This window comes from Xanthomonas sp. DAR 80977 (genome assembly GCF_041240605.1).
GTDB lineage: Bacteria > Pseudomonadota > Gammaproteobacteria > Xanthomonadales > Xanthomonadaceae > Xanthomonas_A > Xanthomonas_A bundabergensis.
Genome location: NZ_CP162487.1, coordinates 4,779,935 through 5,235,155, shown reverse-complemented (window position 1 = coordinate 5,235,155; position 455,221 = coordinate 4,779,935). Strand labels below are relative to the sequence as shown.

Below are 455,221 nucleotides of genomic sequence, written 5' to 3'. Positions count from 1 at the left end.
ATGCACAACAACAAGGTCGTCTGGAGCGAGGGGCTGTTTCTGCGCCCCCAGCATCTGCAGCAGCAGGAGCGCTACCTGGAGCGCTACGTGGAGCTGCGCGCCGGCGGCCTGCATGCCCATGCCTGGGGCTTCTCCGAACTGGAACTGGAAACCGACCTGCTGGCGATCGGCAAGCTCGGCATCCGCCGCGCGCGCGGCGTGTTTCCCGACGGCACGCCGTTCGCGATCCCCGGCGACGATCCGTTGCCGCCGGCGCTGGACGTGGAGCCGAACTGGCGCGACCAGACCGTGTACCTGACCCTGCCGCTGCGCGCGGCGGCGCAGGCCGACGTGGGCCGCGCCGAGGCGCCGCCGGACCAATTGTTCCGCTACCGGGTGCGCGAGACCGAGGTTGCCGATGCCTCCGGCAGCATGCAGGGCGCGGTGCTGATGGAAGTGGGCGGGATGAGCACGCGCCTGCTGCCGCAGTCGCAGCCGCTGGAAGGGCTGACCCGCATGCCGCTGGCGCGCATCGTCGAATCGCGCGCCGATCGCCAGGTGACGCTGGACGAGGCCTTCGTGCCGACCGCGCTGGCCTGCCAGGCCGCGCCGCGGCTGGCCACGTTCCTGGTCGAACTGCTCGGCCTGCTGCACCAGCGCGGCGAAGCGCTGGCCGCGCGGGTGTCGGTGGGCGACCGCGGCGGCGCCGCGGAGATCGCCGACTTCCTGCTGTTGCAGGTGGTCAACCGCTGGCAGCCGCTCATCGCGCACTGGTCGTCGGCGCCGCTGCTGCATCCGCAGGACCTGTACGCGGCGCTGCTCGCGCTGGCCGGCGAACTGAGCACCTTCACCACGCCGGGCAAGCGTCCACCGGCGTGGCCGGCGTACCGCCACGATGCGTTGCAGCCCAGCTTCGAACCGGTGATCGCCAGCCTGCGCGGCAGCCTCAGCGCGGTGCTCGAACAGACCGCGCTGCCGATCCCGGTGCAGGCGCGCAAGTTCGGCGTGTGGGTGGCGATGGTGCCGGATGCGGCGCTGTTCGACAGCGCCGCGTTCGTGCTCGCGGCCAAGGCCGACGTGCCCGCCGAAGAGCTGCGCCGGCAATTGCCGCTGCAGGCCAAGATCGGCCCGGTGGAGAAGATCCGCGACCTGGTCAATCTGCAGCTGCCCGGCATCGCGGCGATGCCGATGCCGGTGGCGCCGCGACAGATCCCGTACCACGCCGGCTACCTGTATTTCGAATTCGACAAGCAGTCGCCGCTGTGGCGTACGTTGAAGGGCTCCGGCGGCATCGCGTTCCACTTCGGCAGCGAGTTCGCCGGGCTGGACCTGCAGCTGTGGGCGATCCGGAGCTGAGCGCATGAATTCACGTCCGCCCGTCGATCCGTTGCGCGATGCCACCGTCATGCGCCCGCAGCGCGGCCAGCCGGCGCCGGCCGCGCACGCCATGGCGCCCGCGCCCGGCGATGCCGACATCAGCGAATTCCTCGGCCGCAGCGTCAATCCGCTGGTGCAGGCGGCCAGTCCGCTGCTGCTGCTGGCGGTGCAACTGCGCCACAGCGTGGCGCTGCCGGACGTGGCCCGGCTGCGCGAGCAGGTGACCGCGCAGGTGCGGCGCTTCGAGCAGCGCGCGCGCGACGGCGGCGCGGCGCCGGAAGCGGTGACCGCGGCGCGCTACGTGCTGTGCGCGATGCTCGACGAGGCGGTGCTCAATGCGCCGTGGGGCGAGCACAGCGGCTGGTCGCAGAAGACCTTGCTGGTGGTGTTCCATGGCGAGTCCTACGGCGGCGCCAAATTCTTCCAGATCCTCGAGCGGCTGTGCGCGGACGTGCCGCGCCACATCGACCTGATCGAGCTGATGTACCTGTGCCTGGCGCTGGGCTTCTGCGGCCGCTACCAGATCGAGGCCGGTGGTCGCGCCAAACTGGCCGAGATCCAGGACGACCTGTACCGGCGCATCCGCGCCCAGCGCGGCGCCGCGGCGGACACGCTGGCGCCGCACTGGCAGGGCGTGGACGACCGGCGCCGGCGCCTGGCGCGCTACCTGCCGCTGTGGGTGGCGGCGCTGGGCATGGCCTGCATCGTGCTGCTCGCGTTCGCGTGGTTCAACGCGCGGCTCAACGCATTGTCCGCGCCGATCAGCGCCGCCGCCGCGCAGATCGGCCTGCAGCGCGGCACGCCGCCGGACGCGCTGCGGCCGCCGCCGCCGCGCATCACGCTGAAGCAGTTGCTGGCGCCGCAGGAGCGCGCCGGCCTGCTCGTGGTCGAAGAACAGGCCAACGGCCAGGCGCGGGTGCGGCTCAACGCCAACGCGATGTTCGCCTCCGGCGGGGTCGAGGTCGATCCGGACCAGCTGCCGCTGCTGGGCAGGATCGCGGCGGCGCTGGAGCAGTTGCCGGGGCGGGTGATCGTGGTCGGGCATACCGACGACCAGCCGCTGCGTTCGCTGCGCTTCAAGGACAACTACGCGCTGTCCGCGGCGCGCGCCGAGGCGGTGGCGCAGCTGCTGGGGCAACGCCTGTCGGTGCCCGGGCGGATCGAATCGGCCGGCGCCGGCGATTCGCAGCCGGTGGCCGTGCCGCCGGACCTGGCGGCCAACCGGACGCGCAACCGCCGCGTCGAAATCCTGTTCCAACCGGGGGAGTGAGCGCCGTGGGCAAGCTGCTGGGAACGCTGCGATCCGGCTGGGTCGTGACCATGGTCGGGCTGCTGCTGGCGGCGCTGCTGATCTGGCTGATCGGCCCCTATGTCGCCATCGCCGGGCACCAGCCGCTGGCCGGCGCGGTGCCGCGGTTGCTGCTGATCCTGCTGCTGGTCGGCGTGTGGGCCGGCTGGCTGCAGTGGCAGCAGCTGCGCGCGCGCCGGCAGAGCCGGCAGCTGGCCGCGGAGATGGCCACGCCGTCGGCCCTGGACGCGCTCGGCGACGACCGCCAGGCGCGCAGCGCCGACGAGCGCGACCAATTGCAGGCGCGCTTCCACGAGGCGGTGCAGATCCTGCGCAAGCGCCGCGGCGGCGGCGACCTGTACACGCTGCCGTGGTACGTGGTGATCGGTCCGCCCGGCTCGGGCAAGAGCACCTTGCTGCAGCATTCCGGGCTGCATTTCCCGCTCGCCGCGCGCTTCGGCCAGCAGGCGCTGCGCGGCATCGGCGGCACCCGCAACTGCGACTGGTGGTTCACCGACGAAGCGGTGTTCCTGGACACCGCCGGCCGCTACACCACGCAGGATTCCGACCGCCAGGTCGATGCCGGCGCGTGGATCGATTTCCTGCGCCTGCTGCGCCGCTACCGCCGCCGCCGCCCGCTCAACGGCGTGCTGGTGACGATGAGCATGTCCGACCTGCTGCTGCTCGACGACGCCGAGCGCGACCTGCACGTGCAGGCGATCCGGCGCCGCCTGGACGAGCTCAGCGAGCAGCTGAAGATGAGCGTGCCGGTGTACCTGGTGTTCACCAAGTGCGACCTGATCGGCGGCTTCGGCGAGTTCTTCGACGACCTCAACCCGGAGCAGCGCGCGCAGGTGTGGGGCGTGTCGTTCCCGCTGCCGCGCAGCCTCGACGGCACGGCCGCGCGCGGCTTCGCCGACGAGTACGCGCTGCTGCAGGAGCGGCTCAACGCGCGCCTGTTCGAGCGCATGCACGTGGAGCGCGACCGCGCCCGGCGCGCGGCGATCCTGTCGTTCCCGCAGCAGTTCGCCGCGCTCGGCGAAGCGGCGCGGCAGTTCGTCGAGGGCGTGTTCGCCGGCACCGCCTACGGCACCCCGCCGCTGCTGCGCGGCGTGTACCTGACCTCGGGCACCCAGGAAGGCACGCCGATCGACCGCATGATGGGTGCGGTGGCGCGCACCTTCGGCCTGGCCGAAGCCAGCGTGCAGGCGCCGGGCGCGCAGCGCCGCACCTTCTTCGTCGAACGCCTGCTCGGCCAGGTGCTGCTGCGCGAATCCGGCCTGGCCGGGCGCGCGCCGGCGCTGGAGCGGCGCCGCGCCTGGCTGCAGGTGGCCGGCTACGCCGGCATCGCCCTGCTCGGCGCGCTGCTGCTGGCCGGGCTCGGCGGCAGCTACCTGGGCAATCGCGCCTACCTGCAACAGGTGCGCGCGGCGCTGGAGGCGCGCCCGCACAGCCCGGATCCGGACAGCGCCGCGACCACGCCGCAGTATTTCGCGCTGGCGCTGCAGCAGCTGGAAGGCACGCGCGCGCTGGCGCAGGTGGCGCAGCAGTACCGCGACGGCGCGCCGTGGTCGATGCGCATGGGCCTGTACCAGGGCGATGCGGTCGGCGAGGAACTGCACGACGCCTACCTGCGCCAGCTCAACGGCACCCTGGTGCCGGGCGTGGCGCTGCGCCTGCGCCAGGGCATGGCCGAGAACGCCGGCGCGCCGCAGGCGCTGTACTACTACCTCAAGGGCTATCTGATGCTGGGCCAGCCGCAGCATCTGGACGCGCCGCAACTGACCGCGCTGAGCGCGATCGAATGGCGCAAGCTGTTCCCCGGCGACACGGTGCTGCAGCAGGCCCTGGCCGGCCACTTCCAGGCGCTGCTGGAGCAACCCGGGCGGCTGCGCGCGCTGTCGCTGGATCCGGCGCTGCTGGAGCAGGCGCGCAACACGCTGCGCTCGGCCGACCTGGCCACGCTGGTGTACGGCAACCTCAAGCTGTCGCGGCCACAGGCCGGCGCCGAACCGCTGCAACTGGACAAGGCGCTGGGCCTGCTCGGCAACGTGTTCCAGCGCAGCAGCGGCGCGCCGCTGTCCGAGCCGCTGCCGGCGCTGTACACGCAGCCGGTGTTCGCCGCGCTGGCCGCGCAGGGCATCGGCGAGGCGGTCGAACAGTTCGTGCGCGACGACTGGGTGTTCGGCCCGCGCCGCATCGATGCGCTGGGCAAGGCGCGGCTGGCGCAACAGGTGCGCGTGCTCTACGAACAGGACTACATCCGCTACTGGGACGGCCTGCTCGCCGACCTGCAGCTGCAGCCGGCCGCCGATTTGCAGCAGGCCAGCGCGATCGCGGCCAAGCTGGCCGGGCCGAGTTCGCCGCTGCGGCTGCTGCTCGGCGTGGTCCGCGACAACACCCAGCAATTGCTGCGCGCGCCGCCGCCCAAGCCCGGGCAGGATGCGGCGAGCGCGGCGGCGGGCAAGGCCGGCGCCAAACTGGCGGCCAGGCTGCCCGGCGGCAACGCGGCCATGGCCGCCGCGCTGGCCGCCAGCGGCGACGCCGGCGATGCCGGCGCCACGCCGCCGGGCGAGGCCATCGCCAGCCACTTCGCCGCGCTCAACGCGCTGGCCGCCGGCGCGCCCGGCGCCACCCCGCTGGACCATCTGCTCGGCGTGCTCGACCAGCTCAGCAAGACCCTGCTGACCATGACCGATCCGGCCACCGCCCCGGCGCAGCCCAACGCGCAATTGCTGCTGGCGCGACAGGAAGCGGCGCAACTGCCTGCGCCGCTGTCGAGTTGGTTGCAGGCCTTGACCGGCAGCAGCGCCGCGCTGATGACGCGCGGCGCGCAGACCGCGCTGGACGCGCAGGTGCAGCAGGCGGTGGGCGTGGTCTGCGCCGAATTCGTCAAGGGCCGCTATCCGTTCGATCCGGCCAGCGCGCAGGAGATCCCGCTGCAGAACTTCGGCGAGCTGTTCGGCGTCGGTGGCCGCTTCGATGCGCTGTACCGCGACGCGCTGCAGAAGCTGCTCGACACCAGCGGCCGCGACTGGCGCTGGAAGAGCGGCCCGGATGCGCTGGCCGGCGCGCCGGGGCTGCCGGCACAGCTGCAGCTGGCCGAACGCATCAAGCAGAAATACTTCCGCGGCGCGGCGCAGCCGGAGGTCGGCTTCACCGTGCTGGCGCCGATCCTGGATGCCGGCGTGGCGCGGCTGACCGTGGACATCGAAGGCCAGCGCTTCGACTACACCGCCGGCGGTGTGGACAGCATGCCGATGAAATGGCCCGGGCCCACCCCTGGCCACGTCAGCATCGCCGCCTTCGGCGCCGACGGCGCCGCGCTGGGCCGGCTCGATTACCAGGGCGACTGGGCGCTGTTCCGCGCCTTGCAGGCCGGCGACCTGCAGAACCCCTCGGACCTGCGCTTCGTCGCCCACTTCGACGTCGGGGGGCATGCGGTGCAACTGCCGCTGCGCGCCGGCAACCTGCGCCATCCCTTCCTCGACGCCGATGTGCGTCGTTTCGCGTGTGGGGGTTGAGGATGGCGCAGGCCATGCAGCCCGGCTTCTTCGGCAAGTTGCCGAGCGCCGGCGATTTCGTGCAGCGGCGCTTGCCGCCGGCGTTCGTCGAGCCATGGGACCGGCACTTCTCGCAGCTGATCGCCGGCGCGCGCGAACAGCTCGGCACGCAGTGGGCGCCGGCCTACCGCGGCAGCGGCCTGCACGCGTTCGTGCTCGGCAGCGGCCTGTGCGGCGGGGTGGCCTGGGCCGGCGTGCTGGGCCCGGGCGAGGACCGCGTCGGCCGCTGCTTCCCGCTGGCGATCGCGCTGCCGCTGGCGCAGGGCGCCGCGCCGGAGCGCAGCTGGTATGCGCGCGCGGCCACGCTGCTCGGCCAGGCGCTGGCCGATCGCGCGCTGGGCGTGGACGGGTTCGACGCGCAGGTGCAGGCGCTGGCGCCGGATCCGGACGCCACCGCCATTCCCAACGCGCCGCGCGCGCTGCCCGGGCAGGCGCTGTGGTGGAGCGGCGACGGCGTGGTGCAGCACAGCGTCGGCCTGCTGTCCGCGCACGACTACCTGGGCTGGCTGGCGCCGGCCGCCACCGCGCAGGCGGAGGCCACGCGCTGATGGCCGCGCTGCACTACCGCTCCGCCGGCCATACCGAAGTCGGCAAGGTGCGCCGCCACAACGAGGACGCGCTGCTGCTGCGCGACGACGCCGGGCTGTGGGTGGTCGCCGACGGCCTCGGCGGCCACGCCGCCGGCGACTACGCCAGCGGCCTGATCGTCGAGCGCCTGGCGGCGCTGCCGCGCGCGGCCGACGTGTGCGATTTCATCGAGGCGATCGAGGACGCGCTGGCGCAGATCAACACCGAGCTGCTGCACTGCGCCGCGCAGCGCCAGGTCGACATGATCGCCTCCACCGTGGTGCTGCTGGTCCACGACCCGGACTTCATGCTGTACGGCTGGGTCGGCGACAGCCGCGGCTACGGCCGCACCGACGGCCCGCTGCGCCAGCTCACCCGCGACCACGTGCACGGGGTCAAGGACGACGCCACCCAGTTCGCGCAGGCCGGCGCCAACGCCGAGCCGGCCGCCAACGCTGGCGTGCTGACCCGCGCGGTCGGCGCGCAGGAACCGCTGTTCGTGGACTGGGTGCTGGCGCCGAGCGCATCGGGCGCGCAGTTCCTGCTGTGCAGCGACGGCATCAACAAGGAAATCCCCGACCCGGAGCTGGACGCCGAGTGCCGCCGCCATGGCGAGCCGCAGGCGCTGCTGGCGCGGTTGTTCGAATTGGCGATGGGCCGGGCGGCGCGCGACAACGTCACCGCCGTCGTCGTCCGCCTGCAGGAGTGAAGGACGTGCATGAAGATACCGCTACCGTCGTCGAGCTGGTCGCCGCGATGCGCACCGGCGAGCTGGACCTGAAGGCCGTGCTCGACGCATTGGCCAGACGCAGCGCCGTGCCCGAGGCCGACTACCGGGCCGGGGTGGAAACGCTGTGGCAGCTGCGCCAGCAGCAGCTGCTCGACGACGCCACCGTGACCACCCTGGTGACCCGGCTCGACGCCTTGCGCGCAGACCCCGGCGCCGCGCCGGCGGCGGCGATCGACGACGACGCCACCGTGGTGATGCCGCGCCGCGCGCCACCGCCGGCGGCGGCCGTCGAGGACGACGCCACCCGCGTGCAGCCGGCGATGCCGTTGCCGCAGCCCGGCGCCGACCGCACCGGCGGCACCGGCACCGGCGGCGCGACCGGCACCGCGGGCACCGCCAGCCTGTCCAGCTGGCAGCGCCTGGCCGATGCCGCCGGCGGCGACTACGCCACCGTCGGCACGCTGCTGAAGGGACGCTTCTACCTGGAGCGCGAACTCGGCCGCGGCGGCATGGGCGTGGTCTACCTGGCGCGCGACGAACGCAAGGTCGAGGCGCGCGACCGCGACCCGTGGCTGGCGGTGAAGGTGCTCAGCGACGAGTTCCGCCGCCATCCCGATTCGCTGGTGGCGCTGCAGCGCGAGGCGCGGCGCTCGCAGAAGCTGGCCCACGACCACATCGTGCGCGTCTACGACTTCGACAAGGACCGCACCCTGGTCTTCATGACCATGGAGTACATCGACGGCTGCGACCTGAAGACGCTGATCCGCGAGCAGGCCTACAACGGCATGCCGCTGGCGCGCGCGCGGCCGCTGATCGACGGCATGGCGCGCGCGCTGGCGCGGGCGCATGCGGCCGGCGTGGTGCATTCGGATTTCAAGCCCGGCAACGTGATGGTCACCCGCGACGGCGTGGCCAAGGTGTTCGACTTCGGCATCGCCCGCGCCGGCAAGCACGCCGCCGACGTGGCCGGCGAGCAGACCGTGTTCGACGCGGCCACGCTCGGCGCGCTGACCCCGGCCTACGCCAGCCTGGAGATGATCCGCGGCCAGGAACCCACGCCCGCCGATGATATCTACGCGCTGGGCTGCGTGTGCTTCGAGCTGCTCACCGGCAAGCATCCGTTCGACAAGCTCAGCGCCGAAGTGGCCTTGCGCGACAAGCGCGTGCCGCCGCCGGTGCCGGGCCTGACCAAACGCCAGTACCAGACCCTGTGCGCGGCGGTGGCGTTCCCCGCCGCGCAGCGCCTGAGCAAGGTCGAGGCGCTGCTGGAAGGCCTGCGCGAGGTGCCGCTGCGCGAGCGCGCGCTGCCGTTGCTGGGCTACGGCACCGCGGCGCTGGTGCTGGCCGGGGCCGGCGGCTGGGGCGCCTCGCGCTATCTGCACCAGCGCCATCTGGAGCAGGTCACCGCGCGCTTCGGCGCCGCCGATCCGCAGCGCTACGTCGACGAGACCCAGGCCATGCAGGCGCTGGCCAGCCTCGACGACGACGACCGCCGGCGCCTGCTGGTGGACCGCGGCGACCTGATCCAGGATTTCCTGCTGCGCCGGCTGGACGCGCTGTGGAATCCGGCCAGCGGCCGCTACGACTACCGCGGCGCGCTGCAGGTGTTCGCGCTGCGCGACCGGCTGCGGCTGTACTCGCCGGCGCTGGATGCGCGCCGCGAGAGCATGGAGCGCGAGAAGAACGAACGCCTCAACGCGCTCGACACCGCGCTCAACGCGCAGATCGCCGCCGGCGCCATCTTCCGCGACCGCGCCGACAACGCGCTGGCCACGCTGGACCAGGTGCGGCGCATCGATCCGAACAGCGCGCTGCTGCGCCACCCGGAGCTGGAACTGCGCCTGGACGCGGCGATCCAGCAGTCCGCCGACGCGCAGCAGTGGGCGCAGGCGCGCAGCCGCCTGGAGCAGGCGCGCGCGGCGTTGCCCGATTCGCTGCGCCTGCAGTTGCGCGGCGCGCAGCTGCAACTGGCGCAGCACCAGGCCCGCCAGCCGGCGCCCGCGGCGCCGCACGACGCGGCGCAGGCGCGCAAGGCCTTGGCGGCGCTGTTCGCCGCGCCGTCCGTCGATCCGGACTGGCAGGACCGCGTCGATGCGGCGTTGGCCGCGCTGCCGGCGGCCGAGCGCGATGCGCAGGACGCCGCGCTGGCCGCGGCGATCGCCGCCGCGGTCGCGCCGCAGAGCGATCCGCTGCAGTTGCCGGGCGCGCAGGCGCTGGTCCAGTTCGGCCTGAGCCAGGTGCCGCAGGCGCCGCAGCTGCTGGCCCAGCGCGAGCGCCTGCAGACCCTGCAGCAACAGCTGCAGACCATGCTGGCGCGCGAAAGCGCCGACGCCGAGGTCGCCTCGCGGATCGAATCGATGCGCCGCGCCGCGGCCGCCAACGACCTGGACAAGGCGCGCCAGGCGCTGGCGCGCATCGGCAGCCTGCAACCGCAGCATCCGTTCCTGCAGAAAGAAGCGCCGCAGCTGCTGGCCGGGGTCTATCTGGGCAACGCCGCCGGCGCGTTCCGCCAGGGCCGCTACCGCCAGGCCGCCGACGTGCTCGGCCAGGGCGTCGCCGCACTCGGCGACCGCGCCGAACTGCGTGCCGCGCGGGCCCGCTACGACGTCGTCGCGGCAGTGATGGACGGCAGCGCGCAGGCCTTGCCCGCCGCCGCGCGGCAGCAACTCGGCCAGCGCCTGGACGCGCTGTACCGCAGCGACGCACAGGCGATGGCGCAGCTGGAGGCGGACCTGAAGGCGCGTGGACAACTGCCCGAAGGCACGCTGAGCGCGCGCCTGCAGCGCCAGGCGGGCAGCGATGCGCCGAATTCCGACGCGCTGGCGCCGACGCCGGCCGCGGCGGCCGAGCCGGTCGACATGGATGGCGCGCGCAAGCCGGGCCGTGGCAAGCCCGCGGCCAAGCCGGCGGCGACGGTGGCGCCGGCCGCCGCCGCGCACGCCCCGGCCGCCGGCGCGGCCAGCGACGAGGAACCGCTGCCGCCGGTGCCGACCGGTCCGGATCCCTGCGCCGCGGCCGCCCCCGGGCGCGGCAAGGCCTGCTTCGACACGCTCGGCGCGCAGCGCGGGCCGATGCTGGTGGTGGTGCCCGGCATGGCCGGCGGCAAGCCCTACGCGCTGTCGCGCGCGGAAGTGGCGGTGGCCGATTTCAACCTGTTCTGCCAGGCCACCGGCAAGTGCACCGCGCAACCGGCCGGGGACGCCGAACTGGCGCGCGCGCCGGTGCGCAACATCAGCCTGACCCAGGCCCGCGCCTACCTGCGCTGGCTGACCATCGCCAGCGGCGGCTGGCGCTACCGCCTGCCCACCGACGCCGAATGGCAGCACGCCGCGCAGGCCGGCGGCGACTGGCGCCAGGCCGAGGACAGCAACTGCGTGCCGCCCACCGCCAGCGCCGGCGACGCCACCCGCGCACCGCTGCCGCCGCGCGGCCGCGAGCCCAATCCGTGGGGGCTGGTCAATGTCACCGGCAACGTCTGGGAATGGGTTTCCAGCGGTGCCGGGGTGCAGGCGCGCGGCGGCAGTTTCGCCAGCTACTGGGCCGACTGCACGGTGCAGGCGCGGCGCGCCGACAACGGCTCGGCGCAGCCGGACGTGGGCCTGCGCGTGCTGCGGGAACTGCCATGAACGAGGCCCAGCAACTGGCCAACGCGCACCTGCACGCGCTCGCCGAGGCCTACCAGCACGGCCGCATCGGCCGCGACGAATACCGCGCGCGCCGGCGCAACGTGCTGGCCTCCGCGCGCGATGCCGGGCAGGGCGTCACCCATCGCAATGCGCTGCGGCCGACGGTCGTTGCCGCCGCCGTGCCGGCCCCTGCACGCGCCGCGCACGAACCGCTGCGCGCGCTGTTCGCCGACGTGCAGGCGCGCCGCCGTCGGCGCTGGCTGGCGCTGTTTATTTTTGTGACGCTGCTCGCATTCCTGCTGCTATTCTTCGCCGGCGCACTGCCCGCATTCGCTGGGCGGACGCAAGCGACGGCCGATCCCGGCCCGCGCGCGCATCGCCTCGCCGATGCCGCCGTACCCGGGACGCAGTGGGGCGAGGCCGGCGCGCGACAGGGAATCGTTCCAGGGGAAATCGCATGCGTATGACGTGTCTGGCCGCGGCCGTGTCCGCGTGGTTCGCCGCCGTTCCGGCGTGGGCGCAACTGCCGCCTGCCGCCGCCGAGACCGGCACCGCGGCCAGCGGCGCCACCGCCACGCTGCCGCCGCTGAAGGACCGCGACGACGACGCGGTGACGTTGCAGGTTCGCGGCTTCCGCGTGCGCGATGTCGGCGAACACGCCAAGGCCGGCATCACCCCGGCCAGCGTGCAGGCGCTGGCCGATGCGCAGTTCCAGGCCCTGGCGCAGGGCCAGCCGGTGGTGGCGCTGCGCTTCGAGCAACTGCAGGCGGTGGCCGACGCCATCACCCGCGCCTACCGCCTGTCCGGCTTCATCGTCAGCACCGCCTACCTGCCGGCGCAGACCCCGGGACCGGAGCAGATCGTGGAGATCCGCGTGCTCGAGGGCCGCGTCGGCCAGGTCGAGGTCAAGGGCGCCGCGCGCTACCGTCCCGGCACCCTGGCCGCACCGCTGCAGGCGCTGCAGGGGCGGGCGCTGCGCAAGCAGGACGTGGACAGCGCGCTGCTGTACGTGCGCGACCTGCCGGGCGTGTCGGTGTCCTCGGTGCTGCAGCCGGGCCAGCGCGAAGGCGAGACCGACGTGCTGCTGGTCGCCAGCGAGGCGCCGCGTCCGTACTCCATCAGCCTGGGCGGCAACAACTACGGCACCGAGCTGACCGGCCGCTACCGCGCCCAGCTCGGCCTGGCCTGGAACAGCCCGCTCGGCCTGGGCGATGTGCTTGCCGCCAACTACGCCTATTCGCTGGACCCGCGGCAGAGCCGGATCGGCGCGCTGTCCTACGCGCTGCCGGTGCCGGCGCTGCCCGGATTCGGCGCCGTGATCGGCGCCAGCCGCAGCGAGCTGGAAGTGCGCAACGGCGTGTTCGCCACGCTCGGCCTGCAGGGCCCGACCTCGGTGGTCTACCTCGGCAGCGACTGGAAATTCGTCAACCGCGAGAACCTGCAGTGGCAGGCCTCGGCGCGCTACCTGCGCGAGCAGTCGCGGCTCAGCGCCGCCGGCGTGCAGCTGTCCGACCAGAAGTTCGACGTGGTCGAACTGAGCACGGCGCTGCGCCGCACCGACCTGCGCTGGCGCGGCATCGACCTGCTGCAGCTGAGCCTGCGCCAGTCGCTGAAGGACCGCTCGGCCACGCCGGACCTGGTCAGCCCCGAGCACGACAGCCACTTCAGCATCGCGCGGCTGAGCTATACGCGCATGCAGTACCTCAGCCGCACCCAGCGCCTGTACCTCAAGCTCAACGGCCATTACAGCGACGACGCGCTGACCCCGATGGAGCAGTTCGCGGTCGGCGGGCCGGACAGCGTGCGTGCCTACCCGGTGTCCGATGCGCTCGGCGACCGCGGCTACTACGCCGCGCTGGAGTACCACGTCGATGCGCCGGGTTTCGCCGACGCCGCCTCGCCGTTCAACGGCCGGCCATGGCGCGAGGTGCTGGAGCTGGACGTGTTCGCCGACCATGCGCGGGTCTATCCGGCCGGCGGCAACCGCGCCACCACCGCGGCGGTGAGCACGTTCGACGGCGTCGGTGCCGGCGTCACCGTGCGCGTGCCGCAATTCAAGAACTTCGAACTGCGGCTCAGCGCCGCCAGGCCGACCGGCGGGCGCGATGCGTCCGACGGACGCGACGTGCGTTTCTATTCGCGTTTCGGTTTCACCTTTTGAGGAATCCGTCCATGTCCGCCATCGCCCAGGCTTCGATCGCCACCCGTGCCGCGCGCCGCTGCGCGTTGCGCCATTCGCCGCTCGCACTGGCCCTGGCGGTCGCGCTCGGCGCCGCGGCGCCCGGCACCGCGGCGGCGCAGGTGGCGAGCACCCAGCTGCCGACCGGCGGCAGCATCGCCGGCGGCACCGGCACCATCAACGCGGCCAGCGGCGCGAGCCTGACCATCGACCAGACTTCCAGCCGCATGGCGCTGAACTGGTCCACGTTCGACATCGGCTCGGCGGCCACGGTGACGTTCAACCAGCCGTCCAGCAGCGCCGCGGTGCTCAACCTGGTGCAGGGCGGCAATCCCACGCAGATCTTCGGCAACCTCAACGCCAACGGCCAGGTGTTCCTGATCAACACCAACGGGATCATCTTCGGCAGCACCGCGCAGTTCAATGTCGGCGGGCTGGTGGCCAGCACCCTGGGCACCACCGCCTCCAACTTCATGAGCGGCAACGACGTGCTCGATGCCGGCGGCAACACGGTCGCGCTGATGTCCAACAGCGGCACCATCAACGCCGCCGCCGGCGCGGTCGACCTGATCGGCGGCAAGGTGGTCAACAGCGGCACCATCACCGCCAGCGCCGGCAACATCAACCTGGTCGGCGCCGACAAGGTCACCCTCACCTTCGAAAGCGGCGGCTTCGGCGTCGTCGTCGACAAGGCGCTGCAACTGCAGCTGGACACGCTGGCGGTGGACAACAGCGGCAGCCTGAGCGCGCCCGGCGGCATCATCACCCTGCAGGCGCGCGCCGCGCAGGGCCTGTTCGACCAGTTGATCAACAACAGCGGCACCATCACCGCCGCCGCCCTCAGCAGCGGCAGCGACGGCAGCGTGTCGCTGGTCGCCAACGGCGCCGGCCAGACCGGCATCGGCGGCAGCGGCAGCATCGACGTGGGCAGCGGCGCGATCAGCATCAGCACCGACCGCAGCGTGCAACAGAGCGGCACCTACACCGCCGGCACCCTGGGCGGCAGCATCGGCGGCAACGCCAGCTTCAGCGGCAGCAACCGCATCGCCGCACTCGGCACGCTGGACGTGAGCGGCAACCTGAGCCTGTCCAATGCCATCGACCTGGTGCAGTCCGGCGCGCTGACCGTCGGCGGCAGCAGCAGCTTCTCGCTGGGCAGCCATGCGCTCACGCTGGACAACGCCGGCAACGACTTCGGGCAGGCGGTCAGCTTGAGCAGCGGCAGCACCACGATCGTCGACAGCGGCGCGCTGACCCTCGGCACGCTGGCCACCGGCAATCTCGTCGCGACCAGCACCGGCGCACTCAATGTGGGCAGCGGCACGGTGACCGGCACCCTGGCCGCGACCAGCAACGGCGGCGCGATCAGCCAGTCGACCAGCAACCCGCTCACCGTCACCGGCACCAGCACCCTCAACGCCGGCAGCGGCGCGATCACGCTGCAGCAATCCGCCAACGATTTCGGCGGCGCCGTATCGCTGACCGGCAGCGGGATCGCCCTGGCCGACGCCAACAACCTGACCATCGCCGCGTTGACCCTGGGCAGCAACAGCGCACTGTCGCTGTCCGCGGCCGGCACCCTGACCTTGCCGGGCAGCGCGATCAACACCGGCAGCGCCAACCTGAGCCTGCACAGCGGCAACGTCCTGGCCACCGCCGCGGCGCTGTCCGGCACTAACGTGAGCCTGAGCGGCGACGCCGGCATCGCCCTGGCGCACGACGTCACCGCGACCGGCACGCTGGCGCTGAGCGCCGTCAACAGCGCGATCGTGCAGAGCGCCGGAGCAATGACGGTGACCGGCACCAGCAGCGTCAACGCCGGCAGCGGCACGATCGCCCTGAACGGCGCCGGCAACCACTTCGGCCAGGCGGTCAGCCTGACCGGCGGCAGCACCGCGATCACCGACAGCGGCGCGCTGACCCTCGGCACGCTGGCGACCGGCAACCTGACCGCGACCAGCACCGGCGCACTCAACCTGGGCCGCGGCACGGTGACCGGCACGTTGTCGGCGACCAGCAACGGCGGTGCGATCACCCAGTCCGCCAGCAACCCGCTCACCGTCACCGGCACCAGCACCCTCAATGCCGGCACCGGCGCCATCACCCTGACCACCAGCGGCAACGACTTCGGCCAGGCGGTCAGCCTGACCGGCGGCAGCACCGCGATCACCGACAGCGGCGCGCTGACCCTGGGCACGCTGGCGACCGGCAACCTCACCGCGACCAGCACCGGCGCACTCAACCTGGGCCGCGGCACCGTGACCGGCGCGTTGTCGGCGACCAGCAACGGCGGCGCGATCACCCAATCCACCAGCAACCCGCTCACCGTCACCGGTACCAGCGTGTTCAATGCCGGCACCGGCGCCATCACCCTGACCACCGCCGGCAACGACTTCGGCCAGGCAGTGAGCCTGACGGGCGGCACCACCGCGATCACCGACAGCGGCGCACTGACCCTGGGCACGCTGGCCACCGGCAACCTCACCGCGACCAGCAGCGGCGCCTTGAACCTGGGCCGCGGCAGCGTGACCGGCACGCTGGCCGCGACCAGCAATGGCGGTGCGATCACCCAATCCACCAGCAGCCCGCTCACCGTCACCGGCACCAGCACCCTCAATGCCGGCACCGGCGCCATCACCCTGACCACCAGCGGCAACGACTTCGGCCAGGCGGTCAGCCTGACCGGCGGCACCACCGCGATCACCGACAGCGGCGCACTGACCCTGGGCACGCTGGCCACCGGCAACCTCACCGCGACCAGCAGCGGCGCCTTGAACCTGGGCGGCGGCAGCGTGAACGGCGCGCTGGATGCGACCAGCAACGGCGGCGCGATCGGACAAAGCAATGCGCTGACGGTCACCGGCCTGACCGACATCGATGCCGGCACCGGCGCGATCGCACTGGGCAACGCCGGCAACGATTTCCAGGCGACGGTGACGCTGACCGGTGGCACCACGACGATCACCGACAGCGGCGCGCTGAGCCTCGGCACGCTGGCCACCGGCAATCTCACCGCGACCAGCAGCGGCGCCTTGAACCTCGGCCGCGGCACGGTGACCGGCGCGTTGTCGGCGACCAGCAACGGCGGCGCGATTACCCAGTCCAGCAGCAACCCGCTCACCGTCACCGGCAGCAGCACCCTCAACGCCGGTACCGGCGCGATCACGCTGGAAGACGCCGCCAACGATTTCGGCGGCGCCGTGTCGCTGACCGGCAGCGGGATCGCCCTGGCCGACACCAACAACCTGACCATCGCCGCGTTGACCCTTGGCAGCAACAGCGCACTGTCGCTGTCCGCGGCCGGCACGCTGACCTTGCCGGGCAGCGCGATCAACACCGGCAGCGCCAACCTGCGCCTGCACAGCGGCAACGCCCTGGCCACCGCAGCGGCGCTGTCCGGCACCAACGTCAACCTGAGCGGCGACGACGGCATCGCCCTGGCGCACGACGTCACCGCGACCGGCACCCTGGCGCTGACCACCGTCAACAGCGCGATCGCGCAGAGTGCCGGCGCACTCGCCGTCTCCGGTACCAGCAGCGTCGATGCCGGCAGCGGCGCGATCTCCTTGAGCGGCGCCGGCAACCACTTCGGCCAGGCAGTCAACCTGACCGGCGGCACCACCGCGATCACCGACAGCGGTGCGCTGACCCTGGGGACGTTGACCACCGGCAACCTCACCGCGACCAGCACCGGCGCACTCAACCTGGGCCGCGGCACCGTGACCGGCGCGTTGTCGGCAACCAGCAACGGCGGCGCGATCACCCAATCCACCAGCAGCCCGCTCACCGTCACCGGCACCAGCGTGTTCAATGCCGGCACCGGCGCCATCACCCTGACCACCAGCGGCAACGACTTCGGCCAGGCGGTCAGCCTGACCGGCGGCACCACCGCGATCACCGACAGCGGCGCACTGACCCTGGGCACGCTGGCCACCGGCAACCTCACCGCGACCAGCAGCGGCGCCTTGAACCTGGGCGGCGGCAGCGTGAACGGCGCGCTGGATGCGACCAGCAACGGCGGCGCGATCGGACAAAGCAATGCGCTGACGGTCACCGGCCTGACCGATATCGATGCCGGCACCGGCGCGATCGCACTGGGCAACGCCGGCAACGATTTCCAGGCGACGGTGACGCTGACCGGTGGCACCACGACGATCACCGACAGCGGCGCGCTGAGCCTCGGCACGCTGGCCACCGGCAATCTCACCGCGACCAGCAGCGGCGCCTTGAACCTCGGCCGCGGCACGGTGACCGGCGCGTTGTCGGCGACCAGCAACGGCGGCGCGATCACCCAGTCCAGCAGCAACCCGCTCACCGTCACCGGCAGCAGCGTGTTCAATGCCGGCACCGGTGCCATCACCCTGACCACCGCGGGCAACGACTTCGGCCAGGCGGTCAGCCTGAGCGGCGGCACCACCGCGATCGCCGACAGCGGCGCATTGACCCTGGGCACGCTGGCCACCGGCAACCTCACCGCGACCAGCACCGGCGCACTCGATCTCGGAAGCGGCACGGTGACCGGCACGCTGGCGGCGACCAGCAACGGCGGCGCGATCACCCAATCCACCAGCAGCCCGCTCACCGTCACCGGCACCAGCACCCTCGATGCCGGCACCGGGTCGATCGCCTTGACCACCGGCGGCAACGACTTCGGCCAGGCGGTCAGCGCCAGCGGCCACGGCATCGCCCTGGCCGATGCCAACGACCTGACCATCGCCGCGCTGGCCCTGGGCAGCAACAGCGCGCTGTCGCTGAGCGCGGCCGGCACCCTGACCCTGCCGAGCAGCGCGATCGCCACCGGCAGCGCCGACCTGAGCCTGCACAGCGGCAACGCCCTGACCACGGTAGCGGCGCTGTCCGGCCACAACCTCAGCCTGAGCGGCGACGATGGCATCACCCTGGCGCACGACGTCGCCGCGACCGGCACGCTGGCGCTGACCGCCGCCGACAGCACGATCGCCCAGACCGGTGGGACGCTCACCGTCGCCGGCACCAGCACGCTCGATGCCGGCACCGGCGCGATCGCCCTGACCGCCAGCGGCAACGACTTCGGCCAGGCGGTCAGCGCCAGCGGCCGCGGCATCGCCCTGGCCGACGCCAACGACCTGAGCATCGGCGCGCTGGCCCTGGGCAGCAACAGCGCGTTGTCGTTGAGCGCAGGCGGCACGCTGGTGCTGCCGGCCACGGCGATCGACACCGGCAGCGCCGACCTGACCCTGCGCAGCGGCGGCGTGCTGACCACCGCGGCGGCCTTGGCCGGGACCCGGCTGGACCTGAGCGGCGCCGGCGGCATCGTCCTCGCTGCCGACGTCACCGCCCGCGACACGCTGCGGCTGCAGACCACGAATGTCGGCATCTCGCAGTCCGCCGGCAGCGCCCTCACCGTCGCCGGCACCAGCAGCATCGACGCCGGCAGCGGATCGATCGCGCTCGCCAACGCCGGCAACGACTTCGTCGGCGCGGTCGATCTCAGCGGCAGCGGCATCCAGCTCGCCGACCGCAACGACCTGAGCATCGCCTCGCTGCACAACGGCAACAACGCCGCGCTGTCGCTGCTCGCCGACGGTTCGCTCGACCTGCCGAGCGGTGCGATCGCCACCGGCAGCAGCGACCTGAGCCTGGTCGCCCGCCACGGCAGCCTGCGCCTGGGCGGCGCGCTGAGCGGCCACAACCTGACCCTGAGCGGCGGCAGCGGCCTGAGCCTGGCCGACGACGTCGCCGCGACCGGCACGCTGCTGCTGAGCACGGACAACGCGGCCATCGTGCAGTCGGCCGGCGCGTTGACGGTCGGCGGCAGCACCAGCCTGGCGACCGGCAGCGGCGGCATCGTCCTGAGCGGCACCGGCAACCATTTCGCCGGCACGGTGGACATCGCCGGCGGCGCGGTGCAGTTGCACGACAGCGGTGCGCTGACCCTGGGCACGCTGTCGGTCGACAGCCTGGCGGTGAGCAGCGGCGGCGCGCTGAACCTCGGCAGCGGCAGCGTACGCGGCGCCCTGCAGGCCGACAGCGGCAATGCCGCGATCGGCCAGAGCGGCGCGCTCGACATCGGCGGTGCCACACGCCTGATCGCCGGCAGCGGCGCGATCACGCTGGACCAGGCCAACCGCTTCGCCGGCACCCTGGCGTTCGACGGCGGCGCCGTCCGCATCGACGCGCTCGGCGCGCTGACCCTGGGCGCCTCCAACGCCACCGCGCTGCAGCTCGCCACCACCGGCGCGCTGAGCCAGAACGGCGCATTGACCGTGACCGGCGATACCGCGATCGCCACCGGCAGCGGCGCGATCGCGCTCGACGCCGCCGGCAACGATTTCCAGGGCCTGCTCGCGCTCAGCGGCGCCGCCGCGCGCATCCGCGACGCCAATGCGCTGTCCCTGGGCACGCTGTCCCTGGGATCGCTCGACGTCGCCAGCCAGGGCGCGCTGACCCTGGGCCAGGGCAGCATCGCCGGCGACCTGGTCGCCGCCAGCGGCGGCGGCGCGGTGACCCAGCGCGCTGCATTGCAGGTGGCCGGCAGCACCACGATCGACAGCGGCGCCGGCGCGATCGCGCTGGACGCGGCCGGCAACGACTTCCAGGGCGAAGTGAACCTCGCCGGCGGCGCCGTCACCCTGCGCGACCGCAACGCCCTGGCGCTGGGCAGCGTGGCGGTCGCGGCACTGAACGTGACCAGCGGCGGCGCCCTGTCGCTGGGCCAGGGCAGCATCGGCGGCGACCTGGTCGCGCGCAGCGACGCCGCCGGCGCCAGCGCGTCCGCCATCGTCGCCGCCAGCGCCGCCACGCCGGCGGCGAGCGGTGGCGGCATCGGCCAGCGCGGCGCGCTGACCGTCGCCGGCGCCACCACCCTGGATGCCTGCAGCGGCGCGATCGCGCTGACCGATGCCGGCAACGATTTCCAGGGCACAGTGCAGGCAAGCGGCGGCGACATCGCCATCGCCGATCGCAACGATTTGACGGTGGCGGCGCAGGCCAGCGGCACGCTGGCGCTGAGCGCGGCCGGCGCGCTGCGCACGGCCGGCACGCTGAGCGGCAGCAGCATCGGCTTGAGCGCCGGCGGCGACCTGGCCCTGGGCCACGACGTGAGCAGCAGCGGCGCGCTGCAGTTGCGCAGCGGCGGCGCGATCGCGCAGACCGCCGGCACGTTGCGTGCCGCCTCGCTGAGCGGCAGCTCCGGCGGCGCCACCAGCCTGGCCGGCGACAATGCGATCGCCGCACTCGGCGCGTTCAGCGCGACCCAGCTGAGCCTGCGCACGCTGGGCGACCTGAGCGTGACCGGTCCGGTCGCGGTCGCCGGCGCGCTGCGCCTGGACGCGGGCGGCGATCTGGCGATCGGCGGCGCGCTCGGCGGGCAGGGCGTGTGGCTGGAGGCCGGCGGCGACCTGAGCGAAACCGGCGGCGGCCGCATCAGCGCGAACACGTTGAGCGGCAAGGTCGGCGGCAGCACCCGGCTGGGCGCCGCCGGTGCGGCGATCGACAACCGCATCGGCACCCTCGGCGATTTTTCCTCGCCCGGCGGCTTCAGCCTGACCAATGGCCAGAGCCTGACCCTGTCCGCGCTCGACGGCAGCGCCTACACCGTCGACGCCGGCACCTCGGCGCTGTACCTGGCGGTGCTCGGCGACCTGCTGCAGACCGACACCGCCTGGCTGTACGACGGCGCCGGCACGTTCTCGGCCAGCGGCCGCATCGGCACCGCCGCCAACCCGATCTACGTGCTGGGCGTGAGCAACCAGACCGTGGCGGCGATCGGCCAGCCGCCGGCGTACTTCTATGCGGTCGCCGCCGACGGCAGCCTGCTCGGCGTGGTCGGCGAGTCGGGCATCAACGTGCCGACCTCGGTGTTCGCCAGCCGCGCGCAGAGTTCCAGCAACCGCACCATCGCCTACGTCGACCTGAGCGCGGCCAACGCCAACTACCGCGCGTTCGGCCTGGTCAAGCCGGGCCTGCGCCTGCCGGCCGACCAGCAGCCGGCCTGCGATGCGGACGATCCGGATGCGCAGTGCACGCAGGAGTGAGCGCACCGCGCCACCGTCCCGTTTCCCTGCCGGCGTGCGCCATCGCCACGCCGGCCGATCCCGACCCGGAGTGAATGCGCATGACCACCGAACAGACCCTCGACGCACTGCTGGCGCCGATCGCCGACGATGCCGCCTCCGGTCCCGACCTGGAATACGACCCCGAGTTCCTGGCGCTGGACCGTGCCGCGGCGAACAAGGCCGAGCGCGCGGTCGGCGACAGCGTCATCGCCGCCGAGGAGCCGGATTGGGACAAGGTGCAGACCCTGGCGCTGGCGCTGTTCCGCCGCAGCCACGACCTGCGCGTGGCGATCCACCTGAGCGCGGCCTGGCTGCGCCTGCGCGGCCTGCCCGGCTGGGCCGACGGCCTGGCCCTGGTGCACGCGCTGCTGGCGCAGCGCTGGGACAGCGTGCATCCGCAGCTGGACGCCGAGGACGACGACGACCCGACCGCGCGGGTCAACGCCGTGGTCGCGCTGGGCGATCCGCTGGGCCTGCTCGGCGCGCTGCGCAGCACCGCCTTCGTGCAGTCGCCGCGGCTGGGCCGCTTCAGCCTGCGCGACCTGCGCGTGGCCAACGGCAGCGTGAAACCGGCCAACGCCGGCGACAGCGTGCCGTCGCTGACCGAGATCGAGGCCTGCTGCCTGGATTGCCCGCTGGAAGCGCTGGGCGAGACCGTGGCCGCGGTGCAGCGCGCGCAGCAGCTGGCGCGCGAGCTGGACGCGCTGTTCGCCGAGCGCATCGGCAGCGCCGCGCCGGACCTCAAGCCGCTGCTCGGCGACCTGCGCGACCTGGAACGCTTCCTGCTGCCGCAATGGACCGCGCGCAACGGCGGCGCAGCCGAGGGCGACGCGGCGGGCGAGGAGCAGGCCGACGGGCAGGGCGGCGCGGCCGCGCCCGCCGCTGCCGGCGGCAATGCGCGCATCGCCAGCCCCGACGACGTGATGCGCCGGCTCGACGAGATCTGCGCCTACTACGCCAGCCACGAACCCTCCAGCCCGGTGCCGCTGCTGCTGCGCCGGGCGCAGCGCCTGGTCGGGCGCAACTTCCTGGACCTGCTCAAGGAACTGGCCCCGGGCGGGGTCAGCGAACTGCAGCACGTGGCCGGCGTTCGCGACGAGGACGCGTAGCCGCGGCATCGCGGCGCCACGCCCGTGCACGGCGCGCGGGTGTTCGCGCCGTTGCACGGCGGCGTCTAGGGCAGATTAAGTAGAGGCTCGCGTCCCGCATCGCGTGCGCCGCTCGGCTGCAAGGCAAGGCGCGTAACCGGGTTGCATCACGCGCACGCACGCGGGTGCGCCGCTCTCCTCCGCGAACGAACGGATCCCATCGCAAGGGCGGCGCCTGCCGCCCGCTGCGTGCCGTCGCGTGCGCATTCGCCACGCGCATGCCGCCGCCGGCCCACGGCGCGCGCCGATCCCTCGGCCCCGCGGCAGCACGGAATCAGGTTTGCACCGATGGTCCGGCCTGCGGCTTGCGCCGACGCTGGCTGCCAAGGACGCCACGCGCCGCCGGTGCACTGCCAGCCGCGCACGCGTCCAGCCACCGCGCCGCCGTCGCATCGTGCGACCGGCGCCCGCCACCGGACCGAGGAGTCGCAGCATGGGCATCGTCAGCGAATGGGAACTCAAGGCGCGCCTGCAGCCGCGCAGCGCCGAACTGAAACGCGTGGACATCGCCGTGCTGGCCTGGGCGAAGCAGGGCAACGGGGCGAACGGGGCCAACGTGAACGCGGTGCGCATCCAGTTCGACGCGTGGAAGTCCGCGCAGGCCGCCGAATACGCCAGGTTGCGGCCGGCGGCCGACGAACTGAATGCCGAGGTGGTCCGCCAATCGGCGGTGCCGGCCGCGGCGCCGGCCGGAGGCGCGGCCCCGACCCAGGTGCTGCCGGTCGGCTGGCGGCTGGTCGCCTACGATCCGGCGCTGCATGGCGGCGCGTTGTTGCCGGTGGCGCAACGCGTGGCGGCGCTGACCACCGCGGAAATCGCGCGCGTCAACGAGGCGGTGCGGCGCGCCCGCGCGGCGGTGACGCTGGCCCGCGATGCGGTGCTCGAGGCGGCCAGGCTCAAGCGCTTCGCCGCCGCCCCGGTGCCGCCGCCGGAGCGCGCCTGTCTGGACTTCTTCGGCGCCTACGACGCCGCGCGCCTGCAGAAGCTGGTCGAGAATTTCCGCGCGCTGGTGCTGGCGTTCGATGGCACGCCGGACTTCATCGACGTGCGCAACCGCGTGCAATGGGCCGACACCTACGGCGGCTGCGTGCGCCGCAACCTGGTGGCCAAGAGCGCCAAGGGCGAACTGTCGCTGAGCGGGAAGGTGGAGATGCTGATGGGGCGCGCCTTCCTCGGCGGCGGCAACTACGAGAAGAGCACCGACGACACCATCGCCACCCTGGCGCACGAGTTCGCGCACGGCGCATTGAACGCGGTGGACGTGCCGGACCTCGACGCGGCAGGCGCCTTCCAGTGCGCGCGGGTCAGCGACGATCCGGCGCATGCCGATTTCGGCAACTCGAGGGAGCCGTTCGCCCACCAGAGCAGCACCGAGGCGATGGACAAGGTCCTGGCGCAGTTCCATCCCGCCTATGCGCTGGTCAATGCGGACAACTACGGGCAGTTCACCAAGCGCGTGCTGATCGCCGCGCGCGGCTGAGCCGTCCCCATTCCCCCCACACAACCTGCAAGGAGATCGCGCATGACCATCAACACCGAAGGCTATTACGTCGCCAACGGCAAATGGAAATCCGGTGCCACCGGCTCGGTCAGCGGCCAGGGCAAGCAGCAGCATTCGGAGATCGGCGTCTACAACGCGCTCGGGGCGAAGGCGGCGGCCGGGCCGTTCCTGATCGTGCAGGACGCGTTTCCCTGCGCGGTCTGCGATGCGGCGTTCACCAAGCAGCGGCTGCCGTTGCTGGTCAAGGTCACCGCGAACAATGGCGCCTATTCGGCCGACCATGGCCTGGGCCAGAACCCGGCGGCGACCATCTATCCGTACTACCTGTGGTACCGCAACGGGGTCAAGACGGCCGGTACCGCCGCGGCTCCGGCCGGCTTCCCGGCGATCCCGGCCTTCGCCGCGATCACGCTGTAGGCAACCGCGGCGCGCGGCAGCGGCGCCTGCTTTCCATCCTGCAGGCCAGGAAGCGCTGCGCTCGCGCCGCGCCGGGTCGCTGGTTCCCGGTCCCGACGGCGGCCGACGCGGCAGGGTTCCAGCGGCCGGGCTTACCAGCTGTACAGCTTCCAGTACACCGGCGACACGTTGTCCTTGCTGCCGTCCATGTGCCCGTCGCCGTTCTGGTCGTACAGATAGTAGGCCGGGGCGTTGGCCGGGGTCACCTTGACCGCGCGCAGCTGGCCGGAGACCCGGTATTCGTCCACGCTGTCGCCGTTGTCCATGGTGCGGTGGGTCACGTCCGCGCCGCGGACGTCCACCGGCGGGCCGTCGGGGCCGATCCCGGTCGAGGCGCAGCCCGCCAGCAGCAACAGCGGAACCAGCATCAGGGCTTTCATCGCAGCATTCTCCACAGCCGAAGTCGTCGCCGCCGATTATGCGCCGCGCGGCCGCATTCGGTGCGCGAAGGGCGCAGCCGCGTGCGCCCAATTCCGCGAGTCGCTTCGCGCCGGACCCTCACCCCAACCCCTCTCCCGATGGGAGAGGGGCTAGCGGCTGTTCCTTCTCCCATCGGGACCATGGCCCCCTTTTCGGGGGAAGGTGCCCCGCAGGGGCGGATGAGGGTCCGGGCGAAGCCTCATGCACCCAAACTCCACGAGACGCTTCGCGCCGCACCCTCCCCCAACCCCTCTCCGGGCGGAAGAGGCGCCAAGGCGGTCCCAAGCCCCGCCCGGCGTAGAATTGCCCGATGAGCCGATTAGTCCTGATCGACGGGTCCAGTTACCTGTATCGCGCGTTCCACGCGCTTCCTCCGCTGACCAACCCCGCCGGCGAGCCCACCGGCGCGCTGTTCGGCGTGGTCAACATGCTGCGCGCCACGCTGAAGGAGCGCCCGGAGTACGTCGCCTTCGTGGTCGATGCGCCCGGCAAGACCTTCCGCGACGACCTGTACGCGCAGTACAAGGCCAACCGCCCGCCGATGCCCGACGAGCTGCGCGCGCAGGTCGAGCCGATGTGCCAGATCGTGCACGCGCTGGGCATCACCATCCTGCGCGAGGGCGGGGTGGAGGCCGACGACGTGATCGGCACGCTGGCCCTGCAGGGCGCCGGCGACGGCCTGGAGGTGACCATCTCCACCGGCGACAAGGACTTCGCCCAGCTGGTGCGCCCCGGCGTGCAGCTGGTCAACACCATGAGCGGCAGCCGCATGGACTCCGACGCGGCGGTGATGGAGAAGTTCGGCGTGTGGCCGAGCCAGATCGTCGACCTGCTGGCGCTGATGGGCGACGCCATCGACAACGTGCCGGGCGTGGACAAGTGCGGCCCCAAGACCGCGGCCAAGTGGCTGGCCGAATACGGCTCGCTGGACGGGGTGATGGCCAACGCCGACGCGATCAAGGGCAAGATCGGCGAGAACCTGCGCGCGGCGCTGGCGCGGCTGCCGCTGAACCGCGAGCTGGTCACGATCAAGACCGACGTGGCCCTGCCCGGCGGCCCGCGCACCCTGGGCCTGCGCGAACAGGACCCGGAGCAGTTGCGCGGCCTGTACCAGCGCTACGGCTTCACCCAGGCGCTGCGCGACCTGGACGGCGGCGTGGCCGCTCCGGCCGGCGCCGCCGAGGTCACGCCCAGCCTGCGCGGCACCGCCGCCGGCTACGCCCGTGCCGCCGCGCCCATCGACGACACGCTGGACCCGGCGCTGGCCGCCAAGGGCGAGTACGCCGCGGTCATGACCCCGGAGCAGTTCGAGGACCTGCTCGCGCGCCTGCGCGCGGCTGCCGGCTTCGCCTTCGATACCGAGACCGACGCGCTGGACGCGATGCGCGCCAACCTGGTCGGGCTCAGCTTCGCGATCGAACCGGGCCGCGCCGACTACCTGCCGCTGGGCCACGACTACCCCGGCGCGCCGGTGCAGCTGGACCGCAGCCTGGCGCTGGCGGCGCTGAAACCGCTGCTGGAGGACCCGGCCAAGGCCAAGGTCGGCCAGCACGGCAAGTACGACCTGCACGTGCTGCGCCGCCACGGCGTGGACGTGCGCGGCTACGCCGACGACACCATGCTGGAGAGCTTCGTGCTCAATTCCACCGCCAGCCGCCACGACATGGACTCGCTGGCGCGGCGCTACCTGGGCTACGACACGGTCAAGTACGAGGACGTGGCCGGCAAGGGCGCCAAGCAGATCGCGTTCTCGCAGGTGGCCATCGACGACGCCACCGGCTACGCCGCCGAGGACGCCGACATCACCCTGCGCCTGCACCGCGCGCTGTCCGCGCAGCTGGAGGCCGAGCCGGCGCTGGCCCGGGTCTACCGCGAGATCGAGATGCCGCTGGTGCCGGTGCTGGCGCGGATCGAGGCCAACGGCGTCAGCGTGGACATGGCCGAACTGCGCAAGCAGAGCCAGGACCTGAGCCAGCGCATGCTGGCCGCGCAGCAGAAGGCCACCGCGCTGGCCGGGCGCACCTTCAACCTGGACTCGCCCAAGCAGCTGCAGGCGGTGCTGTTCGACGAACTGAAGCTGCCGGCGCTGCTGAAGACCCCCAAGGGCCAGCCCAGCACCAACGAGGAGGCGCTGGAGGCGATCGCCGAGCAGCACGAACTGCCGCGGGTGATCCTGGAGTACCGCGGCCTGGCCAAGCTGCGCAGCACCTATACCGACAAGCTGCCGGAGATGATCAATCCCGACACCGGCCGCGTGCACACCAGCTACCACCAGGCCGGCGCCGCCACCGGACGCCTGTCCTCGGCCGATCCGAACCTGCAGAACATCCCGATCCGCACCGACGACGGCCGCCGCATCCGCCGCGCCTTCGTCGCCCCGCCCGGGCGCAAGCTGATCGCCTGCGACTACTCGCAGATCGAACTGCGGATCATGGCCCACCTGTCCGAGGACGCGGGCCTGCTGCGCGCCTTCGGCGCCGGCGTGGACGTGCACCGCGCCACCGCCGCGGAGGTGTTCGGGCGCAAGCTCGAGGACGTCACCGGCAACGAGCGCCGCGCCGCCAAGGCGATCAACTTCGGCCTGATGTACGGCATGAGCGCGTTCGGCCTGGCCCGCAACCTGGGCATCGGCCGCGGCGAGGCGCAGGACTACGTGGCGCTGTACTTCAGCCGCTACCCCGGGGTGCGCGACTTCATGGAGCGCATGCGCGAGCAGGCGCGCACCCAGGGCTACGTGGAGACCCTGTTCGGCCGTCGCCTGTACCTGAACGACATCAACGCCAAGCAGCAGGGCCTGCGTGCCGGCGCCGAGCGCGCCGCGATCAACGCGCCGATGCAGGGCACCGCCGCGGACATCATCAAGCGCGCCATGGTCACCGTAGACGCCTGGCTGGAGCAGCACCGCGCGCGCGCGCTGATGATCCTGCAGGTGCACGACGAACTGGTGTTCGAGGCCGACGCCGACTTCGTCGACACGCTGCTGCCCGAAGTGACCCGGCTGATGGCCGGCGCCGCCGAGCTGAAGGTGCCGCTGGTGGTGGACAGCGGCGTCGGCGACAACTGGGACGAGGCGCACTAGGCTCGGGATTGGGGATTGGGGATTGGGGATTCGGGCGGCGCGGGCGGCGGCGCGTGCGTCCGGTCGGCACAGGGCGATCGCCTGGGCCAACTACGGCGGTCGGCCGTGCGCGCGAAGCCGCCAGACGCCCTGAACGCCTTCATTCGGAACCGGGGACGCCCCGGCGGCAGATCCCGGGCGGCGCGGCAGCGTTGTCTACGCCGGGAGCGGCATCGGCGTCATCGCGCCAATGCGGTCGCGGATCGCCGCGATGCTGGAGCATGGATGCACCACATTGCGGACAACGCGCGGTTTCGGGATCCAATCCGCATCACGAACGGCATGCCGCTGCGTTCTTGCGCACAGATCCATCCTATAAACAGCAGTTGTTTCTGGAACCTTGCGTTGCGTTGGATTTGGCGAATGAATCGGTCCTTAATCCGATGAATTTTTAACTAAAATCTTCACGAACTAGCAAGGTGCAAAATGTTTTTATATCCCTCGACAGGCGCAATACCTGTCGCGGATCTCCTCCCATCCCCTGGAGCAGATCTAGGAACGGCGACTCCTCCCCAAGTCTCCGTTCCCTGGCCCCGCCGACCTCCCCCTGGTCCGCGGGGCTTTTTATTGCGCGCGGGAAAATCCAGTGTAACGCCATCGCCGCCGGCGTAAGCTCGCGGCTCAACCAGCCTGCGAGCGTGCGATGCCCGATCTTTTCCATCTGTCGATGCCGTGGTGGGAATTCATTTTCCGCGCGGTGGTGGTGTACGTGGTGGTGCTGACCATGGTGCGGGTCTCGGGCAAGCGCGCGATGGGCCAATTGACACCGTTCGACATGCTGTTGATCGTGCTGCTCGGCAACGCGGTCCAGAACGCCCTGCTCGGCGAGGACACCTCGCTCGGCGGCGGCCTGTTGCTGGCGGCGACGCTGATCGCGCTGAACTTCGCGGTCGGCCTGATCACCTCGCGCAGCGCGCGCGCCGAGCGCCTGATCGAAGGCGAGCCGGTGGTGCTGGCGCGCGACGGCCACGTGTTCCGCCAGGTGCTGCGCCGCGAGCTGGTCAGCAACGCCGACTTCGAGGCGGCGATGCGCCAGCAGGGCTGCCTGCAGCTGGACGAGGTCAAGCTGGCGCTGCTGGAAACCAACGGCCACATCACCATCCTCACCAGCAAGGGTGGTTGAAGGGGCACGATCCCTGGAGACCTTGTAGGAGCGGCTTCAGCCGCGACCGGGGCGTTCCCGGTACGGCCCGGTCGCGGCTGAAGCCGCTCCTACAAAGAGCGGGGTCGCCGCGTCAGCGGCGCGGCTCGGTCGGTTGCTCGAGCTGGTAGAGCGCATCGTCCAGCGCGTCCAGCTGGGCGGCGAGCAGGGTGCGCGCGTCCTGCAGGCCGCGGTTGTAGAACTGCGCGCCGATGCGGTCGGCGACGAAATCGAGCAGGAACTCCGCCTCGAAACCGCCGACCTCCTGCTGCAGCTCCTCGCGCAGGTAGCGCTGCAGCTGCTCGGCGATGCGCGCCTTCTCCTCGCGTCCCAGCACGCTCGACGGCAGCGGCACGCGGCGCGGCGCGCTCATGCCAGCCAGTCGCGCGGCACCAGGTACTCGGCCAGGCGCGCCTCGGCGCTGTCCGGCTCGGGCTGGAAGCCGTATTCCCAGCGCACCCGCGGCGGCAGGCTCATCAGGATGCTCTCGCTGCGGCCGCCGCTCTGCAGGCCGAACAGGGTGCCGCGGTCGTAGACCAGGTTGAATTCGACGTAGCGCCCGCGCCGGTACAGCTGGAACTCGCGTTCGCGCTCGCCCCACGGCAGCGCGCGGCGGCGCTCGACGATCGGCAGGTAGGCGTCCAGGAAACCGTCGCCGACCGCGCGCTGGTAGGCGAAGTCGCGCTCGAAGTCGGCGTGCAGGTCGTCGAAGAACAGCCCGCCCACGCCGCGGGTCTCGTTGCGGTGCTTGAGGAAGAAGTACTCGTCGCACCAGCGCTTGTGCGCGGCATAGCGGTCCGCGCCGAACGGCGCGCACAGCGCCTGCGCGGTGCGGTGCCAGTGGTGCACGTCCTCGTCGAACGGGTAGTACGGGGTCAGGTCGAAGCCGCCGCCGAACCACCAGGCCACGGTCTGGCCGTCGCGCTCGGCGCGGAAGAAGCGCACGTTGGCATGGGTGGTGGGCAGGTACGGGCTGTGCGGGTGGAACACCAGCGACACGCCGGTGGCGCGCCACGAGGCACCGGCCAGCTCCGGCCGGTTGACGCTGGCCGAGGGCGGCAGGCGCGTGCCGGACACGTCGGAGAAGCCGATCCCGGCCTGCTCGAACAGCGCGCCGTCGCGCAGGATGCGGGTGCGCCCGCCGCCACCCTCGGCCCGCTGCCACAGGTCCTCGGCGAAGCGGGCGCGGCCGTCGGCGGCCTCGATGGCGGCGCAGATGCGGTCCTGCAGGCCGGTCAGGTAGTCGCGTACTCGGTCGAACTCGGTCATGGGGCGGTCTGGTTGCAAGCGGCGGGGGAGGCGCCGGGCGCCGCCGCGGGGCGGCAGGTCGGGCGCAGGCCGCATTATCGCGCGACAGGTCCGCCGCGGGTGCCGTGCGGCGCGCGCGGCCGCTCAGGCGCGGAATTCGGCGCGGATCGCCGGCCGGTACAGCAGGTAGACGATCCAGCCGTGCAGCGCGGCGAACACCAGCGCGGTCGCCGCGGCGGTGGCGATGCTGATCGTGCGCCCGGTCTGCAACTGACCGAGCAGCTGCGCGCCTTCGGCGGTCTGCCGCATCGCTTCCGGCAATACCTGGTGCATCGCGCCGAAGAACTGCCACAGCAGCGGCAGGCTGGCGAAGTTGGCCAGGGCGGTGACGACCAGGAAGATCACGAAGCCCAGCCGCGCCCATTCGCGCCGCAGCAGCAGTCCCCAGGCCGCGGCGCTGCACAGCAACGCCAGCAAGGCCGACAGCGCCGACAGGGCGAGCCTGTGGTCCAGGCACCATTGCAGCAGCGGCGGCAGCGTCACCCCGATGCGCAATACCACCTGTTCGATCGCGCCATCGGGCAGCAGCGCCAGCACCGCCAACTGGCCCAGCGCATACAGCAGCCAGACCACGCCGACCACCAGCGAGATCTTCGCCATCGAATCGATCATCGGGTTGCGCGCAACGGGCAGGGGCGGGGGCGGCATCGGCGGTCCTTCGGTGGGCGGTGCGGTGGCGCCGCGAAACATCCGGCAAGGATAGGGGGCGTTGCCGGCGGCGCAAGCCGGGGTGCGAAACGCAGGAATGGTGTCGACCCTGATGATCGCCGAGGCCTTCGATCTCCCACTGCTTCTGTCGCGGTCGAAACCGCTCCTGCAGTGAGCAAAATGACTTGCCGGGTGCGCTGCAGGAGGGTTTTCAACCCCGATGGCTGCCGAAGCCCTCCCTCTTTCCGCTCTCTGTCGCGGTTGAAACCGCTCCTGCAAGGAGCAGGACGGCTTGTGCGCTGCGCTGCAGGAGGGGTTTCAACCCCGACCGCCGCGGGCGCCCTCGATCTCTCCGTTGCGGCTGTCGCGGTTGAAACCGCTCCTGCAGGGAGCAGGGCGGTTTGCCGCGAGCAGGGCTACTTCAACTGCTGCTCGAACAGCTTCAGCACCCGCTTGTACTCGTCCAGCCACGAGTCGGCGCGGGTGAAGCCGTGCCGTTCCAGCGGGTACGGAGCGATCTCCCAGTTGTCCTTGTGCAGTTCGATCAGCTTCTGGCTCATGCTGACCGAATCGCGGAAGAACACGTTGTCGTCGATCATGCCGTGGGCGATCAGCAGGTGGTCGCGCAGGCCGGCGGCGTATTCGATCGGCGAGGAGGCGCGGTAGGCCTCCGGGTCCAGTTCCGGGGTGTTGAGGATGTTGGCGGTGTATTCGTGGTTGTACTGGGTCCAGTCGCCGACCGGGCGCAGCGCGGCGCCGGCCTTGAACGTGCCGGGGCTGCGGAACAGCGCCATGTAGGTCATGAAGCCGCCATAGGAGCCGCCGTAGATGCCGGCGCGGTCGCGGTCGCCCTGCTTGTCGGCGACCAGCCAGTCCAGGCCGTCCAGGTAGTCCTCCAGTTCCGGATGGCCCATGTTGCGGTAGATCGCGGTGCGCCAGTCGCGGCCGTAGCCGGCGCTGGCGCGGTAGTCCAGGTCGAGCACCACGTAGCCCTTCTGCACCAGCAGGTTGTGGAACATCTGCTCGCGGAAGTACGGGGTGTAGCGCGCCGACACGTTCTGCAGGTAGCCGGCGCCGTGCACGAACATCACGATCGGGTAGCGCTTGCCGGGCTCGGGATGCCGCGGGCCGTAGTACTTGCCCCAGACCACGCCGGCGCCGTGCCTGGACGGCACCTGCACGTACTGCGGCTGGATCCAGTCGCGCGCCTTGAACGCGGCGCTGCGCGTGTCGGTCAGGACGCGCGCGCTGCCGCCGGCCACCGGCAGCACCGCCAGCTGCGGCGGCAGGTAGCTGCCGGAATAGCGCACCAGCAGCTGCTGGCCGTCCGGCGACAGGGCGAAGTCCTCCACGCCGTCGAGCGCGGTCAGTTCGCTGACGCGGTCGTCGCGCAGGTCGAGCTTGCACACCTCGTAGTCGCCCGGCCACTTGCGGTTGCACAGGAACAGGAAGCCCTGGCCGTCGGCCGTGGCGACCGGTGCGGAGACTTCCCACTTGCCGGAGGTGCGCTGCCGCGGCTTATCGGTGCCGCGCTGGGTGTACAGGTGCGAGTAGCCGGACTGCTCGGACAGCAGCCACAGCGTCTGGTTGTCGGCCAGCCAGCCGAAGTCGTTGAAGTTCCAGCCGATCCAGGCCGCATCGGTGAGGCGGTGGCGGTTCTGCAAGGTGGCCTTGTCCAGGTCCACGCTGGCGATCCAGCGGTCCTTGTTGTCCACCGCGCGCAGCAGCACCGCGACATTGCGGCCGTCGGCGCTCCAGTGGATCGCCGCGCCGGTGCCGTCGCCGTCGGTCTCCACGCGGACCGCGCGCGGTCCCTTCAGCGGCTCCTGTTTGGCTGCCTTGCGCAGCGCCGCCAGCGGATCGGCATCGATGCCGGGCAGGGCGCCCGCGTCGAGCTTGCGCGCGCTGCCGGCAGCCACGTCGACCAGCCACAGCGTCTGCGCCAGCGGCGGATTGCGGCCGACGCGGGTGCGGGTTTCCTGGAATTCCTCGTAGCCGGATTCGGTGACGTACTTGGGCATCTTGCCGTCGCGGCCTTCGTCGCCGCCCTTGGCATGGGTCACCACCAGCAGGTGGCGGCCGTCCGGCGACAGCGCGCTGTCGTCGATCGCCACGTCCTCGCCCAGGTACACCGGCGCCGGCGCGCGGCTGCCGTCGGCGCGGCGCCAGGCCTGCTCCTGCTGCCGCGCCAGGTCGCGCTGCGCGCGGTCGCGGGCCAGGGTTTCCAGGGTGCGCAGTTGCTGCTCGCGCAGCGCATCGGGCTTGGGCGCGGCATCGGGGTCGCGCTCGGCCTTGAGCACCGCGGCCTGCAGCGTGCCGCCGCCGGCGCTCCAGCGGTACCAGTCGTTGCCGACCCGCCACAGCGCGCCGCCGTCGGTGGTGAACTGCGGGCGCGCCGCGGCCTCGTTGCTGCGGGTCAGCTGGGTCAGCGCGCCGCTGCGCAGGTCGCGCAGGAACACGTCGCCGTTGCGCACGAACAGCATGCGCTGGCGCGCCGCGTCGTAGACCGGATCGGCCGCATCCAGGGTGCTGCGCTGGGTGTCCTCGACGCGCTGCGCGGCGGCGCCATCGACGCCCTGCCGGTAGGTGTCGCGCACCGGGCTGCCGGCACGCTTGAGCTGGTACTGCACCTGGCGCCCGTCCCAGGCCCACCATGCCGCCTCGACCGGCGGCCCGATCCAGTCCGGATCGGCCATCGCCTGCTCGATGGTCAACGGGGCGGCGGCTTCCTGCGCGGCGGCCAGCGGCGCCAGGCAGGACAGGGACAGCAACACAAGGCACAGGGGAACGCGACGCATCTGGATTCCGGACGAACGGGCAAGCGGCGAGGGTAGCAGCCGCGGCGCGGCGGCGACTGCGCCGTTGGTCATGGAGGGGCCGGGATTGGGGATTCGGGATTGGGGATTGGCAAACGCGAAAAGCCGCTGCGAATCCCCAATCCCGAATCCCCAATCCCGGCCCCCCTGCGACAAGACGTCACACGCAATTTCTCCCGGCTGGGCCAACAATGGCGGCCAGTTACGGTTTCACGAGCGACGTCCATGGACGCAGTGCTGCTCTCGCGTATCCAGTTCGGATTCGTCATCAGTTTCCACGTGTTGTTCCCGGCCTTCACCATCGGCCTGTCGAGCTGGCTGGCGTTCCTGGAATGGCGCTGGCTGCGCACCCGCGACACGCTGTGGCGCGACCTGTATTTCTTCTGGCTGAAGATCTTCGCGGTGTCGTTCGGCATGGGCGTGGTCAGCGGCATCGTGATGAGCTTCCAGTTCGGCACCAACTGGTCGGTGCTCAGCGAGCGCGCCGGCAACATCCTCGGCCCGCTGCTCAGCTACGAGGTGCTGACCGCGTTCTTCCTGGAGGCCTCGTTCCTCGGCGTGATGCTGTTCGGCTGGCGCAAGGTGCCGGAGAAGCTGCATTTCCTGTCCACCTGCCTGGTCGCGGTCGGCACGCTGATCTCCACGTTCTGGATCCTGTCGGCCAACAGCTGGCTGCACACGCCGGCCGGCTACGCCATCGTCGATGGCGTGTTCCAGCCGGCCAGCTGGCGCGAGGTGATCTTCAACCCCTCGTTCCCGTACCGGCTGGCGCACATGGTGCTGGCCGCGTTCATCACCACCTGCTTCGTGATCGGCGGGGTCAGTGGCTGGTACCTGCGCCGCGGCGTGCACGTGCAGGTGGCGGGGCGGATGCTGAAGCTGGCGGTGGCGTTCGCCGCGATCGCGGTGCCCCTGCAGATCGCCGCCGGCGATGCGCATGGCCTGAACACGCTCGAGCACCAGCCGATCAAGGTGGCGGCGATGGAGGCGCACTGGCAGCGCGAGGCGCCCGGCGCCGGCGTGCCGCTGGTGCTGTTCGCGGTGCCCAACGAGCAGGCCGAACGCAACGACTACGAGGTCAAGATCCCGCGCGTGGGCAGCCTGATCCTGACCCACACCCTGGACGGCGAGATCGCGCCGCTGACTTCGGTGCGCGCCGACGAGCGGCCGCCGGTGAAGCCGGTGTTCTACGCGTTCCGGATCATGGTCGGATTGGGCATGGCGATGCTGTTGCTGGCGTTCGTGTCGCTGTGGTTCTGGTGGCGCGGCACGCTGTTGCGGCGGCGTTGGCTGCACCTGGCCTGGAACGCGATGCTGCCGGCCGGGTTCGTGGCCTTGCTGGCGGGCTGGTTCGTCACCGAGATCGGGCGCCAGCCGTACGTGATCTACGGGCTGCTGCGCACCAGCGATGCGGGCAGCGCGATCAGCCCGGCGATGGTGTGGGTGTCGCTGGGCGTGTACGTGGCCGCCTACGCCTTCGTGTTCGGCTTCGGCGGCTGGTACATCCTGAAGATGCTGCGCAGGGGACCGTTGCCGCACGAGCCCGAGCCGCAACTGCACGATGGCGACAAGACGCCGGCGCGGCCGATCTCGGCGGCCGGCGACGACCTCGAGGAGACGCGCTGATGGACATGGCCACCGTGCTGCCGGTGATCTGGTTCGGGGTGATCGGGTTCGGCGTGCTGATGTACGTGCTGCTGGACGGCTTCGTGCTCGGCCTGGGCATCCTCGCCCCGTTCGCCGAGGACGAAGACCAGCTCGACCTGATGATGAACACCGCCGCGCCGATCTGGGACGGCAACGAGACCTGGCTGGTGCTCGGCGGCGCCGGCCTGCTGGCCGCGTTCCCCAAGGCCTACGCGCTGATCCTGTCGGCGCTGTACCTGCCGGTGCTGCTGATGCTGATCGCGCTGGTGTTCCGCGGCGTGGCGTTCGAGTTCCGCTTCAAGGCGCACCGCTCCAGGTACCTGTGGGGCTGGGCGTTCGCGCTGGGCTCGTTGTGCGCGGCGTTCTGGCAGGGCGTGATCCTGGGCGCGCTGGTCGAGGGCATGCCGCTGCAGGGCGGCAAGTACCTGGGCGGCGTGCTCGGCTGGTTCAGCCCGTTCTCGATGCTGACCGGCGCGGCGGTGGTGTTCGGCTATGCGCTGCTCGGCGGCAGCTGGCTGATCCTGAAGACCGAGGGAGCGATGCAGCGCATCGCGCGTTCGCTGACCCGGCCGCTGGTGCTGGTGGTGGTGGTGTTCATGGGCCTGGTCAGCGCGTGGCTGCCGTTCCTGGACTCGCGGATCATGGCGCGCTGGTTCCACGACGGCAATTTCTGGTGGCTGTCGCCGGTGCCGCTGCTGGTGCTGGTCAACGCGTTCGCGCTGTGGCGCGCGGCGATGGCGCAGGGCCGCGATGCGCGCCCGTTCGTGCTGACCCTGTGCTTCTTCGTGCTCGGCTTCTTCGGCCTGGTGCTGGGCATCTGGCCGAACATCGTGCCGCCGGGGCTGAGCATCTGGGACGCAGCCTCGCCGCCGTCCTCGCAGGGCTTCGTGCTGGCCGGACTGGTGGTGCTGCTGCCGGTGATCCTGGGCTATACCGCATGGTCGTACCGGGTGTTCCGCGGCAAGATCACCGCCGACAGCGGCTACCACCACTGAGTCCGGCGGCACAGGCGCGCCGCGTGCCGCGATCGCGTGAGCGGCGCGGCCGGCTTGCCAGCGGCGGCCGCGGCGGCCAAGCTACCGATTCGCGCTGCCCGTTGCGGGCCAGTCGCTCGCCGAGCCTTCGCCACGCATGCCTGTCGCTTCCCCCGTCGTTTCCCCGTCGCTGCTGCATCCCCTCGCTGTCGGCGACCTGCACCGTCCGCTGGCCTACGCCGGCGGCCAGCACATCGATCTGGGCACCTTCCTCGGCCATGTGCGCGGCCTGGCCGCGGCGCTGCCGGCGGGCCGCTACGCGCTGAACCTGTGCGAGGACCGCTACCGCTTCATGGTCGCGTTCTGCGCGGTGGCGTTGCGCGGGCAGACCTCGTTGCTGCCGTCCTCGCGCGCGCCGGCGGTGGTCGCCGAGGTGCAGCGCGGCCATGCCGACAGCTATTGCCTGGGCGACCTGGCGCTGGCCGAGCCGCCGCCGCGCTACTGGCGGTTGCCCGAACCGTTGCCGAGCCTGGACGGCGCCATGCCGCAGCTGGCGGCCGATGCGCTGGTCGCGATCGGCTTCACCTCCGGCAGCACCGGCACGCCCACGCCCAATCCCAAGACCTGGGGCAGTTTCCTGACCAGCACCCGCCAGGACCTGCTGGCCCTGGCCGGGTTGTGGGCGGCCGATGAGCTGCCGCAGGTGGTGGCCACCGTGCCGCCACAGCACATGTACGGCATGGAGCTGTCGGTGCTGCTGCCGCTGGTGACGCCGCTGGCGGTGCATGCCGGGCGGCCGTTCTTTCCCGAGGACGTGGCGCGCGCGCTGGCGCAGGTGCCGGCGCCACGGCTGCTGGTGACCACGCCGGTGCACCTGCGCGCGCTGGTCGAATCCGGCGTCGCCCTGCCGCCGCTGGCCGGCATCGTCTCGGCCACCGCGCCGCTGGCGCAGGACCTGGCCGCGGCCGCCGAGGCGCGCTTCGGCGGGCAAGTGCGCGAGATGTTCGGCTCCACCGAGACCTGCGTGTTCGCCAGCCGCCGCACCGCGCGCGAAGCGCAGTGGACGCCGCTGCCCGGCGTGCGCGTCGCGCCGCAGCCGGACGGCACGCTGGTGCACGCGCCGCACCTGGCGCAGCCGGTGCTGCTGGCCGACCTGATGGAAGTGGAGGCCGATGGCCGCTTCCAGCTGCGCGGACGCCAGGCCGACCTGCTGGAGATCGCCGGCAAGCGCGCCTCGCTGGCCGACCTGACCCGTCGCCTGCTGGCGCTGCCGGGCGTGGTCGACGGGGCGATGCTGCAACTGGAGCCGGAGCCCGGCCATACGGTCGGCCGCATCGCCGCGGTGGTGGTCGCGCCGAGCCTGGACGAGGCCGCGATCCTGGCCGCGCTGCGCCGCGAACTGGACCCGGTGTTCCTGCCGCGCCGCCTGCGCAAGCTCGATGCCTTGCCGCGCAACGAGACCGGCAAGCTGCCGCGCGACCGCTTGCTGGCGCTGCTGGCGGGCGAGCGCGAGGGTTGAGGGCGGGTTAGCGCCGGACGCCGCAGCGCCTTCGGTGTCTGGCGCATCTGCGGAGTACGCGGCTGACCACCCGCCGCTCTTCACGACAAGGCGCTCGACACCTCCGCGACGAGCCGCTCCACGTCCACCGGCACGCGCGTATCCACCGCGACCACAGTCCCCAGTCCCACCGGTCCGGCGTACTCCGCAAGCATGTCCGGCGGCAGTTCTTTCAATGGATGCGCTGCGTGATGCGCGCTGGCCGCCGCGCGATTCCGGAAACGCCGGGCGGTTTCGTCTGGGCCGCAGTCGCAATGAACCTCGACGATGACTGCGTCCAGGCTGGCCAGCTTGTCGCGTTCGTACGCGCTGCGCGGCCGGAAGTTGGCTTCCAGCACCGCGTGCGGCGCGTGGCGTGCCAGCGACCAGAGGAGTTCCATTGCCGCGCCGCCAATCCGGCGCGATGCCGCGAGATCGCCGCCGCTGTCGCCGAGGGTGTCGGTCAGCGTTTCTTTGATGAAATCCTTGCAGAACAGCGGAAACCCGAGCCGTGTGGCGAGCGGTACCGCCAAGGTGGTTTTCCCTGCGCCAGGTGCGCCGGACACGATCACGATCTTGCGGCGACTGTCGGACATGGCATGCCAGTGCGAGGATCTGGAGCGGACGCCGCCGAGCAGCTGGCGACGTTACTTGGGATTGGGGCGCGCGCATCTGCAAGTGGCGAACCGCAGTGGCAGTGGCGACCGAACGTCCTGCATTGCTCGACGCCTGGTCGAGCGAACCGCACCAGCCGTCGCAGCGATGGCGAGCTGGCGCGCTCAGCCTCGCGCACGCTCACCCATGCACGCCGTCGATCTCCACCGCCAGTTCGTTGCGGCAGATCACCGCGTGCAGCAGCAGGCGCGGGACGCGGTCGCCGAAGCGGGCGTCCAGCGCGGCGGCGACCAGCGGCAGGTCGGCCGCTTCGCGCACGTAGACCTTGAGCCGGGTGCCGTCGCCGAACTGCGCCGGCAGGTCGGGGACGTGGGCGCGTGCGGCGCCCAGCAGCGCATCGAAGTTGGCGAAGGTCTCTTCCAGTTGCGCCAGCAGCTGGCCGGTATGCATCGAGGCGTGGCCGACCACGCTGGCGGTGCCCGACAGCAGCAGCGGCATGTCGCTGCCGGCCGGCGGCAGCATGGCGCGGGCGAAGCTCGGCGATTGCGGGCCGTACTGGCGCGGGTAGCGGTAGGCGCTGACCTGGCGCGGGTTCTCCAGCGGGGTGCCGGCCTGCGCGGCGGCCAGCCAGTAGATCTGGATCACCCGCGCGTCGTCGCAGCGGCCGACCGCGGTGGCGGCCGGCAGCTGGCTGGGGTCGAAATCGCCCAGCCCGCGCGCGCGGCCCACGCAGAACTGGCGGTAGCGTTCGCGGTCGCCGCTGCCCAGGGTGATCGCGTCGAGGTAGTTCCAGATGCGCAGCAGGCGCGGCGTGGCGCTGCGGCCGACGAACGCGGTGATCTGCGCATAGGCCAGCGCCGAGGCGGTTTCGATGTCCAGCGCCTGCTCGTCGATCTCGATCACGCCGAACTGCAGGCGCCCGTCGCTGGCCCAGGCGATGTCGCCGTCGCGGCCGCTGCGGACCGGCGCGTCGGTCCGCCAGACCTCGAGCATGCGCGGGCCGTGCGGCTGCAGCGGCACGCGCAGGTAGCGCGGGTCGGCGTGGTGCGGGGCGTCGTTGCCGAAGCCGAACACCGCCAGCACCTGTTCGTCGCGCAGCAGGTCGCCCGGATCGGTCTCGGCGACGTAGTCCACCTGCAGCTGCGGATGCCGCTGGTCGTGCTGCGGGAACTGCGGATGCGGCCGGCTCATGCTTTGTCTCCCTGCAAGGTGTCGCCGTGGAAGCCTTCGCGCGCCTGGCGGCGGCGTTGGCGCCAGGACCGCCAGGCGCGCGGCAGCATCGCCAGCGCCGACATGGCGTAGATCGCGCGGAACACGCGCAGCCGGCGCCGCACCGCGCGGTTGTCGAACACGTCGCCGGCGAGCATCGCCACCACCGCCTGCTCCACCTGCAGCACGTTGCGCGGCTGCGCGAACAGCTCGCGCATGGTGGGCGAGGTGAAGCGGTAGATGAACCACTTGAACTCGCTCAGGCCGCGGCGCAGGTGCCTTTCCAGGCCGCGCTGCAGCCGCGTCTCGCTGGCCGGGTCGCGCAGCGCCGCGTCGACCATGGCCGCGCCGCGCTCGGCGCCGTGCATGGCCAGGTACACGCCGGAGGAGAACATCGGGTCGACGAAGGCGTAGGCGTCGCCGAGCATCACCCAGCGCGGGCCGCTCATGCGCGTGCACTCGTAGGCGTAGTTGCCGGTGGCGTGCACCGGCGCCACGCGCTGCGCGCCGGCCATGCGCGCGGCCACGTCCGGGTCCAGCGCCAGGGTGCGCATCAGGAACGCTTCGCTGTCGCCCTGGCGGGTCTTCATGTATTCCGGGTAGCACACCGCGCCGACGCTCATCACCCCGTCGGGCAGCGGGATCAGCCACATCCAGCCGTGCGGGTGGCGGTAGATGCTGATGTTGCCGGCGTCCTCGCCGGGGCGCCGCGCCACGCCGCGGAAATGGCTGAACAGCGCCGCCGACTGGTGCTGCGCGTTGGCGCGCTTGAGCTTGAGCTTGTTGCCGAGGAAGGTGTCGCGGCCGCTGGCGTCGATCAGGTAGCGCGGGCGGAAGCTGCGCACGCCGTCGGCGCCGCGCGCCTGCACCAGCGGCTGTTCGCCGTCCAGCTGCACCGACTCGACCTTGACCCCTTCGTGCAGCTCGGCGCCGGCGGCGCGGGCGTGGGCGAACAGGACCCGGTCGAAGTCGGCGCGCGGTACCTGGAACGCATAGTCGGACTGCGCGTCCAGCGCATTGGCGAAGCGGAAGGTGTTGTAGCCGCCGGCGTCGTTGGGGAAATCGGCGCCGAGCTTGAGCACGCCGATCGCGCGGACCTGCTCGAGCACGCCCAGCCGCTGCAGGATCGGGATGTTCATCGGCAGCAGCGATTCGCCGATGTGGAAGCGCGGATGGTGGTCCTTCTCCAGCAGGGTCACCTTCCAGCCCTTCTGCGCCAGCAGGGTGGCCGCGGCGCAGCCGGCCGGGCCGCCGCCGATCACCAGCACGTCGGGCGTTTCCGCCGCGGGAGCCTGCGGCGTGGCGGGGGAGGGCGCGGGCGCGCGGGCGGAAGCGGTGGAATTCATCCTGAAAAACCTGCGGTGGACATGTCAGACGAACGTCATGATAGCTTGCCTGCCAAGGTCGGACAGTTGCGCCGCTGCGCGCGATGCACCATCTTGTCGCACCTGTCCTCATCGCCTGGAAGCCCCTGGATGTCTTCGCAAACCGCCGCCGAACGTGAACTGGCCGAGCTGCTGGTCGAGAGCCTGAACCTGGAAGACGTGCAGCCCGGCGACATCGATCCGGAGGCGCCGCTGTTCAATACCGGGCTGGGACTGGACTCGATCGACGCGCTGGAACTGGCGCTGGCGATCAGCAAGCGCTACGGCTTCCAGCTGCGTTCGGACAACGACGAGAACCGCCGCATCTTCGCCTCGCTGCGTGCGCTGTCGGCGCATGTCGAAGCCAACAAGACCAGCTGACCCGGCCGCCGCCGCGCCGTGGGCGCTGGCGCTGGGCGTGCTGCTGGCGCTGGCGTATTCGCCGCTGGCGCACTGGGCCAACGCCGCGCACCGTCCCGATCTGGCCGTACTGGCCGGCGCGGCGCTGGTGCTGATGCTGCTGGTGGAGCCGATGGCGCGGCTGCGGCCGTGGGCCTGGGCGCTGGCGTTGCTGGCGCTGGCCGCGCTGGTGCCGCTGTGGCGCTCGCCGCACGCGCTGCTGCTGCTGGCCGCGCCGCCGGTGCTGTTCACCGCCTGGGTGGCCTGGTTCTTCGGGCGCAGCCTGCAGCGCGGGCGCACGCCGCTGATCTCGCGCATTGTCGAGGCGCTGTACCGCCAGGCGCAGATGCCGATCACTCCCGCGCAGTTGCGCTACACGCGGCGGCTGACCCTGGCGTGGACGCTGCTGCTGGCCGCCATGACATTGCTGAACCTGTTGCTGGCGCTGTGCGCCGTGCCCAGCGGGGTGCTGGCGCAGCTGGGGCAGGCCTCGCCGCTGCCGATCGGCGACGCGCGCGCCTCGCTGATCGCCAACCTGCTGGGCTACGGGGTCATCGGCGGCTTCTTCGTCGGCGAATACCTGATGCGCGGGCGCTGGTTTCCGCAGCGTCCCTACCGTAATCTGCCTGACTTCCTGCACCGGTTGGCGCGGCTGGGGCCGGTTTTTTGGCGCGATCTGTTGCGCTGACGCGCGCATCTCGGGGGATGCAGAGGGTTGTGCAGATCATCAAGGACAAACTGAAGATGCCGCAGGCAGGGATGCCGTCGCGCATGGCCTGGGCCGTGTGGAATACCTTGCAACTGCTGTTCACCCTGGCGTTCACCGGGCTGGGCATCGTCGTGGCGCTGGTCCTGTTGCTGCTGGCCGGGCCGCGGCTGCCGCTGCGCATGGGCGCGCGGGTGTGGGCGCCGGTGCTGTTCTTCGGCGCCGGGGCGCGCCTGCAGGTGGAGGGCCGGGAGCGGGTGGACTGGTCGCGCAACCACCTGTTCGTCAGCAACCACCAGTCGATCATCGACATCTGCGCGCTGTTCGCGGCGCTGCCGGTGCCGCTGCGCTTCCTGCTCAAGGACGAAATGCTGCAGGTGCCGTTCGTGAACTGGTACGCGCGCGCCACCGGCATGCTGTTCCTGGACCGCGACAGCCGCCGCGCCGGCGCCATGGTGCGGCGCCAGGCCGCCGCGCTGCTGCGCCAGGGCCAGGACCTGTGCCTGTTCCCGGAAGGCACCCGCAGCCGCAACGGCGAGCTGGCCGACTTCAAGGCCGGGCTGTTGCAGGCTGCGATCGATGCCGGCGTGGACGTGGTGCCGGTGGCGTTGGACGGGGCGGGCAAGGTGCTGCCGTCGACCAGCCTGTTCCGGGTCCGGCCCGGGGTGATCCGGGTGCGGATCGGCACGCCGATCAACGTGAACGGCGCCGATGGCCCGCTGGACCGGCAACAGCTGACCCAGCGCGCACAGCAGGCCGTCCGTGCCATGCTCGACCCCAGGATCTGAGTCGCTGCCCCTATGGATTTCGTCGTACCGCATGATCATCCCAGCCTGCCAGGGCATTTCCCGGGCCACCCGGTGGTGCCCGGCGTGGTGGTGCTGGACCACGTGCTGCAGGCCGTCGAGGCCGCGCACGGCGCCTGCGGGCCGCTGCGCCTGCCGCAGGTGAAGTTCCTGCAGCCGCTGCTGCCCGGGCAGCCGGCACGGGTGGAACTGGACGGCGCCGCGCCGCGCTGGCGCTTCCGCGTGCGCCGCGGCGAGGACCTGCTGGTCAGCGGCGATCTGGTCGCGGAGCATGCCGCATGAGCGCCAGCTGGAAACACCGCCCCGAAGGCGGCAGCCGTTTCGCGCTGTGGCTGATCCGCAGCATCGCCCGCTACGGCGGCCGCGCGCTCGGGCGCCTGCTGCTGTATCCGATCACCCTGTATTTCCTGGTGGTGCGCGGCCCGGAGCGGCGCGACTCGCGCGACTACCTGGGGCGCGTGTTCGCCCGCCCGGCCACGCTGCTGGACGTGGCCCGGCACATCCACACCTTCGCCTCGACCATCCTGGACCGGGTGTTCATGCTGTGCGGGCAGATGCACCGCTTCCGGGTCGACATCCAGGGCCTGGAGCAGCTGCACGCGCAGATGGACCGCGGCCGCGGCGTGCTGATCTTCGGCTCGCACCTGGGCAGCTTCGACGCGCTGCGGGTGCTGGCCACCGAGCGCCCCGACGTGCAGGTCAAGGTGGTGCTGGACAAGGCCCACAACCCGGCGATGACCGAACTGCTGGGCGCGCTGAACCCGCAGCTGGCGGCCAACATCATCGATGCCGGCATGGACAGCACCTCGATCGTCATGGCGATCAAGCAGGCCACCGACGAAGGCGCGCTGGTCGCGCTGCTGGTGGACCGGCCGCGCCCGGAGGACCCGGCGCTGCCGGCCGCGTTCATCGGCCAGGGCGCGATGTTCCCGACCTCGCCGTGGCTGATCGCCGCGGCGCTGAAGGTGCCGGTGGTGCTGGCGTTCGGGCTGTACCGCGGCGGCAACCGCTACCAGCTGGTGTTCGAGACCTTCAGCGAAGGCCTGGACCTGCCGCGCCGGCAACGCGCGCCGGCGCTGGCCGCGCTCATCCGCGATTACGCCGCCAGGCTGGAACATTACACGCGCTCCGCGCCGTACAACTGGTTCAACTTCTACGATTTCTGGAACAACCGCCATGCCGATGCGCCGCACCTTGCCGTGGATGCTGATACTGCTGTGCAGCGCCGCACCGCTGTGCGCCGCGTCGCCTGAGCCGCTGGACCCCGGCTGGATCCTGCAGAAGCTGGCGCGGCCGGCCCCGGTCAGCACCGAGTTCGTCGAACTGCGCGGCTCGGCGCTGCTGAAGGCGCCGCTGCGGGTGCAGGGCCAGTACCGCCGTCCCGATGCCGACACGCTGGTGCGCGAGGTCACCGCGCCGTACCGCGAGACCACCACCCTGCGCGGCGGCGAAGCCACGCTGGAGCGCGCCGGCAAGCCGCCGCGGCGCTTCTCGCTGGCGCGGGTGCCGGAACTGGCCGGCCTGCAGAACGGTTTCGGCGCGTTGCTGTCCGGCGACCAGGCGCAGTTGCAGCAGCACTACGCGCTGAGCAGCAGCGGCACGCGCGAACGCTGGCAGCTGCAGCTGCAGCCCAAGGACCCGGCACTGGCCGCGCAGGTGCGCAGCCTGCGCCTGTACGGCCGCGGCGCGGAACTGCGCTGCATCGAGACCACCCCGGCCAAGGGCGACGTGCAACGCACCCTGCTGGCCGGCGCCGCGCGCGACGCGGCCAGCCTTGCCGAGACCGGGGCGCTGACCGCGCTGTGCCACGGCGACGCGCGCTGATGTCCGCCTGCGGTAGCAGAAGGCGGGCCGTGCTGTGCGCGGCCCCGGGCAAGAACGTGCTGGCATTTGCGTGGTCGCCGCGATGAAACGCGAACTGAGTTCGAAGGCGCGCATCTCGCTGGCGCTGCTGTGGCTGGCGGTGCTGACCGTAGGCGGGCTGTGGCTTGGCACCGTGCTGCAGGTGTCTGGCGACCTGCGCAAGTTCATGCCGGAAGCCCAGACCCCCGCGCAGAAACTGCTCCTCGACGAACTCGGCGAAGGCCCGGGGTCGCGGCTGCTGCTGATGTCGCTGTCCGGCGCCGATGCGCCGACCCTGGCGCGGCAGTCGCAGGCGCTGCACGCGCAGCTGGCCGCGCAGCGCGACACCTTCGAGCTGGTCGCCAATGGCGCCGATGCCGGCCTGGACGCGATTCCCGAGCGCCTGCTGGCCTACCGCTACCTGCTCAGCGACAGTTTCGACGCCCATCCGCTGGATGCGGCGACGCTGGCCGACGCGCTGCAGGCGCGGCTGCAGGACCTGGGCTCGCCGGCCGCGGCGATGGTCGAGCCGCTGTTGCCGCGCGATCCGACCCTGGAAGTGCTGCACCTGGCCGAGAGCCTGCAGCCGGCCGGCGGCCCGCAGCAGCGCGACGGGGTCTGGTTCGACCGCGCCGGCAAGGACGCGCTGCTGGTCGCGCAGACCCGCGCCGCCGGGTTCGATCCGACCGGGCAGCAGCAGGCGGTGGACGCGATCCACGCCGCCTTCGCCAAGGCCAGCGCCGGCAGCGGCAGCCGCCTGACCCTGACCGGCCCCGGCGCGTTCTCGGTGGAGATCGGCGGGCGCACCCAGAACGAGGCGCAGTGGATCGGCATGCTGGATACGCTGGGCCTGATCGTGCTGCTGCTGGTCGCCTACCGCAGCTGGAAGATCCCGGTGCTCGGGGTGCTGCCGCTGGCCAGCGCCGGCCTGGCCGGGCTGGGCGCGGTGGCGCTGCTGTTCGACGGCGTGCACGGCATCACCGTGGCGTTCGGCTTCACCCTGATCGGCGTGGTCCAGGACTATCCGATCCACCTGTTCAGCCATCAGCGGCCGGGCCTGGATCCGCGCGCCAACGCGCGCCACCTGTGGCCGACGCTGGCCACCGGCGTGGTCTCCACCTGCATCGCCTACGTCACCTTCCTGTTCTCCGGCGTGGACGGCCTGCGCCAGCTGGCGGTGTTCACCATCGCCGGGCTGCTGGTGGCGGCGCTGACCACGCGCCTGCTGTTGCCGGCGCTGATCGATCCCTCGCCGCGCGACCACGCCGATTCGCCGGCGCTGGCGCGGCTGTGGCGCGGCATCGCGCGGCTGCCGCGGCCGCGCTGGTCGCTGCTGCCGCTGGCGCTGGCCGCGGCGGCGGTGATCGCGTTCGCGCCGGGCCCGTTCTGGCAGAACGACCTGTCCAAGCTGACCCCGGTGCCGGCCGACGGCCTGGCCCGCGACGCGCACCTGCGCCAGGAACTGGGCGCGCCGGACGTGCGCTACGTGCTGGCGCTGCCGGCGGCCTCCGCCGATGCCGCGCTAGCCGCCTCCGAGCGGCTGCGCCCGCGCCTGGACGCGCTGGTCGCGCGCGGCGAACTGGCCGGCTACGACATGGCCGCACGCTACCTGCCCAGCGCGGCGACCCAGCAGCGGCGCCAGGCGGCGTTGCCGGACGCGACGCAGGCGCGCGCGCTGACCGCCGCGGCGGTGGCCGCCACGCCGTTCCGTGCCGACGCCTTCGCCCCGTTCCTGGCCGACCTGGCGCGCGCCCGCAGCGCGCCGCCGCTGACCGCGCGCGACCTGCACGGCACGCCGCTGGCGACCACCGTCGATGGCCTGTTGCTGGACCGCGGCGGCCACGCCACCGCGCTGGTGTCGCTGACCGGCCTGCGCGACCCGGCGCTGCTGGCCGGCGCGGTGCGGGGCAGCGGCGCGCAGCTGATGGACCTGAAGGAGGCCTCCGAATCGCTGGTCGCCGCCTATCGCGGGCGCGTGCTCGGCGCGCTCGGCATCGCCGCGCTGCTGCTGGCGCTGACCGTGGCGATCGCGCTGCGCACGCCGCGCCGGATCGCGCGCGTGCTGCTGCCGATGGCGCTGACCACGCTGCTGATCCTGGCGATCCTGCGCGGCTGCGGGGTCGAGCTGAACCTGTTCCACCTGATCGCGCTGATCCTGGCCGCCGGCCTGGGCCTGGACTACGCGCTGTTCTTCGACCACGCCGGCGACGACCGCGCCGACCAGCTGCGCACGCTGCATGCCTTGATCGTGTGCAGCCTGATGACGCTGCTGGTGTTCGCGCTGCTGGCCGCCTCCAGCATCCCGGTGCTGCGCGCGATCGGCAGTACCGTGGCGCTGGGCGTGCTGTTCAATTTCGTGCTGGCGCTGCTGATCTCGCGCGAGACCGCCAGCGACGCGCCGGCCGTGGCGCATTAGGAGACGCTGCATGACCGAGCTTCCGCGCGGCCGCGACGCGATCGCGGCGCTGGTGCCGCACCAGGGCCTGATGTGCCTGTGGGAAGAGGTGCTCGCCTGGGACGCGCAGCGCATCGTGCTGCGCAGCCAGGCGCACCGCGCCGCCGAACATCCGCTGCGCAGCGGCGGCCGCCTGCGCGCGCTGCACCTGTGCGAGTACGGCGCGCAGGCGATGGCGGTGCACGGCGGCCTGCTCGGCCGCGCCAGCGGCAAGCCGGTGCGACCGGGCATGCTGGTCGCGCTGCGCGGCGTGCAACTGCACGTGGCCGATCTGCATGAGCTGCCGGAGGCGATCGAGTGCGAGGCCGAAGTGCTGCTGCAGGCCGAGGACAGCCAGCAATACGGCTTCCGCATCGTGCATGGCGCGCAACTGCTGGCCGAAGGTCGCGCCACGGTGATGCTGGGCGCGGCGTAGCGGCGCCCGGTACCGATCATGCATGCGGAAGCCCCCCGATGAAGGCGCTGAGAGCACCGAAACCGGGCGATCTTTTCTATATCCCCGCCGTCGATGCCGCCGATGCGCCCGGCTTTGTGATCGCGCGCTACATCGAGCTCATACCGCCTGCGCTCGGTCATCTGGTCGAGGTGTTCGCCGATTTCCATACGCAGATCCCGGCATCCATCGCCCAGGTGGACAGGTCGCGCCGCCTGTTCCGGCCGATCTTCTGCAGCCTGCGGTTTTCGGCGATTCCGCGCTGGAAGATCCTCTTCAGCGATCCCGGCTATACAAAAGCCGACTCCCGTTACGATGCGATCCAGTTCGCCTTCGAGACGGATCTCTGGATCGGAGGGACCAGCCATCCGGCGACGGCGGAGCGGCTTGCCGGCATCGAACCGTCCATCTGCTGGCGGATGGACCATCTGATGGTCCGCGTCATTGCGCACTTGCGCGGGGCCATCGCCGAGAACGCATGCATGGAGCACTTCGCCCTGCCGGAAGACCTGCGTGTGGATAGCGAGGTTGCGCTCGAACGGGTAAGGAAGGCTGTGCACAACATGCAGACGCTGCTCGGCAGCAAATAATCGATCGCCCGATCTTGGCGCCGCAAGATGCATCCGCCGCACCGTGGAGGCGCGCCCGGCGGGTGCCGGCCACTGACCCTGTACATCGCCGTGTTCTACGATGAAGGGTCCCGCAGCCAACGCAACACGGAGAATGTGCGCATGACCGATCCTTCGACGAAACGCCGCGCCCTGGTCACCGGCGGCAGTGGCGACCTTGGCGGTGCGATCTGCCGGCGCCTGGCCGCGGACGGGCTGCATGTGATCGTGCACGCCAACGGCAACGTGGCGCGCGCCGCTGCCGTGGTGCAGGACATCGCCGCGGCCGGCGGCAGCGCCGAGGCGGTGGCGTTCGACGTGGCCGATGCCGATGCCAGCGCCGCCGCGCTGGCGACGCTGCTGGAGGCCGGGCCGATCCAGGTGGTGGTCAACAACGCCGGCATCCACGACGACGCGCCGATGGCCGGGATGAGTGCGGCGCAATGGCACCGGGTCATCGACGTGTCGCTGCACGGCTTCTTCAACGTGACCCAGCCGCTGCTGCTGCCGATGGCGCGCACGCGCTGGGGCCGCATCGTCAGCGTGTCGTCGGTGGCGGCGGTGCTCGGCAATCGCGGGCAGACCAACTACGCCGCGGCCAAGGCCGCGCTGCACGGCGCCAGCAAGTCGCTGGCGCGGGAAATGGCCAGCCGCGGGATCAGCGTCAACGTGGTCGCGCCCGGGGTGATCGAGGGCGCGATGGCCGGCGAGGCGTTCGCGCCGGAGGCGATCAAGCAACTGGTGCCGGCCGGCCGCCCCGGCAAGGCGGACGAGGTCGCCGCGCTGGTGGGCTTCCTGTGCTCGGACGCGGCCGGCTACATCAACGGCCAGGTGATCGGCATCAACGGCGGCATGGGCTAGCACCTGCGCCGCGGCACTGGGAATGCGGGCGGGCCTATGGTCGGGTCATGTCCGCCGTTCCCGCCACCACGAAGCGCCCCCGCCGGGCCCAGGGCGACACGAAAGACGCGGCCAAGGCCGCGTTGCGCACGCCGCCAGGCCGGCGGCGGCCTGGCTCAGGCCGCGCGCGCGTACCAGCTGTCGGCCAGCGAGCTCTCGCCTTCCAGCGTATCGGCGAGCAGCGCGTCCAGGCCGTGGCCGTCGATCTGCGGATGCTGCGCCCGCGCCTGGCCCAGCACCTCGCGCGCCAGCCAGCTCATCCGCGCGACGTTCTCGCGCACGCGCGCCACGAACGCCGCGTCGTCCAGCACATCGTTCAGCGCGGCGTTGAGCTGGTGGAACCAGCCGATCACGTACTGGTCGAGCAGCCGCCCGTCGGCTTCCGGCTGGCCTTGCGCCGCATTGTGGCGGCCCCAGTCGCGCAGCAGCGCCTGCATGCCCAGGTTGAGTTCGCGCGCGCGGGTGAAGTCCGGCCGCAGCCGGCCCAGCGTGGGCAGGTCGGCGATGCGGTCGGAGAAGAACAGCGGCGCCAGCAGCGCCCAGTAGTAGGTGTAGTCCCAGATCACCTTGACCGGCATCACCTGCGCGTCGCCGAACAGCGGGTACTGGTCCTGGTACAGGGTCAGGGTGTTCTCGTAGAACGAGAAGTACAGCTGCTGGTACAGCTCGGCGTACGGCGCGATGTTGCCCCCGGCGCGTTCGCGCCCGATCAGTTCGCAGATGTAGGTGTTGGAGATGGCGATGAAGTCGCTGCCCGGCGAATAGAACGGATCCAGGAACACCCCGGCCTCGCCGGTCAGCGCCCAGCGCTGTCCCGAGAACACCTGCTTGCAGCCATGCGAGAACTTGCGCAGGAACAGGAAGTCCTGCAGCGCGAACTGGCTCTGGTCGAGCGTGCGCGCCACCTGCGGCTGGTGTTTGCGCAGCCAGTCCATCGCCTTGTCGTGGGTGTTCATCGTCTCCAGCGGATGCATCTGCGCATCGCAGACGATGCCCAGCGAATGCGCGCCGGAGGACAGCGGGATCAGCCAGAACCAGTAGCCCGGCCCGCACATGTGGTTGGTCGAGCGCCAGCGGTCCGGCGGCGTGCAGCGCTGCAGCCAGGCGTTGTCCTGCGACCACACGTTGGGATCCACCACCCCGTCTACCCGCCACCACACCGCATTGGCCTGGTGCGCGTTGTCCTGGGCCAGGCCCAGCTTGCGCTTGAGCAGCCCGGCGCGGCCGCTGGCGTCCACCACCCAGCGCGCGTGCAGCGTCGCCGCGGTGCCGTCGCGCTCGTAGCGCACCTGGTGGTCGGCGTCGTCGTCGGCCAGGTCGATGCCGCGCACGGTGCAGCCGTCGATGAACTCCACGCCCAGCGCGCGCGCGCGTTCGCCGAGGAAGTTCTCGAAGCGGCCGCGGTCGATCTGCCACGACGGCGTCGGCAGCAACTGGCTCACGCCCAGCTCGGTGCAGCGGTCGATGTCCTCGCGCCCGTCGGAGAAGAAGAAGCGGAAGCCGAACTTGCGGATCTGCTCGGTCTCCAGGTGTTCGCGCAGGCCGAGCACGTTGGCGAAGTAGTGCGCGCCGATCTCCACCGAGGATTCGCCGACCTTGAACGCGGCCTCGCGCACCGGGTGCGCGCGCCGTTCCAGCACGCTGACGCGCAGCTGCGGATCGCGCTGGCGCAATTGCAGGGCCAGGGTCAGCCCGGCCAGGCCGCCGCCGGTGATCACCACGTCCGCATGCTGCTGGTTCATGTCGTCTCTTCCTTGCTCAAAGGGATGGGTGCCGCAGCGAATTCGCCGGCGGCGTCGTCGATCAGCACCGGATTGGCGCGGACGCGGCGGTATTCGCGCACCACATGGCCGTATTGCCACACCTGCACGACCACGTGCGAGGTGATCTTCCACAGGTCGCGCACCAGGCGGAAATGGCTCTTGCGGAACTCGCCGGCCTGGTGCGCGTAACGCGTCTCGATCGGCACCGCCACCACCCGCGCGCCGGCCTGGCGCGCGGCGGAGATCAGCAGCTGCGCCTCGAACACGAAGCCCTCGCCGGGCACGTCCGGCAGCGTGTACACCGCCTGCGGATACAGGCGCTGCCCGCTCTGGCTGTCGATCAGGCGGAAGCCGCAGCCCCAGGCGATGCCCCAGTCGCCGAAGTCGTTGCCGATGCGGCGGATGGTCGGCTGGCTGGCGCGCTTGCGCAGCCGCGCGCCGACGATCACGCAGCCGGGATGGCGATTGGCCGCGGCCAGCAAGCGCGGGAAATCGGCGGCGCTGTGCTGCCCGTCGCCGTCCATGGTCATCACCGCGCGCGCGCCCTGGCGCTGCGCTTCGGCGAACCCGCTGCGCAGCGCGGCGCCCTTGCCGCGCCGCTGCGGATGCCGGAGCAGCGTCACCGGCAGGTCGGCGATGCAGTCGCTGGTGCCGTCGTCGGAGCCGTCGTCGACCACGATCACCCGCGGGCAGTGCGCCAGCGCATCGGTCACCACCTCGCGGATGCGCAGCGCTTCGTTCAGCGCCGGAATCAGGATCGCGGCATCGGCAGCGCTCAGCGCGATCCGGCTCATGCCTGCAGGTCCACGTGCAGGCAGCGGCCGCCGCCGGCGTCCAGCACGCAGCGGCCGGCGCCGGCGGCCAGCGCATCGAACAGCGGCAGCATCGGCGCCATCGCGTTGCCGGCGGCATGCCGCGCCAGCGCACCGCTGCCGGCATCGGCCCGGCCGTCGGCCAGGCGCACGCGCAGACGCGGCTTGCCCGGCAGCGCCGCGGCGCCGAGCACCAGCGCGGCACCGAGCAGGCCCTCGCTGTGCGAGACGCGGCCGAGCGGACCGGTCGAGCGGCTGTCGTAGCCGGCCAGCAGCACCGCCGCCTCGCCGGCCGCCAGCTGCGACAGCGCTTCCAGCAGGCCCTGCGCGAAGCTGGCACTGTGCGCGCTGATCGCGGTCGCCGCGGCGGTGGCGCCGGCGCCGATGGTCCAGTAGCCGGCGGCGGCGTTGTGCACCGAGTTGTGGAACTTGGTCGGCGAGATCGCCAGCGGATCCTCGGCCAGGGTGGTGCACATGTAGTCGGTGATCGCCAGGTCGCCGTGGGTGGAGGCGAACACCGACGGCAGCGTGGCCGGATCGCGGCCGGCGTCCTGGCAGGCGGCCAGCGCCACTTCCAGCGACACCGCCACCGTGTCCGGCGCGCGGCGCCGCTCGTTGGCCGCCAGCAGTTGCGACGCCGGCCGCGCCGGTGTGTCCACGATGCCGCCAGCGCCGCCGGCGTAGGCGCGCGCCGCCGCCCAGCTGGGCAGGCCGGTGGTCCAGAAACCGATGCCTTCGATGGTCGCGGTCAACATCGGCGTGCTCATGCGCGGCCGAACAGCAGCGAGCAGTTGTTGCCGCCGAAGCCGAAGGAATTGTTCATCGCGTAACGGACCTGTGCGTGGGCATTGGCGAAGCGGATCTGCGGGCCGCACCCGGGATCGGGCTGTTCGCTGTTGAGGGTGCCGGGGAGCAGGCCGTCGCGCAGCGCGAGCAGCGCGAACACCGACTCGACGATGCCGGCCGCGCCCAGCGTGTGCCCGGTCCAGGCCTTGGTCGAACTGGCGTGCAGGGTGGCCGGGAACAGCGCGGCCACCGCGGCGGCCTCGATGCTGTCGTTGGCCGGGGTGGCGGTGCCGTGCAGGTTCAGGTAGCCGACCTGCGCGGCGTCCACGCCGGCGCGCTGCAACGCGCCGCCCATCGCCAGGCGCGCGCCCAGGCCCTGCGGGTGCGGCGCGGACATGTGGTGCGCGTCGCTGGATTCGCCGTAGCCGCACAGCAGCGCCAGTGCCGGCGGCGCGGCGGCCGCGTCGCTGCGCTCCAGCAACGCGTAGCCGCCGGCTTCGCCCAGCGACAGTCCGTCCCGGCGCAGATCGAACGGCCGGCACAGCTCCGGCGACACCAGCTGCAGCGAATTGAAGCCGAACAGCACGCTGCCGCACAGCGTGTCCACGCCGCCGACCAGGGCCGCATCCACCACGCCGGCGGCGATCAGCCGCGCCGCCTGCGCGAATACCTTGGCGCTGGACGAGCACGCGGTGGCGACGGTGATGCACGGTCCGCGCAGGCCGGTGGCCTGGCGCACGAAATCGCCCAGCGAGTGCGGCGTATGCACGATCGGCCGGTCCAGGTCGGCGGGAAAGCGCGCGCCCTCGGCGTCCTGTTCGAGCCGGGTATAGGCCTCCTCGCTGGCGCCGATGCTGGAGGTGGACGTGCCCATCACCACCGCCACGCGCTCGGCGCCGTGGCGCTGCGCGGCGGCGGCGACCGCCGCCTGCAGGCCGTCCTGCTGCAGCGCCAGCCACGCCAGGCGGTTGTTGCGGCATTCCCACTCGGCCAGCGCCGGCGGCAGCGGCAAGGTCTCCAGCGCGTCCACGCGGCCGATCCAGCAGGGCAGCGGCTGCGCGCCGAAATCGTTGCGGCGCAGGCCGCTGCGGCTGTCGCGCAAGGCGCTGGCCTGGGCCTGCAGTCCGCTGCCGAGCGCGGTGGTCGCGGTGTACGCACGAATTGCGACGGCTGCCATGCGGGGCGACGGGGACGCTTCGGTCACGCGATATTCCGTAAAGGATGGATCGCAGCAGTATATCGACGCGGTCCGCAAAGCCGTGAAGCGCGCGCCCACGCTGAACGTGAACGGGCACGGCGCATGCATTTATAAATGGCGTGCGGCGTGCGCGCTTTCGCCGCTGCCGCATTTCCTCCACAATCGCTTGCCTTTCCACGCCAGGCGCACGCCACGGGCATGCAAGCCTACGTCTACAAAAGCCAACGCAAGCCGGACACCTATCTCTACCTCGCCGCGCGCGACGACTTCGGCTGTCTGCCGCAGCCGCTGCTGGCGTCGTTGCAGCCACTGGCGTTCGTGCTCGAGGTGGCGTTGACCGCCGAGCGCACCCTGGCCCGGACCGACCCCGCGGCGGTACGTGCGAATCTGGCCGGCTGCGGCTTCCATCTGCAATTGCCGCCGCTCCCCGACGGCCGGACCGACCGACACGATGACTGACTCCCCCTTCCGCGCGCGCGCGCCCTGGATCGCCGCCGCGCTGGGCGCACTGCTGGCGCTGGTCGCCGGGTTCGGCCCGCTGGCCGCGGCGCTGGGCGCGTGGCTGGCGCAGCCGGCGTTTGCGCTGGCGCTGTCGTGGTCGCGCGGCAGCCGGCCGCGGCCGGACAGCGTGCCGGCGCTGGGCCGCGAGCTGTTGCCGCTGCTGGCGCTGTGGGCCGGCGGGCTGGGCCTGGTCGCGCTGCTGGTGGCCTGGCCGCTGGCCGCGCTGCGCGACAGCGGCAGCCTGGCCGCGGCGCTGGCGCTGAGCGTGGCCGCCAGCGCGGCCTTGCTCGGGCTGTGGCGCACCTGGCCGCTGTGGCATGGCAGCGAATGCGAGGGCGGCGCGCTGGGCGCACGCTGGCAGGCGCTGGCGCAGCAGGACGTGCAGGCCTGGCGCGGCCTGGCGGTGGCGGCGCTGGTGCTGTTGCTGGCCGGGGTCGGCGTGCTGCTGGCCTGGCCCGGCCTGCTGGCCGTCGCCGCGCGCTGGCCGCTGGCGCTGGCCTATGCGCTGCTGTCGCCGTTGCTGCACGCCTTGCTGCAGCGCGTGGCGCCGCCGCAGGCGCTGCCGTCGCCGCCACGGACCACCTCGGCCGACCTGTTCGCCGAACTGAGCGCCAATGCCGCGCCGCGCGAGGACGATGTGCCGCCGCCGGCGGACGAACTGCATGCGGCGCTGTACGACGCCGCGCGCGGCGGCCGCGTCGATCGCGCGCTGCAACTGTTGCACTCCGGCGCCGACCCGCATGCGCTGCCGGCGCCGGACTGGCGCGACCAGCGCAGCCTGCCGGTGCTGGCCGCGGTGCTGCCGGACCTGCGCCTGCTGCGCGAGCTGATCGTGCGCGGCGTGGACGTCAACCAGCCGCACCTGGGCATGACCCCGCTGCTGGCCGCGACCCGCGACAGCTGGCACGGCCGTCCCGAGGCGGTGATGACCCTGCTCGCCAACGGCGCCGACCCGCGCGCCAGCGACAGCGACGGCAACACCCCGCTGCACCACGCCGCGCGCAGTTCCGACCCCGGCGTGGCCGCCCTGCTGCGCGATGCCGCGGCCGAACTGGACGCGCTGAACCGCGACGGCCTGACCCCGCTGGCGGTGGCCTGCCACGTCGGCAACTGGCGCATGGCCAAGTTCCTGCTCGAGCGCGGGGCCAAGCCCGAGCCGGCCGAGGGCAGCCCGGTGCTGCTGGCCGCGGCCGGTACCGAGGAAGACGATCCGGCCGGCGTGCAGCTGCTGCTCAAGCACAAGGCGCGGGTCGATGCGCGCGACCGCCAGCGCCGCAGCGCGCTGCACGAGGCGGCGCAGGCCGGGCACGTGGAGATCGTCGATGCGCTGCTCGGCGCCGGCGCCAACCTGGAGGCGCGCGATGCGCTGGGCCGCACGCCGTGGCTGGAAGCCGCGCGCCACGGCCGCGTCGCGGTGCTGGAACACCTGCTGCCGCACAAGCCCGACCTCACCGCGGTCGATGGCGACGGCCGCAACGCGGTGCTGCTGGCCTGCACCGCCGACCAGGTCTCGCCGGGGCTGATCCGGCGCCTGCTGGAGCTGGGCATCGCGGCCGCGCAGGCCGACCAGAGCGGGCGCCGCGCGGTCGACCTGGCCGCCGAGGCCGGGCGCTGGGCGATCGTGTCCGCACTGGATCCGGACTACCCGCTGCCGGCCGCGGTCAGCGACGGCCAGGGCGAGGTCGGCAGCGCCAGTCTGCCCGACCGGCCGCCGCTGGAACTGCTGCGCGAAGGCCTGCAACTGGGCCAGCGCGACGGCCTGGCGGCGCTGGCGCGGCTGTGCGCGGCCGAGGAGCTGGGCGCGCTGCTGCACGATCCGCACCTGGCCCTGAATCCGCAGGCGGTGGACTGGCTGCTGGCGCATGGCGCCGCGCCGGAAGTGCTCGACGCCTGCGGCGACACGCCGATGTTCGCGCTGCTCTCGCGCGGCGTGGAAGCGGTGCCCAGCCTGCAGGCGATGCTGCGCCAGGGCGTGTCGCCGGCCGGTCGCGGCGGCCTGACCCGGCTGCTCGCCGCCTGCGCCCAGCACGACCACGCCTCGCGCGCGCTGGAGCAGTTCGCGCTGGAACTGCTCGAACGCGGCGCCGACCCGTTCGCGCCGTCGCCGGCCGGCGATCCGCCGCTGTCGCTGGCGGTGCGCCTGGGCTGGCTGCGCCTGCAACTGCAATTGCTCGAACGCGGCGCCGACCGCGAGGCGCGCGACAGCCACGGCATGACCGCGCTGCACCTGGCCGCCGCGCTCGGCCGCGAGGCCTCGCTGAAGCTGCTGATCCAGCAGGGCGCCTCGCCGGAAGCGCGTGCGGCCGACGGGCAGACCCCGCTGGGCGTGGCCCTGGCCAGCGGCCGCCGCGACCTGGCCGACTGGCTGGACTGGCGGGTCTGGCCGTTGCCGCGGCGCCCGCTGCGCGAGGCCGACCTGCCGGCCGCGGCGATGGTCGGCGACGCCGATGCGATCCGCCGCCTGATCGACCTGGGCCTGGCGGTGGACGCGACCGACGCGCAGGGCTGTACCGCGCTGCTGCGCGCCGCCGGCGGCGGCCATGCCGCGGCGGTGGACCTGCTGCTGGCGCGCGGCGCCGACCTGCAGCACGCCGCGGCCAGCGGCGCCACGCCGTTGTCGGCGGCGGTGAGCATGCGCCAGACCGACATCGTCGCGGCGCTGCTGGCCGCCGGCGCGCAGATCGAACACCGCCTGCCCGGCGGCGTCACCGTGCTGATGCTGGCCTGCGCGCTGGGCCTGCCGGACATCGCCGCGCGCCTGCTGGCGGCCGGCGCCGACGTGCATGCCGGCGACGCGCAGCAGCTGGCGCCGCTGCATTGCGCCGCGCTGTACGGCTTCACCGCGCGCGACAAGTCGCGCCTGCTGGCGCTGCTGGATACCTTGCTGCTGGCCGGCGCCGAAGCCGACCGCAGCGCCGCCGGCGGGGTGACCCCGCTGTTGCTGCTGCTCGGCGCGCGCGCCGAACCGGGCACCGCCTGCGACGAGCCGGTGGTGCTGGCCGGGGTGGAGCGCCTGCTCGACGAAGAGGTGAGCCTGGACGTGCAGGACCCGCGCGGCTTCGGCCCGCTGCACCTGGCCGCGTTGCACGGCCTGCCGCTGCTGGTGCAGCGCCTGCTGCGTGCCGGCGCCGACCCGGACCTGCGCGACACCTTGAACCGCCCGCCGCGCGAGATCGCGGTGATGCGCGGCTTCGTCGATGTCGCCGGCCAGTTCCAGCCGGCGCTGCCGGGGGTGTCGTCGATGGCCCGGTTCCTGCGCGAAAGCCGCTGACGGCGGTCGGCGCGCTGCGCCGCATGCGCGGCACGTGCGCGAACCCGCCGGCGCGGCAGTCGCGCGGCGTCGCTTCCGTTGCGGCGCCCCCAAAAAAACCCCGCCGGACGGCGGGCCAAGCGATCCTTCGATACGTACGCGGGAGGGGTGTTCCTCCCGCGCACATCGGCGCGGCGGCGAACGGCGCCGCCGCTTGCCGCCTTACTGCCGCACCACCAGGGTCAGGCCGCTGTAGCTGCCGGACAGGCGCAGGTAATACGTGCCTGCGCTGGACGGGGTGACGCGGATCGTCTGGGTGGTGCTGCCGGCCCGCACCGAGCGCGCATCGTAGCTGCTGCTGGTCGGCACCTTGCCGGCCGCGGCGTACAGCGCGACGCTGCCGGTGCCGCCGAAGGTCATGAAGCTCACCGCCTTGCCGGCCTCGGCCTGGAAGCTGTACAGCGCGTCGCCGCCCTGGCTGCCGAGACCCCGCTGTTCGACCTTGTTGGTCAGGGTCTTGGTCGGCGGCACGCAGCTGCTGTCCGACGGTGCGCATGGCGGCGTGGTGGCCAGCTGCAACAGCATGTCGATGTCCAGGATGCCGGCGCCGATCGGCGTGGTGGTCGGGATCGCCACCGGGAACGGGCGCGCGCTGGCGCGCAGCAGGTCGCGCATGCCGCTCCAGGTGAACGGGGTCGTGGCCACGCTCTGCACCATCGCCACCGCGGCGGCGACGTGCGGGGAGGCCATCGAGGTGCCGGCCATGCCGCCGATCTGCCACTCGCTGGTCGGGCTTTGCGTGCCGGCGTTGAGCACCTGGAAGATGTAGCCGTTCGGGTTGCCGTCGATGCTGCCGCCGCCGCCCGGCGCGGCGATGTCCACGCGCGTGCCGTAGTTGGAGTAGCTGGCGCGCCCGCCGTTGATGCGCGCGGCGCCGACGCTGATGACGCCGTTGCAGGAGGACATGGTGTAGGTGCCGGCATCGGCGTTGGCGTTGCCGGCGGCGACCACGATGATCGCGCCCTTGGCGTTGATCCTGTCGATCGCGTCCTGGTACAGCGCCGGGCAGCTGTCCGGACCGCTGCTGCCCAGGCTCATGTTGATCACCTCGGCCGGGTTCGGATTGGCCGGCAGGCCATCCACCGGCAGGCCTGCGGCCCACAGCATGCCGTCGGCGATGTCGCTGCCGAAGCCGCCGCACGAGCCGAGCACGCGCACCGGCAGGATCTTGGCGTCGTACGCCAGTCCGGCCGTGCCCACGGCGTTGTTGGTGACCTGGGCGATGGTGCCGGACACGTGGCTGCCGTGCCACGAGCTGGCGTTCGCCGAGTTGCCCGGCGCGCCCAGCGCGGCGCAGTAGTCGGCCTCCACCCAGTCGCCCAGGTCGTAGCCGCCGGGCGCGCGGCCGTCGCTGTCGCGGCGCGAGACGCGGTGGTCGGTGATCATGTCGTAGCCGGGCAGCACGTTGGCGGCCAGGTCCGGATTGTCCTTGACCACGCCGGTGTCGACCACCGCCACCACCACGCCCTGGCCGGTGGAGCGGGTCCAGGCCTGCTCGGCATTCACCCCGCCGACGGGGTCGTGGAAATTCCACTGCAGCTGGGCGTAGGCCGGATCGTTGGGAGCCGCCGCGGCGGTGGCCAGCGCCGCCTTGGACACCGACACGCGCTGTTCGTCCAGGCGCTGGTAGAGGCGGTCGACCTGGACCGACAGCACCGCCGGATCGGCCTGCAGTTCCTTGACGAACGCGGCGCTCTCGCTGGCATCGAGGCGGCGCGAGGTCTGCACCACGTGCCAGCCCGGCACCGCCATCTCACGCAGCACCTTGGCGCTGACCGCAGCTTGCGCCGGGGCGCCGGCGATGGCGGCCTTGGCCCGCTGCAGGCCGGTGCGGGTGACCGCGGTCGACAGCGAGCCGTCGAGCAGGCGCCGCGCCGTGGTGCCGGCGTCGCGGGTCTTGACGATGAAGCGCTGGCCCACCTGCAGCGGTTGCGCCGATTGCGCGGCCGGTTCGGTCAGTCCGCCCTTGCCGATGACGGGCGAGGCGGCCTGGGCGGCGCTGGCGGCGAGGACGACGGCGAGGGCCGCGCTGAGCTTGCTCTTGGAAATCATCTGGAGGTCCTGTGGCAACGGGAGGAAAGAGAGGAAAGAGAGGACGGCGCGTGGCCGGTGCGCATGGACCTCACAGATCCACGCCCACGCCGATGCCGGCGGAGGATTCGCCGCTGCTGAAGGCGCCGCCCAGGCTGAACGAGGCGCGCGCGCCGATCTTCCTGGCGTAGCCGATCGACAGCGCCTGCTGGCCGCCCTGGAAGCCGGCGCCCACCGACACGCGACCGCGCGGGCTCTGCGTGCCGGCGGCGTTGACCGCCATGTTGAGCATCGCCGCGCTCATCGCGCCCAGCTTGTCCATGCGCCGGTCCATGCCGTCCAGGCGGTGCTCGGTGTCGGTACGCAGCTGCTCGAAGCTGTCGTCGAGCGCGGTGACGCGGGTATTGGTGTAGGCATTGGCACTGCTCAGCGTGGCGCTGTCGCCGGAACGCATCTGCGCCACGTTGGCCGCGTCGGTGCCGGCGCTGCCGGCGGCGACGTTGGCGATCTGGCGTTCGTCGCCGCTGCTGCCCACCGAGACGGTGTTGGCGCGATCGGCGACCGAGCCCTGGCCCAGCGCCACCGCGTTGGCGGCGCTGGCCGAGGCGCCCTGGCCCAGCGCGGTCGCCGACGCGGCCGAGGCGCTGGCGCTCTCGCCGACCGCCACCGCATTGGTCGCGACCGCGGCGACGCGGGCGTTGGCGCCGACCGCGGTGCTGCCGTCGGCGTTGACCTTGGCATTGGCGCCGATCGCGGTGTCGTTGGGGCCGTAGGCCAGCGCCTCGGCGCCCATCGCCAGGCCGTTGTCGCCGTTGGCGGTGGCGCCGGAGCCGACCGCCACGGCATTGGTGCCCTGGCCGGTGCTGGGCGCGGCGGTAGCGCCGTCGCCGACGCTCACGCCATGCCCGCCGCCGGAACTGGCGAGGGCGTTGATGCGGGTATCGAATCCGGTCAGCGCCGTGTCGAGGGCGCCCATCGCCGAGCCGAGGTCGCCGTAGCGCGTCCCCTGCACCAGATAGCTGCCGCCGATCAGGTTGCCGTTGGCGTCCACCGTGCTGCCGGCGCCGAACGCGCTGGCCACGCCGCGCAGCTGCGCCAGGTTGACCGCATCGGTGTCGGCGGTGCCGGCGGCCAGGTTGGTGAGCTGGCGCTCGGCACCGGCGGCGCCGATGGACACGGTGTTGTCGCGCTCGGCGACCGACCCGGCGCCCAGCGCCACGCTGTTGTTGGTGATCACCTGCACGTCGTCGACGAAGGTGGAATTGCCGACCCGCGCGCCGGCACCGATCGCGATCGAGTGATCGCCGAACACGTCCGCGCCGGTGCCCATGGCGATGCTGTCGTAGAACAGCACCGGGGTGTCCAGGAAGAAGTTGCCGTTCCACACCATCGCCGCGCCGATGGCGATGCTGCGCGTGCCGCCGGCCCAGGCGCCGCTGCCGACGGCGGTCGCGCCCTGCTGCAGCGCCAGCGCGGCCTGCCCGAGCGCGGTGGTGTCGTCCATCGCGGCCAGGGCGCTGCCGCCCAGCGCCAGGCTGCTCTGGCCCAGCGCCCGGGAGGCGACGCCGATCGCCACGGCGAATTCGCCGGACGCCTCGCTGCGCCCGCCCACGGCCACCGCACCGTACTGGTTGGCGATCGACTGCGTGCCGATCGCCACGGTGCGTTCGGAACTGGCCTCGGCCAGCGCGCCGACCGCGGTGGCGCTGTAGGCGGTGGCCAGCGCACCGCCGCCCACGGCGGTGGACAGCGGGCCGGTGGCCTGGGTGGCCTGCAGGTAGACCCCGTCCAGGCCGAAGCCGGGATACAACTCGTTGCCCAGATCGACGATGCCGCCGATGGCGACGCTGGAGCGGTCGCTGGCGATCGCGCCGGCGCCCGTGGCCACGTTGTACTCGCCGCTGGCCTGCGCGCCGGCGCCCAGCGCGGTCGCGGCCAGGCCGGAGGCGGAGGTCTGCTGCGAAATCACCTGGCCGTTCTGCTTGTACGAGAAGTCCAGGTCGAGCACGCCGCCGACCGCGGTGGTGGAGACCTCGGTGGCCAGGCTGTTGTGCCCCACCGCCAGTGCCTGATTGGCGTAGCCGACCGCGCCGGCGCCGAGCGCGATGGTGCCGTTGCCGACCGCGGAGGCGGCTTCGCCCGCCGCCAGCGCCTCTTCGCCGTCGGCATAGGCGCCGGCATCGCTGCTGTCGCTGCCGGTGGCCTGCAGATAGAAATCGGCGTCGGCGCTCGCGTCCGCGGGTGCCGCGTTCGTGTCGGTGGCCGTCGCATCGGTCGCGGCCTGCGCCAGCGCCGGTAGCGCCAGGCACAGCGCGCACGCCAGGGCCAGCACGTTGCGGGTGCGAATGGTGGAAGCGCCGAGCGCGGCGCCGAGGGGCGGACGAGGGGCGGCGGTGCCGTGGAGGGACATGCATGCGTTCATGGCGATCTCTGGTGTGCGTGGCGACAGGGCAGGACGCGACGTCAACGGCGCGCGGGCGCCGCTTCGGTCCGAGTGGTCTTGGGAAGCGCGCCGTGATTCCCCCTGTGCGCGCTCCGTACAGCGAACTTATGCGCGGCGTCATTTGCTTGTCACCCGCAAGTTCTCGCACGATCATCACCGGGTTCTCACCGAGCCAGGTGGGATGGGGAGCACGGTCGGATGGTGAGGACGTTGTTGAACTGGTTCGACCGGGTGCCGGTCGTGGACGAGGTGGACCGGCGCAACGTGCGCGTGATCCAGCTGTTGCTGCTGTTCCTGGCGATCACCATCCCGGCCACGTTCGCGGTCGCGCTGACCCTCGCCTGGCCGCAGCTGCGCGGCCGCGCCATGCCGCCGGGCATGGTGGTGTCGCTGGCGATGAGCCTGCTGATCGCGCTGTGCGCCGCGATCGGCTTCGTGCGCGTACGCCGCGGCGCGCTGCGCGCGGGCGTGAGCTTGCTGTTGGCCGCGATGCTGGCGTCGCTGCTGGTCAATGCCGCGGTCAACGGCCTGCAGCGGCAGTTGCCGGACCAGTTGGCGCAGATGCTGGTGCTGATCCTGGCCGGGCTGGTGCTGGGGCGCCGCGCGCTGTGGATCACCTTCGGCGCACTGCTGCTGATGCTGGGCCTGGGCGTGGGCCACGACGCGCTGCTGGAATTCGTCGATGAGCCGGCGCGCGCGTTCTACAACCTGCCCTCGGTGCTGTTCAGCTACCTGCTGGTGACGCTGCTGCTGGACCGCACCACCGAGGCGCTGCGCGAGAGCCTGCGCGAATCCAACGCGCGCGGCCATCGCCTGCAGCAGGAGATGCTGGCGCGCGAACGCGCCCAGGCGCAGCTGATCCATGCGCAGAAGCGCGAGATCGTCGAGCGCATGGCCGGCGGCCTGGCCCACGACTTCAACAACGTGCTGGCGGTGATCGTCGGCTTCTCCGCCACGCGCCACGACGACGAGGCCGGCAGCGATGCCGAGCGCGTCGCGCAGCTGGAAGGCAGCCTGGGGTCGGTGGAGGAATCGGCGCGGCGCGGCATGGCCATCATCCGCCGGCTGCTGCGCTTCAGCCGCCGCGATGGCGAACAGGCCGAGGACTTCGACGCCGCCGCCGCCATCGACATGCTGCAACCGATGCTGCGGCAGCTGCTGGAAGCGCGCATCGTGCTGCGCTGCGCCTTGCCCGCGGCGCCGGCGCCGATCCACTTCGATCGCAGCCAGTTCGAACTGATGCTGCTCAACCTGGCCTGCAACAGCCGCGACGCCATCGCCGAGCGCGGCCATCTCGACATCGCCGTGCGCAGCGAGGACGCATGGACCGTCATCGAGGTCGCCGACGACGGCCAGGGCATGCCGGCGGACGTGATGGCGCGGGTGTTCGAGCCGTTCTACAGCACCAAGCCCGCCGACAGCGGCACCGGCCTGGGCCTGGCGGTGGTGCACGACCTGGTGGTGCGCGCCGGCGGCCGCATCCAGGTGCACAGCGAACTGGGCGTGGGCACCCGTTTCCTGATCGCCTTGCCGCGCGCGGAGGCGGCGGCCGGCGTGGCAGACGCTCAGCCGGCGGGATCGAAGATATAGCCCTTGCCGTGCACCGCCGCCAGCGGCAGGGCGGCGCCGCAGCGGCGCTGCGCCTTGCTGCGCAGGCGGTGCACCATCGAGTCGAGCCGGTGCGCGTCGAAGTCGTACACGCGGTCGGTCAGCGCCGCGATCAGCGCCTCGCGCGCGACCAGCAGGCCGGGCTGCTCGAGCAGGCGCCGGCACAGCCGCCGCTCGCTCGCGGTCAGCGCGGCGGCGGCGCCGGACGGCGCCAGCAGGCACCAGCCGTCCTCGCTCAGCTGCCAACGGCCGCGCGCCGGTTCCACCGCGGCGCGGCCCAGGCGCCGGGTCAGGCTGTGCAGAGTCGCGGCCAGCAGGTCGATCTCCACCGGCTTGGCCAGGTAGGCGTCGGCACCGCCGGTGAGTCCGCGCACCCGGTCCTCGGTCTGGCCCAGGCTGGTCAACATGACGATGCCGATGTCGGGATGCCGTTGGCGCAGGTCGCGGGCCACGGTGAAGCCGTCGGTATCGGGCAGGCCGACATCGAGCACGACGATGTCGGCCGGATCGGCCTGCAGCTGCGCCTGCAGTTCGGCACCGGTGCCGCAGCCATGGGGATCGAAGCCGAAACGGCGCAGGCCCGGGAGCAGGATGCGCTCGCGCAGCATCGGATCGTCCTCCAGGACCAGGACGCGCAGGGCGGCGGCAGCGGGATGGGCATTCATGCGCCGGCGCAGTGTAGCCGCAGCCGGCCGCTAGCGCGTGCCGGCGCCGGCCGCCGGTCCTTACGTGACGCAAACGCGGGCGCTGGCAGACTCGCGTTTTTCCGGCCAACGGCGGACGCAATGGCTTCACGCATCGAGGACTACGCCATGCTCGGCAACTGCCGCAGCGCGGCGCTGGTGGACCGGCAGGGATCGATCGACTGGCTGTGCCTGCCGCGCTTCGATTCCGATGCGCTGTTCGCGGCGCTGCTGGGCACCCCCGAGCACGGCCGCTGGTCGATCGCGCCGGTCGGCGAGTTCCGCAGCACGCGCCATTACCGCGACGGCAGCCTGGTGCTGGAGACCGAGTTCGAAACCGACGAAGGCGCCGTGGCGGTGCTGGACTTCATGGTCGCCAGCCACGACGACGTGGCGCACAACCACGTGGTGCGCATCGTGCGCGGGCTGCGCGGGCGGGTGCCGCTGCGCATGCAGCTGCAGCTGCGCTTCAACTACGGCCACACCATTCCCTGGGTCTCGCAGATCGATGGCGGCCTGCAGGCGATCGCCGGGCCGGACCAGATCGCGTTGCGCAGCCCGCAGCCGATGCATGGCCACGGTTTCGCCACCGAGACGGATTTCGCGCTGGAGCCGGGCGACAGCACCTGGTTCGTGCTCAGCCATGGCGCCTCGCACCTGGAACTGCCGCCGCCGCTGGCGCCGGAGCAGGCGCTGGCGCAGACCGAGGCGTTCTGGCACGGCTGGTCGCACCGCTGCGTGCATGCCGGCCCGTGGACCGAGGCGGTGCGGCGCTCGCTGGTGGTGCTGAAGGGGCTGAGCTACCTGCCCACCGGCGCGATCGTCGCCGCGCCGACCACCTCGCTGCCGGAACGGCTCGGCGGCGAGCGCAACTGGGACTACCGCTTCTGCTGGCTGCGCGATGCGGTGTTCACCCTGACCGCGCTGCACGCGGCCGGTTATTCCGACGAGGCGGCCGCCTTCCATGGCTGGCTGCAGCGCACCGTGGCCGGCTCGCCGGACCAGTTGCAGGCGCTGTACGGCATCGGCGGCGAACGGCGCATGCCCGAATGGGAGGCCGATTGGCTGCCCGGCTACGAAGGCGCGCTGCCGGTGCGCGTGGGCAATGCCGCCGCCGGCCAGTTCCAGCTGGATGTGTACGGCGAGGTGATCGCCGCGTTCCATCGCGGCCACCACGAAGGCATGGCGACCGCGGCGCACGGCCGTTCGCTGGCGCGGCAGCTGCTGGAAGTCCTGGAGCAGCGCTGGCGCGAGCCGGACGAAGGCATCTGGGAAATCCGCGACCAGCGCCGCCACTTCGTGCATTCCAAGGTGATGGCGTGGCTGGCGTTCGACTGCGGCGCGCGCGACGGGGTCACCGACGCCGATGCCGCGCAACGCGCGCACTGGCGCGCGCTGGCCGACGAAGTGCATGCGCAGGTGCTGCAACAGGGCGTGCACCGCGACGGCCATTTCGTGCAGAGCTACGGCAGCGAGCGGCTGGACGCGGCGACCCTGCTGATCCCGCTGGTCGGCTTCCTGCCGGCCGACGATCCGCGCGTGGCCGCCACCGCCGACGCGATCGCCCGGCAGCTGAGCATCGACGGCCTGGTCGAGCGCTACCGCGCCGACGACGACAGCGGCGACGGCCTGCCGGCCGGCGAGGGCACCTTCCTCGCCTGCAGCTTCTGGCTGGTGGAGAACTACGCGCTGCTCGGCCGCACCGAACAGGCGCGCGCCCTGTTCGAACGCCTGCTCGGCCTGTGCAACGACGTCGGCCTGCTGGCCGAAGAATACGATCCGCGCAGCGGCCGCATGCTCGGCAACTTTCCGCAGGGTTACTCGCACGTGGCCCTGGTCCACGCCGCGTTGCGCCTGCATGGCTTACTCGGCAAACAGGACACCCATCCATGAGCGATGCGACACAAGCGACTCCGCCCTGCCTGATCGTGGTCTTCGGCGCGCGCGGCGACCTGACCCGGCGGCTGGTGCTGCCGGCGCTGTACAACCTGCGCCGCAGCGGCGCGCTGCCCGAACAGTTCGCGGTGATCGGCGTGGACCACGGCGACATCAGCGAAACCACCTGGCGGCGCCTGCTCGGCACCGCGCTGCACGGGCTGATGGCCGACCGCGACGCCGAGTTCAAGGCCGACGGCCTGGACGAGGACGTGTGGACCTGGCTGCGCACGCGCCTGCACTACCTGCGCGGCGACTTCGCCGATGCGGCGACCTATCGCGCGCTGGGCGAGGTGATCGCCAAGTACGACGCGCAGTACCGGACCGGCGGCAACGTGCTGTTCTACCTGGCCACCGCGGCGCGCTTCTTCGCTCCGGCGATCGAGCAGCTGGGCGCGGCCGGGCTGGTCAAGCAGCACGCCGGCGGCGGCTGGCGCCGGGTGATCGTGGAGAAGCCGTTCGGCCACGACCTGCAAAGCGCCAGGCAACTCAACGCCATCGTCGGCCGCGTGCTCGACGAGGACCAGGTGTTCCGCATCGACCATTTCCTGGGCAAGGAGACGGTGCAGAACATCCTCGCCTTCCGTTTCGCCAACGGCCTGTTCGAGCCGGTGTGGAACCGCGACCGCATCGACCACGTACAGATCACCGCCGCCGAGACCATCGGCGTGGAAGGGCGCGGCGGCTTCTACGATCCGACGGGGTGCTTGCGCGACATGGTGCCCAACCACCTGTTCCAGTTGCTGGCGATGATCGCGATGGAGCCGCCGGCGGCGTTCACCCCGGCCTCGATGCTGCGCCGGCGCGCCGAGGTGATCGAGGCGGTGCGGCCGCTGGCCCCGGCCGACGTGGTGCGCGGCCAGTACGCGGCCGGCGCGATCGGGCGCAACGCGGTGCCCGGCTACCGCGAGGAAGACACGGTGCCGGCCGATTCCAACACCGAGACCTACGTGGCGATGAAGCTGCAGGTCGACACCTGGCGCTGGGCCGGCGTGCCGTTCTACCTGCGCACCGGCAAGCGCTTGCGCGAACGCACCACCGAGATCGCGATCCGCTTCAAGCCGGCGCCGCTGGCGCCGCTGCGCAGCGCCGAGATCGGCGGCTATGGTCCCGACTGGCTGGTGCTGCACATCCAGCCCGACGAAGGCATCTCGTTGCAGTTCGACGTCAAGCGCCCGGGCGCGCGGGTCAGCCTGGCGCCGGTGCGCATGGACTTCCGCTACCGCGACTGGTTCCCGAAGGAATACACGGTCGGCTACGAGCGCCTGCTGCAGGATTGCATGAACGGCGAGGCCGGCCTGTTCCAGGACGCGACCATGGTCGAGGCGGCCTGGCGCATCGTGCAGCCGATCCTCGATGCCTGGCAGGCCTCGGCCGACGAAGTGGCGCAGTACCCGGCCGGCAGCGCCGGCCCGGCCGCGGCCGACGCGCTGCTCGCGCTCAACGGCGGCCACAGCTGGCGCACCCTCACCGCCGGCCGCCGCCCGCCGCCGCGGCGCGCCCCGGAAGGCGGCGCCGAGGCCAGGCCCGCAGCGCCGGCGAAGCGTTCTTCGGCTTCTGCCAAGCCTGCCGTTTCGAAAGCCAGGGCGGCCGGCGCCGGCAAGCCCAGCAAGGCGGCGGCGGGGACTGTTTCGGCCAAGAAAGCGGTCGCCTCGTCGAAGGCGGCGCAGGGCAGGAAGACAGCGAACGGCAAGAAGACGGCCGCGCCAAAGAAGGCAGTCAACTCCTCTGCCAGAAAAGCGAGCAAGCGCACAGCGAAGAAGTCGCCCGCGACTGCGGCCAAACGACCGGCGGCGAAGCGCTGACCCGCAATGCGCGTAGCCCGCGTGGGAGCGACGTCAGGTGGCCTTGGGCCACCGTCGAGACGAGGCTTGGCTGCAGTCGGGACTGAAGTCCCTCCCACAGCGCACCCGGCACCCAGTCGCGCGCGCTGCGGGCGCAAGCCGACCGAAATCCTGTAGGAGCGGCTTCAGCCGCGACGAACGAAGCGGCGGAGTCGCCAGGTTTCGGATCCTGTCGGGGCTGAAGCCCCTCCTACAATGCCCCAGCCGCGGCTCGCGAAACCTTTGTAGGAGCGGCTTCAGCCGCGACCAACGAAGCCGAAGAATCGTCAGGTTTCAAACCCTATCGAAGCCGATGACCAGAGGCCAATCGGCTCCGCTTCCACAGCACCCGGCGAGCCGATCGCAAGTCCTGTGGGAGCGGCTTCAGCCGCGACGAACGAAGCAAGGATCCGGCCGGCATCCGGCACTGCCGTGGCCGGCGCATCTGCCGCCCGTCCCTCTGCCGCATAAGCCGCGCAAGCGCCGCATCACCAACATCACCATGCCCGCCACTACGACGGCGTCTTCGCCGCCGCAGTACCCTCCGCCGCTTCCCCAGGCGTATCGCTCACATCCGCCTCGAACAGCTGCATCAAGTCCGCGCGCGCGGCGCGCGAGGTCTGCACCACCGCCGCCTCGTCGTCGTACACCAGGTGCTGCGCGCGCAGCAGCTGCTCGTCGTGCTCGCGGAAGCGGGTGATGCGGTCGCGGGCGGTCTCCGGACTCAGCCCCAGGTTCACCAGCACCTTTTCGCTCAGTTCCAAACTCGAGGCGAACACCTCGCGGAACGGTTCGGCGCCCAGGTCCATCAGCCGCCAGGCGTGCTGGCGGTTGCGCGCGCGCGACAGCACCTGCGCCTTCGGATACAGGCGGCGGATCAGCCGCGTGGTCTTGATGTTGGTCTCCGGGTCGTCCATCGCCACCACGAAGATGCCGATGCTGTCGCTGCCGGCGGCGCGCAACAGGTCCGGGCGGCTGGGATCGCCGTAGTAGATCTTGTTGCCGAAGCGGCGCAGGTCTTCCACCGTGTCCGGGTTGTGCTCCAGCGCCACGAACGGGATGCGCTGCGCGGTCAGCAGGCGCGCCACGATCTGGCCGAAGCGGCCCATGCCGGCGATCAGCACCTGTGCGCGCTGCTCGTCCACGGTGTCGTAGCTGGCGGCCGGAGGCGGCGCGCGCCTGGCCTTGGCCGCGTCGCCGCCGTCGAGCAGGCGCTGGATGCCGATCAGCAGCAGCGGGGTCAGCGCCATCGACACGCCGACCACCGCGACCAGGCGGTCGTGGTTGGCGTCGTCGAGCAACTGCACGCGCTGCGCCTCGGTGAACACCACGAACGCGAATTCGCCGCCCAGCCACAGCAGGCTGCCCAGCAACAGCGCACTGCGCAGCGGCAGCCGCGCCACCCGGCCGATGCCGACCAGCAGGCTGAACTTGACCAGCAGCAGCGTGGCCACGCCGCCGGCGATCAGCCACGGCTCGGCGACGATGCGGTCCAGGTCGATGCCCATGCCCACGGCGATGAAGAACACGCCCAGCAGCAGGCCCTGGAATGGTTCGATCTGCGCCTCCAGTTCGTGCCGGAATTCCGAGTCGGCCAGCAGCACCCCGGCCAGGAACGCGCCCAGGCTCGGACTCAGCCCGGCCTTCTGCAGGAACCACGCATTGCCCAGCACCACCAGCAGCGCGCTGGCGGTGAACACCTCGGGCATGCGCGTGCGCGCCACGATGCGGAACAGATGGCGCAGCACGAAGCGGCCGCACAGCACCACAACCGTCAGCGCGCCGAGCGCCTGCGCCACCTCGGTCCAGGTCAGCGTGTCGTTCTTGGCCCCGCCGAGCAGCGGGATCGCCGCCAGCAACGGGATCGCGATCAGGTCCTGGAACAGCAGGATGGCGAAGCCGAGCCGGCCGTAGTCGCTGTTGAGCGCCTTGCGCTCGGCCAGCAGCTGCAGGCCCACCGCGGTGGACGACAGCGCCAGCGCCAGGCCCACCACCAGCGCGCTCTTCCAGTTCAGGTCCAGGCACAGCAGCAGCACGCCCAGCGGCAGCGCGGTCAGCACCACCTGCGCGGTGCCGGCGCCGAACACCGCGCGCCGCATCAGCTTCAGCCGTGCCGGCGACAGTTCCAGGCCGATCAGGAACAGCAGCATCACCACGCCGATCTCGGCGGCGTTGAGGATGCGGTCGGTGTCCTGCACGAAGCCCAGCCCGTCCGGACCCAAGACCACGCCCGCGGCCAGATAGGCCAGCACCGCGCCCAGGCCCAGGCGCTTGAACACCGGCACCGCGATCACCGCGGCCAGCAGCAACACCAGCGCCAGTTCCAGGCCGCCGCTATGCACGAGTCGTCTCCATCGCGCCATTATGCGGCCGCCACGCGACCGTCCGCTTACCCGGATGGGGTAGGTAAGGGCGGGCGCGGGCTCGCGGTGCCGTCAGAGTGCCGGTGGGTGGTGGGAAGGATGCCGGGCGGCTTCGGGCGATCGGCGCCGACGGGGTGCGAAGCCGGCAAGTGCACCTGCTTCGTTCGTCGCGACTGAAGTCGCTCCCACAGGGCTTCCCCGGCGCCTGGAGGAGGGCTTCAGCCACGACAGGAGCCGGCGCCGGAATGCGCGCGGCCATGCCGGTCGCGGCTGAAGCCGCTCCTGCAGGAATCGCGATTGGCTGATGGGTGAACTGTGGGAGGGGCTTCAGCCCCGACTAGGTCCGACGCCTGGAAGCGCAATCGCCCGCTGGCAAGCGACCGAAGCCGCCCACCCTCGCCGCGACTCCGATCATCCCCGCGCCAGCATCACCCGTGTACCGTTGTCGCACCGCTTGCCCGCCCCACGCCCGCCATGAGCACCTACCACCTGCAGTCCGTGTTCCGTCCCGCCTCGGTCGCCATCGTCGGCGGCAGCCCGCGCGAGCGCTCGGCCGGGCGCGCGGTGGTGCGCAACCTGCGCGCGGCCGGATTCCCCGGGCAGATCGGCTGGGTCAGCCCGCGCTACCGCGAGATCGACGGCGTGCCGACCGTGCGCCGGCTCACCGACCTGGCGTGGGTGCCGGACCTGGTGGTCATCACCGTGCCGGCGCGGATGGTGCCGCGCATCGTCGCCATCGCCGCACGGCGCGGCGTCGCCGCGGCGATCATCCTCACCGCCGGGCTGGGCGAAGGCCCGGGCTCGGCCGCGGCCCGGGTCGAGGCGGCGGCGCGCGCCAAGGGCCTGCGCATCCTCGGCCCGCATTGCCTGGGCGTGATCGCCCCGCACGCCAAGCTCAACGCCAGCATCGCCGCGCACTGCCCGCAGCCGGGCGACCTGGCGCTGGTCTCCGAATCCAGCGCCATCGCCGCCGCGCTGGTGGAGTGGGGCGTGGCGCGCTCGGTCGGCTTCTCCGCGGTGGTGTCGCTGGGGGACGCGCTGGACGTGGACTTCGGCGACCTGCTCGACTACTTCGCCACCGACTACCGCACCCGCGCCATCCTGCTGTACGTGGAACACATCCACGACGCGCGCAAGTTCATGTCCGCCGCGCGGGCCGCGGCGCGCGCCAAACCGGTGGTGGTGGTGAAGTCCGGCCGCCAGCTGCGCATCGATCCCAACGCCGACACCCACGTGCAGGCGCTGGCCAGTTCCGACGCGGTCTACGGCGCCGCCTTCGCCCGCGCCGGCCTGCTGCGTGTGCGCGCGCTGGACGAACTGTTCGCCGCGGCCGAGACCCTGGGCCGGCTCAGCACCTTCCCCGGCCGGCGCCTGGCCATCCTCAGCAACGGCGGCGGCGTCGGCCGCCTGGCGGTGGACAAGCTCGCCGACCTCGGCGGCACCCTGGCCGGGCTGTCGCCGCAGACCCTGCAGCGCCTGGAGCAGGCGCTGCCGCAGGAATGGTCGCACGCCAACCCGGTGGACATCGTGGTCGACGCCGACGGCGAGCGCTACGCCGCCGCCGCCGAAGCGCTGCTGGCCGACCCGGAGAACGACGCGGTGCTGGTGGTCAACGTGCCGACCGCGTTCACCTCTTCGGCCGACGCGGCGCAGGCGCTGACCCGCACCCTCGGCCTGCGCCCGCGCCACCACCGCGACAAGCCGGTGTTCGCGGTGTGGCTCGGCAACGACGAAAGCGCCACCGCCGCGCTCAACGCCGCGCACATCCCCACCTACGCCACCGAGGCCGACGCGGTGCGCGGCTTCATGCACCTTGTGCGCTACCGCGAAGCGCAGGCGGCGCTGATGGAGACCCCGCCCAGCCTGCCCGAGGATTTCGTGTTCGACGCGGCCACCGCGCGCGGCATCGTCGACGCCGCGCTGGCCGCCGGCCAGACCTGGCTGGATCCGCTGGCCACCACCCGCCTGCTCGCCGCCTACGGCATTCCCACCGCGCCGGTGGTGCACGCCGCCAGCGCCGCCGAGGCCGCGTCGGCGGCGGCGCCGATGCTGGCGCAGGGCCTGGCGGTCGCGGTGAAGATCCATTCGGCCGACATCCCGCACAAGTCCGACGTGGACGGCGTGCGCCTGAACCTGGTCAGCGCGCAGGCGGTGCAGGACGCCGCCGAAGGCATCCTCGCCCGCGCGCGCGCCGCGCGTCCGGATGCGCGCATCGACGGCGTGCTGGTGCAGCCTACCCTGTTGCGGCCCAAGGCGCGCGAACTGATCGCCGGCATCGCCGACGACCCCACCTTCGGCCCGGTGATTGTGTTCGGCCGCGGCGGCACCGCGGTGGAAGTGATCGACGACAAGGCGCTGGCGCTGCCGCCGCTGGACCTGCGCCTGGCCCACGAACTGATCGGCCGCACCCGCGTCAGCCGCATCCTCAAGGCCTACCGCGACGTGCCCGCGGCCGACGAGCGCGCGGTGGCGATGGTGCTGGTCAAGCTCGCGCAACTGGCCGCCGACCTGCCGGAGATCCGCGAGCTGGACATCAACCCGCTGCTGGCCGACCGCGAGGGCGTGATCGCGCTGGACGCGCGCGTGGCGGTGGCGCCGTCGCGGCGCCTGCACAAGGGCCGCGGCCACCCGCGCTTCGCGATCTTCCCGTATCCGAAGGAATGGGAGCGGCGCATCGTGCTCAACGACGGCGCCGCCGCCCTGGTGCGCCCGGTGCGCCCGGAAGACGACGCGCTGTTCCGCAGCTTCTTCGCCCGCGTCACCGACGAGGACCTGCGCCTGCGCTTCTTCCAGGCGGTGAAGCACTTCAGCCACGAATTCATCGCCCGCCTGACCCAGCTCGACTACGCACGCTCGATCGCGCTGGTGGCGATCGAGCCGCGCAGCGGCGACATGCTCGGCGCGGTGCGCCTGCATGCCGACGCCGATTACGACCGCGGCGAATACGGCATCCTGATCCGCTCCGACCTCAAGGGCCACGGCATCGGCTGGCAACTGATGCGGATCATGATCGAGTATGCCGGCTGGCTCGGCCTCAACGTGGTCGAAGGCCAGGTGCTGCGCGAGAACCGCACCATGCTCGCCATGTGCGAACACCTGGGCTTCAAGGCCACGCCGGACCCGGAGGACGCGACGCTGATGGATGTGGTGTTGCCGGTGGGGAAGGGCTGACTGCCGGACGCTCGATGCCGCATGCGCAAACCGAACGACAAGGCTGCGAAGAGTGAAGTACATCGTACGAATCCATGATGCCGATGAGCTCATGCGTGTGCAGGCGTTGCTGCGTGCCAAGGGCATCCCGACGCACGTGGTACAGGAAGAATCCCAGCGAATGGGAGCGCAATGGGCCGTTTTCGTCTGCGTCAATGCGCAAGCGACCGACGCCCTGCAGCTGTTGCGCGATCCCAATCACATGCCGGCAATGTCGATCGACGCCGCCGCACTCGAGCAAGCTGCACGGAACCCGGATCTGCGGCATCTCACCCGCGCGGCGACCATCGTGTTCTGCGTCGGCGTCCCCATGTTGTGCCTGTTGATCTACGTGCTCTGGCGTTATTTCTGACGCGGGAATGGCACAGGCAGCGGATGCCCTCGGCCTGGCTGGAACGTGATGCTCGGAGAGGGGCAGGCGCATTCGGCCCGTGGAGGCGCACACTGCCTGGGCCCCGGCGTTTGAAGCTGGTCCACGATGCGCCATACTGGCGATGCCGCCGCTGCAATGCGGCCCAAGGGTTGCTCGCAGGCAGATGGGGATCGCTGAGTCTTCGGTCGTTTCGTTCCGGGTCTTCGGAGATGACCTCGTGCCCGCCGAGGTGACCGCGCTTCTGGGATGCGAGCCGACCCACGCGTTCGCAAAAGACGATGTGCGTATCGGCAAGAAGACCGGAAACCGGTACGTGGAGAAGACCGGGCGTTGGAGCGTGTTTGCTGCCGATCGGCACCCCGAAGACATCGCTGCCCAGATTTCCGAAATCCTCGGCAAGTTGAGCGCCGATCCGGCGGTCTGGGACCTGCTCGCGTCGCGGTTCACGCTCGATATCCTCTGCGGCGTTTTCATGGGGTCGTCGAATGATGGGCTCGAACTCAGCCCGAGCGTGCTCGGGGAGCTCTCCAGGCGTGGGGTCTCGCTGTGCCTGGACATCTATGACAACTCCGAAGACTGATATGGCCTGCATGAACGCTTGCGAGCAAGTACTGCGTGATGGCGCAACGCGATAAGCGATTGCGATGGAGACTTCGGAAAAATTCTTTCCCCAATATTTGATTGCTCATGCGTGCTTCGACTGCCGCAAGAGCTTCAAGATCGCGCCGCGGCCGGGCTACGTTGCCGTGTGCCCGAATTGCGCCGGCGAGATCCATGAGATGGGCCGCTCGTTCAAGGTGCCGCCCGCCAGGGACGCAGAGCAGTGGGCGAAGGTCCAGGCGCTCTACGATGCCGGCTTCCGCTTCTCCAGTTACCGCAGCACGTCTGCACCACCGCTGCCCGACAGGCTCGCGCAAGTGCCAGAATTTCTCAGAGACAACCCGGCACACCCATTGCGCGTGGCAGCGCCGCGCAACGCGCGTTAGGTGTCCTCATGCGACGCAAAGTGCTGCAAGACATCGCCAACACTCTCTGCCAGATGACGGTTGGCTGGCGCATGGGCGACGACGTCGAACGGATGGCCGAGCTTCCCGATGGAACGCTCTACATCGATTTGTTGGATAAGACGATCGCGCATAGCGCCGGCCACAGTCCGACGCTATGGATCGCCGGTGAGCTGAGTGCATGGCTGGAGCACAGGCTGAGCGTCGAGAAGATCGACCGTCGCGAACTGGTGCACGCCAGGCTCGAACTGCGGTATGAGACCGGACGCATAAGGACGGAACGGAAGAAGGTCGTTTCGTTCGACTTCGAGTGTCGTTCCTCGCTACAAACGGACGAGGTGGAGTATCGCGGCGTCGCCGTCGATCGCCATGCCTACCACCAGCGCATCGTGTCTGGTCCATCTTCCCGGCAGGCGCGCGATGGCGGCGGTGAACCAGCTTAAGTCCAGCGCAACCCGATGCTGCCTCGCAGCAACCGCGTTGCGATTTGCGGGCGCCACGCCACGCTTGAACGGCGTACACGGAACTCGCCTTGCGCACTCGGCGGTTCCCTGCTTATCGTTTGCTGCGCGCTGGTGCCGCAGGGGAGCGCCATGCCGTTTCGACAGCATCCGATAGGCGCATCGACGATGGTTGTCGTCCCTTTCCCTATGCTGTTCGCCAAAAAAGGCGCATCCCATGACTGAATCGGATTCTCCCTTCCTGCTCTCGCGCCGTAGCTTCCTCGGCGGTGCCGGGAGCACGGTGATCTTCGCGTCGCCGCTGCGCGCCATGGTTCTTTTTGATAGCGCTAGCAATGCGTTCCGGATCGCGGGCGACGGGGGCGTCGCGCCGATCCATGTGGACGCGCAGGATTTCCCTGGCGTGGCCAGAGCGGCGCGCGATCTTGCCGAGGACGTCGGCCGCGTGTTCGGAACGCCAGCTGCGCTCGTGAACGAAGCCAGCCGGCTCGGGCGCCCGGCTGTGTTGATCGGCACCCTCGGCAAAAGTGCGGTCATCGACGCGCTGGTCCGCTCCGGCAAGCTCGATGTCGCGCCGATCGCCGGGCAGTGGGAGTCATTCACGCTGCAGACCGTGTCCGATCCGATGCCTGGCGTGGCCGAGGCGCTGGTGATCGCCGGCAGCGACAAGCGCGGCACCATCTACGGCATCTATGCACTGTCCGAGCAGATCGGCGTGTCGCCCTGGTATTGGTGGGCGGACGTGCCGGTGCGCCGCCGTACGGCGATCTCGATCCGGCGCGGCAAGCATTTCCAAGGCCCGCCCGCGGTGAAGTACCGCGGCGTGTTCCTCAACGACGAACAGCCGTGCCTGGGCAAGTGGACCACCGAGAAGTTCGGCGGGATGAATGTGGCGTTCTATACCCGGCTGTTCGAGGTGCTGCTGCGTCTGCGCGCGAACTACCTGTGGCCGGCGATGTGGGACAACGCGTTCGCGCAGGACGATGCGGACAATGCGCGGCTGGCCGATGAGTACGGCATCGTGATGGGTACCTCGCACCACGAGCCGATGATGCGCGCGCACAAGGAGTGGACCGAGTACCGCGCGCAATACGGCAACGGCGAATGGAACTACGCCACCAACAGGGACGCGTTGCAGACCTTCTTCCGCGAAGGCATCGCACGCAACTACGATGGGCTTGCATTTGGTGAAGTGACTTTGCCGTATGATTTTTGCCTTGGGCGGAGTTTGGTAGTTGGTTTAAGTGGGTTGTGAGAATGCTTGTCGAATTTTTCGAAGTCCCTGCAATTTTGACGGTCTTAATTTATGCATTTTATTAATATGGAGGGGTTGTGAAGATAAGGACTATGTTTTTTACTTTGTTGCTTTTTTCCAGCTTTTTTGCAAATCGAGAATTGTACGCTTCGCCAAAGGTCGGCATTCATTACATGACTTGGTTCGACAACAACGGTCCATCTCTTGGATGCAGTGGAACAGGATGGAGCAATGCAACAGCGGGTCCTTTCGGTTTCGCCAACGGTTCCGTGGTCCCGTTAACGACCTCCACCTGTTACAGCTCCGATGATCCATACGTAGCCGGGTTGCACGCGTCCCTTCTGCATGACATGGGTGTGGATTTCATCATTCTCGATGAAACGAATCTGTCCAAGGTGATGGACCCTGCCGAAAACAATATTTTCCAATCGGCGAAGAATGTTATCTATGGCTTGGGAGCATATGCTACAGAGAAGATACAAGTAACATTCCAAATATCGCTCACGTGTTGGGCGTCTGCGTGCCATGGTGGCACAAAGAACGTGGAAGTTTTTACCTATAATGATCATGTCAAAAGGCATATCGAAGAAATCGCGCGGCTGAACGAAGCTAATCCTGGCCGTTTTGTCACATATAAAGAGAAGCCATTGTTGCTGGTCTATCTGAACGGCGGCTCAAATGTGTATGCGAGCGAAAATGACACAACGCCATATTTCAATGGTCCCGGCGCACTTATTCCGACTGCTGATCAGTGGAATCCTCTGGTTGAGGTGAACGGGAGTAGTGTGCGAGTTCGTGACTATTTCACTGTTAGATTTACACTGGCAGCTTATAATAATTTCGATTATCGGCCTTTCTCAAATGAGATATGGCCTTTTGCGTGCGACTATGGATGTGATGCCACGGAAGCCGGAATTGCTTCGTTGTATTCGCCGGCATGGGGGAAGAGAGACGTGGCGCAGTTCTCCCGGCAGGTAGATGCCACATCAAATCGTGATTTTCTGCTCATCCGCAGCTGGAATGAATTTTCCTCGACCGACGAGTACATGGCAAGATCCTTCACAATCGAGCCGAACACGAAATTGCATTCGGTCGACTCTACTCCAGGAAATATGGATGGATGGTATTTTTTCAATGCAATCAAGGTGAAGTTAAACGCAGGAAAGCAGTTCCGCATCCGCAGCAAGAATTCAAGCAGGTGTGTCTCCACGCAGGGCGGCGGAGTATCGAGCGGGGCTGCTTTGGTACAGAAAGACTGTTCGGGAAGCGTAGATCAACGCTGGGTGCTCAATTATCGCGGCGCAGGCGAAGATAGGTATCTCTCTATTGCCGGATCAACCCAATGCATGGATGTCAAGGAATCTTCTTTGACTAATGGTGCGGATGCCCAGATTTATACATGCCTGGGCGCAAACGCTACCAACCAGACATGGCGAATCACTTCCATCGGCGCTGGTGAGTATAAGATAATAGCCAATCATAGCGGCAAGTGCCTGGACGTTCGGGGAGGCCCGAGTGCCACGTCCAGTCAAATTCCCTTACAGCAGTGGGAATGTTTTGAAACCGCGAACCAGGTGTGGATTTTTGATCGAATTTAGTTTTCCTCGTGCACGCATGGTCTAGTTGATTTTTACGTCTCCGGGTAGCGATGATGGTGCTGCCGACTGATTGGCTCGTTATCCAATGATTTTCTTTAACATCTCACGTTCAGTTGAAAACGGTTGTCCGCTGCTGAAGATGACCATGCAGTTGGAATATGGAATAGCAATTGAGGCAGATACCTCCTTGTTCTGAGGTCGGTTGGCCCGGAGGTTGGAGGTGCGGACGCGCCTAGGGGATGTCGTGAATCTGGGCGTTGCAAGGCGGTCAGGCAGCACATCACCGTCCCGCTTCCGAACAGCCGCATGCCGGGCGGAGCACGGTGCCCCGCCCGGCATGTTTTCCATGGCGCTACAACGGCGTCGAGCGCAAAGGAAACACATCGGCGTGGCAGGCAGCATCGGGGGACGAATGCTGCAGGGCGGGCGATGACGCTGCCGCGCGGGTGCCAGACGACGCGTCGTGCGCGGGCGCGCGTGCATCGCGCGACCCCTCGCCTTGCTCGACGGTCCCGACTCTAGTCGATCGCCCCGACGCAATGAGTAGACATCTGTGCAGTCGCGTGGGCGCTGTGACGCGCGCCGCAACGTCGTTCGTGAATACGATCGCGTATGGACGGTGGGAGGCAGGGCTTGCTGCGCTTCCCGCGCCAGGCATGCCCGAGGCCGACGCAAGGGCGCACGGCGATGGCCGGCATGGCATGCCGGCCCCACCTGCTGGCGCTGGGTCGCGGTCGGTGTCAGGCTTGCGGCATCCGGCGCTGCGGGGGATGGGCGTTGGCGCACGGCGCTCGGTTGTGTCCGGGGCCCGCCGCCATCGGCATGGCCGCTGTGCTGCGTTCTTGCCGTTGCCTGCAGTGACGGTTTGCCAGTTCCCGCCTTTCCGGTGGTCCCATGCGCACGCACGGAACGTTGATCAAGTGGGACGAGGCGCGGGGCTTCGGCTTCGTGCGCTCGGCGCATGGCGATGCCGAGGTGTTCGTGCACATCGCGGCGTTTCCGCGCGACGGGGTGCGTCCGCGGCTCGGCGAGTTGATTTCGTTCGATCTGGAACAGGACGCGGAAGGACGCCCACGCGCGGTGCGGGTGATGCGTCCGGGGCGCGCGCCGGCCAGGCATGCGCGCCATGCCGCCGCCGACGCGCCGCGGCGCAGCGTATTCGGCCGCGTGCTGGCGGTGCTGCTGGTGCTCGGGATCGGCGTCTACGCGTATTGGCAGATCGCCCCGCGCTTGGCCACCAGGCCGGAACCGGGCGTGGTGGCGCCGACCGCGGCAACGCTGGCGACGCCGCCCCGGCCGAACTTCCAGTGCGACGGACGCACCCACTGCGCGCAGATGACCTCGTGCGAGGAGGCGACCTATTTCCTGCGCAACTGCCCCGGCGTGCAGATGGACGGCAACCACGACGGCGTGCCGTGCGAACGGCAGTGGTGTCACTAGCGCACGACGGACGCGGCATGTGCTGCGAGGATGCGTGCCTGTGGTGCCGTACGCCTATCCGGCCAGCGGCATTGACGCCTACGTTTGCACGCCCACACACTTGCCGTGGCGACTCCGGCGTCCGTGCCACGATCAGGGAGATGGGATGAGCTACGACCTTGCGGTGTTCGACGTGGAGGCGGCACCGCGACTGCGCGCGCAGTTCCTGGCCTGGTACGACACCCAGACCGAATGGAACGAGGAGCATGGCTACGACGATCCGGCAGTGAGCGCGGCGCCGCTGCGCGCATGGTTCCTGGACATGATCGCGGCGTTTCCGCCGATGAACGGCCCGCTGGCCGTGGACGACATCGACGCAGCGCCTGGGCGCGCCACCGACTACAGCGTCGGCCGTTCGCTCATCTATGCGGCATTCGCCTGGTCGCAGGCGCAGGACGCGTACGCAACCGTGTATGGCCTGGCCGCCAAGCACGGCGTGGGCTTCTTCGATGCCAGTTCCGAGCTGGGCGAAGTCTGGTGGCCGGATGGCCGGGGCGCGCTCACGCTCGTCCACGCCGACGCCGACGCCGACGCCGACTAGCCGATTCGCCGCGACCGTTCGTCACCCGCTGTGGTCATGCGGCAAGGGACCGCTGTTCCCGCTGGACGTTTCGACCGGCCTTGCGCCGGTCCTGTTCCAGGTGTCCGGCCTGCGTCGCCAGGACGGCATCGGCGCCGAGCGCCGCGCCGCTGGACGCTTCCGCCGCGCCGCTTCGTGCGTGGCGTCATTCGGACGCCGGCGGGCTCGGCGGTGGATCCTCGGGCTGCGCGCGGGTGAACGGCGCCAGCCGCAGCTTGACCCGATGCTCGACGCCGGCCGGGCACTGCCCCGGCGCCGGCCCGCGGAAATAGCTGCGCTGCCAGCCTTCGCGTTGGGCCGCCGGATCGGCCTGTTCCAGGTCGTGCAGGAACTGGCCGCGGCTGCGCATCCAGGCCTGGTAGTCGCGCTCCAGTTCCGGGGTCTGCGACAGCGGCTGCCAGCGCGGCTCGGTCTCGGCCAGCACCCGCCGCTGCACCGGGAAGAAGTGGCAGAACGGTTCGCCGGCGTCGAAGCGCACCCGTCCGGGGCGGGTGAACTGCCAGTTCATGGTGAAGGTGTAGGGACTCCAGTCGGTCTCGATCAGGCCGGTCAGCCCGGCGATGCCGTCCTTGGGCCGGTTGACCGGCGCGGTCACGTACAGGTCCACGCCCGGTTCGGTGCGGAACAGGCAGGGCACGTGGAAGGTGAGCACGCCGTAGCCGAAATGGCTGACCGCCGGCGCGTGGCTGCCGGCGTCGGCATGAATGCGGATGGCGTCGAGCGCATTGCCGCCGCTCCACTCGGCCTCGAACCCGCTCTGGCACAGCAGCTCCCAGCCGTGCGCGTTGGCGATGTCCAGCGGCAGGCAGCGGTAGGCGTAGCGCTGGTCGGTGCGGTCCATCCACGGCCGCTCGCGCGGCGCCGGGCGCACGTCGAGGGTGTGGCCGTCGAGAACGTGGGCGGTGAGTTTCATGGTGACGGCAGCGGCTGGGGGTGTACGCCGAGTGTGACGCGTCGGCGTCGGCATGGCGACCGCGGCGGCGGAACCATGGCCGGTCCGCGCTGCGCTTGGCGGAAGGCGATCGCGCGCGGTCGCGGCCGCGCGCGATGCCCGGCGCGAGGCAGTGCGCTCAGTCCGCCTCGAAATCCAGCAGCGCCACGCCGTCGCCGACCAGCTCGGCCTCGCGCACGCGGTAGCCGTGCACCACGCCATCGGCGGGGGCCTGCAAGGTGTGCTCCATCTTCATCGCCTCCAGCACCAGCAGCGGCGTGCCGCGCGCCACGCGCGTGCCGGGCGCGACCAGCAGTGCGACGACGCGGCCGGGCATCGGCGCGGTCAACCCGCCGGCCTCGGCGATCGGCTGGTCGGCCTCGGCGACGGGATCGTGCAGGTCGAACAACTGCGCCTGGCCATCGACGAACAGATGCAGGCGGGTGACGGCGAACACCGCGTCGGCCTGCACGCGCTGCGCATCGAGCCGGGCCTGCAGGCGGCCGTCGTGCAGGCTGCCGGCGGCGAGCAGGGTCGTGCCGGTGGCGCTGTCGTGGACGCGCCAGCCGCTCTCGGTGGCGGTCGCGCGCAGCGTGCGGCGTGCCTCGCCATGCTGCAGGGTGAGGTTGCGCGGCGCAGGCGCGCCCAGGCGCCAGCCGTCGCGCAGGTCCCAGGGCGACTGCGGATCGCCCGGCTGCGCGGCGTCGCGGCGGTCGTGCAGCAGCCAGGCCAGTGCGGCCAGGCTCCAGCTCGACTCGTCGGTGCTGGGCGCTTGCTCGAACAGTGCCGCGTGCTCGCGCTCGATCAGTGCGGTATCCAGATCGGCCTGCGCGAATGCCGCGGTGCCGACCAGGCGCTGCAGGAACGCGGCGTTGGTCGCCACGCCGACCACCTGGCACGCGGCCAGCGCCGCCTGCATGCGCCGCAGCGCGCGTTCGCGGGTCTCGTCCCAGACGATCAGCTTGGCGATCATCGGGTCGTAGTGCGGGCCGATGACGTCGCCCTGTTCGACGCCGGCATCGACGCGGGTGTGCGCGTCCGCCGCCGGCAGGCGCAGGTGTTGCAGCGTGCCGGTCGAGGGCAGGAAGCCGCGCGCCGGGTCCTCGGCGTACAGCCGCGCCTCCAGCGCATGCCCGCGGATCGCCAGTTCGTGCTGGCGCCTGGGCAGCGGCTGGCCGGCGGCCACGCGCAGCTGCCACTCGACCAGGTCGGTACCGGTGATGCACTCGGTGACCGGGTGCTCCACCTGCAGCCGCGTGTTCATTTCCATGAAGTAGAACGCGCCGTCGGGCGCGACGATGAACTCCACCGTGCCGGCGCCGACGTAGCCGACCGCGCGCGCGGCTTCCACCGCGGCCTGGCCCATCGCCGCGCGGCGTTCGGCGCTCATGCCCGGCGCCGGCGCTTCTTCCAGCACCTTCTGGTGGCGGCGCTGCACCGAGCAATCGCGTTCGAACAGGTAGGCCAGTTCGCCATGCGTATCGCCGAACACCTGGATCTCGATATGCCGCGGCCGCAGCACGTATTTCTCCACCAGCACGTGGGCGTTGCCGAACGCGGCCTGCGCTTCGCGCTGGCAGGCGGCCAGCGCGGCGACGAACTCCTCGCTGCGATCGACCCGGCGCATGCCCTTGCCGCCGCCGCCGGCGCTGGCCTTGATCAGCACCGGATAGCCGATGGCGTCGGCTTGTTCGCGCAGGAACTCCGGCTCCTGGCGCTCGCCGTGGTAGCCGGGGGTCAGCGGCACGCCGGCGGCGTGCATCAGCGCCTTGGCCGCGCTCTTGTCGCCCATGGCGCGGATCGCCGCCGGCGGCGGCCCGATGAACGCGATGCCGCGCGCGGCGCAGGCGTCGGCGAAGTCGGCGTTCTCGGAGAGGAAGCCGTAGCCGGGATGGATGGCTTGTGCGCCGCTGGCCTGTGCGGCGTCGAGGATGCGCTCGCCGCGCAGGTAGCTGTCGCGCGCGGGTGCGGCGCCGATGTGGATCGCCTCGTCGGCCAGGCGCACGTGGCGGGCGTCGCGGTCGGCATCGGAGTAGACGGCGACGCTGGCGATGCCGAGTTTGCGGCAGGTGGCGATCACGCGGCAGGCGATCTCGCCGCGATTGGCGATCAGGATCTTGTCGAACATCGGCAGGTCGGGCGTGGCCATGGTCAGTTGCCTGGAGAAGGGGTGTCGTGTGTCGCTTGTGCAGTTGCAGTTGCCATTACCATTACCGTTGCTTTGGCTTTGGCTTTGGCTTTGGCTTTGGCTTTGGCTGTTGCAGTTGCTTTGGCTATTGCTGTTGCCATTGCTTTTGACTTACCGGGTTCCCTTCCGCAGCGGCGGCCATGGCGGGGAAAAACCCGAAGGGCGGCGCACATGGATGTGCGCCGTTCGCGGCAGGGGCAGGATGCCCCTTCCGCGAATCCCCGACATGGACGCGGACCCGGAGCGCGTAGCGCGGAGGGCGCAAGGCAGGGCGCGCTTTCTTTTGGTTACTTTTCTTTGCGCGAGCAAAGAAAAGTGACCCGCCCTAAGGCGGAAGCTTTTGCTTTGGTCTTGATTTTGTAGGAGCGGCTTCAGCCGCGACCGAGGCATGCCCGGGAGGCCCCGGTCGCGGCTGAAGCCGCTCCTACAGTGATTCGGCCGCCGCAACTGCAGCAAGTGCAAGAGCAAAGCTTTCGCCTTGCGGCGAGTCACTTTTCTTTGCTTGTGCAAAGAAAAGTAACCAAAAGAAAGCACACCCCGCAGCGCGCCTTCCGCGCTGCGCGCTCCAGGTCCGCAGCCCCGACGGGCATTTTTCGATGGCACATCCATGTGCCAGCGAAAAACGTCGCGCATCCTGCGCGCCGCCCTTCGGGTATTCGCCCGCCGGGTCTGCCGCGCCGAGGGGGCCCGGTAGATCAAAAGCAAAGCAAACGCGACAGCAAAGGCAGCAGCAGAAGCAACAGCAGAAGCAACAGTAACAGCGGAGCTGGCAGCCACGGTCGGTGGGACGGCCAACGACCGCCGCGCGTGCAGAGCAGGACGATCGCGCCCGCTCACATCCGGAACACCCCGAACCGGGTCGGCTCCGCTGGCGCGTTCAACGCCGCCGACAGCCCTAGCCCCAACACCCGCCGCGTCTGCGCCGGATCGAGGATCCCGTCGTCCCACAACCGCGCGCTCGCGTAGTACGGATGGCCCTGGCGTTCGAACTGTTCGCGGATCGGCGTCTTGAAGGTGACTTCGTCCTCAGCCGACCAACTGCCGCCCTTGGACTCGATGCCGTCGCGGCGCACCGTCGCCAGCACGCTCGCCGCCTGCTCCCCGCCCATCACCCCGATCCGCGCGTTCGGCCACATCCACAGGAAATTCGGCGAATACGCACGGCCGCACATGCCGTAGTTGCCGGCGCCGAACGAACCGCCGATCACCACGGTGAACTTGGGCACCTTCGCGCAGGCCACCGCCATCACCAGCTTGGCCCCGTCCTTGGCGATGCCGCCGTGCTCGTACTTGCGTCCGACCATGAAGCCGGTGATGTTCTGCAGGAACACCAGCGGGATGCCGCGCTGTGCGCACAGTTCGATGAAATGCGCGCCCTTCAGCGCCGACTCGGAGAACAGGATGCCGTTGTTGGCGACGATGCCGACCGGATAGCCGTGCAGGTGGGCGAAGCCGGTGACCAGGGTGGTGCCGTAGCGCGCCTTGAACTCGTCCAGGCGCGAACCGTCGACCACCCGCGCGATCACCTCGCGCACGTCGAACGGCTTGCGCGGATCGGCCGGGATCACCCCGTACAGCTCCTCGGCCGGGTACAGCGGCGGCTCCGGCGCGCGCAGCGCCAGGGCGGGCGCGGGCTTGCGCCAGTTGAGCTGGGCCACGATCGCGCGTACCCGCGCCAGCGCCTGCAGGTCGTTGTCGGCGAAATGGTCGGCCACGCCGGAGATGCGCGTGTGCACGTCGGCACCGCCCAAGTCCTCGGCGCTGACCTCCTCGCCGGTGGCCGCCTTCACCAGCGGCGGGCCGCCGAGGAAGATGGTGCCCTGTTCGCGCACGATCACCGTCTCGTCGCTCATCGCCGGCACGTAGGCGCCGCCGGCGGTGCACGAGCCCATCACGCAGGCGATCTGGGCGATGCCCTGCGCCGACAGGTTGGCCTGGTTGTAGAAGATGCGGCCGAAATGGTCGCGGTCCGGGAACACCTCGTCCTGCAGCGGCAGGAACGCGCCGCCGGAATCGACCAGGTAGATGCACGGCAGCCGGTTCTGCTGCGCGATCTCCTGTGCGCGCAGATGCTTCTTCACCGTCATCGGGTAATAGGTGCCGCCCTTGACCGTGGCGTCGTTGGCGACGATCACGCATTCCACGCCGGACACGCGACCGATGCCGGCGACCACCCCGGCGCACGGCACCTCGTCGGCGTACAGGCCCAGCGCGGCGAGCGGGGCGATCTCCAGGAAGGCGCTGCCGGGATCGAGCAATGCGTCGATGCGCTCGCGCGCCAGCAGCTTGCCGCGCGCCTGGTGCTTGGCGCGTGCGGCGTCGCTGCCGCCCTGGGCGATGCGCGCCTGGGTCTGCTGCAGGTCGTCGACCACCGCGCGCAGTGCCGCGGCGTTGGCGGCGAAGGCGTCGCTGCCGGGTTGCAACTGGGTCTGGATCACGCTCATGGCAGGGCCATCGAAAAAGAGGAAAAGGGAGTGCGTGTAGGAGCGGCTTCAGCCGCGACGCGTTACCGGGAGCGTGTCGCGGCTGAAGCCGCTCCTACACGAGGCGCATCGCATCACTTGGTCCGCTCGAACAGCTCGCGGCCGATCAGCATGCGGCGGATCTCCGAGGTGCCGGCGCCGATCTCGTACAGCTTGGCGTCGCGCCACAGGCGCCCGGTCGGGTAGTCGTTGATGTAGCCGTTGCCGCCCAGCACCTGGATCGCCTGGCCGGTCAGCCAGGTCGCCTTCTCGGCGGCGTACAGGATCGCGCCGGCCGCGTCCTGGCGGGTGGTGCGGCCGGCGTCGCAGGCGCGCGCCACCGCATACACGTAGGCGCGGCAGGCGTTGAGGCCCACGTACATGTCGGCCAGCTTGCCCTGCATCAGCTGGAAGCTGCCGATCGCCTCGCCGAACTGGCGGCGCTCGTGCACGTACGGCATCACCACGTCCATCGCCGCGGCCATCAGCCCCAGCGGGCCGCCGGACAGCACCAGCCGTTCGTAGTCCAGGCCCGACATCAGCACGCGCACGCCGCCGCCGACGCTGCCCAGCACGTTCTCCACCGGCACCTCGCAGTCCTGGAACACCAGCTCGCAGGTGTTGGAGCCGCGCATGCCGAGCTTGTCCAGCTTCTGCGCGGTGCTGAAGCCGGGCATGCCCTTCTCGACCAGGAACGCGGTGATGCCGCGCGCGCCGCCGGCCGGGTCGGTCTTGGCGTAGACCACCAGCACGTCGGCGTCGGGGCCGTTGGTGATCCACATCTTGTTGCCGTTGAGCACGTAGCGGTCGCCGCGCAGTTCGGCGCGCAGCTTCATCGACACCACGTCCGAGCCGGCGCCCGGTTCGCTCATCGCCAGCGCGCCAACGTGCTCGCCGCTGCACAGCCGGGGCAGGTAGCGCGCCTTCTGCGCGTCGCTGCCGTTCTTGCGCAGCTGGTTCACGCACAGGTTCGAATGCGCGCCGTAGGACAGGCCGATGGCGCCGGACGCGCGCGAGATCTCCTCCATCGCCACCACGTGCGCCAGGTAGCCCATCGCGCTGCCGCCGTAATCCTCCTCCACGGTCAGCCCGAGCAGGCCCTGCTCGCCGAGCTTGCGCCACAGCGGCGCCGGGAACGCGTTGTCGCGGTCGGCCTGTTCGGCCAGCGGCGCGATCTCGCGCGCGGCGAAGGCGGCCACCGTGTCGCGCAGCAGGTCGATGTCCTCCCCCAGTTCGAAATTCAACGACGGCATCAGCATGGCGGGCGGGCTCCGGAAGCGGGCGTGCGGCGGATGGGGCGCCTAGAATCCAGGCGGCGCCGGGGAATGGACGCCAGCGTAGCCGGGAACGGCGAAGAAGTGAACAATAATTCATTAATTGAACATAGAATCACCCCATGGCCTACAAACGCTCCGCCCTGATGGAAGAACGCCTCGCCGGCAACCGCCAGCGGATCCTGCTGGCGGCGCGGCGGCTGGTCGCCGCCGGCGGCTTCCGCGGCGCGCCGGTGACCGCGGTGGCGGCCGAGGCGGGGGTGTCCACCGGGTTGATCTACCGCCACTTCCCGTCCAAGGCCGAGCTGTTCGTGGAAGTGCTGACCGCGGCGGTGGACCACGAGCTGGCGATCCTGCACGGCATCGCCGCCGAACCGGCGCCGGCGGCGCAGCGCCTGCGCGCAGCGATCGCCTCGTTCGTGCGCCGCGCGCTGGCCGGGCCGGGACTGGCCTACGCCTTCATCGCCGAACCGGTGGAGCCGGAAGTGGACGCCGAACGCATCCGCTGCCGGCGCCTGTTCGGCGATCTGTTCAAGGGCATCCTCGCCGACGGCGTGGCCGCGGGCGAATTCCCGGCGCAGGATCTGGACGCGGCCGCGGCCTGCCTGGTCGGCGCCTATACCGAAGCCCTGGTCGGGCCGACCGCGCCCAGCCGCGACGGCCCGCGCGACAGCGAACGCCTGGTCGAGGCGGTGTGCGGCTTCTGCCTGCGCGCGGTCGGCAGCACGCAGGCGGGATAGGGCGCTTGCGCAGCGGCGCGTTGGCGGCGACTCGGCCGCGTGCAAGGCTTGGCGGCGGCGCAGCGCTGCAGTCGCCACCGGCTGTGACCGCTAGCCCAGGGAAACAGCCGCATTGCCGACGGCGCCCTCCCGAACGCGGCAAAACTGTTGCGATGCAGCACGCATCGTCTGCGATTGGCTGCGCCGCCGGGCTGCCGTGCGCGGCAAACGCTGGCTATACTCGGCCGCGTAGCGGTGGTCCGGTCACCACGTGCCAAAGGGGTGTGATGTGCGGAATTACGACCTCGAATTTCTCAAGCGGTTCTCGTTGGTGATCGGCCTGCTGGCCGTCATCACGCTGGGGCTGATCGCGTTCGCGGCCTACCTGCACGGCGCGATCCCGCCGGAGGTCTCGCCGGTCGCGCTCAAGCGCACCGAGGAACGCATCGCGCCGGCGGGCGCGGTCTATGCCGGCAGCACCGGCGCCGCGGCGCAGGCCGCCGCGCAGGCGGCGGCGCTGGCCAAGGCCTCGGCTCAGGTCGCCTACGGCGGCACCACCGACGGCAAGGTGATCTTCGACAACCTGTGCACCGCCTGCCACACCACCGGCGTCGGCAAGGCGCCGACCCTGGACCATTCGCACTGGGACGCGCGCATCGCGCAAGGCAAGGACACGCTGTACAAGCACGCGATCGAGGGCTACACCGGCCCCGACGGCGGGATCATGCCGCCCAAGGGCGGCAATCCGGCGCTCAGCGAGGCACAGGTCCATGCCACGGTCGACTGGATGCTGTCCAACCTGAAGTAATCTGCGCATCCTGCGGGTTCCAGCGCCGCCTCCGGGCGGCGCTTTCGTGTTCGATGCCGGCCGCGTGCCGGCGAGCTAAGGAGAGTGATCGCATGCGCGTGCTGCCCCCGATGTTGTCGTTGTTGCTGATCGCCGGCGCGCCCGCCGCGCATGCGTTGACGCCGCCGCAGCTGGTCCCGATCGGGCAGTTGCGGCCGTCCGATACCGCGCCGCAGGGCGTGGTGTTCGAAGGCGTGGTCACCGCGCGCGTGCAGGCCGGCGGCGCCGGCTACCTGGTGCAGGACGCCGGCGACGGCGATCCGCTCACCGCCGACGCGCTGCTGGTGCAGGGCGACGCCGAGGCCACGCTGGTTCCGGGCGACCGGGTGCGGGTGTGGGGCGAACTGGCGCCGCGGCGCGCGCCGAGCCTGGCCTCGGCCGGCACGCCGTTCGCCGGGCGCAGCGTGCGCGAGGCCGGGCACACCGTGCTGGCGCGCGCGCAGCCGCTGCCGCTGCAGGTGCTCGACGCCGCGCCGGCCGACTGGTCGGCGCTGGCCGGCATGCGCGTGCGCATCGACGCGCCGCTGACCGTGGTCGATACCGACGCGCTGGCCAAGGCCGGCGAACTCGGCGTCGCCTTCGGCGGGCGTCTGTGGCAACCCAGCGAGATCGCCGCGCCGGGCAGCGCCGAGCAGGCCGCGGCGGTGGCCGACAACGCGCGGCGCCTGCTGCGCCTGGGCGAGACCGCGGCGCATGCGCCCGACACCCTGCCCGCCTACCTGGGCACCAGCGAGGCGGCCGCCGCGCCGCGCGCCGGCGCGACGCTGCAGGGCGTGGAAGGCATCGTCGGCGGCGTGGTCGAGGGCGCGGCGCGGCTGTATCCCACTGCGCCGTTGCAGCTGACCCCGCCGCCGGCACCGGCGCCGCCGCAGGTCGCCGGCAGCGTGCGCGTGGCCGCGTTCAACCTGGAGAACTTCTTCAACGGCGACGGCCGCGGCGGCGGCTTCCCGACCCTGCGCGGCGCGCGCAGCGCGGCCGAGTTCCAGGCGCAGCTGGCCAAGCTGGTCGCCACCATCCGCCCGTTGCAGGCCGATGTCGCCGCGCTGATGGAACTGGAGAACGACGGCTACGGGCCGACCTCGGCGATCGCCACGCTGGTGGCCGCGCTCAACGCCGGCGACGGCGGCGACTGGCGCTTCGTCGATGCCGGGCGCGGCCCGGGCGACAACCCGATCCGGGTCGGGCTGATCTACCGCGCCTCGCGGGTCAGCCCGGTCGGCAAGCCGGCGGTGCTGGAAGGCGGTCCGTTCGCCGCGCACAGCCGGGTGCCGCTGGCGCAGGCGTTCCGGCGCGGCAACGGGCAGCCGTTCGTGGTCGTCGCCAACCACTTCAAGTCCAAGGGCTGCGGCGACGCGGTCGCGGACGATGCCGACCGCGGCGACGGCCAGGGCTGCTGGAACGCCACCCGCACCGAGTCGGCGCGGCGCCTGGACGCCTGGCTGCGCACCGATCCCACCGGCAGCGGCAGCCACGCCAGCGTGCTGCTCGGCGACTTCAATGCCTACGCGATGGAAGACCCGCTGCGCCTGCTGCGCGACGCCGGCTGGCGCGATGCGCTGGCCGAGGCGCACGTCGAGCAGCCCTACAGCTTCGTCTACCGCGGCCTCAGCGGCCGCCTCGACCACGCCCTGCTGAGCCCGGCGCTGGCGCCGCTGCTGCGCGGCGCCGCCGAATGGCACGTCAACGCCGATTCGCCCGACGCCGACGGCTACCGCGAGCGCAACCTGCCCGGCCCGTGGCGCAGCTCCGATCACGATCCTCTGCTGCTTGGCTTTGAGCTTTGAGAGCGGGGATTGGGGATTCGGGATTGGGGATTCGTTGAAGCGCAGGGTCGCGGGCGGTCGGTTTTACGATCTACGTTCGGCAAGAGCGGGGTGACCAGCCACTCGGCTGTTGAACAGTCGGGATTGGGGTGGGCGAACCGCAGGCTGCGATCTGCGCTTTTGCCAATCCCGAATCCCGAATTCCCAATCCCGGCTAGCCGTGGCGATGCCCACTGCGGCGCCAGTTCCACAGGTGCGCGCTCGCCAGCAGCAGGCTGCCGAGCACCGTGACCGGGGTTTCGGCCTGCGCGCTGGGGAATCCGACCGCGCCGGCCAGCAAGCCGCACAGGCCCAGCACGGCCATCGTCCACAGCGGCAACGGCAGCGGGCGCTGCCGCTGCGCGCGCCACAGCGCCAGCCCGGCCAAGGGCAGCGCGATCGCCACGAACAGCGCATGCACCCATTCGGCCTGCGCCCACACGCCGAACAGGGGCAGGGCCGCGGCCAGCAGCGGCAGCGCCAGGCAGTGCAGCAGGCACAGCCCGGACAGCAGCACGGCGGAGGCATCGAAGAACGGCTGGGGCAGGGATTTCATGGGCGGCGACTCCGGCATTGAAGTGTTATATAGTAACATTTCTCCCGCCACGTCCAAGCCGCCATGCCACTGCCCGCCGTGCTCGACCGCCGCCTTCCCGTCACCGTCCTGTCCGGCTTCCTCGGCGCCGGCAAGACCACCTTGCTCAACCGCGTGCTGCGCAACCGCGACGGCCGCCGCGTGGCGGTGATCGTCAACGACATGAGCGAGATCAACATCGACGCCGCGCTGATCCGCGACGGCGGCGCCGCGCTCAGCCGTACCGAGGAGACCCTGGTCGAGTTCAGCAACGGCTGCATCTGCTGCACGCTGCGCGACGACTTGCGCCAGGAGGTGCAGCGCCTGGCCGACAGCGGCCGCTACGATTACCTGCTGATCGAATCCACCGGCATTTCCGAGCCGATGCCGGTCGCCGCCACGTTCGCGGTGCGCGACGAGCACGGTCGCAGCCTGGCCGACGTGGCGCGGCTGGATACCATGCTCACCGTGGTCGACGGAGTGAGCTTCCTGCGCGATTTCGGCTCGGCCGAACGGCTGGCCGAGCGCGGCCTGCAGGCCGGCGCCGACGACGAGCGCGGGCTGGTCAACCTGCTGGTGGAGCAGATCGAGTTCGCCGACGTGATCGTGATCGGCAAGTGCGACCTGGCCACCCCGGCCACGCTGGCGCGCACCCGCGCGGTCCTGCGCGCACTCAACCGCGACGCGCACATCGTCGAGGCCAGCCACGGCGACGTGCCGCTGGACCTGGTGCTGGACACCGGCCGTTTCGACTTCGTGCGCGCGCAACTGGCGCCGGGCTGGATGCAGGCATTGCGCGGCGAGCACGCGCCGGAAACCGAGCAGTTCGGCATCGGCAGCTTCGTCTACCGCGCGCGGCGCCCGTTCCATCCGTTGCGCTTCGCGCGGCTGGCGCAGAACGGCCTGCGCGACGTGGTGCGCAGCAAGGGCTTCTTCTGGCTGGCCAGCCGCATGGACTGGGTCGGCGAGCTGTCGATCGCCGGCGCGGCCACCCAGACCCAGGCCGCTGGCTTCTGGTACGCCGCGCGCGAACGCGTCGAGCAGGGCCTGCTGGACACGCCGCTGCCGTTGCCGCCGCGGCCGCTGCCGTATACCGAGCTGGGCTGGCAGCGCCAGCACAGCGCGTGCTGGAGCGCGCCGCCGCCGCGCGCCGAGGACGTCGGCGACGCGCGCGAATACGCGGCGCTGCGCGCGCTGTGGCATCCGTTGTGGGGCGACCGCCGCCAGGAACTGGCGGTGATCGGCGTCGATCTGGACGAGGCGCGGGTGCGCGCCGAACTGGACGCCTGCCTGCTCGACGACGCGGAACTGGGGCGCGGGCCGGTGGCCTGGCAGGCGCTGGCCGATCCGTTCCCGCTGTGGCGGCGCTGAATCGTTGGCGATGACATCGACGTTTCGGGCCGGGCGTGGGGGAAGCCTTCGCCCGGACACCGATCCAGGGCGGATGGCTCCGCGCTGCGCTCGTCGCGGCTGAAGCCGCGACACAACCCCACGCCGCCCACGGCCCCACTAACCGCGCGCACCCACCGCGATCAGCACGATCGCCAGCAACGCCAGCCCCAGCCCGGCGCGGTTCCAGACGCTGGTCTTCTCGCCGAACGCCAGCACCCCGAGCAGCGCGCCCAGCACGATCACCCCCAGGTTCATCGCCGCGAACACCACCGCCGGGCTGTCCGGCAGCGCCTGGTGCGCGCGCACGTAGAACGCGATGTTGCCGAAGTTGAACGCGCCCAGCAGCAGGCCGGCACCGAGATTGCGCCAGGCCAGCGGCGCGCTGCCGCGCACATGCCGCCACAGCTGCACGCCGAGCAGCAGCACGAAGGCGATCGCGAAGGCGACCAGCAGCGACGCGGCGAACGGCGTGCCGGCCTGGGCGATGCGCTTGAGCAGCACGTCGATCAGGGCGAAGCCGGCCCACACCAGCAGCAGCCATGGCGCCGCGCGCGCCGCGCCGGCCGGGGCCGGCCCCGGCCGGTGCACGATGCCGGCGATGGCCAGCAGGCCCAGCGCCAGCCCGGCCAGCTTGTAGCCGTTGGCGCGCTCGCCGAACAGCGCGAACGCCGCCGCCAGCGACAGCAGCAGCGATAGCCGCTGCGCCGCGTCGGTGCGCACGATGCCGGCCAGCGCCACCGCGCGGCCCAGCACCAGGAACAGCGTCGGCAGCAGCACCGCCAGGCCGAGTAGTTCGGTCCACGGCGCCTGCGCGCCGCGCAGCGTGGCCAGCGGCGGTTGCAGCAGCGCCGCGCACAGCAGCGCCGCCGCCAGGTAGTTCCAGGTCACCGCCTGGGCCAGGTCGATGCGCCGGCGCGGCGCCAGCTTCAGCAGCATCGAGACCAGCACGCTGCACAGCACACTCAGCAAAACGAACGCCACGCGCGGGAATCCTTCGGGGAAGAGAACGCTGCGTGCGCATGGCCGGCATGTGGCCTGCACCCAGCCCCGGTATTATGAGCGCATGACCTCTCCCGCTTTCCCCACCGAATCCGGCGCGTTGACGCTGGACGGCCCCGCCGGCCCGATCGAGGCCGCGGTCGATCTCCCCGATGCCGACGTGGCCGCCGTGCCGGTCACCGCGATCGTCTGCCACCCGCTGTCCACCGAGGGCGGCACCATGCACAACAAGGTGGTGACGATGGTCGCGCGCGCGCTGCGCGAGCTCGGCGTGCAGGTGGTGCGCTTCAATTTCCGCAGCGTCGGCGCCTCCGCCGGCAGCTTCGACCATGGCGACGGCGAACAGCAGGACCTGGCCGCGGTGGCCGCCTGGGTCCGCGCGCAGCGCCCGCACGACGCGCTGTGGCTGGCCGGCTTCAGCTTCGGCGCCTACGTGTCGCTGCGCGCCAGCGCCGCGCTGCAGCCGCAGGCGCTGGTGTCGATCGCGCCGCCGGCCGGGCGCTGGGACTTCGCCGGCGTGGAACCGCCGCCGCAGTGGCTGGTGATCCAGGGCGACGCCGACGAGATCGTCGACCCGCAGGCCGTGTACGACTGGCTGGAGACGCTGGAACAGCAGCCGCAGCTGGTGCGCATGCCCGACACCAGCCATTTCTTCCACCGCAAGCTGATCGACCTGCGCGGCGCCTTGCAGCACGAGGTCAAGGCATGGTTGCCGGCGCAGCAGGCGTGAGTGCGGTGCGGCGGCAGGATGGCGCATGCCGCAGCGCGGATCCTTGCCGATGAGCGCCGCCGTCCCCCCCTCGCAACGCTACGCCGCCGGCGTGGCGCGCGGCGACTGGCGCGACGATCCGGCGCAGCACGCCGCGCTGGCCGAGCTGGACCGCATCCACGAGGCGATCGTGGACGGCGACCAGGACGGCTGGCTGGATCGCCTGGCCGCGTTCTGGAAGAAGCCCGAGCCGGTGCGCGGCCTGTACTTCTGGGGTGGCGTGGGCCGCGGCAAGACCTTCCTGGTCGACTTGTTCTACGACGGCCTGCCGATCGAGCAGAAGTACCGCACCCATTTCCACCGCTTCATGCGCGGCGTGCACGAGCGCCTGCGCGAGCACGCCGGGCAGAGCGACCCGCTGGCCAAGATCGCGCAGGAGTGGCGCACCCAGCTGCGCGTGCTGGTGCTGGACGAGTTCTTCGTCACCGACATCGGCGATGCGATGCTGCTGGCGCGGCTGCTGGAGCGGCTGTTCGCCGAGGGCGTGACCCTGGTCACCACCTCCAACACCGCGCCGCAGAACCTGTACCTCAACGGCCTGCAGCGCGAGAGCTTCCTGCCGGCGATCGCGCTGCTGCAGAAGTACTGCGTGGAGCTGTACGCCGAAGGCACCGAGGACTACCGCATGCGCGCGCTGACCCGCTCGCCGGTGTACCGCGCGCCGCTGGATGCGCAGTCCGACGCATGGCTGGGCGGGCGTTGGGGCGAACTCAGCGGCAACGAACCCGCGCGCAGCGGCAACATCGTCATCGAGGCGCGCAAGATCCCGGTGCGCGGCCGTGGCAAGAGCATCGCCTGGTTCGATTTCGCCGCGCTGTGCGAAGGTCCGCGCGGGCCGGCCGACTACATCGAGATCGCGCGCGAGTTCAACACCGTGCTGCTCGGCGGCATCCCGCACTTCGACCGCATGAACGAGGACGCGGCGCGGCGCTTCGTCAACCTGATCGACGAGCTGTACGACCGCCAGGTCAACCTGGTGTGCACCGCGCAGGACCCGCCGCCGCAGCTGTACAGCGGCGAGCGCCTGGCCGGCGCGTTCGAACGCACCGCCTCGCGCCTGATCGAGATGCAGAGCGCCGAGTACCTGGCCACCGCGCACCGCGCCTGAGCGCGGTGGCGCCACCGCGGTAGCAGCCTCCGCTGCAAGGGCGAACGCCCATGTGCCGTCAGGCCTCTGCAGGAGTGGCTTCAGCCGCGACGAACGAAACGCCGGCACCGCCGGCACGGTGCAGTCGGGACTGAAGTCCCTCCCACAAGGGCCGGAATGCCTGGAGCATCGCGATGCTTCCTGTGGGAGCGACTTCAGTCCCGACGAGCGAAGCGGTAAACCGGCAAGCATGTGCAGTGCCCTCACAAGGACAGGTAGGCCCGATGCGCCGTCGGGCTTGCCTGTGGGGGCGAGCCCGGATGACCGGACCGGCGATCGGTCGCGATGCGGTAGACATTGCGATCCATGCAGAACGAGGTGCTTGCAATTAAATAGCGCACTATGTAAATTGCAGCCATGCCGAAGAAGCGCACCCCTGCCGAGATCCCCAGCCGCGACGCCGCGCTGCAGCTGGACCAGCAGCTGTGCTTCGCGCTGTACTCGGCCAACCTGGCCATGCACAAGCTCTACCGTGGCCTGCTGAAGGACCTGGACCTGACCTATCCGCAGTACCTGGTGATGCTGGTGCTGTGGGAGCAGGACGCACGCACGGTCGGCGCGATCGGCGAGCGCCTGTTCCTGGATTCGGCCACGCTGACACCGCTGCTGAAGCGGCTGCAGGCCGGCGGCCTGGTCACCCGCGAACGCTCGGCCGACGACGAACGCCAGGTCGTGGTGCGCCTGACCGCGGCCGGCCGCGCGCTGCGCGGCAAGGCCGGCGCGGTGCCCGAGCAGGTGTTCTGCGCGGCGGCGTGCTCGCTGCAGGACCTGCGCCAGCTCAAGCAACAATTGGAGACCCTGCGCGGCAACCTGGGCGGCGGCTGACGCCGTTGCCACGGAGCTGACGCGCTTCCATGACGTTTCGTTAATTAAGTAGTGTGCTATTAAATAGCTGTCAATCAACTGGCGCGACGCGCCTCACCAGGAGCAACCACCATGGCCTCACCCGAAAAGATCCTCTACACCGCCCATGCCACCGCCACCGGCGGCCGCGAAGGCCGCGCCGTGTCCTCCGACAAGGCGCTGGACGTGAAGCTGTCCACCCCGCGCGAACTGGGCGGCGCCGGCGGCGACGGCACCAATCCGGAGCAACTGTTCGCGGCCGGCTATTCGGCCTGCTTCATCGGCGCGATGAAGGCGGTGGCGGCGCAGGACAAGCAGAAGCTGCCGGGCGAGGTCAGCATCGAAGGCAGCGTCGGCATCGGCCAGATCCCCGGCGGCTTCGGCATCGCGGTGGAACTGCGCATCGCCGTGCCGGGCATGCCGCGCGAGGAGCTGCAGGCGCTGGTCGACAAGGCGCACCAGGTCTGCCCGTACTCCAACGCGACCCGCGGCAACATCGACGTGAACCTGGTCGTCCTCGACTGATCGATGCCGTTTGCCTGAAAACCCCGTCGCGCACCCTGCGCGGCGGGGTTTTTGCTGTCTGCAGTACGGCAGTGGCCGAGCCAGCATGGCGCATGCGTTGCGACGTCGTCGAGAGCGAGGGCGACAATTGGTCGGCCGAGAACGAGACTGTCTTCAAGACGCCGATCCGCGAACAATTCGAACAACGAGGCCATCCGTACTACGCGAGCGTACGGTTTTGCGATGACATCACAATTGATCCGGCGCAGACATGCGTTGTCGCTGGGAATTGGGTTGTCGGCGGCGCTGAACGCGCCGCCGACCGATCCGGTTTGGTGTGTTCCGGATGTGAGCGGGCACGACCGCCCTGATGTGCAAGGGTGCGGCGGTCGTCGGCCACCCCACCGATCGTGGCCGATAGCTCTGTTGCTGTTGCTTCTGCCTCTGCCGTTGCTATTGCTGTCGCTTTTGCTTTGTTTTTGATCTACCGGGTCCCCTCAGCGCGGCAGACCCAACGGGCGAATACCCGAAGGGCGACGCGCAGGATGCGCGTCGTTTTCCGCCGGCACATGGATGTGCCGGCGGAAAATGCCCGTTGGGTCTGCGGACCCGGAGCGCGCAGCGCGGAGGGCGCGCTGCGGGGTGTGCTTTCTTTTGGTTACTTTTCTTTGCACAAGCAAAGAAAAGTGACTCGCCGCAAGGCGAAAGCTTTGCTCTTGTACTTGCTGCAGTGGCAGCGGCCGAATCACTGTAGGAGCGGCTTCAGCCGCGACCGGGGCCTCCCGGGCATGTCGCGGTCGCGGCTGAAGCCGCTCCTACAAAATCAAGACCAAAGCAAAGGCTTCCGCCTTAGGGCGGGTCACTTTTCTTTGCTCGCGCAAAGAAAAGTAACCAAAAGAAAGCGCGCCCTGCCTCGCGCCCTCCGCGCTGCGCGCTCCGGGTCCGCGTCCATGACGGGGATTCGCGGAAGGGGCATCCTGCCCCTGCCGCGAACGGCGCACATCCATGTGCGCCGCCCTTCGGGTTTTTCCCCGCCATGGCCGCCGCTGCGGAAGGGAACCCGGTAAGTCAAAAGCAGCAACAACAGCAACAGCAACAACAACAGCAACAGCAACAGCAACAGCAGCAACAGCAGCAGCAATACTCACGCGATGACTATGGCTACCGTGGGCTGCTTGCTATTGCGACCTCGATCGCATCGCCTTCGTGCCGGGCCGTCCCTTGCCTTACCCGCGGCACCGGCGGTATTGCTGTGCTGCAGAATGAGGTGGAACTGGGTCAATGCGATAGTGCGAAGGTCATCACTTTTGCGCATGCCATGCTCAGCCCTGCCGGCCTCAGCTCCGCCTACAACGCCGATACCGTTGCCGCCTTCATCCAGGGCGCGCGCCGCCTGCTGGTCCTCACCGGCGCCGGCATGTCCGCCGAAAGCGGCGTGCCGACCTTCCGGGGCCAGGACGACAGCCTGTGGGCGCGCTTCGATCCGCAGCAGCTGGCCACCGAGGAGGCGTGGCGGGCGGACCCGGCGCTGGTCTGGGGCTGGTACCGCTGGCGCATGGCGATCGTCGCGCAGGCGCAGCCGCATGCCGGGCACCACGCGCTGGTGCGCCTGGCCGGGCTGAAGAGCACCACCCTGGCGACCCAGAACGTGGACGACCTGCACCAGCGCGCCGGCAGCGAGGTCGCCGCGCACGTGCACGGGCGCCTGTCGGCGTTGCGTTGCAGCGATTGCGGCCAGGCCTGGCACGGCCTGCTGCCGCCGATCGACGTGCAGGCGCCGACCCAGCGCCTGGCGCCGCCGGTCTGCGCGGCCTGCGGCGGCGCGGTGCGCCCGGGCGTGGTCTGGTTCGGCGAGGCGCTGCCGGCCGCGGACTGGGCGCGCGCCGAGAGCGCCGCCGATGCCGCCGACCTGGTGCTGGTGATCGGCAGCTCCGGCCTGGTCCATCCGGCCGCCGGACTGCCGCTGCGCGCCAAGGAGCGCGGCGCCTACGTGGTCGAGATCAATCCCGAGCCCAGCGCGCTGTCCGCACGCGCCGACCTGCACTGGCGCGACAGCGCGGCGGTGGCCTTGCCGCTGCTGTTGCAGCGCTGGCCGGCGGGCTGAATTCCGCGTGCGCCCCGCCCGCCAGGCGGGCGCTCAGCGCAACGAACGCAGGAATGCGTCCACCGCGTCGGTATAGGCCGAGGGCAGGCCCAGGTCGTGGTTGATCTCGGCGTGGCTGCGGTCCTGCGGCAACACCTCGACGCGGATCCGCCGCGTCGCCGCCTTGTCGGCCAGGTGCCGGGCCTGCGCGCAGGCATCGGCGCGGCGGCTGGAGCACACCGCCAGCAGCGGCGGCGCGGCGGCGCCCATCTGGTGGTACGGCGAGGCGGCGATCCAGTCGCTGCGCCGGCTGCCGAAGGCACGGTCGTACAGCGGCAGGTGCCGCTCCTGCATCACCTGCTCCACGTCCATCGCCGCGCTGTCCAGCGCCACCGTGCCCAGCGGCGCGCGCGCGCCGGCCCGCGCCAGCAGCGTCGGCGACAGGTCCAGCAGCGCCACCAGGTGCGCGCCGGCCGAGTGCCCCATCAGCACCATCCGCGTGCCGTCGGCACCCCAGCCGGCGGCTAGCGCCTGCACCCTGGCCACGGCGAGCGCGACATCGCCGGCCTGCTGCAGCGGCGTGGCCTGCGGCAGCAGGCGGTAGTTCACCGAGACCAGCGCGTAGCCCTGCGGCAGCCAGTGCGCGACCTTATTGGCGGCGACCCCGGGATTGTCCTTGTCGCCGTTGGCCCAGCCGCCGCCGTGCACCATCACGATCAGCGGCGCGTTGCGCGCATTGGCGGGCAGGTAGACATCGAAGCGCTGCGCCGGATCGGCGCCGTAGGCGACATCGCGCAGCACGCGCGTGCCGTCGGGCAGCGGCGCGCGCGGCGCGGACGCCGACTGCACCAGCCGCGCACGCAGGCGTTCGCGCAGGCGGCCATCCTGCGCATGCAGCGTGGCGGCGTGCAGCCCGGTCAGCAGCAGCGACACGCCAAGCAAGGTACGGGCGAGCGAGTTCATCGGCGGAGTCCTTCGAGAGCGGGGGCGTGGGAGGGAGGGGTGGGGTGACGCGGGATCGATCCGTTTCCGGCGCGAGCGCGACGCCGCGGGTCCCCGGGTGCAGCGGCTGCCTGCGCCGTCGCCGCGGCGCCCGCGCTCATGCCTCGCGCACCCGCAACGTCGCGCGCAATCCGCGCGGCGCGGCCGCCTCCAGGCGCAGTTCGCCGTGGTGCTGGCGGGCGACGCGCTCGACGATGGCCAGGCCCAGCCCGCTGCCGCCGTGGCCGCCGTGCACGAACGGCTGCCGCGCGCTCGCAGCCAGGGCCGGCTCCAGCCCGGGACCGTGGTCGCGCACCTCGATGCGCCAGCCGTCGCCGTCGCGCGCCAGGCGCAACTGGAACGGGGCGGCGCCGTGGCGCTCGGCATTGCCGATCAGGTTGCCGAGCGCGCGCTGCAGCGCCATCGGCTTGGCGTACAGCGGCGCCTGCGCCGGCAGGTCGGCGTCCCAGGGCGCCTGCGCCGCGCCCAGCGCGTGCCGGCACAGCTCGGCCAGGTCCAGCGGCGCGCTGGCCTCGTCGCGGCCGTCGCGCGCATAGGCGATGAACTGCGCCAGGATCGCGTCGATCTCGCCGATGTCGCGTTCCATCCCCTCGCGCAGTTCCGGCTCCACCTGCGGCAGCAGCGCCAGCGCGTACTGCAGGCGGGTCAGCGGCGTGCGCACGTCGTGCGAGATGCCGGCCAGCATCAGCGTGCGTTCGGCCGCGGCGGTGCGCACGTCGGCGCTGGCGTCGGTCAGGGCCCGGGCCAGGTCGTTCACTTCGCGCGGGCCGCCGCTGACGACCGGCACGGCGCCGTCGCCGCGCACCAGGTGCGGCGCCGCCTGGGCCAGTTGCCGCAGCGGCAGCACCAGGCGCCGCGCGAAATAGGCCGCCGCCAGCCACACCAGCAGCGCGCAGGCGGCCAGCAACGCCACCGAGAAGCGGCGCATGCCGTGGCCGCGGCGCTCGCCGGCGAACGACACCCACAGCGGATCGGGGGTGGCGAGCTTGAGCCACACCGCGCCGTCGCCGTCGCCGCGGCGCAGCTCGCGCCCCGGGCCGAGCTGGTCCGCCGCGCGCCGTTGCAGTTCGTCGGCCAGCGGCCCGCTGCGCGCGTCCACCGCCGGCGGCGGCGCATGCCGGACCTGCAGCCCGGCCTCGCGCAGCGCCGGCTCCAGCGCCGCCGAAGACGGCGAGCGCTGCAGCGCCTCGGCGACGTTGGCGAAGCCGTCCATCGCCCGCAGCAGCTGCTGCGCGGCCGGGCGCAGCGCCAGTTCGCGGCCGAGCAGCAGCGCCAGCAGGCCGGCACCGGCCAGCACCAGCGCGATCACCAGGGCCAGCTGCCCGAACAGGCTGCGCGGCCAGCCGTCGCTGATGCGGCGGTTGCGGCTCATGGCGCGGCCTGCGGCGGCACGTAGACGTAGCCGATGCCCCACACGGTCTGGATCAGCCGCGGCGTGCGCGCGTCGTCCTCGAGCAGCTTGCGCAGCCGCGCCACGGTGACGTCGATGCTGCGCGCGAAGGCGTCGTGCTCGCGGCCATGCGCCAGGCTCATCAGGCGGTCGCGGCTGAGCGGCTGCTGCGGATGCCGCAGCAGCACCGACAGCACCGCGAACTCGGCGGTGGTCAGCTTCAGCGGCTGCCCGTCGCAACTCAGTTCGCGCCGGCCCAGGTGCAGGCGGAAACGGCCGAAGCCGATCTCGCCGCCGTCCGGCTGCGGCGCGCCGGCGCCGGCCGGCCGCGTGCGGCGCAGCACCGCGCGGATCCGCGCCAGCAGCTCGCGCGGGTTCACCGGCTTGGGCAGGTAGTCGTCGGCGCCGATCTCCAGGCCGACGATGCGGTCGACCTCGTCGCCCTTGGCGGTGAGCATCACGATCGGCGTGGTGTCGCCCTGGCCGCGCAGGCGCCGACAGATCTCCAGGCCGCTCTCGCCGGGCAGCATCAGGTCCAGCACCACCAGGTCGTAATGGCCGCGCGCCAGCGCCTGCTGCAGCTGGGCGCCGTCGGCCACCGCCTTCACCGAAAAGTCCTGGCTTTCCAGATAGCGGCGCAGCAGCTCGCGCAGGCGTTCGTCGTCGTCGACCAGGAGCAGGCGGGCAGGGGCGTCGTTCATGGGCGCCACTATCGGCTGCGCCACGGTCGCCCGGCAACGCCCGCCGTGCGGACTTTGTAAGCGGATGTTTCCGCCGCCGCCCGCAGAAACATCCGCTGGTCACACCGCAACACCTTGCGCCCGCAGGCGGCCTACCGTGGCTCCACCGCAGCCACCCGCTGCCTATCCGGAGAGGACACGATGAAAACCTCGATGCACAGTTCGATCTTGCTGCTCACCCTGGCCGTGGGCGGCCTGACCGCCCTGGCGGCGACCGACGCGCAGGCGCGCGAACGCACCCGCACCCGCACCGCCAGCCATTTGGACGGTGCCCGCAGTGCCGCGGTGAATGCCAGCGCCAGCGGCGCCAACGGCAGCCGGGCGCGGGCGCGCCAGTGGCAGGCCGATGGTCAAGGCAACGCGTCGGGCACTAGCGGTGGCACCGCCAGCGGCGTCAACGGCGGCGCGGCCACGCGCCAGGGCGCCTTCTACCGCAACGCCGACGGCAGCGCCGGCCGCCAGGGCAGCGCCAGCGTCAGCGGCGCCAACGGCGGCAGCGCCAGCAGCAGCGGCAGCGTCGCCAAGAGCGCCGACGGCAGCGTCACCGGCAGCCGCCAGACCAGCGCCACCGCCGCCAACGGCGCCACCTACCAGGGCTCGACCACGGCCGCCGGCGGCAGCGTCAGCCACACCGGTACCTGCACCAATGCCGCCGGCGAGGTCGTGGCCTGCCGTCCGTGACCGCGCGCCGCGGGCGCAGTGAGCGCATGCCCACGGTGACCACCGCCACCGCGCTGCGGCGCCGCGTGCGCCGCAGCGCCTTGGTTCCCCTTTATTTCCGTTTCCCGAGGATCGCCATGAAGATTGTCATCGCCTGTGGAGCGCTGTGCAGCCTGCTGCTGGTCGGTACCGCCGCCGCCCAGACCACGCCAACCGCGCCGACCGCCGCACAGAAACAACAGTTGCAGCAGCGGCTGAAGGCGGCCGACGCCAACGGCGACGGCCTGATCAGCCGCAGCGAGGCCGATGCGTCGCTGCCACGGATCGCCAAGCGCTTCGATGCGCTCGACGGCAACCACGACGGCCAGCTGTCGCCGGACGAACTGCGCGCGGCCATGCAGGCCATGCAGCAGGCCAAGCAGCGCGAGCGCTGAGCCGGCGCCGATGCGCATCTGGTTGCCACTGCTGGTGTTGCCATTGCTGGCGGCGGTCGCCGCGCTGGAAGCCTGGGCCTGGCGCAGGCGCGGCCGCCGCTACGACTGGAAGGCCTACTGGGCCTCGCTCGGCGATGCGCTCGGCCGCATCGTGCTGGGCCTGCTGCTGCAGGGCGGGGTGGTCGGCGCGCTGTTGTACGCGGTCTGGCCGCTGCGGGTGGCGACGGTCGCGATGGACCGGCCCTGGCACTGGCTGGCGCTGTTCCTGGGCCAGGAGCTTTGCTACTACTGGATGCACCGCGCCGATCACCGGGTGCGCTGGTTCTGGCTCACTCATGCGGTGCATCACTCGCCGCAGCAGTACACGCTGGCCAACGCCTACCGGCTGGGCTGGACCGGCAAGCTCACCGGCGCGGCGGCGTGCTTCGCGCCGCTGGCGTGGCTGGGCTTTCCGGTACCGTCCGTGCTCGGCGCGCTGGCGGCGAACCTGTTCTACCAGTTCTGGCTGCATACCGAACTGATCGGGCGCCTGCCGCGGCCGCTCGAGTTCGTGTTCAACACCCCGGCGCACCACCGTGTGCACCACGCCAGCAATCCCGACTACCTGGACTGCAACTACGGCGGGGTGCTGATCCTGTTCGACCGGCTGTTCGGCAGCTTCCGCGCCGAACTGCCCGGGGTGCCGCCCCGCTACGGGCTGACGACCCCGCTGCGCAGCCACAACCCGGTGACCATCGCGTTCCATGCCTGGCCGCCGCTGCTGCGCGACCTGCGCCGCGCCCGCGGCTGGCGGCAGCGCCTGCGGGTGCTGTTCGGTCCGCCCGGCGCGGCAGGGTCCGACGTTGCGGCCGATCCCCCGCGCAGTTAGCGCCGGCCGCTGCGCACCGACGGCCGCCGACGGCCGCGCCGAGGCCCTTGCGGCATGGGCGCGGCGGCCGGTTCCAGGCCCGATCCGGCGCCCCGCCGCGGGGTTTTGCCGCGTCGCCACGGCAAACTCTTGCCCCGCTTGGGTTTTCGCTTTTTGGACTACATTTAGCGTTGACGACGCCGGGGTACCCCACTATCTTGTGGTGGTCGGTTCCGGCGGCCACCAGGCCGCGGGATCAAAAGGGAAGCCGGTGCGGCGCGCGAGCGCTCAGGCCGGCGCTGCCCCGCAGCGGTAATTGGGAACGAACCCGTCACCCGCACTGAGGCGCCCTGCCTTGGGAAGCGACGGGCTAGGACACCGGCCTCGGCCGTCGCCCATAAGCCCGAAGACCTGCCGACAGCCGCGCGATGCACACAGCGCGGCGCCGACCGTTGCATCTCCGGGGGGAGATGGTCGGTGAAGCGGTGACCGCCCGCAGGCTCGCGCCTGCGCCGTCGCGGTCTCTGCGACGCCGCGTCCCCATCCTGCTGATCCGGTCGGACCGCTGCCTGCGAGGGTCGGGCAGCCGGGTGCACCACGCTTGGAGACCTTCATGAGCCAGACCCACAGCCTGCCGGCCGCAGCCCCCCTCGACACCGCCGACGTCGATCCCACGCCTGCCGCCGCCGCCGCGGCGCAGCCCGATGCGGCCGCCAGCGAGCCGAGCAACGACCAGCGCGCCGTGACCTGGATCGTCAAGGACGGCGGCAACCGCCGCATGGCCTTCGACCGCTCGCGCCTGCAGCGCACCCTGGACCGGATCCATGCCGAGTTCCCGCAGCTGGACGTGGCCGACTACGAGCGCAAGGCGTTCGCCTTCGTCGAGAAGAAGGAAAGCCTGTCGGCCGACGACATGGTCGACTACCTGATCCGCGAGGCCGAGTCGCGCGTGGACATCGCCACGCCGGAGTGGGAGTACTTCGCCGCGCGCCTGTACCTGCACCGCCTGTACAAGCGCGCCAGCAAGAACCGCTTCTACGATGCCGGCGAGAAGTACGGCTCCTACGTCGGCCTGCAGGAAAGCCTGGCCGACCGCGGCGTGTACTCGATCGACATCCTCAAGAACTACTCCAAGGACGAGCTGGCCGAAGCCGGCCGGATGATCGACCCGGAGCGCGACAAGCTGTTCGCCTACAACGGCCTGTACCTGCTGGCCACGCGCTACCTGGCCACCGACAACTCGCGCAAGGTCTACGAGCTGCCGCAGGAGCGCTGGCTGACCATCGCGCTGTACCTGATGCAGGACGAAAAGCCCCGTGAGCGGCGCATGCAGCTGGTCGGCGAGGCCTACTGGGCGCTGTCCAACCTGTACATGACCGTGGCCACGCCGACCCTGGCCAACGCCGGCAAGATCGGCGGGCAGCTGTCGAGCTGCTTCATCGACACCGTCGACGACAGCCTGCAGGGCATCTACGACTCCAACACCGACGTGGCGCGCGTGTCCAAGCACGGCGGCGGCGTCGGCGCCTACCTGGGCTACGTGCGTTCGTCCGGCTCGGCGATCCGCGGGGTCAAGAACTCCAGCGGCGGCGTGGTGCCGTGGATCAAGCAGCTCAACAACACCGCGGTGTCGGTGGACCAGCTCGGCCAGCGCAAGGGCGCCATCGCCGTGTACCTGGACATCTGGCACCGCGACATCGAGGCGTTCCTGGACCTGCGCCTGAACAACGGCGACCAGCGCCTGCGCGCGCACGACGTGTTCACCGCGGTGTGCGTGCCGGACATCTTCATGGAAGCGGTGGAGCGCCGCGGCGAGTGGTACCTGTTCGACCCGCACGAGGTGAAGGAGGTCAAGGGCTGGTACCTGCAGGACTTCTTCGACGAGAAGCGCGGCGAAGGCAGCTTCCGCGCCCGCTACGAGGAAGTGGTGGCCGACGAGCGCATCGGTCGCAAGGTGGTCAAGGCCATCGACATGCTCAAGCGGATCATGGTCAGCCAGCTGGAGACCGGCAACCCGTTCATGTTCTATCGCGACGAAGTCAATCGCATGAACCCGAACAAGCACCAGGGCATGGTCTATTCCAGCAACCTGTGCACCGAGATCCTGCAGAACATGAGCCCGACCCGGGTCATCCAGGAGATGATCAGCGGCGACCAGATCGTGACCACCAAGCAGGCCGGCGACTTCGTCGTGTGCAACCTGTCCTCGGTGAACCTGGGCCGTGCGGTCACCGCGCAGCCGGACCTGCTGTCGCCGGACGTGCTGGAGCGGTTGATCCGGGTGCAGGTGCGCATGCTCGACAACGTCATCGACCTCAACGATCTGCCGGTGCCGCAGGCCACCATCACCAACCAGAAGTACCGCGCGATCGGCCTGGGCACCTTCGGCTGGCACCACCTGCTGGCGCAGAAGGGCATCGAGTGGAATTCCAAACAGGCCGAGGACTACTGCGACGAGCTGTACGAGCGCATCAACTACCTGACCATCCAGGCGAGCCTGGCGCTGGCCAAGGAGAAGGGCGCGTACAAGGTGTTCAAGGGCAGCGACTGGCAGAACGGCGAGTACTTCAGCAAGCGCGGCTACGACAGCGCCGAATGGCAGGAACTGGCCGCGCAGGTCAGCATCAACGGCGTGCGCAACGCGTGGATGATCGCGGTGGCGCCGAACATGAGCACCGCGCAGATCGCCGGCTCCACCGCCTCGATCGACCCGATCTACAGCGCGTTCTACTACGAAGAGAAGAAGGACTTCCGCCGGCCGGTGGTGGCGCCGGGCCTGACCGTGGACACCTACCCGTACTACGAGAAGGGCGCCTACCGGGTCGACCAGTTCGCCAGCGTGCGCCAGAACGCGCGCCGCCAGCGCCACGTCGACCAGTCGATCAGCTTCAACTTCTACGTGCCCAGCACCATCCGTGCCAGCACCCTGCTCGACCTGCACATGACCGCGTGGAGGGAAGGCCTGAAGACCACCTACTACGTGCGCTCCAACGACATCGACATCAGCGAATGCGAGTGGTGCTCGAGCTGATCGCCACCCCGTAGCGGCACCCGCGCGCGCATGGCCTCCGCAGGGAACGCCATGCGCCCGCCGCGCCGTCCCGCATCGCCGCGCCGCCCGCCGGCGCCGTTCAACCGACTACCGAATCCGACCATGGCCATCGCGCTCGACCGCATCAAGATCCTCGAACCGATGCATCCCAACCGTTCCACCGGGATCATCAACGGCACCACCAGCGGCATCCTCAACTGGAACGACATCCCGTACCCGTCGTTCTATCGGGCCTACAAGGAACTGTCGACCAACTTCTGGATCCCCGACGAGGTGGACATGAAGGGCGACGCCAAGCAGTACGGCGAGCTGTCGGCGCGCGAGAAGAACGCCTACGACTCGATCATCGGCCTGCTGGCCACGCTGGATTCGCCGCAGACGCGCTTCATCTACAACGTCGCCGAATACATCACCGACCCGGCCGCGCACGCCAACGCGGCGATCATCGGCCAGCAGGAAGTGATCCACAACGAGAGCTACTCGTACGTGCTGGCCTCGATCGCCGGACTGGCCGACCAGAACCGCGTGTTCGAGATCGCGCGCACGCACCCGACCATCATCGCGCGCAACCAGCCGATCATGCAGGCCTACGACGACTTCATGCGCGAGAAGACCGCCGAGACGTTGCTGCGTTCGCTGATCCAGTCCTCGATCCTGGAAGGCATCAACTTCTATTCCGGCTTCGCCTACTTCTACAACCTGGTGCGGCAGAACCGCATGACCGGCACCGGCAAGATCATCAGCTTCATCAACCGCGACGAACTGGCCCACACCAAGTTCATCAGCGAGCTGATCCGCGCCATCATCGGCGAGAACGCCGAGCTGCAGACCAACGAGCTGACCGACTACGTGCACCAGGCGTTCGAGCATGCGATCCGGCTGGAGACCGAGTGGTCCTCGGAAGTGCTCGACGGCATCGAGGGCATCGACGTGGACGAGATGATCCAGTACGTGAAGTACCGCGCCAACAAGATGTCCGGCATGCTCGGCATCGAGAAGCTGTACACCGACGCCAGCGACAACGTGATGCCGTGGATCAAGGCCTACGCGGACAACTTCACCGAGACCAAGACCGACTTCTTCGAGATGCGCAACGCCAGCTACAAGAAGACCAACTCGGACAACGGCTTCGATGATCTGTGAGGAGCCGGGATTGGGGATTCGGGATTAGGGATTCGTAACGGCAACGGCGAACCCGCTTTTCCAATCCCCAATCCCCAATTCCGAATCCCTGCCTCATGCGCCTCCTGCTCGCCTACGCTTCGCTCAGCGGCAACACCCGCGACGTCGCCCGCCGCGTGCATGCGCAGTGCGAGGCCGCCGGGCACCAGGTGACCTGGATCCATACCGACCTGCAGACCCTGCACGGCGTGCTCGGCGACGCCGCGCATGCGGCCGGCTTCGACCTGCACCTGCTCGGCAGCTGGAGCGACAACGCCGGGCGCACCCCGGCGGAGATGAAGCGCTACATCGCCGAATTGGTCGAGGCGACCGGCAAGGCGATCGAGGTGGCCGCGTTCGGCACCGGCGAGACGCAGTGGGGGCTGGAGTACTACTGCGGCGCGGTCAAGCGCATCGCGCGCTTCTTCGACAGCGCCTATCCGCTGCTGGAGATCGAGCAGATGCCGCACGGCGACCGCGATACTGCGGCGATCGACGCCTGGTGCGCGCAGGTGCTGGCGTTGCGCGCCGCGCGGGCGCTGCCGGCAGGCGCCGCGCCGGTGGCCGAGGTCGCCGCTGCCGGGCCCGCATCCGCCAGCGCGGCGGGGTTCGCTTCGATGGCGTTGCCGCTGCACGGCAGCGGCTGACGCTGCATTCGTCCACTCGTTTTTCCTGGCATCGCCGGCGTCGCGCCATCCCGCGCCGGGCTTCCTCCGACATCAGACAAGGTCCCGCTCCATGTTCACCACCATCACCGTCGCCACCGCCGAACAGTTCGCCGACGCCATCGCCGCGCATCCGCGCGTGCTGGCCGATTTCAACAAGGACAACTGCCCCGGCTGCCGCATGCTCGACAAATCGCTGGAACGCTTCGCCGAGAGCGACAGCGCGCAGGGCGTGACCTTGCTCAAGGTGAAGATGGAAGACGTGGGCGAGGACTTCTTCCGCGCCCAGGGCCTGCGCCAGACGCCGACCCTGATGCTGTTCCGACAGGGCGAGGAAGTGGCGCGGGTGCCTGGCTTCGTGCCGCCGGCGAAGATCGACGAAGCGGTGCGCACGCATCTGGGTTGAGTGCGTTCGCCTGCGTGCCGGCCGGCGCATTGCTCTCCTGCAGGAGCGGCTTCAGCCGCGACAGGCTTTCCCGGTAACGCCGGTCGTGGCTGAAGCCGTTCCTACAGGATGTCCTGCGCAGACACCGCCGTCGCGCTTGACCTCAACCACGCTTGAGGTCGTTCACTAGGGACTCCCACACGAGGAGCCACCATGCGCATCACCCATCTCGACCTGCCCTGCCGCGATCCTGCGGCCAGCGTCGCCTTCTATCGCGACGTGCTGCAATTGCCGGTCACGGGCACGCAGGTGCGGATCGGCTGGAGCCGGATCGACCTGCTGGCCGCCGCCGATGTCGGCAGCGTGCATCTGGCCTTCAATCTCCCGCATCCGCGCTTTGCTGCCGCCCGCGCCTGGCTGTCTCGGCGCGTGCCGCTGCTGCGCGATCCGCTGGGCGAATCGCGCTTCACGCTTGGTGCCGCCTGGCAGTCGCAGTCGGCGTACTTCGCCGGGCCCGACGGCGCGGTGCTCGAACTGATCGCACGCAGGCCGTTGCCGGTGCACGCCGTCGCCGCCGGCGCGTTCTCCGCAGCCGAATTGCTGTGCGTCAGCGAGGTCGGATTGCCCAGCGCGCAGGTGTCCGCGGTCGCCGCCGCGGCGCAGGAGCGGATGGGGCTGCGGCCGTTCATGCCGGTGTCCGACGTGTTCGCGCCGCTGGGCGACCACGAAGGCCTGTTGATCGTGGTCGATGCGCAGCGGCGCTGGTTTCCCGAACAACGCCAGCTGCCGTTCGCGCAGGGCGTGCGGGTGGTCGTCGAAGGCGTGCACGGCGGGCAGGTGCTGCGCGATGCGGCGGGATGGGAAGTGGTGTCGCGGTGAGCCTGTCCGCGCGCTCCCACATGAGGTGGCGTGGCGCGCGCCGATCCGCAGCTACCCACGCTTGCCCGCCGCATGCCCCTGCGCCAGCTGCCACAGGTGGCGCACCACCGGCAGCGCCTGCGCGGTGGCCGGCAGCGCCGCCAGCGCCAGCCGTGCCATCGGTACCCGGCCCTCGATGTCCAGGTAGCGCACGCCCGGCAGTTGCACCTGGGTGGTCGAGGCCGGCACCACCGACACGCCGAGCTCGGCGGCGACCAGGTTCACGATCGACGACATCTGCGGCGCTTCCTGCTTGATCTGCAGCTCGAAGCCGGATTGGCGGCAGGCCTCCAGGATCTCGTCGTACAGGCTGGTGCCGAAGCTGCGCGGGAACAGGATGAACGGCTCGCCGGCCAGCGCCGACAGCGGCGCGCGCCGACGCCTGGCCAGGGGGTGCGCGGCCGGCACCGCGATCTTCATCGGCTCGTCGGGAAATTTCAGCAGCTGCAGCTCCGGCGGGGTGACCACGCCATAGCGGATGAAGGCCGCATCCAGGCGGCCCTGCACCAGCGCGGCGAGCAGGCCGGCGGTGTTGGTTTCCTCCAGCGCCAGCGCCACCGCCGGCCAGCCGCGGCGGAAGTTGCGCACCAGCGTCGGCACGATCGGGTTGAATGCGGCCGAGGCGGTGAAGCCCAGCCGCAGCACGCCGCTCTCGCCGCGTGCGGCGCGGCGGGCGGCGTCGCCGGCGCGCTCCAGGTCGGCGAGCACGCGCCGGGCCTCGACCCGGAACGCGCGGCCGGCCTCGGTGAGCTCGGCGCCGCGCGGGGTGCGCAGGAACAGCGGGGTACCCAGTTCCTGTTCCAGCGCACGGATCTGCTGGCTCAGCGGCGGCTGCTGGATGCCCAGCTGCGCCGCGGCGCGGGTGAAATGGCCGGCCTCGGCCACGGCCAGGAAATAGCGCAGATGGCGCAGTTCCATGTCATATCCAGAAGATATGGAGAATGCCTGGATCATATATTGGACACCGGATCGGTGCAGGCAAATACTGGCCGCCCTTTTCGCTGTCCGGCACCGTGACCACTTCCAGCCAATGCCCGCCGCTGCAGGCCGTGGACGATGCGCCGCTGTTGCGCATCCGCCTGGCGCTGTTCCTGGCCGGCTTCGCCACCTTCTCGCTGCTGTACAGCGTGCAGCCGTTGCTGCCGGCGTTCGCGCGCGAGTTTGGGGTCGACGCGGCGACCAGTTCGTTGCCGCTGTCGCTGGCCACCGGCGGCCTGGCGATCGCGATCTTCTGCGCCGGCGCGGTGTCGGAGAACCTCGGCCGGCGCGGGCTGATGTTCGTGTCGATCGCGCTGGCGGCCTTGCTCAACCTGCTCGCCGCCTGCCTGCCGCACTGGGGCGCGCTGGTGGTGGTGCGCGCGCTGTCCGGCGTCGCCCTGGGCGGGGTGCCGGCGGTGGCGATGGTATACCTGGCCGAAGAGTTGCCGGCGACCAGGCTCGGCGCGGCCACCGGCCTGTACGTGGCCGGCAACGCGTTCGGCGGCATGGTCGGGCGCATCGGCATGAGCGTGCTCACCGACCATTTCGACTGGCGCACCGCGCTGGCGGTGTTCTCCGGCATCGACCTGCTGGCCGCGGTCGGCTTCGTGCTGCTATTGCCGCCGTCGCGGCATTTCGTGCGCCGCCGCGGCATCAACCTGCGCTTCCACCTGCAGGCCTGGGGCGGGCATCTGCGCGACCGCTACCTGCCGTGGCTGTTCGCGATCCCGTTCCTGGCGATGGGCGTGTTCGTCAGCGTCTACAACTACGCCGGCTTCCGCCTGGGCGGGCCGGAATTCGGGCTCAGCCAGAGCCAGTTGGGACTGATCTTCAGCGCCTACGTGTTCGGCATCGTGTCTTCGTCGGTGGCCGGCGCGGCCTCGGATCGCTTCGGCCGCGGCCCGGTGGTGCTGGCGGGAATCGCCACCGCGGCGCTCGGCGTGGCGCTGACCATCGCGCACGTGCTGGCGGTGGTCATCGCCGGCATCGTGCTGCTGACCATCGGCTTCTTCATCGCGCACTCGGCGGCCAGCGCCTGGGTCGGCCGCCTCGGCGGGCGCAACAAGGGCCATGCCGCGTCGCTGTACCTGCTCGCCTATTACAGCGGCGCCAGCCTGATCGGTTCGCTCAGCGGCGCCGCCTGGCAGCACGGCGGCTGGAATGCGCTGGCCGGTTGCTGCCTGCTGTTGCTGGGCATCGGCCTGGTCGCCGCGCAGGTGCTGCGCCGCGGCGCCGACGACAGCCGGCCCTACGGCCGCTTCGGCCCGCATCCGCCGCGCGGCGAATAGCCGCACGCCCATTCCTGCGCGGTGCGCGAGCGCCGCCCTTTGCGCTGCCGGAGACACCGCATGCAGATCGACCGCCTCGACCACCTGGTCCTCACCGTCGCCGACATCGACGCCAGCTGCGCGTTCTACACGCGCGTGCTCGGCATGCAGGTGCAGCGCTTCGGCGAAGGCCGCACCGCGCTGGCGTTCGGCCGGCAGAAGATCAACCTGCATGCCGCCGGCCGCGAATTCGAGCCGAAGGCGCGTACGCCCACGCCCGGTTCCGGCGACCTGTGTTTCCTCACCGCAACGCCGCTGGCGCAGGTGCGCGACGAGCTGGAGGCGGCGGCGGTCGCCATCGAAGAGGGCCCGGTGCAGCGCACCGGCGCCACCGGCCCGATCCTGTCGCTGTACTTCCGCGATCCGGACGGCAACCTGATCGAGGTCAGCAACGCGCTGTGAGCGCGGGCGGCACCGCGGCGCCGCCCGCGCGCCGCGTCATTGCACCGAGTAGGTCACCGACAGGCTCACGTTGGCGTAGCCGCCGCTGCCGCCGAGCAGGCGGATGAAATAGCTGTCCGTGGCCGGCAGCGCCAGTTGCACGTTCTGCGTGGTGCCGCTGCGCACCGAACTGTAGTCGGCGTCGCTGCCATCGGCGCTGGGCGCGCGGATGGCGCGCACGTAGAGCTTGAGCTGGCCGCTGCCACCCAGCGTGCGGATCTGCAGGTTGCGCGCGTTGACCGGCACGTCCACGCGGTACAGCGGTCCCTGCCCGGCGCTGGCCGCCAGTTTGCTCAGCGTGCCACGGCCGATGACCACCGCAGTGGCTTCCTCGCCGCCGCCGCTGACGCCGGCGGCGCGCGCCACGGCCTTGTTGGCGTTGAGGATGCCGGCGCCGATGCGCAGCGTCGGCTTGACCGGAAACACGTTGGAGGTCTGGGTCAGGATGTCGCGCATCTGCGCCGGGGTGGGGATCGGGCGATTGGCGTTCAGTGCCGCACTGATCGCCAGCGCGGCCACGCCGGCCACGTGCGGGGACGCCATCGAGGTGCCGCTGTAGCCCGCATAGACCGGTTGTCCCGGGCCGTGCGCGCCGTCGTTGAGGGTGGACCAGACCAGGCCCGTGCGCACCGTGGTGCCGCTCGAGGCGTCGTTCGGGTAGACGCCGCCGCCCGGCGCCGACAGCGTGATGGTGTTGCCGTAGTTGGAATAGAAGGCGCGGCCGCCGGTGATGCCGGTGGCCGCCACGTTGATCACGCCAGGGCAACTGGCCGGGGTGGACGCCGCCGCGTCTGCGCTGTCGTTGCCGGCCGCCACCACCACCACGCTGCCGCGCGCGATCGCGGCGGCGATGGCCTGGGCGGTCACGGTGTCCTGCGAACACGCGCCGCTGCCGCCCAGGCTCATGTTGATGACCTCGGCCGGATTCTGGTTGTCCGGCACGCCGTCGACGTGGCCGCCGGAGGCCCAGACGATGGCGTCGGCGATGTCGGCGGTGCTGCCGCCGCAATGGCCGAGCGCGCGGATCGGCAGGATCTTGGCCTTCGGCGCGATGCCGGCCATGCCCAGGCCGTTATTGGTCAGCATGGCGATGGTGCCGGACACGTGGGTGCCGTGCCAGGAACTGTCGGTCTGCTCCCACTCCTGCGCGCAGCCGCCGTTGGCGACCAGGAACCTGTCCTCGCTGGTCCAGTCGCCGGTGTCCCAGCCACCGGCCACGCGCCCGTCGCTGGCGCGGCCGGAGACGAAGCCGTTGCTGATGAAGTCGTAGCCGGCATTGGCCAGCGAGGTGTCCAGGTCCGGATGCGCGGTGATGCCGGTGTCGATCACCGCCACCACCACGCCGTTGCCGTCGCCGTACTGCCAGGCGGGCAGCAGGTCGATACCGCCGCGGTTGGCGTAGCCGGTCGTGTCGGGGGCCAGCGTTTCCAGGTGGCCGTCGGGCGTGCGCAGGTGCCATTGCACCTCGAAGCCGGGATCGTTGGGCGCGGCGACCGCGCTGGCGCTGGCCTGGGTGGCGCTGCGTACCGGCTTGAGCATGAGGTTGGGCTCGACGTGCGCCACCGACGGATCCGCGGCGAGGCTGGCCATCAGCGTTTCCAACTGGGTCTGGCTCAAGGCGCGGCTGGGCCGCACCAGGTCGGCACCGGTGCCGAGCCGGCGCACCCGGCGCAGCGCGGGCGCGCTTTGCCGGTAGCTGCGCGACCACGCATTCGCAGTGCCGGGAGCGGCCATGATCCTGTCGAGCCGGGCGGCGGCCGCGGCGGTATCGCGGCGCTCGCTGCTGCCATCGCGGTAGGTCACGATCAGGCCGTCGTAGACCTTGGACTGGCCAGGCACGCCGGCGTCGAGCACGGAGAAGCGCGGCGCGGTCTGCGCGTGGGCGGTGGAGGCGAGCGCCAGGCTCAGCGACAGGGCCAGCAGGCTGCGGGGAAGCGACGGGACGGTGGTCATGTGTGTCTCTCTGCGAGGAGGGTGATGAGGAGCGCCGGCCGCGCAGTGCGGCAGGCCGGCGGAAAACGCTGCGTGGGGGTGCGGCCGGCGCGCCGCCGCGGCGTCACCAGCTGAAGCCGGCGCCGGCGGAAACGCTCTTGTCGTTGCCGGAGAACGCGCCGCCGAGCGAGACGCTGGCGCGGTTGCCGATCGCGCGCTGGTAGCCCACCGCCAGCGCGCTCTCGCCGCCTTGCGAGCCGACACCGACACCCACGCGGTTGGCGCCGGCCAGCCCCGAGGTGTTGACCGCCATGCCGGCATAGGCGGCACTCATCGCGCCCATGCGGTCGATGCGCCGGTCCACGTCGTGGAAGCGGCGATCGGTGTCGCTGCGCAGCGTGGTCAGGTTGTCGTCCCAGCCCGACAGGCGGCTGTCGGTGTAGGCGTTGGCGCTGCTCAGCGTGGCGCTGTCGCCGGCCTGCATCTGGCTGACGTTCACCGCATCGGTGGCGGCAGTGCCGGCGGCCACGTTGGTCACCTGGCGCGCGTTGCCGGCGCTGCCCACCGAGACGGTGTTGGCGCGGGTCGCGCTGGAGTTGCGGCCCAGCGCCACCGCGTTGTCGGCCGAGACCGAGGCGCCCTGGCCAAGTGCGGTGCCGGACGCGGCGGTGACCGCGGCGCTCTCGCCGACCGCCACGGCATTGGTGGCGCTCGCGCTGATGCTGGCATTGGCGCCGACCGCGGTGCTGCCGTCGGCGTTGACCCGCGCGTTGCCGCCCAGCGCGGTGTCGTTGGGACCGTAGGCCAGGGCATTGGCGCCCATCGCGGTGCCGTTCTCGCCGTTGGCGGTGGCGCCGGCGCCAGCGGCCACCGCATTGGTGCCCGCTCCGACGCTGGCATTGGCGCTGCCCGCGCTACCGCCAGTGCCCACCGCGACGCCGCCGCTGCCGCTGCCGCCCTGGGCAAGATGGCCGACGCGGGTGTCCAGTGCCGTCAACGCGCCATCCAGCGCCGACACCGCCGAACCCACATTGGCGTAGGCGGTGCCCTGGACCAGATAGACGCCGCCGCCCAGGCTGCCGTCGCTGCCCACCACGCTGCCGGCGCCCAGGATGCTGGCGATGCTGCGCAGCTGCAGTACGTTGACCGCGTCGGTGTCGGCGGTACCGGCGGCGACATGGGTCAGCTGGCGCGCCGCGCCCTCGCTGCCGAAGGCGACGCTGTTGTCGCGGTCGGCGACCGAACCGGCGCCGATGGCCACGCTGTTGGCAGCGGTCGCCGCGCTGTTGTAGCCCAGTGCGACGGTGTTGGCGGCCAGCGCGGTGGCGCCGCTGCCGAGCGCGGTGGCGCCGGCGCCGTTGGCGCTGGCGATGCTGCCGAAGGCGCTGGCGTCGTCGCCGTCGGCGAACGACTGGGCGCCGACCGCGACGGCATTGCTGCTGGTGGCCAGCGCCTGCGCGCCCAGCGCGATGCTGTACAGCGCGTCGGCATGGCTGTCGAAGCCCAGCGCGGTGCCGTAGTCGGACAGCGCCCAGGCGCCGGCGCCGACGGTGACCCCGCCCAGGCCGTTGGCTTGCGCCGGGATGCCGCCGTTGCTGGCGCCGATCACCACGCTTTGCTGGCCGGCCGCCGAGGCGGCGTCGCCGATGGCGATGCTGCCATTGGCCGCGGCCGAGGCGCCGTACCCCATCGCGATGCCGAAGAACCCCGCGGCCGAGCTCCAGCCGCCGTGGGCGATCGCGCCGATGCCGGTGGCGCTGGCGGCATAGCCGATGGCGCTGGCCTGCTGCGCTTCGGCCCGTGCCGAGCCGCCGATGGCCAGGCTGTCCTGCCCCAATGCGGCGGAGGTGGCGCCGAGCGCGGTGGCGCCGGTGCCGCTGGAGGCGCTGTTCCAGCCGATCGCCACCGTGGTCGACGCGGAGGCATTGGCGGCGGTGCCGAGCGCGAGCGCGCCGAACCCGGTGCTCTGCGCGCCGGCCGAGTCGCCGTAGGTGCTGCCGAAGAAGCTGCCGCCGATCGCGATCGCCGAGGTGCCGCTGGCCACCGCGCCGTCGCCCATCGCGATGGCCGCGCTGTCGGAGGCGGTGCTGTGGTGGCCGATGGCGATGGCGAAGGCCCCGGACGCATCGGAGCGCGCGCCCATCGCCACCGCGCGCAGGCCGGCGGCGCTGGCGCTGTCGGTGCCGTCGTTCAGGCCCTCGGCGAGGAAGTAGTTCAGCGTGTTCTGGCTGCCGGGCTGGACCGGTTGCACCGGGTCGTCTGCGGCGCTGTCTGCGGCGGCGGTCGCGTCGCTGGCCTGCGTGGCCGGCGTCGCCTGTGCGGAACTGGCGCCGGCGGCCGGCGCATCGGTGGCGAAGGCGGCCAACGGCGCCAGGGCGAGCAGCACCGCAGCGGTCAACAGACCGTAAGACAGCGGCGGCAACATGCGAGCGTGGGCGAGCGTCTGGCGCGAACGCGCCGGGGCGGGCAGAAGAGGCATGGTCGGATCCAGGGCTGAGGCCGGCGCGCGGGGGCGTTCCGGCGATGGGTTTAGCCCCGATTAAGGCGGCAGCCCGGCGTCGCTTCAATGCACGCAAATTCACGGCAACCTCACGATAGACTCACCGACATGGGAGTCAGGCCGCGACACGCATCTCAGATTCCGGCATTCGCCCTGGGCGCGCGGGTGTGGCGGCGCGCGTCGGCCTGGTTGCGCCGGGTGCCGATCGCCGACCCGGTGGACCGGCGCAACGCGCCCGCGCTGCAGGTGCTGTTCCTGTTCCTGGGCAGCGAGATCCCGCTCAACAAGCTCTACCACCTGCTGACCGCGCCGCAGATCCAGATGACCGCCGGGCAGCTGGCGGTGGATGTGGGCACCGACGTGGCGATGGCCACGGCCGCCTGGGTCGGAGTCTGGATGATTCGCCGCGGCCTGCTGAAACAGGCCGCCGCCGCGTTCGTCGCCGTGGTGCTGTGTTCCGCGGTGGCCGCCAACCTGGCGTTCGGCTACCAGCTGCAGGCCTTCGACCCCTACCCGATGATGATGCTGACGCTGGCGGCGCTGGTGATCGGGCGGCGCGCGCTGTGGTCGGTGTACCTGTGCATCACGCTGATCTTCTGGCTGGGCATGGAGAGCCCGTGGGGCCAGGATCCGCACGCCACGCGCAGTCCGTTCCAGAACCTGCCGTCGCTGGCGCTGAGCTACCTGATGATCACCCTGGTGCTCGACCGCACCGTCGCCGCGTTGCGCGAGAGCCTGTTGCGCGCACGCCGCAACGCGGCGCGGCTGCGCGTGGAGATGCGCGAACGCGCGCAGGCGCAGCAGCGGCTGTTGCACCTGCAGAAGATCGAGTCGGTCGGGCACCTGGCCAGCGGGGTGTCGCACGACTTCAACAACATCCTCGCCGCGATCGTCGGCTACACCGAGCAGCGCCATCGCGTGCACGAGCTGGACTTCGAGCCGCACGGCGACGCGCTGGCGATGGCCGAGGCGCTGGAGGGCATCGAACTGGCCGCGCAGCGCGGCGTGGCGATCAGCCGCAAGTTGCTCAGCTTCAGCCGGCGCGAACTGAGCGTGCCCGAGCGCTTCGACGCCAACGAGGCCTTGCGCGGCATCCAGCCGATGTTGCGGCAGCTGTTCGGGCCGGCGGTGCGGCTGCAACTGGAACTGGCGCCCGAACCGATGGCGCTGTTCCTGGACCGCAGCCAGCTCGACCTGGCGATGCTCAACTTCGCCGCCAACGCGCGCGATGCGATGCCGGGCGGCGGCTGTTTCTCGGTGCGCCTGCAGCGCGAAGGCGCGTGCGCGCGCATCGAGATCGCCGATACCGGCATCGGCATGAGCGCGGACGTGCAGCGGCAGGTGTTCGAGCCGTTCTTCACCACCAAGCCGGCCGGGCAGGGCACCGGGCTGGGGCTGGCGGTGGCCTTCGAGATGGCGCAGCAGGCGCGCGGCAGCCTGGAGGTGCACAGCGCGCCGGGCGCGGGCACGCGCTTCGTGCTGCGCCTGCCGCTGGCCGCCGCGCTCAGCGCTCCTGCGGCATGAACAGGTAGCCTTCGCCGCGCACCGACTTCAGCGGCAGCGGCGCGCCGGTGCGCTCCTGCACCTTCAGGCGCAACCGGTGCAGCAGCGCGTCCAGCCGATGCGGGTCGATCTCCATGCCGAGGTTGCCGCCGAGCATGCCGACCAGCGCGTCGCGGGTGACCAGCCGACCGCGCGCGCTCCACAGGCTTTGCATCACCTTGCGCTCGGAGCCGGTCAAGGGCACGGCGTTGCCGTCGGGCGCGAACAGGCACCAGCCATCGTCCTGCAGTTGCCATTCCTCGCTCGCGGCCGGTTGCGGATCCTGCAGGCGGCGCATGCGCCGGGCCACGCTGAACAAGGTGGCGGCCAGGATCTCGATCTGCACCGGCTTGACCAGATAGGCGTCGGCGCCTTGGTTGAGGCCGCGCAACAGATCGGGGTGCTCGCCGCGCCCGCTCAGGATGACGATGCCCAGTGCCGGCCGCAGCGACTGCAACTGCTGGGTCAGGGTGAAGCCATCGCCGTCCGGCAGGCCGATGTCGAGCACGATCAGGTCGAAACCGTCGCCGTCCAGCGCCGTCCACAGCGCCTGGATGGTGCGCAGCGGCGTCACCTCCAGGCCGTGCCGCCGCAGTCCTGGCACCAGGACCCGGTCGCGCAACAGATCGTCGTCCTCCAGCAACGCCACCCGCAGCGCGGCGTTGGCGGTGGAGGCGGTCGGCAGGCCACTGGAATCGGAAAGTCTGCTCACGACGCGGGATCGGGTAAGAGGCGGCATTCCCCGCGGCCGCAGCGTGCGGCGGCGAGGAAGGTCCGGCGTCATGCGGCCTGCAACCGGCGCATTCCGTGGAGTCCCGACAGTAGCCAGTTTCCGCAGCGCTTTCAATGCGCGGCGCCGTGCACCGGCCGCGCTGCGCCGCCGCGCCGATGAATGCGGCGCGCATGCGCCGTCGTTGCCGCGTGCTTGCGTTGCCGCGTAGAGCACCCAAGATAGGCGGCATCGCCGCGTTTTTCGGAAATCCCCTTGCATGCGCCTGCCGACCGCTGCCCCGCCACCACCTGCGCTGTTGTCGACGCGGCGGGAGCGGCGCGATGAATGATCCGTTGCAGGCAGCCGATCCGCGCGCCGATACCGCCCCCGTTGCGTCGCTGGAAGCCTTCGTCGCGCGCCACCGGCGCCTGTTCGTGCTGACCGGCGCCGGTTGCAGCACCGATTCGGGCATTCCCGACTACCGCGACGCCGCCGGCGACTGGAAGCGCGCGCAGCCGGTCACCTACCAGGCGTTCATGGGCGAACTGGCGACGCGGCAGCGTTACTGGGCGCGCAGCCTGGTCGGCTGGCCGCGCTTCGGCCATGCGCGGCCCAACGCCACGCACGCGGCCCTGGCGCAGCTGGAAGCGTGCGGCCAGGTCGAGGTGCTGCTGACCCAGAACGTGGACCGCCTGCACCAGGCCGCCGGCAGCCGCGCGGTGATCGACCTGCATGGACGCCTGGACGTGGTGCGCTGCATGGGCTGCGAACGGCGCCTACCGCGCGAGGACTTCCAGCAGCAGCTGCTGCAGGGCAATCCGCACTGGGCGACGCTGCAGGCCGGGCAGGCGCCGGACGGCGACGCCGACCTGGAGGACGTGGATTTCGCCGCCTTCGCGGTGCCGGCCTGCACCCGCTGCGGCGGCGTGCTGAAGCCGGACGTGGTGTTCTTCGGCGAGAACGTGCCGCGCGAGCGCGTGGCCGCGGCGTTCGCGCACCTGCAGCAGGCCGACGCGATGCTGGTGCTGGGTTCGTCGCTGATGGTGTATTCCGGGTTCCGCTTCGTGCAGGCCGCGGCCAAGGCCGGCGTGCCGATCGCCGCGGTCAACCTGGGCCGCACCCGCGGCGACGACGTGCTGAGCCTGAAGCTGGCCCAGCCCTGCGCGCAGGCGCTGGCGTTCCTGCTGCCGCGCGCGGCCGCGTAGCGGGCGCGGCGCAGCGCGTTTCGAATCCTGACACGAACTGATCCATCGGCAGTGGTTGATCGGCAGCGGCCGCAGGAGTGCAATGGGGACTTGCCTGCAGTACAGCGGGCGCCCCCACGGAACGCCACCTTGAGCCATCTGTTCTCGCCCCTCGCGCTGGGGCCGCTGTCGTTGTCCAGTCGCATCGTCGTCGCGCCGATGTGCCAGTACTCGGCCGAGCATGGCCAGGCCAGCGATTGGCACACCATCCATCTCGGCCAGCTGGCGCAGTCCGGCGCCGGCCTGCTGATCCTGGAAGCCACCGCGGTGGAGCCGCGCGGGCGCATCAGCTATGCCGACCTGGGCCTGTGGGACGATGCCACCGAAGCGGCGCTGCGCGCCGTGCTGGCCTCGGTGCGGCGCTGGTCGCCGATGCCGCTGGGCATCCAGCTGGCGCATGCCGGGCGCAAGGCGTCCACGCAGCGGCCGTGGGACGGCGGCGGCGCGATCGCGCCGGGGCAGCCGAACGGCTGGCAGACCGTGGCGCCGTCGGCGCTGGCCTTCGCCGACAACGGCACGCCGCCGCAGGCGCTGGACCTGGCCGGCATCGACGCCATCGTCGCGGCGTTCGTCGCCTCGGCGCAGCGCGCCGAACGGCTGGGTTTCGAGCTGATCGAACTGCATGCCGCGCACGGCTACCTGCTGCACCAGTTCCTGTCGCCGCTGAGCAACCAGCGCGACGACGCCTACGGCGGCAGCCTGGAGAACCGCATGCGCCTGCTGCTGCGCGTGCATGCGGCGGTGCGCGCGGCGGTGTCGGCCTCGGTCGCGGTGGGTGTGCGCATTTCCGCCACCGACTGGGTCGAGGGCGGCTGGGACGTGGCGCAGAGCGTCGCGCTGGCGCAGGCGCTGCAGGCGCAGGGCTGCGATTACCTGCACGTGTCCAGCGGCGGCCTCGACCGCCGCCAGCAGATTCCGCTGGCGGCCGGCTACCAGGTGCCGCAGGCCGAGGCGATCCACCGCGCGGTGCGCATGCCGGTGATCGCGGTCGGCCTGATCACCGAGCCGCAGCACGCCGAGGCGATCCTGGCCGAGGGCCAGGCCGACGCGATCGCGCTGGCCCGCGGCATCCTCTACGATCCGCGCTGGCCGTGGCACGCCGCCGCCGCGCTGGGCGCCAAGCTGAAGCCAGCGCCGCAATACCTGCGCTGCGAACCGCGTTCGGCGCGCGGCCTGTTCGACGCGTGATGCGCACGCGCTGCGCCGCGCATCACGCGGCATCCACCTCGAGGCGTACAAGGAGTTTGCGATGAGCATCGGATTTCTCGGCCTGGGCACGATGGGCCAGCCCATCGCGCACAACCTGCTGCGCGCCGGGCATGCGCTGACCGTGTGGAACCGCAGCGCGGCCGCGGCGCAGCCGCTGCTCGACGCCGGCGCGCAGCTGGCCGCGCAGCCGGCCGACGCGGTGCGCGGCCAGGTGCTGTTCTCGATGCTGGCCGACGACGTGGCGGTGCGCGAGACCCTGCTCGACCGCGGCGCGCTCGATGCGCTGCCCGCCGGCAGCGTGCACGTCAACATGGCCACGATCTCGGTCGCGCTGGCGCGCGAACTGAGCGCCTTGCATGCCGAGCGCGGCGTGGCCTACCTGGCCGTCCCGGTGCTGGGCCGCAACGACGTGGCCGCCGCCGGCCAGCTCAACCTGCTCGCCGCCGGCGATGCCGCCGCGCTGGCGCGGGTGCAGCCGCTGCTCGACGTGATCGGGCGCAAGACCTGGTATTTCGGCGCGGCGCCGGAGCAGGCCAACGCGGTCAAGCTGGCCGCCAACCTGTGCCTGGCCAGCGCCATCGGCACCATGGCCGAAGCGTCGGCGCTGGTGCGCGGGCATGGCGTGGACGCGGCCGATTTCCTGGGCATGCTCGGCAACACCGTGTTCGCCGCACCGGCGTACCAGAACTACGGCGGCATGATCGCGCAGCAGCGCTACAGCCCGGCCGGCTTCAAGACCACGCTCGGGCTGAAGGACGTGCGCCTGGCCCTGAATGCGGGCGAGACCCGGCACGTGCCGATGCCGCTGGCGGCGGTGCTGCGCGACCAGTTCATCGACGCGATCGCGCATGGCGACGGCGAACTGGACTGGTCGGCGCTGGCCAAGGTCGCCGCGCGCCGCGCCGGGCAGGGCTGAGCGCGCGATCGGGCCGCGCCGCCGCGCGATCTTCAGGCGGCCTTGTCGCGCCGTGGTGCAGACTGCGTCGCCGCGCTTGAGCTGGCCGCATGCTTGCGGCTAAGGTGCGGCGGCCCGCAGGCGCATCATAGGAGGATGCCATGAGCCCGAATTCGTCCGACCCCGGCGCCATGACGCCCATCCAGCCGCCGCGCGCCGTCGCGCGCGAGGCCGCGCTCGGCCCCGAGCATCCGGAACATCCCGACCACCTGCTGTATGCGCAGATCCGCGAGGGCGTGCATGAACTGGACGCCGCCTGCGGCCGCGAACCCGATGCGATCAGCGAGCGCATGGTGGCGCGGCTGCTGCCGCTGGCCAAGGAATACGGCTTCGACCAGGTCGACCACGTGGTGCTGAGCCGCGAACTGGGCGAGGTGGAGCAGGGCGAGAACGTGTTCCTGGTGCGCGGCGACCTGGACGACCCGGCGCATCTGCGCGCGCACATCACCACCCACGAGGCGGTCGGCATGTCGGTGGAAGACTCGCTGGCGCGGCTGGAGAAGGTCAACCGGCGCCTGGCGCTGCGCCTGCGCCCGGAGTGAGCGCGCGCAGGCGCGCTGGTGTGCCCGCGTGCCGCCAGCGCACGGATGCCCCACATCCGTAGGAGCGGCTTCAGCCGCGAGGAGCGAAGCGGTGCACTTTCCCGCGTCGGAAAGCGTCGGGACTGAAGTCCCTCCCACAGTGCACTCGATGGGCCCGCTTCAAGCCCCTGTAGGAGCGGCTTCAGCCGCGACGAGCGAAGCGCTGCACTTTCCCGAGTCGGAAAGCGTTGGGACCGAAGTCCCTCCCACAGTGCACCCGGTGGGCCAGCCACAAGCCACTGTGGGAGCGACTTCAGTCGCGACAGGCTCTACCGGTAAAGTCCATCGCGACTGAAGCCGCTCCTACACCCGGCAAGGCAACAGCGGCATTCCACATTCAACGCCCTAGCGACCTCTGTAGCAGCTCGTCCCCAGTCCCAAGTCCCAAGTCCCGAATCGAATCGAATCCCCAATCCCGAATCCCGAATCCCGAATCCCGAATCCCGAATCCCGAATCCCGAATTCTCCCCTATCATTGCGCGGATGCGCCCCGACTACATCCTGACCCTGTCCTGCCCGGACCGTACCGGCATCGTCTACCGCGTCAGCGGCCTGCTGTTCGAGCACGGCTGCAACATCCTCGACGCGCAGCAGTTCGGCGACGAGGAGAGCGGCCGCTTCTTCCTGCGCGTGCACTTCGACGTGCCCGCCGACGGCATCGTCGCCGCGGTGAAGGTGCAGCTGGCGCCGCTCGCCGCCGACTACGCGATGGACTGGCAGCTGCACGACGCGCGGCGCCGCGCGCGCCTGCTGGTGCTGGTCAGCAAGCAGGGCCACTGCCTCAACGATCTGCTGTTCCGCGCGCATAGCCGGCAACTGCGCGTGGACATCGCCGCGGTCGCGTCCAACCACGCCGATTTCGCCGCGCTGGCGCGCTCCTACGACGTGCCGTTCCACCACCTGCCGGTCGACGCCGGCAACCGCGCCGAGCAGGAAGCGCAGCTGCTGGCGCTGGTGGAGCGCGAACGCATCGACCTGGTGGTGCTGGCGCGCTACATGCAGATCCTGTCGCCGACGCTGTGCGCCGCGCTGGCCGGACGCGCGATCAACATCCACCACAGCTTCCTGCCCAGCTTCAAGGGCGCGCAGCCGTACCACCAGGCGCACGCGCGCGGGGTCAAGATCATCGGCGCCACCGCGCACTACGTCACCGGCGACCTCGACGAAGGCCCGATCATCGAACAGGACGTGGCCCGCGTGGACCACGCGATGACCCCGCGCGACCTGGTGCGCCTGGGCAGCGACACCGAATCGCAGGTGCTGGCGCGCGCGGTGCGCCGCCATGTCGAGCATCGCATCCTGCTCAACGGGCATCGGACGGTGGTGTTTCGGTGAAGCCGGGATTCGGGATTGGGGATTGGGGATTCGCAAAAGCGGGCGCTCCAGTACCGAGGCGGCGCCAGCCAAGCGGCTCTACCAATCCCGAATCCCGAATCCCCAATCACGGCTCAAACCGATAACCAGCCCCATACACCGAACGCACCCAGTCCTCGCCGCCGACCTCGGCGAGCTTGCGGCGCAGGTTCTTGACGTGGCTGTCGACGGTGCGGTCGGTGACGATGCGGTGGTCGGCGTAGAGCCGGTCCATCAGTTGCTCGCGCGAGTACACGCGCCCCGGCGCGGCGGCGAGGGTGCGCAGCAGGCGGAACTCGACCTGGGTCAGGTCCAGGTCGCGGCCGTGCACGCTGGCGCGGCAGGCGTCCTCGTCGATGCGCAGGCCCGGCGCCGGCGCATCGTTGGGATCGTGGCGATGGCGGCGCAGCACCGCCTGCACCCGCGCCACCACCTCGCGCGGGCTGAACGGCTTGCAGATGTAGTCGTCGGCGCCGATCTCCAGGCCGAGCAGGCGGTCGATCTCCTCCACGCGCGCGGTCACCATGATCACCGGCACCGCGCTTTCCTTGCGCAGGTCGCGGCAGATCTCCAGGCCGTCGCGGTTGGGCAGCATCAGGTCCAGCAGCACCAGGTCCGGCTTCTGCGCGCGGAACGCGCCCAGCGCCTGCGCGCCGTCGGCGATCCAGTCGTGCGAATAGCCGGCCGCATGCAGGTACTCGCGCATCACCGCGGCCAGGCGCGGTTCGTCCTCGACGATCAGCACGTGCCCGATCGGATCCAGGCCGCTCATGCGCTCAGCGCCGGCAAGCGCAACACCACGCGCAATCCGCCCAGCGCGGAGGCCTCGGCGTTGATCGAACCGCCATGCGCCTCGGCGATGTTGCGGCAGATCGCCAGGCCCAGGCCGCTGCCGCCGCTGGCGCGGTTGCGCGAGGCCTCGGCGCGGTAGAAGCGTTCGAACAGGCGCTCGCGCTTGTCCGCGTCCACGCCCGGCGCGCTGTCCTCGACCTGCAGCTCCAGCACCGTGTCGCGGCGCACGCAGCGCACCTGCACGGTGCCGCCGGCGTCGGTATAGCGCAGCGTGTTCTCCAGCAGGTTGCCGAGCAGTTGCTGCAGGCGCCGCTCGTCGCCGTCCACCTGCAGCGGACCGGTGGCGATCTGCACCTGCAGTTGCAGCTGCGCGGCGGCGAAGCGTGCCCGCACGCCGTCCAGCACGGTGCCCAGGATCACCGCCAGATCGACCGGCGCGCGCCGGTAGGCGAGCGCGCCGACGTCGGTCAGCGACACGTCGTAGAGGTCCTCGATCAGCTTGCCGAGCTGGCCGACCTGCTGGTGCAGCGAGCCCAGCGAGTCTGGGGTCATCGGCCGGATGCCGTCCTGCAGCGCTTCCAGTTCGGCGCGCAGCACCGCCAGCGGCGTGCGCAGCTCGTGCGAGATGTCGGCCATGAACTCGCGCCGCGCGCGTTCGTTGTGCTCCAGCGCCTGCGCCAGCAGGTTGAAGTCGCGCGCCAGCTGGCCGAATTCGTCGCGCGCGCCGGCCTCGATGCGGGTGCCGTAGTCGCCGGCAGCCAGGCGATGGGTGGCGCCGGTGAGGCCACGCATGCGCCGCAGCAAGGCGCGCGACAGCAGCCAGCCGAGCAGCGCGGCGACCAGCAGCGAGGCGCTGCCGATCGTCCACCACGCGCGTTGCTGCGCCGCGTAGAAGCGCGCATCCTCCGCCGCCAATACCTTCTGGAATGGCAGCATCGCCATCCAGCCGACGGTGCGGCCGCCGACCACCACCGGGCGCAGGATGTCGTGGCGGCCGACATCGGGGTTGCCGATCACCGACTTGTAGTCCTGGTCGAGCACGGCGAAGCGGAAGACCGCGCCGGTCTGGTCGGAGATCGGCGGCGGCCGGCGCGGCAGGCCGGGGCCGCGCTCCGGGCGCATCAGCACGAACCAGGCGTCGGGATTGTCGCGCACGAAATCCCAGTTGCCGTGCCGCGCGTACTCGGCCCTGACCCGCGGCAAGGTCTCCAGCATGCGCTCCACGCCCTGTTCGTTGAGGTAATCCAGGAACTGGCGCTTGAGGAAGACCTGCACGGCCATGCCGTTGATCAGCAGCACCGCCACGCACGCGGCGAGGATGGCGAGGAACAGCTTGGCGGTGATGCCCAGTTTCATCGGAGAGGCAATGCGTGGCGACGGCGGATGCTGCGTATTAGCCGCGCCGCGGCAGGGGAAATCAAGCGAATCCGCGCCGTTGCCAGCAATCTCCAAATTTGCTGCACATTCGCGCCGTAGCGTGGCCACATTCGGATAAACCGTGAGTTCGCCGCATGCTGCCCGTCGTCGCCCGTCGCTTCCCCGTTCCGTCCTCGCGCTGGCTGCTGGCCGCAGCCATCGCCGCGGCCGTGGCCGCGTGTTCCTCCAAGCAGCCGCCGCAGATGCCGCAGGCGCAGGTCGGCGTGCAGACGGTGAAGGCGCAGCGGCTGGCGCTGGACCAGACCCTGTCCGGCCGCACCGTGGCCTACATGACTTCGGAGGTGCGCCCGCAGGTCGGCGGCATCCTGCGCAAGCGGCTGTTCACCGAGGGCCAGGACGTCAAGGCCGGGCAGGTGCTGTACGAGATCGACCCGGCCAGCTACCAGGCCGCGTACGACACCGCCAAGGGCGACCTGGCCCAGGCCGAGGCGGCGGTGCTGTCGGCCAAGCCGAAGGCGCAGCGCTACCAGACCCTGGTCGCGCTGGACGCGGTCAGCAAGCAGGACGGCGACGACGCGGTGGCCACGCTGCGTTCGAACGAGGCGGCGGTGGTCGCGGCCAGGGCCTCGCTGCAGACCGCGCGCATCAATCTCGACTACACCCGCATCACCGCGCCGATCGGCGGCCGCATCGGCACCTCCAGCTACACGCCGGGCGCGCTGGTCAGCGCCGGCCAGAGCGACGTGCTGGCCACCATCAACCAGCTCGATCCGATGTACGTGGACGTGACCCAGTCCAGCGCGCAACTGCTGCAGCTGCGCCGCCAGCTCGATGCCGGCCAGCTCAAGGCGGTGGACGGCAAGGCCGAAGTGAAACTGCAGCTGGAGGACGGCAGCACCTATGCGCGCAGCGGCACCCTGGAAGTGGTGGATGCCGCAGTGGATACGGCCACCGGCACGGTCAAGCTGCGCGCGGTGGTGCCCAATCCCGATCGCCTGCTGCTGCCGGGCATGTACGTCAAGGCGGTGCTGTCGATGGCGGTGGACGAGCAGGCCATCCTGGTGGCGCAGCAGGCGGTCAGCCGCAACAGCAAGGGCGAGGCGGTGGCGATGGTGGTCGGCAGCGACAACAAGGTTGCGCAGCGCGTGCTGACCACCGGCGATGCGATCGGCGACAAGTGGGTGGTGCGCGACGGCCTGAAGGACGGCGACAAGGTCATCGTGCAGGGCCTGCAGAAGGTCGCGGTCGGCGCCCAGGTCAAGACGGTGGAAGTGAGCGACACCGCCGCCGCCAAGCAGGCACCCGCGGCCGCGCAAGGTGCCGCCGCCGCGGCGCCGAAGGCCGACTGAGGAACCGCCATGGCCCGTTTCTTCATCGACCGTCCCATCTTCGCCTGGGTCATCGCGATCGTGATCACCCTGGCCGGCGCGATCTCGATCCTGTCGCTGCCGCTGGAGCAGTATCCGGACATCGCCCCGCCCGCGATCACCGTCAGCGCCACCTACACCGGCGCCTCCGCCGAGACCGTGCAGAACTCGGTGACGCAGATCCTCGAGCAGCAGATGACCGGCCTGGACAACCTGCTGTACATGTCCTCCAGCAGCAGCTCCGCCGGCAGCGCCTCGATCACCCTGACCTTCGACTCCGGCACCGATCCGGACACCGCGCAGGTGCAGGTGCAAAACAAGGTCTCGCAAGGCGAGTCGATGCTGCCCGAGGCGGTGCAGAGCAACGGCGTGACCGTCACCAAGTCCGCCGGCGGCAGCATGTTCATGGTGCTGGCCTTCACCTCCGAAGACGGCAGCATGGACAGCACCGACATCGGCGACTACATGGTGTCCACGCTGCAGGACCCGATCAGCCGGCTCAACGGCGTCGGCGGGGTCAACGTGTTCGGCTCCGAATATTCGATGCGGGTGTGGCTGGACCCGGAAAAGCTGCGCACTTATGCGCTGATGCCCTCGGACGTGAGCAACGCGATCTCGGCGCAGAACGCCGACGTCTCCTCCGGCGCGCTGGGCGCGCTGCCGGCGGCGCAGGGCCAGCAGCTCAACGCCACGGTCACCTCGCGCAGCAAGCTCAAGACCCCGGCGCAGTTCGAAGCGATCGTGCTCAAGTCGCAAAGCGGCGGCGCCACCGTGTACCTGCGCGACGTGGCGCGGGTCGAGCTGGGCTCCAAGTCGTATTCGTCCAGTTCCAAGTACAACGGCAAGGCCGCCTCCGGCATGGGCCTGCAGCTGGCCACCGGCGCCAACGCGCTGGATGCGGCCAAGGCGGTGGAGGCCAAGCTGGAGCAGCTCAAGCCGTACTTCCCGGCCGGTCTCAAGTACGAGGTCGCCTACGACACCACGCCGTTCGTGCGCATCTCCATCGAGGAAGTGGTCAAGACCCTGCTCGAGGCGATCGTGCTGGTGGTGCTGGTGATGTACCTGTTCCTGCAGAACTGGCGCGCCACGCTGGTGCCGGTGATCGCGGTGCCGGTGGTGCTGCTGGGCACCTTCGGCGTGCTGGCGCTGCTAGGCTATTCGATCAACACCCTGACCATGTTCGCGATGGTGCTGGCGATCGGCCTGCTGGTGGACGACGCGATCGTGGTGGTGGAGAACGTCGAGCGCCTGATGAGCGAGGAAGGCATGTCGCCGCGGCAGGCGACCTACACCTCGATGGGGCAGATCACCGGCGCGCTGGTCGGTATCGCCCTGGTGCTGACCGCGGTGTTCCTGCCGATGGCGTTCTTCGGCGGCGCCACCGGCGAGATCTACCGCCAGTTCTCGGTGACCATCGCCGCGGCGATGCTGCTGTCGCTGCTGGTGGCGCTGACCCTGAGCCCGGCGCTGTGCGCCAGCCTGCTCAAGCCGATCGAGAAGGGCGGCCACGTCTCCCACAAGGGCCTGCTCGGGCGCTTCTTCGGCTGGTTCAACGACCGCTTCGACCGCGGCGCCGACGGCTACGGCCGCGGCGTGGGCAAGCTGATCGGCCGGCGCAAGCTCGGCGGCCTGGTCTACCTGGTGCTGCTCGTGGTGATGGGGCTGCTGTTCTGGCGCCTGCCCAGCTCGTTCCTGCCCGAAGAGGACCAGGGCATGCTGATGGTGATGTTCACCACCCCGGCCGGCGCCACCCAGCAGCGCACCCAGCAATCGATCGACCAGGCCACCGGCTTCATCCTCAAGCAGCCGGAAGTGGCGGGGGTGATGACCATCAGCGGCTTCAGCTTCGCCGGCAGCAGCCAGAACTCGGGCATGGGCTTCATCAAGCTCAAGGACTGGGCCGAGCGCGATGCCTCCGCGCAGGAGATCGCCAACCGCATCACCGGCGCGATGATGGGCGCGCTGCCCGACGCGCAGGTGTTCGCGCTGTCGCCGCCGGCGATCAACGGCCTGGGCACTAGCTCCGGTTTCACCCTGGAGCTGCAGGACGTGGCCGGCAAGGGCCACGACGCCCTGGTCGCCGCGCGCCAGCAGTTGCTGCAGCTGGCCAACGCCGACAAGGGCCTGGCCGCGGTGCGCTTCAACGGCCTGGAGGACGCGCCGACCTACCGCGTGCAGATCGACGATGCCAAGGCTGGCGCGCTCGGCCTGGACGCATCGGACATCAACACCACGCTGGCCACGGTGATGGGCGGCAGCTACGTCAACGACTTCCTCAACAACAACCGGGTCAAGCGCGTCTACGTGCAGGGCGAGGCGGCCGCGCGCATGCTGCCCAGCGACATCGGCCGCTGGTACGTGCGCAACAGCAGCGAGGCGATGGTGCCGTTCTCGGCCTTCTCCAGCAGTGAATGGGCGTATGCCCCGCAGGTGCTGAACCGCTTCAACGGCGTCGAGTCGATGGAGATCACCGGCAGCGCCGCCAGCGGCATCAGTTCCGGCGACGCGATGAACGGCATCGCCGGGCTGGTCGGCAAGGTGGGCAAGGACGTGGGCTATGCCTGGTCGGGCATGTCCTACCAGGAGCAGGCCGCCGGCGCGCAGACCTGGATGCTGTACGCGGTGTCGCTGGTGTTCGTGTTCCTGTGCCTGGCCGCGCTGTACGAGAGCTGGTCGATCCCGATCTCGGTGATGCTGGCGGTGCCGGTGGGCATCGTCGGCGCGCTGCTGGCCACGTGGTTGCGCGGGCTGTCCAACGACATCTACTTCCAGGTCGGCCTGCTGGCGACGATGGGCCTGGCGGCCAAGAACGGCATCCTGATCGTGGAGTTCGCCAAGGAACTGGAAGAGAAGGGCCAGCCGCTGATCGAAGCCACCCTGCACGCCGCGCGCATGCGCCTGCGCCCGATCCTGATGACCTCGCTGGCGTTCATGCTCGGCGTGCTGCCGATGGTGATCAGCAGCGGCGCCGGCTCCGGCGGGCGCCATTCGCTGGGCACCGGCGTGCTCGGCGGCACCCTGGTCTCGACCGTGCTCGGCATCTTCTTCGTGCCGCTGTTCTACGTGATCGTGCGCAGCCTGTTCCCCGGCAAGCGCACCGCGCCGGAACCGGCGCATCCCCAGGAGGCAAGCCCGTGAACCGTGTGTCCCTGACCCGTACGGCGCTGGCGCTGGCCTGCGCCGGCCTGCTCGCCGGCTGCGCCAGCATGGCGCCGAGCTATGCCCGCCCCGACGCGCCGGTGCCGGCCACCTTCGCGGATGGCGGTACCGCCACCGGCAGCAGCGACGCCGCCGACGTGGCGACGCTGGACTGGCGCCAGGTGTTCCTGGATCCGCGCCTGCAGCGGGTGATCGCGCAGGCGCTGGACAACAACCGCGACCTGCGCGTGGCGGTGCTCAACATCGACAAGGCGCGCGCGCAGTACCGCATCCAGCGCGCGGACCTGTTCCCGTCGGTGGACCTGAGCGGCAGCCAGAGCGCCTCGCGCAGCAGCGCCTCGACCAGTAGCAGCGGGCGCTCCGAAGTGGCGCGCACGTATGCGGCCGACGTCGGCGTCAGCAGCTGGGAGCTGGACCTGTTCGGGCGCATCCGCAGCCTCAAGGACGAAGCGCTGGAGACCTAACTGGCCACCGCACAGACCCAGCGCAGCACGCGCATGAGCCTGGTCGCCGAGGTCGCGGCCGACTGGCTGACCGTGGCCGCCGACCAGCAGCGCCTGGCGCTGGCGCAGCAGACCCTGGCCAGCCAGCGGCAGACGCTGCAGCTCACCGAACTGCAGCACCAGCAGGGCATCGTCTCCGGGCTGGACCTGGCGCAGGTGCAGACCAGCGTGGAGAGCGCGCGCGCCGACGTGGCCAGCTACACCACGCAGCTGGCGACCTCGCGCAACGCGCTGGACCTGGTGGTCGGCGCGCCGGTGGCGGCCGATGCCCTGCCGCAGGCCACCGCGCTGGAAAGCGGCGTGGCGCTGGCGCCGCTGCCGGCGCCGCTGGAATCGCGCGTGCTGTTGCAGCGTCCGGACGTGCTGTACGCCGAGCACACGCTGAAGTCGGCCAATGCCGACATCGGCGCGGCGCGCGCGGCGTTCTTCCCGACCATCTCGCTGACCGCCTCCACCGGGCGCAGCAGCACCGCGCTGTCCAGCCTGTTCGACGCCGGCAACCGCACCTGGTCGTTCGTGCCCAGCATCAGCGTGCCGATCTTCCGCGCCGGCGCGCTCAAGGCCGAACTGGACGAGGCCAGGATCACCCGTGACGTCAATGTCGCCGAGTACGAGCAGGCCATCCAGACCGCCTTCAGCGAAGTGGCCGATGCGCTGGCCACGCGCGCGCAGCTGGACGAGCGCGTGGACGCGCAGCGCGCCCTGGTCGATGTCACCCAGCGCAGCTACAGCCTGGCCGACGCGCGCTATCGCAACGGCGTGGACAGCTACCTGGACGCACTGGATTCGCAGCGCTCGCTGTATTCCGCGCAGCAGGACCTCATCACGCTGCGCCTGACCGAGGCCAGCAACCGCGTCACCCTGTACAAGGTGCTCGGCGGCGGCGCCGACGCGCAGAGCGGCACGCCGGTGGCCGAGGCGACGCGCTAGCGCCTCCCCGACGCCTGTAGGAGCGGCTTCAGCCGCGACCGGCGCTACCGGTAGCGCCGGTCGCGGCTGAAGCCGCTCCTACAAAGAGCGGCATCGAATCGAAACTGCACCAGCTGCAGCATCGGCGCATGGAGACATCGGCGCCGCACCAGGCTTCCATGCCCGGGCAGCGCTTCTACCAATCCCCAATCCCGACTCCCCAATCCCGGCCGCTCAACGCGCCGCGTTGGCGTTCATCGTCGCGTTGCGGCTGGCGTCCAGGTATTGCGCCGGATCGCGCATGCCGGTGGTGTGGCACTGGCCGGTGGTGTGGCCGCGGTTGACCCCGCCCGGCAGCTGCGCGTTGACCTGCTCGACCACGCCGTCCTCCGGATCGTCCAGCACCAGGTCCGAGGCCGCGTTGCAGTAGTCGTTGGTGTACCAGTTGGTCTTGGCGAAGGAGGTGGTGTAGTAGTTGACCAGCGCCCGTGCCGAGCTCGGGATGCCGGCCAGCCACGCCTTGGCGCCGTCGTAGGTCATGTCGCTGTTGCTACCGCAGCCCACGCCGAACCAGGAGCCCACCGTGGCCAGGATGCCGGACAGGTTGGTGCCCTGGTAGGGCGTGCCCACCGACTGCATGACGCGGCCGCCGCTGGCGTTGTCCAGGCCGCTCCAGTAGTAGCTGTACAGATGCAGCGCGGCCATGCCGCCCTGGCTGTGCGCCACCGTGCCGAACGAATTCCATTGGCTGCCGAACTGGCCCAGCAGCTGCGCGAACTGGTCGTTGCTGCGGTTCTGGTTGGCGTCCAGGAAGGTCGAGGCGTTGCTGAACTGCGCCGCCGGCCAGACCCCGCCCGAGCAATAGCCGTGCACCAGCACCAGCCGCTTGCCGGTCGCTTGCGGCTGCGCATCGCTCGCCGCGCGCTGCAGCGCGGCCGGGCGCTCGCCCATGCGCATGCTGGCGTCGATCGCGCCGCCGCGCGCCACGCTGCTGCGACGCAGGGCCGGCAGGCTCAGCGCCAGTGTGTCGCGCGTGGCCAGCGGCACGAAATGGTCCGGATCCTCGATGCGCAGGTTGCGCAGCGTGAACGGCGCGCGCGCGCCGGCGCGGACGATCCAGCGTTCGTCCACGCTCAGCGGCAGGCGCCCATCCTGCGGCGCGAGCATGCCGCCGAGCCAGGCGACCGGCACCGCGCTGCCGTCGCGGCCGGTGCCCCACAGTTCGCCGAGCACGCGGTAGTGCGCCGGCGCCTGGCCGCTGGCGCTGACCGGGATCGGCAGCGCCAGGCGGGTACCGTCCTGTGCGCTGGCGGCCACCGCATCGGCGGCGATGCGCAGCGTGGTGTCGAGCACCGGCAGCACGTGTTCGGTGGTGCGCACGAACGCCTGGCCGGCGGCATCCTCGCCGTGCACCACCACCTGCGCGAGGTAGCTGCCCGGCGCCTGCGCCGGGAAATCGCCGGCGTAGATGCCGTCGCCGGCGGCGCCGTCGCCATGGCGGCCGTCGTCGGCCATCGGCCATTGCGTCACCGTGCCGTCGGGCGCGGTGACGCGCAGCTGCGCATCGCGGATGTGCCCGGCAGTGGCGCCGAGCGCGGTGGCGCCGTGGCTGTCGCTACCGCCGAGCATCGCGGTCAGGCCGATGCGCTGGCCGCGATGCAACTGCCGGCGATCGCTGGGATAGGACGCCAGCTGCGTGCGCGCATCGCCTTCCATCAGCAGGTAGCCGCGTTGCGCATCGGCGCCGTCGGCGCGCAGGGTCAGCGTCCAGTTGCCGTTGGCGGCGCTGTCCACGCGGTACTCGCGCGCCGGCAGCGCGGTGTCGCCGCTGCCCAGGCGGGTGGCGACCGCGTTCGGCACGAGGCTCGCGGCGCTGGCGCGCGCGTTCGCCGCGACGGGCGCATGCAGCTGCGGTTGCCAGTCGTGTGCGCCGGACAGCAGCACGAAGCGCAGCTTGCCGTTTTCCACCGGCAGCGTCGCCTGCCATTGCGCGGCTGCGCCGCTGCGCGCGGAAGAGAATTCCACCGGCAGCAATGCGCTCTTGGACAGGATCGCGGCCTCGGCCGGCGCCGGCGCGCGCATCTGCGCGAATTCCTCGGGTGGGCCGGCCAGTTGCTTGGGGACCAGTTCGGCCGCATGCGCGAGCATGGGCGACAGCAGCAGCGTGGACAGCAGGGACAGCGTCGGTAGCGTCGACATGGCGGCTCTCTCCTTGAACAGTGCGAAGCCGGACAGTGCGCCGATCGCGATTGCGACCGCACGCCTGCGCAGCGGATGCAGCGCCCCCTCGCCGCGACGTGACTGCGTTATACCCCGCCACGATGACAGTTCCACGATGCGCTGCAGCACCGCCGCGCGTGCTGCGTTGTGGTGCGGACGCAGCGGATGGTCTAGTGTCTGCGTTGGGGCGGCACTGCGGTGCCGGCGGGGATGCTGGAACAGCCAGGGGGATGTCCGGATGCTGCGCAATGCACTGCATTTGTCTATTTTTTGCGCCACGCTGGCGCCCATCGCGGGCCTGGCGCAAGCGCCTGCGCCGACCCGCAGCGCGTTCGCGTTCTGCAGCGTGACCGACACCGGCGGGGTGCCGGCCAAGGTCTGGGCCTCGCCGGTGTTCGAGACGTCGTATCGCGACGACGCCAGCGGCTGGCTGCAACGCAGCAACCAGCTGGCCAGCGATTTCCTGGCCCACGTGGGCAGCCTGGGAGGGGCCGGGACCAAGGACTGCATGCTCGGTCCCGGGCGCGAGGAGGCCCTGGCGCAGCGCGAGCAGCAACGCGCGATATGGAGCAAGCGGCTGTTCCTGATGAAGGTCGGCAGCTGGCGCGACGTGGACTGGACGCCGCCGCCGTGGAATGCCGCCGCCCAGGCGCCGGCGCAGACCACGCGCTATTTCCACTGCTATGCGACCCAGGTCGACATTCCCGATCGCAGCGACCTGGCGCGCACCGTCGCCAGCCAGGTCTTCGCCATGCCGACCGGCGCCGATCCGATGGCGGTCTATACGCAGAGCGCGGCGTACGCCGAGGAGTTCAAGCAGACCGTGCGCGCGCACGGCCAGCCGGACGAGGGCACCACCTGCACCGCGTACGACACCCAGGCTGAAGCAGGCAAGGCCAGCCGCGATTACCGCAAGCTGTTCGGCGGGTTCAACACCAGGTTCACCGAAGTGGCGTGGACGCCGAGCGGGCGGGCGCCCGCCGCGGTCGCTGCGCCGCCGACCTCGCCGCAGATTGCGCCCGCTGCGGCGGCGGCACCCAGAGCGCTGGGAGTTGGCATCGCGCCGGTCACCGAGGAAGTGGCGCAGGCAACCGGACTGCCTGCCGCGCGCGGCGCATGGATCGTGAAGGTGATCGATGGCAGCGTCGCCATGCAGGCCGGGATCAAGCCGATGGACGTGTTGCTGGAGATCGACGGCCGGCCTGTCGGTGCCCCTCAGGACGTGCGGCCCCTGGTGGCCGGGCTACGCGCAGGTGTTCCGGTGCCGGCGCAGATATGGCGCGATCGCCGCATGCAGCAACTGAGCCTGCTGTTTGCAGACGGCACTGCCGCTGCGGTGCCCGCACCAGTGCCGGCGGCCGCTGCGGCAACGACGGAGTGAGTCGCGCTCGCCTGTAGCGCTGCGGGGGTGATTTGCCATCTGCGGCGTGTGCGTCGCATCAGCCCGCGCTGCGCAGCGCGGTGCGGCAGGGCAGGCCTGCTCCCCCAGGGCCGGCGCATCAACCAGGCGCTGCGCGGCGATGCCCGCGAACGGACATGCCGGTCACTCCTGCCGCTGCGATGCCCGGCGTGCAGCACGCCGGGCATCGTCGGCTCAAGCCGCTTGCCTACGCCGCCTGCGCCTGCTGCGCGCGCAGCTGCCGCGCCGCGGCCACCATCGCTTCCAGCGCGCTGCGCGTTTCCGGCCAGCCGCGGGTCTTCAATCCGCAATCCGGATTGACCCACAGCTGCTGCGGATCCAGCACCGCCCGCGCCTTGTCCAGCAGCTGCAGCATCTCCTGCGTGCCGGGCACGCGCGGCGAGTGGATGTCGTACACGCCCGGGCCGATCGCGTTCGGATAGCGGAAGCGCACGAACGCATCGAGCAGTTCCATCCGCGAGCGCGAGGTCTCGATCGAGATCACGTCCGCATCCATCGCCGCCACCGCCTCGATGATGTCGTTGAACTCCGAGTAGCACATGTGGGTGTGGATCTGGGTCGCGTCGCGCACCCCGGCCGCGGCGATGCGGAAGCACTGCACCGCCCACTCCAGGTACGCCTGCCACTCGGCGCGGCGCAGCGGCAGGCCCTCGCGGATCGCCGGCTCGTCGATCTGGATCACGCCGATGCCGGCCGCCTCCAGGTCGCGCACCTCGTCGCGTAGCGCCAGCGCGATCTGCCGGCAGGTCTGCGCGCGTTCCTGGTCGTCGCGCACGAACGACCACTGCAGCACCGTCACCGGCCCGGTCAGCATGCCCTTCATCGGCTTGTCGGTCAGCGACTGCGCGTACTGGGTCCAGCGCAGCGTCATCGGCGCCGGGCGCTGCACGTCGCCGAAGATGATCGGCGGCTTCACGCAGCGCGAGCCGTAGCTCTGCACCCAGCCATGCTTGGTGAAGGCGAAACCTTCGAGCTGCTCGCCGAAGTATTCGACCATGTCGTTGCGCTCGAACTCGCCGTGCACCAGCACGTCCAGCCCGATCTGCTCCTGCGCGCGCACGCAGCGTTCGGTCTCCGCGGCCAGGAACGCGTCGTACTCGGCATCGCCGAGCTTGCCGGCCTTGTGCTGCGCGCGCGCCTGCCGCACCTGCGCGGTCTGCGGGAACGAGCCGATCGTGGTGGTCGGGTAGGCCGGCAACCGCAATGCCGCCTGTTGCGCCTCGCGCCGCTGCGGATACGGCGACTGGCGGCGCCCGGCATCCTCGCTCAGCGCCGCCACCCGCCGGGCCACGTCAGGACGATGCACGCGCGCGGACGCGCGCCGCGTCGCCAGCGCCTCGCGCGCCGCGTCCAGCTCGGCCTGTGCATGCGGCAACTCGTGCACCGCATCGGCCAGCGTGCGCAGTTCCTGCAGCTTCTGCCTGGCGAAAGCCAGCCATGCGGACAGCTCGCGGTCCAGCGCCTTTTCCTGTTCCAGGTCCACCGGCACGTGCAGCAGCGAGCACGACGGCGCCAGCCACAGGCGTTCGAGGCCGACATGCCCGGCCGCGTAGCGCGCCAGGGTCAGCGCGTTGTCCAGCGGCGTGCGCCACACGTTGCGGCCGTTGACCAGCCCGGCCGACAGCACGCGCCCGGCCGGCAGCGCCTGCAGCACCGCGTCCAGCTGCGCCACGCCGCGCACCAGGTCCACGTGCAGGCCGTCCACCGGCAGCGCCGCGGCCAGTTCCAGGTTGTCGCCCAGCTCACCGAAATACGTGGTCAGCAGCAGCTTCGGCCGCGGCGCCTGGGCCAGGAACGCATAGGCGCGGCGATAGGCGGCGCGCGCGGCCTCGTCCAGGTCCAGCACCAGCGCCGGCTCGTCGATCTGCACCCAGTTGGCGCCGGCCGCATCGAGCTGCTGCAGCAGTTCGGCGTAGACCGGCAGCAGGCTGTCCAGCAGCGCCCAGCGATCGCTGCCGTCCACGGTCTTGGACAGCAGCAGGAAGGTCACCGGCCCGATCAGCACCGGCCGCGTGGTGATGCCCAGCGCCTTGGCTTCCAGGAATTCGGCCAGCGGCTTGTCGCCGCGCAGGCGGAAGTGCTGGCGCCGCGCCAGCTCCGGCACCAGGTAGTGGTAGTTGGTGTCGAACCACTTGGTCATTTCCAGCGCGTGCAGGTCCAGGCCGTCCTCCTGCGTGCCGCGCGCCATCGCGAAGTAGCCGGCCAGCGGATCGGCATCGGCCAGCGCGCGGTAGCGCTGCGGGATCGCATCGAACAGGAACGCGGTGTCGAGCATCGCGTCGTACAGGCTGAAGTCGTTGCTGGGCGGCAGATCCACCCCGGCCTCGACCTGCAGCCGCCAGTGCCGCTGGCGCAGCTGCCGCGCCGTGTCTTGCAGGCTTGCCTCATCCGTTTCGCGGCGCCAGTAGCTTTCCAGCGCACGCTTGAGCTCGCGCCGCGCGCCGATGCGCGGGAAGCCCAGGTTGGTCACGATCGTCATTTGCGTTTCCTCATTGCGTTCATAGGCATTGAGGAACGAAGGAACCGCGCGCCGTCCGCCCGTTCGCACGGGACGCCCGCCACGCCAGCGACCTTCGCCCCCGCGGGCGAACCGGCGCCACGCGGGCAGGCGGAAGAGCGCGACGCGGCGCACGGCCACGGCACGGCTTCCGGCCGCCTCCCCGCGGAGACGCCAGGTCGAATCGGAGGACCCACAGGTCCTCCGGCCGGGGCCGGTATTCGGGCTGATGGACGAGCGCACCGTGCCGGCTGCGCGCCTACTGTCCGCCGCTTCCCAGGCCGGCATGCGCCGGCCCAGTGCCATTGACGGAGGTCGTTTCCATTCACCGCTGCGGGGCAGCTCCGGAATGGGCAGGCGCTTGCGGCGCCGGCCTTCACCGGATTCCCGTTTAAATCCATCCCTTCATCCGAATGAAGCGATGGATACCTTCGGCGAGCGCACGATAGGCCGGATGCGGCGGCGGGTCAAGCGCCAGGTGAATTTGCGCGTGGGCCTCGGCAGCGTTCATGGCGAACGTGTAAGCTATTGATCCCAAAGCTAATGATCTGCCGCTTACGCCAGCAGGCGACAGCGCAGCACCGCCGCGCCCGATGACGCTTCTGCTCCCGACCTCCGCCCTGTCCGCGCGCTATGCCGCCTCCCTGCGCCTGTCCGTCGCGCCGATGATGGACTTGGACCGACATGCCTTCCAAATAGGGATTTCCGGGGCGCTGGTCCACTATTAGTGCGATTAGGAGGGGGCGGCCTCGCGAGATTCCATGCCTCAAGATGTCGCCCAATTCATGCCAGCTTCGTGGTTCAATGCCGACAAATAGCCCTAGGGAGGGGGGGCGGTGCGAGGCAACAGAAACCCTGAATGGTATCGATGGGCCGGATACGTGCAGGGAGCGTTGTTGTTCTCGGCCGGGCTGGTGGCTGCCATCATGAAGGCGAAGCCAGAGCAGCTGAGTCGGAAGCTAGGTGAAGCAGGACCGATCATTGCTTGGCTGTTGACACAGGTTCAACAGAATGCATGGTGGCTCTCTCCTACAATGCTGGGTGCGGCGGTGGGGCTGAAGCTTGTTAAGAAGGCTGTAGGCGAGCCAGAGGTTTGGAAGGAACTCCAGCGAGTCATTGATGACATTCGAAGTGACGTCTACGGCACTCAACCAGGTAGCTATCATCATCATCATCGTGTCACTCTGTACCAATACCGGCGGCGATGGTGCTATTGGATCCCGTGGAGTTTTTGGCTGATGCCATTCGTAAGGTCGGCCCACACGAGCAAGAGCAATGTGCGCTGCTTTCGGGTCCACCCGAACAACCCCGGGTGCTTGAATGGTGTTGCCGGGAAGGCGTGGGAAAGCGAAGGTGCGATACACGTCGAACAGTTGCCGTCGCTGACGGCGTTGAGTTCACCCGAGGATTTCATTCGCTACGCGGAAGACACCAACATAGACGTGGATGCCTTGAAAAAGAAGAGTTCATCTTCCCGTTCCTATTGGGCTGTTAGGGTCTTGGTAAAAGGAGAGCCTTGGGGGGTGCTGGTTCTCGACTCGGTCTCGGAGACGCTGAGTAAAAAGAAGGCAGATGGCGCTTTCAAGCAATATGCCCGAGTCTTTTCGTTGTTGTTGCCGAGGGTATGATCATGAATGAACAAGTCGCGGATTGGATCGAAGTCGACGAGTCCAAATACAACCAGATCAAGCAGGCTCATTCTGGTCTTGACTCCCGCAGTGTGACAATTGAAATGAGCATGTCGCCCTATGATGTGCCGCTGCAAGTTCGCGGTGACTACGACGAATATGCTAAGAAATTCGTTATCGATTTCAAGTATATTGATGCTGAGGATAGCAAGCCAATCGCAGTAGACGATCATATGATCGCATTTGTCGGATTGCGTAGCGGGCGAATTTATTCTCTCCTGATCGACCTTGATGCATTAGGCGCAGACATGGTTAAGGTGAAGATTATCGAAGATAAGGTTCATAGTAACGCGGACCGCGCGCTAACCAGAATGGCTGATCCTGCAGGTTTCAGAGGTTCAAAGGCTAGGTCGAATACTAAGAACTATACCGTGGCGCAGAAGATCATTAGCGACTATTGGCCGAAGCTGAGTAGGGAGCTGCTGCAAGTGTATTAGTCGCCGATTGCCAAGATACAGCGAGGGCGGAACGATAGCGCAATTCCCAGTGGAACGCCGCATAGTATGGTCAGCCCAAGAGCCGGACTTCTTTTTCGTTGTAGTTTATGAGGCGTGCGTGCGCCTCTGAACATCCCACCAAGCCGCCACGTCCCGCGTGTCGTAAACGTCGCTGGTCCTGGCCGGCAGCAGGCGCGCGCTGTGCCGGTTCGCCATGGTCTTCATGGCGCTGCCCGGGAAGAAGGCATCGCGCAGCTGCTCGATCGTCATCGTGGCGCCGTACTTGCCGAACAGCAGCCAGAACGTGGAGAAACTCGTCAGCGGCCATGAATCACTTCCTCCCGTGACATAGTGCCGCGCTTAGAAAAGTCCGCTATGTCGCGCCGCAACCAGCCCTTCGCTTCTGCCAGACGTTCTCGGTAGACGCCAAGCCGTAGGTCCAAGTGATTCACCTTATCCCGCTGACCTCCCAGCAGCATACAGAACTGAGTGCGCAGCACGGTGGCCAGTTCGCGCGATTCCCGGCGGAGGCGTACTACCGATTGCTCGACGCGCAGCGCGTCTGCAGGGATGTTGACGTCATGGGCTAGCATCCCTTTGCAATACAAGTGCGTGTCTCGGTTGTGCGTACCGCTTCTGTCGCTCACGACGTGCACCTCGCGCGTCTACCAGGCCGGCGGCAGCACCAATCGTGAGTCGGCGGGCGACCGTCAGGTGAGTTGGGGGGGGGGCAGGCCTCGGCAGCGTTCATGGCGAACGTGTAAGCTATTGATCCCAAAGCCAATGATCTGACGCTTCCGCCAGCAGGCGACAGCGCAGCACCGCCGCGCCCGATGACGCTTCCGCTCCCGACCTCCGCCCTGTCCGCGCGCTACGCCGCCTCGCTGCGCCTGTCCGTCGCGCCGATGATGGACTGGACCGACCGCCACTGCCGCGTGTTCCACCGGCTGCTGGCGCCGTCGGCGCGGCTGTACACCGAGATGGTGCACGCCAATGCCGTGGTGCTGGGCGATCGCGAGCGCCTGCTGGGCTTCGATGCGGCCGAGCATCCGCTGGCGCTGCAGCTCGGCGGCAGCGAGCCGGCGCTGCTGGCGCAGGCGGCGCGGATCGGCCAGGAATGGGGCTACGACGAGGTCAATCTCAATTGCGGCTGCCCGTCCGACCGGGTCCAGGCCGGGCGTTTCGGCGCCTGCCTGATGCGCGAGCCGGCGCTGGTCGCCGACTGCGTGGCGGCGATGGTGCAGGCAGTGGATATCCCGGTCACGGTGAAGTGCCGGCTCGGGGTGGATCAGGATGACGACTATGCGGTGTTCCTGGGCTTCGTCGACCAGGTCGCCGCCGCCGGCTGCGGGCTGTTCGTGGTGCATGCGCGCAACGCATGGCTGCAGGGCCTGTCGCCCAAGGAGAACCGCGAGGTGCCGCCGTTGCGCTACGACTGGGCCTACCGGCTCAAGCGCGAGCGTCCGCAGCTGCAGATCGTGCTCAACGGCGGGCTGGCCGAGGTGGACACGGCGCAAGCGCAGCTGGATGCGGTCGACGGGGTGATGCTGGGCCGCGCCGCCTACCACGATCCCTACGTGCTGCACCGGCTGGACGCGGCCCTGACCGGCGCCGCGCCGCGGCCGCGCGCCGAGCTGCTGCGTGCGCTGCGGCCCTATGTCGAGGCGCGCCTGGCCGAGGGCGTCGCGCTCAAGCACATCGCCCGCCACCTGCTCGGCCTGTTCCACGGCCAGCCGGGCGGCCGCGCGTTCCGCCAGGTGCTCAGCGAGGGCGCACACCGGCCGGGCGCGGATTGGGCGCTGCTGGAACAGGCCTTGCTTATGACCGAGGGCGCGCGGCACGCCGCAGCGTAGCCAGGTCCGCACGGGTCGCGATCGGTCCGCGCTCCGTGTCACTTGGCCCCAACGCAAGCTGTCTCGGCAGGCGCCGCGCTTCCCTTTCGGCGGCGCGTTCAGTTACTTTGTTCAGCTTGCGCCGGCCGCCCGTGCCGGCGCGGAAGGGGCGGCAGATCCTTGCCGAGGCGGGGCCGGGCGCCGCTGGCGACGGTCCGCCAGCGCGGAACCGGGAGTTCATTTCACTGAACGCCGACGGCCGCGGCGGGAAAAGTTCAGATCGGATTCACCCCGAAAAATCAAGAATTTGGCTCGATTTTGCGAAATCGCGACGTCGCCGCCAGGCGTCCCGTTTCACAACTTTTGAACGTTTCCAATCAGTCCGTTAGGATGCCATCCCGTGACCTCCGCCACTCTCCGCCGCTGCCGCACCGCCGCCGTGATCGCATTCGCGCTCATGGCCGTGGGCGATGTATGGGCGCAGCAGCCGGGTCCGGGCGTGGCGCCGATGGCACCGCCGCGCGAGGCGGCCCGGCCGCGCGACTATACCGGCAGCTCGCTGTCCGATGCGGTGCGCCGGGTGCAGCGGTCTACCGGTGGACAGATCCTCGGTGCCGAGCGCGTGCCGTTCGACGGGCGCGACATCAACCGCGTGAAGTACATGGATGGCCGCGGCCGCGTGCGCTACATGGACGATCCGCAGCCGGGCCGGGCCGCGCCGCCGCGCGTGCCGCGCCCCAGCGACGCGCAGGAACCACCACGCGGCGATAACCCCTGAGCCCGGATAGTCTGGTTCAGCTTGTCATACACACTGCCCCGGCCGCCGGCCATCTGTAAGTAACTAGGGAGAGTTCATGCGTATCCTTCTGGTCGAAGACGAAGCCCCGCTGCGGGAAACCCTGGCCGCTCGCCTGAAGCGCGAAGGCTTTGCGGTGGATGCGGCGCAGGACGGCGAGGAAGGCCTGTACATGGGCCGCGAAGTGCCCTTCGACGTGGGCATCATCGACCTCGGCCTGCCGAAGATGTCGGGCATGGAGCTGATCAAGGCGCTGCGCGACGAAGGCAAGAAGTTCCCGGTGCTGATCCTCACCGCGCGTTCCAGCTGGCAGGACAAGGTCGAGGGCCTGAAACAGGGCGCCGACGACTACCTGGTCAAGCCGTTCCACGTCGAGGAGTTGCTGGCGCGGGTCAACGCGCTGCTGCGCCGCGCCGCGGGCTGGAGCAAGCCGACCCTGGAATGCGGGCCGGTGGCACTGGACCTGGCCGCGCAGACGGTCAGCGTCAGCGGCAGCAACGTCGACCTGACGAGCTACGAATACAAGGTGCTCGAGTACCTGATGATGCATGCCGGCGAACTGGTCTCCAAGGCCGACCTCACCGAGCACATCTACCAGCAGGACTTCGACCGCGACTCCAACGTGCTGGAGGTCTTCATCGGCCGCCTGCGCAAGAAGCTCGACCCGGACGGCGAACTGAAGCCGATCGAGACCGTGCGCGGCCGCGGCTACCGCTTCGCCATCCCGCGCACCGAAGGCTGATCCCACGCGCCTGCGACGAGCAACCGAAGGACGCGAAGGCGTGGTGGCACGGCCCAAGTGGTACAAGCGCTGGCGCCCGCGTTCGTTGCAGGCGCGCCAGCTGCTGGCCGCCAGCCTGAGCCTGGTGGCGTTCCTGGCCGCGGCCGGCTATGCGCTGGACCAGGCCTTCGCCGACACCGCGCTGAGCAACCTGCGCGAGCGCCTGAAGAGCTACGCCACCGCCTACGCCAACAACGTCGACGTGGCGCGCGACGGTTCGCTGTACATCAACAACGACAAGCCGCCGCCGGATCCGCACTTCGACCGGCCGGGCAGCGGCCTGTACGCGCAGATCGTGATGCCCAACGAACGCTGGATCTCGATGTCCAGCGAAGGCCCGCTGCCGCCCAAGGGCGGCATGCTCGAGCCGCGCCAGGAGACCTTCGACGGCCCCTGGCCGATGACCCAGATCGACGGCAGCGAAGGCGAGGTCTACCGCTACGGCATCGGCCTGGCCTACGTGCGCCGCGACAAGGAAACCCCGGTCACCATCTACATCATGGAGGACACCCGCGCGCTGGGTGCGCAGCTGTTGGTGTTCCGCCACCGGGTGTGGTTCAACCTCGGCGGCGCCGGGCTGATCCTGCTGCTGCTGCAGGCCTTCATCCTGCAATGGAGCCTGCGCCCGCTGCGGCGGGTGATCAACGAACTGACCAAGGTGCAGCGCGGCGAAGCGGTGCGCATGGGCGACCGCCATCCGCGCGAGCTGGAGCCGCTGACCGACAGCATCAACGCCTTCATCGAGAGCGAGCGCGAGAACCTGGACCGCCAGCGCAACACCCTGGCCGACCTGGCGCACAGCCTGAAGACGCCGCTGGCGGTGCTGCGCACCCAGCTCGACAGCGGCACCGAGGGCCCGGAGCTGCGCGAGGAACTGGACGCGCAGCTGCGGCGCATGAACAACCTGGTGACCTACCAACTCAGCCGCGCCGCTTCCAGCGGCCACAAGCTGTTCTCCGCGCCGCTGCCGATCGAACCCAACGCCGAGGAGATCGTGCGCGGCCTGGAGAAGGTGTACGCGGCCAAGGGCGTGCTGTGCGAGTTCGACATCGAGCCGAGCGCGCGCTTCCACGGCGAACCCGGCGACCTGCAGGAACTGCTCGGCAACCTGCTCGAGAACGCCTTCAAGTGGGCGCGGCGGCGGGTGCTGCTGAGCGTGCGTCCGGCCCCGGCCGCCGGCAGCCGCCGCGCCGGCCTGGTGATCTCGGTCGAGGACGACGGCCCCGGCATCGCCCCGGAGGAGGTCGCGCACATCCTGCAGCGCGGCGTGCGCGGCGACGAACGCGTGCACGGCCACGGGATCGGCCTGGCCATCGTGCAGGACCTGGTGAAGGGCTACCGCGGCGAACTGCAGGTGAGCCGTTCCGAGGAACTGGGCGGCGCGCGCTTCCTGGTGACCATGCCGCCGGGCCTGTAGCCGCCGCGGCTGCGCGCGGCCTGCAGGTGAATCCCGCGCAAACGCCGCAGGCGTTTCCGACATCGGCTTAACGTGTGGCGCAGGCAGACGCGGATACTGCGCGGATCGCCACACCCGGTTGTCCCGTCGAGGAGCGCCGCATGCCCCAGCCCCGGCAACGTCCCGCATCGCGTCTGCGCGTGCACGGGCGCCGCGCCTTGCGCAACGCGCAACGGCTGCTGTTGTCGCTGTTGCTGGTGCTGTTCACCGTGGCCGCCATCGCCGGCAGCCAGAAGGTGCTCGAACGCGACGATGCGCGCTGGCTGCAATCGATGACCACCGGCCTGGACAGCGCCAGCGTGGCGCAGCTGCAGCACGACGGGCGCAAGCGCTTCCTGCGCGACCAGTTGCAGGCGTCCAGCGGCGATGCCGCCCTGCCTGCGGCGGTACGCACCCAGCTGGACGGCTACGAGGCGCTGCATACGCCGGTGCAGGAGCTGCTCAAGCAGCTGGATGCGCGCCAGCAGTACATCAAGGCGATGCCCGACGGCGAGGCCAAGGTCGCGGCGAAGAAGGCCTTGCAGCAACGCGCCGATGCGCTGCTGGCGCAGGCGCGGCAGGCGCAGTTGCTGCGCGCGGTGTATTCGCGCGACCAGCTGCGCGAGCAGATGGTGTGGTTCTGGCTCAACCATTTCAGCGTGTTCGCCGACAAGGGCCGCCTGCACTGGACCGTCGCCGACTACACCGACAACGCGATCCGCCCGCATGCGCTGGGCAAGTTCTCCGATCTGGTGATGGCGACGCTGCAGAGCCCGGCCATGCTCGAGTACCTGGACAACGCGCAGAACGCCAAGGGCAAGGTCAACGAGAACTACGCGCGCGAGTTGATGGAACTGCACACGCTGGGCGTGGACGGCGGCTACAGCCAGCACGACGTGCAGCAGCTGGCGCTGATCCTCACCGGCGTCGGCATCGCCCCGCCCAACCGCGACGCGCCGCCGAAGCTGCCGCCGCCGCAGCAGGCGCAGTACCTGCGCCGCGGCGCGTTCGAGTTCAATCCGGCGCGGCACCAGCCCGGCGACAAGACCCTGCTCGGCCAGGAGATCGCCGGCGGCGGTTTCGACGAGGTCGAGCGCGCGGTGCAGCTGATCGTGCGCCAACCCGCCTGCGCGCACTTCGTGTCGCGGCGCCTGGCCGAGTATTTCGTCGCCGACGATCCGCCGCCGGCGCTGGTGGAGAAGATGGCGCGCACCTTCCAGCGCAGCGATGGCGATATCGCCGACGTGCTGCAGGTGATGTTCAATGCGCCGGAAATGGCTGCCGGCGCGCCGCACAAGTTCAAGGATCCGTACCGCTTCCTGGTGTCGTCGCTGCGCCTGGCCTACGACGGGCAGACCATCGTCAATCCGCAGCCGCTGCTGGGCTGGCTGAGCCAGATGGGCGAGCCGAGCTACGGGCGCATCACGCCCGACGGCTGGCCGCTGCAGTCCAGCGCCTGGAACAGCTCCGGGCAGATGGCGCAGCGCTTCGAGATCGCGCGCGCGATCGGCGGCGGCAACACCCAGCTGTTCACCAGCGACGGCCAGCAGCGCGGCGGTTTTCCGCAGCTGACCACGCCGCTGTACTATCAGGCGATCGAACCGCAGCTCGGCGAGGCCACCCGCCAGGCGCTGGCGCAGGCGCGCTCGCAACAGGAGTGGAATGCGTTCCTGCTGGCCTCGCCCGACTTCAACTACCGCTGACCCGGCCCATAGCGTCGGGCGCGGCGATCGCCGCCATGCCCGGCGATCACGGAGGTCCATCCCATGCACCGTCGCCATTTCCTGTTCGCGTCCGCCGCCGCCGCGGCGAGTCTGCCGTTCGCCGGGCGCCTGTTCGCCGCGCCGGCGCCCTCGCCGCGCCTGCTGGTGGTGTTCCTGCGCGGCGGCTACGACAGCAACAACCTGCTGGTTCCCCATGCCAGCGATTTCTACTACGCGTCGCGGCCGACCCTGGCGATCGCGCGGCCGGATCCGGCCAACCCGAACAGCGCCATCGCGCTGGACGCGCAGTGGGGGCTGAACCCGCGGCTGCGCGATACCTTGCTGCCGTTGTGGAACGACAAGCAGCTGGCGTTCGTGCCGTTCGCCGGCACCGACGACCTGTCGCGCAGCCACTTCGAGACCCAGGACAGCATCGAGGCCGGGCAGCCGGCGGGACAGCGCAGCGACTACCGCTCCGGCTTCCTGGCACGGCTGTCGCAAGTGGCCACCGGCACCCCGGCGATCGCCTTCACCGATTCGCTGCCGTTGAGCTTCCAGGGCGGCGGCGACATTCCCAACCTGTCGCTCAAGCGCAATCCGACGCCGGCGTTCGACCAGCGCCAGGCCGGGATCCTGGCGCAGATGTACCAGGGCACGCCCCTGGCCAGCGCCGCGCACGAAGGCCTGGCGCTGCGCCAGCAGGTGTCGCAGGCGCTGCAGGACGAGATGCAGCAGGCCAACCGCGGCGCCGCCAGCGCGCGCACCTTCGCCGACGAGACCCGGCGCATCGCCACGCTGATGCGCGATCGCTACCGGCTCGGCTTCGTCGACGTCGGCGGCTGGGACACCCATGTCAACCAGGGCAGCACCGACGGCCCGCTGGCCACCAATCTCGGCAACCTGTCCGAAGGCCTGGCCGCCTATGCCGAGGCGCTGGGCCCGGAATGGCGCAATACCGTGGTGGTGGTGCTGTCCGAGTTCGGCCGCACCTTCCGCGAGAACGGCGACAAGGGCACCGACCACGGCCACGGCACCACGTACTGGGTGATGGGCGGCGCGGTCAACGGCGGCCGCATCGCCGGCGAGCAGGTCGCGGTGAGCAAGGACAAGCTGTTCCAGGATCGCGACTACCCGGTGCTGACCAACTACCGCGACCTGTTCGCCGGCCTGCTGAGCCGCATGTGGGGCCTGTCGCCGGCGCAGCTGCAGAAGGTGTTCCCGCAGGCGCATGCGCGGGATCTGAAACTGGTGTGAGGTGTGAGGTGTGATGCGGTATTGCTGCAGGAGCAGCGGCACGCCGGCTGGTGCGCGCATTGCGGGAGGAGCTTCAGCCCCCACACCGCTCGATGCCGGCGTGTCCACCGCTCCGTTCGTCGCGACTGAAGTCGCTCCCACAGGGGATTGGCGGCCAGCTCACCGGGTGCACTGTGGGAGGGACTTCAGTCCCGACAGCGTCCGACGTCGGAGGTTCACCACTGCGCTTGTCGCGGTTGGAACCGCGCCCGCAGGACACCCGTCATGCCGCGATCGCCGCCCGCGTACTCCACGTTGCGCGCTCACGCGCCAGCGAACGGAGAGCGGCCGTAGAACCGTGTCAGATGGGCGGCGACGTCCGGCATCTCGCGCTGCAAGCGCTCCGGCGCGGAGAAGTGGTATTCGCTGACCACCGCGAAGAATTCTTCCGGCGCCTCGGCGGCGTAGGCGTCGATCTCGCTGGCGCGGCCGCGGTCCACGCGCTTGCAGAAGGCGTCGTAGCTGCGCTGGAAGTCCGCCGCCCAGCGCCGTTGCCAGTCGCGCGGCAGCGGCGGCGTGCCGTCCAGCGCGCCGTCGAGCACGTCGAGCTTGTGCGCCATCTCGTGCACGGCCACGCAGTAGCCGGCGCGCGGGTCGTCCAGGTCGGCCTGCACGTCGGCCCAGGACAGGATCAGCGGGCCGCTGTCCCAGGATTCGCCGATCAACTCGTCTTCCCATTCGTGCAGCACGCCGGCCGCATCGACGTGGCTGCGCTGCACCCGGAACGCGTCCGGATACACCAGCAGCTGCGACCAGCCGCGCAGGCCGTCGGCGCCGAACTCCAGCAGCGGCAGGCAGCACAGCGCGGCCAGCACGGTGCGCTGCTCCGCATCCAGGGTCAGCCCGGCCAGCGGCGAGATGGTCTTCTGTTGAAGGAATTGCGCGGCCAGCGTGCGCAGCCGCTGCTCGCGCTCGGCATCCAGCGCCGCCACCCATGCGCAGCGCTGCCGTACCAGCTGCCAGGTCGCAGCGTCGATCGAAACAGGCGCGGGCGTCAGCCAGCGCAACCAGCGTGGGATCAGCGGAACATCCCCGGCAGGAAGCTGTGCCACTTGGGCATGCGCAGGCGCGGCACCAGGTCGCTGTCGCTGCCGCCACCGCTCGGCGCCGCACCGGGCTTGGCGCTGGAGGCGGGCGGGCGCGCTGCCGGTGCCGGGCGGGCCTGGGCCGCATCCGCGTCGGTCGTATCGGCATACACGCAGTCGTTGCGCTGCTTGTTCGCCAGCGCGTCGGACGCGTGGGCGGCGGCCAGCGGGAGCAGCAGCAGGATCAGGCACGGCAGGAAGCGGCGCATCGTCGGCATCCATTGCGAGCGGCGGTGAATCGCGATTCTAACGCGGTTTTCACCCGGCGCAGGGCCGCCGCTGGGCGCGGGGAGGGCGCTTCCCGCATACTTTTCCGATTCGAGGCGATGGAATCGGCGTGGACGAGCGCGAACTACTGGCCCGGCTCAGCCAGGGCCGCCTTTCCGGCGACGCCCTGGCGCGGTCGTTCGGGCTGACCCGGGCCGCGGTGTGGAAGCGCATCCAGGGCCTGCGCGCGGCCGGGGTGGAGATCGACGGCCGCGCCGGCGAGGGCTACGGGCTGGCACGGCCGCTGGAATTGCTCGAGGCCGAGCGCATCCGCGCCGCGCTGGCGCCGGCCGCCCGCGACGAGCTGGCCGGGCTGGAGATCGCCTGGAGCCTGGCTTCCAGCAACAGCACCCTGCTGGCGCGGCCGGCGCCGGCGCGCGGCAGCGAGGTGTTGCTGGCCGAGCGCCAGACCGGCGGCCGCGGCCGCCGTGGCCGGGTATGGGCCTCGCCGCTGGCCGCGCACCTGTACCTGTCGGTGGCGCGCGGCTTCGACGGCGGGCTGGGGCGGCTGGGCGGGCTGAGCCTGGCCGCCGGCGTGGCCGTGGCCGAGGCGCTGCGCGCGGCCGGCTTCGCCACGGTCGGGCTGAAATGGCCGAACGACCTGCTCGCCGACGGGCACAAACTCGGCGGGCTGCTGGTCGAGGGCGGCGGCGAGTTCGCCGGGCCGGCGCGGGCGGTGATCGGCCTGGGCCTCAACGTGCGCATGCCGGCGGCCAGCGCCGCGAGCATCGGCCAGCCGTGGACCGACCTGGCCACGCTGGCCGGCGCCGAGGCCGAGGTCTCGCGCAACGCGATCGCCGCCGCGGTGCTGTCGCACCTGCTGCCGGCGCTGGCGCTGTTCGACGCACAGGGCCTGGTGCCGTTCCTGCCGCGCTATGCCGCGCTGGACCTGCTGGCCGGGCGCGCGATCCGCATCGACGAGGGCGGCGTCGCGCGCGAGGGCGTGGCGCTGGGCCTGGCCGACGACGGCGCGCTGCGGGTGGCCTTCGCCGATGGCGAGCGCCCGCTGCATGCCGGCGAAGTCAGCGTGAGGCCGGCATGAGCGACTGGCTGTTCGACCTGGGCAATTCGCGCTTCAAGTTCGCCGCGCTGGAACGCGGCCGCGCCGCCGCGGTGCAGGCCTGGCCGCACGGCGCCGAAGCGATGGACGCGGCCGCGGTGGCGGCGTTGCCGCGCGGGGATACCGCCTATGTCGCCAGCGTCGCCGCGCCGGCCTTGACCGCGACGGTGCTGGACGCGCTGCGCAGCCGCTTCGCGCAGGTGCAGGTGGCGCGCACCGCGGCCGTCTGCGCCGGCGTGCGCATCGCCTACGCGCAGCCGCACAAGTTCGGCGTGGACCGTTTCCTGGCATTGCTCGCCGCGCACGGCAGCGGCGACGTGCTGGTGGTCGGGGTCGGCACCGCGCTGACCCTGGACCTGCTCGATCGCGACGGCCTGCACCACGGCGGGCGCATCGCGCCGTCGCCGACCACGATGCGCCAGGCCCTGCAGCAGCGCGCCGCGCAACTGCCGGCCGAGGGCGGCGACTATCGCGAGTTCGCCGCCGATACCGCCGATGCGCTGGCCTCCGGTTGCGACGGCGCGGCGCTGGCGCTGATCGAACGCAGCCTGCAGCAGGGCGAGGCGCTGCTGGCGCGGCGGCCGCGGCTGCTGCTGCACGGCGGCGGCGCGCCGGCCCTGCTGCACGGGTTGCCGGGCGCCGAGCAGCGGCCGTCGCTGGTGCTGGACGGGCTGGCGCTATGGGCGCAGGCGCACGCCGCGGCCGAGCGTGCCGGGTAGAATCCGGGCATGCTCGTCCGCGCCCTGCTCGTCGTCCTGACCATCCTCAATCTCGGCGTCGCGCTGTGGTGGGCGACGCAGCCGCAGACCCCGCCAGCGGCGCCGATGCCGGCGCTGCCCGCAGGGGTGGCGACGCTGCAGTTGGTGCAGGTGCCGCCGGCCGGGCCAGCGGCGGGCGCGCCGACGCCACCGGGTGCCGCCGCGGCGCCGGCAGCGGCCGACGCCGACGCTGGCGCGTCGACCGCGGTGAGCCCGATTCCCGGCGCGCCCGCTGCGGACGTGCCGGCAAGCGCCGCGGTGCCGGCCACCACGGCACCAGCCGCGGTCGCCGCGCCGCCATCGCCGGCCGCTGCACCGACACCGACACCGACACCGACCAAGGCGCCTGGCGCTGACGCTCCGCTCGCCGCCGCCGACCCTGTCGCCGCGTCCGTCTGCCTGAGCCTGGGCCCGTATCCGGACCGCGCCGCCGCCGAGACGGCCATCGCCGCACTCGGCGCCCACACGTCGCGTCCGCGCCTGCGCGAGGTCGGCGACGACGACGCCACCAGCTTCCGCGTGCTGCTGCCGACCATCGGCGGCGAGGACGGGGTCAAGGCCGCGGTCGAGCGCATCGTCGCCGCCGGCATCCGCGACTACTACCCGATCCGCCAGGGCGAGACCGGCAACGCCATCGCCCTGGGCCAGTACCGCAGCCGCGAAGGCGCCGAGCGCCGCCAGGCCGAGCTGGCCCGCGCCGGCTTCAACGCCGACCTGATCCCCAGCGGCGGCAGCGGCCAGTCGCGCTGGTGGCTGGACCTGCGCGCGGATTCGGCGGCGCAGGCCACCGCGCTGCGCCGGCAACTCGGCGCGCCGCGGCAGCGCGCACTGGACTGCGCCACGCTGCGCTAGAATGCCGCGCTGCGCCTGCGCGGCAGCCAACGCGGATCGCAGCCCGGCACGGCCGCGGCGACGTGCCGCAACGGCCTGCCAGCAGGTAGACTGCGACGGCCCGCCGCGCGGGCAGTGCCATCCTCGTGCCGCTTTAGCTCAGTCGGTAGAGCAACTGATTTGTAATCAGTAGGTCGTCCGTTCGATTCGGACAAGCGGCACCACTTCTCTTCGCACCCTGGCGCAGTGCCTTTCTCGTCTCGATTGCTTGCAAGCGCAAGCCGCCATGGTGCGGCAGGTCGCATGCGTTTTTCGGCAAGCCGCGCGCGCTGCCGGCATTCGCCCTGCTGCGCCGCGGCGGGTCGCGCCGCGAACGGCTCGCTAGACTGGCGCACATTTTTCGCTGGAGCGTGTCCGCATGAGTTCCTCTTTCCTGCCGGTGTCCCTGATCGGCGTTCCCACCGACATCGGCGCCGGCCATCGTGGCGCGCGCATGGGCCCGGAGGCGCTGCGCATCGCCGGCCTGCACGAGGCGCTGGCCAATCGCGGCATCGAGGTGCGCGATCTGGGCAATCTCGACGGCCCGCGCAATCCGTGGCAATCCCCGGTCGGCGGCTACCGGCACCTGGACGAGGTGGTGGCCTGGAACCGCGCGCTGATGGAGGCCAGCTACGCCGAGCTGCGCGCCGGGCGCATGCCGATCATGCTCGGCGGCGATCATTGCCTGGGCATCGGCTCGATCACCGCGGTGGCGCGGCATTGCCGCGAGCAGGGACGCAAGCTGCGGGTGCTGTGGCTGGATGCGCATTCGGACTTCAACACCAGCGAGGTGACCCCGTCGGGCAACGTGCACGGCATGCCGGTGGCCTGCCTGTGCGGGCTGGGGCCGCAGGCACTGACCGAACTCGGCGGCGCCGCGCCGGCGCTGCGCCCGGAGCAGGTCCGCCAGATCGGCATCCGCTCGGTGGATCCGGACGAGAAACGGCTGATCAAGCAGCACCGCATCGACGTGTACGACATGCGCTACATCGACGAGATGGGCATGAAACGGACCATGGAGGCGGCGCTGGACGGGCTCGATGCGCAGACCCATCTGCACGTGAGCTTCGACGTGGATTTCCTCGACCCCAGCATCGCGCCGGGCGTCGGCACCACCGTGCCCGGCGGCCCCAACTACCGCGAGGCGCAGCTGGTGATGGAGATGATCGCCGACAGCGGGCGCATGGGCTCGCTGGACATCGTCGAACTCAATCCGGTGCTGGACCATCGCAATCTGACCGCGGAACTGGCGGTGGACCTGGTCGAGAGCCTGTTCGGCAAGTCCACGCTGATGCGCGACTGACGCGGCTTTTCGGCACAAAGCTGAATGCCGCGGAGCTTCATTCACGTGAAATCCACAGTCGTGAAGTCAGATTCACCGCCAGACGGTAGTTCGGCAACGGCTATCGCCGCGACCACCCAGACCCGATCCACTGCGAGGACTCCACGATGAAGCGACTGCTCACCTTGATGATGCTGACCCTGTTCTGCGGGGGCATGCTGACTGGCTGCAACACCATGGCCGGTGCCGGCAAGGACATGCAGAAGGCCGGCGATAAAGTGGAAACCAAGGCCGACGATTGCAAAGACGGCAAGTGCTGATCGATCGTCCGCAGTGGTTTGGCGTTGACCGATTACCCAATGCGTAACCCCGCGCGGCCACATACGCCGCGTTCCCATGACCAAGAAGGAGTGAACCTATGAAGCGTACTTTTGCGTGGATGCTGCTGGCGATGTTCTCGGTGGGCCTGCTGTCGGGCTGCAACACGGTTGCCGGTGCCGGCAAGGACGTGAAGAGCGCCGGCGAGAAGGTCGAAGACGCGGCCAAGAACTGAGCCCAGCGCTCGGTGACGAAAGACGGGTCGGCTTGCCGGCCCGTTTTTTTTGCGCGCTTTTCGCCATCGCCGCCCGCGTTGGCGGTAAACGCTTCAGCGCCCTCATGCGCCGTTGACGGCGCATTGATCGATCGGCAACGGCGCAGGCGCAAAGCTGGGCACGCGGCGCGATCGCCGCGTACATCCAACGGGAGGAACGCTGCTATGAACAAAGACATCATTTCCGGCAAGTGGACCCAGCTCAAGGGCAAGATCAAGGCCCAGTGGGGCGACCTGACCGACGACGATTTCGACGTGGCCGCCGGCAATGCGCAGTACCTGTCGGGCAAGCTGCAGGAACGCTACGGCTGGGATCGCGACCGTGCCGAGAAGGAAGTGCGCACGTTCCAGGACGGCCTGGGCAAGGAATACCGCGACTGAGGCGGCCGCTTCGTCTTCGGCGACGCCTTCGACGCAACACGGGCCGCGATCGCGGCCCGTTTTTTTGCGTCGGCTCATGCGTCGCGGCTCAGCGCGACGGCGGATCGGGCACGAAATCGCCGGGGAAGGCGTTCGGCGCGTCGGCCACGCGCGGGTAGAGCCGCGGCTGCGGAATCACGCCGCGCGCGAGCAGCCGCGCACGGCTGTCGTAGCGCAGGCGCACGCGCTGCTGCGGCACGTCGCTGGCGCGTTCGAAGGTCGTGGTGCTGGAGGGTGACCACTCGCGCTCGCCGTGGCCGGTGCCCATCCGCTGCACGGCGCCCTGCGCGGCAGCGCTCTCCTGCATGCGCGCGGCCGCGGACGGTGCAATCGGCGCTGCGGCGGGCGCGGGCCTGGCAGCGTCGTCGCGGCTTGTCTCGATCCGCGTCTGCGGCACGATGGTGGGTGCCTCGTCGAACACCGCCATGCCGATCACGCCGACGTTGTCGGGGCGTCCGGTGCGCGCGGCATAGCTGTCGGCGAGATCGGTGAACACGAACTGCGCGATCTCGCGCTGCGACTTGCGCCAGCCGGCGATCTCGGTGCTCTGCCACGGCGCCAGCACGTAGCCGCGCTGGTCGCTGGCGGCGGTTTCGCCGCTCACCGCGTTGACCCCGTCCACCGCCAGCACCACCAGCACGCGGCGGCCGGTGAGGTTGGTCAGGCGCAGCGCATAGCGGTGGCCGGGCGCGGCCTCGATCCAGCGTTCGCCGCGGTGCGCGTGCTGCGGCAGGGGGACGTCGGCCCAGTCGCGGTCGATCACGTCCAGGGTGACCAGCGAGGCCGACGGCGGCGGTGCGGGATAGGGGCGGAAGCCGCACAACAGACCGATGCACAGCAGGGCGATCGAAAGCGGGCCGATCGGGCGGTTGGACAGCAGGCGGGCGAACATGCGCATCAGGGCGACTCCAGGAAGGGACCTGTGGTTGAACGCGCGATGCGCCGGAACGGGGTTGCCGCGCAGCGGTTAAACTCGCCGGGTTTTCTCCTGGCCGTCGATTCCCCGCATGACCACCCGCGTCCTTACCGGCATCACCACCTCCGGCACCCCGCACCTGGGCAATTACGTCGGCGCGATCCGCCCGGCGCTGCAGGCCAGCCTGCGCCCAGGCATCGAGAGCTTCTATTTCCTGGCCGACCTGCACAGCCTGATCAAGGCGCAGGACCCGGCGCGTACCCAGCGCTCCACGCTGGAGATCGCCGCCTCGTGGCTGGCCGCCGGGCTGGATCCGTCGAAGGTGTGGTTCTACCGCCAGTCGGACGTGCCGGAAACCAACGAACTGACCTGGTTCCTGACCTGCGTCGCCGGCAAGGGCATCCTCAACCGCGCCCACGCCTACAAGGCGGCGGTGGACAAGAACCGCGCCGACGGCGAGGACGACGATGCCGGGGTCAGCGCGGGATTGTTCATGTACCCGGTGCTGATGGCCGCCGACATCCTGCTGTTCAACGCGCAGCAGGTGCCGGTGGGCCGCGACCAGATCCAGCACATCGAGATGGCGCGCGATTTCGGCCAGCGCTTCAACCACGTCTACGGCCGCGACTATTTCACCCTGCCCGAAGCGCTGATCGACGAGAACGTGGCCACCTTGCCCGGGCTGGACGGGCGCAAGATGAGCAAGAGCTACGACAACACGATTCCGTTGTTCGCCCCGCGCGAGGAGCTGAAGAAGCGCGTGTTTTCGATCGTCACCGATTCGCGCGCGCCCGGCGAGCCGAAGGACACCGAGGGGTCGGCGCTGTTCCAGCTGTACCAGGCCTTCGCCAATGCCGAGGAGACCGCCGCGTTCGCGCAGGCCTTCGCCGCCGGCATCGGCTGGGGCGAGGCCAAGCAGCAGCTGTTCGAGCGCATCGATGCGGAGATCGCGCCGATGCGCGTGCGCTACGAGGCGCTGATGGCGCGCCCGGGCGACATCGAGGCGATCCTGCGCGACAACGCGCAGCGCCTGCGCGAACGCTACGCCACGCCGTTCCTGGCCGAGCTGCGGCATGCGGTGGGCCTGCGCGACCTGTCGCTGCGCGAGGCCGGGCACGCCGATGCCGCCGCGGCCAGGCAGGCGCTGCCGAGCTTCAAGCAGTACCGCGAAGGCGACGGCCGCTTCTACTTCAAGTTGCTCGACGGCGAGGGCGCGCTGCTGCTGCAGAGCGGCGGTTTCGATTCGCCGCGCGAGGCCGGGCGCGTGATCGGCACGCTCAAGCAGGCCGATCGCGCCGATGCGCTGCAAGGGGCGGAACTCACCCTGGCGGTGCCGGCCGAGACGGTGCTGGCGGCGCTGCAGCGGTTGCGCGACGCGGGCTGAAGTGAGAGCAGGCCGCGGGCCCGGCCATGAATAGTGTGGGAGGGACTTCAGTCCCGACGAGGCCTTGGCAGTAAGGCGTCGGGACTGAAGTCCCTCCCACAACGTCTGAAGATCGCGGTTGACTGTCAGCGCGGGTCATTCGCGCAGCAGTACGTCAGGACTGCATGTCCCGATGGCAACCGCGGGTGCCGTGGATTGCTTGAAGACCGAGGCGTAGCCAGCAGGGCTGGCAACCGCCTCCATACGGCCTAGAATGGAGGCTCGCCCAGCCACCGCCTTGCGCAATGCCACGCGACCCCAGCATCCATCTCATCGACACCGGCTTCCAGCGCGCGCAGTTCGATGCGGCCTACCTGATCGTGGAAGACGGGCGCGGCGCCTTCGTCGATTGCGGCACCAGCCACTCGCTGCCGGCGCTGCTGGCCGCGCTCGACGGTGCCGGCCTGGCGCCGGGCGACGTGGACTGGCTGATCCTGACCCACGTGCATCTGGACCATGCCGGCGGCGCCGGCGCGCTGCTGCAGCGCCTGCCGAACGCGCGCCTGCTGGTGCATCCGCGCGGTGCGCCGCACATGGTCGATCCGGCGCGGCTGATCGCCGGCGCAACCGCGGTGTATGGCGAAGCCGAGATCGCGCGCAGCTACGGCACCATCCTGCCGGTGCCGGCCGAGCGCGTGGTCGTCGCCGAGGACGGGCATCGGCTGTGGCTGGGCCAGCGCGAATTGCTGTGCATCGATACGCCCGGCCACGCGCGCCATCACCTGTGCGTGTGGGACGCGCGCAGCCGCAGCTGGTTCACCGGCGACACCTTCGGCCTGTCGTACCGCGAACTGGACAGCGCGCGCGGCGCGTTCGTGATCCCGACCTCCTCGCCGGTGCAGTTCGAGCCCGACGCGATGCGTGCCTCGATCCAGCGCATGCTCGACCATGCGCCGGACACGCTGTACCTGACCCACTACGGCCCGGTCGGCGCGGCGGACAGGCTGGCGGCGGAGCTGTTCGAGCAACTCGAGGCGATGGTGGCGATCGCGCGCGGTTGCGACGGGCGTTCCGATCGCCATCGTTGCCTGGTCGCCGCGTTGAGCGCGCTGTACCTGGAGCGCGCGCGGCTGCATGGCTGCCCGCTCGACGACGCCGGCGTGGAGCAGGTGCTGCGGATGGACATCGAGCTCAATGCGCAGGGGCTGGGCTGCTGGCTGGAGCGTTGAGGGGCCGGGATTCGGGATTCGGGATTCGTCAACGGCAGGGAATTGCCGGTCCAAGCATGCCGCTCTTCCCGATTCTCGATTCCCGTTTCTCCATTCGCTGCCGTGTCGTTGCTGTTTCATGACGGTGTCACGCTCTACACTGTGCGGCCCGCTTTTTTCCAGGTCGTTGCCGTGAATCCGATGCGTATGTTGCTGCTGTCCGCCTGCCTGTTCATGGGGGGCGCCGCGCAGGCGGCCAACGAGGTGCTGCCCGGCGGCGGCATCGATGCGCAGGCGCTGGAGCGGCATGTGCGCACGCTGGCCTCCGATGCGTTCGAGGGCCGCGCGCCGGCCACGCCGGGCGAGGACAAGACCATCGCCTATCTCAGCGAACAGTTCCGCCTGGCCGGCGTGCAGCCGGCCGGCGACGACGGCGGCTGGACCCAGGCGGTGCCGCTGGTGCGCGCGCAGGTGGACGGGCCGGTGACCGCGACGCTGCGCGTGGCCGGCGCGTCGCAGGCGCTGGTCAACGGCGAGGACGTGGTGCTGCAGAGCCTGCGCCCCGGCAACAAGGTGGCGCTGAAGGACGCGCCGCTGGTGTTCGTCGGCTACGGCATCCATGCGCCCGAGCGCGGCTGGGACGACTACAAGGGCGTGGACCTGAAGGGCAAGATCGCGGTGATGCTGATCAACGACGCCGACTTCGAGACGCCGCAGCCCGGCGCCTTCGACGGCCGCGCGGTCACCTACTACGGGCGCTGGACCTACAAGTACGAGGAAGCCGCGCGGCAGGGCGCGGCCGGCGTGCTGATCGTGCACGAGACCGCGCCGGCCGCGTACGGCTGGGCGACGGTGAAGAGTTCCGGGCTGTCGCCGCTGTTCGACATCGAGCGCAGCGACGCGCAGGCGCGCGCGCAGCACGTGCCGGTACGCGGCTGGATGCAGCGCGCGCTGGCGGTGTCGCTGTTCCAGCGTGCCGGGCTGGACTTCGAGGCGGAGAAGACGCGCGCGCAACGTGCCGACTTCCGCCCGCAGGCGCTGGGCGACGCGGCGCTGTCGGTGCGCTTCGCGCTCAAGCGCGAACGCGTGGTCACCCACAACGTGGTCGCCAAGCTGGAAGGCGCCACGCATCCGGACGAGACCGTCATCTACTCGGCGCACTGGGATGCGTTCGGCATCGGCGCGGCCGACGCCAGCGGCGACCGCATCCGCCGCGGCGCGATCGACAACGCCACCGGCGTGGCCAGCGTGCTGGAACTGGCGCGGGTGTTCGCGGCCGGGCCGCGGCCGCAGCGCACGCTGTACTTCATCGCGCTCACCGCCGAGGAGAAGGGCCTGCTCGGCGCGACCTACTACGCCGCGCACCCGCTGGCGCCGCTGGCGACCACGGTGGCGGTGATCAACAGCGAGATGTTCAGCCCCGACGGCGCCACCCGCGACATCGCCTCGTGGGGCCGCGGGCGGGTGTCGCTGGAACGCGACCTGGCCGCGGCGGCGCAGGCGCGCGGCCGCGCCTATTCGCCGGATCCGAACCTGGAGGCGGGATTCTTCTACCGCGCCGACCACTTCGCCTTCGCCCGCGCCGGGGTGCCGGCGATCACCGTCGGGCCGGGGCTGGACAAGCGCGACGGCGGCGTGGCCGCCGGCAAGGCGATCCGCGACCGCTATTTCGCCGAGTGCTACCACCAGCCCTGCGACCGCTGGAGCGCGTCCTGGGATCCGGCCGGACATGCGGCCGATACGCTGTTGCTGTACGACCTGGGCCAGCGCCTGGCCGACAGCCGCGAGTGGCCGCGCTGGGACGAGGGTTCCGAATTCAAGCCGGCACGCGATGCGAGCGAGGCGGCGCGGCGCTGAGGGGGGCGCCCGCCATGCCGCTGCGCAGCTGGCGCGCAACGGCTCGACGACCTTCCTTGGCGGCGGCATTGGAGCGAGGGCGAAGCTTGGCATGGCGGCCGTCGCCTCGACGTTCGCCGTGGTAGACGCGCTGTCGCATTCCCTCGCCCTGGACCTGGCGCCCGTCACGATCGCCGACGTCGGGCACGCGGCGGTCTTCCTGATGACCAATCCCTATGTCCCCGGAATCGTCCTCGAGGACTCCGGTGGAGCGTTGCTGGTCAACTGGCAGTTCTGACCGACATCCCAGGACGGGCCGCCGTCACACCCAGGCGGCGTCGGAAACACTACGATTCCTCGCGCCACCTGGACGCGAGGAATCATGCAGATGAAGACGCTGATAAATGCAGTCCTGCTCGGAACCCTACTGACGAGCGTCGCGCACGCGCAGACCAACGCAGGCAATCAGAAGCCCGACCCCGACCTCCCTTTCAACGTCACCAAGGTGGCCAGCTTCGATCTGCCCTGGCGCATCGCGTTCCTCCCCGATGGCCGCATGCTGATCACCGAGAAGGTCGGTCGCGTGCAGCTGGTGACCCCGCAAGGCGCCAAGACCGAGGTCAAGGGCGTGCCGGCCAGTTACGTGGAAGGCCAGAACGGCATGCTGGGCGTGTTCCTGTCGCCCCACTACGCCATCGACAAGAGCGTGTACCTGACGTATGTCGCACCCGGTGACTACGGCGGTGGCCTGGCCATGGGCCGAGGCAGACTCGTGATCGAGGGCAACGAGGCCCGGCTGGACAACTTCAAGGTGCTGTGGCGCCAGATGCCGACTGGCAAGGGCGGCCAGGCCGGCGCGCAGATCGCGTTTTCGCCGGACGGCCGGTACCTGTTCCTCACGGTGGGCGACCGCCAGCGCTTCACGCCGGCACAGGATCCCGATCAACCGGAAGGCAAGATCCTGCGGTTGACGCTGGACGGCAAGCCCGCGCCGGGCAACCCGTGGGCAGGCAAGGTCGGCGCGCGCACCATCCCGCTGATCGATCCGCCGGCCGATACCGAGGCGGCCAAGACGGCACCGGTGATCAGCACCTACACGTTCCCCAAATCCAACCTCACGCCGGCCGAAACCTGGTCCACCGGCCACCGCACACCCTACGGTCTTGCCTTCGCTCCTGACGGTCGGCTGTGGGAACTCGAGCACGGTCCCCTCGGCGGCGACGAACTGAACCTGATCCAGCGCGGCAAGAACTACGGGTGGCCGCTGGTTTCGTATGGCGACAATTACAACGGCGTGCCGATTCCCAAACCCGATACGCGGCCCGATCTTGCCAAGCCGGCGATCTATTGGGTGCCGGTGATCGCGCCCGGCAACCTGATGTTCTACAAGGGCAACCTGTTCCCGCAATGGAAGGGCAGCGCGTTGATCAGCGGCCTGGTCAGCCAGGGCATCATCCGCGTCACTGTCGATAGCAAGGGCGGCGCCATCGCGGTCAATCGCTGGAGCATCGGCAAGCGCATCCGCGATGTCGAGGAGGCGCCGGATGGCTCGCTGTGGTTGCTGGAAGACGCCAAGCCCGGTGGCCTGTACCGGCTCACGCCGAAGTAAGCGCACTGGCGGTGTTCCTGGCGCTATCGGGTGCGCCCGCTGAGTCGCGAACCGCCGTCATGCGGAAGGTGATCGACCGGTGCAGACCGTGTCTGCAGCCGGCGCAGTTTCCGACTTCGCTCGTCGCGGCTGAAGCCGCTCCTACAGGGGCTAGCGGCATGCCGGCTGGGTGCACTGTGGGAGGGGCTTCAGCCCCGACAGACAGTGTCCGCAGCTGCGCAGTTTCCGACTTCGCTTGTCGCGGCTGAAGCCGCTCCTACAAGGGGCTTGCGGCCGGCATGTTGGGTGCACTGTGGGAGGGACTTCAGTCCCGACGCGTGCGCGTTGGCCGGCGCGGCGCACGGCTCGATGGGCCGACTTCGCCTGCGCGCAAAGCGTTGCGCTGCCACGGTCGGAGTTCGATCTTGCCGCGTCGGTGCGCTGGGAACGGGGCGCGTGCGCCACGCGCAAAACAGCGTGCCACGCGCGTCGCGCCGCGCTGCTGTCGCTGGTCGCCGCCGCTGGCCTAGAATCCATTTCCACACCGCCCGGTCCTTCTGCGCATGTCGTCCCCGCCTTCTCCCGCCGCCGCCGTTCCCGCGCGCGGCGGTTTCGTCGTCCTTGCGCTGCTGCTGGTCTACGTGGTGTGGGGGTCGACCTATCTGGCGATCCGCTTCGCGCTGGAGGGCGGCACGCCGCCGTTGAGCATGGTCTCGGGACTGCGCTTCGTGGTCGCCGGCTCGCTGCTGTACGCGGTGCTGCGCTGGCGCGGCGTGGCCGCGCCGACGCGGGCGCAATGGGGGTCGCTGACGGTGCTGGGCGCGCTGCTGTTGTTGTGCGGCAACGGCATGGTGGTGCTGGCCGAGCGCCAGGTGTCCTCGGGCCTGGCGGCGGTCGCGGTGGCGTCGGTGCCGTTGTGGATGGCGCTGTTCGGCGCGCTGCGCGGGCAGCATGCCAGCCGCGGCGAATGGCTGGGCATCGTGGTCGGGTTCGCCGGCGTGCTGTGGCTCAACGCCGGAAGCAGCCTCAGCGCCAGCCCCAAGGGCCTGGTACTGCTGTTGATCGCGCCGATCGGCTGGGCGTTCGGGTCGGTGTGGTCGCGCGGCCGCGATCTGCCGATGCCGTTCATGGCCGCGGCCGGGCAGATGCTGTGCGGCGGCGTGCTGCTGGTCGCCACGGGTGTGCTGAGCGGCGAACGCCCGCACGGCTGGCCGACGCCGCACGCGCTGATGGCGGTCGCCTACCTGTGCGTGTTCGGTTCGATCGTGGCGTTCACCGCCTACGTGTGGCTGCTGCAGAACGTGCGCCCGGTGCTGGCCGGCAGCTATGCCTACGTCAATCCGGTGATCGCGGTGGCGCTGGGCAGCTGGCTCGGCGCGGAGCGTTTCACCGCCAGCGACCTGGGCGCGATGGCGGTGATCCTGGCCGGCGTGGTGGTCATCACCGTGGCGCGGACCCGCCGATGACCGCCGCCGAACAGGAAACGCGCCGCGGGCTGCTGGTCACCGCATTGACCTTCGCGCTGTGGGGCCTGGTGCCGGTGTACTGGCACCTGCTCAGCGCGGTGCCGTCGGCGCAGATCATCGCCCATCGCATCGTCTGGAGCACGCTGCTGGTGGTGGGATGGCTGCTGTACCGCACGCGCCTGCAGTGGTGGCGCAGCATCGCCGCGCAGCCGCGCGCGCTGGCCATCCTGGCGCTGAGCAGCCTGGCGATCGGGTTCAACTGGAGCCTGTACATCTGGGCGATCAACGCCGGTCACGTGATCGAGACCAGCCTGGGCTATTTCATCAACCCGCTGGTCAACGTGCTGCTCGGCGTGCTGGTGCTGAAGGAACGGCTGCGCGCGCTGCAGTGGCTGGCGGTGGCGTGCGCGGCGCTGGGCGTGGCCTGGCTCACCGTCGATGCCGGCGCGCCGCCGTGGATCGCGCTGGGCCTGGCCGGTTCGTTCGGGCTGTACGGCCTGCTGCGCAAGCTGGTGCAGGTGGATGCGGTGGCCGGGCTGGGCGTGGAGAGCCTGTACCTGTTCCTGCCGGCGCTGGGCTTCGTGCTGTGGGGCGAGGCCGGCCACGGCGGCGGCTTCGCCGACGGCTGGGGCTGGCGCAGCGACCTGCTGCTGGTGTTCGGCGGCGTGGTCACCGCGGTGCCGCTGATCGGCTTCGCCTACGGCGTGCGGCGCATCCCGCTGTCGCTGGTCGGGCTGCTGCAGTACGTCTCGCCGAGCCTGCAGCTGCTGCTCGGGGTGTGGTTCTTCCGCGAGCCGTTCGACAGCGGCAAGGCGGTCGGCTTCGCCGCGATCTGGGTCGGGCTGCTGCTGTTCGCCGGCGAGAGCCTGTGGCGTTCGGGCTGGGGGCGGCGGGGGGCCTGAGAGGCCGGGATTGGGGATTGGGGATTCGGGATTGGGGATTCGTAACGGCGGACTGCGCGGGCCGCCGCACTATTAGAGGGAGCGGCTTCGGCCCTTGCGAATCTCCAATCCCGAATCCCCAATCCCCGCTCAACCCCGGCTGGCGCTCGCGGCGGCGGTGGCAGTCAGCTGCTGCTCGGCATCCACGCGCGGCGCCAGCGGCTGCGGGCAGTGGCCGTCGTGGCGCTGCGCCGGCAGTTCGGCGAACCAGTCCTCCACCGTCGGCGCCAGCAGGTCCAGCCGCATCGGCAGGCTGATGTGGTTCTCGCCGGGCATCTCCAGGTAGTGCGCGCGCGGCGCTCCCAGCGCCAGCAGGCGGCCGTGCGCGACCGGGATGTGCTGGTCGGCGCTGCCGTGCAGCAGCAGCAGGCAGGCCGGCGCGGTGCGCGCGGCGGCGGTCACGTCGACCCGGTCCAGGTTCAGCGCCAGGCGCTGGTTGGCGTTGGCGATGACCGCATCCAGGTTCTGCCCGGCGTAGCGCCAGCGCGCCAGGCCCATCGCCGCGCTGGCCATCCAGCCCTGCGGGCGGCTGGCGAGCATGTGCGGGATCATGTCGCGGATGCCGCGGCCGGCGTTGGCGAAGGATTCCATCGCGACCACGCCATCGACCTCGCCGCCCAGCTTCTGCGCGGTGAACAGCGCGGTGGCGGCGCCGTAGGACACGCCGAACAGGTACAGCGGGCCCTGCACCTCGCCGCGCGCGCGCAGCGCGCGGATCACCGCGACCACGTCGTCGGACTCGCGGGTGCCGTAGCCGGCCGGGCCGCCGCCGGAGCGGCCGTGGTTGCGCAGGTCGATGCTGATGCTGCGGTAGCCGGCCTGGGCCAGGTCCAGCGACCAAGGCAGCAGCGAATCGCCGTCCATCATCCAGCCGTGCAGCAGCACCACGGTGCCGCGCGGGGCGGCATGGGCGCCGGGCTGCGGCGCGGCCACGTCCATCGCGAAATCGGCGCGCTCGTGGCCGTTGGCGTCGCGGCCGGCATGCTCGTAGCGGTAGCGCATGCGGTAGTCGCCCGGATCGATCGCGCGCCAGAAGATCGGGATGCCGCCCGGGGTGAGCACGTGCCCGCTGCGGTTGGGCAGCGTCGCCAGCAGGCCCTGGATGCGTTCCTCGTCCATCAGCGGCGACACGCCGCCCGGCGCGACCAGGCGGTCGCTGAGCGAGGTGGAGGAGCGGGCGGCCAGGCACAGGCTGGTCAGGCACAGGCTGGCGCAGAGGACGAGCAACAGGCGCAGGCGCGACGACATGGCGGTAGGCGGTGGATGAATGGCCGCGCAGGCTATCGCCTTCGCCGGCGCGGCTCTACCGCAATTGGATGACGAAACGATGACGCGGGTCCGATGCGGCGTGCCGAGCTGGGACCGCCGGCCCGGTTTTGCCGGCCACGCCTTGCGCTGCGGTGCATTCGCGCTGTCCGGGCGGGGCGCGGCAGAGCTGTCCGGCGCCCGGTCGGCGCCGTGTGGCGCCGACTGGCGTTCAGCTCGGGCCATGCCGCGCCGGCCTGCGGCGCGCCCGGCTGGACCCGCAGGGCCGCGCTTGCGCGGGTGTGGGCGGCCCTCGCCGTCGCTTCCCGCCCGCCGTGCCCCGCGGAGGGACGGCAGCCGCTACAGCGCGCGCAAGGCGGTGGTGATCGGCAGCCGCGCCGCGCGCAGCGCCGGGAACAGCCCGCCGACCAGGCCGATGCCCAGCGCCCACTTCAGCCCGCTCCACAGCAAGGCCGGGGAGACCTTGAACTGGAACACCACCTGGCTGAAGTTGCTGCCCAGGGTGGACACGCTGTAGCCGTTGAAGATGGCCCAGGCGATCAGCCCGCCGAGCAGCCCGCCGAGCAGCGCCAGCAGCATCGTCTCCAGCATCACCGCGGTCACCACCGGCAGGCCGCGGAAGCCGATCGCGCGCATCGTGGCGATCTCGCGGGCGCGGGTGGCCACCGCCGCGTACATGGTGTTGAGCGCGCCGAACACCGCGCCGACCGCCATGATCGCGCCGATCACGGTGCCGAGGACGCTGATCAGCTTGCTGAGGTTGCCGCCCTGCTTGGCGTAGTAGGCGCGGGTGGTCTCCACGTCGAGCTTGAGCCGCGGGTCGGCGGCCATCGCCGCCTTGAACTGGGCGTAGCCGTCCTTGCCGGCGGTGCGCACGCTGATCGACTGGTAGGCGCTGCGGTTGTAGGTGGAGGCCAGGGTCTGCGCGTCGGCCCACAGTTCCGAGTCGTGCGCGTCGCCGGAGGCGAACACGCCGACCACGGTCCACTGCTCGCGGCCCAGGCTCAGCGTCTTGCCCACGTCCAGCCCGCGGAACTGGGCCTTGGCGCCCTGGCCGACCACGATCTCGCGCAGGCCGGCGCCGAAGCGGCGGCCCTCGACGATCCTGAGCTTGTCGTGCACCGCCCAGCCGGCGTCGCCGATGCCGCGGAACTGCACGTTGGTGTCGGTGCCGTCGGCCTTGCTCGGCAGGTTGATCACCTGCGACAGCTCCGGCGACACCAGCGGCTTGCCGTCGGCGCCCTTGGCCACGCCGGCCAGGCTGGCGATCAGCGGCACCTGATCGCGGGTGATCACCGAATTGGTCTCGGCGCCGGAGCCGCCGCGCAGCACGATCGCGGTGGTGTCGTCGCCGGTGCTGTTGAGCGTGGCCTGGAAGCCTTCGCCCATCGCCAGCATCGCCACCAGCACGCCGACCACGCCGGCGATGCCGACCACGATCACCGACGAGGCGCCCCAGCGCTGCGGCAGGCTGGCCACGCCGATGCGGGTGGCGGCCAGCGCCAGGCGCCCGCCGCGGGTCAGCAGCAGCCACAGCGCCACGCCGGCGGCCAAGGCCAGCACGCCGTACCAGGGCAGGGCGATCCACAGCGCCAGCCCGGCCGCCAGCAGCAGCAACGTGAGCAGGTTTCCCAACCAGTGTTTGAGTTTCATCAGTGCGTCTTCCGAGAATGCGAAAGGGAGCGATGCGGCGGCGGGCTCAGCGCCCGGCCAGCGCGTCCACGATCTTCAGGCGCTGCGCGCGCAGCGCCGGCAGCAGCCCGACCACGATGCCGATGGCGACCATCAGCCCCAACGCCACCGCCCAGGTCTGCGCCGGCACGCCGCGCATCGGCATCATGCCGCCGCTGGCCGCGGCCACGCCGGGGATGACCAGCGCCGCCAGGCCCATGCCGATCAGGCCGCCGAGCACGATCAGCAGCACCGACTCCACCATCACCAGGGTCAGCACGGTGCCGTCGCGGAAGCCGAGCGTCTTCAGCACCGCCAGTTCCGGGATGCGCTCGCGCACCGCCTGCGCCATGGTGTTGCCGGTGAGCAGCAGCAGGGTGAAGAACACCGCGGCCATGATCGCGGTGACGATCAGGCCGACGTCGGCGAACTGCTTGGCGAAGGCCTGCGAGAACGCGGCCTCGGTCTGGCTCTTGGTCTCGTGATCGGAGTTGAGCGACAGCGCATCGATCGCCTGCGCCACCCGCGAGGCCTGCTCGGCGCTGCCCAGCTGCACGGTGTACCAGCTGACCTTGTTCTTGATGTAGTCGTTGGACTCGTCGAAGTACTTCCAGTTCATCATCAACTGGTTTTCGGCCTGGACGTTCTTGGCGTCCTTGACGTGGAAGATGGTGGTCAGGGTCAGCGGCCAGTCGTTGCTGCCGCCGCGCGGGAAGATGGTGGCCTGCAGCGGAATGGTGTCGCCGATCTTCCAGCCGTTCTTCTTGGCCAGCGACGCGCCCACCGCCGCCGCGGTGCGTGTCTCGCGGAACGCCTTGAGCTGCGCCGGCGGCACGTCGTACTCGCTGTAGACGTCGAAGAAGTTCGGCGCCACCGAGAAGTTGGGGAAGAAGTTCTTCGGGTCGCGGTAGATGCCGCCGAACCACATCGCGTAGGTGACCTTCTTCACCCCGGGCACCGATTCGATCTGCGACTGCAGGCTGACCGGCAGCGACTGGGTGATCGACAGCCGCGAGGACACGATCAGCCGGTTGGCGCCCTCGACGCTGCCGCCGGAATTGAACGCCACGCGCACCGAGTCGAGCATGCCGAACAGCAGGAACGCGGCGACCACCGACAGCAGGGTCAGCAGGGTGCGGGTCTTGCTGCGGAACAGTTGCGCCCAGACCAACGAAAAATATTTCATGTTCGATCCTCCAAGGGACGGGATGCCGGGGCGCGGAATGCGCGCGGCGGCAGCGGCCGGTTCAATGCGCCACGAGCGGCGCGTCGGCCAGCTCGCCCTTGTCCAGGTGCACGGTATGGCTGGCGTACTCGGCGGCCTTGGGGTCGTGGGTGACCATGATGATGGTCTTGCCGTGCTCGCGGTTGAGCTGCTGCAGCAGGTGCAGGATCTCCTCGGCGGCATGGCGGTCGAGGTCGCCGGTGGGCTCGTCGCAGATCAGGAAGGTGGGGTCGGAGACGATGGCGCGGGCGATCGCCACGCGCTGCTGCTGGCCGCCGGACAGTTCGTTGGGGCGGTGGCTGCGGCGGTCGGCCAGGTTGACCAGGGTCAGCGCGATCTCGGCGTTGCGCTTGCGCTGGGCGGCACCGAGCGCGGTCAGCAGCAGCGGCAGTTCCACGTTCTTCTGCGCGGTGAGCATGGGCATGAGGTTGTAGAACTGGAACACGAAGCCGACGTGCTGGCTGCGCCAGGTGGACAGCTGGCCGCCGCTCATGCGGTCGATGCGCTCGCCTTCGATCTCGATCTCGCCGCCGCTGGGGGTGTCCAGGCCGCCGATCAGGTTGAGCAGGGTGGTCTTGCCGGAGCCGGAGGGACCCATCAGGGCGACGAAGTCGCCGCGTTCGATGTCCAGGTCGATGCCGTGCAGGACTTGTACTTTCTCGGGTCCGCGCTGGTAGGTCTTGGTGACGTTGCGCAGTTTGACGAGGGTGGACATGGTGGTGTTCCTGGCAGTGGACGGTGGTGGATGTGCCGAGTGCGGTGAGGCGGTTCGCGGATGCTGGGTTGCGGTTGCGGTTGCGGTTGCGGTGATTTTGCTTTTGCCGTGCTTCTGTTCTTCAGCTCTTGCTCTACCGGGTCCCTTACGTAGCGGCGAATAGGGCGGGAAAAACCCCGAAGGGGCGGCGCACAGGGATGTGCGCCGTTCGCGGCAGGGGCAGGATGCCCCTTCCGCGAATCCCGTCCTATTCGCGGACCCGGAGCGCGAAGCGCGGAGGGCGCGGAGTAGGGTGTGCTTTCTTTTGGTTACTTTTCTTTGCACAAGCAAAGAAAAGTAACTCGCCGCAAGGCGAAAGCTTTGCTCTTGCTCTTGCGGCAGCGGCAGCGGCTGAATCATTGTAGGAGCGGCTTCAGCCGCGACCGAGGCATTGCGGGAACGTATCTGTCGCGGCTGAAGCCGCTCCTACAAAATCAACACCAAAGGCAAAAGCTTCCGCCTTAGGGCGGGTCACTTTTCTTTGCTCGTGCAAAGAAAAGTAACCAAAAGAAAGCACGCCCTGCCTACGCGCCCTCCGCGCTGCGCGCTACGGGTCCGCGGATGCACCGGGGATTCGCGGAAGGGGCATCCTGCCCCTGCCGCGAACGGCGCACATCCATGTGCGCCGCCCTTCGGGTTTTTCCCCGGTCCATCCGCCGCTGCGGAAGGGAACCCAGTCGATCAAAAGCAGCAGCCAAAGCAGAGCAACAGCAAGAGCAAGAGCAAGAGCAAGAGCGACAGCAGGAGCGACAGCAGGAGCGGGGTAGCGGTTGTAGCTTTACAGCCGGTTGCCGGCTTGATCCAGCACGAGCAAAACCAAGTCATGCGATGAAGCGATTGGGTGGAACGACACTCGCTACGGCAAGAGCTAGACGGGAAACAAAGTGAAGGCCGACATCTTCACGGCGATGGAGCAAGATGGCTGCGACACGGGCGACACGCAGTGATTCGCGGCAACGCGCCGTACCTCACAAGCGTTCGCCGCTATTGCTCGCTCGCCTCCGCCAGCTTCACCTTGACCCCCTCGCGCAAGGTCTCCGGCGGATCCAGCACCACCGTGTCGCCCGCCGCCAGGCCCGACAGCACCTGGCGGTCGTCGCCCAGCGCGATGCCGGTCTTCAGCGCGCGCTGCTCGACGGTGTTGTCCTCCTTCAGCGCGAACGCCACGTCCTGGCCGCCGCGCTTGACGATCGCCGCGCCGGGCACACGCACGCCCTGCGGCTTGTCCTGCGCCTGCGCCTGCGGCGCTTCCAGGAAGCTCACGCGCACGCCCATTTCCGGCACGATCCGCGGATCCTTCTGCTTCAGCGCCACGCGGACCTTCACCGTCGCCTTGCCGCGGTCGGCCGAGGGGATGATCGCGATCACCTCGGCCGGGATCTTCCACTCCGGATAGGCGTTGAGCGTGGCTTCCACCGGCATGCCCGGCTTGACCCGGCCGATGAAGGCCTCGCCCACTTCCACCTCGATCTCCAGCGAGTCCATGTCCACCACCGTGCCGATGCCGGTGCGGGTGAAACCGCCGCCGGCCGACAGCGGCGAGACGATCTCGCCCGGCTGCGCCGCCTTGGCGGTGACCACGCCGGCGAACGGCGCGCGCACGATGGTGTTGTCCACGTTGAGGTCGGAGATCGACAACTGGTTGCCCGCCACCACCACGTTGCGCTGCGCGCTCTGCAGCTGCGCGCGCAGGGCGTCGCGCTGCGACACGGCCTGGTCGTACTGCGAGCGCGATACCAGCTGCTGCGCGACCAGGGTCTGCAGCCGCTGCGCGTCCGCCTCGGCCTGGCGCAGCTGCGCCTGCATGTTGGTCACCTGGCTGCGCGCCGCGTCCAGCTGCGAGGCCGACAGCTGCCGCTGCGCGCCGGCGTCGATCGGGTCCAGCGTCGCCATCACCTGGTCCTGCTCCACGCGCATGCCTTCCTCGATCAGCACCTCGCGCACCTTGCCGGTTATCTTGGCCGACACCGTGGCCATGCGCCGCGCCACCACGTAGCCGCTGGCGTCCAGCACCGAGGCGCTGCTGCTGCCGGCAGCGATCGCCACCACCGGCGCGGTGGTCACGGCGATGGCCTTGCCGCGGCCGAACAGCAGCCAGCCGCCGGCGCCGAGCGCCAGCAGCAGCGCCACGGCCACGGCGATCCACAGCCCGCGCCGCGACGGCGGCTCGCTCGGCGGCGCCTTGCGGTCGATACGGAGTTCTTTGAGCAGGTCGGCGGAGGTACTCATCTTGTCCCTGGACGAATCGGTAGGCGCAGTGTGGACCGGCGTGGCACGCGCTTCCCAGTTGCCGGAAGTCACTTTCTGCGTTGCGTTGCGGCAAGTGCGGCGCCATTCCCCATGGCGCGGATCGCAGCATGCGGCAATCGCGCGGCCATCGCCAGTGACAGCTGTCACCTGCGGCGGCTGACGGCCCGCACTGGGACGCGCCGCCGGCGCGGCGCAGCATGGCCACTCCTGCCACGACCGGTCCGCGCCGATGCACGCTCCCGATACTCTCCCGCTGGCGCAACTGCGCGGCGTGCACAAGCGCTACGGCGCGGCGGTCGCGCTGGACGGCGTGGACCTGCAACTGCAGCGCGGCCAGCTGCTGGCGCTGCTCGGCGCCAACGGCGCGGGCAAGAGCACCGCGGTCGCGCTCATGCTCGGGCTGCAGGTGGCCGACGCCGGCAGCGTGTCCCTGTGCGGCCAGGACCCGCGTGCGCTCGGCGCGCGGCGCCAGGCCGGGGTGATGCTGCAGTCCGCCGGCCTGCCGGACGCCCTGCGCGCCGGCGAGCTGCTGGAGCAGGCGCGCGGCTACTACCGGCGCCCGCGCAGCGTCGCCGATTGTGTGGCGCTGGCCGGGCTGGACGGCCTGTTGCCGCGCCGCTACGGCAGCCTGTCCGGCGGCCAGCAGCGGCGCGTGCAGTTCGCGATGGCGATCTGCGGCCGGCCGCAGGTGCTGTTCCTGGACGAGCCCAGCACCGGCCTGGACATCGAGGCGCGGCAGGGCCTGTGGCGGGCGATCCAGGAACTGGTCGCGGACGGCTGCGCGGTGCTGCTGACCACGCATTACCTGGAAGAGGCCGAAGCGCTGGCCGACCGGGTCGCGGTGCTGCAACGCGGCACGTTGATCGCCGAAGGCAGCGTGGAACAGCTGCGGGCGCGCTTCGAGCAGCGCACGATCCGCTGCCGCAGCGCGCTGGCCGCGGCGCAGGTGGCGAGCTGGCCGCAGGTGCGTCGCGCGGAAGGCCGCGACGGCGTGCTGGAGATCGTCGCCGAACCGGCCGAGCCGGTGGTGGCGCGATTGCTCGCCGCCGATCCGGGGCTGGACGAACTGGAAGTGAAGCGCGCCGGCCTCGCCGATGCGTTCCTCGCCATTACCCGTGCGGAGGCCGCATGAACGCTCCCGATCCACGCCGCATCGAGCCCGTCGCAGCGCCAGCTGCCGCCGCCGCACTGCCCTACGACGCGTCTGCGTTGCCGTGGCGCGAGTATGCGGCGCTGCTGCTGCGCGAGATCCGCTACGAACTGCTGCGCTGGCTGCGCACGCCCTCGTTCGCGTTGCCGACCCTGCTGTTCCCGCCGATGTTCTACCTGCTGTTCGGCGTGGTGCTCAACCGCGGCAATCCCGCCGCCGCGGTGTACCTGATGGCCAGCTACGGCGTGTTCGGGGTGATGGCGCCGGCGCTGTTCGGCTTCGGCGTGGGCCTGGCGCTGGACCGCGAACGCGGCCTGCTGACCCTGAAGCGCGCGATGCCGGTGCCGCCGGGGGCGATGCTGCTGGCGCGCACGGTGCTGGCGATGCTGTTCGCGCTGGCGATCGGCGTGCTGCTGCAACTGCTGGGCAGCGCGCTCGGCGGGGTGCGGCTGGCGCTGCCGCAGCGCGCCTTGCTGCTGCTGGTCGATGTGCTGGGCACGCTGCCGTTCTGCGCGATCGGCCTGTATATCGGCGCGCGCGTCGGCGGCAGCGGCGCGCCGGCGGTGGTCAACCTGATCTACCTGCCGATGGCGTTCCTGTCCGGCCTGTGGATTCCGCTGCAACTGCTGCCGTCGCTGCTGACCACGCTGGCGCCGTTGTGGCCGTCGTATCACCTGGGCCAGCTGGCGCTGCGGGTGGTGGGCCAGGATGGTGGCGGCGGCAGCGCCGGCCATGTCGCCGCGCTGCTGGCGGTGACCGTGGCGTTCTACGCACTGGCGCATCGGCGCCTGCGCCAAGGCTGATGGCCGGCCTGCGCCATTGTGGCCCGGCCATGCGGGGACGCGGCGTTCGCGCCCGGCCGCAGGCGCCGCCGAGCGGCCTCCCTGCGCACTCGCTATGCTACGCAGCGCGGCCGCGCCGCCCTGGGAGCCTGCCGTGATCGCCTTGCTGCACGCCTCGCCCGATTCGCTGATCTCGCGGCGCCTGGGCTGGAACACCGCCCGGCCCGGCGCGCACTGGTTCGTGTGGCTGTCGCTGATCTGGTCGATCTGGCTGTTCGTGACCCCGCTGTACGAGCCGCACTACTTCACCCGCTGGTTCTGGCCGACCATGGCCAGCTACGCCGTGTTCCTGGCGCTGTACTACTGCGCCTACTACCGCCACCGCCGCTACCTGCGCTGGTGCGTGGCCGGCATGGCCGCGCTGGCGTTCGCGCTGCTGCCGTACAACCCCGGCGCGCAGTGCTACATCATCTATGCCTGCGCGTTCCTGGCGTTCTGCTTCCAGCCGGTGCGGGCGCTGCTGGGGATGCTGCTGCTGCTCGGCCTGTTCGCCGCGGCCTGGTGGATGCGCGGCTGGTCGCCCTTGTACATGGCCAGCGCGGTGCTGGTGGGCCTGGCGGTGGGGTTGATGAACATCAGCTTCGAACGCCGCGCGCGTGCCGATGCGCAGCTGCGCCTGAGCCACGAGGAAGTGCGGCGCCTGGCTGCGGTCGCCGAGCGCGAGCGCATCGGCCGCGACCTGCACGACCTGCTCGGCCACACCCTGTCGCTGGTGGCGCTGAAGGCGGACCTGGCCGCGCGCCTGCTGGCGCGCGACCCGGACGCGGCGCGGCAGGAGATGGAGGACGTCGGCCAGGTCGCGCGCGAGGCGCTGGGCCAGGTGCGGCGCGCGGTCAGCGGCATCCGCGCCGCGCAGCTGGCCGCGGAGATGGCCTCGGCCAAACTGCTGCTGGAATCGTCCGGGGTCACCTTCCGCTACCAGGTCGATGCGTTGCCGCAGTGCGCGCAGCTGGAGACGGTGTTCGCCATGGTGCTGCGCGAGGCCGCCACCAACATCCAGCGCCATGCCGGCGCCGGCAACGCGCAGCTGCGGCTGTGGTGCGAGCACGGGCAGGCCTGGCTGGAGATCCGCGACGATGGCCGCGGCAGCGCGATGCAGCCGGGCACCGGCCTGGCCAGCATGCGCGAACGGCTGGAAGCGGTGGGCGGTTCGTTGCGGATCGACTCCGAACGCGGCCAGGGCACCCGCCTGCTGGCGGCGGCGCCGTTGCCGCGCATGCCGCAGTCGGCGCCCGAACCCGAGACCGCGCCGGAACCGCGCGGCTGCCAGGATCCCGCGCTGCGCTGAGCGCCGCGGTGGGCGCCGCCCTACAATGCGGCCACAAGGACCGGGGGGAGCCGTGATTCGATTAGTGCTGGCGGAAGACCAGGCGATGGTGCGCGGCGCGCTGAGCGCGCTGCTGGGCCTGGAAGCGGATATCGCCGTGGTCGCCAGCGCCGCCGACGGCGAGGCCGCGTGGCGCGCGCTGCAGGCGCATACGCCGGACCTGCTGGTCACCGACATCGAGATGCCCGGCCTCAGCGGCCTGGAACTGGCGCAGCGGGTGCAGCGCCAGCAGCTGCCGATCCGCGTGGTCATCGTCACCACCTTCGCCCGCCCCGGCTTCCTGCGCCGCGCGCTGGATGCCGGCGTCGGCGGCTATCTGTTGAAGGACGCACCGCCCGAGCGCCTGGTCGATGCGATCCGCCAGGTGCACCGCGGCGGCCGCGCGATCGATCCGGAGCTGGCGCTGGAAGCCTGGTCCGAGGCCGACCCGCTCAACGACCGCGAGCGCCAGGTGCTGCGCCTGGCCGGCGAGGGCGTCTCGGCCGGCGACATCGCCGCCCAGCTCGGGTTGTCGCACGGCACCGTGCGCAACTACCTGTCCGAGGCGATCGGCAAGCTCGGCGTCGGCAACCGCATCGAGGCGGCGCGGCTGGCGCGGCAGAAAGGCTGGCTGTAGCGCGGCCGGAAACGCGAATGCCGGTGGCGCAGGGCCACCGGCATCCGGGGTCGACTCCAGGCCCGCCCGGCGCATGGCACCGGACGGGCATGGCGGATCAGAACGACCAGGTGAAGCTCAGCGAGCCGCTGCGCGGTTCGCCCCAGGCGCCGTAGCCGTAGATCTGCGCGTAGTACTTCTTGTCCAGCAGGTTGTTGAGGTTGGCCTGCACCGTGAATTCGTCGGACAGGCGGTAGCGCGCGAACGCGCTGACCAGCGCATAGGCGTCCTGCTCGAAGCGGCCGTAGGTGGCATCGACGTAGTAGATGCGGTTCTGCCAGTTGACGCCGCCGCCGAAGGTCAGCTCGGTGAGGCTGCGCGGGGTGTAGCTGGTGTAGAGCTTGAGCGTGGTCTGCGGCAGCTGCGAATTGATGTCCGCGCCGCCGGCGTCCTTGGCCACGTAGCGCGCCGCGCCGAAGGTGCCGTTCCAGCCCGGGGCCAGTTCGCCGTTGAGCTCGAACTCGAAGCCGCGGCTGACCGTGCCCTGCGCGGCGACGTAGGCCGTCTCGGTGGTGCCCTGGACGAACTCGGTGGTCGCCTGCGCGACATTGTCCTGTTCGATGCGGAACACCGACAGCGAGGCGTTGAGGCGGTCGTCGAACCAGGCGGCCTTGACCCCGGCCTCGTAGCTCTTGCCGATCACCGGATCCAGGTAGGCGCCGCTGCGGGTGCGCGACGTCTGCGGCTGGAAGATGTCGGTGTAGCTGGCGTAGGCCGACCAGACATCGTCGATCGTGTAGACCAGGCCGGCGTACGGCGTGGTTTCCTTCTGCCGGCTGGTGTAGGGCACGCCGCTTTCGGCGCCGTCGACCTTCCAGTCGGTGTAGCGCGCGCCGACGATCAGCTTCAGCGGATCGGCCAGCGAGAAGCGCGCGGCGGCATAGCCGGCCTTCTGGGTGACGGTGCCGCGGCTGAACTCGGTCAGCGCCGACCAGGCCGGCTCCGGATAGTTGCCGGTCCAGTTCAGGTAGCTGGCCATCGGCGCCGGGAAATCGAACGCGCCGTCGTTGACGTAGCGGCGGCGGTTGTAGCTGACCCCGGCCATCAGTTCGTGCTCGCGCCCGAACAGCTGCAACGGGCCTTCCGCGTAGCCGTCCAGGCCATCGACCTTGCGCTCGGTGACGTAGTAGCCGGAGTACGGCACCACGCCGGCGCCGGTGCTCTTGTCGAAACCGTAGATCGTGTAATACGGGTAGAACAGCTTGTCGGTGACGTTGGTCTGGTCGTGGGTGGCGTTGGCCTTGATCTTCCAGCCGCTGGCGAAATCGTGCTGCAGCGTGGCGAAGGCGCGCTTGGTGGTGGTGTCCCAGAACGTCCAGTCCGCGGCCGGGTTGAACGAGCGCGAATAGTCGGTGCGGCTGCCGTCGGAATACCACAGCGGGAAGCCGCCCCAGGTGACGTCGTCGGACTGCTTCTTCTGGTAGTCGTAGCCCACGCTCAGCTGGGTGTCCGGGGTCAGGTCGGCATCGATCACCGCATAGCCCAGGGTCTTGTTCTGGCGGTAGCGGTCCACGTACGAATCGGTATCCAGGTAGCTGCCGATCACCCGCGCGCGCACCGTGCCGCTGGCGTTGAGCGGGGTGGTCACGTCGACCGTCGAGCGGGTCCTGCCCCAGCTGCCGGCGGTGACCTGCACGCTGCCGGTCAGCTCGGCGCTGTCGGCGTGCTTGCGGATCAGGTTGACCGAGGCCGAAGGGTTGCCCGCGCCGGTCATCAGGCCGGTGGCGCCGCGCACCACTTCCACGCGGTCGTACAGCGCCAGGTCCAGCGCCGAATCGCCGTAGCTCCAGTTCTGCACCATCGTGGTCGGGATGCCGTCGAACTGGTAGTTGTCGATGTAGAAGCCGCGCGCGTAGAACTCGAAGCGCTCGCTGTCCGAGCGGGTGTTGGACACGCCGGTGGTGTTCTCCAGCACGTCGATGATGTCGTCCAGGCCCTGATCCTCGATGCGCTGGTGGCTGATGATGCTCACCGACTGCGGGATCTCGCGCGGCGCCAGCTCGAAGCGGGTGCCCGCGGTGGTCTTCCTGACGCTGTAGCCTTCGGCGCGTTCGCCCTTGACGCTGATCTTGTCGAGGGTGGTGACATCGGCATCGCTGGCGCTGGCGCTGTCGGCGGCCGCGTCGGCGGCGAACGCGGGCAGGCTGGCGAGCAGGCAGGCCATGGCCAGGGCGCAGCGGCGCGGGAAACGGCGGGGAGGGAGGAAACGGTTCATTGCAAAGGCTCCGTGGCAAGCAGGCATGGCCATCGACGGCGCTGCACGGAGCGCCGCGGGACGGTCGGGTTTGGCTGCTGGCTTGGAGCGGGACGCCCGGCGTGCGCAGGGCAGGCCTGGGCTCGGGGCGTCGCACCTGGCTGGCGCTGTCGATGCGGCCGGCTGCCGCGGGAAGGGCGGCCGGCGCAGGGACGGGTATTTCGGGAAACGGGCGGGGTGACCTGGCGATCAGGGCGCGCCCACGGTGGCAAGTGTAACGGTGTCGGGTCGGCGCGGCCATGTCGGCGCTGCCATATTGCGCGCAGGCCCTGGCGTTTTTGGGCGGGAAGATCGGGGGCGCGATGGGCGATGCGGGCTGCCGCAAGCGGCCCCCGGCAAGGGTTGCGGCGGACACGCCCGCCGCGCGCCGGCCATCGGTATGCCGGAAGCGCAGGCGCCTATGAAATTGTGCGTGCCCGCGTGGTCGCGCTGCCGCCAGTGACTATGCTGTCCGCAATCGGATCCAGCGACGCGCCAGGCAGGCAGTGCCCGGGATGGAGCGTCTGCGGACGGCGGTGCGATGCCGCCCACCGCCGCCACCGCGAATCCCGATGGAGGCGCCCGGCTCGACGGACAGGAGGATGTGGATGAAGTGGATGCGCGCAGTGTTGTGCGGATGGTCGCTGCTGCTGGCCTGGTCGCTGCCGGCCGGCGCCGCACTGGCCGCCGACGGGCAGTTCAAGGTGCTGGTCGCGGCGATTCCCAACAAGTACCACCACGACTACATCCCGGTGGCCAAGCCGCAGTTCGAGGCGCTGGCGCGGCAGCACTACTTCGAGCTGGTGTGGGCCTGGAACGCGGAGGCGTTCGACGGCGACCTGTCGCAGTACGCGGCGATCGTGCTGCTCAACACGCCGGCGACCGACCTGAACCCGGCGCAGCGCGCCAATTTCCAGAAGTACGTGCGTGCCGGCGGCGGCGTGGTCGCGGTGCACAAGGCGTTCGCGATCGCGCGCGGGCAGTGGGACTGGTACGACCGCCTGATCGGCCGCGCGTTCCGCACCCACCCGTACATGCAGACCGCGATGGTCGACGTGGTCGACCGCAACTTCCCGGCCACCGCCGGCCTGCCCGCGCGCTGGATGTGGACCGACGAGTGGTACGAATACGACCCGCCGTACAGCGACGACCTGGTCACCCTGCTGACGGTGGACGAGTCCAGCTACGACCCCACCCTGATCTGGCCCGGCCAGGTCGCCAAGGGCATGGGCAGGCCGCATCCGGTGGCGTGGTACCACCGCTACGAAGGCGCGCGCGTCTTCGTCACCGCGCTCGGCCACCTGGCCGAGGCCTACAACGACCCGCGCTACCTCGAACACCTGTACGGCGGCATCTACTGGGCCGCCACCGGCCACGGCATCGCCAACGATCCGGCCGCGGCACCGAGCCCGCGCTGAATCGCCAGCACCCCCTGTAGGAGCGGCTTCAGCCGCGACAGCAACCGAACCGTTGCCAGCAATCCGTCGAGGCTGAAGCCCCTCCTACAGAAGCGTCCGACCAGCACGCCACCCGCTTTTTGTGGGAGCGACTTCAGTCGCGACGGGCGTTACCGACAACGCCCATCGCACCCGATGGCCAACCCGCCATAGCCCGCAAACAGCAGCGAGCAAACCCCTAGACCTGCTCCCGCCGCACCGCCGGCTCCACCACCGGCGCCGCACCACCCCCCCGCGCCATGCTCGAAAACACCCCATCGCGGCGCACCCAGGCATGGAACAGCGCCGCGCACAGATGCCCCAGCACCGTGGCGAACAGCAGGTACGCCAGCCAGCCATGCGCGCTGCGCAGCCAGGCGTACAGCGCCGGGCTGTGCGGCGCGATCGGCGGCAGCTGCACGCCCGGCCACAGCACGATCGGATAGCCGCCGGCCGACAGCATCGACCAGCCCAGCAGCGGCATCGCCAGCATCAGCGCGTACAACAACCAGTGCGAGGCCAGCGCCGCCGTCTTCTGCCACCACGGCAGGTCCGCCGGCAGCGGCGGCGGCCGGTGGCGCAGGCGGTTGCCCAGGCGCACGATCGCCAGCAACAGGATCGCGATGCCCAGCGGGCGGTGCAGGTCGAGCAGCCACGGCCGCTGCGACACCGAGGCGACCATGCCCACGCCGACGAACAGCATGGTCAGGATCATCGCCGCCATCAGCCAGTGCAGCACGCGTGCGGTCGGGTTGAAATGCCCGGAGGCGTTCGCGCGGCTCATTGCGCACCCCCATGCGCCTGGCCGGTGGCATCGGGCGCCTGGCCGCGGCCGATCTCGCGCTCGCGGCGGTTGAACGATTGCGAATACACCGCCGAGCGCGCGGCCAGGATCGGATCGTCCGAACCGGCGATGCCGCGCGGCAGGATCAGCGGGTCGTAGTTGAGGTCGCGGCACGGGCCGGTGGCCTGCGGCTCGGCGTGGTCCAGCACCAGGGTGCCGGCGACCACCTGCTGCCGGTCCTGCGGCCAGGGCTGCGAGGGATCGTTGACCGGGTCGCCGGGCGCGGCCACGGTCAGCACCAGATCCCAGCGCAGCGGGCCGCGCGCCAGCCGCGCCTGCAGGTCCTCGCCGAGGAAGTCGGCATCGGCCTGCGCGCGCTGCGCCGCCGACAATTCCTTGAACGCGGTCTGCGGCCGCATCGACCAGCGCACGAAGCGGCTGCTGCCGTCGGCGGCGATGAAGCGGAAGCTGTTGACCCCGTTGTACTGGGTGTTGGCCCAGCTGTCCGACCACGGCGCGGTCTTGGCCCACTCCTGGAATTTCTTCGCTTCCGGATAGCGCTGCGCGAACGCGGCCAGCTTCGCCGGGTCCGGCTTGCCGGTGGCCGGGTCCGGCTGCGCGGCCAGGGTCTGCGCCATGAAGCCCTCCGGCGTGGCCACCACGAAGAACGGGAAACTGTTCATCGCCGTGCGCCACTGCTGGCCGTCGTCGCTGCGCAGCAGCAGCGCCATGCTGCGCACCCGCGCCGTGGCGTCGGCGCCGTGCGGATCGCCGCCGCCGATCGACATCCGCCCCAGCACCGGCACGGACGCCTGGGTGAACACGCGTGCCGACGACAACGCGCGCGCCTGGCCGTTGCCTTCGAAGTGGCCGCTCACGCACATGCCCTTGCTGTGCGCGCGGCGGAAGCCCGGATGCGGCGGACCGCCGGCCTCGATGGCGTCGGTCATGCGCTGCGCGGTCAGCCGCTGCGGTCCGCCCAGCCAGCCCGCGCTCCAGGCGAAGGCGGCGGCGAGCACGGCGCCGATCGCGACGATGGCGGCCAGCGGCAGCCACGGCCGTGGGCGGGGCGGCGGTGTGGGATCGGGATGGGACATGGGACGACTCCTGTGGCGGCGGCGATTGGGAGTGGGACGTCCGGCGCCGCGTTCTATTCCCGGCGTCGGCGATCGTGCGATGGCGGCGTGGAGCGTTCTCGCCGCCTGCCCGCCGCACGATCGAATGCGCGCAACCGGCCCAGACAGGCGGCTAACCCCGGCCAGGGAATAATCCGCCCCGCCGTGCGTCCTACCCGTGACGACCCTTGCCCGAGCGCTGCCGCACGCCCCTGCCATGCACGAACTCGACGACGAATCCCTGCGTGCGCTCATGCCCCGGCTGCGGCGCTTCGCCCAGTCGCTGAGCGGCGATGCGGCCAGCGCCGACGACCTGGTCCAGGCCGCGCTGGAGCGCGCGCTGCGGCGCTGGTCCACGCGCCGCGACGCCGAGGCGCTGCAGCCGTGGCTGTTCGCGATCGTGTACCGGCAGTTCGTCGATGCGCGCCGGCGCGCGCAGCGCTGGCAGCGGGTGCTGGCCCTGTTCGCGCCGCAGCAGCCGACCCAGGCGCCGTCCGCCGAACAGGTCCACGACGGCCGCGCGATGCTGGCCGCCTTCGCGCAACTGCCGGCCGAACAGCGCGCGCTGCTGTTGCTGGTCAGCGTCGAGGGGTTCAGCTACCGCGACGCCGCCACCGCGCTGGACCTGCCGATCGGCACGGTGATGTCGCGGCTGTCGCGCGCCCGCGACAAACTGCGCCAGATCGGCGAAGGCCGCGGCGCCGGCGGCCCTGCCTTGCGAGTGCTCAAATGACCGGACTGCGCCCCGACGACGAAACCCTGCATGCCTATGTCGACGGCCGCCTGGACCCGGCGCGCCGCGCGCAGGTGGCGGCGTGGCTGCAGGCCCATCCCGCGCAGGCCGCGCGCGTGGCCGGCTGGAAGCAGGACGCCGACGCGCTGCGCGCGGCCTGGGCCGGCGCCGAGGCGATGCCGCCCAACCCCGCATTGCGCGTGCCCGCGCTGCGCCGCCGCGTGCGCCAGCGGCGCCGCACGCTGGCCGCCATGGCCGCCAGCTGCGTGCTGATGCTCGGCCTGGGCACCACGCTGGGCTGGCAGTTGCGCGACAGCCGCCTGAGCGGCGAGCGCCTGCCGATGGCCGACGCGGTGGCGGCGTACCGCCTGTTCGCCGACGGCGAGCAACCGCTGGAATTCGACCCGGCGCGGCGGGCGGCCTTGCAGGGCTGGCTGCGCACCCACTTCGGCGCCGCCGGCGCGGTGCCCGACCTGCGGGCGCAGGGCTTCGCGCTGCGCGGCGGGCGCCTGCTGTCCACGCCCGAAGGCGCCGCGGCGATGCTGGTCTACCAGGACGCCGCCGGCGCGCGCATCGGCCTGTACCTGCGCCCGCGCAGCGCCCGCCTCGGCGACGGCGAGCGCCGCGACGGCCGCCTGCTGGCGCAGTACTGGTCCGAAGGCGACACCGCCTTCGCCCTGGTCGGCCCGGCCACGCAGACCCGCATGCGCCAGATCGCCCCGCTGCTGCGCGGGCAGGGCTGAGCCGGCCGCAACGCGGCGCATGCAGCGAAGCGATGCGTCTGCTTTCAGGGAGACGCGTCGGGACTGAAGTCCCTCCTACAGTGCACCCAGCGAGCAGGCCGCGCGCTCCCTGTGGGAGCAACTTCAGTCGCGACGAACGAAGCGGTACAGGTGCCGCCGACAAAAAGCGTCGAGACTGAAGTCCCTCCCACAACGAGCGAGGCAGCGGTGCCGCAGCGCAACCCCGGCCTTTGTAGGAGCGGCTTCAGCCGCGACCAGCGGCGTCGGGAACGCGCGCGGTTCCAGCTGTCTGTCGCGGCTGAAGCCGCTCCTACAGGGGCCAGCGCGCGTCGGCGGCCTCCCGGCCGCGCCTTCGCCGCGCCACCTCCCAAGCCTTACCCGGCGTAGCGCGCCTTCAGCATCGCGTAGGCCGAGCGCAGCGCCAGCGCTTCGCCGCCGGCGGGGCGGCCGGGGCGGTCGCTGTCGTTCCAGGCGTACACGTCCAGGTGCGCCCAGGCCTGCCGCGCCGGCACGAAGCGCTCCAGGTACAGCGCCGCGGTCACCGCGCCGGCCATGCGCGAGCCGGCGTTGGCCAGGTCGGCGACCGAGCTGGTCAGGTAGCGCAGGTAAGGGCGCCACAGCGGCATGCGCCAGACCGGATCGCGGCTGCGTTCGCCGGCGTCGAGCCAGGCCTGCGCCAGCGCGTCGTCGTTGGAAAAGAGCGCCGGCAGGTCCGGGCCCAGCGCCACCCGCGCCGCGCCGGTCAGCGTGGCGAAATCCAGGATCGCGTCCGGCGCCTGCTCGCTGGCGTAGGTCAGCGCGTCGCACAGCACCAGCCGGCCTTCGGCGTCGGTGTTGTCCACTTCCACGCTGATGCCCTGGCGGGTGGCGAGCACGTCGCCGGGGCGGAACGCGTCCGGGCCGACCGCGTTCTCCACCGCCGGGATCAGCACCGTCAGCCGCAGCGGCAGCCGCTGCGCCATCACCAGCCCGGCCAGCGCCAGCGCATGCGCCGCGCCGCCCATGTCCTTCTTCATGTGGCGCATGCCGTCGGCCGGCTTCAGGTCCAGGCCGCCGGTGTCGAAGCACACGCCCTTGCCGACCAGCGCCACGTGCGGGTGCGCGTCCTCGCCCCAGCGCAGCACGATCAGCCGCGGTGCGCGATGCGAGGCGCGGCCGACCGCGTGGATCGCCGGGAAATTGCGGCTCAGCAGCGCCTCGCCGACGATGCTGTCGCACTGCGCGCCATGCGCTTCGGCGAGCGCGCGCGCAGCGGCTTCCAGCTGGTCCGGGCCCATGTCCTCGGTGGGCGTGTTGACCCAGTCGCGCACGCGCACGCAGGCCTCGAGCAGGTCGCGCACTTCCGCGCCCGGCGTCGCCAGCAGCTTCGCCGGCAGCCGCGCCGGCTGCTTGTAGCGGGCGTAGCGGTAGCTGCCCAGGCCCCAGCCCAGTTGCAGCGCGTCCTGTTCCTCTTCGCTCAGCGCGCTGGCCAGGCGCCAGGTGCTGCCGGGGGGCAGCGCCAGCGGCGCATGCGCGTAGGCGTAGGCATCGCCGCGGTCGCCGACGCCGAGCACCGCCGCGGCCACGCCGTCGGCGCCGGGCAGCAGCAGCGCGGTGCCGGGCGCGGCCACGAACTGCTGCGCGTCCAGCCACGCCACCCAGGCCGGCGCCTGCGCCGCGCGCCATTCGGCCAGGCGTTCGCGGTCCAGCACATGCAGCGGCAACGCGTGGGCGGAGGCATCGGTGAAGCCGGAAGGCAGGGACATCAGCAAGTCCTTGTGGGGCGGGCGCGGCCGGCGGCGGGCGCGGCCTGGGCGAAAGGAAGACGGCGGCGGGCCGCGCTCATGCGTGCGCTCCGGCGGCCGGCTGGGTCGCGTCCAGCCAATCGGCCAGGCCGGTGAGCGTGTGGAAGTGCAGGTCCGGCGGCGTGGGCGGATGCCAGGCCTGCGCGTCGCGGTTGATCCAGCAGCCGCGCAGCCCGGCCTGCATCGCGCCGACCACGTCCATCTCGATGTGGTCGCCGACGTGCAGCACCTGCGCGCAGGGCAGGCCCAGGCGCGCGCAGGCGGCGTGGAAGATGCTCGGGTCCGGCTTGGCCGCGCCGTGCTCGCGCGCGCTGAGCTGGAACGCGAAATGCGGCGCCAGGCCGATCGTGGCCAGGTCGGCGTTGCCGTTGCTCAGCGCCGCCACCGGCACGCGCGCGGCGATCCGTTGCAGCGCCGCGATGCTGTCCGGATAGCATTCCACCTGGTTGCGCGCGGCGTAGAACACCGCGAATGCCGGCTCCGCCAGCGCCTCGTCGGCGCCGCTGTCGCGCAGCGCGCGGCGCAGGGTCAGGCGCCGCATCTCGCTCAGGTCGTGGACCAGGTGCGGATGCGCGGCGAACACCTCATCGCGCAGCTGGCGCATCGCCGCGACCGGAAACATCTCGGCGGTGCGCGGACTGTGCTGCAGCAGCCAGTCGTGCAGCACCTGCTCGATGCGCGCGCCGATCGGCGCGAACGGCCACAGCGTGTCGTCCAGGTCCAGCGTGATCGCGCGAACGGGGAAGGAAGGCAAGGAAGTCACTCGCAGCATTTTACGCCAACCGGCCGCAGCGGCCGTCGCTCCAGGTAGACACGCGCTTGGGCTGCGGCACCGCGCCGATCGCTTTCCCGAGTCCCCGGTTCCCGGTCCCGTGTCCCGGCCTCACTCCAGCAACCTGGCCCAGCGCTGCATGCCTTCCACCCGCGCCAGCACCATCTTGATGCACACCAGCAGCGGCACCGCCAGCAGCAACCCGATCATGCCCCACAGCCAGCCGAACAGCATCAGCGCCAGGATCAGCATCAGCGGCGAGATCGCCATGCGCCGGCCGAGCACGATCGGCGTCACCACCTGGCCTTCGAGCATGTGCAGCGCCAGGTACAGGAGCGCCGGCAGCGCCGCGCTCAGCGGGTCGCGGAATTCCACGAAGCCCATCAGCAGCATCAGGATCGCGCCGATCAGCGGGCCCACGTACGGGGCGAAGTTCAGCAGCGCCACCACCGTGCCCCACAGCAGCGCTTCCTGCAGCGGGATCTTCAGCAGCACCAGGATGCCGGCGAAGATCAGCCCGACCAGGGTGTTGATGACGCTGATGGTCAGCACGTAGCGCGACACCTCGCGCTCGATCGAGCGCAGGATGTCGGTGGTGAACTTCTGCTGCTGGCGGTTCGGCAGCAGCGCGATCGCGTGGCGCTGCAGGTTCTCGCCGAACACCATGAAGAAGAACGTCAGCAGCACCACCGCCAGTGCCGAGGCCGCCAGCCGCGGGGTGCGCACCAGCGCCTTGTACGGGTCGTCCATCTGCGTGCGGATCACCTGCACCCGGCGCCCGCTCTCGCCGCCGGCGGCGCGCGCGAAATTCTCCGCGGCCTGGTTGGCCTGCTGCATCGGCTTGGTCAGGTCGCGCACCTGGGTGGCGATGTGGCGCATCTGCCCGGGCGCCTGCTGCACCCACTCGGCGGCCGGGCCGGCCAGCTGCATGGTCAGCGTGGTCGCCACCGCCATGCCCGACAGCAGCACCAGCAGCGCGGCGAGGAAGCGCGGCACGTACAGCCGCTGCAGCACGCGCAGGATCGGATTGCCGACCAGGGCGAAGAACGCGGCCAGCAGGATCGGCAGGATCACCTCCTGCGCCGCCCACAGCGTGTAGCCCACCGCCAGCGTCGCCAGCACCACCAGCGACACCGGGCCGCGCGGGCGCGGGGCGGGCGGCGGCGGCAGCGCGTCCTCGGGTGGCGGGGCCACGTCGCCGGCGTCGGCCACGGATTCGGGGAAAGCGTTCATCGGACCTGCGCTGCGTACGGCGCCCCTGGCGCACGTCCTGCGGACGCGCACCGTTCGGCGGGAAAAGGGGGGACGCGGAGTGTAGGCCGATCCTGGCCCGGGCGAAATGAAGGCGGCGTGGCGGCCGCGGCCAACCGCCGCGGCCGCGGTGCCGCGCTCAGCGTTCGGACAGTTCGGTGGCCGCTTCGGCCGCGTGCGGTGGCGCCTGGCCGGGGACGCCGGTCGGTGCCGCGGCGGGCGCGTGCGGGCGCGGGCCGGGATCGGCCGGTGCCGGCGTCTCGGCCGCGTCGACCGCGTCCTGCGCGGTGTCCGCCGCGCGCTCGGCCTGGTCGGAGGCCTCCTTGACCTTGGTCGCGGTCAGCAGGCTGGAGACCGCGCTGAGCATCTGCAGCCAGCGCGCGCCGCCGATCTTGCCGATCGCCGCGGCCGGTTCGGCGCGCCCGGCCAGGAAGCCGGCGCCCAGCCCCACCGCGACGATGCGCAGCGGCGTCCAGCCTTCGCGCCAGACGCGCTGCAGCGTGGTCCACTGCGTCTGCATCTGCTGCTGGCGGCCTTCCAGCACCGTCTCGGCGCGGGCGATGCGGTGCTGCAGTTGATCCAGCTTCATCGGCCCGCCTCGCTTGCCGCGGACGCGTTGCCGCCGGCGTTGTCCTCGTCCTCGCCGCCGATGCCCAGCTTCGCCAACTGGCGGCGGGTGGCGTCGAGCTTGCTCATCTCGAAATAGCGCAGCGCCTGCCACGCGCCCAGCGCGGTGACCACCAGGCTGAACGCGGCGGTCGCCGAAATCGACGCCAGCCACGACCAGCCAAGCCGCTGCAGCACCGCGATCAGCGCGCCCATCAGCAGCATCCACGCCGAGGCGCCGAACGCCACCGCGATGGTCAGCCACACCAGCGCACGGGCCATGGCCGCGCGCGCCAGCGCCAGGTCCGCCACCACCAGCTTGCGCAGCGCGCGGCCGGCTTCCAGGGTGGCGGTCAGGCCCTCGCGGCCGGCCGTGCCGAATTCGCGGAACGATTCCTCCAGCGACGGCCGCTCGGCCGCCGCCGGATCGGGCGCGGCCGCGGCGCCGTCGCGGGCCTGCTGATCGCTCACGTGGCTTACTTGTCGCTGCTGCGCGCCAGCTTGGCGATGATCCAGCCGGTGGCGAAGGCCACGCCGAAGGAGGCCAGCGGGCGCTCGCGGATCAGCTCGGCGGCGCTGTCGATCAGGTCGCGGCCCTTGTCCAGCAGCACGTCCACCTGTTCCTTCGCCGCGGCACCGCCGAACTCGGCAGCGGCCAGCCCGGACAGCGCGCTGTCGGACAGCTCGGCCTTGACGTTGGCCTTGCCCAGCTTCAGTTCGTCGCCCGCGGCACCGGCGGCGCCCTTGATCGCTTCGCCGGCGTAGCTGGCGGCCGACTTCAGGTGCGAACCGGCTTCGCTGAGGTTGTCCTTGAGGTTTTCGGTATTGGTGGGATTGGCATTCATCGCGTGTCTCCTGACGGTGGTAGGGGCATACCTGCGCGCGGCAGGCGGTTCGCGGATCGCGATCCAGAGAAATAGCATCGACGCGGTGTAGAGCTTGTTACGCCCGCGCGGCGTGCCGACGGCCTGGCCGAACGGCATTATGTCCAAGTACAGCCCGCACCGCGCGCCGCCCACAGCCCCGCCCGCTTTTTTTGTAGTAGCGGCTTCAGCCGCGACAAGCGAAGCCGCAAACCCGGCCGGCGCCGGACCCTGTCGGGGCTGAAGCTCCTCCTACAGTGCACCCAAGCCAGAACGCCGCGCGCTTTAATTGTGGGAGCGACTTCAGTCGCGACGAACGAAGCCACAAGCCCGGCCGGCGTGGTGCCCTGTCGGGGCTGAAGCACCTCCCACAGCGCACCCAGCCAGCCGGCCGCACGCTTTTCTGTAGGAGCGGCTTCAGCCGCGACGAACGAAGCCGCAAGCTCCAACGATCCCGCAACCGCCGGAGGCCGCAGCCCCCAACCCTCACTGCATCAACAAATCCGCCTGCGCCCCACCGCGCACCACGCGCAGCACCAGCTGCGCCGGCTTGCGCGCGAAGTTGGCGCGGAAGCTGGCCAGGTCGGCGAACTCGCCGGTGGAGGCGGCCATCACGATGTCGCCGCTGGCCAGGCCGTTGCGCGCCGCGCGGCTGCCGCGCGCCACGGTGCCGACCAGCACCCCGTTGATGCCGGACTGGCGCAGCGACTCGGGCAGGTCGGTGAAGCTGGCGCCGCCCAGGCGCGGGTCCAGCGCCTCGCCGCTCACCGCGCGCGGCTGCTCCTTCAAGGTGGCCTTGATCTGCAGCGGCTTGCCGTCGCGGCGAACGTCCAGCGTCACCGTGCTGCCCACCGGCTGCAGGCCTTCGTAGTTGTGCAGCGCCTCGGCGCTGTCCAGGCGCTCGCCGTTGGCGCCCACCACCACGTCGCCGGGCTGCAGCCCCGCGCCGGCCGCGGCCGAGCCGGTCAGCACCCGCGTCACCAGCGCGCCGCGCGGCGCGTCCAGGCCCAGGCCCTGCGCCATCTGCGCGGTCAGGTTCTGGGTCTCGATGCCGAGGGTGCCGCGGATCATCACCCCGTTGTTCTTCAGCAGCTGATCGACCACCGCGCGCGCCAGGTTCGACGGGATCGCCAGGCCCAGGCCGATGTTGCCGGCCATGCTGCCCTGCGGGTTGAAGCTGGCGGTGTTGATGCCGACCAGCTCGCCGTGCAGGTCGACCAGCGCGCCGCCGGAGTTGCCCGGGTTGATCGAAGCGTCGGTCTGGATGAAGTTCTGGTAGCCCAGGCCGCGGATGCCGTTGCGGCCCATCGCCGAGACGATGCCCGAGGTCACCGTCTGGGTGAAGCCGAACGGGTTGCCGATCGCCACCACGAAGTCGCCCACGCGCAGCTTGCTGCTGTCGCCCAGGCGGATCTCGGTGAGCTTGTCGGCCTTGATCCGGATCAGCGCCACGTCGGTGTCCGCGTCCGAGCCCATGAACTCGGCCTTGAAGCTGCGCCCGTCGGCCAGGGTCACCTGCACGTCGTCGGCGTTCTCCACCACGTGGTGGTTGGTCAGCACGTAGCCGTTCTTGGCGTCGATGATCACCCCCGAGCCCAGCGACTCGTTGATCCGCTCCTGCGGGATGTCCGGGAACAGGCGCCGGAAGAACGGATCGGCGAAGTAGGGATTGCGCACCCGCACCACCTGCTTGGTGTTGATGCTGACCACCGCCGGCATGGTCTGCTGCAGCATCGGCGCCAGCGACGGCAGCGGCTGGCCGGCCACCGAGGCGGGCAGGGCCGCGCTGCCGGCCACGGTCTGCGCCACCGGCGGGGCCGGGGCGGGCGCGGCGTTGGCGCGGTTGTCCAGTTGCGCGTTGATCGCGGTGGCGGCGAAGCCGCCGAAGGCAGCGGCGGCGGTCAGGGTCAGCAGCGTGGGCAACGGTCGCATGGGTCGGGGTTCCGGATGACGCGGCGGGAGACGCAAGGCAGATGGGCGCCGGGGCGCATAAATCAAGATGAACGCGCGGCGTTTAACCGCCAGTGAAAGCCCGGCGCCGGGCAAACCCACGGCGGCGTATGGCGGCGCCGCTCGACCCCGGTTCCGGCGTTGACAGCGGGCCCGCCCAGGGTTAGCTTGACGTCTTCGTTTTGCCACTACATGTAGCGGTAGGGCGGCAGACCGACCCAACAACTAGGGGTTTTCACTGGGTGTTCACATCCCAGGGGGCGCGCGCAGTGACGCATGGCGTGAACGTGAGACGGGCCTTCGAACGCCCTACGCATTCCCATCCGGCCGAAGGGTGGCGCCGCGCGCGCTGCCGCGGCTGTCGTCGTCGCGCAGCGCAAGCGGTTTACAACTAAGAGACACGGCGGACGGCCACCCCCATCCGCCCCATCGGGACAGGTTCGAGGAGAACAGAAAAGAATGAGCACGGTGCGCCTGGAAGTCGTCCAGACCGAGTCCAAGCAGAACCCCATCCCGATGCAGCCTGCGTCGCAGGATATCTGGGACAAGAAGTACCGCCTGAAGACCAAGCAGGGCGAGCCGCTGGATGCCGACATCGACGGCACCTACCAGCGCGTGGCGCGGGCGCTGGCCGACGCCGAGGCCACCGAGGAAAAGCGCGCCTACTGGTTCGAGCGCTTCGCCTGGGCGCTGCGCCGCGGCGCGATCCCGGCCGGGCGCATCACCTCCAACGCCGGCGCGCTGGAACACAAGCCGGCCACCAGCACCATCAACTGCACCGTATCGGGCACCATCACCGACTCGATGGACGGCATCCTGGAGAAGGTCCACGAAGCCGGCCTGACCCTCAAGGCCGGCTGCGGCATCGGCTACGAGTTCAGCACGCTGCGCCCGCGCGGCGCGTTCGTGGCCGGCGCCGGCGCCTACACCTCCGGGCCGATGTCGTTCATGGATATCTTCGACAAGATGTGCTTCACCGTGTCCTCGGCCGGCGGCCGCCGCGGCGCGCAGATGGGCACCTTCGACGTGTCGCACCCGGACGTGAAGGACTTCATCCGCGCCAAGCGCGAGGACGGGCGCCTGCGCCAGTTCAACCTGTCGCTGCTGATCACCGACGGCTTCATGCAGGCGGTGGAGAACGACGCCGACTGGCCGCTGGTGTTCCCGGTCAACCGCAAGGAAGAGGCCGACATCGACCTGGCCGACGCCAGCGCGGTGGTCTGGCGCGACTGGCCCACCCACAGCAACTACATCGTCCGCGACGACGGCCTGGTCGCGTGCAAGGTGTACGGGCAGATCCGCGCCCGCCACCTGTGGGACATGATCATGGTCTCCACCTACGACTACGCCGAGCCGGGCTTCATCCTGATCGACCGCGTCAATGAGATGAACAACAACTGGTGGTGCGAGAACATCCGCGCCACCAACCCCTGCGGCGAGCAGCCGCTGCCGCCGTACGGCGCCTGCCTGCTCGGCTCGATCAACCTCACCAACTTCGTGCGCGACCCGTTCACCGCCCAGGCGCGCTTCGACTGGGAGGAATACAAGGAAGTGGTGCGCGTGTTCACCCGCATGCTCGACAACGTGGTCGAGGTCAACGGCCTGCCGCTGCAGCAGCAGCGCGACGAGATCCTGCGCAAGCGCCGCCACGGCATGGGCTTCCTCGGCCTGGGCTCGACCATGACCATGCTGCAGATGAAGTACGGCAGCCCGGCCTCGTGCGAGTTCACCGAAGCCATCGCCCGCGAGATGGCGGTGGCCGGCTGGGAGACCGCGCTGACCCTGGCCAAGGAGAAGGGCCCGGCCCCGATCATGCAGGAGACCTTCGAGGTCACCGCCGCGATGCTGCGCCAGCGCCCGGAGATGGCGAAGGACGGCTGGCGCGTGGGCCAGCAGATCGAAGGCAAGCTGCTGCACGCCAAGTACAGCCGCTACATGCAGCGCATCGCCGAAGTGGCGCCGGAACTGGTGGACGAGCTGGCCGAGGTCGGCGCGCGCTTCACCCACCACAGCTCCATCGCCCCCACCGGCACCATCTCGCTGAGCCTGGCCAACAACGCCTCCAACGGCATCGAGCCCAGCTTCGCCCACCACTACAGCCGCAACGTGATCCGCGAGGGCAAGAAGTCCAAGGAGAAGGTGGACGTGTTCTCCTTCGAACTGCTGGCCTACCGCCACCTGGTCAACGCCAAGGCGATGCCGTTCGCCGAGGCCGCCGACGCGCAGCTGCCGGACTACTTCATCTCCGCCGACGACATCCACCCCAAGGAACACGTGGACGTGCAGGCCGCGGCGCAGAAGTGGGTGGACAGCTCCATCTCCAAGACCGCCAACGTCCCCACCGACTACCCCTACGAGCAGTTCAAGGACATCTACCGCTACGCCCACCAGCAGGGGCTGAAGGGCTGCACCACCTTCCGCTTCAACCCGGCGGCCTTCCAGGGCGTGCTGGTCAAGGAGGCGGACCTGGAGAACACCACCTACCGCTTCGAACTGGAAGACGGCAGCGTGGTGGAAGTGAAGGGCAACGAGCAGATCGAATACGACGGCGAGATGCACACCGCCGCCAACCTGTTCGATGCGCTGAAAGAAGGGTATTACGGCAAGTTCTGACGGCCGTCTCGCGCGTCCCCCGTGGCGACGGGGGGGCGCCGCGGCGGCGGGAAACCGGGGTGGCCGCGCGCCGGCGTTCCCCAACGCTTCCCTACCGCCCATCGTTTGTCGCCACATCCGGTTCCACGCTTCACTTCAATCGGTATAGCATCGCCCGCGTTACATAAACACTGACACCCTGAGGAGGGTTTTTTATGAGCAACGGTAATGGTGTGACGGCGACGCTGACGCAAGTCGCCGAGAACGTGAAAGAGACCGCCAGCAACGTCGGCGAAGCGATCGCCGCCACCGCCAGCGACGCCGTCGCCAGCGTCAAGCAGACCGCCGAGAACGTGCAGAAGCGCGTGCAGGACCAGGTCGCCAAGACCCGCAAGGCGGTCAAGAAGGCCGAGAAGGCCGTGGCCAAGCGCGCCGAGAAGGCCGGCAAGTCGGTGAAGAAGACCGTCGCCAACGCGCGCAAGAAGCTGGAAGCGGCCAAGGCCAGCGCCCAGTCCGAAGCCGCCGCGCTGAAGAAGGCCGGCAAGAAGACCGCCAAGAAGGCCGCCGCGAAGAAGGCGCCGGCCAAGAAAGCCGCCGCCAAGAAGACGGCCACCAAGAAGGCCGCAGTGAAGAAGGCCCCGGCCAAGAAGGCCGTGGCGAAGAAGGCGGTCAAGAAGGTCGCCGCGAAGAAGGCCGTGGCCAAGAAGTCGCTGGCCGCCAAGAAGACCGCGGTCAAGAAGAGCGTCGCGGTGAAGAAGGCCTCGGCCAAGAAGGCAGTGAAGAAGGTCGCCAAGGCCGCCAAGAAGAGCACCGCCAAGGTCGCCAGGAAGACCGCCGCGGTGAAGAAGACCGCCGTGCGCAAGAGCGCCGGCAAGAAGGCCGCGGCCACCCGCGCCAAGAAGTAAGCCGTCCCACGCTGCACCCTCTCTCCCGTGCGCGGGAGAGAGGCAGCGCGCGGGACGCGCGCCCAATACGACACGCACACCAGGAACGCACCATGGCCGTCAAGATCGACAAGAAAATCAAGGGCTACGCCGTCGTCACCGCCGAAGACAAGGCGCGCGAGGCCGCACCGCCGGTGCCCGCCGCGTCGATCGACCGCGCCACCGCCGAGGCCGAGACCCCGGTGGACAACATCATCCACATGCACGAGCGCATCGAGCGCCCGGACGTGCTGATCGGCAGCACCTACAAGATCAAATCGCCGTTGGTGGAACACGCCATGTACGTGACCCTCAACGACATCGTGCTCAACGCCGGCACCGAGCACGAACTGCGCCGCCCGTTCGAGATCTTCGTCAACTCCAAGTCCATGGAACACTTCCAGTGGATCGTGGCGCTGACCCGCATCATGTCCGCGGTGTTCCGCAAGGGCGGCGACGTCACCTTCCTGGTCGACGAGATGAAGGCCGTGTTCGACCCCAAGGGCGGCTACTTCAAGGCCGGCGGCGTGTACATGCCCTCGCTGGTGGCCGAACTGGGCAGCATCGTCGAAGAGCACATGAAGTCCATTGGCCTGCTGCACGACCCGGAGATGAGCGACCACCAGCGCGCGCTGATCAACGAAAAGCGCAAGCAGTACGAAGACCGCTCAAAAAAAAACAGTGAAGTGAAGCCCGCTGCTCCTTCTCCTACGGGAGAAGGTGCCCGCAGGGCGGATGAGGGTACGGCAACCGCCGACTCCACCGCCGACCACGAAGAAGACATCGCCGTCACCGGCGACGGCGCGAGTTTCCCGCCGTCGGCCACGATGTGCCACAAGTGCAACACCAAGGCCCTGGTGATCATGGACGGATGTGCGACTTGTTTGAATTGCGGGTATTCGAAGTGCGGGTAACAGATATGCTAGGAAGCAATCAATGATTAGCTACTCGACCCATTTCCCCCTGAAACAAGGGGTTAGTGTTGCTGAGGTTGTAAAACTTGGCCATAGATGGATTGCTGGTAGTCCCCACTCAAAAATTAAGCTTTCGGCTCTATGTCTTCCTGATCATAACGATGAGCAGGACTTCATCTTGGGCGACGAGCGTGTTTCGACGCTCATAGTATCAGGTGGTGGGGAGTCTATATCTGCTGGAATTCGTTACTCGCAAATATCAGACGAGAAAATTGAGTGGGTAACGACTCTTAGCTGTACTCGGATAGATGAGAAAATTTTTGTAGGCGTCCAGGTTTCCTGCGATAAAGAAGGCGGTGTCCCTCGGTTGCCTCCAGCCAGAAAGCCTCATCTCATAAAGATGCTTTTGGGTGAACTTGGGGGTGGCGATGATGGCGATATCCCTGTGGCTGATAAAGCTATTCCACTGCCTGACTCAAGTCCTGCTGTTGCTGCAGCGCTGATGACTGGTGAGGCTCGTAATTCTTTGCCAATCATTTATATCAGTCGGGGGTATGATGAGCGCTTGGGTCTGGATCCAGAGCGGCTGGTGAGGTTCGTCTCCGGAGCAGCTCATGTCGTCTGCGAGCCAAGCCGTAGATTCTCTATTTCGCTGAGAAGTTTGGTGGGGCGAGCAGCCGTCTACGGAGGTAATATTGGAATTTATTGGCCAGATGGTGCGGAGCGATGGAATTTCTTTCCTGTCCCTGGAGAAAATCCAAAAGAATTGATTCTTGATATTTGGCGATCAGTAAGAAATGCTTCTGTCCATCGTCGTGTGCCTTCTAAATTGGGTTGGCTTTATCTAAGGGAGCAGCTCGCAAAACATCGAATAGAGCTTGTTCGGAATCAGGGGAATGCTGACGTAGAGGCCTACACAAAGGCTTTCGATGACGAGATTTCTGCGAAACAAGATCGCATTGATGAGCTTGAACGTGAGCTTGCGAGAGCGCTTGCTACGAGTAGTAGGCCCCAAGGAGCTGCAACGGGCGGTGAGCTTCTCAAGTCTGGCCCTGAGCGAGATTTCTACGACGGTGAGACTATTGATATTCTGATTGATGCGCTTGAGCAGTATAAGGGTTATGTGCCTCCAGAAAGTCGAAGGCTGCATTTGATTGACTCCCTTCTTAAGGTAAATGATAGGCGAGGGAATGGCGGGCGTATTGACTCGGAAATCAAGGCGGCTCTGCGTTCTTACAAAGATATGGACCGTGCAACAAGAAAAGTTCTCGAAGAATTCGGCTTTTCAATTTCTGAGGATGGCAAGCATTACAAGGTGGTTTATCATGATGATGCACGGTATGCATTCACAATAGCAAAAACCGCGAGTGATCATCGCGCTGGGTTGAATATTGCTGGTGAGATATCCAGAAAGATTTTCTGATTTGGAGGTGAGGAGATTAATCGATTGTATTGGTCTTCATGACGCACGGCATGTAAACAGATGGTTTCGTATTTCGGAAGTGCGCGACGGCGTTGTTCTGGTTGCGTCAGGGTGAGTAACAGGGTCAGAATGGAATTGCCGTAGATAGATATAGTAATTTCTGTCTACAAAGTTATTTGACAACGGCTTTCGCGCACAGCAATATTTAATCGCTGCGTCAAATCGCGCAGCCGGGATTGGTGTCCCGTGCCCAAAGGCGCATCCAGCGCCCATCTTTCGATGTCCGGCGCTTTTTTATTGGCTGCATCGACGACGGCGAATGCTCTGCCGATTTACGGCGGGCGGTGCGCGGGAGCCTTCGGGCTCGCCGGACCTTTGGCCGGTACGCCAATCGCGCACCGTCCGCCACCCTGATTGGCGTCGGGGAGCGGACTTCCTTACCAAAGGAGCCTCGCATGTCCCGCAAAGCAACCGCACCCAAAAGCACTGTCACTCCCAGTCGTCGCATCCGCAAACCAGCAAACCCGTTCGACGCGTCTGCCAACACCTCACAGATGCTAGGGCTATCGCTCGGCGACCTGCGATACACCACGCTGTTCAAACCGGTTCCGACGGAAGACGAGCTGCCGCCCAAGCGCGCGCCGGGTCCGCGCCAGCCCGCGCAGTGCACCATCGGCTACACCTGCCACGACGTGCTGGTGGACGGCCGCCGGCAGAGCCAGCGCATTCCCACCCTGCGCCTGAGCGGCCAGTGGCTGGAAGCGTTGGGCTTCGCGCCGGGCAGCAAGCCGCGCATCGCCATCGTCGATGGTGCGCTGGTGATCACGCCCGCTTCCGAGCGCAACGCGTCCTGAGCGAGCCGTCGCGCCGGCTGGCTTTCTGGCGGTCGGCGCACCGGCCAGTGTGGCTGCGGGCTGCAGCCTGATGGAGTACAACGTTGATGTTCGGAGGCGCCGAGAGATGACGATGCGTGTCTTGTTGGTACCCGGAAGCAGTTGTGGGCTGTAATCAACGTGACGGTAGCGGGCCATAACATTCCCTTGCCGTGATGGATCGGGTGTAGCAGCATGGGCAAGGTCTTCTTCAGCTTCGTTCGGCGCAATCCTCCCAATTTAGTCGGCCCTGGGAGTTCTGCCAGCGCTCAGCCAAAGAAGGCCGCGTAGCCGGCCAGTATCCGGGTCTTGTCGACGCCGGCGGCCGCAGCGACGCGCTCATGGCGCTGAATCCGCCCGCACACCACCACGCCGACAGGCGCAAAAAACACGGCGCTAATGCCGCGACGCGGCATCACCCACGCTACCGGCTTCGGGCCTGTTCAGCCTCCGCCCCGGCCGCTGCGAGCGCCGGTGGGCGCTGGCGAATGCCGCCGTAGCTCAATCGCCGCCACAGCCACTCCACCGGGCCGATGCTGAAGCGCGCCAACCACCAGCGGCTGCTGATCACCTGCATAGCGAACAGCAGCACGCCCAGCGCCAGCGCCAGGTCGAGTGGCATCCGCCCGTACTGGCCCAGACCGAAGCCGTAGAAGATCCATGTGCAGACCAGCGACTGCAGCAGGTATTGGGTCAGCGCCATGCGACCGAGCGGCGCGAACACACCCAGCCACACGCGCCAGCGCGATCGCTGCAGCAGCAACAGGATGCCGGCCGCGTAGCCCAGGGTCAGCGCGAACTTGGCGAAGAAGAAGGTCGCCTTGATCAAGACCCGCAGCGGCTGCAGCGCAAGCTGATTCACCCAGGCATGCAGCGCCTCCTGCGGCACCGCGTTGGCCACCAGCCCGAAGCTGAAGCAGAGCACGAAGACCTGCCGCAGCCGGCGCCGATGCGCGTCCGGCGCCGAAAGCCATCCGCCCTTCCAGGCCGCAACGCCGACGATGAAGAACGGCGCCAGGATGATGAAGCGATTGGCGATACGCATCGGGCCGATCACATGCAGCGTTTCCCACCATCGGTATTGCAGGGCGTCGAGCCACCCACCTTGCCCATAGTGCTGGAGACCAAGGGTGTAGGTTTGCGCCGGCGGCAGATCCGTTGCAAGCGCCTGCATCGGACCGGCAATCACCGCCGAGACGATCAGCACCACCGGGATCGCCCACAACACCCGGCCGGCCGACAGCCGCAGGAAGGGCAGAACCATCAAGCTGATCAGTGCGTAGTCGAGCAGGATGTCGACGTTCCACAACAAGAACGTGTGCACGCTGCCCAGCAGGGCGAGCACCGCGCTGCGACGCAGCGCAAACGGCCAGCGCGACTGACCCTTGTCGGACGCACGATCGGCCTGGATGGCGAGGCCAGCACCGAACAGGATCGACAGCAGCGCCGCCGCCTTGTTCTCCAACAGCACCCTAACGAGGTCGCCGGCCAAGCCACCGAAGTCTCCCAGCGGATAGGCGACCCCGGCTTCCCGCGCCAAATCGGCACCGCAGAAGTAACCGATATTGACCAGCAGCACGCCGAACAAGGCCAGACCGCGCAGCACATCCAATTGCAACAACCGTTCGCCGCGAGCGACCGGGTCTTGCGACACAACTTCCGCAGACATAGCTACTCTCTCAGTAAGACACTGACTCAGTTCGCCGGCGCGATGCCGAGCACCCGCGCCGCCATGTTTTTTGCCCGCGTGGCGGGGGTCGGGTTTCCTTCGCGAACCGCGGTGACCACGGCCCCGTCGAACAGCAGCATGAGATCGCCGGCCGCGCTTTCGTCCAGCCCGGCCGCTCGCAACAAACGGGCGAAGTAGGCCTCGAAGCGGTGCTTGTGCGCAGCCGCAGCCCGATGCAGTGCGTGGCTGGGCAGCGGCGTCTCGGCGATGGTGTTGAGGAAGGTGCAACCGCGGTAGTCGGGGCTGGCCAGGCGCATCGCCAAGGCGTCGAACACTGCCAGCGGCCGCAGATTTGCATCGGGCGCCAAGCGCTCGACCTCCTGCTCGAACCAGGCGCAGAGTCGTTCGTCGTGCCGCTCCAGCACCGCCAACGCCAGACCTTCCTTCGACCGAAAGTGCCGATAGAAGCTCATGCGGGCGACTTCCGCGGTGCTGATGATGGCGTCCACGCCGACCGCCTGAATCCCCTGCCGATAGAACAGATTGGTGGCGACATCCAGGATGCGCTCGCGAACCTTGCTCATGATCACTCCGGCGGTGGATTCCCGGCGGATGATATAGACCGGTAAGTATCATTTCAAGTCAAGCGCAGGCGGACCCTACCCACGACATCGCCGGGAGCAGGCGTGGCATCGCGTTTGGCTTGGCTGGCCCGGCGCTTGAACTCAGGCGTGTTCGGTGCTGGCGGCAAAGGTCCAGGCCTTGCCGTGGATCGTGCTGATCCTAGCCATCACGGAGTACGCGGGGCGGGGCCAAACGTTCGATCGATGTGCTACTCCCCATAGTGGCCGGAAGGGATGCTCAGGGTTGCGAAGCGATCAGTAGGAACCTCCTGAAGTTCCCTCTTTCGGGCGAGGTCTCGCAGCACTTTCTGAACTTCTTCTTCTGGCCGGAAGCGGCCTCGGAGTGGAGGTTTCGGAGGCCGCTGCTCGGCTACTCGTGCCTGCTAAGGTCACTGTCTGTTCTGCCATTTCGAGGGGTGAAGGGGTCGGGTTCACTTCCAGGCCGACCAGACACCATGACGTTCCCCGTTGGCGGTTGGCTGCTCGCGCCTCGACCCAACCATGGGCTTGGCAGGGTCCTGGACATGGCGAGAGGAGCCGGCGGCTGAGGCGTGCGCCACCGTTTGTCGGTCGATGACGGGTCAGGCCGGCTCCCACAAAAATGTTCAAGCCGTCTCAGAATTTGCAACAAACATCGGTAAGCTTTGTCGGCGCCGGGCAATGCCCGCGCACCGCGGTTGCCCGCCTACAACGCTATCGAAGCTCAAGGATGATGCTATGCCGAACCCCCGCGTTCGTCTGTTCCGCCGTATCGGCGTGGCCTGCCTGTTGCTGCTTGCTGGCGTACTGAGTGTCCCATCCAGTTTTGCTGTGACGCCGCAGCGCCAGTACGGCCCCCCGTATTCGGCCGGCTCGGTCTCGTTTCCGACTGTCGGCGCCGCGGTTCAATATCTGTACGACAGCGCCTACAACCTGTGCAGTTCGCAGCCCGACTGCGTGACGCCGACGATGACGGCTACCTACAGCGACGGCTACACCGCCGCGAAGGTGTATCGCAATGGATATTGGTGGGGCAATGTCTATGCCAACGACAACATCGCGGGACAGGGCCAGCCGGTCAAGAACGCCGGCACCTGCAACACGCTGTGCACCGGTGGCTTGGGGCAGGCGGGCGACAACACCGGTCCGCACGGCAGCAGCGGCGATGCCGCGCTGAAGCGCGATGGCGCGCATCGGGGCACGCCCTTCGAAGGCGACCCGATCAACACCGCCACCGGCAACCTGTTCCGTCAGGACACCGATTACGATTCGCCGACCTGGCTGACCCTGCGCCGCTTCTACAACAGCAAGACGTTCGTCACTCAGGTCGCACTGGGCAACCAGTGGCGCCATTCCTTCGAGCGCACCCTGGACGTGCTGCTGTCCGGTAAGGCTGACGACGGCAGCCGCATTGATGTTCGCCGGCCGGACGGTGGCCTGGAACGGTTTCGCCCGAGCAACGGCGGATGGGCCACCGATCCGGACATGCCCGACACCCTGACCGAGCGCCGCGACAGCGCAGGTGTGCTGCTGGGCTACTCCCTGGCCGTGGCAGCGACCCAGCAGACCGAGATCTACGACACCGCCGGCCTGCTGCGCTCGGTCTTCGATCGCATGGGCCAGACCGTGCTGACCCTGGACTACAGCGACCTGCCGCCGGTGCCCGGCAGCAAGCCGCCGCCGAACCTGCTGCAGCGGGTCACCGATGCCGGCGGTCGCTCGCTCGGCTTCGCCTACGACAGCACCAATCGGTTGACCACGGTCACCCTGCCCGATGGCGGCACGCTGACCTACGGTTACGACAGCACCGGCAACCTGACCTCCGTGCAGTATCCGGACGGCAAGGCGCGCCAATACGTCTACAACGAGCCGTCGCTCACCTCGAATGCGAACCTGCCGACCGCGCTGACCGGCGTCATCGACGAGAAGGGCGTGCGCTTCGAGAACACCGGCTATGCCAGCAACGGCAAAGCGATTTCCTCCAGCTTCGCCGGCAATGTCGATACGACGCAGGTGGCGTATTCCGCATCCACCTCCAACTGGGGCATTCCGGCCACGGTGACCTCGCCGCTGGGAACGCAGGTCTATTTGACCTATACCGACAGCGGCTACGGCGCGATGAAGCCGACCGGCGCGGGTGTGGCCTGCGGCGAACAGTGCAATCAACCCTGGAAAGCACTGACTTACGACGACAACGGGTATCCGGCGTCGATGACGGACTTCAAGGGCACGGTCACCAAGACGACCTACGCGGCCGGCGGCCTGCTGACCCAGCAGGTCGATGCGTCCGGCACCGCCCAGCAGCGCACGACCAACACCACGTGGAATACCAGCCTGCGCGTGCCGCTGACCCGCATCGTGCTCGACGCTGCCGGCGCCACGGCCGCCAAGTCGGCCTGGGCCTACAACGCACGCGGCCAGCAAACGGCGCGTTGCCAGGTGGATCCAACCGTGTCCGCGGCCATGAGCTACAGCTGCGGAAGCGCGGCCAACGCGCCGGCCGGCGTGCGCCAGTGGCTCACCAGCTACTGCGATACCGTCGATGGCACGCAGTGCCCGCAGATCGGCCTGGTGCTGAGCCAGGACGGCCCGCGCACCGACGTGGCCGACACCACCACCTATCGCTACTACCTGACCACCGACGAATCCGGCTGCGCCAGCGTCGGCGGCGCCTGCCATCGCGCCGGGGACCTGTATCAAGTGGTCGATGCGCTGGGCCGCGCCACCACCTATGTGGCCTACGACCGCAACGGCCGCCCGACGCGCACCCAGGACGCCAATGGCCTGATCCGCGATCTCGCCTACACCCCGCGCGGCTGGGCGGCATCGAGCACGTTGCGCGCGAATGCCGACGGCACGCCGTCGGACCAGGACCAGGCCACGCTCGTCGCCTACGATGCGGTCGGCAACGTCAGCAAGGTCACCGATCCGGACGGCACCTTCGTCACCTACGGCTACGACGCCGCGCACCGCCTGACCGACGTCACCGATGGCGCCGGCAACGCGATCCACTACACGCTGGACGCCTCCGGCAACCGGGCCAAGGAAGACACCAAGGACGCGTCCGGCACGCTCAAGCACACGCTGTCGCGGATCTACAACAAGCTCGGCCAACTGGCCACGCAGGCCACCGCCGAGGCCGACCCCACCGACTTCACCTACGACAGCAACGGCAACGTGCAGTTGGTGACCGACGCGCTCAAGCGCAAGACGCAGACCGATTACGACCCGCTGGACCGGGTCAAGCAGGTGCTGCAGGACGTCGGTGGCATCGCCGCGAAGACCCAGTTCGACTACGACGCGCTGGACCGCACCACCAAGGTCACCGACCCCAAGGGCCTGGCGACGAGCTACCAATACAACGGCCTGGGCGACCTGCTCAAACTGACCAGCCCCGACACCGGCGTGACCAGCTACACCTACAACAGCGCCGGCAACCTGGCGACCCGGACCGACGCACGCAACACCAAGACCAACTACGTCTACGACGCGCTCGGCCGCCTGGCCAAGGCGACCTACGCGGACAAGGCGCTGATCGCGACCTACACCTACGATGCCAGCCAGACCGTCTGCCCCGCCGGCGAAACCTTCGCGCTGGGGCGCCTGAGCAAGCTGCAGGACGGCAGCGGCCTGACCCAGTATTGCTACGACCGCTTCGGGCGCGTGGTGCGCAAGGTGCAGACCACCAACGGCAAGGCGCTGACCGTGCGCTACGCCTACACCAAAGGCGGGCGCCTGAGCCGGGTGACGTATCCGGACGGCGCGGTGGTGGACTACGTGCGCAACGCGTTGGGGCAGGCGACGGACGTCGGCGTCACGGCCGCAGGCGGCGCGCGGCAGAAGTTGCTCGGTGGTGCGACCTACTACCCGTTCGGCCCCAGCGCCGGCTGGTCCTACGGCAACGGCCGGCCGCTGCAGCGCGCGCTGGACCAGGACTACCGCCCGCTGGCGATCCAGGACAGCCGCAGCGACGGTCTCAATATCGGCTTCGCCTTCGACCCGGTCGGCAACCTCACCGCGCTGACCGCGCCGGGCAACACCGCGCCGGTCGTGAGCCTGGGCTACGACAATCTGGACCGCTTGACCGCGTTCAAGGACGGCCCGACCGGCACGGTGATCGACGGCTACAGCTACGACGCCACCGGCAACCGGCTGAGCGCCCAGGTCAACGGCAGCGCCCAGACCTACGGCTACCCGACCGACAGCCATCGCCTGGCGAGCGTGGCCAGCGCCGCGCGCAGCTACGACGCCGCGGGCAACACCACGGCCATCGACGGCACGGCACGCGAGTTCGCCTACGACGCGACCGGACGCCTGAGCCAGGCCAAGCGCAGCGGCACGCTGGCGATGGAGTACCGCTACAACGACCGCGGCGAACAGGTGCGCCGCTTCCTGGGCACAACCAACACCTACACGCTTTACGACGAAGCCGGCCACTGGCTGGGCGACTACGACAGCAACGGCAAGGCGCTCCAGCAAGCCATCTGGCTCGACGACCTGCCGGTGGGCGTGCTGGCAGGCACCTCGTTGAACTACATCCAGCCTGACCACCTCGGCACCCCGCGCACGGTCATCGACCCGGCGCGCGACGTGGCGATCTGGACCTGGGACATCAAGGGCGAGGCCTTCGGCAACACCCTACCGGACCAAGACGCGGATCGCGATGGCACGGCGTTCGTGTTCGGCATGCGTTTTCCCGGCCAGCGCTATGACAGTGCGACGGGGCTGAACCAGAACTATTTCCGGGACTACGATACGGGCACGGGCCGCTATGGACAAAGCGATCCGATCGGGATGGCGGCGGGCAATAGCACGTTTGCTTATGTTGAAGCGAGACCTTTGGTTGCAAGAGATTTATATGGGCTGCAATCTAGTGCGATGGTAGGCTCGGAAGCTGCCAGAGCGATAGGACCCTATGCCGCAAGAAACGCTGATGGAGCTATCGAAAATGATATTCCAGTCAGCAGATTGTTTGGTTGGGATCGAAATGAGGCTCGGCCTACGGTAGAAGTTCCGCTTGACGAGAAAATTCTCAACACTCTTTACGACGCGTCCCAGTTTGGAATGATGAGTAGGGTGGGGAGCTTGGTCAGCTCAAAGCTCAATAATGTCAATAATCAGTGTTCTGAGGATGATGAGTTGCGGAAAAACTGTCAGGCATTGAAGGATAGTATATTGAATACTTGTTATGGGCTTTCGCCAAGAAAAAGAATGGCGTGTTATGAGGCGGCAAATACTAGCTACCGTCAATGTATGGGGTATGAGTAATGACAAATTATCGTGGTGAATTGGTGGCAGAAAGAGCGCTTCTTTTTTCTGGCGCCGACGACGCGGCTTTGGAAGAGTTCAAAGTCAGGATTTTTGCTCCAGTGCGTATTGAGTCAAAAAATGTGAATTTTCAATTTGACGAGGGCGCTGCCGTCTGCGTCATAGAGCTTTTGGGGCTCGCTGAGCAAGATATAGAGATTCACGGTATAGATGGAGTTCATGCGCTGAAGCAGGCATCAGATGTGGACGTGGTATTAAAGCGGATTGCGAAAAAAAATGGCTATACATTTTTCTGGCCATCTGGTGAGCCATATTTCGAGGACTGAATAGTTCGCGGATTGCGCTCTGGAATTAGCAGTTCGTGGTGCGGTCGCTAGGAGTGTCAGCATAGTCCTTGCGGGGAGGTTTTTTTGCCTATGGTTGATTTTTATGAAAGTTAAGCTAATTGCCTGCGTGGCACTGCTGTCCATGGGTTCCCAAGCGGTAAAAGCTGCTCCGGACGAGGTTGAGGCGCAGCAACTGATTTTAAATCTTTATCATGACTATGCTTGGGTGGCGGTCATTGGAGGTCAATGGAAAGGGAATGAAATTTCTTCTGAGGAAAAATCCACCTTGGAAAATTTCTTTGATCCTCATATCGCCAGCCTGATTGACAAAGACAATAAATGTAGGTCTAAAGGTGAGGTTTGTAATCTCGATTTTGATCCGATATATGCATCACAAGATCCTGCAATTTATGATCTGAAAGTAGGGCGTGTAAATAAAAATAAAGTAAAAGTAACATTTAAGTATCCGGAGACTCATGAGGTGATTTCAATCGATTACTCTGTGGTCAAATTGGGTTCCGGTTGGAGAATAAATGATGTGTGCTACAGCGACGGCTCCTGCCTGTCTCGTATTCTTGAAGGGAGTGCCAAGTAAGCTATGCACAAAGAATGCAGGCTATGTGATCAGCGATTAAACGCCTGCCTGAGCTGGGTTGGGCATTCCGGCACGCTATTGATGCAATGCCGCTACAACGCTGGCGAAAACAGGGCCGTGTAAAGCGGTGTAGGAAGTATCCGTAGATTGCGTGCGCAACGCGCTGGGGCAGGCGACGGACGTCGGCGTCACGGTCGCAGGCGGCACGCGGCAGAAGCTGCTCGGCGCTGCGACCTACTACCCGTTCGGCCCCAGCGCCGGCTGGTCCTACGGCAACGGCCGGCCGCTGCAGCGCGTGCTCGACCAGGACTACCGCCCGCAGGCGATCCAGGACAGCCGCAGCGACGGCCTCAATATTGGCTTCGCCTTCGATCCGGTCGGCAACCTCACCGCGCTGACCGCGCCGGGCAACACCGCGCCGGTCGTGAGCCTGGGCTATGACAACCTGGACCGGCTAACCGCGTTCAAGGACGGCCCGACCGGCACGGTGATCGACGGCTACAGCTACGACGCCACCGGCAACCGGCTCAGCGCCCAGGTCAACGGCAGCGCCCAGACCTACAGTTACCCGGCCGACAGCCATCGCCTGGCGAGCGTGGCCGGCGCCGCGCGCAGCTACGACGCGGCGGGCAACACCACGGCCATCGACGGCACGGCCCGCGAGTTCGCCTACGACGCGACCGGACGCCTGAGCCAGGCCAAGCGCAGCGGCACGCTGGCGATGGAGTATCGCTACAACGACCGCGGCGAACAGGTGCGCCGCTTCCTGGGCACGACCAATACCTACACCGTCTACGACGAAGCCGGGCACTGGCTGGGCGACTACGACAGCAACGGCAAGGCGCTCCAGCAGGCGATCTGGCTCGACGACCTGCCGGTGGGCGTGCTGGCTGGCACCACGTTGAACTACATCCAGCCGGACCACCTCGGCGCACCGCGGACGGTCATCGACCCGGCGCGCGACGTGGCGATCTGGACCTGGGACATCAAGGGCGAGGCCTTTGGCAACACGCCGCCGGACCAGGACGCGGATCGCGACGGCACCGCGTTCGTGTTCGGGATGCGCTTCCCGGGGCAGCGCTATGACAGTGCGACAGGGCTTAACCAGAACTATTTCCGGGACTATGATGCCAGCGCTGGCCGATATGGACAGAGTGACCCCATCGGTTTGATGGGAGGAGCTAATACCTTCTCCTATGCAGGGGGTGTTCCTCTCTGGAAGATTGATTCGTTAGGTTTAGTGGAGGGAAGTCCGGCCAATTTGCAAAAGCGTGGAGAAATATCCAGCTGGGCAATGCAAAAGGTTGGGTCAACTGCATATGGCTTCTATCAAGCCAGGTCCTCCCAATATCCCGCCGGGTCTTGGAAATGTTCCTCCTTTGTTTGTGATGCGGTTTCTTCTGCTGGGGCTTCAACCATGGTTTCTGTGAAAGGTAAAAATGGGAGTCCTGTTGAACGCTGTGCAACTGCTGCTGAACTTGCACAGGGAAATATCGCCAATTGGCGGCGGCTTGGAAAGTATGAAGAGAGAATGCCCGGCGACATTGCAGCTTATAGAAACATTGGTCTCAGTTCGACGGGGCATACAGCGATAGTGGTCCCAGGTATAAATGGCGGCATATCGACGCTGGGGGCGCATGAGGTCTACGTGGGGCCAGTTGGGATTGATGTCTTCCCTGACCCTGAGAATATGACTGTTTTGCGATACACGGGTGAATAAAATGAAAAATATTTCGATTTTCGCAGTGGTGATTTTTGGATTTTTTAATATATCTTCCGCTTTTGCCGCTAGTTCATGCGATAGCAGGGATCTGGTTGTGGTTGAGCTTGATGTGGTTAAGGGGAAGGAGGTTTTTAAGGTAAACGATACCCTCGTTAAGCCGCGCGACACATTTGATACATTCTTCAGGAATTGTGCGCGGAAGACAGTTATCTTAGCCAGTCCTGAAGCAAAGATATCCCAGGTAATTAATGTGCGTTTTTTCTTGGGGAAGATTGGGATAAAAACCAATCGGGATAATTTCTTTGTTTTTTTTGCGTCATCTGGTGCGAGAAGTATGACCTACATGGAGACCTTTGCAACAATTAAGTACACAAAGAACCGAGATGAGCTTATGAAAATAACGGAAAATCCACCACAGGAAAGTAATTGGCTCTAGTCTCGGCTTTTCCGTCAGTGGAGTTCCCGGTTTTGCGCAACCGTGTTGCGAATTTGATTGTAGGAGTAGTTGCTTGCGCAGCTCTTCTAGCCTGTTGTGGCAAGAGCGATCACAAGGCAGCTGCATCCCCCGTGTCAGGGGAAGAAAGCTGTAAGGCGTTTGATATTGACTCCAGTCGTGCGAAGGCTGAAAGCGGGGAGCTATCGGCAGTAAGAGGGATGCGAGACTACTATTTGGATTGTGTCCTGCACAACAACGGCCCCGAGGCATTACGCTGGGGTAAGTTGGCTGCCGAGAAGGGCGACGGCCAAGACAGGGAAGCCTACGAGAGCCTCAAGGTGACATTTCTTCCCGGCAATTGTGGAACTGGAAAGAATCATTGCCGGTGATTTGGAAAAGTAACAGGAGGCCGGGTCGTTTATGCTGAAGCCGGCATCTTGATCTGGAAAAATAGGACATCAAGGGCGAAGTGTCCGGCAATACGCCCCGGACCAGGATGCAGATCACGACGCCAAGGCGTTTGTGTTCTGCATGCGCTTCCCGGGGCATCGCTATGACCTTACCAAGGCACCACCCTGCCCAGGTAATCCAAGTAATTCAGACCCCCGCGCCCCGCGGACGCCTCGATGGTGTCCAGCAGCTTCGGGATGCTTTCCTCGATGGTCAGGCGCGCCTCGGGGCCGCCCATGTCGGTCTGTACCCAGCCGGGGGCCATCAGCAGCAAGGTGCGCGGGTCGTCGCGGTGACGGGCGGCGAAGCTGCGCATGAACATGTTGAGCGCGGCCTTGCTGCCGCGGTACACCTCGTACTGGCCGTTGGTGTTGTTGCCGATGCTGCCTTGCCCCGACGACATCGCGCCGATGGTGCCGGTGGGGCGCACCAGGTCCACGAAGGTCTCGATGACGCGCATGGGGCTCAGGGCGTTGGTGACCATGACGCGGATGAACTCGTCCGTGGAGACGTCGGCGATGGTCTCGCGGTCGTCGTTCTTGACCCCGGCGTTGACGAACAACAAGTCCAATTTTTTGCCGTGCAGGCGTTGGCGCAGCGCCGCCACTTGTTCCGGGAGAGTGATATCGACGGATTCGATGTGCAGTGTGCCGGGGTAGGCCTGCGCGAGCCTGTGCAGCTTGCTTGGCGCGCCGGCGCGCTCGGTGGCGATGACGCGCCAGTGGCGTTTCAGGTAGCCTTCGGCCATCGCCAGGCCCAGCCCGCGCGATGCGCCGAGGAGCAGGACGGTTTTCTGCGGAGGGATGTGTGTCATGGATCGAGCCTCGTAGGGGCCGGGTTGCGCGGCATCGTGGATGCCGGCCAACCGGTCGGTGTGCGAAAGGTAATGGCACATGCGGGCGAGCGGAACGCGCGTGGAATGCAGTTCGTGATTGCGTCGAACGCCTGTATGTCGCCGGTCACGCTCTGGATGGGACATGTCGGAACCGGATTTGAACCTGTTGATCGCGCTGGACGCGCTGCTGGCGGAGGCCAGCGTGGCCGGCGCCGCGCGGCGGTTGGGGTTGAGCGCATCGGCGATGAGCCGCACGCTGACACGGCTGCGCGCATCCACCGGCGATGCGCTGTTGGTCAGGGCGGGCGGCAACATGGTGTTGACGCCGTATGCGGCGCAGATCCGCGAGCGCACCCGCGCCGCGGTGGACGCCGCACGCGCCGTGCTGCGCCCGTCGCCGGCCGAACTGGAGCTGTCGGCGCTGGAGCGGACGTTCACCGTGCGCGCCAACGACGCGTTCGTGGAAGCATTCGCCGCCATGCTGGTCAACGCGGTCTCCATGGCCGCGCCGCGCGTGCGCCTGCATTTCGCGTCGAAGGCGCAGAAGACCGCCGCGCCGCTGCGCGAGGGCTTGGCCGATCTTGAAATCGGCGTGTTGAATGCGATGGGACCCGAGGTGCGGGTGCAGGCGCTGTATCGCGACCGCTTCGTCGGCGCGGTCAGGCAGGGACATCCGCTCGCGCTGGAGCCGGAGGTGACCGCGCAACGCTATGCCGCGTTCGGCCATGTCGTCGCCTCGCGCCAGGGCAGGGCGCACGGTCCGGTGGACGATGCGTTGCGCCGGCAAGGCCTGGAGCGGGTGGTGGCGACGGTGGTGCCCAGCTTCTCCGCGGCGCTGGCGGTGGCGCGCGGGTCGGACCTGGTGGCGCTGGTGCCGGCGTCGTTCGTGGCGGCGCAGCCCGAGGCGGTGCGCCAGCTCGACCATGTGTTCGAGCTTCCGGTGGCCACCGACCCCATCACCGTGTCGTTGATGTGGCATCCGCGCGCGGACCGCGATCCGGCGCATCGCTGGTTGCGCACGCTGGTGCTGACCGAATGCCGCAAGCGCATGGCGCCCGGGTAGCGCCGCCGCCCAGAATGGAAAGGGACGCACCGTCGATAGGCGTGCGGCTCATGGATCGCCACCGCCACACCGCGCACCACGGACACGTACAGGACACCGCCATGCACCATCGCATCGCCACCATCGAGGCACTCGAAGCGCTGTACGGTCAGCCCGCCGAGCGCTCGGTGCGCAAGGAGATCGATCATCTGAACGCCGACTACCAGGCGTTCGTGCGCGCCTCGCCATTCGTGGTGCTGGCGTCGGCCGGGGACGACGGCCTGGACTGCTCGCCCAAGGGCGACCCTGCCGGCTTCGTGCAGATCCTGGACGCGCGCACCCTGGCGGTGCCGGACCGGCCGGGCAACAACCGCGTCGACAACCTGCGCAACCTGCTGCACGATCCGCGCGTGTCGCTGCTGTTCCTGGTGCCCGGCATCGGCGAGAGCCTGCGCGTGAACGGGCATGCCGAGATCAGTGTCGATCCGGCCTTGCTGGCCCGCTTCGAGATCCGCGGCAGGCAGCCGCGCAGCGTGATCGTGGTGCACATCGATGCGGCCTATTTCCATTGCTCCAAGGCGATCGTGCGCTCGGCCCTGTGGGATCCGGCGCGGCACGTGCCGCGCGAGCAGTTGCCCAGCGCCGGCACCATGCACGCGCATTTGGCCGACGGCGATTTCGATGCCGCCGCCTACGACCGCGAGTTGCCAAAACGCACGCGGGACATGCTGTACTAGCGCACCAGCCGCGCCAGCCGCCTGGGCGGCGGACAACCGGACGATAAAGGGGATCGATGCAAGGACGCGACACGATATCTGCAGGATGGGGCGAACTGCTGGCCGTCGTCGCGATCGCACTCGGACTGCCCATCTACTGGAGTTTCTCGGCCGTGCTGGCGCCCACGGTCGAGCCGTCGTTTTCCGAGGCGAGCCTGTGGGGCATGGTCCTCTACGAGCTGCTGGTCCTGGCGTTGCTCGTCCCGGTGCTGTGGTTCCGTGGGTGGACGCCGCAGGCCTTGGGGCTGCAGTGGCAGCAGCGCGACATCCGACCGGCGATCGGCTTGCTGGTCGCGTGCATCGTGGCCTGCTATCCCCTGAACTGGCTGCGCGCGGACATGGCCGAGGCGGTGAATCCTTCGATGGATGCCATGGTGGCCGGGAAGCTGTCGCTGGCGGCGGTGGTGGCGGTCTCGCTGCTCAATCCGATCTTCGAGGAGGTGTTCGTCTGCGCCTACGTGATCCGCGTCCTGCAGCGCAGCCACAGCCCGGCTTTCGCGGTGAACGTCAGCGTGGCGATCCGCGCCTCGTACCACCTGTACCAGGGACCCATCGGCGCGATCTCGCTGGTCATCGTGGGGTTGATACTCGGCTGGTGGTTCGCGCGGACCGGCCGGCTGTGGCCTGCCATCGTCGCGCATGGCCTGATGGACCTGCTGGCGCTGGTGGCCTATGCATAACATGTCCGGTTGGGTGAAAAAGATGGCGCTGCATGCGCCGCGCCGACTATCGGTTCCGACCGCGCAGCGGAAGAATTGGTCTACGGCCATTCAAGCGCTCCGCTCCATGCTCTCCGGCGCTTACCCATGTTGGATCGGCGGCAACGGGAGATCGCCATGCCACGCGTCATGCTGAACAGATCAGCCCAGCCATGGATCGCTGAGCATGCGGTGACGACGGCATCGGGCGCGGCCCGGCATGCCTTGAGCATCGACGGCTTCGGGGCCAGATGGCGATAGCGGGGCCGGGTTCGCCCGGCCGGGAGATATCTCTTTCCCGAGATTCCCGGCCGGTCAATGGCCTTGGGCCTGTCCGCACCGATGGTCTGCGCATGGCGTGCAGGCAGGACAATGGGGAAGGGTACGCTCCGCCGTCGTTTTCCGCTGCTTGCCTGCGAGACCGGGCATTCGCCCAAGACCCGATCCGGGTGACGCCGTCTTGCATCCTCGCGGATATCGCGTTTAGTTTATTGCCTGCAATCACGCCGCCGGGAGAGCGCGTTGGCCAAGAAACGGAACTTCGAAGCGCTGCTGGTCGAGCATCTGGTGGACGAGTATTTCGACGGGGACACGCAGCGGTTCGCCGAGCACACCGGCTATTCGCGCACGCAGGTGACGCGCTGGTGCGCCGGCGAGATCAAGCCGCAGAAGGCGACGGTGCGTTGGCTGCTCTCGACCACGATCGCGCCGGAGTTCCGGGTGGCGGCCGAGTTCAAGCCGGTGGCGTTCGCCACGGCCAAGGAGATCAGCAAGGTGCTGGCCGCGGCCCTGGGCGCGCACAAGAACGCGTCCGGCGTGTATGCGTTCTACGATTCGATGTGCAATGTGCTGTACATCGGCAAGGCCAGCACGAATTTCCAGAAGGAAATGTACCAGCAGCTGCGCGGCAGGATCGGCATGGAGTTCCCCAAGGCGGTACGCAAGGCGCCGGTGCAGCGCTGGCAGGCGGTGAGCTTCGTGTCCGCCTACGAAATCCCGCCGGTAGAGCATCTGGATTACCCGAAACACGTCGAAGCGCTGGTGCTGCGGCTGTCCAAGCCGGTCGGCAACAAGGTGCTCGGCTCGCTGCAGAAATCCTCCCCGCCGAAGGACCATGGCACCTTGCTGTGAGTGCGACGCATGCGCTGTCGCGCCCGCCGGCGGTCGTATAAGCTCGCGTTTTCCCCAGGGGGAGGGCAGCATGATCCGGATCTATGCCGCGGTGCTGTGCGTGCTGGCGCTGCCGGCGTCGGCGCAGTCGGCCTACAAATGCAAGGATCCCAAGCTCGGCACGGTGTACCAGTCGATGCCCTGCGCGAACGGCACCGAGCAGAAGCGCTGGGACACCGCGGCTTCCGCTCCGTCGGCCGGTGCCGGCAGCGAGCGCACCGTCTCGGAACCCGCCGCCGGGCAGGGCGGCCAACGGGCGCCGGCCGGCGCCGGCCAGGAACCGAGCTTGGGCGCGAGCCTGATCAGCTCGGTGCGCGCGCCGGGTCCGGAAGCCTGTACCCGCGCCAGGCACGTGCGCGACAGCGCCCGCGCCGACCCCACCATGAAGAACGACCGCGATTTCATCCAGGCGGTCGAGAAGGCCGTGACCCAGGCTTGCAAGTAGGCCATCACTGGCCGGCGGCGTGCATCGTCGCTGGCCGTTGAACGCCATGGGCCGCGCGGCGTTTCATGCAAGCGGCCGCGGCACGGATGTCGGCGACGTTGCGGCATGCACTTCGGTCCCGTGGACGATCGCCTGCAGCCGTTCCCTCATGCAGCACCCAGTGGGCGTGGGCCGATGCTCGGTGTCGTATCGAATGGGCAGCGCACACCGCGCCCATTCGAGTGGTGTGCGCTCGATAAAACGGAGGAGCCTTGAGCCGAGGCTGCACCGTACCGATTGCGCCACTGCGGACGTGATGTCGCAAGGTCACCCATCGATACGCTGGATCGCCTGGATCGGTGGCGACACGATCGCCGTGGCGCCGTTGCCGCGCTCAGCACCGCCCGCTGCGGCCGGCCGCATAGCGCACGCCCTGGCGCAGCTGCGCCAGGAAATCCGGATCGGCATACACCGCCGCGTCGTGGCCGAGGCCGGTGTACCAGGCGCGGCCGCCGTCGAAAGCGTGGCACCAGGCGATCGGGTGGTCCGCGCCCATCGTGCCGCCGGCGTAGAGGCGTTCGTCCACGGTGGCGATGACCTGCACCTGGGCGCGCGGGTTGCTGCGGTAGTTGTAGATCTCGTCGTGGATCGGCCAGGCCGCGCCGTCGGGCCGCCCGTCGCGTTCGGGTTGCACCCGGGTGGATTGCAGCCCGGGCGGATGGCCCTGGAACCACGCGCCGACCAGCCGTCCGTACCATGGCCAGGCGTAGCCGGTGTCGGCGGCCGAGTGCACGCCAACGAAGCCGCCGCCGTTGCGCACGAAGCCTTCGAACGCCCGCTGCTGGGCCGGGTCGAGGATCTCGCCGGTGGTGCTGGCGAAGACCACCACGCGGTAGCGGGCCAGGTTGTCGGTGCTGAAGTCGTTCGCGTCTTCGCTGTGGTCCGCGGCCAGGCCTTCCTCGGCCGCCAGCTGGCGCAGCGTCGCCACCGCGGTGGGGATCGAGTCGTGGCGGAAGCCGGCGGTCTTGCTGAAGATCAGCATGCGCTCCGGCACCGGGGCCGCCGCGGCGACCCCGGCCAGCATGGTGGCGAGCGAGAAGGCGAGTGGATGCATGCGGGGATTCTGCCCTGGATGGCGGGCCAGCGGGTGGCGGAGGTGATCGCCGGGCTTGGCGCCCGCCGCAACGGTTGCGTGCATCGCGCGCCGGCATGCGCTGGCGCCGGGCGTCGCCGCTGTCCTTGCGCGGCCGCGGGACCGGCCGGCGCATCGGCGTCGCTGGCGCGTGGCCGGCGTGAGCGACGTGTTGCGAACGATGGTGCCAGGTCCGCACCCATGGCGGCGGCCGTCGGGGGGCGCATGCCTTGCGCCATTCAGTCATCGGCCGCGTGGCCGATAACGCGTGCACCCGCGTCCATCGCCCCACCTGAAAGGGACTTCTGTTGAACATCTCCGCTTACCGATTGCGTTGGCTGCTCTTGCTCGCGTTGCCGCTCGATGCCATGGCCCAGGGGGCGCCCGATCCGGCGCAGTTCCCCGATCCGGCGCGCCTGCGCGTGTTCGGGCAGAACGGCGTCGGTCTCACGCTGTACACCAATGCGGTGTGCAAGGACGACTACGAAGAGGAGATCGAGGTCTCCGGTTCGCTCGGGAACGGCTTCCGCGCCCTGGCCGGCAAGAGGGTCCCCAACATCTCGCTGGGCATGCCGGAGACGGTCGGCGTGCGCACGATGGAAGAGGGCAAGGTGTTCATGGCCAAGCCCTACTACCGCGAATACGCGCTGATTCCCGGGCAGCCCGTCAGGGTGCGCGCCGGCATCAAGTCGGCGGCGAACATGCGCTGCGCCAGCGACTTCGATGTCGCGTTCACCCCGGAGGCGGGGGCGGACTACGAGGTCGCGATGCGCTTCGACATGCAGGCCTGCCTGCTGACGGTGATGAAGGTCGCCGCCGACGGGCAGCTCAGCCCGCAGCCGTTCGCGCCGGCGAAGCAGCGCTGCGACACACCCAGGCCCGAGGCGCAGGTGCCCTTGCTGGTGTTCTTCTTCGCGCCGGAGGAGGTGCACTATCGCCTGTCCGGCAATGCGAGCGAATGGAGTACCTACGAGGATACGCAGGACGAGGCGGAATCCTTCGACGACGAGGTGCGCGAGGCGTTGCAGCAGCCTGGCGCGAAGGTCTGCGCGGTCGCGCCCGCCGGCGGCGGCAGCCCGCTGTACGCCAGGCTGCGTGCGCTCGTGCACGCGCATGACGATTCGGCTGCGGTCTGGGAGCAGGCCGAGTCGGTACGCCAGGCGCTCGATCTGCCGCAGGGCCAGCCGTTGGAATTCCCCGCCGCCGCGTACCAGTGCATGAAGGCGGCGTCCCGGGCATTTGGCGCGAAGTGATCCTGCGCCAGCGGAGTCGGGAGCCGCGACCCCTGGTCTGCGGCTCGCCAGTTGGGGGAGAATTCCACTCCCTTGCCGAGTTTGGAGCTGCCATGTCAGGACGATGGAAGTGGAGCGCGCTGCTGCTGTGCGCTGTGGCGTGCGCTGCCGGCGCGGCGGCGCCGCCTGCCGAGTACGGCACCAAGGATGGCTGGGGCAGCCTGCGGATCAGCGGCCAGGGCGACGTACGCCCGTTCGAGATCGAAGCGGTCGGCGCCAACGGCCACAGCTGCGCGCTGTCCGGCACGCTGCAGGGCGACACCGGCGTGGTCACCGAGGGCAGCGACACGCCGTGCCGCGTGGCGTTCAAGCGCACCGCGGGCGGGTTCGACGTGAAGGCGTTGACCGAGGAGAGCTGCCGCGACTACTGCGGCATGCGCGCCGGCTTCGAGGGCGAGTACCTGGCGTTGCCGGCGGGCTGCACCGCCAAGGCGAGCGCGCGGCGGCGCGAGGGCTACCTGGCCGACTATCGCGGCAAGCGCTATGCGGCCGCGCTCGCCGGGATGGATGCCCTCGCCAAGGAGTGCGGCGTGTTCTTCAACTGGCTGGAGCGCGACCGCTTCGCCAACGACCGCGCCATCGCCCTGCTGCGCCTGGGCCGCCCGAAGGAGTGCCTGGCCGTGCTGGACACCACCATCGCCGCCGGCAGCCGCGACGAGGACACGCTGCAGCAGGAGCTGGACAAGAACGGTAGCATGCTGCCGCCCAGCGATTGGGACAGCTATCTGCCGATCGCCAAGTCCACCTGGTTCAACCGCAAGCTGTGCGAGGCGGCGAAGCCCTAGTGGCGGGTTGGGCGGCTCCGGACGCGGGGCAGGCCGTGGCGAGGCGCCCGGCCGCGGATGCCGCCGGGGCTGAAGCCACCGCTCCCGCTGCGGCGCAGGGGGCGCCTGCGGATTGCGTGGGTGCTGCCTTCACCCGGTAGCGCGCGGGAGCTCCAGCGGCGTGCGCGAGCGGTCCACCGCCAGGATCGAGGCGTCGTCGGGGTCGCGCAGGAGATGCACGCGGGTGCCGGCGATGCAGAACTGCGGCAACAGCGCTTCGTCGATCAGCGTGCGCAGCGTAGCCGCGGACACGCCGCCCGCGCCGTCGAAGACGTCGAGGGTCAGTTCGACCGCGTGCACGGTCTGGCCCTGGCTGCCGCCACGCGACAGTCCGTGCTCGGAACGCTTGAGCGAGCGGATCTCGGCCTCGGTGGCGATGCCGCCGTGGATCAGGCGCTGCCAGGTCTTGGCTTCGGCGGAGTAGATGCGGTTCTCGCGGGTGGCGACGCGCACAGCCGCCACGCCGAACAGCACGACGGCGCTCATCACCACGGCGAAGACGCTCCACAACACGATCTCGATGGCGAGCTTCCTTGGCGGCCGCGGCCGTCGGCGTGGCCGCCAGGCTAGAAAATCCCGATGTCGTGCGCGTGACACGTCACCCGCCGCGCGCGCCGCAATGCATGCGCCGCCTGCGGTGCAGGCGCTAGCGTGCGCGGATGGCGGTGACCGCACCGCGCTGCAGTTCGATCGTGACGCTGCCGGGCGCCTGCGTCGGTGGCGGCACGCGCCGTTCGGCCAGTGCGGTCAGCAGCGGCACCGGATCGCCGTCGAAGGCGACGGTGCGCGTGTCGCCGCACAGGGCGGAATGGATCACCGCGCTTTCGAACATGACCACCTGGGCCAGCCGCGGAATCGCCGGCGCTGCGCGCTGCACATGCTCGAGGAAACCCAGCGCTTCGCTGCTGGCGAACTGGCGTGGCGGCTGCGCGGCGGCATAGGCGTCGAACAAGGTGCGGAAGGCGGCTTCGCCGCCATGCGCCAGCAGCATGCGCGTGGTCAGCCGCGCCGCGCTGGCGATCTGCCCGGCGCGCGCATTGCTGGCCAGTTCCCGCAGCAGGGCGACGCCGGGATCGTCGATCAAGGCGGCGACGGGGTGCGCTTCGGGCGCATCGCCGCGCACCAGCGCGCCCAGCGTGCGCTCCCAGTCGCCCGGCGAAGGCGTGGCGTCGCTGCCGGTGCGGCACACGACCGGTTCCGGGTGCGGAAGGCGCGCGCCGGGCCGGCGCAACGCCCATAGGCTGTGCAGTCCGTCGAGTTGCCTGCGCACCGCGGCGATGCCGACCTGCGGCAGGTAGCTCGGCAACATCTCGAAGACGATCGCGCGCAGCTTGGGCAGTGCGGGGACCAGCTCCGCGGCCAGCCGCATCAGCTCCTGGTCGACCAGCCCGGAGTGCGCGTCCAGCCAGTAGCCGCGGTGCGCGAAGCCGCCGGCCAGGTGCAGCTCGCACACGCGCTCGAGCGGCAGCGCGGCGAGCGCCTCGCGGACCGGCTGGCGGCCGTTGCGTTCGTTGGTCCACAGGTTGTGCAGGTCGAGCAGGATGCCGCAGTCCGCCTGCGTCACCACTTCGGCGATGAAGGCGCCATCGCTGAGCTCGCCATCGACCGGGCGCAGATAATTGACGTTGTTCTCCACCGCGAACGGCACCTGCAGGCCGTGCGCCATCGCGCGGATGTTGGCCGCCGCCTGGTGCGCGCCCTCGACGGTCTGCAGCGGCGGCAGCAGGAAGCCCGAATCCACCGGGCCGCCGGCCACCGGCACCGCATTGAAGCTCAGGTGCTCGCTGGCCCACGGCGCGCCCAGCGCCTGCACCACCTCGCGCATCGAGCGCAGCCGCCGCGGATCCGGCGCCAGCGAGCCGCCCACCGGCGAGGCCACGCCGTGCACGAGTTTATGGTGCGGCAGCTCGGCGAGCTGCCGCACCATGCCGGTGTCGATGCGCATCGGCGCCTGCGCGTTGCCGGTCTCGAACCAGAAGAATTCCGGTTCGATCTCGACCACCCCGATCGCGCCGTCGTCCTCGTCCAGTACCGGCATCAACTCCGGCCACAGCACCAGGCCGACGCCGAGCTCGGGCAGGGCATGCATCGCCGATGCGCTCCGCTCAGCCGAAGCGCGGCGAGAACTCGTGGATCTCCAGCGCCGGATTGACCCGGAAGTCGCGTTCGATCACGAAACGGAAGTCGAAGCCGGAATGGCAGCCTGCGCAGCCGAGCCGGCCGAGGATTTCCCGGGTCACCTTGTTCAGTTGTTCGATGTCGTTGCCGACGCTGACCGGCACCGCGATGGTGACGGCATGCGGGGACCGGAACGACGGGACTGCCCTTGCGCTCTTCATTTGCGTTCTCCATGAACTGTTGGGAAGGACCTGCGCGGACGCGGTCCATGTCTGGGCGCGCGGCGCGGCAGGCAGGCAACCGTGCCGGTGTCCTGTGCGGGTCGGGGGACGCCGCGCCGGTCGCGGTTGCCTGCCGATAACAACGCAGGGAGTGCGGCACGGCGGCCAACGCTGTCTACGAACGCTCGCCGGATCCTGCTTCGCGGACTCGGCGCCGTGCGGCACGCGGTCGGTACGGCCATGGCCGGTTGTGTCCGCCGCGGGTCGCGTCCTGCCCGGGCGCCGGGGCGGGCAGTTCTTTCACAGCCCCGGTCGCGGGTATGATCCTGGGTGACCGGCCGCCACTGCCTCCCATGCTCATCGCGCCCTATCCCCAGAACGAGGAGACCCGGCTGCGCTTCCTGCGCAGCCTGAATGTGCTGGACACCCCGGCCGAGGAGGCGCTGGACCGGATCACGCGCGAACTGGCCGAGCGCCTGCAGGTGCCGATCGCGACGGTGACGCTGGTGGACGCCAACCGGCAGTGGTTCAAGTCCAAGGTGGGGCTGGATGTCTGCGAGACCTCGCGCGATGTCTCGTTCTGCTCGCATGCCCTCTACGCCGATGCGCTGCTGGTCGTGGAGGATGCGTTGCGCGACGCGCGCTTCCGCGACAACCCCCTGGTGCAGGACGAGCCGCACGTGCGCTTCTATGCCGGCGTCCCGCTGCGCGGCAAGCAGGGGTTGGTGATGGGCACGCTGTGCGCGCTGGACACGCGGCCACGGCAACTGGATGCGGAACAGGTGACGCTGCTGCTGGAGCTGGCCGCACGCGCGGAGCGCCATCTGTTGGAGCGGCGCGCGGGCCCGGGCGCGGAGTCCGGCGCCGCCCCGGACGGCTCTTCGCCACTGACCGGCGCTGCGATGCGCAGCGCGTTCCAGGCGGCGCCGTTCGGCCTGGCGGTGGTCGATGCGGAAGGACGCGTGGCGGCGGTGAACCGGGCGCTGTGCGCGTTGTCGGGGCACACGGAGACCGCACTGCTGGGCGGCCACGCGCAGGCGCTGTGGGCGGGCGAGGACGGCGCGTCGCTGGACCTGGCGGCGTGCGCGCGTGCGGGCGGTTTCCACCAGGCGGTGTTGAACGTGCAGGAGGGGAGTGGGAGCCGCGTCTGGCTCAATGTCGTCGTCGGCGACGGAGAAGACGCGGCCGCGGCCGTCGTGGTCACCGTCGTCGCGCGCGATGGTGGTGGATCGCCTTGGCCGTGGCAGGGCGCCTGATGGCGCTGCGGCGCCCCCATGTTCGCGGCGCGGCCGCCGGGCGCGTCGGCGCGCAGGGAGGATGCCGCGTTGCCGGCGCACCCCTGGCGGGACAGGCATGACGCCGCCGCGCCTTCGGCAACATTTCATGCTGCGGCTGGTCCCGTATTTCGTGGTCGCCATGCTGCTGCTGTTGATCGCCACGACCGCGTACCAGGCATGGATCGGCTATCGCCACGCCTTCGATCTGGCGCGCGTCACCACCGAGAACATCTCCCATTCGATCGGGCAGCACGCCGAGGATGCGATCAAGGAAGCCGACATCCTGTCGCTGGGCGTCGTCGAACGCATCGAAACCGATGGCATCGAGACCATGGACCGGCGGCGCATGCACGCGCTGTTCCAGCGCCAGGTCAAGAGCCTGCCGCAATTGCATGGCCTGTTCGTCTACGACAGCGAAGGCAATTGGGTGGTGACCGACAAGGACGCGACGCCCGCAAACGCCAACAATGCCGATCGCGCCTACTTCGTCTATCACCGGACCCATCCCGGCAACGCGGTCCATATCGGCGAGGTCATCAGCAGCCGATCGACCGGCGAGCTGGTCATTCCGGTGTCCCGGCGCATCAATCGGGCGGACGGCAGCTTCGGCGGCGTGTTCCTGGTGACGCTGAAGGTGTCCTATTTTTCCAGCTTCTACTCCGAATTCCGCATGGATGCGCAGGGCGTGGTGGTGCTCGCCTCCGATACCGGCACGATCCTGGTCCGGCGTCCGTTCGACCCTGCGGTGATCGGCAGGAGCATCGCCAAGGGCGAGATCTTCCGCACCTATCTGCCGCGCGCGCCGCGCGGCGTGGCGACGATCGTGGCGATCACCGACAAGGTCGAACGCATGTACGGCTACGAGCGCCTGGACCGCTACCCGTTGGTGGTCATGGCCGGGATCTCCAAGCGCGCCATCCTCGCCCCCTGGTATGCGGACCTGTACCGGTCGCTGATCGTGCTGGGGCTGGTGCTGCCGATTCCGATCCTGTTCGGCTTCTTCCTGTCGCGGCAGATCCGGCAGACCGTGCGCGCCGAAGACGAATTGCGCCTGGCGTACGCGGCATTGGAGAAGATCGCGTTGCACGACAGCCTCACCGGCCTGGCCAACCGGCGGCAGCTTGACGCGGTGCTGCCGGCCGAGATCAGCCGGGCGCGACGGACCTCCAGCCCGCTGGGGCTGATCATGATCGATATCGATCACTTCAAGCGCTACAACGATCTCTACGGACATCCGGCCGGGGACATCTGCATCAAGTCGGTGGCCAACGCGGTGAAGAACCATGCGCGGCGTTCGGGCGACCTGGCGGTGCGCTACGGCGGCGAGGAGTTGACGGTGGTGCTGCCGGCGTCCGGTCCGCAGGAGACCGCGGCCACTGCCGAACACATCGTCCAGGCCGTGCGCAACCTGTGCATCGAGCATGCCGGCAGCCCGCTGGGACATGTGACGATCAGCGCCGGCGCCTACAGCTTCGTTTCCTTCCCCGCGCCCTTCGGCGCCGAGGAACTGCTCGCGCGTGCCGACGAGGCCTTGTATGCGGCGAAGGAATCCGGCCGCGACCGCGTGCATGCCGCGGCCGGCCAGGATTGAGCGGCACGGGAACCCGATGCCGGCCGCCGCGACTGCCCCTTCCCTTGCCATTGGACCGTGAATGCTGAAACAGCTGCTGCGCCTTTTCGCCGACAAGCGCCTGCCCGAGCCCGCCCCGGCCGATGCCGCAAGCGATGCGTCCCCTGATCGCGCTTTGCTCGCATTGTTGGCGCAGGTGCTGGAGCGCGAAGGATGGACGCCTGTGTTGCAGGACGACCGCATCGCCCTTGGGGAGGAGCTGCAGGTCTTCGTCGAACTGCTGGAGGTGGTCGAGCTGCCGCCGGACGGCATCCGTACCGCCACGATCATCCAGGTTCGCCATCCAGCGCTGTTCCCCGACGGCATCGCCGAGTTCCAGCATGCCTCGGGTGCGGATACGGAACAGAGTCTGGTGTCGGGATTCGCGACGTGGGCGCGTACCGACTTGGTCGCGCTGTCCGAGGCGGTGTCCGCTGCGCAGCAGGAGCGCAGTTGCATGACGCTGCAACTGGACTTTCCGGCGCCCGCCGCGCACCGGCGGGAGGTCGTGCTTGGACCCGTCGCGCGGCTGGGCGGCGCTGCGAACACCGCTGCCTGCGATGTCGGCGATGCCGGCGATGCCGACGAGCAGGCGCACGCGTTCTGCCCATGCTGCCTGTTCACGCAAAGCCTGGAGGCATTCAAGCCGGTGCTGGAACACGATGCACGCATGCTGGGAATCCGCCTGTTCGCCTCGCGCGACGCAGCGGGCGCGGTCGCGGCGGATTGCCGGATCAATGGCGTCGACTTCGCCGAGGGCGCGGAATGCCTGCGCCGCTATGCCGCGACCTGGCCGGCGCATGCGGCGCTCGAGTTCCGCAAACAGTACGTGGTGGTGCGTCCGCCCGATTCGCTGCCTGCATGACAGCGCCGGCAGCGGCGTCCCGTTCGCCAGACAAGCGTTGAGGGCACGAAGATGAGGACGTTGCTGGCGGTATTGCTGAGCCTGGTGCCGTTCGCGGCCTCGGCCTGCAGTTGCAGCATGTACGACAGCGCCGAGGACGCGCAGGCGCATGCGGCGGTCGCGGTGGAAGCGGAGATGCTGTCGCTGCGGCGCGAGGAGTCGCCCGAGGCCTCGGCTCCCGCACGCATGGTCGAGGTGGCGCGCTGGACGGTGACGCGTTCCATGCGTGGCCCGTTGGCGCCTGCACAGATCTTCGAAACCCGGACCACGCTGTCTACCGCCATGTGCGGCACGCAGCTGGCCGACCCGCTGAGCGCCAGCAACCATAACGGACGCGTGCGCAAGCGCTGGTTGCTGTTCTTCCATGACGCCCAGGCCAGCGGCGTTCCCTATTTCATCGCCACCTGTTCGCGCAGTCGGCCCAACGATCCTTAGGCGCGGCAACAGGCGCGGCGGCGCCGGCCTATCGCGCTCCGTCGTGCGCCTGGTTCACGAGCGCCGATGCCACGATGCCGTGCACCTGCTGTGCGAGCGCCTTGCGGTCGCTGCCATGGGCGATGGCGATCGGCGCATGGAACGTGACCCTGACCACGGCGCCGGACGAGCGCAGGAAGCGCGCGACGTGGGCGCCGGCCTGCATGCTGCCGTAGAACGCGTAGGCGTCGCGCTCGCCGCCGTGCGCCAGGCTGCGGCCATCGACCGACAGCACCTGCAGGGTGAACGGTTGCAGCGTCCATGGCCGGGCGCCGGCGTCGCCGCCCAGGAACAGCGAGAACAGGCTCGACTTGAACGGGGCGACGCGCTCGCCGGACGAGGTGGTGCCTTCGGCGAACAGCACCACGTCGTGGTCGGGGCGGATCTGCGCGGCGACGGCCGCGGCCACGGTGGCCGCGTCGATCCGCCGGCGGCTGATGAACAGGGTCTGCGCCAGCGCGCCGAGACGGCGCATGCCCGGCCAGCGCTCCATGTCGTTCTTGGCGATGAAGCGCGCGCGCAGCAGGCTGCCCAGCACCACGATGTCGAAGTGCGAAACATGGTTGCCGACGAACAGCGTGCCGCCGCCGCTGCGCGGCGTGCCCACGACCTCGACGCGGATGCCCATGGCCTTGCGCAGGCAGGCGAACCACAGCCGCGGCAGCACGAAGGCGCCGCGGCCGCGGGTGAAGCGCATGCACAGCCATTGCAGCGGGACCAGCGTCGCGCTGGCCAGGAGGAAGGCGGCGAGCTTGGCGGGCAGGCGAAGGGGGGCGAGCAGGGAGCGGGACGCGGTCCGTGGGTGGGCGACGTGCATGGCGTGGAAGGGGCGCGAGGGCCGCTGGATGCAGGGCGCAGTTTACCGCGCCGCCGCAGCGCCGATGCGGCCGGCGGCACGCGCGCGCCGCGCGGCGGCGCCGAGCCCCTCTCCCGCCGGGACAGGGGTGGGGGCGAGGGTACGGGCGAAGCTTCGTGGAATGCAGGCGCATGCGGCTTCGCGCGTATCCTCATCCGGCGCTGCGCGGCCACCTTCCCCCGAAAAGGGGGCCGTGGTCCCTATGGGAGAAGAGGTGAATCAATCTGGTGCAGACGTACAGACGTACAGACGTACAGACGTGCAGACGGCGAGTGCGCCGTGAAGGGCGCAACGCGCTGCGCTAAACTGGCGACCTTGACGACGCGCAAGCCGCAGTTGCCGCCAGCCCCAGTCGTGAGAGTCCGCACAGGCCGCCTGCCTGTGTCTCACTTCATCCAGGGGTTTTTCCATGTCCGCTTTCCATCTCCGCGCCACTGCGCTGCGCTTGAGCCTGCTGTCGGTCGGCCTGTCCCTCGCGGTGTCGGCCGCGGCGCAGCCTGACGCCACCGACGATCCGACCACGCTGGATGCGATCAACGTCAAGGCCGAGCGCGCGCGTTCCTACACGGTCGAACAGACCGCGGCGGCGACGCGCCTGGCGCTGACGCCGCAGCAGACGCCGCAGTCGGTCAGCATCGTCACCGCGCAGCGGATCGAGGATCAGCACCTGACCTCGGTGCGCGACGTGCTCGACAACGTCACCGGCGTGTCCTCCAATGCCTACGACACCGAGCGCGTGCTGTTCTATGCGCGTGGCTTCCTGGTCGAGAACATGGCCTACGACGGCGTGCCGGTCGCGCCGGGAATCAATTCCGGGTCCGCCGACGCCAGCCTGGATACGGCCATCTACGAGCGCATCGAGGTGCTGCGCGGCGCCAGCGGCCTGCTCACCGGCGCCGGCAGCCCGTCGGCGACGATCAACTTCGTGCGCAAGCGCGCCGACAGCCGCACGCTGCAGGTCGACGCGGCGCTGAGCGTCGGCTCGTGGAACACCTGGCGTGGCAGCGTCGACGTGGCCGCGCCGCTGGTGGCCGACGGCAGCGTGCGCGGGCGCGTGGTCGGCGCCTACGAACAGGGCGATTCCTACCTGGACCGCTACAGCAAGAAGAAGACCGTGCTGTACGGCGTGGTCGATGCCGACCTCGGCGCCGCCACCACGCTGAGCGTGGGCTACGACTACCAGAAGAACCGGCCCAAGGGCGTGACCTGGGGCACCTACCCGGTGTTCTACGACGACGGCAGCTTTCTCGAATGGCCGCGCGGCTTCAGCAGCGCCGCGGACTGGACCTACTGGAACACCACCACCGCCACCGCCTTCGCCGATCTCAAGCACCAGTTCGGCAATGGCTGGCTGCTGCGCGCGCTGGCCAGCCACCGCAGCACCGACGGCGACATGGCGCTGTTCTACGTCTACGGGTTCCCGAACCGCGTCACCGGCGAAACGCTGGACCCTTACGCCTACCGCAGCCGCGACCACGGCCGCCAGAACATGCTCGACGTGTACGCGTCCGGGCCGTTCCAGGCCTGGGGCCGCGAGCATGAGCTGGTGCTGGGCCTGAGCGGTTCGCGCTACAGCAAGAGATCCTGGGTCAACGCCACCGAGTCGCTGGCGCCGATCGGCGATTTCCTGCAGTGGAACGGCGACTATCCGTTTCCGCAGTTCGCCGCCGCCGCCGACAAGGTCACCGACATCCGCACCGACCAGCAGGGCGCTTACGCCGCCGCGCGGCTGTCGCTGGCCGAGCCGCTGACGCTGGTCGTCGGCGCCCGCTACAGCCGCTGGAAGAACGACACCGACGACCTCTACAGCGGCGTGTTCCGCCACGACCACCGCAAGACCGTGCCCTACGCCGGGCTGATCTACGCGATCACCCCGGTGTATTCGGCGTTCGTCAGCTACACCGAGATCTTCGACCCGCAGGACAACCGCCGCAGCGACGGCAGCTTCCTCGATCCGGTGCTCGGCAGCAGCCGCGAGATCGGCCTCAAGGGCCGCCATCTCGACGGCCGCCTCAACACCGCGCTGGTGCTGTTCGACACCCGCCAGGACAACGTGGCCGAGGCCGACGTCGGCAAGACCCTGCCCGACGGCCTGACCCAGGCCTACGTCGCGGTGGACGGCACGCGCTCGCGCGGCTTCGAACTGGAAGCGTCGGGGGACCTGAGCGAAGACTGGAATGCGGCGTTCGGCTGGTCGCATTTCGAACTGGAGGGCCCGGACGGCGCCGACCTGCGCACCGCGCTGCCGCGCACGCTGGTGCGCCTGTTCACCACCTACCGGCTGCCCGGTGCCTGGAACCGGCTCAGCGTGGGCGGCGGCGCCAACTGGCAGTCCGCCAGCCGTGCCGCGGTGGACGGACCCAACGGCCCGCAGCGCGTGGACCAGGCCTCGGTGACCCTGCTCACTGCGATGGCGCGCTACGACTTCACCGCGCAGGCCTCGCTGCAGGTCAACGCCGGCAACCTGCTGGATCGCAAGTATTTCGTGCTGGACGAGTACAGCAACCTGTACTACGCCGCCGGGCGCAATGCGACGCTGAGCTTCAGCTACAGGTTCTGAGCGGCCCCGCGCTGCGCCGTCGCCGCGGCGCGGCATGAAGCGGCAGGCGCGGGCGGCATGCCGCTGTGGCGGCGCAGCGCGCGTCGCATGCCGTCCGCTTGCGCGCCTATCTTTTCAGTTCCAGCACCGGCACGAAGCCGCCGTAGATCATGCGCTTGCCGTCGAACGGCATCGGGTTGTTCGCCGGGTCCATGCGCGGGTCCTCCATCATTTTCTGCATGCCCGCATCGCGGGTGGCCTTGTCCGGCCATTCGATCCACGAGAACACCACCGTCTCGTCGTCCTTGGCATCCACCGCGCGGAAGAAGTCGGTCTGCTGGCCGCGCGACACGTCGTCGCCCCAGCACTCGAGCACGCGCAGCGCGCCGAACTCGATGAACACCGAATCGATACGCGCGTGTTCGAGGAACTTCTGCTTGTTGGCCGTGGGCACGGCCAGCACGAAACCATCGACATACGACATGGGAACCTCCGGATGCGGCGCGCCGGGATGGGCGCCTTGCTGGATACGACGTGCGAGGGGGCCGGAAATCGACATGCGCTTGCCGGCACGGCGATCCTGTCCGCCACGGCACCGCGGCCGTGTGAAGCCGGCCGCTGCACGAGGCCGCGAACGCGCCTGGTTGGCGCAGGCCAGGCGGGCGTGGCGTGATGCATGGCCTGCGTGACGCGGGAAGGAACGGCGGCGGCCGCCGCTTCGCTGTGCCAGTCGGCGCCATGGCCAGCGACTCCCTGTGGTGCGCGCGGTCGGATGCGTCGCGCGCTTCACTCCGGCCCGGAGCGCCCGCCGCGTTCGATCGCCGCCTGCACGCGCGCGTGCAGGTGCGCGAAGGCGGGCGGCAGCGTCGCCAGCAGGTAGCGTTCCACGCTGAATGCGGCATCGCGGTAGACGGCGGCGCCGACCGTGACCTCGCCCGCATGGGCATGCCAGATCGCCGAGCCGTCCTGCCAGCGGAAGCCGCGGTAGCCCAGCGCCGGCGGCGTGGCGGCCGGCGTGGGCACGCGTGGCAGGCGCTCGCACTGCTGGCGCAGTCCGCGCGCGGCGATGGCGTCGAGGTCCCAGCACGGATTCGGCTGGCCGCTGTAGATGTCGAGCTCGACGCGCATCGCCCTTCCGTCAGGTTCAGTTGATGACCACCGAGCGTCCGGCGTAGAAGTAGCCGCAGAAGTGGGTGTAGCCGCCGCGGTTGCAGGTTTCCGGGTTGAGGATCAGCTGGCCGCTGTTGTCGTAGTTGCGCGCGGCGGTGCCGCCGGGCTTGTGGCCCCAGAAGCCGCCGCGCTGGTGCCGGTACCAGTGGTAGTCGTAGCCCGGGTCGATGACCAGCGCCATCAGCCGGCGCGGGTATTCCTTCTCGCTCAGGCAGTCGCAGCGCTTGCGCAGGCCGTCGGCCATGGCCGCGGCGCTGACCGTGTTGCAGGCCATGGTCGAGGTCATCGCGCCATGCGCGCGCCCGGGCTGGGCGAAGGTGTTGGTGCGCCAGTTGCGCGCGTAGTTGTAGCAGTTGTTGTGGCCGATGACGCCGGCGCCGTTCCAGAAGCCGGGGTTGTACTGGCTCACCTCGTATTCGCACTTGCCGCACTTTTCGTCCTTGATGGTGGTGCGCAGCGAGCTGCGCGGCGGCGCCGGTGGTGGCGGCGTGGGCCGCGGCGGGTCGGCGAGGTAGCGTTGCAGGCGTTCGAGCACGCCCTCGCGCAGCTTGGCGTCCAGCGGGGTCAGCGCGTGTTCCAGCAACTGCACCTTGGAGCGCAGCGGCATGGCTTCGATCAGGCGCTGCGCGAGCGCGCCGGAGGCCTTGAAGTCGCGGCTGGCGGTGGAGGCGAGCGCGAACTGGCGCGGGACGCCTTTGACCTTGGCCGGCGTCTCTTCGAGGAATTCGACGCGCACCTCGCGGAAGCCCAGCCCGTCGTAGCCGGCGCCGGGGCGGGCGATCACGCCCTCGTTGCCGCTCACCTCGCCGAGCAGGCGGTCGGCCTCGGCGCTGTCGGTGACGTACCAGACGGGATTGGGGCGGCCGGAAAACAGTTCGATTTCGATCCTTAACATGTGCTTCTCCATGGATGTTGCGTGCAGGCACGCTCGCGGACGCCGCGCGAGCGGCTGCATGAATGCGGGATGGCGCCGGCGGCATGCCTGGCGCGGTGGCGTCCTCCTAGCGAACGCGCGAAGCCGCGCGGACCGGCCAGGCGCCCGCGGCGGGGTTGCCGGGGGGCGGGCGGATGGAGGGTCGATGCCCGGATGGCGGTCCCGGGCTGGCGTCGCGATGGCCGCATGCGGGTCGCTGCGCGGCCAGTCCAGCGGGCGTCGCGTCGATCCAAGGGCTGCGAATCGTGGGGACGACGTCGATCGCGACCCGCGTTGTCGGTAGAGCCCGTCGCGACTGAAGTCACTCCCACAAGGGGCTTGCGCGGGGCGACTGGATGCGCCGCGGGAGGGGCTTCAGCCCCGACCCATTGTTGGCTGTTGCAGGTCCGTCATGTCGTCGGTCGCGGTCGATGGCACGAGGCCACGCGGAACCGCTCCTGCAGGCGGCGAAGCCGGCGGCAGACGCGCCATCCGGTCTCGCATGGCCGTGCCCGGCGAACCCTGCGGACGTCAACCCTGGCTGGCGCCGCCGGGGCAGGGTTCGGTTTGCTTCAGCGAGTAGGACTGCAGTGTCCAGCGATTTCCCTGGCTATCGTCCGCAATGTAGTTCCACGATTGCGTGTAGCCCTGCGCGCACGAGGAGATGCCGATGCTGTCGCCAGGCGTACCGGTCGCAGGCAAGGGCAGCGGCCGCGGCACCGTGCCGGTGGTGACCGGCTTGGTCGCGCTGTAGGCCAGCGTCACCGCGCCGAGCTGCCCGGGATCGCCCAGGCGCTTGCCGTCGATCGCCGACGCATGCTGCGTCAGCCAGTCGCGGAGCTGGCGCCATTCCGGCGTCCCTGCCGCGTATGTGGTCCTGCTCGCGATCTGCAGCGAGTCCTGCTGCGCGTTGGCGCCGCCGGCCAGTGCGGCCAGCGCCAGCAAGGCGAGGCGCGGCAGGCGCGTGGCGCGCGGGCGCAGGCCCGTCCCTGGACTGGTGCGGTTGCGCGAGTGCATGTGCCTGCTCCTTGCCGGTTGCCTGGTCCGGCGAAAATAGCACCGGTTCGGGCCGACGGCATCCTGCAGGCATGCCGGCTGTCGCGGCGGCCGCGCGCTGCCGCGCCTGGCGTTCACTTCCTGGCGGCGGCGAGCGAGGCCTGCAGCGCGGTGGCCAGCGCGGCATCGCCGCTGACCAGGTCGCTCCAGCGCAACACCAGGCCCTTGCGCCGGCCCTTCTCGGTCAGCGTCAGGCCCTGCGGGTCGATGCTCAGCGTGTAGAGCGTGCCGTCGATCTCCAGCGCGCGACGCAGCGGCTTGTCGAGTGGGGTCATGGGCGCCTGCCGGTTTTCACGATGCGCCGAGCGTAGCTTGGGCAAGGTGATGGCCGGTTCTGCATTGGCGCATGCGATGAAGACGCTCAAGATCGCCACCTACAACGTCAACGGCATCCGCAGCCGCCTGCCGCAGTTGCTGGAATGGTTGCGGCGCGAGGCGCCGGACATCGTCGGGCTGCAGGAACTCAAGAGCGCCGATGCCGGCTTCCCGCTGCAGGCGATCCATGCCGCCGGCTACGGCGCGCTGTGGCAGGGGCAGTCGGCCTGGAACGGGGTGGCGCTGCTGGCCAAAGGCAGCGATCCGGTGGAGAGCCGGCGCGGCCTGCCGGGCGATGCGCGCGATACGCAGAGCCGCTACCTGGAGGCGATGGCGCACGGCGTGCTGGTCGGCTGCCTGTACCTGCCCAACGGCAATCCGCGCCCGGGGCCGAAGTTCGACTACAAGCTGGACTGGTTCGCGCGGCTGCAGCGGCATGCGCGGCAGCTGGCCGCGCTGCCGCATCCGGTGGCCTTGATCGGCGACTTCAACGTGGTGCCCACCGATGCGGACATCTACAACCCGGCCTCGTGGCTGCGCGATGCGCTGCTGCAGCCGGAAAGCCGCCAGGCCTACGCCGACCTGCTCGCGCAGGGCTGGACCGACAGCCTGCGCGCGGTGCATGGCGAGCGCCGCATCTACACGTTCTGGGATTATTTCCGCCAGCACTGGCAGCGCGACGCCGGCCTGCGCATCGACCACCTGCTGCTGAACCCGGCGCTGGCCGCGCGCCTGCACGACGCCGGCGTGGACCGCTGGGTGCGCGACCAGCCGCATGCCAGCGACCACGCGCCGGCCTGGGTCGCGCTGAAGGGCAGCGCGCAGCGCGGCGGCCTCGCTGCTTCGACCGACAAGGCCACCGGCCCGGCGAAGACCGGCGGGTCTGCGAAGACGGAAAAGGCAGCGAAGCCGGCCAAACCGATGCAGCCGGCGAGCGCCGGGAAAATCGCCAAGCCGCTCGCGCCGACCAAATCGACCAAGTCGACGAAAGCGACCAAAGCGACCAAAGCGGCCAAAGCGACCAAGGCGACCAAGGCGACCAAGGCGATCAAGGCGACCAAGGCGACCAAGGCGACCAAGGCGACCAAGGCGAAAGCGACTGGGGCGGCCAGATCCGTGCAGTCGCCCAAAGCGACCAACGCGGTCAAGCGCGCTGAGCAGGCCAGGCCCGCGAAACCGGCTAAAGCAACCAAGGCCGGCAAAGCGGACAAGCTGGCCGAGGCAGCCAAGCCGGCGAAGCCAGCCAAGCCAACAAGGCGAGCAAAGCCAGCCCGGACCCCCTGACCCGCATTGCATGCGCGTGCGCAAATCGTCCGTGCATGGCGGGCGCCGTGCAGGGCTGCCTATACTCAGGCGACGCTGCCGCCTGCCGTGCGGTACGCCGCGCTTGCCAGGTTGTCCCGGGTTTCCCTTCGCCACCTGCCGGAGTCGCCGTCATGAGCCTGCTCGTCGTCGCACTGTTGATCGGGATCGTCGCCGGCCTGCGCGCGATGACCGCGCCGGCGGTGGTCAGCTGGGCCGCCAGCCTGGGCGTGTTGCCGCTGGTCGGCACGCCCCTGGCGTTCCTGGGCTGGCGCTTCACGCCGTGGATCGTCTCGCTGCTGGCCGTCGGCGAGCTGGTCACCGACCAGTTGCCGGGCACGCCCAGCCGCAAGGTGCCGCTGCAGTTCGGCACCCGCATCGCCACCGGCGGCCTGTGCGGCGCGGCGGTGGGCATGGCCGGCGGCCTGTGGGTGGCGGCGATGGTCGCCGGCGCGCTCGGCGCGGTGCTCGGCACCTTCGGCGGCGCCGCGGCGCGTGCGTCGCTGGCGCAGCGTTTCGGCCGCGACCTGCCCGCCGCCTTGCTCGAGGACGCGGTGGCGATCGCCCTGGGCGTGCTGGCGATGGCGCTGCTGCGATGAGCCGCGCGTTCGACGCGATCGTGGTCGGCGCCGGCCAGGCCGGTCCGTCGCTGGCCGCGCGCCTGGTCGCGGCCGGCATGCAGGTGGCGCTGGTCGAACGCCAGCTGCTCGGCGGCACCTGCGTCAACACCGGCTGCATGCCGACCAAGACCCTGGTCGCCAGCGCGCGCGTGGCGCACCTGGCGCGGCGCGCCGCCGACTACGGCGTGCAGCTGCAGGGCGAGGTCGGCATCGACATCGCGCGGGTGATGGCGCGCGCGCATGCGGTGACGCACAGCGCGCGCGACAACCTGGAGCAGTGGCTGGGCGGCCTGCGCGGCCTGACCGTGTTGCGCGGGCATGCCCGCTTCGAGGCGCCGCAATTGCTGCGCGTGGGCGACGCACGCATCACCGCGCCGAGGATCTTCCTCAACGTCGGCGGCCGCGCGCATGTGCCGGCGCTACCGGGCGTGGAGCAGATCGATTACCTGACCAACACCTCGATCCTGCAGCTGCGCGAGGTGCCGCGGCACCTCGCGGTGATCGGCGGCAGCTACATCGGCCTGGAATTCGCGCAGATCTTCCGCCGCCTCGGCGCCCAGGTCACCGTGGTCGAGCAGCAGCCGCGGCTGATCGCGCGCGAGGACGAGGACGTGTCCGACTGCATCCGCAACGTGCTGGAAGGCGAGGGTGTGGCGGTGCGCACCCACGCGCAGTGCATCGCCTTCGCGCCGCACGCGCAGGGCGTGGCGGTACGGGTGGATTGCCACGATGGCGCGCCGGAGGTGGTCGCCAGCCATGTGCTGCTGGCGATGGGGCGGCAGCCCAATACCGACGACCTGGGCCTGGAGCACGCCGGCATCGCCACCGACGCGCGCGGCTACATCACGGTGGACGAGGAACTGGCGACCAGCGCCGCGGGCGTGTGGGCGCTGGGCGACTGCAACGGCCGCGGCGCGTTCACCCATACCGCCTACAACGACTACGAGATCGTCGCCGCCAACCTGCTCGACGGCGGCCAGCGCCGCGTCTTGCAGCGCGTGCCCGGCTATGCGCTGTACACCGATCCGCCGCTGGGCCGGGTCGGCATGACCGAGGCGCAGGCGCGCGCCAGCGGCCGGCCGCTGCTGTTCGCCAAGCGGCCGATGACCCAGGTCGGGCGCGCGCGCGAGAACGGCGAGACCGCCGGCTTCATGAAACTGGTGGCCGACGCGCAGACCCACCGCATCCTCGGCGCGGCCATCCTCGGCATCAACGGCGACGAAGCCATCCACGGCGTGCTCGACCTGATCAACGCCGAGCAGCCGTTCGAGACCCTGCAATGGGCGGTGCCGATCCACCCGACCGTGTCGGAACTGTGGCCGAGCGTGGTCGGCGCGCTGCAGGCCGAGGTGGCGGATGGGGCCGCAACCTGAAGCCGCGAGCGCAAGCCGTCCGTTCGATCGCCGCCATTGCGCCGTGCCGCGCTCATGGCGCTGGGCAATCGCTTTCCGCTGCAGCGGCTGCGGGGGGCGCTGCACCCACCTCGGTCCGGCATCGCTTGCAGTTCGGTCATCCCCGGTGGCGCGCCTGGCCTGGTGTCGGACCGCAACGCGATATCGTTTCCGTCCTGCCTCGCTGACCGCAGCTCGGAGACGCTGCGCTCAATTCACCGCCTTGGCCTCCGCGATCAAGGCGGTATCGATTTTCCGCTTGCCGGCGCCGTAATCGAACTCGAAAAAGGTCGCGAGCTCGCCGCGTCGATAGTACGGATGAGTGGCATCGGTATAGACGAAGGTGTTGCTCTGGTCGACACGGCCCTGCCATATGTCGACGATGAAGCGTTGCCACGCTCTGTCGGTGGCATTGAAGATATCCAGCACCACGAAGTGGTGATCGTAGGCGGTGCTGCCGACGATCGAGATCTTGACGTTGTCGAAGTTGGCGTTGCTCAGCAGATCCACGGCCGCCACGCCGGACATGTGCAGGCAGCGCCCGATCTTGGTTTTCTTGGTGATGGCGCCCAGCTTGATCCAGAACCCTCCGATCTTCTGGGCTCCGCCGAACTCCTTCGCGGTCGTATCGAGAGCTTTCAGCTTGCCCTCGATCCACGCGGCGGCCGAACCGCTGGTGTTCGTGGCTTGGGCATCCTTGTCCGTGTAGGTGTAGCCACCATGCGGTTTCGGAATGTTGGTCGGCGTCAGCTGCTTCCATTCGGTCAAGGTCGCTTCGCCGATCCAGCCCTGCACGTCTTCGATCGTGTATCCCATCGCACACCTCCTGGCGAAAAGCACATGGGAATGCGTGCTGCCGCCGCCGCGGCCGCACGCCATCAACGTCGCGGCGCTGGGCTCAGCGCAGCATTTCGGTGAACGCGCGGTCGGCCTCGATCACGTCCGGCAGCGCGGCGAACAGCGCGTCCAGGTCCACGTCGTCCAGCAGCGGGCCGCTGACCGCCTGCCGCGCTTCCGCGGTGGCGCCGTCGAAACGCTCCAGCGCATCGGCGACCAGCGCCGCCTGCGCCACCACGCGCGGCATCGGCTGGCCTTCCGGCGCCTGCAGCGGCCGCGCCTGGTAGGCGATCGCGGTCTGGATCACCTCCGGCAGGTGCCAGCGCCGCGCCAGTTCGGCGCCCACTTCCGGGTAGCCGAAGCCCAGCTGCACGGTCTCGTCGGCGGCGCGGCCGCTGGAGGACGCGTCCGGGTGCAGCTGCGCCGCATAGTCGGGCGCGCCGGTCTGGATCAGCAGCTCGCCGATGTTGTGCATCATCCCGCAGGTGAACGCGGTTTCCGCGTCCAGGCCCTTCTGCCGGGCCAGCAGCCGGCATACGCCGGCGACCTCGAAGCTGTGCAGCCAGAACGCGCGCAGGTCGAAATGGGCCGGAGCATGGAAGGCGTCGGTCATCGACGAGGCCAGCACCAGGGTGCGCAAGGTGTTGAAGCCCAGCCGCAGCGCCGCATCCTCGACACTGGTCGAATCGCGCGCGCCACGGAAGCGCGCCGAGTTGGCCAGGCGCAGCACCTTGGCCGCGATCACCGGGTCGCGCTCGATGCTGCGGGCCACGCTGTCCAGGCTGGTGGTGGGATTGTCGAATTGCAGGATCAGCTCCTGCGCCACCTTCGGGATGGTCGGCAGGGTGTGCAGCTGGTCGAACAGCACCTCTAGTTTCATGTGGGGACCTCAAGACAGAGCGGGAAGGGACACCGTCGGCGCAGGGGGTCGGCGGCGCCCGCCAGGGGCGGCGAACCCCGCGCATCGTAGACCGAATCGCGGCATGGGGCGTGCACACCGTCGGGCATGCTCCGTCCTGGCGGTGGCGGCTGGACACTGCGTCCCGGGTATGAACAATGCGCCGCGGAGCGCCCTGGCGGTCGGGCCATCGGAATCCGCCATGGCGCCCCGATCAATCCGCAGGGGCCTCACTCGGCCCCCCGGCGCCGGGCCTCGGCAGTGTCCGCAGGCGAACGCCCGGCCGCGTCGCTGCGCTGCGATCGCGGAGCGCCCTGGCGGTCGGGCCATCGGAATCCGCCATGGCGCCCCGCTCACTCCGCAGGGGCCTCACTCGGACCACCGGCGCCGGGGCCTCGGCGGTGTCCGCAGGCGAACGCCCGGCAGCGTCGCCGCGCTGCGATCGCGGAGCGCCCCGGCGGTCGGCCCATCCGAATCCGCCATGGCGCCCCGCTCACTCCGCAGGGGCTCACTCGGCCCCCCGGCGCCGGGGACTCGGCGGTGTCCGCAGGCGAGCGCCCGGCCGTGCCGCCGCGCTGCGATCGCCGTGGCCGCTATCGTGGCGCGGCGCCGAACAGCGGCGCGGCCGCATCGCCGGGTGCCGGGCGACGGGCAGGCGATCCGGTCCGCCGCCGGCGCGGCGTGTCATCCCGTTGTCACCGGACTGACCCAAACTCGCCGGACTGGGGAGCCGGTCCCATCGGGCCGCGTGGCCTTGCTCATCCGCGAAGGCGGCAGGATCGAACGATGAAATACGTGGTGCTGGCGCTGGCATGCGCCCTGGCGGCACCGGCTGCGCTGGCGCAGTCGGGGTATGTGGAGATCGAGCGCCGGCTCAGTGCCGAGCAGCTGCGCGAGGTCGGGCTGACGCCGACCCAGCTGACCACCCTCAACCGCCTGCTGCGCGACGCCGATGCGCGCGAGGCGGCGCAGGCCCCGGCGCGACCCGCCGCGCCGATGCCGGCGACCGCCGCCGGCGACAGCCAGGCCGAGCAGGGCATGATGATCGGCCTGGACGACGGCCCGATCAGCGCCCGCGTGCAGGGCGAGGTCGCCGGCTGGGCGCCGGGCACCGTGTTCGTGCTGGACAACGGCCAGCAGTGGAAGGTGCTCAAGGGCAGCATGACCCTGCGCACCGCGCTGGCCTCGCCGGCGATCAAGGTCGTGCCCGGCATCGCCGGACGCTGGTTCCTGCAGGTGGACGAAGACCTGCCGAAGGCGCGGGTCTACCGGATCCGCTGAGCGGCCCGCGGCGCGGCGCACGCGGCGCCTGGCTGCGCGTGCCGGCGGTGCCGGTACGCAGCGACATCGCCTCAACTTGCGTGCTCGAAGGCCTCCAGCAACTTGGCGCCCAGCCGTGCGTCATCCATGCCGCAGTGGATCGTGTGCTCGTCGCTGTCCTCTCCGCCGTCGTGGCGGAAATCGACGCATGGGATAAAGGCAAGCGTATCGCCGGCCCATTCGATGCCGACGGCTTTTGCCTTCTTGCCGAGGGCGGCCCAATTTTTGACGCCGGCGGCGTGCAGGATCGGACGCTGGATGTGCTTCCATTCGGACTGCGGCGGGTGCGCGACGTCTTCGATCGAATGGTCGAGCGATTGCCTGATCGCGCTTGCCAGCCCGGCTGGATCGTCCGCGGGGATGGAGAGAACCTCCCCATGCGCGATCCACAGGCTGGTGTCGGTCAACGACATCGCCTGCAGCAGGACGGTTCCCTGGATCCTGTAGGCGGCCACCTTCTTCATCCTGGCTCCGGGTCCTGTCCTGCCATCGGCCGCGGCGCGACCTGCCTCAGCCGGCCGCGCGCATGCGCAGCGTCAGCCCCTTCAGGAAATTACGCAGCAGCTGGTCGCCGCACAGGCGGAAGTTCTTGTGCTCGGGCTGGCGGAACAGCGCCGACAGCTCCGGCTTGGAGACCGGGAAGCCGGCGTCGGCGAAGATCTGGTGCATGTCCACGTCCTTGAGCTGGAACGCCACGCGCAGCTTCTTCAGCACCACGTTGTTGGTGACCCGGGTCTCCACCGGGCGCGCCGGCAGGCTGTCGTCGCGGCCGCGGTAGTGGAACACCAGCCCGTCGAGGAAATGCGCCAGGACCAGGTCGCTGCATTCGACGAAGCCGTCCTCGTCTTCCTTCTTCAGGTAGGCCGGGACTTCGCTCCTGTCGATCGGGAAGGCCGGGTCGGCCAGGTGGACCGTGTCCACGATCATCTGGTCGCTCAGGTCGAGCATGTAGCGGATGGAGCGCAGTACGTCGTTGTTGATCATGGCCGGTCCGGTGCTGCCGGTGGCGTCCGGCGGGGTGCGTAGTCTAGCGGCAGCCGCAGCGCGGTTCGTGGGGCGGTTCACAGGCATGGCCGGGACGCGTCTGTAGGACTGGAGCCGATGCGCTCCATCTCCAGGGTCGCAGGGGCGGACGATGCACGGTTACACGGCGCGGCGCAGCTACCGGCAGAGCGGGTTTGCCCTGGAGCTGTATCCGTATCTGGCGGTGTCCGGAAACCTCTTCGGAGACGGCGCGAGACTGCGCTACGGCGCCGATTTTCGCCTGCGTTTCGGCCGCGATCCGCCGCAAATGCGGCAACTGGGCCTGATCCAGCTGTGCTTTCCGCAGGCCAGTGGGGTAGGGCACGGCCGGGCCGGCCCCTGGAGCGTCGACAAGCGTGCAACCGACTCGGCGCAGCTGCCGCTCACGCGCTGCCTGTACGGCGAGCCGGACGCCCGCGTCGGTGCGCATTCGGCGTACTACGCCGGCCAGCCCGTGCGCACCGTAGGCGCCACCGACTGCAGCCTGATCGGCACGCCGCGCGCGTGCGTTGCCGTCGCGGCAGGCCGCATCGACGGCGAGACGGTCACCCGCTTCGCCAACTACCTGGTCGATCTGGATGGCGGCGGCGTATACGACCAGGGCATCGTCTGGGGCTACCGGGTGCTACAGGATGCCGCGTATCCGGCGCGCCTGTGCATGGACGTCGCCGCACCGGCGGAGTGCAGGCTGAGCGGCAGCGTCGCGCAGCAGGATGCGCTGGCGCGCTTGCTGGGAATGCGCCGCTCCGCGGTCGCCCGCTGGCTGCGCTGATCGGTCCGCGCGCGATGCGGTGGCGGCCGCCGGCGTTTGCATCCGTTCGCGCATGCGCCATGATCGGCGCATGGACAACACGATCCCCAAGCCGAGCGCGGTGCCCGCGCTCAATCCGCGCCAGGAACAACTGGTCGCGCTGGTGCGGCAACAGGGCTATGCCGAGGTGGAAGGGCTGGCCACTCGCTTCGAGGTGACCCCGCAGACCATCCGCCGCGACATGGCGCTACTGTGCGAGGCCGGCCTGCTGCGCCGCTACCACGGCGGCGTCAGCCTGCCCTCGAGCGTGGAGAACCTGGCCTATGCGGCGCGCAAGTCGCTGCAGGCGCAGGAGAAGCGGCGCATCGCCACGCTGCTGGCGCAGCACATCCCCGACGACGCCTCGCTGTTCATCAACATCGGCACCACCAACGAGGACGTGGCGCGGGCGCTGATGGGGCACACCGGGTTGCGGGTGATCACCAACAACCTCAACGTGGCGGTGATGATGAGCGCCAATCCGAGCTTCGAGGTGGTGGTGGCCGGTGGGCGCGTGCGCGGCCGCGACCAGGGCGTCACCGGCGAGGCGACGATCGAGCTGATCCGCCAGTTCAAGGTGGATTTCGGCGTGATCGGCATTTCCGGCATCGATCCGGACGGCACCCTGCTGGATTTCGATTTCCACGAGGTGCGGGTGGCGCAGGCCATCATCGAGCACTCGCGGCAGGTGTTCCTGGCCGCCGACCACAGCAAGCTCGGCCGCAATGCGATGGTCCGGCTGGGGCCGATCGCACGGGTCCAGGCCTGGTTCACCGACCGCGCGCCGCCGCCGGAGCTGGCCGCGGTGCTGGCCGAGGCCGGCACCCGCGTGTTCGTCGCCGAGGGCGAGGAGCGCGGCGAGGCCGAGGCGCACGCGGTGGCCGGCAGCGACGCCGATCCCGACTGAGCGGCGTCGGCCGCATGCGCTGCGCATTGCCGGGAAAAGCGCGCTGCGGCGGTCGCGCTGGTCGGATTTGGACGCGGCGCTCGCCGAACGAACAGGCGTTTCGTGTGCGTTTATGTTCGTATTATTTCGTTATTGTGACGTGAAACCGTGCCAGCGATCGCCCTCCTGGGCGGTAAGCGGGCAAAAATCGGCTGATCCCGGCCTTCTGATCCTCTCGTCTTGTCGTCGCCCGCCTCGACGCTACGCTGCACTGCAGCGTGATATGTTCGAAAATGTTCGTTTACGATCTTTTCGTCCTCCGTCGTGACCCAGGCGCTTGCCGCCGGGGACGCGGCGCTTCCGGAGTCAGGCAATGAGCGAGATCTACGATGTGCTGGTGGTCGGTGGCGGCATCAACGGGGTGGGCATCGCCCGCGATGCGGTGGGCCGTGGCCTGTCGGTGTGCCTGTGCGAGCGCGACGACCTGGCCTCGCACACCTCCAGCGCCAGCACCAAGCTGATCCACGGCGGGCTGCGCTACCTGGAGCAGTACGAGTTCGCGCTGGTCGGCAAGGCGCTGGCCGAGCGCGAGGTGCTGCTGCGCCTGGCCCCGCACATCATCTGGCCGCTGCGCTTCCTGCTGCCGCACCAGCCGCACCTGCGGCCGGCGTGGATGATCCGCACCGGCCTGTTCCTGTACGACCATCTCGGCCGCGGCCGCCGCACCCTGCCCGGTTCCCGGCGCATGGCGCTGCGCTCGGACCCGGTCGGCGCGCCGCTGCGCGAGGAATTCCGCACCGGCTTCGTCTATTCCGACGCCTGGGTGCAGGACGCGCGGCTGGTGGCGCTCAATGCGCTGGATGCCGCGCAGCGCGGCGCGAAGATCCTGACCCGCACCCGCTGCGTCGCCGCGCGCCGCGTCGGCGGCCTGTGGCAGGCGACGCTGCAGCACGCCGACGGCCGCCGCCAGGAGCTGCAGGCGCGCGCGCTGGTCAACGCCGCCGGGCCGTGGGCGGTGCAGTTCCTCGACGACGTGGCCAAGGTCGGCCACGACCACGCGCTGCGCCTGGTCAAGGGCAGCCACATCGTGGTGCCGCGGCTGTTCGAGCACGACCACGCCTACATCTTCCAGCAGCCGGACCGGCGTATCGTGTTCGCGATCCCCTACGAGCACGACTTCACCTTGATCGGCACCACCGACGTGGACTACCGCGCCGATCCGTCCGCACCGAAGATCGATGCCGAGGAGACGCGCTACCTGTGCGAGGCGGCCAACCGCTACTTCCTCAAGCAGATCGCGCCCAGCGACGTGGTGTGGAGCTACAGCGGCGTGCGCCCGCTGCTCGACGACGAGGAGGACAACGCCGCCGAGGTCACCCGCGACTACCTGCTGGAACTGGACGCCGATGGCGGCGCGGCCTTGCTCAACGTGTTCGGCGGCAAGCTCACCACCTACCGCAAGCTGGCCGAGGAAGCGGTAGACCGGCTGGTCGCGCAGGCCGGGCGCAAGGCGCCGGCCTGGACCGCGCGCGGCGCGCCGCTGCCGGGCGGCGAACGCCGCGACATCCGCGCGCTGGCGCAGGAACTGCACGCGGCGCGGCCGTGGCTGGGCGAGGCGACCGCCACGCGGCTGGCGCGCAACTACGGCACCCGCGCCACGCTGCTGCTGGGCGAGGCGGCCTCGCTGCAGGAGCTGGGCGCGCATTTCGGCGCCGACCTGTACCAGGCGGAAGTGGACTACCTGCGCCGGCACGAATGGGTGACCGAGGCCGACGACCTGCTGTGGCGCCGCAGCAAGCTCGGCCTGCGCATCGACGCGGCCGGGCGCCAGCGCCTGATCGACTATCTGCAGCAGGCGCCGGCCGCGGTGGCCGCCGCGCCCGCATGAGGCAAGCAGCGCGGCCGGCGTGCCCTGTTCCGGGCGCCGGCCGCGCCTGCGCAATCGCCGCGCGCATCGGCATCCGCCGCCGCGCGCGAACCTGGGAACGACCGTGGAGGGTGGCAGGCATGGGCAAGACGACGACAGGCACGACCGGCAAGACGACGACAGCGGTGCGGGAGCGAGGCGCATGAACCGGCAACTGCTCGGCGAACTGATTTCCGAGGCGGTGGCGATGGTGATCATCATCGCCTTCGGCTGCTCGGTGGCGTGCATGTACGTGCTGTACGACCCCAGTCCGTACCAGAACGCCTACTGGGGCGTGTGCATCGCCTGGGGCCTGGCGGTGACGATCGCGATCTACGTCACCGGCTCGGTCTCCGGCACCCACGCCAATCCCGCGGTGACGCTGGCGCTGGCGGTGTTCCGCGGCTTCGCCTGGAACAAGGTGCTGCCGTACTGGGCGGCGCAGGTGGTCGGCGCGTTCCTCGGCGCGGGCATCGTCTACCTGCTGTTTTCGCCGGTGATCGACCACTACAACCAGGCGCATCAGCTGACCCGCGAGGCGGGCGGCGCGGCCGGCGTGTTCTTCACCGCGCCGGGCCTGGCGATCACGCCGATGCACGCGCTGCGCGACCAGGTGATCCTGACCGCGTTCCTGATCTTCGGCATCTTCGCCATCACCGAGCGCTACAACGAGGCCGCGCCCACCGCCAATTCCGGCGCGCTGATCATCGGCCTGCTGGTGGCGACCATCGGCGCCTCGATGGGCTACCTGGAAGCGTGGGCGATCAACCCGGCGCGCGACTTCGGGCCGCGCCTGTTCGCCTACTTCGCCGGCTGGGGCTCCTCGGCGCTGCCGTCGGCCAACAGCTACTGGTGGATCCCGATCGTCGGCCCGCTGATCGGCGGCGTGGTCGGCGGCGGCGCCTATCAGCTGCTGATCTATCCGTTCCTGCCGGCGCGGGTGAAAGCGCTCGAGGAAGAAGCGGCCTCGCGCCGGGCCTGAGCCGGCGCGCGCCAACCGGTGCCGGCGCCGCCGGCACGCTCCCACCATTCCGGGCGCCGCCGCGGCGCGCGCCCCACGACCCCGCAGGAGTCACCGATGGAAAAGAAATTCATCCTGGCCATCGACCAGGGCACCACCAGTTCGCGCGCGATCCTGTTCGACCGCAAGGGCCACATCGTCGGCATGGCGCAGCGCGAGTTCGGGCAGATCTTCCCGCAGCCGGGCTGGGTGGAGCACAACCCGCGCGAGATCATGACCAGCGTCTACACCACGATCACCGAGCTGCTCAACAACCAGCAGGTGGACGCCAGCGCGATCGCCGGCATCGGCATCACCAACCAGCGCGAGACCGCGGTGGTATGGGACCGCGCCACCGGGCAGCCGATCTACAACGCCATCGTCTGGCAGTCGCGGCAGACCAAGGACATCTGCGAGCAGCTCAAGGCGGCCGGCCACGAGGACATGGTGCGGGCCAAGACCGGCCTGCTGATCGACGCGTATTTCTCCGGCACCAAGGTCAAGTGGATCCTCGACCACGTCGAGGGCGCGCGCGAACGCGCGCAGCGCGGCGAGCTGGCGTTCGGCACCATCGACAGCTGGCTGATCTGGAACCTCACCGCCGGCAAGGTGCACGTCACCGACTACACCAACGCCTCGCGCACGCTGCTGTACAACATCCACGAACTGCGCTGGGACGAGGAACTGCTGCAGATGCTCGACATCCCCGCCTCGATGCTGCCCGAGGTGCGCTCCTCCAGCGAGATCTACGGCACCACCCAGGGCCAGTATTTCTACGGCCACGAAGTGCCGATCGCCGGCATCGCCGGCGACCAGCAGGCGGCGCTGTTCGGCCAGGCCTGCTTCGAGCCGGGCATGGCCAAGAACACCTACGGCACCGGCTGTTTCATGCTGATGAACACCGGCGAGAAGGCGGTCGCCTCCAACACCGGCCTGCTCACCACCATCGCCTGGGGCGTGGACGGCAAGGTCGAGTACGCGCTGGAAGGGGCGATCTTCGTCGCCGGGTCGGTGGTGCAGTGGCTGCGCGACGGCCTGCGCATGTTCGGCAAGGCCAGCGATTCGGAAGCCTATGCCGAGCGCGCCGGCGACAACGACGGCGTGTACTTCGTGCCGGCCTTCGTCGGCCTGGGCGCGCCGTACTGGCGCAGCGACATCCGCGGCGCGGTGTTCGGCCTGACCCGCGGCACCACCAAGGAACACTTCATCCGCGCCGCGGTGGAGTCGATGGCCTACCAGACCCGCGACGTGCTGACCGCGATGCAGGTCGATTCGGGCATCGAGCTGAAGGAACTGCGCGCCGACGGCGGCGCGATCAGCAACGACTTCATGGCCCAGTTCCAGAGCGACATCCTCGACGTGCCGGTGCTGCGCCCGGAAGTGGCCGAGACCACCGCGCTGGGCGCCGCCTACCTGGCCGGCCTGGCGACCGGCTTCTGGAAGGACCGCGCCGAGATCGCGCAGCAGTGGGCGGTGGACCGCCGCTTCGAACCGCGCATGCCGGCCGAACGCCGCGAGGAACTGTACGCCGGCTGGAAGCAGGCGGTGGAAGCGACGATGGGGTTCCGCATCCGCTAGCGCTCGCCAACGCTTCCCTTGCTCCCTGCAGGAGCGGCTTCAGCCGCGACCGGGGCTTTCCCGGGAAAGCTCCGGTCGCGGCTGAAGCCGCTCCTGCAGGGGTTTGCGGGGCCTGACGCTATACGTACTGCGTCGGCCCGCGCGGCCCCGGCACCGGGGCGTCGACATCGCCGACCGGATCGCTGATCGGCGGGATGGTCGGATCGATCGGCTGGTCGGGGATCGGATCCACCGGCCGGTCCGGCATCGGGTCCACGCCGGGATTGGGCACCTGGCCCGGCACCCCGTTCGGTGGCTGCTGCGGGTCCTGGCCTGGGTTGGGATTCTGCATCTGCATGTTCTGCCTCGCGCTTGCGGTAACCAGCGTGCACCGTGCGCGCCGCCGCGAACGCAGCGCGTGAAGCCGGAGGCAAGGGCGGATGAAGGCGCGCGCAGGCGGCTTATGCCGCGGCCGCCAGCCCGCGTTTGCCTGCGCCGGTGCGGAACACCGCCACCGCCGAACTCAGCCCGTTGGCCTGTTCCTCCATCGCGCGCGCCGCCGCGGTGGCTTCCTCGACCAGCGCGGCGTTCTGCTGGGTCGCCTCGTCCATCTGGGTGACGGTCTGGTTGACCTGCTCGATGCCGGACGATTGTTCCTGCGAGGCGGCGGAGATCTCGCCCATGATGTCGGTCACGCGCTGCACCGAGGACACGATGTCCTGCATGGTGTCGCCGGCCTGGCGCACCAGCGCCGAGCCGTTGGACACCTGGCCGATCGACGTCTCGATCAGCTCCTTGATCTCCTTGGCCGCGTTCGCCGAGCGCTGCGCCAGCATGCGCACCTCGCTGGCGACGACCGCGAAACCGCGGCCCTGTTCGCCGGCACGTGCCGCTTCCACTGCCGCGTTGAGCGCCAGGATATTGGTCTGGAAGGCGATGCCGTCGATGACCGAGATGATGTCGGCGATCCTCTTCGAGGAGGTCTCGATGCCGTTCATCGTGCTCACCACCTGGCCAACCACCACGCCGCCCTGCGAGGCGACCGAGGCCGCGCCGATGGCGAGCTGATTCGCCTGCCGCGCATGCTCGGCGTTCTGCTTGACCGTGGACGTCAGTTCCTCCATCGAGGCGGCGGTTTCCTCCAGGCTGGCCGCCTGCTGTTCGGTGCGGCGCGACAGGTCGTCGTTGCCGGCGGCGATCTCGCTGGCGGCGCTGTTGATGCTCATCGCGGCGGTCTGGATGCGGCCGACGATATCGGCCAGTTGCTCGGCGGTGGCATTGGCATCGTCGCGCATGGTCGCGAACACGCCGTTGAACTCGCCGTGCATGCGCGCGGTCAGGTCGCCGGCGGCGATGGACCGCAACAGCTTGGACAGCGCGTCGAGGTTGCCGTCGGCGGTGGCCATCAGCCGGTTGAGGCCGTCGATCATCGCGCGGAAGTCGTGCTGGTGGCCGGCCGCATCGCCGCGCCGCGAGAAGTCGCCGGCCGAGGCCGCCTCCACCAGGGCGCGAATCTCGCCGTTGATCGCCATCAGGTTGCGCTTGGTCGCATCCATTGCCTCGGTGATCTGCGCCTTCTCGCCGGGCAGGCGCGCCATGTCCACCGACATGTCGCCGATCGCATAGCGCTGCATCGTTTCCAGCATCTGCTGGATCAGCTGCACCTGTGCGCCGATCAGGCCGTTGGTGTCTTCCACCATGCGTCCGTACGCGCCCGGGAACGCGTCGGCAGTCATGCGGTAGCTGAGCTGCCCGGCTTCGTGGCGCTGCGCCATTTCCGCTTGCGCGGTGGAGACCGACGTCAGCGTATCCACCACCTGTCCCATCGCCTTGCCGAGCATGCCGATCTCGTCGCGGTTGCGCACGTTCAGCGTGGCGACCAGTTCGCCGGAGGCGACCGAGCGCGCGGTACGCGCCACCGCCTCGATCGGGCGCACCACCGAGCGGCGGATCCACCAGCCCACCGCCAGCACCAGCGCGAATGCGGCGGCCACGGTCAGCGCTGCCGAATACACCAGGCTGCGGCGCGCGGTTTCGGAATTGCGCCGTACCGCCGCGTCGGCCAGCAGCTTGCTGCGCTCGACCAGCGCCTGCAGCGTGTCGCTGGGCTTGCGGTCCATGCCGCGCACCGCATCGTCGCCGACTCGGGTGTCGTAGCCGGCGGCGGCGAAGCCCTGCAGCGCGCCGCGGTAATGCTGTTCCAGCAGCTTGTGCTGTTCGGCGAACTCGCGTGCCAGCGCCGCGGCCTGTGGGTCGGCCAGGGCCGTGGCCAGGGCCTGGGTGGCGCTGGCGACCTCACGGCCTTCCTTGTCGAAAGCGGCCAGATACTTGCTGCGCATGTCCTCGGCGTGGCCGCGGATCAGCACGTTCTTCCATTCCTGTACCTGCATCCGGAAATGGCGGCTGATCTCCTCGCTCGCCGACGCCTGCGCGACCTCGCGCGGCACGTCGGTGGACAGGTTGAGCCAGGCCGAGCCGAGCCCGGCCAGGGCGCACAGCAGGACCACGCCCAGGCCCAACGCCAGGGCGGTCAGCAGCTTGGTCTGCAGGCTGACGAATGCAGTCGGATTGGAGGAAGTGCGCATGGGGGGCGGTCTTTGGGAGAACGGCTGTACCAGCGGTATCGGCGTGCCGGCGCCGGGCTTGAATGGAATCGCCTGCGCGCCACTGGAATGCGCGCCTGCGGCAAAGCGTGATTGCCTCCCCAGCATCGCCACGCGGGCAAAATAACTGCGCGGCAGGCGTTGACCGCGGCGATGCGGCTGCGCAGCCTGCAGCGACACGGCACGAGGCGCAGCGCGCATGGCACGTCGTTTTCCCTGGAGTTGGCTGGCGCTGCTCGCGGCCTGTGCGCTGGTGGCGGTGCTGGCCTGGCAGAACCGTGCGCTGCGCGAAGAGCGCCGCTGGTTCGTGACCCGCACCACCGAGCCGTACCTGGGCATGTACGTGCCGCGGATCGCGGCGACCGCGCTGAACGGCGCGCCGCTCACCCTGGGCGTGCCGGCGGCGGACGCGCAGGTGCTGTTCTTCTTCACCACCACATGCCCGTACTGCAAGCGCTCGGCGCCCGCGGTGGTGCAGGCGGCGCAGCGCCTGGCCGAGCAGGGCGGCGGCCGCGTGCAGGTGCTGGGCGTGTGCCAGTGCAGTCCCGACCAGGCGCGTCGCTATGCCATCGAGCACCGCTTCCCCTTCCCGGTGACCACGCTCACCGATCGCCGCGCGCTGATGCTGTTCCGCGCGCGCAACGTGCCGCTGATGCTGGCGCTGGACCGCGATGGACGGGTGCGCTACGCGCGCGTCGGCGTCTTCGATACCACGGAGCGGGTGCAGGACCTGGTGGCCGCAGTGCGACGCACGGAGGCGCCGGCGGCTTTTGCAACTGTCGAGGAGTGACTCATGAAACAGCGTTGGACAGCATTGCGCAACGGGATGGTCGCGGCCGTGTTCCTGGCCTGCATGGGCTTCGGCGCGGTGCAGGCGACCGCGGGCGACGGGATCGAGAAGGACGCATCCTGTAGCGCCTGGGCGTGTCAGCAGGAATGCGCGCCGTTCGGCGGCGAGCTGGGGCCGGGCGGGCCGGGCAAGCCGCTGGTCTGCTACTGCTGCGGTTGAGCGGGCGCCGGGGCCGGCGGCGGCCGGCTCCGGCTTAACCGCGCGCCGCGGCGGAGCGCGGCCGGCCTGGCGACGCGGCCGGCGCTGCGGCATGCTGGCGCCGCATGCAGCGCTACGACCTGGTCATCTTCGATTTCGACGGCACCCTGGCCGATTCCTTCGCCTGGTTCCTCGACACCATCAACGACGTCGCCGACGAGTTCGGTTTCCGCCGTTTCGAGCCGGAGCGGCTGCAGGACATCCGCAGCCTGAGCGCGCGCGAACTGATGGCGCGCAGCGGCATCCGCTGGTGGCGGGTGCCGGCGGTGGCGCGGCGCATGCGCGCGCTGATGGCCGCGCAGATCGAGCGCATCGCGGTGTTCGACGGGGTGGCCGAGTTGCTGGACGCGCTCGCGCAGGCCGGCGTGCACCTGGCGCTGGTGACCTCCAACAGCCGCGACAACGTCGAGCGCGTGCTCGGCGCCGAACTGACCGCGCGCTTCCGCCACATCGGCTGCGGCGCCGCCGTGTTCGGCAAGCGCCGCAAGCTGCGCGCGGCGCTGAAGGCCTGCGCGGTGCCGGCCGCGCGCGCGCTGTGCGTGGGCGACGAGATCCGCGACGCCGACGCCGCGCACCAGGCCGGCATCGCCTTCGCCGGCGTCGGCTGGGGCTACACCTTGCCGGCCGCGCTGCAGCCGCACACGCCGCTGCCGCTGCTGCGGCGCCCGGCGGACCTGTGGGCCTTGCTCGACGGGCCGGAGCACGCCATCGCGTGAGCAGCGTGACCAGCTGCGCTCATCTGAAAGGCCGCAATTCGTAGCCATGGTCTACAAATCCATAGCGCTTCTTGAGATGGGTCTCGAGCGATTTAGCCGCGTCGCTGCCGCTCCAGTCGGAGAGTACCTTGCCACTGCCTGATACATAGATCCATTTTGCATAGCCTTTTTTGATCCACCAGTCCATGAACATCGCGGAGACCGGATTGCCCTTGCCGCTGGCGCTGCCCATGTTCAGCAGTGCGCCAAGATTCGGACCCCTGGTATTGGCCGGGTCATCGCTGATCTCATACAGGGCCCGTTCCACCAGCGCATCGAACGAGGTATCGAAGCCGACCCATTGCGGGCTGGCCGCGGAGATGCCGCGGCGTCCGGACAGGTCGCCCAGGTAGAGCAGGGATGTATCGGCTTCGGATATCGTGGCCTCGTAGGCACGTGCGTTGTCGCGCAGGCGGCGGCCGGTGTCCTCGCAGCAGCGCAGGGCGTAAAGTCGGGAGTAGCCGGCGATGGTTTGAAAGAGTGCTTCGGTGGCGCGGCGGTTGGCTTGCAGCAGCAGGTCGGCCAGCGGCTTGCCCAGCTCCATCCAGTGGCTCCACGCATTGGTCGCGTCGATCTGCGCCATGTCCGCGAGCCTTTTCAGCAAGTGGTCAGTGGCGTCAGGGACAAGCGTCGGATCGGCACCGTTGGCGACGCCGCGCACGCATGCGTACCAATGCTGCAGTGCCACCAGGAATGGCTGCAGCACAGGATCGTGGATCACCGCCTCGCCCTCGTTTTCCCCTTCCGCGATGCTGTCGTCGAGCTGGTCCGCCGCCGCCTGCAGGGCAGCGACGAGCTGCGCGGGAGCGTACAGCAAGGCCCGCTGGCCGCGGCTGATCCAGCTGCGGCAAACCGCTTCGATCCAGTGCTTGGCCAGCGTTTGGTAGTAACTGCGAACGAGATCGGGATCCGGCGTGCCGTGGCCGCCGTCGAGGCTGACCACGCTGCGGGCATCGCTGTCGGTCCATTCGAATCCGCGTGGAGCGCTGATGCGGTGTACGTAGACGCCGTGCAGATTGAGTTCGGTCCACAGCGTGTGCAAATAGGTATCCGGCTTCAATGGCGCACGTGCGTCCAGCTCCTGTCCAATGCTGCAGCCATACAGATAGAGCGCGATGTGCAGCGGCTGGATGCGCTTGCTCTGGGTGTGCAGCCACGGTTGCAGGAGTTGCTGGATGCGTGCGGCGAGTTCGCGTGGCTTGGACTTGGAGAATCCGCCCGACCCCGCATGGCCGACCACATTGATGCGGACGCTGCTGTCGAACGAGGTCAGCAGTTGCGGATCGGGTTGGGTGCCGGGCGTATCGAAAAGCCGCAGTTGCGCCAACGCATAGTCGATCTCGCTCTCGTTGACGCAATTGCGAAAGTCGTTGGCCGAAACGCAGCCGTTGGGCGGGATGGCGAACGACTGGATGCGCTGATCCTCGGGGACGGCGGTCAGGGTCTTGGTCCAGGGCATCGCGGCGAGCTCGTTGTCGGGTGCCGCTAAAGGACGTTGCCGAGCGCCCGCTGTGAACCGTTCGTCCGCTGCCGGCGGCGCGGATGTCGGATGTTGCACCGCGGCGTTGATTGTTCACTTATGATTGCTATATTCATATACGAACAGCCGGCAGGCGGCGCCAGCCTTCAGGGCGACGCGGTCCGGCCACCATCCGATCTGGCCCCCAGGTGGGCGGAGGCGTGGCATGCGCAATCCCAGCAGTCCCCGAGTCGGCAAGCCGAGCGGGCGCCTCGCGTCGGCGATCTATCGAGGTCGGCGCCGGTGCCGTTGAACGCCGCCATCGCCGACGCCGCACCCGGCGCGGTCGCGCCGCGCCCACTGGGCCGCAGCGGCGTGCGCATCGCCACGCTGGGCTTCGGCGCCGCGCCGATCGGCAACCTGTACGCGGAAGTGGACGAGGCGGTGGCGCTGGCCGCGGTCGCCGACGCCCATGCCGCCGGCATCCGCCATTTCGACACCGCGCCGTACTACGGCTACGGCCTGAGCGAGCGCCGGCTCGGGCAGGGCCTGCGCGGGCTGCCGCGCGCCAGCTACACGCTGTCGACCAAGGTCGGGCGCCGTGTCTTCGACGATGCGGGGGCCGCGCCGGGGCGCGATGGCTTCGCCGTGGCCGGGCGCAGCGCCACGTTCGACTACAGCCGCGACGGCGTGCTGCGCGAGTTCGAGGCCAGCCTGCAGCGGCTCGGCACCGATCACGTGGACGTGCTGCTGCTGCACGACATCGGCCGGCTCACCCATGGCGAGCGCCACCCGGCGATGCTGCGCCAGGCGCTGGACGAAGCCTTGCCGGCGATGGCGGAGCTGAAGGCGAGCGGCGCCTGCCGCGCGATCGGCATCGGCGTCAACGAGGAAGACATCGCGCTGGAGCTGATGCCGCTGTTCCCGCTGGACTGCGTGATGCTGGCCGGCCGCTACACCCTGCTCGAACAGCACGCGGCGCAGCGGATCATGGCGCAGGCGTTGCAGCGGCAGGTCGGCATCCTGGTCGCCGGCCCGTACAGCTCGGGCCTGCTCAGCGATGCGCGCGGCCCTGGCGACACCTACAACTACGCGCCGGTGGATCCGGCCACGCTGGCGCATGCGCAGCGCCTGTTCGCGGCCTGCGCGGCGCAGGGCGTGGACGTGGGCGCGGCGGCGCTGCAGTTCCCGCTCGCCCACCCGGCGGTCGCCGCGGTGGTCGCCGGCATGCGCACGCCGGCCGAGGTGGCCAGCGCCGCCGCGCGCCTGCGCGCGTCGATCCCGCCCACGCTGTGGCACGTGCTGCGCGAGCAGGGCCTGCTGCAGGCGCAGGTGCCGACGCCGTGAACGTGGTCGATGCGCACGTGCATTTCTGGCAGCTGGCGCGCGGCGACTACGACTGGCTGACGCCCGATTTCGCCGCGCTGTACCGCGACTTCGTACCCGCCGACCTGATCGCCGCGCTCGATGCGCACGGCGTGGACGCGATCGTCGCGGTGCAGGCGGCGCAGACCGAAGCGGAAAGCCGCTACCTGTTGCAGCTGGCGCGCGCGCAGCCGCGCATCGCCGGCGTGGTCGGCTGGGTCGATTTCGAAGCCGGCGACGTCGCCGCGCGCATCGCCGCGCTGTGCGCCGAGGGCGACGGCCTGCTCAAGGGCCTGCGGCCGATGGTGCAGGACCTGGCCGATCCGCAGTGGCTGGCGCGGCCGCAGCTGGATCCCGCGTTCGACGCGATGCTGCGCCACGACCTGGCGTTCGACGCGCTGGTCAAGCCGCTGCACCTGCCAGCCCTGCAAACGCGATTGCAGCGCCACCCGCAGTTGCGGGTGGTGCTCGACCACGCCGCCAAGCCGGCGATCGGCGGCGACGGCTTCGCCGCCTGGGCCGATGGCCTGGCGCAGCTGGCGCAACAGCCGAACGTGCTGTGCAAGCTGTCCGGCCTGCTCACCGAACTGCCCGCCGACGCCGATGTCGCCGCGATCGCGCCGTACGTGGCGCAGGTGTTCGCCTGCTTCGGCGCGCAGCGGGTGCTGTGGGGCAGCGACTGGCCGGTGCTGACCCAGCGTGCCGGCTACGGCGACTGGTTCGCGCAGGCGCAGGCGCTGGTCGCGCGCCATGCCGCCGCCGGCGCGGCCGACGTGTTCGCCGGCAACGCCCGCCGTTTCTACCGCCTGCCCGACCCGATTCCTTCCCCCTGATCGAGAGTGTCCCACCATGACCACGTCCGCGTTCCACCCCCGGAGCCGCCCATGAGCGGCCGGCTGCAAGGCAAGCGCTGCCTGATCACCGCCGCCGGCGCCGGCATCGGCCGCGAGAGCGCGCTGGCCTTTGCGCGCGAAGGCGCGCAGGTGCTGGCCACCGACATCGATGCCGCCGCGCTGCAGGCGCTGGCCGCCGAGTCCGACGCGATCGCCACCCAGGTGCTGGACGTGACCGACGCCGCCGCGATCCAGGCGCTGGTCGCGGAGAACCCGCCGTTCGACGTGCTGTTCAACTGCGCCGGCTACGTGCACCAGGGCAGCATCCTCGACTGCGACGAGCCGGCCTGGCGGCGCTCGTTCGCGATCAACGTCGATGCGATGTACTACCTGTGCCAGGCGGTATTGCCGGGCATGCTGGAACAGGGCCGCGGCAGCATCGTCAACATGTCCTCGGTGGCCTCGAGCATCAAGGGCGTGCCGAACCGCTTCGCCTACGGCGTGACCAAGGCCGCGGTGATCGGGCTGAGCAAGGCCATCGCCGCCGACTACGTGGCCAAGGGCATCCGCTGCAACGCGATCTGTCCGGGCACGATCAAGACCCCGTCGCTGGCGCAGCGCGTGCAGGCGCTGGGCGGCGACGAACAGGCCGTGTGGAAGAGCTTCACCGACCGCCAGCCGATGGGCCGCCTCGGCGACCCGCGCGAGATCGCGCAGCTGGTGGTGTACCTGGCCTCGGACGACGCCTCGTTCACCACCGGCCAGACCCACATCATCGACGGCGGCTGGTCGAACTGACCAGGCGCGCCCATTTCCCTTCAGAGAGGACACCCCATGAAACTGCTGCGCTACGGCGAACCCGGCCACGAACGCCCGGCCCTGCTCGACGCCGACGGCCACCTGCGCGACCTGTCCGCGCTCATCGACGATGTCGCCGGCGAGCACCTTACCGCCGCCGGCCTGGACAAGCTGCGCGCGCTCGATCCGGCCACGCTGCCCAAGGTGGAAGGCGAGGTGCGCTATGGGCCGGCCGTGGGCCGCGTCGGCAAGTTCATCTGTGTCGGCCTCAACTACGCCGACCACGCCGCCGAGTCGGGCATGGCGGTGCCGGAGATGCCGGTGTTGTTCATGAAGGCCACCACCGCGATCAGCGGCCCCAACGACACGGTGACGATCCCGCGCGGTTCCAAGAAGAGCGACTGGGAAGTGGAACTGGGCGTGGTGATCGGCGATGTCGCCCGCGACGTGTCGCGCGAGGACGCGCTCAAGCATGTCGCCGGCTATGCGGTGATCAACGACCTGTCCGAGCGCGAGTTCCAGCTCGAGCACGGCGGGCAGTGGGTCAAGGGCAAGAGCTGCGACGGCTTCGGCCCGCTCGGCCCGTGGCTGGTCACCGCCGACGAAGTGGCGGACCCGCAGAACCTGTCGATGTGGCTGGAGGTCAACGGCCACCGCTACCAGAACGGCAGCACGCGCACGATGGTGTTCGGCGTGGCCGAGCTGGTCAGCCACATCAGCCGCTACATGACGCTGATGCCGGGCGACGTGATCAGCACCGGCACCCCGCCGGGCGTGGGCCTGGGGCAGAAGCCGCCGATCTACCTGAAGCCGGGCGACGTGATGGCGCTGGGCATCGAAGGCCTGGGCGAACAGCGCCAGGCCGTGGTCGCCCACCCGCGCGACGCGCAATAAAGCCCAAAGCCCCTCTCCCCTCGGGAGAGGGGTTGGGGTGAGGGTGTGGGGCGAAGCCACCTCGCAATGCATCCGGATGCGGTCTTCGCTCGCGCCTTCGCATCCGCGTGTGGGCCACGGCTGCGTGCTTTTACTTCGTTCGTGTTTTGGATGGGCGGCAGCAGCAATGCACTCCCGCACCCTCACCCCAACCCCTCTCCCGAGGGGAGAGGGGCTCTTCACTGCATTTTCTTTTCTTCTTCCCGCCTCACCGACCAGGATCCCCATGAGCAAAATCGTTGCCCTCGAGACCTTCGACGTGCGTTTCCCCACTTCGCGCGAACTGGACGGTTCCGATGCGATGAATCCGGATCCGGACTATTCGGCCGCCTATCTGCGCCTGCGCACCGATGCCGACGACGGCCTCGCCGGCTACGGCCTGGTGTTCACCATCGGCCGCGGCAACGACGTGCAGAGCGCGGCGATCGCGGCGCTGTCGCACCACGTGGTCGGGCGCGACGTGGAGGAGGTGATCGGCGACCTGGGCGGCTTCGCGCGCAGCCTCACCGACGATTCGCAGCTGCGCTGGCTGGGCCCGGAGAAGGGCGTGATGCACATGGCCATCGGCGGCGTCATCAACGCCGCCTGGGACATGGCCGCGCGCCGCGCCGGCAAGCCGCTGTGGCGCTACATCGCCGAGCTGTCGCCGGAACAGCTGGTGGCCACCATCGACTTCCGCTACCTCACCGACGCGCTGACCCCCGACGAGGCGCTGGCGCTGCTGCGCGCGGCCGAGCCGCTGCGCGCCGAACGCCTGCAGACGCTGCTCGAGCAGGGCTATCCGGCCTACACCACCTCGCCCGGCTGGCTCGGCTACTCCGACGAGAAGCTGGTGCGCCTGGCCAAGGAGGCGGTGGCCGACGGCTTCCGCACGATCAAGTTGAAGGTCGGCGCCAACGTGCAGGACGACATCCGCCGCTGCCGCCTGGCGCGCGAAGCGATCGGCCCGGACATCGCGATGGCGGTGGATGCCAACCAGCGCTGGGACGTGGGCCCGGCGATCGCCTGGATGCGCCAGCTGGCCGAGTTCGACATCGCCTGGATCGAGGAGCCGACCAGCCCCGACGACGTGCTCGGCCACGCCGCGATCCGCCAGGGCATCGCGCCGGTGCCGGTGTCCACCGGCGAGCACACCCAGAACCGCGTGGTGTTCAAGCAGCTGCTGCAGGCCGGCGCGGTGGACCTGATCCAGATCGACGCCGCGCGCGTGGGCGGGGTCAACGAGAACCTGGCGATCCTGCTGCTGGCGGCGAAGTTCGGCGTGCGCGTGTTCCCGCATGCCGGCGGCGTGGGCCTGTGCGAGCTGGTGCAGCACCTGGCGATGGCCGACTTCGTCGCCATCACCGGCAGGATGGAGGACCGCGCGATCGAGTTCGTCGACCACCTGCACCAGCACTTCGTCGATCCGGTGCGGATCGAACACGGCCGCTACCTGGCGCCGACGCTGCCCGGCTTCTCGGCCGAGATGCACGCGCAGTCGGTCACCCAGTACCTGTATCCGGACGGCCCGTTCTGGAGCGCGGACCTGGCCGCGCAGCAGGCCTGACGCGGCAAGCGTGCGCGGCCCGGTGCCGCGCACGCACCTCCTTGTAGGAGCGGCTTCAGCCGCAACGAACGCAGCGGCGGACATAACGGCTCCGGACGCAGTCGGGACTGAAGTCCCTCCCACAGCGTACCCAGCCCGCTTGCCGCAAGTCCCTGTGGGAGCGACTTCAGTCGCGACGAACGAAGCGGTGGGCGTAACGGCTCCGGACGCAGTCGGGACCGAAGTCCCTCCCACAGTGCATCCAGCCCGCTTGCCGCAAGTTCCTGTGGGAGCGACTTCAGCCGCGACGAACGCAGCAATGGACATAACGGCTCGAGACGCAGTCGGGACCGAAGTCCTTCCCACATTGCACCAGCCCCGCTCGTCGTAAGTCCCTGTGGGAGCGACTTCAGTCGCGACGAACGAAGCGGTGGACGTAACGGCTACGGACGCAGTCGGGACTGAAGTCCCTCCCGCGGTGCACCAGCCCGCTTGCCGCGAGTCCTTGTAGGAGCGGCTTTAGCCGCGGCGCTTCACCGGTAACGTTCTGTCGCGGCTGAAGCCGCTCCTACAGGGTGGTTTCGGCAGGGTGGGGAGCGCAATCGCTCAGTCGTGCGCCTGCGCCGCCAGCGCCGCCTGCAACGAAAAGATCTGCAGCGCCTCGCGCCACTTCTCGCCCGGCGCCGAGCCCGGCAGCGGCTTCTGGAAGCGCCACATCAACTCCTCCCAGGCCTGCACGCGCGGATCGGCCGCATCGGCGGCGGCCTTGGCCGCGGGCGAGTAGTCCTCGTCCACCTCCATCAGCATCACCAGGCGGTCGCCGCAGCGATGGATGTCCAGCTCGCGGATGCCGGCCGCGCGGATCGAGGCCACGATCTCCGGCCACACCGCGTCGGGGCGATGCCAGCGTTCGTACTCGGCGATCAGCGCCGGGTCGTCGTGCAGGTCCAGCAGATAGCAGTGGCGCGGCATCTCAGGCTCCCGCTGCGGTGGCGCGCGCCGCGGCCGCGCGGTCGCGCGCATAGGACGCGAACACCAGGATCACCGCGAAGCACAGCGCCGGCACGGTCATCGCCCAGTGGATGCCGGCGCGGTCGGACAGCGCGCCCATCAGCGCGGTCAGCACCGCGCCGCCGATGATCGACATCACGATCAATGACGAGCCGAGCTTGCGCGCGTCGTCGTTCAAGCCGTCCAGGCCCAGCGCGAAGATGGTCGGGAACATCACCGACATGAACGCGCTGCTGGCCACCAGCGCATACAGCCCGGTCCAGCCCGGCAAGGCGATCGCCACCCCGCACAACAGCAGGTTGAGCAGCGCGAACGCGCCCAGCAGCACCGCCGGCGCCACGTAGCGCAGCATGAAGCTGCCGATGAAGCGGCCGCCCATGAACAGAAACAGCGAGACGGTCAGGAAATTCGCCGCGGTCTTCTCCGGCGTGCCCGGCACCGCATCCTGCAGGTAGCGGATCAGGAAGCTCCAGATGCCGACCTGCGCGCCGACGTAGAAGAACTGCGCGACCACCGCGAACACGAAGCGGCGGTTGCGCAGCAGCGGGCCGAAGTAGGCCTTGCCGCCGCTGGCGGCGGCACCGCTGTCGCGGGTGACCGGGAAGCGGGTCAGCGCGATCAGCAGCGCCCACAGCACCACCACCGCGCCGATGATCAGGTACGGGGTCTGCACCGCGGCCGATTCGGCGGCGAAGAAGCTGGCGCGCGCGGCCGGCGCCATCGCCTGCAGTTCCTGCGGGGTGTGCTCCACGCCGGACAGGATGAAATGCTGGCCGATCAGCACGCCGGTGATCGAGCCCAGCGGATTGAACGCCTGCGCCAGGTTCAGCCGCTGCGCCGCGCCCGCGGCCGGGCCGAGCACGGTGACCAGCGGATTGGCCGTGGTTTCCAGGAACGCCAGGCCGCTGGCGATCACGAACAGCGCCAGCAGGAACAGCCCGTAGGTGTGCTCCTGCGCGGCCGGGTAGAACAGGAACGCGCCGGCCGCGTACAGCAGCAGCCCGAGCACCACCGCCGCCTTGTAGCTGAAGCGGCGCATGAACATCGCCGCCGGGATCGCGAACACGAAGTAGCCCAGGTAGAACGCGCTCTGCACCAGCCCGGCCTGCAGGTCGGACAGCTCGAAGGCCTTCTTGAACTGCTTGATCAGGATGTCGTTGAGGTTGTTCGCCATGCCCCAGAGGAAGAACAGGCTGACGATCAGGACCAGGGGCACGATGGCGGTACGGGCCAGAGTGCCGGGCGCCGCTGTCGCGGTGTCGCTGCTGTAGTGCATGCCGCCTACCCCTCCCAGGATGTGCCGCGTGGCGTTGAGTTGTGGCCGGAGCGTACTGCGGCCGCTGTCGCCATGCAAATATAAAATTCGTGTTTATATTTGCATGGGTGCGTGGTGTCCGATGTCTGGCGCGTGCCGTCATCGCCTGCGGCAACGCCGGTCGGAGTGGGGCGCAACGAGCGCGCCGTCCGGCCATCGCCATGCCAGCCGCAGACCGGATCCGCCGCGCTTCTGTCCACGGGCATTCCCTGTACCCTAGCGCCCTTCCACCCCCTGCCGGGCCTCGACGGAATGACCACGCCCCCGCCCAAGTACCGTGCCCCCGCCCTGGACAAGGGCCTGGACATCCTCGAACTGCTGGCGCGCGACGCGCGGCCGATGACGATGAGCGAGATCTCGCAGGGCATCGGCCGCTCGCGCGGCGAGATCTTCCGCATGCTGCAGGTGCTGGAAGAGCGCGGCTACCTGACCAGGGGGCCGGGCGAGGGCGGCTACGTGCTGACCAATCGCCTGTTCATGCTCGGCATGCAGCAGCCGCAGGTGCAGAACGTCACCGAGGTGGCGCTGCCGGTGATGCGCCGGCTGGCCGATGCGATCCGCCAGCCCTGCCACCTGGTGGCGCCGTCGGACGACCAGATCGTGGTCATCGCGCAGATGGACGTGCCCAGCGACCTGGGCATGGTGGTGCGCCCCGGCCATCGCCGCCCGCTCGCCCATTCCACTTCCGGCCTGGTGCTGTTCGCGTTCCAGCACGAAGACGCGCAGGCGCGGCTGCTGCAGCGCCTGGACGCCGGCGAGGTGGCCTACGACCGTGCCGGCTTCCTCGCCGCCGCCGCGCAGGTGCGCGCGCTGGGCTACAGCATCCACCCCAGCGAAGCGGTGGTCGGCGTGATCGACCTGACCGCACCGATCCTGCAGCACGGCAGCGCCATCTACACGCTGACCGTGCCCTTCATCGAGCGCCGCCCGCAGGAAATCGATGCGCAGGCGGCGATGCAGGCGGTGTGCGCGGCGGCGGCGGAGATCAGCGCGGCGCTGGGCGTGTAGGCTGGCGGCGCAACACACGGTTGGTGTCGTCCATGCAATGCAGCCGAAGCGCCGCGGCCATGCGGCTCCACATCGGGGACGAGCGCGCTTGAACATACTGGACGTCATCTTCCATACCGCGATCGCTGCCTACGTGGTGGCATTCGTGTTTCTGCACCGGCGCAACACACGCAGGATCGAACGCGCCCTGCAGCAGTCCTTTCGGGATATGTCCCTCATCAGCGAGGGTCTTCCTCTCACTGGCGCGGATCTGGTTGTGGTGAAGAAGGCGGGGCATTTCTCCTACTCAAGCTACGACTCACTGCTGATGCCCGATGGCGCGATGACCACCGATGCAGATGCGTTCTGGTACTGCAGCGGCCCCGGCGCGCGCTGGTTCCTGGCGATCCCGTCGGTCCGCGCGCAGCAAGGGCGGGTCGACGTGCAGTGGGTCGTGCGCCCGCTGACCGAGCAGCGCGTGCGCGCCGTGCTGCGCTTCGACCGCGAGGCCTACCGGCGCGCGTTCGGCGCCACGCCTGACAAGATCTAGCGACACGCGCCGCAACGCACCCGCCATGCGGGCGTTGGCCAGCTGCATCGTCGCCAAGCCCAAACGCTGTTTCAGCACCCCCGACAACGCCTGTTGCAGCGCAGCGTGCATTGGTCACGGTTTCATAATTATATCGTAATTACAATTTCGGCCGGCCCGCCGCGAGGCGGAGCCGCCCCTCCATCGGCCGACGGAAAGCCTTATGCCTCAAGACTGGAACACGCTCGCCGACAATCGCCGGCAACGCATGCAGCGCGCCGCCGCCCTGGCGCGCGGGCGGCTGGTGGAGGCCAAGGACGCGGTGGCGCTGCTGGAGGCGGTGATCGAGCCGGGCGACCGCGTGTGCGTGGAAGGCAACAACCAGAAGCAGGCCGATTTCCTATCGCAGTGCCTGACCGAGGTCGATCCGGCGCGGGTGCACGGGCTGCATCTGCTGCAGTCGGTGCTGGCGCTGCCGACGCACCTGGACGTGTTCGAGCGCGGCATCGCCCAGCGCCTGGATTTCTCCTTCTCCGGGCCGCAGGCGCTGCGCCTGGCACGGCTGGTCGCCGACAACCGCATCGAGATCGGCGCGATCCACACCTACCTGGAACTGTTCGGGCGCTATTTCGTCGACCTGACCCCGCGCGTGGCGCTGGTCGCGGCGCAGGCCGCCGACCGCCACGGCAACCTCTACACCGGGCCGAACACCGAGGACACGCCGGTGATCGCCGAGGCCACCGCGTTCAAGGGCGGCATCGTCATCGCCCAGGTCAACGAGATCGTGGACACGCTGCCGCGCGTGGACATCCCCGCCGACTGGATCGGCTACGTGGTGCAGGCGCCGCGCCCGCACTACATCGAACCGCTGTTCACCCGCGACCCGGCGCAGATCTCCGAGATCCAGGTGCTGATGGCGATGATGGCGATCAAGGGCATCTACGCCGAGTACGGCGTGGACCGGCTCAACCACGGCATCGGCTTCGATACCGCGGCGATCGAACTGCTGCTGCCCACCTACGCCGAATCGCTGGGCCTGCGCGGCAAGATCTGCCGGCACTGGGCGCTGAATCCGCATCCGGCGCTGATCCCGGCGATCGAGTCGGGCTTCGTCAAATCCGTGCACTCGTTCGGCTCGGAGCTGGGCATGGAGCAGTACATCGCCGCGCGCGCCGACGTGTTCTTCGCCGGGCCGGACGGGTCGATGCGCTCCAACCGCGCGTTCTCGCAGACCGCCGGCCTGTATGCCTGCGACATGTTCATCGGCTCCACGCTGCAGATCGACCTGCAGGGCAACAGTTCCACCGCCACCCGCGACCGCATCGCCGGCTTCGGCGGCGCGCCGAACATGGGCTCGGACGCGCGCGGCCGCCGCCATGGCAGCCCCGCCTGGCTCAAGGCCGGGCGCGAGGCCGCGCGCCCGGGCGAGATGCCGCGCGGGCGCAAGCTGGTGGTGCAGATGGTGGAGACCTTCCGCGAACACATGGCGCCGGCCTTCGTCGAGCGGCTCGACGCGTGGGAACTGGCCGAGCGCGCGAAGATGCCGCTGCCGCCGGTGATGATCTACGGCGACGACGTCAGCCACGTGCTGACCGAGGAAGGCATCGCCAACCTGCTGCTGTGCCGCAGCGCGGAGGAGCGCGAGCAGGCGATCCGCGGCGTGGCCGGCTACACCGCGGTGGGCCTGGGCCGCGACAAGCGCATGGTCGAGAACCTGCGCGACCGCGGCGTGATCCGCCGCCCCGAAGACCTGGGCATCCGTTTGCGCGACGCCAGCCGCGACCTGCTGGCCGCACGCAGCGTCAAGGATCTGGTGCGCTGGTCCGGCGGCCTGTACGCGCCGCCGCAACGTTTCCGCAACTGGTAAGGGACGTCGATGGAAACCCTTCGCTATCGCTACGACGGGCACCTGGCGCCGAACGGCCGGCGCGACCACGTGCTGGTCGGCGTGGTGTCGTCAGGCAACCTGGAAGTGCTGATCGAACCGCAGGAGCTGGGCGGGGCGATGCAGATCGAGATCGTCACCGCCGCCGACGGCTTCGGCACGATCTGGCAGGCGGTGCTGGACGATTTCGCCGCGCGCCATCCGCTGCGCGACGTGCGCATCTCGATCAACGATGTCGGCGCCACCCCGGCGGTGGTGGGGCTGCGCCTGGACCAGGCGGTGGAAGCCTTGCAGGAGGATGCGTGATGCGGCGAATCCCGACATCCGCAGTCGCCATGCTCTCCGTAGCAGCGGCTTCAGCCGCGACGGTGTCCGGAGTCGGCGCTATTTCGGCTCCGTTCGTCGCGGCTGAAGCCGCTCCTACAGGGAGCGCTGCCCTTTCGATAGGTGCTTCGGTTCCGAGGGCATCCGCAGCGCTCGCTGTTCGGGCTTCGCTCGTCGCGACTGAAGTCGCTCCCACAAGGGATGTCGTGTCTGCGATGCACCTTGTGGGAGGGGCGTTAGCCCCGACGCGATCCTCCGGCAGTGCCTGGATGGCGCCGGCCGCGATCCGGACGCCTGCTGCAATGAACGCGCGTCCCGCACTACTTATTCGGCGAGTAAGCCACCCACACCGGAGCTGCGCATGAGCGCGATCCCCAACAACCGCCGCCCGCGCAGCTTCTACGAAGCCGATGCGCGCGAGCGCATCGCCGGCCTGCTCGATCCCGGCTCGTTCCGCGAGTTCGTCGGCCCACGCCAGCGCGCGATGAGTCCGCACCTGGCGCAGCTGGACCAGCCCGGCGCGTTCGACGACGGCATCGTGGTCGGCGAGGGCCGGCTCGACGGGCGCAGCGTGCTGATCGCCGCGCAGCAAGGCCAGTTCATGGGCGGCGCGGTCGGCGAGGTGCATGGCGCCAAGCTCACCGGGCTGCTGCAGCGGGCCGTGGCGACGAAACCTTCGGCGGTGCTGCTGCTGCCCGACACCGGCGGCGTGCGCCTGCACGAGGCCAACGCCGGCTTGATCGCGATCTCCGAGATCATGCGCGCCACGCTCGACGCGCGCGCCGCCGGCGTGCCGGTGCTGGCGCTGATCGGCAGCGGCAACGGCTGCTTCGGCGGCATGGGCATCGTCAGCCGCTGCTGCTTGCGCATCGTCATGTCCGAGGAAGGGCGGCTGGGCCTGTCGGGTCCGGAAGTGATCGAGACCGTGCGCGGCGTTGAGGAATTCGATTCGCGCGATCGCGCCCTGGTCTGGCGCGTGACCGGCGGCAAGCACCGCTATCTGCTCGGCGAGGCGCAAGCGCTGGTGGCCGACGCCATCGATGAGTTTCGCGCCGCGGCGATCGCGGCGCTGGCGGCGCCGGCGCCGGCCGCGGACGACGACGGCCTGGCGCGCATCGCCGCCGAACACGCCGCGTTGCGCCAGCGCCTGGACGCCTACGGCGATTGCCGAGACGGCACGGAGATCTGGCGCCGGCAAGGCATCGCCGATCCGGACGCGCTGCCGCTGCTGGACACCGCCGCCTTCCTTGCCGCCGTCGCCGACCGGAGCCCGTGATGGAACTGACCCCTCTGTTGCAGCAACTGTTTCCGCTCGGCCACCGGGTCGAGGTACGCGACGGCGTGATCGGCGGCAGCGCCAGCACCGCGCTGGGCGAGGTCACCGTGATCGGCAGTGCGGACAAGCTGGAAGTGGGCGTGGAGCACGCGCTGGCGCTGGCCGCCGCGGTGCTGGACAGCACCCGCGCGCATCCGCAGCGGCCGATCGTGATGCTGGTCGATACCGCCGGCCAGCGGCCGTCGCGCAAGGACGAACTGCTCGGCATCAACGGCTACTTCGGCCACCTGGCGCAGTGCCTGGACCTGGCGCGGCGGCGCGGCGCGCGCCTGCTCACGCTGGTCTACGGCGAATCGGTCAGCGGCGGTTTCCTGGCGTTCGGGCTGATGGCCGACGCGATCTACGCGCTGCCCGAGGCGCAGGTGCGGGTGATGGACCTGCGCGCGATGGCGCGGGTCACCAAGCAGCCGCTGGAGAAGCTGCAGGCCTTGAGCAAGAGCTCGCCGGTGTTCGCGCCGGGCGTGGAGAACTACGTGGCGATGGGGGCGGTGCAGGCGCTGTGGCAGGGCGATCTGGCGCAGGCGCTGGTCGCCGCGCTGCAGGCGCCGCTGCACGGCGACGAACGCGCGCAACGCGGCGCCGAGCGCAACGGCCGCCTGCTCGCCGCGCCGATCGCCGCGGAGGTCGCTGCCGGCCATGCATGAGCCGCTCGCCCGGCACGACCTGGTCTGGCTCGCGGCCGATGCGCCGTGGCAGGCACGCACGCCGGGTGCGCAGGCGCGCCTGCGCGACTGGTTCGCCGCCGGCCATCCGGCGATCGTCGCGCGCGGCGATCGCGGCGACGACGCGCAGCTGCTGCGCCTGGGCGTGCCGTTGCCGCCGGCCGAGGGCAAGCAGCGGCTGTCGCTGTCGGTGCAGCGCGATGCGGTGCTGCGACAGCGCGCACCGCTGACGCTGGACGAGGTCTGCGCGCAGGTGCAGGCCGTGCCCGACTGGCAGGCACCGCTGCACGAATTGCAGGCGCTGGCCGCCGCGCATGTGCTGACCCCGCGCGTGTTCGGCGCCTTCGCCTGGCAGGCGCTGACCGGCTTGCCCTATGTGCGGGCCGGCTCGGACATCGACCTGCTGTGGCAGCTGCCGTCGCCGGCGCAGGCGACGGCGTTGCTCGCCGAGCTGGCGCGCTGGGAGCAGCGCCATGGGCAGCGCGCCGACGGCGAAGTGCTGCTGCCCGACGGCAGCGCGGTGAGCTGGCGCGAGCTGGCCGGCGACAGCGCGCAACTGCTGGTCAAGGCGCTGCGCGACTGCCGCCTGCAGCCGCGTGCGGAACTGCTGCAGGCATGGAGCGCGTGATGGACCTGCAGGCGAAGCGCAGCATGGAAGGCGACGACTTCGCGGCGCTGGCGTCCGCCGCCGTGGACATGCCGGCGCCACAAGCGGTCGGGGCTGAAGCCCCTCCTGCAGTGGAGCCAGCCGATCATTCGCCGCCCCCTGTAGGAGCGGCTTCAGTCGCGACGAACACAGCGTCGACTCTTCCGGCTTCGGAAGCCGTCGGGACTGAAGTCCCTCCCACAGTGCAGGCAGCCAGCCATCCGCGCGTCGCTGTGGGAGCGACTTCAGTCGCGACGAACGAAGTGGTGATCTCTAGAGCGTCAGAGGCGGTCGGAGCCAAAGCCCCTCCTGCAATGCACTTCGCTGACTATCAGCGAGTAATTGCAGCCGCGACGAAGACCACAACGCATTTCCGCAACGCCGCGGCCATGCCTCATCGCCTCGGCCGCCTCGCCGTCGCCAGCCTGCATGCCGAACTGGCCTGCGCGCCGAAGCCCGGCCTGGTCACGCCGTTCGATCAAGGCAGCCACGACGACATGGATGCGGCCACCTTCCTGCGCAGCCTGTTCGCATTGCGCGGCTACTTCGTCGCGATCGCCGCCGCCGGCGCGGCGGGCGCGACGTTCCCCGCACTGCGCGACCTCGGCATCGCCGCCGAACGTTCCATGCTGCGCGCCACCGGCGGCATCAACACCCATCGCGGTGCGATCTTCAGCCTGGGCCTGCTGGTCGCCGCGGCGGCGCGGCTGCGCCCCCGGCATCCCGCGGCGCCGGATGGCATCGCGGTGTGCAACGCGGTCGGCCTGTGGCGCGATGCGCTGCTGGACGCACCATTGGACGCGCACAGCCACGGCCAGCGCATGCGCCGCCTGCACGGCGTGACTGGCGTGCGCGAACAGGCTGCCGCAGGCTTCCCGCTGCTGCGCGAGGTGGCGCTGCCGACGCTGCGCAGCGCGCTGTGCGCCGGCCTCGCGCACGATGCCGCCATGGCGCAAACCCTGCTGCAGCTGATCGCGCACACCGACGACCTGAACCTGCTGCACCGCGGCGGCCGCGACGGCCTGCGCTTCGCGCAGCGCAGCGCGCAGGCGTTCCTCGCTGCCGGCGGTGCGGCGCAGCCGCAGTGGCGCCAGCAGCTGGCGCGCATCGGCGACGCCTTCGTCGCGCGCCGGCTGAGCCCGGGCGGCAGCGCCGACCTGCTTGCCTGCGCCTGCTTCCTGCAGCGCCAGGAGACCGCATGAGCCTGGCGCTGCTATGCCCGGGGCAGGGCGCGCAACATCCGGCGATGTTCGACTACAGCGCCGGCGCGCCTGCGGCCGAGGCGGTGCTGGCCGCGGCCGCGCAGGTGCTCGGCGCCGATCCGCGCGCGCTGGCCGGCGGCGATGCGCGCTACGACAACGCGGTCGCGCAGCCGCTGGTCTGTGCCGCGGCCCTGGCCAACGCCGCGGCGCTGCTGCCGCAGTTGCCGCCGCCGGCGCTGCTGCTCGGCTACAGCATCGGCGAGCTAGCCGCGCACGCGCTGGGCGGCGGCATGGACGCGTCGACCTGCCTGGCGCTGGCGGTGCGGCGCGCGCAGCGCATGGATGCGGCCAGCCGCAACGGCGACGGCCTGATCGCCGTGCAGGGCCTGCTGCGCGACGCCGCCGAGGCGCTGTGCGCGCAGACCGGCCTGCACATCGCCATCGTCAACGGCGACGACCATCTGATTCTCGGCGGTCACGCCGATGCGCTGGCGCAGGGCGAACGGCAGGCGCGCGCCCTGCGCGCGCGGGTCACGCGGCTGCCGGTGGCGGTGGCCGCGCATACGCCGCTGCTGGCGAGCGCGGCGCAGGCCTTCGCCGCCGACCTGCGCGACGCCGCGCTGGCCGCGCCGCGCGCCACGCTGCTGGCGGGCATCGACGGGCACCGCATCGGCGACCGCGACGACGCCATCGGCGCGCTGTCGGCGCAGCTGGCGACGACGCTGGATTGGGCGGGCACGCTGCGCCAGGCCGCCGAGCGCGGCGCGCGCGTGTTCCTGGAACTTGGACCGGGCGGTGCGCTGGCGCGCATCGCGCGCGAGCTGTTGCCGGACTGCCAGGCACGCTCGGTGGAGGAGTTCGGCAGCCTGGCCGCGGCGGCGGCCTGGGCGCGGCAGGTGGAGCAACGCATGCAGTGAGGCGGCCGTGGCGGCGATGGGGGGCGGCGATGGGAGCCGTCGCGCCGCAACGGCGGTTGGCAGTGGGCGATCGACCCAGGGTGGCGGGTGGCCATTCGCGGCAGTGGTACGGATCCAGCAAGCTCGGGAGGGCGCATGAGTCCACAAATCGCGACGATCATCGGCTTGATCGTCATGTTCATCGTGGCCACGGCGTTGCCGGTCAACATGGGCGCCGTCGCGTTCGCGTTGGCCTTCATCATCGGTGGCGTCTGGGTAGGCATGGACGGGAAGGAGGTCTTGGCCGGATTCCCCGGCGACCTGTTCCTGACCCTGGTCGGCATCACCTATCTGTTCGCGATCGCGCGCAACAACGGCACCATCGATCTGCTGGTGCATTGGGCGGTGCGCGCGGTCCGCGGCAAGATCGTGGCGATCCCGTGGGTGATGTTCGTGGTCACCGCGGTGCTGACCGCGTTCGGCGCGCTCGGCCCGGCGGCGGTGGCGATCATCGGCCCGGTCGCGCTGCGCTTCGCCAAGCAGTACAGGATCAATCCGTTGATGATGGGCCTGCTGGTGATCCACGGCGCGCAGGCCGGCGGCTTCTCGCCGATCAGCGTGTACGGCGGCATCACCAACAAGGTGGTGGAGAAGGCCGGGCTGGACGTGACCGAGATGGCGGTGTTCCTGACCAGCCTCGGCTTCAACTTCCTGATGGCGCTGATCTGCTTCTTCGCCTTCGGCGGCCTGGCGCTGCTGCGGCGCGAGCAGGCGCCGTCGCTGGCCAACGCCGAGTACGTGCCGGTGGGCGACCAGTCCTCGCACCGCCAGTTCGCGATCGAAGGCCATGGCGCGTTGCTGTCGGCCGGCGGCGGCACCTTGTCGACCGACCCGGTGGCGCTGGAGGCGATGAGCCTGAACCGCGATCGCGTGCTGACCCTGTTCGGCCTGCTCGGCCTGGGCATCGCCTCGCTGATCTACAACCTCAACGTCGGCCTGGTGTCGATGACCGTGGCGGTGGTGCTGGCGCTGCTGTCGCCGAAGGCGCAGAAGGGCGCGGTGGACGGCATCAGCTGGTCCACGGTGCTGCTGATCAGCGGCGTGGTCACCTACGTGGCGGTGCTGCAGGAGAGCGGGGCGGTGGACTACATCGGCAACGGCGTGTCCGACATCGGCATCCCGCTGCTCGGCGCCTTGCTGGTGTGCTACGTCGGCGGCATCGTGTCCGCGTTCGCCTCCTCGGCGGCGGTGCTGGGCGCGACCATCCCGCTGGCGGTGCCGTTCCTGCTGCAGGGCCATCTCGGCGCGGCCGGGGTGATCTGCGCGCTGGCGATTTCGTCGACGGTGGTGGACGTGAGCCCGTTCTCGACCAACGGCGCGCTGGTGGTGGCCTCGGCCGCGCCGGACGAACGCGAGTCGCTGTACAAGCGCTTCCTGATCTACAGCGGCCTGGTGGTCGCCTTCGGCCCGCTGCTGGCCTGGCTGCTGCTGGTGGTGCCGGGGTGGCTTTGAGGCCGGGATTGGGGATTCGGCATTGGGGATTCGTTAAAGCAGATCGCGGTTGCTGATCCAACGTGAGTTGGACAAAAAAGCGCCGGCCCTTGGGTCGGCGCTTTCTTGTGCATGGTTTCAACAGTGCATGGGCTCATCGGCGCGGCAGACGCTGCCGTTACGAATCTCCAATCCCGAATCCCGGCCGTCCAACGAATCCCCAATCCCCAATCCCTAATCCCGGCCCCTAGGCAACGGCGCCGGCACATTGAGCTTGCCGCCGGCGGCCACGTACATCGCCAGGGCGTTGCCCTGGCTTTGCAGGTGCCGGTTCATGGTGCGCTCGGCGCCTTCGGCGTCGCCGCGGCGGAAGCAGTCCATCAGTTCGCGGTGCTCGGACAGCGATTGCTGCATGCGTCCGGGCGCCAGCAGCTGGCGCCCGCGGTGCATCTTGAGGATGCGGTGCAGGTCGTGGGTGACGCGGATCAGCCATGGGTTGCCGGCGAATTCCTGCACCGATTCGTGGATCAGGTAGTTCTGCCGGTAGTACTCGGCCAGGTCGCCTTCGTCGGCGGCCTGCTCCATGCGCGCGTGCAGCGTTTCCAGCCGCGCCAGGCCGGCGGCATCGACCTTGCGCACCGCCTCGTAGGCGCAGCGGCCCTCCAGCAGCGCCATCACCGGGAACAGCTCGTTGAGGTCCTCCAGGTTCAGCCGGGTCACGCGCGCACCGCGGCCGGGCTCGATCTGCACCAGGCCTTCGGCGGCGAGCAGCTTCAGGCTCTCGCGCAGCGGGGTGCGGCTGATGCCCAGTTCGGCGACCAGCGCCGGCTCGTCGATCCACTCGCCCGGCGGCAACACGTAGTCGTAGATCTTCTGCCGCAGCCGCTCGGCCACGTCTTCGTACAGCGCCACACGCTTGCGCGGCGTACGGATGTCGGGCGCGAGGGTCATCGGCGGGTCGGCGAGGCTCTTGGTTGGTCTGGACGGCCAGAGGCGTCATTCTACCGTCATGCGCGCCGGCCTGCGCCGCCCCACGCCCAGGCTCACAGGCACAGCGCTTCGAGAATGGCGCAGACGGCATGGCGCTTCTTGGGCGACAGCCGCCGCAACAGTTCCAATGCCCGGCTTTCATCCTCGTTCTGGGCGAAGTCGGACAATGTCGCGACGGTGTCGAATTCATGCGGCTGCGCCTGCGGCGAGCCGCGCCCGGTCGCCAGCCACTCGAACTTCACGTCGGCAATGACCGCGATCTTCACCAGGTTCTTGACGCTGGGAAACGTTCCGGGATCGCGTTCCCATTGCGCTACCGCACTGCGTTTTACCCCGACCTGTTCGGCCAGTTGCGACTGCGAAAGATTGGCCATGCTGCGTACGCGGCGAATACGACTGCCGATGGAGAACATCCAATTTCCTTTTGCGATGGAGACGAATGAATCCGACTCCGTTGGCTCGTTTTGTTAGTGAAAATGTCAGGGCAGTGAAAGTGTCTGAAAGTTGTCATGATTTGCTAACGGCCCATTGCAGTGCATGGAGCAACGGGTTGGAAATGGATTGCTGCTAAGCATTTCTGTGCCTGATTCCTGCGGTTTTTGGCTTGACGGAATGTCGTTTGCTGGAGATGTTCTGTCTCGCCGCGTGCCATCAACGTATCAGCAACGACAAATTAAGTCATACGGAAATATTTCCACGACTTAATCGGCGGGACAAGACAGGACATTTCAGGGAATCGATGGGATAACCATCACAGAGCTACTTCAGCAGGGGGAGAAAGATGGACAGGAATCCGTCGATGGGCGATTGCGCCCGCGCCAAATTCGGGCGCGTCTTTGTTGCGGCATGTCTGGCGCTTGCGCTGTGTCTGGGGCTGGCGAGCAATGCACGGGCACAAGCGGGTTGCACCGCCGGCGCCTGCGTTTCGGCCGGTCCGCGGCTGGTGCAGGTGGACAGCAGCCAGGGACCGTTGCTCAACCTCCTGTTCGCGACCCTGCTGCCCGGCAGCAACGTCAACGTCAGCGTGCTCGACTGGAACGCGCTGGCCCAGTCCGACGTCAATCTCAACGCGCTCATCACCCAGCTCGGCCTCAATCTCGGCCTGAGCGATACCACCCAGATCCTCAATAGCAACATCACCCTGGCGCAGTTGCAGCTGGCACTGGTGCAGGTGGCCCAGGCCGATGGCAACACCGCGGCGGTGAACGCGTTGACGGCGTTGCCGCTGGGCATCGGCGCGCTCAGCGGCAACCTGCGCTTGGCCGACCTGTTGCGGATCTCGCTGCCGAAGGGATCGCTGGCCGATGTCGAACTGGATCTGCTCGACCTGGTGACCGGCGCGGCGCAGTTGTACAACTACCGCAACGTGCTGACCACGCCGCAGCCGGTGAGCGTCAACACTGCGGCGCTGGGACTTGCCGGGGTGGCCAATGTGCAGCTCTGGCTGCAGGTGGTGGAGCCGCCGGTGTATGCCTGCGGCACGCAAGGCGTGTCGTTCCATACCGGCGCCATCCGCACCAAGCTCAACCTGGACGTGGTGCAGGGTTTCAACCTGCAAGCGGTGATCAGCGCGATCAACGCGCTGGGCCTGGGGCTGACCAACGTCAGCCTCAGCGCCGATGTGCTGAAACTGCAGCTGTATGCCGACATCGCCCGCGCCGAGGGCACGCTGACCGCGGTGGATGCGTTGAACGGCGTGGTGAGTTTCAATGCCCGCCCCGGCCTGGCGAACCTGTATCTGGGCACGGTCGCCGACAACGTGTTCTTCAACCGCAGCACCGTGCTCACCAATGCGCTGGTCACGCCGGTCACGCTGAACAATCTGGACCTGCGGTTCAATGTCAATCTGGCCGGCATCGGCCTGGTGGCGGTGCGGGTGCCGCTGAAGGTCACCGCGCGCGCCGCCGCGACCGGCTCGCCGTCGCTGCAGAGCTTCGCCGTCAACGCGCCGTTTCCGCAGACGCGCACGGCGAGCGCCGGCACGGTCAGTGCCGGCACGCTGATCGTCGATCTGCTCAACAACCTGGATCTGGAGGTGACCAGTGGGACGCCGGTGGTGACCCTGCTGGGTTTGCCGATCGCCTTGCCGGCGGCGCTGGTGCCGATCGTCAATTCGCTGGTCAATGTGGTCGAAACCACCCTGGCGGCCACTGCCAGCACGGTCCTGCAGCCGGTGTTGCAGAGCCTGCTGGGCGGGCTGCTGGACAACCTGTTGGGCTTGCTGGGCACCCGCATCGGCAATGCGGTGTTCACCGTGGAAAGCGCGAACCGCGCCTGCGCCGCGCTGCTGTCGCTGGCCAAGGCCTTGCAGCCCGCCAACGATGCCGGGCGCTTCGACCTGAGCATCAGCCAGGGCGGCGCGGTGCGTGCCGCGGTGTCCGGCGTGGGCGATGGCGGCGCCACCGCGCCGATCGTCACCGAGCCGGGCGCGGTCTATCAACTGGCCGAAACCGCCGCCAGCGGCACGCTGCTCAACCGCTATGTCAGCAGCTGGGCATGCACCGACCAGGATGGCAATGCGTTCAGTTCCGGCACCGGGACCGGATTCGCGCTGACCGCGCCGGCGCAGACGGCTGCGCCGGTCACGCTCACCTGCCGCCTCAGCAACCGCGCCCGGCAGGCCGACCTGTCGATCAGCAAATCCGACGGCGCATCCGGCTACCTGCCTGGCGGTAGCGCGACCTACGTGATCACGGTCGCCAACGCCGGGCCGGACGCGGTGACCGGCGCGGTGGTCAACGACGTGCTGCCGGGCGGGGTGGAGCTGTCGGCGGCCTGGACCTGCACGGCCAACGTGGGCAGCTGCGGCGCCGCCAGCGGCGGTGCGGCCGGCGGCAACAGCGTCAATCTCACCGTGGATCTGCCCAGCGGAGGGCAGGCCACGATCAGCGTTCCGGTCAACTACCGAATAGATCCCGGCACGTACTGATCGCCCGCGGCGCGCACGCGCCGGACGGGCTTCCCCATTCCCCGAAAAAGTAGGCCGCCCCGCAGCGGACGGCCGCTCGCACCCCGAATTCGCGAGGACTTCGCATGGACACCAGCGCCAGCCACCCGCTTTGCGGACATTCCGTGCCCGACCATGCCTGTCCCGCACCGGCGCGTGCGCCGCGGCTGTCGTGGTGGTGGCTGGCGCTGTTGCTAGCGGGCAGCGGCAGCGCCGCGGCGCAGTCGTATCCCGGCACGCTGTCCAATACCGTCACCGTCACCCTGCCGGGCGATACCGCCGATCCCGACGGCGGCAACAACGCCGCCGTCGACAGCAACGCCTTGGCGGCGCAGGCCGACCTGGCGGTGAGCAAGACTCTGTTGACCGCCAGCCCGGTCGCGGCAGGCGGCGCGGTGCGCTATCGCATCGTGGTCGCCAACAGCGGCGTCTCGCAGGCCGGCGGCGTGGTCGTGCGCGACGTGGTGCCGCCGCAACTCGACGCGGTCACCTGGACCTGCGCAGCGGCGTCGCCGGCATCCAGCTGCGCGCTCGCCGGCGGCAGCGGCAATGTCGCGGTCACCGTAAACGTGGCGGTGGGCGACAGCGTGACGATCGACATCGCCGGCACCGCGCCCACGCTCACGCCGGCCACCATCGCCGCGAACACCGCCACCTTCACGCTGCCGCCGGGACTCGGCGATCCCAATCCCGGCAACGACAGCGGCACGGTGCCGGCGATCCCGGTGCAGGCCCATGCCATCGTCGCCAACGACGATACCGGCGCCACCGCCATCGTCGGCGCCAGCGGCGGCGTGGCGGTGGGCAACGTGCTGGGCAACGACAGCCTGGCCGGTGCGGTCGCGACCGTCGCGGACGTGCTGCTGAGCCTCGTCACCCCGGCGTCCAACCCGGGCGTGACGCTGGATACCGGCACCGGCCAGGTCGCCGTGGCGCCGGGCACGCCGGCCGGCAACTACACGCTGGGCTACCAGATCTGCGAAACCGCCAACCCCGGCAACTGCGACAGCGCGCTGGTCGCGGTGGCGGTGGCGGCCGCCAGCGTGGATGCGGTGGACGACAGCGCCGGTCCGGTCAACGGCCGTACCGGCGCCAGCGCGCTGATCAATGTGCTGGGCAACGACAGCTTCAACGGCGCGCCGGCCTCGCTGTCCACACTCACGCTGACCCCGAGCAACAGCGGTCCGCTGACCATCAACCCCGATGGCAGCGTCGATGTCGCCGCCAACACGCCCGCCGGCAGCTACAGCGCCAGCTACCAGATCTGCGAGACCCTCAATCCGAGCAGTTGCGACAGCGCCACGCTGACCGTCGCGGTGGTGGCCGGCAGCCTGGATGCGGTGGACGACAGCGCCGGCCCGGTCAGCGGCCGCACCGGCGCCAGCGCGGTGCTCAACGTGCTCGACAACGACCGCCTCAATGGCGCTGCGGTGCTGGCCGCCGATGTGCTGCTGACACCGAGCAACAGCGGCCCGCTGACGATCAACGCGGACGGCAGCGTGGACGTCGCCGCCAACACGCCCGCCGGCAGCTACGGCGCCAGCTACCAGATCTGCGAAACCCTCAACCCCGCCAACTGCGACAGCGCCACGGTCAACGTCAGCGTGGTGCAGGGCGTGCTCAACGCCGCCGACGACACCGCCGGCCCGGTCGACGGCACCGCGGGCGCCACCGCGGTGACCAACGTGCTCGGCAACGACACGCTCGATGGCGTGGCGGTGACGCCGGCGCAGGTGACGCTGGCCCCGGCCAGCAACGGACCGCTGACCATCCACCCCGACGGCACGGTGGACGTCGCCGCCAACACGCCCGCCGGCAACTACAGCGCCAGCTACCAGATCTGCGAAACGCTCAACCCCGCCAACTGCGACAGCGCCACGGTCATCGTCAACGTCGGTGCGGCCACCATCGACGCGGTGGACGATGTCGCCGGCCCGGTCGCCGGCGGCAACGGCGCCACCGCGGTCGTCAACGTGCTCGGCAACGACACCCTCAATGGCGTCGCGATCGTGCCCGCGGACATCGTGCTGACGCCGAGCAACAGCGGCCCGCTGACCATCAATCCCGATGGCACGGTGGACGTGGCGGCGAACACCCCGGTCGGCAGCTACAGCGCCGGCTACCGGATCTGCGAGGCGCTCAATCCAGCCAACTGCGACAACGCCAGCGTCACCGTCAACGTCGCTGCGGCGACGATCGTTGCGAGCAACGACAGCGCCGGCCCGGTCAACGGCCGCAGCGGCGCCAGTGCGGTGGTCAACGTGCTCGGCAACGATACCTTCAACGGCGCGGCGGCGAGCCTGGCGCAGGTGACGCTCGCCGCGGTCGGCAACGGTCCGCTGACCATCAATGCCGACGGCAGCGTGGACGTGGCGGCCAATACGCCGGCCGGTAGCTACAGCGCCGGTTACCGGATCTGCGAAACCCTCAACCCGGCCAATTGCGACAACGCCACGGTGACGGTGGCGGTGGCCAGCGCGGTACTGCTGGCCAACGACGACAGCGCTGGCCCGGTCACCGGCGGCACCGGCAGCAGCGGCGCGGTCGGGTTGATCAACGTGCTGGCCAACGACACCCTCGACGGCGCTGCGCTCGCGCTCGCGCAGGCGACGCTGGTCCCGGTCAGCGGCGGCCCGTTGACGATCAATGCCGACGGCACCCTGGACGTGGCCGCCAACGCCGCCGCCGGCAGCTACAGCCTGACCTATCGCGTGTGCGAAGCCCTCAATCCGCTCAATTGCGACAGTGCCACCGCCACCGTGGTGGTGGCGGCGGCGCAGATCCAGGCCAACGACGATGCCGGACCGCCGGTGTCCGGCGTCCACGGCGGCGTGGCCGTGGCCAGCGTGCTGGACAACGACGTGTTGAACGGCGCCGTGCCCAGTACCGCCAGCGTGCTGCTGAGCGTGACCGTGCCGGCCGCCCATCCCGGCATCACCCTGGCCACCAGCAACGGCCGCGTCAGCGTCGCTGCGGGCACTCCGGCCGGCAGCTACAGCCTCGGCTACCAGCTGTGCGAACGCAGCAATCCCAGCAACTGCGACAGCGCCCAGGTGAGCGTCACGGTGGCCGCTGGCGCGCTGCAAGCCGCCGACGACAGCGCCGGACCGATCAACGGCGCCAATGGCGCCACCGCGCTCGTCAACGTGCTCGGCAACGACACCCTCGATGGCATGGCGGTCGGCAAGGCGCAGGTGACGTTGACGCCCAGCAACAGCGGCCCGCTGACGATCAATCCCGACGGCACCGTGGATGTGGCGGCCGGCACCCCGGCCGGCAGCTACAGCGCCGGCTACCAGCTGTGCGAGGTGCTCAACCCCGGCAACTGCGACAGCGCGACCGTCACCGTGCTGGTGGGCGCGGCCAGCTTGCGCGCCAACGACGACAGCGCCGGCCCGGTGAACGGTCTTTCCGGCGCCACCGCGGTCACCCAGGTGCTGCGCAACGACACCCTCAACGGGGTGGTGGTCAGCGCCGCGCAGGTGACGCTGACCCCAAGCAGCAACGGTCCGTTGACGATCAATGCCAATGGCACGGTGGACGTGGCGGCCAATACCGCGGCCGGCAGCTACAGCGCCAGCTATCAGGTATGCGAAGCGCTCAACCCGGGCAATTGCGACAGCGCCACGGTCACCGTGACCGTGGGCAGCGGCAGCCTGGACGCGGTGGACGACATCGCCGGCCCGGTGAGCGGCACCGGCGCCCTCGCGGTCATCAACGTGCTGAGCAACGACACCCTGGGCGCCGCCGCCGTGTCGCCGGCGCAGGTGACGCTGACCCCGAGCAGCAACGGCCCGCTGACGATCAATGCCAACGGCACGGTGGACGTGGCGGCCAATACGCCGGCCGGCAGCTACAGCGCCAGTTACCAGTTGTGCGAAGTGCTCAACCCGGGCAACTGCGACAGCGCGACCGTCACCATCACGGTCGCGACCGCCGCGATGCAGGCGCTGGACGACAGCGCCGGTCCGGTCAACGGCAGCAGCGGCGGCACCGCGGTCGCCAACGTGCTGGCCAACGACACCCTCGACGGCGTGCCGGTGACGCCTGCGCAGGTGACGCTGACCCCAAGCAACAGCGGCCCGTTGACGATCAATCCCGACGGCAGCGTGGACGTGGCGGCGAACACCGCGGCCGGCAGCTACAGCGCCAGCTACCAGTTGTGCGAAGTGCTCAACCCGAGCAATTGCGACAGCGCCACGGTCACGGTGACCGTCGGCAACGGCACCCTGCTGGCCAACGACGACAGCGCCGGTCCGGTCAACGGCAGCAGCGGCGGCACCGCGGTCGCCAACGTGCTGGCCAACGACACCCTCGACGGCGTGCCGGTGACGCCTGCGCAGGTGACGCTGACCCCGAGCAACAGCGGCCCGCTGACCATCAATCCGGATGGCAGCGTGGACGTCGCCGCCAACACCGCGGCCGGCAGCTACAGCGCCAGTTACCAGCTGTGCGAGGTGCTCAACCCGGGCAACTGCGACAGCGCCACGGTGACCGTGACCGTCGGCACCGGCACCCTGCTGGCCAACGACGACAGTGCCGGCCCAGTCGACGGCGCCAGCGGCGGCACCGCGGTCACCAACGTGCTGGCCAACGACACGCTCAACGGCGTATCGGTGACGCCGTCGCAGGTCACGCTGGTCCCGAACAACAGCGGCCCGCTCACGATCAACCCCGACGGCAGCGTGGACGTGGCGGCGAACACCGCGCCCGGCAGCTATACCGCCAGCTACCAGCTGTGCGAAGTCGCCAATCCCAGCAACTGCGACGGCGCCACGGTCACCATCACCGTCGGCATCGGTGGCCTGCAGGCCAACGACGACAGCGCCGGTCCGGTCGACGGCGTTGCCGGTGGCACCGCGGTCACCAATGTGCTGACCAACGACACGCTCAACGGCACGCCGGTGACGCCATCGCAGGTGACGCTGACCCCGAACAACAGCGGCCCGCTGACGATCAACCCCGACGGCAGCGTGGACGTGGCGGCGAACACCGCGCCCGGCAGCTACACCGCCAGCTACCAGCTGTGCGAAGTCGCCAATCCGGGCAACTGCGACAGCGCCACGGTCACCATCACCGTCGGCACCGGTGGCCTGCAGGCCAACGACGACAGCGCCGGTCCGGTCGACGGCGTTGCCGGTGGCACCGCGGTCACCAATGTGCTGACCAACGACACGCTCAACGGCACGCCGGTGACGCCATCGCAGGTGACGCTGACCCCGAACAACAACGGCCCGCTGACGATCAACCCCGACGGCAGCGTGGACGTGGCGGCAAACACCGCGCCCGGCAGCTATACCGCCAGCTACCAGCTGTGCGAAGTCGCCAATCCCAGCAACTGCGACGGCGCCACGGTCACCATCACGGTGGGCAGCGGCGGCCTGCAGGCCAACGACGACAGCGCCGGTCCGGTCGACGGCACTGCCGGCGGCATCGCGGTCATCAACGTGCTGGCCAACGACACGCTCAACGGCGTGGCGGTGAACCCTGCGCAGGTGACGCTGACGCCGAGCAACAACGGCCCATTGACGATCAATCCTGACGGCAGCGTGGACGTGGCGGCCAATACCGCGGCCGGCAGCTACAGCGCCAGCTACCAGCTGTGCGAAGTCACCAATCCGGGCAACTGCGATAGCGCGACAGTCACCATCACCATCACCGTGGGCAATGGCAGCCTGCAGGCCAACGACGACAGCGCCGGTCCGGTCGACGGCACTGCCGGTGGCACCGCGGTCACAAATGTGCTGACCAACGACACGCTCAACGGCACGCCGGTGACGCCATCGCAGGTGACGCTGATCCCGAACAACAACGGTCCGCTGACGATCAACCCCGACGGCACGGTGGACGTGGCGGCCAATACCGCACCCGGCAGCTACACCGTCAGCTACCAGCTGTGCGAAATCGCCAATCCCAGCAACTGCGACGGCGCTACGGTCACCATCACCGTCGGCACCGGTGGCCCGCTGGATGCGGTGGACGACAGCGCCGGCCCGGTCGACGGCGCCAGCGGCGGCACCGCGGTGATGAACGTGCTGGCCAACGACACGCTCAACGGCGTACCGGTGACGCCGTCGCAGGTCACGCTGATCCCGAACAACAACGGCCCGCTGACGATCAACCCCGACGGCACGGTGGACGTGGCGGCCAATACCGCACCAGGCAGCTACACCGCCAGTTACCAGCTGTGCGAAATCGCCAACCCGGGCAACTGCGACGGTGCCACGGTCACCATCACCGTGGGCAGCGGCGCCGTGCTGGATGCGGTGGACGACAGCGCCGGTCCGGTGAACGGCACCGCCGGCGCCACCGCGGTGATCAACGTGCTGGCCAACGACACCTTCAACGGCGCGCCGGTGGCGGCAGCCGACATCGTGCTGGCACCGGTCGCCGCCGGCCCGCTGACGATCAACGCCGACGGCAGCCTGGACGTGGCCGCCAATACCGCGGCCGGCAGCTACACGCTGGCCTATCGGATCTGCGCTGCGAGCAATCCGGCCCGCTGCGACAACGCCACGGCCACGGTCGCGGTGGTGTCGGGCATCGTGCAGGCGCAGGAAGACACGGCCTGGGCCGCGCAGAACACCACGGTGCTGGTGTGGGTGCTGACCAACGATTCCCACGAAGGCGTCCCTGCCGATACCACGATGGTATCGCTGAGCAGCGTCACCACGCCGCAGGCCGGCACCGTACAGATGCAGGGCGATGGCAGCCTGGCCTATACCCCGGCGCTGCACTTCAGCGGCGTGGATACCTTCAGCTACACCGTCTGCTCGTCGAGCAGGCCGCTCGACTGCGCCACCGCGGCGGTGGTGGTGACGGTGGCCGCAAACGACATCGCGGTGGTGGACGACCGCGCCAGCACGGTGCATCCGCAACCGGTGAGCATCGCCGTGCTGGCCAACGACAGCACCACTGGCGCGCCGATCGACCCGGCATCGCTGAGCGTGGCGGTCGCACCGGGCAATGGCGAGGCCCGCTGCGCGCAGGCGGCATGCGTCTACACGCCGGTGGCCGACTTCGTCGGCGAGGACCGCTTCAGCTACCGGGTCTGCGATATGTCCATCCCCGAGCGGATGTGCGCGGTGGCGCAGGTGACGGTCGCCGTGGCCGCCGACCCGGTGGTGTTGCGGGTGAGCAAGCAGGCCGCGCAGCGCAGCGTGCGCATCGGCGACCTGGTGCGCTACACGCTGACCGTGGAGAACGTGGGCGCGGTGGATGCGGTGGGCGTCGCCCTGCTGGATACGCCGCCGCCCGGCTTCAGTTACGTGCATGGCCAGTTGCAGGTCGGCGATGCGGACGGCGCCGGTGCGTTGACCGGCACCTCGCCGCTGCGCGTGGCGGCGGTGGATATCGCCAGCGGCCAGCGCGCGACTTTCGCCTATGTGATGCGCGTGGGCGCCGGCGTCGGCCCCGGCATCCACACCAATCGCGCGCTGATGCAGAGTGCCGACGGCAGCCAGATCAGCAATCTGGCCAGCGCCGATGTGGAGGTGGTGGGCGACCCGATGCTGGACGAGAGCCTGATCGTCGGCAGCGTCTTCGACGACCGCAACGGCAACGGGGTGCAGGATGCCGGCGAACTCGGCGTGCCCGGCGTGCGCATCGGCTCGGCCGAAGGCTTGCTGATGGAGACCGATGCCTACGGCCGCTTCCACCTGGTCGGCATCGCGCCGGCGGCGGGGCGCGGCAGCAACTTCATCCTCAAGGTGGACGCGGCCACGCTGCCGCCAGGCACCGTCTTCACCAGCGAGAATCCGCGCGTGCGGCGCATCACGCCAGGCTTGCCGGTGCGCTTCGACTTCGGCGTGCGCCTGCCGGACGCAGGCCCGCCGGGCGCAAGCCTGGATCGCGGCGGCGAGCGCGGCCAGCGCCAACCCAATGCGGCGTATCCCGAGGTGGAACTGGGCCAGGCGCTGTTCGAACCGGGCAATGCGCAGCTGCGGCAGGGCTACGCCGGCACGCTCGAACGCATCGCGCAGCTGCTGCGCGAGGCCGGTGGCGGCCATCTGCAGCTGCCCTTGCATGGCACTGGCGAAGCGCTCGGGTTGCAGCGTGCGCAAACCGTGCATGCCGCGCTGGCGGCGCAGCTGCCGGCGGACGTGGCGGCACAGACCCGGGTGGAACTGCGCGATGCCGGCAGCGCGCCGCCGCTGCTGACGGTGAGCGATGCGATCGGGCTGGGCGAGGCGTTGTTCGAACCGGGCGGCACATCGTTGCGGCCGCAGTACCGGCCGCTGCTGGAGCCGATCGCGCAGGCGATCAACCGGCGCGGCGGTGGCGTGGTGGAGATCGCCACCGGCCGCGGCGCGCAGGACGCCGCATTGGGCCGCCGCCGCGCGCAGGCGCTGGACGCCGCGCTCGCGCAATGGCTGCAGGCGCAGGTCCGACCCCGATTGCGGGTACAGGCAGCGCCGCCTTCCGACGCCCCGGCCGATGCCGGCCGCCCCTGAGGAGAACAGCGATGGACATGGTCAAGACAGGGGTTTGCACGCGTCTTCTCGGGGCGTGGATGGCGGCGGCGCTGGGCGCGATGCCGGCCATGGCGGCGGAAACGGCCGAACTGCGCAGCGCCGAGGAACGCAGCGGCGAGGAGCGCGAAGGCGAGGCGTCGGTCGAATGCGACATCGATGGTTGCCGTGCCGGCGACGCGCTGTTGTTCCGCGTGCGCGAGCCCGGCAGCGCACGCGCGCCGCTGCGCACCGATACGGTGGCGCCGTCGGCACCGGCGGCGATGCCGGCGCCGGCGAGCACGCCGCGCCCCGTGGCCGCTTCCGCTCCCGCCAGCGATCGCGCGCTCGCGCCCGGCCAGTTGGCCATCGACCTGCCCGGCGGCGGCATGATCTGGGCCACCGAAGACCCGGCGATGACCGAGCCGGTGTTGAACGTGCAGGCCAGCAGCATGGTGCCGTTCGAGAACGGCCGCATCGCGCGCCCGGTGCGTTTCCATAGCTACAGCAACTACGCCTCGTTCATCGAGCGGGTGCAGGTGAGCCTGTACCGCGGCAGCGATACCGATCTGGTCACGCCATTGGCGACGCTGGCGCTGCCGGCGGCCAGCGTCGGCGAGGCGCAATGGGACGGCGCGTTGCCGGCGTCGCTGCACCTGCGCGAAGGCGACGAACTGCTGTACGTGGCGCGCGCCTACGGCCACGACGGCAGTTTCGACGAGACCGTGATCCAGCGCATGCAACTGGTGTCGCAAGCCGATTTCGAACGCGGCGCGCAGCAGCTGCGCACCCAGGTGCAACGCACGCTCGGCCAGGCGCTGGATGCCGAGTCCGCGCAGTCGCTGGAGATCAGCAACGCCATCTACGGCCAGAACGCGCTGCGCCTGCAGAACATCCCGCTGTACGGCTCGCGCGTGCGCGTGCACGGCCGCGACATCGCCGCCGGCACGCGCCTGACCATCAACGGGCAGATATTCCCGGTGGACCAGGAGGGCAAGTTCGTCGCCGAATTCCTCGAGCCGGTGGGCAGCCATCAGTACCGCATCGAGGCCGCGCGCCAGGACGCGCCGCCGCTGCGCAGCAGCATCGACGTCAACGTGACCGGCCGCTATGCCTATCTGGTCGCGCTGGCCGACCTGACCCTGTCGCAGAACCGCAGCAGCGGCAATACCCAGCCGCTGCTCGACGCCACGCGCGACCAGCACGACTTCCTCAGCGAGGGCCGGCTGGCGTTCTACCTGAAAGGCAAGCTGCGCGGCAAATACCTGCTCACCGCGCATGCCGATACCCGCGAGAACCAGATCGGGCACCTGTTCGACGGCTTCACCGATGCCGATCCGCAGGACGTGTTCCGGCGCCTGGATCCGGACCTGTACTACCCGGTGTACGGCGACGACTCCACCACCTACCGCGACGTCGATACCCAGGGCAAGCTGTACCTGCGCGTGGACTGGGACCAGAGCCAGGCGCTGTGGGGCAATTTCGCCACCGGCATCACCGGCACCGAGTACGCCCAGTACAACCGTTCGCTGTACGGCGCCGCGCTGGACTGGCGCGCGCGCAACGCGACCGCGCTGGGCGAACCGCGCACGCGGCTGAAGGTGTTCGCCTCGCAGGCGCAGAGCGCGCCGGGACACAGCGAATTCCTCGGTACCGGCGGCAGCCTGTACTACCTGCGCCATACCGACGTGCTGCCCGGTTCCGAGCAGGTGGTGCTGGAAGTGCGCGACCGCAGCAGCGGCCGCGCCGAGGCGCGCGTGACCCTGCAGCGCGGCGTGGACTACGAGATCGACGAGATGCAGGGCCGGCTGCTGCTGACCCGGCCGCTGGCGCAGGTGACCCGCGAGAACGTGCGCACGCTGACCCGCGATACCCCGCTGGACGGCTACGAACAGCGGCTGCTCGCCGATTACGAGTACGTTCCCACCGGCTTCGACGCCGACGACACCAGCGGTGGCGTGCGCGGCCGGCACTGGCTGAGCGAGCACCTCGCCGTCGGCGCCACCTACATCCAGGAGAACCGCAGCGGCGAGGACTACACGCTCAAGGGCGCCGACCTGACCCTGCAGGCCGGGCGCGGCACCTACCTGAAACTGGAAACCAGCCGCAGCGCAGCCACGGTGGCGCCGATCTTCTATTCGGACAACGGCGGCTTGAGCTTCGTCCAGCGCAATCCGCTGGGGCAGGCGCGCGCGGGCCGCGCGCATGCGCTGGAGGCGCGCGCCAACCTGAAGGAACTGGGCTGGACCGAACAGGAATGGACGCTGGGTGCCTGGCACCGCCGGGTCGATGCCGGCTTCTCGGTGTCGCGCTTCGATACCGGGGCGGAGGTGGAGGAATACGGCGGCGAATTCCTCGGCTATTTCAGCGACGCCTTCAGCCTGTACGGCCGCTACAGCCGCGTGCAGCGCGATGCGCAATCGCTGCAGCAGGCCCAGCTCACCGGCGACTGGCGGCTGGGCCAGGATGCGCAGCTGGGCGCGGAACTGCGCAGCGTGCAGGAGCGCCTGCAAAGTGGCGATGCCGACGCGCTGCTGGCGGCGCTGAGCTACCGCCAGCGCGTGAACGACACGCTGGAGCTGTACGCCACCGGCCAGTACACGGTGGACGACGACAGCGGCCGCTACGATCGCAACAACCTGCTCACCTTGGGCGCGCGCTATCTGTTCGGCGACCGTTCCAGCGTCGGCGCCGAGGCCAGCAGCGGCAGCCGCGGCCAGGGCGGAAAGCTCGACGCCGAATACCGGCTGAGCCCGGACCACACCGTGTACGGCGCCTACAGCTACAGCACCGACAGCACCGAACGCGACCCGCTGCTGGACAGCAGCCTGCAAAGCGGCTGGACCCTGGGCCAGCGCTGGCGCGTGAGCAACCAGGTCAACGTCTACAACGAAAGCCAATACCTCAAGGACCGCAGCAGCGAGAGCGCCGGCCTGGCGCATACCTTCGGCCTGGACTTCACCCCGGCACCGGGCTGGAACCTGGGCTTCACGGTGATGGACGGCGCACTGGACGCCGCCAGCGGCCGCGTGGACCGCCAGGCCTACAGCGTCAACGGCGGCCGCACCGATCCGCGCATGCAGTGGGCCAGCAAGCTGGAGTACCGCCGCGACCGCGGCGCCGAACAGCGCGAACAATGGGTCACCACGCACCGTCTGCTGTTCAAGCTCAACGAGGACTGGCGCATCGCCGCGCGCGCCAACTACGCCGACACCCGCGACGACCTCAACCCGCTGGCCGGCGCCAAGCTGGCCGAGGCCAACCTGGGCTTCGCCTGGCGCCCGCACGACACCTCCCGTTGGGCCGCGTTCGGCAAGTACACCTACCTCTACGACGTCGCCTCGCTGGGCCAAGACGGCGGCAACCGCTACGACCAGCGCTCGCAGGTGCTGTCCTTCGAGGGCATCGTGCAGTTGAACGACCGCTGGGAACTGGGCGGCAAGCTGGCCGGGCGCTGGGGCGAGTACCGCGCCGGCCGCGGCAGCGGCAGCTGGCTCGACAGCCGGGTCGACTTCGCTGCGGTGCAGCTGCGCTACCGGCTGATCGCGCAGTGGGACGGGCTGGCCGAATACCGCTGGCTCGGCGTGCAGGACGGCGGCGATCGGCGCGGCTGGCTGGTCGGGCTGGATCGGCAGGTGTCGGACAACTTCCGGGTCGGCGTGGGCTACAACTTCACCACCTTCAGCGACGACCTGACCGCGCTGGAGTACGACCAGCGCGGCTGGTTCCTGAACCTTTCCGGTTTCTATTGACGGTGCCGGCGCGGCAGGCCTGGCGTGCGCGCCGGCCGCCGCTGCGCCGGGGCGGCGGCGCGCCAAGGAGGCGGAAGCGTGGTCGATTCACGCGGGTTTGCACGCGGCCTGGGCAAGGTGGCGGCTGACCAACCAGGAGCACCCCATGACCCCGAGGCTCACCACGACCCGGCTTTCGATCCTCGCGGCGCTGGCCGCCGTAGCGCTGAGCGGCTGCGGCAAGCCGGGCGACCAGACCTCGCGCACCGCGCCGGCGACCTCGCCCGCGCCGACCGCGGCCCCGGTCGGCGGCGAAAGCGGCCGCGCCCCGATCGCTGGCGACGCCTCGGCCAAGGCGATGCTGCAGGTGCTGGAAGGCAATGCGGTGGCGCTGTCGCAGCAGGCGCTGTCGCGCAATGTCAGCGGCAGCGTCGCCGACTTCGCCCGCGAAGTGGTCGCCGCGCACCAGGGCGCCGCGGCCGCGGACGCCGGCAAGGGCGGTCCCGGCGATGCGGAGAAGATCGCCGCGCAGGCGGCCAAGGGCAAGGCGCAGCTGCAGGCGCTGGACCAGGAGAAGGACGATTCGGCGTACATGAACGCCTACATGGCGACGATGGTGCGCAGCTATTCCGATGCGCTGGCGGTGATCGACGCCGAGCTGGTGCCGGCCGCGCAGCAGGACGCGACCAAGCAGGAATTGCAGCAGGCGCGCAGCCGCATCGCCGAGCAACTGGAGCGCGCGCAGGCGCTGGCGTCGGCACGCTACTGAGTGGATCTTGTCCCGTAGCCCCTCTCCCCCCCGGGAGAGGGGTTGGGGTGAGGGTCCGGCGCGAAGCGTCTCGTGGAGTTGGGAGCACGAGCTGCGCCCGTACCCTCATCCGGCCCTTCGGGCCACCTTCTCCTGAAAAGGGGGCCATGGTCCCGATGGGAGAAGGGAGCAGCCGAGCCCCTCTCCCACCGGGAGAGGGGTTGGGGGTGAGGGTAAGGCGCGAAAGCGACTCGCTGATCAGAAGACGCGCGGCTGTTGCGGCGCCGGACGCTCCTCGCGCCCATCCGGGTGTCGCGCGAAGCGGTTCGGGTCGCTGCCGTGCACCGGCGCCTCGTCGTTCCATGGCCAGCCGCCGAACTGGGTGCGGCGGTAGTCGGCCATGGCCTGAGCGATCTCGGCCTGCGTGTTCATCACGAACGGGCCATGTTGGGCCACCGGTTCGGCGATCGGCCGGCCCTGCAGCACCAGGAACTCGCTCACCTCCGCATCGCCGTTGACCAGCTCGACGGCCTGGTCGGCGCGCAACTCGATGGCAGCGTGGCTGGCGACATTGCGTCCACCCACGCTCACCGCTGCGCCCTTGAAGAAGTACAGGCTGCGGCGCGTGCCGCGGCCTTGCGCGGCGGGCAGCGTCCAGCGTGCGCCGGGCGCCATGCGGATCGTCCAGATGGCCACGTCGGCGTCGTCCTGTGCGGCCCACGAATCCGGCGGCGGCGCGAGCGGGCCGCCGGCGGTGCCGGGTGCGGCATCCACGGTGCCGACGCGGCCGGCCACGCAGGCCACGTCGGTGGTGCGGCCCGCGTCGTCGGTGGCGGTGAAGCGCGGCAGGTCTTCCGCCCAGAACATGGTGAAGTGCGGCGCCGCCAGCTTGCTGCGCGCCGGCAGGTTGAGCCAGATCTGGAACAGTTCCAGCGGGTTGGGCGCCGCGCTGTCGAGCAGCGGGAACATCTCCGAATGGACGATGCCCGCGCCGGCGGTCACCCACTGCACGTCGCCGGCGCCGAAGCGCGCCGCCGCGCCGAGCGAGTCGGCATGGTCGATCAGGCCCTGGCGCACGATGGTCACGGTCTCGAAGCCGCGGTGCGGGTGGCCGGGAAAGCCGGGAACGTCCTGGCCGTGATACATGCTCCAGCCGTCCTTGCGGCTGAAGTCCTGCCCGATGGCGCGGCCCGCCAGCGACGCCGCCGGGCCCATCGCGCCATTGCCGGCGGGGTAGGCGTCGTCGTGATAGACGCAGAACAGGAACGGGTCGATCGTTTCCCATGGAAAGCCGAGGGGCTTGATCTGGACGATGGGGTCGGTCATGGAGCTGTCCTTCGTGCGAACGCCGGCTGAGAGGAGCGGCAATGCTTGGAATATGGGGCAGGGTCGATGGAACGGAAGGCTGGCCCGGAAGACATCCTGTCCCGCGTGCGGAACGCCGCCGAAGGCCGCCGCGTTGTCGCCGGCAATTAAGGACGAGGAGATAGGCGGCGGCAGCGGCGATCGTCCGGCTTGGCAGCGCCGGCTCGGCGCTGGGTGGGCGGTCGACGTGCAGGGTGGTTCGCTGTCTTCGCCGCTGCGCCTCGGCGTGCGGCAGCTGGCCGGCGCAGGCCAGTTGCCAGGCCGCAACCGCGCGTCCGCGATGGAGCATCGGGCGCGACGTCACTGGTGGTGCAGGCGTATCACTGCAGGCGCATGTCCCGGCCGTGCCATGTCCGCGGGGCGCGTGGGCAAGCCGACCCTGGCGCGCAACTGAATGCCGGCTGGGGCGCAGCGTGCCGCATGTGCCCGCGCGGCCCGCGCGTCATCGGACTGTCATCTGCCGCGACCAGCATCGCAGGCCTTTCCGATCCTGCGAGCGCGTGGTGCGTCCCGAACCCTTGCCGGTGCTGTCGCGGCTGTTCCTGCAATGGCGGCCGTCGCTCAGCCGCTATTTCCTGCGCCGCCGCGCCGCGGCGTGGGATGCCGAGGACCTGGTGCAGGAAGTGTGGCTGCGCCTGCAGCGCAGCGAGGCGCACGCCCCGGAGATCGCCAATCCGGAGGCCTACCTGTTCACCATCGCCGCCAACCTGATGCGCGAGCACGCGCTGCTCAACCAGCGTAGCAGCCAGCGCGACACCTGCCTGGACGAGGTGCTGGAGCGGCTGGCGGTACCGTGCGAGGCCGATGCGCAGATGCACCGCGAGCAGCGCCGGCGGCGCCTGGCCGAACTGATGGCGCGGTTGCCGCCGAAATGCCGCGCGGCGATGGTGCTGCGCTACCGCGACGAACTCGGCTACCAGGACATCGCCGAGCAGCTGCAGATCTCCAGCCACATGGTCAAGAAGTACATCATCAAGGGCCTGGCGGCATGCCGGCAGGGCATGGCGCGCTATGCGTGAGTCGCCGATCGCCGCGGCCGCCGCGGCCTGGTACCTGGCGCAGCGCGAGGCGCCGTTGCCGCCGGTGCAGCAGGCCGAGTTCCTGGCCTGGCTGCGGCAATCGCCGGCGCACGTGGCCGAATACCTGGGCATCGCCCATCTGCACCAGGACCTGCAGGCCGCGGCGCAGTCGCAGCAGGCCAGCAGCGAACAGCTGTGCACGCATGCGCGCCACAGCGGCGCGGTGGTGGTGCCGCTGCGGCCCGAACTCGGCCGCAGCGCCGCGCCGCGATGGCGCGTGGCGCCGGCCGCGCGCCATCGCCACCGGCGCTGGGCGCTGGGCCTGGCCGCCGCGCTCGCGCTGGCGGCGGTGGGCGTGGCCACGCAACTGGCGACGCCGGCGACGGTGCCGGCGACGGTCTACGCCGCCGGCGCCGATGCCGGGCGCGAGGTCGCGCTGGCCGACGGCAGCGTGGTGCGCCTGGACCGCGGCAGCGCGATCGCAGTGCGCTACGGCACGCAGCGGCGCGACATCGCCCTGCTGCGTGGCAAGGCGCTGTTCGATCTCGGCCACGATCCGGCGCGGCCGCTGCGGGTCAGCGTCGGCACCCTGGTGCTGCGCGACATCGGCACCGTGTTCGGCGTCGACCGACACGCCGGCGGCACCCGCGTCACCGTGCTGCAGGGCCGCGTGCACGTGCTGCGCGGTGCGCATCCGTGGTGGCGGCGCAGCGCGTTGCCGGCCGAAGGCGCGCAGCTGGCGGACCTGGGCGGCGGCCAGCAGGCGCGGCTGGATACGCAAGGCCAATTGCTGGGGCTGGACGCGCATGCCGACATCGCCGGCGCCACCGCTTGGCTGCCGGCGCAGGTCGGCGTGCACGACCGCAGCGTGGGCGAGGTGGCGCGGCTGTTCAACGCCTACACCACGCAGCCGCTGCGCATCGCCGACCCGGCGCTGGCCGCGCGCCGCATCAGCGGCGTGTTCCACCTGCGCGATCCGGAGGCCTTCGTCGCCTACCTGGGCAGCCTGCCGAACGTGCAGGTGCACCGCGACGCGCAGGCGGTGACGATCCGCAGCGCGCCGGCGCCGATGTAAGAAAAGATTCACGCAAATACCGGTAGCCGCGCGGCGCTGTGCGCCACTCCTAGGTAGGCATGGTCGTCGCGCTGCGTGCGCATGGCCGCCTTCCTCTCCCCTCCGGTAGCCACGTCCCATGCGCAACACGCTCGTCGTCTCCATCGCCCTGCTGCTCGGCAGCACCTCTTCGCTGCCGGCATGGTCGGCCCCCGTCGCCGCGTCCGCGCCGGCGATCGCGCCGATGCCGCTGGACCAGGCGCTGGAGCTGTTCGCACGCAACAGCGGCCTGCAACTGATGTACGACCCGGCGCTGGCGGCCGGGCAACGCAGCAACGGCGCACCGGCCGGATTGGCGCCGGCGCAGCAGCTGCAGAAACTGCTGGCCGGCACCGGCCTGGACTACCGCATGCCGACCCCAAGCACGGTCAGCATCGTGCGCAGCGCCGCCGCCCCGCGCAGCGCTGCCGCCCCGCGTGCGCCGCACGCTGCCGCCACGCCCGCCGATACGGGAGACCGCGACGACGGCCCGCGCGAACTGGCGCCGATCAACGTCACCGCCAACAGCGTCGACACGCTGGCGCCCAGCGCCGCGCCGCTGGAAGCGAGCCAGCCGACCTCGGTGATCGACGAACGCTTCATTCGCGACGGTCTGCGCCTGAACGCGAACTACGACGACATCATCAAGTACGCGCCGAGCGTGGTCACCACCTCGCCGGAAGGCCCCGGCCTGGGCAAGAACGAAGGCATCAGCATCCGCGGCTTCCAGGACGGCCAGTTCAACATCACCTTCGACGGCATCCCGTTCGGCGACGCCAGCGACCTGCACCACACCACGTCGGCGTACTTCAACAACCACGTGCTCGGCCAGGCCGAGATCGACCGCGGCCCCGGCGGCGGCGCCACCATCGGCAACGCCACCTTCGGCGGCACCCTGGCGCTGCGCACGCGCAATCCCAGCACGGTGGACGGCGTCACCGCGTACGCCACCGGCGGCAGCTGGGACACCTGGTCCACCGGCGTCAGCGCCGACGAACACATCGGCAACACGCGCGTGTTCGCCGACCTGTCCAAGGAAGCCAGCGACACCTACCTGAAGGGCACCGACGACCGCCGCGAGCACGCCTTCGTCAAGACCGTCACCGAGCTGGGCGAGGCGACCACGCTGAGCTTCGTCAGCAGCTACAACCAGGAGCACCAGAACACCGTGCAGGGCGCCACCCGCGCGCAGATCGAACAGCATGGCTGGCGCTACGGCCTGGGCAACGATCCGACCCTGCAGAACTACACCGGCTACAACAGCGCCGCGTACTACTCCAGCTTCAGCTACCTGGGCCTGAGCACGCGCCTGGGCGACTGGGACCTGGACAACAAGGTCTACTACAACAGCTTCGACCACACCGCCGCCAAGAGCAGCATCCCCACCAGCGAGAGCGCCGCCGACAACGGCGTGACCTTCTACTCCAGCACCGGCAAGAAGCTGTCCAAGTCGGCCACGGACGTGCCCGGCAAACTGTCGGACAACGATTTCCGCGCCTTCGGCGACGTGCTGCGGCTGGCGCGCGAGCTGGGCCCGGGGCAGCTGCAGACCGGCGTGTGGGTGGAGCGCAACCTGGACGAACGCGAGCAGTTGCCGGTGGACATGAGCACCGGCGCGGCCAGCGGCACCAAGTACGGGTACCTGTACAACTACCAGCTGCACGACCGCACCGACACGCTGCAGCCCTACGTGCAGTACGACTGGAAGCTGAGCGACACGCTGACCCTCAGCCCCGGCGTGCGCTATTCGCGGGTGCAGCGCGAGCTCGACGCGCAGCTCAACAAGAGCACGCCGCCGGCACCGTCCTACACCCATGCCAGCTACGACGCGACGCTGCCGTCGCTGAGCCTGCACGACGCCTTCAACGAGCACTGGAGCGGCTACGTGCAGGCCGCGCGCGGCTTCCTGGCGCCGCCGATCGACGTGATCGAACTCAACGGCAGCCGCGGCCTGCAGCCGGAGCTGACCAGCAACTACCAGCTCGGCACCAGCTACGCCGCGCGCGGCCTGACCTTCGGCGCCGACGTCTACTACATCGACTTCAGCAACTACATCAGCCAGACCCTGGTCGCCACCGACAGCGGCACCGAGAGCGCCTACGTCAACGGCGGCGGCGCGGCGTACCGCGGCGCCGAGGCCGAAGCCACCTACGCGCTGACCCCGACGCTGAGCCTGTACGCCAACGCCAGCTACAACGAGGCCACCTACAAGCACAGCAGCACCCAGGTCGCCGGCACCCCGCACGTGACAGGGGCATTGGGCCTGCTCTACAACAGCGGTACCGGCTACTTCGGCTCGCTGATGGAGAAAGTGGTCGGCGCGCAGTACGGCGTGGACAACAGCACCGACGCCAGCGGCGCCACCGTGTTCGGCAACGACCAGCGCCTGGGCGGCTACGCCAGCCTGGACGCGGCGCTGGGCTATCGCAGCACGCATGGGCCGTACGGGCTGAAGGGCTACTCGATCAGCATGGACGTCAACAACCTGCTCGATCGGCATGCCCTGATCGGCTACGCCGGCACCCGCTCCTCCGACAACCAGCCGCTGTACTTCGGCCTGGCCGGACGCGGCGTGTTCCTCGACCTGTCGCTGAAGTTCTGAGGCCGGCGCCATGCATGTCTCCATCGAAACGCGCGGCATCGCCGCCCCGCGCGCGCGGCGGCGCCTGCAGCGCGCGGCCGCGCTGCTGATGCTGGCCGCGGCCGCAGTGCCGGCCGCGGCGGCGCGATCGCCAGCTGACACTTCCGCTGCCACCCATGCGCACGCAGCGGCCGACGTGCGCCTGGCGATCGTGGTGATGCGTCACGGCGTGCGCGCGCCGACCCAGGATCCGCAAGCGCTGGCCAGGTACGCAGCGCAGCCATGGCCGCAATGGCCGGTGGCGCCGGGCATGCTCACCGCGCACGGTGCGGCGGGCATGCAGGCGCTGGGCGCGCGCTATCGGCAGCGCTGGCTGGGCGAGGGCGTGCTGGCACCGGACTGCGCCGCGGCGCAGGTGGTGCTGATCGCCGACAGCACGCCGCGCAACCATGCCAGCGCCGCGGCGTTCGGCGCAGGCCTGCAGCCGGGTTGCCAGGCCCGGTACCTGGCACTGCCGAGCGAGCAGAACAATCCGCTGTTCCACTACGCCGCCGGCAAGGACAAGGGCGACGACAAGGACGAGGACGCGGTGGCCGCGCCGCTGCATCCGGATGCGGCCACGCGTGCGCGGCTTGGCGAGCTGCAGCAGGTGCTGTCCGGCTGTTCGGGCGGTGCCTGCGCCGCCCAGGCGCAGGCGGGCCAGGACACGCCGCGGCTGGACGATCCGCAACGGCTGGACGATCCCGCGCAGGCGGCCAAGCTGCTGAAGACCGCCGGCAGCCTGGCCGAGAACCTGATGCTGGAATACGCGCAGGGCCTGCCGCTGGCGCAGGTGGCGTGGGGCCGCGCCGACGCGGCCGCCCTGCAGCGCCTGATCGGCCTGCACAACGCCTCCTTCGACCACGGCAAGCGCGCCTTGCCGGCGGCGCGTGCCGGCGGCTCCAACCTGCTCGCGCACCTGCTGGCCACGCTGCAGGCCGCGGCCGGGCAGACCCCGGCCGTGGCGCCGCTGGCGCCGGCGCAGACCCGCGCGTTGCTGCTGCTCGGCCACGACACCAACCTGGCGCACCTGGCCGGCCTGCTCGACGTGCCCGGCGCGGTCCCCGGCCAGCCCGATGCCTATCCGCCCGGCGGCGCGCTGCTGCTGGAACTGGTGCGACAGCGCGGCCACGACTATCTGCAGCTGCGCAGCGTGGTGCCGACCCTGCAGGCGCTGCGCGACAATCGCTTCGACGGCACCGGGCTGCGCGAGCGGCGCTGGCCGCTGCCGGGCTGCGGCGGCCGCCTGCGCTGCCCGCTGGCGGTCGCGTTGCCGGCACTGCAGGCGCGGCTGGACCCGCAGCAGGTGCAGGCCGAGGTGCCGGCGTTGAGCGCGTGGCCGGTGCAGGCCGCTGTGGCGGACGATTAGTACGCTTCCCGACGCCCTCCAAATCCTCTGTGGGAGCGACTTCAGTCGCGACGGGCCTTACCGGTGACGCCCGTCGCGACTGAAGTCGCTCCCACATGGTTCCAGGCGTCTCCTTGTTCCCGAGGCGATTGCGCCGGGGCTTGCAGGACACGTTGCGCGCACCATCACGGATCGCAACGCGGCGAACGCCGATGATCGGCGCTTCCTCCCCCGCGCTTTGCGCCCGCGTGGCGCCGCGCTTTCGCCCAGGTTCCCGCCATGTCCCCGACCTCCGCCGCTGCGCTCCCCGATTCGATGACCGCGATCGAGATCCGCCACCCCGGCGAACCGGAGGTGCTGGTGCCGGTGCGCCTGCCGCTGCCGCATCCGGGCCGCGGCGAACTGCTGGTGCGGGTGGCCGCGGCCGGGGTCAACCGCCCCGACGTGATGCAGCGCCGCGGCAGCTATCCGCCGCCGCCCGGCGCCTCGCCGTTGCCGGGGCTGGAATTCGCCGGCGAGGTGGTGGCGCTGGGCGAGGGCGTGGAGCGCTACCGGCGCGGCGATGCGGTGTGCGCGCTGGTCGCCGGCGGCGGCTACGCCGAGTACGCGGTGGTGCACGAGCGCAACGCGCTGCCGGTGCCGGGACCGTTGAGCCTGGCCGAGGCCGCGGCGCTGCCGGAGACCTTCTTCACCGTGTGGGCCAACGTGTTCCAGCGCGGCCGCCTGCAGGCCGGCGAGACCCTGCTGGTGCACGGCGGCACCTCCGGCATCGGCAGCGTCGCCACCTTGCTGGGCGTGGCCTTCGGCGCGCGCGTGATCAGCACCGTCGGCTCGGCCGACAAGCGCGCCGCCAGCCTGGCGCTGGGCGCGCAGGCGGCGATCCTGTACCGCGACGAGGACTTCGTTGCCGAGACCCTGCGCCTGACCGGCGGCCGCGGCGCCGACGTGATCGTGGACCTGCTCGGCGGCGACTACCTGCCGCGCAACTACCAGGCGGCGGCGCTGGACGGGCGCATCGTGCAGATCGGCATCCAGCAGGGCAAGGTGCGCGACCTGGACCTGATGCCGCTGCTGGCCAAGCGCCTGACCCATACCGGCTCCACCCTGCGCGCGCGTTCGGTGATGGAGAAGGCGGCGATCGCGCGCGAGCTGGAGCAGCAGGTCTGGCCGCTGCTCGAACAGGGCCGGATCAAGCCGCAGCTGGACCGCAGCTTCGCGCTGGCCGAAGCGGCGCAGGCGCATGCGCGGATGGAGTCCAGCGCGCATATCGGCAAGATCGTGTTGCTGACGCAGGCGGGGCGGTGAGACTCTGTCGCGGCTGAAGCCGCTCCTAAAGAAAGCTCCCTGTAGGAGCGGCTTCAGCCGCCACTGGCCCGCACCGGCCACGCACCGCTGGCTCTGTTCAAGCGCCACGCCGTATATTGCGCCGCACGCGCGGTGGTCCGCGCTTCACCGCCGGTCCCCCGCGTGCGCCTGCCTTCCCGTTCCGCCGTGCTGCTGCCGTTGCTGCGCCGTTCGCTGCTGCTGTTGTTCCTGTGCCTGAGCGCGGCGGCGACCGCGCAGCCGCAGGACCAGCCGCAGCCGCCCGACCCGCAGGCCTTGCTGGAAGGCGCCGAGCAGACGCTGGACGATGCGCGGCGCAGCATGGACAGCGACAACGACCAGACCGGCTTGCGCGCCCTGCTCGGCAAGGTCGCCGATGCGCAACGCGATGCCGAGGCCGCGGTCGCGGCGCTGACCCCGCAGCTGGCCCAGGTCGATGCGCGGCTGCAGCAGCTCGGCCCGGCCGCGGACGGCGAGGCCAAGGACATCGCCGCGCAGCGCAAGGACCTGGCCAAGCAGCGCGCGCCGCTGGATTCGGGGATCAAGCGCGGCAAGCTGCTGGCGGTGGAGGCCAAGCAGCTCGGCGAGCAGATCGAAAGCGTGCAGGCCGAGCACTTCAGCCAGGAGCTGTCGCTGCGCTCGGCCTCGCCATTGTCGCCGTCGCTGTGGCGGCAGATCGCCAGCGATTTCCCCGCCGACCGCGATCGCCTGCTCGCCCTGTACCGGCTGGGCGCGCAGGCGCTGGACGCCGCGATCGCCGAAAACGGCAGCGGTGCGCTCGGCATTGGCCTGACTATCGCCTTCGTGCTGCTGTTCCCGCTGCGCTACCTGTTGCGCTGGCTGGGCAAGCGTTACGCGATGTCGCGCGCGCCCGGCAGCCGCCTGCGCCGCTCCGGGCTGGCCCTGTGGTTCCTGCTGCTGGGCACGCTGACGCCCGGCCTGGCCGCGCTGGTGCTGGCCGAGAGCCTGCGCAGCATCGGCGCGGTGCCGGCGCGGCTGGAGAGCGTGCTGCATGGCTTCGTCGTGGTCAGTTTCGCCGCCGCGTTCATGGGCTCGCTGGGCGCCAGCGTGCTGCTGCCGAACCAGCCGTCGTGGCGCCTGTTCCCGATCGACGACGCCACCGCGCGGCGCCTGCGCAAGTACACCTGGGCCACCGCGACGCTGGCCTGGCTCAGCAGCATGCTGCTGGTGGTCAACCAGGCCAGCCGCACCAGCGAGTCGGCCACGCTCGCCGCCGACGGCGTCATCGCGCTGGTCTATGCGGTGCTGATCCTGGCGATCCTGACCAGCCTGTCGCGGCTGCGCCGGCGCCAGTACGCCGAGGCCGCGGCGCAGGCGCTGGAAAACGCCCAGCCGCCGCCGCCGGGACAGCACGGCGGCGCGCTGGCGCTGGTCGGGGTGCTGGTGCGGGTGGCGGTGGTGGTGGCGTTGCTGGCGTCGCTGCTGGGCTATCTGCACCTGGGCCTGTTCATCACCCGGCAGATCATCTGGATCACCATGATCGTCGGCGCGATCCGCCTGCTGATGACCTTCGCCGACGATTTCGCGCTGTGGCTGTTCGCCAGCGAAGGCCGCATCGGCCGCGCCGCCAGCGGCGCGTTCGGCGTGCGCGCCAGCCGCCTGGAGCAGGCCGGCGTGCTGACCTCGGCGGTGGTGCGCGTGTGCCTGCTGCTGATCGGCGTGGGCGCGTTGCTGATCCCGTTCGGAACCAACGTGTCGACCATCACCGACTGGTTCTCGGTGCTGTCGCAGGGCATCCCGATCGGCAAGAGCCACCTGTATCCGGGCGCCGTGTTGCGCGCGGCGCTGGTGCTGGGCCTGGGCCTGCTGGCGATGCAGTACATCCATGGCTGGCTGACCCAGACCTACCTGCCCAAGACCGAGCTGGACGACGGCTCGCGCAATTCGGTCAGCACCGTGGCCCGCTATGCCGGCATCCTGCTGGCCGCGCTGTGCGCGCTGGCCGCGTCGGGCATCGAGGTGGCGCAGATCGCGCTGGTGGTCAGCGCGCTGTCGGTGGGCATCGGCTTCGGCCTGCAGTCGATCATCCAGAACTTCGTGTCCGGGCTGATCCTGCTGGCCGAGCGCCCGGTCAAGATCGGCGACTGGGTCAAGATCGGCGACCAGGAGGGCGACGTGCGCAAGATCAGCGTGCGTTCCACCGAGATCCAGGTCGGCGACCGCTCCACGCTGATCGTGCCCAACTCCGAACTGATCACCAAGACCCTGCGCAACATGACCCTGGCCGGGCCGCTGGGCCGGCTGCAGATCCAGTTCGCGGTATCGCTGGGGACCGACATGGTCAAGCTGCGCGCGCTGCTGCTGGAGCTCTACGCCGCGCACCCGGGCGTGCTGGAGGACCCGGCGCCGTCGGTGTTCATCGATTCCATCGCCAGCGGCCACGTCACCCTCAACAGCTTCGCCTACGTCGGCAATCCGCGGCTGGTCTACGGCATCCGCAGCGACCTGTTCTTCAGCCTGCTGCAGCGCCTGGCCGAAGAGGGCATCGCGCTGGAATCGCCGCAGGAGGTGCGGCTGCTGCGCAAGGAGCCGTGAGCGCGGCAGGCGGCATGTGCGACGCATGCGGTCCCGGCGCGCCGATCGGCCGGGAAAGCTCGGGCTTGCTCATACGCTGAAGTTGAAGGCGACCGAGATGCGCGGCCGCGAACCCGTGAACAGCGTGACCGAGTGCAGGAGCCAGGACGGGAACATGACCAACGCGCCGCTCTCGGGAGCGATGGAGGTGGTCAATCCCGCGCTCAGGCAGCCTGCAATGCGGATCTTGAGTTCTGGATTGTAAAGCGACGGCATGACGCCTCTCGGATCGAGAAACTGGAGTTCTCCGCCGGGAATCCGGCCATCTTCGGCGCCGTCGTCCACCCAGTAGACGCCCGACCAGAACGCCCCCGGATGGGCGTGTTGCGCGTTCGAATCCCCGGCTTCGTTGACGTTCGCCCATGCGTTGATCTTCCACTCGAAATCGGGCACGACCAAGCCGTGCTGCGGGTGGTAGACGGCCGTCAGCTCGTGGGCCAGATCCTTGGCGAACGCCGTCAGCGCCATGGCGCCTTCGCCATGCCAGTGATTGAAGTCGGCACTGGATTGCCATCCCCCCGAGTTGCTGTGGCGCACGCCGGCCGGGTTCTGGGCTCTGTTGCTGTGGATTTCTTCCTTCAGCACTTCGTTCAGCAGCTCGGCCGCTGGATGCGTGATCTGCGCGACGGGCGTGGCGAACAACCGGTGGATCTTGATCTGCTCGGGTTCGACGAGGTTTGGATAGGGCGACATGACCGGAGTTCTTGATATTCGCTGGCCGTTCTTGATGCATGCGCATCGCGGTTCTGCTTGCGCTTCCACGACGCCGAGTGCTCGCCGCAGCGAGCGTCGCGGTCGAAACCGCTCCGGCGGGAAGAAGCCGGGCGTCAGTCTAGCGGCATCGTTTCGGTGGGGTGTGTCAGCCATGCCCGTGCCGATCGCGCCACGCCTGCCCGTGCATGCGGCAACAGGGAGGATGTGAACGGCGTGCCCATGCGCTGGCCATCTGCGGCAGCGTTGCATGCGCAACGGCGGCCTTGCGGGTCGGGGCCTGTCGGGCGTCATCCGGCGCCGCGCGGCTTGACCCGCTCGCGCGCTGGACGCTGCGCCACGCTGCATCCGCCGGCGGCCTGTCAGGCCCGGCGCGACCTGCCGGGAATTGCCCGGGAATCGATGGCAACCCTAGGCGTTTCATCAATCCCCGAGCGGCATGCGCCACTGCTGCGCGTGCGTCTCCATGTGGCGCTGGCAACGGCCGCGCGCACGCGCAAGAGTGGTCCTGCGGGTTGGGCCGGTCAGGCCGCCAGCCTGCACCGCGCGGCGTGACCCGACCGCCCGGCAGGCGCTGCGCCGCGCCGCACCGGATGGCGGCCTGTCAGGCCCAACCCGACCTGCCCGGGAATCGAGGGCAGCCCTAGCGCCGCCCGCGTTCCTCGCGCACCCGCGTGCGGCGGTCGAACAGTACCGCGCTGGCGACGATGCCCAGCCCGAGCACCACGCCGAGCAGGAACAGCACCATCGCGATGGCCGGGTAGCCGAACAGCTTGGCGCCGGTGTCGATGCGCATCATCTGCGTGGAGGCCAGGATCAGCGCGGCGGTGACGATGCCGGCGGCGACGCGGTTGGCGATCTTCTGCAGGCTCTCCATCAGCCGCGATTCCTCCAGCCCGGCCACGCGCACCTGCAGGCGGTTGTCGGCGGCCAGCGACAGTATGTCCGACAGCTTGCGCGGGCCTTCGCGCAGCAGCGCCTGCATCTCCATCGCCTCGCTGGCCAGGTTCGCCGCCGACAGCGATTTCTTCAGCCGCGCGCGCATCACGTGCTGCAGTTGGTCCTCGACCACGCTGCGCGTGTCCAGGTTGGGCGACAGCGCGCGGCATACCGCTTCCAGGTTCAGCAGGGTCTTGCCGAGCAGGCTCAGTTCCGGCGGCGTGCGCAGCCCGTAGGCGGTGGCGATGCGCACCAGGTCCAGCACCACGCGGCCTTCGGAGGTGGCGTCGTGCGCGGCATAGCGCGCGATCATCTGCCCGGTCTCGCGCTGGTAGTGGTCCTCGTCGAAGTCCTCCAGGCGCGTGCTCAGCGCGATGGTCTCCTCGGCCACTTCCTCGCCGCGGCCGTCGACCGCGGCGAACAGCAGCTTGAGCAGGCGCTCGCGCAGCTTCGGCGGCACGTGCGCGACCATGCCCAGGTCGAAGATCGCCAGGCGCCCGTCGCTCAGCACGCGCAGGTTGCCCGGATGCGGGTCGGCGTGGATCTCGCCGTGCACGAACATCTGGTCCAGGTAGCCGCGCACCAGCGCCGCGGCCAGGTCGTCCATCGGCTGCTCGGTGCGGCGCAGCCCGGAGATCCGGTCCACGCGCACGCCTTCGGCCAACTGCATGGTCAGCACCTTGCGGCTGCTAAGGTCCCAGATCGGCTGCGGCACCCACAGCTGCGGGAACGGCTTGAGGTGCTCGCCGAAGCGCGCCAGGTTCTCCGCCTCGGCCTCGTAGTTCAGTTCGGCCAGCAGCGCCTTGCCGAATTCGGCCAGCCAGTCGGCGAAACGGATGCGGCGGCCCAGGCCGGTCAGCTTGTCGGCGGCATTGGCGAAGCTCTTCAGCACCTCCAGGTCCGACCGCACCTGCGCGGCCACCTCGGGCTTCTGCACCTTGATCGCCACCGGCGTGCCGTCGCGCAACGCGGCGCGGTGCACCTGCGCCAGCGAGGCGGTGCCCAGCGGGGTGTCGTCGAAGGCGGAGAAGGCCTTGTTGACCGCCACGCCGAGTTCGGCCTCGACGATCTCGCGGATCCGCTCCACCGGGACCGGCGCGGTGTTTTCCTGCATGCGCTCCAGTGCGGTGGCGAATTCCGGCGGCACCACGTCCGGGCGCGTGGACAGCATCTGCCCGAGCTTGACGAAGGTCGGGCCCAGCGCCTCCAGGTCGGTGACGAACTGCTCGGGCGTGCCTTCGGGCGGCAGCTCGTTCGCGCCGTCGACGCCCTGCATGTCCATGCCGGAGAACACCCCCGAACTGCGGTAGCGCAGCAGCAGGCGCAGGATCTGGGTACGGCGGCTGAGGCCGCCGACTACGTGCGGGGTGTCCGCAGCGTCGGGCGTCGCGCTCAAGGTTCGGCTCCGGGAATGGCGGGGATTGCGGCGGCCAGTGTGGCCGGGGCCGGGTCGTCGCGCGGTGAACCCGCCGCCGGCGCGCTGTGCGGCGGCGGCGTACGCGCATGCGGGTGCCACCGCAACACGCATGCCGTCGCTGGCGTGCCATGCGGCGAGGCCTGGGGTGCGCTCCGGCACGCGGCACCTATCGCGGCGCCGCGCCCGCCCTTACCCTTTGCGTTCCACTGTCGCCAAGCAGGGCGTGCCATGCCGTCTTTCCTTTCGCGTGTCGTTCCCGCCGCCAGCGCCGCCAGCTGCTGCCGCGGCCTGGCCCTGGTGGCCGCGTTGCTGCTGTCGGCCACGGCGTCGGCCGCGCCGGAGCGCTATGCCGACGAAGGCTTCGATGCGCAGGCCTTCGCCGGCAGCGAGCACCGCACCTATGCGGTGCAGGACTTTTCCGAGCGCTACCGGGCGACGCTGGAGATCGAGGACAACAGCGAGGTGTTCCGCCCCGGCATCGTGCGCGTGTTCGCGCGCGGCAGCGCCACGCCGCTGATCGAGGTGGCCTCGCCCGAGCTGGTGCTGGACACCGACGGCAAGAGCGGCAAGGCCAAGGCCAACGTGCACGAACTGCCGTACGGCGAGCAGAGCGTGCTGATCTACGCCGATTTCAACTTCGACGGGATCAAGGACCTGGCGCTGATGGACGGGCAGAACAGCTGCTATCACGGCCCTTCCTATCAGGTGTACGTCGGCACCGCCGATGGCTTCGCGCCCAGCCCTGCGTTCACCGAACTGGCGCAGAGCAACTGTGGCCTGTTCGAGGTGGACGCGCAGGCGCGCGAACTGCACACCATGACCAAGGACGGCTGCTGCTGGCATCAGTTCGCGGTGTACACGGTGCGCGACGGCGAGCCGTTGCTGGAGCGCGAGCTGGTCGACGACGCCACCGGCGCTTCTTCGGGGCTGACCCAGGAGACGCGCTACCGCGACCAGGGCGGCAAGCGTGTGGCGGAGAAGCACTACCTGTGGGACGAGGACGGCGGCAGCGTGGCGGGGGAGCGCAGGATCCTGCTCGAATTCCGCCTGGCGCCGTCCGGCAAGCGCATCGTCGTGTTCGCCAACCAGGGCGATGGCGAGGCCGGAACGCCGTACTACGCGGCGATCGGCGCGCAGCAGCGGGTCGAGCTGCTGTATCCGGACGACGCGCAGGAGGGGTTCGATGTCGATGCGTCGCGGCACGTGTTGAGCTTCGCCCGCGGCGATACCACCTACCGCATCGTCGGCAACGCGCAGGGCGTGCCGCAGCGCATGGAGGTGGTGGCGCGTGGCAAGACCCAGCCGCTGGCGCTGCAGCCCGGCTCGGTGCATGGATCGTTGCAGGCGGTGGCGCAGGCGCTGAGCGCCGCGCAGGCGACCGCGGAGTAGCGCCGGCGCCTGCGGCACCCGCGCATGGCTGTTGCCTGTCGCAGCGGCTTTAGCCGCGACAGGCATTCTCGGTCATGCCTGTCGCGGCTGAAGCCGCTCCTACAGGAAGCGTGCGGCCGACCTGCTGGGTGCACTGTAGGAGGGGCTTCAGCCCCCGACAGACTGCCGGAGCCGCTGCTGTTCCAACTCCGCTCGTCGCGACTGAAGTCGCTTCCACAGGGGCCGGCGGCGAGCCGGCGGGCTGCGTTGCCAGCGCTCATCGTTCCCATGCCGCGAAGGCGCGCGCTACCGCGTCGGCGCCCGGGTCGACCACGCCGCGCAGCGCGTCCGCGGGGACCGCGGCCGAGCGGCCGGCGCGGGCCTGGGTCAGCTGCGCGGTGGCATCGGCGCCGGCACGTGCCGCGCGCGCTGCGTCGTCCGCGCTGCCGCCGCGCGCCAGCGCCTCCAATGCCGGCAACAGCGCGTCGAGCATGGTCCGATCGCCCAGTTGCGCGCCGCCGTAGTGCTGCATCCGCGCCACGCCGGCCTGCAGCGCCGGCACCCAGCCGCGCCCGGCCTCCAGTTCGGTGGCCGCGGTGGTGAACAGGATCGACAGCAGCACGCCGCTGGAGCCGCCCATGCTGCGCTCGATCGCCGCCGCCAGGCCGTGCGCCAGCGCGGCGGCCTCGCCCGTCGCCAACCCGTCCGCGTCCAGCGCCTGCTGCAGGGCACGGGCGCCGGCGGCGAAGGTGCTGCCGGCATCGCCGTCGCCGGTCTGCGCGTCGAGCGCGTCCAGTTCCGCCTGCGCGGCGATCAGCGCCTGCGCGACCCGCGCCAGGGCCGCGCCGCGTTGCGGGTCGCGGGCGCCGTGCCGGTGCGCGTCGCTGCGCGACAAGGCCGGCGCGAAGCGGGCCGGCGCGTGCGGCACGCGCACGCCGGGCCAGCCCAGGGTCTGCACCGGCGATCGCAGCGCGGCGAGCACGTCGGCCTCGGCCGGCGCCAGGGTGATGGAGAAGCCGTGCATGTCCATCGAGGTCATCAGCGCGGCCGGCAGCGTCATCAGCGCGATCCGCTCGGTGCCGATGCGCTGCAACGCCAGCCGGGTCAGCACGCCCAGTTCCTGGGTGGAGCAGCCGCCCAGGTCGTTGAGCAGCAGCACCAGCGGCGCGTCGGCGCCGTAGCGCGCGTCGGCCTGCGCCAGCAGCGGGTCCAGCACCAGCGCCAGCGCCTCCTCGACCGAGGCCGGCTGCACCTTGCGCGTGCCCGGCTCGTTGTGGATGCCCAGGCCCAGTTCCGGCGCGCGGCGGCCGGCGTGCTGGCCGGGCACGGTGCAGCTGGACAGGGCCATGCCCAGCGACAGCAGGCGGTCGGCGAAGGCCTGGCCGCGCCGGGCCAGCTCGGCCAGCGCCACGCCTTCGCGGGCCAGGTGGCCGACGTACTTGTGCACCAGCACGGTGCCGGCGATGCCGCGCGGCTGCGTGGCGTCGGGCAGGGCGATGTCGTCGGCGACCAGTACACTGGCCACGTCGATGCCTTCGGCGCGGGCGCGCTCGGCGGCCAGGCCGAAGTTGAGCCGGTCGCCGGTGTAGTTCTTGATCACCAGCAGCACGCCAGGCGCGTCGGCGCAGGCGCGGATCGCGGCCAGCACCGCTTCCACCCCCGGCGAGGCGAACAGGTCGCCGGCGATCGCGCCGCTGAGCATGCCCGGGCCGACGAAACCGGCATGCGCCGGTTCGTGGCCGGCGCCGCCGCCGGACAGCACCGCGACCTGCGCCGGGTCGCGCTCGGCCTGCAGCACGATGCGGGTGCCGCTGGCCGGATCCGAACGCAGCAGCGGTTGCAGCGCGGCGACGGCGTCGAGCACGTCGTCGACGATGGCGCGGGGGGCGGTGAGGAACTGGTCCATGGGTGTCCTTCGCGGTGGCAGGTGTCTGCCGCGTACGCTAGCCGAGCCGGCGTTATGCGCGGCTGAGGCCGGGCACGGTCGCGCTCACCCACCGGGCGCGCGGAATCGGCGAGAATCCCCGCTCATCTCCCCGAATGGAATCCCCGCATGGCCGGCGCCAGCCTGTTCACCCTGCTCGACGATATCGCCTCGCTGCTCGACGACGTGGCGATCCTGACCAAGGTGGCGGCGAAGAAGACCGCCGGCGTGCTCGGCGACGACCTGGCGCTGAACGCGCAGCAGGTCACCGGGGTCAATGCCGACCGCGAGCTGCCGGTGGTGTGGGCGGTGGCCAAGGGTTCGCTGCTCAACAAGGCGATCCTGGTGCCGGCGGCGCTGGCGATCAGCGTGTGGCTGCCGTGGGCGATCACCCCGCTGATGATGATCGGCGGCGCGTTCCTGTGCTTCGAGGGCGTGGAGAAGCTGGCGCACCGCTTCCTGCACTCCAAGGACGAGGACGCGCAGCGCCACGCGCAGCAGCTGCAGGCGCTGGCCGACCAGCAGGTGGACGTGGTCGCGCTGGAGAAGGACAAGATCAAGGGCGCGATCCGCACCGATTTCATCCTCTCCGCCGAGATCATCGTGCTGTCGCTGGGCGTGGTCGCCGGGGTGCCGTTCGTGCAGCAGCTGTCGGTGCTGGTGGCGATCGCGCTGGCGATGACGGTCGGCGTGTACGGCCTGGTCGCCGGCATCGTCAAGCTCGACGACCTGGGCCTGTACCTGACCCGCAAGGGCGCCGCCGCCGCGACCATCGGCCGCGGCATCCTGTGGCTGGCGCCGTGGCTGATGCGCGCGCTGTCGATCGCCGGCACCGCGGCGATGTTCCTGGTCGGCGGCGGCATCCTGGTGCACAGCATCGGCCCGCTGCACCACGCCCTCGAGGGCATCGCGCCGCAGGGCGCCTGGGGCAGCGTGGTCCTCAATCTGGGCAACGCGCTGGTCGGCATCGTCGCCGGCGCGCTGGTGCTGGGGGCGGTGTTGCTGTTCAAGAAAATCCGGGATTAGGGATTCGGGATCGGGGATTCGCAAGCGCGGCGCGCCCGCGCTTTGGCCAATCCCGAATGCCCAATCCCCAATCCCGCGCCGGCCGCGCCGGCGCACTAGTCCGCTGACACCACCCGGTTCTTGCCCGCCTTCTTGGCCTCGTACAGGGCGCGGTCGGCGCGCTTGATCAGCACGTCCTGGCTCTCGCCGGCGCGGCGCATCGCCACTCCGGCGCTGAAGCTGACGAACACGCGCTGGTCCTCGTGCACCACCGCGCGCTGGGCCAGGGCGCGCTGCACCCGGGTCACCGCCGCGGACGCTTCGAAAATGGTGCAGTCGGGCATCAGCAGCAGGAATTCCTCGCCGCCGTAGCGGGCGATCGCGTCGCTGCCGCGCAGCGTGGTGCGCGCCACTTCCACCACGTGGCGCAGCGCGGCGTCGCCGCCGGGATGGCCGTAGGTCTCGTTGAGCTTGCGGAAATCGTCCAGGTCCAGCATCGCCACGCACAGCGGCTGCGCGATGCGCTCGGTGCGCGCCAGTTCGCGCACGAACAGCTCGTCGAGCCCGCGCCGGTTGAGGGCACCGGTGAGCTGGTCGACCCGCACCAGCCCGCTGACGTCCTGCAGCTCCTGCTCCAGGCGCAGGATGCGCTGCTCGGCCGCTTCCACTTCCTGGCGCGCGGCGATCAGGTGGTCGCGCGCGCGCAGCGCCTGCTGCTGCACGTGGCCGGTGTCCTGCAGCACTTCCTGCAGCAGGCGGTTGAGGTCGGCGATGCTGCGCGCGTCGCGGATGGTCTGCGAGTAGTCGGCGATGCGGTCGTGGAACTCGCTGGTGCTGATCGCCATGCCGTCCAGGTTCTCGACGAAGGACACCATCATGTCCTTCATCGCCTCCTTGGACTCGGCGATGCCCTGCTTGAGCAGGCCCTGCTTGTAGATCACCTCGCGCAGGCTGCCGCGCGCTTCCTCGATCGAGTAGCGGTCCATCGGGCCGCTGATCATGTCGCGCACCACCGCGATCTGGCCCTGCAGCCAGCTGGTGTCGTCGAGCAGTTCGCCGACGTTCTCCAGCAGCAGGTCGAACAGGCCCAGCAGCAGGGTCTGCTGTTCCTGGCTGTCGCTGGCGCGCAGCGACACCTGGTGGCACAGCTCGCGCACGCGCTGCGCCAGCGGTTCCAGCGGCAGGCCCGGGCGCCATTGGCGCAGCGCCTCGCCGGTGGCCTCCGATTCGTTGGCCAGTTCCGGCAGGTTGTGCAGCAGCGAGGCCAGCGCGCCGGCGATCGCCTGGCGCAGCAGGTCGCGCAGGCGCTCGGGATCGCTGGGCCCGGCCAGCGGATCGCCGACGTCGATGGTGCGGATGTACTTGTCGATCAGCTGGCGCAGCGCGCGGCCGTAGCTGGGCCAGTCGCCGCTGGCGGCCGCCGACTGCAGGCGCCGGCCCATGTCGCCCAGCTCGCCGTGCAGGCTGGCCATACCGTTGGCGAAGGCGCCGAGCAGGTCCAGCGGCTCGTGGGCGTGGTTGAACAGGCGGATCAGCGCCGCGGTGACCGCGGCCGGATCGGCGTGTTCGCCCGGCGCCGCAGGCGCGGTACCGTGCCCGTGCGCATGGCCGTGCCGGCGCGGCGCCACCGCGGAGGCCGGCGGCGCCGCCGGCTCGCGGCGGCGCGGCGACAGCAGTTTGCGCAGTCCGCCGACGGGTGGCTCGTCGCGTTGATCCGGCATGCTGACGCCTCCTCCCCAGTAAACGCACCGCCCTGCCGCAAACGCGGCGCCCATGGCGACACTCAGGAACAGGATATCGGCGCCGGCGGCGCGCGCTTGAGCCAGGGCGCGCCCTCGATCCCGGAGCAGGTCGCGCCGCGCTTGCGCGTGCGCGAGGCAAGGAAGAGGGAGAACGTGGAGGATGCCTCGCCCTGCCAATGAGGTGGCGCCGGGAGGCGCGCGAGCGCGGCCCTGCGGGTTGCGCCTGTCAGGCCGCCAGCCGGCGCGGCTTGACCCGACCGCCAGTCAGGCGCTGCGCCAACCGGCAACCTGATAGACCCAACGCGACCCGCTCGGGAATCGACGATACGCCCTATAGCGCCGCGCGGACCTCGTCCAGGCTGGGCGGGTTGGCGCCGGCGCGGGTGCAGTTGATCGCCGCCGCGGCCACGCAGAAGGCCAGCAGCTGCTGCAGCGCCGGTGCCGCGCGGCCCAGCGCGGCGAGCGCGGCCAGGTCGGGCAGCTGGTGCAGCAGCGCGGCCTGGAAGCTGTCGCCGGCGCCGACGGTGTCGGCCACCTGCACCGTGCGCCCGGCCACGCGCGCCTCGGCGTCGCCGCTCCAGGCGATCGCGCCGTCGCCGCCCAGGGTCATCACCACCAGCGACGGGCCGTGCTGCAGCCAGCCGCGCGCGATCGCGAACGGATCCTGCTGCGGGTACAGCAGCTCGATGTCTTCCTGGCTGACCTTGACCACGTGCGCCAGCGCGATCCAGCGCGCCAGCCGCGCGCGCCACACCGCCATGTCCGGCTCCACCGTCGGCCGCACGTTCGGATCCAGCGAGATCAGGCGCTGCGCGCGCTCGCGCTCGGCCAGGGCCTGGAAGGTGCTGGCGGTGGTCTCGGCGACCAGGGTGTAGGAGCCGAAATGCAGGCCGCCGACCGAGGCGCCGAGCACCGGCAGGTCGGCCGTGGTCAGCGCGCGGTCGGCGCAGCCGGTGCCGTAGAACGAATAGTTGGGCACGCCCTGCGCGTCCAGCGCGACCATCACCAGGGTGGTCGCCTCGGCCTTGTCGACGCAGTGGTCCAGGGCCACGCCCTCGCGCTCCAGGGTGCCGCGCAGCTGGCGCCCGAGCGGGTCGGTGGACAGGCCGGTGAACAGCGCCGACGGCGTGCCGAGACGGGCCAGGCCGATCGCCACGTTGAACGGCGAACCGCCCTGGCGCGCGGTCATGCCGACCGAGGTGCCGGCGTAGCCGTCGATGAAGATGTCGTACAAGGCCTCTCCACACACCACGAACATCGAACGGCTCCTCGGTTGGCTGCAGCGGCGCCGGGCGGCGCGATGGGCGGCTATTGTGGCGTACAAGCCGCAGCGCGGCGACCATGCGCGGCGCTGCGGGAGCGTGGCTGCGTGCCATGTTGCCTGTGTGTGTCGGGCGCGAGGTTGCGCCCCCGTACTCGCATCCGCCCCTTCGGGACACCTTCCCCAAAAAGGGGGCCATGGTCCCGATGGGAGAAGGGAATGGCCTAGCCCCTCTCCCACCGGGAGAGGGGTTGGGGTGAGGGTGCGGCGCGAAGCGTCTCGCGGAGTTTGGGTGCACGAGGCTGCGCCCGTACCCTCATCCGCCCCTTCGGGGCACCTTCCCCCAAAAAGGGGGCCGTGGTCCCGAAGGGAGAAGGAAAAGCCTAGCCCCTCTCCCACCGGGAGAGGGGTTGGGGTGAGGGTGCGGCGCGAAGCGACTCGTGGAGTTGGGAGCACGAGGCTGCGCCCGTACCCTCATCCGCCCCTTCGGGGCACCTTCTCCCGAAGGGAGAAGGAAAAGCCTAGCCCCTCTCCCACCGGGAGAGGGGTTGGGGTGAGGGTCGGGCGCGAAGCGTCTCGTGGATCCGGGAGCCGGCCGCGCATGCCGCCGGCGCCTTGCCCATGTGCCCGCGATCGTCGTAGCTTCATTCACCCATTGCGCAAGGCCGCTTTCGATGAAGATCCTGCTCGCCGGCGCCACCGGCCTGGTCGGCGGCCACGCGCTGACCCAGTTGCTCGCCGCGCCGGACTGCGGCGCGGTGGTCGCGCCGACCCGGCGCGCGCTGGACCTGGTCCATCCCAAGCTGCACAACCCGCTGGTCGACTTCGACCGGCTGCCGGCGCAGGCGCCGTGGTGGCAGGTCGACGCGGCGATCTGCGCGCTGGGCACCACGATGAAGCAGGCAGGCTCGCGCGAGGCGTTCCGCCGCGTCGACCACGACTACCCGCTGGCGATCGCGCAGCTGCTGCGTCAGCACGGCGCCACCGCGTTCGCGTTGAACTCGGCGCTGGGCGCCGATCCGGGTTCGCGCGTGTTCTACAACCGGGTCAAGGGCGAACTGGAGCGCGACCTGCAGGCGCTGGGCTTCGCCTCGCTCGCCTTGGTCCGCCCCGGCCTGATCGGCGGCGAGCGCGCGCAACCGCGCGGCGCCGAGCGGCTCGCCGCCGCGCTGCTGCAGGGACTGGGTCCGCTGCTGCCGCGGCGCTACCGGATCAATCCCGCCGCGCGCGTCGCCGCCGCGCTGGTGGACAACGCGTTGCGGCCGCGTGCCGGCCGCCAGGTGGTCGGTTCGGAACAGCTGGCCTGAGCGCGAGGCGCCGATGGCGTGGCGTCGTGAGCAAGGCATGCGCTGCCGCGCCGGCGCAGTGCCGCAGCACGATGGTTGAAGAACAGGCGTTGCGGACCTGCCTGCCATGCAGGCGGCGTCGATGCGAGGCGCGTTGAACTGGCGTGCCGTGTCGGCATGGCGCCGTGCGAACGACGCCACCGCCGTGCCGCGGCACGCGACGCTCAGAAGGTCATGCTGACGCGCAGTCCGCCGACCACGCCGTTGTTGTCCTTGATCCCGTTGGCGTTGCGGATGTACTGCAGGTTCGGCATCAGCGACAGCGCCGGGGTGATGGCGTACTGGTAGTTCAGTTCCAGCGGGTATTCGTATTCCTGCACGCCCACCGCGGCCGCCCCGGCCGGCAGCGCGGCGTTGTAGCGGCGCTGCGCGTCGCCCAGGCGTTCGCTGACGCGGGTACGGCCGGCGGCGAAGCCGATGCGGTCGTCCGGACGCGAGGCGAACGGCGCATCCAGCCACGCGCCCAGCTGCAGCATCTGGTCGATGCGGTCGGTGTCCTTGTCGGCCTGCACCCAGTTACCGAACAGGCGCAGCGCGCCGCCGCCGGGCGTGCGCCACAGCGCCTGCTCGGCGGTGGCGTAGTAGCCGCGTTCGCTGTCCATCACCGCAGTGGCGTCGTCGCTGAGCTCCGACGGCAGGCCGCTGGCGGTGACCGTGTTGCGGTAGTTGGCGCTGTTGCGCCAGCCGCCGACGCGGTAATGGCCTTGCAGGCCGTCGCCGAACGTGGGCAGGTACTCGACCTCGGCCACCACCAGCGTGCCCTGGCTGTCGCCTTCGGTGCGCAGTTTCAGGCCCTGGTCGCGGTCCAGGTTGTTCGGGTTGACGTCGTAGGCGCCGAGCTTGAAGCGCCAGGCGTCGTTGGGCTTGAACGCCACCACCGCGCCGTACTGGCTGATCGGATCGACGTACCAGCCGTTGCTGACGTAGCCGGGCAGGCCGCCGCAGAAGCTCAGGTTCTGGAACTTGCAGGAGAACGAGAAGAAATCGCCATTGGCGTACAGGCGGCCGAGCTTGAGGCTGAGGCGGTCGTCGAACAGTTCCTGGGTCAGCGAGAACTGGCTCAGTCGCGTCACCGAGCCGCGGCCGTGGATCTCCTGCACCGCCAGCAGGGTGGGAAAGCCGGCCGTGTCGTTGAGCGAGTCGCCGTTGCGGTTGGCCACTTCGACCTTGAAGGTCGCGCCGCGCCAGGCCCACAGCTTGTCCAGGTCGAAGGTGCCGGCCAGGAAGAACTGGTCGGCGTAGGCGTAGGTATCGTCGCGGCTGCCGCCGGAATTGTTGTGCGCGAACTCGCCGGTGTAGGACAGGCGCAGGTCCACGCCGCTGTCGACCAGGCGGGTGCGTGCGCCGCCCCAGTCGCCGGTCAGGGTCTTGGCCGGATCGAAATCCTGCGCCGCGGCCTGCGCGCACAACAGCGCGGCCGACAGCGCCGCCAGGGCGATGCATGGGGTCTTGTTCATGGGTGACTCGCTTTGCACGGGGCCGGCGGGAGCGCGCGGCCGGTCATGGAGAGGACGCCGGCGCGGAGGCAGCGGCGCGGAGCAGGGTGGCGACCGTCGGCGATGCGGCCAGCGTCTCTGTGCCGCTGGCCGGCCGTGGCAGTGCGTGGTTCGACGGGCGGAGCGCCGGGCATGCGGGTGGCCCGGTGGCGGGAAACGGGACGGGTGACGGTGTCGATGCGTGGCTGGAACACATGGCCTCCAGGTCGCCCATCGCGATGCGTCGCGCTGGGCTTGTATGAACGCGGATGCAACCCCTGTGGCCGGAGCATAGCGTCGCCATGCGCGTTTCATGTTCGTTATTTTTCGAATTAGAACTTTCTTGTTTTTCTTTGTTCAGGGTGATGCGCGATCGCAACGCCGGAAGTGGATGCTTCGCTGGCGCGTCGCGCCTTGTGCGGCGAGGGTTTTGGCCATCGGCGTGTCGCGCCGCACGCGTCGCTCACCGCTGCTGCCGCTGCGGCGGCGCAGTGGATGAGCAGTGCGATTTGTTGCGTTGCAGCGTTCGAAGTGGCGCAGCAACCGCCGCGGCGGCGAGGGCGCCTGACCGACAACGTGGGGTCAGGCGGTCGCGCTGGCGGCTGCGTACCGCGTCTGTATCGCGTCTGCCGCCGATCGGCATCGGCGCGCCGAGACAGGCCGCGCGGCGGCGTCTCGGCACTGCGTGCAAGTCGCGGCTTCCCGCCCTGCTGTGCGGCCTGCGTGCGCGACCGCGCGTCTGGGATGCCCCGCGTCGCGGCGGTGTCCAATCGGTGCAGCCGGGTCTCGCTGTCACCCGGCGCCGGAGCACCGGGCGCGGCGGTCTTGGGCGACGCCGCCTGCGTGGCGCACGCCACGGCGCGGCTCAGGCGCCCAGCGACTGCCCGCCGTCCACCGCCAGGATCTGGCCGGTGATCCAGCGCGCCTGCGGCGAGGCCAGGAACAACGCGGCGTGGGTGACGTCCTGCAGCGCGCCGAAGTCGCCGAACGGAATGCCGGCACGGATGCGCCGGTACAGTTCCGGCTGCTGCTCGCGGCGCTGGTCCCACAGGCCGCCGGGGAACTCGATCGACCCCGGCGCGATCGCGTTGACCCGGATCCGCTCGCGCGCCAGCTCCGCGGCCAGGGTGGTGGTGTAGTAGTTCAGCGCGGCCTTCGCCGCCGAGTACGCCGGCACCCGCGGCGTGGGCCGCAGCGCGTTGATCGAGCTGATGTTGAGGATGCAGCCGCGGCCGCTGGCGCGCAGCCGCGGCAGGGCGGCGCGATTGCAGCGCACCGCGGCCATCAGGTCGATGTCGAACCCGGCCTGCCAGCTGGCGTCGTCGTCGCCATGGCCGTAGCCGGAAGCGTTGTTGACCATCACGTCGATGCCGCCCAGCGCGTCGGCCGCGTGCGCCACCCAGTCCTGGATCTGCGCCGGGTCGGCCAGGTCGCAGCCCAGCCGCGAGACCGGATGGCCGTGGCGGAGCAGTTGCTCGGCCGCATCGGCCAGGCCGGCGGGATTGCGCGCGCAGATCGCCACCGCGGCGCCCTGGCGCGCGAAGGCGTCGGCGATCGCCAGGCCGATGCCGCGGCTGGCGCCGGCGACGAGGACGCGGTAACCCGCGAAGGCGGAAGGGTCGGTCATCGGCTGCTCCTGCGGCGGCGCAGGCCTGCGCCAGGCACCGATTATCGGCCAATCCGCAGCGCGGGGCCGGCTTCTGGCACCATGGCGGCCCGCCGCGCACGCAGGCGGCCGGCAACAGCCGAGCAAGGCCCGCCAGTGGCCGCCGCCCCTGCCTGCCCGCCGCGTTCCCTCTTTCCAGGATCCTCCCCGCAGTGAAGAAGACCTACCAGCTCCGCATCGAAGGCAAGCATCCCGACCGCCTGCTCGACGCCAGCAAGCACGACATCCGCAAGTACATCCGCCGCGAGCGCCGCAAGACCTTGCCGGCCGGCGCCGACTACTGGGATTTCGACACGCTGTTCGGCACCGAAGAGGCCAGCGCCGCGGTCGTGGCGCCGGCCGACCTGCTGCGCTCGATCGATGCGCTGGTCGCCACCGGCGGCACCCAGTTCTACGTGGAGATCCGCAGCAAGCCGGGCAAGCGCACGCCGCGGCCGAAGGGCGACGCCGCGGCCGTGGCCGATCCGTTCGACGATTGAGCGCGGGCCGCGCAGCTTCCTGTTGGAGCGGAGCAGGGTGGTTTGCGGGCCATCGGCCGCGATGATCGAAGCGGGGCGTTTGGATTTCTGTCGCGGCTGAAGCCGCTCCTACAGAGGCGCTGTAGGAGCGGCTTCAGCCGCGACAGGCAGTCTCAGCGCACGGAGTGCATCGGATCGCGCGCGATCGGCGCTTTGCGAGATAGCGCCTGCACCGCTGCGCCGCGTGCAAGCCGCAGCAGCGCAGCCAACGCGATCACTCCTTCGCAGGCGGGGCGCCGCCGCCCTGCGCATTCGCCGCGCGCAGCTTGTCCTTCTTGCCCGGGCGCTTGCCCTTGATGCCGCCGGTCCGCGGCGCGGCCTCGGCGTCGGTCGCGGCCGCCAGCGCCGGCGTCGGTTCGAACCCGGCGATGCGCTCGCGCGGCACGCGCAGCTGCTGGCGCTTCTCGATCAGGCGCAGATGCGCTTCGCTGGCCGCGTCGACGAAGCTCAGCGCCACGCCGTCGGCGCCGGCGCGCCCGGTGCGGCCGATGCGGTGGGTGTAGTCGGCGGTGGCGCGCGGCAGGTCGTAGTTGACCACCACCGGCAGTTGCGCGATGTCCAATCCGCGCGCGGCGACATCGGTTGCCACCAGCACCTGCACCTGGCCGCTCCTGAAGCCGGCCAGCGCCTGGTTGCGGCGACCCTGGCTGAGTTCGCCATGGAACGGCTGCGCCGCCACGCCGGCCTTGCGCAGCTTCTCGGCCAGGTTGTCGGCGCCGCGCTGGCTGGCCACGAACACCAGCGCCTGCGCCCAGGCTTCGCTGTGCAGCAGGTGCCGCAGCAGCGCGGTGCGCTGCGCGCTGTCGACCTCGATCGCGCGCTGGCGGATCGTCGCCGGGGCCGCGGCGGCCACGTCCTCGCCGAGGCGCCGCGGCCCGCGCAGCAGGCGCCGCGCCAGCACCTCCACCTCGGCCGGGAAGGTGGCCGAGAACAGCAGGGTCTGCCGGCGCGGCGGCAGCAGCGCCAGGATCCGGCCCAGTTCCTCCTCGAAGCCCAGCGCCAGCAGGCGGTCGGCTTCGTCCAGCACCAGCGTGCGCACCGCGCCCAGCTCGAGCGCGTTGTGCGCCACCAGGTCGAGCAGCCGGCCCGGGGTGGCGACGACGATGTCGGTGCCGCCGCGCAACTTCATCATCTGCGGATTGAGCGCGGCACCGCCGGCGACCGCGGCCACGCGGATGCGCCGCGGCAGGTAGCGTCCCAGCGCCTGCAAGGTGTCGCCGACCTGGGCGGCCAGTTCGCGGGTCGGTACCAGCACCAGGCTGCGCGCGCGGCGGCTGGGCGGCGCCAGCGCCGCGCGCTGCAGCAGCGGCAGCGCGAACGCGGCGGTCTTGCCCGAGCCGGTCGCCGCGCAGGCCAGCACGTCGTCGCCGCGCAGGATCGGCGCGACCGCCTGCGCCTGGATCGCGGTGGGCGCGGTATAGCCGGCGGCGTCGAGCGCGCGGGAAAACGCGGGCAGCAGCTCGGGCGCGAGGCCCAGCGTGGCGAATGGCATGCAGCAAGGTCCGGAAAAAGGGTGGGCGAACGCGATGCCGCCGCGATGCGACGCGGCGGACGTAGCCGCGCAGCCTACCCGCAGCCGGACCTCTGTGCGAGGCGGGCGCGCAACCGGTCGCCCCGATCGCCGCCGCGTGCGAGACGGTCGCTCAGGTCGCAGCGGTGCCGCATCCATGCCCGATCGTCCCAAGCGACACGGTCGCCGCCGTCGCCGCTCGCGGGCAGGACGACGGCGCGCGCGGCGTGCGCAAGGCGCGGCCTTGCGTCGCCGATCGGGTGCCGAGCCGGTCGTGTCCGGCAGCGACGCGCGCAGGCGCTTCGCCATGCCGATGGGCGATGGTGCGGTTCGCACGCGTATCGGCGACGCCACGCCGGCCCACGCCGACGCCCGGCGATCCGCACAGGATCGCCGGGCGTCGGCTCCGCCGCAGGGGTGCTTACTGGGTGCAGGTCACGCCGACCGCAGTGAACGCGGCGGTCACCGCCGCCACCGAGCGGCCCAGGTCGCTGGCCGCGGTGCGCACGCCGCAGGCGCCGCTGTTGAAGCTGGTGCTCGGGGTCCAGTACAGGCGGTTGGCGCGGGCGAACACCTCGAAGGCGGTGCGCGTGTTCCAGCCGGAGGTCGTGGCCAGCTTGTAGAACGCCTTGTTGTAGACGCCGGAGGAGTAGTGCACGTCGAGCCCGCTGCGGTAGTTGGCGGCGTTGTCGATCGAGGAGCCGTCCTGCGGCGGGTTGGCCATGTAGCGCAGCGCACCGGTGGACTTGAAGATCTCCGGGCCGACCAGGAAATCGTTGCTGCCCTTGAGGTAATACTCGGTGGCCTCGCCGGCGATGTCCGAATAGGCTTCGTTGATGCCGCCGGACTGGCCGGAGTAGGTGAGGCCGGAATTCTGCTCGGTGAAGCCGTGCGAGACCTCGTGGCCGGCGACGTCGACGCTGACCAGCGGATAGAAGCGGGTGGCGCCGTCGCCGAAAGTCATCGTCGAGCCGTTCCAGAACGCGTTCTCGTAGCGCGTGCTGTAGTGCACCCGCATCACCAACTGGAAGCTCAGCGGCGCCACGCCGGCATAGGCGCGGTACATCTTCTCGATGACGCCGCCGAAGTAGTGCGCGTCGTTGATCGGCGAGTAGGCGCCGTTGATGGCCTTATAGGTGTTGCGCGGGCAGGTGAACTGGTAGGCGGTGCTGCCGGAGGTGCCGCCGTTGAGGTTCACCGACTTCACCGTGCTGTTCTGCATGCGGCAGCTGTCGTCCACCTCGAGGAAACCGTGGATGCTGCCGCTGGTGCCGTATTCGTATTGCCCGGTCTTGGCGTTGCCGCCGGGGCCGGTGGCATCGCGGGTGGTCAGGCCTTCCCACTGCCGCAGCACCGCGCCGCTGCGCGCATCGACGATCACGAACGGCCGGGTCGGCTCGCCGCCCTGCGGCGCATCGGCGAAGAACGACACCACGTAGGCCATGTGCGCGCGGTCGTCGTCGTCCAGGTAGATCATCTGCGGCGCCTGCGCGCGCTCGATGCGGCGCGCGGCCAGCGCATCGCCGAGCGCGGCGCGCTTGGCCAGCTCCAGCGCACGGTTGGCCGGCAGCAACGCCGCGGCGGCGGCCGTCGCGGTGGCCGGCAGCTCGCTGGCCAAGCCGGCGACCGAGCGCCCGAACAGGCTGCGCACGCTGCCGTCGCTGCGCTCGCTGACGACGACGTGCTCGCCCCAGATCGGCACGCCGCGGAAGGTCTGCTGGTAGCGGCTGTGCACGGTGCCGTCGCTGTCGGTGCTGCTACTCAGCAGGCTCAGCGCGGACTCGGCATCCAGCCCGACCAGCTCGGCGTGGCGCACCGCGGCGGCGGCCGGCACCCCGCCCAGGCTGGTGGTGGCGGCCTTGTACTGCGCGTTGAGCGTGCCGAGATCCTTGCCGTGCAGGTCCACGCGCTCGGCCGCGGTGGCGGAGGCGGCGGCGAGGGCGAGCAGCAGCGACGGCAGCAGCGCCAGCGGGCGCTGGCGGCGGATGGACTGGGTCATGTTCGGGTTCCTCGTAGGCGTTAGGGAATGTCTTGCCAGCGCGGCAGCGCATGGCTGCCACGTGTCGTTGCGGTTGTGTCGTGGATCGCGTCGGCGTTGCGGCCAGTGGCGCGCTGCCGTCCCCCTGGCAGCGAACATAACGATGCGGTTACAGGTCGTGGTAGACAGCTTTCGTTCAGATTTCGGATGTGGGATGGCGAGCCGGATGCGTTGCCTGGGCCGGCATCGCGGCCGGCCTGCCCGGCAGGCGTGGCGCGAAGCGGTGCGCAGCAAACAGCGCGCGATCGAGCCGCGCTTGCGGCAAGCGAACGTGGCGGTCGACGCAAGCGAGCGCGACGCACATAATCGGGGCAGGCGTCCTGCCAGCTGCGCAATGTTTATCGCGGAATCGGCGCGGGTTGCGGCGGCGTAGCGCAGCCGCACTGCGCGCAATGCGCAAGAACAGCGAAAAATCGCGTATTTCCCGCCGAATTTCGCATGATGCGTAAGCTTGATTGCGGTACTTTCGGTGAATGTAGAAAATCCGTTATGCCGTCTTTGCCATGCCGATGGAGTTAATCGGTAGACGCGGGCGATCCAAACTGCGTGGCAGTTCACTGTTGGGCGGATTGGCGATTGCCGTCGCCGATCGTGGATTGCTATATATCGGCCGCGTTTCGTCGCTGCGGCGCTGGCTGCCGACGAGTGTCCCTTCCCCCCTCGGGATCGCAACGGTATGACCTCTTCGCTCTTGCGGCCGATCGCGGCTGCGCTTGCCGCGGCGGTGCGCGCGTGCCGGCAGCCGCCGGCGCCCGCCGCCGCCGTGCGACATGGCGCGCACGGCCTGGCGATGCGCAGCGTGCTCGGCCTGGCCCTGGCTGTTGGTATTGCGCTGGCCGCGCCGCCGCTGTCGGCGCAGGCGCCGGACATCCAGGCGCTGCGCCAGGCGGCGACCGGCGCGCGCTTCACGCTTGGCCATTCGACCTATCGCCTGATCCCCGGTGCGGTGGTGCGGCTGCGCGAGAAGGAGCGTCCGCGCGACCGGCGCATGGCGCATGCGGGCGCCGGCGTGCTCGCCTCGATCGGCCCGTACGCGATCCTGCTGGGGCGCGATGCAGGCAATGCGGCGCAGGCGGCGGCCGATCCCTCCCGGCCGGACGAACGCCTGGCCGCGGCGATCAACGAACTGACCGCGCAGACGGTGCTGGTCGCGCCCAAGCTCAAGCTGTTCGGGACCACGCCGGCGGTGGTCGAAGCGCTGGCGCGCAGGACCGGCGGCACCCTGGTCTACGCCTCGGCGATGGATGGCAGCGCGGTGATCGGCTACGGCTCGGTCGAGGCTGCGCATGCGGCGCTGCTGCAACTGCAGAAGGCCAGCGGCGTGACCGAGGTGGCGTTGCAGGTGATCCAGGCCTTCGACGAACGCAACTGAGGCGTGGCAACCGCCGCCTCCTGGCGAGGCGGCGGCGCGCGGTTCAGCCCGGCAGGGCCAGGTCGTCGATCATCGCGCGCAGGAAGCGCGCCGCCTCGCCGCCGGTGCAGGCGCGGTGGTCGAAGCTCAGCGACAGCGGCAGCAGCTTGTGCGTCTCCACCCCGCCCATCACCGGCACCAGCTGGTGGCGGGCGCGGCCGGCGGCGACGATGGCCACGCACGGCGGCACCACGATCGGGGTGGCGTAGCGGCCGGCGAACATGCCGAAGTTGGACAGCGAGATGGTGTAGCCGCTCAGTTCCGAGGCGGCGATGCTGCGCGTTTCCACCTGCTGGCGCAGGCGGTTGACGCCTTCGCGGATGCCGCGCGCGTCGAGCATGTCGGCGTTGCGCAGCGCCGGCACGAACAGGCCGTCGTCGGTGTCCACGGCGATGCCGATGTCCACCTGCGCATGCAGCGTGCGGGTCAGCGCCTCGCCGTCGAACCAGGCATTGAGCGCCGGCACCGCGCGACAGGCGGCGACGATCGCGCGCACTAGGCGCGCGGTCATGTCGTTGCCGGGCGCCCAGGCGTGCAGGTCGGCGTCGTCGTTGAGCGTGGTCAGCACCACCTGCTGCTGCGCCTGCGCCATCACCCGCGCCATGTTGCGGCGCACGCCCTTGAGCGGCTCCGGCTGGCCGTGCGCGACGACGCCGGGCGGCTGCGTGCGCATCGGCTTGCCGGCCGCGGACAGCGGCGTGCGCGAAGGTGTCGCCGGCGCTGTGGCTGTTGCCGTTGCAGGAGCGGCTTCAGCCGCGACCTGTGGTGACTGTGCGGTCGCGGCTGATGGCCCGAGGCCACCCTGAGCCGCTCCTGCAACAGCCGAGCCGTCGGCCGCGGCCTGCTTCACGTCGGCCAGGGTCACCGCGCCGTCGCCGCCGCTGGCGCGGACCCGCGCCAGGTCCACGCCCAGCTTCCTGGCCAGCGCGCGCACCGCCGGCATCGCGCGCACGCCGCCGACCGAGACCGTGCGCTCGCTGTGCACGGCGTTGGAGCTCTGCATCGCACCGACCACGGTGCCGGCGTCGTCGCGCGCGCCGCCGCCCGGCGCCGCGTCGGCATCGGGCAGTTCGCCGCCGGTGTCGGAGGCGACCACGCGGTCGTTGTCGCCCGGCGCGTCGGCGCCGGCGCCCTTGCCGGGGTGGGCCGGCGCGGCGCCGCCGTGGTGGTGGCCGGTGTCCTGGCCTTCGGCGCGCTGCGGCATGTCGGGATCGGGCGCGAACTGCGCCAGCATGCTGCCGGTGACGACGATGTCGCCCGGCGCGCCGGCCAGTTTCAGCACCTTGCCGGAGACCGGCGAGGGCACCTCGACCACGGCCTTGGCGGTTTCCATCGACACCAGCGGCTCGTCCAGCCGGATGGTGTCGCCTTCCTTGACGAACCATTCGACGATGGTGGCGTCGGGCAGGCCTTCGCCCAGGTCGGGCAGATTGAAGTTCTTGGTTTGGCTCATGGGGTCTCTTCCAGCAGTTCCAGGTCGCGCGCCGGCAGCCAGCCCTGCACGCCGTCGGCGCGCTCGGACCACCACCAGTCGCCGTATTCGTGATGCAGGGTCACGGTGTCGCCCTGCGCCGCATCCAGTTCGCGCGCATCGTAGTCGCGCAGCGCCTCGGCGTGGCCGTCGCCGGTCGCGCGCAGCCAGGCCAGCGGCGCCCAGCCGGCGCTGCCGGCGGCGGTCGTGGTCCAGACGAAGGCCGGCCATTCCTCGTCGCGCACGCCCAGCACCACCCGCTCGCCGGCGGCGAAGCGGATCGGGTGCGGGTAGGCGGCGCGGTAGTCGCTGAGCAGGCGCGCCCGCATGTCAGCCTGCGGCGACGGCACGCTTGGCCGCCGCGACGATCTTGTCCACGCTCGGCAGGTACTTCATCTCCAGCCGGAACAACGGGATGTGCGTGTCGTAGCCGGTCACCCGCTGCACCGGCGCGACCAGGTCGTACATTGACTGCTCGGCCAGGCGCGCGGCGATCTCGGCGCCGAAGCCGGCGCTGCGCGGGGCTTCCTGCACGATCACGCAGCGGCCGGTGCGCGCCACCGATTCGGCGATGGTGTCGAAGTCCAGCGGGCGCAGCGTGGCCACGTCGATGACCTCGGCGCTGATGCCGTCGGCGGCCAGCCTGTCGGCCGCTTCCAGCGCTTCCTTGACCTGCGCGCCCCAGGCGACCAGGGTCACGTCGCTGCCCTCGCGCAGCACGAAGCACACGTCCAGCGGCAGCGCCTCGCCGTCGTCGGCGACCACTTCCTTGTACTGGCGGTAGATGCGCTTGGGCTCCATGTAGATCACCGGATCCGGCTCGCGGATCGCCGCCAGCAGCAGGCCGTAGGCGCGCTGCGGCGAGGACGGCAGCACCACGCGCAGGCCCGGCACGTTGGTGAAGATGGCCTCGTTGGCCTCGCTGTGGTGCTCCGGCGCGCGGATGCCGCCGCCCCACGGCACGCGCAGCACCATCGGGCAGTGCAGGCGGCCGCGGGTGCGGTTGCGCAGGCGCGCGGCGTGGCAGATCAGGTGGTCGACCATCGGATAGACGAAGCCGTCGAACTGCGCCTCGGCCACCGGCTTCATGCCCTGCGCGGCCAGGCCGACGCTGAGGCCGGCGATGGTGGTCTCGTCCAGCGGCGTGTCCAGCACGCGCTGCGCGCCGAAGCGCTGCTGCAGGCCGGCGGTGGCGCGGAACACGCCGCCGTTGACGCCCACGTCCTCGCCCAGCACCAGCACCGACGGGTCGTGCTGCAGTTCCCAGGCCAGGGCCTGGGTGACCGCTTCGATCAGGGTGATGGGAGTGCTGGTCATCGGGCTGTCTCCGCGCGCTGTGGCCGCGCTGTGGGCGGTGCCGGCCGCGTGCGCGGCGGCGGTGTCGGCGAGGCGGGGGCTGAGCTCATCCATGGCGCTGCTCCAGGGCGATGGCCTCGGCGCGCTGCGCGAGCAGGTCCGGCGGCGGATCGGCGTATAGGTAATCGAACATCGCCTCCACCGGCTGCACCGGCGTGGCCAGGTAGGCGTCGACCTCGATGTCGACCAGGCGCGCGCATTCCTGCTTCCACGCCGCTTCCTCGGCCTCGCTCCACAGGCCCTGCGCGGTCAGCCAGGCGCGCAGCCGGAGCAGCGGCTCGTTTTCCCAGGCGCGCTTGACCTCGGCGTCGTCGCGGTAGCGGCGCGCGTCGTCGGCGGTGGTGTGGTCGGACAGGCGGTAGGTCATGAATTCGATGACCGTGCCGCCCTGGCCGGACAGCGCGCGTTCGCGCGCCTGGCGCATCGCCTCCAGCACCGCGATCAGGTCGTTGCCGTCCACCTGCAGGCAGTGCAGGCCGCCGGCCAGGCCTTTCTGCGCCAGGGTCTGCGCGCCGGTCTGCGCCGCGCGCGGCACCGAGATCGCCCAGCCGTTGTTGATCACGCACAGGATCAGCGGCAGTTCGTAGGCGCCGGCGGAATTGAGCGCGGCATAGAAATCGGTCTTCGACGAGCCGCCGTCGCCGCAGGTGGCGACCGCGACATGGCCTTCGCCGCGCAGCTTGAACGCCAGCGCCGCGCCGGCGGCATGCAGGCACTGGGTGGAGATCGGCACGCAGATCGGGAAGTCCCGGACCGCGTCGGAATCGCGCAGGAAGTCGCTGCCGCGCTCGTCGCCGCCCCAGTACAGCAGCACCTCGCGCGGGCGCACGCCGCGCATGAACATGGCGCCGTATTCGCGGTAGCTGGGCGCCAGCACGTCGCCGCTGCGCATCGAGGCGCCGATGCCGACGTGGGTGGCCTCGTGGCCCAGGCACGAGGCGTAGGTGCCGAGCTTGCCGGTGCGCTGCAGCGCCACCGCCTTGCTGTCGAAGGTGCGCACGTAGAGCATCTGCTTGAACAGCGCCAGCAGCGTCTGCGGGTTGGCCGAATCGGCCGGAAGCGCGTCGCGGACCGGCTGTCCGCCCGCGTCGAGGTACTGCAGGAATTCGATTTCGAACTGGGCGGCGATGGTCATGACAGCGGCACTCTCGACAACAAGTTTCAAATGATATGACCCGGCATGTTAAGGAAGCCGTGCACAAAAGCCGTCCTGCACCGCAGCACGGCATCTTGCTGGATTGCAGCAAAAATGCGCGGTGGGTGGGCTGTGCACGTTGCTGGCGTTCAGTTGGACGATTGGTGCGTTGCGGTTTGGGGATGCGCGGTGGCTGCGGATGTCTAGCGGTGGACGTGTGGCTGCGGGGCGTTATACGCGCGATGGTGGTTGCTGTATGTGTGCGGGTGGCTGCGCAACGGCAACGGCAACGGCAGGAGCAGGAGCAGGATCAAGAGCTTTCGCGCCTGTGGCGCGAGTTACTTTTGTCTTGGCAAAAGTAACCAAAACCGTTCCCGCCCGACACGAGCCGGTGCGATGGAGCCGCACCGGTGCCCTGTGCTCCTCGGCGCGAGCGGCACGGCGCCCAAACTCGCTTCGCTCAAACAGGGGCGCCTCTTCGGCCGCTCGCGCCTGCGGTGCTCGGCTCGCTTTAGGGCGGGACGTTTTAACAGCAACGGCTCACGGCAACAGCAACAGCAACAGCTCAAGAGCGTCAGCGAAAGACTCGAAGCGGGAGTGGCCGCTGTTCCTTCTCCCATCGGGAGAAGGTGCCCCGCAGGGGCGGATGAGGGTACGGTCGAAGCGGCGTGCGCCCAAACACCGCGAGACGCTTCGCGCCGGACCCTCACCCCAACCCCTCTCCCGAGGGGAGAGGGGCTTGAGCAACCGCAGAGCGGCTTCGAGGAGAGCGTGGATTCCGGCCGGAGCGAGCGCAAAAGAAAAGGGCGCGGCTTTGTGGCCGCGCCCTTGTTCTGCCCGAAGGCGGTGGCGCTCAGCGGCCGATGCGGGTGCTGAAGCGTGCGGCGTTGTCGGACGGGTCGGCATCGGGCGAAGCCGAGCTGGCGCTGGCTTCGATCACGATGTTGCGGTCGGCCGGCAGCGGGCGGGTCGCGGTGGTGAGGGTGAACGTGGTGCTCGCGCCCGGCGCCAGGTCGGCGCGGGTGCTGCACTGGTACTGCGCGCTGCGCAGGCCGTGGGCCTGGCGCACGCACTGCCAGCCGCGCGGCGGGACCAGCAGCGACAGCACCGACAGCGTGTTGCCGCCGACGCTCAGGCTGGCGCGCTTCACCGGCGCATTGCCATGGTTGCTCAGGGCGATGCGGTAGTTGGCGCTGAACGCGGTGAGCGGCAGCGTCGCCGGGCCGTCGATGCGCAGCGCCAGGTTGCCGGCCGGCGCGGCCTGCACCGCCACCGCGGCGCTGGCGCCGTTGTTGCCGCCGTTCGGGTCTTCGGTCTGCGAGGCGACCGAGGCGGCCAGGGTCAGCGAGCGCCCGACCAGTGCGGTGCCGGCCGGCACCGCGAGCTCGAAGCGCTGTGCCGCACCGGTGGCGAACTCGGTGGTGGTGCAGGTCACCACGGTCTGCGCGGCCACGTCCGGCGCGGCGCAGTCCCAGCCCGGGGCGGCGGTCACGCTTGGGGTCACCGCCGCATCCAGGGCGAAGGCGACCGCGGCGAAGCGCGCCGCGTCCGGGCCGGCGTTGCCGACCTCGACGCTGTAGCGGATCGTGTCGCCGGCGTAGACCGACGCATTGGCCGCGTTCACCGTCACGCCCAGGTCGGCGCGCTGCAGCGGCTTGAGCTTGAGCAGCACCACCGCCGGATCGTGGTCGGACAGCCGCGCCGGCGAGTTGGCGTCGTTGCGCGCGGTGGCCGGGAAGTCGGCGTTGAGCCGCGCATGGCCCTCGACCAGGCTGGCGACCTGCGCCGACTGCATCAGCGCGCGGTTGGCCAGGATGTGGTCCAGCGACTGCACGTTGCCGTCGTAGGCGTAGGAGTAGCTCTGGTCCGGTGTCGACAGCAGGGTCAGGTTGTACAGGTCCGGGTCGACCAGGTCGGCGCCGTCGCCATCGACCACGGTCTGCGCGTCGGCCGAGGGCAGGCCGGTGACCGTGCCCATCGCATCGACATAGCCGTCGTTGAACTCGAAGGCGTTGAAGTCGCCCATCACCAGCAGCTGTTCGCCGGGATCGGCCGCCTGCCGCGCCTGCAGCAGGTTGGCCAGGAACACCGCCTGCGCCTGGCGCTTGGCGCGGATGCGCAGGCCGCTGGCGTCGTCGGTCTCGGCGCCGTTGAGCGAGCGCTGGTGCACCTCGACCACGGTCAGCGGCAGGCTGCGGCCGTCGGCGAAGTGCACGATCGCCTTCAGCAGCAGCGGCGGGCGGTCGTTGAGCAGGCTGGTGCCGCCGGCCGGCTCGGTCCAGGTGGTGGCCTTGCCTTCCTGGCTGACCGAGAGCACTTCCACGCGGGCGACGCCGGCGCCGACCGCACCGGTCTTGACCAGGAAGCCGACGTCGATGCCGCCGACGTCGTTGCCTTCCTGTAGGTAGGCAACGTACTGCGGATCGGGCTGGCCGGCGGCGACGGCGTCGGCATTGACGCGCGCGGCCAGGGTCTGCAGCACGCTCAGGCTTTCCACTTCCACCGTGCCCAGGATGTCGGGCGTGTTGAGGTAGTTGCGGATCGCCAGCGAGGCCTTGTTGAGCCGGGCCTGGTAGGCGGCCGCGGTCAGCACCGGTTCGCCGATCGCCGGGTCGTTCTGGTCGTCGAAGAAGCGCTCCATGTTGTAGGTGGCGACGTTGACGTCGTCGGCCTGCGGCGCCGGGGCCGGCTTGGGTTGGTCGGCGCCGTTGCACTGCACGGTCGGCGCGGTTTCCGGATAGATCGTGTAGCGGCGGAAACTGTAGTCCAGCGGGCCGCTGACGCCGAGCACCACGCAGCCGCTGGCCACGTCGATGCGCTCGCCGCCGAGGCCGGCGCTGCCCACCGCGATCACCTGCGGGCTGGTGTTCCAGCGCGGCACGTCGGCCGGGGAGCCGGCCGGCAGCGGGTCGGGCTGCTGCACGCCGGCGGTGCGCCAGGCGCGCGGCAGGCCGGTGACCACCGCATGGAACACGCCGTTGCTGCTGGCGGTGGCGTTGCTCTCGTTGACGCTGCCGCCGGTGGGCGCGTTGACGGTCAGGCTGGGCACGGTGACGCGCATGCCTTCCAGGCGCTCGAGCTGGTCGTAGGCGCCGCTGGGGTCGGGGAAGCTGGTGGTCAGCGTCACCGCGGCCGGCAGCGGGTTGCCGGTGGACTGCAGCAGCACGGTCGGTGTGCCCAACTCGGTCAGCGGCGGCTGGGTCGGGTCGGCGGTCGGCACGTACTCGAGCACGGTGGCCTGCACCCGCACCGCATTGCCCACCGCGGCCTCGGCCGGCGGCGCGCTGCCGGTGTAGACGTAGATGCCTTCGGAGGTCTGCGGATCGGCATCGGCCTCGGCGTCCGGCGCCTGCAGGAAGAAGCCGGCGCTGCGCCGCGCGGTGACGATGCCGCTGGTGGCGACCACCTGCCCGACCAGCGGCGAACGCGCGCCGCTGCCCTGGATGCTGTGGATCGGCACCAGGTTGAAGTCGTCGTTGAGGATCACCGCGCTGGCGGTCAGCGTGGCCGGCAGGGCGCCGCTGATGCCGGTGATGTCGAGGTAGAAGGTCTCGTCGGGTTCGTTGGCGGTGTCGCCGTTGACCTGCACGCCGACCTGCGCGCTGCTCTCGCCGGCAGGAATGGTCACGCTGGTCGCGGCCAGGGCCTGGTAGTCGCTGCCGGCGCTGGCGCTGCCGTCGCGGGTGGCGACGCTGAAGCTGACCCCGCCGCTGCCGGCCGGCTGGCTCAGGGCGATGGTGAACACGAACGCGGTGCTGCCGCTGTCGCCTTCGGCGCGGCTGAGGTTGGCCACGCTGGCCACCGGCTGGTTGCCGCCGCCGCACAGGTTGGCGGCCGCGGCGCTGTTGCGCGGGGTCGGCGCGCCGGTGGCGAAATCGGCGCTGTTGTTGTCGCTGTCGCTGCAGCCGCCGTTGCCGCGCAGCACCGCCAGGGTGTTGCTCGGCGCGGCGGTCGGCGCGCTGCCTTCGGCGCAGCTGGCGCTGCTGCCGTAGCCGACGAAATCGACGTTGCCGGCGGGGCAGGCGCCGCTCAGCGCGGCCGCCGCGTTGCTCAGCGCGACCTTGCCGGCGGTGCCGCTCATCGCGGTGGTGCCGGTGGCGTCCGGGGTCGGCAGCGCGGTGCTGCCGCCGCTGCCGTCGGCCTGCTTGACCAGGTAGTAGCCGCCGGCGGGGATGCTGCCGGCCAGCGTGGTGACCTGCCAGCTGCTGCCGGCGGCCGAGGCGTACTGCACCGACCAGCCGGCCAGGCTCACCGCCTGGTTGCCGTTGTTGTGCAGTTCGACGAAATCGCTCTTGTAGGTGGCGCCGCTGTTGCCGCCACCGCCGTAGACCTGGCTGATGACGACCTGGGCCTGGCCGGTTCCGGCACAGGCGAGCGCGCACGACAACACTGCGGCACGAAGCAGCATGGTTCGCATGACGAAGACTCTCCCCAATCCTTGAAGACGTGAAATACCGCGGACGACGACCGGGCGCCCCCCTAAGGCCCCGATCCGATTCTGCCCGAGTTTGGCGCCGGCCGCTGACCGGGATGTGACAGGCGTCGCTGCGGTACCCTTGCCGGCCCCGGATCGCCGTTGCCGCCCATGCCCGTCGAACAGAACCAGCGCCCGCTCGAAGCCGGCATCCACACCGACCTGGAAGGCCGCCTGACCTACGGCGGCTACCTGCGGCTGGACCAGCTGCTGTCCGCGCAGCAGCCGCTGTCCGACCCGCCGCACCACGACGAGATGCTGTTCATCATCCAGCACCAGACCTCCGAGCTGTGGCTGAAGCTGCTGGCGCACGAGCTGCGCGCGGCGATCGCGCACCTGCAGCGCGACGAGGTCTGGCAGTGCCGCAAGGTGCTGGCGCGCAGCAAGCAGGTGCTGCGCCAGCTCACCGAGCAGTGGTCGGTGCTGGAGACGCTGACCCCGTCCGAATACATGGGCTTCCGCGACGTGCTCGGCCCGGCCTCCGGCTTCCAGTCGCTGCAGTACCGCACCATCGAGTTCCTGCTCGGCAACAAGAACGCGCAGATGCTGCGCGTGTTCGGCCACGACCCGCACGGCCAGGCGGCGCTGCAGGCGGTGCTGGAAGCGCCGAGCCTGTACGAGGAGTTCCTGCGCTACCTGACCCGCTTCGGCCATGCGATTCCCGAGCAGTACCGGGCGCGCGACTGGCGCCAGCCGCACGTGAGCGACCCGCTGCTGCGCCCGGTGTTCGAGCGCATCTACGAGAACACCGACCGCTACTGGCGCGAGTATTCGCTGTGCGAGGACCTGGTGGACCTGGAGACCCAGTTCCAGCTGTGGCGCTTCCGCCACATGCGCACGGTGATGCGGGTGATCGGCTTCAAGCGCGGCACCGGCGGCTCCAGCGGCGTGGGCTTCCTGCAGCAGGCGCTGGCGCTGACCTTCTTCCCGGAGCTGTTCGAGGTGCGCACCTCGGTGGGGCTGGAGGGCCGGGACTCGGGACTGGGGACTGGGGACTCGGGACCCGCCGGCGCGCCTTGAATCGTTTCGGCGCGCGCTTGGTGCCGGTCTCGGGCGGCGAAGGGTCGGATCGTCAGGCGCCGCCGAATCCCCAATCCCCAATCCCGGCCATTTGACGCCACCGCCACCTCTCGGTGATGCTCGCCTGTCGCCCGGCCCGCCCGGGGGAATCGCCCAGCCCATACTGAATACGCAAGGGAACACCGCATGAGCGTTGACGTCGTCGCGTCGAACCACCCAGCCTCACCGCCGCAACCGCCAGCGCAACCGCCCGAATTCAAGACCCTGCTGGGCCACCCACGGCCATTGTGGCTGCTGTTCATGACGGAATTCTGGGAGCGCTTCGCGTTCTACGGCATCCGCTGGGCGCTGACCCTGTACATCGTGGCCGAGTTCTACCAAGGCGCCGGCGCGGGCGAGGCGCCGGCCAACCGGCTCTACGGCGCCTACCTGGCGCTGGTCTACGCCTCGGCGCTGTTCGGCGGCTTCGTCGCCGACCGGCTGATCGGCTACCAGCGCTCGCTGCTGATCGGCGCGGTGGTCATGTCGGTGGGCCTGTTCCTGATCGCGGTCCCGAACGAAGAGGTGTTCAAGATCGGCCTGGCCACGATCATCGCCGGCAACGGCCTGTTCAAGCCGAACGTGTCCACCATGGTCGGCAAGCTGTATCCGCTCAACGATCCGCGCCGCGATTCGGGCTTCACGATCTTCTACATGGGCATCAACGCCGGCGGTTTCTTCGCGCCGATCCTGACCGGCCTGCTGGCCGACAAGCTGTTCGGCACCGAAGCGATGCCGGCCTACAAGTACGTGTTCATCGCCTCCGGCATCGGCATGCTGATCAGCCTGGTGTGGTTCTGGATCGGACGCCACCAGCTCGGCCCGGTCGGCAAGCCGCCGGCCGGCGGCGAGGGCATGGGCCGCACGGTCGGGGTGCTGCTGGCGACGCTGGTGGTGATCCCGGTGGCCTACGGCCTGCTGCTCATCGATGCCGGCATTCTCGGCTGGATCCTGACCGCGCTGTTCGTGGCGCTGTGCGCGATGATCCTGGTCGAGGGCATCCGCGAGGGCCGCGTGCCGCGCGACCGCTCGATCGCGATGCTGATCGTGTTCGTGTTCAACGTGATGTTCTTCATGTTCTTCGAGCAGGCCGGCAGTTCGTTCAACTTCCTCGCCCAGAACATCGTCGAGCGCGACCTGGGCGGCTGGATGTTCCCGGTCGGCTGGTTCCAGTCGGTCAACACGCTGGCGATCCTGGTGCTGGGGCCGGTGTTCGTGTGGCTGTGGGTGGCGCTGCGTTCGGCCAACCCGTCGATCCCGCGCAAGTTCGGCCTGGGCCTGATCTTCAATGGCCTGGCCTTCGCGCTGCTGATGTACGCCCTGTCCTCGCTGGTCGACGGCTCCGGCAAGATCCCGTTCTGGACCCTGTTCATGGTCTACGTGATTCAGACCGTCGGCGAGCTGTGCCTGTCGCCGATCGGCCTGTCGATGACCACCAAGCTGGCGCCGACCAAGGTCGTGGGCTTCGCGATGGGCGGCTGGTTCCTGTCCACCGCGATCGGCAACAACCTGTCCGGCATCTTCGCCGCGGGCGTCAGCGGCGAGAGCGGGATGACCGTGGACTCGGCGCTGAAGGGCTACACTTTCGGCTTCTGGGCGCTGCTGGGCTCGGGTGTATTGCTGTTCCTGATTGCACCGTTGATCAACAAGTTGATGCACGGTGTCAAATGACGTGAGGTAGATCGCAATGGCGAACAAGACGATCAAGACGATAGGCGGCGCGGCGGCGCTGATGCTGGCATTGAGCGGCTGCAACAAGGCCGCTGCGCCGGAGGCCGAACAGGCGCCGGCCAAGCCGTTGGACACCTCGGTGCAGAAGCCGCCGGTGGCCGATCCGAACCAGCCGGTGGCCTCGGGCAACACGCCCGCTGCCGCCGACGTGGCCGCGGCCGCGGCCCTGGGCGCGCAGTTCGACCCTGCGCGCGACCCGGCCAACGACCTGGAAACGGCCGAGGTGGAAGCCAAGCGCGGCGGCAAGCGCATCCTGCTCGACGTGGGCGGCGAGTGGTGCTCGTGGTGCCACATCCTCGACGACTTCATCGAGGGCGACGCCGAGGTGCGCAGCTTCCGCGACGCCAACTACGTGTGGGTCAAGGTCAACTACAGCGACGACAACAAGAACGAAGCGTTCCTGGCCCAGTACCCCAAGATCGAGGCGTATCCGCACCTGCTGGTGCTGGATGCCGACGGCAAGCTGCTGCACTCGCAGTTCACCGGCGAGCTGGAGAAGGGCGAGGGCTACGACCGCAAGAAGTTCTTCGACTTCCTCAAGCAGTGGGCGCCGCCGAAGCCCTGAGCTGGGCGGCGGGGCGTTTTCCCGGCCTACGGGAAAACGCCATCACCCGTAGGAGCGGCTTCAGCCGCGACAGGCTTTCCCGGTAGAACCTGTCGCGGCTGAAGCCGCTCCTACAGGGTCTTGCGGTGCGTATCGCGCATTCCGCAGAACCGCAGCCGCGCGGCCCGCCGTGAGCGGGCGCTGCGCCTCACTTGCCGGTCATGCTCGGCAAGCCCTCGGCGGCCAGGCGGTCGATCAGCCGGTGCAGCACGCGCTGTTCTTCCTCGCTGAACGGCGCCAGCAGGCGGCGCTCGCATTCCAGCACCATCGGCGCGACCACCTGGTAGACCTCCACCCCCGCCTCGGACAGGTGCAGCACCGAGCGGCGGCGGTCGTCGCCATGCGTCTCGCGCTGGATGAAGCCGCGCTCCAGCAGCCGCGCCACCGCGCGGCTCACCGCCACCTTGTCCATCGCGGTGCGCTCGGACACCTCGCCGGCCGACAGCCCCGGGTACAGCGCCAGCACCGCCATGACCCGCCACTCGGTCACCGCCATGCCGTAGCGCTCGCCGTAGACGCGGGCGATGTTGCTGCTGATCCGGTTGGACAGCACGCTGATCCGGTAGGGCAGGAACTGCTCCAGGTCGAGCGAGGGCTGCTCGGGGACGGGCGGGGCGGCGGGGGCGATCGACGTCATGCTGCATTGCACCTTGCTGGTGGTTTCATTTGTAACTATAACGGAGGACACTACCGTCCATTCTCGCGAGTCTGGCGTCCGTCCGCATCCGAAATTTCGGCCGGCCACCGCCCGCATCCTCCAGGAGACGCGCCATGAGTGCACAACCGCAGTATCCGTCCCAGCCGGCCAACCTGGGCATGCAGGTCACCACCTTCGAGAACCCGATGGGCATCGACGGCTTCGAATTCGTCGAATTCGCCGCGCCGGCCGGGCAGGGCGAACGCCTGCACGCCTACTTCCGCAGCATGGGCTTCAGCGCGGTGCTGCGCCACCGCAGCCGCGCGATCACCGTGTACCGGCAGGGTGGGGTCAACTTCCTGCTCAATGAGGACCCGGACTCCTTCGCCGCCGATTTCGCCGCCGCGCACGGCCCCTGCGCCTGCGGTTTCGCGATCCGCTTCCGGCATCCGGCCGACGCCGTGTTCGCAAAGGTGCTGGAGAACGGCGGCGAGGCCATCGGCGACAAGGCCGACACCCGCGCGGTGCCGGCGCCGGTGGTCAAGGGCATCGGCGACTGCATGCTGTACCTGGTCGACCGCTATGGCGAGAAGGGGTCGGTGTACGCCGATTTCGAACCGGTGCCCGGCGCCGACCAGCATCCGGCCGGCTTCGGCCTGACCTTCATCGACCACCTGACCCACAACCTGTACTTCGGCAACATGCAGCGCTGGTCGGACTACTACGAGCGCCTGTTCAACTTCCGCGAGATCCGCTACTTCGACATCAAGGGCGCCAAGACCGGGCTCACCTCCAAGGCGATGACCGCGCCGGACGGAGTGGTGCGCATCCCGCTCAACGAGTCCTCCGACCCGAAGAGCCAGATCAACGAATACCTCGACGCCTACCACGGCGAGGGCATCCAGCACATCGCCTGCTTCACCGACGACATCTACGAGACGGTGGAGCGGATGCGTGCGGCCGGCGTGGACTTCCTGGACACCCCGGAGGCCTACTTCGAGGTGATCGACCAGCGCATCCCCGACCACGGCGAAGACGTGGCGCGGCTGGCCAGGAACAAGATCCTGATCGACGCCGATCCGGAGACCAAGCAGCGCAAGCTGCTGCAGATCTTCACCCAGAACTGCATCGGCCCGATCTTCTTCGAGATCATCCAGCGCAAGGGCAACGAGGGTTTCGGCGAAGGCAACTTCCAGGCGCTGTTCGAGAGCATCGAGCGCGACCAGATGAAGCGCGGCGTGCTCTGACGGCCGGAACCAGCATGCGCCGACACGGCAAAAGCCCCTCTCCCGACGGGAGAGGGGTTGGGGTGAGGGTACGGTGGCGTCATGAAGCCCAAGCCGCCATTGCCCACAATGACCCTGGTAAATGCGCGCAAGTTGCGCCGCGATATGACGGATGCGGAACGAAAGCTTTGGCAGCATTTGCGCTGTGAGCGGCTTTACGGTTTGAAGTTTCGCAGGCAACACCCGGTTCCACCTTACGTCGTCGATTTCTATTGCGAGGCATTGAAGCTGGCCGTTGAGCTGGATGGCTCGCAACATTCGACAGCGGCCGACGCCGAGCGGACCCGCTACCTGCAGTCGCAAGGAATGCACGTACTGCGCTTTTGGAACAACGATGCAATGCTGCAGCCGGACGCTGTCCTGGAATCGATTCTGGATTTTGCCGGCGGCCGTACCCTCACCCCCACCCCTCTCCCGATGGGAGAGGGGCTTTCAGAGCCAGAGTCCACGCCATGAACAGCCAGCATCAGGGTTACCAATCCGGCTTCGGCAACGAATTCGCCACCGAGGCCGTGCCCGGCGCGCTGCCGCAGGGGCAGAACTCGCCGCAGCGCGTGGCCCATGGCCTGTACGCCGAGCAGCTGTCGGGCACCGCGTTCACCGCACCGCGCGGCGTCAACCGGCGCAGCTGGCTCTACCGGATCCGTCCGGCGGCGGTGCATGGCACGTTCGCCGCGTACACGCAGGCCGGCGGCTTCCACAACGACTTCGATGCCGGGCCGGTGTCGCCGGACCAACTGCGCTGGAGTCCGCTGCCGCTGCCGCAGGCGCCGGTGGATTTCGTCGATGGCCTGTACACGATGGCCGGCAACGGCTCGGCCGCCGCGCAGCACGGCGTGGCGGTGCATCTGTACGCGGCCAACGCCTCGATGCGGGGGCGCTTCTTCTACAACGCCGATGCCGAACTGCTGATCGTGCCGCAGCTGGGCCGGCTGCAGCTGTGCACCGAACTGGGCACGCTCGAGCTGGAGCCGCAGGAGATCGCGGTGATCCCGCGCGGCGTGCGCTTCCGTGTCGTGTTGCTCGATGCGGAAGCGCGCGGCTACGTATGCGAGAACTTCGGCGCGCTGCTGCGGCTGCCCGACCTGGGCCCGATCGGCGCCAACGGCCTGGCCAATCCGCGCGATTTCCTCGCCCCGGTGGCCGCCTACGAGGAGGACGAGGGCGACTTCGAACTGATCGCCAAGTTCCAGGGCCACCTGTGGCGTGCGCCGATCGCGCATTCGCCGCTGGACGTGGTCGCCTGGCACGGCAACTACGCGCCGTACAAGTACGACCTGCGCCGCTTCAACACGATCGGCTCGATCAGCTTCGACCATCCCGATCCGAGCATCTTCACCGTGCTCACTGCGCCCAGCGACACGCCCGGTACCGCCAACCTGGACGTCGCGATCTTCCCGCCACGCTGGTTGGTGGCGCAGCACACGTTCCGGCCGCCGTGGTTCCACCGCAACGTGGCCAGCGAGTTCATGGGCCTGGTGCACGGCGTCTACGACGCCAAGGCCGAAGGCTTCGCGCCGGGCGGCGCCTCGCTGCACAACTGCATGAGCGGGCACGGCCCGGACGCGGCCACCTTCGACAAGGCCTCGCAGGCGGACCTGTCGCGGCCGGACGTCATCGCCGACACCATGGCCTTCATGTTCGAGACCCGCGCGGTGCTGCGTCCGACCGCGCAGGCGCTGGCCGCCGACCATCGCCAGCGCGACTACCAGCAGTGCTGGCAGGGCCTGCGCCGCCACTTCCGCGCGCCCTGAGCGCTGCGGCGCTGGCCATCCAGCCCGCGTCGTCCGTGGGCCGGCACCTGCGGCGGCGCGCTCAGGCGGCTTCCAGCGACGCGTGCAGCGGCGCGGGCAGCACTTCCAGCAGGCGCTCGCGGATGCGCTGCGCATAGCGCTCGGAGGTCATCTCCGGCATCGCGCGCAGTGCGTCGGCGATCGCCTGCAGGGTGGCGGCGTCCTCGCGCGCGTCGCGCAACTGCTGCTGCAGCGGGCGCGAGGCCGGGTGGCGCTGCAGTTGCAGCAGATCGAGCAGGTACATGCGCGCGTTGAGCAGCGCGCGGCGCGGATCCGCTGGCGCCGTGGCGGGCGCGGCCGGCGCCGCGACCTGCGGCGGCGCGGCGGCTGCCCGGCCATCGTCCAGGTAGCCCTGCTGCAGCAGCGCCTGCACGATCGCCGCGGCATTGCTGCCGCCCAGCGCGGCCAGTTCGTCGACGCTGCGCCGGCCGTCGGCCAGGATCAATACGCGCCGCTGGCGCATGTCCAGCGGCGCGGCATGGGATTGCAGTGCCGCGAGGGCGAGGGCGGTCTTGCGCGGATGCATGGCAGCGGTACCGGAAGGTGCGAAGCTTCGCCGTCGGCGGTGAAACGTTGATGACAGGCGCTGCGCGCTGTCGCTGCGCGGTGGTGCATGCCGGTGGCGCGAAACGTCGTCGCAGCGCTGTGCCGGTACGAATGTCTGCACTTGGGTGGGCGCGTGGGGCTGCGTCGCATGCGCGACACGTTGCGGATGCCGGCGCCTGCTCTGATCGGCTTCACTGCCGCCACATACACAGCCACAACCACAGCCACAAACAACGCCATCGCCACCACCACAGCTACAGCTACAACTACAGCCAGACGATGCATATGCCTATCCGGCATCGACGCTGTACCGGCGCTGCTGCGCCAGGCGTGCGCCACGTCGCATGGGCAAGCAGCGCACCGCATCGTCCAGCGCGAGCGATGCTTGCGTCGGTTCCGACGGCCGTCCGGCGCCGGCGCTGGCGAACCGCGGCAATAGTGAAGGCGTGCCCGCATCGCGCTTCCGCCATCATCGAGGCAGCGGATGCGACGCCGGTCAGTGCATGCGCACGGCACCCGCGCTAGCCTATGCACTGCTCTTGCGAGGACCTGCGATGAAGCCGACCCTGCCCGCCGCTGCATTGCTGCTGCTCGCGTTGAGCGCCTGCGACAGATCGCCGCCACCGTCGCCGCCATCGGCACCCGCGCCCGCGTCCGCCCCTGCGGACGACGGCGCCTTGCCGCCGCCGGCGCTGGACCAGCCCGATACCGACGTGCCCCCGGCGCAGGCCCCGGCTGCGGCGATGCCGCCGGAGATGGCGCCGGCGGAGCGGCAACTGGCCCGCGACGACGGCTATGGCGACCTGCGCCTGGGCATGAGCGCGGCGCAGGCGCGCGCGGCCTGGGGCGGCGAACTCGATGGCCAGCCCGGCGAGGCGGGCGGCTGCTATGTCCTGCGGCCCCGCTGGGCCAAGGGCGGCAACGACTTCGGCCTGATGTTCGAAGCCGACAAGCTGGTCCGCTACGACGTGCGCACCGCCAAGGAAACCGCGCCGGGCGGCGGCAAGGTCGGCATGGACCTGGCGCAGCTGCGCGCGCTGTACGCCGGGCGCGTGGAAGAGCAGCCGCACAAGTACATCGAAGGCGGCAAGGTCCTGCGCATCGCCGGCGCCACCGCCCAGTCCGGCGTGCTGGCGTTCGAGATCGACGCCGCGGGCAAGGCCAGCGCCTGGCGCGTGGGCTTGCCGCCGCAGGTGGACTACGTGGAAGGCTGCGGCTAGCGCAGGAGTCAAGCCGGTTGTCAGCGCGCCTGGATAGAGATCAACGCGTGCAGGTCGCTGCAGGGAATGCCATGTACCTATTGGACATCAGTGAGAGCTACTCGGAAATTTTCTGGTTCAAATACGACCAGACGCTCTCGCCCGACCACCTGCTGTTCATCAGTGGTGAAACGCAATCGTCGATTGCTGCCACCCCGACCTTCAGAAACAACAAGAAAGTAAGCAAGTCGCGCTTGCTGGCGTTCGATCTCCTTCAAAGCGACACGCTCGAATTCGTCAGCCAGGCAATGGCTGAGGTGTTGCGCCAATATCCTGACGACGTTCAATTATTTCCCGCCGACGTCTACCTCAAAGAGGAACGGTTGCAGGGCTTCCACGTCTTTAATGTGATCCAGACGGTGCCTTGCATCGACCTCGAACACTCCCGGCATGCCCCCATGTTCGGCTTCATGCCTGATGGACCTCTGCGATTCACAACGCTTCAGAGCCTGCCGCCTGCGGCCTTGGCTGGTCACCACCTCGTCCGGGCCAGGGAAAGCTCGCAGCGCATTTTCGTTTCCCAGCAGCTGAAACAGCAATGCGAGGCTTCCGGGCTTGAAGGCTTGCGGTTTGTGGACTGCTCCAAGGGTATTCGAGTGTGAGATAAGCGGGGTGAGTTGGTTGATGAAAGGGCCTTGTCGCTCTTTTTTGTTTCCTTCAGGAATTCGACCGCGATCTTGACCGGCTCGCCGGTCCGCGGGCTTTAGGGGTGTAGCGGCGGCGGTTGCGATCCACGCCGCGGGTACCCGGTTCCCCCGAAGAAATCCGCCTGGCCAGCCAGCCGCCCCCCGCCCGGTCGCCACAATGACGGCCGCATCATCCGCGCTGCGCATAGAATCGCGCATCGTAATGGCGAGGGGATGGGCGATGGCGAGCGCGATCGGCTTGGTGCTGGTGGGATTGCTGTTGCTGGCCTTGGGCGGGGACTCGATCGTCAAGGCGGCGTCGGGCCTGGCGCAGCGTTGCGGCGCCTCGCCGTTCGTCGCCGGCCTGCTGCTGGTGGCGTTCGGCACCTCGCTGCCGGAGCTGGCGGTCAATGCGCGCGCCTACGTGGTCGGCGCGCAGGACCTGGCGCTGGGCAACGCGGTCGGCAGCAACATCGCCAACCTGGGCCTGACCCTGGCGCTGGCCGCGCTGGCGGCACCGCTGCTGGTGCGTACGCGGATGCTGGCGCCGTTGCTGGTGGTGCTGGCGGTGGCGACGCTGGCGCTGATCGGCTTCGGCCTGGACGGGGCGATCTCGCGGCTGGAAGGCGCGCTGCTGTTGCTGGGCTTCGTCGGCGTGGTGGTGTTCCTGCTGCGCCGTGCGCGTACCGAAGACGCCGCGCGCCAGCTCGGCCTGTCCGGCTATGCGGTGACCCGCACCGCGCTCGGCCTGAACCTGCTGCGCCTGCTGATCGCGGTCGTGCTGCTGTACTTCGGCGCCAAGCTGGTGGTCGATGCCGCGCCGCGGCTCGGCGCCGCCTGGGGCCTGTCGCCGCTGCTGGTCGGCCTGCTGCCGGTCGCGATCGGCACCGCGCTGCCGGAAGCCGCCGCCGCGATCGCCGCGGCGCGCCGCGGGCAGGGCGACATGGTGGTCGGGCATGTGCTCGGCTCCAGCCTGTTCAACCTGCTGGTGGTGATCGGCGGCATGGCCGCGCTGCGTCCGTTGCCGTTGCCGGCCTCGTTCGTGCGCCTGGAGCTGCCGGCGGCGGTCGCGCTGAGCGTGGTGCTGTATCCGATGCTGCGCGGCGACATGCGCATCAGCCGCGGCGAAGGCGCGGTGCTGCTGGTCGCGTTTCTGGCCTGGGTCGGGTTGGAAGTGGTGTTGGTGGGGTGAGGCGCGGCTGAAGCTCCCTCATCCAGACGATGCCACCTCCAGGAGCGGCTTCAGCCGCGACCGGGCGTTACCGGTAAGGCCCGGTCGCGGCTGAAGCCGCTCCTACAGGACTGCGCCAATGCGGCTCATCCGAATCGGATCTTCTAGCGCTCATCCTGCTGCTCAGGCGGCGGCAACCCTTCCTTGTCGGCATGATCGCTGCTGCCAGGCACCTGCGGGCGCTGTTCCATCATCAGCGACAGCGCGGCCTTGGCCATCATGTGCGCGCTGATCGGCGCGGTGATGAACAGGAACGCGGTGATCAGCAGTTCGCGCGGCTGCGGGTCCTGGCCCAGGAACAGGTGGTAGCCGACCGAGGCCAGCAGCACGCAGCCCACGCCCAGGGTGCTGGCCTTGGTCGGCGCGTGCAGGCGCTTGAAGAAGTCCGACAGCTTCACCAGCCCCAGCGCGCCGAGCAGGATGAAGAAGCAGCCGACGATCAGCAGCAGCGACAGCCCCACCTGCAGCAGCCCGATCATTCGACGATGTCCCGGCGCAGCACGTACTTGCTCAGCACCACGGTGCTGCCGAAGCCGAGCATGGCGATGACCAGTGCGGCCTCGAAGTACACCGGCGAATCCAGGTACATGCCGAACAGCATCAGCTCGGCGATCGCGGTCACCGACAGCGTGTCCAGCGCCAGGATGCGGTCGGGCACCGTCGGCCCGCGCAGCAGCCGCCACAGCGCCAGCAGCATCGCCAGCGCCACCACGTGCATGCACACGGCGATGGTGCCCTCGATGAACATGTGGCTGGTCATGGGAAGATCTCCATCAGGGGCGCTTCGTAGCGCGTCTTGATCTGCCGGATCACGGTCTCGGCGTCGTCCAGGTGCAGCACGTGCACCAGCAGGTACTTGCGGTCGTCCGACAGCGCCGCCGACACCGTGCCCGGGGTCAGGGTGATCATGCTGGTCAGCGCGGCGATGCCGTGGATGTTGGCGATGTCCAGCGGCACCCAGATGAAGCCGGGGCGGATACGCGATTCCGGACCCAGCACCTGCAGCGCCACCACCACGTTGGAGCGCACGATGTCCCAGGCGACCACGCACAGCATCTTCGGCACCGAACGCAGCGAGCCGATGCGCGCGAACTCGCGGTCCAGGCGCGCGGCGAACAGCGGGACCGCCACCCCCAGCAGCGCGCCCAGCAGCCATTGGCCCAGGCCGAAGCTGTCGCTCATCAGCAGCCAGAACACGGTGACGGTGACGCTCAGCGGCCACGAGGGGAACAGGCGGCGCAACCAGGGACGGCGCATGTCAGGGCTCCCGTAGCGCCGGCGCGGTGGCGCGCAGCTGGGTGGCGTAGTCGGCCGGGCGCAGCAGCTGCGCGGCGGCCGCCTCGGTATAGCGCAGCATCGGCCCGGCGGCGACGGTCATCGCCACGCCGTAGCCGAGCAGCAGCAGGGTCGCGGCGGTCTCCAGCGGCCGCGCGCGGGCCTTGCGCGGCGCCGGCCGTGGCGCTTGCTCGGTGCCGTCGTCGTCGTCGTGCTGGTCGCCCGGCACGCGCCAGAACAGGCGCACGCCGGCGCGGGTCAGGCCCATGATCACCATCAGGCTGCTGAGCAGCACCGCGGTCCACACCGGCGCGACGTTGCTGTCCGGCGTCGCGCTGAGGATCGCGACCTTGGCCAGGAACCCGGACAGCGGCGGCAACCCGGCCACCGAGACCGCCGCGATCAGGAACAGCACGCCGGGCACGGTCTTGCCCGGCAGCGGCGCGATCACTTCCTTGCGGTCGCTGGCGTCGCCGCGGCGGCGCCGGATCAGGTCGGCGATCAGGAACAGCGCCGCGGCGACGAAGCTGCTGTGCGCCAGGTAGTACAGGCCGGCGCCGAGCGTGCCCGGCGCGTCCAGCGCGAAGGCGATGAACAGCGTCGCCGCCGACACGATCACCAGATAGCCGACCAGCACCCGCAGGCGCACCGCGGCCAGCACCCCGAGCGCAGCCAGCAGCAGCGTGCCGATGCCCAGCCACAGCAGCCAGTCGCGCGCGTAGCCGTCCAGCGCCTGCGCCTGGCTGCCCAGGATCAGCGTGCTCACCCGCAGCACCGCGTACAGCCCGACCTTGGTCATCACCACGAACAGCGCCGCCACCGGCGCCGGCGCGCGCGCATAGGTTTCCGGCAGCCACAGGTACAGCGGCAGCAACGCGGCTTTGGCGCAGAACACCAGTAGCAACAGGCCGAAGGTGGCCTTGATCAGGCGCAGGTTCTCCGGCGGCGCCTGCGCGATGCGCTGCGACAGCTCGGCCATGTTCAACGAACCGAGCAGCGCGTATAGCAGGCCCAGCGCGATCAGGAACAGGGTGGAGGAGGTGACGTTGAACACCACGTAGTGGAAGCCCACGCGCAGGCGCAGGCCGCGCCCGCCGCTGAGCAGCAGGCCGTAGGAGGCGATCAGCATCACCTCGAAGAACACGAACAGGTTGAACACGTCGCCGGTCAGGAACGCGCCGTTGAGGCCGACCAGCTGGAACTGGAACAGCGCGTGGAAGTGCGGCGCGCGCCGGTCCCAGCCGGCGCAGGCGTGCAGCAGGCAGGCCGCGGCGAGCAGGGTGGTGGTCAGCAGCATCCACGCCGACAGGCGGTCGGCCATCAGCGCGATGCCCAGCCGCGACGGCCAGTCGCCGAGCAGGTACGCCTGCACCTGGCCGTTGCCGGCGCGCACGAACAGCGCGATCACCGCCGCGGCCAGCGCCGCCATCGCGGTCCAGGCCACGGCGCGCCGCACGTGGCGCCCGTAGCGGCGGTGCTCGACGAACAGCGACAGCGCCGCGCCGAGCAGCGGGATCAGGATCGGCAGGATGAGCAGATGGTTCATAGCGCGCTGTCGCCGTCGTGATCGACGCGCGCATCGACATGGTCGCTGCGGTTGTCGCCGCGGCTGCGCATCGCCAGCACGATGCTGACCGCGGTCATCGCGAAGGCGATCACGATCGCGGTCAGCACCAGCGCCTGCGGCAACGGATCGGCGTGCTCGGCCAGGGTCGGCGCGACGCCGTCGCGCAGCACCGGCGCCTTGCCCTGCAGCAAGCGCCCGCCGGCGAAGATCAGCAGGTTGGTGGCGTAGGACAGCACGGTCATGCCCAGGATCACGTCGAAGCTGCGCGCGCGCAGCAACAGGTACACGCCGACCGCGGTCAGCACGCCGATCGCGCTCGCCAGGGCCAGTTCCATCAGCGCATCTCCCCGGTGCGTGCGGAGCGCTGCGCCGGATCGATCTCGCCGCGCTGGGACTCGCGCGTGCGCGAGGGTTTGATCGTGCCCATCATCGACAGGGTCAGCATGGTGCCGCCGAACACGACCAGGTACACGCCGGTATCGAAGCCCAGCGCGCTGGCCAGCGGGATGTCGCCGATCAGCGGGAGGTGGAGGTCGTAGTGGCCGCTGGTCAGGAACGGCACCCCGAACAGCATCGAGGCCATGCCGCTGAGCGCGGCCAGCAACAGGCCCAGGCCGATGCAGCGGATGTAGTCGAAGCCGAAGCGCGATTCCACCGAGGCCGCGCCCTGGATCACGTACTGGATCAGCAGCGGCACCGCCAGCACCAGGCCGGCGATGAAGCCGCCGCCGGGCGCGTTGTGGCCGCGCAGGAACAGGAAGATCGACACGGTGAGGGTCAGCGGGAACATCAGCTGCGCCAGGTCGGCCGGCACCGGCAGCTTGATCGGCGGCCCCGGCATCACCTTTTCCGGCGCCATCCGCGCGCGCCGCAGCAGCGCATGCACCACCAGCGCGGCGATGCCGAACACGGTGATCTCGCCGAAGGTGTCGAAGCCGCGGAAATCGACCAGGATCACGTTGACCACGTTGCGTCCATAGGCTTCCGGCAGCGCGCGCTGCAGCAGTTCGCCGGCCATCGTCGTCGCCGGCCGGGTCATCACCGAATACGCCAGCAAGGCCATGCCGGTGCCGGCGGCGATCGCCAGCGCCGCATCGCGCAGCTTGCGCCAGCGCTGCGGTTCCACCGGCGAGGCCTTGGGCAGGTAGTTCATCGCCAGCAGCATCAGCACCAGGGTGACCATCTCCACCAGCAACTGGGTCAGCGCCAGGTCCGGCGCCGACAGGAACACGAACACCAGGCTCACGCCCAGGCCGCTGCCGCCGATCACCAGCACCGCCAGCAGGCGCTGCCGGTACAGGAACAGCGTGGCCAGCGCGCAGCTGACGATCAGCAGCCACAGCGCCCAGCCCAGCAGCGGCATCGGCTGCGGCGCCGGCCACTGGCTCCACAGTGGCGGCGCGGCCACGAACGGCGCCGCGGCGACCACCACCGCGCTCAGCAGCAGCCAGCGCAGGCTGCGCTGCAGGCTGCCGTTGGTCAGCAGCCGGGTGAAGCGCACGGCGATGCCGAACAAGGCGTCCACCTGCCAGTGGAACACCCGCTTGCCCAGCGAGCGGCGCACTTCGGTATACAGCGCGGTCAGCCGGCGCAGGCCGAAGTACAGCGCCACGCCGCCGATCATGCCGGCGATGCTCATCGCCAGCGGCGCGTTCCAGCCGTGCCAGACCGCCAGGCTGTAGTCGGGCAGCGCGTCGCCGAGGATCGCGCCGGCCGCGGTGCGCAGCACCGGCGCCACGGTCAGCGCCGGGAAGATGCCGACCGCCACGCACACCAGCACCAGCACTTCCACCGGGATCTTCATCCAGCGCGGTGGCTCGTGCGGCATCGCCTCCAGCTGCCGCGGGCCGTGGCCGAAGAAGGTCTCGTAGACGAAGCGCAGGCTGTAGGCGACGCCGAGCACGCCGGCCAGCAGCGCCGCGCCGGCGGTGAACACGCGCATCGCCACCGGGCCGTCGGCGTCCAGCGCCTGCGCGAAGAACATCTCCTTGGACAGGAAGCCGTTGAGCAGCGGGATGCCGGCCATCGACAGCGAGGCGATGATCGCCAACGCGCTGGTGAACGGCATCCAGCGGCGCAGGTTGCCGAGCCGGCGCATGTCGCGGGTATGCGTCTCGTGGTCGATGATGCCGGCGGCCATGAACAGCGAGGCCTTGAACACCGCGTGGTTGAGGATGTGGAACACGCCGGCCACCACCGCCAGCGGCGTGGACAGCCCGAACAGCATGGTGATCAGGCCCAGGTGCGAGATCGTCGAATACGCCAGCAGGCCCTTCAGGTCGTGCTGGAAGATCGCGTACCAGGCGCCGACCAGCAGGGTGACCGCGCCGACGCCGCCGACCGTGTAGAAGAACAGGTCGCTGCCGGCCAGCGCCGGATGCAGCCGCGCCAGCAGGAACACGCCGGCCTTGACCATCGTCGCCGAGTGCAGATAGGCCGACACCGGGGTCGGCGCGGCCATCGCATGCGGCAGCCAGAAGTGGAACGGGAACTGCGCGCTCTTGGTGAAGATGCCGAGCAGGATCAGCCCCAGCGCCCACGGATACAGCGCGCTGGCGCGGATCGCGTCGCCGGCGGCGAGCACCGCGTCGAGCTGGAAGCTGCCGACGATGCGCCCGATCAGCAGGATCCCGCCGAGCAGGGCCAGGCCGCCGCCGCCGGTGATCACCAGCGCCATGCGCGCGCCGTCGCGCGCATCCTTGCGGTGCGACCAGAACCCGATCAGCAGGAACGAGCTGATGCTGGTCAGTTCCCAGAACACCATCAGCAACAGCAGGTTGCCGGCGATCACCATGCCCAGCATCGCGCCCATGAACAGCAGCAGGTAGCCGTAGAAGCGCGCCACGTTCTCGCGCGCGCCCAGGTAGTAGTGCGCGTACATCACCACCAGCGCGCCGATCGCCAGCACCAGCCCGGCGAACATCCACGCCAGTCCGTCCAGGCGCAGCGAGAACTGCAGCCCGATCTGCGGCAGCCAGGCGTGGTCGGCGCGCACGATGCCGCCGTCGAGCACGGTCGGGGTCAGCAGGCCGAGCAGGACCAGCCCGGCCAGCGGCGCGGCCGCGGCGACCCAGGCCAGCGTGGCGCGCGAACGGTGGCGCAGGGCGACGACGGCCGCCGCCATCAGGAACGGCAAGGCCAGCAGGATGTCCAGAACGGGGATCATGCAGGGAATACGAGATTCGCGAGCAGGAGCCCGAGTGTAACAGGCGCTTCCCGCTGCTGGCCTGCGATGGTGGTCGGCGCATGCAAGGTCATTTCTTCACCATAGCGCAGGCCAGGTGATGCGCTTGCGAGCGCGCGGCGGCCTCGGGATTGGGCGTGGCGGCGCGCGCTCGCTATGCTTGCGCGATGACCGAACGGCCCGCCATCGACGCTGCTGCTTCTTCCGCGCCTGCGAACGCGCAGGGCGTGCGCGTGGCGCTGCTGTTCGGCGGCAGCGGCCAGATCGGCGAGCGCCTGCTGCCGGGCTTGCTGGCCGCGGGCTGGCAGGTGCATGCGTTCTCGCGCACGCCGCAGCCGCCGCGCGACGGCCTGCACTGGCATGTGGGCGAATTGAGCCAATTGCAGGCGCCACCGGTGCAGGCCGAGGCGATCTTCAGCTGCGGCCCGCTGGATGCGTTCGCCGACTGGTACCGGCGCACGCCGCTGCGCGCGGCGCGCGTGGTCGCGTTCGGCTCCACCAGCCTGGAGGTCAAGCGCGATTCGCTGGACGCAGCCGAACGCGACGTCGCCCGGCGCCTGCGCGAGGCCGAGGCCGCACTGTTCGCCGCCGCGGCCGAACGCGGCGCGGCGGTCACCGTGCTGCGCCCGACCCTGGTCTACGGCGCCGGCCGCGACCGCACGCTGAGCGCGATCGCCATACTGGCGCGGCGCAGCGGCTGGTTCGTGCTGCCGCGCAGCGCGCGCGGCCTGCGCCAGCCGGTGCACGTGCAGGACCTGGCCGACGCGGCGCTGGCGGTGCTGGCGCATCCGGCCACGCACGGCCGCGGCTATGCGCTGGGCGGCGGCGAGGTGCTCAGCTACCGCGAGATGGTGCGGCGGGTGCTGGCCGCGCTGCAGCCGCCGGCGCGGCTGCTGCCGCTGCCGCATGCGCTGTTCGCGCTGGCCCTGGCCGTGGCCCATGCCGGCGGCCGCCTGCGCGGCATGAACCGCGCCGCGTTGCGGCGCATGGGCGAGGACCTGGTATTCGACCTGGCGCCGGCGCAGCGCGATTTCGGCTATGCGCCGCGCGCCTTCGCCCCGGATGCGGCGATGCTGGGCGTGCCGCGCTGAGGCAGGGGCAGGCCCGGCGCCCGGCTCAGTAGCGCCAGTCCATGCGCCGGTACAGCTTGGCCAGCACCCAGGCCGGCCCGATCAGCAGGTACACCAGGTCGGTGAGGAAGCTGGGCTTGTGGCCTTCCAGCTTGTGCCCGACGAACTGCGCGATCCAGGCCACCACGAAGGTGCCCACCGCCAGCCACAGCAGGCCCTGCAGGCCCAGGCGCGCTTCCAGCAGCCGGCACAGGCAGCCGCAGAAGAAGAACGCGGCCAGCATGCCGTAGCCCAGCGGCCGCGACAGCCGGTTGTAGTACATCCACGCCGCGAACATGCCCAGCGCCGCCCACAGCCCGCTCTGGAACCAGCTGCCGCCGACCGGGATGCACCACAGCAGCGCCACCACCGACCACAGGATCGCCGGCACCGCGACCACGTGGATGCGCTGGTTGGCGGCATTGCGGTGATCGTCGGAATAGCTGGCGAAATAGCGGTCGATCGGGCGCGCGTAGGCAGTGGTATCCATCGTCCCTCCCAGGAGTCGGGCCAGCATAGCGCCATCCAGCGAGCGGCGCGGAGACAGCGCGCGCCGCGACCGTGGCGGCGCGTGGGTCGGGATCGGTGTCGGGGATAGGCCCGGGCGCCGGCGCGGGGAAAATCCGCAGGGTCCACAATATCGGCCGCGCTGCCACGTCTGCCACAGCATGAGCCCAGCGAATCCAGCGCCCGAGACCGACCGCGACATCGCCGCGACGGTGTTGCGCGAGCGCTCCAGGCTGGGTCGCTTCATCCGCCGCCGCGTGCTCGACTGGGCCGAGGCCGAGGACATCCTGCAGGACGTGCTCTACGAGTTCGTGCAGGCATACCGGTTGCCCGCGAGCATCGAGCAGGCCAGCGCCTGGCTGTTCCAGGTCGCGCGCAACCGCATCATCGACCGCTTCCGCAAGCGCAAGGCGCAGCCGCCGGGCGAGCGCATCGACGACGGCGCTGCCGACGACGACGATGCGCTGCGCCTGGACCTGGCGTTGCCGGCGCCGGGCGGCGGCCCGGAGGCCGCCTATGCGCGCGCGCGCCTGCTGGTGGCGCTGCAGCAGGCGCTGGACGAATTGCCGGACAAGCAGCGCGAGGTGTTCGTGGCGCACGAGTTCGAAGGCCGCAGCTTCAGGCAGATGGCCGATGCGGACGGCATCCCGATCAACACCCTGCTCGCGCGCAAGCGCTACGCCGTGCTGTACCTGCGCGCGCGCCTGCAGGCCGCCTACGACGAATTGGAACCTTGAAGGAGTGAATGCGATGGCGCTGTTCAGAGGGTGGTACGTGGGCAAGCTGGCGATCGCCCTGGTGGCGGCCGCCGTGCTCGGCGCGGTGGTCATGCTGTTGTGGAACGCGGTGGTGCCGGTGGCATTGAGCGCCGCGCGCCCGATCGACTATCCGCATGCGGTGGGATTGCTGGTGCTCAGCCGCATCCTGTTCGGCGGATTCCGCGGGCACGGCGGCTGGCACAGGCACCGCCACTGGCAGAAATGGCAGGCGATGACGCCGGAGGAGCGCGAGCAGTTCAAGCACGCCATGCAGCGCCGCCGGCACCGGGGAGAACGCCAATGACGCCGCTGGATGACGCGTCGACCGTCTGCAAGCAGCCGCCCGGGGCGGTGGCGCCGAGCATCGACCTGACACGGTGCGAGGGCAAGGGCGATTGCGCGGAGGTGTGCCCGGAACAGGTGTTCGAACTGCGCCGCATCGACGCGACCGATTACGCGCGGCTCGGCCTGCTGCACAGGGTAAAGCTGCGCGTGCACGGCATGCGCGTGGCGTATGCGCCCAATCTCGACGCCTGCCGCGGCTGCGGCCTGTGCGTGGCCGCATGCCCGGAACAGGCCGTCACGCTGCGCCGGGTACGGCAACCATGAGCGCGCCATCTCCGGTCGCGCCGCTCGGCTTCACCGCCTACCAGAAGCTGGTGGCGGGCATGCTGGCGTTCCTGCAGTTCGCGCTCATCCTCGATTTCATGCTGATGTCGCCGCTGGGCGCCAGCATCATGCCGGCGCTGCGCATCGGCCCGACCCAGTTCGGCCTGGTCGTGTCCGCGTATGCGTTCAGCGCCGCGGCGTCCGGCCTGCTGACCGCTGGTTTCGCCGACAGGTTCGACCGCAAGAAGCTGCTGCTGTTCTTCTACGCCGGTTTCATCGTCGGCACCGCGTGGTGCGGGTTGGCGCAAAGCTTCCACAGCCTGTTGCTGGCGCGCATCGTCACCGGGCTGTTCGGGGGCGTGATCGGCTCGGTGGTGCTCGCCATCGCCACCGACCTGTTCCCGGCGCAGCTGCGTGGCCGGGTGATGGGCCTGATCCAGACCGCCTTCGCCGCCAGCCAGGTGCTGGGCATTCCCATCGGGCTGTACCTGTCCAACCGCTGGGACTGGCACGCGCCGTTCCTGGCGATGACCGCGCTCGGCCTGGCCGCCGGCCTGGTCGTGGCGTGGCGGCTGCAACCGGTCGCCGCGCATCTGCAGGCGCCGCGCGAACATGGCGCGTGGCGGCATCTGCTGCGCACCCTCGCCGTGCCGCGCCACCAGCTGGCGTTCGCGACGACCGCACTGCTGAGCACCGGCGGCTTCATGCTGATGCCGTTCGGCAGCGCGTACATCGTCGGCAATCTCGGCATCGACCTGCACAGCCTGCCCACCATCTATCTGATCACCGGGGTCTGCGCCATCGTGTTCGGCCCGTTGATCGGCAGGGCGACCGACCGCTTCGGCACCTTGCGCGTGTTCAGCTTCGGCACGGTGCTCAGCATCCTCATGGTGCTGATCTACACCCATCTTGGCCGGGTCTCGCTGCCGATGCTGATCGGGGTCAACGTGCTGCTGTTCGCCGCGATCTTCTCGCGCATGATCCCGTACCAGGCATTGGCCGCCTCGGTGCCGGCGCTGCAGCAGCGCGGCGCGTTCAACGCGATCGGCGCCTCCGTGCAGCAGCTGTCCGGCGGCCTGGCGTCGCTGATCGCCGGGCACATCGTCGCGCTGGGCGCCGACGGCAAGCTGCAGCATTTCGACAGGGTCGGCTACGTGGTGGTCGCCGTGTCGCTGGTGGCCTGGGGGCTGCTCTTCGCCCTGCAGCGCGATGGCGACGGCGTCCCGCAAGTGCGCGATCCGGCGGCAGGGTGAGCGCTCGCCGCTGCCCTGCGCAGCAGCGGAACGCGTGCCGTCGTTGCCGCGTCCGCATCGAGCTGGCGTGCGGCCCGCGAAGGCTGCGCGTGCCGGCGCACTGCCCGTCTGACCCGGCCGGGCCAAGCCCGTCGCTGCGCGCGATGCGCGGCAGGGCCTGGGCGCGGACGCCAGGTCCCGTCGCGACGGGGGCCGTCAGTCGATCGAGATCCCCGCCAGCCGCTGCAGCGCCTCGGCGTACTTGGCGCGGGTGCGGTCGATCACGTCCTGCGGCAGGCTCGGGCCGGGCGCGGTCTTGCCCCAGTCCAGCGTCTCCAGGTAGTCGCGCACGAACTGCTTGTCGTAGCTGGGCGGGCTGGTGCCCACTTCGTATTCGTCGGCCGGCCAGTAGCGCGAGGAATCCGGGGTCAGCATCTCGTCCATGATGTACAGGCGGCCGTCGGCGTCGGTGCCGAACTCGAACTTGGTGTCGGCCAGCAGGATGCCGCGCTCGGCGGCGAAATCGGCGGCGAAGCGGTAGATGCGCAGGGTGGCGTCGCGCACGCGCTCGGCCAGTTCGGCGCCGACCGTCTTGACCATCGCGTCGAAGTCGATGTTCTCGTCGTGGTCGCCGACCGCGGCCTTGGTCGAGGGGGTGAAGATCGGCTCGGCCAGTTTCTCGGCCTGGCGCAGGCCGTCGGGCAGTTCGATGCCACTGACCTTGCCGGTGCGCTGGTAGTCCTTCCAGCCGCTGCCGATCAGGTAGCCGCGGGCGATCGCCTCCACCGGCACCGGCTTGAGCTTCTTGGTCACCACCGCGCGCCGCGCGTACAGCGCCGTGTCCACGCCGGCGGGCAGCACCGCGGCCACGTCGATGCCGGTGAGGTGGTTGGGCATCAGATGCTCGGTCTTCTTGAACCAGAAGTTGGAGACCTGGCACAGCATCTCGCCCTTGCCGGGAATCGGGTCGGGCAGCACCACGTCGAAGGCGGACAGGCGGTCGGTGGCGACCATCAGCAGGTAGTCGCCGGGGGGAGCGTCGGCGGGCAGGCGCTCGCGGGGGATATCGAATACGTCGCGGACCTTGCCCCGGTGACGCAACGGCAGGCCGGGCAGATCGGATTGCAACAGCGTGGTGGACACAGGCACTCCTACGGACTTCGCAATGGCGGCTGTCCCGGGACCCGGCGGGCCCGCGGCTCGACAGCGGGCCGCGTAGTGTACGGCCGGAAAGCCCCGCTGTGCCGTAAAATGCGAGGCCTTGTCCGCCGAGCCCGCCCTCGCCCATGCACTGGTACGGAAAACTGCTCGGCGCGATCGCCGGGGCGCTGCTGTTCCGGCCCAATCCGGTGTTCGGCGCGGTGCTCGGGCTGCTGGTCGGGCATGCCTTCGATGCTGACTGGTTCAAGCTCGGCCAGCGCGAGGACCCCTACCGCGAGCTGGGCGTGCGCCGCGACGCCACCGACGCCGAGATCGAGCTGGCCTACCGCCGGCTGATCTCCCAGTACCACCCCGACAAGGTCGCCGGCGCCAGTCCGGAGCTGCGTGCGCGGGCCGAGAAGAAGGCCAGCCAGCTCAACACCGCCTACGACCGTATCCGCACCCTGCGCAAGCGCTGAGACCTTCGCCATGTCCGACTGCATCATCTCCCCGTCCATCCTGTCCGCCGATTTCGCCCGCCTCGGCGAGGAAGTGGACGCCGTGCTCAAGGCCGGCGCGGACTGGATCCATTTCGACGTGATGGACAACCATTACGTGCCCAACCTGACCATCGGCCCGATGGTGTGCCAGGCGCTGCGCAAGCACGGCGTCACCGCGCCGATCGACGTGCACCTGATGGTCGAGCCGGTGGACCGGCTGATCCCGGATTTCGCCGAGGCCGGCGCCAGCCTCATCAGCTTCCATCCCGAGGCCAGCCGCCACGTGCACCGCAGCATCCAGCTGATCAAGTCGCACGGCTGCAAGGCCGGGCTGGTGCTGAACCCGGCCACCCCGGTGGACATCCTCGACTGGGTGCTCGACGACCTGGACCTGGTGCTGGTGATGTCGGTCAACCCGGGCTTCGGCGGCCAGGCCTTCATCCCCTCGGCGCTGGACAAGCTGCGCGCGATCCGCAGCAAGATCGACGCCAGCGGCAAGCCGATCCGCCTGGAGATCGACGGCGGGGTGAAGCCGGACAACATCGCCGCGATCGCCGCCGCCGGCGCCGACACCTTCGTCGCCGGCTCGGCCATCTTCAATGCCCCGGACTATGCCGCGGTGATCGCGCAGATGCGCGCCGCGGTGGCGGCGCGCTGAGATGCCCGCGCTGCACATCCGCCCGGCCACCGCCGACGACGCCGCGCTGATCCTGCGCCTGATCCGCGACCTGGCCCGCTACGAGCGCGCCGAGGACGCGGTGCAGACCGACGAGGCCGGCCTGCGCGCCAGCCTGTTCGGTCCCGGCGCCACCGCGCACGCGCTGATCTGCGAAGCCGACGCGCAGCCGATCGGCTATGCGGTGTATTTCTACAACTATTCGACCTGGCTCGGCCGCAACGGCCTGTACCTGGAAGACCTGTACGTGGACCCGGAACACCGCGGCAGCGGCGCCGGCAAGGCCTTGCTGCGGCACCTGGCCAGGCAGGCGCTGGCCGAGGGCTGCGGCCGCTTCGAATGGTCGGTGCTGGACTGGAACCAGCCGGCGATCGACTTCTACGAGGCCGCCGGTGCGCGGGCGCAGGACGAGTGGACCGTGTACCGCCTGCAGGGCGAGGCGCTGGCCAGGTTCGCGGCCGGCTGAGCGGCGCGCACAAAGAAAGAACCGCACTGTCGCCAGTGCGGCCCCTGGGAGAAATCGGAGGCTGATCCTGCCTCCATCCGTCGTCCTTGCTATGGCCTTCCATGTTCCGGGCGATCGGTGACGCGCGTATGACACCGCGGCGGACATCGCGGCGTGCGCCGCTGGCGTCGCGCGCCGCGCAGGCAACTGGGCGTCGTGCCGCAAGCGGTCGCCGGCCGGCCGCATGCGCCGCGCGACCCGCGGACCTGCGCAATGGCCCCGCTGCCGGGTGGCGGCGGATTCGTACGGATGCCGCTCGGCAGTGCGGATATCCGCGCCGGGCGCGTTGTTCGCCGCCAGCGGCGCACGCCGCATTCACGATGTCCGCATCCGCCGCCGGCTAGGCTGCGCGCCTGATCCCGGGAAGGTCCGTATGGCAACACCGCACTGGCGTCTGATCCTCAACGGCAAGTCCGCGGGCGACGAACCGCTGCGCGAGGCCGTCGCCGCGCTGCGCGCGCGCGGCATCCAGCTGCAGGTGCGGGTGACCTGGGAGGAGGGCGACGCCGAACGCTACGTGGCCGAGGCCGTGGCCGACGGCGCCGACTGCATCGTCGCCGCCGGCGGCGACGGCACCCTGAGCGAGGTGGCCAGCGCGCTGGCCCACCACGACGCCGACGCCGCGGCGTTGCCGGCGCTGGGCCTGGTGCCCTTGGGCACCGCCAACGACTTCGCCAGCGCGGCCGGCATTCCCGACACGCCACTGGCGGCGCTGGAACTGATCGCGCAGGCGCCGGCCGTGGCCATCGACCTGCTGCGCATCGAGGCCGAGCACGGGCCGCACTGGTGCGCCAACGTCGCCAGCGGCGGCTTCGGCACCCAGGTCACGGTGGAAACCGACGAGGGCCTGAAGAAGATGCTCGGCGGCCTGGCCTACCTGATCACCGGCATGGGCCGGCTTGGCCAGATCGACCCGATCCAGGCGCGGTTCGAAGGGCCGGAGTTCGCCTGGGAGGGCGAGTTCATCGCGCTGGGCCTGGGCAACGGGCGCCAGGCCGGCGGCGGCCAGGCGCTGTGCCCGGACGCGCTGCTCGACGACGGCCTGCTCGACCTGACCATCGTCCCGGAGATGAGCGGCGAGGTCGCCGCCACGCTGGGCACGCTGGTCACCTCCGGCAAGCAGGCCGCGCTGGAGCGGGTCGCGGTGCGCGCGCGGCTGCCGTGGCTGCGCATCGACGCGGCCGAGCCGCTGACCTTGAACCTGGACGGCGAGCCGGAGACCTCGCGGCATTTCCGCATCGATTGCGTCGCCGGCCGCCTGCGCATGCACCTGCCGCCCGGGTCGGCCTTGCTGCGCGGCCGGGCGGGGTAGCGGCACGCCGGTCGCTGGCCTGGAGGGGGCGCGCGTCGCGACTGAAGTCGCTCCCACAATGGGACTTGCGGCGCGGCGGCTGGGTGCGCTGTGGGAGGGACTTCAGTCCCGACTGCATCCAGCCCAGGGAGTCCAGGCGCTTTTCAGGCTGCGCAACAGCAGGTACGGCGCCACGCCGATGGTCCCTGCTGCAACCGTTGCCAGTCGCCGCAGTTGCGGTAAAGTAGCCGCCGTGTCCAGCCTGACGACCCCGCGTTCCCTCACTTCCGCTCGCCGTGCGTGGCGATGGTGGCCTGCAGCCGTCGTCCGCCCCGCCACCGAGTCCCGGAAGGAAAGTCGTCTTGATCACCCGCGAGCAGTTCCAGCGCTACGCCGCTGAAGGCCACACCCGCATCCCCGTCGTCCGCGAAGTGCTGTCCGACCTGGACACGCCGCTGTCGGTCTATCTCAAGCTCGCCGACGCCCCGCATACCTATCTGTTCGAATCGGTGGAAGGCGGCGAGCGCTTCGGCCGCTACTCCATCATCGGCCTGCCGGTGCGCCGCGTGTACACCTTCCGCGGGCATACGCTGGAGGTGCGCGATCACGGCGAGCTGATCGAGCGCCGCGAGGTCGCCGATCCGTTCGCCGAGGTCGAGGCGCTGCGCTCGGCGCATTCGGTGCCCAAGCTCGACGGCGTGCCCGGCTTCACCGGCGGCCTGGTCGGCTGGTTCGGCTTCGAATGCATCGGCTACATCGAGCCGCGCCTGGCCAGCGGCGACAAGCGCAACGAGCTCGACACCCCCGACATCCTGCTGATGCTGTCCGAGGAGGTCGCGGTATTCGACAACCTCAAGGGCCGCCTGTACCTGATCGTGCACGCCGATCCGCGCGAGGCCGACGCCTGGGAGCGCGCACAGGCGCGGCTGGACGCGCTGACCGCCACGCTGCGCCAGCCCGGCGCCGGCTACCCGGTGCCGCTGGCGCGCGACGTGCTCGACGAAAGCGACTTCGTCTCCGGCTTCACCCGCGAAGGCTTCATCGACGCGGTGGAGAAATCCAAGGAATACATCCGCGCCGGCGACATCTTCCAGGTGGTGCTGAGCCAGCGCCTGAGCGTGCCGTTCAGCGCGCGCCCGGTGGACGTGTACCGCGCGCTGCGCGCGCTGAACCCGTCGCCGTACATGTATTTCCTCGACGTCGGCGACACCCAGGTGGTCGGCTCCTCGCCGGAGATCCTGGTGCGGCTGGAAGCGGGCCAGGTCACCGTGCGTCCGATCGCCGGCACCCGCCCGCGCGGCAGGACCGTGGAAGAGGACCTGGCGCTGGAGGCGGAGCTGCTGGCCGACCCGAAGGAGCGCGCCGAGCACCTGATGCTGATCGACCTGGGCCGCAACGACGCCGGCCGGGTGTCGCAGGCCGGCACCGTCGCGGTCGGCGAGCGCTTCGTGATCGAGCGCTACAGCCACGTCATGCACATCGTCAGCGAAGTCACCGGCACGCTGCTGCCCGGGCTCAGCTACGCCGACGTGCTGCGCGCCACGTTCCCGGCCGGCACGGTCAGCGGCGCGCCGAAGATCCGCGCGCTGGAAGTGATCCGCGAGCTGGAACCGATCAAGCGCAACGTCTACGCCGGCAGCATCGGCTACCTCGGCTGGCATGGCGACGCCGACACCGCGATCGCGATCCGCACCGCGGTGATCAAGCACGGCCGCCTGCACGTGCAGGCCGGCGCCGGCATCGTCTACGACTCCGACCCGCAGAAGGAGTGGGACGAGACCATGAACAAGGGCCGCGCGCTGTTCCGCGCGGTGGCCGAGGCGGCGAAGGGGCTGTGAGCGTGTCCGCGCCGAGCCCGCGGGTCAGCTTCCGCAACGACTACAGCGAAGGCGCGCATCCGCGCCTGCTCGCCGCGCTGGCCGCGGCCAGCGCCGAGCAGAACGGCGGCTACGGCCTGGACCGGCACAGCGAACGCGCGGCGCAGCTGATCCGCCGCGAGATCGCCTGCGCCCATGCCGACGTGCACCTGCTGGTCGGCGGCACCCAGACCAACCTGGCCGCGATCGCCGCGTTCCTGCGCCCGCACCAGGCGGTGATCGCCGCCGCCAGCGGGCATATCGCCACCCACGAGACCGGCGCGATCGAGGCCACCGGGCACAAGGTGCTGACCGTGGAAGCGGCCGATGGCCGGCTGAGCCCGGCGCTGGTCGCGCCGCTGCTGGCCGAGCACGGCAACGAGCACATGGTGCAGCCGCGGCTGCTGTACGTGTCCAACACCACCGAAGTCGGCACCCTCTACCGCAAGCGCGAACTGCAGGCCTTGCGCGAATTTTGCGATGCGCACGGGCTGTGGCTGTTCCTGGACGGCGCGCGCATCGGCAGTGCGTTGACCGCCGAGGGCAACGACCTGGGCCTGGCCGATGTCGCCGCGCTGACCGATGCGTTCTACATCGGCGGTACCAAGAACGGCGCCCTGCTCGGCGAAGCGCTGGTGATCGTCAATCCGGCGCTGCAAGCGGATTTCCGCTACCTGCTCAAGCAGCGCGGCGCGCTGCTGGCCAAGGGCATGGTGCTGGGCGCGCAGTTCGCCGCGCTGTTCGAGGACGGCCTGTACTACGCGCTGGCCGCGCACGCCAACCGCATGGCCGCGCGCCTGCGCGAGGGCCTGGCCGCGGCCGGGGCGCAGTTCGCGTCGGACTCGCCGACCAATCAGCTGTTCGTAACGTTGCCGGCCGCCGCGGTCGAGGCGCTGGCGCAGCGCTACGACTTCGAGCGCTGGCAGCTGCTGGCCGATAGCCGTTGGGTGATCCGTTTCGTGACCTCGTGGGCCACGCAGGCCGATGCGGTCGACGCGCTGATCGAGGATTTCGCTGCATCGACCCGTGCCGGCACGCAGCGCGCAGCCGGCTGACATTCACCAGGGAGAGGAAGGATGAAGACGAACAAGATCGGTCGCTGGATCATCGCCGCCTCGCTGGCGCTGCCGGCCTTCGCCGGTGCGCAGGTCAATAGCCTGCCGTCGCAGCCGCACCTGCTGGTCAAGGGCGATGCGCAGCGCGAAGTCATGCCTGATCGGTTCAACATCAGGTTGACGCTGGAAGCCGTCGATTTCGCGCCGGAGGTGGCGCGCAAGCGGGTACAGGAGGACGCGACGAGTGTCCTGGCCGCGTTCAAGCAGCATCATGCACTGGGCGATAGCGTACATGCGTCCACCTTGTCGATCGAGCCGGAACGTCGCTATGAGAACGAACGCCAGGTGTTCAAGGGAACCAAGGTGGAACGCACCTTGTCCGCCGACTTTTCCACGCTCGACGATGTACGCCGGTTCCTGGCTGAGTTGAAGACCAGCCAGTCTCTGCAGGTCTCCGCCATCGTCCCCACCTACAGCAAGGAAACCGAGGTGCGCGCCGAACTCAAGCGCCAGGCAGTCGAGCAGACGCGTGTCTCGGCGCGCGAATTGGCAAGCGCCTATGGTGTGTCGCTGGGCGGGCTGTACACGATTTCCACAGTCGCCCCCAACTTCGCCTATGGAGTTCAGGCAGGAACCTGGCAAAGAGAGCGAGGCCAGGCGAGTGATGGCTTTGGCTACAGCCTGGACGCCATCCAGGTGACAGGCAACCGGGCGGCAGCTGCGCCGTTGGCCGAATCCCTCGAAGCCGGCAGCCTCACCCTTTCCGAAAACGTCTATGCGGTCTTCCTGATCGCGCAATGAGTCCCCCGCCATGCTGCTGATGCTCGACAACTACGACAGCTTCACCTACAACCTCGTGCAGTACCTGCAGGCGCTCGGCGCCGAGGTCAAGGTGGTGCGCAACGACGCGCTCAGCGTGGACGAGATCGAGCGGCTGGCGCCGGAGCGCATCGTGATCTCGCCCGGCCCGTGCACGCCGAACGAGGCCGGCGTGTCGCTGCAGCTGATCGAGCGGCTCGGCCAGCGCACGCCGATCCTCGGCGTATGCCTGGGCCACCAGAGCATCGGCCAGGCCTACGGCGGCGAGGTGGTCCGCGCCGGCACCATCATGCACGGCAAGACCTCGCGCATCCGCCACGAGGGCCGCGGCGTGTTCGCCGGGCTGCCGGACCGCTACGAGGCCACCCGCTACCACTCGCTGGTGGTGGAGAAGACCGCGCTGCCGGACTGCCTGGAAGTCACCGCCTGGACCGAAAACGAAGACGGCACCATCGAGGAGATCATGGGCCTGCGCCACCGCCAGTTTCCGGTGGAGGGCGTGCAGTTCCATCCCGAGTCCATCCTCACCGAGCACGGCCACGCGCTGCTGAAGAACTTCCTGGAGCGGTGAAGATGCGTCTGCCTCTACGTCTGCTGCTTGGCGCGATCGCGTCGCTGCCGAGCGCTGCGTGTTTCGCGGCGCCTGCCGCCGCCGAGCCGGCCGCGCCGCAGTGCGCTGCGGAGGCGCTGAAGCAGGCCGCCAAGCTGCTCGCCTTCCACTCCGGCAACGACGAGCGCGCCGAAGTCGAAGACAAGGTCGGGCGCTTGCCATCCATCGTCAATCCGGCCAACCCGAAGCAGCGCTTCGAGGTGCTGGAAGTAGGGGGATACATCTACAAGGGCAAGTACCGCATGCGCCTGCTCTATTACCCGATGCGCGACGGCGACTGCGTGCTGATGGGCCAGGAAATCCTCGAGTACGCCAGTCTCTGATCCGCCAGGAACCGCCATGACGCTGACCCCCCAGCAAGCCCTGCAACGCACCATCGAGCACCGCGAGATCTTCCACGACGAGATGGTCGGGCTGATGCGGCAGATCATGCGCGGCGAGGTGTCGCCGATGATGACCGCGGCGATCCTCACCGGGCTGCGGGTGAAGAAGGAGACGATCGGCGAGATCGCCGGCGCGGCCGCGGTGATGCGCGAGTTCTCGCGCACCGTCGAGGTCGCCGACCGCACCCACATGGTCGATATCGTCGGCACCGGCGGCGACGGCTCGCATACCTTCAACATCTCCACCTGCGCGATGTTCGTGGCCGCCGCGGCCGGCGCCAAGGTGGCCAAGCACGGCAACCGCAGCGTCTCCTCCAAGTCCGGCAGCGCCGATGCGCTGGAAGCGCTGGGCGCGGCGATCGAGCTGCAGCCCGAGCAGGTGGCGCAGGCGCTGGCCGCCACCGGCATCGGCTTCATGTACGCGCCGGTGCACCACCCGGCGATGAAGGTGGTGGCGCCGGTGCGGCGCGAGATGGGCGTGCGCACCATCTTCAACATCCTCGGCCCGCTGACCAATCCGGCCGGTTCGCCGAACATCCTGATGGGCGTGTTCCATCCCGACCTGGTCGGCATCCAGGCGCGCGTGCTGCACGAGCTGGGCGCCGAGCGCGCGCTGGTGGTATGGGGCCGCGACGGCATGGACGAACTCTCGCTCGGCGCCGGCACCCTGGTCGGCGAGCTGCGCGACGGCCAGGTGCGCGAGTACGAAGTGCATCCGGAGGATTTCGGCATCGCCATGTCGGCCAGCCGCAACCTCAAGGTGGCCGATGCCGCCGAATCGATGGCGATGCTGCTCGGCGTGCTCGACAACGTGCCCGGCCCGGCGCTGGACATCGTCGCCTTCAACGCCGGCGCCGCCCTGTACGTGGCCGGGGTGGCGGCCGACATCGGCGCCGGCATCGTCCTGGCGCGCGCCGCGATCGCCGACGGCCGCGCGCGCGCCAAGCTGGATGCGTATGTGGCGTGCACGCGGCGGTTGGTGGGTGTTCGGGACCCGGGACCCGGGACCCGGGACCCGGGGGGCTCCGGCTCCTGACGGGCACGCGCGCAAATCCATGCCGCACGCGTGGCCTTCGCGCTTGCCGATGACGAACCGCCACCCACGCTGCTGCCGAATCCCGAATCCCGAATCCCGAGCCTCGGGCAGTCACAACCGCTGCGCCCAACTTGGCCGATAATGCCCGACCCCCAGGATCCGAACCGCCAATGAGCAGCGACATCCTCCGCACCATTCTCGCCCGCAAGGCCGAAGAGATCGCCGCGCGCCGCGCGCGCGTGCCGCTGGCCGAGCTGGTCGCGCGCGCCGAGGCGGCGCCGCCGGTGCGCGGTTTCGCCCGTGCGCTGCAGGCCGCGATCGCCGACGGCGCGCCGGCGGTGATCGCCGAGGTCAAGAAGGCCAGCCCGTCCAAGGGCGTGATCCGGCCCGACTTCCATCCGGCCGACATCGCGGTCAGCTACGAGTTCGGCGGCGCCGCCTGCCTGTCGGTGCTGACCGACGAGGACTTCTTCCAGGGCCACGACCGCTACCTGCAGCAGGCGCGCGAGGCGTGCACGCTGCCGGTGCTGCGCAAGGACTTCACCATCGACCCGTACCAGGTGTACGAGGCGCGCGTGCTCGGCGCCGACTGCATCCTGCTGATCGTCGCCGCGCTGGACGACCTGCAACTGGCCGAACTGTCGGCGCTGGCGCTGCAACTGGGCATGGACGTGCTGGTCGAAGTGCACGACATCGACGAGCTGGAACGCGCGATCCAGGTGCCGGTGCCGCTGATCGGCATCAACAACCGCAACCTGCGCACCTTCGAGGTGTCGCTGCAGACCACCCTGGACATGAAGGACGCGGTGCCGCGCGACCGCCTGCTGGTCACCGAGAGCGGCATCCTCGGCCCGGCCGACGTGGCGAAGATGCGCGCGGCCGGCGTGCACGCGTTCCTGGTCGGCGAGACCTTCATGCGCGCCGAGGAACCCGGCGAGGCGCTGCGCCAGCTGTTCTTCGAGCCATGACCGCTACCTATCCCGCCCCGCGCGCCGATGCGCCGCTGGTGGTGTTCGATTTCGACCACACCCTGTACGACGGCGACTCGGGTAGCCACCTGTTCGCCTGGCTGATCCGGCGCAATCCCTTGCGCCTGGCCGCCGCGCTGCTGGCCACGCCGCTGCTGGGGCCGCTGGTGGCGATGCTGCCGACCCGGCGCAGCGGCATCTCCGGCTACGTGTGGATCGCCAGCTTCGGCCTGCACCGCGCGCGCGAGTTCAACCGGGTGATCGACCAGTACGTCGTGCGGCACGAGGCGCAGATCCGCCAGCGGCTGCTACCGCAGGCGCTGGAGGTGTTCGCCCGGCACCGCGCCGCCGGCGACCGGGTGGTGGTCGCCACCGGCGCACCGCCGGAGCTGGCACGCGCCATCCTCGGCTTCGTCGCGCACCAGGACGTGCCGGTGGTCGGCAGCCTGATCGGCCCGCGGCTGGGCGCGGTCACCGCCACCCGCCACTGCCACAACCAGGAGAAGATGCGCATGCTGCGCGAGCTGGGCTATGGCGAGATCGCCACCGCCTACTCCGACAGCACCGCCGACCTGCCGTTGCTGCAGGCGGCCGCGGTCCCGGTGGTGGTCAATCCCAAGGGGGCGGCGGTGGCGCGCTTCCGCCGCGAACTGCCGTCCGGCACGCCGATCCTGAACTGGGGTTGCCGCGACCGCGCCGGCGACGCCGCGCCGCCGTAACTGCGCAGGGCCTGGCTAGGCCCACCAGCGATACAGCGTGCTGCCGACCTGGTACGCGCTGATCCCGAGCACCAGCAGGCCCACCGCCACCAGCATCCAGCGTTCGCGCACCCGCTTGACCAGCACCGCCGCTAGCGGCGCGGCCAGCATGCCGCCGACCAGCAGTCCGAGCACGATCTCCAGGTGCTGCACGCCCATGCTCAGCAGGAAGGTCAGCGAGATCGACAGCGTCACCAGGAACTCGGCGGCGTTGACCGTGCCGATCGTGGTGCGCGCCTGGCCGCCGCGCGCCAGCAGGGTCGAGGTCGCCACCGGACCCCAGCCGCCACCGCCGCTGGCGTCGAGCAGGCCGGCGACGAAACCCAGCAGCGGTACCCGTTGCACCTGCTGCCGCGGCAGCGCGCGGCCGGCCGCGCGCAGCAGGATCAGCACCGCCAGGCCGAGCAGGTACAGGTAGACGAACGGGCGGATGAGCTCGCCGGGCAGCTGGGTCAGCGCATAGGCACCGAGGATGCCGCCGGCCATGCCCGGCAGCGCCAGGCGCAGGAACAGGCGCTTGTCGACGTTGCCCAGCGCCAGATGCGACAGCCCCGAGGCGCCGGTGGTGAAGACTTCGGCGCTGTGCACGCTGGCGCTGACCGCCGCCGGCGGCAGGCCCATGCTCAGCAGCACCGACGAGGACACCAGGCCGAAGGCCATGCCCAGTGCGCCATCGACCAGCTGCGCCGCCAGGCCGACCAGCACGAACCAGTAGAACGTCTCGCTCAGCAGCATCGCGGGGGACCGCCGCCGCTGGCGCGGCGCGCGGTCACGGTCTTGCGCTCAGCGCGCGCCGTACAGCACCACGGTCTTGCCGCGGGCATGCAGGATGCCGTCCACCTGCAGCTTCTTCAGCACCCGGCCAGCCATCTCGCGCGAGCAGCCGACCAGCCGCGCCAGCTCCTGCCGCGACACGCGCAACTGCATGCCCTGCGGATGGCTCATCGCCTCCGGCTCCTGCGCCAGGTCGTGCAGGGTGCGCACGATGCGGTCGGTGACGTCCAGGAACGCCAGGCGGCTGGCCTTGCGCGAGGTGTCGAGCAGGCGCTTGGACAGCTGCACGCCGATCGCGTACAGCACCCGCGGCGCGTCGGCCGACAGCGAGCCCAGGAACAGCTGGTGCAGCCGTTCGTAGCTGATCTCGGCCAGTTCGCACGGGGTGCGGGTGCGCAGGATCACTTCGCGCTGGTCCGATTCGATGAACAGACCCATCTCGCCGACGAACTCGCCGCTGCCGAAATAGCCCAGCACCAGCTCGCGGTCGTCATCTTCCTCGGCGATGATGCTGACCGAGCCGCTGACCACGTAGTACAGGGTGCCGGCCGGATCGCCCGGCCTGAACACGTCGGTCCGCGCCGGATAGCGACGCCGATGGCTGTGCGCCAGGAAGCGGTCGATGGTGGCGGTGTCCAACGTCAGAGGACTTGGAGCGATGCGCACAGGTGTTGCTGTGGAGGTGTTTCCGGGACTCATGGCGGCTTCGCTACTGCGTGAGTCCCGAAGCTTAACGGGACGCGTTGTCTGCGGCAAACGAGCGCCAGACCCCACGTTTCGCTGCGGGCGCGTTTGGCCCATAATTGCTGCCCTTTCTACCCCATCCATCTTTTAGAGGATTCACGCCGTGGTCAAGCCGTTGCCTCGCCTGAGGCTGCAAGGTTTCAACAACCTCACCAAGGCGTTGAGCTTCAACATCTACGACGTCTGCTACGCGGTTTCCGAAGAGGAGCGCCAGCGCTACATCGAGTACATCGACGAGCAGTACGACGCCGACCGCCTGACCGAGATCCTCACCGATGTGGCCGAGATCATCGGCGCCAACATCCTCAACATCGCGCGCCAGGACTACGATCCGCAGGGCGCCTCGGTGACCATCCTGATCTCCGAAGAGCCGGTGATCGACAAGAAGGCGGCCGGCAAGGAGATCATCTCCGACGCGGTGGTCGCGCACATGGACAAGAGCCACATCACCGTCCATACCTACCCGGAAACCCATCCGCAGCACGGCATCGCGACCTTCCGCGCGGACATCGACGTCGCCACCTGCGGGGTGATCTCGCCGCTGAAAGCGCTCAACTACCTGATCGAGCGGCTGGAATCGGACATCGTGATCATGGATTACCGCATCCGCGGCTTCACCCGCGACGTGAAGGGCAAGAAGCACTACATCGACCACAAGATCAATTCGATCCAGAACTTCCTGGCCAAGAACATCAAGGCCCGCTACGAGATGTTCGACGTCAACGTCTACCAGGAGAACATCTTCCACACCAAGATGCACCTGAAGGACTTCGACCTGGACCAGTACCTGTTCGAGGAAAAGGCCAAGAACCTGTCGTTCAAGGAGCGCATGCGCATCGAGGCGCTGCTCAAGCGCGAGATCGAGGAGCTGTTCCACGGTCGCAATCTGGCCGAGTAGCACGTCACATTCGGCGGGACGGCCCGCCCCGCGGCGTTTGCGCTGCGACCCCTGCCGACGGCGGCCCGATGTGCAGACATCGGGCCGTTTTTGTTTTTATTTGTCTACGGAGACAGACAATGCCATGGATCTACCTGCTGCTCGCCGGCCTGTTCGAAATCGGCTTCGCGCTCGGCCTCAAGTACAGCGAAGGCTTCACCCGGCTGTGGCCGACCCTGGGCACCCTGGCCGGCGCCGGCATCAGCCTGTGGCTGCTGACCCAGGCCCTGAAGCACATCCCGCTGGGAACGGCCTATGCGATCTGGACCGGGATCGGTGCGCTGGGCACCGCCGCACTGGGCATCGCGCTGTTCGGCGACAGCGCCTCGCCGGCGCGGCTGGCCTGCATCGGCCTGATCGTGGCCGGCGTGATCGGGCTGAAGCTGGTCCAGTCCTGAGCGCTGCCGGGTCCGGAGCGTGAAAGGGCGTCGAATGCCGTCGGCGAGGGCGCTGCCAGGCTGCGCGGCGGTGCGCATCAATAGATAAGAGGATCGGGCGAATCCATGTAGCGGTTCGCCTGGTGCGCCGTCGTCACCGCATCCGGCGCGGGCGACAGGCCGGCGCTCTTGCCCGTACGCTCAGACCGCGGCGGCGCGGCGCGGGCGCAGCACGCGCCCGATCAGCACCTGGTGCGCGGCCGCGGCCAGCAGCGCGGCGATCGACAGCGCGATCGCCAGGCGGGTCAGCACGCCGCCGAGGTTGCCGGCGTGCTGCAGCTGGTCGAGGCGGCCGAAGCGCGACGGATCGGCGTTGGCGTAGGCGATCTCCACGGTCGCGCCATCCAGCAGCAACGCCCCGGCCTCGGCGCCGCTGGCCTCGAAGGCGCCGCGGTGCAGCCGGCCCTTGCTCTCGAACACATAGTGGAAGCGGTAGTGCACCAGCGGCTCGGCATGCACGCCGAAGGCGCCGTCGGCGATCACCGGCACCGTCGCCACCGAATGGTCGCGCAGGATCGCGCTGGCATGGCGGTAGTCGCCGAGCAGGTGGTACAGCAGCGCGCCGCCGCCGAGCGCGAACAGCCCGGCGAACAGCAGGCGCGAGAGCCAGCGGGTCAGTGGCGAGGGAAGCTGGGTGGCGCGTGCAGGCATATCGGTCGGGCAAGCGGGCGCAAGCGGCATGGCCGGGCGCCGTGGTGGATCGGATGCAGGCGGTACCGGGTTGGAGCCGCCGGTCGCTGGAACAGGAGGGCCGACGTGGAATCAGTCAGCATTTGTTCACTTTAACCCGAATGCCACCCCGACGCCAGCGCGGTGCCGCGCGGCGCCGGCGCAAGCGGCGCGCTCACAGCCGGTAGGCGACCGCCTTCATCAGCCGCGAGGCCGCCGCCATCAGGCTCGGGATCGGCGCCGGCAGGCGCCGCGCGCCGGCCTGTTCGGCGTGCTCGGCATGGCGCGCCTCGTCGGCCTTCATCACCTTCAGGACGTCGCGGCTGCGCAGGTCGGCCGGCGGCAGCGTCTGCAGGTGCTCGTCCAGGTGCGCCTCGACCTGGCGCTCGGTCTCCACCACGAAGCCCAGGTTCCAGCCGTCGCCGCGCAGTCCGGCCAGGGTGCCGATGGCATAGCTGCCGGCGTACCAGACCGGATTGAACAGGCTCGGGCGGCTGTCCAACTCGCGCAGCCGCGCCGCGCACCAGGCCAGATGGTCGGTTTCTTCCTGCGCCGCCTCCAGCAGGTGCGCGCGGGTGGCCGGATCGCGCGCGACCGCGGCCTGGCCGAAATACAGGCCCTGCGCGCAGACCTCGCCGACGTGATTGATGCGCATCAGCCCGGCGGCGTGCCGGCGTTCGTCCGGCGCCAGCACCACGTCGGCGGTCGCCGCGGCCGGGTAGGGGCGCTGCGCCGGCGGATTGCCGAACACCGTCTCCAGGGCGCGCTGGGCTTCGACCAGGGCGCGGTCGAGCGGGGACTGCAGGCGGGGAGCCGTCATCGAGGGGCCGGGGTCGGTGGGGGCATTCGATTTTCCCCTCGGGTCGCCACAATGCCAAGCGCGCCGGCCGGCCGTGGCGGCACGGACCGGGTGGGCTTGCATGCGGCGCCGCGGCCGCGTAGAATTTCGCCTCTTGCGTTTTTGCAATTCACAACGCGTGGCAAAGTTCAGGCAGCGTGCTGCCGGAATCCGCCCGACCAACCGAGTCTTCCAATGAGCACCTTCACCGCTAAGTCCGAGACCGTCCAGCGCGACTGGTATCTCGTCGACGCCGCCGGCAAAACGCTGGGCCGGCTTTCCACCGAATTGGCCCGCCGTCTGCGCGGCAAGCACAAGCCGGTCTATACCCCGCACGTCGATACCGGCGATTACCTGGTGGTGATCAACGCCGAGAAGATCACGGTCACCGGCAACAAGCTCAACGACAAGAAGTACCACCGCTTCACCGGCTACATCGGCAACCTGAAGACCGAGACCTTGGCGCAGGCGCTGGAGCGTCACCCCGAGCGCGTCATCGAGATCGCGGTCAAGGGCATGCTGCCGAAGGGTCCGCTGGGTCGCGCCATGTACCGCAAGCTCAAGGTCTACAAGGGCTCCGAGCATCCGCATACCGCCCAGCAGCCGCAAGTTCTGGATATCTAATCATGGCGATCACGCAAAACTACGGCACCGGCCGCCGCAAGTCCTCCACCGCCCGCGTGTTCCTGCGCAAGGGTACCGGCAACATCACCGTCAACAACCGTCCGCTGGACGAGTTCTTCGGCCGTGAGACCGCGCGCATGATCGTGCGCCAGCCGCTGGAGCTGACCAAGAACACCGAGAGCTTCGACATCTTCGTCACCGCCGCCGGCGGCGGCACCACCGGCCAGGCCGGTGCGATCCGTCTGGGCATCGCCCGCGCGCTGGTCGAGTACGACGAAACCCTGAAGTCCGAGCTGCGCAAGGCCGGCTTCATGACCCGCGACGCCCGCGAAGTCGAGCGCAAGAAGGTCGGTCTGCACAAGGCCCGCCGCGCGACCCAGTTCTCCAAGCGCTGATCCACCGCGCCTGGCGTGGAATCCTTCGGGATTCCCCTGGGAAACACGCAAAAGCCCGGCTCCGGCCGGGCTTTTGTCGTTTCGGAGTTTGGGTCTGTGCCACGGTGACCGGCAGGTCATCGAAATGGCGGAGCCAAGCAATGGTGGCTGCTGCTGATCGCGCGCGTTCGATCGCTGTGCCCAGGGCAATGCGTCATTCAGTAGCGTTGGCCGTCGAGCGCGGCCTGCCCGCAGGTCAAGGCTTTACCTCCAGCCTGCATCAAAGTGTCTGGTGAAAAGCCCCCTTGGAGTCCAAGGGGGCGCGCCGACAGGCGCGGGGATGTGGGGCGGAAGGGCTGGGGCCCGCATCTTGCGCAGCAAGGTGCGGGGCGCAGGCGCGTAGCGCCTGCGCAAACCCCGCGCCAAACAAAAAAGAAAGGCCGATCAAAGATCGGCCTTTCTTTTTTGTTTGGCTGCCCCGGATGGATTCGAACCACCGAATGCCTGAGTCAGAGTCAGGTGCCTTACCGCTTGGCGACGGGGCAATGTCGCAGATCGCAATTATCGCACGCCTTCGGCGTGGACACCAATGGTGGCTATGGGTGGACTCGAACCACCGACCCCAGCATTATGAGTGCTGTGCTCTAACCGGCTGAGCTACATAGCCTTGGTGAACCGCCAATTCTTATAGCAAATCAGGCAGCTGTCAACGGGTTTTTGCCGCGCTTGTGGGCCGGGCGCAGCCATGGCAGAGTCGGAGCCAGTAGATTTTTCAGGAGTCCGCATCGTGATCGATCCGGACGGCTATCGACCGAACGTGGGCATCGTGCTGATGCGGCCGGATGGTCAGGTGTTCTGGGCACGTCGTGTGCGCCGGGATGGCTGGCAGTTCCCGCAAGGCGGCATGAATACCGACGAGACCCCGGTCGAGGCCATGTACCGCGAGTTGCGTGAAGAGACCGGGCTGTTGCCCGAGCACGTCGAAGTGCTCGGGGCGACGCCTGGCTGGCTGCGCTATCGGCTGCCCAGCCGCGCCATCCGCCGCAACGAACGCCAGGTGTGCATCGGCCAGAAGCAGGTCTGGTTCCTGCTGCGCATGCAGTGCGACGAGAGCCAGTTGAACCTGGAGCTGACCGAGACCCCGGAATTCGACCATTGGCGCTGGGTCGACTTCTGGTATCCGGTGGAGCACGTGGTGCTGTTCAAGCGCGGCGTCTACGCGCGCGCGCTGCGCCACCTGGCGCCGTTGGCGCAGAGCATCGCCGGGCCGGGGATCCGTGCCATGCCGACCCTGGCGCAGGAAGCGTGGATGCCCGGCAACAACGCCGGCCACGAGCGGCCGCGCAAGCGCCCGCGCAAGCGTGGCGGGCCGTGGGCGGCCCGTATTAATAACGATTAACGGGCGGAATTGACAACCATTCTCACTTTGGGTTGAATGGCGGCAGGTGCAGTCCGCGCCGCCTGCCGCCAACGCCATCGTGTACGTCTGCATCTGCAATGGGGTCACCGATCGCCACATCCGCGAAGCCGCCGCCGCCGGCTGCCGCACCGTGTCCGAGCTGACCATGCGCACCGGCTGCGGTGCCACCTGCGGTTCCTGCCTGGACATGGCCGGCGACCTGCTGGAACGCGCGCTGCTGCGCGACCTGCCACTGCCCGTGCTGGGCGGCCTGGCCCGCGCCGCCTGAAGGCGCGTTCCCGCGGCGCGGATGCGCAGCGGGATGATCACGATTCGCGTTCCTTCACGGCTGCGGCCGATTCGCTAAAGTCTGCGCTTTCCACGCATGGGCGAGCACTGCGATGAAGGGCGACAGCAAGGTCATCGAGTTCCTCAACAAGGTCCTCTACAACGAGTTGACCGCGATCAACCAGTACTTCCTGCACGCCAAGATGCTGAAGAACTGGGGGCTGAAGGAACTGGCCGAACACGAGTACAAGGAATCGATCGACGAGATGAAGCACGCCGACAAGCTGGCGGACCGCATCCTGTTTCTCGAGGGGCTGCCCAACTTCCAGGCGCTGGGCAAGCTGCGCATCGGCGAGAACCCGAGGGAAATCCTCGAGTGCGACCTGGCCCTGGAGCAGGACGGCACCACCACCTTGCGCGAAGGCATCGCCTACGCCGAGTCGATCCAGGACTACGTCAGCCGCCAGCTGCTGGCCGACATCCTGGAGTCGGAGGAAGAGCACATCGATTGGCTGGAAACCCAGCTCGACCTGATCGGCCGCATCGGCGAGCCGAACTACCTGCTGACCAAGCTCGAGGACTGAGCGGCGCTGCTGCCGGCGCCTGTGGGCAGGCGCTGCGCATTGCCGCGGCGTGGCCCGCGCTGACGGCACTGCCGCGTCCGACGCCGGGCAGGCGCGCGGGGCGACCCCATCGCTGCGGACGCTTCGCTCCGGATGCTGGCCCTTGTAGGAGCGGTTTCAGCCGCGACAGACGCTTTCCGATAGGACCTGTCGCGGCTGAAGCCGCTCCTACATGGGGGTAACGGATTGCCTACGAGGCCGCGCTCTCGGCGGCATCGTGCAAGGTATTGCGATAGCCCTTCAGGGCCAGCCGCGCCCGCGCGAATTCGGCGATGACCAGCGCCACCGCGACCGCGGGGCGCTCCAGCTGGTGGGCGCGCACGCCGGCCTCGATGCGCGCGGCCGCGGCCGACAGCGCCAGCGCGCCGACGTTGGCGGCCGAGGACTTCAACGTATGCGCCGCGTCGCGCAGCGGGTCCAGCTGCGGGATCGCGGCGGCCTGCTCCAGGCGCTGGATCAGCTGCGGCGCATCGCCCAGGAACAGTTCGACGATCTGCGCGGTGGTGGCGCTGCCGGCGAGTTCGCGCAATTCGTCGAGCACGGCGATGTCCAGCACCGGCAGCGGCGTCGGCGGCAGCATCGGCGCCGCATCGGCGACGATGGCGACGGGCGTTGCCGCGACGTGCGCAGATGGCGGCATCGGCACTGGAACTGAAACTGGCACTGGCACTGGCACTGGCGGGATCTCCACCGCATCCGCATCGGTAGCCAACTGGATCGCGGCGGCGGCGGCCGGCGCGGCATCGGCGGCGCGGTGCGGCAGCCAGCGTTGCAGGCATTCCGCCAGCTGTTCGCGGTTGACCGGCTTGGACAGGTAGTCGTCCATGCCGGCCTCCAGGCAGCGCTGGCGGTCGCCGGCCATCGCGTTGGCGGTCATCGCCACGATCGGTAGCCGCGGCCGTGCGTCCGCCGCTTCGGACTGGCGCCATTGGCGGGTGGCGGCATAGCCGTCCAGCACCGGCATCTGGCAGTCCATCAACACCAGGTCGTAGCGTTGCGCGGCCAGTTGCGCCAGCGCGGCGGCGCCGTCGGCGGCGCTGTCGCTACGGTAGCCGAGCACGTCGAGCAGCTTCTGCGCGACCAGCAGGTTGACCGGGTTGTCCTCGACCAGCAGCAGGCGGTAGTCGGCGGGCGGCGAGGCGGGGGCGGTCGCGGCATCCAGCGCCGGTTCGCCAGCCGGCGCCGATGTCGGCGCGGACTCGGCGATGGGGTCGGGTTCGGACTCGGGCGAGAGCAGTGCGGCAAGGGGCGCGGACCCCGCCGCCGGCGCCAGCGCCAGCATGCCGCGCAGGTCCAGGTCGGCCGCCTGCCGCGACAGCAGCGCGCCGTGCGCGCGGATCTCGTCGGGGATCTCCACTTCCCCGTACAGCCAGATCAGGCGCAGCCCGTGCGGCGCCGGCAAGCGCCCCACCGCGCGCTGCAGCGCGCGTGCGCTCTGGCGCAGGCCGTCCAGGTCGCCGATCACCAGGTCGTAGGGCGGGCGCGCGGCACCGCCGGCGCGCAGCCGCTCCAGCGCTTCCTGGGTCGAGTCGACCTTGCTCAGCTGCACGCCCCAGTTCGGCAGCAGCCCTTTCAGGCGCTGGTACAGGCGCAGGTCGGCGCCGACCAGCAGCGCGTGCAGCCGCGGCAGGCCGCCCTGGAGCTGCGGCAGGTCGCCGATCACCTTCAGCAGCGGGATCTCGAACCAGAACGTGGCGCCCTGGTCGCTGCCCGATTCCACGCCGATGCGCCCGCCCATCAGGTCGACGATGCGCTTGCAGATCGCCAGGCCCAGGCCGGTGCCGCCGTACAGGCGGGTGGTGGAGGCGTCGGCCTGGGTGAAGGAGCGGAACAGCCGTTCCTGCTGCTCGGCGCTGATGCCGATGCCGGTGTCGCGCACCTCCAGCCGCAGCAGGTGCTGCGCCGGGGTCTCGCCGAGGCGGCGCACGCGCAGTTCCACGCTGCCGCGTGCGGTGAACTTGATCGCGTTGCCGATCAGGTTGCTCAGCACCTGCCGCAGCCGCACCGGGTCGCCGCGCACCGGCAGGCGCACCGCCGGATCCAGGTGCAGCGCCATGCGCAGGCCCTTGGCCTCGGCCGAGCGTTGCATCAGCTGCAGCACGCCCTCGAGCAGCTCGCGCAGGTTGAACGTGGTGATCTCCAGCTCCAGCCGGTTCGCTTCCAGCTTGGAGTAGTCGAGGATGTCGTCGACGATGCGCAGCAGTTGCAGCGAGGAATCGTTGGCGGCGCGCAGCATCTCGCGCTGCTCGGTGCCGAGCTGGCCGCGCGCGATCAGTTCCAGCATCGGGATGATGCCGTTGAGCGGGGTGCGGATCTCGTGGCTCATGGTGGCCAGGAATTCGCCCTTGGCCATCGCCGCGGCCTCGGCCGCCTGCTTGGCCTGCACCAGTTCCCGTTCCAGCCGCTCGCGCAGGTGCACGTCGCGCTGCAGCGCGTCGCGTTCGGACTCGGCCAGCGCCGCGCGCGCCAGCGCCGCATCCAGCGCGCCGGCCTGCTGCCGCGCGCGCCAGCCGGCTGCGACCGCCAGCAGCGCGGCGCTGCCGATGCAGAGTGGGGCCAGCAACTGCCAGGGCGGTGGCGGGGCCAGCGCCGGCACCGCCAGCAGCGCGCCGGCGGCCGCGATCGCCGCGCTCAGCGCGGCCAGCCACGGCAGGGGCCGGCGCCGGCGTGCGGGCATCGCTACAGCACCGCGTTCTGGAAGTCGAAGTTCAGTTCGTCGCCGACCGACTGCACCAGGTTGCCCTGGATGAAATCGACCCCGCCCATCCACATCGCCGCGGCCGCCTGCGCTTCCTCGATCTGCTGGCCGATGATCAGCAGCCCGGCGCGGTGCGCCAGGTCGATCGCGGCGCGCAGCTGGTCGCGCAGCCCGGCATCGGTGTGCGCGCTGGCGAAGCGCGCGGACAGGCGCAGGTAGCCCAGCGGCAGCTGGCCGAGCAGCGCCTCGGCCTCGGCGCCGGGTTCGAACTGGCTGAGGCAGAACTGCACGCCCAGCGGCATCAGCCGGGCGCAGAACTGCTGCAGCGTCACCGTGTGGATCAGCGCGTCGTCCAGGCGCAGGTCGATCACCAGCGAGGTGCCGGTGACGCCACGGCGGCCGATCGCCTCGACCAGCCAGTCGGCGAAGGCGCCGCGTGCCAGCGTGCGCGAGGATTGCGACACGAACAGGCGCAGCGGCGGCAGCGCATGCTGGTACAGGTGCAGCAGGCCGAGCGCGTGGTCCAGCACCTGCTGGTCGAGGTCGGCGATGCGCCCGCCGGCCTCGGCCGCGGGCAGCACCTGCCCGGCCGACAGCAGGGTGCCGTCGCGCTGGCGCAGGCGCAGCAGCACCTGGTACTGCGCGGTATCGCCGCCGGCGACGGCGACGATCGGCTGGTAGGCCGGCTCCAGCTGGCCTTCGAACATCGCGATGCGGCCCAGGTCCTCTTCCTCGCGCGGCGGCGCGTACGCGGCCACGCCCTGCGGGTGCAGGCGCGCCTGCAGCGCGGTGCGCTCGACCGCTTCCAGCGCGCTGCCGGCATCCTCGAAGCCTTGCGCCAAATCGGCATAGCCGATCGCGCAGCGCAGGTGCACCGACTCGTCCTCGCGCAGCGGGAAGGCGTGGCTGGCCAGGGCGTCGCGCAAGGCCTGCGCGCGCTGCCGCAGCGCGTCCAGGTCGCTGTCCTGGGCCAGCAGCAGGAAGCTGTTGTCGTTGAGCCGGGCCAGCGGCTGCGGCGCGGTGACGCTGGCCAGGCGGCGCCCGGCCTGGGTCATCAGGCGCTCGAACGCGGCATAGCCGTAGCGCTCGCGCAGGCCCAGCGCGCTGGCGATCTCGATGAAGAACAGGCCGCCGCCGCTGCGCAGGCGCAGCGACTCGCCGAGCAGCTGCAGCACGTGGCTGCGGGTCGGCAGGCCGGTCTCGGGGTTGTTCAGCGGCGCGCTGTCGCTGGCGCTCTGCTGCGCCTGCTGGCGCGCGCGGCGGATGCGGTTGGAGACCGCGGCGATGAGGTGCCGCGGCCGGATCGGCTTGGTCAGGAAATCGTCGGCGCCGCTGTCGAGCACTTCGTATTGCAGCTCCGGATCCGGGTCGCCGGTCAGGAACACGATCGGCAGCAACTGGTGCTGCGGCTGCTGGCGGATCAGCGCGGTCAGGCGCATGCCGTCCAGGCCGGGCATGTGCAGGTCCATCAGGATCAGGTCGGGGCGGTAGTCGGCGATCGCCTGCTGCACGCCTTCGGCCTGCATCTCCACCTGCGCCTGCATGCCGGCGCCGTGCAGCACGCTCTGCGCGAACAGGGCCTGCGAGCGGTCGTCCTCGACGATCAGGATCCGGTACGGCGCGTCCAGCGGCTGCGGCGGCGCGGCGCCGTCGCTGGCCGCGCCCGGCGCGGCAGCGGCAGCGGCAGCGGCAGTGGCCTGGTGGCTGGGAGCGGGGGCGGCGGATGCCGCGCCGTCTTCCGCGCTCGGCGCCAGGGCGGGCGCCGGCGCTGGCGCGTCGGGTGCGGCGTCGGCGGCCCAGCGCCGCCAGTAGTGCGGCGGCGGGGTCTCGGCACGGACGTTGCGCGAACGCGCTTCGTCGCGGCTGGAAAGCGGAGCGGTGTCTCTTGCGGCCATCGCGTCTTTATCCTGGTGCGCGCTCAATTATGCGATGAAGTTCACGAAGACAGGGAGCCATCTCGGCTCGGCCTGGCGACGACGGCGTCCGCGGGCGGCGCCAGCAGGCGGCGCACGCCACGCCATAGCGTGCGCCACACCCACCACACCAGCAGCGCGCCCAGCACGCTCGCTCCCAGCAATACGGCCAGCGCCAGCCACGGATGCACCAGCGCCAGCGCGAGCGTGGCCAGCACCACCGAATCCTCGGTCAACGAGGCGATCCAGTTGCTGGCCGGTTCCGGCGAGGTGTTCAGCAAGGCGCGCGAACCGGCCTTCAGCGCATGGCTGGCGAGCGCGACGCCGGCGCCGGTGGCCAGCGCGCCGGCGCCCAGCTGCCCGTCCTGGGACAGCGTGGCCGCGGCCAGGAACGCGCCGGCCGGGATCCGGGTCAGGGTCTGAAACAGGTCCCATACCGAGTCCACGCCGGGAATCTTGTCGGCGAAGAACTCGGCCAGCGCCAGTGCGCCGGAGGTGCCGAGCACCCACCACGACTCGGTCGCCTGCAGCGCCGGCGGCAGGTGCAGCCAGCCGAGCAGGCCGGCCACGCCGATCCCGAACACGGTCAGGTAGACGCGGATGCCGGCCAGCCAGGCCAGCAGGATGCCGATTGCGAAGAGGTGGGCGTCGGTCATGGCGGGGCGCTCTCCTGCAGATGCGCGGGTGGCGGCCACTATCGGCCAAGCGTGCGGCGAAGGCCAGCATGCGCGCCGGCGGCGCCTGTAACGGTGCGCCGCGGCGCGTGGCTTACACTACCGGGCCGGCCGCCCCCCCGCGAGGATCGACGCCGCTGCCGCCTCGGTGGCGCGGCTGCAACGATGAACCGACCCGTCCCCCGTTTCCAGATCGTCCCCAACGGCGCCGCGCCGCCGCGCGGCCGTGGCCTGTGGCTGCTGGTCGCCATCCTCTGGCTGCTGTCGCTGGGCGGGACCTGGCTGCTGGCCAGCCGCCAGGCCGCGCCGCAGCTGGGCGCGGTCAGGACCCAGTTGCGCGACGCCGAGAGCAAGCTGCAGGCGCAGCAGCGGCAGATCGACACGCTGAACCAGCGCCAGGCCACGCTGGCGCGCTCGGACCAGATCAGCCGCGCCGCCAACAACGAAGTGCAGGGTTCGCTGGCCGAGCGCGACGAGGAGATCGCCGGGCTGCGCGCCGACGTGGCCTTCTACGAGCGCCTGGTCGGCGCCACCAGCCAGCGCAAGGGCCTGACCGTGCATTCGGCGGAGTTCTCGGCCGAGGCCGGCGGCACCTGGCACTACAACGTGGTGCTGACCCAGAACCTCAACCGCGGCGCGATCAGCCAGGGACAGATGCGCCTGGCGGTGGAAGGCGTGCGCGGCGGCAAGCTGGCCAGCGTGGGCTGGGACGAACTGCACCAGAAGACCGGCGTGCCCGGCCAGGAGTATTCGTTCCGTTATTTCCAGCAGTTGGACGGCAGCGTGATCCTGCCCAAGGACTTCACCCCGCAACGGGTGCGAGTATCGCTGTCCGGCGGAGGGGCGCCGGTCACCCAGAGTTTCGATTGGACACTGGCCGGCAACGGCAAAGGGGAATAGGCAGCTTATGTTCGGAAGCAAGAACGGTCGCAACAGCGGCCAGACCGTGGTCGATACCTTGATCGGCGCGCAGGTGGTGATCCGTGGCGACCTGGTGTTCAGCGGCGGCCTCTACGTGGAAGGGCGCATCCTCGGCAAGGTGCTGGCCGAGGACGGTGCGCCGGCCACGCTGACCCTGTCCGAGCACGGCAGCATCGAGGGCGAGGTGCGCGCGCCGATCGTGGTCATCAACGGCCAGCTGATCGGCGACGTGCATGCCGCCGAGCGGGTGGAACTGGCGCCGAAGGCGCGGGTGCAGGGCAACGTGCACTACCAGGTGGTGGAGATGAACGCCGGCGCGCAGCTGACCGGGCGACTGATCCATGCCGGCAGCATGGCCGCGCTGGCCCCGCCGGAGCACCTGGACGAGGAAGCGCAGGCCGCGCCGGCGCAGCGCGCCCTGACTTCGGCCGACGCTTGATTCGGCCGCCGGTCGCCCCCATCCTGCTGCCATGAGCACTCTCGTTTCCCTGCCCAGTGCCGCGCCGGCGCCCGACTACCAGTCGCTGCAGCGGCCGCTGAACTTCACCCAGGCCGCCGCGGCCAAGGTGCGCGAGCTGATCCGCGAGGAAGGCAACGACGCGCTGGCGTTGCGCGTGTACATCCAGGGCGGCGGCTGTTCCGGCTTCCAGTACGGCTTCGAGTTCGACGAGAACCGCGCCGAGGACGACCTGTCGGTGCGTACCGACGACGTCACCCTGCTGGTCGACCCGTTGAGCCTGCAATACCTGATGGGCGCGGAAGTGGATTACAGCGAAGGCCTGCACGGCGCGCAGTTCGTGATCCGCAACCCCAACGCCAAGACCACCTGCGGCTGCGGCAGCAGCTTCAGCGTGTAGACACGCTGCGGCTTGCCGGATGCGTGGTTTGCCTGCACCCTGCGCCGCATGCCCGACCTGACGCCTGTTTCCTTCGCCTTCGCCGACGCGGTCATCGACCGCGCCGATGCGCTGCGCAACGACCCGGCGGCGCTGCGCCGCATCTGGCCCGAAGCGCGCCTGCTGCTGCTCGATGCCGACGGCAACGCCTATGCCGATGCGCACGGGCAGCCGCTGGCGCTGACCGGCGCGGCGCTGGGCGACGTGGTCGAGCAGGCGATCTTCCTCGGCCTGAGCGACGGCGATACCTGGTTCGCGCTGGCCGCGGGCATGCTCGACGCCGATTTCGACCCGCCGCAGCGCATGGACCTGCGCCGCGCCGCGGCCGAGTGGCCGGCCGCCGCGTCCGCCCTGTTCGCCTATGCGCGCGGCATGCTGCACTGGCAGTCGCGCACCCGCTTCTGCGGCGTGTGCGGCGGCGCCATCGCGTTGCGCCGCGGCGGCTTCCTCGGCGTGTGCACGCAATGCGCCAGCGAGCACTATCCGCGCGTGGATCCGGCGGTGATCGTCGCGGTCGGCGATGGCCGGCGGCTGCTGCTGGGGCGCCAGGCGAGCTGGCCGGCGCGGCGCTATTCGGTGATCGCCGGCTTCGTCGAGCCGGGCGAGTCGCTGGAGCAGACCGTGGCGCGCGAGGTGGCCGAGGAGACCCAGGTGCGGGTCCGGCCGGGCAGCTGCCGCTATTACGGCGCGCAGCCCTGGCCGTTCCCCGGCGCGCTGATGCTCGGCTTCCGCGCCTTGGCCGAACCCGACGCGCCGCAGGTGGATGGCGAGCTGGAGGATGCGCGCTGGTTCGAACGCGACGAGATCGGCGCCGCCCTGCAACGCGCCGCGGCGCAGGGCGACAGCGCCGACGACGGGCACGGCCTGCGCCTGCCGCCGCGGATCTCCATCGCGCGCGCGCTGGTCGAGGACTGGTACCGCCGCGGCGGCGACCACGACGCCTAGCCGCACTGCCGTGCCGGCGCCCGCCGCGGCACACGCTTCAGAACGGTCCCGGAGGACCTGCATGTTCACTACCCTCGTCGCTGTGATCGTTGCCCTGGTGCTGGGCCATGTCGCGCCCGGCATGATGGCCTCGCTGCGCCGCTTCGACGCCTATGCCGACTGGCTGTCGTGGCTGGACGCGCATGCCGGCGAAGGCAGCGGCTGGCGCGGCCGCTACGGCATCGCGCTGGCGTTGCTGCCGGCCCTGCTGCTGGTGGGCCTGCTGCAGTGGTTGCTGGCCGCGCCGCACCTGGGCCTGCTGGCGCTGGTGTTCGGCGTGCTGGTGCTGGCCTTCAGCTGGGGGCCGCGCGACCTGGATACCGACGTGGAAGCGGTGATCGAGGCCGACGACGTCGCCGCGCGGCGCGTTGCGGTCGCGCAGCTGCAGGCCGACGGCGGGCCGCTGCGCGAGGATCCGGCGGGCCTGGTCGAGGCGGTCGCGTTCAGCGCGCTGCGGCGCTGGTTCGCGCCGCTGTTCTGGTTCCTGTTGCTGGGACCGTTCGGTGCGCTCGGCTACCGCCTGCTGGCGCTGGCCGCGGTCGGGCCGTATGCGCCGCGGCTGCCGTTGGGCACCGCGCTCGGCGCGCGCACCGCGCTGGCCGCGATGGAGTGGCCGGTGGCGCAGCTGATGACCTTCTCGCTGGCGCTGGTCGGCAATTTCGAGAGCGTGTTCGGCGCCTGGCGCGCGGCCGGCGGCCGGCGCTGGCAGCTGGACAGCGGCTTCCTCGGCCCGGTGGCCTGCGCCAGCGTGCGCGGCGAACTCGACGCCGAGGCGCACGACTACAGCGATGCGGGCATGGTGGTGCCGGCGTTGCGGCGCCTGCCGGAACTGCGCGATGCGATGAGCCAGGTCTGGCGGGTGCTGCTGCTGTGGCTGGTGGTGCTGGCGCTGCTGGTGATCGCCGGCTGGGTCAGCTGAGGCGTCCCAAGACCTGCATCGCGTCGGCCGGCGATGCGCGCTCGATTCGGCGGCAGGCTGTCAGTTGCCGCTCGGGAACTGGCGCTCGTAGGCGGCGACGTGGTGAGGGAGCAACTGGGCATACGGTGGATCGCTGATGCCGAGAACCGACACCTCGAGCCCACTCGCGCCAAGTTCCGCCGAGCAGTCGCTGATGCAGACGGCGATGCATGCGAGCGGCACCCCGCTTGGAGCGCGTGCCGAGAGATGCAAGCCCTCCGACGCCGGGGCCTGGGCGGCGACCACGTGCGATTGAATCAAGCGGTAGGCCGGTGTCGGAATGAACTTGCCGAACGCCACGCCCATGGGCGCATCGCCAAGTTCGAGCTCTGACCAACCGACTAGCAGTTCCCTGCTGTAGATATCAAACCGCGGCACGGTGCGCATTGCAGCTAACCCGGCGCCAGCAGGGTGAACGGGAACCACGGCAGGTTGCGCGCGATCCAGTAGCCGGGCAGCGCCAGCAACCAGAAATTCGGTCGCGACACCAACGCGACCACCGGCGCGAACCACGCCGCGCGCCAGCCCGCCTTCCACGCGATCAATCCGGGCAGCACGGCCAGGCCCAGCATCGCGCCGGGATTCATCGCGAAGGCGCCGAGCGGATCCAGGTGCAGCAATGCGTGCACGGCACGGGTCATGCCGCAGCCGGGGCAGTAGTAGCCGGTGAGCGCATGGAACAAGCACGGTGCGAACGGATTGTCCGCGGCGTTGGGATCGAACCGGTACAGCACGATGGCGCCGCTCGCCGCAAGCGCGGCGGCGGCGCCGAGGCACGCCCGTTGTTGCCAGGCGCGCATGTCGATCAGCTTGCGTGCTGCATCTGCTGCACGTATTCCATGTAGCTCTGCATGCCGCCGGTGGCGACCATGCCGATGTTGATCAGCAGGCCGAGGATGGCCAACGCGGTGGTCACCCAGCACCAGGTCTTGGCGCTGTTGGAGGCGCGCCGCGCGCCGTCCAGGTCGCCCTGGTTGAGCAGCCCGTTGACCTTGCTGGAGAACACGATCGCGACGATGCCGGGAATGATCGACGGGCAGCACAGGCAGAAGCCGAGCACCGTGGCGATGATCGCCCAGGCCAGATGATTGGGGATCGCGCCGGGCGTGGGGGCGGGCGGGGGCGTGACAGGGCTGACGGTGCTCATGTGTGGATCTCCTTGAGTGGCGATGCGCCGGGCATGGGGCCAAGTCTAGACGAGGCGTGCGTCGCGCCTCCATCTTTCGGTGCCGTTGCCGCCGCGCTCAGTGCGGCGCCAGCAGCGTGAACGGGAACCACGGCAGGTTGCGCAGCACGGCGTAGCCGAGCAGCAGCCACAGCCACAGGCGCGGGTCGGCGAGGATCTTCAGCAGCGGCGCCAGCGGGCGCATGCGCAGTCCGGCGGCATTGAGCGCCATGATCGCCAGCAGCGGCAACGCCACCACCAGCAAGGGATTGCTCGCCAGCGCGTGGGCCAGGTCCAGGTGCACCAGCGCGTGCAGGCAGCGGGTGCTGCCGCAGCCTGGGCAGTACAGGCCGGTGAGGGCGTAGAACGGGCAGGCCGGCAACGGATTGCCCGGCACGTTGGGATCGACCCGGCGCAGCACCAGCGTGGCCACCACGGCGGCGCCGCTCATCGCGGCCAGCGGCAACCAGCGGGGCAGGGAGCGTCCGCGCAGGAGCATGGTGTGCGGAATCGGAGGCGATCGGCGCAGGCCGCCGCTGCGCGCGGCAGCGGCGGCCCCGGTTCGATCAGTACGACGAGGACTGCTGCATCATGCCCAGGCCGCCCAGGGCGAAGATGAAGATCAGGTACAGCACGACCAGCACCACCCAGGCGATGGCCGAGTAGATCGCCCACTTCTTGGCCTTGTCGGCCGATTCGCGGGCGCCGGTGACGTCGCCGGCGGCGAGCTTGGTGTTGACCTGGGCGGCGAACACGATCGAGACGATGCCCAGCGGCAGGCAGCAGAACAGCGTGCTCAGGATCGCCCAGACCAGATTGTTGGACACTTGCGGTGCGGTGGTATTCATCCGTGTTACTCCGGTTGCGTGGTGGAACGAGGAAAAAACGAAAGGGCGGGCGTGCTCATTGCCCCAGCACGCTGCCGAGGATGGCGATGCCGCCGAACAGCAGGAACCACAGTGCGATCAGGATCGGCGCGGCCAGCGCGGACCACATCGCCCACAGGCCGGCCTTGCGCGAGGCTTCGCGGGCACCGGCGACGTCGCCGGCGGCGCGCCTGCCGTCCACCTGCGAGGCATAGACGATGGCCACCACGCCCAGCGGCAGGCAGCAGAACAGCGTGGACAGGATCGCCCACACCAGATTGTTGGGGACGTAGATGCCCGCTCCGTTGGGCGGTGGTGGCGGTAGTGCCTGACTCACTGATCGATCCCTAAAATGGACGCCGCTGCAGCGCGCGGGCGTCTCCCCGGTGCCTAATCTACCTGAAGCGGCGCGTTCCGGCACCCTGCGAGGTCAGGCGGCATCCCCGCGCAGCTGCCGCACCTGCGCTTCCAGCCGCTCGGCGCTGGCCTCGGCGGCCGCCACCGGCGCGCCGGCGATCACCTCCACGTGCGCGCGGAAGCGCCGCGGCACGCGCATGCGCCGCAGCCGCGAATCGCGCTTGCTCCACATGCTGGTCCACATGTTGCGCAGCGCCATCGGCACGACCGGCACCGCGCGGCGCTCGAGGATCTTCTCCACGCCGGACTTGAACTTGGCGATCTCCCCGTCCTTGGTCAGCGCGCCCTCGGGGAAGATGCACACCAGTTCGCCCTCGGCCAGCGCCGCGTCGATCTCGTCGAAGGCGCGCTGCATCAGCGCCGGGTCCTCGCGCGCGCCGGCGATCGGGATCGCCTTGGCGGTGCGGAAGATCCAGCGCATCACCGGGATGTTGAAGATGCGGTAGTACATGACGAAGCGCACCGGGCGCGGGATCGAGGCGGCCAGCACCAGCGCATCCATGTAGCTGACGTGGTTGCACACGATCAGCGCCGCGCCCTCGTCGGGCACGTGCCGCTCGATGCCGTGCAGGCGCAGCCGGTACAGCGCGCGCACCATCACCCAGCTGAGGAAGCGCATCAGGAATTCGGGGACGATGCTGAAGATCCAGATCGCCACCACCGCGTTGGTGATGGCCAGCGCCAGGAACACCTGCGGAATGCTCAGCCCGGGCATCGGCACGCGCACGCCGAACAGGCTCAGCTGTTTCATCTGCAGCGCGATGCCGACCATCGCGGCGATGACGATGAACATCGAGTTCTGGATGTTGAGCCCGGCGATGACGCGCGACAGTTCCGCCTTGGGCGTGCGGCTCTGGATCAGCGCGAACAGCGGCACCACGAACAGGCCGGTGCACAGGCCGATGCCGACCAGGTCGAGCATGATCCGCCAGCTGCCGGCCTGGTGCACGAACTGGCCGATGCCCAGCCCGGCCTGCAGCGCGCCGCCGGGGCGGGCGAAGTACAGGTCGAGCATGAACGCGCTGATGCCGAACGCGCCCAGCGGCACCAGGCCGATCTCCACGGTACGCCCGGACAGCTTCTCGCACAGCAGCGAGCCGGTGCCGGTGCCGATCGAGAACAGCGCCAGCGCGAAGATGTACAGGTCCTGCGCGCCGCCGAGGTTGAGTTCGGCGTAGGTCGGCAGCTGCGCGGTCAGCACCGTGCCGATGAACCAGAACCAGGACACGCCGAGCACCGCGTTGCGCACCGCCAGCTGGCGCCGGGTCAGGCGCATGATCGCCAGCGACTCGGGCAGCGGATTCCAGTTGATCTTCAGCTCCGGCGCGCCGGCATCGACCTTGGGAATCAGCCGCGCCACCAGGTTGCCGGTGACCGCCAGCGCGATCACCGCGGTGGCCGCGGCGACCGGGCCGTGGCTGCCGGCGATCTGGAAGATCAGCCCGCCCAGGATCATGCCGCACAGGATCGAGATCGAGGTGCCCATCTCGACCAGGCCGTTGCCGCCGGTCAGTTCCTCCGGCTTCAGCACCGAGGGCAGGATCGAGTATTTGACCGGGCCGAACAGGGTGGACTGCAGGCCGGTGCAGAACAGCGCGACCAGCAGCACCGCCATGTTCTCGGTCAGGAAGCCGACCGCGGCCAGCGACATGATCGCGATCTCCATCGTGGTGGTGATGACCACCAGCCGCGACTTCTCCAGCTTCTCGGCGATCTGCCCGGCCAGTGCGGAGAACAGGAAGTACGGCAGGATGAACAGCGCCGGCGCCAGGTTGGTGTACAGCGTGCGCTGTTCGGGGGTCACGCCCAGATAGAACAGCAGGCCGATGATCGCCTGCCGGTAGACGTTGTCGTTGAACGCGCCCAGTCCCTGGACCACGAAGAACGGCAGGAAGCGGCGCTGTTTCAGCAGGGCGAACTGGCTATGGCCGGACATGCGGGCTCCTTGGCGAACGCGCGCAGCCTAGCAGGTTCGTTGCGCGGCGGATGCGGCGCCGGTGGGCGACCGCGCGGTGTGGCCGCCTGCATCGGCGGCGTCGCCGACAGCGGTCGCCGGGTATTGCCGTTTTGGAAGCGCGGCCATGCGGGCGTGCTGCGTTCGTCGCGACTGAAGTCGCTCCCACAGACGCGCCGGTCGCTGGACGGATAGGGCTGCTGGGCGGCGGCTCGACGCGGTCCGACGCGCCCGGTTAATCGGCGGCGCCGGCATCCGCCTGGCGCTGCCGCAGCAGCGCGATCAGCGCGCGCGCGGCCGGGGTCGGGTCCGCGCGCCAGGTGGCGTAGGTCAGGAAGCGGAAGCGCTCGCGCAGCGCGATCACCGCCACGCCGCGCATCGCCGCGGCCATGGTCTGCGGCACGATCGCCAGGCCCAGGTCCTCGACCACTAGCTGCCGCTGCAGGTCGGCGTGGGTGACCTCGTATTGCAGGCGCTGGCGCAGGCCGGCCTCGGCGAAGGCGCGGTCGATGATGCCGCGCACGCCGGCGCCGGCGATCAGCCCGGCCATCGGCGCGTCCTCCAGTTCGCGCAGCGCCACCTCGGCGCGCCCGGCGAAGCGGTTGCCGGGCGCGGCGATCAGCGCCAGCGGTTCCTCGTGCAGCAGCAGGCGCTGTTCGGGCAGCACGACGTGCGGGCCGACCCCGACCAGGGCCACGTCCAGCCGGCCTTCGCCCAGGTCGAGTAGCAGCGCATCGCTCATGCCGGTGCGCAGGTGCACGTCGACCGCGCTGTGCGCCTGGCCGAAGCGGCGCAGCAGCGCCGGCACCTGCACCGTGTTGAGCGAGGAGATCTGGCCGATGTGCAGGCGCCCGCGCACCGTGCCCAGCGCCTGCGCCATTTCCTCGTGCAGGCGCTCGGCCGCGCGCAGCGTGGCGCGGGCGTTGTGCAGGAACACCTCGCCGGCGGCGGTCAGCCGCACCTGCCGCGCGCCGCGCTCGAACAGGCGCGCGCCCAGCGCCTCCTCGATCTTGGCGATCTGGTGGCTCAGCGCCGACTGCACGGTGTGGCAGCGGCGCGCGGCGGCGGTGAAGCTGCCTTCCTCGGCGACCGCGACGGCGAAGGCGAGCTGGCGCAGGGTCAGCATGGCATCTCGAAAGAAGATGGATCGGGTGAAAACAATACATTGGAACGATCGATGGCGCCGCCCCAGACTGGCGCCCTTCCTCTTCCCCTGCTCAGGATTCCCCCATGCAAACCTCCCCGCATCCGCCGCTGCACCGCGGCCTGGTGCTGCTGATGGCCACCGCCACCGGCCTGGCGGTGGCCAGCAACTACTACGCGCAGCCGCTGCTGGAAGTGCTGGCGCAGACCTTCGCGATCGATGTGCGCAGCGCCGGCGCGGTGGTCACCACCGCGCAGCTGGCCTATGCCGCCGGCCTGCTGTTGCTGGTGCCGCTGGGCGACCGCTTCGAGCGCCGCAGCCTGATCGTCGGGCTGTACGCGCTCAGCGCGGTGGGCCTGCTGATCAGCGCCGCCTCGACCAGCTTCGCGCTGCTGCTGCTCGGCACCCTGGTCACCGGGCTGAGCTCGGTGGCCGCGCAGATCCTGGTGCCGTTCGCCGCCACCCTGGCCGCGCCGCACGAGCGCGGGCGGGTGATCGGCACGGTGATGAGCGGGCTGCTGCTGGGCATCCTGCTGGCGCGCACCGTGTCCGGGCTGCTGGCCGGCGCCGGCGGCTGGCATACCGTGTACTGGGTGGCGGCGGCGCTGATCCTGCTGGTGGCGGCGCTGCTGTGGCGCGCGCTGCCGCGGCATCCGGGCAATCCGCGGCTGTCGTACCCGCACCTGATCGGCTCGGTGCTGGCGCTGCTGCGCGACGAGCCGGTGCTGCGCGCGCGCTCGATCCTGGGCGGGCTGATCTTCGCCGGCTTCAGCATGTTCTGGACCACGCTGGCGTTCCTGCTGTCCGGCCCGCACTACGGCTACGGCACCGCGACGATCGGCCTGTTCGGGCTGATCGGCGCCGCCGGCGCGTTCGCCGCCAACCTGTCGGGCAAGCTCTCCGACCGCGGCGCCGGGCACTGGGTGGGCTGGGGCGGGCTGGCGATGCTGCTGCTGTCATGGCTGCTGCTGGCCGCCGCGCCGCATTCGCTGTGGCTGCTGATCGCCGGCGTGCTGTTGCTGGACGTGGCGGTGCAGGGCGTGCACATCGGCAACCAGAGCGTGATCTACCAGCTGGATCCGAAGGCGCGCAACCGCATCACCTCGGCCTACGTCACCTGCTACTTCATCGGTGGCGCGATCGGCTCCAGCCTTGGCACCGCCGCCTACGCCTACGCCGGTTGGCGCGGGGTAGTGGTCGGCGGCGCGGCGCTGGCGCTGGCGGCGCTGCTGTGGATGGGCATCAGCGTGCGGCCGGCACCGCAGCCGGCGGCGCTGGCGCCGCTGCCGGAGCGGTGACCGCATGCGCGGCGGCGCGCAGCTTGGGCAGCAGGCGCAGGGTCAGCGCCAACTGGTTGCGCACCAGCCGCCGCTTGGCCTCGTCCACGCCGTGCTCCTGTTCCAGCGCATCGGCCAGCGCGACTTCGGCGGATTCGTCGGCCGGCGGTAGCGCCTGGCGCTGGGCCAGGGCGTCGGCGATCGCGCCCAGGGTGTCCTGCAGATAGCCGCCGGCGCGGTCGATGGCCGGATCGGCCTCGCCGGCCAGCGCGGCACGGTGCGCGCCCAGCGCCGACAGGTAGCCGAGCAAGGTGTTGGACAGCGCCAGGAAGCGAAAGCCCGCATCCAGGTTGCGGCGGTAACGGCCGGGCTCGCGCAGCATGTTGGACAGCGCCACCGACAGCGCGGCGTCGGCGTTGTGCATGTCGCGGCGGGCGATGCGGTAGGGCAGGTCGTCGCGCATGCCGCTGCGGTACTGCTCCAGCACCTGCGCCAGGTAGCGCGCGCAGCTGGCCAGCACCGTCGCCATCACCTGGTTGAGGCGACGCCCCTGCCAGTCGGGCAGGATCAGGAACGAGGCCGCCGCGGCGATCGCGCAGCCGATCAGGGTATCGACCAGGCGTGGCCAGATCAGCACGAAGCCGTCGCCGAGCAGGTTGAAGCAGAACAGCGCCATCACCGTGATCGCGGCGGTGGCCAGCATGTAGCGGTCGGTGCGGGTGACGAAGAACAGCAGCGCGCCGAACAGCGCGAACAGCAGCTGCAGCTCGGTGCCGGGGAACAGCTGCATCAGCGCCCAGGTCGCGACCAGCCCGATCAGCGTGCCGGCGATGCGCTGCGCCAGGCGCAGCCGGGTGGCGCCGTAGTTGGGCCGGCACACGAAGGCGGTGGTGAGCAGGATCCAGTAGCCGTTGCTGGCGTGGATGGATTGCATGATGGCGTAGCCGACCACCAGCGCGATCGCCATGCGCAGCCCGTGGCGGAACAGCACCGAGCCGGGGGTGAGCTGCTGGCCGATGCGCACCAGCATCTCGCGCAGGGTGTGCGGCGAGGAGTCGCGCAGGCGGGTGTCGAGGTTGTCGCTGGTGGTGTCCGACTGCGCGGCCTCCGACAGCCGCCGCTCGATGCTCTGCAGGTTGGTGACCAGCAGTTCCAGCGAGCCGAGCAGGCGTGCCTGGCGCGGGTCGGCCTGCGCGTGCAGGAAGTCCAGCGACTGGCGCAGGTCGGTGGTGGCCTGCTGGGTCTGCTCGCCGTACTCGAACGGCTGGCGCAGGCGGATCGCCTCGCCCAGCGCCGCGCAGGCCTTGCCCTGCAGCGCCAGCAGGCGCTGGCAGCGGTACAGCACGTCGCTGTGGAAGAACGCGTCGGTCAGCGCTTCGTAGGGATAGTGCGAGGAGCTGGCGCGCTCGTGGAAGTCCTGCGCCATGTAGTACAGCCGGAAGTACAGGCCGGACTGCACGCCGGGCCGGCCGGAGCGGCCGAAGCGGCTCATGATCGCGGTCTTGGCCGCGTTCAGCGCCGCCACCACCTGCGCGTTCTGCTCGGCCAGCGCCAGCCGCCGCGCATGCAGGTCGCTCTGCCGCACCGGTTCGAACAGCGCGGCCTTGAGCCGCAGGTAGCGGCCGAGTTCGAAGAACAGCCGCGACAGCCGCTCGCGCACCGGGCGGTTGGCGAACAGGAGGGTCCACAGGATCGACAGCAGCCCGTACCAGGCCGCGCCGAGCATCAACAGCGCGATGCCGTGCCAGGCGCTGCCGCCGACGTGGCCGGCGCGGCCGCCATGGTCGATGCCGATCATCGCGTAGATCGCCAGCGCCACCGTGGCCTGGGCGATGGAGGCATAGCGTTCGCCGAGCGCGCCGAGCAGGGTCAGGGCGAAGGTGGACAGCGCCATGCCGGCGACGAACGCCAGCGGATACGGGAACAGCAGCACCACCGCGGCCGCGGCGGCGGCGAAGCACAGCAGCGACAGCAGCACCGACTTGATCCGGCCCAGCCAGTTGTCGTCGGTCTCGGCGATGGCGCTGGCGATGGCGCCGAGGAAGATCGCCGGCAGCGCGGTCAATTGCTGCTGCTGCCAGCACACGCCCATCGCCACGCCCAGGGCGATGAACACGCGCAGGCCATAGCTGGCCTTTTCGTGGGCCCACAGGCGGCTGAGGCGCGATTCGATCGAGGATTTCGGCACGGCGACACGATAGCGCAACGGTGGCGCGCAGTATCGCAGCCGGCGGCGGATCGGCGTAGCGCGGCGTGGGCGCGGCGGTCTCGCGCGCAGCCGCGTCCCGCTCAGATCCGCAGTTGCCGCAGGCGCGCGTCGAGCAGTGCCGGGAAGCGCTTGAACCAGGTCTGGTTGAGCGGCGAGGGATGCGGCAGCGGATGCAGGGTGAAGCGCCGCGCTGCGCCGGTCTCGGTCCGCAGCGCGATGTCGATGTGCGCGTCGAAGCGCGACGGGTCGGCCCAGAACGCGTACAGCTGCGTGCGCACGTCCCTGGGCTGGTCGATGCCGAACCACAGGAACGCTTCGCGGCCGAGGGTGACGATGTCGCGGCCGCGCCATTGTTCGATCAGCAGGCGCCGCATCAACGGGTGGAAGCGCCGCTTCACCTGCATCGACCAGGCCTTGTTGCCGAGCGGCTTGTACGGCACGGTGTTGATCCAGAACACATCGCGGCCGACCGTGAGCGAGGCCGCGACATCGGGCATCGCCTCGCCGCCGTGCAGGTGCCGGTACAGCGCCTTGCGCACGAGCTGGCCGCCGCTGCCGACGAAGGGCTCGCCGTATTCGACTTCGCTGCGACCCGGATCGCGGCCGAAGACGCACAGCCGCGCGTTGCGCCGGCCCAGGCCGATGATCGGGTCCAGCGGATCCTTGGCGTACTGCGCGTACACCGCGGTGTCGATGCCGTCGGTGTGCGCGGCCAGTTCGCGGAACTGCTTGCGGATGTCGGGATCCAGCGCCATGGAATGTCCTCGAATGCCGATGCTGTCACCTGTAGGAGCGGCTTCAGCCGCGACGGGATGCATCGGCAAGGCCCGTCGCGGCTGAAGCCGCTCTTACAGGGGGGCGGCGTGCGGCCTATTCGCCGCGATCGCGCGCGATCGCGCGCCAGCCGATATCGCTGCGATGGAATTCGCTGGGCCAGTGGATCCGCGCCACGCCTGCATACGCATTGCGCTGCGCCTCGGACACGCTGTCGCCCAGCGCGGCCACGCACAGCACGCGCCCGCCGGCGCTGAGCACGCGGCCCTGGTCGTCCAGCCGGGTGCCGGCGTGGAACACCTTGGCGCTGCCCGGCACCTCGTCCAGGCCGTCGATCGCCTCGCCGGTGACCGGCGTTTCCGGATACGGCGCCGCCGCCAGCACCACGCCCAGCGACGGGCGCGGATCCCACTGTGCCTGGGTCGCATGCAGGCGTCCGTCGATCGCCGCCTCGACCAGCTCCACCAGGTCCGACTGCAGGCGCAGCATCACCGGCTGCGTCTCCGGATCGCCGAAGCGCACGTTGAACTCGATCACCTTCGGCGCGCCGTCGGCGTCGATCATCAGTCCGGCATACAGGAAGCCGGTGAACGGCACGCCGTCGGCGATCATGCCCTGCACGGTCGGCTCCACCACCTCGCGCATCACCCGCGCGTGCACCTCGGCGGTGACCACCGGCGCCGGCGAATACGCGCCCATGCCGCCGGTGTTGGGGCCGGTGTCGCCGTCGCCGACGCGCTTGTGGTCCTGGCTGGTGGCCATCGGCAGCGCGGTGGCGCCATCGACCATGGAGATGAAGCTGGCTTCCTCGCCGTCGAGGAATTCCTCGATCACCACGCGCGCACCGGCATCGCCGAACGCGTTGCCGGAGAGCATGTCGCGCACCGCGGCCTCGGCCTCGTCCAGGGTCATCGCCACGATCACGCCCTTGCCGGCGGCCAGGCCGTCGGCCTTGATGACGATCGGCGCGCCCTTGGCGCGCACGTAGGCCAGCGCCGCGTCCACCTCGGTGTGCACCTCGTAGAACGCAGTCGGGATGCCGTGGCGCTGCAGGAATTCCTTGGCGAAGGCCTTGCTGCCTTCCAGCTGCGCGGCCTGGGCGCTGGGGCCGAAGATGCGCAGGCCGGCGGCGCGGAAGCGGTCCACCACGCCCAGCACCAGCGGCACTTCCGGGCCGACCACGGTCAGCGCCACCGCCTCGTCCTGGGCCAGCTTGAGCAGCCCGTCCAGGTCGTCGACCTTGACCGCCACGTTGCGGCACTTGGTTTCAATGGCGGTGCCGGCATTGCCCGGGGCGACCAGCACTTCGCTGACGCGCGGGGATTGGGCCAGCTTCCAGGACAAGGCGTGTTCGCGGCCGCCGGAGCCGATGACGAGGATTTTCAAGGCGTGTCTCGTGATGTCGAAGGAGGGACTATTCGCAGGCTTCGCGCTGCATCGAATCGGGGAACGGATAGGCCCAACGGGTCGTGTCGAACGCGAACACCTGGGTGGTGCCGAGGGTCTTGCCGCAGGACAGGCCGCGTTCCTCGATGGTCACCGGCCACACCCGTGCGGCCGGATCGCTGTCGTCCACGGCGAGCTTGAAGTCCACGTCGAACAGTTGCGCCTGGCATTGCGCGGCGGTCTGCTGCGGATCGCGGCCCTCATCGCTGCAATCCAGCGCGCCGTGGTTGTCGATGTGCTGGCGCACCGAGCCGGCGGCGACCAGGCCCTTGGGGCCGGGCAACACCAGGTCCTGCGATTCCAGCACGGTGCCTTGCCCGATCCAGCTGCTGTAGACCACGAAGCCGTAGAAGTCGCTGCCCAGGCGCAGGATGTCCACCGCGCCCGGATCGCCGTCGCTGCCGAAGCCGTCGGCCAACTTTTCGGCCACCACCGCCAGGCCCTGGCCGTCGTCGCGCAGGATCAGGAAATCGATTAGTCCCGGATTGGCATGGCCGCCGTCGCTGAGCCGGTGGCAGACCGCCAGCAGTTGCTGGATCTGGTCGCCGACCACCACCGGCTGTTCGGCGCAGACCTCGCTCTGCACCGCGTTGCCATCCACCTGCCCGGACCAGCTCTCCGACAGGCGCGCCTGCTTGCCGTAGCGCGACTGCAGGAAGGCCTGCAGGCGTTCGGTGCGCGGCACGTGCGCGGCCTGTGCGGGGGTGGCGCTCGCCGCCGGCGCTGCGGCCGCTGCGGCCGGCGCCGGTGCCGCGGTCGGCTTGCAGCCCGCCATGCCGAGCGCGAGCAGCAGCGGCAGGCCGTGGCGCAACGGGTGGGAGGTCATCGTGCCGGTCCCTGGCCGCTCAATGCCGGAAATGCCGCACGCCGGTGAACACCATGGCGATGCCGTGCTCGTCGGCGGCGGCGATCACCTCGCCGTCGCGCATCGAGCCGCCGGGCTGGATCACCGCCTTGATGCCGGCCGCCGCGGCCGCGTCGATGCCGTCGCGGAACGGGAAGAACGCGTCGGAGGCCATCACCGAGCCCTCCACCACCAGGTCCGCGTCGGCGGCCTTGATCCCGGCGATGCGCGCCGAATACACCCGGCTCATCTGCCCGGCGCCGACGCCGATGGTGCGGTGGTCCTTGGCGTAGACGATGGCGTTGGACTTGACGTACTTGGCCACCTTCCACGCGAACAGCAGGTCGGCGAACTGCGCCTCGCTCGGCGCCAGCCGGGTGACCACCTTGAGTTCGTCGCGGCTCACCACGCGGTCGTCGGCGGTCTGCATCAGCAGGCCCGAGCCGATGCGCTTGGTGTCGATGAAGCCGCTGGACGCGGGCGCCAGTGGAATGCGCAGCACGCGCACGTTGGCCTTCTTCTTCGCGTATTCGAGCGCCGCCTCGTCGTAGTCCGGGGCGATCAGCACCTCGACGAACTGGCGGTCGAGGATGACCTTGGCGGTGGCCGCGTCCAGCGGGCGGTTGAAGGCGAGGATGCCGCCGAAGGCGCTGGTCGGATCGGTGGCGTAGGCCAGCTCGTAGGCATCGCCGCAGCCGGCGCCCACCGCCACGCCGCACGGATTGGCGTGCTTGACGATGACGCAGGCCGGCGCGTCGAACTGGCGCACGCATTCCCAGGCCGCGTCGCTGTCGGCGATGTTGTTGTAGCTCAGCTCCTTGCCCTGCAGCTGTTCGAACGTGGCCAGCGACCCCGGGGCCGGGCACAGGTCGCGGTAGAACGCGGCCTGCTGGTGCGGGTTCTCGCCGTAGCGCAGGTCCATCACCTTGACGAAGCTGCCGTTGGCCTGCGCCGGGAACGCGCTGCGCGCCGGCACATCCTGCGCGGGGTCGGCCACCGCCGACAGGTAATTGCTGATCGCCGCGTCGTACTGGGCGACGCGGTTGAACGCGGCCACCGACAGCGCGAAGCGCTTGGCCGCCGACAGCTGGCCGTCGTGCGCCTCCAGTTCGGCGAGCAGGTCGGGGTATTGCGCCGGATCGGTGGCCACCGCCACGCGCGCGAAGTTCTTCGCCGCCGAGCGCAGCATCGCCGGGCCGCCGATGTCGATGTTCTCCACCGCGTCGGCGAGCGTGCAGTCGGCCTTGGCGGTGACCGCCTCGAACGGGTACAGGTTCAGCACCAGCAGGTCGATCGCGGCGATGCCGTGTTCGGCCATCACCGCGTCGTCGGTGCCGGCGCGGCCGAGCAGGCCGCCGTGCACCAGCGGGTGCAGGGTCTTGACCCGGCCGTCCATCATTTCCGGGAAGCCGGTCAGCTCGGACACGTCCTTGACCGCCAGCCCAGCCTCGCGCAGCGCCTTGGCGGTGCCGCCGGTGGACAGCAGTTCCACGTTGCGCGCGGCCAGCGCACGGGCCAGGTCGATCAGGCCGGTCTTGTCGGAAACGGACAGCAATGCCCGGCGCACGGGCAGGAAATCGGAGGACATGGGGGCAGGGCACACATCGGAGCGGGGAGCCGATATTGTAGGCTGCGCCGCCCCGGCATGGACCCTCAGGACCCCGCAATGGTTTCGATCTACGCACTGAAAGGACGCTTCCAGGACCTGCTGCGCCCCGGGGTGCGCGGCCTGTACCGGCTCGGCGCGACCGCCAACCAGGTCACCGTGGGCGCGGCCGCGGTGTCGCTGCTGGTCGCCGCCTGGGTGTTCTGGCGCGCGCCGGCGCAGCCGCTGTGGTACGCGTTGCTGCCGGCGTGGATGCTGCTGCGCATGGCCTTGAACGCGGTCGACGGGATGCTGGCGCGCGAGTTCGGGCAGCAGTCGAAGCTGGGCGCCTACCTCAACGAATTGAGCGACGTGATCGCCGATGCGGCGCTGTACCTGAGCCTGGCCAGCGTGCCCGGCGCGGCGGCCGGCTGGCTGTGGGCGCTGGCGCTGGCCGCGGCATTGACCGAGTATGCCGGGGTGTTGGGGCTGATGGTCGGCGCCGGCAGGCGCTACGACGGGCCGATGGGCAAGAGCGACCGCGCCTTCGCCATCGGCCTGCTGGGGTTGCTGCTGGCCGGTGGCTGGGTGGGGGCGAAGACGGTGGACGGGTTCGCGATCGTGCTGGCGGCGCTGTGCGCGGCGACGGTCGTGCGGCGCGTGGCCGCCGGCCTGCGCGAGGCGGCATCGCGCTGAACCGCGCGGCGGCGGCCACGGCAACGACACGGAAGAAGCGGTAGCGACACTCACGGCGACGGCAAGGGAATCGGCAACGGATGCGGCAGGTCAGCGAAAGCGAGTTTTGCAGTTTCGACGGAACACGGTTGTTCTACCGGCACTGGCCGGCGACGGCGCCCGCAGCGCCGCCACGCGCGGTGGTGCTGCTGCACCGCGGCCACGAGCATTCGGGGCGGGTGCTGCACCTGGCCGAGGAGCTGGGCCTGGACGAGTGCGCGATGTTCGCCTGGGATGCGCGCGGCAACGGCCGCTCGCCCGGCGTGCGCGGCGATGCGCCCGGCTTCCCGGCGCTGGTGCGCGACCTGGACCGCTTCATCGCCCACATCGGCGACACCCACGGCATCGCGGTGCAGGACATCGTGGTGATCGCGCAGAGCGTGGGCGCGGTGATCGCCAGCACCTGGGTGCACGACTACGCGCCGCCGCTGCGCGCGCTGGTGCTGGCCTCGCCGGCGTTCAAGGTCAAGCTGTACGTGCCGTTCGCGCGGCCGGGGCTGGCGCTGCTGCACAAGCTGCGCGGCAATTTCTTCGTCAACAGCTACGTCAAGCCGCAATGGCTCACCCACGACCCGGCGCGCGTGGCCAGCTACCGCGACGATCCGCTGATCACCCGGCCGATCTCGGTGCGGGTGCTGCTGGGCGTGTACGCCGCGGCCGACCGCGTGGTCGGCGACGCGCAGGCGATCACCGTGCCGGTGCAGTTGCTGGTGTCCGGCGACGACTTCGTCGTGCACCGCGGCCCGCAGGACCGTTTCTACGAGCGGCTGTCCTCGCCGGTGAAGGAGCGCCACCTGCTGCCCGGGTTCTTCCACGACACCCTGGGCGAGCGCGACCGCGCGCCGGCGCTGGCGCAGATCCGCCGCTTCGTGCGCGAGCGCTTCGCCGAGGCCCCGGCGCTGCCCAGCCTGCTGCAGGCGCACCGGCGCGGGCCGACCTTCGAGGAGGCCGAGCGGCTGGCCTGGCCGCCGCAGAAGTACAGCGTGCAGGACCTGCGCTGGCGCTTCGTGCGCGCCAACCTGCGCTTCGGCGGCACGCTGTCCGAGGGCGTGGCGCTGGGCCTGCAGACCGGCTTCGATTCCGGCAGCACGCTGGACTACATCTACCGCGACCGCGCCGCCGGCAAGGGACCGCTGGGGCGCTTCATCGACCGCAATTATCTCGATGCGATCGGCTGGCGCGGCATCCGCGTGCGCCGCACCCATCTGCACGAACTGCTGCGCCTGGCGATGCAGCGCCTGCGCGCCGCCGGTGCGCCGGTGCGGGTGCTCGACATCGCCGCCGGCCACGGCCGCTATGTGCTCGAAGCGCTGGCCGGCGGCGAACAGCGCGCCGATGCGATCGTGCTGCGCGATTTCAGCGCCTTGAACGTGGAACGCGGGCGCGCGCTGATCGCCGAGCTCGGCGCCGCCGACATCGCCCGCTTCGAGCAGGGCGACGCCTTCGACCGCGACGCGCTGGCCGCGCTGCAGCCGCGGCCGACGCTGGCGGTGGTGTCCGGCCTGTACGAACTGTTCCCCGACAACGACCAGGTGCTGCGCTCGCTGCAGGGCGTGGCCGCGGCGGTCGAGCCGGGCGGCTATCTCGCCTACACCGGCCAGCCCTGGCACCCGCAGCTGGAGTTCATCGCCCGCGCGCTGACCAGCCACCGTGGCGGCGCGGCCTGGGTGATGCGCCGCCGCACCCAGCAGGAGATGGACGAACTGGTGCGCGCGGCCGGCTTCCGCAAGCTCGAACAGCGCATCGACGCATGGGGCATCTTCACCGTGTCGCTGGCGCAGCGGATCGCGCCGTGAGCGAGCCGGCGCCGCGGCCATGGCGGCGTGCGCTGGCGTGGCTGGCGCTGCTCGGGCCGTTCTTCTTCCTCAGCTACGGCCTGGCCAACACGCTGGCCGCGCGCCGTGCGCACGTGCCGTCGCTGCCGTTCGCGTGGGAAACGCAGATCCCGTTCTGGCCGTGGACGATCGTGCCGTACTGGTCGATCGACCTGTTCTACGTGGCCTCGTTCTTCGTCTGCCGCACGCGCGCCGAGCTGGACACCCATGCCCGGCGGCTGCTGACCGCGCAGCTGCTGGCGGTGAGCTGTTTCCTGCTGTGGCCGCTGCGTTTCAGCTTCGAGCGGCCGCCCAGCGACGGCGTGTTCGGCTGGCTGTTCGCGGTGCTGCTCGGCTTCGACAAGCCGTTCAACCAGGCGCCGTCGCTGCACATCGTGCTGCTGGTGGTGTTGTGGGTGCGCTACGCACAGCACCTGCATGGGCTCGCGCGCGGCCTGCTGCACGCCTGGTTCGCGCTGATCGGGGTGTCGGTGCTGACCACCTACCAGCACCACTTCCTGGACATTCCCACCGGCCTGGCCGCCGGCTGGCTGTGCGTGTGGCTGTGGCCGCAGCGCATCGCGCCGCCGTGGAGCGCGCTGGCGCTGGCGCGCGATCCGGTGCGCTGGCGGCTGGCTGGCGCCTATCTGTTCGGCAGCGCCGCCTGCGTCGCGCTGGCCTGGGGTGTCGGCGGCGCAGGATGGTGGCTGCTGTGGCCGGCGCTGTCGCTGCTGCTGGTCGCGTTCGACTACGCGCTGCTCGGCGCGCCCGGCCTGCAGAAGCGCGCCGACGGCCGCCTCAGCCTGGCCGCGCGCTGGCTGTACGCGCCCTACCTGGCCGCGGCCTGGCTCAACGCGCGCGCCTGGACCCGGCGCGATCCGGCGCCACGCGAGATCGCCGACGGCGTCTGGCTGGGGCGGCTTCCCGGCCGCGGCGAGCGCGTGGCCTTCGCCGCAGTGGTCGACGTCTGCGCCGAACTGTCGTTGCGCGATGCCGGCGCGCATGATCGCTGCGTGCCGATGCTGGACCTGGTCGCGCCGCCCGCAGTTGCACTGCGCGAGGCCGCGGCCGCGATCGAGGCCGCACGCCGCCACGGTCCGGTGCTGGTGTGCTGCGCGCTGGGCTATTCGCGCAGCGCCGCCGCGGTCGCCACCTGGCTGCTGCATAGCGGTCGCGCCGAGAATCTGGACGCCGCGCTCGCGCTGTTGCGCACGCGCGCGACGCGGATCGTGCTGGGCCCTGCGCAACGCCACGCCATTGCCGCCGCCTGCGCCGCGCCGGCCGTATCGCGGCAGGCACTGGGAGTGCCGGCATGAGCACGCCGCTGCAGCTGCGCACGATGGCGGCGCTGTTGAGGCAGGCCGCGCCGCTGGATCGGCTGTCGCTGGCGCTGCTCGCCGTCGCCTTGCTGCTGGGTGCGTGGTACGGCAACGCCGGTGCAACGGTGGCGGCGGCCTTGTGCCTGCTCAGCGTGCTCGCCGGCCTGCTGCAACGCTACTGGGCCGCGCGCGTCGGCCTGGATGTGGCGCTGCTGGAGGCGGCGCTGGCCGAAGCGGATCTCGACCAGGCCGGCAGCGATCTCGACGCCGCCCTGCACCGGCTCGGCCTGCTGCGCCGGCTGCCGCCGCCGCGCGACTGGCAGGCGCGCTGGCGCGGCATGCGCGGCCTGCTGCTGCGGCAGGTCGCCAGCCTGGCGCTGCAGCTGCTGGCGCTGCTGGCGGCGCCGATCGCGGCGCAGTTCGCATGACGGAGTGCAGGCCATGACCGCATCCGCCGATCCGGCGCCGCTGCCCCACGCCGATGCCGCGCAACAGGCATTGTGGCAGCGCTTGCAGGCCTACCGTTTCGGCGAGGAAGACGACGCGCTGCCGGTGTTCGTGCGCCGGGTGGCCAAGGAAGCCAGGGTCTCCCTGGTCGAGGCCGCGCAGGCAGTGGAGGAATACCGGCGCTTCTGCTTCCTGGCCTGCAGCGGAGGCGAGAACGCGACGCCCAGCGCGCGGATCGACCAGGTCTGGCATGCCCATCTCACCGATACCCACGAATACTGGCAGCGCTTCTGCCCGCAGGTGTTGCAGACCACGCTGCATCATCGGCCCGGGCGCGGCGACGCCGCCGATACCGAACGCCACGCGCTGCAGTACCGGACCACCCTGGCGCGCTACCGCTGCCATTTCGGCGAACCGCCGGCGGCGTGCTGGCCGGCGCCGGCCGGCACCGCAACGCCGCAACTGCGGTTGCGTAGCGACGTCCCGGCGCGGCGTTGGTCGATGCCGCACGAGTACGGCAAGGCGCTGTGGCTGTGGCTGCTGGCGACGCTGCTGCTGGGCGGGTGGCTGAGTTCGATCAATACCGCCGCGTCGCCGCTGCACTGGCGCGGCGGTTCGTTCCTGCTGCTGTTCCTGGCGGCGATCGGGCTGGCCTGCGCGTTGGCCGTGCGGCTGCGGCGCGCAGTGCGCGGCATCGGCCAGCAGCGCGCGGTCAGGCAGGTGGACAGCGCCGAACTGGCGTTCCTGGCCGGCGGCAGCGAGCGCGTGGCGGACATGCAACTGGCCTTGCTGCTGGCGAACGACGCGGTGCGGTTGCAAGTGGCGCCGTCGAGCCTGCGTGGCAACCACCGCGACACCGCCCAGCTGCAGGTCACGGACGCTGCAGCGCCGGCGGCGCTGCAGCGCGCCCTGCTGCTGGTTCGCGCCAACCCGGAATTGCCGCTGGCGCTGCAGGCGTTGCGCGACGATGCGTCGCCGCTGCGCGAGGCGTTGATCGGCAAGCGCCTGCTGCTCGGCCGCGGCCAGGCCTGGTGCGCGCGTCTGCTTGGCGCCGCGCCGCTGCTGGCGCTGTGGATCGCCGGTGCGCTGAAGATCGACATCGGCCTGCAGTTGCAGCGCCCGGTCGGCTTCCTGGTGGCGGCGATGGTGCTGGTGACGATGCTCGCGCTCGGCTTCCTGTTGACGCCGCCGCGGCGCAGCCTCGCCGGCGAGCGCCTGCTCGCCGAGCGCGATACGGCATGGCGCGCAGGCGCCGGATCGGCGCCCGCGCCGCAGGCGTCGCACCTGGCATTGCCCCTGGCCCTGGCTGGAACCGGCGTGCTGCTGGGGACGCCATGGGCGGACTACCACGCGTTGCGCACGCCGATCGTCGCCAGCAGCGGCAACGGTGGCGGCAGCAGCTGTACCAGCGGCGGCGATGGAGGCGGCGGCAGCAGTTGCAGCAGCGGGTGCGGCGGTTGCGGCGGCGGAGGCGGCGACTGATGGCGCGGCCGAGCATGACCGAACGCGGCGCGCAGTGGCGCGCACGCCTGACGACGGCGTTGCGCGCGCGCGGCGCCACGCCGAACGGCCTGTCCTGGACCGCGACCGGCTTCGCCGCGCTGGCCGCGCCGATGTTCTATTGGGCCTGGCGCGAACCGCCGCGCGATGCCGCCGCGCTGTTGCTGCTGGCCGCCCTGGCGTTGCAGGCGCGGCTGCTGTGCAACCGCCTGGACGGGCTGATGGCGCGGCAGGCGCAGATGATCGGCCGCGCCGGCGAGGTCTACAACGATGCGCCGGACCGGCTCTCCGATGTACTGGTGTGCCTGGGCGTGGGCTATGGCCTGCAGCACGTGCTGAGCTGGGGCGCCGAGCTGGGCTGGGCCGCGGCCTTGCTGTGCGTGGGCACCGCCTACGTGCGCATGCTCGGCCTGGCCTGCGGCGTCAGCGAGCCGGTGCAGGGGCCGATGGCGCGCGTGCAGCGCATGCACTGGCTGTCGCTGGCGGCGTTGCTGGCCGCCGCCGCGCTGCTGCTGCAGCGCAGTGCCATCGCCCAAACCATTGTGGTCCTGGCGCTGGCGCTGCTGGTCGCCGGCGCCGTGTTGACCCTCGCGATTCGCCTGCGCGCCATCGTGCGCGAACTGGAGTGGAAATGATCGAACGCCTGATCGCCCGCGGCTGCAGTGCCGCGATCCGCACCCTGACCGGGGCGCGTGCGTTCTGGCGCGGCTGCATGCCCTCCAGCGAGCGCCGCGTGTACTACGGCAACCATGCCAGCCACGGCGACTTCGTGCTGATCTGGTCGTCGCTGCCGGCATCGCTGCGCCGCGAGGTGCGGCCGGTGGCCGCGGCCGACTACTGGCAGCGCGATGCGCTGCGCCGCTACCTGATCCATGCGGTGTTCAACGGCGTGCTGATCGAGCGCGAGGCCGCGCAGCGCACCCGCGATCCGATCGACTGCCTGTGCGAGGCGGTGGACGGCGGCGGCTCGCTGATCCTGTTCCCGGAAGGCACGCGCAACACCGAGGAAGGCGTGCTGCCGTTCAAGAGCGGCATCTACCACCTGGCGCGGCACCGCCCGGAACTGGAGTTCGTGCCGGTGTGGATCGACAACCTGAAGCGGGTGATGCCCAAGGGCAAGTGGCTGCCGTTGCCGCTGCTGTGCACCACCACCTTCGGCGAGCCGCTGCGGCTGGGCGCCGGCGAGGACAAGCAGGCGTTCCTGGAGCGCACCCGCGCGGCCTTGCTGGCGTTGTCGCCGGAACAGATGGAGGCCGCGCGATGAACCCGATCGCCTTCAGCGACCACCTGCAGCAGTCCTCGCTGCGCCAGCAGACGCTGTACCTGTTCCTGGGCATCGCCGCGGTGCTGCTGCTGGCCACGCTGATCTCCGAGACGCTGCGCTGGCGCGCGCGCGAACGCCCCAGCGCGGTGCTGGACAACCTGGTGGCGCGGATCCGCGCGTGGTGGGTGATGGCCGCGGTGGTGGCGCTGGCGTTCGTGTTCGGGCGCATCGGCGTGATCGCGCTGTTCGCGCTGGTGTCGCTGTTCGCGCTGCGCGAGTTCATCACCCTGGCGCCGACCCGGCGCGGCGACTACTACGCGCTGCTGGCCGCGTTCTACATCGTGCTGCCGTGGCAGTACTGGCTGGTGTGGAGCGGCTGGTACGGGCTGTACACGCTGCTGATCCCGGTCTACGCGTTCCTGGTGCTGCCGATCCTGGCCACCATCGGCGGCGACACCACGCGCTACCTGGAACGCACCGCCAAGGTGCAGTGGGGGCTGATGATCTGCGTGTTCTGCATCTCGCACGTGCCGGCGCTGCTGAACCTGGAGATTCCCGGCTACGAGGGCCGCAACCTGCTGCTGTTCGCGTTCCTGGTGATCGTGGTGCAGTCCTCGGACGTGCTGCAGTACGTATGGGGCAAGCTGATCGGCAAGCACCTGATCGCGCCGAAGCTGTCGCCGTCCAAGACCGTGGAGGGCTTCGTTGGCGGCATCCTGTCGGCCAGCGCGCTGGGCGCGGCGCTGTGGTGGATCACCCCGTTCTCGCCGTTGCAGGCGTTCGCGCTGGCGCTGGTGGCCAACCTGATGGGCTTCTTCGGCGGCCTGGTGATGTCGGCGATCAAGCGCGACCGCGGCATCAAGGACTGGGGCCACATGATCGAAGGCCACGGCGGCGTGCTCGACCGGCTGGACTCGGTGTGCTTCGCCGCGCCGGTGTTCTTCCACCTGATCCGGTATGGCTGGGTGTGAGTGGGGCCGGGATTGGGGATTGGGGATTTTGGGATTCGCGGGGAGCGGGCCGTCTCCTGCAGGAGCGGCTTCAGCCGCGACGCCTTGCCGCCAACGCGTCGCGGCTGAAGCCGCTCCTGCAGAAAAGCGCCCGGATTGAAATAGAAAAAGCCGCCTTTTCTGCAGAAAAAGGCGGCTTTTTACTGGTTCGCTTGACGGCGATTTGCACGAGAACGTGATCCTGCAGTCCCGAGTCCCGAGTCCCGAGTCCCGCTTCACGCCAGCCCGTATTCCTTCAGCTTCTTGCGCAACGTCGCGCGATGGATGCCGAGCATCGCCGCGGCGCGGCTCTGGTTGCCTTCGCAGTGGTTGAGCACTTCCACGAACAATGGGATCTCCATCTCGCGCAGCACGATCTCGTACACGTCGTCGGCGTCGCAGCCGTCGAGGTCGCGCAGGTAGCGGCGCACGGACTGTGCCACGTGTTCGCGCAGCGGCGGCTTCGGCGCGCCGCGACTGGAGTCAGGACGAGTGGTGGCAGCGTTCAAGTTCGGCGGGTCCCCGGGTGACGGCGGCGCCGGAAGGCTGGAGGGCCGGCGCGGGGGGACGAGTCTAGCGCGTGGCCTGCCTCGCTGCCATGCCGGATCGTGATGTCACAGCGTTTCAGTGGAAGTCGAAACTGAATGCCGCGGTGCCCGCCGCCGGTTCGCGCACCTGGAACGCCACCTGCGCGCTCTGTCCGGGCGCCAGCGTCGCCGCATCGGGACGGGTGCGTCCCAGGTACTCCTCCGGGCGCAGCACGCGGCTGCCGATGGTGCGGCCGTCGGCGTCGGCCAGCGACAGTTGCAGCAGCGGCCAGGCCTGCGCCCAGCGCGCGTCGTTGCGGAACGTGGCCTGGATCTGCAGGGTGCCGGCGCGGCCGGGCAGCGGCCGCACTTCGCGGCTGAGCATGGTGAACGCCCCCGGTTCGCGCCACGGCGGCAGGCTGCAGCGCAGCGCCTGGCACACGCCGGCCACCCACGGCCGCCAGCGCGGGTCGGCGCCCAGCCGCTGGCGGTCGGCGACCAGGATCTGCAGCGCCAGCAGCACGCCCAGCCCGACCAGCGCGATCCACTGCCAGGGCGCGGCGCGCAGCACCGGCCGCCGCGCCGCGCCGCGCTGCATGAAGCTGGGTGTGGCGGCGGTGGCGGCCGCGGCTGGCACGGCGTCCGGTTCGGGCGCCGGCTCCAGTGCCGATGTCGAGTCCAGTTCCGATGCCGATGCGACGGCGGCGGACGCCAGCGATGCGCCGGCCTCGGCCGCGGGGCGCGGCGCGGGCGTCGCCGCGGCGAGCGACGCGTCCGTGGCCGGGCCGGACGCCGGCGCAGGCGTGGCGGATGCCGGTTGCGCCGGCACGGGCACGGCCTCGGGGTGGGGTGCAGCGCCGGTGTCGCTCGCCTGCGCCGGGCTGGCCGCGGCGCCTGGCTCGGTCCCAGCCGGCGCTGCGGCATCGGCCGATGCCGGCGCCGGCCGGTCGGGCTGGCGCAGCAGGGTCGCGAGGCTGGGGCGAGGCGGGACGGGATCGGGCATGCGCGGAGGCGACGGCGGCAACGAGAGCGCTATTCAAGCACGCGCGGCCGCGGGCTGCAGCGCGGCGCCGGCATTCCCAGCTCCCTGTAGGAGCGGCTTCGGCCGCGACAGGCACCTTCGGCAAGGTTCTGTCGCGGCTGAAGCCGCTCCTACAAGTGGCGCCGGGAGTGGCCGGCTCAGCGCCGCTGCTTGCCGGCGCCGATCAGGTCCAGCAGGCCGGCGCGTTGGCGCGGGCTCAGGGTCTCGAAGCCGTCGAGCAGGCGCACCTGCTGGTCGGACAGCAGCCGGTAGTGCGAGGCTTCCTCGGCGACCGACAGCGGCTCGCCGAACACGCGTTCGCCGCGGCCGGTGGCCAGGTATTCGAAGGTCAGCCCGCTGCGGCGGGCCAGCGCGATCAGGTGCTCCACCGCCGGCGCGGTGCCGTCGGCCATTTCCCACTGCGCCACGGCGCTGCGGGTCACCGCCAGGTCCAGCGCGAGCGCTTCCTGGGTGAGGCCGGTCAGCTTGCGCGCTTCGCGCACCCGTTCGTACAGCTTGCTGTTCACACTCACCTCCGCGGGGGAGGCGAGATATAGCCGCGCCGACTTGGGAAGTTGGTTCGTACGGCTTTCAATTGCAACTTTGTTGTTGATACTGTCGTCACTGCTGGCTGTGCGCGGTGAAGACGCCGCGGCGGTGGTGCCGCCTGCGCCGCATCCAGCCGACCGACCCGCTGCCATGGACCAGGACGCGCCGATGCACACGCAGGATGCCCCGCCGCAAGACGCCGCTCGCCCCCGTTTCGCGTTCGCGCCGCCGCACCCGCGGCGGCGTCCGCGGCCGCCGCCGGGGATCGGCGTGCACCGCTACCGGATCTGGGCCGATGCCGGCGACGGCCGCCGCGCGGTCAGGCAGGGCTGGTCGTGGCGGGTGTTCGCGCTGCCGTATCCGCCGTCGTCGCTGCCGGCGGCGCTGTGGCTGCTGCTGCACGCCGCGGCCTGGAGCGCGTTGCTGCAGGCGCTGGGCGCGCCCGCGCTGTGCGCGACGTTGCTGGAGCTGGCCTGGCGGCTGCCGCGGGCGCGGCGCGGCCATCGCTGGGACGAGCGGCGCCTGCGCGCGCAGGGCTGGCGGCCGCGCACGCGGGTGCTGGCGATCCATGCCGAGGCGGCGCTGCTGACCGCGGCGATCCGCAGCCTGGCCGCGGGGCGGGGCTGAGCGCGGCGCCCCCGTGCGGCCGCCTCAGCGGCGGCGCACGCCGTCGATGCGCATCCAGTCGCCGTCCTGCTCGGTGCGCAGCTGTTCGAACCAGGGTTCGTAGCGCTGCAGCAGTTCCTGTTCCTGGCCGTGCAGGATCCCGGACAGGGCGATGCGCCCGCCCGGCGCGACGCGATCGGCCAGGGTCGGCGCCAGCGCGTCCAGCGCCGAGGCCAGGATGTTGGCGACCACCACCGGATAGGTGGCCGGCGGTTCGTCGGCCGGCAGATGGACCTGCAGGCGCGCGCCGACCGCATTGCGCTCGGCGTTGTCGCGGGTGGCCAGCAGCGCCTGCGGGTCGTTGTCCACGCCCACCGCCGCCGCCGCGCCCAGCTTCAGCGCGGCCAGCGCCAGGATCCCCGAGCCGCAGCCGAAGTCGAGCACCCGCGCCTGCGCCAGGGCGCCGTCGGCGGCCAGGGCGTCGAGCCAGCGCAGGCACAGCGCGGTGGTCGGGTGGGTGCCGGAGCCGAACGCCAGGCCCGGGTCCAGCCGCACCACCGCGGCATCGGCGCCGCGCGCGTCCTCCGGCAGGTCGTGGTTCCAGGGCACGATGAAGGTGCGGGTGCCGAAGCGCATCGGCTGGAACTGGTCCAGCCAGGCGCGTTCCCAGTCCTGGTCGTCGATCTTGCGGAACGCGGCCTGGCTCCAGTCCAGGCCCGGGTCGAACGCCTCCAGCACCGCCAGCAGCAGCAACGCGTCCTGCTCGGCGGGGAACAGCGCGGTGAGCACCAGGCTGCCCCACAGCGGGGTCTCGCCGACGCCCGGTTCCAGGATCGCGCGCTCGTTGCTGGTGTCGGCCTCGGCGTCGAGCAGGGTGACCGCCAGCGCGCCGATGTCCTCCAGCGCGTTCTCGTAGCGGGGCTGGGTGGCGTCGGTGCAGCGCACAGTCAGTTCGAGGAACGGCATCGGTCGGGCACGCGGGGGAATGACCGCGCATCTTAGACGACCGCCGCCGCGGCCCGCAGGCGCGCGGCCCGCCACCGCGCCGTGACCGCTGCCGGCACCCGGTGTCCTGGCCCGCCACCGGCTGCGCTAGACTGCGACACTGCGGCGGCCGGATTCCAGGGGACCCGGCCGCCACTGCCGCCTGCCGCCCTCGTCGCCTTCGCGCATGCCCCTCGCCCTGTCCCGCAAAACCTGGTTGTTGCTGGCGCCCGCTGCGCTGCTGCTGGGCGTGGTCGCGTACCGCGTCGCGGTGCTGGCGGCCGCGCCGGCGGCGCCAGTGGCGGCGGCCACGACCACGACCGTGCCGGCGGCCGCGGCGGTGCCTGGCCATGCGCATCGGGAGCGAAGCTCGCTGCTGGCCCTGCAGGCGCTGCCGCCCGACCGCCGTGCCGCGCTGGAGCGCAGCACCGACCTGTACCGCTCCGCGCAGCAACTGTCCGCCGCCGCCGCCCGCGGCGATGCCGATGCATCCTGGCTGCTCAGCCGCATCTACGACTATTGCGCCGGCTACGCGATGGACCCGGCCGGCTATGCCGCCGACACCCGCGCGATCGACGCGGCGCAGCTGCCGACCTCGGCGCGCATGGTCGATGCGCGCGCGCGGGTCGGTCGCCGTTGCGCCGGCTTCGTGCCCGGCGACGGCCTGACCCGCCAGGCCATCGTCGCCCAGCGCGTGCAGGCCGCGCGCGGCGGCAACCTGGCCGCGGAGGCGGCGCTGCTCGCGCTGGGGCAGCCCTTGCAGCCCACGGCCGAGTACAAGCGCGACCTGGTCGAACGGGTCCGCGCCTCCGGCGATCCGGACGCGTACGTGGCGCTGGCGCCGGCGATGGGCCTGGCCGCCAGCGGCGACGACAGCCTGGACGAGCGCATCGCCGGCACCGCCTTCACCGAACTGGCCTGGCAACTGGCGGCCTGCCGGCTGGGCCTGGATTGCGGCCCGGACAGCGAGTTGATGACCCGCTATTGCGCCAACGGCGGGATCTGCTCGCAGGATCCGACCCAGGATTTCAGCAGTTTTGTTTACGACGCCGCGGTCCCGCGGCAAGGCACGGACACGATGAACGACATGGTCAACCGTCTGGTGGATACGACAGGAGCGGGCTCATGAATTACCGGCGATGGCTGCATGGTGCCAAGTTCTGGTTCTGGGTACTGGCCCTGGTCGCCTATTCGGCGGCGGCGGCCGGCTTGCTGATGATCGACACGGCCGAGCAGCGCTACCGCGGCCTGTCCAAGGTCGAGCTGACCACCACGCATGCCGACCCGGACGTGCGCCGCGCCGGCGCCGCCCAGGTGGCGGCGATCTACCGCGCCCGCAGCGGCATGCCGTTCTCCACGCTCAGCCCGGGCACCACCTTCCAGATCGTGTGGCCGGACGGTTCCACCGAGACGGTGATGATCGTCAGCCCAACCTCGAGCCTGGGCGCCGAGCCGGTGCCGGGGACGCAGACGAAGTAGCCGGATGGGGAATTAGGGTTCGCAAGAGCGGACTCCCGGTTCCTGCCCGTCTTGTGCGGCTCGGCGGCTCGGCGTGTCGGTGCCCGGCGGCCGCACGCGGTGACCTAGTGCGGCGCGGATAGCGCCAGGGCGTCGGCGCCGGCGGGGAAGTGCAGGCGGTCGGTTCCGTCGTTGGCCGCGTGCCAGATCGCCTGGGCAACATCGGCTGCGGTGGTCACCGCCGCCGGTTGGCCCAGGCTGGAGAACACCTCGCGGGCGAACGGCGCGTAGGCGTCCGGGATCAGGCCCTGCATGCGCTGCTGCCCGTTCGCGGTGAACCGGGTGGACGGGCCGTAGCCGGGCTCCACCAGCCTGGCGCTTACGCCGAACGCCCGCAGTTCGTGCTGCAGCGACGCGGTGAAACCCTGCACCGCGGTCTTGCTCGCGGTGTACGCGGCCACCAGCGGGAACGGCGCGAGGGTGGCGCTGGAGGTCACGTTGACGATGCCGCCCGCGCCGCGCTGGCGCATCTGCGGGATCACCGCCTGGCACATCGCCATGACGCCGAAGGTGTTGGTCTCGAACACCTCGCGCACGGTCGCCATCGGCGTGGCCTCGAACGCGCCGAACAGCCCGATGCCGGCATTGTTGACCAGCACATCGATCGGGCCGGCCGCCTGCAGTGCCAGCGCGATGCTGTCGGGCCGGGCCACGTCCAGCGCCAGCACGCGCAGCCGCGGCGAGGCCGGCAGCAGTGCCGGTTGCGGCTGGCGCATGCTGGCGACGACGTTCCAGCCTTGCGCCAGGAAGTGGCGCGCGGTTTCCAGGCCGTAACCGGAGGAGCAGCCAGTGATCAGGACGGTCTTCATTGCGTTCTCCGAAAGGTAAGTGGGACGGGGAGAACCATAGGCCGGCCGTTTCGGATGATCGATAATGCGGAATCCGTTTTGTTTTAGCCAAAGTCCGAAATGCACGATCCGCTTTCCGATGTGGTCCGCCTGCTGCACCCGCGTGCGGTGTTCGCCAACCCGATCAGCGGCAAGGGCAGCTGGGCGGTGCGCTATGCCGAGTACGGACAGCCGGGGTTCTGCATCGTCCTGGAAGGCAATGCCGTGCTGGCGGTGGACGGGCATGCGTCGCTCACCATCGGCGCGGGCGATTTCGTGCTGCTGCCGACCACGCCGGCGTTCACGCTCTCCAGCCTGGTGCCGGCGCCGCCGGTGTTCATCGACCCGAAGCGCGTGCCCGGCGGGCAGGGCGAACGCCGCCACGGCGACCCGGACGGCGCGCCGGACATGCGTTCGTTGGGCGGCGCCTTCCTGTTCGACAGCGCGCAGGCCGGGCTGCTGGTCTCGCTGCTGCCGGCGGTGGTGCACGTGCGCGGCGCGGGCCGCCTGGTGCAGCTGGTGCAGATGGTGGGCGAGGAGTACCACGATGCGAAGCCGGGCAGCGCCTACATGCTGTCGCGGCTGGTGGAGATGCTGCTGGTGGAGGCCATGCGCTGGAGCAGCGCGGGAAATGCGCCGCCCGGCCTGCTGCGCGGCCTGGGCGACGAACGGCTGGCGGTGGCACTCAAGCGCATCCACGCCCGCATCGACCATGCCTGGACGGTGGGCGAACTGGCGCAGGCGGCGGCGCTGTCGCGCTCGACGTTCTTCGAGCGCTTCGCCCGCACGGTCGGCGTGCCGCCGATGGAATACCTGCTGGCCTGGCGCATGCAGGTGGCCAGGGACCTGCTGCGGCGCGACGGCCTGGGCGTGGCCGAGGTGGCGCAGCGCGTCGGCTACGGCTCGACCAGCGCCTTCAGCGTCGCCTTCAGCCGCCACGCGGGCGAACCGCCCAGCCGCTACGCCAAGCGCTGACGCGAAACGCGCCGGCGCTGCCCGCCTCGATCTTCAACCCACCACCGCGCATCCGCCAGAGGCACCAAGGCAGTCACGAGCGTGCCTGCCACTCCAGGAAAGGGAGCAGAGCAGGGCCCCGCCTTCGCGAATCCCCAATCCCCAATCCCCAATCCCGGCTCTCAAACCAACGCAATCGACTTGTTCTTGCGCTCGGCCAGGCGCTTTTCCAGGTAGTGGATGTTCTGCCCGCCGGCCTGGAAGCCCTTGTCGCGCATGATCCGCTGCTGCAGCGGGATGTTGGTCTTGATGCCGTCCACCACCATCTCGCTCAGCGCCACGCGCATGCGCGCGATCGCGGTCTCGCGGTCGGGACCGTGCACGATCAGCTTGCCGATCATCGAGTCGTAGTTCGGCGGCACCTTGTAGCCGCTGTAGATGTGCGTGTCCACGCGCACGCCGGGGCCGCCGGGCGGGTGGAAGCCGGTGATCAGGCCCGGGTTGGGCATGAAGGTTTCCGGGTCCTCGGCGTTGATCCGGCATTCGATGGCGTGGCCGCGCAGCACGATGTCGCTCTGCTTGATGCTCAGCTTGTGCCCGGCGGCGATGCGCAACTGCTCGCAGACCAGGTCGATGCCGGTGATGCGCTCGGTGACCGGGTGCTCGACCTGGATGCGCGTGTTCATTTCGATGAAGTAGAAGCGGCCGTCCTCGAACAGGAACTCGAAGGTGCCGGCGCCGCGGTAGCCGATGCGCACGCAGGCGTCCACGCAGACCTTGCCGATCTCGCTGCGCAGCTGCTCGGTGATGCCCGGCGCCGGCGCTTCCTCCACCACCTTCTGGTGGCGGCGCTGCATCGAGCAGTCGCGCTCGCCCAGGTGGATGGCGTTGCCCTGGCCGTCGGCCAGCACCTGGATCTCCACGTGGCGCGGATTCTCCAGGAACTTCTCCATGTACACCTGGTCGTTGCTGAAAGCGGCCTTGGCCTCGGACTTGGTGGTCTCGATCGCGGCCTTCAGCGCCGCCTCCGAATGCACCACGCGCATGCCGCGGCCGCCGCCGCCGCCGGCGGCCTTGATGATCACCGGGTAGCCGATCTCGCGCGCGATCTTGGTGTTGGCGACGATGTCCTCGCCCAGCGGGCCGCCCGAGCCGGGTACGCACGGCACGCCGGCGGCCTTCATCGCGCGGATCGCCTCGACCTTGTCGCCCATCAGGCGGATGGTGTCGGCCTTGGGCCCGATGAAGATGAAGCCGGACTGCTCCACGCGCTCGGCGAAGTCGGCGTTCTCCGACAGGAAGCCGTAGCCGGGATGGATGGCCTGCGCGTCGGTGACCTCGGCCGCGGCGATCAGCGCCGGGATGTTGAGGTAGCTCTCGGCCGAGGACGCCGGGCCGATGCACACCGACTCGTCGGCCATCGCCACGTGCTTGAGGTTGCGGTCCACGGTGGAATGCACCGCGACCGTGCGGATGCCGAGCGTATGGCACGCGCGCAGGATGCGCAGCGCGATTTCGCCGCGATTGGCGATGACGACTTTATCGAGCATGGGATTCGGGATTCGAGATTGGGGATTCGTAGAGGGCGCCGGGCTCGCGTAGATGTCGCGAATCGTCCAGCGTGCGGATCAATGCGTTGAGCCTGGAAAAAGTGCGGTTCAAGAGATCAAGGGTTGCCGCATCGGGCGAACCGAACTGCAGCCGCGTTGCGATCTGCATCTGCGTATCCAGCTCGGCCAGCGAACCTCGCGCCATCGACAGATAGCGCAGGTAGTCGGCGGTGGAGCGCCGCGCGGCGCCCTCCGCGATGTTGGACGGAACGCTGATCGCCGCGCGCCGCATCTGTGCCGTCAGTCCGAAGCGTTCGGCATCGGGGAAGTCCTGCGTGAGACGGTAGGTCGCTTCGACGAGCGACATCGCATCGCCCCACACCATCAGGCGCTCGTGCGGCCGCTGTTGCGAATCCCGAATCACGACTCCCCAATCCCGGCGGCTCAGCCAATCACGAACAACGGCTGATCGAACTCGACCGGCAGGCCGCTTTCGCTGAGGATCGCGACGATGGTGCCGGAGACGTCGGCTTCGATCGGGTTGAACATCTTCATCGCCTCGATGATCGCCAGGGTCTCGCCGGCCTTCACCGTCTGGCCGACGCTGACGAAGGCGGGCTTGTCCGGCGACGGCGAGGTGTAGAAGGTGCCGACCATCGGCGCGCGCAGCACGTGGCCGTCGGGCAGGGCGTTGCCGGGCTTGGCGGTGCCGCCGGTGGAGGCCTCGGTCGGCGAGCTCATCGGCATCGGCGCGGCCGCCGGCGGCGCGGCGGCGGGCGCCGGCGCGGCGTACTGCGGGGCGCTGGCGATCATGCCCTTGGGCGTGCGCGCCAGGCGCACGCTTTCCTCGCCTTCCTTGATCTCGATTTCGGCGAGATTGGATTCTTCCAGCAGGTCGATCAGCTTCTTGATTTTACGGAGATCCATAACGGCCTCTTGAGGTGAATCGGGAAATGACCGGGCACGCGGCCCGGCGAACTCGGATAGGGTCGTGCGCCGCCGACGCCGGGCGCGCGCGACGGGTGTTCATGCGGCCGCTCCCAGCCGCGCCAGCGCCGCGTCCATCGCGTAGCGGTAGCTGTCGGCGCCGAAGCCGCAGATCACCCCGACCGCGTGGTCGCTGAAATAGCTGTGGTGGCGGAACGGCTCGCGGCTGTGCGGGTTGGACAGGTGGATCTCGATGAACGGGATCGCCACCGCCGCCAGCGCGTCGCGCAGCGCCACCGAGGTGTGGGTGAACGCGGCCGGGTTGATCAGGATGAAGCCGGTGCCGTCGCCGCGCGCGGCCTGCACCCGCTCCACCAGCACGTGCTCGGCGTTGGACTGCAGGCTGTCCAGCTGGTGCCCGGCGGCCGTGGCCTGCGCGAGCAGCGCCGCATCGATCTGCGCCAGCGTCGTGTGCCCATACACCCCCGGCTCGCGGGTGCCGAGCAGGTTGAGGTTGGGGCCATGCAGCAGCAGCAGTCGCGCCATGGAAGACAAAGCAGCGGAAAGGGCGGCAGTCTGCGCGAAGCCGGCATTACTGTCCAGTTCGGCGAAGTTGCGGTTGTTTTAAACGATCGTTTGGTTTTGCGGAAGGATGCCGCGGGTAGCGCGGGTGCCGAGGCGCACGATCCCGCATGCGCCGCTGTCGCGTTGCCGGTCGACCGCAGGGGCCACCGTCCTTCGGGACGGGCGCAGTGCGCTGCTCACCAGCTTATACAACAGCTTGCCGCGCCCCGGGTGACCACGCAGCTTTCGACGGTAGAGGTCCTGGTGATGGCGAAACGGGGCCGGGCGGCGGAACTGCCGCGAACGCGGTCATGGATCGTGCGCGGCCGCCAGGCACGCCGTGCCTCCGGCGGCGGTGCAGGACGTGGCCGAGACCAGGCGAGTGGGGCGCTCGGATCCCGGACATCCGATGCGGCCGCGCGCCGGCGTCGCTCAGCTGGCAGCTCGGGCCTTGAGCCACAGCCCGAATTCCTGCATCACCGCGACCACCGGCTCCAGGCGCCGGCCGTCTCCGGTCAACGCGTATTCGACCTTCACCGGCACGCTGGGATACACGGTGCGCAGCACCAGGCCCGCCTCTTCCAGCGCTCTCAGGTCCAGGGTCAGCATGCGTTGCGAAATGCCCGGAATGTCGCGCCGCAGTTGATTGAACCGCTTGGGCCCCTCGAGCAGGTACGACACCAGCAGCAGGCGCCAGCGTCCCCCCAGCAGGCGCATGGCTTCCTCCACCGAGCATCCGGAAACGTTGTCTTTCATCGCAGGCTCCTGGCGCTCGTCCGCTAGGTATAAATTTTGTACCTATACAACAATATAGTGCCTTCTTCTCTTTTTATACCCGATTCCTAGAATGCAGCCAGCCGCGCCGCCAAGGCGCCGCGCGCCACCTTCTTTCTTTCCGGACATCGCGATGAAGCTCTACTACATCCCGGCCGCGTGCTCCCTGGCCGCGCACATCGTGCTCAACGAGCTCGGTCTCGCTGCGACCCTGGTGAAGGTGGATCCGCGGACGCAACTGACCGGGGATGGAGCCGATTTCCGCCAGGTCAATGCGCTGGGCTACGTGCCGGCGCTGGAACTCGACGACGGCAGCGTGCTGCGCGAAGGCGCCGCCATCGTGCAATACCTGGGCGACCTGAAGCCGGAACTGGGCCTGGTGCCGCCCGAAGGCGGCATGCAGCGCTACCGCCTGCAGGAGTGGCTGAACTTCCTGGCGTCGGAGATCCACAAGGGCTTCATCCCGCTGCTCTATGCGCGGTTTGCCGGCCAGTACGTGGACACCGCCCGGCCGAAGCTGGAGCAGCGCTTCGCCTGGATCGACGCGCAGCTCGCCGATCGCCCGTTCCTGATGGGCGATGGCTTCACCGTCGCCGATGCGTATCTGTATGCGTTGATCGGCTGGGGACAGGCCCCGTGGCTGACCTCGCACTACAAGGCCGACATCCATTTCGACGGCCTGCAGCACCTGCAGGCCTGGTACCAGCGCGTGCACCCGCGGCCGTCGGTGCGGAAGGCCTTGGCGGAAGAAGGTCTTCGCTAGGCCGGCAGCATGCGTGCGCGGCCCCGCCGGTGCTGCGCGGTTTCCGCGACACTCTCCGCCTTGAACAGGCGATCCAGGCGCAGGCGGACACGCACATCGGCAGCGCCCCGGTCCGCTGCCGCGCGGCCGGACAACGTGCCGCATCGATCGTTGCGTGTCTCCGCGTTCGCGTCGTGCCGCGCCGCGGGCGTCCGGTCTCGATCGACCGCGCCGCCGACCCATCGTCGCGGCCCGCCGGCCCGGGCTTATGTGCCAGGCGCATGTGCTCATGCCCGATCGCCATGGCGATGCGAGGCACGCATTAACCTGCGATTTACACCTTCGGCCGGCATCCCGGGCACAAAGGACGCCCCGACCGGCCACGAGTGCGAGCCATGCGAATTGCGATCATCGGCGCAGGATTCTGCGGCAACGTGCTGGCCGCGACGCTGGCCAGGCAGGGCGTCGCCAGCCGCATCACCCTGGTCGGCGTGGCCGACACCTATGGCCGCGGCATCGCCTACGGCGCGGCGCGGCCGGAACATCTGTTGAACGTGCGCGCCAAGGACCTGGGCGTGGATCCGCAGGATCCGGGCGGGTTCGCCGATGCCCTGCAGCTGGATCCGGAGCAGCGCCTGCAGTTCCTGCCGCGGCTGCTGTACGGCCGCTACCTGGAGCAGCACCTGGACGCGGCGCTGGCCGCCTCGGCGGTCGAGGTGGCGCGGGTGAGCGAGGAGGCGGTGGCGGTGGAGCGCGACCCGGACGGCTTCCGCATCTTCCTGGCCAACGGCGAGGACGTGGTCAGCGACGTGGTGGTGCTGGCGATCGGCGCGCTGCCGCCGGCGGCGCTGCCGGGCATCGGGCCGCGCCTGGCGGTGCACCGCCGCTACATCGGCTGGCCGTGGCAGGACGGCGTGCTCGACGAGGTGTCGCCGCAGGCGCGGCTGTTGCTGGTCGGCACCGGCCTGACCATGGCCGACGTCGCGCTGACCTTGCGCCGGCGCGGGCATCGCGGCCCGATCACCGCGTTGTCGCGGCGCGGCCTGGCGCCGCAGGCGCATCTGGCGGTGCCGGGCGCGGCGGTGACGTTGCCGCCGAGCGTGGCCCAGGCGCTGCGCAACCACGACCTCGCCGGGCTGGTGCGCAGCCTGCGCCAGCTGACCACGGTGGTGGAGGACTGGCGCAGCGTGGTGGATGCCTTGCGCCCGCATCTGCAACCGTTCTGGAAAGGCCTGGCGCCGGCGGCGCGCTCGCGCTTCCTGCGCCACCTGCGCCCGTACTGGGAAGCGGCGCGGCATCGGCTGGCGCCGGCCGCGGCCACCGCGCTGGCGCAGATGCAGGAGCAGGGCCAGCTGCGCATCCGCGCCGGGCGCCTGCTGCGCGCGCGGCTGGGCGAGCGCGCGGTGGAGGCGGTGATCCGCGATCGCGCCAGCAGCAGCGCGCGCACCGAAGACTTCGACGTGCTGATCCGCGTCACCGGGCTGGACACCGACGTCGCCCGCACCAGCCATCCGCTGGTCGCCACGATGCGCGACGCCGGCCTGCTGCAGCCCGATCCGCTGGGCCTGGGCCTGGCGGTGGACGAGCGCCTGCAGGTGCGCGACGGCAGCGGCCATCCGGTCGCCGGGCTGTACTGCCTGGGACCGCTGCTGCGCGGCGTGTTGTGGGAAATCACCGCGGTGCCGGAATTGCGCACCGCCGCGCAGCGCCTGGCGGCGGAACTGGCGGCGCTGGGGCAGGCGCGGGGCGCGGGCGGCCGTGCCGGCGGCCAGGCGCAGCGGCAGGCGGTGTAGCGCTTCCGATCGGGCAACGATTCCCCTGTAGGAGCGGCTTCAGCCGCGACCGGGCCTTACCGGTAAGGCCCGGTCGCGGCTGAAGCCGCTCCTACAGGGTGGATGGCACAAACCAGCGCCTAGGCCTACGGCAGCTGCGCCCAGCGCTCCGCTTCGCCGTCCGCGAACGGCCCCAGCTTCTGCCGCACGATGCGGCCGTTCGCGTCGATCAGCACGCTGTAGGGCAGCAGGCCCTGGGTGTCGCCCAGGCGCACGCTGGCGTCGGCCGGGCCGGGGGGCTCCAGCGCGATCGGGTAGGCGATCGGGATCCGCTGCAGGAAGGCGCGCACGTCCTCGGGGCGGTCCAGGGCGATGCCGAGCACCTGCAGGCCGTCGGCCGGCTGCGCGCGCGCCAGCCGATCCAGTTCCGGCATCTCGCGCACGCACGGTTCGCACCAGCTGGCCCACACGTTGACCAGCAGCGGGCGGCCGCGGAACTGGGCCAGGGTCAGGCTGCCGCCGTCGAGGGTGGGCAGGCGCAGCGCCGGTGCCGGGTCGCCGGGACGCGCCGCGGCGACGCCCGCAGGCATGGCGCTGCCGCTGGAAGGCGCCGGCGATACCGTCGGCGTGCGCCACCAGGCCTGCGCGGCGAGCACGCCCAGCGCCGCCGCGATGGCCGCCACCGCGAGCAGCCGCGGCGGCGTGGCCCTCATCGCGCCGCGCGCAGCAGGGCGTCCTCGACCACCGCCTGGCTCAGCACCGGCGGCAACACGGTCGGCGGCGCGCCCGGGCCGTAGACCACGTACAGCGGCACGCCCACCGCCTTGTGCTCGGCCAGGAAGGCGCTGATGCGCTGGTCCTCGTTGGTCCAGTCGCCCTTCATGTACACCGCATCGACGCGCTTGAGCGTGTCGCGGAAGGCGTCGCTGCTGAACACGTTGCGCTCGTTGGCCTTGCAGGTCACGCACCAGTCGGCGGTCATGTTGACGAACACCACGCGGTTGTCGGTCCGCAGCCGGTCGAGCATCTGCGGCGAATACGCCACCGTGTTGCGCTCCACCGTGGCGCCGGGCGGCGACAGCCGGGTCACGCCCCAGGCCGGTACCAGCGCCAGCAGCAGCAACACGCTGGCCAGGCGCATGCCGAGCCTGTGCCCGCGCCAGCGCGCGCGCTCGAACCACCACAGGCCCAGCGCCAGCAGGGTGGCGCCGACCAGCAGCAGCGCCACCGCGTCCACGCCGCGTTGCTTGCCCAGCACCCACAGCAGCCAGATCGCGGTCAGGTACATCGGGAACGCCAGCACCTGCTTGAGCGTTTCCATCCACGCGCCGGGCTTGGGCAGGCGCCTGGCCAGCGAGGGCACGAAGCCGATCAGCAGGAACGGCAGCGCCAGGCCCAGGCCCAGGGTCAGGAACACCAGCATCGCCATCGCCGGCGGCGCGGTGAGCGCGTAGCCCAGCGCCGGGCCCATGAACGGGCCGATGCAGGCGCTGGACACCACGCAGGCCAGCACGCCGGTGAAGAAGTCGCCGACCGGGCCGCTGCGCGAGGACAGCGACTGGCCCAGGCCGCCGAGGTTGGCGCTCAGGGTGAACACCCCGGACAGGCTGAGCCCGACCACGAACATCAGGTACACCAGCACCGCGACGAAGCCGGGGCGCTGCAGCTGGAAGCCCCACAGCAGGCGCGCGGCCACGGCGATGCCGCCGACCACGGCGAAGGACGCCAGCACGCCCAGCGTGTACCACAGCGCATGGCTGCGCGCGCGGCTGCGGCTCTCGCCGCTCTGCGCCAGGCCCAGCACCTTCAGCGACAGGATCGGCAGCACGCACGGCAGCAGGTTCAGCACCAGGCCGCCGCCCAGCGCCAGCAGCAGCATCCACAACAGGCTCTCCGGTTCGGCCACCGGCGCGGTGCTGCGCGCGGCGTTGTGCGCCGAGGCATCGGGTGCGGTCGCGCCGTCAGGCGCGGTCACCGGGGTCGTCGTGTCGGCCGCGGCGTCGGCCGCCGCGGCGCTGGCGTCGGCCTGGCTGCTGTTCAGCGGCGCCACCAGCAAGGGCGCCACCTCGGCCTGGTCGGCGGGGCTGAGCTTGCCCTTGGGCAGCGACAGCTTCACCCGCCGGGTCATCGGCGGATAGCAGATGCCGTCGGTCTGGCAGCCCTGGAAGGTGGCGACCAGGGTCGCCTCGGCGGCATCGGCGCGCTGGCGCTGCAGCGGCACGGTGACCTCGGCCTGGTCGAAGTACACCACCACGTTGCCGAAGTGCTCGTCCTGGTGCGAGCGGCCCTGCGGCCAGCGCGGCATGCCGGTGCGGATGCCGGCCGCGCCTTCCAGCGCCAGCGCGGTGCGGTCGCGATACAGGTAGTAGCCCGGCGCCGGGGTGAAGCGCAGCAGCAGGGTATTGCCGTCGCCGACGATGGCCTCGAAGCCGAACGCCTGGTCCGACGGCAGCGGCAGGCCCTGCACGGCGCCGGCGGCGCCGCCGAACAAGGGCTTGGCGGCCGCTCCGGCGTTGCCCGGTGCGCTGCCCGGCAGCGGCGAGGAGGCGGGCGCCGCCGCGCCGGCTTCCTCCGCCGGCAGCGCCACGCTGAGCAGGCGCTTCTGCGGCGGATAGCACACGCCGGCGTCGGCGCAGCCCTGGTAGCGCACTTCCACCTGCAGCGTGTCCACGCCGCTGGCCGCCGCACCGGTCTGCACCGCGCTCAGCTGGCCGCGGTAGGTTTCCACTTCGCCGAAATAGGGGTCGATCTTCTTGTGCCCGGCCGGCAGTTTCAGCGTCGGGTTGGCCTTGAAGCCGCTTTCCACATGCACGGCGATGCGGTGCCGGTACAGGTAGTAGCCGTCGGCGATCTTCCAGTGCAGGTCGATGCGGCCGCGCTCGGGCGCCTGTGCGCTCAGCACGAAGGCCTGGTCGACCGGCAGCAGATCCTTTTCGTCGACCGCCAGGGCGGGGAAGGCGGCCAGGGCCAGCAGGCACAGGGCGGCGATACGGTGCAGCAAGGTCATCGGCTTACGGTTCCTCACGGGTTTCGGCGTACACCCACTGCAGGTAGGCGGGCAGGCCGCCGGCGGCCTCGACCTCGATCAGTTCGGGGACGTCGTAGGGGTGCAGTTCGCACAGCCGCCGCTGCAGCGCGGGGATGCGGTCGGCGGCGGTCTTGATCAGCAGCAGCACTTCCTCGGCCTGCTCCACGGCGTCCTGCCAGCGATAGGTGGCGTGCACGCCGGGCAGGCGGCTCACGCACGCGGCCAGGCGCTCCTCGACCAACACCTGGGCGATCCGCGCGGCGCTGGCCGGATCGGGGCAGGTGCTGAACAGCAAACGGAGTGGGGGCAGGGACATGCGGCCGACAGTATAGGGACGCCGGCAGGGCTTTGCCGGGCCTGGTTCTGGCGTGGGTCCGCGCCTGCGGGCGCTTGGTTGCGGGCGCGTGCGCGACGGCGCTGGCCGGGCATGGCGCCGGACCGCGGGGCGGCGCAGCGGCTGCAGCGAAAATGCCTGGCAGCCTTGCTGCCGAGGATGGCGTCCGGCAGGGACATCACGGACGCGGTGGCGGCGGCCTTGACGCGATTTGCCGCCGAACCTGCATGCGTGCGCAAGCGACGGCGGATGGCACAAGACCATCCGGGTCGCCCGCACGCAACCCGGCGCGCCGCGATCGGCGCGCCGGGGATCGGACTCAGTTGAGCAGCTGGCAGCTGGCCGGCTTGGTCGAGGTGAACAGCGAGGAGGTCGCCCACTCCGGATGGTCGATGAACGGATTGCGGTTGCCCTGGAAGCTGTACACCACTTCGTTGCGGGCGCGCTCGGCGTCGTCCGGCGGATCCTGCTGGCTCCACGCGATCAGCGTCGACAGCAGGCCCATGTAGGCCGGCGAGGCCGAGGTCTGCACGATCTTGCTGCGGTCGTCGGTCAGCTCCAGGTCCGGCTCGGACTGCCCGGTGGCCGCGTCGGTGCCGCCCTCGTAGCGGATCGCCATGTACATGACCGCGCGCGCCATGTCGCCCTTGCGGTGGTTCCACACTTCGAAGCTGCCGCCGTTGCCGTCCGGGGTGCGCACCCAGTTGGAGTTGCCCGGGTAGCTGCCGCTGCCGCCGCCGAAGCCGGCGTTGGCCTCGGTGATGCGCTCGCCGCAGTTGCTGTCGCAGTTCGCGTACGGCTTGTTGCCGCGGTCGGCGTTCCAGGTGGAATCGGTCAGGTACAGCATGTGCGTGTCGGTGTACGGCGCGTAGGGCAGGCCCTTGTCGCCGCTGGCCGAGCCGAAGCCCAGCGAGTTCGGCCAGCTGTGCTCGCGGTTGTACTTCAGCCCGCTGCCGCTGCCGGCGCGGTCGGTGACCTTGGCGTAGCTGCGGTTGCGGTAGGCGTCGAGGATGCGCCCGCTGTTGTTCGGGTCCTCGTCGGCGATCTCCAGGATGGTCCAGGTGCTGGTGCCCGAGCTGCTGCTGTACGGGTAGACGGTGTGGCCCTTGATCGTCTCGTGCAGCGAGCAGCGCAATTGGCTGGCGCTGGAGGTGTTGACCCGCGAGTAGTAGCCGCTGGCACCGCCGCCGCTGCCGCTGGCGACGCTGAAGGCGATGCTGCTGTCCTGCGCCGGGTGCGCGCCGCCGGCGTCGCTGACGCGCGCGGCCAGGATGCTCAGGCTGCAGCTTTCGCCGGCGGCCAGGGCGGTATTGGTGGAGATCGCGAACTGGCTGCCGCTGCTCGGGTAGCTCAGCGCCACGGTGCCGGACTGGCTGCAGCTCAGCCCGAACGCGCCGCTGGCCAGGGTCACCGCCTCGCTGAAGGTCACCGCCAGGTCGCCGGCGGCGGGGAAGTTGCTGGCGCCCTGCGCCGGGGTGGTCGCGGTCACCGACGGCGCGGCGTTGCTGCTGCCGCCGCTGAAGGTCTGGCCGCTGTTGCAGGCGCCGAAGCTGCTGGCCGAGCTGCCGGCCCAGCTGAAGTCCGAGGCCGCGCTGCCGTTGCTGCCGCGCAGCTGCAGCGAGGTGCCGGCCGCGGTGCTGTTGCTCTCGCTGACCGGCAGGTTCTGGCTGGTCAGGCCGGCGGCCGGGCCGCCGCCGCCGGTGATCGCGCCCTCGTAGCTGAGGAACTGCACCACCTGGCCGCTGCCGTCGACCAGCGCCAGGCCGTCGTTGGGGCCGTTCTGCACGCCGTTGCTGGCATAGCCGACGGTGGCGATGCGCACCTGCCCGCCGCAGCTGACCAGGCTGCCGGCCGGCACCGAGGTGGTGGCGTAGACGGCGGCGCTGCCCGGGCTGCTGCCGTTGTACAGGTACACCTTGTAACCGCTCAGGCTCTCGCCGGCGGTGGCGACGATCTCCACGCCCTCGCCGGTATCGCCGGCGGCGGTGGCATCGTCGTAGTGCAATTCGTTGATGAATACGGCGGCCTGGGCGTGGCCGGCCAGGGCCAGCAGACAGGCGAGAGGTAAGGCAACGGCGGATGGCTTCATCGACAACTCCTTTTGGATGGTGGTCCCCCCTGGGTCTGCGAGCCTAGCCTGCCTCTGTGACAGCGTTGCGGAATCCGGGTACCAGTTCCGGGGCCGGGCAGGTGCCGGCGCGAAATTTTTTGCGTCCCGGCCCTTGAAAGGGCGCCGGCCAGCACCACATCAAGCGCATCCCGGCGTACCGGGTTTTTTCGCGAGCGCTGCTGGCAGTCGTCACATGCGAGTGCTAACATCGCCAGCCTTTCCTAGACCAATCAATCACTTAAGAGGGTCTCTCTCAATGAGCATCAAGCCGCTTCACGACCGCGTCGTAGTCAAGCCGATCGAAGCCGACGAAATTTCCGCCGGCGGCATCGTGATCCCGGATTCGGCCAAGGAAAAGTCCACCAAGGGCGAGATCGTCGCCATCGGCAGCGGCAAGCCGCTGGACAACGGCAGCGTCCGCGCCCCGGCGGTCAAGGTCGGCGACAAGGTCATCTACGGCCAGTACGCCGGCTCCAGCTACAAGGCCGAAGGCGTCGAGTACAAGGTGCTGCGCGAAGACGACATCCTGGCGATCGTCGGCTAAAACGCCGCCGATCGCGGGATTCGGGAGTGGAGATTGGGGATTCGCGCTGCGCTCGCCGCGCCGCGGTCCCGGATCTCCCCCGAATCCCGCTTTGGGCCAATCCCTAATCCCCAATCACGAATCCCGGAGTTACACACATGGCTGCCAAAGATATCCGTTTCGGTGAAGACGCTCGTTCGCGCATGGTGCGCGGCGTCAACATCCTCGCCAATGCCGTCAAGGCCACCCTGGGCCCGAAGGGCCGCAACGTCGTGCTCGAGAAGAGCTTCGGCGCCCCGACCATCACCAAGGACGGCGTCTCCGTCGCCAAGGAAATCGAACTGGCCGACAAGTTCGAGAACATGGGCGCGCAGATGGTGAAGGAAGTCGCGTCCAAGACCTCCGACAACGCCGGCGACGGCACCACCACCGCCACCGTGCTGGCGCAGGCGCTGATCCGCGAAGGTTCCAAGGCGGTCGCCGCCGGCATGAACCCGATGGACCTCAAGCGCGGCATCGACAAGGCCGTCGTGGCCGCCGTGGCCGAGCTGAAGAAGATCAGCAAGCCCACCGCCGACGACAAGGCGATCGCCCAGGTCGGCACCATCTCGGCCAACTCCGACGAGTCGATCGGCAACATCATCGCCGACGCGATGAAGAAGGTCGGCAAGGAAGGCGTCATCACCGTCGAGGAAGGCTCGGGCCTGGACAACGAGCTGGACGTGGTCGAGGGCATGCAGTTCGACCGCGGCTACCTGTCGCCGTACTTCATCAACAACCAGCAGAGCCAGTCGGCCGACCTGGACGACCCGTTCATCCTGCTGCACGACAAGAAGATCTCCAACGTGCGCGACCTGCTGCCGGTGCTGGAAGGCGTGGCCAAGTCGGGCAAGCCGCTGCTGATCGTCGCCGAGGAAGTGGAAGGCGAGGCGCTGGCGACCCTGGTGGTCAACACCATCCGCGGCATCGTCAAGGTCGTGGCGGTCAAGGCGCCGGGCTTCGGCGACCGTCGCAAGGCGATGCTGGAAGACATGGCCGTGCTGACCGGCGGCACCGTGATCTCCGAGGAAGTGGGCCTGGCGCTGGAGAAGGCGACCATCAAGGACCTGGGCCGCGCCAAGAAGGTGCAGGTCTCCAAGGAGAACACCACCATCATCGACGGCGCCGGCGAGACCACCGGCATCGAGTCGCGCATCAAGCAGATCAAGGCGCAGATCGAAGAGACCTCTTCGGACTACGACCGCGAGAAGCTGCAGGAGCGCGTGGCCAAGCTGGCCGGCGGCGTGGCGGTGATCAAGGTCGGTGCCTCGACCGAGATCGAGATGAAGGAAAAGAAGGCGCGCGTCGAAGACGCCCTGCACGCGACCCGTGCGGCCGTGGAAGAAGGCGTGGTCCCGGGCGGCGGCGTGGCCCTGGTGCGCGCGCTGACCGCGATCGGCGAGCTGAAGGGCGCCAACGAAGATCAGACCCACGGCATCCAGATCGCGCTGCGCGCGATGGAAGCGCCGCTGCGCGAGATCGTCACCAACGCCGGTGAAGAGCCGTCGGTGATCCTGAACCGGGTCAAGGAAGGCACCGGCAACTTCGGCTACAACGCCGCCAACGGCGAGTTCGGCGACATGGTCGAGTTCGGCATCCTGGATCCGACCAAGGTGACCCGTTCGGCGCTGCAGAACGCCGCGTCGATCGCCGGCCTGATGATCACCACCGAAGCGATGGTGGCCGAAGCGCCGAAGAAGGACGAGCCGGCCGGCGGCGCCGGTGGCATGGGCGGCGGCATGGGCGGCATGGGCGGCATGGATTTCTGATCCGCGCCGGCGCAAGCCGACCTGCAGTACGCAATCGAAAGGAGCCCCGCAGCGATGCGGGGCTCTTTTTTTGTGCGCCTATCTGCGATGCGTGCTTAGCGGGCGTTGCTCGGCGCACGCCCTACTTCCGGCACGTTCCGCCTTGCAGGGCCGATGACCTCTTCAAAAATGCAAAGGCCGTGCCGCTTCATCGCGCTGAGCCGTGGACATTCGGTGAAACGCTTCAACCTGCGATGGCTGGGGCGGCGCCTGACCCGATGCACAGTCCACCTCGATAGGGGCCTGCGTCACGCAGAGGCGTGCGCTGGCGAAGCCGCACGCCGCTGCATCGTTACAGGAAGTCGTAGCTGATGGTGAAGCGCACGTTGCGACCCGGCTGCGACCAGCGGCCGATGCCCTCGGGGCTGGTCGCACCCTGGAAGACGGCCGTGCCCGCACCGGCGGTGCGCACGCGGTTCCACAGGTAGTACTCCTTGTCGAACACGTTGTAGACACCGCCGGTCAGGTGGATCCGCGGGGTGATGTCGTAACTGCCGAACACGTCCAGCAGCGTGTACTCGCGTGCCTTGTACGCATACACCGGCAGCACTTCGGCGCCGTAGCTGGCGTTGGTGATGCTCAAGCCGTAATCGGACGGATCCTTGCGCTGCTGGTGGGTGAGGTTGGCGGTGACGCTCCAGCGGCGCGACGGCGCGTTGTAGCTCAGCCCTGCCACCGTCTTGGCCGGAATGATGCTCGCCAGCGGCTGATCGTCGTTGTCCTTGCCTTCGTTGTACGAGTACGCCACGCGTGCCAGCCAGTCATCGGCCAGCAGCCACAGGCCTTCCGCTTCCACACCCTTGACGACCACTTCGCCGCGGTTGATCGGCATGGTGTAGCTGTAGCCGTTGGTGATCGTGGTCTGGCCACGCACGGTGGTGCTGTACTGGGTGCCTGCGTCGGCGACGAACTGGGCGGTGTCGATGAAATTGCTGTACTTGTCGCGGAACACCGACACGCCCAGGCGCAGCCGGTCGCTCTGGAAACGCCAGCCCAGTTCCACGTTGAAGCTGCGCTCCGCATCCAGGTCCGGGTTGCTCTTGCCATCGGGCACGGTGACGGTGGCGCCATCGGACACCCGGGTCACTTCGGTGGTGGAGGAACTGCCGTACATGTCGTTCACGCCCGGAGCACGGAAGCCACGGCCGAACTGGGTCCACAGCGACTGGCTGTCGGTGACCTTGAACTCGGCACCCAGGTTCCAGGTGGGCGAAGAGAACTTCGAGGTCCCCACGCTGCCGCCGTCGTCTTCATAGCCCGATTCACCGGCGCTGGAGGGCGAGGTCTGCGGGGTGTACCTGTAGCTGTCATAGCGCAGGCCGCCGGTCAGGTTCAGGCGGTCATCCAGCAGCCGCACGCGATCGCGCACGTAGGCCGTCAGATCGGTCTCCTTGGTGTCGGGCCACAGCGAAGGGTCGGTGTCCTGCGTATACAGGCTGCCGGTGTTGCCCCAGCGCGAATCGACCGAGTTCCAGTGGATCTTGGCCTGCTGCCAGGCGGCGCCGTAGACGAGGTCGTGGCGGACGCCGCCGGTTTCCACGCTCTTGTCGAAGTCCAGCGCGACGCGATCGCGCTTCTGGGTATCCCAGCGGTTCTCCTGGCGAGCGCAGAGCGCGGTGACGGAGCAGCGCGTGCCATAGGTCGCCGCGGTGCCATTGGCGACCAGCACGTTGGTCTGGCCCTGGATGTAGTTCTTCTGATGGTCGGCCGTGGCCTCCAGGCTGTCGAACAGCGCGTTGCCGGCGGTCCAGGTGTACTTCAGCCCGTAGCGGTCGCGGTCGTTGCGGTCTTTCGCGCTGCGGAAGTAGTACGAGCCGACACCATCGCTGCGGGTCCAGTTGTCGATGTCGTTGGTCGAGCGGGCACGCTCGTAGACGACGCCGAGGGTCTGCGTTTCCGTGGCCAGGAAGTTGACCTTGGCCAGCAGGTTGTCGCTTTCGCGGTCCACCGGATCGGGCGTGCGACGGTCCGGTCCCAGTCGCGCGATGGTGGTGTCATACCAGGATTCGGTTTCGTGGCCCTCGCGGCGGGTGTAGACCAGCAGCGACTCGAAGCGGCCGGTGCGATTGGCGAAGGTCAGCGTGCCCATGTTCTCATCGCTGGAACCGGTGTAGCCGTACTTCACCGACCCGAAGCTGTCGTTGCCGGTGGCCTTGAGGAAATCGGCCGGGTCCTTGGTGGTGAACATCACCGCGCCGCTCAGCGCGCCGCTGCCGGCGGTGATGGCATCGGCACCCTTGACGATCTCCACGCTCTTGACCGCTTCCAGGTCGACGCTGCCGCGGCCGGAGCGGAAGAACTCATAGGGCTGGTAGCTGCCCGGGTCCAGGCTCTGCGGGAAACTCAGGCCATCGAGGGTGATGGCCACGCGGTCCGCTTCCAGTCCGCGGATGTTGAAGCCGTTGAAGCCGGCGCGGCCCAGATCGACCATTTCCACGCCCGGGACGTAGCGGATGGCGTCCTCCATGCTTTGCGCTCCCTGCTGCTGCAGGTTTTTCGAGGAGAGCGTGGTGACGTTCTGGTTGTCGGATTTTTTCCGGGTTTCGGTGACGTGGATGGTGTCCAGCGTGTCCGCATCCGCCACGGCGGCATGGGCGAACAGCGGGGTGGTCAGGCTTGTGGCGATGGCCATCGCAAGCAGGGAAGGGTGCAGTTTCATCGGGGCTCCGCAGAGAGGTGGAAGGTGAGTACCGCCAACCGGAACGGTCGGCGGCGGTCTCCTGGCTGCGGGGCGGCATCGTGGGGGCGGTGCGGGCGTTGCTGGGAAGAAAGGGGAGGGAAGCCGGTGGCGCTAATGCCCGGTGTTGCGCAGCACGAGCTGGCCGATCTCGCTGCGACCGCGGTACGGGCGCGCGGCGGCCCGGCCATGGGTGATCTCGACCGGCACGGTGAGCAATTCGTGCCCGCCGGCCTGCCGGGCAGCCTCGACCTGCAGCAGATACCGGCCGTCGGGCATGCGCTGTCCGCGGTCGTCGCGGCCATCCCAGGCCACGCTGTACTGGCCAGGCATCCGGGTGGGACGCGCGATGCCCTGGATGGCCGGCAGGTCATCGCGGCCATAGTGGCGCCACCACCGCGGCAGCGACTCCAGGTAGCGCGAACGGGTGCCCAGCACCAGCAGCTGCCGCACCGGGCTGCCGTCCGGGGTGGCGATCCACAGCGCCAGATAGGGCGCGTAATAGCGCTCGGCCGCCTGCTGCGGTATCTGGTAGTCGATCACCAGGCGTTCGCCATCGGCCTGCAGCGGCGCATCCGTCAACCGTGCCGGCCACGCCTGCGAAACGAACGGCACGCCGGTGTCGCTGAGGATCAGCGCGGCGGCATCCGGCAGCGCATCGACCAGCGCCAGTCCGTCGCGGATCGGCATGACCGACAACGCGGTGGCCAACGCATCCGCGCTCGCTGCATCTGCCGCGATTGCCGTGGCCGAGGGCGCGAACTGCATCGGCCACCCCGAAAGCGGATCCAGGATATGGCTGTAGTGGCGGTAGCCGATCGTATAGCCGCGCGTGGCATGGCCGCTGGCCGCGATCGCGCTGTCGTGCAGCGCCAGGGTAGCCACCTCGGCCCCGTTGTCGCGGGGCCGGCGTGCATCGGCTACGCCGACCTGCCAGGCGGTGGCGTGGCCCGGCACCTGCCAGTAGCGCGCGTCACCGCCGATATCCAGCTTGATGGCCACGGCCTCCGGCGCCGCGGTACGGCCGGCCGCCAGTGCGCGATCGAGGATGTAACCCTTGGCCAGGCCATCGATGTCCAATACCACGGCCTCAGGGCGGCTGACCGGTCCGTTGTCGCCAACGGGCATTTCCGCAGAGGCGGCCGCGGTGGCCATCGCACGCAGTGCATCACGCGGCGGCAGTACGCCCGCGTCGGCGGCTTCGCGCCAGCGGGCGGCCAAGCGCCCAAGGCGACAACTGAAGAAGCCGTCCGTGCGCGTTTTCCACTGCTCGCACAGGACCAGCACGGCGCGCAGGTCGGCGGAGATGTCCTGTGGTCCGCTGCTGGCATTGAAGCGGCTCAGCTCGCTGTCGCTGCGCCAGCGGCTCAGCACCGCATCCAGCCGTTCGGTCTCGGCCAGCACGGCCTGCAGCACCGCATCGGCGGCCGCAGGCGGGCCTTCCACGCCGAGGTCGAACGAGGTGCCGAGGATGCCATCGCGGTGGAAGCTGGCCGGTGTGCCGGCAGCAGCAGGCAGACCGAGCATGCCCGCTGCCAGAAGCAGCAGGCGGGAAACGGAAGAATGCATCGGGATACTCTTGCAGCGATGGGACAACCGGATCACGCATGGGGTCGGAATGCCGGACCCACGCGTGGAACTCAACGGCGCGCTGCAGGCGGTGCGACCTTGGCATCGGCCGCATCGACCGTGCCGTCCTTGTTGCGGTCGGCCGTCTCGAACAGGCGCTTGCCCGAGACCTGGTATTCGGCGAACGTCATCCGGCCGTCCTTGTCGGCATCCAGCACGCCGAAGCGCACATGCACCTGGCGGTCCTCGCCTTGGTCCAGCGCGGCGGCGCGTCGGTCCACGCGCGTTTCGAACTCGCCCAGATACTCTTCCAGGGCCAGGCGGCCATCGCCGTTGCTGTCGGTACGCGCGAACTGCGCATCGCGCGCCTGCTGGAACTCGGCCCGGTCCACCTTGCCATCGCCATTGCCGTCATACAGCGCAAGGAAGCCTTCTGCGGTATGGCTGGTGGGCATGTCCAGGCGGCTGCGCGAGCGGTTGTCGAAGCGCTGCGCGCCGGCGGCGGTCCGTGGCGCGGTGCCCGTCTGCGCTGCTTCGTCCTTGTGCTTGCCATTGCCCCTGGCGGCCAGCACGTTCTGCCCCGCTTTCCAGGTGTCCTCGCCGGTGGCATCGAACTCGGCGCGGGAAATCTGCCCGTCCTTGTCGGTGTCCAGTGCGGCGAAGCGCGCGCGGGTCTGTTCCACCAGCGCCACGCGTTCGCGGTCGATTTCCATGGCCATGCGCTCGTCGAACTCGCGTACGTACTCGGCATCGTCCACCGTGCCGTCCTTGTTGGAGTCGGTGGCATCGAAGCGCGCCCGGCGGAAGGCGTCGAATTCGGCCCAGCTGACGGCGCCGTCGCCGTTGTCGTCGAATTCGGCGATGAAGGCGGTGACGTTGTTGCCGTGGCCGCCGACCAGCGGACGCGCGCTGCCGGCAGGCGCCTGCGCAGCGGCGGCATGGGCCAGCAGCAGCGCACCCAGGCACGCCGTGGCAAGGACAGTGATGTTCATGGCAATCTCGATGGAGGGGGAACGGGACGTTACGGCGTAAGGACGCGGAAACTCAGCGTGTAGCTGTTGCTGTACTCGGCCGCCGGCGACCCGGCGGGTGCAGGCGTGCGGTAGCGGGTCAACGCGATCCACGTGCCGGCCTGCCGGAGCGGCCAGGTCGCGTGGCCACGGGCATCGGTGTCCACGGTAATGACCTGCGCGGTACGGTCCGAGCTCCAGACTGCCTCGGTGATCTCGACCTTCTGCGCCGCCAGCGGCTTGCCGTCGTACTGCACGAGGAACTCGAAGGTCTCGCCGGCGTACAGGTCGTTGGGGTGGCTGACCGGGACCAGTTCCAGGCCCTTGTTGCGCGGCGCCAGGGCGGCGCGGTCCGGGCTGCGGACGGTCACATAGGTTTCGGCCAGGGTGAGCGACTGGAAATCGGAAATCACCTTGGCCCCCGCGGGAATCTTCACCGCCGGGTCGCGCGAGCTTTCGCGCTTGCCATTGATCTCCCAGGTGCGGAACAGCGCGCCAAGCCGCGGGCCGGTGCTGAGCCGATACGTGCCCGCTGTGTCAGGCAAGGTGTACTCGGCCACCGTCCGCGTCTTCATCGTGTGCGAAGCCAGCGCGGTCGTCCCGCCATCCGGGCCGGTCACGCTGAACGCGCTGTCGTCGAAGGCCGCTTCCGGGATGAAGAACGTCTCGGCGAACGAGGCGTCCAACGCCACCGTCTGCCCTTCGTGCGGTGCGAAGCTGTTCGGGACAAGGTAAGGGGTATGAGCGGCAACGGGTATGGCGGCCGCCAGCGCTGACGCAGCCAAAGCAGTGAGAAGTAGGGACTTCACGGAGACCTCGTATCGATGAGCGAAGGCGCTGGCGAGACGAGGGTCGGTGGCTGGCGAGCGGCATCGTAAGGCAAATGGGAAGCGTTATCAATTGGTGAAACGTGTCGAATTGATTGGTGCGCGGGCAACATCGATGCAGCTTTGGTCGGGCCCGCCACGCGGCTGGGCGTGTTGGCCAAGAGGGACGATGCGGCAGCCACTTCGGCGTTGTTGGGATTTACGGCCAACCCAATTCGATTGCCGAGCCGATGCGTCGGAGCCTGACCTGCGATCCAGGCAAGGAAGCGCCCAGCACGTTCAGCTCGGCGCGAACGCGGGCGTGCCTATGTATTTCTGCGATCCGCACAACGCCTGGCAGCGAGGCCCCTGCGAGACGGCAACGGCTTGCTGCATCAGTACCTGGGCAAAGGGACAGACCCGTCGATTTACCCGCAAGATCATTGCCACGCGGCTCAACACGCATCCGCGCAAGACGCTGGACTGGATGGCGCCGCTTCGAGCACATGCGCTGGCATCGAGCGGCGATTCTCGCCTTGTATGCATCCCTCGGCAGGACATGTGTTGCGATTTGGAACTTGAAACCGCCATCTCTCACTGAGCGATTCGGACACCATAAAGCCCAGGCTGTAGGCATGGCGGCGCCGGCAGGCACCGCCATGCGTTTTGAGTCTGGCCAACCAGCCCCCAGTCGGCATCGGGATTGCCGCGACGCACGGAATCCAGCAGGGAGGCGTCCGCGATCCCGTTGATAGGGATGCCCTGCTTGCCACCTGCTCGCCCCACCCTGGCCTGGAGCAGGTGCCTGCGTGCTGGCGGCAAGTCCGCTGGCTCAGGCGCCCGGCTGCGCCACGCCGGTCATGCCGGTTGCATGCCGATGCGCTATAAGCTGCGCACGCATTGCCTCGCATGGGACGCCATGGCCACCCCGGTCTGCCACATCGATCAGCATCGGCTGGATCAGCACCGGCCGGCCCTGCATCGCTTCCTGTTCCGGCGCACCGGCGACTGGTCGCTGGCCGAGGACCTGGTGCAGGAAACCTTCCTGCGCCTGGTGGTGTACGCGCGCGAGCATGTGGTCACCGACATGGCGGCGCTGGCCCGCTCCATCGCGCTCAACCTGCTCAACGACCATCTGCGCCGGCGCCAGCGCCAGCGCACCGAATCGATCAGCGACGACGTGCCCAGCCCGGCCGCAGGCGTGGAGGAGGCGGCGATGCAGCGCCAGCGCGTGGAAACCTTTACCCGCGCGCTGCAGGGCATGCCGCCGCTGCGCCGCGAGGTGTTCGTGCGCTGCCGGGTGCGCGGGCAGAGCTATCGCGAGATCGCCGAGGCGCTGGGCCTGAGCGAGGGCGCGGTGGAAAAGCACGTCAGCCGCGGGTTGCGCTGGCTGCAGGAGGCGGTGGCGCGCACCGATGCCACGCGCCCGCCGGCCGCCGGCGCAGGCGCCGTGGCGCGCGCCGCGCCGCGCGGCCCGGCGCAGGACGACGACGCATGAGCCGGGATCCGGCCTTGCCTCCAGACGATCGCGCACAGGCCCCCGGCGACGCCGCGGACTGGGTGGCGCGCAAGCTCGCCGGCGACGGTGCCGATCCGCCCGGCCTGCAGCGCTGGCTGGCGGCCGATCCGGCGCATCGCGCCGCGTTCGAGTCGCTGTGGGCGCTGGCGCACGATGCGGCCCTGCTGGAGGCGCTGGCCGGTTTCGATGCGCCGACCGCGGCGCAGGCGGCGCCTGCCTCGATACCTGCGGCCGCGCCGGCACGGCGCCGGCGGCGGCGCTGGCCGGCCGCGGTCGCGCTGGCCGCCAGTCTGGCCTTGCTGGTGGTGCTGCTGTGGCCATGGCTGCGTCCGGATCCGGCGCCGCTGCTGGCCGCCACCGCGCCGGGGCAGGTGCGCGTGCTCACGCTCGACGACGGCAGCGTGCTCACCCTCAACGGTGCCAGCCGCGTGCGCGTGCAGTTGCGCGCGCACCGGCGCGAGGTCGCGCTGGAAGCCGGCGAAGTGTTCTTCGACGTCGCCCACGACGCGCAGCGCCCGTTCGAGGTCACCGTGGGCACGGCGCGGGTGCGGGTGCTGGGCACCGTGTTCAACCTGGCGCGCGATGGCGCCACCAGCGAACTGTCGGTGTACTCGGGACGGGTGGAGATCGTCAGCAGCGGCGCCCGCCAGGTGCTGGCGCAGGGCATGCGCATCGATGCCGCGCACGACGGCCTGGGCGCGCTGGCCCGCTTCGACCCGGCCGCCGGCGACTGGCGCGAAGGCTGGCTGCAGACCGCCGGCATTCCGCTGTCGCGGCTGGTGGAGCGGCTCAACCGCCGCTCGCCGCAGGCCATCGCCATCGCCGATCCGGCGGTGGGCGCGCTGCAGGTGTCCGGGCGCTTCCGCCTGGACCAGCCGGAGCAGACCCTGGCGCACCTGGCGCGGCTGTATCCGCTGCGCATCCAGCGCACTGCAACGGGCATCACGCTCGCCAACGAGACCGCAGCACGTCGCTAACGTGCTGCCGGCTCCGCTTCGGCGGGTCACAAAAATTTCATGCGATCGGGCTGTCGGGAACCGCATGCCGCGACGTCTTTGCTGTCGGAGCCAACGCTCCGACAGCGGCCGTGGCGTTCCCGCGCGACGGCGTCATTCCCCCGATTCGCCCCTGAAAAGGATTCCCATGAAAAGGCAATTCCAGCGCAAGACCATGCCGCTGATGGTCGCCCATGTCCTGACCCTGACCATCGCCGCCGGCATCGCGATACCGGCCCAGGCGCAGTACTACAACGTCGTCGACAACGCGACCACGCAGACGCTTCTGGACGCCTTCCAGCAGCGCACCGTGCCCACCACCGATACCACGTTGCGCGACAAGGCCCCGGTCATCGTGGCCGCGCATCGCGGCATGGTCGATGTCGCGCATCCGGAAAACACCGTGGAGGCGGTCGTCAACACGATGAACTACGGCATCGAGGCGATCGAGCTGGACGTGTACGAAAGCAGCGACCATATCCCGTACCTGATGCATGACAAGACGCTTCTGCGCATGCTCAACCGTCGCGAATACTCGGACATCTATCGCTGGGAAAAGGAGGGAGGCGGCGACATCACGGTGAAGACGCCGCCGTGGGACGACATCCGCAGTTCGTTCGTCTGCGACAACCGGGCCGACGGATACGGCATGACCGAAGCGAACCCGTACTGCGACGACCGGGCGATCCGTCCGGCCTCGCTCAACGACGCCCTGCATGCGCTCTACCTGGACGGCTACACCGGCCTGGTGTTCCTGGACCTGCGCCAGCCGGAGAACGTGCGCGACACCGCCGCGCGCCTGGTGCACGCGCTCAACACCGACGGCGAGTACGGGGTCTGGGTCGCGCAGCACGTCGTGCTCAAGTTCCAGACCTCCATGTTCAACGGCCCGGACGACTACGCCAAGCAGGTGGTCGACTACCACGCGAGCCTGTACGGGCAGAACACCACGCCGACGGACGTCTCGCAGTTGTTCGTGCAGCCGGTCTACACCACCAACGGCGCCGCCGCGCAGGGATCCGGCGCCTCGCCATGGGCGACCAACGACTTCACCCGCTGGCGCAACTGGTTCGAGAACCAGGGACTGGAAGCGGGATTGCTGTCGCCGGAGTTGAGCCTGAAGGCGGCCGGGGCGATCCTCAACTACGGCAAGGACGACCTGTTCACCACGCTCTGGCAAGACGGCCTGAATCTCGGCGTCTACGTGCCGGAGCGCCTGTGCACCGTCGCATCGCCCAGCGGCGACGCCTCCAACCTGGCCGGCGACGCGGGCACCATCTGGGAAGGCGGGGTGTGCGGGCCGCTGGTGCCGCCGATGAAGCCGGCCGAATGCGGCAGCGCCAGCACCACCCGCTTCGACCGCGCCGGCGGCGGCTGCACCGATCACCGGCCGTTCCGCGAGTGGTGGCACGACACCGCCAAGTTCGGTTTCGTCATCACCGACAAGCCGGTCGAGACCATCCAGTACCTGGCGCAGTTTCCGGGCCAGCGCCCCGGCATCAAGGGCATCAACGGCGTCAACCTCGGCGCGTTGCCGCCGCTGGTGGTGGCGGCCGACGGCAGCGGCAGCTACACCACGATCGCGGCGGCGCTGGCCGCGGTGCCGGCCGGTGGCGGCATCATCCAGATCCGCCCCGGCGTGTACCACGAGAAACTGCGCATCACCCAGGCCAATGTCGGCCTGCTCGGCACCGGCAGCGACGCCTCGCAGGTGGTCATCACCAACAACGACGCGGCGACCACCACCGATCCGGACAGCGGCAAGCCGCTCGGCACCTCGGGCAGCTCCACGCTGACGGTCAGCGGCTCGGACTTCTACGCGGCCAACCTGACCATCCAGAACACCGCCGACTACGAGGCGCCCGGGCTGGAGAACAACGCGCAGGCGGTGGCGCTGCTGTCGCGCGGCGATCGCGCCGTGTACCGCGCGGTGCGCGTGCTCGGCGGCCAGGACACGCTGTACGTGACCAACGGCCAGCGCGCCTACTTCGACAACTGCTACGTCGAAGGCTATGTCGACTACATCTTCGGCAACGGCAAGGCGGTGTTCGACAACAGCATCATCAAGACCAAGATCCACGGCGACCTCGGCGGCGAAGCCACCATCACCGCACAGTCGCGCGGCAGCGCCAGCGAGGACAACGGCTTCGTGTTCAACAACACGCAGCTGCTGTTCGACAGCCCGTACATGAACAACGTGTGGCTGGGGCGGCCGTGGGGGCAGTATTCCACCGTGTACTTCCTGCACACCAAGCTCGGCAGCCAGGTGCGCAACGCGGGCTGGATCGAATTCATCCCGCTGTCGGCCAGCGCCGGCGGCACCAACAACCTGCCGACCTCGACCTACCGCGAATACGACTCCAGCATCCAGAACGCCGCCGGCACCTGGGGCAGCTTCGACATCGGCCAGCGCGAAAGCGCATCGCCCAAGAGTAACGTGCCGCTGAGCGACGGCGAGGCGGCGGCGTTGGCGGCCGACGTGTACCTGGCCGGCAGCGACGGCTGGCAGCCGAGCAAGGTGGTCTACGGCAGCACCGTCGGCCAGGCGCTGCCGCTGCCCACGCTGGCGGTGGGCGCACCGAACGCGCCGACCATCGCGGCCACCACCGCCGGCAACCACAACGTGCAGGTGCGGTGGGGCGGGCAACCGGCCAATCCGGTCGAGCAGGGCTACATCCTCACCGCCAGGCAGGGGTCGAGCACGTTCGGGCCGATCACGCTGCCGCCGACCGCCACCACCGGTTACGTCGATGGGCTGGACAACGGGGCGCCGGCCACGGTCAGCGTGGTCGAGTTCAACGCCAAGGGCAACAGCGCCGCGTCGGTGTCGGCGACGGTGACGCCGGTGGCGAACGATCCGACCGCGCCGGCCAGCATCCATGTCGATGCCGCGCGCAGCTCGGCCACGGTGACCTTCACCATCCAGGACCAGGGCAGCGCACCGGTCTACGGCGGCAGCGTCGCGCATGCCGGCGTCTACACCGCGCTGTACGCCAGCCAGAACGATGCCTACGCCGGCAATGCGATCGCCGGCACCAGCACCGGCTTCACCACGCCGTCGTGGACCTTCAACAACCTCAGTCCGAACACCACGTACTGGGTGTCGCTGCGCGCCTACAACGGCAACTGGAGCCCGACCGCGGTGACCTCGTTCAAGACCGCGCCGTGATCCGGTAGCGGGATGCCCGCGTTGCGTCGCCAGGGTGCGGCGCAACGCGCACGTTGCGATCCGCAACAACCGACAACTGCCGGGCGCGAGGCCGCCCGGCAGTCCCGGGTATCCACTGGCGCATGCGCGCCGTACGCGCAGCGCAAGCGCGACGCATATCTCAGATGACAGTGCGACGCGTCACAAAAATTTCATGGAATCCGCTGTCGGAATCGGCACCGTGCAGCGTCTTTGATCTTCGCCACGCCACGTTGGCACCTCGACAGACGATCGCTCATGCCGCCCCGAATTCCGTTCCGTTGTTCCCCGCGTCTTCCCCGAGCCACCGCGTTGGCGCTGGCCCTGGCCGCCGCCGTGGCGGCGCTCCCGCTCGCCGCACAGACGCCGGCGCCCGTGGCGGCGCCGGCTGCGGCGGCGGTGCTGCCGCCCGGCGACCTGGGCGACACGCTCAACGCGTTCTCGCGCGCCACCGGCCTGCAGGTGATCGCCGACCCGAGCCTGCTGCGCGGCAAGCGCAGCCCGGGCGGCAGCGTCGCCGGCGATGCGCGGCAGGCGCTGGCGCAGCTGTTGCGCGGCACCGACCTGGGCTTCCGCCTCGACGGCGACACGGTGATCGTGCATGCCGGCACTGCCGACGCAGCGGCGAACGCAGCGCCTGCCGCGGCCGCCGCCGAAGCGATCGACCTGGACCAGATCGTGGTCACCGGCACCGCCACCCAGCAGCCGAAATTCCTGGCCCCGTACGCCATTTCCACGGTCGGCGCCGAAGCGATCGCGCGCCAGGCGCCGCGCAGCATGGTCGACATGCTGCGCTCGGTGCCCGGCGTCACCGTGGAGAATTCCGGTGGCGAGGCCGGCGGCGAGAACGTGGTGATCCGCGGCCTGCCGTGGTCGGGCTTCCGCCTGCTCGACGTGCTCGAGGACGGCCTGCCGCTGTTCGAATCCAACTACGAGCGCCAGCTGCAGATCGACGAGGTGTACAGGCTGGACCTGGGCACCACCGGCGCGGAAATCGTGCGCGGCGGCACCGCGCCGATCTACAGCAACAACGCCTCCGGCGGCGTGCTCAACTTCATCACCAACCACGGCACCGACACGCCCAAGGGCGCGCTCAAGCTGACCGCCGGATCGAATGCGCTGGGCCGCCTGGAGGGCACCGCGTCCGGGCCGGTCGAGGGCAACGAGGACCTGCTGTATGCGGTCAGCGGCTTCTACCGGCAAAGCGACGGCCTGCGCGATCCGGGCTTCGGCAACGGCAACCAGGGCGGCCAGATCAAGCTGGGCGGCACCTACAAGTTCGACTACGGCAAGCTGTTCGCCGACTTCAAGTACCTCAACGACCGCGGCGTGTTCTACAGCGCGATCCCGCTCGCCGATCCGCGCAACGGCAACTCGCTCGCCGAGCTGATCGATCCGGGCACCGGCACGCTCAACAGCGACAGCTTCCGCAACGTCAGCATCCGCACGCTGGACGGCCAGGGCGGCAACCGCGTGGAGACACGCGACCTGGCCGATGGCGTGCATCCGGTCACGCGCACCCTGACCGTGGGCGGCGAGACCGAATTCGCCAACGGCTGGCGGCTCAGCGACAAGGCCCGCTACGTCGATGGCGACGTCAGCTTCAACGCGCTGTTCAACGGGTCTCCGGTGGATGCGGCCAGCGCGCTCGGCAGCCGCCTGGCCGCCGCGCGCGCCGCGTTCCCGGGCACCGCGTCGCTGCGCTACGTGCTGGCCGGGACCAACACCCCGTTCGACCCGGCCTCCACCGCCGGGCTGACCATGATCAACACCTGGTCGAGCACGCAGACCCACTACAGCGACTTGGTCAACGACCTGCGCCTGGGCCGCCTGTTCGACACCGCCGGCGGCGGCAGCCACGACGTGTCGCTGGGCCTGAGCTTCAGCCGCTTCCAGTTGCGGCAACAGCAGATCGGCAATGCGTTGCTGACCGACGTCAAGAGCAATCCCGACGCGCTCGACATCCAGGCCCTGAACGCGGCCGGGCAGGTGCTCGGCAACGTCACCGAGAACGGCTTCACCGCCTACGGCAGCGGCGACCTGATCGGCGACAGCCACGGCACCGCCACCGCGCTGTACGCGGCCGACACCTGGAAGCTGGCCGAGGCCTGGGAAGTGGATGCCGGCCTGCGCCGGGTGTGGCGCCGCGAGGAAGGCAACCGCGGCGTGATCGGCACCCAGACCATCGCCAGCAGCGGCCCGCTGGCCGCACGCACCGTCACCGGCCTGGTCGGCAGCGTGCCCTACGAGAAGAACATGGCCGGCACCTCGTGGACGCTCGGCACGTCCTACAAGTTTTCCGAACCGTTCAATGCGTTCGCGCGCTACACCGAGAGCTTCAGTTTCCCGCGCCTGAGCGAGCAATGGGGCAACGTGGTGAACGGCGTCGGCGGGCGCATGCCCGACGGCAGTTCCACGCCGGTGACGCCGATCCGCCAGGCGGAGATCGGCCTGAAGTACGGCTCGCGGCCGCTGGACCTGGTGTTGATCGGGTTCTACAGCGACTTCAAGAACCTCAATTCCAGCACCTATGTCGCCAATGCCAATGGCCTGCTGGTCAACGTGCCGCTGATGATCGACACGCGCACCAGGGGCGTGGAACTGGAAGGCAGCTGGCGGCCGACGGACGCGTTCGAGCTCGCCGGCTCGGTCACCGTGCAGGATCCGCGCATCAGCGGCGCCGACACCTTCAACGGCCTGTCCGGCGCCAGCCTGGTCGACAACGAGATCCCGCGCGTGCCCAAGTACAGTTGGTCGCTGCAGCCGAGCTACCGGTTCCAGGCCGGCGAGGTGCAGACACGCGTCTACGCCACCTGGTTCGGCATCGGCCGGCGGTTCCAGGACTTCACCAACGCCAGCGTGCTGCCCGCCTACCGCACGCTGGACGTCGGCGTGCACCTGCAGTTCGATGCCAACTTCAGCGCGCAAGTGTTGTGCACCAACCTGACCGATTCGCACGGTCTCACCGAAGGCAACGCGCGCGCGCCGGGCGTGTCCGGCGATCTGGTGCAGGCCGACGCCACGGTCGGGCGGCCGATCTTCGGCCGCAGCTACGTCGCCTCGCTGCAGTGGGCCTGGTAGCGCGGCGCCAGCACCGCCGTGCCTGCGCCAGCGCCGACGGCGCACGCACGGCGACGCGTCGCGTCGGCCTCCCGCTCCGCCAGAAGGACACCCTCATGCGTTCCATGAACCTCACCCGCCGCCGTTTCATCGGCAGCCTCGGCAGCGCGCTCGCCGCGGGCATGCTGCCGCTGCCTGCCTGGGCGCAGGCGGCCGGCGCGGCGCCCGCCTCCGCCGACCAGCTGCGCGAACCGCTGAGCGGCTGGACACCCGGCATGCTCGACATCCACCACATCGGCACCGGCCGCGGCAACGCCACCCTGATCGTGTGCCCGGACGGCACCTCGATGATGATCGACGCCGGCGCGATCGACGGCCTGGACAAATACCTGATCGACGAGCTTCCCAACGACACGCGGCGCGCCGGCGAATGGGTGGGCCGTTACGCGCGCCGCCACCTGGCGCAGGCCGGCCGCCACGAGATCGACGATTTCGTGCTGACCCATTTCCACCGCGACCACATGGGCGAGCGCCTGCCGGACACGCCGATGGCCGCCAACGGCAGGTACGCGCTGACCGGCCTGATCGACGTGGCGCAGATCGTGCCGATCCGCCGCTACCTGGACCGCGGCTATCCCGACTACGATTTCCCCAAGCCGCTGGACGACCCGAACCAGCTGAACTACCGCGCCTTCATCCAGGCCGAGCACGCCCGCGGCGCAGTGGTCGAGCGCTTCCGTGCCGGTGCCGGCGCGCAGCTGCGCTTGCGCCGCAAGCCCGCGGCCTACCCGACCTTCGCGGTGCGCAACCTGGCGGTCAACGGCGAGCTGTGGACCGGCGAGGGCGAACACACCCGCACGCTGTTCCCGGCCGGCGCCGAGCCGACCGAGAACCAGTGTTCGCTGGCGCTGCGCATGGACTACGGCGCCTTCCGGTACTACAGCGGCGGCGACGTCAGCAATGCCACCAACTACTACGGCGACGATCCCTGGCGCGACGTGGAGACGCCGGTGGCGCAGGTCGCAGGACCGGTGGACGTGGCCGTCGCCAACCACCATGCGTATGCCGACGCGATGGGGCCGGCCTGCGTGCGTGCGCTGCGCCCGCGCGCCTTCGTGATCCTCAGCAACGACTCGGCGCATCCCTCGGTCACCCCGCTGGAGAACATGCTCAGCCAGCGCCTGTATCCCGGCCCGCGCGACATCTACGCCACCGCGATGAAGCCGGAGAACATCGTCGCCAACAAGCGCGTGCGCGAGATGACCAGCCTCAACGGGCACGTGGTGGTGCGGGTCGAGCCGGGCGGCGCGCGGTACCGCATCGTGGTGCTGGACAACAGCGACGAAGCGGACCGCGTGCTGGCCGTGCATGGCCCGTATGCCAGCGGCGGGCGCGAGGCGGCCGCCGGCTAGCGCATTCGGCGGAACCGTTGCCCTGTGTAGGAGCGGCTCCAGCCGCGACAGGGTGTCGCTTCGGCACCTGTCGCGACCGCTGGCGAAGACCGCCAGGCCATGCGCCGGACGCTGCGAATGGCGAGCGGAAAAAGCGCACGTGCTGCGTGCCCGCCTGGCTGCGGCCTCGTACCGGGGGCCTGGCCGCGTTCGACCGAGCGCGGGGCCATCGCCGCTGCGTGCATCGCGCCGCGATCGGTGTTGGATCGACGGCCGAGGATTCCAACAACAACGCCGTGTCCCGCAATGTGGCAACGCATCGCCGCCGCCGCGGCGCCGATGCAGTGCGGACTCTGCGCAAATCGGCACTCGTGCCGGCGAATCGCGCATAAAGCCGCATCGTCTACAAGATCGATGTGGCGGCGTGTTGACAACGTTGTCGCCGCATTGCAGGTTAAGTCGGCAAGCGCGTCAGGGGATAGGCGCGCTCGCACGCTCGTCTTCCTTCTGCGCGCCGATGCGGCGCAGCGCAGCGCGTGCCATCGCACGCGTGCGGCTGCGCCGTGGGCAACGGCAGCGCCGCAGCGGCCCTGTCCGGCGCCTGGGCGAAGACGCGCATCGCACGCCGTCGTCCGTCGGCGTTCCACGCCAGCCTGCAGCAGGGAGATCCGCATGCCTCGACATCACTTCACCACCCTCGCGCTCGGCATCGTGCTGGCGCTGCACGGCGCGCCCGAGGCGCTGGCGCAGGACGCGAGCGACGACGCGGCGCCCAAGGCCGCCGCCACCGACCTGGGCCAGGTCGTCGTCACCGGATCGCGGATCAAGCGCTCGGAAGTGGAGGGCGCCGAGCCGGTGGTGGTGATCAGCGCGCAGCAGATCCAGCAGGAAGGCTTCCTCACCGTGTACGACGTGCTCAACACGATGAACCAGCAGGGCAGCGTCGAGGCCGATACCAAGTACGGCTCGCACACGCCCAATGCCTCGCCGGTGAACCTGCGCGACCTCGGCCCCGGCCGCACCCTGCTGCTGATCAACGGGCACCGCGTCGCCGACTACCCGCAGCCCTACGCCGGCGAAAGCAACTTCGCCAACTACAGCAACATCCCGTCGGCGGCGGTGGAGCGGATCGAGATCCTCACCGGCGGCGCCTCGGCGATCTACGGCTCCGATGCGGTGGCCGGCGTCATCAACGTGATCCTGAAGAAGGACTACCAGGGCAACCAGGTGCGCCTGCGCGGCGGCACCGCCACCGAGGGCGGCCGCGACGCGTTCGACCTGTCCTGGGTCGGCGGCACCGGCGGCGAGCGCTGGAACCTGACCTATGCGCTGCAATGGACGCGGCGCGACCCGCTGTCGGTCGGCGAGCGCCCGAAGATGGACGACCAGGACGACGAGTCCTACAGCAACTGGACCGCGCAGGCGCGCAAGTACGGCTTCAATTCCTACACCGGCCTGACCCTGCTCGACGCCGACAGCAACCAGCGCCTGGCGCCGCCCAGCGGCACCTGCGCGCGCTTCGGCGGCCAGTTCGTCGATTCGCAGCGACTGAGCTACGACTACAACAGCGGCACCCTCACCAACCTCGGCGGCTACTGCGGCATGGCCCACGACTACGCCGACTGGCTGGCCGCCAGCGGCGGCGACAACGGGTCGGCCTATCTGTACGGGACCTTCGATTTCGACAACGGCGTGCAGGCCTGGAGCACGCTGTCGGTGAACAAGGGCATCGGCTACTGGACCTACGACCCGCCCTACGTCTACCTCGGTCCGTTCCACGACACCGGCACCGACCGCAACCTGTACGCGATCCGCCAGCTGACCCGCTACGAGTCCGGCGGCTGGAAGAACCTGGCCAACACCACCAAGGAACTGTCCTGGGACCTGAGCGCCGGGCTCAAGGGCACGCTGGCCGACCGCTTCGACTGGGAAGTCTCGCTCGGCCGCGCGCGTTACACCGTCGACGAATACGTGCGCACCGTGGACACGCAGAAGGCCACCGACTACTTCCTCGGCCCGCAGCTGGGCAGCACCGCCGACGGCACCCCGATCTACGACCTCAACGAGGAGCGCTGGTACCAGCCGCTCAGCGGCGCGCAGTACAACGACCTGGCGGTGAAGGCGCACAACCAGGCCGATTCGTGGGTCAACCAGGCCAGCGCCAACATCACCGGCGAGCTGTTCCAGGGCTGGGCCGGGCCGATCAAGTTCGCCGCGGTCGGCGAAGTGGCCAAGCAGGGCTACCGGCTCGACCCGGACCCGTGCGCCAACACCTGCTATCCGCTGGACGTGGTCGACTACGGCGGCGGCGAGCGCCTGCGCTATTCCGGCGGCATCGAGTTCGACGTGCCGTTGCTGCCTACGCTCAACGCCAGCCTGGCCGCGCGCCACGACCGCTACGGCGACTACAAGTCCTACAACAGCGACCTGGGCTCGGCGATCGGCAAGCAGAGCGACACCACCTGGAGCACCGGCCTGGAGTGGCGTCCGCTCAACACGCTGCTGCTGCGCGGCAGCCTCGCCACCAGCTTCCGCGCCCCGGACATGCACTACGTGCTCGGCGAACCCAGTTCCACCCAGCAGACCGTGATCGACCAGTACCGCTGCATCCAGCAGGGCTACTACCTGACCGGCGGCTGCAGCGCCGAGAACGCCGACGTCTACTACCTGATGCAGGTCAACCGCCGCGGCACCCCTGACCTGGAATCGGAGCACGGCCGTTCGGCCACCGCCGGCTTCGTCTGGGACATCGCCGACGGCCTGTCGCTGACCGTGGACTACTACAAGATCCGCCTGCAGGACATGATCAAGGATCTCAACCGCGACGAGATCCTCAGCGCCGAAGCCGGCTGCCGCACCGGCCTGACCACCGCCGGCGGCGTGTGGGTCAACCCGGGCGGCGCCGAATACTGCGCGCGCATCGTCTCGCGGGTGACGCGCGATGCCGCTGGCCGCGTCACCGGCATCGAGCAGGGCCCGATCAACATCGCGCAGATGCAGGTGTCCGGCGTCGACGCCTCGCTGAAGTACCGCCTGCAGACCGCGCGCTGGGGCAACTTCAGTTTCGGCCTGGACTACAACAACCTGATCAGCTACCGCGAGCAGACCTACCGCACCGACGACTACAAGAACCTGCGCGACCAGAAGATCCGCAGCAAGCTGCGCGGCAGCGTGCACTGGGAGAACGGCGGCCCGCTGGACCTGACCGTCTACGCCAAGCGCTTCGGCTCCACCCAGGCGGTGAACTGGGGCACCTGCACGCGCTTCGACGACGGCTACCAGCCGAGCCCCTCCGACGAATGCCGGGTCACCGACAGCGCCAACCCGCATTTCGGCGACAGTACCAGCCGCTACTTCGGCCGGGTCGGCCCGGCGGTGTACTGGAACCTCACCGCCGGCTACCGCATCACCCCGAAGATGAAGGTGAACCTGTACGTCAACAACGTGCTCAACACCACCGGCTACGACAACAAGGAACGCTACTACGGCTACCAGTTCTACAACACCACCCTGTACGACGCGGTCGGGCGCGAGGTGGCGGCGGAGTATGTGTTCGATTTCTAGAGGCCGGGATTGGGGACTCGGGATTCGGGATTGGGAGACGTCGCGGATCGCCGGGGCCGTCGGTCTTTGCGACTCCCCAATCTCCAATCCCGAATCCCGGCTCCATCCAGTTGCCAATGCAACTGTGGCACTCGCAAAAATCCTGTGCTATCAATGCATCCCATGAACGCCAACCGCAGCTTTTATTTTTGGTACTACGGTTTTCCGATGCCGCTGGCGGAGGAAGGAGTGCGTTCACCCTGAAGGAAACTTCAGCCGCATCCCCGAAAGCCGCCAGCGAACCTGGCGGCTTTTTTCATGCCGCCGGACCTGGTCCCCCACCCAGAACCCGACCGAGAGATTCCCCATGGCCCCGCATACCGACGATCTGCGCATCCGCAAGATCGAACCGCTGACCCCGCCCGCCCACCTGTTGTCGCTGCTGCCCTGCGACGAGGAGGCCTCGCAGACCGTCGCCGCCTCGCGCGCGGCGCTGCACGAGATCCTGCACGGCCGCGACGACCGCCTGGCGGTGGTGATCGGCCCGTGCTCGATCCACGACCCGGTGGCGGCGATGGAGTACGCCCAGCGCCTGCGCCCGCTGCGCGACACCTATGGCGATGCGCTGGAGATCGTGATGCGGGTGTACTTCGAGAAGCCGCGCACCACCGTCGGCTGGAAGGGCCTGATCAACGACCCCAATCTCGACGGCAGCTTCGACATCAACAAGGGCCTGCGCCTGGCGCGCGGCCTGCTGCGCGACATCAACCGCCTCGGCCTGCCGGCCGGTGTCGAATTCCTCGACATCATCTCGCCGCAGTACATCGCCGACCTGGTGGCCTGGGGCGCGATCGGTGCACGCACCACCGAAAGCCAGGTGCACCGCGAACTGGCTTCGGGGCTGTCGTGCCCGGTCGGGTTCAAGAACGGCACCAGCGGCGACGTCAAGATCGCGGTCGACGCGGTCGGCGCGGCCTCGCATCCGCATCATTTCCTGGCGGTGACCAAGGACGGGCAGACCGCGGTCGCCACCACCACCGGCAACCCCGATTGCCACGTGATCCTGCGCGGCGGCAAGCTGCCCAACTACGATGCGGCCAGCGTCGCCGCCGCCGGCCAGGTGCTGGAGAAGGCCGGGTTGCCGGCACGGCTGATGGTCGATGCCAGCCACGCCAACAGCGGCAAGAACCCGGACAACCAGCCGAAGGTGATCGAGGACATCGCCGCGCAGCTGGAAGCCGGGCAGACCCGCATCGTCGGCGCGATGGTGGAGAGCCACCTGGTCGGCGGCCGCCAGGAACTGGTCGACGGCCAACCGCTGCGCTACGGGCAGAGCATCACCGACGGCTGCATCGACTGGGACAGCTCGGTGCAGGTGCTGGAGCGCCTGGCGCAGGCGGTGCGCGCACGGCGCCAGGCACGGCTGTCGCAGGCGGCCTGAGCCGCGCGGCGACGCGGCACGCACCGGGCCGGATGCCCGGTGCCCGTCGCCCGAAAGATTCGCCACCATCGCGATGCCCGCCGCGGCCCGAGCAAAGCAGCGAGCACGAACCGCGCTTGCCGCTTTTTTGTAGGAGCGGCTTCAGCCGCGACAAGCGAAGAAGCAACGCACTCCAGCTCAGCAGAGGCTGAAGCCTCCACAGCGCACCAGGAAGAGGGTGCATGCCTTTGTAGGAGCGGCTTCAGCCGCGACATGCGGCGTCGTCAACCAGAGCAGCCTGGCGCGTGCGGTGCGGTGCCTGGCGCGTCCTACCGCAAGCGGCCCTGTGCGCGTGGCAGGGCATAGGCAACACCCAGGGTGTCCGTTGCGTGTCGCCAAAAAAGACCCGGCCGTGCCGTCGAATCCAAAGGGAGAGAGCCTCTTCATCGACGGCATCCGGCCGGTGGTGAAGTTATGCGCCCGTGCCGTGGCTGCGGTTTGCCGGCGTGTGCCAGCGGCTGGCAAGGTGTTCGGGTTGCGTTAAAGCCGATTTCGGGGCGGTTCAGCGCGGCGACGCGGTCTCGATGACGGAATCGATGTCGCGGGCAGAGCGCAGGCTTCCGCGCACGCTGGGGTGCCGCGCTCGCGGACAGTGGCGCAAAGCGCGGGCTGGCCGATAATGCGTACATGGCCGACTCCACGCCCTGGTTCCTGTATCTGCTCGAATGCCGCAACGGCAGCTACTACGCGGGCATCACCCTGGACCTCGAGGCGCGCTACCAGGCGCATCTGCGCGGCACCGGCGCCAAGTACACCCGCGCCAATCCGCCGTTGCGGCTGCTGGCCAGCCGTGCCTATCCGGATCGCGCCGCCGCCTCGCGCGCCGAATGGGCGCTCAAGCAACTGCCGCGCGCACGCAAGCTGGCGTTCCTGAGCGAGCCCGAGCCGGTTCCGACGCCCATCGACGCATAACGGGGCTGTGCAGGTTTGGCTCCGGTTGCATCCGCAGTCGGTCGGCATCCTTGCTTCGCTCGTCGCGACTGAAGTCGCTCCCACAGGGGGCTTGCGGCCAGCTGGCTGGGTACGCTGTGGGAGGGACTTCAGCCGCGACGGTATCCGGAGCCGGTAAACGCCACCGCTTCGTTCGTCGCGGCTGAAGCCGCTCCTACCGGGGCCTGCGGCCAGCTGGCTGGGTGCGCTGTGGGAGGGGCTTCAGCCCCGACTGTGTCCGGAGCCGGCAAGTCCCACCGTTTCGATTGTCGCGGCTGAAGCCGCTCCTACAAAGGCGGGGGGAGCCGCGGCTGCGGCGACGCGCAGCGCTTTCGATCAGCCCGCCGCGTGCATCGTGCCGGTGTCCAGCCAGCGCTGGTGCCAGGACAGTGCCTCCGGAAGCAGGTGCGGGGTGTGCTTGCCGTAGCTGTGGTGCAGCGCGCGGTCGAAATAGTCTTCCAGCTGCGCGCGGTAGCTCGGGTCCACGCAGTGGTCGATCAGCTGCCGCGCGCGGTGCCGCGGCGGCAGGCCGCGCAGGTCGGCCAGGCCGTGTTCGGTGACGATGATGGAGACGTCGTGCTCGGTGTGGTCCACGTGGCTGACCATCGGCACGATCGCCGAGATGCTGCCGTGCTTGGCGGTGCTGGGGCTGAGGAAGATCGACAGGAAGCCGTTGCGGGCGAAGTCGCCGGAGCCGCCGATGCCGTTCATGATGCGGCTGCCCATCACGTGGGTGGAGTTGACGTTGCCGTACAGGTCGGCCTCGATCATGCCGTTCATGCCGATGCAGCCCAGTCGCCGCACCAGCTCCGGATGATTGGAGATCTCCTGCGTGCGCAGGATGATGCGTTCGCGGTAGAAATCGATGTTGCGCTTGAACTCCTCGTTGGCCTCCGGGCTCAGCGCGAAGCCGGTGCACGAGGCCACCTTCAGCACGCCGCTGCGCAGCAGGTCGAGCATGCCGTCCTGGATCACCTCGGTGAAGGCGCTCAGGTCGCGGAAGCCGCTGCTGGCCAGGCCGGCCAGCACCGCGTTGGGGATGTTGCCCACGCCGGACTGCAGCGGCAGCAGGTTGGCCGGCAGCCGGCCCTTGCCGACTTCGTGCTTGAGGAAGTCGATCAGGTGCGCGGCGATGCGCTCGCTGGTGGCGTCGGCCGGGGTGAACGGGCTGTTGCGGTCCGGGCCGTGGGTGCGCACCACCGCCACGATCTTGTCCGGGTCGCAGCGCAGCGACGGCTCGCCGATGCGGTCGTCGGCGTGCAGCAGCGGGATCGGCTTGCGCTGCGGCGGCAGCGCGGTGCCGTAGTACACGTCGTGCATGCCGTCGATGCCGGCCGGCTGCCAGTCGTTGACCTCGACGATCACCTTCTTGGCCAGGTCCAGCCAGGTCTTGTTGTTGCCGATCGAGGTGGACGGGATCAGGCTGCCGTCTTCGCGGATGCCGGCCACTTCCACCACCGCGGTGTCGATCTCGCCGTAGAAGCCGAACCACACGTGCTGGGCGACGTGGCTGAGGTGGATGTCGATGTAGTCCAGGGTGCCGGCGTTGATGCGCTGGCGCGCGTCCGGGTCGGTCTGGAACGGCATGCGCAGGGCGATGCCGTCGGCCTTGGCCAGCGCGCCGTCCAGTTCCGGCGCGGTGGAGGCGCCGGTCATCAGCCGGATCTTGAACGCCTGGCCCTGCAGATGCGCCGCCTCGATCCGCTGCGCCAGCGCGATCGGCACCGCCTTGGGGTAGCCGGAGCCGGTGAAGCCGCTCATCGCCACCGTCTCGCCGGGCTGGATCAGCGCCGCGGCGGCCTCGGCGGTGACGATGCGCTCGCGCAGGCGCGGGTGGAGGATGCGTTCGGCGGACATGGGGCAACCGTGGGGGAAGGGGAGGCGGCAATTATCGCGGATCGCGCCGGCGGTGGGTTTGCGCCGGCGGTGCAGTGGCGGCCCGGCTTTCACGCGCCCCACGCCACGGCACGGCGATAGTGCGGCGGTGCCGCCCTTCGCCCGCCTCTCGTTGAATGCCGCCCTCGAACGCTACCGGCGCTTGCCGCGTCCGTGGCGCCTGCTGCTGCGCGGGCTGCTGATCGCCTATCTGCTGTACCTGCTGCTGGGCAACGTGTTCCTCAACACGCCGCTGTTCGACATGGCGACCAACCGCAAGCCGGAGAAATTCCGCATGCACACCGGGCCGGCGCTGACCGTGCTGCCGGGCTTCGTCACTGCCTGGGACCTGCGCATGCGCGGCCACGTGCAGCGCAACGTGTGGACCTTGCGCGCCGATCGCGCCAGCGCGCGCATCGCGTTGCTGCCGCTGCTGCACCGCGAAGTGCGGCTGCCGTGGCTGGAGGCGGTGAACGTGATCGGCGAGATCGACCGCGTCGCCGACAGCATCCCGCCGCCGCCGCAGAGCGACCAGGGCTGGACCCTGCGCTTCGATGCGATCCACAGCGGCACGCTGCGCCGCGCGCGCATCGGCGAGCTGGCGATCGAGGGCAAGGGCCACGGCACGGTGGGTTTCCTCAAGCAGATCCGCGGCGGGCCGTCGGAACTGTTCCCGTCGCAGATCGTGTTCGACGACGCCAGCGTGCGCTACGGCAAGCGCCAGATCGCCGACCAGGCGCACCTGGACGCGCGCTTCTCGTTCCCGCACCACTACCGCGCGCAGGCGCCGGGGCTGCGCAAGCTCGGCATCGCCGACCTGGCGCTGCAACTGCACGGGCGCAGCGTGGCGCTGCGCATCGACACCGCCGGGGCGCAGACGCGGCTGAGCACCGAGCCCGGACTCGGCCGCGTGGACGCGAACCTGCATATGCTGCGCGGCGAACTGCAGCCGGGCAGCAAGCTCAACTGGCGGGTGCCGCTGCACGCCGGCGTCGGCGCCACCGATCGCGGCGTGCTGGCGCTGCTGCTCGACGTCGATCGCGACATCCGGCTGCGCGCGCGCCTGCCTGGCCAGGTCGATCCGCGCAGCATGCTCGATGCCGACCTGCGCATCGCCGGGCGCACGCTGCCGTTCACCGATCCGGCGGCGCTGCTGCCGCGGCTGTCCGGCAGCGTGCAGGCGCGCTGGCATTTCGAATCGCTGAACTGGATCAGCGACCTGCTGGTGCGCAAGCCGTGGTTCCGGCTCGATGGCGGCGGCGACGTGTCCACCGATCTGCGCCTGGCGAACGGCGCGTTGCAGCCCGGCAGCCGCCTCGACGTGCCCGACGTGCAGGCGGTGGCCGACGTGTTGCGCCTGCGCTTCCGCGGCCAGGCGCAGGCCAGCGGACGCATCGTCGGCAGCGCGGCGCAGCCGCGCACGCAGGTGAACGTGCGCATGCACACGTTCGCGCTGGCGCCGGTGGCCGAGCCCAAGGCGATCTTCGTGCAGGGCGAGGACCTGCGCCTGGACCTGGACGGCGACGGCACGCTGGCGACCATGCACGACTCGTTGCAGGCGCGCCTGCGCTTCGACGACGCGCGCGTGCCCGACCTGCGCGCCTACAACCGCTACCTGCCGGCCGCGCAGGTGCGCGTGCTCGGCGGCAGCGGCTCGCTCAGCGGCGACCTGCAACTGGACGCGTCCGGGCAGGTCGGCGCCGGCAAGGTGCGCGTGCGCGGCCGCCAGGCGCAGCTGCAGGCGGCCGGTCTGGCGCTGGCGGGCGACCTGGACCTGGACGCGCGGCTGCGGCGCGCGGAACTGCACGACAAGCGTTTCGACCTCAGCGGCAGCACGCTGCGCCTGCAGGGCGTGCGCTACGGCGAGGGCGCCCGGCAGCGCGACTGGTGGGCCACGCTGCGCGTGCCGCAGGGGCGCATCGCCGCAGCGCCGGCGACGCAGGCCGATGCGCAGGTGCAGATCCAGATGCGCGATGCCGGCCCGGTGCTGGCGGTGTTCGCGCAGCGCAGCGATGCGCCGGCGTGGCTGCTCAAACTGGCCGATGCCGGGCAACTGGACGCCAGCGGCCAGTTGCGTTGGCGCAAGGACGCGCTGTGGCTGGATCGCCTGTCCGCGGAAAACCAGCGCGTGTCGCTGCGCGCGCGCCTGCGCGTCGGCGATGCCGGCACCCAGGGCGACCTGTACGCGCGCTGGGGCGTGCTCGGCGTCGGCGTGGCGTTGCGCGGGGAGCAGCGGCAATGGCATCTGCTCGGTGCACGCGAATGGTACGAGCGGCAGCCGGCGTGGTTGCCGGATACGCTGCCCGCTCCGGCACCGGCCGCATCGGCGCCCTGAGCCGGCGCGAGGCGTCGTCCGTTTCCTGGGTGGCCGCGGCGATGCGTGCGCGCCGCCGGATGCATGGCATCGCGCCGCGTCGTACGCCGCACGCTTGCGCATTGCGGATCACGCACGGTGGGGCGGTTGCGATCGCGACGCGGACTGCCGGTGCGGTGCACCGCATCCGATCCGCTAGCCCGCCGACAGGCCATGGCATGATGCTGCGACGCGCGCCCGATGCAGTCCGCGTGTGATCGGCGGATGTGAAGACGGGCGTGGGAAACATACTGCGTTGCAGCAGAATGTACTGGCCAGTTTCATTTTGCAGTGCAGCGTGCAATGTGCAAAAAAAGCGCCCAAGATCAACCTGCATCCCGACGTGGGGGAGGGAGCAAGGCCCGCTGGCAGTTCGCTGCAAGCGGGCTTTTTTTTGCCTGTCGTTCGGGGAACCCGGGAGGCTGCGCCGCCGTTTCGGGCAGCGCTTGTCGTGCGGCACCAGGCATGGCCGCCGAACATGCACCATGCACCTTGCCCTCGAGCGTGCCTGCAGCTTGGCCAGTCGCCTTGTCCGCGCGCTGTGCGGCCCCTGTCTGCCGACGCGCCGGGATGCCAGAATCCACGGATGCCTGACTCTTCCCTGCTTGTCCCCGACACCGTGCAGCCCCTGCTCGAGCGCAGCCTGGCGCGGTTGCGCCAGGCCCTGGGCGCACGTCCCTGGCCCGGGCGCGCCGGGTTCGACGGCGACCTGCAGCGCGCCGTGCTCGCCAGCGATTTCCTGCTCGACACGCTGTGCCGGCAACCGGCGCTGCTTGATCACCTGGCTCAGCCCGATCCGCCGCCGCTGCCGGTGCCGCCGCTGGATCCGGCGCAGCCGGCGGCGTGGCCGGCGCAGCTGCGCCGCTATCGCGCCGCCGCCTCGGCGCGGCTGGTGTGGCGCGACGTGCTGGGCCTGGACGACGTCGATGCGACCCTGGCCGGCAGCACGCAGCTGGCCGAGGCCTGCCTGGACGTGGCGCTGCGGGCGCTGGAAGGCGAATTCGCGCTGCGCCACGGCGTGGTCCGCGCCGCCGACGGCAGCGTGCAGCGGCTGGTGGTGTTCGGCCTGGGCAAGCTCGGCGGCGGCGAACTGAATTTCTCTTCGGACGTGGACCTGGTCTACGCCTATCCGCAGGGCGGCGAGTCCGATGGCGCGCGCCCGCTCGCCGCCGAGGAATATTTCGCCCGGCTCGGCCAGCGCCTGGCGCGGCTGCTGGACGAGACCACCGCCGACGGCTTCTCGCATCGCGTGGACCTGCGCCTGCGTCCGTTCGGCAGCGCCGGGCGGGTGGCGCTGTCGTTCGCCGGCATGGACCACTACTTCCAGCGCGAGGGCCGCGACTGGGAGCGCTACGCATGGCTGAAGGCGCGCGCGGTGGCCGGCGACATCGCCGCCGGCGAGGACTGGTTGCAGACGCTGCGCCCGTTCGTGTACCGGCGCTACCTCGACTTCACCGCGCTCGACGGGCTGCGCGAGATGAAGGCGGCGATCACCGCCGAGGTCGCGCGCCACGACCGCCTGGACGACATCAAGCGCGGACCCGGCGGCATCCGCGAGATCGAATTCCTGGTGCAGTCGCTGCAGCTGATCCGTGGCGGCCGCGAACCGGCGCTGCGCGAGCGCCGCTTGTTGCCGGCCTTGCAGGCGCTGGTCGCCGGTGGCCAGGTCGCCGCTGCGGATGGCGCCGCGCTGGCCCACGCCTACCGCTTCCTGCGCCGGGTCGAGAACCGCCTGCAGATGCTGCGCGACGCGCAGACCCATGCGTTGCCCGAGGATGCGCTGGACCGCGCGCGCATCGCGCTCGGTCTCGGTTACGCCGACTGGGCGCAGCTGTATGCCGCGCTGCAGGTGCAGCGCGACCGCGTCGCCGCCGAGTTCGCCGAGTTGCTGGCGCCGCGGGTGCAGGCGGTGGCGCCGGATGCGCTGGCCAGCTACTGGCGTGGCCTGCCGGACGACGCGGATGCGCAGGTGCTGGCCGCGGCCGGATTTGCCGATGCCGACGGCGCCGACCAGGCGCTGCGCGGTTTCGTGCAGTCGCTGGGCGTGCGCACGCTGTCGGACGCGGCACGCGCGCGCCTGGACCGGGTGCTGCCCGCGCTGCTGCACGCCGCCGCGCGTTCGCCGCAGGCCGACGCCGCGTTGCACCGCGTGCTCGGCCTGCTGCAGGCGATCCTGCGCCGCGCCAGCTACCTGGCCTTGCTCGACGAACAGCCCAGCGCGCTGGCGCGGCTGGTCGACGTGCTGGCGCGCAGCGCGTTCCTGTCCGAACGCCTGGCCGCGTATCCGCTGCTGCTCGACGAACTGCTCGACAGCCGCGTCGCCGGGCCGATGCCGGACCGGGTGGCGATGCGGCGGCTGTGCGACGGCGCGGTCGCCGCGGCCGGAGACGATCCGGAAGCCGCGCTGCGCGGCCTCAACGAAGCGCGCCAGGCGCTGAGCTTCCGCATCGCGCTGGCCGCGCTGGACCGGCGCCAGCCGGCGGTCGACAGCGCCCGCCAGCTTGCCGAGCTGGCCGAAGGCGTGGTGCTCACGGTGCTGCGCCTGGCCCGCGCCGACCTGGTCGCGGCGCATGGCGAGGTGCCCGGCGGCAGCTTCGCCATCGTCGGCTACGGCAGCCTCGGCGGCATCGAACTGGGCATCGGCTCGGACCTGGACCTGGTGTTCCTGTACGACCATGCCGCCGGCGTGGAGGCCTCCGCCGGGCCGCGGCCGCTGGAGAGCGGGCGCTGGTTCGCGCGGCTGGCGCAGAAGGTGATCGCCCTGCTCGGCGCGGTCACCGGCGGCGGCCGCCTGTACGACATCGACGTGCGCCTGCGCCCGGACGGCGGCAAGGGCGCGCTGGTGTCGTCGCTGGCCAGCTATACCGAGTACCAGCGCGAGCGCGCCTGGACCTGGGAGCACCAGGCGCTGGTGCGCGCGCGTGGCGTGGCCGGCGACGCCGACCTGCTGCAACGTTTCGAGCAGGTACGGGCGCAGACCCTGGCGCGCCCGCGCGACGCGGCGCAATTGCGCGAGGACGTGCTGAAGATGCGCGCACGCATGCGCGCCGAGCTGGACCGCAGCGATGCCGCACGCTTCGACCTGAAGCAGGGCGCCGGCGGCCTGGTCGACCTGGAGTTCCTGCTGCAGGCCGGCGTGCTGCTCGGCGCCGCGCAGCACCCGGAGCTGACCGTGCCGCGCGCTACGCCGGCGCTGATCGACGCATTGGCGGTCAGCGCATGGTTCGATGCGCCGACTGCCGCCAGTTTGCACGAGGCGCACGCGACGCTGGTCGACGCCGGTCTGGCCTGCACGCTGGACCGGCGCCCGCGGCTGACCGCTGGCACCGACGCGATCGCGCGCGCGCGCGCGGCGATCACCGCCGCGGCGCAGGCCAAGGGGCTGGCATTCGAGCCGGGGCGCAGCGAGCGATAGCACGGCGGGCCAGCCGACGGTCCGCCGGATCCGACCCGGCCTGCTCGGACGTGGATGGCAGGCCCCTGAGGCGAACATGGGGCGTGCCGGTCATCTGGGGTTGATTCGCTTTTTGAGCCAAAGCGCCCTGATGAGCATGAGGACAAGCAAAAGAAAGCCGGAGAGTCCTTGCAGCAATTCCGGCCAGCCGGGGCCGAGGTCGCATGTGGCCGCAATCTTCTGCCAAAGAACGTCTGCGGAAAGCGCATTCAAAAGCGAGGCGAGCAATAACGGAAGAAGCAGTGGATCGCGGAGCATGCGGCTGTAGTTCGATGTCATCTGTCTTCGCTTCCTTTCGTTTTTGAGGTGGCCGATTCGCGTCCGAGTCGCGGCGCCGTCGATGCGTCGCGGGGAAGAATTCGAGGCGTGTTTTGGGTCCGAGTCATGTGCGCGACCGCACGTAGCAGTGTTGTTCGATCCGTCGCACGGGCTCGGCGACGATGTTGCCGAAGTCGGCCTGGCGTGGCGAGTGCCGCCGGGTCGGTGCATTGGCGCTTGCGTGGCTGCGCGTTGCCAGGCCGGGACGTTGCGCAAACGCCGGGGGTGCCTGTTTCCATGGCGGCCGCCAAGCGGATCGCGGTTCGCCCTAACGCTGCGGTGCGCGCGTGGCCGATGCATCGGCGGCGGCCGGCGGCGCGGTCCGCCACAGCAGCGCGCGGAACGGCGCCAGCAGGAACACGCCGATGCCCAGCTTCACCGCCAGGTCGCCGGCGGCCCAGCTGACCCATGGCAGCGCCGACCCGGCGAAGGCGATCGACCAGAAGATCGTCGTGTCCAGCGTCGCGCTGCAGGTGGTGGCGACGATCGGCGCACGCCACCAGCGGCCGCGGCGCAGGCGGTCGAACACCGTGATGTCGAGCAATTGCGCGGCGATGAACGCCAGGCACGAGGCGGCGGCGATGCGCGGCGTGGCGATCCAGATCGACAGCAGCACCGCCAGCGCGAAGCCGCACCAGGCCACGCGCCGCGCCGCACGCGGGCCGAAGCGGCGATTGATCAGGTTGCTGACCAGGAACGCCAGCGGATAGCTGAAGGCGCCCCAGGTCAGCCAGTCGTTGATCGGGAACTGCACCAGCACGTTCGACAGCAACACCACCGCGCCCATCGCCAGCACCGCCAGCAACAGCGCGCGCGGGGTCAGCGCGGCGAACGTGGGGGGCGATGAGGGGGAAGGCGGATGCACGGAGGTCGGTGCTGCAGGCGGGGCGAGGCCGCGCATTATCGCGGTGCCGTGGCGTGGCGGCCAGCGCCGCCTGCCGACGCACCGCTTGCGCTCCCTGTAGGAGCGGCTTCAGCCGCGACCGGGCGTTACCGGGGAAGGCCCCGGTCGCGGCTGAAGCCGCTCCTACAGGAGAGGCCGATGCCGCTTTTTGTGGGAGCGACTTCAGTCGCGACGGGCTCTACCAGGAAAGCCTGTCGCGACTGAAGTCGCTCCCGCAACTATTGGTGGGTAGCCCCGGAGAACGCCTAACGGTCCCGCGGAACCGCTGTCCCATCCACCGCGGCACGCCCCACCGCCGGGTCGTCGGTGAAGAAGCCGTCCACGCCCGCGGCCAGGAACGCGCGCATCTCGGCGAGGCTGCCGGTGGCATTCACCGCCGCCGGGCCGTGCGCGTCCTGCAAGGCCTTGGGCAGGAAGTAATTCTCCGGGCGGAACGTGTACGGCACCACCAGCAGTCCGGCCGCGTGCGCATCGGCGACGAAGGAGGTCGGTGCGGCCAGTGCGCCGTCGGCGCCGACCGGGACGATGGCGCGCAGGCCGGGGCTGACCAGTTGCGCGTACCTGGCGATGGCGCGCAGGCCCTGCGCGCTGCCCATCTGCGCATACGTGGGGCCATCGCGCAGCTGGTCGCCGGGGCGCTCCTTCGGATCGCCCAGCAACTGCACCAGGCGCACGTTCGGATGGGTGTCGCCGAGCTTGCGGTGCAGATACTCCAGGTTGCCGATCTCGAACGACTGCACCACCACCGGCGCGCTGCGCGTGTACGCATGCGCGTCCAGCGTGGCCAGCAGCTTGTCCTCCATCGCCAGGCCCAGCGACTGGAAATAGGTGCCGTGCTTGATCTCCGGGATCAGCCCGATCGGGCGCCCGCGCGTGGCCGACTCGGCCGCGGCGAAATCGATGATCTCGTCGAAGGTGAGCAACTGGAACTGGCCGTCGAAGGCGGTGCCGCGCAGTTGCGGCAGGCGCTCGCGCGCGCGCAGCGTCTTCAGCTCGGCCAGGGTGAAGTCCTCGGTGAACCACCCCTCCACGCGCTGCCCGTCGATCTGCTTGACCGTCTTGCGCGCGGCGAATTCCGGATGCGCGGCCACGTCGGTGGTGGCGCCGATCTCGTTCTCGTGGCGCGCCAGCAATGCGCCGTCCTTGCTCGACACCAGGTCCGGCTCGATGTAGTCGGCGCCGTCGGCGATGGCCTTGGCATACGACGCCAGCGTGTGCTCGGGGCGCAGCGCGCTGGCGCCGCGGTGGCCGATCACCAGCGGTTTGCCCGTACCCGGTGCCGCGGCCTCGGCCGCGGCGGTCAGCGACGACAGCGCCATCGAACATCCCAATAGCCAGACCATCGGCTTCATCATCGCATGCGCTCCGCGGCAAGGTGGGGGCAGGATGCGCGCGTTCAGAAGCGCGCGTCCAGGGTCAGGAACACCTGCCGCGGCGCGCTGGCGTGGAAGGCCAGCGAACGCCCGTTCGGATCGCTGTTGCTGAACGCGGTGAGGTTGGAGGCGTAGCGCTTGTCGGTGAGGTTGGTCACGTTGAGCGACAGCTTCAGGTCCTGCAGGAACGACACCGCGCCGAAGTCGTAGCCGGTGCCGGCGTCGAACGCGGTATAGCCGCCGAAGCCCTGGTCGTTGGTGTAGGTGTAGTAGCGCTGGCCGGTGTACTTGCCGCGCAGGTTCGCGTTCCAGCCGTTGTAGGTCCAGCTGATCTCGCTGGTGAACATGCGCTTGGGCGTGTCCACCGTGTACTTGCCGGCGGTGGGGATGGTCACCCCGTTCTGCACGTAGTTGTCGTCGTAGGTGGAGCGGTTGACCGAGGCCGAGTTGTACCACTGCAGGTGCGCGCTCGGCTTCCAGATGAAGGTCAGCTCGCCGCCGCGGCTGCTGACCGAGCCGACGTTGAAGAAGCGCGTGGTGCACGCCGGCGTGGTGCCCTGCTGGATGCTCGGGCAGGGGTTGAGCGAGAGCAGGCGGTTGTCGAAGGTGACGTCGTAGCCGACCAGCGAGGCCTCGAACTGGTCGCGCACCAGGCGGTAGCCGGCCTCGAAGGTCTTCGACTTCTCTGGCTCCAGCGCGCCGACGCTGGCGTCGAACGAGGCCTGGGTCACCAGCAGCGGGCCGCCGGCGCCGCCACCCTGGAACGCGGCGATGTTCTCGGCGTAGGAGGCGAACACTTCCTGGCCTTCGGCCAAGCGATAGCTCACGCCCGCCTGCGGCAGCAGCGCCTCGCTGGCCTTCAGCGTGCCGTTGGCGACCGGCGACTCCACCGCGATCCCCGGCGTCTCGTGCGCGGTCATCGTGGTGTGCGGGCTCTTCGCGCCGATGTCCAGGGTCAGGCGCTCGTCGAGCAGCTTGAAGGTGCCCTGCACGTAGGCCTGCTTGGTGGTGATCACGTAGTCCTGCGAGAACAGCCGGCGGTCCGGGCCGCTGAGGAACAGGTCGTCGTCGATCGGGCCGTCGATCCAGTAGAAGTTGCGCTCCACGTGGTGCTTGTTGCGCTCGTACCACACGCCGGCTTCCAGGTGGTGCGGACCAAGGTCCCAGCCCAGCGAGGCGATGCCGCCGGTGCGGTTGATGGTGTAGTTGGTGCTGCGGATCGAGATCGGCAGCGCCTGCGGCGTGCCCGGGTTCGAGGCCTGGCCCGGCGACCACCAGTGGCCCTGGCCTTCGTTCTCGTGGTGGTAGACCTGGGTGTGCACGCTCACCGTGTCGGAGGGCTGGAAATCGCCCGCGAGGTAATACAGGTCGTCGTTGCGCAGCGCGCGGCTCTGGTAGTAGGCGTCGTCGATGTTGTCCACGCCGCCGCTGTAGCCGCAGCGGCTGGCGTCGCGGGTGGCCGGCGCGCAGTAGGCCGCGGCCAGCGCGCGCTGCCAGTCCGGCGCGTACAGGTTCCAGTCCCAGCCCAGGCCGCGGTGCAGGCCGCTCTTGGACAGGTAGGCGTAGTCGGCCTGCGAGGTGCGCGAGGTGTCGACGAAGGCGGTGATCTTGCCGCCGTCGAACTGGTACACGCCCTTGCCGTTGAACTGCGCGGTGTGGGTCGGCGATTCCGGCTTGGCCCACATGTCGGCGCTGGCGTAGATGCCGGACAGGTACGCGGAGAAGCCGTTGTGCTCGCCGGTGTCCAGGCGCAGGTAGGTGCGGCGGTTGGCGTCCGAGCCCACGGTCTGCGACAGGCGCACGCCGGTTTCGGTGGACGGATCGTCCGAGAAATACTGCACGGTGCCGCCGAGGTTGCTGGTGGAGGCGGTGCCCAGGCTGCCGATGCCCGAGGCCAGTTCCACCCCGCCGAAGTTCTCGGCGATCAGCGCGCGGCTGATGTTCAGCCCGTTGTAGTTGCCGTAGGCGTTGTCGCCCAGCGGCAGGCCGTCGAGCGTATAGCCCAGGCGCGTGCCGTTGAAGCCGCGCAGGCTCACCGTCTGCGATTCCTCGTTGGCGCCGAACGCGTCGTTGGACTGCACGTTGACGCCGGGAATGCGGTTGAGCAGCTTCTGGATGCTGGTGCCCGGCGGCAGCACCGGCACGTCCTGGCGGGTGATGCGCTGCACCTGGCGGGTTTCGCCCTGTCCGATCACCGAGACCGTATCGAGTTGGCGGGCGTCGGTCGCCGCGCCGTCGACCGGCGCGTCCGCCGCGTGCGCCGCCAGCGGCGACGACAGCAACGCGGCGAGGATCGCCGCGCTCAGCAAGTGATGGGTAGGCATGCGTGGGGGATCCGCTACGAAGAAGGTCCCGCGAAGATGCGACAGCGAGATTTCAGAATCGGGTCATGCGTGTTGCGGTTGTCATGCAATGCCGACACAGGCGACACAGTGCCGAGCCGGCATCGGCCGGTCCGGTGCGGCCTGCGGCGCATGCATGCCTGTTGCGTGCGGGTAGCGGCGATCGCGGCGCGCGGGTGCGGGCCTGGGTGCTTCGGCGAAAGTAAATGGACGCAAAACAGGAATGTCGGCCGTTCAAGAATGGATCTTTCGGTGCCTCTGTTTTCCGATGAAAAACGCGCATCGTCGGCACATTTTTCAGCAATGTACGTAGACCTCAACGGCGGCCATGAAACATTGCCGATGCATTTCTTTGCAGGATCGAAAATGCGGTGCGGCGTCAAAGTTTCGACGCGGATCTTCATGAATGATTGCCGCGCTCTTCGCCGCCGGGTCTGCGCTCATGACGTTGCCGAAACATGGATCCGATGACCGCACGGCGTCGCCGCCGGCCTGTCCGGTGAACACCCGGATGGGGTGCGCGCGCGGAGGGGAGCCTTCATTGCGCTTGCGCGCGCCCGCTGTGGCCGTCCAGGTGCGGTAGTTGATCGCAAGTTCCTGTTCCTGTTGGCGCGCAGTGGCCGCTGCGCGTTTTTCTTGCCCATGCAACGCCGCCTGCGCTTGCTGTGCAGGTGGCGCCAGATCGTTCCACCACGGAGAGAGAGACGCCATGATCGATCGTATTCGCCGCCGCCCGTTGCTGGCCGCCGTGTTGTCCGGGGGCATGCTCGTGTTCGGCAGTGCCCATGCCGCGCAGGACGCCACCGATGCCAGGCTTGCCGCCATGTCCGCCACCTTGCGCGCCGCACCCGTCACCTTCGACGTGCACCTGCCGTTGCGCGACGAAGCCGGCCTGGACGCGTTGCTGGCGGATATCCAGGATCCGGTGTCGCCGCACTACCATCACTGGCTGTCGCGCGCCGAGTTCGACAGCCGCTTCGCGCCGTTGCCGGCCCAGGTCGAACGCGTGCGCTCGGCCTTGCAGGCCGCGCACATGTCGGTGGCGCAGCAGGGCGCGACGCTGCACGTGAGCGCCAGCGCCGACAACGTGGAGCGCCTGTTCTCCGCGCCGTTGGCGGTGGACCTGCCCGAGGGCGGGCAGGCCAGGCTCGCCGCCACCGGCACGTTGCAGCTGCCGGCGGCGCTGCGCGACAGCGGCGCGGTGGTCACCGGCCTGACCGGCGGATTGCCGATGCGCCATGTGCATTCGCAGCGGCTGCGGCAGCTCGATCCGGCCAACCGCAATGGCCGCGACGGCGTCTATGCGTACAACGATCTCAAGCAGGCCTACGGCTATCCGTCCTACCAGAGCATGATCGGCCCGCCCGGCCAGCAGCGCCGCCTCGACGGGACCGGCACCACCATCGCGATCCTGATCTCCAGCGACGTGCTGGATTCGGACATCGATGCGCTGTTCAACGAAGAGAATTTCAGCCGCTACGCCGCCGGCCATGCCAATCCGAAACTGTACGCGCGCCGCTATGTGGCCGGCGCCAAGCCGGGCGTCAACGACGAGGGCGGCGCGGGTGGCGAGGCGGCGCTGGACGTGGAGATGGCGCTGGCCGGCGCACCGGGCGCGCATGTCCTGCTGTACGTGATCCCCGACCTGTCCGATGCATCGCTCATCGCCGGCTACCGGCAGATCGTGCAGGACAACGAGGCGGATGTGGTCAGCTCCTCGTTCGGCGGTTGCGAGCTGTACTACACCAAGGCGTACAACGATGGTCGCGACTTCACCGCCAGTTTCCATACGATGGATGCGATCTTCAAGCAGGGCAACGCGCAAGGCATCAGCTTCATCGCCTCCAGCGGCGACAATGCCGGGGTGGCGTGCGCGGATACGCACTATGCGGTCGACGGCAAGGACGGCCACTTCGTTGCCGGCGTCGAGCATCCGGCGGCCGATGCCTATGTGACCGCGGTCGGCGGCGGCAACCTGGCCACCAACTACCAGAAGGGCTCGCTGGATTCCAGCTACCGCACCGAAAGCGCCTATGCCGATCCGCTGCTGACCGCGGACTACTACGGCGTGGGCGCGCTGCTGGCCGGTGGCTATTGGGGCGCCGGCGGCGGGGTGAGCACTTTGTTCCAGCGTCCGGCCTATCAGCTGCGCGCGCTGGGCGGCACCCGCCAGTCGATGCGTGCATTGCCCGATGTCGGCATGCTGGTCGGCGGCTGCCCCGACACCGCAAAGCAGCCGTGCCGGCAAGGCAGGGCGCCGTACGCAAGTTCGGTGCTGTCGGTCTACCAGGGCGGGTTCTATTCGACGATCGGCACCAGCGTCGCCGCGCCCGAGTTCGCGGGCGTGGCTGCGCTGCTGGTGGAGAAGCAGGGGCGCCAGGGCAATCTCAACGATTACCTGTACCGGCTGGCGGCGAACTACCCGCAGGCCTTCCATCGCGATATCCCCGGCTACAACGGCGTGGTCGACAACAATGTGCCGCTCAAGGGCAAGTACAACTACACGGTCGGCCTGGGCACGCCGGTGGTGCGCGCGCTGATCGGCGCATTGGATGCCGCGCCGGCCGGCGTGCCGCGCTCGCCCAGCAATCCCTGACCCGGGCGCAACGCGATCACGGGGCGGCAGGCGCGCCATGACCGGCACGCCTGCCGCCCCGCGGCGTTCGCGCACGCGTGGCCTGCAGGCCGCATCGCCTCAGTCGATGGCGTCCAACTGCAGGCGCTCGCGGATGCGCGCGGCGATGCGTGCGGTTTCGCGCAGCGGCGCGATCCCGTCGCTGGCGGCGCCATGCACGGCCGGGACATCGCCGAGGCGGCCGCGTGCGTGCAGCGCCGCGTGGAAGCCGCGCGCGCGGCCGCGCGCCGACGCCGGCATCGCCACGGCCACCGGCACCCGCGTCGCGCAGGCTTCCGACAGCAGGTTCACCGAATCGGGCGTGCACACGATGCGTTCGGCCCAGCCGAGCAGGCCGGCGTAGGGATTGGGGCCGTCGGCATCGCCGCACCAGACCACGCCCGGCACGCCGGCGAACGCCTGGCGCAGCGCATGGGCCACCGCCGGCGGGGTCCGCCGCGAGGTGCTGGCGAGCACGCTGCCGCCCTGCTCGCGCAGTTGCGCCGCCAGGTCCCGGAACGTCGCCGTCGCCGCCTCGGTGGTCCATGGCGCCAGCGCGGCGGGGCCGCCGACCAGCAGCGCGGTGCGCGGCGAGGGCAGCGCGCCGAAGTGCGGGAACGCGGCGCGCGCCGCGGCCAGCCAGGCATCGTCGATCGGGTGCAGGCTGCCGAGCAGGGTCAGCACGTTGTCGCCGCGCAGCCGATCGTGCTCGGGCACCACCACCACGTCCCAGTGCCGTGGCGGCAGGCGCGGATCCAGCACCTGCACCACGGCGCTGCCGCGCGCGCGCAGCAGCCGCGTCGCCAGCGCCGCCTGCCGGCCGCAGCCGATCGCCAGCGCCGGCGGTTGCCGCAGCAGTTCGGCCAGGCCAGGGCCATAGGCCTGCGCCGCGCCGGGCAAGCGCCGCGGCGCCAGCCAGCGCCAGGGCATGTGCGGCTGCAGCAGCAACGCCGGGAGGGCCGACGGCGTCGGTCCGGCCAGTGCCGCGGCGAGCGCTTCGGCCTGGCGGGCGTTACCGGCGCGGCCGTCGCTAATCGCCCAGGGCGCGCCCGATCGTTTCACGTTTGGTAGTAATCCGTTGCATCGCGGCTGGGTGTTGCGGCTATCGTGCCACTCTACACTGGCCGCCTTGCGCCGAGACCGCCTGCCATTGGCGGCTTCGGCTTCCCCCGACGATAGAGGAACTTCCGCATGTCCGACGCTCTGCACGATGCCGCCCTGGATCAGCTGTTCCGTACCGCCCGCACCCAGAACGCCTTCCGCGACACGCCGGTCGGCGAGGACACCCTGCGCGCCCTGTACGACCTGCTGAAGTGGGGCCCGACCGCGGCCAACGGCAGCCCGGCGCGGTTCGTGTTCGTGACCTCGGCCGCGGCCAAGGAAAAGCTCAAGCCGGCGCTGTCCGAAGGCAACCTGGCCAAGACCCTGGCCGCGCCGGTGACGGTGATCGTGGCCCACGACGAGGACTTCCACGAGAAGTTGCCGTACCTGTTCCCGCACGCCGATGCCAAGAGCTGGTTCGACGGCCCGCGCGAAGGCCG

General features: G+C 70.1%; 376 protein-coding genes, 3 tRNA genes, 6 pseudogenes and 2 riboswitches (1 of these 387 only partly in view). Of the genes and pseudogenes, 232 read left to right on the top strand and 153 right to left on the bottom strand.

The genetic code is table 11. The annotated features are described in order from the left end of the window. From tssK to AB3X10_RS22220, 12 genes are all read left to right on the top strand, one after another. On the top strand, window positions 1-1,335 hold the full coding sequence (gene tssK, locus AB3X10_RS22275) for a type VI secretion system baseplate subunit TssK (RefSeq protein WP_369977643.1): 1,335 nt from the start codon (window positions 1-3) through the stop codon (window positions 1,333-1,335). Between the two features lie 49 nt (window positions 1,336-1,384). Further along, complete coding sequence (icmH, locus tag AB3X10_RS22270; protein WP_369981948.1) at window positions 1,385-2,626, top strand: type IVB secretion system protein IcmH/DotU; 1,242 nt, start codon at window positions 1,385-1,387, stop codon at window positions 2,624-2,626. Between the two features lie 50 nt (window positions 2,627-2,676). Next, complete coding sequence (gene tssM / locus AB3X10_RS22265) at window positions 2,677-6,168, top strand: type VI secretion system membrane subunit TssM (RefSeq protein ID WP_369981946.1); 3,492 nt, start codon at window positions 2,677-2,679, stop codon at window positions 6,166-6,168. 14 nt (window positions 6,169-6,182) lie between these two features. Further along, complete coding sequence (gene tagF, locus AB3X10_RS22260) at window positions 6,183-6,755, top strand: type VI secretion system-associated protein TagF (protein WP_369977641.1); 573 nt, start codon at window positions 6,183-6,185, stop codon at window positions 6,753-6,755. Then, complete coding sequence (locus tag AB3X10_RS22255; protein WP_369977639.1) at window positions 6,755-7,483, top strand: PP2C family protein-serine/threonine phosphatase; 729 nt, start codon at window positions 6,755-6,757, stop codon at window positions 7,481-7,483. The genes tagF and AB3X10_RS22255 overlap by 1 nt, the downstream gene beginning before the upstream one ends. Window positions 7,484-7,488: 5 nt before the next feature. Then, entirely contained in the window at window positions 7,489-11,130 is a 3,642-nt protein-coding gene (locus AB3X10_RS22250) for a bifunctional serine/threonine-protein kinase/formylglycine-generating enzyme family protein (protein WP_369977637.1), read from the top strand. Further along, the gene (locus AB3X10_RS22245; protein WP_369977635.1) at window positions 11,127-11,597 is read left to right on the top strand and encodes a hypothetical protein; all 471 of its coding nucleotides are present in this window, start codon (window positions 11,127-11,129) and stop codon (window positions 11,595-11,597) included. Before AB3X10_RS22250 ends, AB3X10_RS22245 begins: the two co-directional genes overlap by 4 nt. Next, window positions 11,594-13,291, top strand: a complete 1,698-nt coding sequence (locus AB3X10_RS22240) for a ShlB/FhaC/HecB family hemolysin secretion/activation protein (RefSeq protein WP_369981943.1) — start codon at window positions 11,594-11,596, stop codon at window positions 13,289-13,291. The genes AB3X10_RS22245 and AB3X10_RS22240 overlap by 4 nt, the downstream gene beginning before the upstream one ends. A gap of 11 nt (window positions 13,292-13,302) precedes the next feature. Further along, window positions 13,303-21,324 carry a filamentous hemagglutinin N-terminal domain-containing protein gene (locus AB3X10_RS22235; protein WP_369977633.1) on the top strand — a complete coding sequence of 2,674 codons (8,022 nt, stop codon included), beginning with the start codon at window positions 13,303-13,305 and terminating at the stop codon, window positions 21,322-21,324. Between the two features lie 80 nt (window positions 21,325-21,404). After that, window positions 21,405-22,454, top strand: a complete 1,050-nt coding sequence (gene tssA, locus AB3X10_RS22230; protein ID WP_369977631.1) for a type VI secretion system protein TssA — start codon at window positions 21,405-21,407, stop codon at window positions 22,452-22,454. A 472-nt stretch (window positions 22,455-22,926) separates the two neighbouring features. Then, window positions 22,927-23,973: a hypothetical protein gene (locus tag AB3X10_RS22225; protein WP_369977629.1), complete on the top strand. Its 1,047-nt coding sequence runs from the start codon at window positions 22,927-22,929 to the stop codon at window positions 23,971-23,973. A gap of 42 nt (window positions 23,974-24,015) precedes the next feature. After that, on the top strand, window positions 24,016-24,411 hold the full coding sequence (locus AB3X10_RS22220) for a hypothetical protein (RefSeq protein WP_369977627.1): 396 nt from the start codon (window positions 24,016-24,018) through the stop codon (window positions 24,409-24,411). A gap of 131 nt (window positions 24,412-24,542) precedes the next feature. Here the strand turns inward: AB3X10_RS22220 and AB3X10_RS22215 are convergent, their stop codons facing one another. Further along, window positions 24,543-24,830 carry a DUF2782 domain-containing protein gene (locus AB3X10_RS22215; RefSeq protein WP_145703958.1) on the bottom strand — a complete coding sequence of 96 codons (288 nt, stop codon included), beginning with the start codon at window positions 24,828-24,830 and terminating at the stop codon, window positions 24,543-24,545. A 350-nt stretch (window positions 24,831-25,180) separates the two neighbouring features. On the opposite strand from AB3X10_RS22215, the gene polA reads away from it, so the two are divergent. Both polA and AB3X10_RS22205 read left to right on the top strand, forming a co-directional pair. After that, window positions 25,181-27,949 carry a DNA polymerase I gene (gene polA / locus AB3X10_RS22210; RefSeq protein WP_369977625.1) on the top strand — a complete coding sequence of 923 codons (2,769 nt, stop codon included), beginning with the start codon at window positions 25,181-25,183 and terminating at the stop codon, window positions 27,947-27,949. 682 nt (window positions 27,950-28,631) lie between these two features. Continuing rightward, a complete protein-coding gene (locus tag AB3X10_RS22205) occupies window positions 28,632-29,111 on the top strand; it encodes a DUF421 domain-containing protein (protein ID WP_369977623.1) in 480 nt (159 codons plus the stop codon). 112 nt (window positions 29,112-29,223) lie between these two features. Here the strand turns inward: AB3X10_RS22205 and AB3X10_RS22200 are convergent, their stop codons facing one another. The 4 genes from AB3X10_RS22200 to AB3X10_RS22185 all read right to left on the bottom strand — a co-directional run bounded on the left by AB3X10_RS22200 (window position 29,224) and on the right by AB3X10_RS22185 (window position 33,883). Then, window positions 29,224-29,502, bottom strand: a complete 279-nt coding sequence (locus AB3X10_RS22200; RefSeq protein ID WP_369977621.1) for a DUF2164 domain-containing protein — start codon at window positions 29,500-29,502, stop codon at window positions 29,224-29,226. After that, window positions 29,499-30,398 carry an oxygen-dependent coproporphyrinogen oxidase gene (gene hemF, locus AB3X10_RS22195; protein WP_369977620.1) on the bottom strand — a complete coding sequence of 300 codons (900 nt, stop codon included), beginning with the start codon at window positions 30,396-30,398 and terminating at the stop codon, window positions 29,499-29,501. The genes AB3X10_RS22200 and hemF overlap by 4 nt, the downstream gene beginning before the upstream one ends. Before the next feature lie 123 nt (window positions 30,399-30,521). Further along, window positions 30,522-31,085, bottom strand: a complete 564-nt coding sequence (locus AB3X10_RS22190) for a hypothetical protein (RefSeq protein ID WP_369977618.1) — start codon at window positions 31,083-31,085, stop codon at window positions 30,522-30,524. Window positions 31,086-31,501: 416 nt separating this feature from the next. After that, window positions 31,502-33,883, bottom strand: a complete 2,382-nt coding sequence (locus AB3X10_RS22185) for a prolyl oligopeptidase family serine peptidase (protein ID WP_369977616.1) — start codon at window positions 33,881-33,883, stop codon at window positions 31,502-31,504. Between the two features lie 243 nt (window positions 33,884-34,126). On the opposite strand from AB3X10_RS22185, the gene AB3X10_RS22180 reads away from it, so the two are divergent. The 3 genes from AB3X10_RS22180 to AB3X10_RS22170 all read left to right on the top strand — a co-directional run bounded on the left by AB3X10_RS22180 (window position 34,127) and on the right by AB3X10_RS22170 (window position 38,041). After that, window positions 34,127-35,527: a cytochrome ubiquinol oxidase subunit I gene (locus tag AB3X10_RS22180; RefSeq protein WP_369977614.1), complete on the top strand. Its 1,401-nt coding sequence runs from the start codon at window positions 34,127-34,129 to the stop codon at window positions 35,525-35,527. Then, window positions 35,527-36,543 (top strand): cytochrome d ubiquinol oxidase subunit II, encoded by a 1,017-nt coding sequence (cydB, locus tag AB3X10_RS22175; RefSeq protein WP_369977612.1) that lies wholly within the window; start codon window positions 35,527-35,529, stop codon window positions 36,541-36,543. Before AB3X10_RS22180 ends, cydB begins: the two co-directional genes overlap by 1 nt. Window positions 36,544-36,679: 136 nt before the next feature. Beyond that, the gene (locus AB3X10_RS22170) at window positions 36,680-38,041 is read left to right on the top strand and encodes an AMP-binding protein (protein ID WP_369977610.1); all 1,362 of its coding nucleotides are present in this window, start codon (window positions 36,680-36,682) and stop codon (window positions 38,039-38,041) included. Between the two features lie 80 nt (window positions 38,042-38,121). Here the strand turns inward: AB3X10_RS22170 and AB3X10_RS22165 are convergent, their stop codons facing one another. The 3 genes from AB3X10_RS22165 to AB3X10_RS22155 form a co-directional block, all read right to left on the bottom strand. Continuing rightward, window positions 38,122-38,655 (bottom strand): AAA family ATPase, encoded by a 534-nt coding sequence (locus AB3X10_RS22165; protein WP_369977608.1) that lies wholly within the window; start codon window positions 38,653-38,655, stop codon window positions 38,122-38,124. 199 nt (window positions 38,656-38,854) lie between these two features. Then, complete coding sequence (locus AB3X10_RS22160; protein ID WP_369977607.1) at window positions 38,855-39,865, bottom strand: pteridine-dependent deoxygenase; 1,011 nt, start codon at window positions 39,863-39,865, stop codon at window positions 38,855-38,857. Next, window positions 39,862-41,229, bottom strand: coding sequence for an NAD(P)/FAD-dependent oxidoreductase (locus AB3X10_RS22155; protein ID WP_369977605.1), 1,368 nt, complete (start codon window positions 41,227-41,229; stop codon window positions 39,862-39,864). The genes AB3X10_RS22160 and AB3X10_RS22155 overlap by 4 nt, the downstream gene beginning before the upstream one ends. Window positions 41,230-41,358: 129 nt before the next feature. On the opposite strand from AB3X10_RS22155, the gene xanC reads away from it, so the two are divergent. The 10 genes from xanC (at window position 41,359) to fabG (ending at window position 49,357) form a co-directional block, all read left to right on the top strand. Next, a complete protein-coding gene (xanC, locus tag AB3X10_RS22150; RefSeq protein WP_003470209.1) occupies window positions 41,359-41,628 on the top strand; it encodes a xanthomonadin biosynthesis acyl carrier protein XanC in 270 nt (89 codons plus the stop codon). After that, window positions 41,603-42,334: a ketosynthase gene (locus tag AB3X10_RS22145; RefSeq protein WP_369977604.1), complete on the top strand. Its 732-nt coding sequence runs from the start codon at window positions 41,603-41,605 to the stop codon at window positions 42,332-42,334. Before xanC ends, AB3X10_RS22145 begins: the two co-directional genes overlap by 26 nt. Before the next feature lie 56 nt (window positions 42,335-42,390). After that, window positions 42,391-43,140: a lysophospholipid acyltransferase family protein gene (locus tag AB3X10_RS22140; RefSeq protein WP_369981941.1), complete on the top strand. Its 750-nt coding sequence runs from the start codon at window positions 42,391-42,393 to the stop codon at window positions 43,138-43,140. A 12-nt stretch (window positions 43,141-43,152) separates the two neighbouring features. After that, window positions 43,153-43,440: a hypothetical protein gene (locus AB3X10_RS22135; RefSeq protein ID WP_369977603.1), complete on the top strand. Its 288-nt coding sequence runs from the start codon at window positions 43,153-43,155 to the stop codon at window positions 43,438-43,440. Continuing rightward, a complete protein-coding gene (locus AB3X10_RS22130) occupies window positions 43,437-44,411 on the top strand; it encodes an acyltransferase (RefSeq protein WP_369977602.1) in 975 nt (324 codons plus the stop codon). The genes AB3X10_RS22135 and AB3X10_RS22130 overlap by 4 nt, the downstream gene beginning before the upstream one ends. Next, window positions 44,335-44,982, top strand: a complete 648-nt coding sequence (locus AB3X10_RS22125; protein WP_369977600.1) for a LolA-related protein — start codon at window positions 44,335-44,337, stop codon at window positions 44,980-44,982. The genes AB3X10_RS22130 and AB3X10_RS22125 overlap by 77 nt, the downstream gene beginning before the upstream one ends. 82 nt (window positions 44,983-45,064) lie before the next feature. After that, on the top strand, window positions 45,065-47,416 hold the full coding sequence (locus AB3X10_RS22120; protein ID WP_369977598.1) for an MMPL family transporter: 2,352 nt from the start codon (window positions 45,065-45,067) through the stop codon (window positions 47,414-47,416). A gap of 10 nt (window positions 47,417-47,426) precedes the next feature. Further along, entirely contained in the window at window positions 47,427-47,870 is a 444-nt protein-coding gene (locus AB3X10_RS22115; RefSeq protein ID WP_369977596.1) for a phosphotransferase, read from the top strand. 38 nt (window positions 47,871-47,908) lie between these two features. Next, entirely contained in the window at window positions 47,909-48,478 is a 570-nt protein-coding gene (locus tag AB3X10_RS22110; protein WP_369977594.1) for a hypothetical protein, read from the top strand. A 141-nt stretch (window positions 48,479-48,619) separates the two neighbouring features. Further along, window positions 48,620-49,357 carry a 3-oxoacyl-ACP reductase FabG gene (gene fabG / locus AB3X10_RS22105; RefSeq protein WP_369977592.1) on the top strand — a complete coding sequence of 246 codons (738 nt, stop codon included), beginning with the start codon at window positions 48,620-48,622 and terminating at the stop codon, window positions 49,355-49,357. A gap of 155 nt (window positions 49,358-49,512) precedes the next feature. Here fabG and AB3X10_RS22100 read toward each other — a convergent pair whose 3' ends face one another. From AB3X10_RS22100 to AB3X10_RS22085, 4 genes are read right to left on the bottom strand one after another with little or no spacing between them, the layout of a single operon-like run. Continuing rightward, window positions 49,513-51,138, bottom strand: a complete 1,626-nt coding sequence (locus AB3X10_RS22100; RefSeq protein ID WP_369977590.1) for an NAD(P)/FAD-dependent oxidoreductase — start codon at window positions 51,136-51,138, stop codon at window positions 49,513-49,515. Continuing rightward, complete coding sequence (locus AB3X10_RS22095; protein ID WP_369977588.1) at window positions 51,135-51,953, bottom strand: glycosyltransferase family 2 protein; 819 nt, start codon at window positions 51,951-51,953, stop codon at window positions 51,135-51,137. The genes AB3X10_RS22100 and AB3X10_RS22095 overlap by 4 nt, the downstream gene beginning before the upstream one ends. Beyond that, window positions 51,950-52,726: a beta-ketoacyl synthase chain length factor gene (locus AB3X10_RS22090; protein ID WP_369977586.1), complete on the bottom strand. Its 777-nt coding sequence runs from the start codon at window positions 52,724-52,726 to the stop codon at window positions 51,950-51,952. The genes AB3X10_RS22095 and AB3X10_RS22090 overlap by 4 nt, the downstream gene beginning before the upstream one ends. Window positions 52,727-52,734: 8 nt before the next feature. Beyond that, window positions 52,735-53,934, bottom strand: coding sequence for a beta-ketoacyl-[acyl-carrier-protein] synthase family protein (locus tag AB3X10_RS22085; RefSeq protein WP_369977584.1), 1,200 nt, complete (start codon window positions 53,932-53,934; stop codon window positions 52,735-52,737). Between the two features lie 219 nt (window positions 53,935-54,153). On the opposite strand from AB3X10_RS22085, the gene AB3X10_RS22080 reads away from it, so the two are divergent. Together AB3X10_RS22080 and AB3X10_RS22075 are read left to right on the top strand one after the other, a co-directional pair. Continuing rightward, entirely contained in the window at window positions 54,154-54,414 is a 261-nt protein-coding gene (locus AB3X10_RS22080; protein ID WP_369977582.1) for a YcgL domain-containing protein, read from the top strand. Continuing rightward, window positions 54,407-57,727 (top strand): ankyrin repeat domain-containing protein, encoded by a 3,321-nt coding sequence (locus AB3X10_RS22075; RefSeq protein WP_369977580.1) that lies wholly within the window; start codon window positions 54,407-54,409, stop codon window positions 57,725-57,727. The genes AB3X10_RS22080 and AB3X10_RS22075 overlap by 8 nt, the downstream gene beginning before the upstream one ends. A gap of 201 nt (window positions 57,728-57,928) precedes the next feature. Here AB3X10_RS22075 and AB3X10_RS22070 read toward each other — a convergent pair whose 3' ends face one another. Both AB3X10_RS22070 and AB3X10_RS22065 read right to left on the bottom strand, forming a co-directional pair. Next, on the bottom strand, window positions 57,929-59,818 hold the full coding sequence (locus AB3X10_RS22070; RefSeq protein WP_369977578.1) for a S8 family serine peptidase: 1,890 nt from the start codon (window positions 59,816-59,818) through the stop codon (window positions 57,929-57,931). A 70-nt stretch (window positions 59,819-59,888) separates the two neighbouring features. Beyond that, on the bottom strand, window positions 59,889-62,219 hold the full coding sequence (locus AB3X10_RS22065) for a YadA family autotransporter adhesin (RefSeq protein ID WP_369977576.1): 2,331 nt from the start codon (window positions 62,217-62,219) through the stop codon (window positions 59,889-59,891). A 219-nt stretch (window positions 62,220-62,438) separates the two neighbouring features. Here AB3X10_RS22065 and AB3X10_RS22060 point away from each other — a divergent pair, with 219 nt between their 5' ends. Further along, window positions 62,439-63,830, top strand: a complete 1,392-nt coding sequence (locus AB3X10_RS22060) for a sensor histidine kinase (RefSeq protein WP_369977574.1) — start codon at window positions 62,439-62,441, stop codon at window positions 63,828-63,830. Here the strand turns inward: AB3X10_RS22060 and AB3X10_RS22055 are convergent. Then, window positions 63,806-64,513 (bottom strand): response regulator transcription factor, encoded by a 708-nt coding sequence (locus tag AB3X10_RS22055; protein WP_369977572.1) that lies wholly within the window; start codon window positions 64,511-64,513, stop codon window positions 63,806-63,808. The genes AB3X10_RS22060 and AB3X10_RS22055 overlap by 25 nt on opposite strands. Before the next feature lie 120 nt (window positions 64,514-64,633). Between AB3X10_RS22055 and AB3X10_RS22050 the strand changes: the two genes are divergently transcribed. Both AB3X10_RS22050 and zwf read left to right on the top strand, forming a co-directional pair. Next, window positions 64,634-66,424 (top strand): glycoside hydrolase family 15 protein, encoded by a 1,791-nt coding sequence (locus AB3X10_RS22050; protein ID WP_369977570.1) that lies wholly within the window; start codon window positions 64,634-64,636, stop codon window positions 66,422-66,424. Then, complete coding sequence (gene zwf / locus AB3X10_RS22045; RefSeq protein ID WP_369977569.1) at window positions 66,421-68,271, top strand: glucose-6-phosphate dehydrogenase; 1,851 nt, start codon at window positions 66,421-66,423, stop codon at window positions 68,269-68,271. The genes AB3X10_RS22050 and zwf overlap by 4 nt, the downstream gene beginning before the upstream one ends. Window positions 68,272-68,801: 530 nt before the next feature. On the opposite strand, the gene AB3X10_RS22040 is transcribed toward zwf, so the two are convergent. Next, window positions 68,802-70,631 carry a monovalent cation:proton antiporter-2 (CPA2) family protein gene (locus AB3X10_RS22040; RefSeq protein WP_369977567.1) on the bottom strand — a complete coding sequence of 610 codons (1,830 nt, stop codon included), beginning with the start codon at window positions 70,629-70,631 and terminating at the stop codon, window positions 68,802-68,804. A gap of 495 nt (window positions 70,632-71,126) precedes the next feature. Between AB3X10_RS22040 and AB3X10_RS22035 the strand changes: the two genes are divergently transcribed. The 9 genes from AB3X10_RS22035 (at window position 71,127) to AB3X10_RS21995 (ending at window position 80,573) form a co-directional block, all read left to right on the top strand. Next, window positions 71,127-73,823 (top strand): bifunctional acetate--CoA ligase family protein/GNAT family N-acetyltransferase, encoded by a 2,697-nt coding sequence (locus AB3X10_RS22035; RefSeq protein ID WP_369977565.1) that lies wholly within the window; start codon window positions 71,127-71,129, stop codon window positions 73,821-73,823. A 52-nt stretch (window positions 73,824-73,875) separates the two neighbouring features. Further along, window positions 73,876-74,214: a hypothetical protein gene (locus AB3X10_RS22030; protein ID WP_369977564.1), complete on the top strand. Its 339-nt coding sequence runs from the start codon at window positions 73,876-73,878 to the stop codon at window positions 74,212-74,214. A 238-nt stretch (window positions 74,215-74,452) separates the two neighbouring features. Further along, window positions 74,453-74,815, top strand: coding sequence for a DUF4279 domain-containing protein (locus AB3X10_RS22025; protein ID WP_369977562.1), 363 nt, complete (start codon window positions 74,453-74,455; stop codon window positions 74,813-74,815). A gap of 64 nt (window positions 74,816-74,879) precedes the next feature. Beyond that, window positions 74,880-75,221: a hypothetical protein gene (locus AB3X10_RS22020; protein WP_369977560.1), complete on the top strand. Its 342-nt coding sequence runs from the start codon at window positions 74,880-74,882 to the stop codon at window positions 75,219-75,221. 8 nt (window positions 75,222-75,229) lie between these two features. Next, window positions 75,230-75,682 carry a hypothetical protein gene (locus AB3X10_RS22015; RefSeq protein ID WP_369977558.1) on the top strand — a complete coding sequence of 151 codons (453 nt, stop codon included), beginning with the start codon at window positions 75,230-75,232 and terminating at the stop codon, window positions 75,680-75,682. Window positions 75,683-75,917: 235 nt separating this feature from the next. Beyond that, window positions 75,918-76,955 carry a glycosyl hydrolase 115 family protein gene (locus tag AB3X10_RS22010; RefSeq protein ID WP_369977556.1) on the top strand — a complete coding sequence of 346 codons (1,038 nt, stop codon included), beginning with the start codon at window positions 75,918-75,920 and terminating at the stop codon, window positions 76,953-76,955. A gap of 173 nt (window positions 76,956-77,128) precedes the next feature. Further along, the gene (locus AB3X10_RS22005; protein WP_369977554.1) at window positions 77,129-78,553 is read left to right on the top strand and encodes an RICIN domain-containing protein; all 1,425 of its coding nucleotides are present in this window, start codon (window positions 77,129-77,131) and stop codon (window positions 78,551-78,553) included. 894 nt (window positions 78,554-79,447) lie between these two features. Then, window positions 79,448-79,993, top strand: a complete 546-nt coding sequence (locus AB3X10_RS22000) for an excalibur calcium-binding domain-containing protein (protein ID WP_369977552.1) — start codon at window positions 79,448-79,450, stop codon at window positions 79,991-79,993. Between the two features lie 145 nt (window positions 79,994-80,138). Beyond that, window positions 80,139-80,573 (top strand): hypothetical protein, encoded by a 435-nt coding sequence (locus tag AB3X10_RS21995; RefSeq protein ID WP_369977550.1) that lies wholly within the window; start codon window positions 80,139-80,141, stop codon window positions 80,571-80,573. A gap of 184 nt (window positions 80,574-80,757) precedes the next feature. Here AB3X10_RS21995 and AB3X10_RS21990 read toward each other — a convergent pair whose 3' ends face one another. The 5 genes and pseudogenes from AB3X10_RS21990 to AB3X10_RS21970 all read right to left on the bottom strand — a co-directional run bounded on the left by AB3X10_RS21990 (window position 80,758) and on the right by AB3X10_RS21970 (window position 87,452). Next, window positions 80,758-81,525, bottom strand: coding sequence for a DUF6065 family protein (locus AB3X10_RS21990; RefSeq protein ID WP_369977548.1), 768 nt, complete (start codon window positions 81,523-81,525; stop codon window positions 80,758-80,760). Between the two features lie 157 nt (window positions 81,526-81,682). After that, a pseudogene (locus AB3X10_RS21985) lies at window positions 81,683-81,949 on the bottom strand (acetyl-CoA carboxylase biotin carboxyl carrier protein subunit); the annotation flags it as partial. A gap of 143 nt (window positions 81,950-82,092) precedes the next feature. Then, window positions 82,093-83,671, bottom strand: a pseudogene (locus AB3X10_RS21980) (acetyl-CoA carboxylase biotin carboxylase subunit); the annotation flags it as partial. Between the two features lie 893 nt (window positions 83,672-84,564). Then, on the bottom strand, window positions 84,565-86,175 hold the full coding sequence (locus tag AB3X10_RS21975; RefSeq protein ID WP_369977547.1) for a carboxyl transferase domain-containing protein: 1,611 nt from the start codon (window positions 86,173-86,175) through the stop codon (window positions 84,565-84,567). A gap of 113 nt (window positions 86,176-86,288) precedes the next feature. After that, entirely contained in the window at window positions 86,289-87,452 is a 1,164-nt protein-coding gene (locus AB3X10_RS21970) for an isovaleryl-CoA dehydrogenase (RefSeq protein ID WP_369977545.1), read from the bottom strand. A gap of 137 nt (window positions 87,453-87,589) precedes the next feature. Between AB3X10_RS21970 and AB3X10_RS21965 the strand changes: the two genes are divergently transcribed. The 3 genes from AB3X10_RS21965 (at window position 87,590) to AB3X10_RS21955 (ending at window position 90,817) form a co-directional block, all read left to right on the top strand. Beyond that, window positions 87,590-88,207, top strand: a complete 618-nt coding sequence (locus AB3X10_RS21965; protein ID WP_369977543.1) for a TetR/AcrR family transcriptional regulator — start codon at window positions 87,590-87,592, stop codon at window positions 88,205-88,207. Window positions 88,208-88,475: 268 nt separating this feature from the next. After that, window positions 88,476-88,994, top strand: coding sequence for a c-type cytochrome (locus tag AB3X10_RS21960; RefSeq protein WP_369977541.1), 519 nt, complete (start codon window positions 88,476-88,478; stop codon window positions 88,992-88,994). A gap of 92 nt (window positions 88,995-89,086) precedes the next feature. Then, window positions 89,087-90,817 (top strand): ExeM/NucH family extracellular endonuclease, encoded by a 1,731-nt coding sequence (locus AB3X10_RS21955; RefSeq protein WP_369977538.1) that lies wholly within the window; start codon window positions 89,087-89,089, stop codon window positions 90,815-90,817. 193 nt (window positions 90,818-91,010) lie between these two features. Here the strand turns inward: AB3X10_RS21955 and AB3X10_RS21950 are convergent, their stop codons facing one another. Continuing rightward, the gene (locus AB3X10_RS21950; protein WP_369977536.1) at window positions 91,011-91,391 is read right to left on the bottom strand and encodes a MerC domain-containing protein; all 381 of its coding nucleotides are present in this window, start codon (window positions 91,389-91,391) and stop codon (window positions 91,011-91,013) included. 63 nt (window positions 91,392-91,454) lie between these two features. On the opposite strand from AB3X10_RS21950, the gene AB3X10_RS21945 reads away from it, so the two are divergent. Then, complete coding sequence (locus AB3X10_RS21945; protein ID WP_369977534.1) at window positions 91,455-92,780, top strand: GTP-binding protein; 1,326 nt, start codon at window positions 91,455-91,457, stop codon at window positions 92,778-92,780. 138 nt (window positions 92,781-92,918) lie between these two features. Here the strand turns inward: AB3X10_RS21945 and AB3X10_RS21940 are convergent, their stop codons facing one another. Next, on the bottom strand, window positions 92,919-93,737 hold the full coding sequence (locus AB3X10_RS21940; RefSeq protein ID WP_369981939.1) for an EamA/RhaT family transporter: 819 nt from the start codon (window positions 93,735-93,737) through the stop codon (window positions 92,919-92,921). Window positions 93,738-93,864: 127 nt separating this feature from the next. Here AB3X10_RS21940 and AB3X10_RS21935 point away from each other — a divergent pair, with 127 nt between their 5' ends. The 5 genes and pseudogenes from AB3X10_RS21935 to AB3X10_RS21915 form a co-directional block, all read left to right on the top strand. Next, window positions 93,865-94,530: an alpha/beta hydrolase gene (locus AB3X10_RS21935; RefSeq protein WP_369977532.1), complete on the top strand. Its 666-nt coding sequence runs from the start codon at window positions 93,865-93,867 to the stop codon at window positions 94,528-94,530. A gap of 49 nt (window positions 94,531-94,579) precedes the next feature. Then, on the top strand, window positions 94,580-95,677 hold the full coding sequence (zapE, locus tag AB3X10_RS21930) for a cell division protein ZapE (protein ID WP_369977530.1): 1,098 nt from the start codon (window positions 94,580-94,582) through the stop codon (window positions 95,675-95,677). A 396-nt stretch (window positions 95,678-96,073) separates the two neighbouring features. Beyond that, window positions 96,074-96,541 (top strand): MarR family winged helix-turn-helix transcriptional regulator, encoded by a 468-nt coding sequence (locus AB3X10_RS21925; RefSeq protein WP_369977528.1) that lies wholly within the window; start codon window positions 96,074-96,076, stop codon window positions 96,539-96,541. 111 nt (window positions 96,542-96,652) lie between these two features. Beyond that, the gene (locus AB3X10_RS21920; protein WP_145703847.1) at window positions 96,653-97,084 is read left to right on the top strand and encodes an organic hydroperoxide resistance protein; all 432 of its coding nucleotides are present in this window, start codon (window positions 96,653-96,655) and stop codon (window positions 97,082-97,084) included. A 92-nt stretch (window positions 97,085-97,176) separates the two neighbouring features. Next, window positions 97,177-97,415: pseudogene (locus AB3X10_RS21915) on the top strand (methylcrotonoyl-CoA carboxylase); the annotation flags it as partial. 507 nt (window positions 97,416-97,922) lie between these two features. On the opposite strand, the gene AB3X10_RS21910 reads toward AB3X10_RS21915, so the two are convergent. Then, window positions 97,923-98,204 (bottom strand): hypothetical protein, encoded by a 282-nt coding sequence (locus AB3X10_RS21910; protein WP_369977526.1) that lies wholly within the window; start codon window positions 98,202-98,204, stop codon window positions 97,923-97,925. A gap of 177 nt (window positions 98,205-98,381) precedes the next feature. Between AB3X10_RS21910 and AB3X10_RS21905 the strand changes: the two genes are divergently transcribed. Further along, window positions 98,382-99,167 (top strand): SIR2 family NAD-dependent protein deacylase, encoded by a 786-nt coding sequence (locus AB3X10_RS21905; RefSeq protein WP_369977524.1) that lies wholly within the window; start codon window positions 98,382-98,384, stop codon window positions 99,165-99,167. Between the two features lie 33 nt (window positions 99,168-99,200). On the opposite strand, the gene AB3X10_RS21900 is transcribed toward AB3X10_RS21905, so the two are convergent. The 3 genes from AB3X10_RS21900 to ompR all read right to left on the bottom strand — a co-directional run bounded on the left by AB3X10_RS21900 (window position 99,201) and on the right by ompR (window position 102,239). Further along, window positions 99,201-100,109 (bottom strand): alpha/beta hydrolase, encoded by a 909-nt coding sequence (locus AB3X10_RS21900; RefSeq protein ID WP_369977522.1) that lies wholly within the window; start codon window positions 100,107-100,109, stop codon window positions 99,201-99,203. Window positions 100,110-100,245: 136 nt separating this feature from the next. Further along, on the bottom strand, window positions 100,246-101,520 hold the full coding sequence (locus AB3X10_RS21895; protein WP_369977520.1) for an ATP-binding protein: 1,275 nt from the start codon (window positions 101,518-101,520) through the stop codon (window positions 100,246-100,248). Further along, window positions 101,517-102,239 carry a two-component system response regulator OmpR gene (gene ompR / locus AB3X10_RS21890; RefSeq protein ID WP_369977519.1) on the bottom strand — a complete coding sequence of 241 codons (723 nt, stop codon included), beginning with the start codon at window positions 102,237-102,239 and terminating at the stop codon, window positions 101,517-101,519. Before ompR ends, AB3X10_RS21895 begins: the two co-directional genes overlap by 4 nt. 180 nt (window positions 102,240-102,419) lie before the next feature. Between ompR and AB3X10_RS21885 the strand changes: the two genes are divergently transcribed. The 8 genes from AB3X10_RS21885 (at window position 102,420) to AB3X10_RS21850 (ending at window position 110,361) form a co-directional block, all read left to right on the top strand. After that, window positions 102,420-102,959 carry a hypothetical protein gene (locus AB3X10_RS21885; RefSeq protein WP_369977517.1) on the top strand — a complete coding sequence of 180 codons (540 nt, stop codon included), beginning with the start codon at window positions 102,420-102,422 and terminating at the stop codon, window positions 102,957-102,959. Window positions 102,960-103,075: 116 nt separating this feature from the next. Beyond that, window positions 103,076-103,372 (top strand): hypothetical protein, encoded by a 297-nt coding sequence (locus AB3X10_RS21880; protein ID WP_369977515.1) that lies wholly within the window; start codon window positions 103,076-103,078, stop codon window positions 103,370-103,372. Between the two features lie 10 nt (window positions 103,373-103,382). Further along, window positions 103,383-104,240: a sterol desaturase family protein gene (locus AB3X10_RS21875; RefSeq protein WP_369977513.1), complete on the top strand. Its 858-nt coding sequence runs from the start codon at window positions 103,383-103,385 to the stop codon at window positions 104,238-104,240. Window positions 104,241-104,430: 190 nt separating this feature from the next. Then, window positions 104,431-104,653, top strand: a riboswitch (cobalamin riboswitch). 179 nt (window positions 104,654-104,832) lie between these two features. Further along, window positions 104,833-107,250, top strand: a complete 2,418-nt coding sequence (locus tag AB3X10_RS21870) for a ribonucleoside-diphosphate reductase subunit alpha (RefSeq protein ID WP_369977511.1) — start codon at window positions 104,833-104,835, stop codon at window positions 107,248-107,250. Window positions 107,251-107,373: 123 nt separating this feature from the next. After that, window positions 107,374-108,414, top strand: coding sequence for a ribonucleotide-diphosphate reductase subunit beta (locus AB3X10_RS21865; RefSeq protein WP_145703830.1), 1,041 nt, complete (start codon window positions 107,374-107,376; stop codon window positions 108,412-108,414). Between the two features lie 95 nt (window positions 108,415-108,509). Beyond that, on the top strand, window positions 108,510-109,079 hold the full coding sequence (locus AB3X10_RS21860; protein WP_369977509.1) for a flavodoxin: 570 nt from the start codon (window positions 108,510-108,512) through the stop codon (window positions 109,077-109,079). A 91-nt stretch (window positions 109,080-109,170) separates the two neighbouring features. Further along, complete coding sequence (locus AB3X10_RS21855) at window positions 109,171-109,503, top strand: thioredoxin family protein (protein ID WP_369977507.1); 333 nt, start codon at window positions 109,171-109,173, stop codon at window positions 109,501-109,503. A 192-nt stretch (window positions 109,504-109,695) separates the two neighbouring features. Further along, window positions 109,696-110,361 carry a VOC family protein gene (locus AB3X10_RS21850; RefSeq protein ID WP_369977505.1) on the top strand — a complete coding sequence of 222 codons (666 nt, stop codon included), beginning with the start codon at window positions 109,696-109,698 and terminating at the stop codon, window positions 110,359-110,361. A gap of 51 nt (window positions 110,362-110,412) precedes the next feature. Here the strand turns inward: AB3X10_RS21850 and AB3X10_RS21845 are convergent, their stop codons facing one another. Next, on the bottom strand, window positions 110,413-111,318 hold the full coding sequence (locus AB3X10_RS21845; RefSeq protein WP_369977503.1) for a LysR family transcriptional regulator: 906 nt from the start codon (window positions 111,316-111,318) through the stop codon (window positions 110,413-110,415). 95 nt (window positions 111,319-111,413) lie between these two features. On the opposite strand from AB3X10_RS21845, the gene AB3X10_RS21840 reads away from it, so the two are divergent. Both AB3X10_RS21840 and AB3X10_RS21835 read left to right on the top strand, forming a co-directional pair. Then, a complete protein-coding gene (locus AB3X10_RS21840; RefSeq protein ID WP_369977501.1) occupies window positions 111,414-112,667 on the top strand; it encodes an MFS transporter in 1,254 nt (417 codons plus the stop codon). 60 nt (window positions 112,668-112,727) lie between these two features. Further along, complete coding sequence (locus tag AB3X10_RS21835) at window positions 112,728-113,108, top strand: VOC family protein (RefSeq protein WP_369977499.1); 381 nt, start codon at window positions 112,728-112,730, stop codon at window positions 113,106-113,108. 36 nt (window positions 113,109-113,144) lie between these two features. On the opposite strand, the gene AB3X10_RS21830 is transcribed toward AB3X10_RS21835, so the two are convergent. Then, a complete protein-coding gene (locus AB3X10_RS21830) occupies window positions 113,145-115,100 on the bottom strand; it encodes a S8 family serine peptidase (RefSeq protein WP_369977497.1) in 1,956 nt (651 codons plus the stop codon). A gap of 103 nt (window positions 115,101-115,203) precedes the next feature. Then, window positions 115,204-117,558 carry a YadA family autotransporter adhesin gene (locus AB3X10_RS21825; protein WP_369977495.1) on the bottom strand — a complete coding sequence of 785 codons (2,355 nt, stop codon included), beginning with the start codon at window positions 117,556-117,558 and terminating at the stop codon, window positions 115,204-115,206. Between the two features lie 219 nt (window positions 117,559-117,777). On the opposite strand from AB3X10_RS21825, the gene AB3X10_RS21820 reads away from it, so the two are divergent. Further along, window positions 117,778-119,103 carry a sensor histidine kinase gene (locus AB3X10_RS21820; protein WP_369977493.1) on the top strand — a complete coding sequence of 442 codons (1,326 nt, stop codon included), beginning with the start codon at window positions 117,778-117,780 and terminating at the stop codon, window positions 119,101-119,103. On the opposite strand, the gene AB3X10_RS21815 is transcribed toward AB3X10_RS21820, so the two are convergent. Further along, window positions 119,084-119,833 carry a response regulator transcription factor gene (locus AB3X10_RS21815; RefSeq protein WP_369977491.1) on the bottom strand — a complete coding sequence of 250 codons (750 nt, stop codon included), beginning with the start codon at window positions 119,831-119,833 and terminating at the stop codon, window positions 119,084-119,086. The two genes, AB3X10_RS21820 and AB3X10_RS21815, sit on opposite strands and share 20 nt — an antisense overlap. A 341-nt stretch (window positions 119,834-120,174) precedes the next feature. Here AB3X10_RS21815 and AB3X10_RS21810 point away from each other — a divergent pair, with 341 nt between their 5' ends. The 5 genes from AB3X10_RS21810 to purU all read left to right on the top strand — a co-directional run bounded on the left by AB3X10_RS21810 (window position 120,175) and on the right by purU (window position 125,157). After that, entirely contained in the window at window positions 120,175-121,038 is an 864-nt protein-coding gene (locus AB3X10_RS21810) for an NAD-dependent protein deacetylase (protein ID WP_369977489.1), read from the top strand. Between the two features lie 129 nt (window positions 121,039-121,167). Beyond that, window positions 121,168-122,265 (top strand): NADH:flavin oxidoreductase/NADH oxidase, encoded by a 1,098-nt coding sequence (locus AB3X10_RS21805; protein WP_369977487.1) that lies wholly within the window; start codon window positions 121,168-121,170, stop codon window positions 122,263-122,265. Window positions 122,266-122,326: 61 nt separating this feature from the next. Then, entirely contained in the window at window positions 122,327-123,202 is an 876-nt protein-coding gene (locus tag AB3X10_RS21800) for an NAD(P)-dependent oxidoreductase (RefSeq protein WP_369977485.1), read from the top strand. Between the two features lie 170 nt (window positions 123,203-123,372). Then, window positions 123,373-123,783 carry an XVIPCD domain-containing protein gene (locus AB3X10_RS21795; RefSeq protein ID WP_369981937.1) on the top strand — a complete coding sequence of 137 codons (411 nt, stop codon included), beginning with the start codon at window positions 123,373-123,375 and terminating at the stop codon, window positions 123,781-123,783. 522 nt (window positions 123,784-124,305) lie between these two features. Continuing rightward, window positions 124,306-125,157: a formyltetrahydrofolate deformylase gene (gene purU, locus AB3X10_RS21790; RefSeq protein ID WP_369977483.1), complete on the top strand. Its 852-nt coding sequence runs from the start codon at window positions 124,306-124,308 to the stop codon at window positions 125,155-125,157. 106 nt (window positions 125,158-125,263) lie between these two features. Here purU and AB3X10_RS21785 read toward each other — a convergent pair whose 3' ends face one another. Further along, complete coding sequence (locus AB3X10_RS21785; protein WP_369977481.1) at window positions 125,264-125,947, bottom strand: response regulator; 684 nt, start codon at window positions 125,945-125,947, stop codon at window positions 125,264-125,266. Further along, on the bottom strand, window positions 125,944-127,323 hold the full coding sequence (baeS, locus tag AB3X10_RS21780) for a sensor histidine kinase efflux regulator BaeS (RefSeq protein WP_369977479.1): 1,380 nt from the start codon (window positions 127,321-127,323) through the stop codon (window positions 125,944-125,946). Before baeS ends, AB3X10_RS21785 begins: the two co-directional genes overlap by 4 nt. A gap of 155 nt (window positions 127,324-127,478) precedes the next feature. Between baeS and AB3X10_RS21775 the strand changes: the two genes are divergently transcribed. The 3 genes and pseudogenes from AB3X10_RS21775 to AB3X10_RS21765 all read left to right on the top strand — a co-directional run bounded on the left by AB3X10_RS21775 (window position 127,479) and on the right by AB3X10_RS21765 (window position 133,303). Then, entirely contained in the window at window positions 127,479-128,693 is a 1,215-nt protein-coding gene (locus AB3X10_RS21775) for an efflux RND transporter periplasmic adaptor subunit (protein ID WP_369977477.1), read from the top strand. Window positions 128,694-128,702: 9 nt separating this feature from the next. Then, complete coding sequence (locus tag AB3X10_RS21770) at window positions 128,703-131,849, top strand: efflux RND transporter permease subunit (RefSeq protein ID WP_369977475.1); 3,147 nt, start codon at window positions 128,703-128,705, stop codon at window positions 131,847-131,849. 5 nt (window positions 131,850-131,854) lie between these two features. Continuing rightward, window positions 131,855-133,303 (top strand): annotated as a pseudogene (locus AB3X10_RS21765) (efflux transporter outer membrane subunit). Window positions 133,304-133,516: 213 nt separating this feature from the next. Here AB3X10_RS21765 and AB3X10_RS21760 read toward each other — a convergent pair. Then, the gene (locus tag AB3X10_RS21760; protein ID WP_369977474.1) at window positions 133,517-135,481 is read right to left on the bottom strand and encodes a choice-of-anchor X domain-containing protein; all 1,965 of its coding nucleotides are present in this window, start codon (window positions 135,479-135,481) and stop codon (window positions 133,517-133,519) included. On the opposite strand from AB3X10_RS21760, the gene AB3X10_RS21755 reads away from it, so the two are divergent. Then, window positions 135,429-136,883, top strand: coding sequence for a S1C family serine protease (locus AB3X10_RS21755; RefSeq protein ID WP_369977472.1), 1,455 nt, complete (start codon window positions 135,429-135,431; stop codon window positions 136,881-136,883). The genes AB3X10_RS21760 and AB3X10_RS21755 overlap by 53 nt on opposite strands. Before the next feature lie 226 nt (window positions 136,884-137,109). Here the strand turns inward: AB3X10_RS21755 and metE are convergent, their stop codons facing one another. Continuing rightward, a complete protein-coding gene (gene metE, locus AB3X10_RS21750; protein WP_369977470.1) occupies window positions 137,110-139,401 on the bottom strand; it encodes a 5-methyltetrahydropteroyltriglutamate--homocysteine S-methyltransferase in 2,292 nt (763 codons plus the stop codon). Between the two features lie 212 nt (window positions 139,402-139,613). Beyond that, a riboswitch (cobalamin riboswitch) is annotated at window positions 139,614-139,867 on the bottom strand. Between the two features lie 448 nt (window positions 139,868-140,315). Here metE and AB3X10_RS21745 point away from each other — a divergent pair. Together AB3X10_RS21745 and AB3X10_RS21740 are read left to right on the top strand one after the other, a co-directional pair. Continuing rightward, a complete protein-coding gene (locus AB3X10_RS21745) occupies window positions 140,316-141,047 on the top strand; it encodes a hypothetical protein (protein ID WP_369977468.1) in 732 nt (243 codons plus the stop codon). Window positions 141,048-141,049: 2 nt separating this feature from the next. Continuing rightward, a complete protein-coding gene (locus AB3X10_RS21740) occupies window positions 141,050-141,544 on the top strand; it encodes a hypothetical protein (protein ID WP_369977466.1) in 495 nt (164 codons plus the stop codon). Between the two features lie 105 nt (window positions 141,545-141,649). Here AB3X10_RS21740 and AB3X10_RS21735 read toward each other — a convergent pair whose 3' ends face one another. Together AB3X10_RS21735 and AB3X10_RS21730 are read right to left on the bottom strand one after the other, a co-directional pair. Next, window positions 141,650-141,814, bottom strand: a complete 165-nt coding sequence (locus AB3X10_RS21735) for a hypothetical protein (protein ID WP_369977465.1) — start codon at window positions 141,812-141,814, stop codon at window positions 141,650-141,652. Between the two features lie 47 nt (window positions 141,815-141,861). After that, window positions 141,862-142,191 carry a hypothetical protein gene (locus tag AB3X10_RS21730; protein WP_369977463.1) on the bottom strand — a complete coding sequence of 110 codons (330 nt, stop codon included), beginning with the start codon at window positions 142,189-142,191 and terminating at the stop codon, window positions 141,862-141,864. Between the two features lie 186 nt (window positions 142,192-142,377). Here AB3X10_RS21730 and dusA point away from each other — a divergent pair, with 186 nt between their 5' ends. The 6 genes from dusA to AB3X10_RS21700 all read left to right on the top strand — a co-directional run bounded on the left by dusA (window position 142,378) and on the right by AB3X10_RS21700 (window position 149,345). Beyond that, the gene (gene dusA / locus AB3X10_RS21725) at window positions 142,378-143,397 is read left to right on the top strand and encodes a tRNA dihydrouridine(20/20a) synthase DusA (protein ID WP_369977461.1); all 1,020 of its coding nucleotides are present in this window, start codon (window positions 142,378-142,380) and stop codon (window positions 143,395-143,397) included. A 379-nt stretch (window positions 143,398-143,776) separates the two neighbouring features. Beyond that, window positions 143,777-144,154, top strand: a complete 378-nt coding sequence (locus tag AB3X10_RS21720) for a hypothetical protein (RefSeq protein ID WP_369977459.1) — start codon at window positions 143,777-143,779, stop codon at window positions 144,152-144,154. A 76-nt stretch (window positions 144,155-144,230) separates the two neighbouring features. Beyond that, window positions 144,231-144,914, top strand: coding sequence for a response regulator transcription factor (locus AB3X10_RS21715; RefSeq protein WP_003469280.1), 684 nt, complete (start codon window positions 144,231-144,233; stop codon window positions 144,912-144,914). An 85-nt stretch (window positions 144,915-144,999) separates the two neighbouring features. Further along, entirely contained in the window at window positions 145,000-146,370 is a 1,371-nt protein-coding gene (locus AB3X10_RS21710) for a sensor histidine kinase (RefSeq protein WP_186451534.1), read from the top strand. A gap of 140 nt (window positions 146,371-146,510) precedes the next feature. Beyond that, window positions 146,511-148,091, top strand: coding sequence for a DUF1800 domain-containing protein (locus AB3X10_RS21705; RefSeq protein WP_369977457.1), 1,581 nt, complete (start codon window positions 146,511-146,513; stop codon window positions 148,089-148,091). A 63-nt stretch (window positions 148,092-148,154) separates the two neighbouring features. Then, complete coding sequence (locus AB3X10_RS21700) at window positions 148,155-149,345, top strand: DUF1501 domain-containing protein (RefSeq protein WP_369977456.1); 1,191 nt, start codon at window positions 148,155-148,157, stop codon at window positions 149,343-149,345. A 302-nt stretch (window positions 149,346-149,647) separates the two neighbouring features. Here AB3X10_RS21700 and AB3X10_RS21695 read toward each other — a convergent pair whose 3' ends face one another. After that, complete coding sequence (locus tag AB3X10_RS21695) at window positions 149,648-150,436, bottom strand: zinc-dependent peptidase (RefSeq protein ID WP_369977455.1); 789 nt, start codon at window positions 150,434-150,436, stop codon at window positions 149,648-149,650. Next, a complete protein-coding gene (locus tag AB3X10_RS21690; RefSeq protein WP_206259575.1) occupies window positions 150,403-150,678 on the bottom strand; it encodes a hypothetical protein in 276 nt (91 codons plus the stop codon). Before AB3X10_RS21690 ends, AB3X10_RS21695 begins: the two co-directional genes overlap by 34 nt. 128 nt (window positions 150,679-150,806) lie before the next feature. Here AB3X10_RS21690 and birA point away from each other — a divergent pair, with 128 nt between their 5' ends. The 8 genes from birA to AB3X10_RS21650 all read left to right on the top strand — a co-directional run bounded on the left by birA (window position 150,807) and on the right by AB3X10_RS21650 (window position 155,679). Beyond that, window positions 150,807-151,778 (top strand): bifunctional biotin--[acetyl-CoA-carboxylase] ligase/biotin operon repressor BirA, encoded by a 972-nt coding sequence (gene birA / locus AB3X10_RS21685; RefSeq protein ID WP_369977454.1) that lies wholly within the window; start codon window positions 150,807-150,809, stop codon window positions 151,776-151,778. Continuing rightward, window positions 151,775-152,515 carry a type III pantothenate kinase gene (locus AB3X10_RS21680; protein WP_369977452.1) on the top strand — a complete coding sequence of 247 codons (741 nt, stop codon included), beginning with the start codon at window positions 151,775-151,777 and terminating at the stop codon, window positions 152,513-152,515. The genes birA and AB3X10_RS21680 overlap by 4 nt, the downstream gene beginning before the upstream one ends. A 9-nt stretch (window positions 152,516-152,524) precedes the next feature. Continuing rightward, window positions 152,525-153,406, top strand: coding sequence for an SPOR domain-containing protein (locus AB3X10_RS21675; RefSeq protein WP_369977450.1), 882 nt, complete (start codon window positions 152,525-152,527; stop codon window positions 153,404-153,406). 127 nt (window positions 153,407-153,533) lie between these two features. Then, window positions 153,534-153,609 (top strand) — tRNA-Thr (locus AB3X10_RS21670). A gap of 194 nt (window positions 153,610-153,803) precedes the next feature. Then, window positions 153,804-154,727, top strand: coding sequence for an arginase (rocF, locus tag AB3X10_RS21665; RefSeq protein ID WP_369977449.1), 924 nt, complete (start codon window positions 153,804-153,806; stop codon window positions 154,725-154,727). A gap of 146 nt (window positions 154,728-154,873) precedes the next feature. Further along, window positions 154,874-155,026 (top strand): entericidin A/B family lipoprotein, encoded by a 153-nt coding sequence (locus AB3X10_RS21660; RefSeq protein WP_179569575.1) that lies wholly within the window; start codon window positions 154,874-154,876, stop codon window positions 155,024-155,026. Between the two features lie 98 nt (window positions 155,027-155,124). Further along, window positions 155,125-155,259 (top strand): entericidin A/B family lipoprotein, encoded by a 135-nt coding sequence (locus AB3X10_RS21655; protein WP_003469322.1) that lies wholly within the window; start codon window positions 155,125-155,127, stop codon window positions 155,257-155,259. 204 nt (window positions 155,260-155,463) lie between these two features. Beyond that, complete coding sequence (locus tag AB3X10_RS21650) at window positions 155,464-155,679, top strand: CsbD family protein (RefSeq protein WP_369977448.1); 216 nt, start codon at window positions 155,464-155,466, stop codon at window positions 155,677-155,679. An 88-nt stretch (window positions 155,680-155,767) separates the two neighbouring features. Here AB3X10_RS21650 and AB3X10_RS21645 read toward each other — a convergent pair whose 3' ends face one another. Beyond that, window positions 155,768-156,616 carry a hypothetical protein gene (locus tag AB3X10_RS21645; protein ID WP_369977447.1) on the bottom strand — a complete coding sequence of 283 codons (849 nt, stop codon included), beginning with the start codon at window positions 156,614-156,616 and terminating at the stop codon, window positions 155,768-155,770. Between the two features lie 109 nt (window positions 156,617-156,725). Here AB3X10_RS21645 and AB3X10_RS21640 point away from each other — a divergent pair, with 109 nt between their 5' ends. The 7 genes from AB3X10_RS21640 (at window position 156,726) to rarD (ending at window position 164,997) form a co-directional block, all read left to right on the top strand. After that, entirely contained in the window at window positions 156,726-158,018 is a 1,293-nt protein-coding gene (locus tag AB3X10_RS21640; protein WP_369977446.1) for a tryptophan--tRNA ligase, read from the top strand. Window positions 158,019-158,302: 284 nt separating this feature from the next. Continuing rightward, window positions 158,303-159,226 (top strand): MBL fold metallo-hydrolase, encoded by a 924-nt coding sequence (locus tag AB3X10_RS21635; protein ID WP_369977444.1) that lies wholly within the window; start codon window positions 158,303-158,305, stop codon window positions 159,224-159,226. A 180-nt stretch (window positions 159,227-159,406) separates the two neighbouring features. After that, entirely contained in the window at window positions 159,407-161,062 is a 1,656-nt protein-coding gene (locus AB3X10_RS21630; protein WP_369981934.1) for a M28 family metallopeptidase, read from the top strand. 91 nt (window positions 161,063-161,153) lie between these two features. Then, on the top strand, window positions 161,154-161,339 hold the full coding sequence (locus tag AB3X10_RS21625) for a hypothetical protein (RefSeq protein ID WP_369977443.1): 186 nt from the start codon (window positions 161,154-161,156) through the stop codon (window positions 161,337-161,339). 90 nt (window positions 161,340-161,429) lie between these two features. Beyond that, the gene (locus tag AB3X10_RS21620; protein WP_369977442.1) at window positions 161,430-162,650 is read left to right on the top strand and encodes a PQQ-dependent sugar dehydrogenase; all 1,221 of its coding nucleotides are present in this window, start codon (window positions 161,430-161,432) and stop codon (window positions 162,648-162,650) included. 542 nt (window positions 162,651-163,192) lie between these two features. After that, a complete protein-coding gene (gene yedA / locus AB3X10_RS21615) occupies window positions 163,193-164,095 on the top strand; it encodes a drug/metabolite exporter YedA (RefSeq protein ID WP_369977441.1) in 903 nt (300 codons plus the stop codon). Continuing rightward, entirely contained in the window at window positions 164,092-164,997 is a 906-nt protein-coding gene (rarD, locus tag AB3X10_RS21610; RefSeq protein WP_369977440.1) for an EamA family transporter RarD, read from the top strand. The genes yedA and rarD overlap by 4 nt, the downstream gene beginning before the upstream one ends. Before the next feature lie 129 nt (window positions 164,998-165,126). Here rarD and AB3X10_RS21605 read toward each other — a convergent pair whose 3' ends face one another. The 5 genes from AB3X10_RS21605 to AB3X10_RS21585 all read right to left on the bottom strand — a co-directional run bounded on the left by AB3X10_RS21605 (window position 165,127) and on the right by AB3X10_RS21585 (window position 172,181). Next, the gene (locus AB3X10_RS21605; protein ID WP_369977439.1) at window positions 165,127-166,284 is read right to left on the bottom strand and encodes an alpha/beta hydrolase family protein; all 1,158 of its coding nucleotides are present in this window, start codon (window positions 166,282-166,284) and stop codon (window positions 165,127-165,129) included. Window positions 166,285-166,641: 357 nt separating this feature from the next. After that, window positions 166,642-167,955 carry an ABC transporter permease gene (locus AB3X10_RS21600; RefSeq protein ID WP_369977438.1) on the bottom strand — a complete coding sequence of 438 codons (1,314 nt, stop codon included), beginning with the start codon at window positions 167,953-167,955 and terminating at the stop codon, window positions 166,642-166,644. Window positions 167,956-168,001: 46 nt separating this feature from the next. Continuing rightward, window positions 168,002-169,159, bottom strand: coding sequence for an ABC transporter permease (locus AB3X10_RS21595; protein ID WP_369977437.1), 1,158 nt, complete (start codon window positions 169,157-169,159; stop codon window positions 168,002-168,004). Window positions 169,160-169,220: 61 nt separating this feature from the next. Then, window positions 169,221-169,913 (bottom strand): ABC transporter ATP-binding protein, encoded by a 693-nt coding sequence (locus AB3X10_RS21590; RefSeq protein ID WP_369977436.1) that lies wholly within the window; start codon window positions 169,911-169,913, stop codon window positions 169,221-169,223. A 1,023-nt stretch (window positions 169,914-170,936) separates the two neighbouring features. Beyond that, the gene (locus AB3X10_RS21585) at window positions 170,937-172,181 is read right to left on the bottom strand and encodes an efflux RND transporter periplasmic adaptor subunit (RefSeq protein WP_369977435.1); all 1,245 of its coding nucleotides are present in this window, start codon (window positions 172,179-172,181) and stop codon (window positions 170,937-170,939) included. 250 nt (window positions 172,182-172,431) lie between these two features. Between AB3X10_RS21585 and AB3X10_RS21580 the strand changes: the two genes are divergently transcribed. The 4 genes from AB3X10_RS21580 to AB3X10_RS21565 all read left to right on the top strand — a co-directional run bounded on the left by AB3X10_RS21580 (window position 172,432) and on the right by AB3X10_RS21565 (window position 176,137). Beyond that, window positions 172,432-173,334 (top strand): ABC transporter ATP-binding protein, encoded by a 903-nt coding sequence (locus AB3X10_RS21580; RefSeq protein WP_369977434.1) that lies wholly within the window; start codon window positions 172,432-172,434, stop codon window positions 173,332-173,334. After that, entirely contained in the window at window positions 173,331-174,155 is an 825-nt protein-coding gene (locus tag AB3X10_RS21575) for an ABC transporter permease (protein ID WP_369977433.1), read from the top strand. Before AB3X10_RS21580 ends, AB3X10_RS21575 begins: the two co-directional genes overlap by 4 nt. Window positions 174,156-174,288: 133 nt before the next feature. Next, complete coding sequence (locus AB3X10_RS21570; RefSeq protein ID WP_369977432.1) at window positions 174,289-175,482, top strand: sensor histidine kinase; 1,194 nt, start codon at window positions 174,289-174,291, stop codon at window positions 175,480-175,482. Window positions 175,483-175,534: 52 nt separating this feature from the next. After that, entirely contained in the window at window positions 175,535-176,137 is a 603-nt protein-coding gene (locus tag AB3X10_RS21565) for a response regulator transcription factor (RefSeq protein WP_369977431.1), read from the top strand. 97 nt (window positions 176,138-176,234) lie between these two features. Here AB3X10_RS21565 and fhuE read toward each other — a convergent pair whose 3' ends face one another. Beyond that, entirely contained in the window at window positions 176,235-178,391 is a 2,157-nt protein-coding gene (fhuE, locus tag AB3X10_RS21560) for a ferric-rhodotorulic acid/ferric-coprogen receptor FhuE (protein ID WP_369977430.1), read from the bottom strand. Between the two features lie 626 nt (window positions 178,392-179,017). Between fhuE and AB3X10_RS21555 the strand changes: the two genes are divergently transcribed. Further along, entirely contained in the window at window positions 179,018-179,827 is an 810-nt protein-coding gene (locus AB3X10_RS21555) for a ThuA domain-containing protein (protein WP_369977429.1), read from the top strand. Window positions 179,828-180,044: 217 nt separating this feature from the next. Here the strand turns inward: AB3X10_RS21555 and AB3X10_RS21550 are convergent, their stop codons facing one another. Together AB3X10_RS21550 and AB3X10_RS21545 are read right to left on the bottom strand one after the other, a co-directional pair. Beyond that, the gene (locus AB3X10_RS21550) at window positions 180,045-180,629 is read right to left on the bottom strand and encodes a cytochrome b (protein ID WP_369977428.1); all 585 of its coding nucleotides are present in this window, start codon (window positions 180,627-180,629) and stop codon (window positions 180,045-180,047) included. Further along, entirely contained in the window at window positions 180,626-181,726 is a 1,101-nt protein-coding gene (locus AB3X10_RS21545) for a catalase family peroxidase (protein ID WP_369977427.1), read from the bottom strand. The genes AB3X10_RS21550 and AB3X10_RS21545 overlap by 4 nt, the downstream gene beginning before the upstream one ends. 235 nt (window positions 181,727-181,961) lie before the next feature. On the opposite strand from AB3X10_RS21545, the gene AB3X10_RS21540 reads away from it, so the two are divergent. Together AB3X10_RS21540 and AB3X10_RS21535 are read left to right on the top strand one after the other, a co-directional pair. Continuing rightward, window positions 181,962-182,477 (top strand): RNA polymerase sigma factor, encoded by a 516-nt coding sequence (locus AB3X10_RS21540; protein ID WP_369977426.1) that lies wholly within the window; start codon window positions 181,962-181,964, stop codon window positions 182,475-182,477. Continuing rightward, on the top strand, window positions 182,474-183,220 hold the full coding sequence (locus AB3X10_RS21535) for an anti-sigma factor family protein (RefSeq protein ID WP_369977425.1): 747 nt from the start codon (window positions 182,474-182,476) through the stop codon (window positions 183,218-183,220). Before AB3X10_RS21540 ends, AB3X10_RS21535 begins: the two co-directional genes overlap by 4 nt. A 374-nt stretch (window positions 183,221-183,594) precedes the next feature. Here the strand turns inward: AB3X10_RS21535 and AB3X10_RS21530 are convergent, their stop codons facing one another. The 7 genes from AB3X10_RS21530 to AB3X10_RS21500 form a co-directional block, all read right to left on the bottom strand. Beyond that, a complete protein-coding gene (locus AB3X10_RS21530) occupies window positions 183,595-184,965 on the bottom strand; it encodes a leucyl aminopeptidase family protein (protein WP_369977424.1) in 1,371 nt (456 codons plus the stop codon). A gap of 76 nt (window positions 184,966-185,041) precedes the next feature. Then, entirely contained in the window at window positions 185,042-185,776 is a 735-nt protein-coding gene (locus tag AB3X10_RS21525) for an HAD family hydrolase (protein WP_369977423.1), read from the bottom strand. A 111-nt stretch (window positions 185,777-185,887) separates the two neighbouring features. Beyond that, window positions 185,888-187,009, bottom strand: coding sequence for an AI-2E family transporter (locus AB3X10_RS21520; protein ID WP_369977422.1), 1,122 nt, complete (start codon window positions 187,007-187,009; stop codon window positions 185,888-185,890). A 157-nt stretch (window positions 187,010-187,166) separates the two neighbouring features. Then, a complete protein-coding gene (locus AB3X10_RS21515; protein WP_369977421.1) occupies window positions 187,167-187,616 on the bottom strand; it encodes a hypothetical protein in 450 nt (149 codons plus the stop codon). Then, window positions 187,613-188,104 carry a phage holin family protein gene (locus AB3X10_RS21510; RefSeq protein WP_369977420.1) on the bottom strand — a complete coding sequence of 164 codons (492 nt, stop codon included), beginning with the start codon at window positions 188,102-188,104 and terminating at the stop codon, window positions 187,613-187,615. The genes AB3X10_RS21515 and AB3X10_RS21510 overlap by 4 nt, the downstream gene beginning before the upstream one ends. Window positions 188,105-188,109: 5 nt before the next feature. Next, entirely contained in the window at window positions 188,110-188,478 is a 369-nt protein-coding gene (locus tag AB3X10_RS21505; RefSeq protein WP_046979703.1) for a hypothetical protein, read from the bottom strand. Window positions 188,479-188,982: 504 nt separating this feature from the next. Next, on the bottom strand, window positions 188,983-190,428 hold the full coding sequence (locus AB3X10_RS21500) for a Do family serine endopeptidase (RefSeq protein WP_369977419.1): 1,446 nt from the start codon (window positions 190,426-190,428) through the stop codon (window positions 188,983-188,985). Window positions 190,429-190,905: 477 nt separating this feature from the next. Between AB3X10_RS21500 and AB3X10_RS21495 the strand changes: the two genes are divergently transcribed. The 5 genes from AB3X10_RS21495 (at window position 190,906) to AB3X10_RS21475 (ending at window position 197,152) form a co-directional block, all read left to right on the top strand. Beyond that, the gene (locus AB3X10_RS21495) at window positions 190,906-193,059 is read left to right on the top strand and encodes an adenosylcobalamin-dependent ribonucleoside-diphosphate reductase (protein ID WP_369977418.1); all 2,154 of its coding nucleotides are present in this window, start codon (window positions 190,906-190,908) and stop codon (window positions 193,057-193,059) included. 194 nt (window positions 193,060-193,253) lie between these two features. Beyond that, on the top strand, window positions 193,254-193,943 hold the full coding sequence (locus AB3X10_RS21490; protein ID WP_369977417.1) for a hypothetical protein: 690 nt from the start codon (window positions 193,254-193,256) through the stop codon (window positions 193,941-193,943). A gap of 92 nt (window positions 193,944-194,035) precedes the next feature. Next, the gene (locus AB3X10_RS21485) at window positions 194,036-194,875 is read left to right on the top strand and encodes an NrdJb (protein ID WP_369977416.1); all 840 of its coding nucleotides are present in this window, start codon (window positions 194,036-194,038) and stop codon (window positions 194,873-194,875) included. Between the two features lie 22 nt (window positions 194,876-194,897). Then, on the top strand, window positions 194,898-196,298 hold the full coding sequence (locus tag AB3X10_RS21480) for a hypothetical protein (RefSeq protein WP_369977415.1): 1,401 nt from the start codon (window positions 194,898-194,900) through the stop codon (window positions 196,296-196,298). Window positions 196,299-196,753: 455 nt separating this feature from the next. Beyond that, window positions 196,754-197,152, top strand: coding sequence for a SymE family type I addiction module toxin (locus tag AB3X10_RS21475; protein ID WP_369977414.1), 399 nt, complete (start codon window positions 196,754-196,756; stop codon window positions 197,150-197,152). Between the two features lie 287 nt (window positions 197,153-197,439). Here the strand turns inward: AB3X10_RS21475 and AB3X10_RS21470 are convergent, their stop codons facing one another. From AB3X10_RS21470 to AB3X10_RS21460, 3 genes are read right to left on the bottom strand one after another with little or no spacing between them, the layout of a single operon-like run. Continuing rightward, entirely contained in the window at window positions 197,440-197,586 is a 147-nt protein-coding gene (locus AB3X10_RS21470; RefSeq protein ID WP_369977413.1) for a hypothetical protein, read from the bottom strand. Window positions 197,587-197,594: 8 nt separating this feature from the next. Then, entirely contained in the window at window positions 197,595-198,839 is a 1,245-nt protein-coding gene (locus tag AB3X10_RS21465) for a DUF418 domain-containing protein (RefSeq protein ID WP_369977412.1), read from the bottom strand. A 26-nt stretch (window positions 198,840-198,865) separates the two neighbouring features. Beyond that, window positions 198,866-199,423 (bottom strand): TetR/AcrR family transcriptional regulator, encoded by a 558-nt coding sequence (locus AB3X10_RS21460; RefSeq protein ID WP_369977411.1) that lies wholly within the window; start codon window positions 199,421-199,423, stop codon window positions 198,866-198,868. A 756-nt stretch (window positions 199,424-200,179) separates the two neighbouring features. Here AB3X10_RS21460 and AB3X10_RS21455 point away from each other — a divergent pair. From AB3X10_RS21455 to AB3X10_RS21435, 5 genes and pseudogenes are all read left to right on the top strand, one after another. Further along, a complete protein-coding gene (locus AB3X10_RS21455) occupies window positions 200,180-204,709 on the top strand; it encodes a DUF6531 domain-containing protein (protein WP_369977410.1) in 4,530 nt (1,509 codons plus the stop codon). After that, complete coding sequence (locus AB3X10_RS21450) at window positions 204,709-205,035, top strand: hypothetical protein (RefSeq protein ID WP_369977409.1); 327 nt, start codon at window positions 204,709-204,711, stop codon at window positions 205,033-205,035. The genes AB3X10_RS21455 and AB3X10_RS21450 overlap by 1 nt, the downstream gene beginning before the upstream one ends. A gap of 103 nt (window positions 205,036-205,138) precedes the next feature. Then, the gene (locus AB3X10_RS21445; protein ID WP_369977408.1) at window positions 205,139-205,630 is read left to right on the top strand and encodes a hypothetical protein; all 492 of its coding nucleotides are present in this window, start codon (window positions 205,139-205,141) and stop codon (window positions 205,628-205,630) included. Window positions 205,631-205,772: 142 nt separating this feature from the next. Further along, window positions 205,773-207,350, top strand: a pseudogene (locus AB3X10_RS21440) (RHS repeat domain-containing protein); the annotation flags it as partial. Window position 207,351: 1 nt separating this feature from the next. Next, complete coding sequence (locus tag AB3X10_RS21435) at window positions 207,352-207,789, top strand: hypothetical protein (RefSeq protein ID WP_369977407.1); 438 nt, start codon at window positions 207,352-207,354, stop codon at window positions 207,787-207,789. A gap of 559 nt (window positions 207,790-208,348) precedes the next feature. On the opposite strand, the gene AB3X10_RS21430 is transcribed toward AB3X10_RS21435, so the two are convergent. Further along, entirely contained in the window at window positions 208,349-209,218 is an 870-nt protein-coding gene (locus tag AB3X10_RS21430; RefSeq protein ID WP_369977406.1) for an SDR family NAD(P)-dependent oxidoreductase, read from the bottom strand. Between AB3X10_RS21430 and AB3X10_RS21425 the strand changes: the two genes are divergently transcribed. The 5 genes from AB3X10_RS21425 to AB3X10_RS21405 all read left to right on the top strand — a co-directional run bounded on the left by AB3X10_RS21425 (window position 209,217) and on the right by AB3X10_RS21405 (window position 213,205). Then, window positions 209,217-210,137 carry a LysR family transcriptional regulator gene (locus AB3X10_RS21425; protein ID WP_369977405.1) on the top strand — a complete coding sequence of 307 codons (921 nt, stop codon included), beginning with the start codon at window positions 209,217-209,219 and terminating at the stop codon, window positions 210,135-210,137. The genes AB3X10_RS21430 and AB3X10_RS21425 overlap by 2 nt on opposite strands. Window positions 210,138-210,238: 101 nt before the next feature. Then, window positions 210,239-210,853 carry a pyridoxamine 5'-phosphate oxidase family protein gene (locus tag AB3X10_RS21420; RefSeq protein ID WP_369977404.1) on the top strand — a complete coding sequence of 205 codons (615 nt, stop codon included), beginning with the start codon at window positions 210,239-210,241 and terminating at the stop codon, window positions 210,851-210,853. Window positions 210,854-210,909: 56 nt separating this feature from the next. Then, the gene (locus AB3X10_RS21415) at window positions 210,910-211,572 is read left to right on the top strand and encodes a CPBP family intramembrane glutamic endopeptidase (protein ID WP_369977403.1); all 663 of its coding nucleotides are present in this window, start codon (window positions 210,910-210,912) and stop codon (window positions 211,570-211,572) included. A 540-nt stretch (window positions 211,573-212,112) separates the two neighbouring features. Then, the gene (locus tag AB3X10_RS21410) at window positions 212,113-212,721 is read left to right on the top strand and encodes a hypothetical protein (RefSeq protein WP_369977402.1); all 609 of its coding nucleotides are present in this window, start codon (window positions 212,113-212,115) and stop codon (window positions 212,719-212,721) included. 70 nt (window positions 212,722-212,791) lie between these two features. Continuing rightward, window positions 212,792-213,205, top strand: coding sequence for a DUF4124 domain-containing protein (locus AB3X10_RS21405; protein WP_369977401.1), 414 nt, complete (start codon window positions 212,792-212,794; stop codon window positions 213,203-213,205). A gap of 373 nt (window positions 213,206-213,578) precedes the next feature. On the opposite strand, the gene AB3X10_RS21400 is transcribed toward AB3X10_RS21405, so the two are convergent. Beyond that, a complete protein-coding gene (locus AB3X10_RS21400; protein ID WP_369977400.1) occupies window positions 213,579-214,298 on the bottom strand; it encodes a ThuA domain-containing protein in 720 nt (239 codons plus the stop codon). Window positions 214,299-214,624: 326 nt separating this feature from the next. On the opposite strand from AB3X10_RS21400, the gene AB3X10_RS21395 reads away from it, so the two are divergent. Both AB3X10_RS21395 and AB3X10_RS21390 read left to right on the top strand, forming a co-directional pair. Further along, window positions 214,625-215,569 carry a hypothetical protein gene (locus AB3X10_RS21395; protein ID WP_369977399.1) on the top strand — a complete coding sequence of 315 codons (945 nt, stop codon included), beginning with the start codon at window positions 214,625-214,627 and terminating at the stop codon, window positions 215,567-215,569. Between the two features lie 92 nt (window positions 215,570-215,661). Then, complete coding sequence (locus tag AB3X10_RS21390; RefSeq protein WP_369977398.1) at window positions 215,662-216,393, top strand: hypothetical protein; 732 nt, start codon at window positions 215,662-215,664, stop codon at window positions 216,391-216,393. Window positions 216,394-216,522: 129 nt separating this feature from the next. Here the strand turns inward: AB3X10_RS21390 and AB3X10_RS21385 are convergent, their stop codons facing one another. The 3 genes from AB3X10_RS21385 to AB3X10_RS21375 form a co-directional block, all read right to left on the bottom strand. Further along, a complete protein-coding gene (locus AB3X10_RS21385) occupies window positions 216,523-216,945 on the bottom strand; it encodes a hypothetical protein (RefSeq protein ID WP_369977397.1) in 423 nt (140 codons plus the stop codon). Window positions 216,946-217,078: 133 nt separating this feature from the next. Further along, a complete protein-coding gene (locus AB3X10_RS21380) occupies window positions 217,079-218,521 on the bottom strand; it encodes a DUF692 domain-containing protein (RefSeq protein ID WP_369977396.1) in 1,443 nt (480 codons plus the stop codon). Window positions 218,522-218,537: 16 nt separating this feature from the next. Next, window positions 218,538-218,771 (bottom strand): hypothetical protein, encoded by a 234-nt coding sequence (locus AB3X10_RS21375; RefSeq protein WP_369977395.1) that lies wholly within the window; start codon window positions 218,769-218,771, stop codon window positions 218,538-218,540. 320 nt (window positions 218,772-219,091) lie between these two features. On the opposite strand from AB3X10_RS21375, the gene AB3X10_RS21370 reads away from it, so the two are divergent. The 4 genes from AB3X10_RS21370 (at window position 219,092) to AB3X10_RS21355 (ending at window position 222,996) form a co-directional block, all read left to right on the top strand. Further along, the gene (locus AB3X10_RS21370) at window positions 219,092-220,027 is read left to right on the top strand and encodes a GAF domain-containing protein (RefSeq protein WP_369977394.1); all 936 of its coding nucleotides are present in this window, start codon (window positions 219,092-219,094) and stop codon (window positions 220,025-220,027) included. 127 nt (window positions 220,028-220,154) lie between these two features. Next, window positions 220,155-221,639, top strand: coding sequence for a sensor domain-containing diguanylate cyclase (locus AB3X10_RS21365; protein WP_369977393.1), 1,485 nt, complete (start codon window positions 220,155-220,157; stop codon window positions 221,637-221,639). A gap of 61 nt (window positions 221,640-221,700) precedes the next feature. After that, a complete protein-coding gene (locus AB3X10_RS21360) occupies window positions 221,701-222,522 on the top strand; it encodes a DUF6348 family protein (RefSeq protein ID WP_369977392.1) in 822 nt (273 codons plus the stop codon). Window positions 222,523-222,639: 117 nt separating this feature from the next. Beyond that, the gene (locus AB3X10_RS21355; protein WP_369977391.1) at window positions 222,640-222,996 is read left to right on the top strand and encodes a hypothetical protein; all 357 of its coding nucleotides are present in this window, start codon (window positions 222,640-222,642) and stop codon (window positions 222,994-222,996) included. A gap of 28 nt (window positions 222,997-223,024) precedes the next feature. On the opposite strand, the gene AB3X10_RS21350 is transcribed toward AB3X10_RS21355, so the two are convergent. Further along, on the bottom strand, window positions 223,025-223,852 hold the full coding sequence (locus AB3X10_RS21350; protein ID WP_369977390.1) for a lysophospholipid acyltransferase family protein: 828 nt from the start codon (window positions 223,850-223,852) through the stop codon (window positions 223,025-223,027). Between the two features lie 448 nt (window positions 223,853-224,300). Between AB3X10_RS21350 and AB3X10_RS21345 the strand changes: the two genes are divergently transcribed. After that, complete coding sequence (locus AB3X10_RS21345; protein WP_369977389.1) at window positions 224,301-226,451, top strand: TonB-dependent siderophore receptor; 2,151 nt, start codon at window positions 224,301-224,303, stop codon at window positions 226,449-226,451. A gap of 106 nt (window positions 226,452-226,557) precedes the next feature. Here AB3X10_RS21345 and AB3X10_RS21340 read toward each other — a convergent pair whose 3' ends face one another. The 5 genes from AB3X10_RS21340 to AB3X10_RS21320 all read right to left on the bottom strand — a co-directional run bounded on the left by AB3X10_RS21340 (window position 226,558) and on the right by AB3X10_RS21320 (window position 229,844). Beyond that, complete coding sequence (locus AB3X10_RS21340) at window positions 226,558-226,914, bottom strand: DUF1428 domain-containing protein (protein ID WP_369977388.1); 357 nt, start codon at window positions 226,912-226,914, stop codon at window positions 226,558-226,560. Between the two features lie 302 nt (window positions 226,915-227,216). Further along, window positions 227,217-227,558 carry a hypothetical protein gene (locus AB3X10_RS21335; protein ID WP_369977387.1) on the bottom strand — a complete coding sequence of 114 codons (342 nt, stop codon included), beginning with the start codon at window positions 227,556-227,558 and terminating at the stop codon, window positions 227,217-227,219. 16 nt (window positions 227,559-227,574) lie between these two features. Next, window positions 227,575-228,495 carry a hypothetical protein gene (locus AB3X10_RS21330; protein WP_369977386.1) on the bottom strand — a complete coding sequence of 307 codons (921 nt, stop codon included), beginning with the start codon at window positions 228,493-228,495 and terminating at the stop codon, window positions 227,575-227,577. A gap of 549 nt (window positions 228,496-229,044) precedes the next feature. After that, window positions 229,045-229,530 carry a hypothetical protein gene (locus AB3X10_RS21325; protein ID WP_369977385.1) on the bottom strand — a complete coding sequence of 162 codons (486 nt, stop codon included), beginning with the start codon at window positions 229,528-229,530 and terminating at the stop codon, window positions 229,045-229,047. Between the two features lie 113 nt (window positions 229,531-229,643). Next, entirely contained in the window at window positions 229,644-229,844 is a 201-nt protein-coding gene (locus AB3X10_RS21320; protein ID WP_369977384.1) for a hypothetical protein, read from the bottom strand. Between the two features lie 76 nt (window positions 229,845-229,920). Here AB3X10_RS21320 and AB3X10_RS21315 point away from each other — a divergent pair, with 76 nt between their 5' ends. From AB3X10_RS21315 to AB3X10_RS21305, 3 genes are all read left to right on the top strand, one after another. Then, window positions 229,921-231,168 carry an exodeoxyribonuclease III gene (locus AB3X10_RS21315; protein WP_369981932.1) on the top strand — a complete coding sequence of 416 codons (1,248 nt, stop codon included), beginning with the start codon at window positions 229,921-229,923 and terminating at the stop codon, window positions 231,166-231,168. A gap of 152 nt (window positions 231,169-231,320) precedes the next feature. Then, complete coding sequence (locus tag AB3X10_RS21310) at window positions 231,321-231,785, top strand: DUF4126 domain-containing protein (RefSeq protein ID WP_369977383.1); 465 nt, start codon at window positions 231,321-231,323, stop codon at window positions 231,783-231,785. Next, window positions 231,782-233,179, top strand: coding sequence for an FAD-containing oxidoreductase (locus AB3X10_RS21305; RefSeq protein ID WP_369977382.1), 1,398 nt, complete (start codon window positions 231,782-231,784; stop codon window positions 233,177-233,179). Before AB3X10_RS21310 ends, AB3X10_RS21305 begins: the two co-directional genes overlap by 4 nt. Before the next feature lie 228 nt (window positions 233,180-233,407). Here AB3X10_RS21305 and AB3X10_RS21300 read toward each other — a convergent pair whose 3' ends face one another. Continuing rightward, window positions 233,408-234,013 carry a hypothetical protein gene (locus AB3X10_RS21300; RefSeq protein ID WP_369977381.1) on the bottom strand — a complete coding sequence of 202 codons (606 nt, stop codon included), beginning with the start codon at window positions 234,011-234,013 and terminating at the stop codon, window positions 233,408-233,410. An 82-nt stretch (window positions 234,014-234,095) separates the two neighbouring features. Then, the gene (locus AB3X10_RS21295; protein WP_369977380.1) at window positions 234,096-234,914 is read right to left on the bottom strand and encodes an HDOD domain-containing protein; all 819 of its coding nucleotides are present in this window, start codon (window positions 234,912-234,914) and stop codon (window positions 234,096-234,098) included. Window positions 234,915-235,718: 804 nt separating this feature from the next. Here AB3X10_RS21295 and AB3X10_RS21290 point away from each other — a divergent pair. Beyond that, the gene (locus AB3X10_RS21290) at window positions 235,719-236,213 is read left to right on the top strand and encodes a hypothetical protein (protein ID WP_369977379.1); all 495 of its coding nucleotides are present in this window, start codon (window positions 235,719-235,721) and stop codon (window positions 236,211-236,213) included. A gap of 71 nt (window positions 236,214-236,284) precedes the next feature. Here AB3X10_RS21290 and AB3X10_RS21285 read toward each other — a convergent pair whose 3' ends face one another. Both AB3X10_RS21285 and AB3X10_RS21280 read right to left on the bottom strand, forming a co-directional pair. Further along, window positions 236,285-236,716, bottom strand: coding sequence for a hypothetical protein (locus AB3X10_RS21285; RefSeq protein ID WP_369977378.1), 432 nt, complete (start codon window positions 236,714-236,716; stop codon window positions 236,285-236,287). 46 nt (window positions 236,717-236,762) lie between these two features. Continuing rightward, window positions 236,763-237,236 carry a DUF1456 family protein gene (locus tag AB3X10_RS21280; protein WP_369977377.1) on the bottom strand — a complete coding sequence of 158 codons (474 nt, stop codon included), beginning with the start codon at window positions 237,234-237,236 and terminating at the stop codon, window positions 236,763-236,765. Window positions 237,237-237,387: 151 nt separating this feature from the next. Between AB3X10_RS21280 and AB3X10_RS21275 the strand changes: the two genes are divergently transcribed. From AB3X10_RS21275 to glpK, 5 genes are all read left to right on the top strand, one after another. Further along, entirely contained in the window at window positions 237,388-238,047 is a 660-nt protein-coding gene (locus tag AB3X10_RS21275; RefSeq protein WP_369977376.1) for a hypothetical protein, read from the top strand. A 70-nt stretch (window positions 238,048-238,117) separates the two neighbouring features. Then, on the top strand, window positions 238,118-238,972 hold the full coding sequence (locus AB3X10_RS21270) for a DeoR/GlpR family DNA-binding transcription regulator (RefSeq protein WP_369977375.1): 855 nt from the start codon (window positions 238,118-238,120) through the stop codon (window positions 238,970-238,972). A gap of 352 nt (window positions 238,973-239,324) precedes the next feature. Then, window positions 239,325-240,839, top strand: a complete 1,515-nt coding sequence (gene glpD, locus AB3X10_RS21265) for a glycerol-3-phosphate dehydrogenase (RefSeq protein ID WP_369977374.1) — start codon at window positions 239,325-239,327, stop codon at window positions 240,837-240,839. 181 nt (window positions 240,840-241,020) lie between these two features. Further along, window positions 241,021-241,839: an MIP/aquaporin family protein gene (locus tag AB3X10_RS21260; RefSeq protein ID WP_369977373.1), complete on the top strand. Its 819-nt coding sequence runs from the start codon at window positions 241,021-241,023 to the stop codon at window positions 241,837-241,839. A 96-nt stretch (window positions 241,840-241,935) separates the two neighbouring features. Further along, window positions 241,936-243,435, top strand: coding sequence for a glycerol kinase GlpK (gene glpK, locus AB3X10_RS21255; RefSeq protein WP_145703633.1), 1,500 nt, complete (start codon window positions 241,936-241,938; stop codon window positions 243,433-243,435). 118 nt (window positions 243,436-243,553) lie between these two features. Here the strand turns inward: glpK and AB3X10_RS21250 are convergent, their stop codons facing one another. Next, window positions 243,554-243,766, bottom strand: coding sequence for a hypothetical protein (locus AB3X10_RS21250; RefSeq protein ID WP_369977372.1), 213 nt, complete (start codon window positions 243,764-243,766; stop codon window positions 243,554-243,556). 109 nt (window positions 243,767-243,875) lie between these two features. Next, window positions 243,876-245,999 carry a methyl-accepting chemotaxis protein gene (locus AB3X10_RS21245; protein ID WP_369977371.1) on the bottom strand — a complete coding sequence of 708 codons (2,124 nt, stop codon included), beginning with the start codon at window positions 245,997-245,999 and terminating at the stop codon, window positions 243,876-243,878. 244 nt (window positions 246,000-246,243) lie between these two features. Between AB3X10_RS21245 and AB3X10_RS21240 the strand changes: the two genes are divergently transcribed. From AB3X10_RS21240 to AB3X10_RS21230, 3 genes are all read left to right on the top strand, one after another. Beyond that, complete coding sequence (locus AB3X10_RS21240; protein WP_369981930.1) at window positions 246,244-246,807, top strand: peroxiredoxin family protein; 564 nt, start codon at window positions 246,244-246,246, stop codon at window positions 246,805-246,807. 3 nt (window positions 246,808-246,810) lie between these two features. Beyond that, window positions 246,811-247,026 (top strand): hypothetical protein, encoded by a 216-nt coding sequence (locus AB3X10_RS21235; protein WP_185821341.1) that lies wholly within the window; start codon window positions 246,811-246,813, stop codon window positions 247,024-247,026. A 104-nt stretch (window positions 247,027-247,130) separates the two neighbouring features. Then, window positions 247,131-247,781, top strand: coding sequence for an HAD hydrolase-like protein (locus AB3X10_RS21230; protein ID WP_369977370.1), 651 nt, complete (start codon window positions 247,131-247,133; stop codon window positions 247,779-247,781). A gap of 19 nt (window positions 247,782-247,800) precedes the next feature. Here AB3X10_RS21230 and AB3X10_RS21225 read toward each other — a convergent pair whose 3' ends face one another. Then, window positions 247,801-249,279, bottom strand: a complete 1,479-nt coding sequence (locus AB3X10_RS21225) for a hypothetical protein (protein WP_369977369.1) — start codon at window positions 249,277-249,279, stop codon at window positions 247,801-247,803. A 321-nt stretch (window positions 249,280-249,600) separates the two neighbouring features. Here AB3X10_RS21225 and AB3X10_RS21220 point away from each other — a divergent pair, with 321 nt between their 5' ends. From AB3X10_RS21220 to AB3X10_RS21200, 5 genes are all read left to right on the top strand, one after another. Beyond that, window positions 249,601-250,626 (top strand): aldo/keto reductase, encoded by a 1,026-nt coding sequence (locus AB3X10_RS21220; RefSeq protein ID WP_369981928.1) that lies wholly within the window; start codon window positions 249,601-249,603, stop codon window positions 250,624-250,626. Further along, window positions 250,623-251,477, top strand: coding sequence for an amidohydrolase family protein (locus tag AB3X10_RS21215; RefSeq protein WP_369977368.1), 855 nt, complete (start codon window positions 250,623-250,625; stop codon window positions 251,475-251,477). Before AB3X10_RS21220 ends, AB3X10_RS21215 begins: the two co-directional genes overlap by 4 nt. Before the next feature lie 51 nt (window positions 251,478-251,528). Next, window positions 251,529-252,275: an SDR family oxidoreductase gene (locus tag AB3X10_RS21210; RefSeq protein ID WP_369977367.1), complete on the top strand. Its 747-nt coding sequence runs from the start codon at window positions 251,529-251,531 to the stop codon at window positions 252,273-252,275. A gap of 36 nt (window positions 252,276-252,311) precedes the next feature. Next, the gene (locus tag AB3X10_RS21205) at window positions 252,312-253,169 is read left to right on the top strand and encodes a fumarylacetoacetate hydrolase family protein (protein ID WP_369977366.1); all 858 of its coding nucleotides are present in this window, start codon (window positions 252,312-252,314) and stop codon (window positions 253,167-253,169) included. A 265-nt stretch (window positions 253,170-253,434) separates the two neighbouring features. Beyond that, window positions 253,435-254,754 (top strand): L-fuconate dehydratase, encoded by a 1,320-nt coding sequence (locus tag AB3X10_RS21200; protein WP_369977365.1) that lies wholly within the window; start codon window positions 253,435-253,437, stop codon window positions 254,752-254,754. A 585-nt stretch (window positions 254,755-255,339) separates the two neighbouring features. On the opposite strand, the gene AB3X10_RS21195 is transcribed toward AB3X10_RS21200, so the two are convergent. Next, window positions 255,340-255,705 (bottom strand): L-rhamnose mutarotase, encoded by a 366-nt coding sequence (locus tag AB3X10_RS21195; protein ID WP_369977364.1) that lies wholly within the window; start codon window positions 255,703-255,705, stop codon window positions 255,340-255,342. 1 nt (window position 255,706) lies between these two features. Beyond that, the gene (gene fucP / locus AB3X10_RS21190) at window positions 255,707-257,020 is read right to left on the bottom strand and encodes an L-fucose:H+ symporter permease (RefSeq protein WP_369977363.1); all 1,314 of its coding nucleotides are present in this window, start codon (window positions 257,018-257,020) and stop codon (window positions 255,707-255,709) included. 291 nt (window positions 257,021-257,311) lie between these two features. On the opposite strand from fucP, the gene AB3X10_RS21185 reads away from it, so the two are divergent. The 10 genes from AB3X10_RS21185 (at window position 257,312) to AB3X10_RS21140 (ending at window position 267,038) form a co-directional block, all read left to right on the top strand. Beyond that, window positions 257,312-258,067, top strand: coding sequence for an IclR family transcriptional regulator (locus AB3X10_RS21185; RefSeq protein ID WP_369977362.1), 756 nt, complete (start codon window positions 257,312-257,314; stop codon window positions 258,065-258,067). An 88-nt stretch (window positions 258,068-258,155) separates the two neighbouring features. Further along, on the top strand, window positions 258,156-258,596 hold the full coding sequence (locus tag AB3X10_RS21180) for a hypothetical protein (RefSeq protein ID WP_369977361.1): 441 nt from the start codon (window positions 258,156-258,158) through the stop codon (window positions 258,594-258,596). A gap of 202 nt (window positions 258,597-258,798) precedes the next feature. After that, window positions 258,799-260,442, top strand: coding sequence for a malonate decarboxylase subunit alpha (gene mdcA / locus AB3X10_RS21175; protein WP_369977360.1), 1,644 nt, complete (start codon window positions 258,799-258,801; stop codon window positions 260,440-260,442). Between the two features lie 9 nt (window positions 260,443-260,451). Beyond that, window positions 260,452-260,766, top strand: coding sequence for a malonate decarboxylase acyl carrier protein (gene mdcC / locus AB3X10_RS21170; RefSeq protein WP_369977359.1), 315 nt, complete (start codon window positions 260,452-260,454; stop codon window positions 260,764-260,766). Between the two features lie 379 nt (window positions 260,767-261,145). Further along, complete coding sequence (locus tag AB3X10_RS21165) at window positions 261,146-262,060, top strand: biotin-independent malonate decarboxylase subunit beta (RefSeq protein ID WP_369977358.1); 915 nt, start codon at window positions 261,146-261,148, stop codon at window positions 262,058-262,060. Continuing rightward, window positions 262,060-262,764: a biotin-independent malonate decarboxylase subunit gamma gene (mdcE, locus tag AB3X10_RS21160; RefSeq protein WP_369977357.1), complete on the top strand. Its 705-nt coding sequence runs from the start codon at window positions 262,060-262,062 to the stop codon at window positions 262,762-262,764. The genes AB3X10_RS21165 and mdcE overlap by 1 nt, the downstream gene beginning before the upstream one ends. Next, on the top strand, window positions 262,757-263,410 hold the full coding sequence (gene mdcG, locus AB3X10_RS21155; RefSeq protein WP_369977356.1) for a malonate decarboxylase holo-[acyl-carrier-protein] synthase: 654 nt from the start codon (window positions 262,757-262,759) through the stop codon (window positions 263,408-263,410). The genes mdcE and mdcG overlap by 8 nt, the downstream gene beginning before the upstream one ends. Window positions 263,411-263,817: 407 nt before the next feature. Next, on the top strand, window positions 263,818-264,630 hold the full coding sequence (gene mdcB, locus AB3X10_RS21150) for a triphosphoribosyl-dephospho-CoA synthase MdcB (RefSeq protein ID WP_369981925.1): 813 nt from the start codon (window positions 263,818-263,820) through the stop codon (window positions 264,628-264,630). Further along, window positions 264,627-265,547, top strand: a complete 921-nt coding sequence (locus AB3X10_RS21145) for an acyltransferase domain-containing protein (protein ID WP_369977355.1) — start codon at window positions 264,627-264,629, stop codon at window positions 265,545-265,547. Before mdcB ends, AB3X10_RS21145 begins: the two co-directional genes overlap by 4 nt. A gap of 135 nt (window positions 265,548-265,682) precedes the next feature. Further along, complete coding sequence (locus AB3X10_RS21140; RefSeq protein ID WP_369977354.1) at window positions 265,683-267,038, top strand: SLC13 family permease; 1,356 nt, start codon at window positions 265,683-265,685, stop codon at window positions 267,036-267,038. A gap of 213 nt (window positions 267,039-267,251) precedes the next feature. On the opposite strand, the gene AB3X10_RS21135 is transcribed toward AB3X10_RS21140, so the two are convergent. Continuing rightward, a complete protein-coding gene (locus tag AB3X10_RS21135) occupies window positions 267,252-267,968 on the bottom strand; it encodes a GntR family transcriptional regulator (protein WP_369977353.1) in 717 nt (238 codons plus the stop codon). A gap of 92 nt (window positions 267,969-268,060) precedes the next feature. Next, window positions 268,061-268,420 carry a helix-turn-helix domain-containing protein gene (locus AB3X10_RS21130; protein ID WP_369977352.1) on the bottom strand — a complete coding sequence of 120 codons (360 nt, stop codon included), beginning with the start codon at window positions 268,418-268,420 and terminating at the stop codon, window positions 268,061-268,063. A gap of 530 nt (window positions 268,421-268,950) precedes the next feature. Between AB3X10_RS21130 and AB3X10_RS21125 the strand changes: the two genes are divergently transcribed. From AB3X10_RS21125 to AB3X10_RS21110, 4 genes are all read left to right on the top strand, one after another. Further along, on the top strand, window positions 268,951-270,936 hold the full coding sequence (locus tag AB3X10_RS21125; RefSeq protein WP_369977351.1) for a hypothetical protein: 1,986 nt from the start codon (window positions 268,951-268,953) through the stop codon (window positions 270,934-270,936). A 104-nt stretch (window positions 270,937-271,040) separates the two neighbouring features. Further along, the gene (locus AB3X10_RS21120) at window positions 271,041-279,407 is read left to right on the top strand and encodes an Ig-like domain-containing protein (protein ID WP_369977350.1); all 8,367 of its coding nucleotides are present in this window, start codon (window positions 271,041-271,043) and stop codon (window positions 279,405-279,407) included. An 89-nt stretch (window positions 279,408-279,496) separates the two neighbouring features. After that, complete coding sequence (locus AB3X10_RS21115) at window positions 279,497-283,156, top strand: hypothetical protein (protein WP_369977349.1); 3,660 nt, start codon at window positions 279,497-279,499, stop codon at window positions 283,154-283,156. A gap of 145 nt (window positions 283,157-283,301) precedes the next feature. Next, the gene (locus tag AB3X10_RS21110; protein ID WP_369977348.1) at window positions 283,302-283,904 is read left to right on the top strand and encodes a DUF4142 domain-containing protein; all 603 of its coding nucleotides are present in this window, start codon (window positions 283,302-283,304) and stop codon (window positions 283,902-283,904) included. Window positions 283,905-284,141: 237 nt separating this feature from the next. Here AB3X10_RS21110 and AB3X10_RS21105 read toward each other — a convergent pair whose 3' ends face one another. Then, window positions 284,142-285,209: a pirin family protein gene (locus tag AB3X10_RS21105; protein ID WP_369977347.1), complete on the bottom strand. Its 1,068-nt coding sequence runs from the start codon at window positions 285,207-285,209 to the stop codon at window positions 284,142-284,144. A gap of 542 nt (window positions 285,210-285,751) precedes the next feature. On the opposite strand from AB3X10_RS21105, the gene AB3X10_RS21100 reads away from it, so the two are divergent. The 6 genes from AB3X10_RS21100 (at window position 285,752) to AB3X10_RS21075 (ending at window position 295,207) form a co-directional block, all read left to right on the top strand. Next, complete coding sequence (locus AB3X10_RS21100) at window positions 285,752-286,267, top strand: RNA polymerase sigma factor (RefSeq protein WP_369977346.1); 516 nt, start codon at window positions 285,752-285,754, stop codon at window positions 286,265-286,267. Next, on the top strand, window positions 286,260-287,342 hold the full coding sequence (locus AB3X10_RS21095; protein WP_369977345.1) for a FecR family protein: 1,083 nt from the start codon (window positions 286,260-286,262) through the stop codon (window positions 287,340-287,342). Before AB3X10_RS21100 ends, AB3X10_RS21095 begins: the two co-directional genes overlap by 8 nt. A gap of 118 nt (window positions 287,343-287,460) precedes the next feature. Next, complete coding sequence (locus AB3X10_RS21090) at window positions 287,461-289,962, top strand: TonB-dependent receptor domain-containing protein (protein ID WP_369977344.1); 2,502 nt, start codon at window positions 287,461-287,463, stop codon at window positions 289,960-289,962. A gap of 88 nt (window positions 289,963-290,050) precedes the next feature. Then, window positions 290,051-291,349 (top strand): histidine-type phosphatase, encoded by a 1,299-nt coding sequence (locus AB3X10_RS21085; RefSeq protein ID WP_369981923.1) that lies wholly within the window; start codon window positions 290,051-290,053, stop codon window positions 291,347-291,349. 258 nt (window positions 291,350-291,607) lie between these two features. Further along, on the top strand, window positions 291,608-292,633 hold the full coding sequence (locus tag AB3X10_RS21080) for an NAD(P)H-quinone oxidoreductase (protein ID WP_369977343.1): 1,026 nt from the start codon (window positions 291,608-291,610) through the stop codon (window positions 292,631-292,633). Window positions 292,634-292,819: 186 nt separating this feature from the next. After that, window positions 292,820-295,207: a DUF3772 domain-containing protein gene (locus tag AB3X10_RS21075; protein WP_369981921.1), complete on the top strand. Its 2,388-nt coding sequence runs from the start codon at window positions 292,820-292,822 to the stop codon at window positions 295,205-295,207. 69 nt (window positions 295,208-295,276) lie between these two features. On the opposite strand, the gene AB3X10_RS21070 is transcribed toward AB3X10_RS21075, so the two are convergent. Both AB3X10_RS21070 and AB3X10_RS21065 read right to left on the bottom strand, forming a co-directional pair. Further along, a complete protein-coding gene (locus tag AB3X10_RS21070) occupies window positions 295,277-295,939 on the bottom strand; it encodes a TIGR02466 family protein (protein ID WP_369977342.1) in 663 nt (220 codons plus the stop codon). A gap of 661 nt (window positions 295,940-296,600) precedes the next feature. Further along, window positions 296,601-298,292, bottom strand: a complete 1,692-nt coding sequence (locus AB3X10_RS21065) for an ABC1 kinase family protein (RefSeq protein ID WP_369977341.1) — start codon at window positions 298,290-298,292, stop codon at window positions 296,601-296,603. Window positions 298,293-298,541: 249 nt separating this feature from the next. Between AB3X10_RS21065 and AB3X10_RS21060 the strand changes: the two genes are divergently transcribed. After that, complete coding sequence (locus AB3X10_RS21060; protein ID WP_369977340.1) at window positions 298,542-299,702, top strand: XAC2610-related protein; 1,161 nt, start codon at window positions 298,542-298,544, stop codon at window positions 299,700-299,702. Between the two features lie 256 nt (window positions 299,703-299,958). On the opposite strand, the gene AB3X10_RS21055 is transcribed toward AB3X10_RS21060, so the two are convergent. Then, window positions 299,959-301,587: a dihydroxyacetone kinase subunit DhaK gene (locus AB3X10_RS21055; protein WP_369977339.1), complete on the bottom strand. Its 1,629-nt coding sequence runs from the start codon at window positions 301,585-301,587 to the stop codon at window positions 299,959-299,961. A gap of 147 nt (window positions 301,588-301,734) precedes the next feature. On the opposite strand from AB3X10_RS21055, the gene AB3X10_RS21050 reads away from it, so the two are divergent. After that, complete coding sequence (locus tag AB3X10_RS21050; protein ID WP_369977338.1) at window positions 301,735-302,631, top strand: DUF808 domain-containing protein; 897 nt, start codon at window positions 301,735-301,737, stop codon at window positions 302,629-302,631. Between the two features lie 95 nt (window positions 302,632-302,726). Here the strand turns inward: AB3X10_RS21050 and AB3X10_RS21045 are convergent, their stop codons facing one another. Further along, window positions 302,727-304,331: a GGDEF domain-containing protein gene (locus tag AB3X10_RS21045; RefSeq protein ID WP_369977337.1), complete on the bottom strand. Its 1,605-nt coding sequence runs from the start codon at window positions 304,329-304,331 to the stop codon at window positions 302,727-302,729. Between the two features lie 352 nt (window positions 304,332-304,683). Beyond that, window positions 304,684-305,610, bottom strand: coding sequence for a carbohydrate kinase family protein (locus AB3X10_RS21040; RefSeq protein WP_369977336.1), 927 nt, complete (start codon window positions 305,608-305,610; stop codon window positions 304,684-304,686). Between the two features lie 677 nt (window positions 305,611-306,287). On the opposite strand from AB3X10_RS21040, the gene AB3X10_RS21035 reads away from it, so the two are divergent. After that, complete coding sequence (locus AB3X10_RS21035) at window positions 306,288-306,920, top strand: NAD-dependent dehydratase (protein WP_369977335.1); 633 nt, start codon at window positions 306,288-306,290, stop codon at window positions 306,918-306,920. A 203-nt stretch (window positions 306,921-307,123) separates the two neighbouring features. Here the strand turns inward: AB3X10_RS21035 and AB3X10_RS21030 are convergent, their stop codons facing one another. Both AB3X10_RS21030 and AB3X10_RS21025 read right to left on the bottom strand, forming a co-directional pair. After that, window positions 307,124-308,416 carry a carbohydrate porin gene (locus tag AB3X10_RS21030; protein ID WP_369977334.1) on the bottom strand — a complete coding sequence of 431 codons (1,293 nt, stop codon included), beginning with the start codon at window positions 308,414-308,416 and terminating at the stop codon, window positions 307,124-307,126. An 883-nt stretch (window positions 308,417-309,299) separates the two neighbouring features. After that, a complete protein-coding gene (locus AB3X10_RS21025; RefSeq protein ID WP_369977333.1) occupies window positions 309,300-310,061 on the bottom strand; it encodes an SDR family NAD(P)-dependent oxidoreductase in 762 nt (253 codons plus the stop codon). Between the two features lie 191 nt (window positions 310,062-310,252). Between AB3X10_RS21025 and AB3X10_RS21020 the strand changes: the two genes are divergently transcribed. Further along, window positions 310,253-310,579 carry a DUF6172 family protein gene (locus AB3X10_RS21020; RefSeq protein WP_369977332.1) on the top strand — a complete coding sequence of 109 codons (327 nt, stop codon included), beginning with the start codon at window positions 310,253-310,255 and terminating at the stop codon, window positions 310,577-310,579. 253 nt (window positions 310,580-310,832) lie between these two features. Here the strand turns inward: AB3X10_RS21020 and AB3X10_RS21015 are convergent, their stop codons facing one another. After that, entirely contained in the window at window positions 310,833-312,110 is a 1,278-nt protein-coding gene (locus AB3X10_RS21015; protein ID WP_369977331.1) for a DEAD/DEAH box helicase, read from the bottom strand. Window positions 312,111-312,549: 439 nt separating this feature from the next. Next, window positions 312,550-314,127, bottom strand: a complete 1,578-nt coding sequence (locus AB3X10_RS21010; protein WP_369977330.1) for a M4 family metallopeptidase — start codon at window positions 314,125-314,127, stop codon at window positions 312,550-312,552. Between the two features lie 715 nt (window positions 314,128-314,842). Between AB3X10_RS21010 and AB3X10_RS21005 the strand changes: the two genes are divergently transcribed. Then, window positions 314,843-315,538: a hypothetical protein gene (locus AB3X10_RS21005; RefSeq protein WP_369977329.1), complete on the top strand. Its 696-nt coding sequence runs from the start codon at window positions 314,843-314,845 to the stop codon at window positions 315,536-315,538. 43 nt (window positions 315,539-315,581) lie between these two features. On the opposite strand, the gene AB3X10_RS21000 is transcribed toward AB3X10_RS21005, so the two are convergent. The 5 genes from AB3X10_RS21000 to AB3X10_RS20980 form a co-directional block, all read right to left on the bottom strand. After that, entirely contained in the window at window positions 315,582-317,030 is a 1,449-nt protein-coding gene (locus tag AB3X10_RS21000) for a dihydrolipoamide acetyltransferase family protein (RefSeq protein ID WP_369977328.1), read from the bottom strand. Beyond that, the gene (locus tag AB3X10_RS20995; protein ID WP_369977327.1) at window positions 317,027-317,377 is read right to left on the bottom strand and encodes an SH3 domain-containing protein; all 351 of its coding nucleotides are present in this window, start codon (window positions 317,375-317,377) and stop codon (window positions 317,027-317,029) included. The genes AB3X10_RS21000 and AB3X10_RS20995 overlap by 4 nt, the downstream gene beginning before the upstream one ends. A gap of 1 nt (window position 317,378) precedes the next feature. Then, entirely contained in the window at window positions 317,379-318,458 is a 1,080-nt protein-coding gene (locus tag AB3X10_RS20990; protein ID WP_369977326.1) for an alpha-ketoacid dehydrogenase subunit beta, read from the bottom strand. Then, window positions 318,451-319,539, bottom strand: a complete 1,089-nt coding sequence (gene pdhA, locus AB3X10_RS20985; protein WP_369977325.1) for a pyruvate dehydrogenase (acetyl-transferring) E1 component subunit alpha — start codon at window positions 319,537-319,539, stop codon at window positions 318,451-318,453. The genes AB3X10_RS20990 and pdhA overlap by 8 nt, the downstream gene beginning before the upstream one ends. 853 nt (window positions 319,540-320,392) lie before the next feature. Beyond that, the gene (locus tag AB3X10_RS20980; protein WP_369977324.1) at window positions 320,393-323,956 is read right to left on the bottom strand and encodes a lamin tail domain-containing protein; all 3,564 of its coding nucleotides are present in this window, start codon (window positions 323,954-323,956) and stop codon (window positions 320,393-320,395) included. A 168-nt stretch (window positions 323,957-324,124) separates the two neighbouring features. Between AB3X10_RS20980 and AB3X10_RS20975 the strand changes: the two genes are divergently transcribed. The 3 genes from AB3X10_RS20975 (at window position 324,125) to AB3X10_RS20965 (ending at window position 327,368) form a co-directional block, all read left to right on the top strand. After that, window positions 324,125-325,033 (top strand): tryptophan 2,3-dioxygenase, encoded by a 909-nt coding sequence (locus tag AB3X10_RS20975; RefSeq protein WP_369977323.1) that lies wholly within the window; start codon window positions 324,125-324,127, stop codon window positions 325,031-325,033. Between the two features lie 186 nt (window positions 325,034-325,219). Beyond that, on the top strand, window positions 325,220-326,743 hold the full coding sequence (locus tag AB3X10_RS20970) for a peptide MFS transporter (protein ID WP_369977322.1): 1,524 nt from the start codon (window positions 325,220-325,222) through the stop codon (window positions 326,741-326,743). A 16-nt stretch (window positions 326,744-326,759) separates the two neighbouring features. Next, window positions 326,760-327,368, top strand: coding sequence for a thioredoxin family protein (locus AB3X10_RS20965; RefSeq protein ID WP_369977321.1), 609 nt, complete (start codon window positions 326,760-326,762; stop codon window positions 327,366-327,368). Window positions 327,369-327,555: 187 nt separating this feature from the next. Here AB3X10_RS20965 and AB3X10_RS20960 read toward each other — a convergent pair whose 3' ends face one another. Continuing rightward, window positions 327,556-328,044 (bottom strand): MarR family winged helix-turn-helix transcriptional regulator, encoded by a 489-nt coding sequence (locus tag AB3X10_RS20960; RefSeq protein ID WP_369977320.1) that lies wholly within the window; start codon window positions 328,042-328,044, stop codon window positions 327,556-327,558. 134 nt (window positions 328,045-328,178) lie between these two features. On the opposite strand from AB3X10_RS20960, the gene hppD reads away from it, so the two are divergent. The 3 genes from hppD to hmgA all read left to right on the top strand — a co-directional run bounded on the left by hppD (window position 328,179) and on the right by hmgA (window position 331,084). Beyond that, on the top strand, window positions 328,179-329,291 hold the full coding sequence (gene hppD, locus AB3X10_RS20955) for a 4-hydroxyphenylpyruvate dioxygenase (RefSeq protein ID WP_369977319.1): 1,113 nt from the start codon (window positions 328,179-328,181) through the stop codon (window positions 329,289-329,291). An 81-nt stretch (window positions 329,292-329,372) separates the two neighbouring features. Next, window positions 329,373-329,786 (top strand): endonuclease domain-containing protein, encoded by a 414-nt coding sequence (locus AB3X10_RS20950; protein WP_369977318.1) that lies wholly within the window; start codon window positions 329,373-329,375, stop codon window positions 329,784-329,786. Then, complete coding sequence (hmgA, locus tag AB3X10_RS20945) at window positions 329,783-331,084, top strand: homogentisate 1,2-dioxygenase (RefSeq protein WP_369977317.1); 1,302 nt, start codon at window positions 329,783-329,785, stop codon at window positions 331,082-331,084. Before AB3X10_RS20950 ends, hmgA begins: the two co-directional genes overlap by 4 nt. A gap of 61 nt (window positions 331,085-331,145) precedes the next feature. On the opposite strand, the gene AB3X10_RS20940 is transcribed toward hmgA, so the two are convergent. Beyond that, window positions 331,146-331,649, bottom strand: a complete 504-nt coding sequence (locus AB3X10_RS20940) for a hypothetical protein (RefSeq protein ID WP_369977316.1) — start codon at window positions 331,647-331,649, stop codon at window positions 331,146-331,148. Between the two features lie 574 nt (window positions 331,650-332,223). On the opposite strand from AB3X10_RS20940, the gene AB3X10_RS20935 reads away from it, so the two are divergent. From AB3X10_RS20935 to AB3X10_RS20925, 3 genes are all read left to right on the top strand, one after another. Beyond that, window positions 332,224-332,889: a lectin gene (locus AB3X10_RS20935; RefSeq protein ID WP_369977315.1), complete on the top strand. Its 666-nt coding sequence runs from the start codon at window positions 332,224-332,226 to the stop codon at window positions 332,887-332,889. Window positions 332,890-332,906: 17 nt separating this feature from the next. After that, window positions 332,907-333,530, top strand: coding sequence for an imm11 family protein (locus AB3X10_RS20930; protein WP_369977314.1), 624 nt, complete (start codon window positions 332,907-332,909; stop codon window positions 333,528-333,530). 265 nt (window positions 333,531-333,795) lie between these two features. Beyond that, window positions 333,796-334,746 carry a calcium/sodium antiporter gene (locus AB3X10_RS20925; protein ID WP_369977313.1) on the top strand — a complete coding sequence of 317 codons (951 nt, stop codon included), beginning with the start codon at window positions 333,796-333,798 and terminating at the stop codon, window positions 334,744-334,746. A 143-nt stretch (window positions 334,747-334,889) separates the two neighbouring features. Here AB3X10_RS20925 and AB3X10_RS20920 read toward each other — a convergent pair whose 3' ends face one another. The 6 genes from AB3X10_RS20920 to AB3X10_RS20895 are packed head-to-tail and all read right to left on the bottom strand — an operon-like array spanning window position 334,890 to window position 340,793. After that, the gene (locus tag AB3X10_RS20920) at window positions 334,890-335,264 is read right to left on the bottom strand and encodes a Na+/H+ antiporter subunit G (protein ID WP_369977312.1); all 375 of its coding nucleotides are present in this window, start codon (window positions 335,262-335,264) and stop codon (window positions 334,890-334,892) included. After that, a complete protein-coding gene (locus AB3X10_RS20915; RefSeq protein WP_263111246.1) occupies window positions 335,261-335,545 on the bottom strand; it encodes a K+/H+ antiporter subunit F in 285 nt (94 codons plus the stop codon). The genes AB3X10_RS20920 and AB3X10_RS20915 overlap by 4 nt, the downstream gene beginning before the upstream one ends. Next, a complete protein-coding gene (locus AB3X10_RS20910; protein ID WP_369977311.1) occupies window positions 335,542-336,042 on the bottom strand; it encodes a Na+/H+ antiporter subunit E in 501 nt (166 codons plus the stop codon). Before AB3X10_RS20910 ends, AB3X10_RS20915 begins: the two co-directional genes overlap by 4 nt. A 1-nt stretch (window position 336,043) precedes the next feature. After that, the gene (locus AB3X10_RS20905; protein ID WP_369977310.1) at window positions 336,044-337,606 is read right to left on the bottom strand and encodes a monovalent cation/H+ antiporter subunit D; all 1,563 of its coding nucleotides are present in this window, start codon (window positions 337,604-337,606) and stop codon (window positions 336,044-336,046) included. Beyond that, a complete protein-coding gene (locus AB3X10_RS20900; protein WP_369977309.1) occupies window positions 337,603-337,962 on the bottom strand; it encodes a Na+/H+ antiporter subunit C in 360 nt (119 codons plus the stop codon). The genes AB3X10_RS20905 and AB3X10_RS20900 overlap by 4 nt, the downstream gene beginning before the upstream one ends. Continuing rightward, entirely contained in the window at window positions 337,962-340,793 is a 2,832-nt protein-coding gene (locus AB3X10_RS20895; RefSeq protein WP_369977308.1) for a monovalent cation/H+ antiporter subunit A, read from the bottom strand. The genes AB3X10_RS20900 and AB3X10_RS20895 overlap by 1 nt, the downstream gene beginning before the upstream one ends. 185 nt (window positions 340,794-340,978) lie before the next feature. Here AB3X10_RS20895 and AB3X10_RS20890 point away from each other — a divergent pair, with 185 nt between their 5' ends. After that, entirely contained in the window at window positions 340,979-341,902 is a 924-nt protein-coding gene (locus AB3X10_RS20890) for an SDR family oxidoreductase (protein WP_369977307.1), read from the top strand. A gap of 25 nt (window positions 341,903-341,927) precedes the next feature. On the opposite strand, the gene AB3X10_RS20885 is transcribed toward AB3X10_RS20890, so the two are convergent. Then, window positions 341,928-342,410 (bottom strand): DUF962 domain-containing protein, encoded by a 483-nt coding sequence (locus AB3X10_RS20885; protein ID WP_369977306.1) that lies wholly within the window; start codon window positions 342,408-342,410, stop codon window positions 341,928-341,930. Between the two features lie 178 nt (window positions 342,411-342,588). Here AB3X10_RS20885 and AB3X10_RS20880 point away from each other — a divergent pair, with 178 nt between their 5' ends. Genes AB3X10_RS20880 through AB3X10_RS20865 form a run of 4 tightly spaced genes read left to right on the top strand, consistent with a single transcriptional unit; the run spans window position 342,589 to window position 345,047 of the window. Further along, complete coding sequence (locus AB3X10_RS20880; protein WP_369977305.1) at window positions 342,589-343,164, top strand: RNA polymerase sigma factor; 576 nt, start codon at window positions 342,589-342,591, stop codon at window positions 343,162-343,164. A 13-nt stretch (window positions 343,165-343,177) separates the two neighbouring features. Beyond that, the gene (locus AB3X10_RS20875; RefSeq protein WP_369977304.1) at window positions 343,178-343,489 is read left to right on the top strand and encodes a hypothetical protein; all 312 of its coding nucleotides are present in this window, start codon (window positions 343,178-343,180) and stop codon (window positions 343,487-343,489) included. After that, window positions 343,486-343,794 carry a 4Fe-4S dicluster domain-containing protein gene (locus AB3X10_RS20870; RefSeq protein ID WP_369977303.1) on the top strand — a complete coding sequence of 103 codons (309 nt, stop codon included), beginning with the start codon at window positions 343,486-343,488 and terminating at the stop codon, window positions 343,792-343,794. Before AB3X10_RS20875 ends, AB3X10_RS20870 begins: the two co-directional genes overlap by 4 nt. After that, window positions 343,791-345,047, top strand: a complete 1,257-nt coding sequence (locus tag AB3X10_RS20865) for an MFS transporter (protein ID WP_369977302.1) — start codon at window positions 343,791-343,793, stop codon at window positions 345,045-345,047. Before AB3X10_RS20870 ends, AB3X10_RS20865 begins: the two co-directional genes overlap by 4 nt. A gap of 195 nt (window positions 345,048-345,242) precedes the next feature. On the opposite strand, the gene AB3X10_RS20860 is transcribed toward AB3X10_RS20865, so the two are convergent. Beyond that, window positions 345,243-346,169, bottom strand: a complete 927-nt coding sequence (locus AB3X10_RS20860) for a phosphoribosylaminoimidazolesuccinocarboxamide synthase (protein WP_369977301.1) — start codon at window positions 346,167-346,169, stop codon at window positions 345,243-345,245. 143 nt (window positions 346,170-346,312) lie between these two features. On the opposite strand from AB3X10_RS20860, the gene AB3X10_RS20855 reads away from it, so the two are divergent. From AB3X10_RS20855 to AB3X10_RS20800, 12 genes are all read left to right on the top strand, one after another. Further along, entirely contained in the window at window positions 346,313-346,645 is a 333-nt protein-coding gene (locus AB3X10_RS20855) for a J domain-containing protein (protein WP_228320049.1), read from the top strand. A 10-nt stretch (window positions 346,646-346,655) separates the two neighbouring features. Next, window positions 346,656-347,324 (top strand): ribulose-phosphate 3-epimerase, encoded by a 669-nt coding sequence (gene rpe / locus AB3X10_RS20850; RefSeq protein WP_369977300.1) that lies wholly within the window; start codon window positions 346,656-346,658, stop codon window positions 347,322-347,324. 1 nt (window position 347,325) lies between these two features. Then, entirely contained in the window at window positions 347,326-347,808 is a 483-nt protein-coding gene (locus AB3X10_RS20845) for a GNAT family N-acetyltransferase (RefSeq protein WP_369977299.1), read from the top strand. A 412-nt stretch (window positions 347,809-348,220) separates the two neighbouring features. Further along, the gene (yegS, locus tag AB3X10_RS20840) at window positions 348,221-349,159 is read left to right on the top strand and encodes a lipid kinase YegS (protein WP_369977298.1); all 939 of its coding nucleotides are present in this window, start codon (window positions 348,221-348,223) and stop codon (window positions 349,157-349,159) included. A 341-nt stretch (window positions 349,160-349,500) separates the two neighbouring features. Further along, window positions 349,501-350,976, top strand: a complete 1,476-nt coding sequence (gene trpE, locus AB3X10_RS20835; RefSeq protein WP_369977297.1) for an anthranilate synthase component I — start codon at window positions 349,501-349,503, stop codon at window positions 350,974-350,976. Further along, window positions 350,973-352,049: a low specificity L-threonine aldolase gene (locus tag AB3X10_RS20830; protein WP_369977296.1), complete on the top strand. Its 1,077-nt coding sequence runs from the start codon at window positions 350,973-350,975 to the stop codon at window positions 352,047-352,049. The genes trpE and AB3X10_RS20830 overlap by 4 nt, the downstream gene beginning before the upstream one ends. A gap of 21 nt (window positions 352,050-352,070) precedes the next feature. After that, window positions 352,071-352,850 carry an SIMPL domain-containing protein gene (locus tag AB3X10_RS20825; RefSeq protein WP_369977295.1) on the top strand — a complete coding sequence of 260 codons (780 nt, stop codon included), beginning with the start codon at window positions 352,071-352,073 and terminating at the stop codon, window positions 352,848-352,850. A 10-nt stretch (window positions 352,851-352,860) separates the two neighbouring features. After that, window positions 352,861-353,439 (top strand): anthranilate synthase component II, encoded by a 579-nt coding sequence (locus tag AB3X10_RS20820; RefSeq protein ID WP_369977294.1) that lies wholly within the window; start codon window positions 352,861-352,863, stop codon window positions 353,437-353,439. 2 nt (window positions 353,440-353,441) lie between these two features. Continuing rightward, entirely contained in the window at window positions 353,442-353,801 is a 360-nt protein-coding gene (locus AB3X10_RS20815; protein ID WP_369977293.1) for a hypothetical protein, read from the top strand. Between the two features lie 16 nt (window positions 353,802-353,817). After that, window positions 353,818-354,897, top strand: a complete 1,080-nt coding sequence (gene trpD, locus AB3X10_RS20810; RefSeq protein WP_369977292.1) for an anthranilate phosphoribosyltransferase — start codon at window positions 353,818-353,820, stop codon at window positions 354,895-354,897. Window positions 354,898-355,067: 170 nt separating this feature from the next. Beyond that, window positions 355,068-355,865, top strand: a complete 798-nt coding sequence (trpC, locus tag AB3X10_RS20805; RefSeq protein ID WP_369977291.1) for an indole-3-glycerol phosphate synthase TrpC — start codon at window positions 355,068-355,070, stop codon at window positions 355,863-355,865. Continuing rightward, window positions 355,862-356,584, top strand: a complete 723-nt coding sequence (locus AB3X10_RS20800) for a haloacid dehalogenase-like hydrolase (RefSeq protein WP_369977290.1) — start codon at window positions 355,862-355,864, stop codon at window positions 356,582-356,584. Before trpC ends, AB3X10_RS20800 begins: the two co-directional genes overlap by 4 nt. Before the next feature lie 15 nt (window positions 356,585-356,599). On the opposite strand, the gene AB3X10_RS20795 is transcribed toward AB3X10_RS20800, so the two are convergent. Continuing rightward, window positions 356,600-357,358 carry a sulfite exporter TauE/SafE family protein gene (locus AB3X10_RS20795; RefSeq protein WP_369977289.1) on the bottom strand — a complete coding sequence of 253 codons (759 nt, stop codon included), beginning with the start codon at window positions 357,356-357,358 and terminating at the stop codon, window positions 356,600-356,602. 48 nt (window positions 357,359-357,406) lie between these two features. Next, window positions 357,407-358,096, bottom strand: a complete 690-nt coding sequence (gene crp, locus AB3X10_RS20790; RefSeq protein ID WP_046979198.1) for a cAMP-activated global transcriptional regulator CRP — start codon at window positions 358,094-358,096, stop codon at window positions 357,407-357,409. A 148-nt stretch (window positions 358,097-358,244) separates the two neighbouring features. Between crp and speD the strand changes: the two genes are divergently transcribed. After that, window positions 358,245-359,039: an adenosylmethionine decarboxylase gene (gene speD / locus AB3X10_RS20785; RefSeq protein ID WP_145704786.1), complete on the top strand. Its 795-nt coding sequence runs from the start codon at window positions 358,245-358,247 to the stop codon at window positions 359,037-359,039. A gap of 119 nt (window positions 359,040-359,158) precedes the next feature. Further along, complete coding sequence (locus AB3X10_RS20780; RefSeq protein ID WP_003470247.1) at window positions 359,159-359,476, top strand: DMT family transporter; 318 nt, start codon at window positions 359,159-359,161, stop codon at window positions 359,474-359,476. Window positions 359,477-359,656: 180 nt separating this feature from the next. On the opposite strand, the gene AB3X10_RS20775 is transcribed toward AB3X10_RS20780, so the two are convergent. After that, complete coding sequence (locus tag AB3X10_RS20775; RefSeq protein ID WP_369977288.1) at window positions 359,657-360,166, bottom strand: hypothetical protein; 510 nt, start codon at window positions 360,164-360,166, stop codon at window positions 359,657-359,659. A 193-nt stretch (window positions 360,167-360,359) separates the two neighbouring features. Next, complete coding sequence (gene coq7, locus AB3X10_RS20770; RefSeq protein WP_369977287.1) at window positions 360,360-361,004, bottom strand: 2-polyprenyl-3-methyl-6-methoxy-1,4-benzoquinone monooxygenase; 645 nt, start codon at window positions 361,002-361,004, stop codon at window positions 360,360-360,362. Between the two features lie 213 nt (window positions 361,005-361,217). Here coq7 and rplM point away from each other — a divergent pair, with 213 nt between their 5' ends. Together rplM and rpsI are read left to right on the top strand one after the other, a co-directional pair. Then, window positions 361,218-361,646, top strand: a complete 429-nt coding sequence (rplM, locus tag AB3X10_RS20765) for a 50S ribosomal protein L13 (protein WP_003470250.1) — start codon at window positions 361,218-361,220, stop codon at window positions 361,644-361,646. Between the two features lie 2 nt (window positions 361,647-361,648). Then, complete coding sequence (rpsI, locus tag AB3X10_RS20760) at window positions 361,649-362,041, top strand: 30S ribosomal protein S9 (protein WP_003470251.1); 393 nt, start codon at window positions 361,649-361,651, stop codon at window positions 362,039-362,041. A gap of 449 nt (window positions 362,042-362,490) precedes the next feature. Here rpsI and AB3X10_RS20755 read toward each other — a convergent pair. Both AB3X10_RS20755 and AB3X10_RS20750 read right to left on the bottom strand, forming a co-directional pair. Then, a tRNA-Gln gene (locus AB3X10_RS20755) sits at window positions 362,491-362,565 on the bottom strand. A 45-nt stretch (window positions 362,566-362,610) separates the two neighbouring features. Continuing rightward, a tRNA-Met gene (locus AB3X10_RS20750) sits at window positions 362,611-362,687 on the bottom strand. A 120-nt stretch (window positions 362,688-362,807) separates the two neighbouring features. Between AB3X10_RS20750 and AB3X10_RS20745 the strand changes: the two genes are divergently transcribed. The 3 genes from AB3X10_RS20745 to bfr all read left to right on the top strand — a co-directional run bounded on the left by AB3X10_RS20745 (window position 362,808) and on the right by bfr (window position 364,291). Beyond that, window positions 362,808-363,419 carry an RNA pyrophosphohydrolase gene (locus AB3X10_RS20745; RefSeq protein WP_145704792.1) on the top strand — a complete coding sequence of 204 codons (612 nt, stop codon included), beginning with the start codon at window positions 362,808-362,810 and terminating at the stop codon, window positions 363,417-363,419. A 79-nt stretch (window positions 363,420-363,498) separates the two neighbouring features. Next, a complete protein-coding gene (locus AB3X10_RS20740; RefSeq protein WP_369981919.1) occupies window positions 363,499-363,708 on the top strand; it encodes a (2Fe-2S)-binding protein in 210 nt (69 codons plus the stop codon). Between the two features lie 112 nt (window positions 363,709-363,820). After that, window positions 363,821-364,291 carry a bacterioferritin gene (gene bfr, locus AB3X10_RS20735; protein ID WP_369977286.1) on the top strand — a complete coding sequence of 157 codons (471 nt, stop codon included), beginning with the start codon at window positions 363,821-363,823 and terminating at the stop codon, window positions 364,289-364,291. A gap of 229 nt (window positions 364,292-364,520) precedes the next feature. On the opposite strand, the gene AB3X10_RS20730 is transcribed toward bfr, so the two are convergent. From AB3X10_RS20730 to AB3X10_RS20720, 3 genes are read right to left on the bottom strand one after another with little or no spacing between them, the layout of a single operon-like run. Next, window positions 364,521-366,974: a hybrid sensor histidine kinase/response regulator gene (locus tag AB3X10_RS20730; protein WP_369981917.1), complete on the bottom strand. Its 2,454-nt coding sequence runs from the start codon at window positions 366,972-366,974 to the stop codon at window positions 364,521-364,523. Window positions 366,975-367,009: 35 nt separating this feature from the next. Then, window positions 367,010-368,923 (bottom strand): EAL domain-containing protein, encoded by a 1,914-nt coding sequence (locus AB3X10_RS20725; RefSeq protein WP_369977285.1) that lies wholly within the window; start codon window positions 368,921-368,923, stop codon window positions 367,010-367,012. A gap of 41 nt (window positions 368,924-368,964) precedes the next feature. Beyond that, window positions 368,965-369,597 carry a DUF4126 domain-containing protein gene (locus AB3X10_RS20720; RefSeq protein ID WP_369977284.1) on the bottom strand — a complete coding sequence of 211 codons (633 nt, stop codon included), beginning with the start codon at window positions 369,595-369,597 and terminating at the stop codon, window positions 368,965-368,967. 183 nt (window positions 369,598-369,780) lie between these two features. Here AB3X10_RS20720 and AB3X10_RS20715 point away from each other — a divergent pair, with 183 nt between their 5' ends. From AB3X10_RS20715 to AB3X10_RS20695, 5 genes are all read left to right on the top strand, one after another. Then, entirely contained in the window at window positions 369,781-370,515 is a 735-nt protein-coding gene (locus AB3X10_RS20715) for a DUF6776 family protein (protein WP_369977283.1), read from the top strand. A 7-nt stretch (window positions 370,516-370,522) separates the two neighbouring features. Beyond that, on the top strand, window positions 370,523-370,975 hold the full coding sequence (locus AB3X10_RS20710; protein ID WP_369977282.1) for a bactofilin family protein: 453 nt from the start codon (window positions 370,523-370,525) through the stop codon (window positions 370,973-370,975). A 31-nt stretch (window positions 370,976-371,006) separates the two neighbouring features. Next, window positions 371,007-371,393: an iron-sulfur cluster insertion protein ErpA gene (gene erpA, locus AB3X10_RS20705; RefSeq protein ID WP_145704806.1), complete on the top strand. Its 387-nt coding sequence runs from the start codon at window positions 371,007-371,009 to the stop codon at window positions 371,391-371,393. Between the two features lie 48 nt (window positions 371,394-371,441). After that, the gene (nudC, locus tag AB3X10_RS20700) at window positions 371,442-372,377 is read left to right on the top strand and encodes an NAD(+) diphosphatase (RefSeq protein WP_369977281.1); all 936 of its coding nucleotides are present in this window, start codon (window positions 371,442-371,444) and stop codon (window positions 372,375-372,377) included. Between the two features lie 61 nt (window positions 372,378-372,438). Continuing rightward, window positions 372,439-373,335 (top strand): cobalamin biosynthesis protein, encoded by an 897-nt coding sequence (locus tag AB3X10_RS20695; protein ID WP_369977280.1) that lies wholly within the window; start codon window positions 372,439-372,441, stop codon window positions 373,333-373,335. Window positions 373,336-373,395: 60 nt separating this feature from the next. Here the strand turns inward: AB3X10_RS20695 and AB3X10_RS20690 are convergent, their stop codons facing one another. The 8 genes and pseudogenes from AB3X10_RS20690 to AB3X10_RS20655 all read right to left on the bottom strand — a co-directional run. Continuing rightward, window positions 373,396-373,761, bottom strand: a complete 366-nt coding sequence (locus tag AB3X10_RS20690) for a hypothetical protein (protein WP_369977279.1) — start codon at window positions 373,759-373,761, stop codon at window positions 373,396-373,398. 5 nt (window positions 373,762-373,766) lie between these two features. Continuing rightward, window positions 373,767-374,174 carry a DUF2752 domain-containing protein gene (locus AB3X10_RS20685; RefSeq protein ID WP_369977278.1) on the bottom strand — a complete coding sequence of 136 codons (408 nt, stop codon included), beginning with the start codon at window positions 374,172-374,174 and terminating at the stop codon, window positions 373,767-373,769. Window positions 374,175-374,179: 5 nt separating this feature from the next. Beyond that, on the bottom strand, window positions 374,180-374,521 hold the full coding sequence (locus tag AB3X10_RS20680) for a CD225/dispanin family protein (RefSeq protein WP_369977277.1): 342 nt from the start codon (window positions 374,519-374,521) through the stop codon (window positions 374,180-374,182). Between the two features lie 97 nt (window positions 374,522-374,618). Then, window positions 374,619-375,038 carry a DUF2752 domain-containing protein gene (locus tag AB3X10_RS20675; RefSeq protein WP_369977276.1) on the bottom strand — a complete coding sequence of 140 codons (420 nt, stop codon included), beginning with the start codon at window positions 375,036-375,038 and terminating at the stop codon, window positions 374,619-374,621. A 67-nt stretch (window positions 375,039-375,105) separates the two neighbouring features. Next, entirely contained in the window at window positions 375,106-375,387 is a 282-nt protein-coding gene (locus tag AB3X10_RS20670) for a CD225/dispanin family protein (RefSeq protein ID WP_145704817.1), read from the bottom strand. A gap of 55 nt (window positions 375,388-375,442) precedes the next feature. Continuing rightward, the gene (locus AB3X10_RS20665; protein WP_369977275.1) at window positions 375,443-375,742 is read right to left on the bottom strand and encodes a CD225/dispanin family protein; all 300 of its coding nucleotides are present in this window, start codon (window positions 375,740-375,742) and stop codon (window positions 375,443-375,445) included. Between the two features lie 93 nt (window positions 375,743-375,835). Next, complete coding sequence (locus tag AB3X10_RS20660) at window positions 375,836-377,758, bottom strand: MFS transporter (RefSeq protein WP_369977274.1); 1,923 nt, start codon at window positions 377,756-377,758, stop codon at window positions 375,836-375,838. A gap of 243 nt (window positions 377,759-378,001) precedes the next feature. Continuing rightward, window positions 378,002-378,902, bottom strand: a pseudogene (locus AB3X10_RS20655) (LysR substrate-binding domain-containing protein); the annotation flags it as partial. Window positions 378,903-379,006: 104 nt separating this feature from the next. On the opposite strand from AB3X10_RS20655, the gene AB3X10_RS20650 reads away from it, so the two are divergent. Next, complete coding sequence (locus AB3X10_RS20650) at window positions 379,007-380,218, top strand: MFS transporter (protein ID WP_369977273.1); 1,212 nt, start codon at window positions 379,007-379,009, stop codon at window positions 380,216-380,218. Here AB3X10_RS20650 and yccS read toward each other — a convergent pair. The 5 genes from yccS to purH form a co-directional block, all read right to left on the bottom strand. Then, complete coding sequence (gene yccS, locus AB3X10_RS20645; protein ID WP_369977272.1) at window positions 380,163-382,385, bottom strand: YccS family putative transporter; 2,223 nt, start codon at window positions 382,383-382,385, stop codon at window positions 380,163-380,165. The two genes, AB3X10_RS20650 and yccS, sit on opposite strands and share 56 nt — an antisense overlap. Window positions 382,386-382,486: 101 nt before the next feature. Next, a complete protein-coding gene (locus AB3X10_RS20640; protein ID WP_369977271.1) occupies window positions 382,487-383,161 on the bottom strand; it encodes a uracil-DNA glycosylase family protein in 675 nt (224 codons plus the stop codon). Window positions 383,162-383,276: 115 nt separating this feature from the next. After that, window positions 383,277-384,566 carry a phosphoribosylamine--glycine ligase gene (gene purD, locus AB3X10_RS20635; RefSeq protein WP_369977270.1) on the bottom strand — a complete coding sequence of 430 codons (1,290 nt, stop codon included), beginning with the start codon at window positions 384,564-384,566 and terminating at the stop codon, window positions 383,277-383,279. A 28-nt stretch (window positions 384,567-384,594) separates the two neighbouring features. Continuing rightward, a complete protein-coding gene (locus AB3X10_RS20630) occupies window positions 384,595-385,452 on the bottom strand; it encodes a hypothetical protein (RefSeq protein WP_369977269.1) in 858 nt (285 codons plus the stop codon). A 19-nt stretch (window positions 385,453-385,471) separates the two neighbouring features. Then, window positions 385,472-387,058: a bifunctional phosphoribosylaminoimidazolecarboxamide formyltransferase/IMP cyclohydrolase gene (gene purH, locus AB3X10_RS20625; protein ID WP_369977268.1), complete on the bottom strand. Its 1,587-nt coding sequence runs from the start codon at window positions 387,056-387,058 to the stop codon at window positions 385,472-385,474. A gap of 78 nt (window positions 387,059-387,136) precedes the next feature. Here purH and AB3X10_RS20620 point away from each other — a divergent pair, with 78 nt between their 5' ends. The 8 genes from AB3X10_RS20620 (at window position 387,137) to AB3X10_RS20585 (ending at window position 395,105) form a co-directional block, all read left to right on the top strand. Beyond that, window positions 387,137-387,751, top strand: coding sequence for a CDP-alcohol phosphatidyltransferase family protein (locus AB3X10_RS20620; protein ID WP_369977267.1), 615 nt, complete (start codon window positions 387,137-387,139; stop codon window positions 387,749-387,751). An 80-nt stretch (window positions 387,752-387,831) separates the two neighbouring features. Next, the gene (locus AB3X10_RS20615) at window positions 387,832-389,586 is read left to right on the top strand and encodes a bifunctional alpha/beta hydrolase/class I SAM-dependent methyltransferase (protein ID WP_369977266.1); all 1,755 of its coding nucleotides are present in this window, start codon (window positions 387,832-387,834) and stop codon (window positions 389,584-389,586) included. After that, window positions 389,583-390,920, top strand: coding sequence for a phosphatase PAP2/dual specificity phosphatase family protein (locus AB3X10_RS20610; RefSeq protein ID WP_369977265.1), 1,338 nt, complete (start codon window positions 389,583-389,585; stop codon window positions 390,918-390,920). The genes AB3X10_RS20615 and AB3X10_RS20610 overlap by 4 nt, the downstream gene beginning before the upstream one ends. Next, window positions 390,917-391,351, top strand: a complete 435-nt coding sequence (locus AB3X10_RS20605; RefSeq protein ID WP_369977264.1) for a hypothetical protein — start codon at window positions 390,917-390,919, stop codon at window positions 391,349-391,351. Before AB3X10_RS20610 ends, AB3X10_RS20605 begins: the two co-directional genes overlap by 4 nt. Window positions 391,352-391,364: 13 nt before the next feature. Beyond that, the gene (locus AB3X10_RS20600) at window positions 391,365-392,852 is read left to right on the top strand and encodes a TIGR04222 domain-containing membrane protein (RefSeq protein WP_369977263.1); all 1,488 of its coding nucleotides are present in this window, start codon (window positions 391,365-391,367) and stop codon (window positions 392,850-392,852) included. 14 nt (window positions 392,853-392,866) lie between these two features. Further along, the gene (locus tag AB3X10_RS20595) at window positions 392,867-393,505 is read left to right on the top strand and encodes a CDP-alcohol phosphatidyltransferase family protein (RefSeq protein WP_369977262.1); all 639 of its coding nucleotides are present in this window, start codon (window positions 392,867-392,869) and stop codon (window positions 393,503-393,505) included. Continuing rightward, window positions 393,502-394,134, top strand: coding sequence for a lysophospholipid acyltransferase family protein (locus tag AB3X10_RS20590; RefSeq protein ID WP_369977261.1), 633 nt, complete (start codon window positions 393,502-393,504; stop codon window positions 394,132-394,134). The genes AB3X10_RS20595 and AB3X10_RS20590 overlap by 4 nt, the downstream gene beginning before the upstream one ends. Next, the gene (locus tag AB3X10_RS20585) at window positions 394,131-395,105 is read left to right on the top strand and encodes a phosphatidate cytidylyltransferase (protein WP_369977260.1); all 975 of its coding nucleotides are present in this window, start codon (window positions 394,131-394,133) and stop codon (window positions 395,103-395,105) included. The genes AB3X10_RS20590 and AB3X10_RS20585 overlap by 4 nt, the downstream gene beginning before the upstream one ends. A gap of 70 nt (window positions 395,106-395,175) precedes the next feature. Here AB3X10_RS20585 and AB3X10_RS20580 read toward each other — a convergent pair whose 3' ends face one another. The 4 genes from AB3X10_RS20580 to AB3X10_RS20565 form a co-directional block, all read right to left on the bottom strand. Beyond that, window positions 395,176-395,313 carry a hypothetical protein gene (locus AB3X10_RS20580; protein WP_369977259.1) on the bottom strand — a complete coding sequence of 46 codons (138 nt, stop codon included), beginning with the start codon at window positions 395,311-395,313 and terminating at the stop codon, window positions 395,176-395,178. Window positions 395,314-395,359: 46 nt separating this feature from the next. Continuing rightward, on the bottom strand, window positions 395,360-395,632 hold the full coding sequence (fis, locus tag AB3X10_RS20575; protein WP_003471008.1) for a DNA-binding transcriptional regulator Fis: 273 nt from the start codon (window positions 395,630-395,632) through the stop codon (window positions 395,360-395,362). A gap of 115 nt (window positions 395,633-395,747) precedes the next feature. Beyond that, a complete protein-coding gene (locus tag AB3X10_RS20570) occupies window positions 395,748-396,653 on the bottom strand; it encodes a DUF3426 domain-containing protein (RefSeq protein ID WP_369977258.1) in 906 nt (301 codons plus the stop codon). Window positions 396,654-396,829: 176 nt separating this feature from the next. Continuing rightward, window positions 396,830-397,198 (bottom strand): helix-turn-helix transcriptional regulator, encoded by a 369-nt coding sequence (locus AB3X10_RS20565; RefSeq protein WP_369977257.1) that lies wholly within the window; start codon window positions 397,196-397,198, stop codon window positions 396,830-396,832. A gap of 190 nt (window positions 397,199-397,388) precedes the next feature. Between AB3X10_RS20565 and AB3X10_RS20560 the strand changes: the two genes are divergently transcribed. Continuing rightward, a complete protein-coding gene (locus tag AB3X10_RS20560; RefSeq protein WP_369977256.1) occupies window positions 397,389-397,847 on the top strand; it encodes a hypothetical protein in 459 nt (152 codons plus the stop codon). Between the two features lie 24 nt (window positions 397,848-397,871). On the opposite strand, the gene prmA is transcribed toward AB3X10_RS20560, so the two are convergent. Further along, window positions 397,872-398,792, bottom strand: a complete 921-nt coding sequence (gene prmA, locus AB3X10_RS20555) for a 50S ribosomal protein L11 methyltransferase (RefSeq protein WP_369977255.1) — start codon at window positions 398,790-398,792, stop codon at window positions 397,872-397,874. A 205-nt stretch (window positions 398,793-398,997) separates the two neighbouring features. Between prmA and AB3X10_RS20550 the strand changes: the two genes are divergently transcribed. Together AB3X10_RS20550 and AB3X10_RS20545 are read left to right on the top strand one after the other, a co-directional pair. Beyond that, window positions 398,998-399,939, top strand: coding sequence for a hypothetical protein (locus AB3X10_RS20550; RefSeq protein ID WP_369977254.1), 942 nt, complete (start codon window positions 398,998-399,000; stop codon window positions 399,937-399,939). Further along, a complete protein-coding gene (locus AB3X10_RS20545) occupies window positions 399,936-400,289 on the top strand; it encodes a hypothetical protein (RefSeq protein WP_369977253.1) in 354 nt (117 codons plus the stop codon). The genes AB3X10_RS20550 and AB3X10_RS20545 overlap by 4 nt, the downstream gene beginning before the upstream one ends. A gap of 104 nt (window positions 400,290-400,393) precedes the next feature. Here the strand turns inward: AB3X10_RS20545 and AB3X10_RS20540 are convergent, their stop codons facing one another. Beyond that, a complete protein-coding gene (locus AB3X10_RS20540; protein WP_369977252.1) occupies window positions 400,394-401,137 on the bottom strand; it encodes an SDR family oxidoreductase in 744 nt (247 codons plus the stop codon). A 99-nt stretch (window positions 401,138-401,236) separates the two neighbouring features. On the opposite strand from AB3X10_RS20540, the gene AB3X10_RS20535 reads away from it, so the two are divergent. Continuing rightward, window positions 401,237-402,130, top strand: a complete 894-nt coding sequence (locus AB3X10_RS20535) for an AraC family transcriptional regulator (protein ID WP_369977251.1) — start codon at window positions 401,237-401,239, stop codon at window positions 402,128-402,130. Window positions 402,131-402,291: 161 nt separating this feature from the next. Here the strand turns inward: AB3X10_RS20535 and accC are convergent, their stop codons facing one another. The 5 genes from accC to AB3X10_RS20510 all read right to left on the bottom strand — a co-directional run bounded on the left by accC (window position 402,292) and on the right by AB3X10_RS20510 (window position 405,906). After that, a complete protein-coding gene (gene accC / locus AB3X10_RS20530) occupies window positions 402,292-403,659 on the bottom strand; it encodes an acetyl-CoA carboxylase biotin carboxylase subunit (protein ID WP_145704869.1) in 1,368 nt (455 codons plus the stop codon). Further along, window positions 403,649-404,044, bottom strand: coding sequence for a four helix bundle protein (locus AB3X10_RS20525; protein ID WP_369977250.1), 396 nt, complete (start codon window positions 404,042-404,044; stop codon window positions 403,649-403,651). Before AB3X10_RS20525 ends, accC begins: the two co-directional genes overlap by 11 nt. Before the next feature lie 59 nt (window positions 404,045-404,103). Beyond that, complete coding sequence (gene accB, locus AB3X10_RS20520) at window positions 404,104-404,586, bottom strand: acetyl-CoA carboxylase biotin carboxyl carrier protein (RefSeq protein WP_145704873.1); 483 nt, start codon at window positions 404,584-404,586, stop codon at window positions 404,104-404,106. 99 nt (window positions 404,587-404,685) lie between these two features. After that, complete coding sequence (gene aroQ / locus AB3X10_RS20515; RefSeq protein ID WP_369977249.1) at window positions 404,686-405,132, bottom strand: type II 3-dehydroquinate dehydratase; 447 nt, start codon at window positions 405,130-405,132, stop codon at window positions 404,686-404,688. A 450-nt stretch (window positions 405,133-405,582) separates the two neighbouring features. Then, window positions 405,583-405,906 (bottom strand): winged helix-turn-helix transcriptional regulator, encoded by a 324-nt coding sequence (locus tag AB3X10_RS20510; RefSeq protein ID WP_369977248.1) that lies wholly within the window; start codon window positions 405,904-405,906, stop codon window positions 405,583-405,585. Between the two features lie 151 nt (window positions 405,907-406,057). On the opposite strand from AB3X10_RS20510, the gene gstA reads away from it, so the two are divergent. Together gstA and AB3X10_RS20500 are read left to right on the top strand one after the other, a co-directional pair. Beyond that, window positions 406,058-406,687, top strand: a complete 630-nt coding sequence (gstA, locus tag AB3X10_RS20505) for a glutathione transferase GstA (RefSeq protein ID WP_369977247.1) — start codon at window positions 406,058-406,060, stop codon at window positions 406,685-406,687. Window positions 406,688-407,061: 374 nt separating this feature from the next. Continuing rightward, window positions 407,062-408,459 (top strand): FAD/NAD(P)-binding protein, encoded by a 1,398-nt coding sequence (locus AB3X10_RS20500; RefSeq protein WP_369977246.1) that lies wholly within the window; start codon window positions 407,062-407,064, stop codon window positions 408,457-408,459. 125 nt (window positions 408,460-408,584) lie between these two features. Here AB3X10_RS20500 and AB3X10_RS20495 read toward each other — a convergent pair whose 3' ends face one another. The 4 genes from AB3X10_RS20495 to AB3X10_RS20480 form a co-directional block, all read right to left on the bottom strand. Then, a complete protein-coding gene (locus AB3X10_RS20495; protein WP_369977245.1) occupies window positions 408,585-409,151 on the bottom strand; it encodes a TlpA disulfide reductase family protein in 567 nt (188 codons plus the stop codon). Next, on the bottom strand, window positions 409,148-411,445 hold the full coding sequence (locus AB3X10_RS20490) for a protein-disulfide reductase DsbD family protein (RefSeq protein WP_369977244.1): 2,298 nt from the start codon (window positions 411,443-411,445) through the stop codon (window positions 409,148-409,150). Before AB3X10_RS20490 ends, AB3X10_RS20495 begins: the two co-directional genes overlap by 4 nt. 4 nt (window positions 411,446-411,449) lie before the next feature. Next, window positions 411,450-411,782 (bottom strand): divalent-cation tolerance protein CutA, encoded by a 333-nt coding sequence (gene cutA / locus AB3X10_RS20485; protein ID WP_369977243.1) that lies wholly within the window; start codon window positions 411,780-411,782, stop codon window positions 411,450-411,452. A 337-nt stretch (window positions 411,783-412,119) separates the two neighbouring features. Beyond that, a complete protein-coding gene (locus AB3X10_RS20480; RefSeq protein WP_369977242.1) occupies window positions 412,120-413,889 on the bottom strand; it encodes an endonuclease in 1,770 nt (589 codons plus the stop codon). A gap of 277 nt (window positions 413,890-414,166) precedes the next feature. On the opposite strand from AB3X10_RS20480, the gene AB3X10_RS20475 reads away from it, so the two are divergent. Both AB3X10_RS20475 and groL read left to right on the top strand, forming a co-directional pair. Beyond that, a complete protein-coding gene (locus AB3X10_RS20475; protein ID WP_003470504.1) occupies window positions 414,167-414,454 on the top strand; it encodes a co-chaperone GroES in 288 nt (95 codons plus the stop codon). Between the two features lie 137 nt (window positions 414,455-414,591). Continuing rightward, window positions 414,592-416,241, top strand: a complete 1,650-nt coding sequence (gene groL, locus AB3X10_RS20470) for a chaperonin GroEL (protein WP_369977241.1) — start codon at window positions 414,592-414,594, stop codon at window positions 416,239-416,241. Between the two features lie 331 nt (window positions 416,242-416,572). On the opposite strand, the gene AB3X10_RS20465 is transcribed toward groL, so the two are convergent. From AB3X10_RS20465 to AB3X10_RS20450, 4 genes are all read right to left on the bottom strand, one after another. Further along, window positions 416,573-418,939: a TonB-dependent hemoglobin/transferrin/lactoferrin family receptor gene (locus AB3X10_RS20465; RefSeq protein ID WP_369977240.1), complete on the bottom strand. Its 2,367-nt coding sequence runs from the start codon at window positions 418,937-418,939 to the stop codon at window positions 416,573-416,575. A gap of 132 nt (window positions 418,940-419,071) precedes the next feature. Continuing rightward, the gene (locus tag AB3X10_RS20460; RefSeq protein ID WP_369977239.1) at window positions 419,072-420,562 is read right to left on the bottom strand and encodes a DUF2271 domain-containing protein; all 1,491 of its coding nucleotides are present in this window, start codon (window positions 420,560-420,562) and stop codon (window positions 419,072-419,074) included. A 35-nt stretch (window positions 420,563-420,597) separates the two neighbouring features. Further along, entirely contained in the window at window positions 420,598-421,518 is a 921-nt protein-coding gene (locus AB3X10_RS20455) for an EF-hand domain-containing protein (RefSeq protein WP_369977238.1), read from the bottom strand. Window positions 421,519-421,547: 29 nt separating this feature from the next. Then, the gene (locus AB3X10_RS20450; RefSeq protein ID WP_369977237.1) at window positions 421,548-422,345 is read right to left on the bottom strand and encodes a DUF4198 domain-containing protein; all 798 of its coding nucleotides are present in this window, start codon (window positions 422,343-422,345) and stop codon (window positions 421,548-421,550) included. A 916-nt stretch (window positions 422,346-423,261) separates the two neighbouring features. Between AB3X10_RS20450 and AB3X10_RS20445 the strand changes: the two genes are divergently transcribed. The 8 genes from AB3X10_RS20445 (at window position 423,262) to AB3X10_RS20410 (ending at window position 438,429) form a co-directional block, all read left to right on the top strand. Next, the gene (locus AB3X10_RS20445) at window positions 423,262-423,840 is read left to right on the top strand and encodes an RNA polymerase sigma factor (RefSeq protein WP_369977236.1); all 579 of its coding nucleotides are present in this window, start codon (window positions 423,262-423,264) and stop codon (window positions 423,838-423,840) included. Further along, on the top strand, window positions 423,837-424,838 hold the full coding sequence (locus tag AB3X10_RS20440) for a FecR family protein (RefSeq protein WP_369977235.1): 1,002 nt from the start codon (window positions 423,837-423,839) through the stop codon (window positions 424,836-424,838). Before AB3X10_RS20445 ends, AB3X10_RS20440 begins: the two co-directional genes overlap by 4 nt. A 166-nt stretch (window positions 424,839-425,004) precedes the next feature. Next, window positions 425,005-428,025 carry a pectinesterase family protein gene (locus AB3X10_RS20435; protein WP_369977234.1) on the top strand — a complete coding sequence of 1,007 codons (3,021 nt, stop codon included), beginning with the start codon at window positions 425,005-425,007 and terminating at the stop codon, window positions 428,023-428,025. 330 nt (window positions 428,026-428,355) lie between these two features. Next, window positions 428,356-431,124 (top strand): TonB-dependent receptor domain-containing protein, encoded by a 2,769-nt coding sequence (locus AB3X10_RS20430; RefSeq protein ID WP_369977233.1) that lies wholly within the window; start codon window positions 428,356-428,358, stop codon window positions 431,122-431,124. Window positions 431,125-431,219: 95 nt separating this feature from the next. Continuing rightward, a complete protein-coding gene (locus tag AB3X10_RS20425) occupies window positions 431,220-432,515 on the top strand; it encodes a ComEC/Rec2 family competence protein (RefSeq protein ID WP_369977232.1) in 1,296 nt (431 codons plus the stop codon). A 651-nt stretch (window positions 432,516-433,166) separates the two neighbouring features. Next, complete coding sequence (locus AB3X10_RS20420; RefSeq protein ID WP_369977231.1) at window positions 433,167-436,058, top strand: TonB-dependent receptor plug domain-containing protein; 2,892 nt, start codon at window positions 433,167-433,169, stop codon at window positions 436,056-436,058. A gap of 346 nt (window positions 436,059-436,404) precedes the next feature. Further along, on the top strand, window positions 436,405-437,478 hold the full coding sequence (locus AB3X10_RS20415) for a 3-deoxy-7-phosphoheptulonate synthase (protein ID WP_369977230.1): 1,074 nt from the start codon (window positions 436,405-436,407) through the stop codon (window positions 437,476-437,478). Between the two features lie 666 nt (window positions 437,479-438,144). Next, complete coding sequence (locus tag AB3X10_RS20410; protein ID WP_369977229.1) at window positions 438,145-438,429, top strand: GIY-YIG nuclease family protein; 285 nt, start codon at window positions 438,145-438,147, stop codon at window positions 438,427-438,429. Window positions 438,430-438,783: 354 nt separating this feature from the next. Here AB3X10_RS20410 and AB3X10_RS20405 read toward each other — a convergent pair whose 3' ends face one another. Beyond that, window positions 438,784-440,304 (bottom strand): acetyl-CoA hydrolase/transferase family protein, encoded by a 1,521-nt coding sequence (locus tag AB3X10_RS20405; RefSeq protein ID WP_369977228.1) that lies wholly within the window; start codon window positions 440,302-440,304, stop codon window positions 438,784-438,786. Between the two features lie 151 nt (window positions 440,305-440,455). Between AB3X10_RS20405 and AB3X10_RS20400 the strand changes: the two genes are divergently transcribed. Together AB3X10_RS20400 and glnE are read left to right on the top strand one after the other, a co-directional pair. Continuing rightward, complete coding sequence (locus tag AB3X10_RS20400; RefSeq protein WP_369977227.1) at window positions 440,456-442,657, top strand: hypothetical protein; 2,202 nt, start codon at window positions 440,456-440,458, stop codon at window positions 442,655-442,657. 604 nt (window positions 442,658-443,261) lie between these two features. Then, a complete protein-coding gene (gene glnE / locus AB3X10_RS20395; protein WP_369977226.1) occupies window positions 443,262-446,090 on the top strand; it encodes a bifunctional [glutamate--ammonia ligase]-adenylyl-L-tyrosine phosphorylase/[glutamate--ammonia-ligase] adenylyltransferase in 2,829 nt (942 codons plus the stop codon). A 90-nt stretch (window positions 446,091-446,180) separates the two neighbouring features. Here glnE and AB3X10_RS20390 read toward each other — a convergent pair whose 3' ends face one another. From AB3X10_RS20390 to AB3X10_RS20370, 5 genes are all read right to left on the bottom strand, one after another. Further along, window positions 446,181-446,408, bottom strand: coding sequence for a hypothetical protein (locus AB3X10_RS20390; protein ID WP_369977225.1), 228 nt, complete (start codon window positions 446,406-446,408; stop codon window positions 446,181-446,183). Between the two features lie 307 nt (window positions 446,409-446,715). Continuing rightward, entirely contained in the window at window positions 446,716-447,312 is a 597-nt protein-coding gene (locus AB3X10_RS20385; protein WP_369977224.1) for a queuosine precursor transporter, read from the bottom strand. Window positions 447,313-447,596: 284 nt separating this feature from the next. Next, window positions 447,597-448,706 carry a glycerophosphodiester phosphodiesterase gene (locus AB3X10_RS20380; RefSeq protein ID WP_369977223.1) on the bottom strand — a complete coding sequence of 370 codons (1,110 nt, stop codon included), beginning with the start codon at window positions 448,704-448,706 and terminating at the stop codon, window positions 447,597-447,599. A gap of 41 nt (window positions 448,707-448,747) precedes the next feature. After that, entirely contained in the window at window positions 448,748-451,048 is a 2,301-nt protein-coding gene (locus tag AB3X10_RS20375) for a TonB-dependent receptor (protein ID WP_369977222.1), read from the bottom strand. Window positions 451,049-451,363: 315 nt separating this feature from the next. Continuing rightward, window positions 451,364-451,777 (bottom strand): hypothetical protein, encoded by a 414-nt coding sequence (locus AB3X10_RS20370; protein WP_369977221.1) that lies wholly within the window; start codon window positions 451,775-451,777, stop codon window positions 451,364-451,366. On the opposite strand from AB3X10_RS20370, the gene AB3X10_RS20365 reads away from it, so the two are divergent. Beyond that, on the top strand, window positions 451,776-453,662 hold the full coding sequence (locus tag AB3X10_RS20365) for a S53 family peptidase (protein WP_369977220.1): 1,887 nt from the start codon (window positions 451,776-451,778) through the stop codon (window positions 453,660-453,662). The two genes, AB3X10_RS20370 and AB3X10_RS20365, sit on opposite strands and share 2 nt — an antisense overlap. Window positions 453,663-453,761: 99 nt before the next feature. Here AB3X10_RS20365 and AB3X10_RS20360 read toward each other — a convergent pair whose 3' ends face one another. After that, window positions 453,762-454,742, bottom strand: coding sequence for a mitochondrial fission ELM1 family protein (locus tag AB3X10_RS20360; protein ID WP_369977219.1), 981 nt, complete (start codon window positions 454,740-454,742; stop codon window positions 453,762-453,764). 129 nt (window positions 454,743-454,871) lie between these two features. Between AB3X10_RS20360 and AB3X10_RS20355 the strand changes: the two genes are divergently transcribed. Next, on the top strand, window positions 454,872-455,221 hold the 5' portion of the coding sequence (locus tag AB3X10_RS20355; protein WP_369977218.1) for a malonic semialdehyde reductase. The gene runs 241 nt beyond the window's last position; 350 of the gene's 591 nt are visible here — the first part of the coding sequence; it begins with the start codon at window positions 454,872-454,874; its stop codon lies beyond the right edge, outside the window.

What these genes read in the sequence shown, in the direction of transcription:
- AB3X10_RS21595 (WP_369977437.1), bottom strand. Translation starts at nt 169,159, where the DNA reads ATGAAATATTTTTCGTTGGTCTGGGCGCAACTGTTCCGCAGCAAGACC.
- AB3X10_RS21085 (WP_369981923.1), top strand. Translation starts at nt 290,051, where the DNA reads ATGCTGGCCGCGGCCGCAGTGCCGGCCGCGGCGGCGCGATCGCCAGCT.
- AB3X10_RS21350 (WP_369977390.1), bottom strand. Translation starts at nt 223,852, where the DNA reads ATGCACGTCGCCCACCCACGGACCGCGTCCCGCTCCCTGCTCGCCCCC.
- AB3X10_RS21070 (WP_369977342.1), bottom strand. Translation starts at nt 295,939, where the DNA reads ATGTCGCCCTATCCAAACCTCGTCGAACCCGAGCAGATCAAGATCCAC.
- AB3X10_RS20560 (WP_369977256.1), top strand. Translation starts at nt 397,389, where the DNA reads ATGCACACGCAGGATGCCCCGCCGCAAGACGCCGCTCGCCCCCGTTTC.
- AB3X10_RS22145 (WP_369977604.1), top strand. Translation starts at nt 41,603, where the DNA reads ATGTCGAAGCCAACAAGACCAGCTGACCCGGCCGCCGCCGCGCCGTGG.
- AB3X10_RS20650 (WP_369977273.1), top strand. Translation starts at nt 379,007, where the DNA reads ATGCAAACCTCCCCGCATCCGCCGCTGCACCGCGGCCTGGTGCTGCTG.
- AB3X10_RS20935 (WP_369977315.1), top strand. Translation starts at nt 332,224, where the DNA reads ATGAAGCCGACCCTGCCCGCCGCTGCATTGCTGCTGCTCGCGTTGAGC.
- AB3X10_RS22095 (WP_369977588.1), bottom strand. Translation starts at nt 51,953, where the DNA reads ATGAGCCGGATCGCGCTGAGCGCTGCCGATGCCGCGATCCTGATTCCG.
- AB3X10_RS21055 (WP_369977339.1), bottom strand. Translation starts at nt 301,587, where the DNA reads ATGGACCAGTTCCTCACCGCCCCCCGCGCCATCGTCGACGACGTGCTC.
- AB3X10_RS21775 (WP_369977477.1), top strand. Translation starts at nt 127,479, where the DNA reads ATGCTGCCCGTCGTCGCCCGTCGCTTCCCCGTTCCGTCCTCGCGCTGG.
- AB3X10_RS20405 (WP_369977228.1), bottom strand. Translation starts at nt 440,304, where the DNA reads ATGTCCGCCGAACGCATCCTCCACCCGCGCCTGCGCGAGCGCATCGTC.
- accC (WP_145704869.1), bottom strand. Translation starts at nt 403,659, where the DNA reads ATGCTCGATAAAGTCGTCATCGCCAATCGCGGCGAAATCGCGCTGCGC.
- AB3X10_RS21975 (WP_369977547.1), bottom strand. Translation starts at nt 86,175, where the DNA reads ATGAGCGTGATCCAGACCCAGTTGCAACCCGGCAGCGACGCCTTCGCC.
- AB3X10_RS20490 (WP_369977244.1), bottom strand. Translation starts at nt 411,445, where the DNA reads ATGACCTTGCTGCACCGTATCGCCGCCCTGTGCCTGCTGGCCCTGGCC.
- AB3X10_RS21885 (WP_369977517.1), top strand. Translation starts at nt 102,420, where the DNA reads ATGAAAACCTCGATGCACAGTTCGATCTTGCTGCTCACCCTGGCCGTG.
- AB3X10_RS21080 (WP_369977343.1), top strand. Translation starts at nt 291,608, where the DNA reads ATGTCCCCGACCTCCGCCGCTGCGCTCCCCGATTCGATGACCGCGATC.
- AB3X10_RS21430 (WP_369977406.1), bottom strand. Translation starts at nt 209,218, where the DNA reads ATGTCCCATCCAGAGCGTGACCGGCGACATACAGGCGTTCGACGCAAT.
- AB3X10_RS22090 (WP_369977586.1), bottom strand. Translation starts at nt 52,726, where the DNA reads ATGTTGACCGCGACCATCGAAGGCATCGGTTTCTGGACCACCGGCCTG.
- AB3X10_RS20775 (WP_369977288.1), bottom strand. Translation starts at nt 360,166, where the DNA reads ATGCCTGCACGCGCCACCCAGCTTCCCTCGCCACTGACCCGCTGGCTC.
- AB3X10_RS20695 (WP_369977280.1), top strand. Translation starts at nt 372,439, where the DNA reads ATGTTCACTACCCTCGTCGCTGTGATCGTTGCCCTGGTGCTGGGCCAT.
- AB3X10_RS21500 (WP_369977419.1), bottom strand. Translation starts at nt 190,428, where the DNA reads ATGCGACCGTTGCCCACGCTGCTGACCCTGACCGCCGCCGCTGCCTTC.
- AB3X10_RS21005 (WP_369977329.1), top strand. Translation starts at nt 314,843, where the DNA reads ATGACCTCTTCGCTCTTGCGGCCGATCGCGGCTGCGCTTGCCGCGGCG.
- AB3X10_RS20925 (WP_369977313.1), top strand. Translation starts at nt 333,796, where the DNA reads ATGGCGAGCGCGATCGGCTTGGTGCTGGTGGGATTGCTGTTGCTGGCC.
- AB3X10_RS20600 (WP_369977263.1), top strand. Translation starts at nt 391,365, where the DNA reads ATGACCGCATCCGCCGATCCGGCGCCGCTGCCCCACGCCGATGCCGCG.
- AB3X10_RS20900 (WP_369977309.1), bottom strand. Translation starts at nt 337,962, where the DNA reads ATGGAACTGGCCCTGGCGAGCGCGATCGGCGTGCTGACCGCGGTCGGC.
- AB3X10_RS20365 (WP_369977220.1), top strand. Translation starts at nt 451,776, where the DNA reads ATGATCGATCGTATTCGCCGCCGCCCGTTGCTGGCCGCCGTGTTGTCC.
- AB3X10_RS20880 (WP_369977305.1), top strand. Translation starts at nt 342,589, where the DNA reads ATGAGCCCAGCGAATCCAGCGCCCGAGACCGACCGCGACATCGCCGCG.
- AB3X10_RS20570 (WP_369977258.1), bottom strand. Translation starts at nt 396,653, where the DNA reads ATGCCCGATCCCGTCCCGCCTCGCCCCAGCCTCGCGACCCTGCTGCGC.
- nudC (WP_369977281.1), top strand. Translation starts at nt 371,442, where the DNA reads ATGCCCGACCTGACGCCTGTTTCCTTCGCCTTCGCCGACGCGGTCATC.
- AB3X10_RS21375 (WP_369977395.1), bottom strand. Translation starts at nt 218,771, where the DNA reads ATGAAGAGCGCAAGGGCAGTCCCGTCGTTCCGGTCCCCGCATGCCGTC.
- AB3X10_RS20865 (WP_369977302.1), top strand. Translation starts at nt 343,791, where the DNA reads ATGAGCGCGCCATCTCCGGTCGCGCCGCTCGGCTTCACCGCCTACCAG.
- AB3X10_RS21205 (WP_369977366.1), top strand. Translation starts at nt 252,312, where the DNA reads ATGAAACTGCTGCGCTACGGCGAACCCGGCCACGAACGCCCGGCCCTG.
- AB3X10_RS21195 (WP_369977364.1), bottom strand. Translation starts at nt 255,705, where the DNA reads ATGCCGCGCCACTGCTATCTGCTGGACCTGCACGACGACCCGGCGCTG.
- AB3X10_RS20595 (WP_369977262.1), top strand. Translation starts at nt 392,867, where the DNA reads ATGACCGAACGCGGCGCGCAGTGGCGCGCACGCCTGACGACGGCGTTG.
- AB3X10_RS22020 (WP_369977560.1), top strand. Translation starts at nt 74,880, where the DNA reads ATGGAGACTTCGGAAAAATTCTTTCCCCAATATTTGATTGCTCATGCG.
- AB3X10_RS21260 (WP_369977373.1), top strand. Translation starts at nt 241,021, where the DNA reads ATGAACCGGCAACTGCTCGGCGAACTGATTTCCGAGGCGGTGGCGATG.
- AB3X10_RS20690 (WP_369977279.1), bottom strand. Translation starts at nt 373,761, where the DNA reads ATGCGCACCGTGCCGCGGTTTGATATCTACAGCAGGGAACTGCTAGTC.
- AB3X10_RS22135 (WP_369977603.1), top strand. Translation starts at nt 43,153, where the DNA reads ATGGATTTCGTCGTACCGCATGATCATCCCAGCCTGCCAGGGCATTTC.
- AB3X10_RS21250 (WP_369977372.1), bottom strand. Translation starts at nt 243,766, where the DNA reads ATGCAGAATCCCAACCCAGGCCAGGACCCGCAGCAGCCACCGAACGGG.
- AB3X10_RS21895 (WP_369977520.1), bottom strand. Translation starts at nt 101,520, where the DNA reads ATGAGCCGCAACCGCCGCATCAGCGACGGCTGGCCGCGCAGCCTGTTC.
- AB3X10_RS22240 (WP_369981943.1), top strand. Translation starts at nt 11,594, where the DNA reads ATGACGTGTCTGGCCGCGGCCGTGTCCGCGTGGTTCGCCGCCGTTCCG.
- AB3X10_RS21010 (WP_369977330.1), bottom strand. Translation starts at nt 314,127, where the DNA reads ATGACCCAGTCCATCCGCCGCCAGCGCCCGCTGGCGCTGCTGCCGTCG.
- tssA (WP_369977631.1), top strand. Translation starts at nt 21,405, where the DNA reads ATGACCACCGAACAGACCCTCGACGCACTGCTGGCGCCGATCGCCGAC.
- AB3X10_RS20445 (WP_369977236.1), top strand. Translation starts at nt 423,262, where the DNA reads ATGGCCACCCCGGTCTGCCACATCGATCAGCATCGGCTGGATCAGCAC.
- AB3X10_RS22005 (WP_369977554.1), top strand. Translation starts at nt 77,129, where the DNA reads ATGACTTGGTTCGACAACAACGGTCCATCTCTTGGATGCAGTGGAACA.
- AB3X10_RS20825 (WP_369977295.1), top strand. Translation starts at nt 352,071, where the DNA reads ATGAAGACGAACAAGATCGGTCGCTGGATCATCGCCGCCTCGCTGGCG.
- AB3X10_RS20685 (WP_369977278.1), bottom strand. Translation starts at nt 374,174, where the DNA reads ATGCGCGCCTGGCAACAACGGGCGTGCCTCGGCGCCGCCGCCGCGCTT.
- AB3X10_RS20975 (WP_369977323.1), top strand. Translation starts at nt 324,125, where the DNA reads ATGCCCGTCGAACAGAACCAGCGCCCGCTCGAAGCCGGCATCCACACC.
- AB3X10_RS22085 (WP_369977584.1), bottom strand. Translation starts at nt 53,934, where the DNA reads ATGGCAGCCGTCGCAATTCGTGCGTACACCGCGACCACCGCGCTCGGC.
- AB3X10_RS21380 (WP_369977396.1), bottom strand. Translation starts at nt 218,521, where the DNA reads ATGCATGCCCTGCCCGAGCTCGGCGTCGGCCTGGTGCTGTGGCCGGAG.
- AB3X10_RS20605 (WP_369977264.1), top strand. Translation starts at nt 390,917, where the DNA reads ATGAGCACGCCGCTGCAGCTGCGCACGATGGCGGCGCTGTTGAGGCAG.
- polA (WP_369977625.1), top strand. Translation starts at nt 25,181, where the DNA reads ATGAGCCGATTAGTCCTGATCGACGGGTCCAGTTACCTGTATCGCGCG.
- AB3X10_RS21650 (WP_369977448.1), top strand. Translation starts at nt 155,464, where the DNA reads ATGAACAAAGACATCATTTCCGGCAAGTGGACCCAGCTCAAGGGCAAG.
- AB3X10_RS21630 (WP_369981934.1), top strand. Translation starts at nt 159,407, where the DNA reads ATGCGTATGTTGCTGCTGTCCGCCTGCCTGTTCATGGGGGGCGCCGCG.
- AB3X10_RS22010 (WP_369977556.1), top strand. Translation starts at nt 75,918, where the DNA reads ATGACTGAATCGGATTCTCCCTTCCTGCTCTCGCGCCGTAGCTTCCTC.
- tssK (WP_369977643.1), top strand. Translation starts at nt 1, where the DNA reads ATGCACAACAACAAGGTCGTCTGGAGCGAGGGGCTGTTTCTGCGCCCC.
- AB3X10_RS21535 (WP_369977425.1), top strand. Translation starts at nt 182,474, where the DNA reads ATGACCGGACTGCGCCCCGACGACGAAACCCTGCATGCCTATGTCGAC.
- AB3X10_RS21270 (WP_369977375.1), top strand. Translation starts at nt 238,118, where the DNA reads ATGGACAACACGATCCCCAAGCCGAGCGCGGTGCCCGCGCTCAATCCG.
- AB3X10_RS20940 (WP_369977316.1), bottom strand. Translation starts at nt 331,649, where the DNA reads ATGCATCCGCGCAAGACCGCCCTCGCCCTCGCGGCACTGCAATCCCAT.
- AB3X10_RS21825 (WP_369977495.1), bottom strand. Translation starts at nt 117,558, where the DNA reads ATGCCTCTTCTGCCCGCCCCGGCGCGTTCGCGCCAGACGCTCGCCCAC.
- AB3X10_RS21865 (WP_145703830.1), top strand. Translation starts at nt 107,374, where the DNA reads ATGGCCATCGCGCTCGACCGCATCAAGATCCTCGAACCGATGCATCCC.
- AB3X10_RS21950 (WP_369977536.1), bottom strand. Translation starts at nt 91,391, where the DNA reads ATGAAATCCCTGCCCCAGCCGTTCTTCGATGCCTCCGCCGTGCTGCTG.
- groL (WP_369977241.1), top strand. Translation starts at nt 414,592, where the DNA reads ATGGCTGCCAAAGATATCCGTTTCGGTGAAGACGCTCGTTCGCGCATG.
- AB3X10_RS22180 (WP_369977614.1), top strand. Translation starts at nt 34,127, where the DNA reads ATGGACGCAGTGCTGCTCTCGCGTATCCAGTTCGGATTCGTCATCAGT.
- AB3X10_RS20420 (WP_369977231.1), top strand. Translation starts at nt 433,167, where the DNA reads ATGCCTCGACATCACTTCACCACCCTCGCGCTCGGCATCGTGCTGGCG.
- AB3X10_RS20590 (WP_369977261.1), top strand. Translation starts at nt 393,502, where the DNA reads ATGATCGAACGCCTGATCGCCCGCGGCTGCAGTGCCGCGATCCGCACC.
- AB3X10_RS21485 (WP_369977416.1), top strand. Translation starts at nt 194,036, where the DNA reads ATGGCCGTCAAGATCGACAAGAAAATCAAGGGCTACGCCGTCGTCACC.
- AB3X10_RS21490 (WP_369977417.1), top strand. Translation starts at nt 193,254, where the DNA reads ATGAGCAACGGTAATGGTGTGACGGCGACGCTGACGCAAGTCGCCGAG.
- AB3X10_RS21520 (WP_369977422.1), bottom strand. Translation starts at nt 187,009, where the DNA reads ATGAACGCTTTCCCCGAATCCGTGGCCGACGCCGGCGACGTGGCCCCG.
- AB3X10_RS21415 (WP_369977403.1), top strand. Translation starts at nt 210,910, where the DNA reads ATGCAAGGACGCGACACGATATCTGCAGGATGGGGCGAACTGCTGGCC.
- AB3X10_RS21680 (WP_369977452.1), top strand. Translation starts at nt 151,775, where the DNA reads ATGAGCGACTGGCTGTTCGACCTGGGCAATTCGCGCTTCAAGTTCGCC.
- AB3X10_RS20885 (WP_369977306.1), bottom strand. Translation starts at nt 342,410, where the DNA reads ATGGATACCACTGCCTACGCGCGCCCGATCGACCGCTATTTCGCCAGC.
- mdcB (WP_369981925.1), top strand. Translation starts at nt 263,818, where the DNA reads ATGCCTCATCGCCTCGGCCGCCTCGCCGTCGCCAGCCTGCATGCCGAA.
- glnE (WP_369977226.1), top strand. Translation starts at nt 443,262, where the DNA reads ATGCCTGACTCTTCCCTGCTTGTCCCCGACACCGTGCAGCCCCTGCTC.
- AB3X10_RS21770 (WP_369977475.1), top strand. Translation starts at nt 128,703, where the DNA reads ATGGCCCGTTTCTTCATCGACCGTCCCATCTTCGCCTGGGTCATCGCG.
- AB3X10_RS20995 (WP_369977327.1), bottom strand. Translation starts at nt 317,377, where the DNA reads ATGCGGGCGCGCCTGCTCAGCGACTACCGCGCCGCCTACCCGCACCCG.
- purU (WP_369977483.1), top strand. Translation starts at nt 124,306, where the DNA reads ATGCGCCCCGACTACATCCTGACCCTGTCCTGCCCGGACCGTACCGGC.
- AB3X10_RS21120 (WP_369977350.1), top strand. Translation starts at nt 271,041, where the DNA reads ATGGACACCAGCGCCAGCCACCCGCTTTGCGGACATTCCGTGCCCGAC.
- AB3X10_RS20725 (WP_369977285.1), bottom strand. Translation starts at nt 368,923, where the DNA reads ATGGCCGCAAGAGACACCGCTCCGCTTTCCAGCCGCGACGAAGCGCGT.
- AB3X10_RS21875 (WP_369977513.1), top strand. Translation starts at nt 103,383, where the DNA reads ATGCGCATCTGGTTGCCACTGCTGGTGTTGCCATTGCTGGCGGCGGTC.
- AB3X10_RS20540 (WP_369977252.1), bottom strand. Translation starts at nt 401,137, where the DNA reads ATGAAGACCGTCCTGATCACTGGCTGCTCCTCCGGTTACGGCCTGGAA.
- mdcC (WP_369977359.1), top strand. Translation starts at nt 260,452, where the DNA reads ATGGAAACCCTTCGCTATCGCTACGACGGGCACCTGGCGCCGAACGGC.
- AB3X10_RS21090 (WP_369977344.1), top strand. Translation starts at nt 287,461, where the DNA reads ATGCGCAACACGCTCGTCGTCTCCATCGCCCTGCTGCTCGGCAGCACC.
- AB3X10_RS20715 (WP_369977283.1), top strand. Translation starts at nt 369,781, where the DNA reads ATGAACCGACCCGTCCCCCGTTTCCAGATCGTCCCCAACGGCGCCGCG.
- AB3X10_RS21785 (WP_369977481.1), bottom strand. Translation starts at nt 125,947, where the DNA reads ATGAGCGGCCTGGATCCGATCGGGCACGTGCTGATCGTCGAGGACGAA.
- AB3X10_RS20820 (WP_369977294.1), top strand. Translation starts at nt 352,861, where the DNA reads ATGCTGCTGATGCTCGACAACTACGACAGCTTCACCTACAACCTCGTG.
- AB3X10_RS21660 (WP_179569575.1), top strand. Translation starts at nt 154,874, where the DNA reads ATGAAGCGACTGCTCACCTTGATGATGCTGACCCTGTTCTGCGGGGGC.
- AB3X10_RS20660 (WP_369977274.1), bottom strand. Translation starts at nt 377,758, where the DNA reads ATGTCCGGCCATAGCCAGTTCGCCCTGCTGAAACAGCGCCGCTTCCTG.
- AB3X10_RS21640 (WP_369977446.1), top strand. Translation starts at nt 156,726, where the DNA reads ATGACCACCCGCGTCCTTACCGGCATCACCACCTCCGGCACCCCGCAC.
- hppD (WP_369977319.1), top strand. Translation starts at nt 328,179, where the DNA reads ATGAGTGCACAACCGCAGTATCCGTCCCAGCCGGCCAACCTGGGCATG.
- rpsI (WP_003470251.1), top strand. Translation starts at nt 361,649, where the DNA reads ATGGCGATCACGCAAAACTACGGCACCGGCCGCCGCAAGTCCTCCACC.
- baeS (WP_369977479.1), bottom strand. Translation starts at nt 127,323, where the DNA reads ATGAAACTGGGCATCACCGCCAAGCTGTTCCTCGCCATCCTCGCCGCG.
- AB3X10_RS21715 (WP_003469280.1), top strand. Translation starts at nt 144,231, where the DNA reads ATGCGTATCCTTCTGGTCGAAGACGAAGCCCCGCTGCGGGAAACCCTG.
- AB3X10_RS21340 (WP_369977388.1), bottom strand. Translation starts at nt 226,914, where the DNA reads ATGTCGTATGTCGATGGTTTCGTGCTGGCCGTGCCCACGGCCAACAAG.
- AB3X10_RS20370 (WP_369977221.1), bottom strand. Translation starts at nt 451,777, where the DNA reads ATGGCGTCTCTCTCTCCGTGGTGGAACGATCTGGCGCCACCTGCACAG.
- AB3X10_RS20640 (WP_369977271.1), bottom strand. Translation starts at nt 383,161, where the DNA reads ATGGCGCTGGATCCCGACATCCGCAAGCAGTTCCGCGAACTGGCCGCG.
- prmA (WP_369977255.1), bottom strand. Translation starts at nt 398,792, where the DNA reads ATGCCGTTCCTCGAACTGACTGTGCGCTGCACCGACGCCACCCAGCCC.
- AB3X10_RS20815 (WP_369977293.1), top strand. Translation starts at nt 353,442, where the DNA reads ATGCGTCTGCCTCTACGTCTGCTGCTTGGCGCGATCGCGTCGCTGCCG.
- fabG (WP_369977592.1), top strand. Translation starts at nt 48,620, where the DNA reads ATGACCGATCCTTCGACGAAACGCCGCGCCCTGGTCACCGGCGGCAGT.
- tssM (WP_369981946.1), top strand. Translation starts at nt 2,677, where the DNA reads ATGGTCGGGCTGCTGCTGGCGGCGCTGCTGATCTGGCTGATCGGCCCC.
- AB3X10_RS20390 (WP_369977225.1), bottom strand. Translation starts at nt 446,408, where the DNA reads ATGACATCGAACTACAGCCGCATGCTCCGCGATCCACTGCTTCTTCCG.
- AB3X10_RS20990 (WP_369977326.1), bottom strand. Translation starts at nt 318,458, where the DNA reads ATGGATGAGCTCAGCCCCCGCCTCGCCGACACCGCCGCCGCGCACGCG.
- AB3X10_RS22015 (WP_369977558.1), top strand. Translation starts at nt 75,230, where the DNA reads ATGCGACGCAAAGTGCTGCAAGACATCGCCAACACTCTCTGCCAGATG.
- AB3X10_RS21855 (WP_369977507.1), top strand. Translation starts at nt 109,171, where the DNA reads ATGTTCACCACCATCACCGTCGCCACCGCCGAACAGTTCGCCGACGCC.
- AB3X10_RS20855 (WP_228320049.1), top strand. Translation starts at nt 346,313, where the DNA reads ATGCACTGGTACGGAAAACTGCTCGGCGCGATCGCCGGGGCGCTGCTG.
- AB3X10_RS20920 (WP_369977312.1), bottom strand. Translation starts at nt 335,264, where the DNA reads ATGATCGGGCTGCTGCAGGTGGGGCTGTCGCTGCTGCTGATCGTCGGC.
- AB3X10_RS20965 (WP_369977321.1), top strand. Translation starts at nt 326,760, where the DNA reads ATGGCGAACAAGACGATCAAGACGATAGGCGGCGCGGCGGCGCTGATG.
- AB3X10_RS21305 (WP_369977382.1), top strand. Translation starts at nt 231,782, where the DNA reads ATGAGCCGCGCGTTCGACGCGATCGTGGTCGGCGCCGGCCAGGCCGGT.
- AB3X10_RS21105 (WP_369977347.1), bottom strand. Translation starts at nt 285,209, where the DNA reads ATGACCGACCCCATCGTCCAGATCAAGCCCCTCGGCTTTCCATGGGAA.
- AB3X10_RS20670 (WP_145704817.1), bottom strand. Translation starts at nt 375,387, where the DNA reads ATGAATACCACCGCACCGCAAGTGTCCAACAATCTGGTCTGGGCGATC.
- AB3X10_RS22080 (WP_369977582.1), top strand. Translation starts at nt 54,154, where the DNA reads ATGCAAGCCTACGTCTACAAAAGCCAACGCAAGCCGGACACCTATCTC.
- AB3X10_RS21325 (WP_369977385.1), bottom strand. Translation starts at nt 229,530, where the DNA reads ATGCACTCGCGCAACCGCACCAGTCCAGGGACGGGCCTGCGCCCGCGC.
- AB3X10_RS21620 (WP_369977442.1), top strand. Translation starts at nt 161,430, where the DNA reads ATGAAGACGCTGATAAATGCAGTCCTGCTCGGAACCCTACTGACGAGC.
- AB3X10_RS22035 (WP_369977565.1), top strand. Translation starts at nt 71,127, where the DNA reads ATGAGCACCTACCACCTGCAGTCCGTGTTCCGTCCCGCCTCGGTCGCC.
- AB3X10_RS21425 (WP_369977405.1), top strand. Translation starts at nt 209,217, where the DNA reads ATGTCGGAACCGGATTTGAACCTGTTGATCGCGCTGGACGCGCTGCTG.
- AB3X10_RS21040 (WP_369977336.1), bottom strand. Translation starts at nt 305,610, where the DNA reads ATGTTCGTGGTGTGTGGAGAGGCCTTGTACGACATCTTCATCGACGGC.
- AB3X10_RS20525 (WP_369977250.1), bottom strand. Translation starts at nt 404,044, where the DNA reads ATGGTGTGGGGCGATGCGATGTCGCTCGTCGAAGCGACCTACCGTCTC.
- AB3X10_RS21045 (WP_369977337.1), bottom strand. Translation starts at nt 304,331, where the DNA reads ATGCCGGATCAACGCGACGAGCCACCCGTCGGCGGACTGCGCAAACTG.
- AB3X10_RS21530 (WP_369977424.1), bottom strand. Translation starts at nt 184,965, where the DNA reads ATGTCCCTGCCTTCCGGCTTCACCGATGCCTCCGCCCACGCGTTGCCG.
- AB3X10_RS20550 (WP_369977254.1), top strand. Translation starts at nt 398,998, where the DNA reads ATGCCCCTCGCCCTGTCCCGCAAAACCTGGTTGTTGCTGGCGCCCGCT.
- AB3X10_RS21810 (WP_369977489.1), top strand. Translation starts at nt 120,175, where the DNA reads ATGAATGATCCGTTGCAGGCAGCCGATCCGCGCGCCGATACCGCCCCC.
- metE (WP_369977470.1), bottom strand. Translation starts at nt 139,401, where the DNA reads ATGACGATCGTGACCAACCTGGGCTTCCCGCGCATCGGCGCGCGGCGC.
- AB3X10_RS20980 (WP_369977324.1), bottom strand. Translation starts at nt 323,956, where the DNA reads ATGCGAACCATGCTGCTTCGTGCCGCAGTGTTGTCGTGCGCGCTCGCC.
- AB3X10_RS21365 (WP_369977393.1), top strand. Translation starts at nt 220,155, where the DNA reads ATGCTGCGGCTGGTCCCGTATTTCGTGGTCGCCATGCTGCTGCTGTTG.
- AB3X10_RS22065 (WP_369977576.1), bottom strand. Translation starts at nt 62,219, where the DNA reads ATGAACGCATGCATGTCCCTCCACGGCACCGCCGCCCCTCGTCCGCCC.
- AB3X10_RS20800 (WP_369977290.1), top strand. Translation starts at nt 355,862, where the DNA reads ATGACCGCTACCTATCCCGCCCCGCGCGCCGATGCGCCGCTGGTGGTG.
- AB3X10_RS20910 (WP_369977311.1), bottom strand. Translation starts at nt 336,042, where the DNA reads ATGCGCCGTCCCTGGTTGCGCCGCCTGTTCCCCTCGTGGCCGCTGAGC.
- pdhA (WP_369977325.1), bottom strand. Translation starts at nt 319,539, where the DNA reads ATGACCATCGCCGCCCAGTTCGAAATCGAATTCCTGCAGTACCTCGAC.
- AB3X10_RS21555 (WP_369977429.1), top strand. Translation starts at nt 179,018, where the DNA reads ATGAAGTGGATGCGCGCAGTGTTGTGCGGATGGTCGCTGCTGCTGGCC.
- hemF (WP_369977620.1), bottom strand. Translation starts at nt 30,398, where the DNA reads ATGACCGAGTTCGACCGAGTACGCGACTACCTGACCGGCCTGCAGGAC.
- AB3X10_RS21605 (WP_369977439.1), bottom strand. Translation starts at nt 166,284, where the DNA reads ATGTCGTCGCGCCTGCGCCTGTTGCTCGTCCTCTGCGCCAGCCTGTGC.
- AB3X10_RS21445 (WP_369977408.1), top strand. Translation starts at nt 205,139, where the DNA reads ATGAAAGTTAAGCTAATTGCCTGCGTGGCACTGCTGTCCATGGGTTCC.
- AB3X10_RS21635 (WP_369977444.1), top strand. Translation starts at nt 158,303, where the DNA reads ATGCCACGCGACCCCAGCATCCATCTCATCGACACCGGCTTCCAGCGC.
- AB3X10_RS22060 (WP_369977574.1), top strand. Translation starts at nt 62,439, where the DNA reads ATGGTGAGGACGTTGTTGAACTGGTTCGACCGGGTGCCGGTCGTGGAC.
- AB3X10_RS21335 (WP_369977387.1), bottom strand. Translation starts at nt 227,558, where the DNA reads ATGCGCGTCGAGCTCGACATCTACAGCGGCCAGCCGAATCCGTGCTGG.
- AB3X10_RS21025 (WP_369977333.1), bottom strand. Translation starts at nt 310,061, where the DNA reads ATGACCGACCCTTCCGCCTTCGCGGGTTACCGCGTCCTCGTCGCCGGC.
- AB3X10_RS21645 (WP_369977447.1), bottom strand. Translation starts at nt 156,616, where the DNA reads ATGCGCATGTTCGCCCGCCTGCTGTCCAACCGCCCGATCGGCCCGCTT.
- AB3X10_RS22130 (WP_369977602.1), top strand. Translation starts at nt 43,437, where the DNA reads ATGAGCGCCAGCTGGAAACACCGCCCCGAAGGCGGCAGCCGTTTCGCG.
- AB3X10_RS21345 (WP_369977389.1), top strand. Translation starts at nt 224,301, where the DNA reads ATGTCCGCTTTCCATCTCCGCGCCACTGCGCTGCGCTTGAGCCTGCTG.
- purH (WP_369977268.1), bottom strand. Translation starts at nt 387,058, where the DNA reads ATGTCCTCCGATTTCCTGCCCGTGCGCCGGGCATTGCTGTCCGTTTCC.
- AB3X10_RS22235 (WP_369977633.1), top strand. Translation starts at nt 13,303, where the DNA reads ATGTCCGCCATCGCCCAGGCTTCGATCGCCACCCGTGCCGCGCGCCGC.
- rpe (WP_369977300.1), top strand. Translation starts at nt 346,656, where the DNA reads ATGTCCGACTGCATCATCTCCCCGTCCATCCTGTCCGCCGATTTCGCC.
- AB3X10_RS22115 (WP_369977596.1), top strand. Translation starts at nt 47,427, where the DNA reads ATGACCGAGCTTCCGCGCGGCCGCGACGCGATCGCGGCGCTGGTGCCG.
- AB3X10_RS21230 (WP_369977370.1), top strand. Translation starts at nt 247,131, where the DNA reads ATGCAGCGCTACGACCTGGTCATCTTCGATTTCGACGGCACCCTGGCC.
- AB3X10_RS20375 (WP_369977222.1), bottom strand. Translation starts at nt 451,048, where the DNA reads ATGCCTACCCATCACTTGCTGAGCGCGGCGATCCTCGCCGCGTTGCTG.
- AB3X10_RS21990 (WP_369977548.1), bottom strand. Translation starts at nt 81,525, where the DNA reads ATGAAACTCACCGCCCACGTTCTCGACGGCCACACCCTCGACGTGCGC.
- AB3X10_RS21000 (WP_369977328.1), bottom strand. Translation starts at nt 317,030, where the DNA reads ATGAGCCAAACCAAGAACTTCAATCTGCCCGACCTGGGCGAAGGCCTG.
- AB3X10_RS21625 (WP_369977443.1), top strand. Translation starts at nt 161,154, where the DNA reads ATGGCGGCCGTCGCCTCGACGTTCGCCGTGGTAGACGCGCTGTCGCAT.
- mdcG (WP_369977356.1), top strand. Translation starts at nt 262,757, where the DNA reads ATGCATGAGCCGCTCGCCCGGCACGACCTGGTCTGGCTCGCGGCCGAT.
- AB3X10_RS21095 (WP_369977345.1), top strand. Translation starts at nt 286,260, where the DNA reads ATGCGTGAGTCGCCGATCGCCGCGGCCGCCGCGGCCTGGTACCTGGCG.
- AB3X10_RS21135 (WP_369977353.1), bottom strand. Translation starts at nt 267,968, where the DNA reads ATGACCCTCGCGCCCGACATCCGTACGCCGCGCAAGCGTGTGGCGCTG.
- AB3X10_RS21760 (WP_369977474.1), bottom strand. Translation starts at nt 135,481, where the DNA reads ATGTCGACGCTACCGACGCTGTCCCTGCTGTCCACGCTGCTGCTGTCG.
- AB3X10_RS20680 (WP_369977277.1), bottom strand. Translation starts at nt 374,521, where the DNA reads ATGAGCACCGTCAGCCCTGTCACGCCCCCGCCCGCCCCCACGCCCGGC.
- gstA (WP_369977247.1), top strand. Translation starts at nt 406,058, where the DNA reads ATGAAGCTCTACTACATCCCGGCCGCGTGCTCCCTGGCCGCGCACATC.
- AB3X10_RS21145 (WP_369977355.1), top strand. Translation starts at nt 264,627, where the DNA reads ATGAGCCTGGCGCTGCTATGCCCGGGGCAGGGCGCGCAACATCCGGCG.
- AB3X10_RS22050 (WP_369977570.1), top strand. Translation starts at nt 64,634, where the DNA reads ATGGCTTCACGCATCGAGGACTACGCCATGCTCGGCAACTGCCGCAGC.
- AB3X10_RS22255 (WP_369977639.1), top strand. Translation starts at nt 6,755, where the DNA reads ATGGCCGCGCTGCACTACCGCTCCGCCGGCCATACCGAAGTCGGCAAG.
- AB3X10_RS21310 (WP_369977383.1), top strand. Translation starts at nt 231,321, where the DNA reads ATGAGCCTGCTCGTCGTCGCACTGTTGATCGGGATCGTCGCCGGCCTG.
- AB3X10_RS20950 (WP_369977318.1), top strand. Translation starts at nt 329,373, where the DNA reads ATGAAGCCCAAGCCGCCATTGCCCACAATGACCCTGGTAAATGCGCGC.
- AB3X10_RS21740 (WP_369977466.1), top strand. Translation starts at nt 141,050, where the DNA reads ATGAATGAACAAGTCGCGGATTGGATCGAAGTCGACGAGTCCAAATAC.
- AB3X10_RS20410 (WP_369977229.1), top strand. Translation starts at nt 438,145, where the DNA reads ATGGCCGACTCCACGCCCTGGTTCCTGTATCTGCTCGAATGCCGCAAC.
- AB3X10_RS21580 (WP_369977434.1), top strand. Translation starts at nt 172,432, where the DNA reads ATGCACGCTCCCGATACTCTCCCGCTGGCGCAACTGCGCGGCGTGCAC.
- AB3X10_RS20870 (WP_369977303.1), top strand. Translation starts at nt 343,486, where the DNA reads ATGACGCCGCTGGATGACGCGTCGACCGTCTGCAAGCAGCCGCCCGGG.
- AB3X10_RS21935 (WP_369977532.1), top strand. Translation starts at nt 93,865, where the DNA reads ATGACCTCTCCCGCTTTCCCCACCGAATCCGGCGCGTTGACGCTGGAC.
- fhuE (WP_369977430.1), bottom strand. Translation starts at nt 178,391, where the DNA reads ATGAACCGTTTCCTCCCTCCCCGCCGTTTCCCGCGCCGCTGCGCCCTG.
- AB3X10_RS21845 (WP_369977503.1), bottom strand. Translation starts at nt 111,318, where the DNA reads ATGGAACTGCGCCATCTGCGCTATTTCCTGGCCGTGGCCGAGGCCGGC.
- hmgA (WP_369977317.1), top strand. Translation starts at nt 329,783, where the DNA reads ATGAACAGCCAGCATCAGGGTTACCAATCCGGCTTCGGCAACGAATTC.
- AB3X10_RS21315 (WP_369981932.1), top strand. Translation starts at nt 229,921, where the DNA reads ATGAAGACGCTCAAGATCGCCACCTACAACGTCAACGGCATCCGCAGC.
- AB3X10_RS20630 (WP_369977269.1), bottom strand. Translation starts at nt 385,452, where the DNA reads ATGACCTCCCACCCGTTGCGCCACGGCCTGCCGCTGCTGCTCGCGCTC.
- AB3X10_RS21545 (WP_369977427.1), bottom strand. Translation starts at nt 181,726, where the DNA reads ATGTCCCATCCCGATCCCACACCGCCGCCCCGCCCACGGCCGTGGCTG.
- AB3X10_RS21705 (WP_369977457.1), top strand. Translation starts at nt 146,511, where the DNA reads ATGCCCCAGCCCCGGCAACGTCCCGCATCGCGTCTGCGCGTGCACGGG.
- AB3X10_RS21970 (WP_369977545.1), bottom strand. Translation starts at nt 87,452, where the DNA reads ATGCTGATGCCGTCGTTGAATTTCGAACTGGGGGAGGACATCGACCTG.
- tagF (WP_369977641.1), top strand. Translation starts at nt 6,183, where the DNA reads ATGCAGCCCGGCTTCTTCGGCAAGTTGCCGAGCGCCGGCGATTTCGTG.
- AB3X10_RS21480 (WP_369977415.1), top strand. Translation starts at nt 194,898, where the DNA reads ATGATTAGCTACTCGACCCATTTCCCCCTGAAACAAGGGGTTAGTGTT.
- AB3X10_RS22070 (WP_369977578.1), bottom strand. Translation starts at nt 59,818, where the DNA reads ATGATTTCCAAGAGCAAGCTCAGCGCGGCCCTCGCCGTCGTCCTCGCC.
- AB3X10_RS21525 (WP_369977423.1), bottom strand. Translation starts at nt 185,776, where the DNA reads ATGCTGCGAGTGACTTCCTTGCCTTCCTTCCCCGTTCGCGCGATCACG.
- AB3X10_RS20380 (WP_369977223.1), bottom strand. Translation starts at nt 448,706, where the DNA reads ATGATGAAGCCGATGGTCTGGCTATTGGGATGTTCGATGGCGCTGTCG.
- AB3X10_RS22165 (WP_369977608.1), bottom strand. Translation starts at nt 38,655, where the DNA reads ATGTCCGACAGTCGCCGCAAGATCGTGATCGTGTCCGGCGCACCTGGC.
- aroQ (WP_369977249.1), bottom strand. Translation starts at nt 405,132, where the DNA reads ATGGCGCGACTGCTGCTGCTGCATGGCCCCAACCTCAACCTGCTCGGC.
- AB3X10_RS20915 (WP_263111246.1), bottom strand. Translation starts at nt 335,545, where the DNA reads ATGACCAGCCACATGTTCATCGAGGGCACCATCGCCGTGTGCATGCAC.
- AB3X10_RS21185 (WP_369977362.1), top strand. Translation starts at nt 257,312, where the DNA reads ATGACCACGCCCCCGCCCAAGTACCGTGCCCCCGCCCTGGACAAGGGC.
- AB3X10_RS21225 (WP_369977369.1), bottom strand. Translation starts at nt 249,279, where the DNA reads ATGCCCTGGACCAAGACCCTGACCGCCGTCCCCGAGGATCAGCGCATC.
- AB3X10_RS20500 (WP_369977246.1), top strand. Translation starts at nt 407,062, where the DNA reads ATGCGAATTGCGATCATCGGCGCAGGATTCTGCGGCAACGTGCTGGCC.
- AB3X10_RS21030 (WP_369977334.1), bottom strand. Translation starts at nt 308,416, where the DNA reads ATGAACAAGACCCCATGCATCGCCCTGGCGGCGCTGTCGGCCGCGCTG.
- AB3X10_RS22200 (WP_369977621.1), bottom strand. Translation starts at nt 29,502, where the DNA reads ATGAGCGCGCCGCGCCGCGTGCCGCTGCCGTCGAGCGTGCTGGGACGC.
- ompR (WP_369977519.1), bottom strand. Translation starts at nt 102,239, where the DNA reads ATGAACGACGCCCCTGCCCGCCTGCTCCTGGTCGACGACGACGAACGC.
- AB3X10_RS21165 (WP_369977358.1), top strand. Translation starts at nt 261,146, where the DNA reads ATGAGCGCGATCCCCAACAACCGCCGCCCGCGCAGCTTCTACGAAGCC.
- AB3X10_RS20510 (WP_369977248.1), bottom strand. Translation starts at nt 405,906, where the DNA reads ATGAAAGACAACGTTTCCGGATGCTCGGTGGAGGAAGCCATGCGCCTG.
- AB3X10_RS21465 (WP_369977412.1), bottom strand. Translation starts at nt 198,839, where the DNA reads ATGTCTGCGGAAGTTGTGTCGCAAGACCCGGTCGCTCGCGGCGAACGG.
- rplM (WP_003470250.1), top strand. Translation starts at nt 361,218, where the DNA reads ATGAGCACCTTCACCGCTAAGTCCGAGACCGTCCAGCGCGACTGGTAT.
- bfr (WP_369977286.1), top strand. Translation starts at nt 363,821, where the DNA reads ATGAAGGGCGACAGCAAGGTCATCGAGTTCCTCAACAAGGTCCTCTAC.
- AB3X10_RS20970 (WP_369977322.1), top strand. Translation starts at nt 325,220, where the DNA reads ATGAGCGTTGACGTCGTCGCGTCGAACCACCCAGCCTCACCGCCGCAA.
- mdcA (WP_369977360.1), top strand. Translation starts at nt 258,799, where the DNA reads ATGCCTCAAGACTGGAACACGCTCGCCGACAATCGCCGGCAACGCATG.
- AB3X10_RS20890 (WP_369977307.1), top strand. Translation starts at nt 340,979, where the DNA reads ATGACCGAACGGCCCGCCATCGACGCTGCTGCTTCTTCCGCGCCTGCG.
- AB3X10_RS21965 (WP_369977543.1), top strand. Translation starts at nt 87,590, where the DNA reads ATGGCCTACAAACGCTCCGCCCTGATGGAAGAACGCCTCGCCGGCAAC.
- AB3X10_RS21455 (WP_369977410.1), top strand. Translation starts at nt 200,180, where the DNA reads ATGCCGAACCCCCGCGTTCGTCTGTTCCGCCGTATCGGCGTGGCCTGC.
- AB3X10_RS21285 (WP_369977378.1), bottom strand. Translation starts at nt 236,716, where the DNA reads ATGAAGAAGGTGGCCGCCTACAGGATCCAGGGAACCGTCCTGCTGCAG.
- AB3X10_RS22170 (WP_369977610.1), top strand. Translation starts at nt 36,680, where the DNA reads ATGCCTGTCGCTTCCCCCGTCGTTTCCCCGTCGCTGCTGCATCCCCTC.
- AB3X10_RS20875 (WP_369977304.1), top strand. Translation starts at nt 343,178, where the DNA reads ATGGCGCTGTTCAGAGGGTGGTACGTGGGCAAGCTGGCGATCGCCCTG.
- AB3X10_RS20585 (WP_369977260.1), top strand. Translation starts at nt 394,131, where the DNA reads ATGAACCCGATCGCCTTCAGCGACCACCTGCAGCAGTCCTCGCTGCGC.
- AB3X10_RS20905 (WP_369977310.1), bottom strand. Translation starts at nt 337,606, where the DNA reads ATGAACCATCTGCTCATCCTGCCGATCCTGATCCCGCTGCTCGGCGCG.
- glpD (WP_369977374.1), top strand. Translation starts at nt 239,325, where the DNA reads ATGAGCGAGATCTACGATGTGCTGGTGGTCGGTGGCGGCATCAACGGG.
- AB3X10_RS22155 (WP_369977605.1), bottom strand. Translation starts at nt 41,229, where the DNA reads ATGAATTCCACCGCTTCCGCCCGCGCGCCCGCGCCCTCCCCCGCCACG.
- AB3X10_RS22185 (WP_369977616.1), bottom strand. Translation starts at nt 33,883, where the DNA reads ATGCGTCGCGTTCCCCTGTGCCTTGTGTTGCTGTCCCTGTCCTGCCTG.
- AB3X10_RS22245 (WP_369977635.1), top strand. Translation starts at nt 11,127, where the DNA reads ATGAACGAGGCCCAGCAACTGGCCAACGCGCACCTGCACGCGCTCGCC.
- AB3X10_RS20960 (WP_369977320.1), bottom strand. Translation starts at nt 328,044, where the DNA reads ATGACGTCGATCGCCCCCGCCGCCCCGCCCGTCCCCGAGCAGCCCTCG.
- cutA (WP_369977243.1), bottom strand. Translation starts at nt 411,782, where the DNA reads ATGTCCCTGCCCCCACTCCGTTTGCTGTTCAGCACCTGCCCCGATCCG.
- AB3X10_RS22055 (WP_369977572.1), bottom strand. Translation starts at nt 64,513, where the DNA reads ATGAATGCCCATCCCGCTGCCGCCGCCCTGCGCGTCCTGGTCCTGGAG.
- AB3X10_RS22000 (WP_369977552.1), top strand. Translation starts at nt 79,448, where the DNA reads ATGCGCACGCACGGAACGTTGATCAAGTGGGACGAGGCGCGGGGCTTC.
- AB3X10_RS21995 (WP_369977550.1), top strand. Translation starts at nt 80,139, where the DNA reads ATGAGCTACGACCTTGCGGTGTTCGACGTGGAGGCGGCACCGCGACTG.
- AB3X10_RS21355 (WP_369977391.1), top strand. Translation starts at nt 222,640, where the DNA reads ATGTACGACAGCGCCGAGGACGCGCAGGCGCATGCGGCGGTCGCGGTG.
- AB3X10_RS21585 (WP_369977435.1), bottom strand. Translation starts at nt 172,181, where the DNA reads ATGAGTACCTCCGCCGACCTGCTCAAAGAACTCCGTATCGACCGCAAG.
- AB3X10_RS21235 (WP_185821341.1), top strand. Translation starts at nt 246,811, where the DNA reads ATGAAACAGCGTTGGACAGCATTGCGCAACGGGATGGTCGCGGCCGTG.
- rocF (WP_369977449.1), top strand. Translation starts at nt 153,804, where the DNA reads ATGAGTTCCTCTTTCCTGCCGGTGTCCCTGATCGGCGTTCCCACCGAC.
- AB3X10_RS21495 (WP_369977418.1), top strand. Translation starts at nt 190,906, where the DNA reads ATGAGCACGGTGCGCCTGGAAGTCGTCCAGACCGAGTCCAAGCAGAAC.
- AB3X10_RS21050 (WP_369977338.1), top strand. Translation starts at nt 301,735, where the DNA reads ATGGCCGGCGCCAGCCTGTTCACCCTGCTCGACGATATCGCCTCGCTG.
- AB3X10_RS21130 (WP_369977352.1), bottom strand. Translation starts at nt 268,420, where the DNA reads ATGTTCTCCATCGGCAGTCGTATTCGCCGCGTACGCAGCATGGCCAAT.
- AB3X10_RS20455 (WP_369977238.1), bottom strand. Translation starts at nt 421,518, where the DNA reads ATGAACATCACTGTCCTTGCCACGGCGTGCCTGGGTGCGCTGCTGCTG.
- rarD (WP_369977440.1), top strand. Translation starts at nt 164,092, where the DNA reads ATGACCGCCGCCGAACAGGAAACGCGCCGCGGGCTGCTGGTCACCGCA.
- AB3X10_RS21945 (WP_369977534.1), top strand. Translation starts at nt 91,455, where the DNA reads ATGCCACTGCCCGCCGTGCTCGACCGCCGCCTTCCCGTCACCGTCCTG.
- AB3X10_RS21140 (WP_369977354.1), top strand. Translation starts at nt 265,683, where the DNA reads ATGAGTCCACAAATCGCGACGATCATCGGCTTGATCGTCATGTTCATC.
- AB3X10_RS22075 (WP_369977580.1), top strand. Translation starts at nt 54,407, where the DNA reads ATGACTGACTCCCCCTTCCGCGCGCGCGCGCCCTGGATCGCCGCCGCG.
- AB3X10_RS21800 (WP_369977485.1), top strand. Translation starts at nt 122,327, where the DNA reads ATGAGCATCGGATTTCTCGGCCTGGGCACGATGGGCCAGCCCATCGCG.
- AB3X10_RS21920 (WP_145703847.1), top strand. Translation starts at nt 96,653, where the DNA reads ATGGCCTCACCCGAAAAGATCCTCTACACCGCCCATGCCACCGCCACC.
- AB3X10_RS21060 (WP_369977340.1), top strand. Translation starts at nt 298,542, where the DNA reads ATGCCGTCTTTCCTTTCGCGTGTCGTTCCCGCCGCCAGCGCCGCCAGC.
- crp (WP_046979198.1), bottom strand. Translation starts at nt 358,096, where the DNA reads ATGAGTCCCGGAAACACCTCCACAGCAACACCTGTGCGCATCGCTCCA.
- AB3X10_RS21290 (WP_369977379.1), top strand. Translation starts at nt 235,719, where the DNA reads ATGAAATACGTGGTGCTGGCGCTGGCATGCGCCCTGGCGGCACCGGCT.
- AB3X10_RS21280 (WP_369977377.1), bottom strand. Translation starts at nt 237,236, where the DNA reads ATGATCAACAACGACGTACTGCGCTCCATCCGCTACATGCTCGACCTG.
- AB3X10_RS20545 (WP_369977253.1), top strand. Translation starts at nt 399,936, where the DNA reads ATGAATTACCGGCGATGGCTGCATGGTGCCAAGTTCTGGTTCTGGGTA.
- AB3X10_RS20480 (WP_369977242.1), bottom strand. Translation starts at nt 413,889, where the DNA reads ATGAAGCCATCCGCCGTTGCCTTACCTCTCGCCTGTCTGCTGGCCCTG.
- mdcE (WP_369977357.1), top strand. Translation starts at nt 262,060, where the DNA reads ATGGAACTGACCCCTCTGTTGCAGCAACTGTTTCCGCTCGGCCACCGG.
- AB3X10_RS21210 (WP_369977367.1), top strand. Translation starts at nt 251,529, where the DNA reads ATGAGCGGCCGGCTGCAAGGCAAGCGCTGCCTGATCACCGCCGCCGGC.
- AB3X10_RS21320 (WP_369977384.1), bottom strand. Translation starts at nt 229,844, where the DNA reads ATGACCCCACTCGACAAGCCGCTGCGTCGCGCGCTGGAGATCGACGGC.
- AB3X10_RS21115 (WP_369977349.1), top strand. Translation starts at nt 279,497, where the DNA reads ATGGCGGCGGAAACGGCCGAACTGCGCAGCGCCGAGGAACGCAGCGGC.
- AB3X10_RS21505 (WP_046979703.1), bottom strand. Translation starts at nt 188,478, where the DNA reads ATGAATGCCAATCCCACCAATACCGAAAACCTCAAGGACAACCTCAGC.
- AB3X10_RS20795 (WP_369977289.1), bottom strand. Translation starts at nt 357,358, where the DNA reads ATGCTGCTGAGCGAGACGTTCTACTGGTTCGTGCTGGTCGGCCTGGCG.
- accB (WP_145704873.1), bottom strand. Translation starts at nt 404,586, where the DNA reads ATGGATCTCCGTAAAATCAAGAAGCTGATCGACCTGCTGGAAGAATCC.
- AB3X10_RS20710 (WP_369977282.1), top strand. Translation starts at nt 370,523, where the DNA reads ATGTTCGGAAGCAAGAACGGTCGCAACAGCGGCCAGACCGTGGTCGAT.
- AB3X10_RS21295 (WP_369977380.1), bottom strand. Translation starts at nt 234,914, where the DNA reads ATGAAACTAGAGGTGCTGTTCGACCAGCTGCACACCCTGCCGACCATC.
- AB3X10_RS21470 (WP_369977413.1), bottom strand. Translation starts at nt 197,586, where the DNA reads ATGCCGCGTCGCGGCATTAGCGCCGTGTTTTTTGCGCCTGTCGGCGTG.
- AB3X10_RS21860 (WP_369977509.1), top strand. Translation starts at nt 108,510, where the DNA reads ATGCGCCTCCTGCTCGCCTACGCTTCGCTCAGCGGCAACACCCGCGAC.
- AB3X10_RS21275 (WP_369977376.1), top strand. Translation starts at nt 237,388, where the DNA reads ATGCACGGTTACACGGCGCGGCGCAGCTACCGGCAGAGCGGGTTTGCC.
- AB3X10_RS21300 (WP_369977381.1), bottom strand. Translation starts at nt 234,013, where the DNA reads ATGGGATACACGATCGAAGACGTGCAGGGCTGGATCGGCGAAGCGACC.
- AB3X10_RS22190 (WP_369977618.1), bottom strand. Translation starts at nt 31,085, where the DNA reads ATGCCGCCCCCGCCCCTGCCCGTTGCGCGCAACCCGATGATCGATTCG.
- AB3X10_RS21735 (WP_369977465.1), bottom strand. Translation starts at nt 141,814, where the DNA reads ATGACGATCGAGCAGCTGCGCGATGCCTTCTTCCCGGGCAGCGCCATG.
- AB3X10_RS20720 (WP_369977284.1), bottom strand. Translation starts at nt 369,597, where the DNA reads ATGACCGACGCCCACCTCTTCGCAATCGGCATCCTGCTGGCCTGGCTG.
- AB3X10_RS22205 (WP_369977623.1), top strand. Translation starts at nt 28,632, where the DNA reads ATGCCCGATCTTTTCCATCTGTCGATGCCGTGGTGGGAATTCATTTTC.
- AB3X10_RS21450 (WP_369977409.1), top strand. Translation starts at nt 204,709, where the DNA reads ATGACAAATTATCGTGGTGAATTGGTGGCAGAAAGAGCGCTTCTTTTT.
- AB3X10_RS21370 (WP_369977394.1), top strand. Translation starts at nt 219,092, where the DNA reads ATGATCCTGGGTGACCGGCCGCCACTGCCTCCCATGCTCATCGCGCCC.
- AB3X10_RS20535 (WP_369977251.1), top strand. Translation starts at nt 401,237, where the DNA reads ATGCACGATCCGCTTTCCGATGTGGTCCGCCTGCTGCACCCGCGTGCG.
- AB3X10_RS21035 (WP_369977335.1), top strand. Translation starts at nt 306,288, where the DNA reads ATGAAGATCCTGCTCGCCGGCGCCACCGGCCTGGTCGGCGGCCACGCG.
- AB3X10_RS21675 (WP_369977450.1), top strand. Translation starts at nt 152,525, where the DNA reads ATGCTCGTCCGCGCCCTGCTCGTCGTCCTGACCATCCTCAATCTCGGC.
- AB3X10_RS22140 (WP_369981941.1), top strand. Translation starts at nt 42,391, where the DNA reads ATGCCGCAGGCAGGGATGCCGTCGCGCATGGCCTGGGCCGTGTGGAAT.
- AB3X10_RS22100 (WP_369977590.1), bottom strand. Translation starts at nt 51,138, where the DNA reads ATGAACCAGCAGCATGCGGACGTGGTGATCACCGGCGGCGGCCTGGCC.
- AB3X10_RS21420 (WP_369977404.1), top strand. Translation starts at nt 210,239, where the DNA reads ATGCACCATCGCATCGCCACCATCGAGGCACTCGAAGCGCTGTACGGT.
- zwf (WP_369977569.1), top strand. Translation starts at nt 66,421, where the DNA reads ATGAGCGATGCGACACAAGCGACTCCGCCCTGCCTGATCGTGGTCTTC.
- AB3X10_RS21460 (WP_369977411.1), bottom strand. Translation starts at nt 199,423, where the DNA reads ATGAGCAAGGTTCGCGAGCGCATCCTGGATGTCGCCACCAATCTGTTC.
- AB3X10_RS21590 (WP_369977436.1), bottom strand. Translation starts at nt 169,913, where the DNA reads ATGTCCACCCTCGTCAAACTGCGCAACGTCACCAAGACCTACCAGCGC.
- AB3X10_RS20675 (WP_369977276.1), bottom strand. Translation starts at nt 375,038, where the DNA reads ATGCTCCTGCGCGGACGCTCCCTGCCCCGCTGGTTGCCGCTGGCCGCG.
- AB3X10_RS21015 (WP_369977331.1), bottom strand. Translation starts at nt 312,110, where the DNA reads ATGCCATTCGCCACGCTGGGCCTCGCGCCCGAGCTGCTGCCCGCGTTT.
- AB3X10_RS20895 (WP_369977308.1), bottom strand. Translation starts at nt 340,793, where the DNA reads ATGATCCCCGTTCTGGACATCCTGCTGGCCTTGCCGTTCCTGATGGCG.
- coq7 (WP_369977287.1), bottom strand. Translation starts at nt 361,004, where the DNA reads ATGACGGCTCCCCGCCTGCAGTCCCCGCTCGACCGCGCCCTGGTCGAA.
- AB3X10_RS21830 (WP_369977497.1), bottom strand. Translation starts at nt 115,100, where the DNA reads ATGACCACCGTCCCGTCGCTTCCCCGCAGCCTGCTGGCCCTGTCGCTG.
- AB3X10_RS20620 (WP_369977267.1), top strand. Translation starts at nt 387,137, where the DNA reads ATGGTTTCGATCTACGCACTGAAAGGACGCTTCCAGGACCTGCTGCGC.
- AB3X10_RS21330 (WP_369977386.1), bottom strand. Translation starts at nt 228,495, where the DNA reads ATGTTAAGGATCGAAATCGAACTGTTTTCCGGCCGCCCCAATCCCGTC.
- yedA (WP_369977441.1), top strand. Translation starts at nt 163,193, where the DNA reads ATGTCGTCCCCGCCTTCTCCCGCCGCCGCCGTTCCCGCGCGCGGCGGT.
- AB3X10_RS21850 (WP_369977505.1), top strand. Translation starts at nt 109,696, where the DNA reads ATGCGCATCACCCATCTCGACCTGCCCTGCCGCGATCCTGCGGCCAGC.
- AB3X10_RS21905 (WP_369977524.1), top strand. Translation starts at nt 98,382, where the DNA reads ATGCTCAGCCCTGCCGGCCTCAGCTCCGCCTACAACGCCGATACCGTT.
- AB3X10_RS21600 (WP_369977438.1), bottom strand. Translation starts at nt 167,955, where the DNA reads ATGAAACTCAAACACTGGTTGGGAAACCTGCTCACGTTGCTGCTGCTG.
- AB3X10_RS21690 (WP_206259575.1), bottom strand. Translation starts at nt 150,678, where the DNA reads ATGCGCCGCTTCCTGCCGTGCCTGATCCTGCTGCTGCTCCCGCTGGCC.
- AB3X10_RS20780 (WP_003470247.1), top strand. Translation starts at nt 359,159, where the DNA reads ATGCCATGGATCTACCTGCTGCTCGCCGGCCTGTTCGAAATCGGCTTC.
- AB3X10_RS21940 (WP_369981939.1), bottom strand. Translation starts at nt 93,737, where the DNA reads ATGCTGCTGAAGCTGGCGCCGCGCCGGCGCATCGACCTGGCCCAGGCG.
- fucP (WP_369977363.1), bottom strand. Translation starts at nt 257,020, where the DNA reads ATGCACTACAGCAGCGACACCGCGACAGCGGCGCCCGGCACTCTGGCC.
- AB3X10_RS21515 (WP_369977421.1), bottom strand. Translation starts at nt 187,616, where the DNA reads ATGAAGCTGGATCAACTGCAGCACCGCATCGCCCGCGCCGAGACGGTG.
- AB3X10_RS21880 (WP_369977515.1), top strand. Translation starts at nt 103,076, where the DNA reads ATGAAGATTGTCATCGCCTGTGGAGCGCTGTGCAGCCTGCTGCTGGTC.
- AB3X10_RS21400 (WP_369977400.1), bottom strand. Translation starts at nt 214,298, where the DNA reads ATGCATCCACTCGCCTTCTCGCTCGCCACCATGCTGGCCGGGGTCGCC.
- trpD (WP_369977292.1), top strand. Translation starts at nt 353,818, where the DNA reads ATGACGCTGACCCCCCAGCAAGCCCTGCAACGCACCATCGAGCACCGC.
- AB3X10_RS22160 (WP_369977607.1), bottom strand. Translation starts at nt 39,865, where the DNA reads ATGAGCCGGCCGCATCCGCAGTTCCCGCAGCACGACCAGCGGCATCCG.
- AB3X10_RS21475 (WP_369977414.1), top strand. Translation starts at nt 196,754, where the DNA reads ATGTCCCGCAAAGCAACCGCACCCAAAAGCACTGTCACTCCCAGTCGT.
- AB3X10_RS21390 (WP_369977398.1), top strand. Translation starts at nt 215,662, where the DNA reads ATGTCAGGACGATGGAAGTGGAGCGCGCTGCTGCTGTGCGCTGTGGCG.
- xanC (WP_003470209.1), top strand. Translation starts at nt 41,359, where the DNA reads ATGTCTTCGCAAACCGCCGCCGAACGTGAACTGGCCGAGCTGCTGGTC.
- AB3X10_RS21955 (WP_369977538.1), top strand. Translation starts at nt 89,087, where the DNA reads ATGCGCGTGCTGCCCCCGATGTTGTCGTTGTTGCTGATCGCCGGCGCG.
- AB3X10_RS21550 (WP_369977428.1), bottom strand. Translation starts at nt 180,629, where the DNA reads ATGAGCCGCGCGAACGCCTCCGGGCATTTCAACCCGACCGCACGCGTG.
- AB3X10_RS20495 (WP_369977245.1), bottom strand. Translation starts at nt 409,151, where the DNA reads ATGAGGGCCACGCCGCCGCGGCTGCTCGCGGTGGCGGCCATCGCGGCG.
- AB3X10_RS21900 (WP_369977522.1), bottom strand. Translation starts at nt 100,109, where the DNA reads ATGAACTCGCTCGCCCGTACCTTGCTTGGCGTGTCGCTGCTGCTGACC.
- AB3X10_RS21435 (WP_369977407.1), top strand. Translation starts at nt 207,352, where the DNA reads ATGAAAAATATTTCGATTTTCGCAGTGGTGATTTTTGGATTTTTTAAT.
- AB3X10_RS22220 (WP_369977627.1), top strand. Translation starts at nt 24,016, where the DNA reads ATGACCATCAACACCGAAGGCTATTACGTCGCCAACGGCAAATGGAAA.
- AB3X10_RS21870 (WP_369977511.1), top strand. Translation starts at nt 104,833, where the DNA reads ATGAGCCAGACCCACAGCCTGCCGGCCGCAGCCCCCCTCGACACCGCC.
- AB3X10_RS22215 (WP_145703958.1), bottom strand. Translation starts at nt 24,830, where the DNA reads ATGAAAGCCCTGATGCTGGTTCCGCTGTTGCTGCTGGCGGGCTGCGCC.
- AB3X10_RS21360 (WP_369977392.1), top strand. Translation starts at nt 221,701, where the DNA reads ATGCTGAAACAGCTGCTGCGCCTTTTCGCCGACAAGCGCCTGCCCGAG.
- AB3X10_RS20615 (WP_369977266.1), top strand. Translation starts at nt 387,832, where the DNA reads ATGCGGCAGGTCAGCGAAAGCGAGTTTTGCAGTTTCGACGGAACACGG.
- AB3X10_RS22110 (WP_369977594.1), top strand. Translation starts at nt 47,909, where the DNA reads ATGAAGGCGCTGAGAGCACCGAAACCGGGCGATCTTTTCTATATCCCC.
- AB3X10_RS21405 (WP_369977401.1), top strand. Translation starts at nt 212,792, where the DNA reads ATGATCCGGATCTATGCCGCGGTGCTGTGCGTGCTGGCGCTGCCGGCG.
- AB3X10_RS21700 (WP_369977456.1), top strand. Translation starts at nt 148,155, where the DNA reads ATGCACCGTCGCCATTTCCTGTTCGCGTCCGCCGCCGCCGCGGCGAGT.
- AB3X10_RS20465 (WP_369977240.1), bottom strand. Translation starts at nt 418,939, where the DNA reads ATGAAACTGCACCCTTCCCTGCTTGCGATGGCCATCGCCACAAGCCTG.
- AB3X10_RS20475 (WP_003470504.1), top strand. Translation starts at nt 414,167, where the DNA reads ATGAGCATCAAGCCGCTTCACGACCGCGTCGTAGTCAAGCCGATCGAA.
- AB3X10_RS22120 (WP_369977598.1), top strand. Translation starts at nt 45,065, where the DNA reads ATGAAACGCGAACTGAGTTCGAAGGCGCGCATCTCGCTGGCGCTGCTG.
- erpA (WP_145704806.1), top strand. Translation starts at nt 371,007, where the DNA reads ATGAGCACTCTCGTTTCCCTGCCCAGTGCCGCGCCGGCGCCCGACTAC.
- AB3X10_RS22225 (WP_369977629.1), top strand. Translation starts at nt 22,927, where the DNA reads ATGGGCATCGTCAGCGAATGGGAACTCAAGGCGCGCCTGCAGCCGCGC.
- AB3X10_RS20435 (WP_369977234.1), top strand. Translation starts at nt 425,005, where the DNA reads ATGAAAAGGCAATTCCAGCGCAAGACCATGCCGCTGATGGTCGCCCAT.
- AB3X10_RS21575 (WP_369977433.1), top strand. Translation starts at nt 173,331, where the DNA reads ATGAACGCTCCCGATCCACGCCGCATCGAGCCCGTCGCAGCGCCAGCT.
- glpK (WP_145703633.1), top strand. Translation starts at nt 241,936, where the DNA reads ATGGAAAAGAAATTCATCCTGGCCATCGACCAGGGCACCACCAGTTCG.
- AB3X10_RS21755 (WP_369977472.1), top strand. Translation starts at nt 135,429, where the DNA reads ATGGGCGACAGCAGCAGCGTGGACAGCAGGGACAGCGTCGGTAGCGTC.
- AB3X10_RS20425 (WP_369977232.1), top strand. Translation starts at nt 431,220, where the DNA reads ATGCGTTCCATGAACCTCACCCGCCGCCGTTTCATCGGCAGCCTCGGC.
- cydB (WP_369977612.1), top strand. Translation starts at nt 35,527, where the DNA reads ATGGACATGGCCACCGTGCTGCCGGTGATCTGGTTCGGGGTGATCGGG.
- AB3X10_RS21835 (WP_369977499.1), top strand. Translation starts at nt 112,728, where the DNA reads ATGCAGATCGACCGCCTCGACCACCTGGTCCTCACCGTCGCCGACATC.
- AB3X10_RS22125 (WP_369977600.1), top strand. Translation starts at nt 44,335, where the DNA reads ATGCCGATGCGCCGCACCTTGCCGTGGATGCTGATACTGCTGTGCAGC.
- zapE (WP_369977530.1), top strand. Translation starts at nt 94,580, where the DNA reads ATGAGCGCCGCCGTCCCCCCCTCGCAACGCTACGCCGCCGGCGTGGCG.
- AB3X10_RS21245 (WP_369977371.1), bottom strand. Translation starts at nt 245,999, where the DNA reads ATGCGCACTTCCTCCAATCCGACTGCATTCGTCAGCCTGCAGACCAAG.
- AB3X10_RS21540 (WP_369977426.1), top strand. Translation starts at nt 181,962, where the DNA reads ATGCACGAACTCGACGACGAATCCCTGCGTGCGCTCATGCCCCGGCTG.
- AB3X10_RS21655 (WP_003469322.1), top strand. Translation starts at nt 155,125, where the DNA reads ATGAAGCGTACTTTTGCGTGGATGCTGCTGGCGATGTTCTCGGTGGGC.
- AB3X10_RS20845 (WP_369977299.1), top strand. Translation starts at nt 347,326, where the DNA reads ATGCCCGCGCTGCACATCCGCCCGGCCACCGCCGACGACGCCGCGCTG.
- AB3X10_RS21795 (WP_369981937.1), top strand. Translation starts at nt 123,373, where the DNA reads ATGACGCCCATCCAGCCGCCGCGCGCCGTCGCGCGCGAGGCCGCGCTC.
- dusA (WP_369977461.1), top strand. Translation starts at nt 142,378, where the DNA reads ATGACGCTTCCGCTCCCGACCTCCGCCCTGTCCGCGCGCTACGCCGCC.
- AB3X10_RS20415 (WP_369977230.1), top strand. Translation starts at nt 436,405, where the DNA reads ATGGCCCCGCATACCGACGATCTGCGCATCCGCAAGATCGAACCGCTG.
- icmH (WP_369981948.1), top strand. Translation starts at nt 1,385, where the DNA reads ATGCGCCCGCAGCGCGGCCAGCCGGCGCCGGCCGCGCACGCCATGGCG.
- trpC (WP_369977291.1), top strand. Translation starts at nt 355,068, where the DNA reads ATGAGCAGCGACATCCTCCGCACCATTCTCGCCCGCAAGGCCGAAGAG.
- yegS (WP_369977298.1), top strand. Translation starts at nt 348,221, where the DNA reads ATGGCAACACCGCACTGGCGTCTGATCCTCAACGGCAAGTCCGCGGGC.
- AB3X10_RS21200 (WP_369977365.1), top strand. Translation starts at nt 253,435, where the DNA reads ATGAGCAAAATCGTTGCCCTCGAGACCTTCGACGTGCGTTTCCCCACT.
- AB3X10_RS20440 (WP_369977235.1), top strand. Translation starts at nt 423,837, where the DNA reads ATGAGCCGGGATCCGGCCTTGCCTCCAGACGATCGCGCACAGGCCCCC.
- AB3X10_RS21110 (WP_369977348.1), top strand. Translation starts at nt 283,302, where the DNA reads ATGACCCCGAGGCTCACCACGACCCGGCTTTCGATCCTCGCGGCGCTG.
- AB3X10_RS21925 (WP_369977528.1), top strand. Translation starts at nt 96,074, where the DNA reads ATGCCGAAGAAGCGCACCCCTGCCGAGATCCCCAGCCGCGACGCCGCG.